This window comes from Paenarthrobacter aurescens (assembly GCF_041549525.1).
In the GTDB taxonomy this organism is placed as follows: Bacteria; Actinomycetota; Actinomycetes; order Actinomycetales; family Micrococcaceae; genus Arthrobacter; species Arthrobacter aurescens.
Genome location: NZ_CP157456.1, coordinates 1,827,181 through 2,288,553 on the forward strand (window position 1 = coordinate 1,827,181; position 461,373 = coordinate 2,288,553).

Genomic DNA, 461,373 nt, shown 5'->3' on the forward strand with positions numbered 1-461,373 from the left:
GCCAGTCAGGAATGACCGCCTGTCCCACACCTTGTTGCCCAAACGCATCGCTTTGCCGATCTTCGCCTCGGACGCCCTGTCCTCAGTGGCGTATGCGCCGGATGAAATCCTGCTGACGCTTGCGCTTGCCGGCGTCAGTGCCGTGGCGTTCTCCCCGCTGGTTGGTCTCGCGGTCATGGTGGTCTTGCTCACAGTAGTGGCTTCATACCGCCAAAACGTCCACGCTTACCCTTCCGGTGGTGGCGATTATGAAATTGCCAGCGTCAACCTCGGCAAATATGCCGGGCTCACCGTGGCCTCTGCCTTGCTGGTGGATTATGTCCTCACCGTTGCGGTGTCCATGTCCTCGGCTGCCACTTACCTCACCACGGCCGTCCCGGCGTTGCACGGCCAGCAGGCGATGATTGCCACTGTGGGTGTGATCATCCTTGCCCTGGTCAACCTCCGGGGAGTGAAGGAAGCAGGATCGCTCTTCGCTGTGCCGACGTACATCTTCATGGCATCCATTCTCGGGATGACGGCTGTGGGTATCTTCCAGGCGGCCACCGGGACGCTGGGGGAGGCGCCTTCGGCGAACTTCACCATTGTCCCTGAGCCTGGATTTGATGAGGGCCTGGTGGGATTGGCTGGAGCATTCCTGCTGCTGCGCGCTTTCTCCTCCGGCGCCGCCGCCCTTACAGGTGTGGAAGCCATCAGCAACGGGGTGCCCAATTTCCAAAAGCCCAAGAGCAAGAACGCGGCAACAACCCTGCTTCTGCTCGGCGTTATTGCCGCCTCAATGCTGGCCGGTATTCTCTACCTAGCCAACGCCACCAAAGTCCACATTGTTCTGGACCCTGCCCGGGAGTTCCTGGTGGATGGCAAGCCGCTCCCGGAAGGCTACATCCAGACCCCCGCCATCAGCCAGATTGCCGACACCATTTTTGGGTCCGGCTCCATCCTCTTCTACGTAGTGGTTGCTGCAACTGGCGTGATCCTGGTCTTCGCCTCCAATACGGCGTTCAACGGCTTTCCCGTGCTGGGTTCCATCCTGGCCCAGGACGGCTACCTGCCCAGGCAACTCCGGACGCGGGGCGACAGGCTCGCCTTCAGCAATGGCGTTCTTGCGTTGGCTGCCGGTGCGCTGGTCCTGATCCTGGCATTCAACGCAGACGTCACCAAGCTGATCCAGCTCTACATTGTGGGCGTCTTCATTTCCTTCACGGCCAGCCAACTGGGGATGATCCGGCACTGGGGCCGCGAACTGAAACTCGCCCGGGACAAAACTGTTCGGCGGCGCATCATCAAGTCGCGAACCATCAACATGCTGGGCTTCGGGATGACGGCACTGGTGCTGGTCATTGTCCTCATCACCAAATTTGAGCAGGGCGCCTGGATAGCCCTGCTGGCCATGTTCGTGCTCTTCCTGATCATGTGGAGCATTCGCGCGCACTATGACAACGTGGCCAGGGAGTTGGCGGTGGATGAGGATTCCTCGCCCCGTGCTCTTCCCACCAGGGTTCACGCGGTTCTCCTGGTTTCACACGTCCGTAAGCCGGTGCTCCGGGCGCTGGCCTACGCGAGGGCATCGCGGCCCTCCCGCCTGGACGCCGTCACCGTTGACATCAGCGCCGAAGAGACGGCGCAGACGGTCCGGGATTGGGAGAAGCTGGAGATTCCGGTTCCCCTGACGGTCCTGGCCAGTCCCTACCGTGAGACCGTGACACCCATCATGGACTACATCAAGAACATGCGCCGCGACTCACCGCGGGACCTGATCGTGGTGTACATCCCCGAATACGTGGTGGGCAAATGGTGGGAACAACTTGTCCATAACCAGACAGCACTCAGAATCAAGACGAGGCTCCACTTTGAACCCGGAGTCATGGTTGCCAGCGTTCCCTGGCAGTTGAAATCGTCCGAAGAAGCAAAGGCACTGCAGGATACCTAAATGACCTCCCACAGCAATTCCCCCCAACACACAAGAGAACACCACGCCACCGATCAGGGCATGCCAGGAACTGAACTGGTAGTGGAAGTCGGCAACATCGCCCACGGAGGGCACTTCGTTGCCAGGCATGAAGGGCGTGTGATCTTCGTCCGGCACGCCATCCCGGGAGAGAAAGTCCGCATCCGTTTGACAGACTCCGGTGACTCTTCGCGCTTCTGGCGTGCCGACGTCGTCGAGGTCCTTGAAGCCTCGCCGGGCCGCGTTCCGCACTTTTGGAAACAAGCGGATTCGCTGGGCTCCTGGAGCCGGGGATCGGCACCGGTGGGAGGTGCGGAGCTTGGACACATCTCCTTGGAGCGCCAGCGCGCGCTGAAGGCCGAAGTGCTGGCCGAACAACTCAAGCGGCTTGCCGGCCTGGACCTCACCACAGAGGTGGAGGCCGTAGGAGAGAATCACGACGCCGGACTCGGCTGGCGTACCCGCGCCAGCTTCGCGGTAACTCCCAAGGGCCGGTTGGGCATGCACGCGCACCGGTCAGATGCGGTTCTTCCCATTAAGGAGATGCCGCTGGCACTGGCCGGTCTCAACGCGATGATGCTGTGGGAACTGGACCTGTCCGGTATTGCCCGGGTGGAGGTTGCCGTCCCCGCCAACGGTTCCCGGCCCCTGATCCTGCTGGCTCCCGAAGAATCGACCAGTCCCAAGCGATTGCACAGCATCCTCTCCCAGCTGCCCCATGAGGTTTCCGTTGCCAGCTTTGATCCCGGCAAGGGAGAGGTCCTGCAACTGCGGGGGAGGACCTGGGTTCAGGAAACAGCGGCGGGTCACCAATACCGCGTGACAGGTGAGGGTTTTTGGCAGATCCATAAGGATGCCCCGGAGACCCTGGTGGGCGCCGTAACGGGCTATCTTTCCGAGGGTGGGTACTTGGAGCCCGGAGCGGCTGTGGCCGATCTTTACGCGGGTGCAGGGCTGTTTACGGCACCTTTGGCGGATGCCGTGGGAGTTACCGGTTCGGTACTGTCCGTGGAAGGTGCGCCGGGGACCAGCCGGGACGCCCGCAAGAATCTGCATGGTCAATCCCACGTGGAAATTGTGCAGGGCCGGGTTGAGCGGGTCCTGCACCAACGTGCCCGCAGCTTTGACTCGCTGGTCCTGGATCCGCCCCGGGCCGGTGCAGGCAAGGCCGTGGTCAAACAATTGATGGCCACCGGTCCCCGTGCAATCGCGTATGTGTCGTGTGATCCGGCATCCTTCGCGCGTGATCTGGGTTACTTCCAGCAAGGTGGCTGGCGACTGGAGTCGTTGCGGGCCTTTGACCTTTATCCACACACCCATCACATGGAAACGGTGGGCCTGATAGTCCCGGCAGGGTAGCGGCAGCCCACCCCGCCCTCCATGGTGCAGTAGGCCGAACTGTGGTGTTTGCGGACCGGCGCCGGATCAGTGACGCAATGCAGGAGTATGCCACTACGATGGCAGTAGTAGCCCCGGTCCGCAGAAATCAACGCTGCGGACCGGGGTGACCAAGAGAGATGCCGCCCGGCTAAGTAAGGTGCGCCTAACTGGCTAGCGGCCAACCACGCGACAAAGATGAAACTGTTGCGAGAGGAGTCCTGCCATGAGCACTGTGGACAGCTTCGGTTCCAAAGGCGTACTGAATGTAGCCGGCACCGACTATGAAATTTTCCGGTTGAACTCCGTAGAGGGCGCAGACAGCCTTCCGTTCAGCCTTAAGGTATTGCTTGAAAACCTCCTGCGGACTGAGGATGGCGCCAATATTACGGCTGACCATGTCCGCGCCCTGGCCGGTTGGGATCCCAATGCGGAGCCCAACACGGAAATCCAGTTCACCCCCGCCCGCGTCATCATGCAGGACTTCACCGGCGTTCCCTGCGTCGTTGACCTGGCTACCATGCGTGAAGCGGTCAAGGAACTCGGCGGTGACCCCAAGCGCGTCAACCCGTTGGCGCCTGCGGAAATGGTGATCGACCACTCCGTCCAGATTGACGCCTTCGGAAACTCCGGCGCACTGGAGCGCAACATGGAGATCGAATACCAGCGCAACGGTGAGCGCTACCAGTTCCTTCGCTGGGGCCAGACCGCTTTTGACGACTTCAAGGTTGTCCCCCCTGGAACCGGCATCGTCCACCAGGTCAACATTGAATACCTGGCACGTACGGTCATGACCCGCGAGGTTGACGGCGTTCTCCGCGCCTACCCGGACACCTGCGTTGGCACCGACTCCCACACCACCATGGTCAACGGCCTGGGCATCCTGGGTTGGGGCGTTGGCGGTATCGAAGCCGAAGCTGCAATGCTCGGCCAGCCCGTCTCCATGCTGATTCCCCGCGTCGTGGGCTTCAAGCTCAAGGGCAGCATCCCCGCCGGCGCCACCGCTACCGACGTCGTGCTGACCATCACCGAAATGCTGCGCAAGCACGGTGTTGTGGGCAAGTTCGTGGAGTTCTACGGCGAAGGCGTGGCGGCTGTGCCGCTGGCCAACCGCGCCACCATCGGCAACATGAGCCCGGAATTCGGTTCCACGGCTGCCATGTTCCCCATTGATGACGTAACTCTGGACTACCTGCGCCTGACCGGCCGCTCCGAGGCCAACGTGGCTCTCGTGGAGGCCTACAGCAAGGAACAGGGCCTCTGGCACGATCCTTCCCGCGAACTGCGTTTCTCCGAGTTCCTCGAGCTGGACCTGTCCACCGTTGTTCCCTCCATCTCCGGCCCCAAGCGTCCCCAGGACCGCATTGAGCTCACCGATGCCAAGGAGCAGTTCCGTAAGGACATCCACAACTACGTGGCCATCGAAGACGGCAGCGTGGATGAGTCCTTGGACGAATCCTTCCCGGCCTCGGACGCTCCGTCCTTCACGCATGCCGACTCGCACACCACGGAGACCGACCGCGTTTACTCGGCCGCCAACGGTGCCCATGGCCGCCCCTCCTCGCCGGTCAAGGTCACCACTGCCGACGGCCGCGAGTTCGAGCTGGACCACGGTGCAGTGTCGATCGCTTCGATCACCTCCTGCACCAACACCTCCAACCCGTCCGTCATGCTGGCTGCGGCACTCCTTGCACGCAATGCCGTGGACAAGGGCCTGACGTCCAAGCCGTGGGTCAAGACCTCCGTGGCTCCGGGCTCAAAGGTAGTCACCGACTACTACGAGAAGTCCGGCCTGACTCCCTACCTGGAGAAGCTTGGCTTCTACATTGTGGGTTACGGTTGCGCCACCTGCATTGGTAACTCCGGGCCGCTTGAGCCGGAAATCTCCGAGGCAATCCAAGCGAACGACCTCTCTGTTACCGCAGTTCTCTCCGGTAACCGCAACTTCGAAGGCCGCATCAACCCGGACGTGAAGATGAACTACCTGGCCTCCCCGCCGTTGGTCATCGCTTACGCCCTGGCTGGCTCCATGGACTTCGACTTCGACACCGATGCCCTGGGCACGGACTCCGAGGGCAACGACGTCTTCCTCAAGGACATCTGGCCGAACCCCACCGAGGTGCAGGAAGTCATTGACTCCTCCATTGACGAGGCCATGTTCGCCAAGGGCTACGAGGGCGTCTTCGACGGCGACGACCGCTGGAAGGCTCTCGACACCCCGGCAGGAGACACCTTCGCCTGGGCAGAGGACTCCACTTATGTACGGAAGCCCCCATACTTCGAAGGCATGAAGGCCCAGCCGGATCCCGTCAAGGACATCTCCGGCGCCCGCGTGCTCTTGAAGCTTGGCGATTCGGTCACCACGGACCACATCTCCCCGGCCGGTTCCTTCAAGTCGGACACTCCTGCAGGCCAGTACCTTCTGGCCAACGGTGTGGAGCGCAAGGACTTCAACTCCTACGGTTCACGCCGTGGCAACCACGAAGTCATGATCCGCGGTACGTTTGCCAACATCCGTATCAAGAACCAGCTCCTGGACAACGTTGAGGGTGGCTTCACCCGCGACTTCAGCCAGGAAGGCGCACCGCAGGCCTACGTTTACGACGCCGCCCAGAACTACCAGGCAGCAGGAACACCCCTGGTTGTCCTGGCAGGCAAGGAATACGGCTCCGGTTCATCCCGCGACTGGGCAGCCAAGGGCACCGCACTTCTGGGTGTCAAGGCTGTTATTGCTGAGAGCTACGAGCGCATCCACCGCTCCAACCTCATTGGCATGGGCGTCCTTCCCCTGCAGTACCCTGCAGGCGAGTCCGCAGCAACCATCGGCCTGACCGGCACGGAGACGTTTGCAGTGGAAGGTGTCACCGAGCTCAACAACGGCACCACGCCGAAGACGCTCAAGGTGACGGCCACGGCTGAAGACGGCACCACCAAGTCCTTCGATGCCGTTCTGCGCATCGATACCCCGGGTGAAGCAGACTACTACCGCAACGGCGGCATCCTGCAGTACGTTCTGCGCCAGATCTCGGCATAACGAAGCAGCTGGTTTCCAGCTCTTTCAATAGCCGGACAGCCCCGGCTGGTCGCCCGACCAGCCGGGGCTGTTGGCGTTCAGGGGCCAGCGAAGCAGCCCGAAAGAACATTGCCGGGGCTCCTGCCCGTGGCGCAACGCGCGGGCCCGGGCACGCGCTAGAGTTAACAAGCACGTCATTTACCCTAAGGAGGGCCGTTGGGACTTTTGGAAACCGTTAAGGATCCACGGGACCTGGCCACATTGTCCGGCACGGAGCTGGAACAACTGGCCGGGGAAATCAGGGCATTCCTGATCACCAACGTAGCCGCAACCGGTGGACACCTTGGGCCCAACCTGGGCGTTGTGGAGCTCACTCTCGCTGTCCACAGGAACTTTGAGTCTCCGCGGGACAGCGTTATTTTTGACACCGGGCACCAGTCCTATGTACACAAGTTGCTGACCGGACGCCAGGACTTCACTACGCTCCGTCAGCAGGGCGGCCTCTCCGGCTACCCGGACCGCGCGGAGTCAGAACACGACATCGTGGAGAGCTCGCACGCGTCCTCTTCCCTGTCCTGGGCTGACGGCATCTCGCGTGCCCGGCAGTTGACCGGCGAGGGCGACCGGTTCGTCGTCGCCGTTGTGGGTGACGGCGCCCTGACCGGCGGCATGGCGTGGGAAGCCATCAACAACATCGCAGCTGATAAACGGCGTCGTGTGGTGATCGTTGTCAACGACAACGGGCGCTCCTACGCCCCAACTGTTGGCGGTTTTGCCGACTACCTGGCATCGCTGCGCCCCACCATCGATTCCCTGCGCACCACTCCGGCCTACGAGCGCATGCTGGACTGGTGGAAAAAGAAGCTTCAGGACGGCGGCCCCGCCGGTCAGTTCACCTATAAGAGCCTGCATGCCATGAAGAAGGGCATCAAGGACTGGTGGGCCCCGCAGGGCATGTTCGAGGACCTTGGCATGAAGTACATCGGCCCGGTTGACGGACACAACCTTCAAGCCATGGAGCATGCACTCAACACAGCCAAAGCCTATGGCGGGCCGGTGATTGTCCATGCCATGACGGAGAAGGGGCACGGCTACGCTCCGGCCCTGGCCAACGAAGCTGACCAGTTCCACGCGGTAGGAATCATTGACCCGGAAACGGGCGAGCCCACCGAAATGCCCGGTGCCAGGTCATGGACGTCGGTTTTCGCCGAAGAGATCGCCGATATCGCTGATGAGCGCCCGGACATTGTGGGTATCACCGGCGCCATGCTGATCCCCGTGGGATTGCACAAGTTCGCCGAACGCCACCCGGAGCGTGTGATCGACGTCGGTATTGCCGAGCAGCATGCCCTGACGTCGGCCGCTGGAATGGCTTTCGGTGGCCTTCACCCCGTGGTGGCGGTTTACGCTACCTTCCTGAACCGCGCCTTTGACCAGCTCCTGATGGATGTTGCGCTGCACAAGGCCGGCGTCACCATCGTCCTGGACCGCGCCGGAGTGACTGGCCCGGACGGCCCCAGCCACCACGGCATGTGGGACATGGCCATGGTCCAGATTGTGCCTGGTCTTCACCTGGCTGCTCCCCGCGATGCCACCAGGCTCCGCGAAGAACTGCGTGAAGCTGTGGCTGTCAACGATGCCCCCACAGTGGTGCGGTTCTCCAAAGGCAGCGTTGGCTCCGAGATCGAAGCCATTGAGCGGCTTCACGACGGCGTGGATATCCTTGCCCGGCGCCCTGAAGGCTCCACCGAAAATGATGTCCTGATTGTCAGCGTGGGGGCCATGTCCGAACTCGCCCTCGACGTCGCAGCCCGCCTTGGGTCCCAAGGGATCAGCTCCACGGTTGTGGATCCGCGGTGGGTTCTTCCTGTCCGTAAATCCATCATCGCCCTCGCTGCCCGTCACCGCCTGGTGATCTGCATTGAAGACGGAGTCCGTGCAGGTGGCGTTGGGTCCCGTATCCGGCAGGAAATGCGCGCGGCCGGGGTGGACACCGCGCTGAACGAGGTAGGCCTGCCGGTTGAATTCCTCGTGCATGGTTCCCGTAGCCAGGTCCTGGAGCGCGTAGGCCTCACGGCGCAAAAGATAACGCACGACGTCGTGGCCCAGGTTTTGGGGACGAAGGTTCCGTTTGCCAGGCCGCTTCCGGGCCAGGAACACCCAACCACCGGCAGCCTGCCGACGCTGTGACGGACGAGCGCGCGCCGGGCGCATTGCAGCCCGGTGACCTCGTGGTGTCGAGGAACAGGAAGTGGGACGGCAAGGCCCATTGGGTGGTGCCCGGCCGCTACCTTGGTGAAGACATCCACGGTTGGTGGGTGTTCCAGGGAGCAGGGGAGTTCTGCGCCCGCCCGGGCGCAGCGTTCTACACGGCCTCGGATGCGGTGTTGCTGGTTCCCCGCGCTGGTGAGTTTGTAGCTACTTTTTACGACGACAGCTATCCGGGGGACTTCAGGATCTATGTTGACCTGGCTACCGGCCACGACTGGAATCCCATCAAACCCGGCGTCACCGAGTTCCACATGATTGATATGGATCTGGATGTTATCCGTTCCACCAAGCGTGGGGTGTTCGTGGACGACGAAGACGAATTTGAGCAGCATCGGGTGGCCATGGGCTATCCGCAACAGACGGTGGACGCTATGCGCGCAGAATGCGCAGCCCTCTACGAGGCAGTGAACACCATGAAAGCGCCTTTCGACGTCAATGGAGCCACTAGCACCAGCGCCGAGTGGTTCAGGAAAGGACGAGCATGAGCGGCATTATCCGTGCGTACAAGCGCGACGACGACGGAGTACTTCACTTCCGGGAGGCCTGGTACGACGACGAAGACCAGCAGTTCGTGATCAATCACGGTGTTGTGGGCCACCAGAGCAAGACCGACGAAGCAGACGTTGAGGAAGAATCCGCCGTGGATGGCCTGATGGCAGCTTTTGCCGCCCAGTGCGAAGAAGATGGCTACGCGGAGATTCCTGAGTCCGAACAGTTCTGGGTGGTTGCCCAGATTGCGTTGAAGTCCAAGGACGGCACCGAACGGGACCGGCATCTTGAGCGCAAGGCCAAGGCCGCGCTGACCGGTGAGCTGGCCTGGCGGGGTTTGGGCATAGTGGACCGATCGGAGATCGGCAACGGACATCTGAACATCTTCTGCCTCTGCCCGGATGTCAACAAGGCCGTGAACGCGATCAAGATTTGCGTACGCGGTGAGGATCTGGACTTCACCAAGCTCACGGTTGCAGCAGCACCGCACAGCGACCCAACGGCATTCCGTGTGAAGCACTCGCCCAAGCAGGGTGTGGGCTTTACTCTCTAAGTAGTACCCAACCGCATCAGGAGGGATCCCCATGGCGTCCAAGAGCAACTGGCCCGGACATACGCCCCTGCCCAAAGGTCTGGCCGCTCCGGCAAGACGGGCATTGGCGCATGAGGGGATCGAGACGCTGGAGCAGTTGGCCGAATTCGGCCAAGCGGGGCTCTCCAAGCTCCACGGGATGGGACCGGTGGCTGTGGCGCAGCTTGAAGATGCCATGGAGGAATCAGGGATCACTTACGGCAAGGGCTAGTCCTGTTGCCCGGGCAGTTTTGTTGCCTCGGGTGACATTTCAGTGCTGAGTGCGCATATAGGCTGAATTCATGACTGAATACCGACGCCTTGGCCATTCCGGACTGACCGTCTCAGCTGTTGGGCTGGGTTGCAACAATCTGGGCCGCGCCAACACCCCCACAGAGTCCCAGGAAGGCACCGACGCTGTTGTCCACGCCGCGATTGATGCCGGGGTGACCTTCTTCGACGTCGCCGATGTTTACGGCCGTGAGCCGGGCCTAAGCGAAGTCATGCTGGGCAAGGCGCTGAAGGGACACCGCGATGACGTGGTCATTGGCACGAAGTTTGGCATGGACATGCGTGGGGTCAATGGAAATGATTTCGAGGCCCGGGGTTCGCGCAGATACATCGTCAAAGCCGTGGAAGCTTCGCTGCGCCGTTTGGATACGGAGTGGATTGACCTCTACCAGTTCCACACGCCGGACCCTCGGACGCCCATTGAGGAGACGCTCGCGGCCTTGGAGGACCTGGTGTCCGCCGGCAAGGTGCGGTACATCGGTCATTCGAATTTTGCCGGCTGGCAGATCGCCGAGGCCGAGTACGTAGCACGGCAATCATCAGGTGGCGTCCGCTTCGTCTCGACGCAGAACCACTACAACCTCCTTGACCGGCGCGCCGAACTCGAGGTGCTCCCAGCCGCTGGAGCGTTCTCCCTGGGTGTTCTTCCCTACTTTCCCCTGGCCAACGGGCTGCTGACTGGAAAGTACTCCGCGGGCAAGGCCCCTGAGGGTTCCCGGTTGAGCCACACCCGGACCAACCTGGTCCATGACGCCGATTGGGAACAGCTGGGCCGCTTCGGACAGTTTGCCAAGGAACGTGGCATCAGCGAGCTTCAGTTGGCCTTCTCCTGGTTGGCCGCGCAGCCGGGCGTCAGCAGCGTCATTGCCGGCGCCACCCGCCCGGAGCAGATCCGCGAGAATGCCGGGGCCGTCTGCTGGGTCCCCACGCAGGAGGATCGCGCCGAACTGGACGAGATTTTCCCGCAGGCACCGAAGGTGGCACTCTTCTAGCCCTCTCTCACATAACAGCCCTTAAACCGGAACGCTCTTTCACTTTCCTCAAGCTAGTGAGAGAGCGTTCCGGTTTAGGCCGCGGGATGTGAGAGAGGGACGGGTCAGGCGGGCGCTGATGCGACGCCGGGAGCCAGGAACCGCTTGCCGTTGACGCGTTCGGAGGCGCCTACCCTGTCCAGATAAGGCGTAATGCCGCCCAGGAACATGGGCCATCCGGCTCCCATGATGACGCAGAGGTCAATATCTTCAGGTCCCGCTACGACGCCCTCTTCCAACATCAGCCCGATTTCTTCGGCCAAGGCGTCCTGCGTGCGCCGGAGGACTTCCTCACCAGTGGACGGGGTATTGCCGAAGGACATCAGTGCCAGTGTCTCGGCCGGGATGACCGGAGTTCCGTCCGGTCCTGGCGCCCAGAGGCTCTTCACTCCGTTATCGATGAGTTTCTGCAGGTTTTGGGAGACCGGGAAACGGTCTCCGAAGGCAGCATGCAGGGACTCCTGAACGTGCTGGGCCACCGGCAGGCCCACCATGGCACTCAGGGTGAACGGGGACATCGGTAGTCCCATGGGGCGCAGGGCGGAGTCGGCAACCTCGGCCGGAGTTCCTTCGTCGAACGCTGCGATCACTTCTCCCATAAGGCGGAGCAGGATGCGGTTGACCACGAAGGCCGCGGCATCCTTGACCAGCACAGCAGTCTTCTTCAAGCCCTTGGCCAGTTCGAACGCGGTGGCCAGAACGGCGTCATCGGTCTTGGGCGCCCGCACAATCTCCAATAACGGCATGACGGCCACCGGGTTGAAGAAGTGGAAGCCCACCAGGCGTTCGGGATGCTTCAAATCTTCGGCCATGGCCGTCACGGACAGCGAGGACGTGTTGGTGGCCAGAATGCACTCGGGAGAGACGATCGCTTCAACCTCGGCGAACACCTGCTTCTTGATGTGCAGTTCTTCGAAGACGGCCTCGATCACGAAGTCGGCGTCTGAGAAAGCCTCCTTGGACACGGATCCGGTGACCAGTGCTTTGGTCCTGTTGGCGGCATCGGGCTTGATCCGCTTCTTTGCCAGCATCTTGTCCACTTCGGCGTGGACGTAGCCCACGCCCTTGTCCACCCGTGCCTGATCAATATCCGTCATCACCACGGGGACCTTCAGCTGCCGGGCAAACAGCAGTGCAAGCTGGCTGGCCATAAGTCCTGCACCCACCACGCCGATCTTGGTGACCGGACGGGCAAGCTTACGGTCCGGCGCCCCGGCAGGACGCTTGGAGCGCTTCTGGACGAGGTCAAGGAACGCGTACACGGTAGAACGGAACTCGTCGGTCTGCATGAGCCCGGCAAGGGTTTGGCACTCAAGTTCCGCCGACTCCTGCTGGGTCATGGTGCGGTTTGCTTCCATGACATCCAGGACTTTGCCCGGAGCGGGGGAGGCGTTGGACGTCTTGGACTCCACAAACGCCCGGCCTGCTGAGACAGCGGCGGCCCAACGGCCGGCCACTTCTTCATCCCCGGCATCCACTGCGTTCTTCCGTTCAGGCGTGACCTCCCCGGAGATGACCCGTGCCGCCCATGCGAGCGACTGTTCCACGAAGTCCGCGGGTTCAAACATGGCATCGGCCACGCCGAGCTCGAACGCTTGTGGCCCCGTGAGGGTCCGGTTGTTGCTGAGGGGATTCTCGATCATGACCTTGACGGCATTCTCCGGGCCGATGAGTCGAGGCAGGATGTAGACGCCGCCCCAGCCCGGTACAAGGCCGATGAACGCTTCGGGCAGGGCCAAGGCGCCTGCACCTGTGGAGACGGTCCGGTAGGTGGACTGCAGGGCGATTTCCAGCCCGCCGCCCAAAGCCAGTCCGTTGATGAAGGAGAAGCTCGGAACGCCCAGGTCTGCCAAGGTGCTGTAGACGGCGTGACCAAGCTGCGCCATCCACAGCCCATGCTCACGTTCTTTGAGGGTCTTCACAGCCGAGAGGTCGGCGCCTGCCACCAGGAAGTACGGCTTGCCTGTGACACCGACGCCTACGATCTCTCCTCGTGAGGCGCGCTCCTTGAGGTTCTCCAGGACCCCACCGAGTTCCACCAGGGTGTTGGGGCCCAACGTGGTGGGCTTGGAGTGGTCAAGGCCGTTGTCCAGGGTGATCAGCGCGAAGGTTCCGGCACTGCCGGGCAGCTGGATGTCCTGCACATAGGAGTGGGTTATGACTTCATCGGGGAAAAGGGCTGCGAGCTTCTGGAATTCGGCGGCGCTCATGCGGCGGCTCCTTCGGTGGTGGCTGTGGTTGCCTGGTCAGCGGCGAAAGATTGGTAGTCGGCGTGGTGGGGGTTTTCCCAGATCACCGTGGCACCCATGCCCAGTCCGATGCACATGGTGGTGATGCCATAGCGAACCGAGTGATCTTCTTCGAACTGCCGCGCCAGCTGGTTCATGAGGCGGACGCCGGAGGATGCAAGCGGATGCCCGACGGCGATCGCCCCGCCATAGCGGTTGACGCGGGAATCGTCGTCGGCGATTCCGAAGTGGTCCAGGAAGCTGAGGACCTGAACGGCGAAGGCCTCGTTGATTTCGAAGAGTCCAATGTCTTCAATTCCCAGCCCTGCGTTTCTTAGTGCCTTTTCGGTGGCGGGTACCGGTCCGATGCCCATGACCTCGGGTTCAACACCGGCGAAGGCGTAGGAGACCAGACGCATCTTGACCGGAAGACCGAGCTCTTCAGCGGCTTCGGCGGAGGCAAGGACGGCTGCAGTGGCGCCGTCGTTCAAACCCGCAGCGTTGCCGGCGGTCACTCGGCCATGGGCGCGGAAGGGTGTCCGCAGTTCGGCGAGGTCGGCAACGGTGGTTCCGGGCCGGGGCGGCTCGTCCGTGGTGTGCAGGGCCCAGCCCTGTCCGGGCTTCATGGTGGCTACGGGCACGAGGTCTTGCTGGATTTGTTCTTTGGAGTAGGCTGCGGCCAATTTGGCCTGCGAGGCCGCAGCATAGGCATCCGTGCGGTCCTTGGTGATGGCCGGGAAGCGGTCGTGCAGGTTCTCCGCGGTGTTGCCCATGTTCAACGCAGCCGGGTCCACCAGGCGCTCGGACATGAACCGGGGATTGGGATCCGCGCCGGCGCCCATGGGGTGGTTGCCCATGTGCTCCACGCCGCCGGCAATGACTACGTCATAGGCGCCGAAACCGATGCCGCTCGCCGTCGTCGTCACTGCAGTCATGGCCCCTGCGCACATTCGGTCGATGGCGAAGCCGGGCACCGTGCGGGGGAGTCCGGCCAGCAGGGCCGCTGTACGGCCGATGGTGAGTCCTTGGTCTCCGGTTTGGGTGGTGGCCGCGATGGCAACCTCGTCGATCCTGTCCGCGGGCAGTGAGGGGTTTCGCCGCATCAGTTCTCGGATGCATTTGACCACGAGGTCATCGGCGCGGGTGCCGGCATAGATGCCTTTCTCACCGGCCTTGCCGAAGGGGGTGCGCACGCCATCGACGAAGACGACGTCGCGGACATTCCTTTGAGCACTGCGTGATGGACTCATGTATTAACTCCTCGTTGAGACATGGCGCCGAACCCCGCGTTGCGGGTATTGCGGTTGGCATTGATGCAATGTTACTCGTGGGTAACTTAGCGTGCAAGGTCAAAGCGGTTCCACGTGCCGGGGGCCGAGTACGCGAAAGGCCTGCCACCACGAACCGGAGTTCGTGGGGACAGGCCTCGCAGGGCGAGAAGGATTCAACCGGCATTGCCGGAAGCTTGCGCGTCCTGGGGTTGTTTTGCTTCCTTAGCCTTGGACTCTTTCGCCGGGAGCGGGGCAGGGTTCAAGCAGGCTTCGGTGAGTATCGGGGCGGCGAAGGAGATTTGCCACTCCCGCGCCCCCAGTGAGCGAAGCTCCGCAGCGATGGATTCCAGGGAAACGTCCGCAGGGGGACGCCAGGCAACCCGACGTAAATAATCCGGCGTCAGCAGGTTCTCCACGGGCAGCTTCAGCTCATCGGCTGCTGCCTGGAGGGCCGGCCGTGCGGTGGCAAGGCGCGCTGCGGCTTCGGGATCCCGGTCCACCCATACCCTTGGCGGCGGTGGAGCGTTGGTGGGCAGGTGGAGGGGCGGCAGATCCGTCAGCGTCCGGGCGTTGCTAATGCAGCGGAGCCAACGCGGGGCTTCCCTTTGAGCGGAGCGTCCGTGGAATCCTTTTGTAGCCAGCAGCTGAGGGACCGTGGTTGGCATGGCCTTGGCTGCGGCCACCAGGGCTGAGTCCGGGATCAGACGACCGGGGGCGACGTCGCGTTTGCGGGCAAGTTGGTCGCGCTCGAGCCACAGTTCACGCACCGCTGCAAGCTGACGGCGGTCGCGTATCTGGTGGAGTCCGGAGGTCTTCCGCCACGGGTCTACGCGGGGGGCCGAAAGTCCGGCCGCAAGGATGCCTGCAAACTCTTGCTCGGCGTAGTCGAGTTTGCCGTCGGCTTCGAGTAATTCAATGAGTTCTTCCCGGAGCTCCGCAAGGACTTCAACGTCCAGGGCTGCATAACGGAGCCAGGGCTCGGGCAGGGGGCGTGTGGACCAGTCTGCCGCAGAGTGTTCCTTGGCCAGGCCAAAGCCGAGAAGCTGTTCAATGACCGCAGCAAGGCCTACCCGCGGGAGCCCGGCGAGGCGGGCGGCAAGCTCGGTGTCGAAGAGTTTGTCAGGCCACATGCCCAGCTCGGAAAGGCACGGAAGGTCCTGCGAGGCTGCGTGCAGGATCCACTCGACGCCGCGGAGGGCGTCATTGATGATGTCCAGGTTCTCGAAGGGCTCGGGATCGATCAGCCAGGTTCCGGCCCCCTCGCGCCGGATCTGAACCAGGAAAGCCCGCTGCCCGTAACGGAAACCGGAGGCACGTTCAGCATCCACTCCGGCCGGCCCTGTTCCGGCGGCGATGGCGGCTGCGCACCGCTCCAGCCCTGACGGGGTATCGATCACCAGCGGTACGCCTTCGCGGGGAGTATCGAGGTCGATGATTTCAGGGACGTGGCTGTCGAAGCCGTCTACCTTGATGTGGGTGGTGGGATCAGCAACCGGGTCGCCGGCCGTGGTGTTTTCCGGATATTCAGGGGTCATGGTGGCTTAAGCTTACCGATTCCGGCCTAGTAGGGGTGAAGGGGGCCCGCTGCCGATGCCGGACAAGGCGTAGGTCACGCTCAATTGAGTCTCCTGTTGGGCAGCCCTGTGACTCCCGGCGGCAGCGGTGGGAGGCCCGCGAAGGTGCAGACCATGTCCGACCAGGCTTCGAGGTGGGCTTGGACATCCTGGCTGGCCGGCGTCCAGGATGCTCGGAGTTCAATGTCTATGGTGTCGGGCCGTTCAGCCAGGGTGCCAAAGCTCTCGGAAAGGATTCTTGTTGCTGTGCCACCGGCAGCGCGGTAAGGTGCGGCGTGGTTTTCCAAAGCGTCAACCAGCCAGGTCCATGCTACGGAGCCGAGCATGGAGTCGTTCCCCATCTCTGCATCCATCTGAGCCCGGATGTAGGTAACTATCCGGAACTCCCCTTCCCAGACGGCCGAACCGTCGGGGTCATAAAGGAGGATGAAGCGGCCGGTGGCGAGTTCGTCATCTTCTTCGCTTGAAGTACTGCCGCCCTGGGTGGCGGCGAAGGCCTTGGCCGCAGGTCCATGGACGGGGACCTGGCGGGTTGCCGCCGTGGGGCTGAATACCTCGGCCCCCAAAGCGACGGCGTAAGGGGCCAGGCGGGCAGGAGCGGGGATCTCCTCAAGCCGCAGCTCACTGCGGCATTGTGCTTTTCGTAGGGAACCCAAGGCGAAGAGAAACTCCGAGGGAACCTGTGCGAGGGCGTTCACCATCGCAGATTATGCGTCCGGGGCGGCGATTCTGTGCAGGCTCGCCGCCCCGGGTTGCATGTGTTATGGGTTAGGCCAGCTCGCGCTTGATTGCCGTTACGAAGGCGTCGATGTCTTCCTCCGTGGTGTCGAACGAACACATCCAGCGCACTTCACGGCGGGCAGCGTCCCAGTCGTAGAAAGCGAAGGATTCCCGGAGCTTGTCCGCCACGCCTTCGGGAAGGATGGCGAACACGCCGTTGGACTGTGTTGCCTGGGTTGGTTCCACGCCGTTGATTCCCTCAACGGCTGTGCGCAAGCGGGTGGCCATGGCGTTGGCGTGGGCTGCCGAACGCAGCCACAGTCCATCCTCCAGCAGGGCGATGAACTGGGCGGAGATGAAACGCATCTTCGAGGCAAGCTGCATGTTCATCTTGCGCAGGAATTTCAGGCCGTCAGCAGCCCCGGGGTTCAGTGCCACCACCACTTCGCCGAAAAGAAGCCCGTTCTTGGTACCGCCGAAGGACAGGATGTCCACCCCGGCATCGCGGGTGAAGGCGCGGAGGGGGACGTCCAGGTGGGCGGCGGCATTGGCGAGCCGGGCGCCGTCCATGTGAAGCTTCATTCCCTTGGAGTGGGCGTGGGTGGCAATGGCGCGGACTTCATCGGGCGTGTAGCAGGTGCCGAGTTCGGTGGTCTGGGTGATGGAAACAACCAGGGGCTGGGCGCGGTGCTCATCGCCCCAGCCCCAGGCTTCGCGGTCAATCAACTCAGGAGTGAGCTTGCCATCGGTGGTGGGGACCTGGAGGAGCTTGATTCCGCCCACACGTTCCGGTGCGCCGTTCTCATCCATGTTGATGTGTGCTGTGGAAGCGCAGATCACCGCTCCCCAGCGGGGGAGGAGGGATTGGAGGGCCAGGACGTTGGCGCCCGTGCCGTTGAATACCGGGAACGTCTCGATGCCCGGGCCGAACTGCTGCTCCAGCACCTCTTGCAGCCTGGCCGTGTACACGTCTTCTCCGTAGGAGACCTGGTGCCCGCCATTGGCAGATGCCAGTGCTGCGAGGATCTCCGGGTGCACGCCGGAGTAGTTGTCCGATGCGAATCCGCGAACCGCAGGGTCATGCAGTTGAGGATCATGCAGTTGAACCGGGCCCGGGGTGTCCGTGGCGCTGTGGATTGCCTCTGTTGTGCTCGTCACTTGTTCATTCACGCTTTCAAGTCTATTTGGGCGACAGGAATTCAGGGTGCCAGCAGGATGCGCTGGCCGTTGAGGGCGGCCGCAGGTTGTTCAAAGAGTCCGACGACGGCGGTAGCCAGCTCTTCGACATCAGTGAACCCGGGGAATCGCCGCTCGGGCTGTGCTTTGCGCATGGTGGCGTCGACGAGGGCTTTCACCACAAGAATCACCGCAGCGCTGTGCTGCTCGGCAGGAGCATCTTTGTTGGCAGATTGGGCTCGGCTGAAACCATCGGCCACCGCAAGTGTCCAGGCTTCCGCGGCTGCCTTGGCTGCTGCGTAACTGGCCGCCGCAGCCGTCGGCGCAGTTGCGGCTGTTGAAGAGACCATGGCCAGCCGGCCGTGCGGGGAAGATTCGAGTTGGTGGTAGAACACCCGGGAGACATTCCTGAGCGTGGTCACAGCGCTGCGCTCCATGGCCTCCCAATCCTCGTCCGTCTGGTCTTCGATGCCTTTGGCACCCCGCCAACCGCCCACCAAGTGGATGACGCCGTCGATGTTCTCAATGCCAAGCCCGCGGACAGTTCCCGCCAGGTCCTTGACGGACTGCAGGCCCGCGAGGTTGCAGACCAGGGGAGTTGCTTCGTGGCCGGCTTCGGCAGCAGCGGCTTTGATCCGGGCCTCGTCCGAGCCCACCGTAAGCACCTTGTGACCGGCGGCCCCCAACGCCCGCGCCACGGCGATGCCCGACGCGCTGCTTCCGCCGGTCACAAGGATATTCAGTGTGGTCATCAGGCCGCAGTCGCGCCCGTGATGCCGGTGGTGGACTCAATGACGGGACGCATCTTCTTCTCCAATGCTTCGTAGAACATCGACAGCGGGAATTCGTCGTCCAGCACCTGGTCCGTGAGGCCGCGGGGCAGACCGTCCAAGGGTAGCGCCTGGGGACCCTTGGCCCATACAGATGCCGGGTGCGGAGTCACCGTGCTGGAGATGAGTTCGTAGGCGGCCAGCCAGTGGGCAGCCTTGGGGCGGTCGATCGAGCGCCAGTAAAGCTCTTCGATCCTGGCACCGAGTTCCACCACAACAGAGGCAGCCTCGTCCCAATCGATGGAGAGCTTGCTGTCCGTCCAGTGCAGGACGTGGTGCTGGTGCATCCACGCGAACAGCAGCTGGCCGCCCAGACCGTCGTAGTTGCGTACGCGGCTGCCGGTGATGGCAAACCGGAAAATGCGGTCAAAGATCACGGCATACTGAACCAGCTTTGCATGCTTGCGGGCATCGGGATCGGCGTCTTCATCCTTTTCAATGCGCACCGATTCGCGGAACGCCGTCAGGTCGCAGCGCAGCTCCTCGAGTGAGTAGAGGAAAAACGGCATGCGCTGCTTGATCATGAACGGATCGAAGGGAAGGTCCCCGCGCATGTGGGTACGGTCATGGATGAGGTCCCACATGACAAAAGTGCGCTGGGTCAGTTCCTGGTCCTCGATCAGCTGGGCTGCGTCCTCGGGAAGCTCCAAGGATGTGGTTGCTGCTGCAGCTTTGAGCACGCGGCGGAAACGGGCGGCTTCACGGTCGGCAAAAATGGCGCCCCAGGTGAATGTGGGAGTCTCGCGGACTGCAACCGTCTCAGGGAAGAGCACGGCCGAGTTGGTGTCATACCCGGGAGTGAAGTCCACAAAGCGGATGGGTACAAAAAGCTTGTTGGAGTATTCGCCGGCCTCCAGGCCGCCAATGAACTCGGGCCAGATAACCTCGATCAGTACTGCTTCGACCAGCCTGTTGGTGCTGCCGTTCTGCGTGTACATGGGGAAAACCACCAAGTGCTGCAGCCCGTCAATGCGCTGTTCCTGGGGCTGGAACGCCTGAAGTGAGTCCAGGAAGTCAGGCACCCCGAATCCACCTTGGACCCAGCGGCCGAAGTCTTCAACCAGGAGCTCCAGGTAGCGGGCATCATGGGGGAAGCTTGGTGCAAGAGCGGAGATTGCGTCAGTCACCGTGGAAACGAGGTTTGCTGCTTCGGCGTGAACTGCGGAATCGGCAATGGAGCCGTCCTGTTCCTGGTAAGCCTGAAGGGCGGTGGCTGCAGCTTTAAGGGACATCCACTCAGCGTTGTCGGCAGTGACACGCTGGGCGAGTGTTGTGGTGATGGTGGTCATGGAGCTCGGCCCTTTCTTCGAAGTGATTGCTTCTGGGCCGAGCGTAGCAAGCAAAAAGGATCGCTAATTCAAAAATAGCTTGAGCATAAGAAACTCTTGTGCATCTGGTGTTCGTAGACCTGTTGAGGTCCAGTCGCGGCATAGGAACCTCCCTGACGGGCTGGAAGAGCACCAGCCCGTCCAGGAAGGCCTAGTTTTCTTCGGGATTCACCAAACGCAGTGAAACGGAGTTGATGCAGAACCGCTGGTCAGTGGGCGTTCCATACCCCTCACCCTCAAAAACGTGGCCCAAATGGGAATCGCAGTTGGCGCACCGTACTTCCACACGATCCATGCCCATGGTGCGGTCATGAAGATACCGGACCGTTCCTTCGGCAAGAGGAGCCCAGAACGACGGCCACCCACAATGGGAATCAAACTTCTCCCTGCTGGTAAACAACTGGCTTCCACAGGCGCGGCACTGGTAGACCCCTTCTGTGTGGGTATCCCAATACTCACCCGTATAAGGCCGCTCAGTACCTGCCTGCCGAAGCACCCTGTACTCCTCAGGGGTCAACTCCTCGCGCCACTGGGCATCGCTCTTTTCCACGGGAACAGCAGTCCCCCCGGCCGCAGAAGTAGTCTTGCTGGTGTTCTCAGGAGTGTTCATGTCTATTGCAACGCTCACGAGTCGCCGATAAATCCCGAGCCCGCATACAGATGCAACACCGGAAGGCCGAGCTGGTCCTGCGCCTTATTGGCCCAGTCAGTATGGAAGGTGTCCGCAATGGCATGAGGCCGGGTAATGACCACAGCCTGGGCAGCGTCCACAGCCCGGACCTTTGCCACCAAGCCGGCCACGGCACCGCCGTCCACCACTTCACCTGTCACACCGCCACCCAAGCCGGCCAACGCCGCCAGTGAGGCAGCCAGTGTCTCGGAGGCCTCCGCACGCTCAGCCTCAGGATCCGGGTGCTGCGCAGTGAGCTCCCGGAAAGCCTTGGCAATATCAAGCAAGGACAGGTTCTCCAGGAAGTCCACCAGGAGGTGCCGTTCAGTATTGGACGGAACCAGAACAATAAGGGGCGCATCACCGCCGTCGAGCAGTTTGGCGATGTTCACGCGGTCGTCGGGGCCAAGGGGCTCTTCAGTCAGGATGACGATGGGATCACTCATGGCTACAGCGTAGTCCCGGCGAACCACAGTCCGCAGGCTTTCAGGACCCGATCCGCGCGCCCGGCCGCCCCTGAAGCGCGCCGCGCGGCCCACGCCTGCACCAGGCAGGACCGGAGAGCGACAAGAATGGAGTTATGGCATCGACAACCCCGCCAGCGAGCGACGCTGCAAACAACAAACTCTCCCTCCGCACCAAATGGGCAATCGCCGGCTTCCTGGCAGGCGGCACCCTGGCAGGTTTGGTGGGGGCCGGATCCTCGGCGCTCGCCGTATATTTTGCCCGCCGCGTCATCACTCCTGCCGCCCGGCATGAGGATCAGGAAGTCCTTGCGGTGATCCGCGGTGACAAAGGGCCGCAGATCATTCTGGCGGCCACGCCGGACAGCACCATTGACGGTGTGTTCAGCCTGTTCTTCTCCGGTGGCAAAGGACACGCCAGGATCGGCCGGATTGTGTCCTATTCCCCGGCCGAACAGACGGTGCTGCGCGAAGTCGAAGAGGTTTACAGCGGTAACCTCTCAGAGGCCCGCCGCGCATGGTGGAGCGGGGCAACGTACCCGGACCCGGCCGCGATCGGACTGGCCGCCGAGGATGTGGACATAGAGGTGGCCGGTGGCAAGGCGCCTGCTTGGCTGATCCGCGCCGAGGCTTCCGCGGCATCGCCGGTCTGCGCCATCATGGTCCATGGCCGCGGCGCCACGCGCTTGGAAGGGCTGCGGGCGGTTCGCACAGCACGCGAGCTGGGGATGGACAGCCTGCTGATCTCCTACCGAAATGACGGGTTGGCCCCCTCCGCGACGGATGGGCGGTATGGCTTAGGCTCCACCGAATGGCGTGATGTTGAGGCTGCGATCGAATACGCCGTAGATCACGGAGCCCAGGAAATTGTTCTGTTCGGCTGGTCCATGGGCGGGGCGATCAGCCTCCAAACAGCGGACCTGTCCAAGCACCGCCACCTGATCCGGGCGCTGGTCCTGGATGCCCCGGTGATCAATTGGGTCAACGTGATGGCCCATCATGCTGAAATGAACAAGATTCCCTACAACGTGGGCCGCTACGGGCAGATGATGCTGAGCCATCCGCTGGGGCGCAGGCTGACGGGGCTGTCCGCGCCGGTGGACCTCAAAGCCATGGACTGGGAAGCCCGCGCCATTGAACTGCGGACACCCACGTTGCTGATCCACAGCGTAGATGATGATTACGTGCCCTTTGGCCCCTCAGCCAGCCTCGCGGAAAAGAACCCGGAAATGGTGACCTTTGAACCGTTCGACGGCGCCCGGCACACCAAGGAATGGAATGTGGACCCGGAACGGTGGGAGCGCGTGGTCCGGGCCTGGCTGCAGAAACAGCTGGCTCCACGGAACAACCCCGGACAGACCGGCAACCCCACCGTTGGGCCGGGCCTCGCGTAGTACCGGGCCCGGTACTGCAAGGTCTCCAGTAGTACCGGGCCTCCTGTAATACCGATGCTCTATGTTGTGCCGATGGGAGCGGTGATGGCCTTCGTGAGCCGGATGAGGTCGGCCGGGGCCAGCTCAATATCCAGGCCACGGCGGCCGCCTGAGACAAGGATGGAACTGAAACCCAGGGCAGACTCGTCCAGCACAGTGGGGGAGGTCTGCCGCTGTCCCAAGGGGGATATGCCGCCCAGGACGTATCCTGTGCGCCGCTCCGCGGCCTTGGGGTCGGCCATGGCGGCCTTCTTGGAACCGAGGGCTGCAGCAGCCGATTTCAGGTCCAGATTCCCGGACACCGGAACAATTGCCACTGCCAAGCGGCCTTCGACCTCCACCATGAGGGTTTTGAAAACCCGTTCCGGCTCAATGCCAAGGACTTCGGCGGCTTCCATTCCATAACTGGCGGTGCCTGGGTCATGGGCGTAGGGGTGCAGCACGAAGGGAACGCCGGCTGCTGCAAGGGCTGCAGTTGCCGGCGTTCCCTGTGAAGCCATCTTTTTGGCCATCGTGGTGGTGGTGCCCTTCAGGTTTCCAGGCGGTCAGATTCCGGAACGTTCAGTTCTCGAGCCTGCTTGCGGCTGCGACTTTTCGCTTGATCCGGCCCAGCATGGCCGTCATTCCCCGCATGCGCAGGGGAGTGATGGCCCGTGTCAGACCCAGCAACTCAGGCATATCGTCTGGAACCGCAAGGATTTCCGCAGCCGTCAAGCCATCCAGGCCCTCATGCAGGACCCCTGCAAAGCCCCTGGTCGTGGGCGCTTCCGGGGGTGCCTTGAAGAAGAGCCGGTAGGCGCGGGCGCCGCCGTCGGGTTTTTTCTCTGACTCAATGGTGAGAAACAACGGTGACTGGCACTCCACAACCTGCTCCAGCAGCTCCGGGTGGTCCTTCAGGCGCTCCGGAAGCTCCGGCAGCCCCCTCGAGAATTCGAGAAGGAGTTGCAGACGGTCAGGCTCCGTCAGTGCCTGGAAGTCATCTACTATTTCCGCCAGGGCGGTGGGCAAGGTGTTGGTACTCATCACTTCCAGCTTACGCACAACAGAGACCAATGCATCTTGTGTGCCACAACACTACGGATGCCTGAAGGTCCGGACTTAATGGGAGCGGAACTATCTATTGGGGATGGGACCTAGCTGCGGACGAGGGAAGCCGGAACCGAACCGCGCTCGGCGCCCTTGACGATGGGAACGCGAACAGCGTTGCCCCACTCAGTCCAGGAGCCGTCATAGTTACGGACGGTCTCAAAGCCCAACAGGTACTTCAGCGCGAACCAGGTGTGGCTGGAACGCTCGCCGATCCGGCAGTACGCCACGACGTCGTCGCCCGGCTCCAGGCCGGCTTCACCCAAATAGAGTGCTTCGAGCTCTTCGCGGCTGCGGTAGGTGCCGTCTTCAGCGGCAGCGCGTGCCCAGGGGACAGAAGCGGCCGTGGGAATGTGACCGCCGCGCAGCGCGCCTTCTTCCGGGTAGGCCGGCATGTGGGTGCGCTGTCCCGTGTATTCCTCGGGGGAGCGGACATCGATGAGGGGGCTGCCCAGATGCGCCAGGACGTCTTCCTTGAACGCACGGATGGGGGCATCGTTGCGCTCAACCTCAGGATATTCACCTGCGGCGGGTTGGGGGACGTCGGTGGTGAGTTCACGGCCTTCGGCAATCCACTTGTCGCGGCCGCCGTCAAGAAGGCGGACGTCCTCGTGGCCGAACAGAGTAAAGACCCACAGGGCGTACGCGGCCCACCAGTTGGACTTGTCTCCGTAGATGACCACGGTGCTGTCCCGGGAGATTCCCTTGGAGGCGGCAAGGGCTGCAAAAGCGGCACCATCGACGTAGTCACGGGTGATCTCGTCATTCAGATCGGTGTGCCAGTCGATCTTGACGGCGCCGGGGATGTGGCCGGTTTCGTAGAGAAGGACGTCTTCATCGGACTCGACAACCACGATCTTGCCGTCGGCAATGGCGCCGTCGGCGAGGGCTGCCGCGAGCCACTCAGTGGACACAAGGCGTTCAGGGTTTGCGTAGGCTGCAAACTTTTCGTTCTGTTCAACTGGGTAGGACATGGTGATGGCCTTTCACTGACAACGGTCGGAGCCAGGCCGTGGAGGTGGTGCAGAGTTGGCCGGGCGTGCTCCAACACTAACCACGGGCAGCGGGGAATGCTTCCCGGTGGTCACACGATGAAACATGCGCTTGGTCACGTCACGGTTTTACGGGTCTCCGATGCCGGTATTCTTGCTGGGGACCTAAAACCGAAGGAACGGACCACCGTGGTAAAGATCGAACAACTGGCTGCCCGCACACCGGCAGTCTCTGTGGAAGAACTGCTCAAGGGCTTCTACCCGTCTCCGCGGTTCGGAGAGGTGTCCTTCGATAGTTACCGGCCGGACCCCTCCCAGCCGAGCCAGGCAAACGCAGTGAAACTGCTCTCCGGATTCGCCGATGCTGTTGGATCCGAGGACGGTGGCGGACTTTTCAAGAAGTTGTTCGCCAAGAAGGCCCCGGCAACAAGGGCGGGTATCTACCTTGACGGTGGTTTCGGTGTGGGTAAGACACACCTTTTGGCTTCTCTCTGGCACAGGTCACCGGGTCCCAAGGCTTTTGGTACGTTCGTGGAATACACCAACCTGGTGGGGGCGCTGTCCTTCCGCAAGACAGTGGAGGCTTTGAGCAGCTACAAGCTGGTGTGCATCGATGAATTCGAACTCGATGATCCAGGCGATACCGTGCTCATGTCCAGGCTCATGCGTGAACTGGCCGACGCCGGCGTGAAGCTGGCAGCGACCTCCAACACCCTGCCTGGCTCGCTGGGCGAAGGGCGCTTCGCGGCAGTGGACTTCCAGCGTGAAATACAGGTCCTGGCGGACCAGTTCGATGTTGTCAGGATCGACGGCGAAGACTTCCGCCACCGCGGTTTGCCCGCAGCTCCGGCACCCTTGAAGACCGAAGAGCTCAAGCACAGGATGCGTGCTGAATTCGACGGAAAAACAGTGGCTGTTGATGACTTCCGCACGCTCGTCAACCACCTCGCGGCAGTCCACCCCAGCCGCTACCGGCAGCTCATCTCGGGCGTGGAAGCCGTGGTGTGGAGCGACGTCGAAACCATTACGGAACAGGCCGTAGCGCTGCGTTTTGTGGTTCTTGCGGACAGGCTCTATGACAAAGACGTGCCGATCCTTGCCAGCGGCGTGCCTTTCGATCAACTCTTCACCGAAGAGATGATGACCGGTGGCTACATGAAGAAGTACTTCCGCGCTGTGTCCAGGCTGACCGCCTTGGCGCGTGAAGCACAAAACCACGAGCCAGCCTGATTCAGGCTTTCTGAACCGGTTCGCGGCTCTTCAGGATCCAGCGAACAAGAATGCCTCCTGCCAGGGCCCAGAACGCAGCGCCAATGCCGGCAATGCTCAAACCTGAGGCTGCCAGCAGGAAGGTTATGCAGGCAGGGATGCGTTCCCCGGCCGCTGCCAATGCCGAGGAAATGGATGACGCCAGCGTCCCCAGGAGCGCGAGTCCTGCCACGGCCTCCAGGAGCCCCGGCGGGGCCGCAGCCACCAGGGTCACCAGGGCAGCAGAGGCAGCAGCCAGTACCAGGTAGGCGATGCCTGAGACGAACGCGGCAATCCAGCGCCTTCCGTGGTCCTTGCCCGCCTCCTCACCAGCAGCCAGTGCTGCGCTGAGGGCGGCCAGGTTGATCGCATGCCCACCAAAGGGAGCTCCGGCTATGGTTCCGGCTCCCGTTACCAGCATGGACGAGCGCCACGGGGTGGTGTATCCGAAGGATTTGAGCACCGCGACGCCGGGAATGTTCTGCGACGCCATGGTGACAATGAACAGAGGCAGCGCCAGACCCACCGCAGCCCCAACGGTGAAGGTTGGCGTGGTCCATTCCAGCATTGGCAAAAGACTCTCAACGGGTAGGTGAACACCGGTGGACGCAATATGAAGGGCTATGACTCCCAGTGCTACCAAAAGTGATGCCGGAACGGACCACCGGGGTGCGAATTTCATCAGGAGAACCCAGCACAACACCACCGGTGCAACGAACAGGGGAGCGGACCCCAGGGATTTGAAGGGTGCCAGGCAAAGGGGCAGTAGCACTCCTGCGAGCATTGCTTGGGCCAGCGCCGTAGGGATCTTCGCCATGATCCTTCCCAAGACGGGCAATAACCCCGTGAGGAGAATCAGTACCCCCACCATAAGAAACGCGCCCACAGCAGCCGGCCAGCCGCCGTCGGGCATTCCGGCTGAGGCGAGCAACGCGGCACCGGGTGTGGACCACGCAAGTGTCACGGGCATCCGGGACCGCCAGGACAGGAACAGGATGCCTAGTCCGAAGGTGAGAGTGAGCGCAAGCAGGCCACTGGATGACTGGGCCTGATTGGCGCCCACAGCTTTCAAGCCCGCGATGACCACAGCGAACGAGGAAGTGAATCCCACCAACGCGGTAACAACGCCCGCGGTGACAGGAGGGCCCAGTGCCTCCTGGGGGGCGCGGCTGTGGACGGCAGAGGTGGAGGCTGAAGGCATAAGGTCCAAAGTACCTGACCGTCAGGGTGTTCGGATTAAACGCCAAGGGCACCGGTGGCGCCTCTCGGCGGGACCGGTGCCCCCTTGACGTAACTGGTACGGCGGCTCAGGCAGCTACGGCTGCTTCGGCTCATCCGTGACGGGAGCCTGTCCAGGCTGACCGTCGTTCTTGGCCACGAAGTCGGAAGCGGCATTCTGGACCTTGTCGACGTGACCGGCGTACTTGCCGCCCGTCTTCTCGTCCACAAAATTCCCGGCCTTTTCGATGCCATTCTTGATGGCTTCTTCGTTGCCTTGAATGAGACCCTGAGCCTTGCCCTTCAGGTCGTCAATTAAACCCACGGGCACCTCCCTTCCATCGCGGAGCCAGTTCGCTCCTCCGCGTCCGACCCTAACACCAGTTCTCTGGGGTGCCAAGGGTTCAAGGCGGCCTGGGGATGAACTACGCCAACGGCGTACTGTCCACCTTGTGGCGCGGGCTGTTCGGATTCATCAGCGAGTGCCTGCGACCGTAGGCGAAGTAGATGATGAGGCCGATGATCAGCCATGCGCCAAACCGGACCCAGGTTTCCCAGTGCAGCTGGAACATGAGGAAGGCCGATGCCAGGACACCGAATGCGGGAACAACCGGCATGAATGGCAGACGGAAAGAGCGCGGTGCGTTGGGCTTGGTGTAGCGGAACACGATGACCCTACGCAGACCACCACGAAAGCCGCCAGGATACCGATGTTGGTGAGGTCGGCAACTTCCTTTATGGGGAACACGCCGGCGAGGAACGCGGAGGCGACCCCCGCGATCCAGGTAACGCGCTGTGGTGTTCCGTGCTTGTCCGTCTTGGCAAACCAACCCGGGAGGAGGCCGTCACGGCTCATGGAGAACCACACGCGCGTGACGCCCAAAAGGAACGTCAGCATCACTGTGAGGATGGACAGGACTGCAAACACCGAAATGATGGTGGCGATGACCGGCAATCCCACGCCGGTGAAAGCAGAGGCGAAACCTGCGGTGGGGTCAATGTCCCTGTAGTTCTGCATTCCCGTGAGCACAAGAGTTGCGGCTACGTAAAGGAGCATTGCCACGATCAGCGAGAGGATGATGGCCTTGGGCATGTGCTTCTTGCCGTCCTTGGCCTCCTCCGCGGCGGTGCTCATGGCGTCATAGCCGAAGACAGCGAAGAAGACCGTAGCTGCACCGGCCAGGACTGGTCCGAAACCGCTGGGCATGAACGGATTGTAGTTCTCGGTGTTGATGTAGAAGATGCCCAAGCCGATGATGAACAGGATCAGGATGACCTTGATGGCAACAGCTACCAGTTCGAAGCGTCCGAACGCTTTGGTACCGCGGCTGAGGATCCAGGTCACCAGCAAGCAGACCAGGATGGCGGGCAGGTTGATGATGCCGCCCTTGCCCTCATCTGCCGTTGAGGTCATCCACGTGGGCATGTGGATTCCGATTCCGGAAAGGAAAGCATCAAAATAGCCCGAGATGCCGATGGCAACCACGGCCACAATTGCGATGTACTCCAAGAGGAGATCCCAGCCGATGAACCAACCGATAATCTCACCCAAGGCCACGTAGCCGTAAGTGTAAGCGGAACCCGCGCGGGGAATCATGCCGGCGAATTCGGCGTAGGACAACGCCGCCGCAGCAGAGGCCAGGCCTGCGATCAGGAAGGAGAACAGGACCGCGGGGCCTACTCCAGGGTTGCTATCGCTGCCGTGGGCAACCAACCCGGCCAGCGAAAAGATGCCGACGCCGATGATTCCGCCGACGCCGATCGCTGTCAGTTGCCAGAGGCCAAGACTTTTAAAAAGCCCGCTGTGTTTGTTTTCTTCCTCGATATCGTCGATTGGCTTGCGCCTCAGGACAGACTGGGAAGCAATCTGTTGGTTCATGGGGGTACTCCTGCCGGTTGGCGTGGAACGGTGATGAGCTCGCAGTACATTATGCGAGCCTAATCACATTAGATAAAGCGACTTCTTCTGAGGGGTATCGGTTACTTCAGTTAATGAATGGATGATGAGCAGAAATTGGGCATAAAAAAAGCAGCTCCGAAGAGCTGCCTTTTTATTCTGGAGCGGACGACGAGATTCGAACTCGCGACATCCACCTTGGCAAGGTGGTGCTCTACCAGCTGAGCTACGTCCGCACATGTTGTCTTCCGGGCATATGCCTGGCCGTCAACAACAAACAAGTTGCCTTGTTCTGGTGGGCGATACTGGGATCGAACCAGTGACCTCTTCCGTGTCAGGGAAGCGCGCTACCGCTGCGCCAATCGCCCGTTACCGGGTCCTTCAATAGGAGAGCGGACGACGAGATTCGAACTCGCGACATCCACCTTGGCAAGGTGGTGCTCTACCAGCTGAGCTACGTCCGCACATGTTGTCTTCCGGGCATATGCCTGGCCGTCAACAACAAACAAGTTGCCTTGTTCTGGTGGGCGATACTGGGATCGAACCAGTGACCTCTTCCGTGTCAGGGAAGCGCGCTACCGCTGCGCCAATCGCCCATGCATCCAGCCAGCTGCTGGAAGACATGGTTTTCACCGAGGTGGGTACGGGATTCGAACCCGTGTATACGGCTTTGCAGGCCGCTGCCTCGCCTCTCGGCCAACCCACCGTGTAAGCAGGATTCCGGGGAATTCTTGCCTTGACAGTGCCTTGCGAGCGGACGACGAGATTCGAACTCGCGACATCCACCTTGGCAAGGTGGTGCTCTACCAGCTGAGCTACGTCCGCAGTGCCGTTGCTCCGGTCAGCCGCACAGGCATTCCGTCGCTTTCCGACGAGTAAAAACTCTATAGGAGGTTCCTGCAAACTCCAAATCGATTGCTTGCTTTTGAAGACAGTGGTGCCTGCATCCTTGTATTTACGCGGAATCGGGAGAGTTTCATCGCTGTAATTCCACGTCTGTAGTTCCTGCTCCACCCGGACCCTGAGATGCGTTTTGCATTCCGGCAATGGTCCGTTAGTGTTTTCTATGCACCGGGCGATTGGCGCAGTGGTAGCGCGCTTCGTTCACACCGAAGAGGTCACTGGTTCGAACCCAGTATCGCCCACCACCGGTTGTAGTAATTGAGCCCCGTTTGGACTGATTCACCCAGTTCAAACGGGGTTTTTCCGTTTTGCGTCACGATCCACCCATGCGCCACACCCATCAGGCATGCGCGAACAAGACGAATCCCAAGAACCTCCGGCTGTGGCGGACGCTGTCCCGCTTGATGCGGAGCTGGCCCAGACCGCCCCCATCCTTGCGGGCAAACTGTCCAGGCTTCCCCCGGAGCAGCTTGCCCTGATCTTTCCGCGGATGAATTCTGTCGGCCCTCTATGACACAGTCTTTATATGACTGCTCCACTGCTTGCCCACGCTACTGACTACGGCCGGATGTACGCCCGCTCCACTACTGAGCAATTTTCCGTGCCGTCCATCACCACAGTGATCGGACAACAGGCCCATGCCTTGGATGGTTGGTTCAGCTACATGGGCGCCAGCAGCCTGGCAGCAGATCCTGAGCTTCCTGCCATCCTGGGAAGCCCTGCGAAGATCCGCCAGGCGATCAACAAAGCCTCCAAGGCAGCTGAGGTGTACCGGGATGCCGCTGCAGCTCGTGGAGACCGCGTCCATACGTATTGCGAACAGGTGGCTCTACGGGCAATGGGGCGGCCGCACCGGCTTCAGGAATGCAGGGATGATCTCGCAGCCCATGGAGAACAGGCCTTTGCCGCCCGCTTTGATGAGTGGTGGGAGCTTTACCGTGTGGAGCCGCTTGCACCGGAAATTACCGTGTGGAACAAGACGGTGGGGTACGCCGGGACGTTGGACCTCGTGGCACGGATCAACGGCCGCATCTGCCTGATTGATTACAAGACCAAGGGCACTACGAGGGACGGTACGGTCAAGGCTTTGGATGACAAAGTGGTCATGCAGCTCGCAGCCGGCATGAAAGCCGAGGAAAGCCTGGTGGACCCTGTTGCGGGCGAGTGGGAGCCGTGGAAATACGGAGACAATCCCATGTTGCTTGCAGTAGCCATTGGTGAGACCGAAGTCAGGCCGCAACGAGCCAACCCGGAGATCCTCAAGCATCATTGGTGGAAGTTCTGCGCCCTCCGCAGGGTGTGGGAGATGTCCGCGGACGTTGTCGCCGCCGGGCAACCACTCCTTCCTATAGCGCCGCCCGTCTTCGCAACAGCCGGCGCGGCACCCGCGGAGGCCATGACCTCAACTAAACTGGCTTAGGCTCCGCAACAACCGGGGCTTGGTTTGTTTCGACTGTGAGGACTGACAGCACATGGCAATTTTGAGTATCCGAATCATCGGGGATCCGGTGTTGCGCACCGTAGCTGACCCCGTCACCGATTTCGGTCCGGAGCTCGCCAAGCTGGTAGCCGACATGACAGAAACCATGGAAGACGTCGAAGGGGCCGGCCTCGCCGCCCCGCAGGTTGGCGTCAGCCAGCGCGTATTTACCTACCGCATTGGTGGCGTGGAAGGCCACATCATCAACCCTGTCCTGGAAAACAGTGATGATTTTCAGCCGGACGAAGTAGAAGGCTGCCTTTCCATTCCCGGTTTGGGGTTCCCCGTCCGCCGCTACAGGACCACTAAGGTGACCGGGGTAGACCTGAACGGGAACCCGGTATCAGTGGAGGGGGAGGGCATGTTGGCGCGCTGTTTCCAGCACGAGACAGACCACCTTGACGGCGTCCTCTACACCGATCGACTGGAAGGCGAAGACCGGAAAGCCGCTCTGCGCGCCATCCGGAACGCCAATTATCACGCCATTACCGAGCAGACCACCTCCCAGCGGGCCAACTCCGTAGGATCCAGTTTTGGCGGCGGCAGCTTTGGGGTTCCCGAGTGAAGGTACTCTTCGCAGGAACACCTGCCGTGGCAGTGCCGTCGTTGGATGCGCTGGTCAAAGCCGGCTTTGAGATCGTTGCGGTCCTCACCCGTCCCGATGCACCTGTAGGACGCAAACGCGTCCTGACTCCCTCACCAGTGGCGGCACGAGCCATGGAATTAGGCATCGAGGTCATTCGAGCGGCAAAGGTGGACGCGGAAACCACAGCCCGAATCGCCGCGTTCGCGCCGGACGTCGCCGCAATCGTTGCCTATGGCGGGATCGTTCCCAAGGCTTCCTTGGGTGTCCCCACCCACGGCTGGGTCAACCTGCACTTTTCCCTCCTTCCGGCTTGGCGCGGAGCTGCGCCCGTGCAGCGATCCATCATTGCCGGGGACGACGTCACAGGAGCTGCTACTTTCCAGCTTGAAGAAGGCCTGGATACCGGACCTGTGTTCGGAACGCTCACGGAGACCGTCCGGCCGGAAGATACCGCGGGCGATCTTTTGGAACGGCTGTCCATCAGTGGAGCCGTCCTGCTCAGCCAGACCCTCTCGGCAATCGACGCCGGGCAGGCTGCTCCCCAGCCCCAGCAAGGGGAGATCTCCCTTGCCCCCAAGCTGACACTCGAGGACGGCCGCCTGGACTGGAATCAACCGGCCCTTGCTTTGAGCCGCCGCTCGCGTGGTGTCACCCCTGAACCTGGGGCCTGGACCACTGTGGACGGCCAGAGGATCAAGCTTGAACCGGTAGCGCTGAGGCCGGACATCAAGGACCTTCCTCCCGGGAACATCAGGCTGGATGGCACAAAAGTTGTGGTGGGAACCGGCTCCCATGCAGTGGAGCTGCGCCGGATCCAACCGGCAGGTAAGAAAATGATGCCGTCCGCCGATTGGGCGCGCGGCTTGGCAACACCCGAGAGAGTGGTATTCGAATGAGCGAGTCCGGCCGACGAGGCCCCAACAACAGTGGGAGCCGGGACAGCGGCGGGGCGGGAAACCGGGGCTCGCAGGGCAGCCGGGGCGGCCGCGGAGAAAGCAGGCGCAACGCCCAGGGGCGCGAGCGCAACAGGGGGCCGCAGACGGGCTTTACCAACAACGCTCCTTCGCAGCGCACGCGTCGGGCTGATCCAGCCCGCCTCGTGGCTTTTGAAGTGCTTCGCGCCGTTGCTTCCGAAGACGCCTACGCAAACCTCGTGCTGCCGGCACGTATCCGGGAGCACCGCCTGGACCGACGCGATGCCGGCTTCGCCACAGAGTTGAGCTACGGCGCGTTGCGCGGCCAAGGTACTTACGATGCTATTTTGGCCCGCTGCGTGGACAGGCCCTTGGAACAGCTGGATCCTGCCATTCTCGACGCCTTGCGAATCGGAGCACACCAGCTGCTTTCCATGCGCGTCCCCGCCCATGCTGCGCTGGACCAGACCGTCGGTTTGGCACGCGCGGTGATCGGGGCCGGCCCGTCCGCGCTCATTAACGCTGTGCTTCGCAAGGTCACCGCCCACACTATGGGGGAGTGGCTGGAGATTCTGCTGGATGGCGAATCCGACGAAACCACCATAGCTGCGCTGCGCCATGCCCACCCGGAGTGGATTGTCCGTGCACTGCGTCAATCTTTGGTGAACCACGGTCGCCCCAGGACGGAAATTGACGCCCTCCTGGAAGCCGATAACGCCGCTCCCGTAGTCAACCTGGTGGCTTTGCCCGGCTTGGGGAACCTGGACGAGGCATTCCACCATGGGGCCACAGCAGGTGAGTTGGTGGAAGATTCAGCCCTTTCTGCCGGTGGGGACCTGGGACGCTTTGAATCGGTCCGGCGCGGTACAACCCGTGTCCAGGACGTTGGATCCCAACTTGTGGCCCGTGCTCTGGCTGGGGTCCAGTTGGACGAATCTCCAGCCCAGGGTGAACGCTGGCTGGACTTGTGCGCGGGCCCTGGCGGCAAGGCGGCCCTGCTGGCTGCTCTGGCCTACCGCGACGGCGCCACTTTGCTGGCCAACGAGCCTGCACCGCACCGGGCAAAGCTTGTTCAGCAAGCATTGTCAGCCGTGCCTCAGGAGGCCTGGGCGGTAAGGACCGGCGATGGCCGTGAAGTTGGTGCAGAGCAGAGCGGGACTTTTGACCGCGTTTTGGTGGACGTACCGTGCAGCGGTCTCGGTGCCCTCCGGAGGCGGCCGGAATCCAGGTGGCGCCGCTCTCCCAAGGACATCGGAGACTTGGGCCCCTTGCAGCGAGACCTGTTGAAATCAGCCCTTGATGCCGTAAAACCCGGTGGCGTCGTGGCCTACGTGACGTGTTCTCCACATCCGGCCGAAACTACAGCCGTTGTTACCGACGTGCTGGCCAAACGTGAGGACCTTGAGCTGCTCGATGCCGGGGAGGCATTGGATAAGGTCAGCTTGACCGGCAATCTTGCCGCCGGTCACGAGCTCACTGCCCAGTTGTGGCCGCACATCCACCAAACGGATGCCATGTTTATGGCAATCATCCGAAAGAAGCCGTAACAGGGAAGGCCTGACCGACGCCGTCAATGGCCGGTCCCGGCCCTGGCTGTCCTTTCCACCAACAACAACCACCCGAAGGGGCTGCTTTGTCTCAGTGCTGTATCAACCCGAGCATCCTGTCAGCGGATTTCGTCAACCTTGAGGCGGAACTGCAGCGGATCAGCAATGCAGATGCCGTGCATGTTGACGTCATGGACAACCATTTTGTCCCCAACCTGACGCTGGGCTTGCCTGTTGTGCAGAGGATCCAGGCAGTCAGCCCGGTTCCGCTGGACGCGCATCTGATGATTTCCGACGCCGACCGCTGGGCGCCCGCGTACGCGGACGCCGGCGTAGCCTCGGTGACGTTCCATGCCGAAGCGGCCATGGCACCGGTCAAGCTTGCCCGTGAACTACGCGCCAGAGGCTCAAAGGCCGGCATGGCCCTGCGTCCGGCAACACCCGTGGAGCCGTACCTGGACATGCTCAGTGAACTGGACATGCTCTTGATCATGACGGTGGAGCCCGGATTCGGGGGACAGTCATTCTTGGACATCACCTTGCCCAAGATCCGTCGTGCGCGTGCGGCGATCGAAGGTTCGGGTATTGGTGTAGCCATCCAGGTGGACGGCGGCATCACTGAAGAAACCATTGTGCGGGCAGCCGAGGCCGGAGCGAACGTCTTTGTTGCAGGCTCGGCAGTTTACGGACATGAGGACCCCGCAGCAGCGATCGAAAGACTCCGCGCAGCGGGTCAGGCAGCTACCGGGATAAACGCCTGACGACCGTCACCACATGTTACGAAGATGGGCCGGGAATAGTCCGGTGATCTTTGTAGTTGTGGCAGAATAACAACACACATACGTGCTCCGGGGTCGGTGTAAGTCCGAACCGGCGGTTATAGTCCGCGACCCGCGCGCCATGGGACGTCCAAGTCATTGGATGTCTGATGGCAGACGGTTGAACTGGTGAAATTCCGGTACCGACAGTTAAAGTCTGGATGGGAGAAGCACGTACAGTCATGCCTTGGGCGTTCCTTTTGAGACGCCCGGGCATTGCGCTGTCGTACACCCCCGGAGTCATCGCGGCTTACTGGGAAGGAACGGCATGGACTTTCTGCGATGGCTCTTCGAAGCACAGATCCCCGTCGGAGGATCTGCTTTAGTCTTACGCGAAGTGCTTGGAAACATCTTTGGGCTCCTCAGCGCCCTCGGCGGAATGCGCCGAAAAGTTTGGGCATGGCCAATCGGCATCATCGGCAACCTCCTCCTGCTCACTGTCTTCCTGGGCAACGTCTTTGGCGCAGCTGCTCCGGCAACGCTGTGGGGCCAGGCCGCACGCCAGATCATGTTCATCGCGGTGGCCGTCTACGGCTGGTACCGGTGGAAGCAGGGCCAGGAATCGAGCACGCAGGGACGGGCAATCGTACCCGGGTGGGCCAGTAACAGGGTTCGGATCGCGCTGATCGCCGCCATGGTTGCCGGGACGGCAGCTTTGACGCCCTTGTTCGACTCGCTGGGTTCCTACCCGCCCGTTTGGGCCGACGCCTGGACCTTCATGGGATCCCTGTTGGCAACCTATGGCATGGCCAAGGGATGGACTGAATTCTGGCTGATCTGGGTGGCCGTTGACATTGTTGGTGTGCCGTTGCTGTTCAGTGCCGGCTACTACGCCAGCGCGGTGATGTACCTGTTCTACGGCTTCTTCACCCTGACGGGCTTCTTTGTGTGGTGGCGGGCCGAAAAGCGCGAACGCCCCAGCGGCGACGCCGGTCCAGTGGCCGCTGCCCTCTCCGCAGGAGCACTCAAGTGAGCACCGCAAGTACCCTCTACTCTGCAGCGGAAGATGCGGCCATGGAGGCCGCTCTGGAAGCCGCCTTGGCCGGCCCCCGTGGTGCGAATCCGTTAGTGGGGGCGGTCATTCTCAGCCCGCAGGGCGAACAGCTGGCCACCGGTTATCACCGGGGAGCCGGAACGGCCCACGCTGAAGCCGACGCGATATTCGAGGCCCGGAAGAACGGCGTCGATACCGCAGGAACCACCATGATTGTCACCTTGGAACCATGCAACCATGTAGGCCGGACCGGGCCTTGCGCCCAAGCGATCATTGAAGCCGGAATCGCGAGGGTGATTTACGCGGTGGACGATCCCCATGATCCTGCCGCCGGTGGAGCCCGCACACTGACCGCTGCCGGGGTGCAGGTCAGCTCCGGACTGAAAAGCGGCAAGGCACTGGACCTGAACCGTGACTGGTTCGACGCCGTTGCGGCCAAGCGCCCTTTCGTCACCTTGCATATTGCCCAGACGCTGGACAGCCGGATCGCCGCGGTTGACGGCACCAGCCAGTGGATCTCCTGCCCGGAGTCACTGGCGGACAACCACGGACTGCGTGGCCTGATCGACGCGATTCTGGTAGGTACGGGAACCGTGCTGATCGACAATCCGCGCCTGACGGCACGGACGCCCGATGGCGAACTCTCGGCCCGTCAACCCCTACGGGCAGTCATGGGCTTGCGGGAAATCCCGGAGGATGCCGCAGTCCGCGGAACGGACGGGCGTTTTGTTCACCTGCCAACACGGGATCCGGCCGAAGCCTTGGGGATGCTGTTTGAGCAAGGGGTCCGGCACCTCATGGTGGAGGGAGGCTCATCGATCCTGAGCACTTTCCTCGCAGCAGACCTGGTGGATGAGCTCATTGTTTACCTCGCCCCAACGCTGCTGGGATCCGGTACGCCGGCCCTCAACGACCTCGGCATCACCACGCTGGCCGATGCACAGCATTGGTCATGGGATGAAGCCGGAGGCGGCGCAGTCCGCATCCTCGGCAACGACCTTCGACTGCACCTTAGATCCCCGCGGGGTGCCGCCAACATCAACAGGAATTCGGTTTCGCAGACCACAGCTGCTCGCGGTGAAGCTGCGGAATATCTCACAGGAGGAAACTAATGTTTACGGGAATCGTTGCCGAGCAAGGCACAGTTCTGGGCATTGAGCACGACGGCGACACCAGTGCGACGCTGCGGCTAAAAGCCCCCACGACGACGGAGGGATTGCCGTTGGGCGGTTCGATCGCCGTCAACGGGGTCTGCCTCACAGCCACGGAGATCAACGGCCAGGACTTCAGCGTTGACGTCATGGGCGAGACATTGATCCGGACCACCATCGGCGGGTTGTCAGCAGGAGATCCGGTCAACCTTGAGCGTTGCGTTCCGGCCGGTGGGCGGCTGGACGGCCATGTTGTCCAGGGTCACGTGGACGGCGTTGGCGAACTGCTCGAACGCGAGCCCCTGGGAAACTGGGATCGGCTGCGGTTCGCGGTGCCGGCCACGCTGGCACGGTACATCGCCGAAAAAGGTTCGATCGCCGTCGACGGCGTTTCACTGACGGTGACTGCCGTCAGCCCGGCCGCAGAGCAGGCCCCTTGGTTTGAAGTGGGGCTGATCCCCACCACTCTGGAAGAGACAGGCTTGGGCGCCAAAACGGTGGGAGGGCGGGTCAACATCGAAGTTGATGTGCTGGCCAAATACACCGAGCGACTTCTGTCCTTCGGGCCTTTGCAGGGAGACCTGAAATGAGCGCCCCGGCCAAGACCACTCCGGCCGGCACGGCAGGTACCGGGCTCGATCCCGTTGAATCAGCGATCGCCGCCATGGCCGCCGGGCTCCCCGTGATTGTGGTGGACAACGAAGACCGGGAAAACGAAGGCGACATCATTTTCGCTGCCGAGCACGCCACCCCGGCACTGATGGGATGGACCATCCGGTATTCATCCGGCGTCATCTGCGTTCCTTTGAGTGCAGAGCGCGCGGACGCACTGGTACTGCCGCCCATGGTGGAGATCAACGAGGACGCCAAGGGCACTGCTTACACAGTTTCCTGCGATGCTGCGATCGGAGTCAGCACCGGAATCTCTGCCACCGACCGTGCGCTGACGGCCCGGATTCTGGCGGATCCAAGCAGTACTCCGGCGTCGATCACGCGCCCCGGGCATATTTTCCCGTTGCGGGCAGTTAACGGGGGAGTGCGTGAACGTCCAGGTCACACGGAAGCTGCTGTTGACCTGTGTCGTCTTGCCGGACTCGCTCCGGTGGGTGTGATCGCAGAGTTGGTACATGACGACGGTGAAATGATGCGGCTGGACAGTTTGCGCACTTTCGCCGCCAACCATGGATGCCCCCTCATCTCCATCGAGGATCTGGTGTCCTATGTTGAGGCGGTAGAGTCGCGGACGGCACATGTTTCACAGGAGGACGAGGAGAAGCGATGACCGCATCGACCACACGCAGCACTGACCACACCGGCCCCGGGCCGCACCCCGTCAGCGGTGGGCCGATCGTGCAGTTACCTACGGCATTTGGTGACTTTGTGGCACAGGCGTGGACTGACCTTGAGACCGGCCACGAGCACCTTGCCGTGAGCTCCCCGAATCCGCCCAAGGGTGGGCGCGCGCCGCTGGTGCGGCTGCACTCTGAGTGCCTCACCGGTGATGTGTTCGGTTCGTACCGCTGCGATTGCGGTGAGCAGCTGGCCTTTGCCTTGGAACTCATTCACGCAGAGGGCGGGACGCTGCTGTACCTTCGCGGCCAGGAAGGCCGTGGCATTGGCCTGGCCAACAAAATCAAGGCTTACGCGCTGCAGGAAGCCGGTTTTGACACCGTGGAGGCCAACGAACAGCTCGGACTACCTGTAGATGCACGCTCCTACACTGCGGCGGGCCAGATCCTGGCCGAAATGGGATTGCACGAGGTCAGGTTGTTGAGCAACAATCCGGACAAGCAGAACCGCCTCGCCCAAGCGGGGGTAACGGTTGTAGAAATGGTTCCCACCGAGGTCCCTTCCCGCGAACAGAACCTCCGCTACCTGCAAACCAAGAAAGACCGGATGGACCACCGGCTGGCACTCGAGGTTGAGCCCGTCAGCAACGGCAAGACACCTGCAGCCAACTCCTTTGACCACAACCAAGACTGAACGGACCAACAGCGACTATGAGCGGCCACGGCGCACCCACCATTGACCTCACCACCCTCAACCCCGAGGAAACTTCCCAACTGAAGCTGGCCATTGTGGCGGCAAGTTGGCACACACAGATCATGGACGGACTTGTTGACGGCGCCCTTCGCGCAGCCGAGGAAGCCGGCATCGCCGAACCCACACTGCTGCGGGTTCCGGGCAGCTTCGAGCTTCCGGTTGCCGCAGCCAGGCTCGCACCGCACTTTGACGCCGTCGTAGCTCTTGGCGTGGTGATCCGCGGCGGAACGCCGCACTTCGACTACGTCTGCCAGGCTGCGACGTCGGGACTTACGGACGTCAGTGTCCGCACCGGAGTGCCGGTCGGTTTTGGCGTCCTCACCTGCGATACCGAGCAGCAGGGGATCGACCGGGCCGGTCTTCCAGGTTCCAAGGAAGACAAAGGCCACGAAGCAGTGACCGCTGCTTTGGCCACGGCTGTGACCCTTAAGCAGTTCAGCTAGAAATGCCGATGATGAAGGGGATGTGAGTGTGTCTTCACTCACATCCCCTTCGTCATGCAACGCCCCAACAAGCGGCAGCCGCCTTCAAGCAAGTAGTCTGGAGGGCGTGAAGAATTTCGAGACGCTGTTCGCAGAACTGAGTGAGAAAGCAGCGACCCGCCCGGCAGGTTCGCGCACGGTTGCCGAACTGGACTCCGGGATCCATGGCATCGGCAAAAAGGTTGTCGAAGAGGCCGCCGAAGTCTGGATGGCCGCAGAGTACGAATCCGACGAAGCCGCTGCTGAAGAAATCTCCCAGTTGCTGTACCACCTGCAGGTCCTTATGCTCGCCAAGGGCCTCAGCCTGGAGGACGTTTACAAGCATCTCTAGCCACGCCACTCCGCCTGCCCGTGGCGGAGCCCATTGCGTGGCCAAGGTGCCTGAAAACCTCCATTCCAAAAAGAAAGTCTCCCAATGCTCCGTGTAGCAGTCCCCAATAAGGGATCCCTGTCCGAAGCCGCCTCGGCAATGTTGTCCGAGGCCGGCTACCGCCAGCGCCGCGATTCCCGTGAACTGGTCATGGTTGATCCCGACAATGACATTGAGTTCTTCTTCCTCCGTCCCCGCGACATCGCCGTTTACGTAGGCCAGGGAACCCTGGACGTCGGCATCACCGGCCGGGACCTTTTGCTGGACGCCAAGGTGGAAGCTGAGGAGTTGCTGCCCCTGGGCTTCGCACCGTCCACGTTCCGTTTTGCCGGCCCCGTAGGTGACTTCACCGGCGTCGAGCAGCTCGAAGGCAAGCGCCTTGCCACCAGTTATGACGGTCTTCTGCGTGATTACCTCTCCGAGCGCGGCGTTAACGCCACGGTGGTCCGCCTGGACGGAGCTGTGGAGTCCTCGGTACGCCTTGGCGTCGCGGACGCGATTGCCGACGTCGTTGAAACAGGAAACACCCTCAAAGCCGCCGGCATGGAAATCTTTGGCGACCCCATCCTCAAGTCCGAGGCCGTGCTGATCCGCCGCTCCAACTCGGGCGGCTCGGCCAACGGGACGGCCAAGGAGATCGACACCCTCATCCGGCGCCTGCAAGGTGTCCTTGTGGCGCGCCAATACGTGCTCATGGATTACGACATCCGCAAGGATCTGGTGGAGGATGCCGCAGCGCTGACCCCTGGCCTTGAATCGCCCACGGTCTCACCGCTGCGGGACTCCGAGTGGGTGGCCGTGCGGTCCATGGTTCCGAAGAAGGAAACCAACCGCATCATGGACGAGCTGTACGACCTCGGCGCCCGCGCCATCCTGGTCAGCAGCATTCACGCCTGCCGCATCTGATCCAGCGCAGCAGTTTTGTTGCCGCACATCAGAAATCAGCAGGCGTTCGCATCAGACAGCAGAACTTAGGAGCAGCACATGGCTGTAGCCGTACGCGTTATACCGTGCCTGGATGTTGACGCCGGCCGCGTGGTCAAAGGCGTCAACTTTGAAGGACTCCGCGACGCCGGTGATCCGGTGGAACTGGCGCATCGCTACGACAATGGCGGGGCTGATGAGCTGACGTTCCTGGACGTCACGGCGTCCTCCGGTAATCGGGAAACCACCTTCGACGTGGTTCGCCGCACCGCTGAGGAAGTCTTCATTCCCCTCACCGTTGGCGGTGGCGTCCGTGGTGTTGCCGAGGTGGATAAGCTCCTGCGTTTCGGTGCGGACAAGGCATCCATCAACACCGCCGCCGTCGCCCGGCCCGATGTCATCGATGAAATCACCCGCCACTTCGGCTCGCAAGTGCTGGTGCTGTCCGTGGATGCACGCCGGACCCGCGAAGGTGACCAGCCGACGTCGTCCGGTTTTGAGGTGACCACCCACGGTGGCCGTACCGGCACCGGGATCGACGCCATTGCCTGGGCCAAGGAAGCAGCTGATCGGGGCGTAGGTGAAATCCTGCTCAACTCCATTGACGCCGACGGCACCAAAGACGGTTTCGATCTTGAACTGATCCGCCTGGTTCGTGCCGCAGTAAACATCCCCATCATCGCCTCCGGCGGCGCAGGTGTGCCGGCGCATTTCCCGCCCGCCGTGGAAGCAGGGGCAGATGCCGTACTGGCGGCCTCGGTGTTCCACTTTGGCCCCGATGACATGATTGCCCAGGTTAAGAGCGCCATTCGCGAAGCCGGCTTCGAGGTTCGCTGAGTTCAAGCGTTAAGCAGCAATGGAGGGTCACCGTGCAGGTGGCCCTCCATTGCTGTTATGGCTTGTTGTTTGGTCCGGTCTAGAGCCCAATGTCCGCGGACTGCAAAAGCGCGACGGCGTCCGGCTGGCCCTCGAAGGTCACAAGGGCTTGGCTGGTCCGGCCATGGGCATGCATAAGCAGCTCGCCGGGCTCGCCAACAATGGCGACGGAAACGGGCGCGCGCTTGGCTACGTGGCGCGGACCTGTGGGCCGCACAAGAACAATGCCCAGATCTACGCCACGGTAAAGGAACGCAGCGCGCTTGATCAGTTCGTCCCAGAGGGCGTCCGAGTAGGCCTCGTCCAAGGCACGGGGCGCCCAGCGGTCGCCGGCGCGGCGAATGTCCTCGGTGTGCACAAAGTACTCAATGAGATTTGACGTCTCATCCAGTGCCCTGATCTTCAAGGGTGACAGCGCCGGCGGGCCACCCCGGAAGGTCTTGACGAGGTCGGCGTAAGCATCCGGGCTTTTCAGCTTCTCTGCCAGCTTGGACGTGGCCTTCTCCGAAGCCTTGCCAAGGCTGGGAATCAGCAGGCCCAGTCCAACTGCGATCTTCCGTTCGCGCAGGTACAGGTGCGCGGCAAGATCCCGGGTCAGCCACCCTTCGCAGAGCGTGGGGGAGTCAGGCCCGGCCGCCAAGAGGGTTTCGGCCAGTACTTCTCGGGAAGGTTCGACGAAATGCATCACTTGTGAAACTAGCACGATCGGAGCACTCTTGCGCAGTGGAACCGCCGCAGAAACGGGCTCCCGTCAAAGGCACTAGACTTGATCTGATGTCAGAGCAGTCCGCCCCCAGCCCAACTCCTGCCACGGAGATATCAAGCGAGCCCGCGAGCCCCTTGCCGCAGGAGATCGCCAACGCCCTCAAACGGGACCCGTCCGGCCTCGTTGCAGCGATCGTGCAGCAGCACGATACCCATGAGGTCCTCATGCTCGGCTGGATGGATGACGAGGCGCTCCACCGCACCATGACCTCCGGCAGGGTCACGTTCTATTCCCGCTCCCGTCAGGAGTACTGGCGCAAGGGCGACACCTCCGGACATGTTCAGTTCGTGAAGTCTGTTGCCCTTGACTGCGACGGCGACGCCCTTTTGATCCGCGTGGACCAGATCGGCGCAGCCTGCCACACCGGAACCCGGACCTGCTTTGATGGTCGCGACCTCGCAGTCGTGACGGGCCACCGCGAATAAGGCACCCACCACCTTCCACCGACGCACCACCTCAGACAATAAGGCGGAGAACATAGCCATGCAGGACCTTGGAATCATTAGCCCGGGCCTGGAAGAGTTCCGCGAACTCGCCGTCCACAGCCGTGTCATCCCTGTCCGACTCAAAGTTTTGGCTGATGCCGAGACTCCCATCGGCCTGTACCGCAAGCTGGCCAAGGGGCAGCCGGGCACTTTCCTGCTCGAATCAGCAGCGGTTGGCGGCGCCTGGTCCCGCTACTCCTTCATCGGTTCGAAGTCACGGGCCACGCTGACCACCAAAGACGGCGAAGCCCACTGGATCGGCCAGCCTCCTGTGGGTGTCCCGGTTTCCGGAAACCCGGTTGATGCTGTGCGCGAGACCATTGCTGCGCTGCAGACGGATCGCTTTGAAGGCCTGCCCCCGTTCACTTCCGGCTTGGTTGGTTTTCTTGGCTGGGAAGCCGTGCGTCACTGGGAACGCCTGACGTCTCCGCCCGAGGATGACCTCCAACTGCCGGAGATGGCGTTGAACCTGGTCACCGACATGGCGGTGCACGACAACGTGGATGGGACCGTCCTGCTGATCGCCAACGCCATCAACTTCGATGACAGCACCGAGCGTGTGGACGACGCCTGGCATGATGCCGTGGCCCGTGTGAAGGCTTTGTTAGAGCAGATCAGCACCCCTGTTGCCCAGCCTGTCTCTGTACTGGAGACCGCCGCACTGGACTTCGCTTCAAGCGTCCAGGAACGCTGGGACGAGGCCAAGTACTTGGAGGCAATAGACCGCGGCAAGGAAGCCATCGTGGACGGCGAAGTTTTCCAGGTGGTGATCTCCCGGCGATTCGAGATGGAGTGCGCGGCGGACCCGTTGGATGTGTACCGCGTCCTGCGTAACACCAACCCCAGCCCGTACATGTATCTCTTCAGCCTTGAGGATGCGGACGGCCGCGAGTACTCGATTGTGGGTTCCTCGCCGGAAGCTTTGGTGACCGTCACCGGACAGGAAGTCATTACCCACCCGATCGCCGGATCGCGCCCCCGCGGCAAGACTGTTGAGGCGGACAAGGCCCTGGCCACGGAACTGCTGGCGGACCAGAAAGAGCGCGCCGAGCACCTGATGCTCGTTGACCTCTCACGCAACGACCTCTCCAAGGTTTGCGTGGCAGGAACCGTGGATGTCACGCAGTTCATGGAGGTGGAGCGGTTCAGCCACATCATGCACCTGGTGTCCACGGTGGTTGGCGAGCTCGCCCCGCACGCCAAGGCCTACGACGTCCTCAAAGCCACCTTCCCTGCAGGCACGCTGTCCGGTGCTCCCAAACCGCGTGCCCTGCGGCTGCTCGATGAACTCGAACCGCACCGGCGCGGCATCTACGGTGGAGTGGTGGGGTACCTGGATTTCGCCGGCGACATGGACATGGCTATTGCCATCAGGTCCGCCCTGCTCCGTGAAGGCCGCGCCTACGTCCAGGCAGGCGGTGGAATTGTGGCCGATTCGCACAAGCCCGCAGAAGCGCTGGAGACTGTGAACAAGGCCGCCGCGCCACTTCGGGCTGTCCACACGGCAGGGTCGCTGCAGAACATCTCCGCCAACACCGTCCTGAAGGCGGACGCGCCGGACGACGGAACGTCGGCCTCATGAGTACGGCATCATCAGTGCCTTCGGTCAAGCGGTCCCCGCGTTGGGCCCGAAAGTCCACTGTGGTTCTGGCCACCACCATCCTCGCGCTGGCCGTGTTCGGAGCCACCACTCAAACCTGGATCGACGTCCGGTTGGATCCCACGGGTGCTTCCAACAGCGATCTCCATGTTCAGGGAAGCAAGGCTGCCACGGCGGTGACTGCTTTGGCGGTGGTGGCTTTGGCGGGTGGTTTGGCAGCTTCCATAGCAGGCAGGATCGCGCGCTGGATCACCGCCTTCCTTATTGCCTTGTCCGCTGCCGGGATCATCGTCGCGGCAGTCACCGTGATCCTTGATCCGTTGGGCGCCGCACAGGGTTCCATCGCTGCGGCCACCGGGGTCTCGGGCGGGCAGGCAGATGCCACGGCAACTGTGTTCCCGGTGCTGGCCATCGTTGCCGGGGCACTTCTGGCGGTTTGCGCCATTGTCCTGCCGTTGGCCGGACGTCACTGGACCTCGCGGACCAAGTATGACGCCGGGGTCCGTGGCAGGAAGAGCAGCAACGAACCCGTGGACGAGATCGACAGCTGGGACAGCCTCTCGCGCGGTGAAGACCCCACGTAGGCACAGGCATGCAGCTTCCGGGCAGTCCGGTGCAACAAAGCCGACACCACCTGTCCTGACGTCCGCCGATGTCCCGGCACCGGTCAATAAATGGCAGAATGTAAGCAGTATTCATCCTGAGGAGATTTCACATGAGCAAAACCACAGTGTCCGCAAACCAAGCTGAATCCAAAATGGCCAGCCACGCTGATGCCATCGGTCACGGAAACAGCCCGGCTGCCTGGACCTGCGTACTTGTGATGCTGGTCGGCGCCCTCATTTCCTCCATCGCCTTCGTCATCGCCAGCACCCCGATCTTCGTTGGCGGTCTGGTGGTCATGGTTATCGGCCTGATCGTGGGCTTCGTCATGCGCAAGGCAGGCTACGGAGTTGGCGGCAGCAAGCTGCAGAACAACGGCCACTAATCGTGACCGTTCTTGATGACATCATTGTTGGAGTCAAGGAGGACATGGAGGCCCGCCGCGGCCTCGTGTCACTGGTGGAGCTGAAGGAGCGCGCCGCAAACGCTGCTCCAGCGCGCGATGCATGGGCAGCCTTGGGTGGCCCGTCGTCCATCCGCAACGACCTCAAAGTCATCGCAGAAATCAAGCGTCGCAGCCCCTCCAAGGGCGACCTCGCCTCGATTGCCGATCCCGCTTCCCTTGCAGTGCAGTATGCCGACGGCGGAGCTTCGGTCATCAGTGTCCTCACCGAACAGCGCCGCTTTGGCGGCTCGCTGGCGGATCTGGACGCAGTGCGTGCCGCCGTCGAAACGCCCTTGCTGCGCAAGGACTTCACCGTTGACGAATACCAGATCTTCGAAGCCCGTGCACACGGCGCGGACCTGATCCTGCTGATCGTGGCGGCATTGTCCGACTCCGAGCTTGCTGACTTCAGTGCTCTGAGCCACGAGCTGGGCATGAACGTGTTGGTGGAGACGCACACTGAAGAAGAAATCGAACGGGCCGTTGCCGCGGAAGCCAGGATCATTGGCATCAATGTGCGCAACCTCAAAACGCTCGACGTCGATCGCTCCGTTTTCGGCTCGCTGGCCGGCTTGATTCCGGCTGAGGCCGTGATTGTGGCCGAGTCCGGTGTCAGGGGACCCGAGGACGTCTCGCACTACGCCTCGGGTGGAGCGAACGCCATTCTGGTGGGGGAGGCGCTGGTCAGCGACTCCACCCCGCAAGAACGCATCACCGAATTCAAGGCAGCCGGAGCTGCCGCCATCGCCGTCAGGAACTGAGGCAGTAACTGACTCACGGCGAATAGTTGCAAGGCAGCCCTGGCATTAGCCTGCGGCTGCCTTGTGGCACGTGGAACTACCCAATGAACTAACTGGAACAGGACGGTGAGACTGATGGTCGACGCGCCAACAGCCGGCTCAGAAGAGAATGCGGCAGACGCATTCCTCCAAGGTGGCCCTTCGCTGCGGAATGCATCGGGGCCCTACTTTGGCAGCTATGGCGGACGCTGGATGCCCGAGTCGCTCATCGCCGCCCTTGACGAAGTCCAGGACACTTTTGAGAAGGCCAAGGCTGACCCCGATTTCATCGCTCAGCTCAAGGACCTCAACAAGAACTACTCCGGCAGGCCTTCGCTTCTGACTGAAGCCAAGCGCTTCTCGGAGCATGCCGGTGGTGCGCGTATCTTCCTCAAGCGTGAGGACCTCAACCACACCGGTTCCCACAAGATCAACAACGTCCTGGGCCAGGCACTCCTTGCCAAGCGCATGGGCAAGACCCGCGTCATCGCCGAGACCGGCGCAGGCCAGCACGGCGTTGCCAGCGCCACAGCGGCAGCCCTGCTGGGCCTGGAGTGTGTGGTTTACATGGGTGCCGAGGACTGCAGGCGACAGGCCCTGAACGTGGCCCGTATGCAATTGCTCGGCGCAACGGTGGTTCCCGTGACCAACGGTTCGCAGACCCTCAAGGACGCCATCAACGACGCCCTTCGGGACTGGGTCTCCAATGTGGAGCACACCCACTATCTGCTGGGTACCGCAGCGGGCGCGCATCCGTTCCCGGCAATGGTCCGTTATTTCCACGAGGTCATTGGTGAAGAGGCGCGGAGCCAGATCCTGGAGCAGACCGGGAAACTTCCCGATGCCATTGCTGCCTGCATCGGTGGAGGCTCCAACGCGATCGGCCTTTTCCACGCATTCCTTGATGACGCCTCAGTGAAGATCTACGGCTTCGAAGCCGGCGGTGAAGGTGTTGAGACAGGCCGACACGCAGCGGCCATTTCCCTGGGCAGGCCCGGCGTACTTCACGGTGCCCGTTCATACCTGATGCAGGACGAAGACGGCCAGACCATTGAGTCGCACTCCATTTCTGCCGGTTTGGACTACCCCAGCGTTGGTCCGGAGCACTCCTACCTGGCTGACATTGGCCGCGTCACGTATGAGGCCGTAACGGACACCGAGGCCATGGATGCGTTCAGCCTCCTGTGCCGGACCGAGGGCATCATCCCGGCCATCGAGTCCTCGCACGCTCTGGCAGGTGCCATCAAGATTGGTCACCGACTCACGGAGGGCAAGGAGACCCCCTCGGACGTCACGGTGATCGTCAACCTGTCCGGGCGTGGGGACAAGGACGTGGAAACCGCCGCTGCCTGGTTCAACATGTTGGACGAGGAAGGGCACGTCAAGGGCACCACCCTGTCCACGCGGAAGCCCAAGGGCCCAACGGAGCGCACCAATGAAGCAGCCGTGGATGTCAACGAGGACCAGAACTGATGACTGAAGAATTCGCCAGCAAATCCGCCGCCGCCATTGACCGCGCCAAAGCCGAAGGCCGCGCCGCGCTGGTTGGTTACCTTCCCGCGGGATACCCCACGGTCCAGGAGAGCATCGAGGCCGGCATAGCTCTTGCCCGTAACGGTGCTGACCTGATCGAAATCGGCATCCCGTACTCGGACCCCGTCATGGATGGCCCTGTGATTCAAGCCGCAACCACCGAAGCGATCTCCAACGGATTCCGCGTAGCCAACGTCTTCGATGTGGTTGCCGGAATCACCGCCGCCACCGACGCAGCCGTGTTGGTGATGACGTACTGGAACCCTGTGATGCGCATGGGCGTTGACGAGTTTGCCCGCCGCCTGGCCGAGGCCGGGGGAGCTGGGCTCATCACGCCGGACCTGGTTCCTGACGAGGCTCATGAATGGTTCGAAGCTTCTGACAGGTACGGGCTGGACCGGGTGTTCCTTGTGGCACCCTCCTCCACACCGGAGCGCCTGGATATGACGGTCAAGGCAAGCCGCGGATTTGTGTACGCAGTGTCCATCATGGGTGTTACCGGAACGCGTACCTCCGTCAGCAGCCTTGCAGAGGATGTAGTTGCCCGCGCCCATGCTGCCGGCGCCGAGCGGGTGTGCGTCGGTTTGGGCGTCTCCAATCCGGATCACGTCCGTGAGATCGCCGCCTATGCGGACGGCGTGATCGTGGGCACCGCTTTGGTGGCAGCACTCCGCGATGGCGGCGTGGACGCCGTCGGACAACTCACCAAGAACCTCAGCGCCGGCCTGGGCCGCGCAGCTGCAGAAGCCTAGGAAAAGGAAACAGCGAAGCGAATGCAGACCGTCCTCCACGCTGCGGCAATGGTCCCCTTGAGTATCCCGAGCCCCTCGTGGTCCGGTTTCGACATTCCGCTGCCGTGGGGGACGTTGCGCATCCACGCCTACGCCCTCTGCATCCTGGCGGGCATCATCATTGGTTTGTGGCTTACGTCGGCCCGTTGGAAGCGGCGCGGGGCGCCCGAAGGAAGCCTCTGGGACATCGCAATCTGGGCGATTCCCTTCGGCATCATCGGCGGCCGGCTCTATCATGTGTTCTCTTCTCCGGATGCGTACTTCGGGCCCGGTTTTGACGGCACCGGCGATCTCTCGCTGATTCCGCAGATCCAACGCGGCGGTCTGGGTATTTGGGGTGCGGTAATCCTCGGCGCCGTGGGCGCATGGATTGGTTGCCGGCGCGCCGGTCTGAAGCTGACAGCGTTCCTCGATGCGGCAGCTCCTGGCCTCTTGCTCGCTCAGGCGATTGGACGCTTGGGGAACTGGTTCAACCAGGAACTCTTCGGCGCGCCAACTACTTTGCCCTGGGGACTTGAGATTGATCCCGCCAACGCCAACTTCCCGCCGGACATGGCTGCCGGCACGCTCTTCCACCCCACGTTCCTTTACGAGATGCTGTGGAACCTCGCAGGCGTGGCCATCCTTTTGCTGCTGGACAAGAAGTTCAACTTCCGTTGGGGCCGGCTCTTCTGGCTCTACGCCGTGTACTACACCCTGGGCCGCGTCTGGATTGAGGCACTGCGCATCGATGATGCCGAACAGATCACCCTGTTTGGCATCACCACAAGGCTCAATGTTTGGACCAGCATCTTCGTCTTCATCGCAGCGCTGGCTGTCTTCTTCCTCCTCGGCATGAAGGGCCGCCCGGTCCCTGACACTCCTTATTTGGCGGGGCGCGAGCCGGAAGGAACCCAGGAAAAAGTGCCTGCCTCGGTGACCAGCGTCACCAGTCATGATGTGGACGCATCTGTCTCAGATACTGGTTCGCGTGGTAATCTCCCTGATAACCAAAGCGATTCGGGCCACGTTGACGAGCCGCAGGAAACAGCAGGGAAGCCGGAAAAGGACAGCGTGTCCTCCACGGATTCCATTTCTGCTGAACCTGCCGCAAGGAAGGCCCCCGAATCCACGCCGAAGGCAGACGACACCAAGTAGTCGCGTTCGGTAAAGGGGCAACAGAGTCACCGCTCGTAGGGCCCAGTCCACAGCGTCGTGGCACCCCGGAAACCGGATCGCAGCATACCGATGTTCACTGGTCAAGCCGGGGCCAGAGGTCTGCGTAACTGTTCGTTGCGCTGGATCGGCTGGCCTACAATTCCAATTACTAGCGCTTTGTTGTGCCCGTCACAGGGCAGGCAAGGTGGGGCCAACGTTGTCCCTTCCATACGCACGATCTCGAGGAAGGACGTCTCCCATGACCCATCTTCATAACCCCGGTTGGTCCGAAAAAATCGAACCTCAGGGTGCCATGTCTCCGTTCAAGCGCTTTGCCGCGCTCCCGGAGGCTCAGGGTCTTTACAACCCTGACAAGGAGAAGGACGCCTGCGGCCTGGCTATTATTGCCACGCTCCGCGGGGAACCGGGATACGACATCGTGGAGGCGGCTCTGACTGCTCTCCGCAATCTCGAACACCGCGGCGCCGTGGGCGCCGACGAAGGTACCGGGGACGGTGCGGGCCTGCTGATGCAGGTTCCGGACGAGTTCTTCCGGGCCGTCACAGAATTCGAATTGCCTGCTCCGGGCCAGTACGTGGTGGGCACCGCCTTCCTTCCTGCGGAGTCCCGTGAAGCAGAAACGGCAAAGGCCGGCATTGAAGCACTTGCAGCTGATGAGGGCCTGACGGTCCTGGGCTGGCGCGAGGTTCCAGTAGTGGCCGACCTCGTCGGCGCCATGGCGCGGGCCTGCATGCCTTACTTCTCGCAGCCGTTCTTTGCCTCCGCTACCGGTGAGCAGCTTGAAGCCAACGAGCTCGACTCCCGCGCCTGGCGTATCCGCAAGCGTGCCCAGAACAAGTTCGGCGTGTACTTCCCGTCGCTGTCCTCGCGCACCATTGTGTACAAGGGCATGCTGACTACCGCGCAGTTGGAGCCGTTCTACCCGGACCTCTCGGACAAGCGGTTCAAGACGAAGCTCGCAATCGTCCACTCGCGCTTCTCCACCAACACGTTCCCGTCCTGGCCGTTGGCGCAGCCTTTCCGCACCATCGCCCACAACGGTGAGATCAACACGGTCAAGGGCAACCGTAACTGGATGCGTGCACGTCAGTCGCAGCTGGCCAGTCCGCTGCTTGGTTCGGTCCCCGAAGAGCTGTACCCGATCTGTACCCCCGGTGCCTCGGACTCAGCGTCCTTCGATGAAGTTGCCGAACTCCTCTGGCTGTCCGGCCGTCCCATCACGCACTCCATCATGATGATGATCCCGGAAGCGTGGGAGAACCACGCCACCATGGATCCCGCACGCCGTGCGTTCTACGAGTACCACTCCCTGCTCATGGAGCCCTGGGATGGTCCTGCCGCTGTTTCCTTCACTGACGGCAGCCTCGTTGGCGCCACCCTGGACCGCAACGGCCTGCGGCCGGGACGCTACTGGATCACCGAAGACGGCCTCATCATCTTCGCCTCCGAGGTTGGCGTGATCGAGGTTGAGCCTTCCAACATCGTCAAGAAGGGCCGCGTTGCCCCGGGAAAGATGTTCCTGGTGGACACCGAAGCCGGCCGCATCATTGACGACGCCGAGGTCAAGGCCGAGGTGGCCGCTGCAAACCCTTGGGCCGAGTGGCTCAAGGACAACCTGATCGACATCAATGAGCTCCCCGAGCGCGAGCACGTGGTTCACACTGCGGCATCAGTGAACATCCGTCAGCGGACCTTCGGCTACACCACCGAAGAGCTGAAGATCCTCCTGGGGCCGATGTCCCGCACCGGTGCAGAGCCGCTGGGTGCCATGGGTTCGGACACTCCTGTAGCGGTGCTCTCCAAGCGCCCGCGCCTGCTGTTCGACTACTTTGTGCAGTCCTTCGCCCAGGTCACCAACCCGCCGCTGGATGCCATCCGCGAAGAACTGGTGACCTCCCTGAAGTGCGCCATTGGTCCCAACGGCAACCTTTTGGACGGCAAGCAGGTCCGCCAGCCGCAGATCTCCCTGCCGTTCCCGGTGATCAACAACGATCAGCTGGCCAAGATCGCCAACATTGAAACCCCCGACGGCGACCGCATCGCCATGAAGGTTCGTGGCCTTTACCGCCCCGAGGGCGGGGAAGCGGCACTGCGTGCGCGCTTGACCGAGATCTGCGAGCAGGTTTCCGGTGCCATCAACCGCGGCGTTCAGTATGTTGTGCTCTCCGACCGCGACTCGAATGCGCAGTGGGCTCCGATTCCTTCGCTCCTTCTGGTCAGCGCCGTTCACCACCACTTGCTCCGCAGCGCCAACCGCACCAAGACCGCCCTGGTGGTTGAGGCCGGCGACGTCCGTGAGACGCACCATGTGGCAGTGCTCATCGGTTACGGCGCTTCTGCTGTCAACCCGTACCTGGCCATGGAATCGGTGGAACAGCTGATCTCCAACGGCGACGTCACAGGCGTCACTGCCGAAGACGGCGTTTACAACCTCATCAAGGGCCTCGGCAAGGGTGTCCTGAAGATCATGTCCAAGATGGGCATCTCCACTGTGGCTTCCTACACGGGAGCCCAGACCTTCGAAGCACTGGGCCTGTCCCAGGAACTGGTTGACGAGTTCTTCTCCGGCACACACTCCCAGTTGGGCGGCGTTGGCTTGGACGTTATTGCCGCCGAAGTTTCGGCGCGCCACCAGATGGCCTACCCCGAAGGTGGCATCGAGCACCCGCACCAGCCGCTCCTGGGCGGTGGCGAGTACCAGTGGCGCCGTGACGGCGAACCGCACCTGTTCAACCCGGAGACGGTCTTCCGCCTGCAGCACGCAACGCGCGAACGCCGGTACGACATCTTCAAGTCCTACACCAAGGGCATTGATGACCAGTCCGAGAACCTGATGACCCTGCGCGGGCTGCTCAAGTTCAAGGACGGTGTCCGTCCGGCTGTTCCGCTGGAGGAAGTGGAGCCCGTCTCCAGCATCGTCAAGCGTTTCTCCACCGGTGCCATGAGCTACGGCTCCATTTCCAAGGAAGCGCACGAGACCCTCGCAATTGCCATGAACCGTTTGGGCGGAAAGTCCAACACCGGTGAAGGTGGCGAGGACGTGGACCGTTTGCTGGATCCGGAGCGCCGCTCTGCCATCAAGCAGATCGCTTCCGGCCGTTTCGGTGTGACCAGCCTGTACTTGACCAACGCCGAGGACATCCAGATCAAGATGGCCCAGGGCGCCAAGCCTGGCGAAGGTGGCCAGCTGATGGCGCAGAAGGTCTACCCGTGGGTGGCCCGGACGCGTCACTCAACCCCCGGCGTCGGACTTATTTCCCCGCCCCCGCACCACGACATCTACTCGATCGAGGACCTGGCGCAGCTCATCTATGATGCCAAGCGCGCCAACCCTTCGGCCCGTGTCCATGTGAAGCTGGTTTCGGAAGTCGGGATCGGCACGGTGGCCTCCGGTGTGACCAAGGCGAAGGCCGACGTCGTGCTTGTTTCAGGTCACGACGGCGGTACCGGCGCCTCGCCGCTGAACTCGCTCAAGCACGCGGGTGTGCCGTGGGAACTCGGCCTTGCCGAGACCCAGCAGACCCTGATGCTCAACGGTCTGCGTGACCGTGTGGTGGTTCAGGTTGACGGCCAGCTCAAGACCGGTCGCGACGTTGTCATTGCTGCGCTGCTTGGTGGCGAAGAATACGGTTTCGCGACTGCTCCGCTGGTGGTTTCGGGCTGCATCATGATGCGCGTCTGCCACTTGGACACCTGCCCCGTTGGTGTTGCCACGCAGAACCCGGAACTGCGCTCCCGGTTCAACGGCAAGCCCGAATTTGTGGTCAACTTCTTCGAATTCCTCGCAGAAGAAGTCCGCGAAATCCTTGCCGAACTCGGTTTCCGCAGCCTCGAGGAAGCAATCGGCCACGCCGAGGTCCTGGATACCCGTGAAGCGATCAACCACTGGAAGGCCGAAGGGCTGGACCTGGATCCCATCCTGCACGGGCTGGAGTTCGACGACGACGTGCCGCTGCGCAACATGACCGGCCAGAACCACGAGCTGGACAAGCACTTTGACCAGCGGCTCATCACCATGGCCCAGGAAGCTCTCAGCGACCGCATGCCGGTCAAGATCACCCTGGACGTCATCAACACGGACCGCTCCGTGGGCACGATGCTGGGCCACGTGGTGACCAAGACGTTCGGCGTGGATGTGCTGGCGACGGACACGATCGACGTCACTCTTAACGGCACCGCTGGTCAGTCGCTTGGTGCGTTCCTGCCTGCCGGCATCACGCTGCGCATGTTCGGTGACTCCAACGACTACGTGGGTAAGGGCCTTTCCGGCGGACGGATCATTGTCCGCCCGGACCGCACCAACGTGTTCCAGGCTGAGCGGAACGTCATTGCCGGCAACGTCATTGGTTACGGTGCCACCAGCGGTGAAATGTTCCTCCGCGGCCAGGTTGGTGAACGCTTCCTGGTGCGTAACTCCGGCGCTACCGCCGTCGTCGAAGGTATTGGCGATCACGGGTGCGAGTACATGACCGGTGGCCAAACACTGATCATCGGCCGCACGGGCCGTAACTTCGGCGCCGGCATGTCCGGTGGTACCGCCTATGTCCTGGACCTGCAGCCCGAGCGTGTGAACAAGCTTGCCCTCGACACCGGCGAACTCCAGCTCCTGGAGCTCGACGCCGAGGACCGCGACATTGTCCACGGCCTGCTCACCAAGCACGTTGAGGAAACCGAATCCGTCCTGGCCGGCCGTCTGCTCGAGAACTTCGACGACACCGCCGCCCGCATCACCAAAGTACTGCCGCGCGATTACGCCGCAGTCCTGCAAACCCGTCTCAACGCGATCGAAGAGGGCCTTGACCCCGATGGCGAAGAAGTATGGTCTCGAATCCTGGAGGTAACCGGTGGCTGATCCACGCGGATTTCTGAAAGTCCGGCAGCGCGAAACGCAGCCACGCCGTCCCGTTCCTGTCCGCATCATGGACTGGAAAGAAGTGTACGAAGCCCAGGAAAAGGGCGTCCTGAAGAGCCAGGCCGGCCGCTGCATGGACTGCGGTGTTCCGTTCTGTCACCAGGGCTGCCCGCTGGGGAACCTCATTCCCGAGTGGAACGATCTCGTGTGGCGGGACAAGGGTGAAGAAGCCATTGAGCGCCTTCACGCTACGAACAACTTCCCGGAGTTCACCGGCCGTCTGTGCCCTGCACCCTGCGAGGCATCCTGTGTGCTGGGCATCAACCAGCCTGCGGTGACCATCAAGCAGGTTGAGGTCTCCATCATTGACCAGGCCTTCGACAACGACTGGGTCCAGCCTTTGCCGCCGACCCGCCTCACCGGCAAGACGGTGGCCGTGGTTGGTTCCGGTCCTGCCGGCCTGGCCGTGGCACAGCAGCTGACCCGCGTGGGCCACACCGTTGCAGTGTATGAGCGCGACGACAAAATTGGCGGCCTGCTCCGCTACGGCATCCCGGACTTCAAGATGGAGAAGGAACAGGTTGACCGCCGCCTTGAGCAGATGAAGGCCGAAGGCACGCGCTTCCGGACCGGCGTTGCTGTTGGTACGGATGTCACTTGGGAGCAGCTCCGCCGCCGTTACGACGCCGTTGTGGTAGCCACCGGTGCTACCGTTCCGCGTGACCTGCCCATCCCCGGCCGGGACCTCGAGGGCGTCCACTTCGCCATGGACTACCTGGTACCGTCCAACCGCAAGGTGGCGGGGGAGAACCCCGAAAACCACATCGATGCCCGCGGCAAGCACGTTGTCATCCTTGGTGGTGGCGATACCGGTGCTGACTGCATCGGAACCGCCCACCGCCACCAGGCAGCATCGGTGACCACGCTCGCAATTGGCAAGCAGCCCCCTGCCGAGCGTGCCACCCACCAGCCGTGGCCCACGTTCCCCACCCTGTTTGAGGTCGCCAGCGCCCACGAAGAGGGCGGCGAGCGTACCTACCTTGCATCAACGGTTGAGTTTGTTGGAGAAAACGGCAAGCTCACCGGCGTCAAAGTTGCTGAAACCGAGTTCGTGGACGGCAAACGCCTTCCCAAAGCCGGTACAGAACGAGTCATTCCAGCTGACCTTGTGTTCTTGAGCCTTGGCTTTACCGGTGCTGAGCCGGCGGGTATCACGGAGCAAGTCAGTGCAGAATTCGACGGTCGGGGCAACGTAGCCCGCGACGGCTACTACATGACAAACACCGAGGGCGTGTTTGTTGCCGGCGATGCCGGACGTGGCCAGTCACTGATTGTGTGGGCCATTGCGGAAGGCCGTGCGTGCGCGGCTGCAGTGGACAGGTTCCTGATGGGAAGCACCATCCTCCCGGCACCGGTCGCCCCCACCGACCGGGCGATAGCGGTCTTATAGCGCCGGCAGGAACACTTCTTTTACTCAATCAGCATGACTACTTAGGGTAGGTATATGAGACGCGCGAAAATTGTGGCAACTTTCGGCCCGGCTATCTCCAGCTTCGAAAACACCCTCGCGGTGCTGGAGGCCGGCGTCGACGTTGCTCGCATGAACATGAGCCACGGCGACTACTCCGTGCATGACATCACCTACGAAAACGTCCGCAAGGCTGCGGCCCAGCTGGGCAAGCCGGTGGCCATCATGGCCGACCTCCAAGGCCCCAAGATCCGTCTTGGCCGCTTTGTTGACGGCCCGCACGAACTGGCCGTCGGCGACACCTTCACCATCACCACCGAAGACGTCCCCGGCACCAAGGACATCTGCTCCACCACGCTCAAGAGCCTCACAGAAGACGTCAATGTGGGCGACGCCCTGCTCATCGACGACGGCAAGGTGGCCATGCGCGCCATCGAGGTTGACGACGTCAAGGTAGTTGCCACCGTGACAGTTGGCGGCAAGGTCTCCAACAACAAGGGCATCAACCTGCCCGGTGTTGCCGTCAACGTCCCCGCCTTGAGCGAAAAAGACGAGGACGACCTCCGTTGGGCGCTCAAGCGTGGCGCCGACCTCATCGCCCTCTCGTTCGTGCGCGATGCCTCAGACATCAAGCGCGTCCACGAGATCATGGACGAAGAAGGCCGCCGCGTGCCGGTGATCGCCAAGATCGAAAAGCCGCAGGCAGTGGAGCAGCTCCACGAAATCATCGACGCCTTCGATGCCATCATGGTTGCCCGTGGCGACCTCGGCGTTGAACTGCCGCTCGAAGAGGTGCCGATCGTCCAGAAGCGCGCCATTGAACTGGCACGCCGCTGGGCCAAACCGGTCATCGTGGCCACCCAGGTCCTCGAATCCATGATCGACAACCCGCGCCCCACCCGCGCCGAGGCTTCCGACTGCGCCAACGCAGTGCTCGACGGCGCCGATGCAGTAATGCTCTCCGGTGAAACCTCCGTGGGCCAGTACCCCATCGAGACCGTCAAGGTCATGGCCCGGATCATCGAATCCACCGAAGTTCACGGTCTTGAGCGCGTACCCCCGCTGGGCACCAAGCCCAAGACCCGTGGTGGCGCCATCACCCGTGCCGCCGTCGAAATCGCCGACCAGCTGGACGCGAAGTACATCTGTACCTTCACCCAGTCCGGTGACTCGGCACGACGCCTCTCACGTCTGCGCCCCGTCAAGCCGGTGTTCGCCTTCACCCCGGTGGAGCACGTCTGGAACCAGCTGGCTCTCACCTGGGGCATCCAGCCGGTTCTGGTTCCCTCCGTGGGCCACACCGACGAGATGACCGCACAGGTGGACAAGAGCCTCCTGGAAATGGACCTCGTGGACGAAGGCGACCTTGTTGTCATCGCTGCCGGTTCCCCTCCAGGACAGGCCGGTTCCACCAACTCGCTGAAGGTCCACAAGGTAGGCGACCTCGCCGATACCTCCAAGACCGACGACGGTTCACGCAAGGAACCTGTTGGCCCGTGGCCTGAAAAGAAGTCCAAGGCCAAGAGCTAGTTCTTCGGCTGTGAAAAGCGGGTCCCGCCTTATGGCGGGGCCCGCTTTTGCTTGTCGGCTTTGGGTTTTGACCGTCGTGCGTTGCTTTGAGCTAGTTGACCTGGTTGATGATGGTCTCCGCAACCTCACGCATGCTGAGGCGGCGGTCCATGGAGGTCTTCTGGATCCAGCGGAAAGCTTCCGGCTCCGTCAGGCCCATCTTGGTGGTCAGAAGGCTCTTGGCGCGCTCTACAAGCTTGCGCGTAGCGAACTGCTCCTGGAGGTCCGAAACCTCGTTCTCGAGCGCCTTAATCTCCTCATGGCGGGACAGGGCAATCTCGATGGCCGGGATCAGGTCCGCGGGGGAGAACGGCTTGACGACGTACGCCATGGCGCCGGCGTCGCGTGCGCGCTCCACCAGTTCCTTCTGGCTGAAAGCGGTCAGCAGCACAACAGGGGCGATGCGGGCCTTGACGATCTTCTCAGCTGCAGAAATGCCGTCCATGACAGGCATCTTGACATCCATGAGCACCAGGTCAGGCTTCAATTCTTCAGCCAACTGCACGGCCTTCTCGCCGTTGTCAGCCTCGCCGACGACGTCGTACCCTTCGCCCTTCAGGATCTCGATAATGTCCAAGCGGATGAGGGTCTCATCCTCGGCAACGACAACGCGTCGGGCCGGCTGGCTAGTAGACGTGGACTCCGTCTGTTCGGTCACGGGATCTCCTTGAAAAGGTTCGGCGGGTTCATGTCCATCTTAGTGTGGACTCTTTGATGGCAGGTTTTGTTGCATCAGGCGCGCCCGGTTCTTTGAATCAGCCTATCTGCATGTATAGTAATTTCGCGTGCTGGGAAAGGATTGCGTTGCTCACAGAAGTGAGAGCAGTCAGCGAGATTTAACTTCCCGGTAATCCGCGCCCGAGTGGCGGAATTGGCAGACGCGCTGCACTCAAAATGCAGTATCGAAAGGTGTGTGGGTTCGAGTCCCACCTCGGGCACAGTAATGTCGCAGGTCAGGGGCCTATATGGCCCCTGACTGTTGACAAAACCCCCAAATCTGTTGACACGCAACTAGCATTTTTATGTGGCTAGTATCCGGAAACGCGTCAAAAAGGACGGCTCTTCGTCCTTCATGGTGGTCTGGCGCGACCCGAAGATCCGGAAGCAGCAGGGCATCACTGTCGACTCCGCGCATGAGGCTGAAACGCTGAAGCGGTTACTCGATGCGAACGGACAATCATTCGAGATCGCCCAGCAGGCGCTTCTGGACAACAGGGCGAAGATACCCACGGTTGGCGAAGTCATTCAGGAGCACATCGACCTGCTGATCCGGCCGTCGAGTGGCACGGTGAAGACGTATCAGACCATGCTCGATCTGCATGTGAAGAAGGTCATTGGCCACGTCCCCGTCGACAAGCTCGACTACCGACTCATCGCTTACTGGGTGAAATCGATGATGGCCAAGGGGCGATCTCCCAAGACAATCAAAAATGTCCATGGGTTGATCTCGGCGTCGATGAACACAGCGGAGATGCTGGGGTACATCACGCGCAATCCCTGCCGAGGTGTGCAGCTGCCTAGCGTCGAAAAGGCTGAAGACGAAATGATGTTTCTGACTCACGCGGAGTTCGGTCTGATCATGGAGGGCATGGGGGAGCGGTACCGGGACTTCACCAACTTCCTGGTCATGACCGGGACACGCTTCGGAGAAGCCACGGCACTGACGGTTGCTGACATCGACTTGCTGGGGAAGCCGGCCACGGCTCGGATCAACAAGGCGTGGAAACGGGACGGGCAGAACCAGTTCTACATAGGGCCGACGAAGACCGGCGCAGGCAAGAGGACTATTGGGCTGAACCCTGGACTGGTGGACCTCTTGATTCCCTTGGTAGCTGGCCGCCTTGGTGGTGACTTGCTTTTCACAACACCGAAAGGTGAGCGGATTGTTCACAAGCTGTACTGGCACCACTACTGGATGCCGGCGGTCAAAGCTGCCCAGGAACGCGGCCTGCGGAAGAATCCGCGCATTCACGATCTACGGCACACGCATGCCTCGTGGTTAATCCAGGCCGGCGTCCCCATCTTTACGATCTCGCGCCGGCTGGGGCATGCGTCAACCCGCACCACAGAGGGCGTCTATGGGCACCTCATGCCGGAAGCGCTGCAGGCTGGGGCGGATGCGACGGAGCGTTCGGTGGCTGCGTTTATGCGGTAGAGATGCCGTGGTTTGTTCTTGCTCAGGAAACGAGGCGATTGCGGGCCCTTGTTCCGATGAGCCGGGTGCTGGTTGTGCCGCCGCTGGCGGCGGCCGCCCGGTGTGTGCCGGGCAGGATCTCACTTAGCCTGGCTATCTCTGCGATGTGCTCTGACGTAAAGACGATCTTTCCCTTGCCCCAGCACGCGTGAGGGAAGCGTCCCGCGGCTGCGCCGTCACGCAGCCATCCCTCGCTGCATCGCATGAGACTTGCTGCTTCCGCAGGCTCAAAGAATTCCAGGTCCATGTCTATCCGTCCAAGGTGAAATCCAATGTGAAGTTTTCATGGAGTATTTGAACGTGAAGGACATGACTAACAAAATCTACCTTCGCGAAGAGGACAACCCCGGACCCTTTGCGTCAGATTATGGCTCTGCCTTGTGAACACCACAGAAACATGGTGGCTGGCGCCCTCCTAGGCAGTGTCCTCTTGATATCGCCCTGATATTGACGTGAGCTTGTCCAACCATGGGAAGACTGGCGATGGGTGTTGAGGCGGGAAGCAGCGATGCCCGCATGGTCGTTGTTTTACGGCATGGCGATTCAACAGTTCTGAAAACGGGCACGTATCCGGCAGACTTGACGTTGTGTTCGGCCACGATGACGTGACTGGAGCAGCGGATGCTTACTGAATTAGGGGGAGTGATGGAGAGCCGGACGAACAGCGACTACTTGGAGTTTCTGGGGGATCGACTTGATAAATTCTCGAGCACGTTCGAAGAGTTCATGACACATCACGTGGAGAACACGGGCTTTGGAGGCATCGCCGTGGGTATGGCACCTGCTGTGCTGCCGAAGGATGGTGCTGACAAAGCACGTGTGCGGGCGCTCACTGATCAGCTGAACCACCTCGCTGGAGCTCTCATGGATCTCAGCAATGTCACTCAGGTCAGGATGACCGCCCCGGGAGCCGGCGTCCTGGACCCCTTCGTGAATTGGCAGCGAATGCTCGAACCGAAGCCGCTGCTGGATGCTGGTGTGGTCCGAAGTTGCTGCCTTCAGGCCGCCGGTCGTTTAGAGGGCCTGCAGGCTAAAGCCGCCGCTCTGTCTTCTCCGAACATCGAGCCATCGCTTCTCCATCCTCTCGTGTGGGCTGCGGCCCAGCGTCTTTGGAACGACGGTCATCTTCGTCAAGCGGTTGCAGCTTCTGCGGAGGCCGTCAGCGGCCAGATGAAGCAGCTCATTGGTCGGAACAACGCCAGTGACACGTCTCTATGGCAGCAGGCCTTCGCAGCCGCGGATCCCCAGGAAGGTAAGCCTCGGCTGCGCTGGCCCGGGGATGTTGATGACCAGGACGTTAAGACGATGCAGTCCGGTCTGCTTAGCTTCGCTCCCGGTGTAAACATGGTGATACGAAACCCAGCGACGCACGTCTCCGCAGACTTCACCGAGCAGGACGGGCTCGAACAGTTAGCGACGCTCAGTATTCTTGCAAAGTTTTTGGACCGGTGCGTGGTCGTGTCTGTCGATGGCGTGACTTCCGCTGCGGTCCCGCCGGAGGTGCCTGCGCCCGCAGACGAATCCAACCGATTAACGACGCGAGAAGACGGCTAGCGCGAGATGCCAACAGGAGGAGAGGACCTTTCCGCATCTGCGAGAGGAATGCTGAAGAAGGTCAAACGGCGATATCTGGAATCCCGGGACTTCAACGGACTCCACGTCAGTACTTCTCGGAACACAACCGAAGAGATCGATGGAGCGGTCGAATTGGCTGAGGCCGGCATGGTCGAAGTCGTGGGCCCGAGTGACTACCTGAATATTCACATACGTCCCTGGCCTTCGCGAAGGACGGTGGCTAAGCAAATCGAGGAGCTCCGGGAACTCTCCGAAGACGATTACGGGGTCTGTCTTTATCCCAAGGCAAAAGCACTAAAAAAGACGAAATTGCCCGGGAAGTTCGAAAACGCTCCCTTTTCTAAGGCAATGGCTCGTGGCCGATCCACGCTCGAACTGGCGTTCTTCAGCGCGGACGTGCTCGAGGGTTACCGAAACGATGCCCGGTTCAGGTTCGGCATGGGGGACTTTGGGATTAATTTTGGACTGTCGGACGAGGCGTTCGAAGACAGAGACCAGCCGAAGAAAGACAGGGTTGGTCTCCTGCATCTCGGCTTTGCCTACGATATGCGCCAGTACGACCCACAGGCCTCGGATTCGCCGATCATCCGACGCGTGGCCGCATTCTACGGGGACTTGGACGACCTCACACCAGAGCACCAACAGCGATGGGCGAGTTTTCAGGTTGCCAAGAAAGGGGTTGATCCCCACCCAGTTTGGTACGCGTCACAAATGGGTCACTGGCCGGACGGCATGGGCCCGTTCGCTCGACTCGCCCAGGAACTGAAAGCTATTGGCGACTTGTTCGAAAACGTTTGGGGCATCCGTCTATTCAGGTCCCACGAACTTCCTGACGACTTCGGCTGGATCCTCAGAGCAGACCAACGCGAATGGGACCATTTCATTCACTCGTTCGACAAGCTCTTGTCAGACAACATTGATGACGGAGCGCTTGATAAGGCCAAGGTTCCACGGACGAACGAGAAAGGGGACCCTTTGGGCACCCTTGGCCGGTTTGAGTTGTTCATGACGATGAAGCACGTAGCGCCAGAGTCTGCCAAGTGGGCGTTGAGGCCGTTACGCCAAGTTCGAGCGGCTCGGCAAAAGCCGGCCCACGCTCTGCGAACCAACGTGACCGACCAAACCTTCGTACGAAAGCAGAAGGACCTCCTGCACGATGTCAATGAAGTCCTAATAAACATCCGTCAGTGGCTATCGAGCCACCCCCAGAATCGGGAGTGGAAGGAAACATGGCCCGCGGCTAAGGATTATCCGCTCTGAAAACAGGAACTGAGCGGAGGGTAGCTACTGAGGCGGCGACTACATTTCGAGGTCCCGACGACAGCAGCTGCGCATCCCTAATTGCCTTCTGGAAGTATGTTCGCGATAATCGGCGGTGCTGACTGAACCTATGCCGACACCTGCAGCGATGCTCGGGTGCGTAGGTCGTATTGCCGCTCTGGACATGTCCAGAGCGCGGGCGTTCAATTGAATTACAGGGTTCGTCGGCTGGCGCAGCAATTTGCGCACGTCGACACGAACCGAGGGGAAACGCATCACTGGGGATGTCATGACCAACGACCCATATCCCTCAGGACAATCGCCGGCGGAACGCGCAGCGAGTGCCTTCGATTCGTTAGCGCTTCCTACTCATTTGAACCTGGAACGCCTCGTTGAAGTGGTTGAGGGTGTCCGGCATCGGCCTATAGAAATTGAAGCTGCCGGAGCACTGAATGGTGGATCAGTCTGCGGTTTGTGGCTGTCCACGGATGATGTCGAGATCATCTTGCATGCCATCAGCCCTTCCGGACTCCACCGTCAACAGTTTGTCCTTCACGAGCTGGGGCACATGGTCTTGAGGCATGACGAACTTGTGGTGCCGGCCGACTACATAGGGGTCCTCTTCCCGAACCTTCCGACCGGCCTGGTATCTCGTGTGTTGGCCAGGAGCAGCTTCACTGACGACTTGGAAGCCGCTGCGGAATCGCTGGCAGATCTCTTCGCGGCAGCAATACGGAACAGTGCCAGGGAGCCGCGATCGTTCGAGAAGGTCTTCGAATGATCCAGACAGTGGCCGCGGCTATGATTTGGCTACTCGTCGTTTGCCTGTTGCTTGGTTTCAGGAGACGGCGCGATCACAGCGTGCTGACGGCCGCCATCACGATTGCAGTCGCACTGACGCTCAACATAGATCAGGTCTACTTGGGCTTTGATGCTGTCCTGGGCGGTCGTGACTTTGTGGACCTGTTGTCCAACATATCTATGGTCGTGGGCATCTACTTTCTCTCGACAGCTATCATTCGGGCGGCTAAACCGGACGAAACGGTCGAGAGACGAGACACTGCTGGCCTAGTTCTCTTGGCCACGGTAATTGTGTGCCTTGCAGCCAGCTTCAGCGCCGTCGTTACCGAAGGCAGTTCCACTCGTTTCATGGTGGATTACGGTGGTCAGTGGCCCGCTGCCCTCTACTCATCGATCCAGTTTGTTTACATCGGCTACGTGGTTAGCGTTACGGGTGTTACCTGTTTCCGATTTCGCGGCGACATGTTGAGGCCCTACTTCCGCATGGCATTTACGAGTATCGGGGTTGGTTGTACTTTTGCCGTTCTCCTTGTGCTGCTCGTGCTGGCCATGGATGTTCTGCATTTGCATGGACGCCTGGATGCTATGCGTGCGATCTCGCCCATTTATGATGCGGCGGTCGTTGCCGCCATGACTTTCCTGTGCGTCGGTCTGGCCATCCCACCCGTGGCGCGTCGAATTCTCCGCCGTAAACAATCCGCGACCGAGGCGGAGCTGGTTAGCGACCTCACGAAAATCTGGGAGAACACAACAAAGAAACGGCAAAACGTTCGACTCGTGCGAGACACAGAAATGATCAGCCATCAGGACCATGCCCAAAGACTCCATAGGATGCTTGTTGAAGTGCAGGACGCACTGTTAGTAGAGCCCGGGTTGGGCAGTTCCTTGGACATCCATGACCTCAATGTCTTGAACGCAGCTGAGAACTACCTGGCGGGACCGATCGTGCGCCAAGTTGCAGTTCGTCGACGGAAGGGGAATCGGCGATATGACGGATGATGCCAGTTCCTTCGAGAGCCCACAGACCAGATTGGCACGAAAACTCAATCTCCTACTTGACCTCTACGAGGCCGAGGGATCGGAGGCGTTGACATACCCCGAGATCAATCGGCATATGAGTCAGCGTGGAACGCCGCTTTCCCGCTCCCGCTGGGCCTACATGCGCAGCGGAGACAGCTCGTTGGCGACCGATCCCGTGCTGCTTCGTAACCTTGCGGAATTCTTTGGAGTGGATCGTGACTACCTCTTGGACGATGCCGGCGAGGTACCAAAGCTTGTAGACGCTCAGCTGGAACTTCTTCGTACCCTGCGTGAGTCACGTGTGCGGAACTTCGCCGCTCGTCAGTTGCAGGGGATCTCTCCGGATACCCTGGTGAGACTCCGCGCAGTGATCGACGAACGCAGGAGGGCCCAAGGGGTGGACGATGCCGACAGCAATTAGTCCTAGGTCTTTAGAGGTTGCCGTTCTTGCTGCATCAGGGGCGGTGCTTGCAGGCGTGGCCGGCGCAGCATACTTCGCTCGTCAGGTTGTAGTGCCAAAACACAGCCGTCGTGAGGGTCTGGAAGTTCGGGCAGTGCACACCAACGGGGACGGATCCCTAGAGATCGAACTCCCCGCTACGGAACAAACGAGAGCGCCGGGACGATACAGTCTGTGGTTTGAGCAGGGGGCGGGCCACGCATGCCTCGGACCGGTCGTTGGCTCCCACCCTGACCGAAACTCAGTAGTCCGGGTGGTTGAGCGAGTGGACTCGGGGGACCTTGAACAAGCCAAGGCAGGTATCTGGAGTGGGTACGTCTACTCGAAACCGGAGCAACTCGGCCTGCCGTACGAAGACGTTGTGATTCCGGTTGAGAATGGCGTCGCCCCGGCTTGGAAATTCGATCCTCCAGCCGGCGTCAACCCATCCGGCGAATGGGCCGTCCACATCCATGGCATGGGCGGTAAAAGAGCCGGCACACTTCGCGGCATACCGGTCGCAAGGCGTCTGGGACTGACGTCGCTGGTTGTCTCGTTCCGCAACGACGGCGATGCACCGCCGTCGTACGATGGCCGCTACAACCTCGGCCAAGGCGAGTGGCGCGACGTCGATGCCGGCATCAACTACGCCATTTCCAATGGCGCTGAACGCATTGTCCTTTTTGGGTGGTCGCTGGGAGCTTCCATCGCCCTTCAAGCAGCAGCTCTGTCGCCGAATTTCTCGCGAGTAGCCGGCATGGTTCTCGACGCGCCAGTCTTCGACTGGCGAACGACCCTGGCAGCGAACGCCAAGGCGGCCGGACTTCCTCGGCCACTTGTGCACCTGGGCTTCACCATTCTTCGATCCAGGGCCCTCCGGTGGGTAACCGGCCTTACTGAACCGATATGTCTGGATTCCCTGGATTGGTTGGCGCGAGCACCTGAATTGAACAAGCCGGTCCTCGTACTCCATGGACAGAAGGACGCCACAACGCCCTTCGAAGCGTCCAAGAAAGCGGCGAGTCTGAGACCGGACCTAGTCAGATTGGTGGAGTTTGAATCCCTGGGCCACTCTCTGGAGTGGAATGTCGACACCGAAAAGTGGGAGCAATCGGTCGAGGACTGGTTCCACCGTCTCCCTTTGGCCGGCGCTAGTCCTGATCACGCGGGAGCTCAGTAGGAGGCGTTAGCAATGAGTACTGGGCCGCTAGGTCGATGAGCTGGCACTCGACGACTGAGGCATGGGCGGAGTAACGCTCGTCAGCCAACGCCTGAACGCAACCAGCCGACTCAAGGACGAGGAGATGACGGCGAACCGTTGCTCGAGAAGCATGGAGTCCCGACGCCAAGACGCCAGGGGACGATGGCCCACTTCTGATAAGGAAGCGAAGGATCTGGCTCCGTGTTCGGTTCATCAAAATGGAAGTCGACATACAAACCACGGCTCAGGATTGTGGAGGATGCTTGATTGTAGACGGGTCTACAGCAACAGGATACGCCTCCTGCGAATGGCGGAACAGATTAGTAGGTTGTTTGACTTGTTGGATCTAGCAAAACCCGCTTCATTTAGGCGTTGAGATATGGCTCGCTCTTGGGATAACGTGGTCTTCGTCCCGCGCGCATCGGGGCTTGGCAGCAGCTGGTGGCCGTTGCGAGTTCACGGGTGGTCACTCGACGAAGTCTTACTTGGTGCGTTGGCATGAGGACTGTGTGCCCGAGTCTCTGCGGTAGTCCAAGCCGATCCGGCGTGGTCCATATGTTTTGAGCACTTGTCTGCAAACTGCTTGCCTGGGCACTTCTGTCGCTGGTTCAAAGGGCACAGGCGTTCTTACAGCTTCAAGAAGACGTGCCGCCGACGACTAGGGCACCGACACAACGGTGAGTGGCCTCCGTAACATAAGGCCGTTCTCGAGGCCAAGGCATCCGTCCTAGAACCGCGAGAGCGGCCTTTTTGCGTTACCCAGATATGGTGCAGAAACGACTTGAATTGCAATGGGGGAATGGTGAAAAGGTTTTCCACGAGCGGTCCCGCTCTTTTACTTCTAATCGTTGTACTGTCCGGCTGCGGCGAAGGCGCCAACAGCGCGGGGCCGGCCGCTACAGAAACAAGCCTCGCGGCGCCGACTGTCACAAAGACAGTTACGGTAGCGCCTACACCAAAGCCAACGTCCATGAGTACAACTGGCTCCTACAAAGCTGACCTCGCCGCCCTCGGCGTTGTGCCGGACAACGTGCAGAGCTACGCCGACTGAATGGAGACGGAAATCTGCGACGAGACCGGTACTAGCCTCGGCGTCTCAGTTCGCTCCATCGGCGGCAATGCGACGGGTGGTGGAGTCGATGGCGTGCGCCTTACTGTGGCCTACTTCTGCCCCGAAAAGTCGCAAGAGGTCGAGTCCTACTTGGAGTACTTCAAAAAATGAGCAGGACACCGCGGCCCCGCCCAGTCACCTCTGGAGATGAAGCCTAATGCCTCCTAGGCACAATTGGTGGCACACCATGAGAGAAGCCCGACGCCAAGCATGCGTGGCCGTGGATTTCTACAACCGTCCCGGTGAGCGCCAAAGCTACGCTGACTTCGTTGTCCATATGCACCTCGCATGGCAAAACCTTTTGCACGCCCAGTTCCTCAGGAAGGGGACCAATATCTACTTCCGGACAGGCAAAGGCAATCGCCTGTACAAGCGGGATAAGCATGGACAGAAGCAGTCTTGGGATCTCCAGACCTGCCTGGATCTTTCATACAAGGAATCAAATCCTATTCGGGCCAACGTCGAGTTCTTCATAGGACTGCGAAACTCCATCGAGCACCGGTTCGAGCGGAGCCTTGTCATCGCCACTGCTGCACATGCGCACGCGTACGTCATCAACTTTGAAGCAGAACTTACGAGGCTCTTCGGGGTTCAAGAGTCCTTGGCCGACGAACTGCGGTTCCCGGTGTTCATCCAGTCTCTTTCACCTGAAGGAATGGATGAGCAGCGGGCACTGAGGCGGGGCCTCCCACTGGAAGCCAAAACGTACATCTCTGAGTTTGAGGCGAGCATCCCAATCACGATGCGCCAGGATCCTCGTTTCGAGTATAGGATCCAGCTCCAACCACTACGCGGCGTGAAGGACGAAGCGGACCTCGCCTTCAAGTTCATCAATGCTAAGGAGCTCTCCGAAGAGGAACTTGCGGAAGCGATGGCTGCTGGGAAGACCGGCAAGGTCCTCATCTTCGAGAAACTCAAAGCCAGCGGCTTCGACGACGAAATGCTTCCCGCGAACGCCGCCAAGGCCGTGCAGGAGCAAACCAAGTTTCGCTTTTCGGTGAACGATTTCACCAAGCTCCGTCACCGCGATGGCGTCGGGCCAAAAGCAGGCCAAGCGCCGTCAGCAAGCTTCGCTGACGGAACCAACTGCATCTACAGCACAGCCCACAAGAACCACGTCTATACCAAGGCGTATATTGCATCTCTCATTGAAGAATTGTCTGACCCTCAAAAGCATGAAAAGGCCCTAAGCAGGACTCCGGAGCCTCCACCTAGCTAAACGCCTGGAGATAATAATGCTGCGGCAGGTTCCTTCCGACTATCTAGGACGGGGGGCGCTAGTTGCCAGGTTTTAGGCGCTAAGCGGTTGCCACTGATCTGGACGTCTGGTCGCGGGCCACCATCCGGGTGGTGGCAGCGTCGTGATGCTGCACTGATTGCTCAGCGGCCGTTTGTGTCCGGCTTCCACAGTTGGGTAGGCCTTCTTGCCACACTCGAAAAGTTCCCAAGGCCCAGCGGCCGCCTCGACGTCCATACTGTGCAGCGCTTCCGGGCGCCGCGGTGTCTCCTCTCGTTTATGAACTAAGTCTCGAGCCTGGCCATTCGTTGATTGTCTGGCCGCGGCACTCGCGGAATACTGATGGCAAAGCAGCATTTCTCATGGAACGAGACGGTCGAAAGGTGGAGCATGCCGGCAGAAGACGCTAGCCGCAACGGCGACTTGTCACCGCAGGCAATCCTCGCCCGTCGACTTAACCTGCTGCTCGATGTCGTTGTAGCTGAGAGGGGTTCGCCGGTCACATTCAGGGAGATTGAGGCCGGCCTCCGAGCTCGCGGAATTAGGATCTCGAGGGCACGGTGGTTTTACATGAAGGACGGGACCGGGCGCCTGGTTAGTGACCCGCAGCTGCTCGCCGCCATCTGCGAGATGTTCGACGTCGATCCCTCCTATCTGCTGAACGGTGTCGAAGGCGACATTCCAGAACGTATCGACTCTCAGCTGGAGTTCGTGAAGTCTCTGAGGGCAGCCCGGGTGAAGTCATTCGCTGCTAGGACCCTCGGGGACGTCTCGCCGGAAACGCTTCGCGCAATCTCCGAGTATCTGAACAAAGACATCGACCTGCACCCGAATGGGGAGCGTGCCGCGACTACTCCTCCAAGACATACCGGAGATGGGCGTCCAGCAACTCCTTGATGCGGTCAGGATTCGCTGAGTAGCGAGGTGAGCGGCCGTGGCGCCGTCCGGCCTCCACATCGACCTCAATGGCGCCGACCTGTTCAAGGGCTATGAGGTGTTTGGCGACGCTGGGTTCGCCGGCGCTGACCGCTGCGACGATGTCCCCTCTGGACGCAGGACCGTTTGCCGTCAGAAATCTCAGAATCTCATTCCGGGAGCGGTTCCCGAACGTCGCCACGGCGTCTTCAACGTCAGGCGACCAGGCGTCGTCGCGAGGCTGCGTGATCCGTGGCATGGCTCCATTCTTGCTGAACAACATGCAAAAAGTAAGAACTGGGATCTTGACGATACTTTAATTATCTTCGACAATATTCTTTAGAAGCTTGTGTTGTGGTCAGTGTCGTCACTGCCGCGTTGAGTCGCCACGTCTGGTGGCGCTGGAGATAATCGAATCCGTTAGTCGAAGCGGTGAGAGCCATGAGCCTGGAACACCTGGCGGGCAACGCTGAAATAGAGATCTCAAACCCATCCCCGGTGGACATTTCGCTGCTGAATCCGGTGACACCGACCCTGCGAGTTTCCGTCGACCAAATGATGGGAGCAGTCGAAGGCGTGCGTCGCTACGTCATCTCGCACCTGGCTCGGATCGGCCGCTCGTGCGATGTGGACGATGTCATGCAAGACATCAGGATGGCAGTCTGGGACGGGGTGGCACGCGGGAATTACCGACAGATCCCGGGAGTTCCATTTGGGGCGTGGGTGCAAGGAGTAGCGGGAAATGTCTGTGCTGCTCACGTCCGCAAGGAACTCGGCCACAAGACGTTGCCCCTGCTTGTAGATCCGAGCAACGGTGAGAGCTCGGACATTCTCCAGCAGCTAACAGTGCTGGTCGTGTCCCGTGATTACCGCGAAGCCGAGGAGATCATCGATCGAGAATGGGCGCACATGGTTCTGGGGCTGACTCGGAACGCTGTGTCAGCTCCGGTATGGCGCCTCGCAGTGGGCAGTCTCACCGAGCCGCGACGATACGCCCCACCGTCGCCGCAAGACCGTCGCCGTTGGAATGCAGTCACCGCGGTTAGGCAGACTGCAAAGACAATAAGCCAAGCATTGGATGTAGATCCTGAAGCTGTGCACGACATGCCCGGTCTGTGTCGGCACGCCGTTGGTTGTCTGCCGAATCCGCTGCTGCGGGCGGTGGCCGAAGCAATCATTCTGCCCGAACATCACGGCGTCGAACGACAGGTCGCCATCACCGCGGTTGCCGAGGAGTTCAAAGTGACTGATCGCTATGTGGCAGTTCAAATCGGCACGGCCCGTCGCCTGTACCAAACGGCATGGAGAGTCATTCGCAGTTCCATGACTTCGGCTGTTTGAGTCATGTTGCTCATTGGAGAGCTGAGCCATGGACCGGCTTAGGAGGCAAGCATGGTGAAATCCCTTTGGCGCGGGCGACGAACTCGTCGGTGGATGTTTGGCTTAGCACTGACGGCCATCGTTGGTGTCCTCTTTCTCGTTCTCGTCGCACCCCGGGAGTCCCCGTCAACGAACGGAACGGGTGTCCCATCGGCTGAATCTTCGATGCCGCGGGATCTGCCGAGCATTTCGCCGACTACTAGAGCGAAACCAACGAAGTCAGCTCCGCTCGCCAAGGTGCCGGCGTCCATTCCGCCTGTCACGGCCGATTATCGGGCGCTTGCTTCCGCGGCCGCCGTGGCCATCTATAGCTGGGACACCCGAAGTTCGTCCTATTCGGACGTATACGCTCGAATTCGGGCCTGGTGGTTCGTCCTCCCTGACGGATCGAATCCGTTGGCGGTCCTGGTCCAGGAGTTTGAGGCGACGGGCATAAACGCGGGGTCCTTCGCTTCGCTTGCGGGCCAGGGTGCCTACAGGGCAGCCACGTTCGAATCCATGGCATGCGACAACGAACTCGTAAAAGTTCGCGAACGCCCGGCTCCGTGGCCGGGGCTTCATGTCTGCACAGTTCGACTCAAGGTCGTTGACCAGACAGTCAGTAGCAGCAATTCATACACAGCGCCGGTCAGTGTTATGGCTAATTGCCCGCCGGCAGCGACCGCCCCGCCTGATCGATGCCAAATGGTCGGCTTCTATGCCTCGACTAGCAGGATCGTCTACTGATGCCGCACGCGGCTTTGGCGCTAGCCCTAGTCAGGCGCCGAACCCTCGTGCGGGCTGTAACCGCCGTCAGTCTCGTCATCGTGCTTTCCCTGGGTGTCGTCGCCAGTGCCGTCGCTTTAGCCTTGGCGGGCGACAATCCGGAATCACATGTCGGGTGTGTGTCTAGCAGCGGTGGTGTCACACAAAGCGTCCTCGCGGACAGGGGATCTAGGCCGGATGGTCAAGCCGTTGGACTCTCCGCAGGGCAGATTGCTGTGGCACAGGGGTACATTTCCGTCGGGAAGCAACTTGGCGTTCCTCGTGAGGCGATGGTGATCGCCATAATGATGTCTCTCCAGGAGTCGACCCTCCGGATGCTCGCCAACGCGAATGTCCCTGCGTCATATCAGTTTCCTCATGACGGGGTTGGGAGTGACCACGACTCAGTAGGTTCGGCACAGCAGAGGCCAGCTGCTGGATGGGGAACCGTTGCAGAGCTGATGGATGTTTCTTACAACGCACGTGCATTCTACGGAGGGCCGTCTGGACCGAATCAAGGTAGCCCTCGAGGTCTGCTGGATGTGCCAGGATGGTCTGCCATGAGCAAAGGGCAGGCTGCTCAAGCGGTCCAGGTTTCAGCGTTTCCAGAGCTCTATGCTCGGTGGGAACCACAGGCGACAGCCATTGTTGACTTGCTCGAGGGCGTCACAACTGTCCCGAAGTGCAGCGCAGGGGAGAGCGGGCGGCCAGAGCCGATCGCTGTAGAGGGCTTGTCCCAAGTCAGGCAGGATATTTTGCGTTTCACGCAGGCGGGCTTGGGCGGTGCTTACGTCTGGGGTGGGACGGCGTACAAGGCGTGGGATTGCTCTGGATTCGTGCAGTGGATATATCGGCAGGTTGGAATCGAACTTCCGCGAGTGGAACAGTGGCGGGTCGGGCGAATGACGGATACCCCGCAGATCGGAGACCTTGTCGTCCAAAACCCTCAAGGGCCTTACAACTGGGGCCATGTAGGGATCTACGCTGGTGACGGCATGATGTATAGCGCGCTCAACCCGTCCGCTGGGACGTTGCTGCATCCAATTGAGTGGAATCCCGGCAGCGCCTATTTCGACCTCTTGACGTGATCGTGCCAGCTCGGCGAGCTGCACCCATCCGGATTGGCAAAACGACCGGCATATAGCAGCGGAAATCCTGCCTACACGCGCATATCGGAAGGGCTCGTGTCGTACCGCAGCCCAGAAGGCTTACCTGTCGTCGAGTCCACGAGCTGGCCAGAAGACCTAGCGCCAAAGCCAGCGGCAACAACGACTCGCTCTGGATGGAGCTTCAGGATGTCTTTGTTCTTTGCGCCGATTGACCAAAGGAAGCCTGGCGCTATCGATCATGAATGTCCTCGATCGATTGTCCCATTCAGCACAGGAGTCCAGAATGGGTCTAGTGACCAGTGCTGCACCCTTAGAAAGAAAACTTTCGCGCCCGTGACAAGACTAAGTTCACCTTTCGGTCGATGAGTGATGTCACTAGGCTCGATGCTGGCACGACGATCAATGTCGAGACTGACATCTGTGTATCCCATAACTTCGTTCAGCACACCGTGCGGAGTAGTGACATCGTCTTCGCGGGTCCATAAGCCATCCCGACGACGTTGTGCAGCGAGATGAACGGCAGCTTGCAGACGAGCGAGCTGGGCTGACCGGTTCCGATTTTGAGCAAGTTGCTGCTCGATATACCTTCGCTCGTCCGTCAGACGCTCAGCTGTTGCAAATCGTTCGCCTGCGGGCAGGCTCCCGGAGACAGATATGGTCGGGCTGTAGGCAATGACTTGCTCCGAGGCGTCGGCTAGTGACCGAATATATTCGTGAGCTCGGAGCCCAGGAAAGAGCGCGACATGACTTGTACCACCCATAATGGTGTCAGCTTGGTCGCCCCACGTCTTCGCTTGGGAGGGCCCCTGCAGTCCAAGAATTGTTTGAATTGCATCACCCGCACCTGTAGTTACGATTCCTGGGAGCGACGGTAGTGGCGCAATGTTTGCCACTTCGTCTAACGCAAGCAGTAGGGTACCTCTAGCAATGACACCCGGACGGTTCTGATGCCTCCACGCGCCGATTATTGCCTCGATAAAAGCCGTGACAAGTGGGGACAGGACATCTTTCCGCTCGTAAGGGACGGTCACATAAAGTGTGCCCCAGCCTTTGACAAACTCCTGGATGTCTACCGAATGCAATCGTGAGACATCTTGATAGTCGAATCCGCCGAGCACTTGTCCGCTGAGCACAGCGAGAAGCGACTTTCTAGTGTTGTCGGTCATGACTCTGTCGTTATAAAGCCATGAAAATGAATGGCTGCTTGGATGCAAGCCCTCGGGGTCTAAGACCTCGATGCTGTTGCGATATACGTCTAGATTGGCCTGCCGAATATTAGCAATGAGTTGATTGTCGCTATGCCCAAGCAATGCCGCACCATGAAGGCATCCTGCGAGGGCGACGGAGACGCTTTCTCTCCAAAAAGTATCGCCGTTGGAGGGAGGAACGGCTGTATGCGCTAGGGATACGCCCCGGTCTTTAGCGACTATCCAGTTTTCACACCCATCCGAAATCTTCCAGCCCAGCGATGAGGAATCAGTGGCTACAGTGCCGGCCAGTAGGACTTCAGCGGTCTCTCCACCGAATGCGCGACCTATTGCAGTCCGGGCCGAACGAGTATCGCGTACTAGGTCATCGCGGATAGATACCACTACCGCCGGTCCAGGGTGGCATGCAATCGTCGGTGCGAAAAGCCCCGAGGTTTTGCCGGACCTAGGAGGGCCGATCACGAGGAGGTGGTCCTCCCGTGTTCCGAAAATTGGTCCTATTTCATCGGAGCCCAGATACAGAGCCTTTCCGGAGCTGTGTAATGCACGCGCCAGCGACGCGGAACTGAAACCAGCCGGTGCCCCTGTCATCGTTCCAACGCTGGTTCGCTAAGGGAATCGGCCTGACTTAGCTCAGACGAGACGCCGCGTTCTAGGGTGGGTCCTGAAATCTGCGGACCTTGATGGTAGTTGGCCGCGTGATCCACGGAGACAGACTTGTTTATATCTTGTACTTCTTTTTCGCTGACTTCCTTCACACCGAAGTCCGCAACATCTGCAACTTTATTTTCGAGATACTCATTGACAGACTGTCCGCCAGGCCGAAAGTAGGTAGACAGGTCAGGATGTGATGTATTCAGTATGCCGACCATTCCCGACGAGGTATTCCCAAAAAGAATATTTTGTCCGCTATCTTGGTCCATAACGTATACGTGGTCAGCGGTGTTCAGGTCTCTCATCGCTGAAGCAGCAAAATCTCGCGGTGAGGCCCCCGGGATATCTGCGCCGTGCTTCTCGTAGGCATGGCCGGAAGCGATTCCCGAAATTGCAGAACGCTGGGCAGCGCTACCAGATTGGAGAAAGTCATTACATGACCACAATCTATTGCCGCGCTTCTATCAGAAGACGGCGGAGTTCATCGAACAAGGCGCATGCCTCATCCTTGGTAGCTGGCAATGCGGCTGATTTCCATTCATTGTCCGATATTTTTAGAGCACCTATGGTTATTTCAAGTCCAATATCGGCCAGGGTTGCCAGTTCAGTTCTCGTCATCTTTATCGTTAGCATGTGATCACTTGACGTATTCATTAGCTTCATTTAGTATCCTCGCGATTACCCATGTAGCAGGAGTTGGATCAAGCAGCAGCATAAGACTATTTTGGCTTTGAAGCTGACTCTATTGCAGTTGTTAGTGTAATCCAGACGGGATCAAGGATGAGGTGGCGGATGTCGTTGAAGGGACTCAAGAGGGGATACATCGGTGTCTTTGAGGTCTCAACGAAGAACGAGAAAACGATGCCAACAAGAAGAATTACCACCGCTACTTTGATGGCTGGCTTTAGAAAAGGCCGGGCGACCTTCATCCAAACGATTGATGCAGTCTTCTTGTGCGCATCAATTGTTTTTTCAAGGCGATCATTATCAACTACCTTATCAATGATTGAATAGTCATTGTTCAGTAGCCCAGTCTTCTTGGTGTTGATAACCTTACTTTCGAGGGCTTGGGTGTGAGCAGTATCTATCACGCCCTGTTTTTCAATCCGCTGAACGTCAAGCCTCGACTCAACGGCATTGATATCCCATTCGCTCTTCAAAGAGCTGATGAACGCCTTATTACCCTTTGTGCGCTCCTCTGTGATCCTTCGGGTAATGAACAGTTCTCGTGTCTGTTCCACGACGGCTAAATTTCTCTCCAGTACGGCGAGCTCACGCTTGGTCTCCGCGGGGACAATCGAGTTGTCCTTGTAAATCTGCGTTAGCATCTTTCTAAGTTTAATGAGCCCTTCGACGCTGTTGGCCGGGGTTTGCCCGTACTTGGCAAGCAGCACATTCATCTCCGCCATGGCCAATTGCTCATCACTGCTTAGTGCGTCACGGCTTTCAGAACGCAACTGCCTGTCTATTTCGCTAGGAGACAGTATTGATCCTGGACTCGAAAGTTTGTCCTGTGCGACATCGGCTAAACCTCGAAGTCCCATGATGACGTCTGTCTCTTGAAACTTCTGGCCTAGCTCCGGATCTATGACCTGACCGTTGACTGGTGTGGAGAAACCTATGGCTTCACTCTCTCTACTGCCCATGACAGCCCACCTTCTCGCTATGACCGCCTCAAGATGGAGAGGCATGTCTATGCTCCACGTAGCGGCACGCGCCCGGCCGTGCCCTAAGTATATGTGGCGGTGGATCTTCTTCAATGAAAATTTCGAACCACCCGGATAGTGCGTTGAAGTCGTGTGGATCGTTGTGTACATTTGCGGCAACTTTGACTGCCATGTGGCGAAGTGACCTAGGTAGGCCGCCGGTTGGCGTGCTTCTCTGGGCTTATCAGGGCAACTTAGGGCTGCAGGGTCGACTGAGTTATGGTGCGCAACTCGAGTGTTGAAAGTCTATTTCGATTGGGCTTCTTGATTCCACGGGGTTACTGGGTTTCCGAATGAAGCTTCCCTATACCAGGCTGGCGGCGGACGCCTGGCGGAATCAATACCTTGGGTCAAAGTTCTGATTTTGCTGGTATCTAGGCGTGATGAACCTCAAGGTCGTTAGGGTGGCTCAGCATTCACAGGATCGAAGTTGTTGTTGAAGCAGGGGCTGAACTCAGCAGGTGGCTGGATGTGGCTCGTAGAGTCGCCGCGGTGCCGCTATGGATCATCGACAAAACCTCGGTTGTAATCGCAGTTACTGCTTCATGTCCTAAAACTAGAGTGCTCTCGCCGGAGTAGCGGCAGTGGCCCGGACGCCGATACCTAGTAGCTGCTAGAGAAAACAGCGATGCCGGTAAAGCCAGATGCGAGATTGGTCTCCCCAAATCAAGACGCGCCGGGGCGGAGAAGTTCGCCGCCCGACGAATTGGGCGACTGAAGGGCCGTTCGTAGTCAAGCGTGGTTCCGCATGCGGACACCCTCTTAGTAGCGGGGGCGAAGCTGCAACGCTCTCACTTCCAGTTTAGGGTGCTCGCAGGAGTTGATCAGGAAAGCGTACTGCTTAGGTGGGAAGCTGGGATTCCAGGCTCTGCCGTGGAACATTTTGGCGCCGGTTGGGGTGTCTTAGCACTTTTCATATGTACCTGTTGCTCACTTGTGGCGACCACGCAAGGGTGTTTCCATGCGGGAGCGGGGCCCTCCATCTATGTCAGCCTGGTACTTTGCGTAGAGAACACTCGCTGCCGTGCTCAGATGTCCGGCCGCCCGGGGGTAGTCGTTGAAACGGGCGTTGTTGGCGAAGGGGCCAGCTGGCGTTGGCAAGGAACCTCAGCCTGACGTTGAGTGGGCAGCGCGTCATGGCACACCTCTTCGCCAACGTTCATGACTGCACCACCGGCTGAACCCGCTACGATGCGACGAGGGAAACTTGATCGAGGGAAGGTGTGTAGTGGCAGCCAGTCGTCCTATCGTGTTTGGGAATTATAGGTTTTCTTCCGAAAATAAGGCAAAGGAAGAATGTAAGCGAATTCGCGACAAATATACTCCCGACGGTCGTGTGTCCGACCCCGCGGATGATGCCTTCTTCCGAGCCTTGGTTGATGAGCACCGTCATCGTGATGAAAAAGTTGGCGCCGGGATTGAGTACTTCCAAGTTCGCCGAAACGGTTCCTTGAAGGCCAGATCGGGCAACTACGGTGTTTGGATCAAGCAGCGCGGCGTGGACGACCTGATCGATTTTGGCTATGGGGGAGTCATCCGGGGGCTCGCTGACGTTGGAGGTGCGCGACAAGAACAGGCTCGAGTGGATCGGGCCCTCAGACTTGCGATCCGGCCGGTAACCGACGAGTTCTTGGCATCGTGGCGTGAATCAGGCAAGCCACTCATCTCTTGTCTAAGCGGTGAGATTCTGCACTCAGGTGACGCCATCGACGTCGTCCATGACATGCCACGGTGGGGCGAACTGGTACGCGGGTTTGTTGCTCGCTTCGCCGAGACTTCGGCCATCGAAACACGGCGGCTCGATCAGTCGTTGGGGGAGGTCATCGTGAGTGAAGAGATTCGGTCGTCCTGGATCCAGTACCACCGAGATCATGCTGTTCTGGGGCTAGCAACTCCTCAAGAAAATGCTGCCAGATCTAGATAGTCCGGCGTAACTGACGTTGTCTGATTTCAGGGTCAGTCCTCCATCAGAGGATGGTGTTGACTCCAAAGAGCGACCTCAACAGGGGTGCCTGGATCATGGCTAGAGTTTTGTAGTATGTGCTTCATTGTTCCAATGTGCTGGGTTGTCTACTGAGTCTCGTCCTAGGTGCTAGAAGAGGGAGTCTGAAACTAGACTCGGCCTAAGATGTGAAGTAGTCGGCATCGCCGCCGCCACGAGAAAAAACCTTGGAGGAAATCCATGACAGCACCGGCGATTTACGCGGATATGGAGCTGCCCCTCCAACACTTGTTGCTCGACCCGAACAACTTCAGATTCCAGGATGAACCGGGCTTTGTTCTTGCTGACGAGGGGCGATTCGCGGAGAAGTCAGTGCAGGACCGTGCTTACCGCCGTATTCGAACTGAGAACATTACAGAACTAAAGAATTCTATTCTTGCGAACGGCTTCCTAACGGTTGAACGACTTGTCGTGAGGAAGTACGGCGACGGCGCTTCGTACTTGGTTGTAGAAGGCAACCGCCGGCTGGCTGCCCTTCGGTGGATCAAAGAAGATCACGACGCTGGCGTAAACGTGCGAAGCGACGTCCTAGAGGTGCTTGATCGAGTTCCCGTAGTTTCGATCGAAGCGGAGGCCGGAAATGGGGATTATCTCGCTATCATGGGCGTCCGACATGTCGGTGGGATCAAGCAATGGGGCGGCTACCAGCGTGCCAAGCTGGTGACCGACCTTCGTGATGAGTACGGTTTTGATACTCAGGAGGTGGCTTCGCGCCTGGGAATGTCTCCACAAGAAGTCAACCGCCGGTACCGTGCTTTCAAGGCCTTGCAGCAAATGCGCAACGACGAGGAGTACATGGATCTGGCATCATCGAGCATGTATCCAATATTTCACGAAGCCCTTGCCATACCAGCCGTCCGAACTTGGCTCTCCTGGGATGACAGATCACTCAGATTCACCGACGAAGACCAACTCCATGTCTTTTATTCACTTATAACCGAATCCACTCTCGGTAGCGACGAAGAGGGAAGTGATGTTCGAGGTCCGAAGCTGCCCAGCTACACCCAAGTTCGTGAACTAAGAAACATTCTGCCAAACCCTGACGCCAGACAAATCCTTTTGGATCCAGACCGGAGCTTTGCAGACGCGCTTGGAGTCTCAAAGGCGGAGGAGTTATCAAGAACATGGCGGAGTCAAGTGTCCGAGGCAATCACGGTAATGAATCAGATCAGCGCTCTTGAACTAGCAAAGATGAAGAGTCAGGACCTGGACGTCGTCCGCCGAGTTCAACAGACGGCCTCCGATGTTCTTCAGACATATGCCAAACTAGCCGTGGACTAGCCCTTGCGCCCGGGGCCACGTAGCGCCGCGCTCATCGTCATTGCACAATTCGATGTCGTGCGAGCGCCCGTTGCTGCTGAAGACCTACTTTTGGAGATAATTGTTGCCGAAGGCTGGTTCCCGGATCTCACTCATGAGGAACTGGTTGAAAAGTGCGCAAGTTGGTCTTCTGTGTTCCTTAAACGCTTGGTTGATGACCTCAACGATCGTCGCGTCGACAGTCAGCATGCGCGATATGACTTCAATTCCTCCACAGATACCCTCATTCAGGGGGCATGTTTTGCGGAGCCGAACGATTCTGAATCGGTGAAGCAGGCAAAGGCACGCAGGGCAAACCATGGACTATACACACAGTTCCTGCGGTCCGTAAGCCCACGTGAATTTGAAGCTGTCTGTAAAGGCGTACTTTCGTTGTTCGGATGTGACCGGCCAGTTCTCACGAGGCCTTCTAATGACCAAGGCATAGACTTTCACGGGCTCCTATCCTTACGCGGAAAACTGAACCAAGAGTATTTTCTGCCCAGTATCGACAAGAACCTCAACATTTGGCTGGTAGGGCAAGCAAAACACTACGAGGGAGTGGCATCAACGCCCGAACTTAGGGAGTTGGCTGGATCAGTCGCGCTTGCCCGAGCGGGCGTTTCGGCGGATGATGGGTCAGCTCTTGCCTCGTTAAGGATCAGGGTCTTTGACCCGGTCTTCTATCTATTTCTGACCACAGGGGAATTAAGCGCAGACAGCCGGCGCCTCAGCAGGCGCTCCGGGATCATCGTAATGGACGGTGACGCCCTAGCCGAATTCCTGGCGGACAATGAGATTGGAGTGGTTAACGACGTTTTTGAACTACATGACGCCCGCGACTGGATCGCTCTGCAATTGTCGGATACTTCATCGTGACTGCTGAATGTCTGGACCTTGACTGCGGAGTGGGAAGATCTCCAATGCGAGCATCCCAATGAAGGCCCCCTCTAGAAGGGATATATCTTGTTGATGGGAGACACGGCTGAACCGACGAAGCTTCGGAGATCCGGATAGGGGTGCAGACATATCCCAGCGTGTACAAGCTGTGCTGGCACCAGGTATCCGCCTATTTAGTTGCCGCTGGTGTACATGGGTGGATAGTCGGGTGATAGGCCTAGGCATGTCATTTGCTATGCAAGGCACCCGTGCAATCTCAATGCGAGCTGCGGACGGTGCAGGGAGTCTAGGCATCGAACAGTGTTCGAGTCTTTTGATCTTCGCCGCGAGGATGAGCATCCGGTAATGAGGCTCGTACCAGAGGCAAAGTAGCGTTAGGACATCATGTCGTTCCCTGAAACCATCCCCATGAAGTCGTGAGCCCAATCAGCTCATTCCATTGGAAGACGACTGGATGGAGCACCAGATGGTACTGGCAGCGGTGGATCCTGGGATCACACCAAACGCGAACTTTCCTTTTCTCGAGTCACTCAAGCAGATCGGCGGCGGCATCCTCGTCGGCGCCTTCATCGTCATTGCAATCGTGGCGATAATCGGGGCGGCAATGCTGTTGGCTGGCAAACTGAGCCAATCGTCGCGGCTGGCCTCAGGCGGCGGGGTGATCCTGCTGTGGACCGGCCCCGTCGCAGCAATCCTCGGCGGCATCAACGGATACATACTCTGGTCTCAGACGGCCTTTCCGTTGGGTTTCTAGCCGCTCGCGATCATGCCTATCGAGTGTGACCTCAACGGTTGGTGGCCGCCGGGTTGCGGACTGGTTTCCCAGGCCAACGACGGCGTCCAAGGTTCCATCACTTCCATCTTCGCCAACGTCCTTCAGAACATCGCCTCGTGGATGTGGGGGTTCATCACGGGGGCCTTCAGCGTTTCCGAAGTCGACGATTCACAATGGGCGGCGATCGGCGGACTAACCAATTGGTGGGCCATCGTGATGATGACTCCGCTGGTTGTCGTGATGATCCTTCAACTCCTCTCCGGACTGATTAGCCAGCAACCTCGCCGGCTGATCAGAGCTCTGATCGGGGGAGCTGCAGCGGTTCCCTTGGTTGCCGCCGCGGTCTACCTCGTCCAGCAGCTCACCCGAGTGACCGACTCCGCTTCGACCGCTCTCTTGGAGTCAATCGGGACAGATCCGTACGTCGTGTTCATGCGGCTCTTCGGCTTCGAACGAGCTCCCCAAGGCTCCGAGCGCGAATGGAATGTCATCTCCCTTGCGCCAGGCAATCAAGGCGGAGCCGTCGGCGGCGCGATAGTGACCGTAATGGCAGTCATCGTGGTGTGGATCCTGGCGTTCATCCTTATGTGCTCGATGATCTTCAGGACGTTCGCCCTCGCCGTCCTCGCGGCCGTCGCGCCGGTCGCCCTCATGATGATGCCCTGGGAGAAGTCAAAGGCCTGGGCCGGACGGTGGTGCGAAGTCGTCGTCGCACTCTTGCTGGCGAAGCCACTCGCGGCGACAGTACTGGCCGCGGCGATCAAACTATTTGCGGATTCGACGTCCTTTGCCGGGTTGGCGGCCGGCACTGTCGGTATGGTTCTTGCCTGCGGCGCGCCATTGATGGCGCTGAGGCTGGTGAGCTTCGCGGGTGGGGAACTTGCGGCAGCGGCTCAAACGGCTGGCGGCGGCCATGTTCTTGCCCGCAGTAGCAGCGTCGCATCGAGACAATTCAGCCGACAGCTCGGTGGCCGCATGACGATCGCATCAATGTTGGGCAGGTCGTCGCTAGCTCGACCAATTCCCTCAAGTCGCAAAGACATCCCACCGCGCGTACTGGCACCGTCAGTGCCACTGCCGCGCAGCCTAGCGAGTGCCACGCCGATACCCGCCTCCGGTGCAAACGCTCCTGCGTCGTACGGAGCAAACCCTGCTCGCGGGGGCGCCGCAAGGCAGAACGACGTAGTGAGTGGAGAGGTCGTCACCGAGCAGAGCAAGCAAGCATCGTCTGGGACACCCTCGGCGCGAGGCGGGAACCCGGCCGTAGGACTGCCAAAGCCAAACCGCCCCAGAACCCCTCGGCAGCCCGAACTGCGAAGTCCCGGCAGAACGCTACCCACATCCCAATTGCCGCCCATCAGGCCCAAGGCTTCTGAAGGACACTTCCCTCCGGAGAAACGCAATGACTGAAGATACGCGCGCCCTTGAGGCCGTCAAATTTCCCCGATACGAGCGCCGCGGCATCTTCATGGGGCTCAAGTGGTACCAGCTCGTGCTGCTGGCCCTCGGCGTCCTGACGGCGATTATTGCCTCTGCGGCGGGAGGTCCGGTCGGACTGACGACGATGAGTCCCATCTGGCTGTTGCTCGTGCTCATGGGGGTACTCCAACATGCTCGGATCCCTTATCCCATCTGGGTTAGCCTCATCACCCTGTTCTTCGTGCGTTTGATTCTGGGCCAGACACGATACCTTGCCCGTCCCGAGAAGGCGCTGAAAGCGGGAAAGATTGCGCTGCCAGGCGGACTCGGCAGCCTCCAGCTCCAGATGACCAGCCGTGGAGAGTGCTTTGTCGTCGACCCGCAGGGAAAGGAAGCAACGGTCGTTTTGCGTTGTACCACCAGGTCATTCGCTCTCCTCGACGACGATGACAAAGCTTGGGCTGCGCAGGCATGGTCGCGCGTGCAGGCGGGACTCGCGCAACGCTCGGACTTAGCAAGGGTTGCCGTTCAGGACTATACGGTTCCGTACCCTTCGTCAGCCCTCCAGGATTTCTATGACCACACCATCGTGCAGACTGGCGGCCATCCTCGGGGCAATTCGTGGGGCGAGGTGGCATATCAGGACTTGATAGCCGCTGCCGGATCCGCCATGAGTCACGACGTGTTGTTGTCCGTTGTTGTGGATACCGCCAAGTCGAGGAGGCGCATCAAGGAATCGGGCGGAGGCATAGCCGGACTCGAGCGTGTTCTGCGTTTGGAGGTGCAGGCAATCACTACTTCTCTGGCAACTCATGGAGTTCGGGTGGACGAGTGGCTTTCGGAGTCCCGGCTACTTGAAGTGTTCAGGGGTTCCTTTGATCCTGAGACGGTCTCTCGAGGTTCGGCGAAGAATGACAGCGATCCGCAGTCTGCCCAGCCAACCGGACAGCGGCGGCTGAGTTCGAGCCCCATGGCCGTGGAGGAGCACTGGACGTATCTCCGAACGGACTCCGGATTCCATCAGACCTTCTGGGTTGCCGAATGGCCGCGGCAAAAGGTGTATCCGGGTTTCCTGCACCCGCTGGTTTACGTCGGCGACTTCCGCCACACGGTCACGCAGGTGATCCGCGCGGTTCCAACTTTGGAGGCGTTGCGGGACATCCGATCGGCACAGGAAGCCCACGAAACACGCCGCAGGATCAATGCCCGGTTCGACCGACCCACCACGCGAGAGCAGCGAGCCGAGGAAGAAGAAGTATCGCAACGCGAAGAAGAGATCGTCGCTGGACATGGCGATGTTCGTCCGACCGCCTTCGTGACGATTACCGCTGCGTCATTGGAGGATCTCGCCCGACACCGCCACGAACTGGAGTCTGCAGCGGCTGGCGCGTTCGTTGAGCTTCGATTGCTCGCGGGGCAGCAATGGGCAGCCTTCATTGCCGGGGGACTGCCCCTTGGAAGGGGATTGCGATGAGTCTCAAGAACCAAGAGGTGACCTATACGCCGTCGGGCACTCGCGCCGAACGCAAGAGTCTCAGAAAGGCGACAACCGCTGAGTCATTGCCACAGAAGCGCAAACTCGGCCAGCGGATCGACGAAGCCTTGGAACGGCGCGGTGCCCGCGAGCGCCTTGTCGGCGACTGGGGGAGCAGGGAACCGCAGTCACTATGGGGACCGCACAGACTGCGCCCGGCACCTCACCGCGCCTCGACCATGACCTTCGCGGCGGCATACCCATTTCTCACGGAGTCAGGACTTGGCCACGAAGGAACCTACATAGGAACTGACGTCTTTGGTTCGGGAGCCTTTTCCTATGATCCGTGGATCTTGTACGACAAAGGAATCATCAGCGGTCCGTCCATCGTCGTGATTGGCACAGTGGGCACGGGTAAGTCCATGTGCGGGAAGTCGCTGGTCGCCCGCTCCATAACGTTGGGGAGGAAAGCGGCTGTTGCGTCAGATCCCAAGGGCGAGTGGGTTGCGGTGGCCAATGCAGTGGGCGGAAAGGTCATCTCCGTTGGCCCTGGGCGCACGGCCCGGGTGAATCCTCTAGATGCCGGCCCGCGGCCTAGCTCACTATCGGACTCTCAGTGGCAGGCTGTCGTCCGGCAGCGGCGCCGGCAACTGATCGTGGCCTTGGTGTCTCTTATGCGCCAAGGCACACCACTGCATCCTGTGGAGCACACCGCTCTCGACATGGCCCTCATGGAAACCACCGCGGAAAACTCGACGCCGACCCTTCCTATGGTGCTGGACCACCTCTTGAGTCCTTCCGCAGAAACGCTCGCCCTAGTCGGCAAGGACGGCGGAGCAGCGGTCAGTCACTCGCTGCGGCGCACTGTCTCTGGTGACTTGGAAGGCATGTTCGATGCGCCTTCCACGGTGGCCTTCGATGCCGACGCGCCAATGATGGTCATGGACACGTCTGCGCTCATCGGGGCGTCGGAGCAAGCGTTATCTCTCGCCGCGGCCTGTAGCGCCACTTGGCTGGAAGCTGCAGTGACAAATCCCGACGGCGGCAAGCGGCTTGTGGTGTACGACGAAGGTTGGCGGATGCTCGCCGATCCCTACATGTTGGCCAAGATGAGCGAGCAATGGCGCCTTGCGCGCACCTACGGGATCGCGAACCTGCTCATCATGCACAAAGTGGCGGACCTCAACGAGATCGGCGACAGCACTAGTGGTCACCGTCAGAAGGCGCTAGGCCTGCTGACGGAAGCGGATAGCCGCATCATCTATCGCCAAAAGCATGATGCCATGCGGCTTACCAAGGAAGCCCTGGGTCTCACCGAAGCTGAGTGCGAGCACGTCGAGAACCTTCCCAAGGGCGTAGGGCTCTGGAAGGTTGGAAACCGATCGTTCATCGTCGCTAACCGGGTGACCACGGACGAGCTGGAAGTCTTTGGCACCGATGACCGGATGCACTTGTGAGGACGAGGTCGGGTAGCAGTAGTCCTCTGGTCTCCGCCGGACTCTGGGCGTTGACCGGCTACATGGCCTTTTGCCTGTTGGTCCAGACAGCCGCCCATCTTGCCGGCGCTGGGCACTGCGGCGGGAGGCTGCCGTCGTTCTTCAACCCCGTTGCGGGCGTCGGCTTGTTGGTTGGCCGTCCGGACTGGATTGTTGGTACTTCCAGCAGCTGCACCTTGGAAGTGGGGGCAATCTGGTGGATTGTGGGTGTCGTTCTCACGTTGTTTGCGGCGCTCGCAGTTGTGTCGGCCCTGGCGTGGAGAACCTGGAAACAGTCCGGTGCTTGGCTGCGGCAGGACATTCTGAGCAGGGATGGGGTGGCCGGCCGAGCGGAGATACTTCGGGACTTTGGCGCCAGAGCCGTTCGCAAGCGTGGGCAATACACTCGGCCAGGCCTCAGCAAACCGAGCGTTCACGATGTTTCGTGGACACTTGGGCGCTCCCGTGGAGTGACGATTCATGTTTCCACCGAAGAGTCGATGGTCATTCAGGGGGCGCCTCGGTCAGGCAAAGGGCTATATGTGGTCATCAACGCGATTCTCGATGCGCCCGGTGCTGTTGTCACCACATCCACTCGCGCCGACAACCTGGTGGTCACGATGCGAGCCCGGATGTCGGATGGGCGGCCAGTGACCGTCTTTGACCCTCAGGGAATGTCGGGTCTGCCAACTACGCTGCGCTGGTCGCCGGTACGTGGTTGCGGTGACCCGGACATCGCAACCCGACGGGCTCTTGTGATCACCGCAGATACAGAGATGAAAGGCGAGAATGCTGCATGGCAAAAGCGCTCGCTGATCGTGCTCCAGTGTCTGCTCCATGCGGCAGCGCTGTCAGGGGAGGGAATAGCTGCATTTCGCAGATGGTCGTCCAGCCCGGTGTTGGCCAGAGAGGCGCTGGATATCCTGGGGCGTCCGGGTGCGGCGTTGGGTTGGCAGGCAGATCTGATGGGGATTTTGGAAGATGACCCGCGGAACACCTCGAACTCTTGGATTGGGGTCTCCGCCGCCGTGGCCCCGCTTTCATCTCCTAGGGTGTTGGCGGCGCTGAACCCACAGGACGAAGCTCAAGAGTTTGATCCCAAGAGCTTCATCAGGCAACGGGGGACTCTCTACCTTATTGGCACCCGCTCTGGAGCTGCGGCCGCTGGCCCCTACCTGTCCGCTCTTATCGACGACATCGACAACGCGGCGCGAGAGCTGGCCTTCGTGGCACCTGGAGGCCGACTCGATCCACCGCTTTCCCTGATCCTCGACGAGATAGCGAATCTGTCACCGTGGCCTGGTCTGCCGGTGGTGCTTTCTGATGGTGGTGGTATCGGCATCTCTACGCTCGTAGTTCTTCAGTCGCTCTCACAAGCGCGGAGTGGATGGTCGATCGAGGAGGCGGCCACAATCTGGGACTCAGCGATCATCAAGGTCATCTTTGGTGGGGGATCGGATGAGCGTGACTTGCGCTCGCTGGCGGGCCTGCTGGGGGAGCGCAGCCTCATTCTCAACACTCGTTCCTGGTCGTCGCAGGGCCGTCAGGACGGCGAACAGATTCGGGAGAGCCCTGTGATCCGTCTGGACGAGATTCGACGCCTTCCGGTTGGTACGGCGCTCATGCTCGGACGTCGCACAAGGCCGATTCTCTTGGACTTGCGTGACTGGCATAAGCGCAAAGATGCCGCTGAGCTTGGTCGTTCGAAGCTGGCAACCGAGCGAGAGTTGGCTGCTGGTCATCTGAGTAGGCAGGCAGCAGGCAGCGAGGCTGATTCATGAGCACGCAGGCGGATGACTCTGACTTTGAGGTGGGGCGAGTATCTGACTTGGATGACGAATTAACCGCGGAACTGTTCCGTTCCTCATTCCAACCGTCGCCACGCAACGCAGGCGTGACCCATCGATGGCGGGACATGTCATCCGCGCAGTCAGTGAACGTGTGGGAGAGCCTCTTTGACTGGGTGCGCTGGTTCGTTGCGACATATCAGCTGACGACGTCGGTGGTGCCGGACTGTTGGTGGCGGCACTCGGAGATTGTGGCCGAGTTGTATGCGCTTCAGCGGGCTGAAGCGGCCTCCTTCACGTCAGATGACTCGGGATTCGGTCCGCTGGCGTTCCACGAGAGGCTGCCACACGGCGTCGAGCGTCTCCGAACCCACACGCGGACCGCCGGGTGCGTCGGGCTGCAGAGCCACAAAGAACCGGTCATGAGGATGGTGCCGGCAGAGCCGGACTTCGAGGACTGGAAGCTGGGCACCCATCAGACCCGCAGCTGATTTCGTCATGACGTTGCTTGCTTCGCTCGACATAAATAGGTGATCCCTTCATAGGGCTGTCTAGAAGCACGAAGGATGGCTGTCGTGGCCGCTGAATCTGAACTGAATGCTGACGCAAGCGGTGCATCGGAAGCCGCCGCGCCGCCGTCGAACGTTCGCCTGTCACCCGAAGAACGAATAGCCGACCTGACTGCGGGACTTCACACAGCGCTTGAGGAAGCAATCGATTCGCCAACGCGCTGGCAAGTTCTGCTCGACGCCTCCGCAACCCTGTGGCGCTATTCCGGGGGTAACGTCGCCCTGTTGATGATGCAGATGGCACACCGCGGTACCCAAGAGCCGACGCTGGTGGCCGGCTACAAAGAGTGGGCCCGGCATGGGCGAACGGTTCTGCGGGGAGAACACGCGCTCTGGGTGATTGCGCCCCGGACGGCCTCAATGCAGGAACTGATTCTGGCTGACGGACAGCGCAAGCTCCTGCCAGCGAATCAGACTGCGCCTGTTGATGCCATCAGCAGAGGCAAGAAGAACGTGATCACAGGCTGGCGCGGCCAGGCTGTCTTTGATGTTACCCAGACGGAGGGCACGCCGCTGCTGGTGCCTCGCGCGGATGCTCAAGGTGGGGCAGACGTGGGTGATCTGTGGAGTTCCCTGCGGGAGGTTGCGAACGAGCACAGTTTTCGGGTCGAAGTGTCGGGATTCCAACACGGTTACACGAGCGGCTACACCGACTTTGATGCTCGACGAATTCAGGTTGGTGCCTGGATGAACGACGAGGAGCGGGTAGCGGTTCTTGCCCACGAACTCGGACACGTCCTTCTGCACGGACCGGACGACCGCTTGGGACGACTGTATGGAAGCAGCGCCAACCATCGCGGCTTAGCGGAAGTGGAAGCCGAATCGGTTGCCTATACCGTCCTGCGGGCCCACGGCATCGATCGTGGACCGCAGTCAGCGTCCTATCTGACTGGTTGGGCAGATGCAGTGATCAGGGCGGAGAAGGACTTGAAGCACGACTCCTCGGAGGCCTGGGTGCCGACGTCGCGTGTAGACATCGCCAAGTCTGTGCTGGGGCGGGTGACCGCGGCAACCAGGGGGATCCTGGCGATCTCGGACCCTCTTGGATTCGGCGGGAAGTTCGCCGCCGTTAGTACTGAGCGCTCCGTGGCGGCTAGTTCGAGCTACGCCGGCGTCCCTGGACCGAATGCTTCATTGAATGGTCCTGAGATTGCTGGTCCCTGAACGCGCAGATGTCTGTCGGGAGAGGCCCGTCGACTAAGGAAGGTAGCCCATCATGAATACAAAGATCCCCATCTCTATCGCGGGGAACCTGGTCGCAGATCCCGAACTGACCATCGGGGAGTCCGGTACTCCGCACGCGAAGCTCCGCGTTGCAGTGAACCAGCGGATTCAGAATCCGGATGGCACTTGGCGGGATGGTGAACCGGTCTTTCACAACGTGTCTGCATTCCGGATGCTCGCGGAGAACGCTTCTACTTCTCTGAAGAAGGGTGACCCTGTAACGGTGTCGGGAGAGCTCGAGTTCCGTTCGTACGACAAGGACGGGGAACGACGCGAAGCCCGGCGGATCATCGCTGACACCATCGGCCCGGATCTTCGGTTTGGTACGGCGCGTATCAGCGCTCGGCCCGAGCAGTTGCCGAGCCTGAAGCGGCTGTTGAGGCGACGGGGCCACAAGCGACGACGGCGACCGGTTGGCCCGCGTACAACGTGACCACGAAAGGGCCGGTGGTGGCACCCCCTTTCGGCGGAGCTCCGGTGAATGACATGACGGTTTGACCTGTCTTCGCCGTTCTCGGCCCACGTCTCGTTCGGTGAGGCGTGGGCTCTTCCTTAGTGAGCGGGACCCACATTCGAACATATGTTCTAATCTTGTTGTTATGAGACCAAAGCAAGACTCCACCGCTTTCGCCCGCATGATGGCGCAGACAGACGCCGACAATAGCCACCCCAGACCTGACGACGGCAAGATCATCGAGCTGGAGCCTGGTAGTCAGCCGCTGGTTCGCGTGGGGGAGATCTATGGTCGAGCGATCAAATACACGCGGACGTTTGGGCTGGTCGAGTGGGTGGATGACCGACGGGCCTACCACGTGGAGTGGTTCCCGGCTGGGCAGGTCAAGCGGGTGGATAAGGAGTCGTGGAGGGGGCGACCGCTGTAGGAGCGTGGTGGGCGCTTCGAGGCATATGCCGGCTACGCCTAGCGATGGCACCGCAGAGGGAATTGGCGGACGCGATGACTAGGCGAGCGGTGCCCATGCCAGAACATGGTCGCCGCTGATCCGGTAAGTTTCGGGCCACGGAGCTCCCGGCCGAACCTGCGCTGGATCTGGTCGAATCAGCAGAACAGATCCCGGCCAGATGGGCTCGGGGAGTGCCTCGATCCACGCTGGTTGGATGTAGTCGAAGCGATTCCACCTGATGGTGACCCAGGCGCCTGTCGGCTGAGGGGCGTCGACGGTAAGGACCGTGATCTCGGTTGTGGTCCCGCCAGCCGCCTTCAAGCTTTCGATACGCTTCCATTGTGCCGCGGTTGCGGTTTGCCACTGCCATCGGACACGGAGACGTAGGGCCCAAAAGAGCAGGACTACTGCACATAGAGTCGTGAGGGCGACCAGCAACCAACCCGTGCCGGAAATCGTGAAGCTTAGAACTGTCAGGATCACGGCAAGCACCAGCGTCACTGCGCTCGCAACGATAAGAGCGGGTGTTGCTACTCTCGGCTTGAGGACTGGGTTTATCTGCATGCTTGCTCCAGCTTCCAGTTTAAAGCTGCCATCCAGTGCTTGTCAGGCTTATTGGGGAGTCGAACTCATACAAGTTGCCGACATCTGTTAGCCCTGGTTCTGGTGTGGCGGCTTGGGTGATTTCTTGCCGTAGGTGGTCCCACTGCGCTCGCTGTTCCCATTCCCAGTCCGCCGGAGTCGGACCAAGGGCGAGTGCCGCGCTATTGACGCCCCACCGATCCCGGTACACGGCCACATCACGAAGCATTGCGGCCGACTCGAACGGATCTGCCCCCGCCTCGATGTCTTTGCGCAATAGTTTGGCCCATTCAGGCTCATCACGTAGAACCGCGTTGGCGACGTGCTCCGCACGGTTCCCAATCCGCCGTCGTACTTGGTCCAGCAGGACTGTAAGGTCCGGGCGGTCTGTCGGCAGCTGCTCAGTCAACGGATCGATGGGCATTTGGGGCACCGCCGAGCAGAACCTGCGAAGCCGGGCGTGAATAACGGCGGTCAGGTCCCGCGCATTGGCTTCTGAGTCCAGTGTCTCGTTCAAGGTCCGAAGGGCTCCTGCACGATTGGCGCTGCTGGCTCGTCGCCACGCAGCGACGGCGGCGCCCCAAGCAGGAGATTCTCGCATGTCCTCAGAGCGGCCGGGCATAATACCGTCGATAGCCTTTGCGAAATCCAAGCCCGCAGCGATTTGAGCCAGGTAATCGTACTCGCGATGCAGACGCTCGAGGCTGTCGGCGTGCTGGCGTTCGAAGTCCCGTACCTCGTGAGCCGTTCGTTCCGCACCTTCAGCAGCAAGGACTTCGCTCAGGATCACCCGCCAGTTCGAACGGGCGCTTGGGTCCAGGAGCTCGTCCTCGTCGGGGTCGTTCTCGCTGACATAGGCCGTGTTGGAGTGCCGCCCTCGGGTCATGCTGACATACAGCAGCTCGCGCGTGAGGCGGCCAGGGGTTACGACGGTGTGGCCGGTGTCTACAGTGAGGCCTTGGCTGCGGTGGGCCGTGGTGGCGTAGCCCAGCTCCATGGACGCTTGCACATAATTGCTCGGCAAGAGTAGGGCCCCTGCGGTGTCCTTGCGTATAGCCCGCAGAGCGCCGTGGAATCTATCGACTCCCGTGACTTCCAGGAGCGTCCCATTGCGAAGGAACTCACCTTGATCGTCGCGAATGGACCTGTCATTCCGACGGGCAATAACGATGTCTCCACGACCGGCCCGAAGTCCGTCCCGAAGGACCACAGTACGTTCCGCGTCCACGGCGCCCAGACCTACCCGGTCGGCTTGGGCCCGTTCATTGAGCATTTGGACGGTCTCGTTATCAGGAGCTATCAAGACTGAGACACGGCCAGCCAGAATATCGGCGTGCCAAGCGGAGTAGGCGTGGTCGACCATGTCGGAGTAGTGGCCATGACTAATGCGACCGTGATCCTCATACTCTGCGAGCACCGAAACGCGTCCCTCACGCAGCCCGAGGGAAGCTGACCGCTCCCACGGATCCTTGAAACGCCAGATCGTGCTCAACCGGGCTGCCTTGCCCTGCCGATCAAGCCACCCAAGCACACCGCCGGCATCGATGGAATCCAGCTGGGCGGGATCCCCAACCAAGAGGATCTTGGCACCGACATCCGTGGCCTGACAGACCAGCGCTGCGAGCTGAAGAGTTGAGACCATGGAGGCCTCATCGACTATTACCAGTTGGTTGGGCCGGAACAGCCATTGGTTCTGCTCGGCGGCCAGACGAGCGACCTCTTGCTGAAGCCGACTAACGATAGGGCCGAGGGGAACTGATGCTCGACGCAGTCGATCGTCCGCCTGAAAGAACCGCCCTGCCCTTCCGGCCGCACCAGACCCAACAGATTCGTGCAACCACTTAGCAACGTTCTCCGTAACCATGCGCAACTCCGAGCCGAGAACCTCCGCGCTCGCAGCAGCAGGCGCCAGGCCGATGACGCTGCCCATCCCATACGTTGCCTCCCATGCTGCTTTGACCGCGCCAAGGGTCGTCGTCTTCCCGGTCCCGGCTGGCCCGACGATGGCGTCGAGCCGGCTGGAGCTCAGCAGGACATCCGACGCTGCCGTCAGTTGGTCATCGTGCAGGGGAGACCCTCCGGTGTTTCTGTATGAGGTGAGCGCCCCGAAGGCGAGGTCGACCGGAACGGCCGGGCCGCCGTCGTCGTTCTTTGCCGCCAGGATTTCGTCCTCAAAGGCGAGCGTCGACTCATCCGTGTAGAGGCGCGACCCGTGGAAATCGAAGACGCTGCGCCCGGCAAATCGGAGATCATCAGCCGCATCCGCGGGGACGCCGTACCAATACTGGTTGAGTGGCACGGATTGACGCTCTGCCGCGGTGGCCACGGCATCGATCAGCCCGTTGCGGTCGGCAGGGGAGGCGCAACGGATCTCAGCGCACACGCGCTCACCCTCGGCGATCAGGTTCCAGCGATTCCAGGTTGAGCGCTTGGCCGCCACACGCCGTCGGGTGACAAGCCCGACGGCGTCAATCCAGTCCGGGGCGAAGTCGCCAACGTGGAACGGACGTGAGCGGGAGCGCCTAATGGTGGACGCTACGACGGATTCCGGGTCGAAGCCCTGGGCCATGGCTCTGGCGCGCCACTGTGCGGACAGCGTTCGCAACGGTGACGGCTCAACGTTCTTGGGAGTTCGAGTCGAGAGCGTGGCTTGCTGGCGCAATCTAACGATTGTTGTCGCGGTCGGGCGAGCTCCGTGTTCAGTGATCCACTGATTGACCAGACGATCGGTCTCGATGTCGATCAGCCTTGAACGGGTGGAGAATTCACGGATAAGGGCTTCGGCGATACCCGTGAGTTGCTGGCTGGGGTTATGAGAGTTCTGCGCCGGGACTCGGACGTCGGTCTCCGTGCCGAGGCTCGTCTGCAAGGCATCAAAGAGGAGCCCGTTGTAGTGTTCGCTGGCGGCCACGACGGCTTTGTATAAGGAACGGGAGTCCACGGTGACCCACGCGCCGTCCGTGATGCGCTGTACCCGGTTCGCGATGACAAGGTGGGTGTGGAGCTGGGGGTCGCCGGCGCGTGATTCCCAATGGTCGAATGCTGCGGCGATGACGCCTCGGGTGCCGACGTGCGCCACTCCGTTTCGGCCGGCTCTGGTGTTGATGACCTGCTCTTCCATCCAGGCGAGCGTTGCTTCGATGGCTTCGTGGTGGGTGCCTAGTATTTGTTCCTGGACAGGGCGGGGGCTAAGGGCCCACAGCGTGGAGACAGACTTCGGGACGCTGAAGGTGAGGTCGAAGCCGGCGACGGCGTGCTTCGTCGCGTTGTGACCGTTCGTCTTTTGGTCTATTGGTGCCTGCCCATGCGGTCTCCCCAGCGGTTCCTTGCTGTCGGGATGGGCTGCGTCTTGGAAGATCGCACGTGCATCGGATTCCGTGATATTTTCGCCTGATGTGCGGGCGATGCCGCGGAGTCCGCTACCCAGCCAAAGACCCTGAGGTGTTCCGGTTTTCACGTAATAGCTGATGGTGTCTGGGGGAGTAGGGGAGAAGTCGTCCAGCATTGTCGACTTGAACAGATATTTGAGCCCTGACCGTACGGAAAGCCTGGCGATGGACATCGTCATGGCCGTGCTCCCGTGCGATGCCGGACGGGCAGCCAGCCTCGCCGACGGAGGATGTCGAGTGTGACTGAGTCGAGTGCGATGCCTTTAGTCCGAGAAATTTGAAGCAAGACCGCGGCCACCCGGGCGAGATCTTGGACGTTTGTTCGCTGGGCACGCTTCAGACGCAGGACTTCGTTGTGGAGGAGAGAGTTTCTGGTTTCAAGTTCGGCGTAGATGGCCTGCAAACGCTCCAGTTCCGAGGCCTGCGATCGCAGCTCGGTTACGAGGCGGTCCATAGGCTGGGCGCCGTTTTCAGAGTCGCCATGTGGTCGCTGTCTGGAGCTCTGCTTGTTCACACCAGTTCATGCGCCCTGTGCGTAGACTCAGCATGATTTTCCGGACGGGCGGGCCTTGGATGCCAGAGGTGTGAAGCGGCCGAGGTGGGGTCGTAAGTGGTTGGTGAGGTGAGCGGTGCGGCGATCTCAAGCCAGATTTGCCAGGCTACGGGTATTTTCTGCCGGTGCCGCAGTATTGTTCGTGTCGCGGCCGACGGCTCAGGCAGTGGAGTCGTTCGTCGGGTGCGGGACGCCTCCAGGATCCTTCAAACGGATGGTCCTGCCACTCTGGAGTCGAACCCGTACTGGGCAGGCACCCCGAGATGGTCGCGGAGGGTTTTTCCTTTGTAGGTGTTGTGGAAGATGCCGCGTGCTTGGAGGACGGGGACGACGTCGTCGACGAAGTTGCCAACTTCGGTGCTGAAGTCGTCGAAGTTGAGCATGAAGCCGTCCGCGGCGTCGGCTTCGAACCACTCCTGGAGGTGGTCGGCGACCTGTTCGGCGGTTCCGACGACGGAGGGGGAGGGGTCGAAGATGGCGTGGGCGAGGATGTCGCGGGGTGACCATCCTGCGTGGGCGAGTGCCACTGTGCGGGCTGATCGGGCGTCGCCGGGGTGGGCTTGTACGGCGGCGAGCTGGGCTGCGGTGAGCGGCTTGTCAGGTTGGGTGAGTTGCTGGTGCAGGCCGAGGTAGGAGCTCAGGCGTGCCAGGGGTAGCCGGATGTCGGTGTGGGCGTCCAGCGCGAGGCGGGTGTCGAGGGCTTCGCGTTCGGTGTCGCCGGTGGTGAAGCCTGCGAAGGCGAGGTATTTGATGTCCTCGGGGTTCCGGCCTGCCTGTGCTGTGGCTTGTCGGATGGCCTGGCGTTGTGCCCGGCCTTCTTCGATGCTGGAGGGCATGGCGATGATGATGTTCGCGTACATGACCGCTGCTTGCAGGCCGTAGCCGCTGCTGGCGGGCATGATGATGACCGGCTGGCCCTGTTCGGAGGGTGGAACCGGTAGTGGCCCGCGAGCCCCGACCTGTGTGCCATATAGGTTGACCGGCTTCACATGCGCCGGATCGGCGTACATGCCCTGCTGGTCGGGCTTGCCTGCCTCGTATCCCCAGCTGCCCCACAGCGCTTGGACGACCTGCATCACTTCGTGGAGTCGTTCGTACTTGTTCTCCCGTGCAGGGGGCTCCTTGCCGAAGTTCGCGAAAGCATCGGGTTCGAAACTCGGTATAGCGTTCCAACCCACCCGGCCGCTGCTGATCACGTCGAGGGTTTTGAGCTGACGTGCCAGCAGGTAAGGCTCGAATAAGGATGTGGAGGCCGTGCCGACGAGCCCGATCCGTTCGGTTGACTGTGCGATCGCCGACAGCGTGATGATCGGGTCCATGTTGAACAGGGGATTTGATTCGGCCAGGTCTCCGTGCAGGAACAGCCGGTCAGCGATGAAGACGAACTGCAGACCACCGCGTTCTGCCGTCCGGGCATGCTCGACAGTGACATCTACGTCGGTGTAGGCCTCTGGGTTCACGTGGGGCAACCGCCAGGCGGCAGGGTGCGCACCAAAACTGTTCGTAAGGGCCACGCCTAGGATCATATGTTCGCTTCTCATCTACGTTCTTCCATCGTCTGTACTGATCTGTGCCTGATTTGGGGGAGCTGCCGGCGGGTGGGCTAGTCCTCTGTGCCGAAGACCCGGGGGTCGAGGCCGTACTGCTCGGGGACGCCGAGGTTCTCGCGCAGGGTGGTGCCGACGTAATCGGTCGGGTAGATCCCGCGTTCTTGCAGCAGGGGTACTACGTCGTCGACGAAGGCGTCGACGCCGTCTTCGAAGATGTCAGGTGAGAGCCAGAAACCATCCGCGGCTTCGGCCTCGAACCATTCCTGGATGTGGTCGGCGTGTAGTGCTGGTGGGCCTACCACAGTGGGGTGGAAGTCGATGACGCCGTGGGCGAGGGTGTCCCGGACAGTCCATCCTTGGCGGGCGACGTCCAACGCGATACCGGAGCGCGGATCCCGTGAGGGATACGCTCCGGAGAGCTGCTCGGCAGTGAGGGGCTCATCGAGCCGATTACGGTCGATCTGTATTCCCAGCATGTTTCCCAGTTGGGGTACCTGCACCTCGAGTGCATCGCCGAGGATCGAGATCCGACGGTCTAGGCCCTCGCGGACACTCGGAGCGACGGTGGGCATAATCCCGGCGAAGAATTTGATGTCGTCGGGATCACGGCCTGCCTCTTCCGCGGCGCGCCTGACCATCGCACGCTGCGCCCTTCCTTCCTCAATGGTCCAAACCTCACCGATGAATCCACTGGCGTAACGGCCCGCGAGAGCCAGCAAGTGAGGACTCGGACCCCCGGAGGAGAAGATCACGGGCTGGCCCTGCTCGGAAGGTGGGATGGCCAGGGGTCCGCGTGAGGCGACGTACTTACCCTGCATGTTGATCGGTTGCAGCTTCGAGCTGTCGATGTACTGGCCCGAGGCCTGATTCTTGATCCAGGCCTCTTTCTGCCAACTGCCCCACAACGCCTGCACGATCTGGATGGACTCGTGGGCCCGTTCATACCGTTCCGAGCGCTCAGCGACCGGCTTGCCGTAGTTCGCCGCGACGGCCGGGTCGCTCGTAGTGACGGCGTTCCATCCCGCGCGACCGTGGCTGAGCACGTCCAAGGCCTTGAACTGTCGGGCATGATTGAACGGCTCTTGGAACGAGGTGGAACCGGTAGCCACGAACCCGATGCGGGAGGTGGCCTGGGAGATAGCGGTCAGGGCAATCATCGGGTCAATGATGTTTCGCACACCCCCGTGTTCGATGTCCCCGCGCACTGCGGGGAAGTCCGGAATGAACAGGAAAGCGAACTTACCGCGTTCGGCTGCCTGGGCGTAACGGATGTTCGCTTCGAAGTCGGCGTAGTTCCCTGGGTCCACTTGCTGGGCCCGCCAGACGTTGTTCAGTGCACCGGATCCGTCATGGAGCGCCAAACCGAGGGTGAGTTTCTTCTCTGTCATGGAGTGGTCCTTCAGTCGTAGGGGGGGGGTTAGCGGGCGAGGCGGTGCGTGCCGCTGCCGAAGAAGATGAGGGGATGTTGCTCGGTGTCGCGGTGAAGCTCAAAAACGCGCAGCAGCGTCAAGGTGTGATCGCCCGCTTCGATTTCCGTGTCAAGCTCGACCGTGAGTTTCGCCAAGGCGCCAGCCGCGAAAGCAGCACCGGATTGGACCTGCATATCGAGCCGGTTGAAACGCTCATGAGCCGGACGTCGCAACTCCTGCAGAACATGCGCCTGCTGCTCACCCAGAACGCTCACCCCCCAACGAGTGGCCCGCCGCAGGATGGGCCAGCTCGTTGAGCTGTGTGCGAACGAGATGGACACCAAGGGCGGATCAAGGGAGACCGTGGTGAAGGAGTTGGCGGAAAGTCCGACAACATTGCCCTCGACCTCCGCCGCGACGAGGACGAGGCCCGTGGGGAACCCGGCAAGGACATGACGCATCTCGGCCGCGGTGACATGCCCGGATGCTAGAGAATTCTTGTGCATGACTCCATCTTGAAACCTTCACATAGTGTCAAGGTCAAGTTAGGATCAATTTGTGAAGATCAGTGAACTTGCCGCAAGGACCGGGGTGGCTACCCGCATGCTGCGCTACTACGAGGAGCAAGGGCTTATCACACCCCACCGCCTCGCAAACGGATACAGGGACTACGACAGCTACCTCGTCGACCGCGTCACGAAAATCCGAGGCCTGGTCGACTCCGGGGTGCCCACGCGCATCATCGGTGACATCCTTCCCTGCCTCAACCAATCGCAGGAAATCATTGTTCGGGATCCCGACCCCGAACTCCGGATGATGCTCATCAATCAACGCGACGCGATGGTCGAGCGCATCGCATCTCTTGAGCAGAACCGTGACGCCCTCACCCGATATATCGCTGCCATGGACCAAGCGTTGCAGCCAACACCATGACTGGTATTCCTCCGCGAACAATGAATGCAAATGCACTCGTCGCCTTCCTGCGGTCGCGCTCCGGCAGTTCTTGGGCTCAAGCCCGTTTCTAGCGTGCGAGCCTCCAGTCCTCTTCGGTGTCAGCGGAAACACGACGTGAATCATCGATCGCCAGTACAGTGCCGGACAATGCTTGCGGAGGGTGCTTCTTGAGGGCGAACCAAACCGTCGCGTGCGTGCAGGCCAGGGTCGCATCCGAGCGATTCAGGATGTCATTGACGCTCCGTTGTTGGCGAGGACGACGGCGGGATTTGTCCTCCCGCCGTCGTGAGCCGTTCGGCTTGGCGCTTCGCTTTGCTGGCGCGGCGCTCAGCCAAGCCCTGGGGTTCCTCCTCACTTAGGACCATGTCACCAAGGTCATGGCCGGGTCCATCTAGCGCGGCGTGAATGAGGTGCCAGTTCCTAAGTTTGTGGCTCCCCGGCCGTCCTTCATACGGTCAGGAAGGACGGCCAGACCGATGCCGAGACTCAGCTCGAAAGGCTCCATCCCCGGGGAGCGCAAAGTCAGCGTCCAGCGGTTGGCCCGTGGATCCGATGACACGGACCGTACGGCGGTTGAAGCCCGAAGCGATCACGGCTTCGAGGGTGCCTTCGCCACTGTCGCAGGGTATGTCCGGTCTAACTTATTTGACTGAGCGGGCGCTCTCCTCGAAGCACGGCTAGTGCGTTTTCAGCGGCAAGGACTGCCATAGCGGTCCTCGTTTCGACGGTGGCTGAGCCGAGGTGCGGAAGGAGCGCAACATTGTCCAGCTCCAACAGCCCGGGGTGGACGCGGGGTTCTTGTTCGTAAACGTCCAGTCCGGCCCCTGCGATTGCACCCTCGCGGAGTGCTGTCGCCAGGGCAGCTTCGTCAACGATGGGTCCGCGGGTGGTGTTGACGAGGAACGCCGAATTCTTCATGGCCGCGAGTTGTTCGGCCCCGATCAGGTGATAGGTGGCGGGACCGTAGGGGCAGTGCAGGGAGACGACGTCGGAGACAGAGAGCAGCTCGTCGAGGTCGACCCGCCGGGCGTCCAGTTCGGCGGCGATCGTTGGGTCGATTTCGCTGCGGGACTGGTAGACGATGTCCATGCCGAAGGCCTTGGCTCGTCGGGCGGTGGCTTGGCCGATTCCGCCCATGCCCACGATTCCGAGGGTCTTGCCTTGCAGGCCGGACCCGAGGAGGAAGAACATGCCCCATTTCCAAGCCTGGCCCGAGCGGATGAGGCGTTCGCCCTCGCCGAGCCGGCGGGTGGCCATGAGGATGAGGCCGAACGCGATGTCCGCTGTTGCTTCGGTGAGGACACCGGGGGTGTTGGTGGCGACTATGCCCCGCTCGGTGCAGACGGGCACATCGATGTTGTCATAGCCGACGGCGACGTTCGCGACGACCTTGAGCTGCGGTCCGGCGGCGTCGAGCAGTTCGGCATCTACACGTTCGGTGAGCAGGGAAACAATGGCGTCGGCTCCGGCTACGCGGCGCAGAAGCTCTTCCCGGGTAATGGTCTCGGGACCTTCCCAGGCATCTACTTCGTGTTCGGCGCGGAGTTTTTCAATGGCGGCGTCGGGGATGCGTCCCGTGACGACAACGCGGCTCATGCGGTCACGATCCAGTCGCGGAGGCGCCCGAGGCCCTCGCGGATGTCGGCGATGTCGATGCCTGAGTAGGCGAGCCGGATGTATTGCCGTTCCTCGCCGGGTTGGCGCCGGCCGAAGTGTTCGCGGGTGCAGAAGGAGACGCCGGTTTTGTAGAGTGCGTCACTGGCGAAGTCACCCACTGCCGTGTAACCCATTTTCTCCATGACGTCGGTGACATCCGGGAACAGGTAGAAGGTGGATTGGGGCACAGCGACGTGCATTCCAGGGACGGAATTCACTAACTCGCAGGCAGCATCCCGACGTTCACGCAGAACGTCTAACATCTGCTGCACTGGTTCTTGGGTTCCGCGGAGCGCTTCGATGCCTGCCCACTGCACGTAGTGGGTGGTGCAGGATTCGTCATTGGTATTGAGGGTGCTCAGGACCTTGGCGATTTCAAGGGGCGCTACCGCACAGCCGAGGCGTGAGCCTGTCATGGCGAACTTCTTGCTGAAGGTATAGAGGATGACCGTGCGCTCAGCCATCCCTGGAATGGAGGCGATGGAGCTGGAGACTCCTTCGTAGCGGGTCTCGAAGTAGGCCTCGTCGGAGAGCACCCAGAGATTGTGCTCCTGGGCGAGCTGAGCAATGGCCTCACGCTCGGCTGCAGTGGACTCAGCTGAGATGGGGTTCTGCAGGTCGTTGTAAATGATCGCGACCGTATTCGGGGTGATGGATGCGCGCACCTGGTCAAGGTCGATCGAGAAGCCCTGGCTTGTGGGGAGGTAGCGGTACGGTACGGCGGTACCGCCGAGGTATTCGATCTGCGATTCGTAGATCGGGAATCCGGGATTCGGGTACAGCACCTCCTGCCCGGGGTTCATGACCGCCTGCAGGAACTTCGTGATGACGGGCTTCCCGCCAGTCATGACCACCACGTTGTCCGGGGAGAGGCTGATGCCACGGCGTGAGCCAATGTCCTCTGCGAGTGCTTCACGCAGCTGTGGGATTCCCGGGCCGGGGCAGTAGCCGGTGTAACCGTCGGCGATTGCCTTGGTCATGGCTTCGACGATGTGCGGTGCGGTGGGAATGTTGATGTCACCCAAATGGAAGGGGTAAACCAAGTTCCCCTTCGCCTTCCAGGCCGCCGCAGCCTGGGCGACGCTGAAGGCAGTTTCGGTGCCGAGCCGTTCGAGTCGATGCGCGAGTTGCTGCATGCTTTTTACTCCTCGTTGAGTCATGAGTCTTCCGTAGACATCTAATACATAACTAATATATCAAAGTGTCCGAACGTGAGGGCTCATGACTTTCGAAAAATTGTTGAGCGTCGCTGTTCAATAACCAGGAGTTGGCGTTTTGCGGTGGGGACGGGCTGCTCCGAATGTGCGCCTCGACTAGCATTCCCCGGCGTCGTAGGCTTGCACCGGCGCTCGTAGCTGACCACCTGGCGTCCCGGGGTTTGAGTCCGGCCGCAGCAATTCCCTGACAATCACATGAAGGAGGCGTGAACCGGATGTTCACAAAGAAAGGTGATGAGGCTGTTCTGGCAAAACTACGTGGGGCGCCCGCACCATACGGTGCCATCGGGGAGCGCCTGCACAGCATTATCCGGGAGACCGCCCCCTCCTTGGAGCCGATCGTACGGTGGGGACTGCCCTTCTATGTGAAGGATGGCCAGGATGTTTGCTACATCAAGCCGGACAAGGAGTACCTGGTGTTTGGCTTTGGTGAGGTGGTGAATCCAGCACAGGAGGAGGGCGCACACATGCACCCGGTCGCATGGACCATAACCTCGCTGGATGAAGCGACGGAAGCCAGGATTCGCAGACTCGTAGAGAAGGCGGTCTCCTGACGCGTCTCGGCGGAGAGATGGTAGTCACTCCCCGGCGGTCCGTGCCTGCTCCAGATCCGCTGCGTTCGCCAGCGCTTCGCTGAGGCTCTCCCGCTGCTCGCCGGTGAGCTTGAGGGCTGCGACTTCCGCCAGCAGTTCGCCGGCGTGCGCCTGCTCACCTAGCCGCATCGCGAGCTCGGCGGCATAGACCAGTGCTTCCGCCAGCTCGGTAACCGGCGCCGAGCCGCGGTGCTTGTTCAGCGCGCTGCCCAGGATCCGTGCGGCCTGCCGGGTGTCGCCTCTGGAGTCGCCCAGCACCACCGCGTTCCGCGTTGCTTTCGCAAGCTGGCTTGAATGTTCGTCGGTGCCAGTGTCCCCCGCGTCGGTGTTCTGGAAGATGCGGATCCAGTTGCCGCCGGGGTCTACGACTGAGAAGCCTGTGGCGTTGCCGGTGTTCTTCCGCTTGCGTGGCCTGGTCATTCGTGGGATGCCGGTGACCAGCACCTTGCCGTGCACCGCGCGCATGCCGGCGGCGAAGGCTTCGTAAAGTGCCATGGTGTCTTCTACCAGAACCACACATGACCCGTACGACGTCTCCGGGTCGAAGCCGTCCAGCCCGAAAAATTGCAGCTGGAAGTCTTCGCGGCGGAGGCCGACGCAGGGGTAGGGCTTGGTCTGCCAGTAAGTCCGCTCGAATCCGAGCATCTGGTAGAAGTCCGCGATCTCGTCGATCGACCGGCAAGGCAGTAGCGGAACTGTAATTTCGCCTGACATGGCGTCATCCTCACGCTTAGGACAGCAGCAACTCTGCAAAGCGTACGGCAATCTCCGGTGCGGCCACCTTCAGCGTTTCACTACGGTCCCGTCGTGGCGGCTAGATCCATGATGGCGCAGCGGGCGTGGTGCCGTTCGCGAGGGGCCCGCCGGCTGTGACGCCCGTAATTCCGCGGCCGGTGGCCCACTCGACGACGGCGGGAAGGGGGCCGGTGATGATCGTCGGGTTGGGTGCGGCAGTGTCGCCGAACGTCAGCTCGGTGTTATCCACAGTAATGAGCAGCCCGGCGTCAGTGCCGCGGCTTTTCCAGGCCCCCGTGATATCGCGCAGGAGCCTCTCAAGAACAGAGGAGGGGACGTCGGAAAAGACAGCGCCGTTGTTCAGGTCCACGGCGTGGATCCAGACTTCGCGGGTGCGCATCCAGACGGTTTCCGATACCGGCACGATGCGACCCTGGGCCGTGCGGACTTCCTTGGTCCAGTTCGCATCGGGTAGATCGCGCCATTCGACGGAAAGGTGCACGGCGGAGTGGTCGAACAGGTTGCGCAACGCAATCGGCGACAGGGTCGCGCCGAAGTTGATTTCCTGGTTTCGCGCCTCGGGGGACGGATACATGGGCGTCTCCACCCCGGTGGCAGCCCATTCCACGAGCCGGGCGATGGCGCGGGCGTTATAGCCTACGTGCGCCACCACATGTCGGCGGGCCCAGCCCGGAAGGCGGGTGCCGCCGTCGAGCTCTGAATCGGTAAGTTCGTTGAGCTTGCGGGCGAAGAACGCGGTGCCCCGCCGGGCCTGCAGGAGGTCTTCCTGCAGGCCCGGATCGGTGGTGAGGTCATGACGGGCTGCCATCAGACTTCCTTGACCACGCGGTTGTTCAGCTGGCCCAGGCCCTCGATGGTGGTGACCAGGAGCTGGCCTTCCTGCAGGTACCGCTTGGGATCCTGGGCGTGGCCCACGCCGCCGGGGGTGCCGGTGGCGATCACGTCACCGGGGTTCAGCGTGATGATGGTGGAGATGTAGGAGACCAGGAATTCCGGGGTGAAGACGAGGTCGCCGGTGGGGGTGGACTGCTGGATTTCGCCGTCCACCGCGGAGGTCATGAGCGGGCCGGCGGTGAATTCATCGCGGGTGACCAGGGCCGGGCCAAAGGGGGTGGAGTTCTCCCACGTCTTGCCTTGGAGCCACTGGATGGTGCGGAACTGATAATCCCGCATGGATATGTCGTTCAGGACCGCATACCCGGCGATGTGGTCCGCGGCGTCGGCCTGGGCGATGCGACGGCCCTTCTTGCCGATGATCACGGCGAGCTCGGCTTCCCAGTCCACGGTGTCCGATTCCTGCGGCAGGGGGAGGTCATCGTTCGGGCCGATCAGCGACTCCTGGTACTTGGCGAACAGGGTGGGGTACTCGGGGATTTCCCTGCCCATTTCCTTGATGTGGTTGCGGTAGTTGTGGCCGACGCAAATGATCTTTCCTGGTGCGGGTACGACGGCGGCGAGGTCGGCGTCGTCGAGTCCGTGCGTTGCGCCGCTGGCCGCCTTGGCCTTTTCTTCCCAGGCAGGGTCGGCCAGCAGCGCGCCGACGTCGGCGAAACCGGGGATCTCGGTAAGGGTTCCGCCGTCCTGGCGGACAGCGACGGTGGCTTTTCCGGCGGCGGTTTCGGTGCGGAGGGTGAGGAGTCTCATCTACTTGCGTCCTTCGGTGTAGCTGCGGTTGAAGTTCAGTCGTTCAAAAATGGGGGCATCGCTGAAGCGGAACAGATCAAAGTCTGGCTGGTCGTTGTCCGCGTGGAGGGACCATTGCTGCCAGGACGGGACCACAAAGAGATCGCCCTTGGCCAGTTGCTTGGTTTCGCCGTTGATCACCACGGTGCCGGTGCCCTCGAAGACCTGCCAGACACTGGAACCAACCTCGCGGAGCGGTTCGGTGGTGGCACCGGCCCGGAGGCGGTGGAACTCGGCCCGGATGGTGGGCATAACGTCCCCGCCCGTGGTGGGGTTCGAGTACCGGATGGCGGCGTGGCCCTGGGACACGGTGGCCGGGTGGCCCTCGTCTTCCAAGAGGAGTTGCTCCCGGAGGGCGGCGTCGGTGTGTTCCCAGCGGTACGCGGCGATGGGGGAGTTGGTGGTGTCATCGAGACCGGAGAGGGGCCGAAGGCCCGGGTGGGCCCAGAGCCGTTCGGAACGGGAAATGTCCGGGGTGGCTTCGTCGGTGACACGTTCGGTGCCGAACTCGAAAAACCCGGCATCAGCGTAGTGCACAAAGGGGATATCGAGCCCGTCAATCCAAGCCATGGGCTGATCGGTATCGTTGTGGTGGCCGTGGAAGTTCCACCCCGGGGTGAGGAGGAAATCACCGCGGCGCATCGCCACAGGATCCCCGTTCACCACCGTCCAGACGCCCTCACCCTCGACGACGAAACGGAAGGCGTTCTGGGAATGGCGGTGTTCCGGGGCGACCTCGTGCGGGCCGAGGTACTGGATCGCGGCCCACAATGTGGGAGTGGCGTACGGGGCCCCGGACAGGCCAGGGTTGGCGAGGGCAATGGCCCGGCGCTCTCCACCACGGCCCACCGGAACCAGATCCCCGGCACGGGCAGCCAGTGGATACAAGTCGTTCCAGCGCCACACATGCGCCACAGCCTTCGGCGTGGGCACCATCGGCATCAGATCGCCGATCTCGGTCCACAACGGAATCATGTTGCCGGCAGCGAAGTCCTTGTAGAGCTGCTCCAACTGCGCGGCCTCTTCCTCAGTGGGCTCCGGCAAAGCGTGGCTGGCGGCCACTGATTCATGAGTCGTGTTGTCGGCGCTGATGGACACGGGGGCCTCCTCGATAGGCGTGGAACGGTTCTTGCGTAGTTCGACCCTACGAATCCGATGCCACGACCTCCGAGCAAATTCTGCTGTACAGAATCCCCCCGGCGTTGTGGGGCCCGCTCTGCGCCCCCTATCCACCCCATGCCCCGCAGAGCGGGCCTCACAACGCCGCAGAGCGGGCCCCGCAACACAGCAGAGCGGGCCTCGCAACGGTGTTCTAAGGGCCAGCCATTTCTGGATCGGCGGGATTGGCGGCGATGTCGATTTCGAGCTGCCGGCAGGTCTCGCGCAGAGCGGCTACCAGTCCGGCGTCGAACACTTTCCGGAATCGGGTTGCCGGGGTGGCTACGCTCAACGCGCCCACTACGTGCCCCTTCCCATTGCGCAATGCCATGCCCAGTGCACTGACGCCCTCTTCAGTGCCCTCAAAATTCGCCGCGAAGCCATTGGCACGAATACTGTCCAGCTCGCGCAGAAAAGAGGGATACTCGGCATCGGGAATGGTGTCGCCACCAATTTCTGCATTATGGCTTCGGAACAGTTGCTCAATCATGCCGTGGTCCAGTTCTGCCAGCATGACCTTGCCGCCGGAGGTTTTCTCGGCCGGCATCACGGTTCCTTGCCTGTTGCCGATGCGCAGAACGTTACTGCCTTCAACGGTGGCCAGGAAGCGGACTTTGGTGCCCACGCGGACCATCAAGTTCACTGTCTCATCCAGCCGTGCGGAAAGAAGTTCCATGTGGGGCTGCGCCAGTTCCCGCAGGAGCCTGCTCCAGCTCAGCCCCGCTGGACCTGCGCCCATGGCCGGTCCCGGTACGTAACGACGGTTCTCGTCCCGGACGGCGAAGCCCCGGTAAACAAGCATTGCCATGAGCCTGTGGGCGGTTGAAGGGGCTACGCCCAGCTCTGCTGCTGCATCCTTGAGCCGGAGGGCGCCGCCATCACGAAGGAGTTGAAGAAGCTGAAGTGCGTTGTCAACGGCTTCGATTGAATACGTCGGCCGCTTCTGAAGGGGTTTCCTGTTGCGGGTGGGCGACAGTGGGACTGAATTATTCTGCACAACAGAATTATATGGTGGCTGTTGAGCTGCTGAGCTGACAGTGGTGGGATGAATCACTCACTTCCCGCTGCAGCGTCGCAAGGGCCATCATCCGGACCCGTCACCGAAGACGGGCCCATTGCTGAGGAAATTCCGCGGTTCTCCAAAGGCTCGGCACTCGCTGTTCTGGTGTGCTGGCTGCTGGTGGTCTTTGACGGCTATGACCTCATTGTTTACGGAACTGTCCAGGCCTCACTGATTTCCGAAACCGGGTGGGGACTGACCAAAGCCACCGCCGGCACCATCGGTTCCATGGCTTTTCTGGGCATGATGATCGGTGCCATCTTCGCCGGACGCATGGCCGACTCATGGGGACGGCGCAAAACCATTCTCGGCTGTGCCATTGTTTTCTCGATCTTCACCATTTTGTGTGCGTTCGCTCCCAACGCAGCCGTGTTCGGCGGCCTTCGCCTCCTGGCCGGTATTGGGCTCGGCGGGCTGGTGCCCTCCGCCAATGCGCTGGTTGCCGAACTGGTCCCCACAAAATGGCGCTCCACCATTGCCACGCTCATGATGTCCGGCGTTCCGATCGGCGGGTCCTTGGCGGCGTTGGTGGGTATCCCGCTGATCCCCGCATTTGGATGGGAAGCCATGTTCCTGGTGGCGGTGCTGGCCTTGGTGATTGTGGTGCCACTGGGATTGAAGTACATCCCGGAAACCCTTACGTCCGGTTCCACCCAGGGCGGGGCAGCCCGGGGTGGGACAGCCCAGGGCGCACCTTCCAGGTCCTCCGCCGGTTTCGGTTCACTGCTCCGCGCACCCTACTTGGGCGTCAGTGTGCTGTTCGCCCTGGCCACCATAGCCACCCTGTTCGCGTGGTACGGCCTGGGCACGTGGTTGCCCAACCTGATGCAGTTGGCCGGGTACAACCTGGGGTCCGCGTTGACCTTCGCGCTGGCACTGAACCTCGGAGCCGTAGCGGGGTCCGTCATTACCGCTTGGGCGGGGACACGCTACGGTCCAATTCCGACGGCGATCGCCGCCGCCGCTGTCGCCGCCGTCGGACTCTTGGTCCTCTTGGTCAGCCCGCCCGTCACCGTGGTCTATTTGGCGCTGGTACTCGCCGGTGTAGGAACCCACGGCACCCAGTGCCTCATCATCGCCGCTGTTGCCAGCCACTATCCGGACCACCTGCGTGGGACGGCCCTCGGCTGGGCACTGGGCACCGGCCGCATCGGCGCCGTGATCGCACCCCAGGTGGGTGGCCTCCTGCTGGCGGCCGGGATGGGCGTCAACTCCAACTTCATCGCCTTCGCCGGCGCCGCAGCGATCGCAGCGATCCTGCTTGCCGGAGTGGGACTCACTATCAAAAACCGTATCTCCCAAGGAGCACTAAATGTCTGAGTACCCCAATTCCACCGATGTCCTGGTTGTGGGAGGGGGAATGGCCGGCCTTGCCGGAGCCCTGGCCCTCCGCGAAAACGGTGCCAACGTCACCCTGGTTGAGCGGGCGCCCGAGTTCGGCGAAGTAGGTGCCGGCCTGCAGATGGCACCAAATGCCTCACGTGTCCTGAAACGCTGGGGTCTGCTGGAGAAAGCGTTGGAAATTGGCGTCCAGCCAAAGCATCTGGTGTTCCGCGATGCTGTTACAGGTGAAGAACTGACAAGGCAGTCGCTCCACGGCGAGTTCGAGGACCGTTACGGCGCGCCTTACGTGGTGATTCACCGCAGCGACCTGCACCGGGTCCTCCTCGAAGGATGTGTTGCTGCCGGGGTAAACCTGGTCAACGACGTCACGGTGGACAGCGTGGAAACCGTGGATGGCCGGGGAGTTGTGCACACCGCAGCTGGTGTGGACTATGAAGCCGATGTAGTGATTGCTGCCGACGGGCTGAAGTCCACTCTCCGCCCGCTGGTGGCCTCTGATGAACCCGTTTCCTCCGCATACGTGGCATACCGGGGAACAGTTCCCATCACCGCGGACACTCCCGCCACCGATCTCGAAGACGTGGTGGTCTACCTTGGACCGGACTGCCACCTGGTGCAGTATCCGCTGCGCAAGGGCGAGTTGCTGAACACTGTGGCCGTCTTCAAATCGCCCTCCTTTGAACGCGGGGAAGAGCAATACGGGGGCGTGGACGAACTGGAAGCAGCCTACAAGGATTGTGTCCCGGCCGTTCAGGCGGCACTGGCCAACCTGGGCACCGGCATCCGCTGGCCCATGTATGACCGGGACCCCATTGAAAACTGGGTTGCCGGCCGCATGGTCCTGATGGGCGACGCCGCCCACCCCATGCTCCAGTACCTCGCACAAGGCGCCTGCCAGGCACTCGAGGACGCGGCCGTGCTGCAGGATGTTACGGCGGGCACGGTCTTCGCAGCCGACCGCGTCAACCCTGCCGACTGGGACGAAGCAATCAGCGCATTCAATACCGCCCGCGCCGCCAGGACTGCCCGCGTTCAGCGCACAGCCCGCGTATGGGGTGAATCCTGGCACGTTTCCGGCCTGGCCCGGACCTTGCGCAATCTGCTGTTTAAGAGCCGGCAGGACAACGACTTCCAGTACAACGATTGGCTGTACGGCCAAGCAGGCGAAGGTGTTCCGGCGCCGGGAGCACCACGGGTTGCCAGTCGGCTGACTGCCTAGGCCGGGCGCCTAAGGCGCGTGCCGTCGTCGTGCGTTGTTTGACGTACGACGACGGTGTGCGGCTTTCGGGGGTAGGCTGCAGAGCCGCTAAAACAGCGGCCAGGGTACTGCTGACATTTCACCGCTCGGAGCCGGAAAGCGGCCCGCTGAGCGCAGGCGTTCGCACCGCGTTGCCAGGGATTCGATCTCTTCGGCAGTCAGTAGATCGGCCAATTCCCGGCCCAGCCCATCCTGCAGCCCTTCGCTGAGGCGATCTATTCCTTCAAGTTCCTCATCGCTGAGGGGATCGCCAAGCCAGCCCCAGAGCACTGTGCGGAGTTTGTGGTCCTGGTGGAAGGTCAACCCATGGTCAACGCCGTGCCGGTGCCCACCCGTCATGGAAAGAACGTGATTGCCTTTGCGGTCCGCGTTGTTGACCACAGCATCGAAAACCGCCATGCGTCTGAGCGCGGGGGAGTCTTCGTGAACAAGGGCAACCATCCGTCCGTTCTGGTCCTGTCCCTCAAGAACGTGTTTCCAGCCTGTCTCCGGGACCTCATCTGTTGGCATGAGGTTGACGGCCCGTTCAATGGGGTCTTGTTCCTTCCAGAGCTGGACCATTCCTTCGCCCAACGGACCATCACGCAGCCAGGTGCGCGGCACTATGTCCCAACCGAAAGCCTCCGAGACCAGGTAAGCGGCCACCTCCCGCTCGGCCAAGGTGCCGTGGGGAAAGTCCCACAGCGGGCTTTCACCTGCCATGGGCTTGTAGACCACCTCCACGTCACCGATGGTTCCGAGGAACGTAGCGTTGGAAGCGGTGGTGATGCGGCCCGTGAGCATCAGCTCGGCAGCAAGGAGGTCCGGCGCCGGCATCAGGCCTCGGTAATGGTGCAGGTGTGTCCGTCGGCATCCATCGGGTAACCGCACAGCGGGCAGATGGGACGGCCTGCCCCTACAATCTCGCGGGTGCGCTTGGCGAATGCCCGGGCCGTCCCCACAGGAATGCGGACCAGCAGCATTTCGGCCACGTTGGGGTTGTCCTCATCGAAGGATTCCTCGTCTTCAGGATCGATCTCAGAGAGGGGGTAGGCCTCAATGACCACCTGGGCTGTGGTGGGATCCCAGCCAAGGCTCATGGCGCCTGTGCGGAATTGTTCTTCCACCGGCTCAAGGGGATCGTTGTCCACAAGCTCAATGGGGGTACCGGTGGGAACACTGAACGGGTTGCCGTCCACTGTAATGAGTTGATCGAGAATTTCGTCGATCTTGTCCGCGAGCACAGCTGACTGCTGCTTCTCCAAGGCAATACTTACAATCTGTTTCCCTGCGCGGACCTGCAGGTAGAACGTCCGTGACCCCGGAACGCCAATGGTGCCAACAACAACTCGATCAGGCCAGGCAAACTCGTGAACACGTGTAGGCATGTCAGTATTTTAGGCACATATGGTTCATGGCGCCTTCTGCCCCGCACCGCCGCCCACCGGCGCGTCGCCGGAGTGCAGGCCGCTTGATAGCCAGCCCAGATCACCGGCATCAGTGTTGGTTGCGTAGACGCTGGGCCGGTGGGGTCCGTAGCGGATGATCGACACTGACGCGGGGCCGACGTTCAACCGTTGGAACAAGTCAAGGTGCATGCCGAGTGCATCGGCGAGGATCGACTTGATGACATCGCCATGGCTGACCGCCACCCATACCGCTCCTGGACCGTGCTCGGCTTCAAAGGCTGCATCATGGCGCCGGATCGCGGCCACGGACCTGGCCTGCATGGCGGCCATTGACTCACCGCCGGGAAACACGACGGCGGAGGGTTGGGTTTGCACCACCGGCCACAGGTCCTCGGTGGCAAGATCACTGAGCAAGCGGCCCTGCCACTGGCCGTAATCACACTCGGTCAGATCCAGTTCCACCGGTGCGTACGGGGTGCCGGTTTGCCGGTCAAGGATGAACCGGGCGGTCTGCAGGCAACGTTCAAGAGGACTGGACACCACTCCCACTACAGGAACTGCCGAAATCCGGTCCGCGGTAAGGGCAGCCTGTTCGCGGCCTGTCTGGTCCAGGCTGACACCATCGGCCCGCCCGGCCAGAAGTCCCGTGGCATTGGCTGTGGTGCGTCCGTGCCGGACAAGAATTACTGTCGCCATGCACCCAGCCTAACCACCTGCACGACGCCGGCGCGCACCATAACGCCCGGGAAACCGGAAACCTGGTGCAGGGAAGGAAGATCGTGGATCGCCTAAACTATCCGCGGGCTGAAGTTGGGAGTATTAGAGTGGATGTATGGCTGCAAGCCGGAATCCGCTCGATGAGCTGCGCGAGACCATTGGCCACCTGGCCAATCAGCTCAAGCTGTCCGGCTCTGAGCGCGTAGACGATCTTGTGGGCGATCTTGTTGCTGCCAGGCCGGGGCCAGCCCGGCCGCTGTCTGAGGTGCAGGCCGAGCTTGACGCACTGGTGGGGCTGGAGACTGTTAAGGAACAAGTGCGCGCTCTGGTGGCATTGCTCCAGGTCCAGGCCCGCCGTAAAGCACACGGCCTCCCGGAGGTTGCTACATCACAGCATCTGGTGTTCCTGGGGAACCCCGGGACGGGAAAGACCACCGTGGCGCGGCTTTTGGCGGAAATGTACCGCGCTGTGGGTTTGCTGCAAAAAGGTCACTTGGTGGAGGTTGATCGTTCAGGCCTCGTGGGGCAGTACGTGGGGGCGACGGCCATCAAAACGGACAGGGTTATTCGGCGTGCCTTGGATGGAGTTTTGTTCATCGACGAGGCCTATGCGCTGGCCCCGGAGGACGGCCGAATGGACTTTGGACCCGAGGCCATTGAGGTCCTTCTGAAGCGGATGGAGGACCACCGCCACCGGCTGGTGGTGATTGTGGCCGGGTACCCTCGCCTGATGGAAGCCTTCCTGCTTTCCAACCCTGGGCTCCGCTCCCGCTTCGCCCGGGAAATCACCTTCCCCAACTACTCCGTGGATGAACTCCACACCATTTTTCACCGGATGCTTGCCCAGCACGAGTACACACTCGAACCAGGCGCGGACCATATGCTGCGACGTATCCTTGCCGGCCTCCACGCCGGTGAGGATTCCGGTAACGCGCGGTTCGCCCGCACTCTGTTCGAGCAGGCGCTCAACCGGCAGGCGCTGCGGCTTTCGCTCAATGAAGATCAAAGCCTGGACGCCCTTGATCGCGAAGCAGTGATGACCCTTACCGGGGAGGACATCGTTGAGGCAGCGCTGGCCTTGGGCGAAGAGCCGGAACCTGAGCCTACGCCGGAATCGGAGCGGTCGCGTTGGTGGAACTGGCTGGTCTGAACGGACTAGGTGTTGTTCTTTGCCATCGCCGGTCCAATCAGGTCCAGCAAAATGGTCAAGGCTTTGGAAAGCTGCAGGTCGGTGACGGCCCCGTAGCCGAGAACGAGCCCGTTTTCGGGTGGCCGGTCCGCGTAATACCCGGCCAAGGGAATGACCTCTACTCCCAGCAGCAATGCCTTGGCAGCCACCTCGCTGGCATCGGGGTGGTGGAACCGTACAACGGCGTGCAGACCGCCGTCGAGGGCTGAGAGTTCCAGGCCCGGCCGCGAACCCAGTCGGTCAATGAGGAGTTCTCTGCGATGCGCGTATTCGCGCCTGGCGCGGGTGATGTGACGGGAAAGCCCGCCTGCCTGGATGTAATGGGCAATGGCTGACTGCAGTACGCCGGACACCGGCGTGTCCAAGGCTTCCCTCGTGGCTTTCAACTGTTGACCGGATTCGCCGCGAACCACCAGATATCCGCATCGGAGCCATGGGCTGAGGTTCTTCGAGAATGTTCCAAGCAGGGCGACGTCGGCCCCGCCGGGTAAGGACGCCATGGCAGGAAGCGGCATTCTGCTGTGCCGGAATTCGCTGTCGTAGTCATCTTCAAGGACAAGTACTCCGTGCTGCTCCGCCCATGCCAGCAGCCCGAGCCTCTCCTGGACAGTCATCCTGCCGCCCAGGGGGTATTGATGGCTGGGGGTGACCAGCACTGCATCCGGCATGTCCTTCACTGCGCGCAGCTGCGAGCTCTTCAGGCCGTTTTCGTCCACGGGGGCTGTGACGATGCGGGCCCCTGCTGCCCTCATGACTCTGCGTGCGGTGGGATAGCCGGGGTCCTCAACAAGGACGCGCGGCTGCGCTGTTTGGTTGCGGAGCATCGCGACAACCAATTGCAGGGCGTCGCTGGTGCCGCCGGTGATGAGAACGTCATTGGCATCGACGGCCAGGCCTCTGGACAGGGCCAAATGATCGGCCACTGCTTTCCGCAGGGCCGGAGTTCCCAATGCAGGTGGGAGCTGGACTTTGCCTTGCCCGGCCAGGGCAGACTTCCATGCGCTGCGCCATTGCCTGTCCTGAAACGGCGATCCTGAGGGGCGTCCGGGTGTCAGGTCTATCACTTCCGCCTGCGGTGACGGGCGTGATGGCTCTCTACGCAGGAGGGGGCGGCTGCTGATGTCAGGGCGGATGGCCACCTTGGTTCCGCCGGCGCCGTTGCTCAGGAGGAACCCTTCGCCGGAGAGTTGCTCGAATGCCCGCACCACCACGCCGCGGGAGACAGCCAGGTCCGCGGCGAGTCTTCTGGTGGCAGGCAGTGTGTCCTCCGGCTGCAGGACGCCGCTGAGGATGGCGCCGCGCAGTTGGCTTGCCATCTGGGCAGAGAGGGAGGCGGGGCTGTTCCTGTCCAGAGATATAGGTAGCTCAGCTTCGCGCATTTGGACCTCCAGAGTCAGTCATTCTTGGATCTAGTGTAGGACCAAGATCTTGGGGAGCATGGACAGAGTCATCCAAAGGGCTGCACTGCTGCAGCACGACGAAAGCAGGATTCAGTGTTCGACGGCCTCAGCGCTTTTCCCCTCACTCCCATGGACGGTGAAAGCGTGGACCTCAAGTCCCTTGGCAAGCTGGTGAGCCGTGCCGCCGAGGCGGGTGCGGATTCGCTGGGCGTTCTTGGTTCAACGGGAAATTACGCATACCTCTCCCGTGAGGAACGCCGGACAGTGCTTGAAACGGCAGTTGGTGCCGCCAACGGTGTTCCGGTCCTCGCCGGAGTGGGAGCTGTCCGCACCCGTGACGTCCTTGCCCATGCCGGTGATGCGCACAGCGCCGGCGCTTCGGCTCTGCTCCTGGCCCCGGTGTCCTACCAAAAGCTTTCCGACGCAGAGGTTTTTGGCCTCTTCGAGACTGTGGCGTCAGAGTCCGATCTTCCAGTGGTTGTCTATGACAATCCGGGCACCACAGGTTTTAGCTTCAGCGATGACTTGCTCGCAAGGATTGCCAGGATCCCGGGAGTTGCTTCCATCAAGATTCCACCGCCCCCGTCCGGGGAAGTTGCAGCGCGAATCTCCAAGCTCAAGCCGGGATTGCCGGAGCAGGTATCACTGGGCATTAGTGGTGACTGGGTGGCCGCGGAGGCACTGCTGGCCGGATGCAACGTTTGGTACTCCGTGATTGCCGGGGTGTTGCCCCGCCATGCACGGACCCTTGTTGATCACGCCATCGCGGGTCGTCGCGATCTGGCGTTGGCCGATTCGGAGGCTCTGGAACCCCTATGGTCGCTGTTCCGCACCTATGGGAGTCTTCGCGTCACTGCAGCTTTGGCCGAGGATCTTGGCGTTGTTCCGTCTTCAGCATTGCCACTGCCGCTGCGCGGCTTGGATTCGCGGGGGCGGGAGAAAGTGGCCGAGGCCATCGGGCAATGCAATCTGGAGGCTTAGCCGTTGGCACAGGATTCATCTTCGGCCACACAGGAAGTGACGGGTGGTCTTGCGCGCTATGTTTTGGCCGCCACCCTGGCGCGCAGCTCCGATGGCGGGGCTGTGGTGGCCATAGTGCTGTTGGCCACCACCAGTGGCGCATCAGGGTGGTTGGCCGGGATTCTGGGGGCTTGCATCACGGCGCCGCATCTCCTCGGCCCCCTCGTGGCGCGCAGCCTCGATACCGCCAAGGATGGCAGGACAGTCATCGCCTGGGCGTGCGTGATTCACGGCGTGACGCTCGCAGCGGCGGTCCTGCTCTTCCCGGTGACTCCACCCCTGGTGCCCGGCCTCCTCCTCATCGCATCCGGACTGGTGGGCCCACTCCTGACAGGCGGCATCAGCAGCAGGCTAACAGCAATCGCCGGCCCGGACAGGACCAGCCAAAGGCGCGCCCAGGGTTGGGACGTGGCCACCTACGGCATCGGTGGGACGATCGGACCGTCCCTGGTGGCTGCGGTCTCGGCCTGGGTCAACCCGGCCACTGCTGCGCTGATCCTTTCAGGGGCAACGTTCGGTGCCGCCGCCGTCGTCAGGCTTCTGCCGTATGCGCCTCCGGCGACGGTTGCAGCTGAAGTTCCCCGGCCCGGCCGGACGCTGCTGATGATGGTCTCCAGCGGCCCGTTGCGACGAACCCTCTACATGACTGTTGTGGTGGCCCTTTCCGTGGCCTCGCTGCCGATTACCGCGGTGGCGTCCACGGGGGAGCTGGGCGTAGTGCCGGCCGCGGCCGGGGTTATGACAGCCGTTTACGGGCTCGGCGGACTCCTGGGTTCAGCGGGGGTCATGATACGGCCGTTGAGAACCGACGCGGATCCGTTGATGACCTGGCTGGCTGCCGCGGTGGGGATTGCCTTATGCGGTGCAGCCATAGCAAGGACATTCCCGACGGCGATTGCAGCGTTTGCGATTGCCGGAGTACTGAATTCCTACTTTTTCGCCTCCACGTTGGCTGCACGCAGCGAGTATTCGCCGCCCGGTGCCAGGGGGCAGGTTTTCGTCTGGATCGGCGCCCTGAAAATCACTGCCGGGTCAGCCGGCACCGCACTTGCCGGCGCCTTCATTGCCCCCGCAGCCCAACTTCCCCTCTACTTGGCGTCCGGGCTCACTGTGGTGGCGGTGGTTGTGTCAGTGATGGACCGACGAGGGGAGCGGCTAGGGGGTTGCCGCCGGTCCCCGCGGCAACGGTTAAGGTGAATCGTAGATATTCCGTTAGCCCCCATCAGTCAGGAGCCCCAATGCCAAAGAATCCACGCGATGGGATAGACGCGCAGATTCTTTCGGAGCTAAGGCAAAATGCCCGCATCAGTTTGGCCCAACTGGGCGAGAAGGTGCTGCTTTCCCGCAATGCTGTGCGGCAGCGCATTGAACGGCTTGAGCGGGACGGCTTCATCAACGGCTACACCATCAAGGAATCCGCGGGTGATGGAGCCGCCACCGTCAATGCAGTACTCCTCATCCAGCGACAGGACAGGATGCGCGGAGGCGATGTCATTGCCGGCCTGCGGGCGATCCCGGAAATCACTACGTGCGACGTCGTGAGCGGGGAGCTCGACCTGGTGGCACGGGTAGAAGCACCTGATGCCGCAAGAATCCAGGAAATCTGGCGTCAGGTATCGGAATTTCCCGGAGTCCGCGACATCACCACCGCGCTATCGCTGTCCACCGTTATTGATCGGCAGCTCGCCCGTGATGGCGGGCCGCGGTCATGAGGCGATAGCAACGACTTTGGGCTGGGTCATTTCCTCGTAGGCAAAGTGAACGCCTTCACGGCCCATGCTGCCGTACTTGGAACCACCAAACGGCATGGCGTCATGCCGGTAGTCCGAGGAATCATTGATCATCACCCCACCGGCATCGATCGCTTTGGCCATTGCCAGGGCCCGGCCCAGATCCTTGGTGAAAACACCGGCCTGCAGGGCGTACTCGGTGTCATTAGCCAGCTCGATCGCCTCCTCGGCGGTGTCGAAGGGTTCCACCAAAACTACCGGGGCGAAAAGTTCCTCGCTCCAAGCCTCACAGCTACGGGGAACCCCCGTGAGCACAGCCGGTGTCAGGAGTGGGCCATCCAGGGTACCGCCGGTGAGCAGCTGCGCACCGGCGGCTACGGCGTCATCGATCTTGCGTTTCGCTTCGGCGGCGGAGGCGTTGCTGATCATGGGCCCGACGTCGGTTTGTTCGCTCCGAGGGTCCCCGGTCTTCAGCGCCGAGGTTTTCGTGACGAAGTCCTGCAGGAAAGCCTCGAAGACAGTCCTCTGGACAAGGATGCGCTGCGCACCGATGCAGTTCTGCCCGGCAGCCCAGAAGGAACCGGACACACTGGCTTCCACCGCGGCGGGAAGGTGGGCGTCGTCGAACACTATGACAGGTGCGTTGCCGCCCAGTTCCATGGACAAGCGCTTGAGGCCGGCGCTCGCCGAGATGGCCCGGCCTGTGGCAAATCCTCCCGTGAAGGAGACCATGCGTACCAGTTTGGAGGAGACCATGGTTTGGGCGATGGAACGGTCACCCAGGACAACGGTGACAAACTCCGCCGGCAGGCCCGCTTCCCGCAGCAGGTCCACCAGGAGGATGGCCGTCAAGGGAGTCAGCTGGGAAGGCTTGAGGATGACCGTGTTGCCGCTGGCGATCGCCGGGCCGAGCTTGTGCGCCACGAGGTTCAAAGGGTCGTTGTACGGGGTGATGGCCGCAATGAGGCCCAACGGTTCCCGGGTGAACCATCCCTGACGGTTCTCAGAACCTGCAAAGGAATCGAAAGGGACCACTTCGCCAACGTTCCTGCGTGTCTCCGCCGCGGACAGTTTGAGGGTATTCACGGCACGGGAAACTTCTTTGGCCGCCTGCTTGATGGTCTTGCCGGCTTCGGCAACGATCAGCTCCGCCACTTCGTGGGACCGCTCCCGGAGAAGGCCGGCAGCGGTGTCCAGGATGCGGCCGCGCTCGTGCCGGGGCATGGCGGCCGCTGCCCCCGTGGCAGAAGCGGCGCGAATCAATTCCAGCTGCACCTCTGACTCGCTGCATTGGGGCAAGCATGCCAAGGCCGTACCGTCAAACTTGTTGTACACCACCAAATCCCGGGTTGGCGCCGCGGCCTTGGTGTCGGCAATAGCTGTTTCAGGCACGGACGGCTCCTTTGACGAATTCGTTGACGGCCATGATGTCCGAGATCAGCGCGTAGGCGGTCTCAACGCGGCCAGCGCCCGGGCCGGAAACGGTGACGGCGCCGAGAAGATCTGTGGTGAAGGAAACGGCGTTGGTGGCACCTGATATGCCGGCCAGTGGGTGGTCCGCCGCAAGGGCAACGGGTTGGACAGAGGCAACGATGCTGCCATCGGCGTTGCGCCGCGCTTCGCCGATCAGTTTCCATCGGAGGCCCGCGGCCAATGCCTTGGATACGTCTGCGCTGGTGATGTCCTGAATGCCGGTTGTCGATACCTCGCTGGGGTGGATGCTGGCCCCGAGGAGTTCGTTGGCCAAGATAGCCACCTTCAACCGGACATCGGAACCAGCAATGTCCGCTGTGGGGTCAGCTTCGGCGTATCCAAGATCCTGGGCTTCGATGATGGCTTCGTCCAATCCCAAACCGGCTTCCATGCGGCCCAGGACGTAGTTGCTGGTCCCGTTGAGGATTCCCTGGACCGCGGTGAGTTTCAGGCCTCCCAGCATCTTGTGCGCCAATCGGATGACTGGTGTGCCACTCATGACGGCGCCCTCGTATTCGAAGCGAACCCCATTATCTGCGGCGAGTTTACTGAGCTCGGTGCCCCGCAAAGCTACGGGTCCCTTGTTGGTGCTCACCACGTGTTTACCGGATTCCAGAGCCCACTTAACGTGGGAAACAGCCGGTTCGCCGTCCACCGGACTGGTGAAGGTAGCCTCGACGACGATGTCGGCGGGACTGTTCCTGATGACCTCTTCGTTGCGGGGGTCCGGGCTGCCTCCGGGGAGCCCGGCGAAGGAGGTTCCCCGGGGCATCGACAGGGCGGCGCCAAGATCTATGCCCTCGGCCTGGACAAGCGAGCCCAGGGCAAGGTCAGTGATGGCCACAATACGGAGTCCGAATCCGAGGGAAGCGAAGCGTTGCGGTTCATCGCGGATCAGTTCGGCCAGGGCGCGATTGACGCCTCCGAAACCAATCAGGGCCAGGTTGTAGGTAGTCACGGGATCTCCTTTGAAGGGCGGTGGTGCTGTCCTTCAAGCCTCGTTCCCGGGAGTGTCAGTTACGTAGGTACGAACCGCTCGTTGCGGATGCCGAAACGTCCAAAAACTCAGGCGGTTCGGTCTGATCGACCGTCGACCGCACCATGACCCTGAGAAACATGGCCCTCGGTCACAGGCAGCGGGTCAGCAGGCGATCACGTTGACGGCGAGACCGCCCCTGGATGTCTCCTTGTACTTGCTCTTCATATCTGCGCCGGTCTCACGCATGGTCTTGATGGCTGTGTCCAGGGAAACATGATGGGTACCATCGCCACGCAGACTGATCCGGGCGGCGTTAATGGCTTTGTTGCTGGCCACTGCATTGCGTTCAATGCAGGGGATCTGCACCAAACCGCCTACGGGGTCGCAAGTCAGGCCCAGGTTGTGCTCAATCCCGATTTCGGCGGCGTTCTCCACCTGCTCAGGGGTCCCGCCGAGGATCTCGCAGAGCGCCCCGGCAGCCATGGAACATGCCGAGCCCACTTCCCCTTGGCAACCCACTTCTGCCCCGGAGATTGAGGCGTTCTTTTTGAACAGGACTCCAATGGCAGCTGCAGTAAGGAGGAACCGTACTACCGCTTCTTCGTTGGCTCCAGGAATGAACTTCATGTAGTAGTGCAGAACGGCAGGAATGATGCCTGCCGCGCCGTTGGTGGGAGCCGTGACGACCCGCCCGCCGGTGGCGTTTTCTTCGTTGACAGCCAGGGCGAACAGGTTCACCCAGTCCAGAGCACGCAAAGGATCGCTGGCGTCGTCTTTTGCCTGGAGGTCCGCCAGGAGCCGCGGAGCACGACGACGGACCATCAGGTTGCCGGGGAGGTGAGCTTCGGTTCGGCTGCAGCCGCGCGAGACGCACTCCTTCATGGTTTCCCAAATGTGGAGGAGCTCCGAACGGGTTTCCTGCTCGCTGCGCCAGACGCCCTCATTGGCCAGCATGATGTCGCTGATTGAAAGGCCGTCCTTGGCGCAGTGGGCCAACAATTCCCCGGCGTTGGAGAAGGGGTAGGGGAGTTCTACGGTGTCGGGTTCCACCTTGCCCACAGCGTCTTCGTCCACAACAAAGCCGCCTCCCACCGAGTAGTAGACGCGTTCCGCCAAAACGTTCCCCTGACCGTCGAAGGCCTGGAACCGCATGCCGTTGGGGTGCGCCGGAAGGGATTGCCGCAAGTGCAGCACCACGTCATTGGCTCTGTTGAAGGAGATCATCCGGCGCCCCGCGAGCATGATCTTTTTGGCCTCCGTGGCTTGGTCTACAGCTCGGTCCGCCGTGAGGGTCTCCACGGATTCCGGGTCTTCGCCCATGAATCCGAGGATGATTGCTTTGTCCGAGCCGTGCCCACGTCCAGTAGCCCCCAGAGATCCGAAAAGTTCAGCGTGAAGGCGATCAACGGCGTCGATCATTTGCTCTTTTTCAAGGGCCTGAATGAAGGAACGGGCTGCGCGCATGGGCCCTACTGTGTGAGAGGACGAGGGACCGATGCCAATCGAAAACAGGTCAAGGGCGCTCAAGGCCATGGGTTACCTCCAGGGGTTTCAGTTGGGATCTTTACCCAGCTTGGAGGTGAATCGTGGCGGCGTCCATCGAAAAGTTGTGAACAGAAACTCAAGCAGGACTTAACAATGCATCGAGACTCAGAGTCAATGCCCAGGGGAGTCAGGCTTTAGGGCGGGCGTCGGTTGCCCTGCGTAGTTCATCGACGACGGCAGTAATGGCCGGCGATTCGCGGCTGGCGGCCCGGTGGAGAACGATGATGTTGCGCCCGTAGCCCGGATCAACGCGGCGTACCACCAGGTCCTCCGTTTCGCGTCCGAGGTTCAGTTCACTCATCAGCGCCACGCCCAGGCCGCCGCGAACCAATCCGAGCATGGCCATGAGGTTGCGGCAATTGGCTACGACATTGGGCTCAAACCCGGCATCCCGACAGGTTTGGCGAACGAACTGCTCAAAGACGCTGCCTTCCTGGTCCAGGATCCAGCGTTCGTCAGCGAAGTCTGAGAGCGTGGCGTCCGCGGACCCGTGCCGGTCTCCCGGGAGGCATAGGATGATCTCGTCCCTGCCCAGGATGGTCTTTACCAGCCCTTCATCCTGGACATCGTGCAGGTCATCCACCACCGCCACATCAATGTGCCCGGCTCTCAGCTGGGCCACACTTTCGAAGGGTTCCAGGTCCGAGACCATCAATTCCAACCGCGGATAATCGCCCTGTAAGGTCCTGAGCGCCGAGGGGAGCACCGTGCTGCAGAAGCTGGGGAAGGCACTGATTGTCAGCCGCCCGCGGACGTCTGTTTGAAGCTTCTTCAGGTTGGCCTCAGCAGCTTCAACCTCAGTGGCGATCCTGGCATAGTGTTCCACCAGCATGAGACCGGCATCGGTCAGGCGAACGTTCCTCCCTGCACGGACCAGCAGGGCCAGGCCGGCCTCTCTTTCGAGCACTGCCAGCTGTTGGCTTACTGCCGATGTTGTCATGTGAAGCTTGGTGGCAGCGGCGGTCATTGTTCCCTCGAGGGCGAGAGTTTTGAGGATTTGAAGTCTTCGGATATCCAGCAAGGGGCCTCCAGGGTTTAGGACCACTTAAGCTTAGATGCCCGGAGCAGCTAGTTGCCGACTACGGGTGGACAAACCCCATGGTCGCGGCGCCTTGTTCGTCAATGAGCCTGCCCAAGTGCTTGCTCATCCTGAACACCACGCTCCGATCAACAATTCTGGCGCTGGGCACTGCTGCCTCCAAAGCGGCTTCGAAACGCATCACATCCGACATTTCCCGAAGCCACACTGCCACTACGAGGTTGTATTGGCTTGCAACGGCCAGCGCTGTACGGGCCTCGGGAATCCGGGCCATCAGTCCGGGCATCTGTTGTATGTGCTTTGCCGCGGTTCGCATGAAGTACCAAGCGTAGACGGGCCAACCGGTAACGGTCCGGGCCACGTCCGTTCGGATCCGGAGCATGCCATCTGCGCGCATGCGGGCCAGCCCGTCGGCGACGCGCTGCTCGCTGAGGCCGTGCTCGGCAGCGATCCGGCTGACTGTACGCCGCCCGTCTTCCGTCAGGCAGTGGCGAAGCGCCGCTTCGACGTCAGGGTGCACTGCCCGCGGTGCCCTGGCGCGAGGTGGGCGGGGCCGTGGGACTTTCGCGGCATCTTGGGGACTCAGGGCTCGCATCCTCCAGTCGGAAGCTTCCATGATGATTTCGGTGACTAGGTGGGTTTGGGTGTTCCTGACGCCGTCCAGGATTCCGATGCTGTTGGTGACGATATTCCAAATGGAAAGGGGGTTATCTGCATGCATGGTGGCCAACAGATCGCGTCCGCCCGAGGTGTGGTCCAGGGTCAGCACCTCCGGGATCCGTGCGAGGTGCCGGGCAACATCGCTGATCTGCTGGGGGTGGCACGTGATATCGATCAGGGCAGACGCTCCGCCCGGGAAGATTCCGGTGGTCCAGGCAAGCCCACGTTCCTTCAGGGACTCAAATCGTCGGGCCAGGGTGACGGCATCCACGCCGATCACGGGTGCCAGCTCGCTCCACGAGGCCCGCCCCTCTATCTGAAGGGCATGGATGATGCGTTCCTCAAGAGGATCAAGCACATTTTTCGACACGGAATGAATCATATCCACGGAAAACTGCAATTTCATCAACCGGAAACATGGAGCTCTCATGATGTTGTGATCCCGTTCACTTCTCATCACATCGGAGCGTTCATGCGTACAACTGCGCAGAAATCCACCACGGCGGCAGGTGCCGTCGGCTTCCTGGTGGTCATGGAGCTTGGCAGCGGCATCCTTCAGGGCTGGCTCAATCCTCTGTTCTCGTCCATCGGCGAACACTACGGAGTCTCAGCTGCGTCCCTCAACTGGATCAGCGCCTCCTATCTCCTGTCGACGGTCTTGGTTGTTCCCCTCCTGTCCAAGCTTGGCGATATCCACGGTCACAAGCGGATCCTGATGATCGCCACAGCAATCGTGGCCGCGGCGTCCGTCCTGGTCGCCTTCGCCCCCAACTACGAGTTGTTCCTCTTGGGCAGGGCAATTCAGGCACCGCTGGCTGTTTTCCTTCCCCTTGAATTCGCCATCGTTCACCAGCGTGACTCGGCACGCTCAGGGAGAAGCATCGGCAGGCTCGTCGCGGCGCTGACACTTGGGGCAACCATAGGTGGCCTGCTCTCCGGAATCGTGCTGGACGTGGTGGACAGCCTGTCCATCACCCTGCTGTTGCCCGCGATTTTCATGGCGCTGTGCCTTCCCGGGATCGCGATTTTTGTCAAAGAATCGCCGCTACGCAGCAAGGGCAGGGTGGATTACCTAGGCGCGCTGCTGCTCGGCGGCGGTTTGGCCGCCCTGCTGGGCGGCGCCTCCAACCTCTCAGCATGGCCGCCCATGGGCACTGCGATCGCCATGTTGGCGGGAGTTGCACTCCTCGTTGCCTGGGTGATGTCGGCCCGCCGGATTGAGCACCCCTTGGTAAACCTGAACATGCTGCTCCGAGGTGGCCTGGGGCTGCCCATCATCGTCGCTTTCCTTTATGGCGCCCAAATGTTCGGCGCGCAAGCGCCTATCTCGGTCTACCTTCGTTCCGACCCCGCCACGGTGGGCTTCGGCTTTGGGGCTGCAGCCTCGGCCGCAGGAACCATGCTCAGCATCATGGCATTGGCAGCATTTCTTGGGGCTTCCCTCAGTGACCGGGTTGCCCGGGCACTGGGCGGTCCGCGGAGCGTGGCTCTAGGCGGCGTCCTGAGCGCTGTGGCCTACGTCTTCATGATTCTGGCACCGGGAAGCCTGGTGACTTTCGCTGTATGGCTGGTAATCGTAGGCGTGGGTGCCGGCCTGGTCAGCGGCACGTTGCCAATGCTGGTGGTCCAACGGGCGGCCGCAGATTCTGTGGGAATCGCCTCCGGTCTCTATAACACTGCACGCACTGCTGCCGGCGGCGTAGCAGGAGCACTTTTCGCGCTGCTGATGGCTGCACTGGCCACGCCCACAACGGCCGGACCAGGAGCCGCCACCGAGCTGTCATTCCACGCTGTCTGGTGGATCTGCGCAGGCCTTTCCATTCTGTTCGCTGTGGTTGTGCTCTTCATTCGGCCTGCCAAGCCAACCCCACCATCCGTTGCTGCATCGGCCGATGCCGACGCCCTCGAACCCGTCAACTGACATCCCCACCCACAAAGGAGTATCCAATGACCGTTTCCATCGACATCACCTCCAAGGCTGCCCTGCGCGAGGCTGTGCAGGAGTCCGTTACCGCCGTCGGGCCTTCCATTCTGGAACTGAGCCACAAAGTCCACGCACTGGCGGAGATCTCCTGGGAAGAGCATAAATCGGCTGCGGCCGTGGCCGACGTCCTGCGTGCAGGTGGTTTCGACGTCACGGAGAGCGCCTATGGCGTCCCGACGGCGATCGAAGCAATTTACGGTACCGGGGAACTGACGGTAGTGATCTGTGCAGAGTACGACGCCCTTCCCGAGGTGGGTCATGCCTGTGGCCACAACATGATCGCTGCCGCCGGAGTGGGAGCTGCGCTGGCGCTCAAGCCCGTTGCCGACGCCGCAGGACTTCGTATCAAACTTCTCGGCACCCCGGCTGAAGAGCACGGCGGCGGAAAGGTGTCACTGCTGCAGGCAGGTGCGTGGGAAGATGCGGCGTTCTCGCTCATGGTGCACGGGATGACTGGGGTGGAACGAAGCGCCTCAGCCTTCACCATGGCTGCAGTTGAACGATTTGAAGTCCAGTTCAAAGGAAGCGAAGCGCATGCTGCCGGCGCGCCGGACAAGGCGATTAACGCCGGAGCGGCAGCAAGCCTGGCGCTGATGAACATGGCCGTTCTCCGGCAGCACCTGCCAGAGAATGCCAACACCAACGCCTTCATCTCCCATGGCGGGGGAGCCACCAATGTCATTGCCGGCGACTCCACCGTCCAGGTAGAAGTCCGGGCCGGCGACGTTGAAGTATGGCGGAACCTCAAGGGACGGGTGCTTGCCTGCTTCGAAGGCGCAGCGATCGCCACGGGCTGTACGTGGACGCATCGGCAGACTGAGCACCCGTACGCTCCCATCATGACCCACGAGGGACTGGGAAGCTTCTGGGATCGGAACATGGAAGCTATCGGCAGGCCTGTGGACACCACACCGGTTTTTGGTGGCGGATCCTCTGACATGGGCAACGTCTCCCAAGTCATTCCGTCCGTTCACGGCATGGTGGTGGTCCGCAACAGCACCGCTGTTCCCCATCACCCGGACTTTACCGCCGACGCTATCAGTCCCGAAGCTGATCAGGCAGTGCTCGACGGTGCAGCGGTCCTGGCCCTGACAGTTCTGGATGCCGCCCTTGAGCCTGCCTTGCGGAACGAGCTATTGGAACGTCAGGCCGGCCGGCGCCCCGGCGCAACTACGGTGACTCTGGAGGCCTGACCGGTTCACTGCACCATGAAGAGCAGCAACGCCTGAGGCGGATGCGGCGTCCGGTGATACGAGGTACCGGACGCCGCAACGCGCTAGGAGGCTGGTTTGTCGTCGTGCTTCTCAGGCTTATGGCCGGCGACGGCGGCGCGGACGTCGCCTTCGTCGTGGTCCTCATTCTTCTTGCCAAAAGGCAGCACCTTCAGCAGCGGGTGCAGGATGAGCATGATGACCAGGCCCCAGATGGCTCCCAGGACGGCCGAGCACAGCGTGTTCACCAGCCAGGCCAGGAAGCCGCCCACAACGGCAATCCCGGCGAAGGGTGACTCAAGTACATGGACAAGGTCATAAGGGCCGTGCCATCCGAGGTCGTAAGCCCCCTGGAGCATGATGTGACCACCAACCCACAACATGGCGATGGTGCCGATCAGGGTGATGGCAGCCAGGACAGCGGGCATGCCTTTGACCAAAAGGCGGCCGAACCGCTGGGAGCCGGCAGAGTCCTTGGTGGTCAGGTGCAGGCCGATGTCATCCATTTTGACGATGAGCCCCACGGCGCCGTAGACGAGGACAGTGATGATGACTGCCACCACCACCAGAATGAACGCCCTGACCCACAGAGACTCAGCGGCCACCTCGTTCATGGCGATCACCATGATTTCGCAGGACAGGATGAAGTCTGTGGTGATGGCGCCCTTGGTGACTTTGGCCTCGGCCTCGGGCCCGCGTTGGACAGCCGGCGCTTTCTGGTGCTCGGTGTGGCCGCGCAGTTTGTGCCACACCTTTTCGGCGCCCTCGTAGCAAAGGTAGCTGCCACCCAACATGAGGATGAACGGGATGACTCCCGGAATGAAGGCGCTGATCAGCAGCAGTGCCGGGAGGATGATGACCAGTTTGTTTCGCAGTGAGCCCCAGAAGATCCGTTTGATCATGGGCAGTTCACGGGACGGGTCGGCCCCGGAAACATACTGTGGAGTGACAGCGGCGTCGTCAATGACCACACCGGCGGCTTTCGCCCCTGCCTTGGCCGCTCCTGCGGCGATGTCGTCCACGGATGCAGCCGCAATACGGGCAAGGGCTGCAACGTCGTCCAAAAGCGCTACCAGACCGCCGCTCATAGAGCCACCCCGTCCTGCTTTTGGACGGACAGCAATGGATGGCAACTTGAGGACAAACGCGTTATTGGCATGATCGGATTATATGTTGCCGTCCTGAACGGCAGCGCGACGCCGAACGGCCCCCATGGATGGGGACCGTTCGGATAAGTCCCGGCAGACTAGTGTTCGGTGTCAGCCGCTTCCTTCTTGGCAGTCTTCTCCGCGTCCTTCTCAGCACGCAGCGCCGCTGCCTCATGCTGCTCTTCGGCCTTTTCCTGGTGGATGACCTCGGCGAAGAGCTTCTCCATTTCCTTGGCGACCCCTGCCGCTGAGGCTGGATTCTGGCCGGTCACCAGGCGCTCGTCCACCGCCACCTTCTCTTCGAAGACACCTGCGGAAACGTGACGGGCGCCCTGTTCTTCCAAGCGGTCTGCCAGGAAGAACGGGATGACCTTGTCCTTACCGGCGGCCACTTCCTCATCGTTGGTGAACGCCGCAACGTCCCGTCCTTGAACGAGGCGGAAACCGTTTTTCAGTTCCACATTCAGCAGTCCGGCGGGACCGTGGCAAACTGCACCCACCAGGCCGCCGGCGTCGTAAACGCTGGCTACCAGGCGCTGGAGTCCTTCGCTGTCCGGGAAGTCCCACATAGTGCCGTGCCCTCCAACGAGGTAGACGGCGTCGTACTGTTCGGGATCCACGACGTCCACCCGGGCAGTGTTGTAGAGTCCGGCGCGTGTGGTTTCATCCTTGGTGAAGGCAACCTGGATGGGATCATCGGCGTCAACCTCGTCGGCCGGAGGTTGGCCGCCCTTGATGGAGGCAAAATCGACGAAGTGGCCGGAATCTTTGAAGACCTTCCAGGGATGTGCGGCTTCGGCGACGTTGTAGCCGGTCTTCTCGCCTGTGGTGCCCAGTTCGGAAACGCTGGTCAGTACCATGAGGATTTTCTTCATGAAGTGCTCCTTTCGTCCACCATCCACCCTACGCCCCACGAAATTCCGGCCCTCTAATACGCTGTTGACAGGAAAGAAGTAACGCGGGTAACCTAAGTCACATGCCCATCGGGTAACGCGCGTTACCAACAGCGTTTCCTGAGGAGCAGCCAGACAATGAAGCACTGGCAATACCATCGCATCAATCAAGAGCTCCGGAGCATTCAATGGCGAAAACCAACCGTGACGAGGCCGCACCTGTGCGGCAACGGGGAGTCACCATGAAGGACGTCGCCAACCACGCCGGCGTCTCCCGGACTGCAGTCTCGTTTGTGCTGAGCAACCGCGAAAATGCCAGCATTTCCGAGGAAACCCGTACCCGGATCAATCACGCTGTGCAGGAACTGGGCTATCGTCCCAATGCCGGCGCACGTGCGCTGGCATCCCGGCGTAGTGATTGGTACGGGATAGTCACTGAGATCGTCACGGCACCCTTCGCCGTCGACATCATCAAAGGAGCCCAGGATCAAGCCTGGCTTGACCGCCGGTTCCTGCTCATCGCGCCCTCCGACCAGGCCGATGCCGTAGGACCCAACCAGGGCCTGGAAGATGCCGCCACTGAAAAGCTGTTGGAACAACGAGTGGAAGGACTTTTGTACGCAGCCACCTTTCACCGGGGCGTGCATGTTCCGGAAAGCGCCAATGAAGTACCCACCGTCCTGATCAATTGCTTCGACGCGGACGGGAAGCTGCCCTCGATTGTCCCCGACGAGCGCGGGGGTGGACGCGTGGCGGTGGAACGATTGCTCCAAGCCGGTCACACCCGGATTGGCATCATCAACCTTGACCCGGATATTCCGGCTGCAGTGGGACGTTTGGAGGGTGCACGCGAAGCACTCGCCAACGCCGGACTGGAGCTTGACCCTGAACTGGTGGTGTCAGGATACGCAACGGCTGACGGGGGCTACGAAGCCGCGTGCCACATCCTGGATCGCTACCCGGAAAGTGACAGGCCAACAGCACTGTTCTGCCTCAATGACCGCATGGCGATGGGCGCCTATGACGCCATCAAGGAACGGGGCCTGACCATCCCCGGCGACATCGCCGTGATCGGCTTCGACAACCAGGAACTTATTGCGGCTTACCTGCGGCCGAAATTGACCACGGTTGCGTTGCCCTTCGAAAAAATGGGCGCCTTGGGCGTCCAAACGCTCGCCGCTCTTACAGCAGGACAGCCGATCCTTGCCGACCAGCAATTGGTCGACTGTCCGCTGCTAGAACGCTCTTCGGTCTGACCGCGAAATCAACGTCGAAGAGCAAACCCTTACCCACCCCTTCACCTTGGACGATGAAGACAGGAAAGAGATAACCATCATGACACAACCCCGATACTTCCGGGCTGCCCGGATGACGGCGGCAAGCCTTGTAGTGGGCGCGATGCTGCTCACCGGCTGCACGGCCAATGTCTCCAAGACAAACGCTTCCGACGCCGGAGCGAACGCCAGCGCGTTCCTCACCATTCCGCGTGAGGACATGGGCACGTTCGTGCAGAACTTCAACCCGTTCGCCCCCACGGTGAACCCCATGGTCCAGCAGTCCATCTACGAGTCCCTCCTGATCTTCAACCCGGCAAAGGGAGACACTGTGCCGTGGCTGGCCACCGAGTGGAAGGCGGCAGAGGACGGCAAGTCGGTCACCTTCACCCTTCGTGACGGCGTGAAGTGGTCTGACGGGCAGCCCCTGGTTGCTGAGGATGTTGCCTACACTTTTGAGCTTCAGAAGAAGATCAAGGGCGGCTTCGAATACCTGGACACCGTCACTGCCGAAGGTAACAACGTCACGTTCAACTTCAACAAGCCGTGGTCGCCTGCCCTCTACGACATCGGCCAACTCATCATCCTGCCCAAGCACATCTGGGCTGCTTTGCCGGACCCGGAAAAGGATGCGAACGCCAATCCGGTGGGTACAGGACCGTACACCGAAGTGGATACTTTCCAGGCCCAATCCTTCGTGCTGAAAAAGAACCCCAACTACTGGCAGCCGGAGAAGCAGAAGATCGCCGGCATCAAGATGCTCGCCTTCGCAGGAAACGACGGCGCCAACCTCGCCGCCGCGAACGGGGATGTGGACTGGGCTCCGCAGTACATTCCCAACATTGAAAAGACGTTCGTATCCAAAGACAAGGAGCACCGTCAGTACTGGTTCCCTCCCACCGGTGCCATGATCAACTGGCAGCTGAACACCACCAAAGCCCCGTTCAACGATGTTGACGTCCGCAAAGCACTGAGCATGGCCGTTGACCGCGATCAGGTCACCAAAATTGGGATGAGCGGCTACGCCAAGCCGGCGGACTGCACTGGACTCTCCGGCAATTATGAGACCTGGAAGAACGCAAACGTCAAGGACAACTGCACGTGGACCAACCACGACGTACAGAAGGCCAACGAGCTTCTGGACAAGGCGGGCTATCCCAAGGGAGCAGACGGGAAACGCACTCTCAAGGACGGGACGCCCTTCGAGTTCAAGATTTCCGTAGGCGCTACTTCTTCCGATTGGCTGTCCGTGGCCAACGTGATCTCGCAGAACCTGGCCGAGGTGGGTGTCACTGCCAAGGTGGAGTCCCCGGACTGGGCTGCAGTGGTTGCCGGCTACGAGACCGGCGACTTCGACTCCGGGATCGTCTGGAGCGCCAACGATCCCAGCCCTTACAAGTACTTCAACACCACCATGGGCACCTCCACTGTGAAGCCGGTGGGCACCAAGACCTTTGATAACTACCACCGCTTCGGTGACGCGAAAGCCGACGCCCTGCTGGCCGATTTCGCCGCCGAAGGTGACGAGTCAAAGCAAAAGGACTTGGCCAACAAGCTCCAGGAAGAATACAACGACGCCGCACCCGTAGTTCCGCTGTTCTCCGGCCCTGAATGGGGTGCTTTCAATGACACCCGCTTCACCGGCTGGCCCACCGCGGAGAACCCGTACGCCACGCTCTCCGTGCGTTCACCTACAACGGTGCTGGTCCTGACCACGCTGGAACCGCGCGCGTAGTCCCCACTGCACGCCCGGCGGCTCTCCGCTGCTAAACCGGCCGTTGCCGCCGGGCGTGCCCCCACATCTCCGCAATTCCCGAATGGAGGGAAACCGTGCGCTTCATCCTGCGCCGCCTGGGTTTCTACCTGATCGCCTTCTGGGCATCCATCACCCTGAATTTCCTGCTCCCGCGCTTCATGCCGGGAGACCCCGTGTCCCGCATGTTCGCCCGCTCCCAGGACCGTATGCAACCTGAACAGATCGAGGCCCTGCGCAAGTTGCTGGGTGTTGATGACCGGCCCATATGGGAGCAATACATCGACTACATGCACAACGTCTTCACCGGGCAGATGGGTGTCTCCATCTCCCGTTTCCCCACCCCTGTTACCGAGGTCATCTCGTCCCAAATCGGGTGGACACTCCTGCTGGGCGGAACCGCACTGGTGGTTGCCGCCGTCGTGGGCAACCTCCTGGGTATCCTGGCCGCTTGGCGGCGCGGCGGAGCGATAGACTCCGCGCTCCCACCGGTACTGGTGTTCATTGGCTCGTTTCCCTATTTCTGGCTCGCCATGGGTGCGCTGTACCTGTTCGGCGTGGTGCTGGGTTGGTTCCCCATCCGGCATGCGTTCACGGACGGTTTGGAGCCGGCGTTCACCTGGGAGTTCATCGGCGACGTCGGTGCCCACCTTGTGCTGCCGGCGCTGACGATCGTGCTGGTCTCCATAGGCGGCTGGATGCTCGGGATGCGAAACACCATGATCGCCACCAATTCCGAGGACTACATCACCATGGCCGAAGCCAAGGGCCTCCGTCCGGGCCGCATCATGCTCCGCTACGCAGCCCGTAATGCCATGCTCCCGTCGGTGACGAGCTTCGGCATGGGACTGGGGTTCGTGGTGGGCGGTGCCTTGCTCACGGAGGTGGTGTTCGCCTATCCCGGCGTCGGCTACCAGCTCCTCAATGCCGTCCAAGGCCTCGACTATCCGCTCATGCAGGGCCTGTTCCTGACCATCACCGCCGCTGTTCTGCTTGCCAACTTCCTGGTGGACATCCTGTACGTCCGCCTCGACCCGCGCGTGCGCAGCAACTAGAGGACTGACCATGACAACCGCACTTCTCAAGCAGCCAACCCAGCCCACAGCTGTCCGCAAGCCCAACCGCAGCTTCATCCACGGCCTTATCAGCAACAAGAAAGCGCTGACGGGCATGGCCGTGATGATCATCTTCATTGCACTGGCCTTGTTGGCGCCGCTCCTGTTTCCGGGCGATCCGTCAAGGATCACCGCCATGGCTTCCCTGGAACCATCGGCCGAGCACTGGCTGGGTACCACCGCCAAAGGACAGGACGTCCTGGCGTTGACGGTCCACGGTTCACGAAGCTCTCTGTTCGTGGGCCTGAGCGTGGGCATCGCATCGACGTTCATCGGCATCCTGGTAGGCCTGGCTTCGGCGTACTTCGGCAAATTCATTGACGAAGCACTCTCCTTGGTCACCAATGTCTTCCTGCTCCTGCCCGGCCTGCCACTGCTGGTCATCCTGGCCGCTTTCCTTCCGCCCGGCCTGGGCACGGTGATCCTGGTCCTGGTGGTGACCGGATGGGCCGGCTCGGCGCGGGTCCTGCGTTCACAGGCGCTATCCATCCGTTCCAAGGACTTCGTGGCTGCGGCCGTGGTGTCCGGCGAACGGGCCGGCCGGATCATGTTCCGCGAAATCCTGCCCAACATGGCCTCGATCGTCATGGGCACACTGCTTGCCTGCGTGATTTACGGCATCGGCGCGCAAGCGGGCCTGGAGTTCCTCGGACTGGGCGATGTCAGCACGGTCTCCTGGGGCAACAACCTCTTCTGGGCCGGCAACGAAGGCGCCCTGCTCACCGGCAGCTGGTGGGTCTTTGTTCCCTCAGGCCTATGCATCGCGCTGGTCGCGTTCGCCCTGGCCCTGATCAACTACGCCGTGGACGAAGTCACCAATCCGCGGCTGCGAAAGATCAAGACGCCCAAAACAACACCCACGAAAGCCGAAACGAGTGCCGCCAAATGACCATCTCCCAAGTTTCCTTTGGCTCCCACGAACCCGTCCTGGACATCAAGAACCTCACGGTTAAGTACATTGGCGACACCCGCTCCACCACCGCCGTCGATCGCGTTTCCTTCAGCATTGGCACCGGCGAGGTGTTCGGCCTTGCGGGGGAGTCCGGCTGCGGGAAGTCCACCATTGCCAATTCGATCATGAGGCTCCTGAAGGATCCCGCGAAGATTGCCGGCGGCAGTATTTCCTTCGGTGGAAAGGACGTCCTTGCCATGAGCCCGGAGGAGCTGCGGCGCTTCCGCTGGCAGGACGTGGCCATGGTGTTCCAGTCGGCCATGAACTCGCTCAATCCCGTGCTGACCATCGGCGAACAGATCGTGGACATCTTCACCACTCACGCCGGTTACTCCCGTAAGGAATCAATGCGGCGTGCCGGTGATCTGCTGGAACTGGTAAGAATTGACGCTGCCCGGCTTAAGTCCTATCCGCACCAGCTCTCCGGCGGCATGCGTCAACGCGCTGTCATTGCCATGGCAGTGGCGCTCAAGCCTTCATTGTTGATCCTGGACGAGCCCACCACCGCCCTGGACGTGGTGGTGCAGCAGGAGATCATGGCGCAAATCAAGGAACTCCAACGCGAGCTTGGATTCTCCGTCCTGTTCATCACGCACGACATGTCCCTCATGGTGGAACTCTCGCACCGCATGGCCGTAATGTACGGCGGGCGCATCGTGGAGACCGCCAAGGCCCAGGATGTCTACGCCACCCCCCGCCACCCCTACACCCAGGCGCTGATGGGCGCGTTCCCGCCGCTCACCGGCCCCCGTCTTCCGCTGACCGGACTGCCCGACGGCGTGAAGTTCCGCAACATCCCGGACCTCACCGAGGCTGCACCCGGCCACTTTGTGGCACCTTTCGGTGCCGACGCTCCGGTAACTGAATCCGCCAATCTGGAAGGAGCCGCACGATGAGCCACTCACTGATCACCCCATCGGCCGTGTCCCACACTGGCACCCCCGCCTTGGAGATCCGCGGCCTGGGAAAGACCTTCCCTCTTGGCGGCCTGTTCTCCCGCGATTCTGTCCGCGCCCTGCACGGGATCGATCTGACCATCGGCAAAGGCGAAATCGTGGCGCTCGTGGGGGAGTCCGGTTCCGGCAAGAGCACCCTGGCCCGCTGTGTGGCGCGCCTCGAAAAGCCGAGCTCGGGGGAGATCCTCATTGACGGCGTCGACGTCCTGAAACGCGACCGGTTCCAAGCCTCACGCGCGTTCAGATCACAGTTGCAGATGGTGTTCCAGGACCCCTTTGGATCCTTGAATCCTGCCCACAGGATGGATCACTTCCTCCGGCGCTCACTGGCAATTCACGGCAAGAGTGGCAGAAGTGAGCGGGAGACCCAGAGCCGGCTCGAAGAACTCATGACCACGGTGGGCCTGCAGGCCGACATGCTGAACTCGTATCCGCACGAGCTCTCCGGAGGCCAGCGCCAACGCGTCGCGATCGCCAGGGCCCTCGCTGTAGAACCGCAGGTCATCCTGGCTGACGAGCCCACGTCCATGCTGGACGTTTCTGTCCGGATCGGCGTATTGAACCTGATGCGCAAGCTCCGCGACGAGCAGGGCATCTCCATGCTGTACATCACCCACGACCTCGCGTCCGCCCGCTACTTGGCGGACCGGACCGCGGTCATGTTCGCCGGCGAATTGGTTGAGGAAGGCGAATCGTTGGACCTTCTGGCCAACCCTGCGCACCCTTACGCGCAACTGCTGGTTTCGGCCGTCCCGGACCCGGCCCGGGCAGGTTCGTATGATCCGGTCCGCAGGGCAGAACTGCGGAAAGCCGTGATGGCCTCACAACACTGTGCGTTCCACGGCGATCCGAACCAAGTGTGTTCGTCAGAGAAACCTGTGCGTCACCAGGTGGGTGACCCCGACAACCATCACTGGGTACGCTGCCACCTCTACCGGCCCTGGGCTGCTGCCGGCGGCCATGCCTTGGCCAGCGAGCCACTCCCACCCAGCCACCCGGCGTCGAACGCTCAAGAAGAGGCTTCCGCATGACTGAAACCACCCACCCTCTCGCCACCATTCCACGGGAAGAACTGCTCTCCCGCGCAGAAGCAGACCCCCTCCGCCCGCGATTCCACTTCGTCTCGCCGGCCGGTTGGCTCAACGATCCCAATGGGGTCAGCCAGTGGAAAGGCACCTACCACCTGTTCTACCAATACAACCCTGAAGGCGCCTTCCACCACCGCATCCAGTGGGGTCATGCCACCAGCAAGGACCTGGTCACGTGGATTGACCAGCCAGTGGCGTTGGAACCTTCCGCCGGACCGGATGCCGAGGGCTGCTGGTCCGGGGTGTTGGTGAACGACGGCGGCACGCCCACCTTGGTGTACTCGGGACGGTTTGAGGATCAGGAGCTGCCCTGCGTGGCCGTAGGGTCCCCGGATTTGCTGGAATGGACCAAGGATCCCCGGAATCCAGTGATCAAGGCTCCGCCGGCCGGGGTGGACATCACCGCCTACCGCGATCACTGCGTGTGGAGGGAGGGCAGTACATGGCGGCAGCTGGTTGGTTCAGGGATTCGGCACCGGGGCGGGACAGCGTTTCTCTACGAGTCCAACGATTTACGGTCCTGGGACTACGTGGGACCGTTGGTCATCGGCGATGCTTCCCAAGGCGATCCTTCGGACACGGACTGGACCGGCACCATGTGGGAATGCGTTGACCTGTTCCGGGCAGGAGAAGGATCACTGGGTTCGGCAGCGGCTGCGGACTCGCCGGATGTGCTGGTCTTCTCCGCGTGGGACGACGGCGAAACCCGCCACCCGCTGTACTGGACCGGCCGCTACTCCGGGGATACGTTCGAACCCGAGGCACTGCACCGGCTGGACTACGGGGGCCGCTTCTTCTACGCGCCGCAATCCTTCCAGGACGACTCCGGCCGCCGGATCATGTTCGGCTGGATGCAAGAGGGACGCAGCGAGGCAGCCGCGGTGGAATCAGGCTGGTCCGGAGTCATGAGCCTGCCGCGCCTCACCACCGTGGCCAAGGACGGAACTTTGGAGTTTGCACCGGTTCCGGAAATCGGGAAGCTGCGCAGGAACCACATTAGCGTGCCCGCTCAAGTGCTGGTGGGCGCCGGAACGCCCGCCACCACAGCTGTGTCCGGCAACCAGCTGGACCTTGAGCTGGACGTGCAACTGGCTCCCGGGGCAGAGATTCGTTTGGGCGTGCTGGCGTCGGCCGATGGCGCTGAGCAAACGGTGATCGTGCTGAGCCGGGATGCTGACGGAACCCCTACCGGTAGCCTTCGACTTGATCGCACCCGCAGCAGCCTCGACTCTGCCGTTGATGTGGAGGACAAGTCCGGCCCCCTTCCCATGACGGACGGTCGTGTTCGCCTGCGCGTGTTGGTGGACCGGTCCGCCGTCGAAATTTTCGCCAATGGCAAGCCGCTTACCGCCCGTATCTACCCGACGCTGGGCGGCGAAGGCGTGAGCCTGGCAGCCACCGAAGGTTCGGTGCGGCTGCTCTCCTTCGATGCCTGGACCATGGCTGGGGTCTTTGAAGAGACCCGTAGCCTCCTGCCTGAACGGAAATGAAACCCATGAAGAATTCCCCATCAGTCTCACGCCGCGGACTTCTCACCGGCGCCAGTGCCTTAGCCCTGGGCGGATCCTTGGCGCTGTCAACCCCCGCTGTGCCCGCCATGGCGGCGGGCGTACCAGCTTCGAAAGGAACATCCCGGATGCGCCCGGCCTATCACTTCAGCGTGGCAGACAACTGGAAAAACGATCCCCAGCGGCCTATCTACCTGGACGGGGAGTACCACTATTACTACTTGTACAACGCCGACTACATCAACGGCGGTGGTGGCACGTCCTGGCGCCGGGCCACCACTACCGATCACGTCGCGTTCCGGGACCGCGGTGTGGCGATACCGAAGTTCAGCAACGGCAACGGCGACTGCTGGTCAGGTTGCATGGTGGTTGATGAGGGCAATACTGCGGGATATGGGGCAGGTGCGGTCATTGCCCTCGTGACCCAAGCGCCGGAAGGCCGTCAAGCCCAGTACCTCTGGTACTCCACGGACAGGGGCCGCTCTTTTAAGCCTGGAGGCCAGGCACCGGTGCTGCCCAATCCGGGGGTCCATGATTTCCGCGATCCCAAGGTGATCTGGGACGCAGACCGTGGCCGGTGGTTCATGGCCAATGCAGAGGGGCAAAAACTGGGTTTCTACACCTCCCCGGACTTGCGGTCCTGGGCGCGGGTTGGCGAGTTTCTTCGCAGCGACCTGGGGCTGCTGGAGTGCCCGGACCTCTTCAGGATGACTGCAGACGACGGCACTTCCCACTGGGTCCTCGGGACCAGCGCCAACGGCAAAGGGCGCGGATTGCCTGCCACGTATGCGTATTGGACTGGAGCCTTTGACGGCAGCACGTTTACCCCCGACCACCCCGAGCCGGAATGGCTCGATTGCGGCTTCGACTTTTATGGCGCAGTGACCTATCCGCACCACCATGACTCGGGTGCGGAAGACCCAACTCTTCGACGCGCGATCGGGTGGGCCAATTTCTGGGATTACCCCCACAACACTCCAACTCTTGCCACTGACGGCTACAACGGCGATGACATGATCGTCCGCGATGTCCGGCTCAAGCGTGGAAAGGGCTCCTATTACCTCGCCTCAGCCCCCACCGCGGCATTGGGGGACCACGTGAAGCGGACACACCGGCTCGGTGATGTGGCGGTTGTTGGCACTCATGACCTGACGATCCGCTCGAACGCCTACGATCTGAGCTGCGAGCTGGTGTGGAACCCGGACGCGCCGCCGGCCAATCTGGGGCTGGAGGTATGCCGCGCGCCGGGTGGCGGCAGGCATGTGGCGGCGGGCGCTTTCCTGCGTGGCCCGTTTACCTACGTCAACCGCCGCCCAACCATCAACCCCACTGGCGGCGAAACCCAAACCCCGGTGGACCCCTCCACTGGCCGACTCACACTACGCATCCTTGTGGATCGCACCAGCGTGGAGGTGTTCGTGGGCGATGGGCGTGTGGTGCACTCGCACAGGGTTTTCCCCCTTGAAGGCGACGACGGCATCCGCCTCTACGCCCATGAAGGATCGGCCACGTTCAAGGACCTGACCATCCGCGAGCTCAAGGTCACCCCCTAGCCACCCCGAAGACGGAGATACAACTGATGGATTACCTCAAAACAACGTCAGACCAAGCGCATCACGGTTTTGATGTGATGGTGGTGGGTGAAGCGCTCATGGACGTCGTGACCACCGGGACGCTCAGGGCTGAACACCCGGGCGGTTCGCCAGCCAACGTGGCCTACGGGCTTGCCCGCCTTGGGGTCAATACGTGCCTCCTGACAGCCATCGCCCCGGACGCGTGGGGGAGGCGCATGGAAGAGCATCTCGTTGGTGCCGGAGTAGTGATTCTGCCGGGATCACATTCACTCGCCAGGACGGCATCGGCCACAGCAACTGTTGCTGCCGATGGTTCCGCCCACTATGACTTCGACATCTCCTGGGAGCTGGCGCCTCAGACCCCAGCGCACTTCCCGAAAATATTGCACACAGGGTCCATAGCCACTTTCCTCGAACCGGGCGCCGGTGTGGTGAAATCCCTGCTGGAACAAGCCCATCGGCAATGCGTGATCACATATGATCCCAACATTCGCCCTGCGCTCCTTGGCAGCCACAGTCAAGCGCTGGCCACCTTCGAGGAACTGGTGGGCTTGACCGACGTCGTCAAACTCAGCGAGGAGGATGCGCAGTGGCTTTACCCGGGGAGGAGCACCGCCGGGACAGCAGCTCATATTCTGAGGCTCGGTACCCGCCTGAGCGTCATCACCAAAGGTGCGGAAGGTTCCTACCTCAGCACACCCGGCTTTGAGGTCATCATTCCTGCCTCGAGGGCCAAGGTTTCAGACACCATCGGCGCCGGAGACTCCTACATGTCCGGGCTGATACATGGATTGCTCAACCGCCACGCAGAAGGGTTCGCCCCTGAAATCCTGGCTCAAACAGGGCGTGCTGCAGCCGCAGCTGCAGCCATCACGGTGCAGCGCCCCGGAGCAAACCCGCCAAGTCTGGATGAACTGAATGCGATGCTCGCATCGGCGTAAACAGAGGCCACTGGAGGGCGGCTAGCTGACGCGCCGGCCGCCCTCCAGTCTCACAACAACATCAGCGGCGTCAATTGCCTCGTCGTCGTGGCTGACGCAGGCCACTGCAGCACCGCGCGCTGCTTCTGCTGCGAGCATGGCCCGTGTGCGCTGACGGCTTTCGGCGTCCAGGCCCGCCGCTGGTTCATCGAGCAGGAAAATCCGGGCACGGCGGGCTATTCCCTGAGCAAGCAGTGCACGCTGCCGTTGGCCGCCGGAGAGCGCATTGAACGGTGAAGAGGCCAGTTCTGTGAGCTGAACCCGGGCCAGGGCCTCAGAAACGCCCGCTTTGCGCTCCGTTGCCGATCTTTTGCCCGCCCGGGCGCCACCCCACGTGCCCATGGTTACAACGTCGCGGACGGTAAGGGGCAGAGAGTCCGGAGAACTGAGGCGTTGGACAACCAGAGCTACATCGTCGTTGCGCTCCACCACCCCACGGTCAGCTTTGCGCACCCCGGCAAGAATCTCGATAAGTGTGGATTTGCCTGCTCCGTTAGGACCGGCAATTGCGGTGACTTTTCCCCATTCGAGATCCAGGTCCAGCCCCATAAGGGCAGGGCGGTCCCCGAAGCTGAAGTGAAGGTTGCGGGCGCGCAGGGCTGAATGAGAAGAGTTCACACTCGACTCTAACCCTTTTTGATAATGAATCTCAATATGCTTTACAGTGGCTGAGTGCATTGGCTAACTGAACCGTTTACCGCAGACTTCGTCCTCCGGGCCCTCATTGGGGGAGCTTTCGTCGCGATCATCTGCGGTGTTGTAGGAACCTGGGTTGTCATTCGGGGCATGGCCTTTCTTGGCGAAGCCATAGGCCACGGAATGCTGCCCGGAGTAGCGCTGGCCACAGTCGCCGGAGCTCCTGCGATAGCCGGCGGAGCGGCGAGCGCCGTCGTCATGAGCGCCGCAATCAGCCTGCTTCAACGGCGCGGCCGGTTGTCATATGACACCAGCATCGGCCTTCTTTTTGTCTCAATGTTGTCGCTCGGGGTCATCATCGTCTCCCACTCGCGCTCTTTCGCAACTGACGCAACAGCCATGCTGTTCGGTGACATCCTCGCCATGGACGAAAGTGACCTGCTGGGCCTGTCGCTGGCGGCTATTGCCACTGTGACCATTACCGCCGTTCTGCACAGAAGCTTTGTTGCCGCGGCCTTCGATACGCGTATTGCCCATACCTTGGGACTGCGTCCACACATTGCCCAGTTGGCGATGGTTGGGTTGGTAACCCTTGCAGTGGTCTCCTCCTATCAGGCGGTGGGCTCGCTCCTGGTGGTGGGGCTCCTGCTTGCCCCGGCAGTCGCTGCCGGACCATGGACCCGCAATATCCCGGCCCGCATGATGGCCGCCGCAGCCGTGGGCATTATGGCCGTTGCCCTGGGCTTGCTGTTCTCCTGGTATGCCGGGACGGCCGCCGGTGCGTCCATCGCCATGGCCGCCATTACCCTTGCGGCGTTATCCGGAGCTTTAGCGCGCCTGATGATGCGTCGCAGCAGGCTGGCCACCACTGTTTCCGGTCGGGAGCCCGCGCCCGTCCTTGTATCCCTCACTGGAAAGTCATCATGAATCACCGCACAGAACCGGCCAGAAGCCGGACAGCCCCGGCGGCCCTGACCGCATTGGTCCTTCTCTTCCTTTCGGGGTGCGGCAGTCCGTCCGTCCCGCATGCTTCAGATTCCGGGGCGCCACAACCTGGGCCGAGCGAACCGGCGTCCACCGGCGACGGTCACGGGGCGATCACCGGAGGGGCTGAGGTGGCCGAACCGCAGCTGCACCTGGTGGGAATTGATGCTGAAGGGCAAACCTCCATGGTGGATCTTCTCAACGGGACACAGTCCCGGTTGGGCAAAGTAGAACCGCCGGTTCACGTCAGCACGGACGGGCGTTATGTCTTTGCAGCGGACAGCACCGGAGTGGAGATCCTGGACAGTGGTGCATGGACGTGGGATCACGTGGACCATTTCCACTATTACCGGGCCGATCCCCGGAACGTTGGCAGGGTTGACGGTGGCGGCGCCGCCGCCATTGCCACGGGCATGTTGTCCACGGCGGGAAGAACAGGGATGTTCTTCCCCGCGTCCGGGGAGGCTGTACTTCTTGATAATGCGGCGCTCTCCGGCGGGACCATTTCCGAAACCCTTCGGATCCGGACCAAGCCACACGCCGGCCTCATTGCCCCGCTGGGCGAGGGGGCGGTGGTCACCGAACCCAATGACACGTCAACCGCCGCCGGCTTGCGCGCCGTTGATGCCAAGGGTAACGAGCTGGCCACCACCGAATGCCCATCGGCCGCAGGAACCATCACCACCAGGGTGGGGTTGGTCATCGGTTGCTCGGACGGAGCGGTGATTGCAACCATGGACGGGACAACGCCGGTCTTCGAACGGGTTCCCTACCCAACGGGAGCCGCCGCCCCGGCCACTTCGTTCAACGGACGCAAAGGCAGGCCTGTTGTTGCCGGCCTGGGTCCCGATTCCGGTGTCTGGCTTCTGAACACCCGCCAGCGCACCTGGGAATGGTTGCCCACCACCACACCTGTCATAACTGCGGCCACCGCCGACGACGTCAATCACCACGTGGTGGTCATCGGCACCGACGGCACGGTGCAGGTTTATGACGGATCAACCAAAAAACTGATCTCCAGTACAGCACCGCTGGTTACCGCATCACTGGCCGACCCGGCCTACGCCGGTAAAATCCAGCTCACCGTGGACTCCCAGCGTGCCTACATCAACGCGCCGGCCGAAGGTGTGGTCTACGAGATTGACTACGCTGATGATGCCCGGGTTGCACGAACCCTTGAACTGCCCACCAAGCCGGTTCATGTTGCGGAGACGGGCCGATGAGGCGCACGGGCATACTCGCCGTCCTCTTGGCGCTGGGGCTGGGAATGTCCGGGTGCTCCCAGCCTGGGACGCCGGAGAAACCGCAGGTAGTGGTCACCACCAACATCCTGGGAGACGTCACCAAGGAAGTCCTCGGCGACCAAGTTGACGTTACTACCCTGATGCAGCCCAATGCTGACCCGCACTCCTTCGAGATATCCGCACAGCAAGCTGCCCTCATGGGAAGTGCAGACCTGGTGGTTTCCAACGGACTCGGCCTGGAGGAAGGGCTGCAGCAACACCTGGACCGGGCCGGGAAAGCCGGGGCGCCAGTGCTTGCGGCAGGCGAGGTGATCGCCGTCGTGCCTTACAGCTCCGGGGACGCCGAAGGGGCGCCCGATCCGCATTTCTGGACAGATCCCGCCGCGATGATTGACGTCGTTGACGCAGTGGAAGCCGCCGGGCGCGATATTGAAGGCATAGACCCCAAACGGCTTGCTTCCAGTGCCGCAGCCTACCGGGACAAACTCCATCAACTGGACTCCGAAATGACCGGAGCCTTTGCCGGCATCCCCAAAGAACGCCGCGCTTTGGTCACAAACCACCACGTTTTTGGCTACCTCGCCAAACGCTTCGATTTCCAGGTGGTTGGTGCGATCATCCCCGGCGGAACCACGTTGGCGGCACCCAGTGCAGCTGACCTGCGCCAACTCAGCGAGTCCATCCGTGGCGCCGGAGTCCGCACCATCTTTGCGGACTCGTCCCAACCGGACCGGCTGGTGCAAGTGCTGGCCAGTGAAGCCGGCGTCAACGTTGAGGTAGCACAGCTCTTCACGGAATCGTTGACAGGACCCGACGGCGGCGCACCCACCTATCTGGACATGATGCGGGCAAACACTGAGCGGATTGTCACCGGGCTCGCACCCTAAAAACCTTCAACCGCACTCCAAACAACACAACAGAATGAGGAACCCTTACATGCTCCGCCAAAGAAGCACCCGCCTGGGTGGCATTGCAGTGATTGCCGGAATGACCCTCCTGGCTTCCGCCTGCGCCAACAGCACCCCCGGCAACGCCCCCGCCGCCGGCACATCTGAAAGCCCCGGCACATCCGCCGCGGACTCCGCCCAGGCCCACGGGCGTGTCGCAATCTCTTACCCGGGAGGCATCAGTGTCCTGGACAGTAAGACATTGCAGGTGGTCAGCAAATTCGACTCGGAGGACTTCACCAGGCTGAACGCCGCAGGGGATGGCCGCCACGTCTTCGTCACCACCAAGGCAGGCTTCCAGTTGCTGGACACCGTTGAACCGAAGCTCACAGATCTTAGGGTGGATGCAACGGCGGCAGGCCACGTAGTAAGGCACGCCGGAAACACGGTCCTGTTCGATGACGGTACGGGAACCACCACCATCCTCAAGACCGGGGACCTCGCCAAGGCAGGGGATACTTTGCCCGAAGCACAAACGTACAAGGCCGATTCAGCCCACCACGGCGTGTCCATTGTGCTCGAAGACGGCAAGCTCCTGACCACCCTCGGGGACAAGACCTCACGCAGCGGAGCACAGGCGCTCGAATCCCACGGCGACCACTGGGACACAGTGGCAGAGAGCAAAGAATGCCCCGGCATCCACGGCGAGGGAACTGCCATGGACGAGGCCGTGATCTTCGGTTGCGAGGACGGTGCCCTCCTCTACCACCACGGCAAGTTCGAGAAATTCACGGCACCTGACAAGTACGGCCGGATGGGCAACGCTTTCGTCTCCGGCACCAGCCCCATTGTTGTGGGCGACTACAAGACTGATCCGGACGCTGAAGGCTACCTCCTGAACTCGGTGGCGTTGATCGACACCGAAAAACACACCTTCAACGTGGTCAAGCTTCCCGAAACCGTTCAGTACACCTTCCGGGATGTGGTCCGGGGCCCCGGCGACCTGGCCTACATCCTCTCCACGGACGGCTCAATCCATGTGCTGGATCCCAAAGACGGCAAAATCATCAACGAATTCCCCGTCATCAAGGCCTGGGAAGGCCCAGCCGACTGGCAGGACGCCCACCCGGCGATCGTAGCCAACGGAAACATCGCCTATGTCACCGAACCGTCAACAAGCACCGTGCATTCGGTGGATCTGACCACCGGCAAGGTCACTGCCTCATCACAGCTGGACGTCGTGCCCAATGAAATCGCCATCACCCTCGGAACGCACTGACGCTTACTTGTGAAAACCAAGGGCAGGACCACTGATAAGTGGTCCTGCCCTTGGTGCGTTGGGTCACGTTCCAGCGCCCGTAGCTCGGGCTGCCTGTTGCGATGGTGTGCTGGAACGGACCCCAACGCGTACCGAACCTGATCTTCGGCGTTTGAATTGGCTCCGGGCTACATAATGCCTGTGGGTACAAGCAAGGCCCAGGCCAAGGCCGGTGCCACCAGAACAACTCCGCCGGCGTACATCATCAGTTCCTTGTAGACGCGCTGCCGGTCGTCCTCGCGGGCATTGGCTACCACCAGGGCGCCGTCGGTGGAGAAGGGGGATACGTCCACAACAGTCGCGGCGATCGCCAGTGCTGCCACGGTTCCCGAGGCACTCAGCGAGCTGGTTGCCAGCAAAGGACCGGCCAGGGGAATGAACGCGGTCAGAAGCGCGGTGGATGAGGCGAAGGCCGAACCGACGCCAATGACATAACAGAGCACCAAAGCAATAAGGAGCGGCGCTCCGAGTGCAAGGGCTTGTTCGGCGAGGGTATCGATCACACCCACGTGTTGCAGGAGGGAAACGTAGGTGATCATTCCGGCGACGAGCAGCACAGTGGACCAGGAAACGCCGCCGATGAAGGTCTGGTGCTCCTTGATGTTGACCAGCGCCAGAAGGAGTCCGGCTGAGAGGGCAACAAAGCCGATTGGCATGTGGAAGCCCAGGGCGCAGACGAGCATGGCCACGATGAGTCCCAACGTGAGGATCTGCTGGCCGCGTGGCCGGGTGGCGCGTGCCTCGAGGTCGGCGTGCTGCCCGGCGGCGCCGTCGCGAAGTTTGCCCAACAGTGCAAACAGCACCACGGTGAGGATTGAGAGGATGAGGTTCAGGGCGAAGCTCGCTCCGAAGAGTGCGCCTTGGGAGATCGGAAAACCGTTCTTGACGGCGATGTCGTGCACCAGAACGCCGGCTACGGAAAGCGGGGAGAAGCCTCCGGCATGGGCACCGTTGATAATGAATGCGCCCATGAGAACGGGGTGGATGCGTGACTCGTAGGCCAACCCGATTGCGGCCGGTGCCAGCAGCGCCACAGCGGCGGGGGAGAAGGTGCCCAGGGCGGTAAGTGATGCGGCCAGAAGGAAAAACACCCACGGCAGGAGCAGCGTTTTACCGCGAACAAGCCGAACGCAGTTTTGGACGATGATCTCAATGGTCCCGTTCCTCTGGGCCATGCTGAAGAAATACGTAACGCCGATGATGGTGATCACGATGTTGGCGGGGAAGTCGGCCAGGATTTCCTTGTCGGTCATACCGAGCATGAAGTAGCCCACGCCGAAGGAAGCTACGAGACCCATAACACCGATGTTCAACGGCCATTTGGTGGCCACGACGAACATCACCACCAGGATTACCAGGGGAATGATCTGGGTGGCTGTCATGGTCGGCTCCGATTCAGGGGTGGCCGCCGGGTTGAAGATGGCACCCCCGAACAGGATGGCAGCCAGACCCAGGATGACAGAAGCGGCAACCGTTATCAGCAGGATACGGCGGCGGTTGGCGGGACGCTGGGAACGTTCTTCCCGGATGTCGCTCTCAGCCTCGGGAGCTGGTGTGGAAATTGTCTTGGCCATGGTGGTTTCTCCTCATTGAGTGGCTGTTGCTAGCGAGGCTTCGACGACGTTGCCGAGAGTCTCCGGGAGGTAAATGATGCTGGTGGCAATGGTGCGGGCTGTCCGGTCAACGCCCACCAGCAGTGACCCGTCTTGTTCCTCGCTCCAGGTTTCCAGGACGCCGGCAGGCGTCCTGAGCTTGAGAACTGATTCCTCTGTAGTGCCGGTGATGGCGTTCAGCACTGTGCCCGGTGTGCGGGCCGCGAGCGTCAGGGCGATGCTTCCGGTGATGGCCAGGGCAGGGTGAGGTTTGCCCATGGAGAGCATCATGACGTTGACGTCACCAACGTCCTCGGGCCCTTCAGGAGAGCCGACGATGGCAAGTTTGGGAACAGCCCGCGCTGCCTCGGCAGGAGTGGCCGCCATGCCCATCAGTACCGCTGCCTGGCGGCGAATTTGCTCCAAGGTGTCCAGTTGCAGTTCGACGCCGGCCTTCCAGGCCTCGTAACGGGCCGTGTCCAGTCCAAGTTCCTCGGCACGGACCATAACCACAGGTGCCCCGGCGTCCACCATGGATACCGTCCAGCGGGTTCCGCCGGCATGGATTGTGTCAATCTCAGAGCCGGTGGGAAGCATCTTTCCGGTGGTTTTGCCCGCGGGATTTTCAAAGCCGAGGCCCACCCGGTAACCGGGAAAAACGACGCCGGGCATTTGCGCGTCCGGGACAATCGGCAGTGCGCCGGCAGGAGTTGAAACCCGCTGAATAATGACCTGGCCTGTGTTGGTATTTCGGGTGACGATCCTCGTGGAGTCTCCGTCGGGCACCACCCACCCCTTTTCGATGGCGTAGAGACCAACTACCGCCGAGCAGTTCCCGCAGTTGCTGCCCCAGTCAACAGAAGCTTCTTCGATGCCCACTTGGGCGAAAGTGAAGTCAACATCCACTTCCTGGTCCGCCGGCCGGCTGAGAATCATTGCCTTGCTGGTGGTGGACGTAGCCCCGCCTACTCCATCGATCTGCCGTGAATCCGGACTTCCGAAGAGTCGGGGCAGGAGGTCATCAAGGCTGGCGTTCGCCTGGTCCAGGTGTTCTGTTTCAAAAACCCAGCACTTGCTGGTGCCTCCACGCATCCATTCGGCTTCGATCTTCATGGTGTTCCCTGCCTGCCTCTCGTGGCGTCCTGCACATTTATTGCCTGTTACGAGGATGATCGGGATCACAAATGAAGACAATCTTGGATAAATAAGGGGGGCTGTAGGAATACTTCATTCATTGTGCCAACGGTGAGAGGAGGGTCCCTAAATCGAGAGCTGCGCTGTTTGGGTCAACCAGTGGGGCGCCTGTTTATGCATGAGTGCATAGAATGAACTAAAGAAGCAGAAGGGTAAAGTAATGCTTAACGATGAGAACGTGGATTTATTCGATATCCGCAGGCTTGCCCTCTTGGTGGAGGTAGTTGAGCAGGGATCCATTACGGCGGCGGCAGAGATCATGATGTATTCGCCTTCGGCCGTCTCGCAGCAACTGCGTAAGTTGGAGCAGGAAGTTGGCCAGCCGCTGCTTAACCGGAGGTCCCGGGGAGTGGTCCCCACGGAGGCGGGCCAGGTGCTGGCCGGCCACGCCCGCAAGATCGTCGGACAGATGCGCGCAGCCAGATCAGATCTCGGCCAGATCGCCGGATTGAACCGTGGCTCACTGACCGTAGGTACTTTCCCCACCCTTGCCGGTTCATTCCTGCCTCTGGTGATCCGCTCTTTCAAGAAGCGGTACCCGGCCATTGGCCTCTCCGTGCGCAGCGCCCGCTTCGACGAACTCGTTGCGGACCTGGAATCCGGAGTCACCGGCCTTTGTTTGCTGTGGGACTACCCTTGGAGCCGGTTCAATGACGAAGCCATCCGAATCACCGAAGTGTTCCAGGAGAGCACAGTAATTTTGGTGGCCAGGGGCCATCCCCTGGCCGAGCGCGATGAGGTGACTGTGAAAGAGCTCCGAAAGGAATCCTGGATAGTCCGCGCTGAGGCCCACCCGGTGGTGGAGGTACTTCAGCGTTCAGCCCACGACGCCGGCTTTGAGCCGAACATCGGTTTTCTGGCCAACGACTACCAGGAAGCCCAGGCCATGGTGAGCGTCGGCATGGGCGTGGCGATGGTCCCCAAGACCGCAGTTGCCCTGCAGCATCCGGATGTGAGGGTTCTGAGCCTGGGCACTGACGCGCCACTGCGCCGCGTTCTTCTTGCCCAGCGCCAGGACAAGGTGTATGCGCCCGCAGAGGTGGCCTTCCATTCAACCCTCCTGGAAATTGCCCGCGAACGCGGAAGCGACTACCTCTAAGACAAGGCGGCTCAGCTAGTCCGGCTGTCCCGCCGGGCGCGCTGCCTGGGCTGATGAATGCGGAAGGAAACGGCGGATGAACGTGGCCGTCATTGCCCCAAGGGCGGACAGGAAGATCCAGGGGGCAAAGGCCGTTGCCGAAGGTGCGTAGGCGAGTTCGTAAAGGGGCGCCAGCGCCGTGTTCCCCAGGACCACGGCGAGCCCTCCGGCGCTGGCCAGCAAACCGTAGTAAGCGCCGGTGGGTCGACCGGATGCGAACTCAAGGACCAGGCCCATGGTTACCGGTTGTACGCACATGTTGCCCAGAGCAGTACCTGTGACAAGCACAAGTGCTGGGAGGATCGGTAGCCAGCCCGCCGGGGGCAATGTGGCCAGGACTCCTAATGAAGCGAAGCCAAGGGCCTGGAGCGCGAAGCCCAAGGGGAGGGCGATCCTGGGCCCGGCCCTGCGCATCAGGCCGGCTATGGGCCATTGCAAGGTAATGGTCAGAATCGATGCGTAAGTAAAGACCAGCGCAAGTGAGGTGACTCCGGCTCCGCTCCGTTCAAGTTCCACGGGAAGCCCGAAGTAAAGCTGGTGGGTGGCCAGGAGGTTGACGCTGTAGAAGGCGGCGAATCCGAGGAATTTCCTGTCCCTAAGGCAGGACCAAAGACCCGCCGACGGAACAGTACTTGGTTCGGCAACCGCGCTGTGCAGAACGGCAGAGGCTTTGGGATCGGGGCGATTTTTCGGCAGGAAAAGCCAAAAGACCACAGCCATGATGGCGAAGACGCCGGCTCCGGTCAGCAGTGCCGTATCAAACCCTGTATTGAGGAGAAACGAACCAAGCAGCGGTCCGACGACGACGCCCACCTCACCGCAGATCACAAGCAACGCGAAGAGGGATGACCGGCTGTTGTGCACTTTGTCGCTCTTAGTGGAGGCATCATTGGTGCCACCGCCGGCTGATGATGCGGATTCTTTGGCAGAGCCGCGTTCGGCGGCGGCGCCAACGAGGCTCTGCAGCGCAGGGGAGAAGAGCGCTCCGCCGATCCCGGTGACGATTGCCCCGATCAGAAAGAGGGGGAAGTCAGCGGCCCACACCAGGAGCAGGAACCCGGTAATGCGAACGATGCATCCGGTGATCATGGACCGGCGGGCACCCCATCGGTCCGCGAGGGCTCCACCGAACAGAAACATGCCCTGTTGGGCGAAAGTGCGGGCGCCCAGGACAACGCCGATCGCCAAAGCGCCCATGCCGAAGTCGTTTCGCATGGCCACGGCAAGGAAGGGCACCACTGCGTAAAAACCTATGTTGAAAATCAGCTGGCTCGCCAGGAGGAGCTGCGGGGCTGGTTCGGTCCTCCCGGGACGTCCCCTGCTGATGATCGAGCGAAGGGTCGCTGGTGCCGACGGGCTGATCTTTTGCTGCCGTGCGGCGGGGCTGGCCATCATGATCCTTATCTGGGGGCGCTGAAGCCCTCAAAGATTACCAAGAACGGTGCGCATTGATTGCTGCCCGGAGGAGCGTCGACGTCGACGCCCTGAAACTGCCCGCATTGTTACGGAGGGTTGGTATATCAATTTCCCTTCAACGGGGAGGTAAGGCTAACCTAATAGTCTTCACTTTCCCCATGCCCACCCGTTCGGGCATCATGAGCAGGCGGTTCCCTTTGCGCACTCACAGCCGATCCACGGCCATCCTCGGGCTGGCAGCCCTCCTCAGTCTTTCCGGTTGTGGCCTTAACGGCGGCCAGCCTGCTTCCACTGAAAAGACCGCTGATACCAACCAGCGGATCGTGGTGGATAATTTCCGCGCACCTGTGGCCAACTGGGCCCCGGAGTCTGACGCAGCGTACATTTTGTCATTGTCCGGCTGCCTGGAGACCCTCACCAAGTACGATTCCGCCCAAGGAAAGGTAGTTCCCTTCCTCGCCACGGAGTGGAAGCAGGCCTCGCCGCTTGAATGGGACTTCACCATCCGCGAAGGCGTGAAGTTCCAGGACGGCACCGATCTCACGGCTGATGCTGTGGCTGCCTCCCTGAATCACGTCCTGCAGGCCAAAGTGCCTGCAAGGGCGTTCAGCCCGAGCGTTGTCACCGCTGTCAAAGCTACCGATGCCAGGACTGTTCGTGTGACCACGCCTGTGGAGAATCCGTTGGTCCCGTTCCGGCTTGCCAGTGTGAACACTGGAATTCTTGCCCCTGCCGCTTACGGGGGTGCCACCGTTGATCCCTTCGGTCACTGTACCGGGCCCTTCACTCCGGTATCAGAAAAAGCGAAGCAGTCCCTGACCTTGGACCGCAACGAGAATTACTGGGGTGGTGATGTGAAGCTGGCGGGGGCGGAAGTCCGCTTCATCACCAACGGTGCTACACGCGCTGCCCAGGTACAGACGGGGGAGGCTGATATTTCCCTTTCCATCCCGGCCTCTGCCTTGTCCACCTTGGCGAACGCTCCGGAAGTTTCGGTGGTGAAGGCGGACTCGCCCCGCACGGCCACGCTGTACATGAACAATGGCCGGGCGCCTTTCAACAACGTCGATTTCCGCAAGGCCCTGCGCTCGGCACTGGACCTTGAGGCCTTGGCAGCAAGCGTGTACGAGGGCGCTGCGCTTCCGGCAGCCGGCCCCTTTGCGCCGTCGGAACCGTGGGCGGCCGCGGATGCAAGTTCGCCCAAGCAGAACGTTGAGGAAGCGAAGAAGCTCCTCGCTGACGCCGGTTACACGCCTGCGAAGCCTTTGGAAATCATTGCCATTGTTGAACGCGCCGAATTCGCTGACGTCGCCACCGTCATCCAGGACAACCTGAAGAACATTGGTGTTCCTGTGGCCATCCAGGCCAAGGAATACGCCTCTGCGGAACCGGATGTTCTGGCCGGGAACTACGACATGATCCTGAGCCAGCGCAACCGGCTGATAGACATCGCAGATCCCATCGGCTTCCTGACGGCCGACTACACCTGCAAGGGCTCCTACAACCTCAGCCATTTCTGCAATGAAGAGTACGACGCCATCATTGCCGAAGCAGCAGGCACCTCCAAGACTGAGGACCGCTACAAGCTGTATGCCAAAGCAGGCCAGTTGCTCAACGACCAGGCAGTGAACCTCTGGCTGGTCAACGAACAAGCTACCGATGCCGTTCGCAGCAACGTTCTTTCCTACGTCCAGGATCCGCTGTCCCGCTACGTCCTGACCGCGCAAACTGCCAAGTCCGGCTCCTAGCAACGAAAAACTGCGAGCCTACAGACAAACCGGCATGATCACGTTCCTTCTCAAGCGGACGGCGACCCTCGTGGTCGCCGTCCTGCTGTCGTCTTTCGCAGTCTTCCTGATTCCCTATGTCACTCCGGGCGATCCCGTCCGGAAGATCATCCGCTCCCGTGTGGCAGGTGATGTGGTAGACGACGCCACGGTCAAAGCCTTGGCTGAGAGCCTTGGGCTGAACGATCCCCTTCCCGTGCAATACCTGAGATGGCTGGGTGACTTCTTCAGCGGGGATATGGGGCTGTCCCATATCAGCAGGACTCCCGTGGTTGACCAGGTGATGCCGGCCCTGGGAATTACCATGAGCCTGGTGATGGTGGCCTTGGGCACTGCAGTGGTGGTCTCGCTGCCCCTGGGGATTGTGGCGGCGCTGAAACAGGGAAGTAAAACGGACAAACTGATCACAACAATCACCCAGTCCTTCATCGCCATGCCTGAATACTGGTTGGCGCCGCTGCTGGTATTGCTGTTTGCCCTCAAGCTGTCCTTGTTGCCCTCGGCAGGATGGAACACGGCGTCCTCGGTTGTTCTTCCGGCGGCCACCTTGGCGTTGCGGCCCATCAGTTTCTTCACTTCGGCGGTGCGGGCGGGGATGATCGATGCCCTCGATGCCGAGCACATTTCCGCAGCGCGTGCCCGTGGATTGAGCCATGTTCAAACGGTCATGCGGCATGTGGTGCCAAACGGCCTGGTTCCCTTGTCCACACTGTTTGCCGTGTGGTTCGCAGGTCTTCTGGGGGGTTCGGTGATTGTCGAGGTGATCTTCGCGATTCCGGGGATGGGCAGGCTTTTGTTCGATGCCGTGGTCAACAGCGATATTCCCTTGGCTCAAGGCGGTGTGGTGGTGGTTGTGGCGCTGGCTGTAGCAATAACTACGCTTGCCGATTTCCTGCATCGGCTCCTGAGCCCGAAAGTGAGTGGCGCCCTTGCGTAACCGTTCAGCGATCGACGCCGCCGCCGTCGTGATTCTCGTCCTCATTGTCATTGCCGTGGCAGCCGCGCCATGGCTGGCTCCATTCCCTCCGGACGCGCAGCACCTCGCCGCCCGCCTTGCGCCGCCCAGCGCCGAACATTGGTTGGGAACGGACCACCTCGGGCGGGACACACTAAGCCGCTTGCTGGACGGCGGCCGCTTCTCCTTGGTGGTAGCGGCACTGGCCACAGTGCTCACCGGCATCATCGGCGTGGCGGTAGGCGTCCTAAGTGCCCGCCGCAAAGGCTGGCTTGATGAACTGTTCACGCGCACCAACGACGTCCTGCTGGCCTTGCCGGAGATGGTGGTGGCGTTGTTCATTGTCGCTGCCATGGGTACCGGCTTCACCTCGCTGTTGGTGGCATTGACCGTGACCGGTTGGACGCCGTTTGCCCGGCTTGCCCGGACACTTGCTTATGACATTTCAGCGCGCGGATTTGTTGAGGCGGCTCGGGTGGTGGGCTGTTCGCCGCAGTTCATTGTTTTCCGCCACATCCTCCCGCACTTGGCCGCACCCATGCTGGGGCAGGCGACGCTGCGCTTCGGCCAGCTTCTGATCAGCGTAGGCGCCTTGTCCTACCTTGGACTGGGCGTCCAACCGCCGCAATCGGACTGGGGTTCCATGTTGGCCGCGGCGCAACCGTACGCAGAGCGGGCGCCGTGGGGAATCATCGCCCCAGGGCTGGCCGTCTTCCTGGTTGCCTTGTGCGTGACGCTCATTGGTCAACGTGCATCCCGGCGGGCCTCGGATCCCGTGGATGTCCTGGTTGTGGAGGGCCAGCATGCCTGAGCTGGTGATTGAGGATCTGACGGTCCGCAACAGTGATACGGGACGCCCCATCCTGTCCAGCGTTAGCCTGACCGTAAAACCAGGCGAATTCGTGGCCCTCGTTGGAGGTTCCGGTTCGGGGAAAACCATGACCGCACGGTCCGTCCTCCAGCTGTTGCCTCACCCTTTGAGCTTTGAGTCCGGCTCTATCCGCCTCGGATCCCTGGACGTTGCCGGGGCTTCGGAAACAGAGCTGAACCGCGTCCGGGGCGGCCGGCTGGGAATGTTGTTCCAGCAGCCCAAGAAGATGTTCAACCCCAACAAGAGCATTGGGGCGCATCTCAGGGAACCCCTCAAACTGCACGCAGGCATGCGTGGCCACGCGGCGCAGGCGAAGGTTCTCCAATTACTGGCCGAGGTGGGCTTTGAGGACCCGCAAAGAGGCGCACGCTCCTTCCCGCATCAACTCTCAGGCGGCATGGCCCAAAGGGCCATGACGGCAATGGCCTTGGCCGGCCAGCCGGAGATCCTTTTGGCTGATGAACCGACGTCTGCGCTGGACAAGGTGCTGGAGCAACAAATCCTGGAACTGCTGGACCGGCAACGGATCCAGCGTGGGCTGGGGATCCTCTACATCACCCACAACCTGGCCTCCGTGGCTGCCTTCGCGGACAGGGTGCTGGTGATGGATGCGGGAAAAATCGTTGAATCCGGCAGCACGGAGTCGGTCCTGGGCAGCCCGAAGACCGATTACACCCGACGACTTTTGGAAGCGTCCAATTTGGCGCCCACGGGTATCCCGGCCGCCCCCAACCACCAACGCACCGCCTTGAAGCTCACAGAGGTAGTCAAACGGTTCGGGACCGGGAAACGCAGTGGGCGGCCTGCCCTGGATTCCGTGTCCTTGAACGTGAAGCAAGGTGAGATCCTGGGTATCCTCGGCCAATCGGGGTCAGGGAAGAGCACGCTCGCCCGGGCCATTGTTGGACTGGAAGGCATCAGCAGCGGCAGCATCAGCAGGACACTTGTGGCAGCCGATGCAGCACCAACCGCTGTGCAGTTGGTCTTCCAGGAGCCGCATGACTCCTTTGATCCCCGCATGACGCTCCGGGCAAGCCTTGAGGCCCCGCTCCGAACCCACAAAGGGCTCGCGGCAGATGAACGGTCCAGCAGGCTCAGAGCAGCCATGGAGGAAGTGGAGCTCGATCCCGCCCTTCTTGACCGGCGCCCAAGTCAATGCTCCGGTGGGCAGTTGCAGCGCGTCACTATTGCCCGGGCGCTGCTGTTGGAGCCCGAAGTTCTTATTTGTGATGAGGCCACCTCCGCTTTGGACGCTCTGACCCAGCGGACCATCCTTGACCTCCTGCAACGCCTGCATCGGGACCGCGCACTGACTTTGGTGATCATCACGCACGACATGGATGTGGTGAGGCACATGTGCCAGCGGGTTGCTGTTCTCTACCAGGGATGCCTTGTGGAGCTCACCGACACCGAGAAATTCTTTGTAGATCCGCAGCACCCGCACAGCCAGGACCTCGTCTCGGCAGCCATTCCATGCCGCGGCCTGCACTTGAAGAAATTCAGGGCCGCACTCTAGCTGTACTCGGCCAGCGGCAGGCGGAGCAAACTTGGCCGTACAATTCGTGGGGGAGGATCTTGATCAAATCCGGCATCCCGCGACAGACTGGGGCGGCAAGAAGTCTTCTTTGTTGTCCCTTTCCCGGACCTTCGAAGAAGCGGCGAGACCCACGCCCCGACGGGAGAGTGCCATGCCAAAGGTTGGAAAGAACGATCACGCCCGCAAGGACGAGCTGCCGTCCACACTGCAGCGCTCGGACCAGAAAGCCCAGGACACTTTTGCCAAGACCTACGACTCGGCAATGGAGAGCTACGACGACGATTCGGGCCGGGCGGCCCGGACTGCTTTCTCGGCTCTGAAGCACAGCTACGAGAAGGTGGGCGATCATTGGGAGCCCAAAGAGGAACGCGGACCTTCGGATGAGCGCGCCGAGGAGGGTGTGGAGTCCAACAAGCCCACGGCCGGGGGAGTGAACGCGAACGCTTCCAAGGGGCACCTCTACCAACGGGCGAAGGAAATGGACATCAAGGGCCGCTCAAAGATGGACAAGAATCAGCTCGTGGAAGCCCTGCAAAAAGCCAATGATGCCGCTACCCGCAAAGCGCGCGAGGGGTAGGTCTCCTGCATCTGCATCAACGTCCGCCCCGTGGTCAACTGACCCAATTGTGACGCCGCATCAGGGCGTCACCGGGCTATGAGTGTGCACTCTCACGTCGGCAGGGCGTCCGCCAAATATGCAGGAACGGGTCCGCACCGGCATAGTTAACGTCTTGGGGTTGCACTTTATGGGTACAGTCACCGCATGAAGGCAGGACAGAGACGAACAGGGGCTTAACTTGGCAGGGAATGCGACCTTCCGGCACAGCAACACCGCGCTGCTCTCGGTGAGCAGCGTAGAGGCTCCGAGGATAGTGAGCTCCACGGATTTCGACCGGAGATTGGCTTCGACCCTGCAGCGGCTGAAGTTTCCACCGCGATTGCTTGAGCGGGTTGCGGGAATCACGCACCGCCGCTGGTGGGCCGCCGGGACATCATTTGATGACGCGGCTGTGGAAGCAGGTGCAAAAGCCCTGGCTGAGGCAGGGGTTGAAGCCTCGGACATCGGATTGTTGATCAACACCTCGGTCACCAGGCGCAACCTCGAACCCTCGGTGGCGGTGAAGATCCACCACGAACTCGGCCTGCCGTCCTCAGCCATGAACTTTGACTTGGCCAACGCCTGCCTCGGGTTCGTCAACGGCCTGATCCTGGCGGCTAATATGATCGACTCCGGCCAAATCAAATACGCCGTGATCGTCAATGGCGAAGACGCGCAGGGCACACAGGAAGCTACCTTGGCGCGGCTCCAGCGTCCTGAAACCACGCGGGAGGATTTCAACCGGGAGTTCGCTACGCTGACTCTCGGATCCGGGGCTGCCGCAGCCGTCCTGGGCCCTGTTGACGAGCATCCGGGCGCACACCGGCTGGTGGGAGGCGTCATGCGTGCAGGAACAGAACATCACGAACTGTGCGTTGGCGGCATCGACGGAATGTCCACTGACACCAAAGGACTGCTCGACGGCGGCCTGCAGCTTGTGGTGGACGCCTGGCATGAGGCCCAGCCTGAGTGGGATTGGGCCAGCATGGACCGTTACGTCACCCACCAGGTCAGCAACGCCTACACCCAGGCCATCATCAACGCCATAGACCTGGATCCGGAGAAGGTTCCCATCACCTTCCCACACTGGGGCAATGTTGGACCGGCATCGCTTCCCATGACACTTGCTGCCCAGGCGCAGTCATTGACCACGGGTGACCGGGTGCTGTGCATGGGTGTGGGTTCAGGGTTGAACGCAGGAATGGTGGAAATCGTTTGGTAGCCGCCAACTGGCCCGGCGTGGACCCGGAATGGTCCCGGACAATCCGGGTAAGGTCCACGTCAACAGTAGATGCCCCTGGCGAGGTCCGCCGCTGGCATGTGCTGGATAACGAAGCTGAACTTACGCGCCGCGGCCTGACGCCTGCCGGTACTTTGCTGTGCGTGCATGGAAACCCCACGTGGTCTTACCTGTGGCGTTCACTCTTAGGCGCCGGAATGAACCCGGACCATCCATGGCGCGTTGTGGCCGTGGACCAGTTGGACATGGGTTACTCCGAGCGCACCGGCACATTCAGGCGCTTGGCTGACCGGATCAATGATCTTGGCGACCTCACGGATGCCCTGGGCCTGGAGGGACCGGTTGTAACGGTCGGCCATGACTGGGGTGGAGTGATAAGTGCCGGCTGGGCCTTGGAGCACCCGCAGCTCCTGAGGGGAGTGGTGCTGACCAACACCGCCGTCCACCACCCCGCGGATACTCCCATCCCAGCGGCTCTGCGGCTCGCCCTGCATCCTGCTGTGCACCGTTGGGGCACCACAACCTCGGACGCCTTCCTGCGCGTGACGCACTCGCTGGCCAACCCGCCGCTCTCAGCGGCTGTGGGGAAGGCTTTCATGGCTCCCTACCGTGGTGCCGGGCGACGGGCCGGCGTAGGGAACTTTGTTGCGGACATTCCCGCCCAGCCCGGGCATCCCAGCTTTGCGGCGCTGACCCGTGTGGCGGAAGGTTTGCGCGGGCTGAGGGTCCCCGCCCTGATGCTGTGGGGGCCCAATGATCCCATATTCTCGGACCGTTACCTCAAGGACCTCATTGGTCGTCTTCCGCACGCCGAGGTGCACCGCTTTGAAGGTGCCGGACACCTCGTGGGAGAGGACCGGGACATCGCCACGCCGATCTTTGACTGGCTTGCTGTTCACGGCAGCCGCATAGATGCCGGCCGGGGCGAAGCCGGGATTTCCGTGTCAGGCGAAGCTGGTGCCGATCTCATTGAAGCCACCGCCAGGCAGAGCGAGGAAGCGGCCCAAGGAGACGCAGCGGCCTTCCGGCCCCTGTGGGATTCGCTGGAGGAACTGGCGGCCGGACCGGCCGGGGAAGAAACCGCTGTTGCGGAGATGGCACCGGACGGCAGCGTGAGCCGTTCGCTGAGCTGGCAGCAGTTGGACCGGAGCATCCAGGATGTGGTGGGGGGCTTGCGGCAGGCCGGTGTGGGACGCGGAAGCCGTGTAAGCCTGATGGTTCCCCCTGGAGCCGATCTGACCATCGCGTTGTACGCCTGCCTGAAGTTGGGTGCGGTGGTAGTTGTTGCCGACGCCGGGCTGGGAATCAAAGGCATGAGCCGCGCGGTGAAAGGCGCTACTGCCGATTTCCTGATTGGCATCGACAAAGCACTCGCAGCGGCCTCGGTACTCGGATGGCCCGGACGAAGGATCAGCGTTCGGGATCTCTCCCCGGTCCGTCGTCGACTACTCGGTGTACAGACCTCGCTGGCCGCCATGGCCGGTGCCGAACATCACCACGTGGACATCGTGGACATCGTGGACATCGTGGACCCGGACGCACCTTCGGCAGTGCTTTTTACCTCCGGCTCCACAGGTCCTGCCAAGGGCGTCCTGTACACCCATAGCCAGTTGGCTGCGATGCGGAACACCGTTGCAGCTACCTTCGGGATCATCCCAGGGGCCCGGCTCGTGGCGGGCTTCGCCCCGTTTGCCTTGTTGGGTCCTGCGCTGGGCGCCGTTTCGGTGACACCTGCCATGGATGTCACCGCCCCCCGCACCCTGACGGCCCGGACGCTGGCGGAGGCAGCCAATGCCATAGACGCCACGGTGGTTTTCGCTTCGCCGGCAGCTCTGCGCAACGTCGTAGCCACCGGGGATGACCTCAACGGGCTGTTGCTGAATGCTCTGGGAAACGCGGAACTGCTCCTGTCCGCCGGTGCACCGGTCCCGGAATCACTCCTTGCCCAAGTGCAACAGTTGATGCCCCAGGCTTCCTTGCATACGCCGTACGGCATGACTGAGGCGTTGCCTGTGACTGATATCAGCTTTGAGGAAATCCGGGCGGCCGGCCAGGACGCGGCTGCCGGGACTGTCCACGGAGCCGGCAACGGGGTGTGTGTGGGCAGGCCCGTGCACGGAGCCCGGTTGGCGATTGTTCCACTGGCGGCTGATGGCACCGCGAACGGCGGGCATTGTGGCACCGAGGCCGGCGTCACCGGCGAAATTCTGGTCAGCGGACCGCACGTCAAAGAAGCCTATGACAGGCTATGGCTCACCCAGCGGGAAAGCGCCGCCCTTGTTGGCTGGCACCGAACCGGGGACGTGGGCCACTTCGACGCCGCCGGGCGTCTTTGGGTGGAAGGGCGCCTTGCCCACGTGGTCACGGCCCCAGGGGCTGTTGTGACCCCAGTTGGCGCTGAGCAATCGATCGAACGCCTGGATACAGTACATATGGCAGCCATCGCCGGAGTGGGACCCTCGGGGACCCAGGCTGTGGTGGCCGTGGTCCAGACCATGCCTCCTGCCACCAAAGCGGGACCGGCAGCGCCGCAACTGGCGGCTCGCGTCCGCCGGGCAGCTTCCGAGGCCGGCGTGGATGTCAGCGCCGTGCTGGTAGTACCTGCACAACCCACCGACATCCGGCATAACGCCAAGATCGACAGGACACGGCTTGCCCGCTGGGCTTCACGGGTGCTGGCCGGCGGCCGTCCGGGAAAGCCATGAGGGTCCTCGTCACAGGCGCCAGCGGGCTCCTCGGAGGCGAAGTAGCCCGGCAACTGGTGCTCCAGGGCCATGATGTTTCCTCGTTTCAGCGCCGCTCCTCAGGAGTTGCCGGGGTGGAAGATTTCCGCGGATCCATCGGCGACGATTCCGCCCTTCGCCGGGCATTGGAGGGTGCGGAGGGGGTTATCCATCTCGCCGCCAAAGTATCCATCACCGGGCGTGCGGCCGAGTTTGACGCGGTAAATGTTGAAGGAACCCGCTGGCTGCTCCACCTGGCCAGGGAAGCGGGGGTGCGGGACGTGGTGTATGTTTCCTCACCGTCCGTGGCACACTCAGGAGCGGCCATCATGGGCGCCGGCGCTGACCAGGCGGACCCACGGCATGCTCGGGGAGACTATGCCCGTACCAAGGCCGAAGCTGAGCTGCTGGCCCTCGCGGCGGATGGTGCCGGTTTCAGGGTGGGAGCTGTGCGCCCGCACATTGTGTGGGGTCCCGGCGACACACAGTTGGTTGAGCGCGTCATGGCGCGTGCCAGCCGCGGAAGGCTTCCGCTGCTGGACTCAGGTGCTGCCTTGATCGACACGACGTATGTAGAGAATGCCGCGTCGGCGATCGTCGCGGCTCTGCATCGTATGGAATACCTCCACGGCAGGGCCGTGGTGGTGAGCAACGGCGAGCCCCGGCCGATCGGCGAGCTGCTGGCAGGCATTTGTGCGGCCGGTGGCGTGGCGCCGCCGTCGTGGTCTGTGCCGGGTGGTTTGGCACGGGCGGCCGGAGCCGTAGTGGAGAAAGCCTGGATCTGGGCGGGACGTCACGAGGAGCCTCCCATGACACGCTTCCTCGCTGAGCAACTCTCCACGGCGCACTGGTTTGACCAACGTGCAACCCGTGAACTCCTCAACTGGACCCCTTCTGTGTCAATCGATGAAGGACTGTCCCGGCTGGCCGAGTACTACGGTTCACGAGCGTTGAAGAACGGCTGAAGGACCCGCTCCGCCAAAGTGGTTCCTCCTTTTCCTCGTAGCAGTGTTGCCAAACCCGCACCTCGGGATCAAAGTGAGATGAATCAGATCACTTACACGGTTATTGGAACCGTGAAAGGGCCGGGGGTGGACCATGAGCACCACGTCAGAGAACGCTATGGAAGCAACACCTGCAGGTGCCGAACCCGAGCTCAAACGTGTGCTGGGCCCTAAACTGCTCCTGCTGTTTATTGTTGGTGACATTCTGGGGGCCGGGGTCTACGCGGTCACGGGGACCATGGCAGGGACAGTGGGCGGGATCGTTTGGCTGCCGTTCCTCCTGGCCTTCATCGTTGCCACGCTCACCGCCTTCTCCTACCTCGAGCTGGTAACGCAGTATCCGCAGGCTGCCGGTGCCGCGCTGTACACGCATAAGGCATTCGGGATCCACTTCGTCACATTCCTTGTGGCGTTCGCCGTTGTCTGCTCCGGAATCACCAGTGCCTCCACCTCCGCAAACGTCCTTGCCCAGAACTTTTTTGGTGGCCTGGAAGTCAACGGCTGGATGGACGTGCCTGACCGGGGCGTGATCACAGCGGTGGCATTGGGTTTCATGCTGCTTCTGGCGTTGATCAATCTTCGCGGGGTGGGGGAGAGCGTGAAATTCAACGTGATTCTCACAGCTGTGGAGGTGATCGCGCTCTGTGTGGTCATCGGAGTGGGTTTCTTCGTCATGGCGCAAGGAACCGGTAACCCGCAGGAGATTTTTGTTTTCAGCGATTATCAGGACAAAGGGCTTTTCCTGGCCGTCACTGCGGCCACCTCAATTGCCTTTTTTGCCATGGTGGGCTTCGAAGACTCAGTGAACATGGTGGAGGAGACCAAAAACCCGGAACGGATCTTTCCACGAACCATGCTCACCGGCTTGGGGATCGCCGTGATCCTTTACATGCTGGTAGCTGTCTCTGTGGTGAGTGTGCTGACACCGGCAGAACTGGGCGAGATCAGGGAAGCAGAAGGTGCGGCCCTTCTTGAAGTGGTGCACAAAGGCTCACCGGACTTCCCCATAGATAAGATCTTCCCGTTCCTGGCCGTCTTCGCCGTAGCCAACACAGCGTTGATCAATATGCTGATGGCCAGCCGGCTGATCTACGGGATGGCACGCCAGCATGTCCTGCCCAGGTCCTTGGGACGGGTCCTGCCAGGGCGCCGGTCACCCTGGGCCGGAATCGTGTTCTCCACTGTCCTTGCCATGGGGCTGATCTGGTACGTCAGCAGCGACCCCGCCAGCAACATTGTGGCCAATCTTTCCGGGACAACCGCGTTCCTCCTGTTGTGCGTGTTCACTTTGGTCAATGTGGCATGCGTTGTTCTCCGCAGGAAGAGGGACCCGCACCGCAAGGTATTTTTTACCTCTCCCGGGCAATTGCCGCTGGTTGCCGCAGTGCTGTGCGCCTTCCTCGCCGGTCCGTGGGTGGGCAGAAACCCTATCCAGTACCAAGTAGCCGGAGGCCTGATGGCCATCGGCGTGGTGCTGTGGTTCATCACGTGGCTGATCACTAGGAAGTCCGCTGCGGGACGAGGCGAACCGGCCGGCACCGTGGCAGGAGACGGCGGGATGGAATCGGATGTGCGGGAAAAGCAGCAGCCGCCGCAGGATTCCTAGGGTTTCATGTCAGGTGGTCGAAGTCTCCGCGCGTCCATGCTGCATGCCGCTGGGCAGATTCGCGCACGACGCCCCGCGCTCCTGAGGGGATGACGTTGTTGAAGTTGCCGTAGATCCGATCGAATTCAAGCTCATCCAAGCGGGCAGCAATACCTAACGCCACAGCACCTGAGAGCGGCAGGCGATTTGGATAACTGCGCATGAACGCCACTGTGCGCCGATCAGGATTGGGAAAAACGCTGTCACCGCTCAGCAAAACTCCTTTCCCGGCAGCGCCCGCAGCCCAGTGCGCCACTGCGCTGCCCGGGAAGTGTCCGCCGGTTTGGTACAAAACCAGTCCTTCAGTGATTGCTTTTGTCCCGGACCAGAAAGTGATGCAGGGGTCAGTGCGGCCGAGCCATTGGCGGTCTGCATCGGCCACCAGCACCGGGACGTGGCCGAGGCGGTGCGACCATTCCACCTGCACTCCAAACATATGCGGATGGCTTGCTGCGATCGCCAACACCGGACCATGGTCAAGGACCGATTCCACTGTTTGGTCATCGATGTACCCCACAGGATCCCATAGCAGCGAACCCTCAGGTGTCAGAACAAGCTGGGCCGTTTGACCGATGCCGGCCTTCGGCTCAGTGCTGATCCCTATAAGGCCGGGTTCGTTCTGTTCCAGCACGGTATGGCGCCCTGTCCTGGTCAGCTCATCCATGGTCAGCCAGCGTTGTCCGTCCTCAGGGACGTATTGCCGTTCATCGGCGCAGATGGGGCAGAGCTCCGGAAGTGGTTCGTCGCGTTCCACGGCGCAGGTGGCGCAGATCAGCATCGGGGTTCCTTTCCGCAGCACGACGTCTTTGGCTTGTCTGCCGGGTGACCACCAATGATCATCATGCTTACTATTGTGGAGCAGTCGAAAGTTGGAGAGGGACACCACACTAGGAGCGGACATGGCACTGAGCAAGGGAACACGCGTGGAGTGGAACACCCCGCAGGGCAAGACGCACGGAAAGATCGTGGAAAAGAAAACCAGCGACTTCGAACTCGACGGGAACAAGCACGTGGCCAGTGAGGACGAGCCGCAGTACGTGGTGGAATCCGAAAAAACCGGCGCCAGAGCAGCGCACAAAGGCTCCGCCTTGACTGAAAAGAGCTAGCGGATGGCACAGCACCACGAGGTGGTTATCATCGGCGGGGGCAATGCAGGGGTGTCCCTGGCTGCACGCTTGAAGCGGTATGGCTTCAGGGACATTGCACTGATTGAGCCCAAGGAGCACCACCTCTACCAGCCCTTGTTCTCCCATATTGCCGGCGGCCGGGCCCAGGTGAAGGAATCTGTCCGCAGCCAGGAATCCGTAACGCCCAAGGGTGTGGCTTGGATCAAGGACAAGGCGGTGGACGTGGATGCAGCGTCCAATTCGGTGACGCTGGCCTCAGGCTCCACCATTACCTACGGTCACCTCGTTGTCTGCCCGGGGCTGCAATATAACTGGGAAGCCGTGCCGGGGTTGGCTGAGGCAGTGCACTCCCCGTACGGCTCCTCACACTATGAGTTTGAGCTTGCCCCGAAGCTCTGGACGCTCTTGAGTTCCATGACGTCCGGCACTGTCATCTTCACCATGCCCTCAGGGCCGGTCAAGTGTGCCGGCGCCAGCCAAAAACCGATGTACCTGGCGTGCGATTACTGGAAGGAGCAGGGCGTTTTGGACAACATCCGGGTTGTCATGGTCCAGCCCTATCCCACCGTGTTCGGCGTTGCGGAGATTGACAGCGAGCTGGACCGAAAGATCGCCGAGTACGGCATCGAGTTGCGGACAAACAGCGAGTTGGTGGCAGTGAACCCGGCCGATCGAACCGCCACCATCCGGAGTACCACGGACAACACCTCGGAGGAGTTGTCCTATGACGTCCTCAATGCTGTTCCGCCCCAGTCGGCACCTGACTGGCTGAAAGCCACGGACCTGCCTGCGGCCGGTGACAAGTACGGCTTTGTGGAAGTGGATACGCAGACGCTGCGGCATTCCAGGTTTGCCAACATCTGGTCTTTGGGCGACGCTGCGGGCACTACCAACTCGAAGGCCGGCGGGGCGCTCCGCAAACAGACCAAGGTACTGGCAAAAAACCTGCGGTCAGCCCGCAAAGGTGAACCGCTCAGTGCTGAATACAACGGATATTCCGTGTGCCCGTTCACTGTTTCACGGAACACCGTGGTCTTTGCCGAATTCGACGATCACTACCAGCCAATGCCCACCATCCCGAAGGTACCCACCTGGAAAGAAAGCCGGTTTTCCTGGTGGGTGGACCGCGATATGTTCCCGCAGGTCTATTGGCATTTGATCCTGAAAGGCCGTGCCTGACATACCAAAAGACCGGTCAGGCACGTGGCCTGACCGGTCTGATGGTACGTCATGTGAATATTTGAAACTCAAGCAGGCTGGATATTCTCCGCCTGCGGACCCTTAGGGCCCTGAGTAATGTCGAACTGGACCTTCTGGTTCTCCTCCAGCGAACGGTATCCGCTGGACGTGATTGCTGAGTAATGAGCAAACACGTCCGGGCCTCCATCGTCCGGGGCGATGAATCCGAAACCCTTTTCAGCGTTGAACCATTTTACTGTTCCTGTTGCCATGCCCTTATTTCCTTCACCCGGTCGCTGGTCGGTCCCGCTGGTCGGTTTGCCGTCCCTGCCACTCACGATACGAGCCTATGGGCCGGTTCGGCTTGGGGCAACACATTTGAGGAGGCGCGTAGGCGTCGGTGGGAAGAACGCCCGACGGCGGGAGGTCGCCGTCGGGCGCTGGCTGCCCATGCCTGTACTGCTTTTGTGGGCAGTTGCCCGGGTCAGACCTCCGGGGTACCGGGGTTAGGGTTTGCTGCTTCCGTGCGCCGCAGCCGGCGAAGCGCGAACAACGGAAACAGCAGCACCGAGAGCATCCCCGCTCCAATAAGGGCAGATGATATTCCGCTGGTGATGAGGCCATGCTCCCGTCCAATGGTTGTCACCGCAACGATGATTGGCAAGGCCGTAGCACCCAACAACACCAGGGCGGTTTTTCCCGCCCGGCCGGATCCGGGCGGCGCGGTGAGCAAAGATGGCAACCCTCGGATGATCAGCAACAGGGCAAGGAACAACGGGACCATGGCAAGGGTCACGGTATTGGACGTCAAGGCACCCAGATCAAAATCAATCCCTGTATCAATGAAGAAGATCGGCACCAGGAAACCGAAAGCCAGGGCGTCGATTTTCGTCTCAATGACTTTGCGGTCTGCTTCGGGAGCCCGCGCGATGATGACTTTCCAGAGGACTCCGGCGGCGAAGGCACCCAGCAGCATGTCAAGTCCCAGGACCATGCTCAACACCACCAAGGTGCTGAGGATCAACAGGATGGACCGCACTGCAAACTGGCCGCTGGTGTGGAGCGTGGCCGTGACTTGGGCGTGGAACAAGGTATGCCTTGCTTGGGACGCAAGGTAAATGGCTACCCCGGTCAGGAGAACAAAGCCGAGCAGAACACCTGAAGCCACTCCGAGCTGCTTGCCACTGAAAAACAATGAAATGGCTATCAAAGGACCAAACTCGCCTGCCGCGCCCAACGCGGTAGCCGCCACCCCGATCGGCGATTTAGCAACTCCGGCGTCCCGAAGGATCGGCAGCAACGCACCCAGAGCCGTGGAGCACAGGGCCACACCGATGATCACGGCGGCCTCGAGGGAGGGCACCAGGATAAAACCTGCGCCAATGCCAGCTGCCAAGGAAATGACCCAACCTGCGGAGGCACGGTAAATGGGGCGGCCCCGGATTGCTGCGAAATCGATCTCGTTGCCGGCAACGAAGAACAGCATGGCCAGCCCGAAGTCGGCCAAAGTATCGGTAAACACCGTGGACTGAACCCACCCCAGGATGCTGGGGCCGAGCAGGATGCCAAGAATAATCTCGAAGACGACGATTGGTACTTTGACCCAACCCTCAAGCAGCCGCGTGGCCAGAGGGGCCACCACAGCTATCACAGCGATGAGGACCAGTGACGCGGATAAGCCTTGCATCGGCAGTGCCTCCGGTACCTCGGCGGCTTCACGGAAAAGTACTCCCAAAGCTACCGCCACGGCCACACGTGCGCCATAAGACCAAGGCCACAAAATTCCAGCCGCGAAATCCTGCGCCTCCCACCGGCGCCGGGTTCCCTGAGTAACTGTGAAGGATCATACTGATTCGAGAAAGACGCCACAGCACCGCGGCATAGGCCCGCGGGCCCTGATAAGGAGTGCACCGTGGGAATCCTCACCGCCAACCTGTTCATTACGCTGGACGGCGTTTATCAAGCACCGGGTGGCCCTGAAGAAGACAGAAGCGGTGGCTTTGAATACGGTGGCTGGCAGGCAGCCTACTTTGATGACGGGACCGGTGACGTCATTGACGAAGGAATTGACCGTATGGACGCTCTGCTGCTCGGACGAAGGACCTATGAGATCTTCGCGGATTTTTGGCCGCATCAAGAAGACCACATCGGCGGGAGGTTTAATTCTTTGCCGAAGTTAGTGGTGTCTAAATCCCTGACGCAGCCAAAATGGGAAGGTACAACCGTGCTGTCGGGCCTCTCCGGGCTGGCTGGATACAAGGAGCGGTTCGAGGACATCCACATGTTCGGCAGCGGTCACCTTATCCGCTCCCTGATTGAGGCTGATCTCCTGGACCGGCTCAACCTCTTCCTTTACCCGCTGACCTTCGGCTCGGGAAAGCGCCTGTTTGCCGATGGTACAGGCGTCCCTGCGGCCTTCCGGTTCGCCCAAGAACCCAAGGCGTTTCCGAAGGGCGCAGTGCTGCTCTCCTACGAGCGTGCCGGTGACCCGATCACAGGCCTGACCATTGGGCAGGACTAGCCGCGTGTTCCCAATATTTTGGGAGGGTCAGGACGTTGCCCGGCCCGGCCATTCCTTACCCGCCCAGGGATCGTAATCGGCGATCAGTTCCTCCTGCGTTGGGCGCCGGTCTTCGGGGATGTGCTGAAGATTCACGCGAACCCGGTACCACAGTGAGCTGGATCCACGCATGCCATCAATGAGGACATCGGCAGGGTGCAGCAGGGGAACAACGTCCGCATGCCTGGCCTTCCACTCGTCAAGTGCTGCCTCGGCTTCAGGCTTTGTCTTGCTCCGGGCAACCTCGATGAGCGGCATCAAGGAGATACGCCGGCCTGATCCGTCTCCGCTCTTGGGTGCTTTCTCGGCGGGTCCGAGCTCGGCAGCCAAGGCAAGGAGGGAGTCGAGCGAGCCGTGTGCTTCATCGATTCCTGCGTGCGGGTCTCCCATGTCCGCGAATCGTGCCGGGACTGTTTTGACTGTGAACTGGCCCGGCCGCGCGGAGCGTACTTCTTCCCAGGTCAGTGGGGTTGAAACGCGGGCATCGGGGCGGGAGCGGACCGAGTACGCCGAAGCTACGGTGCGGTCTTTGGCGTTCTGGTTGAAGTCCACAAAGACGCTCTCGCCGCGTTCCTCTTTCCACCATTTGGCTGTTGCCAGTCCGGGAGCACGATTTTCCACTTCGCGGGCCAGTGTTTCGGCGGCGAGGCGCACGTCCCGGTAAGACCACCGGGGTTCTATCCGTACCAGGATGTGAAGCCCGCGGGAGCCGCTCGTCTTGGGCCACCCCACCAGCCCGGCGTCGTCCAGAACTTCCCGGGCTACATAGGCTGTGTCCACAATCCGGGACCAGTCGACCCCCGGCATGGGGTCCAGATCCACCCGAAGTTCATCGGGGTGGTCCAGGTCCTCTGCGCGCACAGGGTGCGGATTCAGATCCAGGCAACCCAAATTCACCACCCATGCAAGGCCCGCGGCATCCCGGATCACGGTCTCCTCCGCAGAGGTACCAGAAGAATAGTGGAGGGTGGCGGTGTCAATGAAGACCGGATGATTCTCGGGTACACGCTTCTGGAAGAAGGGTTCGGCGTCAATGCCCTTGGGGAAGCGCTTGAGAACCATGGGCCGTCCTCCGGCGCCCCGCAGCGCCCCCTCCGCAACGGCCAGGTAGTAGCTGACCAGATCGAGCTTGGTCAGGCCGGGCTCAGGAAACACCACCTTGTCCGGGTTGGAGATGCGGACCTCGTGGCCGGCGATGCTGAGAATCTCAGCCGGTGACTTCGACGGGTTCATGCGGCAACGCTAGCAATCAACTTCCCACCCAGCCAGAGTTCTTCACGCCTCAATGAGCCTATGAGCCTATGAGGCTTTCAGGTGAGGCACGGACAGGCCGACTATATTGACCCTGTCAGCCCACCACCATCATTGAGGGAGCCTGCACATTATGGCCAAGGAACTTGCCACCCAACTCATCGAACAACTCCAGGCTGCCGGTGTGCAGCGGATCTACGGAATTGTTGGCGACAGCCTGAACCCGATCGTGGACGCCGTACGGCAAACAGGAGGCTCCGCGAAGGGCGGAATTGACTGGATCCATGTTCGTCATGAAGAAGCAGCCGCCTTTGCTGCCTCTGCGGAAGCGCAGTTGACGGGTAAATTGGCTGTCTGCGCCGGGTCCTGCGGCCCCGGAAATTTGCACCTCATCAATGGGCTTTATGACGCTAACCGCACAGGAGCGCCGGTGCTGGCCATTGCTTCGCACATACCCAGCAAGCAAATCGGCAGCGGCTTCTTCCAGGAAACCCACCCGGACCGGCTGTTCAACGAATGTTCTGTCTATTCGGAGATGATCAGTACCGCCGAGCAAGCCCCGCGGGTGATGCACAGCGCCATCCAAAACGCCATGGCTCTTGGGGGAGTGGCGGTGGTTACGCTCCCGGGTGACATCGCCGGGCTTGAGGCTGCAGCGCCGACACCTCTTCCGGCCACATTCCGGCCCGCCGCACTGGTTCCGGATCCTTTAAGCGTCCGCGAACTCGCTGATGCCATTAATGAGTCCGGCAAGATTGCCATTTTTGCTGGAGCCGGCGTCGAAGGCGCCCACCATGAACTGATGGCGCTGGCTGAACTGGTCAACGCCCCCATAGGCCATTCCTTACGGGGTAAGGACTTCGTCCAGTACAACAACCCCTTCGACATAGGCATGACCGGGCTGCTTGGCTATGGAGCGGCGGCCGAGGGCATCGAAGACGCGGACCTGCTGATCATGCTCGGCACCGACTTTCCCTATGACCAGTTTCTGCCTGAAACCCGGACGGCACAGGTGGACCGGGCCGCACAGCGGCTGGGGAGAAGGACCGACGTCGACATCGCAGTTCACGGAGACGTACTGCCAACCTTGACTGCACTGCTTCCGCTGGTGACGCCGAAGAAGAACCGGCGTTTCCTTGACCAGATGCTGAAAAAGCATGACCGTCTGATGAACAAGGCGGTGGGCGCTTACACCCGCAAAGTGGAGAAGAAGCAGCCCATTCACCCCGAGTACGCGGCCTCATTGTTGGACCAGATCGCGGCCGAAGACGCCATCTTCACGGCCGATACCGGCATGTGCAACGTCTGGACGGCACGCTATATCAACCCTCTGGGCACGCGCCGGCTGATTGGCTCGTTCCTTCACGGGTCCATGGCCAATGCCCTGCCGCACGCGATCGGCGCCCAGGTGGCCTACCCCGGACGGCAAGTCATTTCCGTCTCCGGCGACGGCGGACTGTCCATGCTGTTGGGTGAGCTCATCACCGCGGCCGCGCACCAGTTGCCGGTGAAGGTGGTGGTCTTCAACAACTCCACCCTTGGCATGGTGAAACTCGAAATGCTGGTGGACGGGCTACCGGATTTCGGTGTGGACGTGCCGGACGCCAACTACGCCGAAGTGGCCAAGGCCTTGGGCTTCCATGCAGTGCGCGTCACGGATCCGGCAGACATCCAAGGGGCGTACCGGGCCGCGTTTGCTCATCCTGGTCCGTCGTTGGTGGAGCTCATTACCGACCCCAACGCGCTGTCCATCCCGCCGAAAATTTCGGGTTCCCAAGTCATGGGATTCGCTACAGCCATGTCCAAAGTGGTCCTGAACCGCGGTGCCGGCGAGGCTGTCAGCATGGCGCGAAGCAACCTGCGGAACATCCCCCGCCGGTAGCTACTGCCGGAGCGCGGCGGCAAGATATGGTGCCGTCCGGCTCGTCGGGGAGTCCGCGACGACGGCTGGCGGGCCGGCCACCATGATCCCGCCGCCGGCGTCGCCACCTCCAGGACCCAGATCAATCACCCAGTCAGCACCCGCCACGACGTCCATCTCATGCTCCACCACGATCACCGTGTTGCCGGCGTCCACCAGCCTGTGCAATTGGGCCATCAGAAGTTGGACGTCGGAAGGGTGCAATCCGGTGGTGGGCTCATCCAGCAAATAAAGGGTGTGTCCGCGCTGAATGCGCTGCAGCTCTGAGGCGAGTTTGATGCGCTGTGCTTCGCCCCCGGAAAGCTCAGTGGCGGGTTGGCCCAGCCGGAGATAGCCCAAGCCCACCTCACGAACGGTTTGGAGGCTACGGGCAACGCCGGGGAGATCAGCCAGGAATTCGGACGCTGCGTTCACCGTCATGCCCAGCACTTCGGCAATATTGCGTCCACGGTAGGTAACTTCCAGTGTTTCCGGGTTGAAGCGCGAGCCATGGCACTCGGGGCAAGGCCCGTAGCTGCCCGGAAGGAACAGCAGTTCCACGGACACAAAGCCTTCGCCCTGGCATGTTTCGCATCGGCCGCCGGCCACGTTGAAGGAGAACCGTCCAGCGCCGAAGCCGCGGGAACGCGCCTCTTCAGTGGCGGCAAACTCCTTCCGGACACCGTCAAAAAGCCCAGTGTACGTGGCCAGGTTGGAGCGGGGGGTCCGGCCAATGGGCTTCTGATCGACTTTCACGAGGCGATCCAGTTGGTGGAGCCCGGATATGAGCCCTACAGCGTCCGGCATTGGCGGGATGTCTGCATCGAGGGCTTCCGGATGCAGCGCAGCCCCCACCACCTCCGCAAGAACGTGGCTGACCAAGGTGGATTTACCCGATCCAGACACACCTGTCACTGCTGTGAGGACGCCCAGCGGGAACTCTGCGTGGACGTCGCGAAGGTTGTGCCTGTTGATGTTGTGTAAGGTGAGCCATTCCTTCGGTGGCCGGGGCGAGGCTGGACCGGTTCCGGCGGCCACCACACCGTCGTCGTGAGTTGCCTTGGCACTTTCGGCGCCAATGCTGCGGTCAGGGAACAGGTAGGGCCGCGTCACGGACTCCTGGACATCCGCCAGTCCGCTTACAGGGCCGCTGTAGAGGATTTCTCCTCCACCCTCGCCTGCGTGCGGCCCAACATCCACCAACCAGTCGGCCGCCCTGACCAAGTCCATGTTGTGCTCCACCACGAACACCGAGTTACCGGAGCTTTTGAGCTGATCCAGCACAGCCAGGAGCGGCTCGGCATCGGCCGGATGAAGTCCGGCAGATGGTTCATCAAGTACGTAGATGACACCGAACAGCCCGGACCGCAGCTGCGTGGCGATCCGGAGTCGTTGCATCTCACCGGGGGAGAGCGTTGGTGTTGGGCGACCCAGCGCCAGGTAGCCCAGCCCCAGCTCAAGGAGTACGTTGACCCGGCCCAGGAGATCGCGGGTGATGGCGAGGGCTACCTCGTTGACTTCCCCGGAGGTCTGGGTACGCGAGGCTGTGCTGGCCGCTGTTAATTGAGTGGTGGGGCGGATGATGTCGGCCAGTTCTGTCATCGGCAGGGAGTTGAGCTCGGCGATGGTTTTTCCGGCGAAGGTGACGGCCAGTGCTTCCGGGCGGAGCCCACTGCCACCACATTGGGGGCACTGCCCCGTTTCCATGAAGCGCAGTACCCTGTCACGCATCGAGGAGCTCTTCGAGTCGGCCAGGGTGTGGAGCACATAGCTTTTGGCGCTCCAGAACCGGCCCTTGTACGGTTTGGCAACGCGGTCGCGTTGCGGCGTAACTTCCACCACGGGCTGCTCGTCGGTGAAGAGGATCCAGTCGCGGTCCTTTCTGGGGAGCTTCCGCCACGGCGTGTCGACGTCATAACCCAGGTGGGTGAGGATGTCACGGAGGTTCTTGCCTTGCCAGGCGCCGGGCCACGCGGCGATCGCGCCATCCCGGATGCTGAGTGAGGGATCGGGAACCAGGGACTCTTCGGTGACCGTGTGGGCAACACCGAGTCCGTGGCACTCGGGGCAAGCGCCGGCGGCAGTGTTGGGGGAGAATGCATCAGAGTCCAGCTGGCTGGCCCCTTCGGGGTAACTTCCGGCTCGGGAGAAGAGCATGCGTAGTGAGTTGGACAGTGTGGTCAGAGTGCCAACACTGGAACGCGCGGTTGCCGTGCCGCGGCGCTGTTGAAGGGCGACGGCGGGAGGCAGCCCCGTGATGGACTCCACCTTGGGGTTGTGGCCCTGTTGGATGAGGCGCCGGGCGTAAGGTGCCACGGATTCGAAGTAGCGGCGTTGGGCTTCGGCAAAAATGGTGCCGAACGCCAAGGACGATTTTCCGGAGCCTGAGACTCCGGTGAACGCGACGATTGCATCGCGGGGCACGTCCACGTCCACGTTTCGGAGGTTGTTTTCGCGGGCTCCGCGGACTCTGACGAATCCGTCCTCAGACTCTGCCGACTGTGGTTTCGGCTGGATGCTGCCGGGCTGCCGGGCGATTGTCAGTTCACTGTCCATTGACATGACTCTATCGGCCCCACGGGCCGGCGCGCTTCGCCGTGCCCGGTCAGCGACGATCCCATGGCGCGGAGTTCATGCTCCCCGGCCACTGCCCCGTAACGTGTTCCGTCCAGCATTTCGACCCCCGGCCGAGACACCTTCCGGAATGTCGAGCCGCAGAATGAACTGCCCGCGGTCAAGGGTCCACGCGCTGCTGATGCGGCCATGGATCTGATCAAAAAGCCCTGACAGAGGGGCACCTTCCATAGCGCGGGCCTCTACCCAGGAGGACAATGCGGTTCATGGCAGATCAAATTGGCAATGAAAACGTGGTCAAACGGCTGATCGACTGCATCAACGAACGCCGAATCGAGGTCATGGATGAGCTGTTCCATGATGACGCGGTGATGCACTGGCCGCAGTCCGGGGAAGTTGTGCGCGGCGCTGGGAATCGCCGGGGTATTTACAACGCTTTTCCACAGTTGCCCACCATCACGCCCCGCCGACTGCTCAGCGGCGGGGATCTAGTGATGGCAGAGGCGCTGCTGGACTATGACGGCCCTCAGTACCAGACGGTCTTCATCTTCGAGTTCCGGGACGGCAGGATTGCCAAGGAGACGGCGTACTGGAGCGAATCCTTCCAAGCTCCGGAGTGGCGCGCCGAGTGGGTGGAGATCAGCGGCAGCTAATCCCGTTCGACTGCTGCTATGGCGCTGATCTCCACCAGCGCGCCCGGCACCCCCAGCCCTGCCACGAAGGCGGCGGTCACCAGGGGTGGCTCCTCGGATGCCAGCTTGGCGGCAATCGCCCCGTATCCGGCAGCGAGGTCGGCGCCCTGGACGAAGAGCACATTCCACTGGACCACATCGCTTAATGTGGCACCTGCGGCTTCCAGTGCGGTCTTGGCGTTGTCGAGTGCCCGGGCAGATTGGGCGGCCGCATCCCCTTCTCCGAGCAGTGCGCCCTTGGCGTCAACAGAGTTTTGGCCGCCGACGTAGATGGTTGTGGCGCCGGGTGGGACGACGGCGACATGACTGAAAGCCGGGCTGGAAACCAACCCTTCCGGGCGGATGCGCTGTACGGGTGCCATGACTGTATGGTCCCACTGACCTTCCGCTGCCAACAGGGGGCCGGCTAATCGGCTGAGGGCCGGCGTCGTTGCTGTTTGGTTGCCGACCTGTGCTCCTTTGCCATGCGGTGGCGCCGGGCAGAGCCCCTGGTCGGCTTGGAGGGGCGGCGGACGTTTTCCGGGACCAGGCCGTTGCTGATGAGCCGGGCCAGCTTGGCCAAGGCAAGCTCGCGATTACGAAGTTGGGACCGCTCCTCGGAGGCTGTGACTGTAATGACTCCCGCCACCAGTTTTGGTCCGAGGCGCCTCAGCAGCAGCAGCCTTTGCTCATCTGTCAGCGCGGAGGAATCGGCAACATTCCACAGCAATTCTGCGCGACTGTCGGTGGTGTTGACGTGTTGACCGCCCGGACCCGACGAACGCGAAAAGCGCCAGCCAAGCTCCGACGAGGGAATCGTCAGCAAAGGCGGGATTTCCAGGTCCATGGAACAAGCCTCGCACGTCCCGGACGCTAAAGAGGGCAGCCATGCGAGGACATTCAGAGACACGTTTTTAGGAATTAGGTAAGCCTAAGCTAATCTTTCATTTTGTGATTGAACTGAACGAACTCTCCGGCCTGGAAGCCACGGACCTCGTCCTCCGTTACGGGGACAAGGACGTGGTGCACGGTGCGGGACTCAGGCTGGAACCGGGCCGCATCGTAGCCCTGGTGGGTCCGAATGGCAGCGGCAAGTCCACACTTCTGCGGGCCCTGGCCCGTTTGCACGAGGCGTCATCCGGTTCTGTGACCGTTCGACCCGCCGACGGTGAAGCCAGTGACGCCCTCATGATGAAGCGCAGCGATTTCGCCCGGCATGTGACGTTGCTATCCCAAAGCCGTCCCGTGCCGCACGGCCTGAGTGTTCGGGATGTTGTCGAGTTCGGCCGCCATCCGTACCGCGGACGGTGGCGTGCCGCCGATCCGGCGGGCCCGGCCGCCGTCCACCGCGCTATGGAACTGACCGGTGTTGCCGAACTCGCCCAGCGGGGTGTCCACGAACTGTCCGGTGGACAACTCCAGCGGGTGTGGTTGGCAAGCTGCCTGGCGCAGGACACGTCCGTCCTGCTGCTCGACGAACCGACAAACCACCTGGACCTGCGCTACAAGGTAGAGATTTTTGACCTCGTGCACGACCTCGCCCGCGTTCACGGAGTGGCCATTGGTGTTGTTCTGCACGACCTCGATGAGGCGGCCGCATTGGCCGATCACGTGGTGGTGCTCTCCGAAGGCCGCATCGCAGCCGCCGGGCCGGCCCACGAGGCCCTCGACGCAGCGCTCCTGAGCGAGGTCTACTCCATCCCCATCGTTACCCACACAGACCCGCTGACCGGCCGGCTGCGCACGCGCGCGGTGGGTCGGCACAGCAATAGCTAGACCCCAAGCGTCACCATAACGAGTCAATCCCCACCACGAAAGGGACCCCGTGTCCATGAAGATCCACAAGGCCCTCGCGGCCACTGCCGCCCTGGCAATCCTGCTCACCGGCTGCGGCACCACCGAAGGCCCCGCCAGCTCCGCATCGAACACCGCCGCTGCCGGAGGAGCCATCACCGTCACGGATGCCCGCGGCACCGAGGTCAAGCTCGACGGCGCCGCCAAGCGTGTAGTCGGCACCGAATGGAACGTGGTGGAGAACCTGACCACCCTCGGCGTCATGCCAGTGGGCGTCGCCGACGTCAAGGGCTACAGCGCCTGGGTTACTGCCGGCAAGCTGGACAGCACCCCCACGGACATCGGAACCCGCAACGAGCCCAGCTTCGATACAATCGCGTCGCTGGATCCTGACCTGATCGTCGCCACCACCGACCTCGCCGAGCCCGTCATCAAGCAACTCGAAGAGTTGGCTCCGGTGGTTGTAGTGAAGTCCGCCGATGGCAGCCGCCAGATTGCGCAGGCCGAGGACAACCTCAAGCTCGTCGCCAAGGCGACCGGCACCGAGAAGAAGGCCGATGAAGCCATCGCCGCATTCGACGCCGCCGTTTCCAAGGGCAAAGCTGACCTTGAAAAGGCCGGACTCGGTGGATCCCGCGTAGCTTTCGCCGATGGCTGGGTTGCTGACGGCAAGGTCTCCATCCGCCCGTTCACCAAGGGTTCCCTGCTGGCCGATATCAACACTGAACTTGGCCTCGTGAACCCGTGGACGGTTGAAGGCGATCCGGCTTACGGCCTGGGCTCCACCGACGTCGAAGGCCTGACCGCAGTCAACGCTGATCACTTTGTGTACATCACCAACAGCGCCGATGGCGATTTCACCGAGCAGCTGACCGACAACGCTGTGTGGAAGTCCCTTCCCTTCGTCTCAGCCGGCAAGGTGCACCGCCTTTCTGACGGCATCTGGATGTTCGGCGGCCCTGCCTCGATGACCCAGTACGTCGACGCAATCGTCGCGTCCCTGACCAAGTAGCCCCACCCGCATGACCGACACTGTGAAGAGGCCCGCCATGACCGTACCCACGGCCGTGGCGGGTGCTCCCGTACCAGCCGCGCCGTCCGGACGAGATGGCCGCTTTCGTTCCGGCCCAGCCTTGGTGGCTGGCGTTGGAGTAGTTATTCTGGCCCTGTTTTCGATGATTCACCTGACTCAAGGAACGGCCGACGTCGGCCCTTTCCAGTTGTTGGGACTTCTCACCGGCGACGGAACAGACCAGGAAACCGCAGTGTTGCTTGCTTCGCGGGTGCCGCGCCTTTTCGCCGGCCTTCTGGTCGGTATCGCGTTGGGGGTGGCCGGCGCAGCCTTGCAGTCGGCCACCCGCAACGTCCTTGCTTCGCCTGACACGCTGGCGGTCAACGCCGGAGCACATTTTGCGATTGTTGCTGTGGCCGCGTTCGGCCTGACACTTCCGGCCCTCTTATCCGGTGGCATCGCGTTCATCGGCGGCCTCGCAGCGGCAGTGCTGGTGCTTGCCTTGTCCGGCGGTGGTGCGAACGGAAATGGCGGTCCTATCCGTTTGGTGCTGGCCGGTACGGCACTTGCCCTTGGCTTGCATTCAGCCACCAGTGCCCTCCTTCTGTTGTTCAGCCAGGAGACCACTGGCCTTTATGCCTGGGGCCAAGGCAGCCTCGCGCAGTCACGCACCGACGAACTGATCCAGTTCACACCGGTGGTTCTTCTAGCCATCGCCGGCCTCTTTCTCCTGGCCCGACGGATGGATCTTTTGGGTCTGGGCGATGACGCCTCGAGGCTGGCCGGTGCGGATCCACGCCTGGCCCGGGTCGGCGGCGTCGTGCTTGCCGTGGTCCTGTCCGCTGCTGCTGTGACCATCGCCGGTCCGATCGGTTTCGTGGGCCTGTGCGCGCCTGCCATCGTGCGTCTGCTGGCCTCCCGACTCCGCGGACTAGGCCGGCACAGGGCACTGCTGCCCATCTCCGGCTTGGCCGGTGCGGTGGTAGTGATCGGCGCGGACGTGCTGGTTCGTGGACTTTTCGGCGCCCAGGCAGGGGTTGAAGTGCCCACCGGCGCGGTGACCACAGTGTTCGGTGCCGTCTTCCTTGTCATCCTGGCCATGCGGATGTCCGACGCCGGATTGAGTGTTGCCGGTGACGCCCTGGCGAAGCTTCGATCCCGCAGGTTCTTCCTTGGCGTGTTGATCGGGCTCTTGGTTTTACTCACCGGTTTGCTGGTGGCCGGAGCACTGCTGGGCGACGCGAAGCTGCTCCTGGGGGATCTGGTCAATTGGCTCACAGGTCAGTCCGGAAACCGCGTCAGCGCTGTACTGGGAACCCGCATGCCGCGTGTCCTTGCCGCTGTACTCGCCGGAGCTGCTTTGGCTCTGGCCGGTGCCTTGATTCAAGCGGTGTCCCGCAATTCCCTGGCCGAGCCCGGAATCCTTGGAGTCTCCGGCGGCGGCGGCCTCGCAGCAATCATCGTCATCACCTCTGTCCCCACTGCAGGTTCCTGGGTGATTACCGGCTCCGCGCTCGGGGGAGCGGCACTGTCCGCGCTGCTGGTCTTCGGACTGGCCTTCCGGGGCGGGCTTCAACAAAACAAGCTGGTCTTGATCGGCATTGGCATTTCCGCAGGGCTGGCAGCCGCCATCACAGTTCTCCTGGTGACCACTGACCCGTTCAACCAGACAAAGGCCCTGACCTGGTTGTCAGGCTCAACCTATGGCCGCAACTTTGCCTCCGTACTACCGCCGCTGCTTGCTCTGGTGCTAGCCCTGCCCGTGCTCGCGGGCATGCGCCGTGATCTGGACCTGATTGCAGTGGATGACGACTCTCCCCGTGTGCTGGGAATCGGGTTGTCCGGGTCCCGGCTGCTCCTCCTTTCCGTGGCGGTACTTTTGACCGCTGGAGCCGTCTCTTCGGTAGGCGTCATTGCCTTCGTTGGGCTTGTAGCACCACACGCTGCCCGCACCCTCGTGGGGGCACGGCATTCACGGGTATTGCCGGTAGCCGCCCTGATTGGCGCCTCCACTGTGGTGCTGGCTGACACCATCGGCCGCACCCTCATTGCTCCTGCCCAGATCCCGGCGGGAATCATGACCGCTATGGTGGGCGCGCCGTACTTCGTTTACCTGCTGTGGCGCTCACGGGTGGACCGGACCGTCTGAACCGCGCCTGAAACGCAGCTGACCACCAACAACCTGCGTAAACCTCAGCCGGCCAAGCATTCTGAAGATTCGTTTCGTGCACAGATGCTGTTCACTGCACTGTTCCCATCATGAACGCATAGGATCACATCATGGCCGGTTCCGTGGATGTCCTCGGCCCCATCCTGGAAATGATGACGTGGGTGGGGTTTGTTCCGGGCGTGCCTTTGTTGATCTGCGCATGGATAATTGCCAAGCGCCGCTGTGTCTGGGCCACGGCCGATGCTGAGCAGTTCGCCGCAGGCGGGTTCCTCGGAGTCCAATGGATAGATCGGGATAACGAAGAGCAGAAGGTACTGCTGGACATACCTGCCCGCGAAGGCACTGTAGGTTCCCAGGCCGTTCTTGTGCACTACGACCTCTGCCATCCGTCCCGTTGTTCCTTGGAACCGCCACGACATGACAACACAGTTCTTATCCTTGGCTGGATCCTCACCGGCGTGGGGATACTGAGCACCCTCGGAGGGTTCGTCCTGCTGCTCTTCTAGCTCTCCACTTTTAGCCCGATCTCCTCGATTCACCCCGCATCCCTTGAACGTCATACTGGAGCGGGGCTAGCATTTCCGCGCATGGTCAACGCCGCCGCTCAACCGAGGAGACTGCTATGAGTGAGCCCACTGCAACCCTGATGGTAGATCTGATCATTTCCCTGGACGGGTACGCTTCCGCCGATGGGTGGCCGGGCTGGTGGGGCTTGGAAGGTCCCGAATACCTTGCCTGGCTCGATGAAGAGGGGAAGAAGGAGTTCACCACGCTGATGGGCGCCAACACGTATCGCGTGATGTCCAGTATGTCCGAGGAAGCCTCTGCAGACAGCTCCGGGTTCTCCGAGGAGGAGGGTGGAAGCCTGACCGGCCTGGCTGCCATGCCAAAAATTGTCTTCTCCTCCACGTTGAAGGAACCTCTGGCGTGGCCCAACACCGAGCTCATATCCGCTGATGCCGTGGAGGCTGTGCGTGAATTGAAGCGGACCCGGTCCGGAACCTTAACCACTCTGGGCAGCTTGAGTCTCTGCCGGTCCCTGCTGACAGCAGGACTGGTGGACCGGTACCGTCTGGTGGTTTTTCCCGTAATTACTGGAAGAACCGGGAGAGAGCGGATTTTTGACGGCTACCCGGACGTCGCCTTGGAGTTGGTGGAGAGCCGGACGTTCGACGGCAGGTCTCAGTTACTGGAGTACATTCCCACTGTTATTGATGGCCCGCCGCCGGCAAGGCAGAGTTGATTCCCTGTGCGTCCGAGTCCTGAGTCGAGTCCGGAAACTTCCCAATCCCTTACCGGTCCCACTGAAATCAGTTTCGACGTCCGCTGTTTCGTGCTGCCCGTGGCCGACGGGATTCTCGTGATCGACACCGGCATGGGGGACAACGCCACGGCTATGCACCAGGCACTGGAACGTTTAGGCGCGGACTGGGCTGACATCTCCGACGTCCTGATTACCCATGCACACGCTGATCATGTGGGCGGTTTGAACGAGGTCCTTTCGAAGGCAGGAAACGCTCTGGTGTGGGCGGGCGAAGCGGATGCGGGCGCCGTATCAGCCGGCATTTCTTCCGGCCCTGAAACCTCGGAACCGCAGGTCCGGGCCACCGCCGATGGCGCCTCCATCCGCGGGTTACGAGTCATTCACACCCCGGGCCACACCCAAGGCCACATCGGCCTGCTGCACGAAGGAGAGGGCCCGCTTGTCACCCCGCAGAATCCTGTTCTCCCATGGTGCAGAGATTCCCGACGCCGCCAGCCGGCTTCGTGAGCTCATCGAACGGTCCGCGCCCCAGCAATAAAACCTTCACAGGAGAAACGGCCATGAGCTACCTGGAGTATTGCTCCTGATGGCCGCTGGCGTGTTCGAGCAGCGGTGAAAGGCACTCAGCGTAGTACGTCATGACTTCGGCGAATGTGAGCAACTCCGGTCCTTCGGCAGCGGTGCTTTCCGCGTGCTGCGGGACAGTCGGGTCCACTCGGCAGAGGACCGGTTCGCGGCTGACACCGTTGGCCGTCAAGGTCGCAATTCCCCAGGGGCGGCTGGGTTCGGTCACGGAAATACCTGCTGCGTCGAAAGTATCCCTCAAGACGTAGTGGGTGACTGTGCGCCATGACTGGAGAAATGGCGGCTGCAGCTGCTCTATGAGGTCGTCGTCCTGGCGGCGGTAGGCGTCCGCGAGGGCAGCTGTCAGTCCGTCCCACTCGTTGGCGTCCCGGACCATAAGATGCGCGGTCCTCAGGCGGTCAATGGTTTCATTCAACGTCATGGCAGTCCCCAAACTTCCCATCGTTTTTGCCTGCCCTGCAAGGGCAAGCCTGACCGCCGTCGGCATGTCACTAACAATCTGAACGGATGAAGCCCCGGCATGATTCCCACATGACGTCGCCTTTTGTTTTCAGTCTGTTCGTGACATTCCTCGCCCGTCTAGCAAATCAGTAGCCTTACTAATAGGGTGTCTATGGGGAAAGGCCCCGGACACGCAGTCCCGGTATGAGGAGAAGTGAAGCCCGCATGACTGAAGAACAAGCCATCAGCAAAGTCACTGACATCATCAATGATTCCAAAATTGGGATGCTGACCACCCATAACGAGGATGGCGCCCTGGTCAGCCGCCCTCTGGCCGTTCAGGAAGTCAAGGACGACGGCGACATGTGGTTCTTTACGGGCTTGGGAACCTCTCAGGTTGCACATGTGCGCCAGGACCCCCGGGTCAATGTTTCCTTTGGCAGGAACACCGAGTGGGTTTCCGTGGCTGGAACTGCCGAGGTTGTCACGGATCGGCAGAAGATCCATGAGATGTGGAACCAGGTAGTTGAGGCATGGTTCCCCGATGGCCCCGACACGCCTGAAGTTTGCCTGCTGCGCGTTGACTCCGACTCCGCGGAGTACTGGACAAGCCCGGGCGGAACCGCTGCTACGGTTCTTCAATGGGTCAAGTCAAAGGTCACGAACTCCCGTTTCAGCGTGGGCGAGAGCGGCACTGTAGAACTATGACCGGCCGTGGTTGACCTCGAGCGGTTCCGCTTCCTCCTGGAGGAGGAGCGGAACCGCAAACTTGAGCTGTTGAAGTCGCTGCGCAGCGACATCGCCTCGGTAAGTCTGGCTCGTCAGGATTCGAATGTGGACGACGAACACGATCCCGAGGGGAGCACCATCGCGTTCGAGCTTTCCCAGGCCTCTGCCCTCATGGGCCAGAGCCGGTTGGGGTTGGAGCAGATCGAAGCGGCACTGGTGAGGATCGCCGACGGAACTTACGGGCAGTGCGCGGTGTGCGGTGTGCCCATTCCTGAAGGCAGGCTCGAGGCCAGGCCGTGGACACCTTTCTGCGTCCATCACGCCTCGGGCACCCGTTAGAGGCCTAAGCCCCCATTACCCTCAGCCTGACTAAGAGGCCAGGTCAGGCTGACATCCCCGGTGACACCGGAACGAATTCAATGCCCTGCTGGACCTTCTTCTTGGGTCCCCGGTCAAAGCCTTTGGCGTCCAGATGATTCGCCGCCCGGTAGCTCGCCAGCGCTTCGTCATAGATTTCGTTCAGCCGCCGCGCGGTGAAGACCTCCTCGGTCCCGTCGGCAAAAACCACGGACACCTCGGTGCTGGCGGGAAAGTGCCTTTTCATCCGGATGAATCCTTGGGCGTCCTGGTGCAGGGAGATCACGTAACAACCGCGCTTTCTGTAGTGGCTGCTACCAGTCTCGCATCCCTAAGTCCTTGATTCGGGGTTTGGGGCGGTTTCTGAGGTCCTGGCCCGGTCGGCTGCTGCGCCCTGCTTCCTGCTGGCCAGCAGGAACGGAACAGCTATGAGCTCGACGACGCCGGCTATTGCCAGTGATGCCGGATACCCGTAAAGATCAGCTCCCCGGCCCAGGGCAGGTTGGATCACTACGCCGCCGCTGGAACCCATCAGCGAATCAAAACTCAGGACGGTGGCCCGCTGCTTGGACGGGATCATGTCGTTCACGTACGCCTGCCGGACGGGCGTGGCCGCAGAACCCACAACGGCCCACAATGCGAGCAGAACCAGGGCCACCCAGAAGATCCGCGTGAATCCCAGGACCAGCAGGATGAGGGCGCCCACCACTGCGCTGAGGATGAGCACGGATGTTCGCTTGTGGAACAGTTGCCGGGCGTGCGGGGCAAGCCAGCCCCCAAGGATCTGCGATCCGGCTACTATCGCAGCGGCCAAACCCGCGATGGAATACGCTTTCGGGTCGCCAAAGAGGTCCAGCAGGTACGGCTGCAGTGCGTAAAAGACATAGAACCCGACGCCGGCGCTGAAGGGCGCTGCCAACATCACGTAGCGGACAGGCGGGTTCTTCAATCCGCTCTCGATCGACGCTGACAGCACCGCGCGCGTCGCGCGGATTGGGTGCGTTGAACGCTCAGGCGAGAACCCGACGTCGTGCATGAGTCCGAAAGCGACAGCAAACATGGCAAGCAGCACCAACACGCGAAGGAGGAACGGCACGCCAAGGTTGGTTGCCTGGGCTATCACCCCACCTGCCACTGAACCCAGCAGCATCGCTACGCCCTGGACCATCTGCCCGCGGCCCAGCACCGATTCCAGTCCGCCTTGGTAGCCCGAAAAGCGCAGCGCATCGACGAGCCACGCCTCCACAGCGCCGGAAAAGAACGTGAAGCCAAGGCCCAGGAGGACAGAGACAACGGCCCACATCCAGAATGGCGCGGAGATCTGCCACATCACGAAATATAGGTAGGTGGATACGGCCAACGTCACCGTCCCCAGCAGGAACGAGACACGACGCCCCCAGCCATCCGCAATAACGCCTGTGGGAACTTCGAAAAGAACCATGCCAACAGTGAAGAAGGCATTGGCGGCAAACGCCTCCAGATTACTCAGGCCAGCGTCCAGGAGGAAAAGGGTGTTGATACCCCATATGAAGGACGCCGCAACGGTATTGCCCAACGTCAATGTCAGGTAGACGCGTTGGATCTTCCGGGCGGCATCATTCAGCGTGTCGCCGCCCTCACCGGTGCGGGGAGTGACCACCAGCTAATTCTCGTTCCGTGTCCTGTACTCCGCCAGAGATTCCGGTGACTGCCGGCTAATTTTCGTGACTCGTTGGGATGTCCTGGGAGGCTGCCCACTCGCTGACATCCCGGCGTTCAATGGCCGCAGCCATCATGTCCGGGAAAAGATCCGGAGTGCACGCGAACGCGGGAACACCGATGCCTGCAAGCGCCGCTGCGTGGCTGGAGTCGAAGGATGGATGGCCGCTGTCACTCAAGGCCAGCAAGGCGACCATGGTTGTCCCTCCGCCCACAATGGAAGCGGCACGGCGCAGCATTTCTTCTGCTATCCCGCCCTCGTAGAGGTCACTGATCAGCACCAGGATGGTTTCGGTGGGTTTGGTGATCTGGTCCTGACAGTAGGCAAGTGCGCGGTTGATGTCAGTGCCACCGCCCAGTTGCACGCCGAACAGCACGTCCACGGGATCGTCCAGGTCGTCGGTCAGATCCACCACTTCGGTGTCAAAGACCACCAACCTGGTGCTCACTGACTTGAGCGAACTGAGGACAGCTCCAAAGACACTGGAATAAACCACTGATTCAGCCATGGATCCCGATTGGTCGATGCACAGAATGATTTCGCGCTGAATTTCGGTGCTGCGTCGTGCGTGTCCGTGGAGCCGCTCGGGCACCACCGTCCGGTATTCGGGCTGGTAATGCTTGAGGTTAGCGGCGATGGTTCTGTTCCAGTCAATATCCCTATGCCGTGGCCGGCGGGTCCTTGCGGAACGGTTGAGCGCCCCTGAAACGGCCTGGATCGTCTTGGCACGTAACCGTTCTTCAAGCTCCTTGGTGACCTGCCGGATAACCGATCTGGCAGTTTCCCGGGACTCCTCGGGAATCACCCGCCCCAGACCCACCAGGGTGCTCACCAATCCGATATCCGGTTGGACCGTCCGCAGCATTTCCGGTTCCAGAAGCAGCTGCCTCAGCCCGAGCCGGTCCATGGCATCGGCCTGCATAACCTGGACCACTGAAGAGGGAAAATACCCACGGATGTCGCCAAGCCATCGGGCCACGCGTGGACTGGACGAGCCCAGTCCACCGCGCCGATTGGACCCCTCACCGTAGAGCTCTTCCAACGCCTGATCGCGTCGCACATCGTCCTCGGACAGCTGCACCGGCATACCTTCCCCTGTTGAGATGCCGTCAGCATCGTGCCCGCCCAGCACCAACCGCCAACGGCTCAGCCGGTCCCGCCCGGACCCGGCAGAATCCTCCGGCGCATCAGAGGCACCTGTCACAGCTGCATCGTCGGTCATGCGATCGCCTCCCATCCCAGAATGCGTGCCATGGTTTTCAGCGCCGGGCCAGCGTCGGACAGGTCCATGGGGGAGGACTCTGCTGCGACGCCGGCAGAACCGGCCCGGCTTAACTGCTCGCCGATTTCGCGCCGCTCAGGCCTGCTGAACGCCGAGAAAGTCCTCCGGATCAAAGGTAAGACGTCCTCGAACACGTCATCAGGCACGGCTTCCACCCAATCATCAACGATCTGAAGTAGCCGCCGATCATGGATCAGCAAGGTCGCGTCGCCGGACAGCAGGCCGTCCAACCAGGCAGCGGCTTCCGGGGCGGGTGTAGCAATGGACAATCGTCGGCTAAGGCGCGAGGCAACGTCATCTCCTTCCACCAGGCCTGCATCCAGCAGGAGTCGGGTGGCCCGTCCGGCCACCGAGCCATGAATAGTGTCCGAGTGCGCCACCGCCGAGAGGGCAGTATGCCAGTCATTCAACGGCAGCTCAGGCAAGACGGTCAGACCATCCTGTGCCCGGTCAATGGCCCGGCGCATCACACCGGCAGCATCATCATCCAAGCCGGCGCAGGCGGTGGGCAGTCCGACACACGCGCGGACTACCGTGGCCTGCAGGATTTTCCGGACATCCCTCACGTCCACCCCGCGCACGTTGCCGTACCTGCAGGTGCGCGCCAGCGGGGCGATGGTTTCCAAGAGCGGAGGAACATCCTGCTGCAGCGCAGTGCGTTCAGCCAAGGCGGACACGACGCCGGCAATGCCGTCCGGTAATTCGGCCAGCAGACAGCTCTCCAACAGTTTGCTCAAAACGGGCAGGCTTTCGGCCGCTTGCGCCTGCTCAGAGACGTACGTGGCTGCTGCTGAGGCGACGGTGGTGCCGTAGCGGCTCGCTTCCACCACTGAAACAGCCAACTCGGGTTTCCACGCCAACGTCCATGCCTCCTTGAAGGTGCCGGTGGTCCTGCCGGCGTCGGTCGGCTGAGCCCAGTCCACACCCAGCAGTGACAGACGGTGGAGGAGCACCGAACGGGCCAACTGGTTCGGCTTGCGCAGGTCCAGAACCATGACCTCTTCCATGGCACTGGGCTTCATGCGCAGCTTGCGTTGGGTGGCGGTGAGGTCCGCTGCGAGCGGGAGGGTAGGCACAGAGTCGGGAACGTTCCCGAGCTCGCGCCCAACAGTAAGTTCCCGGTGAACCAGGGCCAACGGCAGAGGTGAACCGTCGCAAAGGACAGTCTGCGCGGCATCGTCCAGCTCCGGCAGGCCAGGGCTTGGCCGTCCGCGGACGGCGGCTAACGCAGTAGCCATCCTGCTGGCCTCCACAACGGAGGCCGTGGAAGCATCCAGGTTTTCTTTGCGCAATGCATGGGCTACCCGGACCAGCCACGTGGTGGCAACGTCCGCCGCGGGATCCTTGGCCATCCAATGTGCGAACAGGTGCTGGTACCAGCCCGGCGCAGTTACTCCTGCTCCGTATCCGCTGCCCAGGCTGAGCCGGTCCGATGTCCATGGAACCCAGGTGACTGCAACTTTTGCCTTGGGCAAACCGGCGAGGACTTTGTTGTCGGCGGACACCGAAGGAAAACCGGCGGGTACCAGTGCCGGTGCGTGATAGGCGCCGCACACTACTGCGATGCGTTCGTGCCCTTCGCGCATGGCCGCGCGCACCAAGCGCCGCATGGCAGCTTCCCGGCGGTTGTTCTCCAGAACGTCCGGATGGTCCACCGGACGCTGATCCATGTCCCGGATCTCCGTGATCGCATCGATGAGAGCTTCAAAGCGTTCAACGGGGTCCGTGTTCCGGTGCTCCACGGCGTCCTCCCACCAGCGTTCCGCGTCGCTGTAGCCTGCAGCTGTGGCCAACATGCCAATCGCGTCGGGCCGGTACGCCTGCAGCGGGGCGGCCGGAGGGTCCTCGATGACATCCGAGGGTGTCCCGTCGACGGCGGCAAGACCGCCGCCGTCGTCCGAAGTGGCAGCAGTGGCTTCCTCCTGAGAAGCCGCCAAGGCTGCCAGGTCGCGTTCCTGTACCGCGCGTTCCTGTGCCGCGCGTTCCTGTGCCGCGCGTTCCTGTGCCGCGCGTTCCTCTGCCGCCCGGAGCGCGAACGTGTGTGCGGCGGGCAGGTCAATGGCACGCACAGGCTTTCCCGTGGACAGAGCCCAGCGGATCGCCACCCACTCAGGCGAGAAGCCGGCCATGGGGTAGAACGAAGCCAATCGAGGCTCATCCACCGCATAGATTAAGCCTGCGACCGGTGGAACCATGTCCGGATCCGTGACCAGCGGGATGACCTGGTCAAGCTCCGGCGGCCCTTCAACCAGTACCAAATCAGGCCTAAGGGTAGCCAGAGCTTCCGCGACGGAATGGGCCGAACCCGGACCGTGGTGCCGAATCCCCAGAATGTGGACGTCTGTCATTTTTCAGTTGGATGATTCGAGATCGCGGCAGGCCCTGTACAGGTCCTTCCATTCAGGCCGGTTCCGCACCACGGTCTCCAAGTATTCCTGCCAGATGACGCGGTCCTGCACGGGGTCCTTGATCACTGCGCCCACCAAGCTGGCGGCCACATCCTCTGCACGGACCGTGCCGTCTCCAAAGTGTGCTGCCAGGGACAGCCCGTTGGTCATCACGGATATTGCCTCCGCTGTGGACAACGTGGCCGATGGCGACTTGATGGTGGTGCGCTGGTCCTGCGTCACCCCTGACCGGAGCTCGCGCATCACGGTCACCACCCTGCGGATCTCGGACAGCGCTGCCAAATCGGCCGGCAGCTCCAAGGCCTCACCCAGGCTGCGAACACGGGTGGTGACGATCTCCACCTCTTGGTCGATGCTGTCCGGAAGCGGCAGGACCACCGTATTGAACCGGCGTCGAAGGGCGGACGAGAGATCGTTGACGCCCTTATCCCGGTTGTTCGCTGTGGCAATCACATTGAAGCCCTTCCGTGCCTGCACTTCCTCATTGAGCTCGGGAATGGGCAGTGTCTTCTCGCTGAGGATGGTGATCAGGGAGTCCTGCACATCGGAGGGGATGCGGGTGAGTTCCTCCACCCGCACCAGGCTTCCTGTCTCCATTGCGCGCATCACCGGACCCGGAACCATGGCGGCGCGGGAAGGGCCATCGGCCAACAAACGGGCGTAGTTCCATCCATACCGCAACGCCTCTTCCGGGGTACCCGCGGTGCCCTGCACCACCAGGGTGGATGAGCCGGAGACGGCTGCCGCCAGGTGCTCACCAAGCCAGGTCTTCGCGGTTCCCGGAACACCCAGCAACAGCAGTGCACGATCCGTGGCCAAGGATGCCACGGCGATTTCCACCAAGCGTTCCGAGCCAAGGTACTTCGGACTGATCTGAACACCGTTGGCCAAGGTTCCACCGAGGATATAGGTGGTGACTGCCCATGGCGAAAGACGCCAGCTCGGTGGCCGTGGGCGGTCGTCAACAGCGGCCAACGCGTTGAGTTCATCGGCGTAGGCGTTCTCGGCGTGGGCCCGGAGAACCTCCGTGGCGTTCTGGGCATCGGTCATCGGAAAGCCTCCGTCAGGGATTGTCTGAATGATTGGTATTGGACGGCATCGCGCAGGACACGACGCCGGGCTGCGTCGTCGTCTGTTCGTGCCAAAAGTTGCCGGCAATGTTCGGCAGCCTCGGGCGGCAGCGCAGTAGGAAGGACTGCAGCCAGCAGGGCCGCCAAGCGACCACCGTCCTTGCCCGAAATCACTGCCAGTACCGCCTCGGACAATGGAACGGGCCACGGTTGCGGCAGATCGTGGAGGAGCGGAGCCAGGGTCAGCGGTTGGTCGTTGGTTTCCCGGACGTGCCGCTCCAGCCAATGTGCCCGCTCGTCCGGAGGGAGGCAATCGAGCAGCCTCCTGTCCGTCACGACGCCAAGAAGCGCGCGGGCCCATTCGGGATCGTTGCGCGCGGCAGTGGCAGCGATCATCGCGTCCAGGATGCGGGGTTCTCCCTGCAGCAGCGCAAGGGTGGCCGAGCGGTTACGGCCTGTTGCCGCCGTCCACACATCCAGCGGTGCGCCCTTGATAATGGCCTCCAGCCGTGCCATCCGATCCGGTTCGCCCTTGCGTGGGTCCGGTGGAACTCCGTCCCGCAGTGCCTCCTTGTCAGGGGCCGGGGGGAGATCGATCTCCAGCCTTTTACTCAGGAGCCCTTTGACCTGCAGCAAGGGTTTTAGCCGGGTGGCCATGCGTGCAGCGCGCGCACTCTCCGGGAGTTGGTCCAGAAGCCGGAGAGCCACGTCCCGTACACCCTTGGCTTTGTCGTCCAAGGCCTGCTCCAGCAAGGCTTCGTCGTCGTCTTGGAGGTTTCCGGCGAACAATGCCAGCTTGCCTGCGCGTTCCCTGGCGCTGAGCGACGTCCAGGTCTGACGAAGTTGGGCGCGTGCAGCTGAAGGATCACCACCTCTTAGCCGGCCATAGTCTGCCGCAGCGTCAGAGCTCCGGGGCCCAGTACTTTGGGTGGCAGGCTCGTGAGAAGGCGGGTTCTTGATCTCCTGCAACCACCGGCCACGGGTTCCAATAGCCGGTTCCAGAGACCTGAAAACAGCGGAATTAGTTTCAGCCAACGTCAGCAACGCCGGCAGCAGCCGGTGAGGAACCCGTCGTCGTGATTTTTCGGCTAAACCCAGCCAGTCCACTACCAGCTGGGTCCTCAGCTCAAGGCCCACGGGTGGCTGGGTCAGCAAAAGGTCCAAGAGCCGGGCGGCCTCACCGCTGGCTTGCGGCTCCACATCAGCAGGGGCCGGCGAAGAAGGACCGGTTTGGGGGGCAGTGGTGGCTGTCCGCGTCGCCCGGGTAACAATGTCAGCCAGGGCGGCTTGATCCAACAGGGATTCTTCGCGGCTTAGGCCAGCGGGTGCACGAAACCCCAATTCTGTGGGCGGATGCGGAGCGTCGTGCCGTCCCGTACCCACCAGCGCCGCTGTTCGCAGGTCTGCCACCCACATCATGGGGTCACCACCATTCCATCAACGACGACGGTCAGGGGACGCAGGCGGCCATCTTCCAGTTCGCCAAAAATATCGGCCGCATGGCCACCGGTCAGTGCCAGCAGCGAGTCCAGGGGAGCATCCACCAAGGGAAGAGCCTCGCCGTTCGGATCATGCAGCCACCCCGTGCCCTCGGGGTTGATGATGACTTCCTCCAACAGCACGGGAAGCCTGGTCCGCCACGGCGAGAGGGCAACGGCAGCAGACTCCTGTTTGAGGGCCTGCACAATGCTGTTGCCCGCGCCCAGGTTGGTGGCCACGTCCAGGGGAGTGATAGGGCCGTTGAACATAGCGCGCTGCGGAGCTGAGCCGGGGTACCGGGCAATGGTGGCATCAAGCAGAGCCCCGGCGAGTTGCGGGGCAGCTAAACCCTGGCCCTGGCCGGCGAAATCAAGGACCACCACTACCTTTCCATCCGGGCCCTGAAGCCAGGTCCGTTGTTGCTGAAGGCGGCCGTCATCGCTCCGGTGGGCTCCCAGAACCAGCCAAGGGCCCGGCAACCGCTCAGTGTCCTGTACATCGGCCGACGCCGTGGACCACCCGAGGGCAGCCTTGACGTCAGCGAACTCGTCCGGAGAAAGCTTGTCCCTGGCTGACCAGGCCATGGAAAGAGCCCACCAGCGGCCCGCATGGAGGAGAAGATGATCAGACCAGTCCGTCCTGCCGTGGATTTGGGAAGCCATGTCCCGTACTTGTTCGCCTAAACCAGGAAGCTGGGAGTCCACCAAACGGGCTGCAACGCCATCCCACCACGAATAGGGCTGGTTGCGGGCAGCAGCGAGCCCTGTCCGGATAAGGTCCGTCAGCCAGCGCGAAAAATCATCGACCCCTGCGTCCATCAGCGCGAGCCGCGCAGCGAGACGTTTTGCCTGCGCTTCCGGATCGGCGGGCTGCTCGGTTTGCCGACGTTCTTTTGCCGTGGCGCGATCGGCCCGTTGATCCGCCCACTCCTTGGCGAAATCCGCGGTGGCGGCTCCTACTTCGGCTGCCTCACCCCGGGACCACAGGAGGAGCAGTGCCAGGGCATGCTTGCACGGGAACTTCCGGCTGGGACACGAGCAGCGGTAGGCGGGCGCGACGATGTCAACGCTGACTTGGTACGGCGTCTTTCCGCTGCCTTGGCATTTACCCCATACAAGAACCTCATTGCTGCCGGAGTCCGACCATGGGCCGGGATGTGCAAGCTTCCGCGCCGCCGCCAAGGAGGATGCGTCCGGGGCTGCTTTGATGACTGTCTCTTCGCTCCAACGCCCCATGAGTTTTATTCTGCCTGACGGCTACGACAGTTTCACAAAGGACCCGCGCGCAACGCCCTGGGGCCGGAGCCGCGCCGCAGCTCTGCAGCTGACCAGTCACCAGCCATGCACCTGACTGTCCAACAGCGCAAGAAAGGCCCGGATGTTCGCACAGGTGCGAGCATCCGGGCCGAAGCTTGGCGGGCGCTTGCTAGTGCCAGAGTCCCAAAGCAAACTCAGCGATGACCGTGGAGAGCAGGAAGGACGCTGTGATGGCAACGAGGCCCACCGGAATGATCTTCCACCCAATGTTCCGCAGCAGGGGGATGTCCTTGCCGAGCGACAAGCCAGCCAAGGTCAGCATCACTGTGGCGATGGACAGGAAGTCCACAGTCTTGACTGCCTCATTCAGGACCCCTGACCCAAAGAACCACGGGCTGGAAATATAGGCGCCGATGGTGGTGATAAAGACAATGGCCGAAATCTTCCTGGTGACCTTGGCAAGCACCAGGCTGACCAGGACCAGAGCCAACATAATGCCGTACCCAGCGAGGATCGAGAGGCTCAAGCCCTTCGCGGCCACTGCCGCAGTACCGACACCCAACACCGTGAGTACGGACAGGGATAGCCACAGAGGCAACTTCATCGCCGCGGAAGACTTCGCAACCTCTTCACGGAAACGACGGTTCTCCTCAGCCTGAACCTCGTCCTGTTCCAGCTCAGCGGCGGTGCGGGCCTGGGGAGCCGTGCCGGCAGCGACCTTCTGCGATTCCTTGTTGCGGGTGAGTACCTTATAGAACCTGTCAGCCACGGGCAGTGCGATGTAAATGCCTACATAGACGCCCAGAATGGTAGTGATCAGGTTGGAAACGGCAGCCATGCCGAGGATTGCTTCCTGATCTCCCGGATAAGCGGCAATGATGCTGGCAGCCGAGGCGGCCATCATGGAGCCCGAGCCCACACCGGCGCCCATCGCCAGAGCCAGGGGATCGAAGATCTTCCAGTTGGCCACCAGGGAGGTCAGCAGAGTGATGAAAATTGCGCCAAACAGGGTGCCGAAAACGTACATGGCCAGGACGCCGCGGTACTGGTCTGAATCCGGACCGTATTTCTCTGAGACCATGGCGAACGACGGTTCGCGGTCAAGGGAGAACGTGGCGCCCACGGTGGCCTTGCCCATTCGCAGCAAGACAGCGAGCGGAAGTGCCAACACGATGGTTCCCAGCAGATGGCCCACTTCCTGCAGGAGCAGTGCGGGGCCAGCCTTGATCAGGCTCGGCAGGCTCGGGCCGATATTGAAGGCGAGCCTGGCCACCAGGAGCAGGACCGCTACACCAACGAGGGCTGCTGCCACACGCTGGAGGTCCAGGCCCAGCGGCTTGAACTTCTGGATGGAGACCAGCAAGCCAAGGATCAAGCCCCACACCATGGGGAAAATGATGATCGCGCCAATGCCGAGATCAATTTTGGCTTGGCCGATGAACTGGACCGCAAGGGCAATGACAAACGCCAGCGCGGCAACAGGAAGCGTCAGCCGGGTGCCGGCCTTGTCCGTCCGCGTGGTTTCGGTGCTGGTGCTCATGATGATGCTTCCTGAATCGTGGCTTCGCGACGGTAGGCCGCCCTAACGAAGCGATCTCTCTGTTGGGGATTGTTTGCGGCGCCCGCCACCGTCCAAGCCAGCGCGGTGGCTGCCTCGAACATCACGGCGTACGCCTCGGGGGTGTTCGCAAGGGCTGCGAAGCCGTGCGAATGGATGGGAACATTGGCGCCAGGGATACTCAGCCACGGATGCAGCGATGGAATCACTTGGGAGATATTCCCCATATCCGTGGAGCCTCCTCCCATGCCCGCCGCCGGGGAAGTGTCCTTACCGAACACATCCATGGCCTCTGTCCAGTGAGCGGCAAGTTCTGCATCCTGAATCAGCGGCTCGTAGAGCGGTTCCGCGGCAGTGATGTCCAAGGTGGTTCCAGTGGCTATCGCTGCACCTTCAAAACACCGCTTGACCCGTTCAAGCAACGCTTCGTACTCCGGAAGAGTAAAAGCACGGCACTCAAACGGAACCACGGCCCGATCCGGGATGATATTGGTGACATGCCCGGCCTCAGCCACATAGCAGGCCACCCGATGATCGCCGGGAATCTGCTGACGAAGCAAACCAATGGCTACCTGACTGAGCACCGCCGCGTCCCCGGCGTTGACGCCCATATGTGGGGCAGCCGCAGCGTGGGCGGCCTTGCCCGTGAAGACAGCCTCGTAACGGCCTACGGCCTGGGCTGTGGTCCCCGCGGGGTTGTACGTAACGCCGTCCTGCACTGGGTGGACCATCAGGGCCAGCCCGACGCCATCAAAGGCGCCGCGCTCCAGCATCAGCACTTTGCCGCCGCCATGCTCCTCAGCAGGAGTGCCGATCGCTTTCAACGTGATGCCGAGTTCGTCCACGTAGGGAAGGAGAGCGAGCGCCGCAGCTACGGAGGCTCCCGCGATCAGGTTGTGCCCGCAGGCGTGGCCCACCGACGGCAGCGCATCGTACTCGACGCACAGGGCAACAGTCAGGTCGCCGCTTCCCGCGCTCGCAGTAAAGGCAGTGGGCAGATCAGCCGTTCCATGAGTGACATCAAAGCCCCCTTCGGAGAGGAGGGATGTAATAGCCTCGGCCGCCCGAACTTCTTCGAAGGAAATTTCGGGATTGGCGTGCAGATCCTCTGACAGTGCCCGCACGCGCGGCTTCCACGATGCGACGCCATCCGCCAGCACTGTGCGAAGGCCTTCATCCTGGGATGCTGTGTTGGTGATTTCCATGGTTCTTCCTGCTAGTAGGACAGGGACGGGAAGGGAGAGCCGGCCGCCCTTGTTGGCACCCAGACAGCTTTCGTCTGGGTGTATTCGTCCAGGACGCCCGGGCCGGAGGAGCGGCCGTGGCCGGAATCGCCGAAGCCACCGAAGGGAACAGCGACGTGGATGGTCTTGTACGAGTTGATCCAGAAGGTCCCGGCCTTCACTTCGCGGGCGATGTGGTGGGCCCGGGAAATGTCCGATGTCCACACGGCACCGGCCAGTCCGAAGGTGGTGTTGTTGGCCCTGGTGATGGCCTCGGCTTCAGTGTCGAAAGCGTCGGCTCCCACCACGGGTCCAAATACTTCGGTAGTCTCCAGACGGTTCGCCGGTGTTACGCCGTCCAGCAGCGTTGGCATGACCCAGTGGCCGCCGGCCAGCTTGGAGCCAGCCAGTGAGTCAGGCAACGCTGCCCCCGTAACGCGGCGGCCGCCGTCGTTCACTCCTGCCTCAATCAGTGAGGTGACGGTGGCAAACTGAGGGGCCGTGATAATGGGGCCCACCTCGGTGTCCGGGTCCAGGGGGTCGCCGACGCGGAGCCTGGCAGCGCGTTCTGCCACCATTTCCACGAAGCGGGAGTGTACGCTGCGTTCCACGAGGAGACGCGAGCCAGCCACGCAGGATTGGCCGGCGCCGGAGAAGATCGCGGAGATGGCCCCATCGGCGGCCCGCTCCAAATCGGCATCTGCGAAGACGATGTTGGCGCTCTTGCCGCCAAGTTCGAGCAATGCTGGAATTCCGGCCTGCGCGGCAGCGACGGCGACGCGGCGGCCGGTGGGGACGGAGCCGATGAAGCTGACTTTGCCAACGCGTCGATCCGAGGTCAGCGTGGCTCCGACGGTCTGGCCCAAGCCCGCAGCAACGTTGAAGACGCCGGCGGGGAGTCCGGCTTCATGGGCCAATTGGGCGAGGCGGACGGTGGTGGCGGGCGTGAACTCACTGGGCTTGATGATGACGGCGTTGCCTGCGGCAAGCGGTGCAGCTGAGTTCCAGCCGGCGGTGAAGAGCGGAGCATTCCAAGGGGTGATGGCGACCACCACACCCCAAGGCACGCGCTCTGTGTAAGTGTGCCAGGGGCCCGGAACAGGAATCGTCTGGCCTGTCAGCTTGTCCGCCCAGCCGGCGTAATAGCCGAACATCTCAGCAACTTTGGCCGCTTCAACACGGGCATCGCGGATGGGTTTTCCCGTGGTTGCGGATTCGAGGATCGCCAATTCTTCAATGTGGGCTTCCACCACCCGGCTGACGTTGCGGAGGATAGCGGCTCGTTCGAATCCATTCAGGGCGCCCCAGACGGCTGCGCCGCGGACGGAACTCTCCAGGATGGAATCGGCGCCTTCAGTGCCTGGATCCGCGTAGCTCGCAAACGGTTCACCCGTGGCCGCCGACGTCAACGTGATGGAGTTGCCTGATCCCGGCACTACCTTTCCGTCCTGGAAAGCGCCGAAACCTGCGGGGAAAGCTGCGCTCAGGACTTCACGGGCTGTGCTGGTGGATGATGCAGCGGGGGCTGTGGTGATGCTCAAACTAGTGTCCTTCTCTTGCTGGAATGGCTACGCTGCGTGCGTGGTGTTCGGGGCGCCGGCGGGAGTCACCGAGGGAGCCACAGTCCTTGCGATTTCAGTGAAATCGGCTGCCGGTCCAAGGGCTGTGAGTGCTGCCTGCCACTGGTCCGCGGCCGCCGCCAGGAGGTCGGGCTGTTCGCCGACCTGCCGGGCCATGTCGATGGCGAGTGCGGCGTCCCGTGCCATCAGGCCGAGGGAGAATCCGGAATTGTGGGTACCGGAGAACACCCAAGCGGGATACATGGCGGCGGAGACTTTGCTGCCACCGGAGGCGTTGCTGATGCTGTCGGCCGCCACGGCGGGGTCGATTCCGTAGGCCTTAGCCACACCGAGGGCTTCTCCCACGGATACGAGGTTGGCTGCCGCAAGGACGTTATTCAACAGTTTGACCACATTGCCGCTTCCGGGGCCGCCAATGTGGGCGTACTTGCCCCCTGTGAGGGCATCAAGGACGGGTTGAGCGGCCACCACCGCAGTATCAGATGCTCCCACGAAGGCACTCAAGGTGCCGGTTGCTGCTCCGTCGCGTCCGCCGGACACAGGGGCATCCACAAACGCTGCGCCCTTGGACTCCGCCAGGGCAGCCATTGCCTTGCTGGTGCCTGGTTCGGAGGTGGTGGTGTCCACGATCGCGATGGTCCCGATCACTGAGAGGAGCGTGGGAACTGTTGCTTCCACGATCTTGGCCGAGGGGAGGGACAGAACCACGTAGGGGATGCCGGCGAGATCATTGAGTTCTGCCGTGGTGGATATTCCCGTCTCGGCGGCTGCGAGTCGGGCGGCTTCCGAGGGATCGAAACCCGTGACATCCCAGCCGGCCCGGTGCAGAGTTGAGGCCATCGCCCCTCCCATGGATCCGAGGCCGATAACGGCGATGCGTTGATTGTTGCTCATGAGGTACTCCTAGAGAGGATTTTGTAGCGACAAGAAGAAGATGAGGGCCATCCTCGGACGTCAGTCCAGGTAGATGTCCAGGTCTTTCCAGAGCTGCTGGGTTCGCCGGATAGCGGCGCGGCTGCGATCGGGGTGGGCCGCTTCCATGCCGGCGAGCAGTCCGTAGACCATGGAATTTGCCGCAGTCACCGATTGGAAGAAGGAGATTCCTTCGGAAGCGACAATCAGCAAGTGATCTGCCGCTGCGGCGAGGCGACCACGGCGCATGTCGCTGATGGCGACGACGGTGGCACCGGCCTGTTTGGCGGCTTCAGCAGTGACGATGATCTGCTGAACAGACCGCCACATATTGACCACCACCAGAACGTCGCCGGGACCCAGGCTGTTGGCTGCCGAGGCCAGGTGGACGCCGCCGCGGTTTTCCAGGGTGATGGGGTAACCCATGGTTGAACCGAGGTGGGCCATCACGCTTGCCGGTCCTGCGAAGGATCCGATGCCGACGGCCGTGATGGATTTTGCCGCAGCCAGAGCGGCAATGGCGGCTTCGACGTCGTCGGCGTTGTTGGACTCAAGTGTCAACCGCAGGTTGTCGATGTCGTGATTCAGTGCGTCATGGAGGGGGCTGCGGTGCTCGCCGTGTTCCAGGAGGGTGTCCTCCGTGGAGATCATCACCAGGTAGCGGGAGCGCAGTTCGCGCTGGAGGTCCGGCCAGCCTCGGTAGCCCAGGCGCTGGGCGGTGCGGACAACGGTTGAGTTGTTGACGTCTGAGCGCTGGGCAATCTCTGCGATGTCTGCGTAGGACGAAAGCTGGGGATTTCGGGCGATGACCTCCACTACCCGCGCCTGGGATTTGGACAGCGCAACCTCCGGAAGTGCGTCGCCCAGCCACGCATGATCCACGGCTTCCCGTGCCATGGGGGCGGTTCCGGCCTCTTCGTGCTTGGTTGTCACAGTCTCTTCTCCTTGTAACCCACATCACTCTGCAAACTGCATTGCATTTAACATACTCTGCAATTTCGTTTGCCACTAGTGGTTTGCGTTACAGGCATGTAAACCCTGCACAAGGAGGCAGCCTTAAACGGCAAATGCCGGGAAACCCCACTGGGGCTCCCGGCATTCCAGCCAATCCCTACGCCTGATTGCTCACCAAGCCGGCAGCTACGTCCCTACCCGAGGTCGGGTTCCTGCCCTCGAGCTGCGTCGACAGCAGCGGGGCGAAGAACCTGCCAAGTTCCGCCGTCGCCGTCAAAGGCAACACGTTGGCGACGTACTGGTCCGGGCGGACCACTACTACGACGCCGTCGCGGCTGAGCCCACGCATTTCGAAGATGTCCTGGTTGGGGTCGCTGCCAAAAACCTTCTCAAGGTAGGTGAGCTTGAAGGGCCCAACAGTGGGCTTGAACACCGCCGGAACGGCGTTAATGTCCACGTTGGTGTGGTCCTGCTGGTAGATCACCTTCACATCGAACCAGGCGTCGCGGTCAGCGCCCGACGGCGTCGCGGCCAGCGGCGAGTCCGGCGAGTTCGCGATCCACTCGGCGAAGTCCGCCACAGGTCCCGGCGCTCCTGCTTGCGCGTTGTCCGCAAAGACGTAAATACGCCATCTGCCATCGGCCTTGGCGTGATGGCCCAAGTGCATGGGATTGGTGTCACAGACCCGGAGGACGGGCGCTGATTTGAAGCGCTTACCCACGGGGAAGCCGGTGGCGAGGTCCTGGTGCTGCGCCTCGGCCATGACCAGCGACGGCGCGTATTGGGTCATGAAGCCGGCCGGGAACTCGGCGGTGCTGGTGTAGAAGGTTTCCAGTTCTGCTGGGTCTTCGAACTCTTCGGGCTTCTTGGCCATCAACGTGGACCACTGCTTGTCGAAGTCGATGAGGTTCTTCGCCACCACCTGGCGTTCAGCCGAGTAGGTGTCCAGGAGACTTTCAGGACTGCGGCCTTCCAGGACGTGGCCGAGTTTCCAACCAATGTTGAAGCCGTCCTGCATTGAAACGTTCATTCCCTGGCCGGCTTTGGCGGAGTGGGTGTGGCAGGCGTCGCCGGTGATGAATACCCGGGGCGTGCGCGTACCGCGGTCCTCCGGCAGAACGTCGTCGAACCTGTCCGTCAGCCTGTGGCCGACCTCGTACACGCTGTGCCAGGCGACGTTGCGCACGTCCAATGTGTACGGGTGGAGGATGTCGTTGGCCTTTTGGATGATCTGCTCAATGGTGGTTTTGCGCACGGCACCCTTGTCATTGGGGTTTACTTCGCCCAAGTCCACGTACATGCGGAACAGGTGCCCGCCCTCGCGCGGGATCAGCAGGATGCTGCCGCCGGCGCCGGACTGGATGGCGCACTTGGTGCGGACGTCCGGGAAGTCAGTGACTGCCAGCACGTCCATGACACCCCAGGCGTGGTTGGCCTGATCCCCGGCAAGGTGGCAGCCGATCGACTCACGGACCTTGCTTCGCGCACCGTCAGCACCCACCACGTACTTGGCGCGGATGATCCGTTCCTGGCCTTCGTTCGCTCCGGAAGTGTGGGCAAGTGTGACGGTTACCGGGTAGTCGCCTTCGCCGGTGACCTGGAGCCCGCGGAACTCGTAACCGTAGTCAGGTTTCATACGGGTGGGGGAGTTGGCCATGAACTCGGCGAAGTAGTCCAGGACGCGGGCCTGGTTCACGATCAAGTGCGGGAACTCGCTGATTCCTGCCGGGTCATCCACAGCCCGCGCGGCCCGAACAATGCGGGAATGATCGGCAGGATCGGGCTTCCAAAAAGCCATCTCCGTGATCCGGTACGCCTCCGCGATGATGCGCTCGGCAAATCCGAACGCTTGGAATGTCTCTACACTCCGGGCTTGGATACCGTCAGCCTGACCAATGGCCAGCCGGCCGGGACGGCGCTCGACTATACGGGTGGTGACGTTGGGAAATTGCGAAAGCTGCGCGGCTGTGAGCATGCCAGCAGGGCCAGTGCCCACAATCAGGACGTCAACCTCGTCAGGAAGCCCGGCCGGGCGATCGATCCCTACGCCGGCGGCCGGCTCAACTCGCGGGTCACCGGATACGTAACCGTGATGGTGGAACTGCACGGGCTTTCCTCACTTCTTTGTGGGCTGCTGCATTTTCTGGGAGTGTTCGATAATAGAACACGCTGTTCTATTATCGCTCGTACAATCGTAATGCTGCTCACACCGGTGTTCAAGTCTCTGACGATTCTTATGCCTGGTAACTTGTGCGGCCTCCTACGGATCCGGCCACAGGCATGTCAGGATCAGGTATGCCGCGATTGATGCTCCTGGACACCGCCTCCCTGTACTTCCGCGCCTTCTACGGGGTGCCCGATTCCATCCGGCGCGCCGATGGGACGCCTGTGAACGCAGTGCGGGGTTTGATGGACATGATCGCCCGCCTCACAACCGACTACGAAGCTACGCACCTGGTGGCGTGCTGGGACAACGATTGGCGCCCTCGATGGCGTGTGGACCTCATTCCCAGCTACAAGCAGCACAGGGTGGCCGAAACAGTATCCGACGGTCCGGATGTAGAGGTGCTCCCGGACCCGCTTGAAGCACAGATCCCCATGATCCTGCGTGTTCTGGAGCTCGCCGGGATAGCGGTAGTGGGCGTTGACGAACACGAAGCCGACGACGTCATAGGAACCTATGCCAGCCAGGCGACCATCCCAACCGATGTTGTCACCGGTGACCGCGACCTCTTCCAGCTCGTTGATGACCACCGTGCGGTTCGCGTCATTTACACGGCGCGCGGCATGAAGAACCTGGAAGTTCTCACCGACGTGGTAGTTGTGGGCAAGTACCGGGTCCTTCCACAGCAATACGCCGATTTCGCCACACTCCGCGGGGATGCCTCTGACGGGTTGCCCGGCGTTGCCGGCATCGGAGAAAAGACGGCAGCGTCGCTGCTTGGCACGCATGGTTCTCTGGAGGGGCTGCTTGAAGCTGCGGAAGCTCCCGACGGCGGGTTGTCCGCCGGCGTCCGGGCCAAACTTTCCGCTGCAGCCGACTACCTCAAGGTGGCGCCCGCCGTCGTAAACGTTGTGCGTGACCTGAAGGTCCCCACGCTTGAAGAAGCAGGTGCTGAGCTGCACCCCGTCACAGGAGACGCCCGCGCTGAACTGGAAAAGCTGGGAACAGAGTGGAACCTCGGCGGATCGGTCAAAAGGCTCCTGGACGCTTTGGACCGGGTCCGCTAAGACAAACTCACAGACTCAGGTCCTCTTTCACAGCCGAATGACAGGTTCGCAACAGCCCGCGCTGTGGTGGCCATCCCATCCTCTTAAAAGGACGGAAGCATTGACCGTCCCTCACGCACATGCCGTACCAACGGCTCATGGAGGAGAGGCACATGTCAGTCACGAAGAGAATCACCTTGGGAGTTACAGCAGGAGCACTGGCGCTGGGAGTCGGGCTCGGTGCAACCAGCATCGCAACGGCGGCCACCACGCCGACACCGAGCTCCACATCCTCGCCCAGCTCACCGGCATCTACGGATGCAAGCACTCCTTCCGATCGCGGGGGACGGCCCGGCGGGCATGGACGCGGAGCCGATCGTGGACAGATAGCCGCTGAGCTGGCTACCAAGCTCGGTGTGGACGAAGCCAAGGTCACCGAGGCGTTGAAGGCGTTCCGTGAGGCGAACAAGCCCACCACCCCTCCTGTTGAGGGAGAGGAAGGCACCAAGCCGGACCGGACTGCACAGGATGCCGCCCTGGCGAAATCGCTCGCGGAAGCTTTGGGAGTTGAAGAATCCAAGGTCACCACGGCGTTGGAAGAAATCCGGGCTGCGAACCAAGCCGAACGATCGGCCGCTCTGAAAACCAAACTGGACAAAGCGGTCACTGACGGCAAACTGACCCAAGCCGAAGCTGACGCCGTGACCAAAGCGGTTGAAGCTGGCGTCATTGGGGGCGGCGGCCGCTAGGGTCACCGGCGCTAAGGTCACCGGCGCTAAGGTCACCGGCGCTAAGGTCACCGAACAGCACCAGCAGCAACAGGATCCCTCGGACACGTCCGAGGGCTCCTGTGTTTCTTGGCCGTTGCTGATGAACATGACGCTGCCCGGAAGCGACCCTGCCCGTTGGCCCAAAGCGGCCGGACGAATGGCGCTAAGCGATCATGTCCAGAACCCCTGCGGGCAGCACCCGGCCCCATCTTTCCGAAGGACAGGCCGGTGCCTGCTCACACCTGTGTTGGGTGTGGCCGGTTTGGGGGGTGTGTTTATGTTCTTTGGGGTGTGTGGTGGTGGTTGCGTCGGGGTTTTTGGTTTGGGTCGATGTGGGGTGGGGGGATGAACCAGGGGACGCCGGTTTTCATGTCGATGCGCCACTGTTCTTTGTGGATGAGGTGGTGGTGGTGGCTGCAGAGGAGTGTGCCGTTGTCGGTGCCGGTGGTGCCGCCGTGTGACCAGTAGGTGGTGTGGTGGGCTTCGCACCAGGGTGCGGGCATGGTGCAGTCGGGGAAGGCGCAGCCACCGTCGCGGGCGGTGATGGCTTTGCGGATGTGGGGTGGGAAGATCCGGGTGGTGCGGCCGATGTCCAGGACTCGGGAGTCGCTGCCGAGCAGGACGGGGATGATGTCGGCGTCGCAGGCGATTTTCCGGATGATGGCCGGGTGGATCGGCCCAGAAAAGTCGCCGTCCCAGACCCAGACTTTGTCCCTGTGCCCGCCCCTATCCGAGTCCGGGTCACTGTTCCTGTCCCGGTACCGGCGCCGGTGCCGGGAACGCCGCCACTGCCGCTGCCGTGGTTCGGGCTTGTTCCGGTGCGACTGTGTTGGTTGTGCCGGGTGTTGTCGTTGAGTTGGTTGAGGAGTTCTTGGTAGCCGATGGTGACCGTGAGTTGGGGTCGGAGTCCGCCGTTGGCGGGGAGTTTCCCGGTGGTCATCGCGACACTGCAGGCCCCGACGAGGCCGTTGAGGTGTTTCTGGGCCCGGGTGCGCAGGTCCAAGACGGGCCCTGCCCCGTCTCCGGCTCGGGTGTCAGATTGGGACTCAGATCCGGCGTCGGACTCGGTGTCGGTGTTGGTGGTGAGTCTGGGGTTGGTGGCGGCGTTCATGGCGGTGGTGAGGGTTTCGTATTGTTCGTCGGTGGCGAAGATTTCGATGTGGTGGAGTCCGTAGCGGCGTCGGCGGCGCAGGAATGCTCCTTGGTGTTGTCGGAGGATTTCTTCGGAGGGTTCGGGTCCGTCGTGGTCGATGTGGTCGATCCAGCGTTTGGTCATTTTGGTGAGGAAGTCGGGGTCGGTCTCAATGGCGGTGGTGGTGAGGGCGTGTTCCATCCGGGTGATGGTTTGCTCGTCGGTGAGGTGCCGGACTTTGTCCAGGGCGGTGCTGATGATCGTCGCGGAGCGGGAAGGCAGCAACGCGGCCCCGACAGCGTCGGCGAGGATTTCGCGGCGGGCCGGGATCTGTTGGCCGGTCATTCCGGTTTGGGGGAGGACGTCGGGGGCGAGGGAGAGCCGGCGCCGGGCTTCACCGATGCTGATCCGCAACCGTGCCCGAAGGAACTCCGCAGCACTCCGGTACCCGTCATCGAGAACACCCGGCTGATTCGGCAAACCGGCAGCAGGGGCGGGGATCTTCGGGTCCGTGGCTGGTTCGGTCCAGCCCGTCCGCCATTCCGGTGCTGCTGACGAGGACCCCGGACCGGCTTGCTGTGCCTCTCTACGGGTCCGTTCCACAGCCTGGGCCGCGACCACCTGCAAATACTCCACCGACCGGGACATCTCCTCGACCCTGCCCGCGAAATCAGCAGCCTCAACAAACCCCAACAACCGCACCTCATCAAAGGCCATCGACCGCAACGCATCAACGGCCGCAATACCGGCCAGAAGCGCACGGTCCAGAAGCGCACCGTCCAGAAGCGCCGCATCCCGAAGCCCTGGAACAGCACGCCCGGTTTCGGACCCCGACAGCACTCCAGCATCCGCAAGGGTACCCGCCAAAGGCTCGGCCGCCGTCGTAAGCTCGATATCCGGCAGTGGAGCAGTCCCGTTGGAAGACGTCAGGGACCGTTGACGCAGCAATGCGTAGGCGTACTGCGAACCCGCCCGCCTTGCTACGATCTGCCCGATAACTCTCATGCATCAACCCTGACATGGGGCTCTGACATTATTGGCTCCTGCACCGCAGCCACGGCCAAACGGGCCTGGCGAGATGTGTCATGACCCAAAGACCCTCGAAGTGACCACCCTCAATCACCCCGGATGAATCACTTGCTGTGGGTGTCCCGGAGAAGCCCCGAATCCTCAGAGTCTGTGAGGCTGGTTGCCGCCCAGCTCGCCAGCAACGTCAAAGCATCGTCCGTGCCAGTGCCCGGCTCGGCGTTGTACACGGTCAACGTCATGCCGGCATCGGCGGACAGTTCCAGGGCCTCGTACAACAAATGCAAGTCACCCACTATCCGGTGCCGGAAGTGCTTCTTGCCGGTGTAGTGCTGCCGGACGTTATGAGAAGCCCACCTGACCCTGAATTCCTCGCTTCTGGTAGAAAGTTCACCCACGAGGTCGCTGAGTCCGCGGTCATAGGGATCGCGCCCCGCCTCGGTACGCAGGATGGCCACGGTGTCGTTGGCGGCCCGTTCCCAGTCGGCGTAGAAATCGTGGCTGCGGGGATCGAGGAAAAGGAACCTGGCGTGGTTGGGCGGTCCCGCGGGACTTTCATACATATCCGCGCACAAAGCCCGGCCTATGGCATTGGTGGCCAGGAGGTCCAAGCGGCTGTTGCGGATAAAGGCCGGCGACCCTGTGATCGCATCCAAGGTGAGCTGAACGCCAAGGCGTATGGCTTGCTTCCGAACCGGGCGGCGTCGTGGCCTGCCGCCTTCGCTCGCCGCTCGTGCGAGGTCATACAGGTGGGCGCGCTCAGCATCATCGAGTTGCAGGGCGTGCGCCAGGGACTCCAACACGCTTTCGGACACGCCTGCGAGGTTTCCCCGCTCCAGTCGGGTGTAGTACTCCACGCTTACGCCCGCCAGCATCGCAACTTCACCACGGCGAAGGCCCGGCACGCGGCGGTTGCCACCATAGGCTGACAATCCTGCCTGTTCGGGTGTGATCTTCGCCCGGCGTGTGGAGAGGAAGTCGCGTGTCTCGGTCCGGTTGTCCATGCTTCAACGGTAAGACGTTTGGCCAGCTAAGGGAGTCCCTGCCAGTACCCCTAACAGCAGTAACTCCTTCCTCCCAGGAAATCAGGGTTAGATGGAGTCATCCAACAAAGTGAACTACGCAGGAGAAACATGCCTACCGCTAACGCTTACGCTGCCCCCTCGGCCACAGGCGATTTGACCCTGACCACTATTGAACGCCGCGAGGTGGGCCCCCACGATGTCCACATCGACATCAAGTTCGCCGGAATTTGCCACTCCGACATCCACACAGTCCGGGGTGATTGGGGCCCGCAGCAGTATCCATTGGCCCCGGGCCACGAAATCGCAGGCATCGTCACCGAGGTCGGCTCGGACGTCACCAAGCACAAGGTGGGCGACCGCGTTGGCGTCGGCTGCATGGTGAACTCCTGCAAGGAGTGCAAGAACTGCCTGGCAGGTGAGGAACAGTACTGCCTCAAGGGAAACGTGGGCACCTACGGCTCCGTTGACCGCGACGGCACCATCACCCAGGGCGGATATTCCAGCAACGTCGTGGTGAATGAAGATTTCGTAGTGAACATTCCCGAAGGTTTGGACCTGGATGTGGCTGCGCCGCTTCTGTGCGCAGGCATTACCACCTACTCGCCCCTGCACCACTGGGGAGCAGGCCCCGGCAAGAAGGTTGCTGTGGTTGGCCTTGGCGGGCTTGGTCACATGGCAGTAAAGATTGCCCATGCCATGGGTGCTGAGGTCACGGTGCTTTCCCAGTCGCTGAAGAAGATGGAGGACGGGCTCGCACTGGGGGCCGACCACTACTACGCCACCAGCGACCCCTCCACCTTTGAGGAACTGGGGGGCACCTTTGACCTCATCATCAACACCGTCAGCGCTTCACTTGATATCAGCGCTTACCTGCAGCTGCTCTCGTTGGATGGCACGCTGGTGAACGTCGGCGCGCCGCCGGAGCCACTGCCCGTGAATGCCTTCGCACTCATCGGTGCACGCCGGAGTTTTGCCGGTTCCGCGATCGGCGGCATCCGCGAGACCCAGGAAATGCTGAATTTCTGCGCGGAGCACGGACTCGGCGCCGAGATTGAGGTCATCCCGGCCAGCAAGATCAATGAGGCCTATGAACGCGTTCTTGCCTCCGATGTCCGCTACCGCTTCGTCATTGACGTCTCCACCATCGGCTAGGGACTCAACGCCTTGAAGGCGGCACCGCAGGAAAGGCCACACCCGTCACCGGGTGTGGCCTTTCCAGTGTCAGCGGGCAGGGACGGTCACCGGGCAGGGACAATGGTCTGGTGACTTTCAGACTGGACACCATCGGCAAGGGACTGGTCTTTGCTGATTCCCTCGCAAACCTTGTTGCCGCCCTGACGAAGCAAGGTGACACTGCTGGTGCGCGAACGGCGCTTGGGGGAACGGCAGTTGTTCAGGCGCCTCCCGGCACTGGAAAGACCACGCTGGTTCCGCCGCTGCTGGCCAACCTTGTGTCCCGGAACACCCGCCAGCCGCGCGTCGTCGTCACCCAACCGCGCCGTGTGGCAGCCCGTTCAGCGGCCAGGCGGCTTGCTTCCCTGGACGGTAGCCGGTTGGGGGACCGGGTGGGCTACACCGTCCGGGGTGAAAGCAAGGTCGGCAAGGACATGGTGGTGGAGTTCGTCACGCCAGGCATTCTCTTGCGGCGTCTTCTGGCTGACCCGGGACTTGAAGACGTCCATGCCGTAGTCCTGGATGAGGTTCACGAGCGGGGGCTGGAAACAGATCTCCTGGTGGGTATGCTCGCTGAAGTCCACCAGTTGCGAGGTGACCTGACGCTGGTGGCGATGTCCGCCACTCTCGATGCCCCCCGCTTTGCGGCACTTCTTGGCGCAGGCGGGGACGGGCTCGACGACGGCGGGCCGGCGCCGGTGGTTGACTGCCCTTCGGCGCTGTACCCGCTGGAGGTCCAGTGGGCTCCTTCACGTCAGCCACGGCTGGATGTCCGGGGAGTCTCAAGGCTGTTCCTTGACCACGTTGCTGGTACAGCAGCGGCCGCCCACTCGAAAGCCCTGAATCAAAACCCCGAGGTGGATGCGCTGGTTTTCCTCCCGGGAGCACGGGAAGTTTCCGACGTCGCCACCCGCCTTCGCAGGCAACTGCCGGATAGTGTTGAGGTTCTTGAGCTGCATGGCCAGATAGGCCCGGAGGCCCAGGACCGCGCGGTATCGGGCCGCGAACCTGGCGGACCGCCCCGGATTATCGTTTCCACTTCTTTGGCGGAATCCTCCCTGACAGTTCCTGGCGTGCGTTTGGTCATTGACTCAGGACTTTCGAGGGAACCGCGGCGGGACGCAGGCCGTGGCATGTCAGGTTTGGTAACCGTTTCCTGTTCCCGGGCGTCGGCCGATCAGCGTGCCGGCCGCGCGGCGCGGCAGGGTCCGGGCATTGTTGTGCGTTGCTATGACCAACAGGCCTTTGCCGCCGCGGCCGCACACCAGACCCCGAAAATTGCTGTTGCTGACCTCACCAGTGCTGCCTTGGTTCTTGCCTGTTGGGGCGCGCCGGGCGGTTCCGGCCTGAGGCTTCCGGACGCACCGCCCGCTGCTGCCATGGTTGACGCCGTTGAGGTCCTCCGTGAACTGGGGGCCCTGAACCCGGATGGAACGGTTACCCCTATGGGCAAGACGTTGGCCCGGATTCCCGCCGATCCCCGGCTTGCCCGCGCTTTGCTGGACGGATCTGCGGTGGTGGGGCGGCGTGCAACCGCTGAAACAGTGGCGCTGGTGGCGAGCGACCAGAGAGCGCCTGGTGCCGACCTGACAAAGCTGCTGCCCATGTTGCGCACGGGTCCCGCTGCTGGTCGCTTTGCCGAAGACGTCACCCGGATGGAGAGGCTGGTAGAGAAGGAAACGCGCGGTGAGGCAGCCACCGTGGCGAAGCCCGGCAGGGCGGCAGATGTCACCGCGAGGGAAGTGCCCGGATTTGTGGTGGCGTTGGCCTTTCCGGACCGTATTGCCAGGCGCGTGCCCGGTGATGGTTCCACCACGTACTTGCTCGCCTCCGGGACGCGGGCCGGGCTTCCTGCCGGGAGTTCGTTGTCCGGGTATGACTGGCTTGCCGTGGCTGAGGTGTCCCGTGCGCAAGGCCGCGATGCTGCGGGGACGGGCGCTGTGATCCGTTCTGCGGCGCCGGTGACGGCCGAACTTGCGGCGATCGCGGCCCCGGGCCTTCTTGCAGAAGAGGTGCGCGCCAGATTCCATCAGGGCAAGGTGATGGCCAGGCTGGAGCGAAGCCTGGGTGCCATTGTGCTCTCCTCCACTCCTGTCCGCCCTTCCCCGGAGGCCGGACGAAAGGCTGTGTCCAGGATGTTGGAGAAATCGGGATTGGAAATGCTGGACTGGTCAGTGCCGGCTGTTGCCCTGCGCAGGCGCCTGGCAATGGTGCACCGCGAACTGGGGAGTCCCTGGCCCGACGTCCGCGAGGCCGCGCTGCTGTCCAGACTGGAGGAATGGCTGGGCCCGGAGCTGGAGGCCTTGGCGGCAGGGGCCGCCGTGAGTTCCATCAACCTCGTAGACCCGTTGAGGCGCCTGCTCCCGTGGCCGGAGGCGGCACGGTTTGAAGAGCTGGTACCTGAGCGCCTGATGGTGCCCAGCGGCTCGCGCATCCGGATCGAGTACCCCGAGGTCCAGGAGGACAATCCCGGTCACGGCGCTCCCGGTCAGGAAGCAAAGAATCACGACGGCGGCCGCCCGGTGGTGGCGGTCAAGCTTCAGGAATGCTTCGGCTGGGACCGCACACCTCACCTTGTGGACGGCAGGGTCCCGGTGTTGTTTCATTTACTGTCCCCGGCGGGAAGGCCCTTGGCCGTCACGGACGATCTGAGATCCTTCTGGTCCGGCCCGTACGCCCAGGTCCGGGCCGAGATGCGGGGGCGTTACCCCCGGCATCCCTGGCCCGAAGACCCGTGGACCGCACCGGCTACAGCCAGGACGAAAAACCGGATGTAGCCCACGCCTGATCCGGAAAACGTTTATGCGTGCCGCTCCAGCATGAACTGGATCTGACCATCCACGAACGTTCCCAGGACGCTGCTCGCGGCGAACTCGTCCGGGGACGTTGTGAGGGGATCGAGCTCAAAGGCAGTGAAGTCTGCCCGTTTACCCACCGTGATGGATCCGGATATGTCCCACAGCCCGGCAGCTTTGGCCGCGTGTGAGGTGTACCCTTCCAAGGCTTGACGCGCGGTGAGGGCCTGGGACGGGGCGATCGGATGCTGATCGGGTTTTCCCGATCGCCGGCGCAACCGGGCATCGGCCATGATGGGGAGCGGCTCGAAGGGTGCAATCGGCCAGTCCGAGCCGATAGCCAACGTCACTCCGGCGTCTCGAAGATCCCTGCAGCGCCAAGCCCTGTCCGCCCGCTCCGGGCCAAGCCGGGTGGACCAATTATCCGTGTGATCGGCCAACGAATAGTGGGTGCAGTGGGTGGGCTGCATACTTGCCACCACTCCAGATCCCTGGAATCGTGCCACCAGGTCATCGGGAACGGTTTCTATGTGCTCAATCCTGTGGACCGTGCGACGGAGAACGTCAGCGGGAACCTCGTGACGCAGGGACTCCAAGGCCGTCAGCACGTGGTCAACTCCGGCATCGCCGATTGCGTGCGTGGCCGTGGGGATGCCCCGGGAGGCAAAGTAGCGGACGGCAGCGGAGTATTCTTCCGGCCGTGGCCAGAACGGTGCAGTGGATTCGCCCCGCACATCCGGTTCGTAGAGCCAGGCCGTTCCGTTGTCTACCGTGCCATCGACGAAGAGTTTGATCGCTTCAATGGACCATCGCCGCCCGCCTGTACCGATGCTGCGGGCCAGTTCCTTCCAGCTCTCTTCGTCACTGCCCGGCATGCACCACGGTGCGGCCCGGAGCCGCAGGGGGAGTTCACCTTCAGCCTCCAACGCGTGGAAGAGATCGGCGGATTCCTCGCTGTGGTCCATGATGTGACCGCCGGTCAGTCCCGATCGGGCAAAGTCTCTCAAGAGCTCACCGAGGCGGGCTTTGCGCTGGGCAAACGACTCCTGCGGGATGTGGCGCTGGACCAACTCCATGGCTGCGGCTTCGAGCAGGAGCCCGGTGGGAACACCGTCTGCGTCGCAGACCACCTCGGAGGCTTGATCGAATTCGAGCCTTCCGTGGATTCCGGCAAGTTCCAAGGCCCGGCTGTTGGCGAGTGCCGAATGGCCGTCGAAGAGGCGGATGAAGGCGGGCTGATCGCCGGTGACCCGGTCCAGGACGCTTCGGTGCAGCGGCACTGTTCCGAAAGCGTTCGGATTCAGTCCCCATCCACGCAACCAGCCGTCGTCGTGCCTTCCTTCGGCCTGGAGAAGGGCCAGGACTTCATCCAGCGACGAAGCGCTTGAGAGGTCTGCGCCGATTGTCAGGTCCAAGCCAAACACCGGATGGATATGGCCGTCTACCAGTCCTGGGGTCAGCGTCGCACTGCCGAGGTCCACCACCTGAGTGTCCGCCTCCTGCCATTGCCCGGCATCCTGACGGGTCCCGACGGCGGCAATCACTCCGCCGCTGATGGCTACGGCTTGGACGTGTTGAGAGTCTTCAGGCCCGGCGAGGGGTGGATCGTCCATGGTGTGGATGGTGTCGGCAAGAATGATGAGGTCAGGAGTCATGGGTTTCGAAACTTCCAATCCGGGCAAAGACGTCGGGGCGGGTGGTACGCAGTCTGCGGGCAATCAGCAGGCCTGCAAGAAAGACAACGGGCGTGACCAGGAGAAGGATGGTGTTGGTCAGGGCATCGGCAAAGGTGAGGAGCTCAATGTTGATGGCAATCAACGCCACCACCCCGAAGAGCAGGATGGCCGAGGCCACGCTTACAGGAATGAGCAGGCGGTTGGTAGCCGCGGCCGGATTGCGACGAAGGTAGATGAATGCCGCTACGGACACCAGCCCTTGCAGAGCCACAATTCCGAAGATGCCCGGCGTGTTCACCCAGATCAGGAGCTGCTTGTACGGGTCTGCGCCGGCTATGGCGCATATGATGATGACGATCGCGGCCAGGATGGTCTGGATCTGCCCGGCGCGGTGCGGGGACTTGTATTTGGGGTGGGTCCTGCCGAGGAACGCGGGCAGCACGCCGTCTTTGGCGAGCATGTAGACGTAACGGTTGATGGCATTGTGGAAGGCCAGCTGCGAGGCATAGACGCTGGTGACGATCAGCACGTACATGACCACTTCGGCCCAGGGGCCCACGTAATGATTGATGGTGGCAAAGAACATGCCATCGGCCAATTCGCCTGCGGCAGCGACGACGTTGCCGTCGCCGAAAGCCTGAATGACGGTCCACACAATGAAGGCGTAGAACACGGACATGAATCCCACCGCAATGTAGGTGGCCCTGGGGACTGATGTGTCCGGATTCCGCGCCTCCCGACGGTACAGCACGGTGGACTCGAAACCCATGAAAGCGGCGAAGCAGACGGCCAGGATGGCAAGAACACCGGGAGTGAAAGCATGTTCGGGGGAGAACGAGGCGAAACTGATTCCTTGGGCACCGCCGCGGGCGAGGATTCCAAAGCCCATGATGGCCAGGATTGCGGTCTCGGCGATGAGCAGGACTCCAAGGACCTTCGCGCCGACGTCAATTCCCCGGTAGCCGAGGAACCAGACGGCTGCGATGGCCACCAGGGCAACCACGGGCCACGGGACATCCCAGCCGAAGAGGGCCCGGAGCATGGACTGGGTTTGGACGGCGAACAATCCGTAAACGCCGATTTGCAGGCAGTTATAAGACACGATCGCCAGGATGGCTGAGGCCAATCCAACGGTCTTTCCCATGGCCAAGGTGATGTAGGTGTAGAAGCCGCCAGCTGCCTTGACGTGTTTGGTCATGGCCATGAAGGAGATGGCGAAGATCAGCAGTACCACCCCGGCGATCACGTAGCCCATGGGGGCGCCTATGCCCCCAACGCCAATGGCAACAGGTGCAACGCCGGCCATCACGGTCAGGGGAGCCGCGGCGGAGATCACCAGGAAGGCGATGCCTCCGGTGCCTATGGCATTTCTTTTGAGGCCGTTTCCGGCGTCTGCTGCCGGGGGTCGGGTTTCGAGGTCAGACATGGGGATCCTCAGGGGGTTTGGGAAGGGGAGATATGGGGAGCCGTCCGATAAGCGAAAGGCTTTCGTTTATGGTAGGCCCTTGTGACCGCCGGCACAATACCTCGGAGCAAACTTCTGGCTAGAGTCGTAACAACAACCGCGAATGGAGACACCGTATGGCACGCCCGCTGGTCCCGCTGATATCCATAGATGCCCTCGTTACCGCTGCCCTTGAACTGGTGGACGAGGCAGGAGACTTCAGTCTGCCCAAACTTGCCAAGAGAATCGGCGTGAGTCAGTCCTCCATCTACAACCATGTCAGCGGACGGGAGGAAATCCTGGAGCTCATGCGAGGCCGGATTATCTCCGAAAGCCCCTATGTACTGGGGGAGGAGAAGGATTGGGAAGCATCCCTTCGGGCCATCGTCCGGAGCTACAGGGACGCCTTCGCACGCCACCCTAAACTCGCACCCCTGCTGGTGCTGCAAACCGTGCAGGATGATCAGGTCATGGCCCTCTACGAGAACCTGGCCGTGGCCCTGGAAGCTGCAGGGTTTCGGGGCCGGGATGTAATGTCCGCGATCTCCACCATAGACAGTTTTGCCCTGGGCTTCGCCTTGGACCTGGCAGCTCCCGACGTCGTTTGGGCACCGCCCGCCCAAGGCTACCCGGCCCTGACCGACGCACTCGCCCACGCTGGCCCTGCCCAGGAGCGTGGAGAGGCAGCATTTGAGTTCGGCCTTGAAATCCTCATTGCCGGGCTGCATTCCCGTCTTCAATCAAGCGTCCTGTGAACCTGGCACAACAGTGGTGGGAAGCGGTGACCCAAGGTTTTACCGACACCCACACAACTGCAGTGCCGTTGCCGGTGCTGCTGGGGATCCTCGCATGCGCGGTGGTCCTCAGCATCCCGCGTGCTACCTGGCGGTGGTTCGGCTTGTACGTCACTTTCGTTCACGAACTCGGACATGCCTACGCCGCGCTGATGACCGGGCGTTTCGTCCACGGGCTCCGGATCGGCCTGGACCACTCGGGGCGTGTTGTCAGCAGTGGCCGGAGCGCCTTCGGGGCAGCATGGTCCGGTTTCTGGGGATATCCGGCGCCTGCGGTGGTCGGTTTGTGTTTGATCGCCGCCTTTGCTGCCGGCCGCTCCGGCGCCGCGATGTCCGTTGGGGCGCTGATTCTTCTCGTCTCGCTGATCTTCCTAAGAAACCTCACCGGGATTCTTGTGGCAGTTTTGAGTGCTGCGGTTGCCCAACTCCTGATCCTGTTCGCCACCCCGGCAGCCGTCAATTATGCAGTGCTTGCCCTTGGCGTGGCCCTTTCTGTGGGGGGAGTCCGGGATTTGATCAAACTGGCGGGCGTCCACACCAGGCGCCGCAATCGCCTTTCATCCTCGGATGCCTTCATCCTGGGCCGCACCACCGGCGTCCCTGCGTTCGTCTGGTTGGCAGGATTCACTGTAGTGATTACAGGATGCTCCATCGCTTCGGCCTGGTTATTGTGGGGGATGCTCTCGGCATAGGCCCGCCGCTTGACCGGACTGCGTACCTGGGGAGCTTGTCCGGTTTTGGTTGCTGTGGGGCCTTGCCCTGTGGTCGCCTCAGGGTGTCCAATCCTCTTTAACGTTCGAACTGGAAGTGTTCGGACTTCGTGCCGGGATACAACACCAGGAGGTGCCCATGTCCACGAAGGGGACGCGCGAAACGGCCAAAGGTCAGGGCTCCGGAACCCCGGATGCCAGACGAAGTGAGAACAGCGCCGTCCTGGCCGCCAGCGATCCGGCAAAAATCCGGAACGTAGCACTCGTGGGGCACTCGGGGGTCGGCAAGACCACCTTGGTGGAGGCCCTGCTGGCCGCGACAGGCGCCATCACCAGAATGGGCTCCATCAGCGAAGGCACCACTGTCAGTGATTCGGACCCCTCAGCGATCCACCAACAACGTTCTGTCACATTGTCCGTGGCCCCGATCATGATCCGGGACGTCAAGGTAAACCTGATCGATACCCCCGGCTACACCGACTTCACCGGCGAACTGCGTGCAGGATTGAGGGCCGCCGATGCGGCCCTTTTTGTTGTCTCGGCAGCTGATGGCATCGATGGCGCCACCGTGGCATTGTGGGGCGAGTGCCGGAAGATCCGCATGCCGCGCGCGGTGGTAGTGACCAAACTGGACCATCCGCGCGCTGACTTCAGTGCCGCCGTCGTGCGTTGCCAGGAAGCGTTCGGTGAATCAGTCCTCCCGCTGTACCTCCCGGCTGCAGGCAACGGCGGACTCATCGGCGTCCTTCACCCCCTTGACGATGAGGATCTGGAGAGAATCCCGGACGCAGAAGCAGCCAGGGGACCCCTGATCGAAGGGATCATCGCGGAAAGCGAAGACGAGACACTGATGGACCGCTACCTGGGAGGTGAAGAACTGCCGCTGGCGGACCTGATCGCCGATCTTGAGACGGCAGTAGCGCGCGGAAACTTCTTCCCAGTCATGCCCACCTCGGCCGAAACGGGTCTTGGGCTCCCCGAACTCATGTCGTTGCTCATTGATGCTCTCCCGTCTCCTCTGGAACGCACTGCCCCTGCTGTAATGAAACTCGATGGTTCGTCATTGAAGCCTGTGGCCTGCGACCCCGCCGGGCATCTGGCCGCTGAGGTGGTTCGCACTACCGTAGATCCCTTCCTTGGCCGGGTTTGCTTGGTCCGGGTCTTTTCCGGCACCCTCCGGGAGGATTCATCTATACATATTGGCGGCAGGGGCCTGGCTGACAGGGGGCATGAAGATCACGACGCCGATGAACGCATCACGCACCTCTACTCGCCTGTTGGTTCGAGCCTCAAAGCAGTTCCCCAATGCATTGCCGGTGACATCTGCGCCATCAGCAAACTGGCCAGCGCCGAGACCGGAGATACCGTCTCCGCACGCGAGACACCGCTGCTGATCGAGACGTGGAACATGCCGGAACCTTTGATGCCTGTAGCCATAGAAGGGGCATCGCGCAGTGACGAGGACGCACTGGCAAAGAGCATCGGCAAGGTGGCCGCTGCTGACCCCACTCTTCGTTTGGAACGCAATCAGGACACCCACCAACTCATCCTGTGGTGCATGGGTGAAGCCCATGCAGAAGTGGTCCTGGACAGGCTGCGCAACCAAGGCGTCAAGCTTCAGACAGTGGACGTCATCACTCCGCTCAGGGAAACTTTCGCCGGCAAAGCCAGCGGACATGGCCGGCACGTAAAACAATCCGGGGGCCATGGGCAGTTCGCCATCTGCGACATTGAAGTGGAGCCCCTGGAACGCGGCGCGGGCTTTGAATTTGCGGACAAAATTGTAGGCGGGGCCATCCCCGGGACCTTTGTCACCTCTGTGGAGAAGGGGGTCCGCTCACAGATGCTCAAGGGCGTGTCAGCAGGATTCCCGGTGGTGGATATCAAAGTGACGCTGGTAGGTGGAAAAACCCACAGCGTTGACTCCTCGGACGCCGCCTTTCAAGCTGCCGGAGCACTGGCACTGAGGGAAGCGGCCGCAGCTGCCAAAATTCAACTGTTGGAGCCGGTATCTTCGGTTGTCATCAGCGTTCCTGACGAATACGTCGGCGCCGTCATGAGCGATCTGTCCGGACGCCGGGGCCGGGTAACCGGTACCACCGCCGCTGACGGCGAGGGAACAGAGATCAGCGCAGAAGTGCCGGACCAGGAGCTCCTGCGGTATGCCATTGAACTGCGCGCTCTTACTGCCGGAACCGGCCGTTTTCGCCGGTCCTTCCTTCGTCACGAGCCCCTGCCGAAACAGGCCTAGGTATTCTGCCGGATGAAGGCAGCAACCGCGGGAGCAAGAGATGCCCCTACCTCGGCAGCGCTGCGCTTTAAACCTTTGACTGCAAACGAATGGTCCCCGCCCTCCGCCCATTGAAGAGTCGCCGCCGGGCCTATCTTCGCTACCACGGCCTCGAGCAGTTCCGGAGTGGCAAAAGTATCGCGGGTGCCCTGGAGGAAGAGCATGGGAACAGTGATGCCGTAAAGATGCTCATCCCGCAATTTCTCCGGCTTACCGGGAGCATGGAGCGGATATCCAAGGAACACCAGGCCGCGTGCGGGCATGCCATCGGCAACCGCCATGGAAGCCATGCGCCCGCCAAAGGACTTCCCCGAGGCCCACAGCGGCTCGCCGTCGCTGAGTCCGCTTGCTGTGTCCATCACTGCCTGCCAGGTGGAAATGGCCAACGGCGGACGGTCCGGAAAACGCCGGCCAGCCTCCCGGTAGGGGAAGTTGAAACGCAAGGTTGCCACACCTTCCCCGGCCATCGCCTCTGCGAAGCCCTGCAGGAACGGATGTTCCATTCCGGCACCTGCGCCGTGAGCCACCACCAGGGTTGCCAAGGGCTGCGTGGGCCGGATATGGAGGGCGGAGATCTCAACTTCGCCAACATCGATTTTCACGGATGTTTCAGTGTTTGGCATGCCTCCATCATTACCCACCAGCCCACCCTCGCTGCCATCCAGGAGGACAAAACGTAGCGGGTGCTGACGCGCAGGGCTTTAACGGGGTAGCTTGTGGCCATGGCTAGCGAAGCAACCACCGTTACTGTCCCAGGTCCCCACGGCCCACGCGAGGTAAGGATTTCGAGTCCAAGCCGGGTGATGTGGCCTGAGGTGGGACTGACAAAACTGGACCTTGCCAACTACCTCATTGACGCGGGAGAGGCCTTCGTCACGGCCAACGGAAACCGTCCCGTCAGCCTGCAGCGATACTCCGGGAACATTGAAGGCGAAATGTTCTTTTCCAAGAATCCGCCCAAGGGCGCCCCGGAGTACGTCCGTTCAGTACCAGTGACGTACCCCAGCGCGCGTTCGCATCCCCAATTGGTGATCGACGAGCCGGCAGCTGCAGTGTGGGCTGCCCAAATGAACACCGTCGTCTTCCACCCCTGGGCCTCCCGGGCCAACGACCCGGATAACCCGGATCAGCTCAGGATCGATCTGGACCCCCAACCCGGGACGGACTTCGACGACGCCAAACCCGCCGCCCTGGAACTGCGCACAGTGCTCGAAGAAGCCGGCCTCACGGCGTTCATCAAAACCTCCGGAAACCGTGGGCTTCACGTCTACGCGCCCATCCACCCCAAACACGAATTCCTGGACGTCCGCCACGCAGTGATCGCCGCGGGGCGGGAACTGGAGCGGCGCATGCCGGAGAAGGTCACCACAGCGTGGTGGAAGGAAGAACGCGGAACAAGGATTTTCGTGGACTTCAACCAAGCCAACCGGGACCGGACCATTGCCGGGGCATACAGTCCCCGCGCCGTACCCACAGCCCAGGTGTCCTGCCCCCTGACGTGGGAGGAACTGGATAACGCCGATCCCGCGAAATACACCATCCAAACCGTTCCGGACCGCTTGGCCAAGGTAGGCGACCCCTGGGCTTCCATGCACGACCACCCCGGTGACATCGATGTCCTGCTGAAGTGGTGGGATCGGGACGTCAAGAACGGCCAGGGCGAAATGCCCTTCCCTCCGGAATTCCCCAAGATGCCTGGTGAGCCCATGCGTGTGCAGCCAAGCCGGGCACGCAAGCCGGAGGAGTAGGCCGGAGAAACAAGCCGAAGAAGGGAACCGGGAGAGGCAGTGCCGCGACGTCCAGCCACAGGCCGCCTGACCACTGCGCCCGCGTGCGGGGTGTTCCTTGCGTGCGGGATGTTCCTCGGCGGGTGTACGCCAACCCCGGAGCCTTTGCCGCTTCCATCCACCACCGCCTCACCAACCCGGACGATGCCAACCATTGAGCCCTCACCAACCTTCCTTCCCGCCGAACCCACGCTGACGGCTGCCCCGGCGACCACTGCTGCCCCTGGGCCGACGGCCACTGCGGGGTTCAGCCCAGCGTTTCAGGAGCTCCGCGCCACCCTTGAGCTCTTCTCGCGGGAAAAGCTGGAAGAAGGGGCATCTGCTGTGCTCGTCAAGGCAAGGGTCGGCCAGCAGGAATGGGAGCTGGCATCAGGGGTCCGGAGCCAGGACACAGGCGACCCTGTCCAGCCGAGTGATCTTTTTCCCGTCGGTGAGCAGTACCGTTCCTTCCTGGCTGTTTCCGTCATGAAGCTCGTGGACGAGGGGCGGTTGGGATTGGCGGACAGGGTTGCCGCCTACCTTCCCGGATCCCTTGCGGCAGATAGCCCAGTGACCATCAGAGAACTGCTCGGCGACGCCATTGAGGTACCGGACGCCGGGGACTTGTCAGAGGGTGCCCTGACCGGGGCAGATGCCACGGGCCTGCTCGGCCAAGTGGTTGAGCGCTTGCGGGGTGCGCCCTTGGAAGCGGTTCTTCAAACTGAGGTCCTGACACCACTGAATCTCCGGTCCACGCAGCTCCTGGAAGCAAATGCCGCTGTTCCGGAAACTCTCATTCACGGATATGTCCAGCTGGAAGGACAAAACGTGGACGTCACCGGCGCCCCACTCCCGGACGGAATTTCCTCGGGTGGGCTGGTGTCCACGCTGAAGGATGTCTCGGAGTTCCACGCTGCTCTGCTGAGGGGCCGACTACTTTCCCCGTCAGGCCTCGTCGCCATGAAGGGGACCGTGTTCGCTGATGATGGTTTTGGCTTGGATCACTGGGATGACCGCTGCACGAACGGCCTGTACTACGGCTACACCGGGGACATCCCGGGCTATGGAAGTGTGTCCATCACCAGCGCAGACGGGAACCGCCAACTGTCCATTTTCATGGCCTACCCGCCCCAACCGGTGACCTCCCGGCCCTCAGCCCTGGCGTTGGAAATGACCGGAGTGGCACAAGTGGCCCTGAACTCGGGATGCCGCTTCCAGTTCCGCTGAACTGGCCTGACGAAACTAAACGGCCCAGATAGCAGAGTGGTTCTTATTCGAAGCGCGAAGGATCGCCCGTCCCGTATCGAACAACTTCGGCCACACCGCTGGAGAAGTCAATCACGGTAGTGGGCTCCGAGCCGGTGTCCCCGGCATCAATGACCCCGTCCACCTGGTTGTCCAGGCGTTCTTTGATTTCCCACCCTTGGGTGAGTGGTTCTTCCTCATCGGGCAACAGGAGGGTGCTGGAGAGCAGGGGTTCGCCCAGCTCGGCCAGGAGAGCCTGAACCACGCGGTGGTCCGGGATGCGCACGCCCACGGTCTTTTTCTTGGGATGCAGGAGGCGCTTGGGAACTTCCCGGGTGGCAGGGAGGATGAACGTGTAGCTACCGGGGGTGACAGCCTTGATACTTCTGAAAATGTCATTGTCCACCATGACGAACTGCCCCATCTGGGCGAAGTCCTTGCACACCAGGGTGAAGTGGTGTTTGTCGTCCAGTTGCCTGATGGACCTGATCCGGTCCAGGGCCTCCCTGTTTCCGATCTGCGCGCCCAGGGCGTAGCAGGAGTCCGTTGGGTAGGCGATCAGGCCGCCGCCTTGGAGCATGTTCACCACTTGGCCGATGGCGCGTGGTTGGGGATCTTCCGGGTGCACGTCAAAGAATCTGGCCATGGGAAGAGCCTACGACAAAGCTAGGACAAGACGTCCTTGTTGGAGAATTTTGCATAGGCCAGCGCGCCGCACACCGCGCTGTACCCGGCCTGGAGGAGCGCGTTCTCGCCGAACGATGTCCAGGAGATGGGTTGCCGCAGCAGATCCGCGAAGCCCAGCCAGTGGTGGCTGAACAGCCAGGGATGCAGCCACTCAAGCTGGGGCAGGTTGTCAAGCACCTGGGAGACCACGGAGAGCACTATCGTTGCGGCCATGGCGCCCACCGGCACGTCCGTGAAGGTGGAAATCAGCAGACCGATTGCTGAGAGGCCCAGCAGGGAAACGGTGATGTAGGAGGCGATCAGCAAGGACCGCACAGCAGATTCGCCTACGCTGATGGTGTCCCCGGACAACAATGTCACCGGACCTACGGGGAAAAGTACGACGCCGGCCAGGGCACCGGAGGCTGCCACGGTGGCGGTAGCGGCGCAACAGAACGCAACGGCCCCGGCATATTTCACCAGCAGCAGCCGTATCCGTCCTGCGGGAGCCAGAAGAAGGTAACGCAGTGTCCCCAGGTTCGCCTCCCCGGCGATGGTGTCCCCGGCTACCACCCCCACAGTGAGGGGCAGGAAGAGGGGCACGCACACCACCAAAGCCGTAACTGCAACAAAGAGGCCGTTCTGTGTGATGCGGTCCAGGAAGAGCGGCCCGCGGCCAGGGGCGGTGGGACGGGAAGATAGCTTGACGGCAACCGCAATCAGTATGGGCACGGCGGCGAGGGCAATCAGCATGGCCCAGGTACGCAAGCGACGAAACAGGACTTTCAGCTCCGAGCCGAGGAGCGCCCACCCTGGGCCTGTACGGACCGAACTCTCCTGGGAAGGACCAGCAGTATTAGCCGACAACGTCGAACCCCTCCCCGGTCAGGGAGACAAAACGCTCTTCCAGGCTTGCGTTCTCGACGGTGAAACCACGGATACCTACCCCATCAGCTACCAAAGCAGCCACTATTGCCTCGGGAAAGTGACCGTTGATCCCCGTCGCCATTACTGCCGTGTTTCCCCCTGTAAGGCCTGTTCCTGCTGCGTCGCCGGGAACCAGGCCAAGGCGCGTCAGGACGCGCGCCGCTGCGTCGACGTCGGGCGTTTGCACCACAACGTGAGCCTGCCCGGCCGAGCGCAGTTCCTCCAGGGGCCCCTGGGCCACTAAACGTCCGGCGCTCATCACCCCCACATGCGAACACATCTGCTCCACCTCGGCAAGCAGGTGGCTGGAGACGAACACAGTGGTTCCCCCTGCTGCAAGGGATCGAACCAAGGTGCGGACTTCGCGGGTACCCTGCGGATCAAGGCCATTGGTTGGTTCGTCCAGAACCAGGAGTTTTCGTGGCCGAAGCATGGCGTTGGCCAGGCCGAGGCGCTGCTTCATGCCCAGGGAGTAGGCGCGAACTTTCTTTCCTGCCGCGTGGCTGAGGCCAACCCGCTCAAGGGCATCTTGAACGCGCACCCGCCTGGTGGATGAGGGAGCGTGGGGGTCGGCGGCGTCCAAGCGCATCAGGTTTCCCGTGCCGGACAGGAACGGGTAAAAGCCGGGCCCTTCCACCAACGCGCCCACATCCGGAAGGACGGAGGCCAACGCCTGCGGCATATCCCTGCCAAGAACGCGAACGTTCCCGCTGCTCGCTGATGCCAGTCCGAGCAGCACCCGGATAGTGGTGGTCTTACCCGATCCGTTGGGACCCAGGAACCCGAAGACCGAGCCACGGGGCACGGCGAGGTTGATGCCGTCCACGGCGGACCTGTGCCCGAACCGCTTCACCAACTGGTGAGTTTCGATCGCGAGGTCTGCTGGGTCACCAAGAGTTGCGCGTCCCGTTCCGCCCACAGAGGCAGCAGCCCCGGATTCGTTCACTGGGCAGCGGCGGCTGACTGGAGCCGTTCCAACGGAACCATGCCGGCATAGACCCGGCCGTCGTCGAGAATCAGTATGCTCAGCAGGCTGGTGGTCAAGGCCCGGCCCCCGCTAACGGGCTGCAGAGCTTGGGACAGCTGGGGATTGGACGTCAACTCAGTAGGCGCTGAACCAGCAGGCATGGCGACCACCGAATCCCAGCCCTTTCCGGAAACAGTGACGCCATGGTTGCGGGCAACCTGACCGGGGGAGCCGTGGCCCTCCGCTGGGTCCGCCGGCAGCGCCTTTTCAGGCAGTGGCTTCTTAGTGATCGTCTTCTCAGTGACCGTTTTCTCAGTGACCGTGGCACCCTGCGGAGGGGTGAAATCGAATAATGCGGGGTCTGGCCTAGTCAGGTCCAGCTGGGTGTAGGCAAGTGAATAGGCTGGTTCAGCCTGGTCTTTGGCCCGTACCTCTACTGCCAGGGGCAGACCCGTCTCAGAGTCGACGTCGATGCTCACCGAATCCACCAGGGTAACTGAACTGCGCGGGTTCAGGACCAGAGAGTAGACGCTCCGGCCCGCTACCGATGACGTCCCGGCAACCGTGACCTCCGTGGTGGCATCAACGGCCGCGAGGAAGCGGGCGGCCATGGCCTCCGGGGTGGGGATGGCCTGGCTATCCGCCTTCGGAGTGGGTTCGTCAGGGATGGGCAAGTCCGGCGTCGGCACGCTCAGATGTGTTGCGCTGTTGTCTTTTGAGTTGTAGAACCATGCGTCCTGGCCATTTATGACGATGTCGCGTTCGGCCATGCGGTCCAAAATCTGCAGCCGCGCCTTCAATGGGCCGTCTACATAGATCCTTGCCGTATGGGAACCGGTGAGGAATTCCAGTGCAGAAGCAGCATCCGGACCAGTGCCAGGGCTCGAGGCCGGCAGCTCGGGAAGTCCCAGCCCGGCATTCTGCTCCACGGTTCCGGATAACGCCCGCACCTGGGTGCGCGCAACCATGGCAAGGATTTCTTCAGGGCTCTTGGGCGGCAGGGAAACACTGGCGCCGGCTTGGACTGAGCCGAACACCACCGCAATCGCCAAGGCAAGGGGAATCAACAGAGCTGGCACCCACCGCTGCCTGGCCCGCGTCATGGTTACCAACCACCGCTCGTGAGAGGCATGAGACCAGACTACTCCGGTTGGCTGAAGCGATCACCTGTCCGCTGCTCCAGAAGCTGCGGCTTCAATTCCTGATCAGCTGACGAGCCAATTCCACCGCACCATGAACCGGGGGCTGGGCCAAAATTCGGATGGAGGAAGGATCTTCCAAGGACACCTTGCGGGCCACTGCTCCGGCCAGTTGGCTCTGATTCACCAGCAGGGCCCCGGCCATCACCAATGGCAGATCCAATCCCAGTTCACCCATGACCTGCCGTGCCAGCGTGGCCAGTGAATGCGCGGCCTCAGCCTGGATCCGCAGGGCTGCAGGATCACCCTCCGCTGCCAGATCCAGAACGAGGGGAGCCAAACCTGCCCAATGGTCGGGTTCGGGTTTGGCATAGAAGGAGTCCATAAGCTGCAACGCATCCACGTTTGCCGTGGCAGACATCAAGGCCTTGACCAGGGTCCCAGGTTCAAGTCCGGCGTAGTATTCGCGCAGGGCCTCGCGGACGGCGTCCCGCACCACGGAGTAGCCGCCACCCTCATCACCCAACAGGTAGCCATATCCTCCGCTGCGGGCCTCGCGTCCGTCACGGTTCCGTCCCCAGGCCACCGAGCCGGTGCCCGCTACAACCACAGCTCCGACGTCCAGCCCGGCTGCAGCCAGCACAATCCGGGTGTCATGCACCACCTCGATCCTGGCACCGGGGAAATGCTCCGTGAGCAGGGCAGACAATACGGCGCGGCTTGCCGGTGTGTCTGCCCCGGCCGCTCCTGCACATACGGCCTCGATTCCCCCACCCACGCTTGCTGCGATCCGGCGAAGTACGGCGTCGGCTCCCTGGTGTCCCACCGAGGAGAGGTTGGCGCTGGCTTCGGTGATTTCGACGCCGGTGCCACCGGGGGCGCGCGTGTCGCTTTGTGCTGGATCGCCTTGGGCTGCGTCGGAGCGCACGGCGTGCGTTTTTGAGCCGCCAATATGCAGGCCGAGGACAGCGGGGCTCACAGGCATTCCGCCGGTTTGTTGCTGGTTCGCTGTATATTCTCCAACGGACGGTCCTTTGTTTCGAGTGCGGACTTTCTGACCAACATAGACCCCGGAACATCCGGTTCGCACCAGTGATGGCCTTCGGAAGCGGTTGGTGCAGACCAACCGGGTCAACATTGGCATAGACCAATGATCTTGTCCATAAGTAGGATGCCAATATGTCCAGCGATTCCACCCCGGCAACCCCCAAGTATTACCTCTTGAAAACTGAGGTACTTGGGCTCATATCGGGTCTCCATCCGGGGACGCTCATTCCCACTGAGCGTGCGCTGGCGGAAAAATACGGCACCTCCCGGACCACGGTCAGGCAGGCGATCAGCGAACTGGTTGCCGAGGGAAAACTGGGCCGCATCCAAGGCCACGGTACATTCGTGGCCCCACCGAAGGTGACCCACGTTCGCCAACTGACATCCTTCTCCGATGATGCACGCGCCCAAGGCCTGAAGGCGGACTCTACGTTGATTGCCCTCGATGTGGTGGCTGCAGATGCTGACGTTGCCGCCCACCTGGAGCTGGACCAAGGCGGATCCGTTACACGGCTGGAGCGCCTCCGCCTGATTGAGGGTGAGCCCTTGGCGCATGAAATCGCGTGGCTTCCGGGCAAGCTGCGCCGGTTCCAGTCCAGCCTGGCCTCAGCGGGCTCGCTCTACGCCGTGCTCTCTGACACTTATGGGATCCGCATTACCGATGTTGAAGACACTGTGGAAACCGCGCTGGCCGGCCCTGAAGACGTGAGGTTGCTCGGAATCGAAATGGGCGCACCGTTGCTGGTGGTCCACCGCCTGGCCCGCGATGCGTCCGGCGCTGCGATTGAGTGGACCCGCAGCGCATTCCGCGGTGACAGGTTCCGTTTCGTTTCAAGCATGAAGGCTGGTTACTGAGGTGGCCAATTCTTCTTCGGGTGAGTCCGTCATCCGCCGGGTGGTGCGCCTGGTAGGAGCATTCGACGACGCCCACCGCACCATGAGCGTGGCAACGTTGGCGCGTCGTTCCGGGCTTCCGGTGACAACCACCTACCGCTTGGTGGACGAGCTCCTGGGTGAAGGCCTGCTGGAACGCGAAGCCAACGCAGAAGTGCGGATCGGCACCCGCCTTTGGGAGCTGGTCTCCAGGAGCTCACGGATGGTTGGCCTGCGTGAAGCCGCCTTGCCGTTTATGGAAGACGTCCAATCGGTGGTCCAGCATTCCACCACACTGGGGATCCTGGATTCCGATGAAGTCCTTTACATCGAGCGCATCGGCTCCCGCGACTCCATGGTTGACATCACCAAGGTGGCCGGCCGCCTGCCGGTGCACGCAACATCCTCTGGCTTGGTGCTGATGGCTTACTCTCCACCTGCCTACCAGGACCTGTTTCTGTCACGGACCTTGGAAAAGTTCACTGACGCCACCCTGACAGAACCTGCCGAACTGCGCAGACACCTGGCCGGAATCCGCCAACGCGGCTTCGCCTCCATGCCCGGGATCATCGTCCCCGAGTCCAGCGGAATCGCTGTTCCCGTGTTCGGCCGGACAAACACGGTAGTTGCGGCGCTCAGCGTGGTGGTTCCCAGAAACGAGGAAAACCCTGCCGCCCGGGTGCCTGTCCTGATGACGGCAGCACGCGGAATCTCCCGCGCCTTGGGGTGGCGCGGAGAACTCAAGGGCGCCCTCCGGCAAAGCAACGGAAGTATCTGATTCCCATTCATCGGTAACGCTGTGGTTCCACTCACAGGCTCGCTGAGAGAGTGGAATCACGCAGGGCAACTCGCCCGGTCACCACACCAAGCGGCCCACAGGGGTCCATTCCGTGCTGCCCTGCATCCAACTGAGGTTTCAGCAGCCGCAAAGCCGCGGCAGGAGGAGTTGTGGTGGAAACAGCAACGCAGGCAGGAAAAAAGTCCCCGGAAGGGCGGATGGCAGGCAAGGTTGCCGTAGTCACCGGAGGCAGGGGAGACCTGGGCAGCGCCACGGCAAGGTTGCTCGCCGACCACGGCGCAACAGTGGCCAGCCTGGACCGTGCAGGAACACCTGCTGTGGGCGTCCACCCACGTATCACTGAGTACGACGTCGATGTCACTGACGAATCCAGCGTGATGGAAACAATCCGCACCCTCGAAGCGAAGCACGGAAGCACTGACGTCCTGGTCAATGCGGCGGGAATCATCGGCCCTGCAGGGGCCAGCCACACAGCCACTGTGGACGATTTCAATGTCATCTTCGATGTCAACGTCAAGGGCGTCTGGCTCATGACCAAGCACATAGTACCGGGGATGATTCGCCAGGAGTCAGGGAGCATCATCAACTTTTCCTCTATTCACGGTCTGACCGGTGGACGGAATGTCCCCCTGTACCACGCCACCAAGGGCGCTGTCCGGCTCCTCAGCAAATCGGACGCGGCAGCATACGGCGCCCACGGGATCAGAGTTAACTCCATACACCCCGGCTCAATGAACACCCGGATGAGCCGCCGCTCGGCAGAACAATCGGACATCGGGGCCGAGGCCTACTACAAGCAGCTGGTCGGTGGAAACCCGCTTCCCCGGCAGGGCGAACCTGACGAGATCGCCTACGGGGTCCTCTACCTGGCCTCCGATGAATCCAGGTTCACCACCGGTTCAGAGCTTGTCATCGACGGCGGCTACACCGCGGTCTAAGCCGGACCACCCCCATGACTCCACAGCAATTGAGAGGTACCACCATGAAGTTCATCAACGGCACACCAGCGGACACCTACGACGTAGTGGTTGTCGGTTCAGGTGCAGGAGCATTGACAGCGGCGGCGACGGCAGCACGGGCCGGCAAATCCGTCGTCGTGCTTGAAAAGACCGCGCTGCTCGGCGGCACGTCAGCTGTGTCCGGCGGCATGCTGTGGGTGGCGGACAACCACCATGCACGCGAAGCGGGCCTGAACGATTCCAAAGAGGCCGCCGCCCGGTACATCAGGGCCGTGGCACGCGGCCGCAGCCGTGAAGAGCTGCTGGATGCCGCCCTGAATTACGGCGACACCATGCTCCGCTTCACCGAAGACGAATGCGGCGTACGTTTCATCTTCCTGGATAACTTCCCGGATTATCGGCAGGACCTGCCCGGTTCCGTGGCAGGCGGCAGGACGGTTGAGCCTGAGCTGTTCAACATCCGCGAAGCACTCGGCGAGCTTGCAGTCCATGTGCGCTCGGACGGGCGGGCACCCTTCACCATGCAGGAATACGAAAACTGGGGTGCCTTCACCAAGTTCCCCTGGAAAGAGCTGAACCAGCGGCAGGAACAGGGCCTGGTGGCCAAGGGACAAGCACTTGTATCGATGCTGCTGGCCAGCCTTGTCCGTGATGACGCAGCACTGGTGATAGGGGCCAGAGGACATCGGCTGCTGAGCGAAGGCGGCCGGGTGGTGGGGGTTCAGCTCGAATCGGGTGAAACTTTCCATGCGAACGACGGCGTGGTCCTCGCAACTGGCGGTTTCGAATGGGACAAGTCCTTGGCGGACTCGTTGCTGGCTTCCCGGCTGTACATCATGTGCTCACCACCTTCGAATACAGGTGACGGGCTGAAGATGGCCCAAAGGATCGGTGCCCAAACCCGCGGCACCCGGGAAGCCTGGTGGGCCCCGATGTCCATCACCGGCGACACCCGCGACGGCCAGCCCATTGGCACCCTGCTCCGCTTCGAGCGGCAAGGTCCGGGTTCGCTCATGGTCAACCGCCACGGACGCCGCTTTGCCAACGAATCCCAGAACTATAACGACCTCGCACGGTGCCTGCAGTCATGGGATTCCCCCAACAACCAGACCCTCAACACCCCGGCGCATGTGGTGTTCGATCACAGCTACCTGGAGCGATACGGCGTTCTTGCCCACCGTGCCGGCCAACCGACGCCGGACTATTTGGTGGAAGCTCCCACCCTGGCCGCTTTGGCTGCAAAAATTGGTGTCCCCGCGGATAACCTCCAGGCCACGGTGGCGAGGTTCAATGAGTTCGCCGTTAAGGGACAGGATCCTGACTTCGGGCGTGGCGAAAGTGCCTACGACAAATACTGGGGCGACGACGATTGCCCGTGGCCCAACCCGTCCCTGGGTCCGCTGCAGACCGGACCCTTCTACGCCATGGAAGTGGTCAACGGAGCGTTCGGCAGCAACGGGGGAGTTGCCACGGACGGTTCAGCAAGGGTCCTTGACGTGGACGGGGAAGCAATTCCCGGACTGTTCGCCGCCGGAAACACCACGGAGAATGCCTACGCTGCCGGCTACCCGGGGGCTGGAGCCACTCTGGGACCCATCATGACCATGGGTTACCTCGCCGGCCGCACCATTGCCGGCCAGGAAGCGGACTACGTACCGGCAGAATTCTCCGGGGCCGGGGCCACGGCTGTTTCGGGAGCCGGGGCATGATCCGCCATACGGTGCTCTTCAAATTCAAGCCGGACTTTCCCGCGGCGGACCGTGCCGCGTGGATCCAGGGCTTGAACAGGATGGAGGGCAACATTCCCGGACTGTTGAGCCTCACCCATGGGCCTGATGTTCTGCGCCAGGACCGGTCATTCGACTATGCGATTGTGGCGGACTTCAACGCCGTGGAAGACATTGATGTCTACAACTTCCATCCACTACATGAACCGCTCAAGAAGTACTCATTCCCTAACAGCGAGCAGATCGTTGCCGTTGATTTCACGCTTTAGCTGAGGAATTTTTCCTCCTGTGCCATTCAAAGGAGAATCGCATGTCAAGCACCACCCGGCAGCCCACTGCGCTGCGCAAAACCCCACGGAAAGCGGCTTTGGCTTCCTTCCTCGGAAGCACGCTGGAGTACTACGACTTCTTTATTTACGGCTCCGCCGCTGCCTTGGTTTTCGGTCCGCTCTTTTTCCCCTCCGATGATCCCGCAGTAGGCCTGATAGGCGCATTCGCTACCTTTGGGGTGGCCTATGTGGCCCGCCCGGTAGGAGGACTGGTGATGGGCCACTTCGGTGACAAACTAGGCAGAAAGAAGATTCTGCTCATCACGCTGGGCATCATGGGATTTGCTTCCCTGGGCATCGGATTTCTGCCCGACTACAGCCAGATCGGCGTGTGGGCTCCCATCCTGCTGGTGGCGGGACGCTTGGCCCAGGGCTTTTCCGCCGGTGCCGAATCGGCCGGCGCTTCTACGCTGACCTTGGAACACTCTCCTGAAGGGCGCCGTGGATTCTTCACCAGCTTTGTCATGACCGGATACGCCTCCGGAATGGTGCTTGCAACCCTGGTGTTCATTCCCGTGGCTGCGCTTCCCACGGAAGCACTCATGAGCTGGGGCTGGCGCGTACCCTTCTGGCTTTCCATTGTGGTGCTGGCTATCGCCTATTGGGTGCGCACCCACTTGGACGAGACGCCGGTGTTCGAAGAGGCCAAAGACCATAAGGCAGTGGCACCCATGCCCCTGAGGGAAGTTCTGCGCTTTCAATCGGCAGATGTGGTCCGGGTGGTTGGCATGTCCATCATGTCCGTCATGCAAACCATCTTCACTGTCTTCGGCCTGTCCTATGCAACAGGTGCGGCGGGATTCGACAAAGCATCCATCCTCACCGTCAACGCCGTGGCAATCGGCCTGTCCATGTTCGTGATGCCTCTGACGGCCAGGATCTCTGACCGCGTGGGCCGGCGGCCTCTGCTTCTGACGGCGGCAATCGGGTGCTCGGTGACCATATTCGCCTACTTTGGGGCGCTGTCCACCGGCAACATCCTCCTGGTCTTCGCTGCGGCGTTCGTCAACATGACCCTGCTCTACTCCTGCTTCAACGGGATCTGGCCCGCCTACTTCGCTGAACTCTTCGCAGCCCCGGTCCGGTATTCCGGAATGGCCCTGGGTAACCAACTGGGGCTGGTGGTAGCCGGGTTCGCGCCGTTGATCGCCGGCCTGCTCCTGGGCAAGGGCAGCGACGGCTGGCTCCCTGTGGCCTGCTTCGCCGTCCTGTGCATGCTTATAGCAGGAGTATCCGCTTTCTTCTCCCGCGAGACTGCCAAGACGCCTATCGAACAGCTCGGTGAGCCGTACTGGCGAGGGATTGCGGTCAGAAACGCTGGCTAGTTCCCAGCAGCATGGAGCGTGTTCCGAACAAACGTCCCGCTTGGTTCGGCGTAGGCAGCAACTATCCGGTGGAACAAAGCAGTACCTTCGGCCCCGGGCCAGTCCGCAGGCAGGAATGCCGCCGGCAGCCCGGGGTCGAGGTACGGGATGATCCGCCACCGGTCAATGCACTGCACGTAGGTTGCGAAGGCCTCGGCAGAAGGGTCTACCCGTTGACCGGCCTGAAGGGGCGCGGCTGCGCCGTTTCCGTTGGCGTGCCGGGGCAAGCCGGCTGCCCCGTGCTCGCGGATGAAGTCTCTATGCAGCTCAGCTACCGCCTCCAGGTCCCACCACTTGGACGCGGCATCCTGCAGGCTCCCGCCCACCAGCGGAGTCTCCGCAACGAAGATCGTGGCCATGGCCCGCAGCTCCAGGTCCCCAAGGATCTCTTCCACCTCCAGCCGCAACGAATCAGGGCAGATCCACAAACCGGCGGCCACAGTCCCACAGCCGATCCAATGAAGCCTGCGGCGCAGTTGATGCCGCTTCTCGCGTTCAGTCTCAGGGATGGAGAAGGAGATCAGGCACCAGGGATCGGAGGCTGACATGCTTCGCGGGTTGTAAATCCTGCGGTCGCCGCGGGCCAGCATGGTTGCCGCGCCTTCGGTCAGCGTGAAGCCGGGCACACCATCGCGGGCGTCCTGCAGCACCACATCCTTCTTGCGAAGACGCCCCAGGGCAGTCCGGGTCACCGTTCCGGACGTGCCCAGGGCTTCCATGAGGACCACCATGTCCTTGGTGGACATCCAGCCACCGGCATCGCGCAGGTACAGCCCAATGACGGTGCGCAACAGTGACGTTGTACTCCCGGGGCGGGAGTCCATGTCATCAAGAACGGCACTCATTACCGGCTCACAGCAGATCTGAGAGGGCCTCGCGGATGGCCGCAACTCCCAGCTCGACCTCGGCGAAGCTCGTGCTCAGGGGTGAGAGGCCAATACGCAGGCCATGCGGGGGCCGGAAATCCGGGATAACACCCTTTTCCCAGAGCTTGGCAGTAACGTCTGCAAAGAGCGGGTGGTCCACCGTGATGTGCGAGCCACGCTCGGCGGGATTCCGGGGGCTGACGATTTCCGCACCCAAGGGCACCAGATGCTGCTCGGAGAGGGAAATCGCATACTCGGTCAGCTTGACCGACTTCCCGCGCACTGCATCCATTCCCACCGAGGCGATCAGTTCCAGCATGTCCTTCATCGGCTGCATGGCCAGCACCGGAGGTGTTCCGGTGATGAACCTGCGGATACCCTGGGCCGGCTTGTACGACTCCGTCATGCCAAACGGGTTATCTGCACCCATCCAACCCCAGATTGGCTGCTGCAAACGGTCCTGCTGCGAAGAATTAACGTAGGCGAATGCAGGAGAGCCCGGGCCGCCGTTGAGGTATTTGTAGGTACACCCGACAGCCAGGTCCACGCCCCATGCGTCAAGTTCCATGGGCACGGAACCAACGGAATGGCACAGGTCCCACAGCATCAGCGCTCCGGCCCGGTGCACCTTGGCGGTGATTCCCTGGGCGTCTGCCAAATACCCGGAACGGTAGGCCACATGGCTAAGGACCACTACCGCGGTCCGTTCGCTAAGAAGACCGTCCAGGTCCTCTGCGCGGACACCGCTTGCAGGATTCGAAGCAATCCACGTGATCCTTGCTCCGCGTTCCCGGGCAATGCCTTCAATGATGAACCGGTCCGTGGGGAAGTTGTCACGGTCAATGATGATCTCGTCCCGGCCCGGCTGGGAATCCACGGCTGCGCGGATCATTTTGTAGAGCATCACCGAGGTGGAATCACCCACGGTGGTCTGCCCCGGAGCGGCACCCAGGGTCACTTCACCGATGCGGTCTCCCACGGCAGTGGGCTCATCCATCCATTGCTCGTCCCAGCCGCGGATGAGGCGGCTGCCCCAGGCGTCGTGGACGAATGACGCCAGATTCGCGGAGGTGACCTTCAGCGGACGGCCAAGAGAGTTGCCATCCAAGTAGGAGGCGAGCTGAGCGGCGTCGGGCGTGTAGAAAGCCTCGCGCTGGGCGGCGAGGGGATCGGCGGCGTCCAACTCGGCCGACGTCGGCTGGTGGGTCTGTTGTGCTGTGGTCATTGTTCCTCCTGCGGAAGTGTTGGGCGGCAGAAGCCGGGAGGGGAGATCAGTTGCCGATCTCGGTGCGGACGGCATAAAGCTCAGGAAAAAATGTCAGGTCCAGGGCCCGCTTGAGGAAGTCCACTCCGGAGGATCCGCCGGTGCCTACCTTGAAGCCGATGGTGCGCTGGACGGTCCGCAGGTGACGGAACCGCCAGGCCTGGAAGTTGTCCTCTATGTCCACGAGGTCCTCACAAGCTTCGTACAGCCCCCAAGGGGTGTCGTCCGATTCGTAGATTTTCTGGAACACAGGCACGAGGTCCCTGCGCAATGTCCACGGCTCGCTGGTGTCCCGGTCCAAAATGTCCGCAGGGATCTCATAACCGGCGCGGGCCAAAACCTTCAGGAAAGCGTCATACAACGTGGGCTCATCCAGGAGGCGGCTGAGCAAGGCATGAGCCTCAGGCTCGCTTTCGAAGACACGCAGCATCCCGCGGTTCTTATTACCCAGCAGGAACTCCACAGCCCGGTATTGATACGACTGGAAGCCTGAGGAGCTCCCCAGGAAGCCGCGGAACTGGGCGTACTCACGGGGTGTGAGAGTGCCGAGGACGGACCATTGCTCAGTCATGGTTCGCTGGATGGCCTTGACCCTGGCGATGCATTTGAGCGCCTTGCCGAGGTTGTCGGCGTCGAAAAGCCGCCGGGCTTCCAGCAGCTCGTGCAGAACCAGCTTCAACCAAAGTTCACTGGTTTGGTGCTGGATGATGAACAGCAATTCATCATGGTGCTCAGGCTCGCTGAGAGGGTGCTGGGAACTGAGCAGGTGGTCGAGGTCCAAATACCCGCCGTAGGACATGGCGTGCCGGAAGTCGGTACGGACGCTGTCTTCAATTTCGCGGACGCTTTGGGCGGAATGGACTGTGGGCTTTTCCATGCATTGAGAATATCACTTGCATGACGAACGTCAAGAGAATGATTCTTCCTGTTTGGCGCGCTCAGCTCGCCTGATGTGTTCTCGCGTAGGCTGAATCCCAACCGTCGGGGAAGGGGAAGTGACGTGAGGGCAACCCAAGGCGCCGCTGCGCCGGTATCGGTCTATCTGGATGTCGACGGCGTGGTGAACCCGTTCAGTCCAAAGGGAACCACCGACTGGGGCAGCGAATGGAGCTTTGCTGACGCCGGGATCCTCGATGTCGCATTTGCACCGGAGGTTGTTGCTGAACTCAATGAGATCGCCCTTCACCCCGCTGCCCGCTTTGTTTGGCTAACGACGTGGGAAGGTCTCGCGCCGGAATTTCTCTGCCCGGCCATAGGACTGAACGGACAGCATTGGCCTGTGCTCACCAGTCTGGGCTGGGATGAAGGCCCCGAGTGGTGGAAATTGGTGGCTCTCCAAAAAGATCTGGAAAGCGTGGGGAGCGAGCGGATTATCTGGCTTGACGACCAACTCAGCCAGGACGCCGAGGCCCTGTCCTGGGCTGAATACCAGCAAGACCGTGTGCTTTGCATCTCACCGGATCCCCGCAAGGGTCTCTCCCGTCGCGACCTCGCGGCTGTCAGGGCGTATCTGGGGTGAAGAGAAGCCTCAGCACGTTTGTCCGCTCACCGGAAGGCACGTAGGATTCTTAAGGTTTCAAGCCCGCCAGAGTGAATCCCGCAAGCCGAGTCAGTTGAACACTTGCTGAACTATGCTGTGGATGGCAGGTACGGGGAAGTGAAACTGCTGAACGTCGTCGACTCTGCAGATTGGGCAACAGGTGGATATCACCTTCATGGTCGCGCTGGTAATAGCGTTGGCCCTATTTTTTGACTTCACCAACGGGTTTCACGACACTGCCAACGCGATGGCTACACCCATCGCAACGGGGGCGATCAAGCCCAAAACGGCCGTCGCCCTGGCTGCTGTGCTCAACCTAGTCGGCGCATTCCTTTCCACGGAAGTGGCCAAGACCATCTCCGGCGGACTGATCCGGGAAGGATCAGAAGGCATCCACATCACTCCGGACATCATTTTTGCCGGGCTTATGGGCGCCGTCCTTTGGAACATGATCACCTGGCTCAAGGGCCTGCCATCAAGTTCCTCGCACGCCCTGTTCGGTGGCCTCATCGGCGCAGCAGTGGTGGGCATCGGCTTGCACTCCATCAACTTCGAGACGGTGCTGCAGAAGGTGATCCTCCCCGCCATCTTCGCACCCCTCATTGCAGGCCTGGTTGCGTACATCTGTACCCGCCTCGCCTACGCCCTGACCTCACGGCATGATCCCGAAACAGGTGACAAGCTCACCCAGAAGCGTGGCGGATTCCGCACCGGGCAGATCTTCACATCCAGCCTGGTGGCCTTGGCACACGGCACAAACGATGCCCAGAAGACCATGGGCATCATCACCCTGGTCCTCATTGCCGGCGGCACGCAGGCCCCCGGCAGCGGTCCGCAGTTCTGGGTCATTGCAGCCTGTGCTTTCGCCATCGCAATCGGTACTTACGCAGGCGGCTGGCGCATCATCCGCACCATGGGCTCTGGCCTCACCGAGGTGAAGCCCGCGCAAGGTTTCTCCGCTGAAACCAGCACCGCTTCGGCAATCCTCGCCTCGTCACACCTGGGTTTTGCCCTTTCCACCACGCAGGTCGCATCCGGCTCGGTCATTGGCTCAGGTCTTGGCCGCAAGGGGACATCCGTCCGCTGGGGCACGGCAGGCAAGATCGCCCTGGGTTGGTTGTTCACTCTTCCGGCATCTGCAATTGTCGGAGCGTTGACAGCGCTCCTGGTGAGCATCGGCGTCGTGGGTGTCGTCATCGCCGCCGCGGTGGGCACGGCTGCTGTTCTGTTCATGTTTGTCGTGTCACGCCGATCGCACGTTGGCCACCACAACGCCGTTGAAGTCGAAGAAGCCGGCCACGCCGTGCGGTTCCGCAAGAAGAAGAAATCCCGAAAAACCACCACCAGCGAGGATGTGCAGCGATGAAATGGTTGGAATTGCTGCAGGTGGGCGGAGTAACCCTCGTGTCCGCAGTGACCTTGGTTGTGCTCTATTCATTGGGCGTCCGCCTCACGGCAATCGCCGGTGACGCCCAGCAAAAGTCGCCCGGTGTGGTGCGTTCCCTGGCCTACGTATGCTTCGGCTTCTGCGCAGCTGCCGTACTCTTTGGCATCTATTTGATCGTGCCCTATTTCGCCAAATAGCTGTTTCTGGCCGTCTGGTCCTCCGAGGAGAATAATCAGCAGTGTAGTTATGCATTTTGCTGCGTTTTTTGATCCGGCAGATATGGGGCCGACATGTCGTTCCGAACCCGGGAACAGTTCATTGGACTGGCGCTGGTTCCCGCTTTGTTCCTCGGACTTTCGGCCTGCGTTGCTACCGACCCTCTCCCGCCGGCCTCCACCCTGGGTTCAACGCCTGCAACCCCCACCGGCAACAGCGACTTAGCGCCCACCGCGCAGGCTCCCAGTGCACAGGACTCCCATGCACAGGACTCCAGTGCACAGCACGCTTCCACCGCACCGGCTTCCTCTGCGCAGGTTCCGTCCGCGTTAGGTTCTTCGGCGGCGGGAATCCCGTCGCAGCAGAGCTCTCCGCAGCCCTCCTCTCCAACGGAACCAGCCGCCTTAACGGAACCAGCTGCGCAAGGGTTCACGACGCCGGCTCAACCCACCGCGCAAGGGTCCACCACACCGGCGCAACCCACCGCCGTCGTGCCGTCCGGCAGTTCCACCAGTGGCGATCAAACTGAAGGCACTCCGGTGCCGGAGGCACCTGCCACGGCCTCCTTGCAGGAACCCACCGTGGTGAGCTGGCTCCCCACGGGACCTATCGGATCCAATGATCCTGCCCCGGGCCAGAGGTACCTCATGCTTCAGCAATTCCAGTGCGATGCCTTGGCTCAAAGCCTGGAAGGAGCAGCGGACGCCGCGGTCTGGACTGCCGGCGCCGCCGTGTGCCGTGCCCTGCAGACCGGCAAACAGGATGACTGGCAACAAGCGTCCATAGCGGTGGCCAAAACCCCTCGGATCCCGCAAAAGCAGTGTCTTGAATACCGGGTGGCGGCGGCCACGGCATGGGCCGTGGCCCAGTATCGCAGCAATCCCAAGAGCATCTTCAAAGCCGAGACCGCTCCGGGTGAGGCGTGCCCCCGGCAGTTGCTCGGGCTGACGGTAGTGGACGGGAACCTGCGGCCCGTGGTTGGCCTGCCGCGCGCGTCCGGCCCCGCATCAGGGGGCACCATTGTCCGGCTGGACGGCTACTACGTTCGGGCAGGGAGCGTCCTCTTCGATGGGATTCCCACCGTTCCGGACATTGTGGCCGGGGGAGGGGACTACCAGGCGCTGTATCTGCGGATGCCGCCGGCTGAGGGCAGGGAGGCCATCCGGATTTCCATTACGGACACAGCTGAGGTGGCCGGAACGGTAACGTTCTTCTACGACGATCCGGCACCGTTGTCCTAGTCTGGGGCCATGTCGATTTTTCAGTACTACGTAGCTTCAACCATTGATGGCTTCATCGCTTCGCCGGATGATGACCTTGGCTGGCTTCTGCAGTTCGACCACGTAGAGGGCGTCAATGAAAGCATCGAGACGTTTATGGCGGGCGTCGGATGCATCGCCATGGGCGGGGACACTTACCGGTGGCTCATGGAGCACGAGCCCGGTAAGTGGCCGTATCCGGACACACCGTGCTGGGTCTTTACCCACCATGAATACTCGGCACCGCCAGGATCTGACGTCACTTTTGTCCGGGGCGACGTGCGCGAGTTCGCGCCGGACCTGCTCAAGGACGCAGGAGACAAGAACGTCTGGCTGGTCGGCGGCGGTCATCTGGTAGCGCAGTTCGCCAACGCCGGCCTGCTTCACGAGATGATCGTCACCATCATTCCTGTGGTGCTGGGTGCGGGAAAGCGGCTGCTGCCGCTCAACGGCCCGACGCCGCCACTGGAGTTGGTTTCTTCGAAGATCCTTGGCGGGGCGGCAGCAGAACTGCACTACCGGCTTCAGTGACGGTTATCCCGGATCATGTTGGTGATCCGGGCCGTTGAGAGGCGTCGGCCTTTGTCATCGGTGATAACAATTTCGTGGGTTGCCAATGTTCCGCCCAAGTGAATGGCGGTACACGTGCCCGTCACGGTACCGCTGGCAACTGATCGGTGATGGGTCGCGCCCACCTCGATGCCCACGGCGTGGCGGCCCCGGCCAGCATGAAGGGAAGCTGCGAACGAACCCAGGGTCTCGGCAAGGACCACATGCGCGCCCCCATGCAGGATGCCGGCCACCTGAGTGTTTCCCTCCACCGGCATGGTGGCTACCGTACGTTCGGCGCTCATTTCGGTGAACCGGATCCCCAGTTTCACCACGAGGGCACCAACCCCATGTGCTGAGAGCCAATCGTGGAATTCTTCGGGAACCCCGGCTTCATTGAGTTCGTCGACAAACCGGTTCGGCGTGAAATTGTCCATCATGCCAACTAGGCTGGCACCTGTGAGTGAAACAACCAAACCGGACCAGGTTCCAACGGCCCAAGCTGCTGCCATCGCTACAGCACCCACCCCCTCTGCCTCAACATCCACCAGTGCCACGGGGGAGGGCCGGCCACGCTTGCTGGTCCTGGATGGCCACTCCATGGCTTTCCGGGCTTTCTACGCCCTTCCTGCAGAGAACTTCTCCACGGCCAGGGGGCAATACACCAACGCCGTGCACGGGTTCACGTCAATGCTGATCAACCTGATTAAGGACCAGAAACCCACCCACGTGGCCGTGGCCTTTGATGTCTCCGACGACACCACTTTCCGTAAAGCTGAGTACAGCGAATACAAAGGCGGCAGGAACGCCACTCCTGCCGAGTTTGCCGGCCAGATCGGCCTCATAGCGAAGGTGATGGAAGCCTGGGGCATCAGGACCATTGCCATGCCCGGGTACGAAGCAGACGATGTCCTGGCCACGCTGGCCGCACAAGGCGACGCTGCCGGCTTTGAAGTCCTCCTCGTTTCCGGAGACAGGGATTCGTTCCAGCTCATCAATGACAACGTTTTTGTGCTCTACCCCAAACAGGGTGTGAGCAACATTCCCAAACTGGACGCCGCGGCCATTGAGGAGAAGTACTTCGTCAAGCCCGGCCTGTACTCGGACCTCGCCGCCCTGGTGGGCGAATCCGCGGACAACCTTCCCGGCGTACCGGGCGTTGGCCCCAAGACGGCTGCCAAGTGGATCAATCTCTACGGCGGCCTTGAGGGCATCCTGGAAAACCTGGACGCAATCGGCGGCAAAGTTGGCGGGGCCCTGAAGGAAAACCTGGAGAACGTCAAGCGGAACCGCAGGCTCAACCAGCTGCTGACCGATCTTGAACTTCCGGTTACGTTGGAGGACCTGCACGAGCCAAGGCCGGATCGCCAGGCGATTGAGGAGCTTTTCGAGGAACTCGAATTCCGCACTCTCCGGACCCGCTTGTTCGATCTTTACGGTGATGACACCGCCGGAGCGGCACCGGACACCATTGAGGCCCCGGAATACTCTGTTATCACGGACGCCGCGGAACTTGAATCCTTCTTCGCAGCAGGGTCGGGCGTGCGTTCGGCGCTTGCAGTACAGCTGGTCCCCGGACGCATCGGGGAGGACGCGAGTGCCCTGGCAATCGTCAGGAACAACGGCGCCGCCTACATCGAGTTGACGGCCCTGGACGCCGCTGCCGAGTCGGTTCTGGCCCGTTGGCTTACGGATCCCGAGGAAGCCAAGGTGCTCCACGAGTTCAAGTCGGCTCTGAAGGCTCTGCACAACCGTGGACTCGGCCTGGAAGGCGTGGTGGATGACACCTCCATCTCCGGCTATCTGATCCAACCGGACCGCCGAAGCTATGACCTCGCTGAACTTGCCCAAGTCCATTTGAAGATCTCACTGGCAACGGCAACAGCCCCGTCGGGGCAGCTGGAGCTGGACCTCTCCGGTGAAACAGACCAGGCGGCCGCCGCAGCGCTGGTCCAGCATGCCGCCGTCGTGCTTGCACTGAGCAAGCACTTCGAAAAGGAGTTGGCCGAGCGCAAGGCTGACGCACTCCTGACAACCCTGGAGCTCCCCGTGGCGCGGGTGCTGGCCCAGATGGAACTCACCGGTATTTTCGTGTCCACGGACCGCATGGACGAGCAGCTCGCGGATCTGACCAAGGTGATCGAGAACGCCCAGGAGCAGGCTTTTGCTGCAATTGGTCATGAGGTAAACCTCGGTTCTCCCAAGCAGCTCCAAACCGTGCTTTTCGAGGAACTGGGTCTTCCCAAAACCAAGAAAATCAAATCCGGCTACACCACGGACGCGGCATCCCTGAAGGGGCTGCTGGAGAAAACGGGCCACGAGTTCCTGATTCAACTCATGGCACACCGGGAGTCCTCCAAGCTGGCCCAGATGGTTGAGACCCTCAAGAAGTCCGTGGCGGAGGACGCCAGAATCCACACCACCTACGCGCAGAACATCGCAGCTACCGGCCGCATCTCGTCCAACAATCCAAACCTTCAGAACATCCCCGTCCGCAGCGAAGAAGGCCGCAGGGTCCGCGGCATCTTCGTTGTCAGCGAAGGCTATGAGTGCTTGTTGTCGGCGGACTACTCGCAGATCGAGATGCGCATCATGGCCCACCTTTCCGGTGATGAGGCATTGATCCAGGCCTACCGCGATGGCGAGGACCTCCACCGTTTTGTTGGGTCGCGGATCTTCAACGTAGCTCCTGACGAAGTCACCAGTGCCATGCGCTCGAAGGTCAAAGCAATGTCCTACGGCCTTGCCTACGGACTGACCTCCTTCGGATTATCCAAGCAGCTGGAGATCTCCGTGGATGAAGCACGGACATTGATGAAGGACTACTTCGACCGTTTCGGCGGGGTTCGTGACTACCTGCGCGGAGTAGTGGATCAGGCGCGGACCGACGGCTATACGGCCACCATTGAAGGCCGCCGCCGCTACCTGCCGGACCTGACCAGCACCAACCGCCAGGCCCGTGAAGCCGCCGAACGCATTGCGCTGAACTCACCCATCCAGGGTTCCGCAGCGGACCTGATCAAGCGCGCCATGCTGGGCGTCGCGGCCGAGCATGCCAGCCAAGGACTCAAATCGCGCATGTTGCTTCAGGTGCACGACGAACTTGTTCTTGAGGTTGCCCCGGGAGAACGCGAAACCGTGGAGAAGCTGGTCATCGAACAAATGGGCTCGGCCGCTGAGTTGTCGGTCCCGCTCGATGTTCAGATCGGTATTGGTTCGAGCTGGTACGAGGCCGGGCACTAACCAGGCACGGGATCCAGCCAATCCAGGCACGGATTCAATCGAACGCCGGAGGGCGCGCCGCCGAGATGGTGGCGTGCCCTCCGGCGTCTGACTAGGCTCAAGGTCGTGGCCGATCCCAATGAAAAAAAGTCCGGTAAGTACACCGTCCAACGATTCCCCGCCGTAGCTGATCCCCGGCACGCAGGCTACAGCCGATGCGCCACCTGGGTGCAGGCCGTCTCCCATGGATTCCACCAGCAGCGCCGCGATGACGAGTATTTGGCCAAGACGCTGGCGTCCTATGAAGCAGACCAGCGCGAGCTCACGGGTGTGTACGTCAACGGCAGCGTGCCGGACCACTCTCTGGGTGCCGAGGTTCCGGTGGCAACGTACGCCACTATGCGCAAGGCCTTGAATATCGGTTTTGGCCGTCAGCTGCAGGCCAACCTCGTCACTGCCGTGACCGTCCGCGGCACCCACCGGCGGAATGGAATCCTGCGGGGCATGATCACCGCAGATTTGGAAGCCGCCAAGGATGATGGCCTCGCCATGGCAGCTCTAACTGCCTCCGAGGCGTCCATCTATGGGCGGTTCGGCTTTGGTGTTGCCACGTTCGAGAGAAGCATTAAGGTTGATACCGGCCCACGGTTCCAGCTCCGTGGACTTCCGGAAGGCACTGTTGAAGTGGCCGATCCCTCGGTGTTGATGGACGTGGCCCCGGAGGTCTTTGAACGTGTTCAGCGGCTATCCCCGGGGTCGGTGGACCGGCAGGAATACTACCGATTGCTCGCTTCCGGTTCCATTGGTCATGATGGCAAACCGGATACCTCAGTCCGCTGTGCGCTTCATTATGATCCGTCCGGCTCCTTGGACGGCTACGTTTCCTACCGTTTCAAGGGGTGGGAACACAAGCCGTACACCATGGAAATCGTAGACCTCGTTGCGGCAAGTAACGCAGCATACCTGGATCTGTGGCGCTTCCTGGGCAGCATCGATCTCATTGATGAAGTGACGTGGGCCGAAGCTCCTGTTGATGACCCCCTGGCCTGGGCATTGGCCGATCCCCGGTGTATTGATGCTTCTGAAATTCGCGACATGCTCTGGCTTCGGATCCTGGATACTCCAGCCGCCCTGCGGGCGCGAAGCTTCCCTGCTGCAGGCAGGCTGGTGCTGGAAGTCAGCGACGCTTTGGATATGGCGGGTGGGACCTGGGTTCTGGAGTCCGACGGCGGTGCTGCCGCCGTCGTCACTGAAGCCTCCGGCGAGACGCCGGATCTCAGCCTTGACGTGGCCGATCTCGCGTCCATCTATCTGGGTGCCGTCTCGCCGGTAACCTTGGCAGCGGCCGACCGCATCAAGGAACACACACCCGGAGCCTCCTTCCTGGCACAGCAACTGTTTGCTGTGGAACGGTCCGCGCACTGCCTGACGCACTTCTAGGCCGCGTCAACGAACAATGCTTGTAAAAATCACATAGTCACCATCAGATAGGGACATCCATGGGGGATTCCAAGCGGCGGCCTTTGGCTGGCCGGCGATCAGTGCTGCTTGGAATGGCGGGCCTTGCCTCCGCTGCCTTGACAGCGTGTACGGACAGGGCTGCCACTCCGGTCGCTCCGGATGCCATCACACCTCAGCCCACCATCCCGGCCACGGGTCCGGCCACTGCGCCGCCTTCCGTAGCCGCCAGGTCCAGCGAGCAGGCCGCTGCGGCCATGGCCCCGAGGCAGCCTCCTGCTGGCGGGGTACCATCCGCCCCGTCCAGGCAGCAGATCGTCTCTGAGTTCGCCGGAAGGCACCCCAAGGAATGGGGACTCCACGTGACGGGCGTAGTGAACCGTTCCCGGTCCAGCAAAGTTGCCTTGACCTTTGATGCCTGCGGCGGTCAGGGCGGGGCGGGTTGTGACCACGCACTCCTGCAAACCCTGCGTCGACTGAATGTCCCCGCAACGTTGTTCATCAACAGCAGGTGGATCCACGCCAACCCCGCACTCTCGGCAGAATTGGCCGCCGATCCTTTGTTCGAACTCGCCAACCACGGCACGGCGCATCTCCCGCTTTCGGTCAATGGCAGGGCCGCTTACGGCATCCAGGGCACCACCTCAGTGGCTGCGGCTTACGAGGAATTGATGGGCAACCAAGCCGTTTTGCTGGAGCTCACTGGAAAGGTCCCGCAGTTTTTCCGTCCAGGGACAGCGTTTTACGACGAAGTCGCCGTGGAGATGACCCGAAGGCTGGGGATGCTGCCGGTCAACTTCACCGTCAACGGCGACGGCGGTGCCACGTTTTCGGCAGCTACTGTTGCTGCGGAAGTGGGGCGGGTAGCGGCCGGGGACATCGTCATTTCACACTTCAACAGACCTGCTGCGGGCACCGCAGGCGGCTATGCAAAGGCGTTGCCGCAGCTGTTGGATCACGGAGTCTCCTTTGCACGCCTTGGAGACGTACTGACGGTGTAACACTCCTTTTGACCCTGCTTTGCCAATGCGACTAGAATAAACGGGCGTGTACTACGTGCATGCATCCATTTTGTATTAATCCACAAATCAGGATGACCCGGTAATTTGCCGCGTTCTGCCGTCCGGACCCGGGCGGCAGCGGTTTGCCTGACCGACTAACTATCCACAACGGAGCCCCTACTACATGACCATCACCTCCACCGAGAAGCCCGGTACCCCCGTAGTCGCCATTAACGACATCGGTACCGCTGAGGACTTCCTCGCAGCTGTCGACGCCACCATCAAGTACTTCAACGACGGAGACCTCGTCGAAGGTACCGTCGTCAAGGTCGACCGCGACGAAGTTCTGCTCGACATCGGTTACAAGACCGAAGGTGTCATCCCTTCCCGCGAGCTTTCCATCAAGCACGATGTTGATCCCGGTGACGTCGTCGCCGTTGGCGATCAGGTCGAAGCTTTGGTTCTCACCAAGGAAGACAAAGAAGGCCGTCTGATCCTCTCCAAGAAGCGTGCTCAGTACGAGCGCGCCTGGGGCGACATCGAGAAGGTCAAGGAAGAAGACGGCGTCGTTACCGGTACCGTCATCGAGGTTGTCAAGGGTGGCCTCATCCTGGACATCGGCCTGCGCGGCTTCCTGCCCGCATCGCTCGTGGAGATGCGTCGTGTCCGCGACCTCGCTCCGTACATCGGTCAGCAGATCGAAGCCAAGATCATCGAGCTGGACAAGAACCGCAACAACGTTGTTCTGTCCCGCCGTGCATGGCTCGAGCAGACTCAGTCCGAGGTTCGCTCCACGTTCCTCAACAAGCTGGAAAAGGGCCAGGTTCGTCCGGGCGTTGTTTCCTCCATCGTCAACTTCGGTGCATTCGTGGACCTGGGCGGCGTAGACGGCCTCGTTCACGTTTCCGAGCTGTCCTGGAAGCACATCGATCACCCGTCCGAGGTTGTCGAGGTTGGCCAGGAAGTCACCGTCGAGGTCCTCGAAGTGGATCTGGACCGCGAGCGTGTCTCCCTGTCGCTCAAGGCTACGCAGGAAGATCCGTGGCAGACCTTCGCCCGCACCCACGCCCTCGGCCAGGTTGTTCCGGGTAAGGTCACCAAGCTGGTTCCGTTCGGTGCGTTCGTTCGCGTCGAAGACGGCATCGAAGGCCTCGTGCACATCTCCGAGCTGGCTGTCCGCCACGTGGAGCTCGCAGAGCAGGTTGTCTCCGTTGGCGACGAACTGTTCGTCAAGGTCATCGACATCGACCTCGAGCGTCGCCGCATCTCCCTCTCCCTCAAGCAGGCTAACGAGGGCGTTGACGCTGACAGCACCGAGTTCGATCCCGCTCTGTACGGCATGGCCGCTGAGTACGACGAAGAGGGCAACTACAAGTACCCCGAGGGCTTCGACCCCGAGTCGAACGAATGGCTCGAAGGTTACGAGACCCAGCGTGCAGCTTGGGAGCAGCAGTACGCTGACGCCCAGACCCGCTGGGAAGCTCACAAGAAGCAGGTTGCCCAGCACGCTGCTGACGACGCTGCTGCTGCAACGTCCGGCGAAAGCGATTCCGGCACCACGAGCTACTCCTCGGAGCCGGCTGCTGCTGAGTCCAACGCCGGCACCCTGGCGTCCGACGAAGCACTCGCCGCACTGCGCGAGAAGCTGACCGGCAACTAATTCCGCCTCCCTCACGGGATGTGCTGAATAGCCAAAGAAGGACCCCTGCCTCCGGGCAGGGGTCCTTCTGCTTTAGGACGAGTGGAAGCTAACGGGCAATGTCCACCCATTCGGTGCCCTGCGGCCGTAACTCCAGCCTGCCCGCCGTCAGGGAAGCCAGCCGGGCATGGGCCTCGGAGATGGTGACCGAATCATCAGCCAAAGCGAGTCGAAGAACCGCATGCCCGGCTTCGTATCCGGTCTCGGCCATGACGTATCCGGCGCTGCGAAGTTCGTTCTCCAATCGACCGGCGTCTGCGTGGGGGACCTCCACTGCGCACAAGCGAAGCCGCCGCCGCTGCACCATCGGAGCCAGGTCCAAGGCAGCAGATACCGACTCGGAGTAGGCGCGGACCAGTCCTCCTGCACCCAGCAGGATCCCACCGAAATAGCGCACGACGACGGCACTTACGTCGCTGAGGTCCGCCGTCTTTGGTAGCGTCTCACGCTTGATAAGTGCCTCCAGCATGGGGATGCCTGCCGTGCCCGAGGGCTCCCCGTCGTCGCTGGAGCGTTGAATCATCCGATCGGGGCCTATGACGAAGGCGGAGCAGTGGTGGCGGGCATCATGGAATTCGCGCCGAAGGTCACTGACCAGTGAGCGTGCGGTTTCTTCGTCCGGTGACCGGCGAAGGACAGTGATAAACCGGGACCTGCGGATTTCCAGTTCGTGGCGGACGTCCGGGCCGTTCGCGATTGTTGTGTATGTTCCCGCGCGGCTGTCATCCTCTTTTTCCACCGCTTCAGTCTAGTGTTGGAGAGTGCTGAAGATCGGGTTGACGGGCGGCATCGCCTCGGGGAAATCACTGGTGGCGTCCAGGTTGCGGGAGTTGGGGGCGGTCCTCGTGGACGCGGATGTCCTTGCGCGGGAGGTGGTGGAGCCCGGCACCGACGGCCTGGCCCGTATTGTGGAAGTGTTCGGCCCTGGGATTCTGGACGCACAGGGCAAGCTTGACCGTCCCAAGCTCGGCGGTATCGTCTTTCAGGATCCTGCTCAGCGCGAAGTGCTCAATGGAATTGTCCACCCGCTGGTACGGCAGGCCGCTGCGGCCACCATTGCCGGGGCCGGCCCCGGCGAGATCGTCGTCCAGGACATTCCGCTACTTGTCGAAACCGGGCAGGGCAGCAACTTCCATCTGGTGGTGGTGGTCGATGCCCCGGATGATGTGCGCCTTGAACGGATGGTGCAGTTTCGGCGGATGACCACCGAGGACGCGTTGGCACGTATGGCCTCACAAGCCACGCGGGAACAGCGCAACGCAGCTGCCGACGTCGTCTTGAACAACTCCGGAACCCGGGATGAATTGCTTGCCGCAGTGGATGCACTGTGGGAACAGCGGCTGGTGCCCTTCGCGGAGAACCTGAGCCGGAGCACCAGGGCCCCACGCCCAGCAGGGCCAGTGCTGGGTGCTCACCAGAAGGACTGGATTCCACTGGCCGGGCGGCTTGCCGAACGCATCATTGCCGCAGCCCCTGAAGAGATCCTTTCCGTGGATCACATAGGCTCAACATCGGTACCGGGGCTGGCCGCCAAGGACGTGATCGATCTCCAGGTGGCGGTTGCTGATCTCGAAACCGCGGACCGAATCGGCCCTGTCCTGGCCGCGGCCGGCTACCCGGCCGTGCCCGAGGTTACCCGCGATACTCCCAAGCCCTCAGAACCTGATCCCTCACTGTGGCAGAAGCGGTTTCACGCCAATGCTGATCCCGGCCGTGCCGTGAACCTGCACGTCCGGTTAGCCGGCTCGCCCGGATGGCGCTACGCGTTGATGTTCCGTGATTGGCTGCGTTCGGATACGGCAGCAGCGAAGTTGTATGAAGCCCAAAAACTCGAGTTGGCGGCCGCTTTTGCCGGGGAGAGCAGCACGGCGTCCTACGCTGAAGCCAAGGAACCTTGGTTTACCGGGGTTGCCTGGCCGCGCATGGAAGAGTGGGCCACGCGCACAGGCTGGACGCCGCCGTCGTATATGTCTTCTGCTCAAGGCAAACGCGGACAGTAGCTGTCCTGGGACGGGGGTAGATTGGTTTCATGAGCCTTGCCCAGGAAATCAACCGTGTCGTCGCGCCTTTCGAAGTGATCAGTGAATTCAAGCCCGCCGGTGATCAGCCCACCGCTATTGCGGAGCTGACCGAACGAATCAACAACGGCGAAAAAGACGTCGTTCTCCTTGGCGCTACCGGCACTGGTAAGAGTGCCACCACCGCATGGCTCATTGAGCAGGTCCAGCGGCCCACATTGGTGATGGTCCAGAACAAGACCCTCGCTGCGCAATTGGCCAATGAGTTCAGAGAGCTGCTGCCCAATAATGCTGTGGAGTACTTTGTTTCCTACTACGACTACTACCAGCCCGAGGCATACGTAGCGCAGACGGATACCTTCATTGAGAAGGATTCCTCCATCAACGAGGAAGTCGAACGGCTCCGCCACTCAGCTACCAACGCGCTGCTGACCCGCCGTGACGTGATCGTGGTGGCTACGGTGTCCTGCATCTACGGCCTGGGTACACCGGAAGAGTACATCGCGGGAATGGTCACCCTCCGCAAGGGTGCGGAAATGAACCGCGACCACCTCCTGCGCAAATTCGTGTCCATGCAGTACACACGTAATGACATGGACTTCCATCGGGGCACCTTCAGGGTTCGCGGGGACACTGTGGAGATCATCCCCATGTACGAGGAACTGGCCATCAGGATCGAGTTCTTCGGTGATGAGATCGAAAACATCCAGACTCTTCACCCGCTCACTGGCGAGGTACTCAGGGACGAGGAAGAAATGTACGTCTTCCCTGCCTCGCACTATGTGGCAGGTCCTGAACGCATGGCCCGCGCCATCAAACGCATCGAGGATGAACTTGCCGACCGCCTGAAGGTTCTTGAAGGTCAAAACAAGCTTGTTGAAGCCCAGCGGTTGAGGATGCGCACCACCTACGATCTCGAAATGATGCAGCAGATGGGTTTCTGCAACGGCATCGAAAACTACTCAGTCCACATCGATGGCCGGGAACCCGGAACGGCGCCTCACTGCCTGATCGACTACTTCCCGGACGACTTCCTTTTGGTAGTGGATGAATCCCACGTCACGATTCCCCAAATCGGTGCCATGTACGAGGGCGATATGTCCCGGAAGCGGAACCTCGTGGACTTTGGTTTCCGTCTGCCCTCCGCAATGGATAACCGGCCCCTGAAATGGGACGAGTTCCTCGAACGCATCGGCCAGACCGTGTATCTCTCCGCAACCCCGGGAAAGTACGAACTCGGCAAGGCCGATGGCTACGTGCAGCAGATCATTCGTCCCACGGGCCTGATCGATCCCGAGGTTGTGGTCAAGCCCACCAAGGGACAGATCGATGACCTCCTGGGCGAAATCAGGACCCGCACGGAAAAGAATGAACGCGTTCTGGTCACCACCCTGACCAAACGCATGGCCGAGGACCTTACCGACTACCTCGTGGGGCATGGAGTGAAGGTGGAGTACCTGCACTCGGACGTCGATACCCTGCGGCGGGTGGAGCTGCTCCGGGAACTGCGGATGGGCGTCTTTGACGTCCTGGTGGGTATCAACCTCCTGCGCGAAGGCCTGGACCTTCCCGAGGTTTCCCTCGTGAGCATTCTGGATGCGGACAAGGAAGGCTTCCTGCGTTCCTCCACATCGCTGATCCAGACCATCGGCCGTGCGGCCCGTAACGTCTCGGGCCAGGTCCATATGTACGCGGACAGGATTACCGATTCCATGGCTCACGCCATTGAAGAAACCAACCGCCGCCGGGCCATACAGGTGAAGTACAACACCGAACACGGCATTGACCCGCAGCCGTTGCGCAAGAAAATCGCCGACATCACCGATCAACTTGCCAAGGAAGACGCCGACACCCAGGAACTGCTCAACAACAACAGGCTCGCCAAGGGAGCCAAGCGCGGCAAGTCCGCCGCCAAGGGTGCTTCCACGGTTCGCCAGGATGGCCTTGCCGCAGCCCCGGCTGAAGACCTCGTTGGCCTCATAGAGCAACTGACAGAGCAGATGCACGGTGCCGCTGCTGAATTGCAGTTCGAAGTCGCCGCACGTATTCGTGATGAAGTCAAGGAGTTGAAGCGCGAATTACGCCAGATGCAGTCCGCCGGGCACGCCTAAGGTAAGGTTGAGGTCACGTAGGGGAGTATCCCAAGCGCTACGTCCGTCAGCACGCAAGGCACAGATGCCTCGCCGGATCTAGCGGGCCGCCAATTTTTGCATTCACCGCACCCTGGCAGGCCGGAGAGACTTACACCGCTTTCCCGTACCCTGCGAAAGGCACCTTTAATGCAGCTACCCGTCTGGTTTGAGATCGGCTCATTTGTCGTTCTTGGAATCATCCTGCTCATCGACCTCCTGTTGGTCGTAAAGCGTCCCCATGAACCTTCCATGAAGGAAGCCGGCCTGTGGGTCGGCTTCTATGTCGCTCTCGCTCTGCTCTTCGCAGTGGCAATGTTCGTCTTTGCAGGCCCCGAATACGGCGGCCAATTCGTCGCAGGCTGGGTCACCGAATACAGCTTGAGCATCGACAACCTGTTCGTATTCATCATCATCATGGCCCGTTTCTCGGTGCCCCGTAAGTACCAGCAGGAAGTGCTGATGGTGGGCATCATCATCGCGCTGATCCTGCGTGGTATCTTCATCGCCCTGGGTGCAGTAGTCATCGAGCAGTTCAGCTGGGTCTTCTACATCTTTGGAGCGTTCCTCCTCTGGACTGCCTGGAAGCAGGCCAAGGATTCCGGCGAAGATGAGGAAGAAGGCGCCGAGAACCCGCTGATTGCCCGCCTTCGCAAGGTCTTGCCGATGTCCGAAAAGTTTGACGGCAACAAGATCCGCACCGTAGTTGACGGTAAGAAGGTCTTCACCCCGATGCTGATCGTCTTCATCACGATCGGCCTGACCGACCTCCTGTTCGCCGTTGACTCCATTCCCGCCATCTTCGGCCTGACCCAAAGCGCGTTCATCGTCTTCACCGCGAATATCTTCGCTTTGATGGGCCTGCGTCAGTTGTACTTCCTCCTCGGCGGACTCATGACACGCCTGGTTTACCTCAAGCACGCACTGTCCGTGATCCTGGCATTCATCGGCGTGAAGCTTGTCCTGCACGCCATGCACGTCAACGAGCTTCCGTTCATCAACGGCGGCCAGCACATCGAATGGGCTCCTGAGATTCCCACGTATGTTTCCCTGGCTGTCATCGTCGGCACCATCATCATTGCTGTCGTAGCCAGCCTGATGAGCCCGCAGGCGCGGCAGGCCAAGCTGGATGCCCGGCTCGAGGCTGACGCCAAAAAGACCATGAGCGAGGCAGAGTAACTGATCAACAAAGGTTGTAGTCTCGTGAAGTGACTACAACTTCCACTACGGCGCTGGACCCTCAACGGGTTCAGCGCCGTACTGTTTTCCTGCTCAGTTCGGCGCAGCTGCTCAGCGGCGTTGGCAATGGGGCGACGCTCTCCATAGGCTCTTTGCTGGCCGTGGACCTCTCGGGCTCCGAGGCCTGGGCCGGTTCCATCACCACGGTTCTGACGCTGGCCGCGGCAATCGCCGCCTTGCCCCTGGCCAGGTTGGCCGAGGCACGCGGCCGTCGCGTTGGACTGGTCACTGGTTTGGCGGCTGCGATGGCCGGGGCACTGCTGATCATCGGTGCAGTCATGGCCCAGTCCTTCGTGCTGCTTTTGCTGGGCGCTGCCTTCCTTGGCCTCGGCACAGCTGCAAACCTTCAAGCGCGCTTTGCCGCCGTGGACCTCGCCGAGCCGGAGCACCGCGGGCGGTCACTGTCCACAGTTGTCTGGGCGATTACCATCGGGGCCGTGGCAGGGCCAAACCTTATCCAACCCGGAGCCGCGGTAGGTGAGGCGCTGGGGCTTCCGCCCATAGCCGGCCCGTTCGTTTTCTCTGCAGTGGGACTGTTCCTGGCTGCCGGGCTCCTGTTTGCGGGCCTCCGGCCGGACCCGCTGTTGTTGTCCCGCCGTCTGGCCCGCCAGGCTCAATCGAGCGGTGAGCCGGCAGCGGAGCCCGTGCGGGGAACCATCAGGTCCGGTCTTCGTGCTGTCCGTTCATCGCCACAGGCCATGCTCGCCCTGGCCGCTGTCGTAGCTGCCCACGGCGTCATGGTGGCTGTTATGTCCATGACACCCCTGCACCTTCAACAGCTTGTGGGTGGATCCCACGCCGGACACCATGGCGGAACCACCGACAGCACGGATGCACTGGTGGTCATAGGTCTGACGATCTCCCTGCACATCGCGGGAATGTTCGCCTTGTCCCCGGTATGGGGATGGCTCACGGATAAGGCCGGCCGCTTCCAGACCATCGCCATGGGGCACGGGCTCCTGCTGGTGGCGGTCTTCATTGCCGGATTCGGCCAGCACGAACCCGTGTTGGTGACCGTCGGATTGGTTCTCCTGGGTCTGGGCTGGTCCGCGGCGACCATTGCCGGTTCAACTCTCTTGGCAGAGAGCGTCCAATCCGGGCAACGGGTTACCGTCCAAGGCGTTTCGGACACGTTGATGGGCGCCGCCGGAGCATTCGGGGGAGCAACGTCCGGCCTGCTCCTTGCCTGGATCGGCTATCAGGGGCTCAACGTAGCTTCCAGTCTTCTGGCCGCCGCCGTGCTGGCCCTGACCGCCTTTACTGCTGCCCGCCAGCGTGTAACAGCCGCTGCCGGCGCGGCTTCCGGATAGCTCCTCCGGCTGGCTCCTCCGGCTGGCTCCTCCGGCTGGCTCTTCCAGCTAGCGCCGGGAGCGCACCATGCCGAACAGTCTCCTGAAGATGCCCTCGCCGTCTTCCCCGATGCCGTCGTGGTGGAAGTCCGATGTAACCCAGGTCTGGAGTCCCTGCACAGCCGCCGCGGTCTCCAACGAGAGATCGTGGTCCACGTAGATGTCATCCTCATACACGGCCGCAGCAACAGGAACCGTGTTGGTGGCCAAGCGGGCGGGGTCATACAGCGGCTGCCAGTCCTGGCGGGCCGCGAGTTGCTCGGCCACCTCACGCAAGGGAACCAGCGCGGGATCCTGTTCGAAGTACCAGGGATACACCATCTCCCCGGTGAGCAGCGGCTCCTGGGCATCAGGTTTGAACTCGGGGTAGTCCTCCAGCACCCGCCAAGCCGCCCAGGCCGTCGCCGTGCCCTGACCATAGATGGACTCGTGGAGGACGGCATAGAGTGGATTGCCCGCACGGCTGACGAGTCCCCGTACCTGTTCAAGGAACGATTCCGACAACCGTTCACCGGAGGGAGTGTCTATGAATGCGTCCTCCAGAAGGTAATGGAGGGCATGCACCCTGGTGTTCCCGCCGAGGAATGATCCCACCATCTGAAAACGCTCCGGCGTCAACCGTTCACCGCTTGCCAGGAATTCAGGCTGGCGTTCCAAATGACGGACTATCCGTGTGAGTTGTTCCCTGTCCTCGGGGTACCAGGAGAAGTACTCGGCGTTCCTGGCGGCCACACGACGGAATGTTGCTTGATAGACGCGATCCGCTGAACCGTGAAGCGGGGCCAAGCCGCCGGTGATCAGCACCTCACGCAGCCCTTCCGGTGCGAAAGAAAGGTACGTTAAGGCACAGAAACCACCGAAGCTCTGTCCGAGCACGGACCATGGTCCGGAGCCCAGGACTCCCCGGATTGACTCCGCGTCAGCCACGATTGAATCGGCGCGGAAATGAGTCAAATATTCTGCTTGCGCGGCTGCGTCGCCCCTGAGCTCCAGCGATTGCCGCTCAATCGGCGCAGACAATCCGGTGCCCCGTTGGTCCAGCATCAGGATGCGGAAATCCTTGGCGGCCGCCTTCATCCAGCCCGACAACGAGGTGACGCGGTTGCCCCTGCCGCCGGGACCGCCTTGAAGGAACAGCAGCCACGGCAAAGTGGCAGCCTCTTGCGCTGAATGGTCCGTGGAGGAATACTCCCTGGCGAAAATCGTTATCGTCTCGCCGGGAACTTCTGCCTGATGCACCAAGGGAACCGTGAAGTAGTGCTCCACGGTCCGGAGTCCACGGAATTCATGACGGGCCTTGATCCAGTGGCCGTTGTCGCCGGGACGTCGGTCAACGTCCACCTGGCCAACAGCTGCCTGACCGGAAGCAGCCTGGTCCGCGCGGGACAGATCAGCCACGGCTCAGAGCCTCTTTCGCCTCGCCTACGTTCGCCCCGAAGGCTTGGAGTGCATCGCCGGTCAACCTGAACGTTGACCATTCCTCCATGGGGAAGGCCCCCAGGTTCTTGTAGAAATTGATGGAGGGTTCATTCCAATTCAGGACACTCCACTCCACACGGGCATAACCGCGCTCGACGGCGGTGCCGGCCAGATGCTGCAGCAGCGCCTTGCCGTGGCCCTCGCCTCGCGCGTCCGGAACCACATAGAGGTCCTCAAGGTAGATGCCGTGAACGCCTTCCCAGGTGGAGTAGTTCAGGAACCAGAGGGCAAAACCCTGCACTGTACCGGCACTGTTTTCCGCGATGGTGGCGTAGACACGCGGGTTCTCGCCGAAAAGGACTTCGGTGAGCATGGCCGGGGTGTTCTTAACGGCGTCCGGTTCCTTTTCGTAGATGGCAAGATCGTGAATCATACGGAGGATTGCGGGAACGTCTTCAACGGTGGCGGGGCGGATTACACTCATGCATTCGAGCTTACTAGGGGCTCGCCGGCTTCCTGCTGCCAAGCCAGCGTGGACGCTCCATAAAGCATGGGCGGGCGCCTGTAGCGCAGCGGAGTGCCGTCAACCAGCAGGGGCGGCCCTACAAACCTGAGCTCGCCGTAGGCGCTGCCTGCACTGAGATACCTCGGCTCGGGGAGCGGGTTCACAGGGACCTCTTGCTCACTGGTGGGCAGGGCGATGAGTTCTTCAGCAGTCCGCGCCAAAGAAAGCACCGCTGACCCGCCCTTCCCGGCTCTTAGCCGTTCCACCAATAAAGTCAGCACCGCTGCGGCCAGCCCGTAGCCGGTGGCGTGGTCCAAGGCCTGGACGGGAAGCGCGCCAGGTTTCCAGCCGTCGTCGTCCTTCATTCCGTAACTCACTGCGATCCCGCAGGCGGCCTGAACAAGGCTGTCGAAACCTCGCAGCTGCCGCCACGGCCCGCTGTTGCCCCAAGCGGACAACGAAACTGCAATCACGCCAGGATTGGCAGCCAGCAGCGCTTCAGAGCCCAAACCGTATCTGTCCAGGACCCCGTTCCGGTAACCGGTGGCCACCACATCGGCAGAGGCCACAAGACCGTGAATGGCTGCCAGGTCCGCGGTCTGCCGGAAATCAGCTTCAGCGCTGCGTTTGTCGAACCCTGCGTCGATGAATGCTTCCGGCAGTTCCGGAAGAAACGGAGGATCAACGCGCAGAACGTCTGCTCCCAACGCCCCAAGGAATCGGGTGGCCGTGGGGCCGGCGATCACACGGGTCAGATCGAGCACCTTCAAGCCCTCCAACGGCCGGAGGGGATCCTTGGCAGGCACCCAGGGGGAGCCAACCCAAGCCGGGGGTGCGGCATCATTCCCTGTAAGACTGATCCAAGGCCCTGACTTTGCCGCCGGATGCATGGCCGAGGAAACCCACTCCTCGCGGCTCCGTACGGCGGTAGCCACACCCTTGTGTGCCACGATCACTTCCTCGGCCTCCAGGGAGGTCATGGCTAACAGGGCACGCTCGACGTCCTGCGGCGTGGCGGCAGATAGGGCTTCCATCAAGTGCGCCGCGTGATGGGGGTAATTGGCGTGCAGGCGGATCCAGCCGTCTGCTGTGCGCCGGAAGCCGGATGTCGGTGCAAAGCCCTGCGGCTTCCGCCCGTCAATCCGAAGGTGCCCCAATGAATCAAAAGCAGCTGCAGTCAGCCCCGCGTCAACCGAGTATCTCCCGGTGGACCCGGTCAACGCGTTCAGCGCCGTTGCGGCACTTTGTACCGAGCCCAGCGCCAGCCCCTCAACGTCCAGGACGCCACCCCACCAACGACGCGGACCAGTACAGACCGCCGCCGGCTCGGCATCGACAGCTTTCACCCTGCGCAAACCGGCGGACAGATCAGGTACTGGTTCCATGGCCGTTTTAGAGCCTGTTGACGTTCGTCACCCGGACTACTGCCGTTCCGGTGTCATCGGATGCTGCCAGATCCACCTCGGCGGAGATCCCCCAGTCGTGGTTACCCGCCGGGTCATCAAAGATTTGACGGACCTTCCACGTGCCTGGTTCCTCCGTAATCATCAGCAGTCCCGGGCCCCGTGCGTCAGGACCCGTGCCGATGTCGTCGTGTTCATCGAAGTAGTCGTCCAGGACTTCTTCCCAGCGCTCTGCCTCCCAGCCGGCTTCGGCATCGAGTTCCCCCAAAGCAGCGGAATCCTCGTCAGCAAACAGTTCAACCCTGCGGAACATTTCGTTCCGTACCATGACACGGAACGCCCGGATGTTGGCGGTCAGCAGCGGAGGAGGCGGCGGCGGAGCGTCGTGGGGCGTGGGGGCAAGCCCGGACGTTAGTTCCTCCCACTCGTCCAGCAGGCTGGAATCCACTTGCCGTACCAGCTCGCCCAGCCAGGCGATAAGATCTTCAAGGTCTTCCCGGAGAGAATCCTGGGGAACGGTCTGCCTCAGCGCCCGGAAGCCATCAGCCAGGTAGCGCAGGACTATGCCTTCAGAGCGAGCCAGGCCATAGAACTGCACAAACTCGCCAAAGTTCATGGCGCGCTCGTACATGTCCCTGATGATCGACTTCGGGGCAAGCTCGAAGTCACCCACCCACGGCGCTGCTTTCCGGTAAACCTCGAAAGCCTCGCCAAGTATCTCCGCCAACGGCATGGGATAGGTAACTTCATCCAGCATGGCCATCCGCTGGTCATACTCAATACCGTCAGCCTTCATGGCCGCGACCGCTTCGCCCCGGGCCTTTTTCTGTTGTGCAGAGAGAATCTGGCGTGGTTTCTCCAGGGTGGACTCAATGACGGAAACAACATCCAAGGCATAGGACGCAGACTCCGGATCAAGGAGTTCCAGCGCCGCCAGGGCGAAGGGGGAGAGCGGCTGGTTGAGGGCAAAGTTGGCTTGCAGGTGAACAGTCAACCGGACTGAGCGCCCCTCTGCTGCCTGTTCTTCCTCCGGAATGCGTTCCACCACACCGGCTGCCAATAGCTCCCGGTAGATACCCAGGGCTTTCTTCATCAGCTTGAGCTGCGCCGGACGGGTCTCGTGGTTTTCACTGAGCAGGCGCCGGGTGGCCTGGAAGGGGTCGCCGGGGCGTTCCATGAGGTTCAGCAGCATCGCATGGGTGACAGTGAAACTGGATGTCAGCGGTTCCGGAACGGACTCGACGAGTCGTTTGAACGTAGGCTCGCCCCAGGAAACGAATCCTTCCGGAGGCTTCTTCTTAACCACCTGCCGCAGCTTCTTCTGGTCATCACCGAACTTGGCGGTGGCTTTGGCCATGGCTTTCGTGTTTTCCACTACGTGATCCGGGGCCTGGACCACCACAGTGCCGGCGGTGTCGTAACCTGCACGGCCGGCACGGCCTGCGATCTGGTGGAACTCCCGTGAGTTCAGTGACCGGGTCCGTACGCCGTCATATTTGCTCAGGGCAGTCAACAAAACTGTCCTGATGGGCACGTTGATGCCCACGCCCAAAGTGTCGGTTCCGCAGATAACTTTCAGCAGGCCGGCTTGGGCGAGTTGCTCCACCAGACGGCGGTACTTGGGCAACATTCCTGCGTGATGGACACCAATCCCGTGGCGAACAAGCCGGTTCAGCGTTTTTCCGAAACCGGCGGCGAACCTGAAGCCCGCGATCAGCTCAGCAATGCGATCCTTTTCCGCCCGGCTGCACATGTTGATGCTCATCAGATTCTGAGCACGCTCAATGGCTTCGGCCTGGCTGAAGTGGACAACGTAAACAGGAACCTGCTTGGTGGAGAGCAACTCCTCCAGCGTCTCGTGAACCGGGGTCAGGTGGTAGTAGTAATGCAGCGGGATGGGACGTTCCGCGGAACTGACAGTAGTGGTGGCCCGGCCCGTCAGATCAGTCAATCCGGTCTCGAACCGGGAGACATCGCCCAGGGTTGCGGACATCAGGAGGAACTGTGCCTGGGGGAGTTCCAACAGCGGTACCTGCCACGCCCAGCCGCGCTGGGGGTCCGAATAGAAGTGGAATTCGTCCATGATCACGGAGCCAAGCTCGGCCGCGGAGCCTTCACGGAGGGCGATGTTGGCGAGGATTTCGGCCGTGCAGCAGATAATGGGCGCATCCTGGTTTACGCCGGAGTCGCCGGTGATCATGCCAACGTTTTCGGCACCAAAGATGTCGCAAAGAGCAAAGAACTTTTCCGAGACGAGGGCCTTGATCGGAGCGGTGTAGTAGCTTCGCTGGCCCCTTGCCATGGCCTCAAAGTGTGCAGCGATCGCTACCAGGGATTTGCCGGAGCCCGTAGGCGTGGCCAGGATGACGTTGGCACCGGAGGCGAGCTCCATGATGGCTTCGTCCTGGGCAGGGTAGAGCTGCAGACCACGGCTCTCGGTCCACTCCACGAACCGTGTGTAGATTTCGTCCGGGTCCAGGGGACCTGTTGCCGTGGAACCGGGGAGCTGATCAAGAAGTTTCATTGGTTTCCAGCTTAGTGCCCGGACGGTTTAGGCTCAGCCCAGCAAGGATGCCAGAAGCGAGGAGGCTTTCAATGGAGTGGGATCCGTCCAAATACGTTGAATTCGGCAACCACCGGGACAGGCCGTTCCATGACCTCGTCGCGCGGGTGAGGTCCACCGCACCCGTGAAGGTAGTTGACCTCGGCTGTGGCCCGGGGAACCTGACCGCAACACTGGCGGACCGTTGGCCGGGGGCTCAGGTTGTGGGCATCGACTCATCGCCGGAAATGCTGCAGAGGGCCCGGTCTCTTTGGCAGCACTCCACAGCGCAGAAGCCGGACGATGCGAACCCGGGAGCTGGGAAGAAGACCCAACTGACCTTCGAGCCAGGCGACATCGCGCAGTGGGAACCGGATGCCGATACTGACGTGGTGGTCACCAATGCCGCCCTCCAATGGGTTCCCGGGCATGAGGAAATGATGGCCTCCTGGCTTCGCGATCTGAAGCCGGGTGCGTGGTTCGCCATGCAGGTGCCCGGCAATTTCACCTCGCCTTCCCACACGCTGATGCGCCAACTGGCAGAATCCCGCACGTGGTCCCGGAGGCTGGGTGGCGTGCTGCGGCACGACGGTGCGGTGGGTAGTCCTGCGGACTACCTGGGAATCATGCTCGACGCCGGATGCGCGGCAGATGCCTGGGAGACCACTTACCAACAGGTCCTGCACGGGGAGGACCCGGTCTTGGAGTGGGTCCGCGGCACGGGCCTTCGCCCAGTGCTGGCAGCCCTGTCAGCGGAAGAAGCGGCAGAATTCGAGAAGGAGTACTCGGCTCTGCTGAGCGAGGCCTATCCTTCAACGCCCCACGGAACCATCTTCCCGTTTCGTCGTATTTTCGCTGTAGCCCAAAAGCCGGCATGAAGATCAGGACACCTTCGCCATACGTAGCATTGAGGTTCCCGGACCATGACGGCTTGTTCCTTGCCGGTGTCGCTGGTCTAATTCTCGGCATGGACCACGGACGCTTCGAACAACAGCTGCTCCGGGCTTGCCCGGCATCGGACCGGAGTTTCCAGTGACTCCTACAGGAGATTTTCCAGGAAACTGGCGGCCTAACACCGGCAGCGCGGTTGCCCTCTTTGAACAGTTGAGATTGCGCATCATCGAACTCGTCGATGCCGGGGTCCTGGCTGTCGGCGCCAAGCTTCCCCCTGTCCGGAACCTGGCCGGGGTCCTGGACGTCGCACCTCACACGGTGGCCCGGGCGTACAAGGAGCTGGAAGCTGCAGGCGTCGTGGCCACACGGGGGCGCAACGGCACGGTGGTTTGTGCCCGGGATGACCGCTGGGGCGCCCTGGCGGGTGTGGCCGCTGACTACGCGGCCGCAGCGAAGGCCCAGGGAGCCTCATTCGCCGAGGCGGTTCAGTTGCTGGCTGCCGCCTACGACGCCGATTGATACCGATCAGTAGCATGTGAGGCACGACATGGAAATTCGAAGAAGTTTTCGATTAGCATTGGTAAGTGCCCAAAGCCTTAGCTGAAGATACCGCCATGGACGCCCTCAACGGCGTCCCCGCCCTTTCCGATACCAAACCCATCAAGCCGGACATGTCCCGCTTGGTGGTCAAGGGTGCCCGGGAACACAATTTGCGCAATGTGGATCTCGATCTCCCTCGTGATGCAATGATCGTGTTCACGGGGCTGTCCGGCTCCGGTAAGTCATCGCTGGCTTTCGACACCATCTTCGCCGAGGGCCAACGCCGCTACGTGGAGTCCTTGTCCGCATATGCGCGCCAGTTCCTTGGCCAGGTGGACAAGCCCGATGTCGATTTCATTGAAGGCCTGTCTCCGGCGGTATCCATTGACCAGAAGTCCACCAGCAAGAATCCGCGGTCCACGGTGGGCACCATCACTGAAATTTACGACTACATGCGGTTGCTCTGGGCGCGCGTGGGCCGTCCGCATTGCCCTGTTTGCGGGGAGCCAATTGCGCGTCAGACACCGCAACAGATTGTTGATCAGCTCCTGGAACTCGATCCGGGCACTCGATTCCAGGTCCTGGCCCCCGTTGTCCGCGGTCGCAAGGGTGAATTTGTCGATCTCTTCAAGGAACTGACAGCCAAGGGCTATTCCCGCGCCCGTGTGGACGGGGAGCTTGTTCAGCTAAGCGATCCTCCCAAGCTCGGAAAGCAGTTCAAGCACACCATCGAGGTTGTGGTGGACCGTCTGGTGGTTAAGGAAGAAATCAGCCAACGCCTCACTGATTCGGTGGAGACAGCCTTGGGCCTGGCCGAAGGCCGTGTGCTGGTGGAGTTCGTGGACCTCGACGCCGAGGATCCTGCGCGTATCCGCGCCTTCTCGGAGAACCTGGCGTGTCCCAACGAGCACCCCCTCGCCATTGACGAGATCGAGCCCCGTTCGTTCTCCTTCAACAACCCCTTCGGCGCTTGCTCTGCCTGCAGTGGCATTGGCACGCGGCTGGAAGTTGATGAAGAACTGATCGTTCCCAACCCGGAACTTTCCCTGGGTGAGGGCGCCATTGCTCCCTGGGCACTCGGTACAGCCACTACCGAGTACTGGAACCGGCTCTTGGAGGGTTTGGCCCAGGAACTTGGCTTCTCCATGACGACTTCGTGGGAGAAGTTGCCGAAGGATGTCCGGAATACTGTCCTTCACGGCAAGGACCACAAGGTTGTAGTCCAGTACAAGAACCGCTTTGGCCGTGAGCGTAAGTACAGCACCGGCTTCGAGGGTGCCATCCAGTACGTTCATCGGAAGCACGGAGAAACAGACTCCGACTGGGCCCGGGACCGGTACGAAGAGTACATGCGTCAGATTCCCTGCCCGGAGTGCAACGGTGCCCGTCTGAACCCGGCCTCACTGTCGGTGCTCATCAACGGGAAGTCGATCGCCGAGGTGGCGGCCCTGCCCATGCGCGAATGCGCGGAGTTCCTCGGCAGCCTCACTCTGACCAACAGGGAAGCCCAGATTGCCAACCAGGTCCTGAAAGAGATTCAGGCCCGCCTGACCTTCCTCCTGGACGTCGGCTTGGAGTACCTGAACCTCGAGCGCCCCTCGGGAACCCTGTCCGGCGGCGAGGCTCAGCGCATCCGTCTTGCCACCCAGATCGGTTCCGGCCTGGTGGGCGTCCTCTATGTGCTGGACGAGCCTTCCATCGGCCTGCACCAGCGTGACAACAGGCGACTCATCGAGACCCTCACGCGACTGCGCGACCTCGGCAACACCCTGATTGTGGTTGAACATGACGAAGACACCATCCATGAGGCCGACTGGGTGGTGGATATCGGACCCGGCGCCGGGGAACACGGCGGTCAGGTGGTGCACTCCGGTACCTACAAAGAGCTGTTGGAGAACACGGATTCGCTGACCGGGGACTACCTTTCCGGACGGCGCAAGATTGACGTTCCCACCAAACGCCGCAAGTACGACAAAAAGCGTGAGCTCAAGGTTGTAGGCGCCAGGGAGAACAACCTCAACAATGTTGATGCCACCTTCCCCCTGGGGCTCTTCACGGCAGTGACTGGAGTCAGCGGCTCCGGTAAGTCCACATTGGTGAATGAAATCCTGTACAAGGTTCTGGCCAACAAGCTCAACGGGGCCAAGCAGGTAGCAGGACGCCACCGTACAGTGGCTGGACTTGAGCACCTGGACAAGGTGGTCCATGTTGATCAAAGCCCCATCGGGCGGACACCCCGGTCAAACCCGGCCACGTACACCGGTGTCTTTGACAACATCCGTAAGCTCTTCGCCGAAACCACCGAAGCCAAGGTCCGTGGCTACCAGCCGGGGCGCTTCTCTTTCAACGTCAAGGGTGGACGCTGCGAAGCATGTTCAGGCGACGGTACCTTGAAGATCGAGATGAACTTCCTGCCGGACGTCTACGTTCCGTGCGAAGTGTGCCACGGCGCCAGGTATAACCGCGAGACTCTCGAGGTTCATTACAAGGGCAAAACCATTGCCGATGTCCTCAACATGCCCATCGAGGAGGGCGCTGAGTTCTTCGCAGCTTTCACCCCCATTGCACGGCACTTGAAGACCTTGGTTGATGTGGGTCTTGGGTACGTGCGGCTCGGCCAGCCGGCAACAACACTGTCCGGCGGCGAGGCCCAGCGCGTGAAGCTGGCAGCGGAGCTCCAGAAGCGATCCAACGGGCGCAGCATCTATGTCCTGGATGAGCCCACCACAGGCCTGCATTTTGAAGATATCCGCAAGCTGCTCATGGTCCTCCAAGGGTTGGTTGACAAGGGCAACACTGTTATCACCATTGAGCACAACCTGGACGTCATCAAGTCCGCAGACTGGATCGTGGACCTTGGCCCCAATGGTGGTTCGGGCGGCGGAAAGATCGTGGCCACAGGAACGCCGGAACAGGTGGCAAAATCCACGGAAAGCCATACTGCGACCTTCCTTGCCGAAATTCTCGGATAGTTACTCACGGGCGGCGTGAAAGTCGCCAAAGGAATATCTCTGGGTCCGAAGATGTATTCCGGTAGCGGCATGCGAGTTTCAGGCATGCCGCTACTCGTGAGAAACTAACCCGGTGACTCAAACAACGGTGCCCGTAATATTCGATCTGGACGGCACCCTTGTCGATCCTGCCGGCGGTATCACAGGAGGCATCTCAGCGGCCCTCCGGGAAATGGACCTCCCCGTTCCGGAACAAGCCGTGTTGAATTCGATGGTAGGTCCCAAGCTCAGTGATTCACTCTTGCACTTGGCCAATGTGCCCAGCGGGTTGGTGGATGAAACCATTGAGCGGTATCGGCGCCATTACAAGGAAACCGGTATTGGACAGAGCAAGCTGTACCCGGGCATCTTCGATCTCCTGGAATTCTTCGCGGAAACCGGAAGGCCCGTTGCGGTAGCAACGCAAAAGCCCCAGTCCATTGCACGTCTTGTACTGGAACACCACGGGATTGCTGGCTTCTTTGTCTCCATACGCGGTGCAGCAGATGACGAATCCCTGGGGGCCAACACGGCCCCCGGCAAGGTTGAGATCGTCGGTGCGGCTTTGAAGGATCTCCATTCGCAGCCGGCCGTCATGGTGGGGGACCGGTTCCAGGACGTTGTTGGAGCACAGGCCAATGGCTTGGACTGCATCGGGGTGAGCTGGGGGTTCGCGCCGGACGGTGAACTTGAGGAAGCCGGGGCAGCGGCCGTGGTAGCCACAGCCGCTGAGCTGCGCAGCAAAATCGAAGAACTTGACGCTGTCCGCACGGCAGCCCTGAGCGAGGTACAAAACGATGGCAGTCTTTGATGCGATCCGGTGGACAACCCGTGGCCTGATTTCGTCCACCTGCAGGCCCACGGTCATAGGCTTGGAGAATGTTCCCAAAGATGGACCGTTCATTGTTGCGCCCAACCATCTTTCCTTCCTGGACAGCGTCATAGTTCAAGCACTGATGCCCCGGCCGGTTGCCTTTTTCGCCAAAGCGGAATACTTCACCACCAAAGGCGTCAAAGGTGCCGTGATGAAGTCGTTCTTTGAAGCTGTGGGTTCCATTCCCGTGGAGCGCGGTGAACAGGCCGCCAGCGTGCAGGCGCTTAAAACCCTTCTGGACATTCTGGAGTCCGGGAAGGGCATAGGCATTTACCCCGAAGGCACCCGCTCCCGGGACGGCATTCTCTACCGAGGCAGGACGGGAGTGGGCTGGCTCGCGCTCACCACAGGCGCTCCAGTGATTCCGGTGGGGCTGATCGGCACTGAGAAACTGCAACCCGCGGATAAGAACGCAGTGCGCCCCCAGCACTTCACCATGAAAGTGGGCGAGCCCCTCTATTTCGACAAGACCGGCCCGGACCACTCCCTGCCCGCCCGGCGTGAAGTCACTGACAAGATCATGGATGCCATCGCGCTGCTCAGCGGCCAGGAACGGTCCACAAGCTACAACCAGAGCAAGTCGGTGGACTAGTTCCGGCTTGGAGTCGGCTCAGTTCCACGGATGGGACTGAGCCGTACTCTTTGGCAACCATGGTGGGCCGCAGAAACCAATTGAGCCGCGGAGGCCGTGGCAATGAGTGCCTTTCCGGTTCACTAGACTGGAAACGTGGCAGATCCAGCAAGTTACCGGCCCCAAACGGGTGAGATTCCCACCACCCCCGGCGTCTATCGTTTCCGTGACCCCCATGGTCGTGTCATTTATGTGGGCAAGGCAAAAAACCTCCGTTCCAGGCTGAACTCGTATTTCGCCAACCCTGCGGGCCTCCTTCCCAAGACCCACGCTATGGTCCATGCAGCCAGCAGCGTTGAGTGGACCGTGGTGGGCAGCGAGCTGGAATCGCTGCAGCTGGAGTACACGTGGATCAAGGAGTTCAAACCACGGTTCAACGTTGTCTTCCGGGATGACAAAACGTATCCCTACCTCGCAGTCACCATGGGTGAAAAGTATCCCCGGGTGCAGGTCATGCGTGGTGAACGAAGGAAGGGCACGCGGTACTTCGGCCCTTACACTGCCGGCGCCATCAGGGAAACCATGGACACCCTTCTGAGGGTCTTTCCTGTGCGAAGCTGCAGCGCAGGAGTCTTCAAGCGCGCGGAGTCCAGCGGACGGCCCTGCCTTCTGGGCTACATCGACAAATGCTCGGCGCCGTGCGTGGGACGCGTTACACCGGAGGCGCACCGCGGGCTTGCCGAGGATTTCTGCTCCTTTATGGGAGGCGAAGCCAAACGCTTCATCAGCCGGCTGGAGAAGGACATGTCCGCGGCCGTAGCAGAGCTGGATTACGAGCGCGCGGCCGGGCTTCGGGATGACATCATCGCGCTCCGGAAGGTCTTTGAACGCAATGCCGTGGTCTTGGCCGAGGACACCGATGCGGACATCTTTGCACTCCACGAGGACGAGCTCGAAGCTTCAGTACAGGTGTTCCACGTCCGCGGCGGCAGGGTCCGCGGGCAGCGTGGCTGGGTGGTGGAGAAGGTCGAAGACGCCACCACACCGGAACTGATCGAGCATCTGCTGCAGCAGGTTTACGGTGAAGACAGCGAGGTTCAGGGCCGTATCCCGAGGGAAGTCCTTGTTCCCCGGAACCCCAGCAACCACGATGAACTGGCCGAGTGGCTGGGTGGATTGCGGGGCGCCCGGGTGGACATCAGGGTTCCCCAACGTGGTGACAAGGCAGCGCTGATGTCCACAGTCCGTGAGAATGCCGAGCAAGCCCTGAAGCTGCACAAGACGAGGCGGGCAGGGGACATCACCGTAAGGTCCCTCGCCCTTCAGGAACTTCAGGAGGCCTTGGAGATTCCGGTTCCGTTGCTGAGGATCGAGTGCTTCGATATCTCCCATGTCCAGGGGACCAACGTGGTGGCTTCCATGGTGGTGGTGGAAGACGGCCTGCCCAAGAAATCGGACTACCGCAAGTTCTCCATTACCGGTGCCGCAGCCGCGGACGATACCGCGGCCATGCATGACGTTCTTACCCGCCGGTTCAGGCACTACCTGACCGATAAAGCTGCCCAGGTTCCTATTGTTTCCGGCGAGATCATCAACCCGACCCGCAGTGGCGCCAAAAGCGCCGCTGACGTGCCGCCGTCGGACTCTGATGTTCCCGCCCCGAAGGCCAAGTTCGCTTACCCGCCCAATCTTGTGGTGGTGGACGGCGGGCAGCCGCAGGTCAATGCGGCAGCCCGTGCTCTGGCGGAGTTGGGCATTGATGACGTTTACGTGGTGGGTCTTGCCAAGCGGCTGGAGGAAGTCTGGCTGCCGGACAGTGACTTCCCGGTGATCCTGCCCCGGACCTCGCAGGGGTTGTACCTGCTTCAACGGATCCGTGACGAAGCCCACCGTTTTGCCATTACGTTCCACAGGCAAAAGCGCGGGAAGGCAATGACCGTTTCCGTCCTGGATGGTGTCCCTGGCTTGGGCGAGGCCAAACGCAAGGCGCTGGTGGCACACTTTGGCTCTCTGAAGAAGATCAAGGCCGCCTCGGTTGAGGAGCTCACCTCAGCCAAGGGCATCGGTCCGGCTCTGGCCGCCGCTGTTGTCCAGCACCTTGGTGCTGCGGGGGACGCAAGTGAAACAGCACCGGCAGTGAACATGACCACCGGCGAAATCCTCGAATCTTAGCTAGGGTAAGAACTTGGCCGGTCGGCGCGCTTGTGCTGCCGGGCGCCTGGGACCGACAACCCGAACCACGGCGCCGCGGGCGACGACCACGGTTCTTTATTGCAATGACCACTTCCTACGAAACGGGGACAAACTGATGGATGAGGCTACGGCAGGGTCCGGCACGGAGCAGGACGGCCTGACCCCCGTCAAGCCACCAGAGGCTGAATTGCTGGTGGTGACCGGCATGTCCGGTGCCGGACGCAGCACAGCCTCTGACGCCCTGGAGGACCATGGCTGGTATGTGGTGGACAACCTTCCACCGCAGATGCTGGGAACGTTGGCAGAAATTGTCTCGCACGCACCCAAGTCGATTCCCAAGCTGGCCGTTGTGGTGGATGTTCGCAGCAAGGACCTTTTCACTGACATCCAGACTGCTCTGGGCGCCCTGAGCGCGAGCGGCATCACTTTCCGCGTACTGTTCCTGGACGCCAAGGACGACGTCCTGGTACGCCGTTTCGAGCAGGGCCGTCGTCCGCACCCTCTGCAGGGAGGTGGGCGGATCCTTGACGGCATCGGAATTGAGCGCGAGGTCCTGCGGGAACTGCGCGAACACGCCGACGTCGTTTTGGACACCTCGGACTTCAACGTCCATGGCCTGGCCACTGCCATCACGGAATTGTTCAGCGATACAGGGCCAGTAACACTTCGCCTGAATGTCATGAGCTTTGGTTTCAAGTACGGGCTGCCTGTGGACGCAAACTTCGTTGCCGATGCCCGCTTCATTCCCAACCCGCACTGGGTTCCGCAGCTCCGGCCCCATACCGGGTTGGATGAGGACGTCAGCAACTATGTACTGGGAGCAGCAGGGGTCCAGGAGTTCGTTGATCGTTACGTCCGGGCGTTGGAACCCGTTCTGGACGGCTACCGCCAGGAAAACAAGCATTACGCCACGCTGGCTGTCGGCTGCACAGGCGGCAAGCACCGTTCCGTTGCTGTCACCATGGAACTTTCCAAACGCCTGGCACAATATCCCCGCGTCACCGTCACTACCACCCACCGCGACCTGGGTCGTGAATAGTGGGAGTTCTGACGGGACCGCTGCCGCTCATACCACCCAAGGGTGTTCCGGGCAGCCAGCAGAAGAAAAGCCCCTCGGTGGTTGCCTTGGGAGGCGGTCACGGACTGGCGGCTTCGTTGTCCGCCCTTCGGCTGCTCACCTCTGAGCTGACGGCCATTGTCACGGTAGCGGACGACGGCGGCAGTTCCGGGCGTCTGCGTGAAGAGTACGGCGTCCTTCCGCCCGGGGACCTGCGGATGGCATTGAGTGCCCTCTGCGATGACACGGACTGGGGCAGGACCTGGCGCGATGTCATGCAGCACCGTTTTGAGGCCGGTTCTGCCAAGGGCGGTTCGCTGGACAACCATGCAATGGGCAATCTGCTGATCGTCACTCTGTGGGAACTGCTGGGGGACACTGTTGCCGGGCTGAAGTGGGCAGGAGCTTTGCTGGGTGCCCGCGGCCAGGTGCTGCCGATGTCCAGCGTTCCCCTCACCATTGAGGGCAAAGCCCAGGTGGAGCTGCCAGATGGCAGCCATGAGCTGCGGACGGTACGGGGACAAGCCAAATGTGCTGTGGCAGGAAAGCTCGAAGAAGTCAGGCTCCTGCCCGAGGCGGCTCCGGCCTGCGTTGAGGCTCTCACTGCAATCGAACTTGCCGATTGGGTTATCCTCGGCCCCGGTTCCTGGTACACCTCGGTGCTGCCGCATTTGCTGCTGCCCGAGCTTCGGCGCGCCTTGGGCGACACCGCCGCCAAACGATGCCTCACCATGAACCTTGACGTTGAAACCAAGGAAACTTCAGGCATGACGGCAGCGGACCACCTCGATGTCCTGCGCCGTTATGCCCCTGAGTTTACGGTTGACGTGGTTCTGGCAGATCCTGCAGCCGTGCAGGACATCAAGGCTTTTGAGAAGGCTGCTGCGATGATCGGCGCAGAAGTGGTGTTGGGTAGAGTAGGGGCGTCGAGGCGCCGCCCCGTCCATGATCCACTGCTTTTGGCAGCGGCGTACCACGATATTTTCGGGAACAGTTAGGAACACGCGATGGCACTTACTGCGTCGGTCAAGGACGAACTGTCCCGGCTGGACATCAAGAAATCTTCTGTCCGTAAGGCGGAAGTTTCAGCAATGCTGCGTTTTGCGGGCGGATTGCACATTATTTCGGGACGGATCGTCATTGAGGCTGAAGTGGACTTGGCCTCCACCGCACGCCGTCTCCGGGCAGCGATCGCCGAGGTTTACGGGCATCAGAGCGAAATAATCGTTGTTTCCGGCGGAGGTTTGCGCCGGGGGAGCCGTTATGTAGTCCGGGTTGTTCGTGACGGTGAGGCACTGGCCCGGCAGACCGGCTTGCTGGACGGCCGTGGGCGTCCTGTCCGGGGCCTTCCGTCAACGGTGGTCAACGGCTCCGCTGCCGACGCCGAGGCCGTGTGGCGGGGCGCATTCCTTGCCCATGGCTCCCTGACTGAACCGGGACGATCCTCTTCCCTGGAAGTGACATGCCCCGGACCGGAATCCGCGCTGGCACTCGTGGGTGCAGCCCGCCGCCTCGGGATTCAGGCAAAGGCCCGCGAAGTACGCGGTGTTGACCGCGTGGTTATCCGCGACGGCGACACCATCGCCGCTCTGCTCACGCGCATGGGTGCCCACGATGCCCTCATGGTGTGGGAGGAACGGCGCATGCGGAAGGAAGTTCGGGCAACGGCCAACAGGCTTGCCAATTTTGATGACGCCAACCTGCGTCGCTCTGCGCAAGCGGCTGTGGCAGCGGGCGCCCGGGTGGACCGTGCGTTGGAGATCCTGGGCGATGACGTCCCTGACCACCTCAAGTACGCCGGGGAGCTGCGGGTGGCCCACAAGCAGGCGAGCCTGGACGAACTGGGCCGGCTCGCTGATCCGCCCATGACCAAAGACGCCATAGCGGGCCGGATCCGCCGACTCCTGGCCATGGCGGACAAGCGTGCTGTGGATTTGGGAATTCCCGGGACTGAGGCAAATGTGACTCCTGAAATGATGGACGAGTAGGGCGCACCCATAGAATCGAAAAAGTGCGGAGGAAATACTGCGAGGCCACCGCGGGTTGTTCCCGGTGGAGGCAAGAGCAGTCTTCTTCGCCAAGGATTTCCGGCTGGCCCGCTGGCCGGATGACATAACGAGAGTTACCAACCGGACGTGAGTCCATAACATTGGAGGATTTCGTGACAGAGTACGTTCTGCCCGAGCTCGGCTACGACTACGCAGCACTCGAGCCGCACATTTCGGCGAAGATCATGGAGCTGCACCACAGCAAGCACCATGCGGCATATGTTGCAGGCGCCAACAACGCCCTCTCCCAGCTGGCCGATGCCCGCGAAAAGAATGATTTCGCCAACATCAACCGTCTTTCCAAGGATCTCGCGTTCCACACTGGCGGACACATCAACCACTCAGTGTTCTGGAACAACATCTCCCCGGACGGCGGCGACAAGCCCGAGGGTGAACTGGCTGCTGCGATCGACGACGCCTTTGGTTCCTTCGATGCTTTCCGTGCCCAGTTCAGCGCGGCTGCCTTGGGCCTGCAGGGTTCCGGTTGGGCTTTCCTGGCCTACGAGCCCATCGGTGGAAACCTGCTCATTGAGCAGCTCTACGATCAGCAGGGCAATGTTGCAGTGGGCACCACCCCGCTGCTGATGCTGGACATGTGGGAGCACGCCTTCTACCTGGACTACGTCAACGTCAAGGCTGACTACGTTAAGGCGTTCTGGAACATCGTCAATTGGGCAGACGTCGCCAAGCGCTTCGAAGCCGCCCGCGCCAACGCCACGGGACTCATCGTTCTCTAAGTGGTGAGTTCCGGTTCACGCAGATGTAATAAAAGTCACCTTTAGCGTGAATTAGGGCCAAATGCTCAAAAGCCTGCCTCCGCAGTTGCGGGGGCAGGCTTAGTTAAACGTAAGATGGATCACGGAAGGCGGTTAGCCTTCAGCAACGTGGCTGGTCGCCCTCCGATCTGATAATCACCTCTGCCCAACGGCGTGCGGGGTCTGTTAGTTGGAAATATTTGATCCGACTCACTAGGCGTGCTTGCAAGAGCACCAAGGAGATTGACACATAGTGACCACCCGTATTGGTATCAACGGCTTCGGCCGCATCGGCCGTAACTACTTCCGCGCAGCACTGGCCCAGGGCGCAGACCTTGAGATCGTGGCAGTCAACGACCTCACCAGCCCCGAGACCCTCGCGCACCTCCTGAAGTACGACTCCGTCGGTGGCCGTCTCGCCCAGACCGTGGAAGTTGTCGATGGAAACCTCGTAGTCGACGGCAAGTCCATCAAGGTCCTTGCTGAGCGCGATCCCGCCAACCTTCCCTGGGGCGAGCTTGGTGTCGACATCGTGATCGAGTCCACCGGTTTCTTCACCAAGGCCGCAGCAGCGCAGAAGCACATCGACGCCGGAGCCAAGAAGGTCCTCATCTCGGCACCAGCCAGCGACGAAGACATCACCATCGTGATGGGTGTCAACCATGATCTCTATGACCCCGCCGCGCACAACATCATCTCCAATGCCTCCTGCACCACCAACTGCCTCGGCCCGCTGGCCAAGGTTGTCAATGACGCCTTCGGCATCGAGCGCGGCCTGATGACCACGGTCCACGCCTACACAGCTGACCAGAACCTGCAGGACGGCCCGCACGGGGATCTTCGCCGCGCCCGCGCTGCCGCGATCAACATGGTTCCCACGTCCACCGGTGCCGCCAAGGCTATTGGGCTGGTTCTGCCCGAGCTCAAGGGCAAGCTGGATGGTTACGCCATCCGCGTCCCCGTCCCCACGGGTTCGGCAACTGACCTCACGGTCACTGTTTCCCGCGAGGTCACGGTGGAAGAAGTCAATGCCGCTGTGAAGGCAGCAGCCGAGTCCGAACAGTGGGCCGGCATCCTGTCTTACACGGACGCCCCGATCGTCTCCTCTGACATCGTCGGCGACCCCGCTTCGTCCATCTTCGATTCCGGCCTGACCAAGGTCATCGGCAACCAGGTCAAGGTTGTTTCCTGGTATGACAACGAGTGGGGCTACTCCAACCGCCTCGTAGACCTCACGGAGCTCGTCGCATCCAAGCTGGGCTAGGGTAGACACATGACATCTCACACCCTCAACGAACTCATCGCTGAAGGTGTCCGCGGGCGGTACATTCTGGTCAGAAGTGACCTGAATGTGCCGCTCGACGGCTCTGCAGTGACCGACGACGGCCGCATCAAGGCCTCTCTTCCGGTCCTCAAGAAGCTCTCGGACGCCGGTGCCCGTGTGCTCGTAACCGCCCACCTCGGACGCCCCAAGGGAACCCCCGAGGACAAGTACTCGCTGAAGCCCGCTGCTGCCCGCCTGGCGGAGCTTGCGGACTTCAAGGTCCAGTTGGCCGAAGACACAGTGGGGGACTCCGCAAAGGGGCTCGCAGCCAGCCTTCAGGACGGCGAAGTCCTCATCCTGGAAAATGTTCGATTTGATGCGCGCGAAACCAGCAAGGACGACGCCGAGCGTGGCGCGTTCGCTGACGAGCTGGTGGTGCTCACCGGAAGCAACGGCGCGTACGTCGACGACGCCTTTGGCGCTGTCCACCGCAAACACGCCAGTGTCTTCGATGTCGCTACCCGCTTGCCGTCCTACCTGGGCGATCTTGTGCACACTGAAGTAGAAGTCCTGAGGAAGCTCACCACCGATACCCAGCGTCCCTACGTCGTTGTTCTTGGCGGCTCCAAGGTTTCGGACAAGCTGGCGGTCATTGACAACCTGCTGGGCAAAGCTGACACCATCCTTGTTGGTGGCGGGATGCTCTTTACCTTCCTGGCAGCAGCCGGTCACAAGGTAGCGGGCAGTCTCCTTGAGCAGGACCAGATTCCCGTGGTCCAGGATTATCTCAAGCGGGCATCCGATGCCGGTACGGCGTTTGTGATCCCCACTGACGTGGTGGTCGCCAACCGTTTCGCTGCCGATGCTGACCACGAGGTCGTCAAGGCTGACGCGATTGAAGAAAGCAGCTTCGGCGCTTCCGGAATCGGCCTCGATATTGGCCCGGAATCAGCCTCGGCGTTTGCGGCCCAGATCGAAGGCGCCAAGACCGTCTTCTGGAACGGTCCCATGGGTGTCTTCGAGTTCGATGCCTTCTCCAGTGGTACGCGGGCTATTGCACAAGCCCTGACGGATACTGTTGCGTTCACTGTGGTTGGCGGTGGCGACTCCGCAGCAGCCGTTCGGACCCTCGGTTTCGAAGATTCGCAGTTCGGCCACATCTCCACCGGTGGCGGCGCCAGCCTGGAATACCTTGAAGGCAAGGAACTTCCCGGCCTGAGCGTTCTGGACCGCTAAGCATCAACCGGCCGGCGGGGCGCTCAACGCCCTGCCGGCCGTTCCCTATCTCAACGCATTCTTTGGAGTTCACGTGACTACCTCTGCCAATGGCAACTTCGTCCGCAAGCCCTTCATCGCCGGCAACTGGAAGATGAACATGGACCACGTCCAGGGCATCACCTTGCTGCAGAAGCTGGCGTGGACACTGTCCGACGCCAAGCACGATTACAGCCGTGCAGAGGTGGCGGTGTTTCCTCCGTTTACCGATCTCCGCGGCGTCCAGACGTTGGTTCAGGGCGATGAACTGGAAGTTGTCTACGGCGGCCAGGATCTTTCCCAGTTCGACTCCGGCGCCTACACAGGTGACATCTCCGGCCAGTTCCTGAGCAAACTGGGCTGTGCCTACGTCCTGGTGGGCCACAGTGAACGCCGCACCATCCACAACGAGTCTGATTCCGTCCTGAACGCCAAGGTGAAGGCCGCTTTCCGGCACGGGGTAACCCCGGTTCTCTGCGTCGGTGAGGGCCTGGAAATCCGCCAGGCCGGCACTCACGTGGAGCACACACTGGCCCAGTTGCGCGCTGGTGTTGAAGGACTCACCGCTGAGCAGGCAGCCGAACTCGTTGTAGCCTATGAGCCCGTTTGGGCCATCGGCACCGGAGAAGTCGCAGGCCCGGAAGACGCACAGGAAATGTGCGCTGCCATCCGTGCCGAGCTCGCCGGGCTCTTCGATGAGACCGTTGCAGCCAAAACGCGCTTGCTGTACGGCGGCTCCGTCAAGGCCAACAATGCTGCCGCGATCATGGCCGAAAATGACGTTGACGGGTTGCTTGTGGGTGGCGCAAGCCTGGACCCCGTTGAGTTTGCTAACATTGTCAGGTTCGAGAGCCACCTCGTCAAAGACTAGTCCGGCTCCCGTTTTCCGCTTCTTCGAAAGGCCGTCGTGGACGTTCTTCAAGTCATTCTGCAGATTCTGCTGGGCATCACCAGCCTTCTGCTGACGCTGCTCATCCTCCTGCACAAGGGACGTGGCGGCGGTTTGTCCGACATGTTCGGTGGCGGAATGAGCTCCGGATTGAGTTCGTCCGGCGTAGCCGAGCGCAACCTGAACCGCTTCACCATCATTCTTGGCATCACCTGGGGTGCTGTGATCATCGGCTTGGGCCTGATCATGCGATTTACCTCTGGTGGCGACTCCTAGTCGTACCAGGGAAGGGGAGGCTCCACGAACGGAGCCTCCCTTTTTCTTTGCCCTCTGGCACCCGGCGCTACTGCCGTCGTCGGGCCCCTCGCATTAGACTGGCCCTGTTGGCCGTGACATCCCGCCACCACGTCATGAGGGGTTTCAACTATGGTTCATGGTACGCCTGGATATCGAGGCACCCGAGTTGGTGTCACGCAGGGCTCAGCTCCTCGAAATCAGAGCGATCATGGCCCCGGACAACCACTGCCGAGGATTCAAGTCCCTTATTGGTGTGCCAAGGGACACGAGACGCGGCTCGTTTTCCTTAAGTTGCCGGACGAGCAAATACCCCGGATCTGGGATTGTCCAAAGTGCGGCGCTCCCGCATCCCGGGACCCCGGGAATCCGGCCCCCGAAAGACCGGAGGATGAGATCTTCAAATCCCACTTGGATTACGTTAAAGAAAGACGCTCCAGCCAGGATGCCGAAGTGGTCCTGGCTGGAGCGCTTGATCGGTTACGCGCCCGCGGGGTCCTTCCGGACCAATTGCTGGGGGACTCTTGACGCTGCGTTCTCGTCAATAAGCCACAGCGTCCTTGCGCGTCCCACTGGGCCGGCTGCGGGTACCTGAACGGGATTGGCTCCGGCCAGGGCCAGGCCCACGGCTCCTGCCTTGTCTTCGCCGGCCACAACCATCCAGATCTCCTGGGCTGTGTTGATGGCGGGGAGCGTCAAGGAAATGCGCGACGACGGCGGTTTGGGGGAGTTCTCTACCCCCACCACAGTGCGGCTCTTCTCGCGAATACCGGCTTGCTCCGGAAAGAGCGATGCTACGTGGGCATCGGGCCCTACACCCAGGAGCAGTATGTCAAAGCGGGGCAAAACACCGGGCTGTTCAGGCCGGGTGTCAGAGGTGTCTGCTGCGTGCTCAGCCTCGGCAGCTGCCTTGAGTTCCTCAGCGTAGGCTGCGGCGGCGGCGTCAGCCGTGGCATAGGCGTCGGCCGAACCGGGCTCATGAACCCTGGCCGGATCAACAGCCAGATGGGACAACAGTGCCTGGTGCGCTTGGCGGGTGTTCCTCTCGTCACTGTCCGCAGCGACAAACCGCTCGTCACCCCACCAGAAGTTGACCCGTGACCAATCCACGGCTGGCGCTGCGGCGGAGTCTGCCACAGCCTTCAGGGTCCCAATGCCAACGGTTCCGCCGGTGAGGACCACCGTGGCCTCACCATGTTTGTCCTGGACGTCCACAAGCTTGGTGATCAGGCGCGCAGCAATTGCGGCCATCAGCACCTTGGAGTCGGGGTGGATGCTTACTCTTGGCTCAGCGTGCACTGGTCTGGACTCTCCTCTGACTGGTAAGTGGAAGTCCCATCGTAATCACTTCTCCGAAGACTTCATCGGGGTCCAGGCGCCGGAGTTCTTCGGCGAGGCAGTCTTTGAGGCTTCGGCGCGGGAGGGTGATACGTTGCGCGGGTTGGCCTGGCTGGGTCAGTTCGGCCACGGACAGGCCGGGGCGGAAGAGTTGAACGTCGCCGCTGGCGCGTGTGAGACGGACCCGGCGGATGCCGGTGCCTGCGGGGTCGGCCACAATCGTGACGGGTGCTTCCAATGCCAGGCTGAGCCAGGCGGCCAGCAGCAGCGTGCTGGGAGAATCGGAAGCGCCTTCGACGGCGACGACGGAGACGGGGTCACTGTCTACCTGATCGAAGACCGCGGCGAGTTGCATGCGCCAGTTGGTCAGGCGGGTCCAGGCGAGGTCGGTGTCACCGGCTTTGTACGTGGCCCGGATGTTTTCCAGCGCGCGGCGGGGGTCCGGTTCGTTCGCTGAATCGGTGATGCGGCGGTGCGCGATCCGGCCGATGGAGGTTTCGCAGGCGTTTTCCGGGGCGCCGTGCGGCCACCAGGCCACGATCGGCGCGTCCGGGAGCAGCAGGGCAGCGACGAGGGATTCGCTTTCGTGGGCCATGTGCCCGTGCCCGCGCAGGACGATCACCTCGGATGCGCCGGCGTCGCCACCTACCCGGATCTGGGCGTCAAGGCGGTCCGGTCCTTCAGCCCCGGCGTCGGCCAGGACGATGATCCGGCAGGGGTGTTCCCTGCTGGCCTCGTTGGCGGCTTCGATCGCGTCTTCTTCCTGCCCGGACTTCGTTACCACCACCAAGGTCAGCACACGACCCAAAGCGATCACGCCGCCTTGCTCGCGCAGGGACATGATCTTCTTGGAAATCTTGGAAGTAGTGGTATCCGGAAGATCTACAATCATGGCCTTCTCCAGGTTCGTCCGTCACGGGCCAGCAAAGCATCGGCCGAAGCCGGCCCCCAACTGCCCGGTGCGTAAGGTTGCGGTTGCTCGTCCAAGCCAGCCCAGTATTCCTCGAACGGGTCAAGGATCTTCCAGGACAGCTCCACTTCCTGATGCCGCGGGAACAGCGGCGGCTCGCCCAGGAGCACATCCAGGATCAGGCGTTCGTAGGCTTCGGGGCTGGACTCGGTGAAGGAATGGCCATAGCCGAAGTCCATGGTCACATCGCGGACTTCCATCTGCGTGCCCGGGACCTTGGACCCGAACCGGATCGTGGCGCCCTCATCGGGCTGGACCCTGATCACCACGGCGTTCTGACCGAAGTCGTCCTCACCGTGATCACGGAACAGCAGGTTCGGGGCCCGCTTGAACACCACCGCGATCTCGGTCACCCGGCGGCCCAGCCGCTTGCCGGCGCGGAGGTAGAACGGGACACCGTTCCACCGGCGGGTGTTGATATCCACCCGGATCGCAGCGAACGTCTCAGTCTTCGAATCAGCCGGGATACCGTCCTCGTCCAAATACCCGAGGACTTCCTCGCCGCCCTGCCAACCGCCGGTAAACTGACCCCGCGCCGAGTGCGTGGACAGGTCCTCCGGAAGCTTGACCGCGGCGAGGACCTTTTCCTTCTCAGCCCGCAGGTCGTCGGCGTTGAAGGAAATGGGCTCCTCCATGGCCGTCAGTGCCAGCAACTGCAGCAGGTGGTTCTGGATGACGTCACGGGCAGCGCCCACACCGTCGTAATAGCCTGCACGGCCCCCGGTGCCGATGTCCTCGGCCATCGTGATCTGGACGTGGTCCACGTAGTTGGCGTTCCAGAGCGGTTCGAACAACTGGTTCGCGAAACGCAACGCCAGGATGTTCTGGACCGTCTCCTTGCCCAGGTAGTGATCAATACGGAACACTGCATCGGCCGGGAACACCGACTCCACAATGTCGTTCAGCTGCCGTGCCGATTCAAGGTCATGCCCAAACGGCTTTTCAATCACCACACGCCGCCACTGACCCGGCTTGGCCTGCGCCAGGCCGTGCTTGGACAACTGCCGACACACCTGCTCGAACGCCTTCGGCGGGATGGAAAGGTAGAAACCATGATTACCGCGGGTGCCGCGGGTCTCGTCCAGCTCATCGAGGACGTCGCCAAGACGCTCGAACGCGTCGTCGTCGTCGAACTCGCCCTGAACAAAACGGATACCCGAAGCCAGCTGCTCCCACACCGCCTCGTCAAACTTCGTCCGCGCGTGGGCCTTCACGTTCTCCTTCACCTCCGCGGCGAAGTCGGCGTTGTCCCAGTCGCGGCGGCCGAAGCCCACCAACGCGAAGCTGGGAGGGAGCAAACCACGGTTGGCGAGGTCATAGACCGCAGGCATCAACTTCTTACGAGCAAGGTCCCCGGTAACACCGAAGAACACCAACGACGACGGCCCCGCGATGCGGTTCAGGCGACGGTCCCGCGGATCCCGCAACGGATTCCGGACTGTGCCGTTCCTAGTTTCTGGCATGTTTGGTTCTGTGCCTTAGCTTTCGAGTGCGCTGGCTTGTTTGGCCAAAGCAGAGACGAGTTCCTGAAGTTGGGCTACACCCGCGTGACGCTCCGTGAGGTGCAGGCGCAGCACGGGGCGGCCGTGACCTTCCAGTACCTGGGCGTCACCCGAGGCTTGGGCGGCAATGAGCTGTCCAAAAGTGAAGGGCCGGTCCGGAATCTCCAGATCCGTGGAGGAAGCTGCAGTGACCTGCAGGAAGACCCCAATGGCTGGTCCGCCCTTGTGGAACTGGCCGGTGGAGTGCAGGAACCGCGGACCCCAGCCGAAAGTCACCGGACGGCCGGTCACGGAGGCAAGTTCATCACGAATGCCTTCAAGCGGGGCATGTGAAATACGGTCAAGGTATGCCTGAACGCTCAGGTAGCCATCGGCACCGAGCTGGCCGAGGAGCGCCTGCACGGCCTCGCCGGCCGTGGACGCGTTACCAAGCCATTCGCCACCACGTACTTCAACTGCGCCGTCGGTGAAGGCCGCCGGGGTGGGTTCAGGACGGGCGTCCAGCAAACCGCGCGCAGCCACCTTGGCGGCCTCGACGTCAGGCTGGTCAAAGGGATTGATGCCCAGCAAAATGCCCGCCACTGAAGTGGCAAACTCCCAGACAAACATCTGCGATGCCAGGCCACCAGCAATGGCAACCTCGTTCTCACGAAGATCGACGTCGTCGTCGGCACCTACCAGCCGCACCACCAGGCCGTCGGTGGCGCCGCCAAGGGCCTCGGGAGACTGGGGACCGGCAACCACCGGAAGAACGCCAGTGCCCAGCTTGCCGGTGGATTCGGCGATGAGTTGCTCGGCCCAGTCGGCGAAACCCACAATGCCGGAACCGTCTTCTGCGATGACGATCTTGTTGCGCAGCGGGCTGGTGCCACCCAAAGCAATACCCAGCGCCAAGCCAATGTTGTCAGCGGAGTCCTCATTGAGGATCTCGGCTGCTTCCTCGGCTTCATCCAGGAATGCCTGGATGTCTACGCCGGCCAGGCCTGATGGGACCAGGCCGAACGCCGTGAGGGCTGAAAAACGGCCGCCCACGTTGGGGTCGGCGTTGAAAACCGCCCGGTAGCCGGCCTCGCGGGAGGCCTTGTCCAAAGGCGATCCGGGATCCGTAACAATGACGATCCGGCTCTTGGCATCAATACCGGCGTCGTTGAACGCCTTCTCGAACACGCGTCGCTGGGAATCAGTCTCAACGGTGGAACCGGACTTGGAAGAGACCACAATAGCTGTCTCCGCCAAGCGATCCGCCAACGCAGCACTGACCTGTTCGGGATCAGTGCTGTCCAGCACAGTCAGCTCGACGCCGGCAGTACCGGCAATAACCTCCGGAGCCAAGGAAGACCCACCCATGCCACAAAGGACAATGCGGGTAACTCCTTCAGCGCGGAAGGCGTCACGAAGTTCCAGAATGTCCCCGACCAGAGCCTGGGACACCGTGGCGGCCTCTACCCAGCCGAGTCGGATCGCGGACTCGGACTCTGCATCTGGGCCCCACAGCGTGTGGTCCTTGGCGAAAATCCGGGTAGCGATCTTGTCGTCCACCAGAGTGTCAATGTGCTCGGCGATGGCCTGCTGGGCAGCACCGCTGGCGTCGTAGCTGATTGTGCTCATAGTTGGTTAGGAAGCCTTCCGTGCAGTGGCGAGTGCGCCTTCGACGTCGGCGAGGAGTTCCTTCCAGGAGCCCACGAACTTCTCAAGGCCTTCGGTCTCAAGAAGCGTCACGACGTCGTTGTAAGAGACGCCGAGGGCCTCGAGGGCGTTCAGGGTCTCATTCGCCTCATCGTAGGTGCCCGTGATGGTGTCACCGGTGACTACACCGTGATCGAACGTGGCATCCAGCGTCTTCTCCGGCATGGTGTTTACCACGCCAGCTGCTACCAATTCGGTCACGTAGAGGGTGTCCGGGTAGGCCGGGTCCTTCACGCCGGTGGAAGCCCACAGGGGACGCTGGGGGAGGGCGCCGGCTTCGGCCAGCACTGCCCAGCGCTCGGTGGAGAAGAGTTCCTCGTAGACCTGGTAGGCAAGACGTGCATTGGCTACGCCTGCCTTGCCCTTCAGTGCCTTTGCTTCATCCGTACCGATGGCGTCAAGGCGCTTGTCGATTTCAGAATCCACGCGGGAGACGAAGAATGATGCCACGGAGTGGATCCTGGAGAGGTCGTGACCGTTTTCCTTGGCCTGCTCAAGGCCGGACTGGAAAGCGTTGATGACCGCGCGGTAGCGCTCCAGGGAGAAGATCAGGGTCACATTGACGCTGATGCCTTCTGCCAGTGTTGCCGTGATGGCTTCGAGGCCCTCCAAGGTGGCAGGGATCTTGATGTGGACATTGTCCTTGTTGACCTTGGCGTAGAGGTGCTTGGCCTCGGCGATGGTACCGGCGGTGTCCCAGGCGAGGCGGGGGTCCACCTCGATGGAGACACGGCCATCCACACCGTTGGTGGCAGCGGCGATCGGTGCGAAGAGATCGCAGGCGTCGGCCACGTCCGTGGTGGTGATTTCGAAGATGGTCTCTTCGACGCTGGCACCGGCCGCGGCCTGCGCTGCGATGGTGGCGTCGTAGTCCGTACCGGCGGTGATGGCGGCGTGGAAGATGGAGGGGTTGGTGGTTACACCAACCACGTTCTTCTCGTCGATGAGCTTCTGCAAGGTGCCGGTATCCAGGCGGGTGCGGGAGAGGTCATCGAGCCAGATGGAAACGCCGGCGTCGGAGAGTTGCTGCGTGGGAGTGCTGGACATGTGTTTTTCTCCTGTGAGAGGGAAACAGACTGTTATGCGTTCGAGTCTGCGAGGGAGTCTTTGGCTGCGGCCGCAACGGCTTCGGCGGTGATGCCGAACTCGTTGAAGAGCCGCTTGTAGTCGGCGGAGGCGCCGAAGTGTTCCAGGGAGATGGAGCGGCCGGCGTCGCCGACGAATTCTCGCCAGCCCAGTGCCAGGCCTGCTTCAACCGAAACGCGGGCCTTTACCGTTGCCGGGAGTACGGATTCGCGGTAGGCCTCGTCCTGCTTGTTGAACCACTCAACGCACGGCATGGACACAACGCGGGCTGCGATGCCTTCTGCCTGGAGTGCTTCACGGGCCTGGACTGCGAGCTGGACCTCGGAACCGGTGCCGATCAGGATGACCTGGGCGTCAACGGTTTCGCCGTCCTTGGAGGCTTCGGCCAGCACGTAACCGCCCTTGGCAACACCGGCGGTGGAAGCGAACGTGTCGCCGGTTGCTGCACCTTCGCCGCGGGCGTAGGTGGGGATGTTCTGGCGGGTCAGGACGATGCCGGCCGGGTTCTCGTGGTTCTCCAGCATGACCTTCCAGGCCGCGGCGACCTCGTTCGCGTCGCCGGGGCGGACAACGTCCAGGCCCGGGATGGCGCGCAGCGAAGCCAGCTGCTCCACGGGCTGGTGGGTGGGGCCGTCTTCGCCAAGGCCGATGGAGTCGTGCGTCCATACGTACAGGGACGGAACACCCATCAGCGCGCCGAGGCGGATAGCGGGGCGCTGGTAGTCGGAGAAGATCAGGAACGTGCCGGAGAAGGCGCGGGTGCGCCCGTGCAGCGAGATGCCGTTCACGATCGAGGCAGCAGCGTGTTCACGGATACCGAAGTGCAGCACGCGTCCGTACGGGTTGCCCTTCCAGGCATCCGTGGAACGTGAGGTAGGGATGAACGACGGCGAGCCTTCGATGGTGGTGTTGTTGGACTCGGCGAGGTCGGCCGAACCGCCCCACAGCTCCGGAAGTACCGGTCCGATTGCATTCAGGACCTTGCCCGACGCTGCACGGGTGGAAACATCCTTGCCTGCTTCGAACACCGGAAGCGCGGCGTCAATCTCAGCCGGGAGCTTCTTGGCTTCAACGCGTTCCAGCAGCGCAGCTGATTCGGGGTTGGCGGACTGCCATGCCTCGAAGGAGGACTGCCAGGCGGCGCGTGACTCGGCGCCGCGGTCCAGGACCTTGCGGGCATGTGCCAGAACTTCTTCGTCAACATCGAAGGACTTGGCCGGATCGAAACCGAGCACGGTCTTCAGTGCTGCGACTTCCTCGGCACCGAGGGCCGAGCCGTGGATCTTGCCGGTGTTCTGCTTCTTCGGCGCCGGGTAACCGATGATGGTCCGCAGCGAGATGATGGACGGCTTGTTCGTCTCAGCCTTGGCCGCGAGCAGTGCCGAGTAGAGCTCCTGAACGTCTTCGACGTAGTCGCCGGTCTTGGTCCAGTCCACGCGCTGGGTGTGCCAGCCGTAAGCCTCGTAACGCTTGAGGACGTCCTCGGTGAAAGCAACGTCGGTGTCGTCTTCGATGGAGATGTGGTTCTCGTCGTAGATCACCACGAGGTTGCCCAGTTCCTGGTGACCGGCGAGGGATGAAGCCTCGGAGGTCACACCTTCCTGGAGGTCGCCGTCTGAGGCGATAACCCAGATGGTGTGGTCGAACGGTGACTCGCCGGCGGGAGCATCGGCGTCGAACAATCCGCGTTGGCGACGCTGCGAGTAAGCGAAACCGACTGCCGAAGCGAGCCCCTGGCCCAGCGGGCCGGTGGTGATTTCCACACCGGCGGTGTGCTTGTACTCGGGGTGTCCCGGGGTCAGCGAACCCCACGTGCGCAACGCCTCAAGGTCCTTCAGTTCCAGGCCGTAACCGGAGAGGAACAACTGAATGTAAAGCGTCAAGGACGTGTGGCCGGGGGACAGGACAAAGCGGTCGCGGCCGATCCAGTCCGGGTTCTTCGGGTCATGGCGCATCAGCTTCTGGAACAGCAGGTACGCTGCCGGAGCCAGGCTCATCGCAGTACCGGGGTGGCCATTGCCGACCTTCTCCACGGCGTCGGCGGCCAACACGCGAACGGTGTCAACTGCCTTCTTGTCCAGATCGGTCCATGACAGTTCTTGCTCTTCCAAATGTGGCACGAAAACCGAGCCCCTCTCTGTGCTGACGGCAGGCGTACGGACACGGCACGCAGGAAGCACAGGATGGCGCCCGCTGCAATGTGTCTACCAGCCGTTCACCATTGAAACGTTGATCTCTCATCCAGACGCACGGATATCCAAGAATACGGTTTCCCGGATCGTCAACGTGTGCTGATCTGCTCAACAGCTTAGCCCTAAACGTGTCATGGAACTCAGGGAATCCCACTAACTGGACAGAAATTCCCTTATATGAATCACAAGAGCCCGGCGAGGGAGTGAAGATTCGGAAACATTGACGTATTTTGCGGACATCGGCCCTCTTTCGGCCACGGTATGATATTTGGAGGCCAGCAGCGGATCATGCGCCCGCGTCAGATTTTCGAGGACCGGGACGGCAGCCGCTGCCAGAACCCCAGAGCATAGAACAGAGTGACTGCCGCCGTGAGCACAACTGATACGCCCCTCAACGCGTCCCCGGCCCGGGGAAGCCTCGGAATGTCCCGTAAATTCAAGGCGTATCTGGCACTCACCAAACCCCGGGTTATCGAGCTTCTCCTGGTCAGCACACTGCCAACCATGATCTTTGCCCAGCGCGGCTTCCCGTCCATCGGGCTGATCCTGGCCACTCTTGTTGGCGGCGCTTTCGCTGCCGGCAGCGCGGGCGTCTTCAACTGCTACATCGACCGCGACATCGACAAACTGATGCACCGCACGGAGAAGCGTCCGTTGGTCACCGGTGAAGTGACTCCGCGCGAAGCCCTCATTTTCGCTTGGATCCTGGGTGCCGCGTCGATCGCGATTCTGTGGTTCGGCGCCAACCCCCTTTCCGCCTGGCTGGGCCTGGGCGCAATCGTTTTCTACGTGGTGATCTACACCATGATCCTGAAGCGTCGCACTGCCCAGAACATCGTCTGGGGTGGCGCTGCCGGATGCTTCCCTGTTCTCATTGCGTGGGCGGCAGTTACCAACACCGTGGAGTGGCCGGCAATCGTGCTCTTCATGGTGATCTTCCTCTGGACGCCTCCCCATTACTGGCCTTTGTCCATGCGTTACGGCGAGGACTACCGCAATGCGAACGTCCCCATGCTCGGTGCCATTGCCGGGGCGAAGGTGGTCTCTGTCCAGGTAGTTCTCTACGCATGGGCCATGGTTGCCTGCTCCCTGTTGATGGTTCCCGTGGGCGGCGCCGGCTGGGTTTACACGATTGTTGCCGTTGCCGCCGGAGCCTGGTTCCTCTACGAGAGCCACGCCTTGTACAAGCGCGCGCAGGGTGGGGACGTCTCCAACAAGGGAGCCATGAAGGTCTTCCATGGCTCCATCAGCTACCTGACATTGCTCTTCATCGCCCTGGCCGTGGACCCGTTCGTCGGCTCAGCCATCGTCGGAGCCTAAGCTCCGCTATTCCTCTCAAAAGAGCAAGGTTCGACGCCGGTACTCGCCAGGGTGCCGGCGTCGTACTTTTCTCCACCCATTGGACGCCCGCTCACATCCCTCGGGCTTAAACCCAAACGCCCGCTCACATCCCTCGGGCTTAAACCCAACGCCCGCTCACATCCCAAAAGATTCGAGCAATCGAGCCAGCGGGGGAGGAGCCTTGCCTGCGGGCAAAGCAGTTACCAGCAAGGGCGCGTAGCGGATCTTGTTGCCGCTGCGTCCACCGAAGAACCTCCGCAGCTGTGCTTCCACCGGTAAGTCCCGCAGCGACGGCTGGCGCTGGAGAAGCTCAAAGGATGAAAGCTCACCTTGATTGGCGATCACGTTGAGCACCACATCAACGCCGAGGCTGCGGATGAGCTCGTCTTCCAGATCTGCAGTGCAGACCTGAAACCCGAACCCTTCCAAGGGATCGGATCCAATCCCTGCTCTCGCAAGTGCCTTGGCGACGCCAAGGGACTCCCGCGCGTCACAAAGGCCGAGCAGCCGGTGGTCGGCTCCGTTCGGGCCGAAGCGATTCAGGAAGTGGCCGATGCTGGTTGCCCCGCCCATGGGAACCACAGAGACTCCTTGTGACGCGAGGTCATATCCCCGGCGGCCTGCCAGTGTCTCGACCGCCAGTCGGTCACTTTCGCCCTCTACCAGAACTGTTGTGGCCTGCATATGAACAGTATGTCGGACCCCGACGGTGACTGACGCCTCACGGTCACCGTGTGAACGCTCACCACCTAGATGCCATGTCACAGCACCTAGTTTGGGGCTTTAGGCACCTAATTCTTGCCGGAACGCTACCTAATTCGCGGCTAACGCGTCTAGGTGCTGATGTCCAACCCTTAGTGTCCGTGATGGGACAGAGCCGTCCCGCCTCGCACGAACTTAGGGGATACTCATGAAAAACTTCTTGCGCACCGCCGGAGTGTTGGCAGTTGCTTCAGCCTCGGTACTGACCGGTGTAACCGCAGCCCAGGCCGCCCCGGCATGCTCCACCGCACAGGTATGTCTGTACGACAACTATTGGTTCACAGGAACCGTACGATCCTTCGGTTGGGTTACGTACAACGTTGGCGTCGCAGCTAATGACAGGGCGAGTTCATTGGTGGTTGGGCCACCGGCCGATGCACTCTCGCCGTACGTGTACTTGTACGAAGATCACAACTTTGCCGGCCACGGCATCATCTTCAAGGCTGGCAACGCCGTGAATGACCTACGGGGCAACTACATGGAAGCAGGCCGGAACTGGGACGACGAAACAACCAGCGTCTGGGGCTGAGTCATTGCGATCCGCAATAGAGTTTCTGTCGGCTGCTCGCAGTGCCGCGGTGATGCTGGTTATCGCCTGCGTCGCGGCGGCCTGCTCATCACCGGGCGCCGACGCCGCTGCACCGATTCCAACGCGCAGCCTTCCCGCCGTGGACCGTGCACTTGGAGCCGGGGCCCGGGCTGCCCTCAATGAGGACACCGGGGAGGTGGTGCTCCCCATGAGTGCTTACTGGTACTCGGACCGTGAGAACGTTCTGGTCAACTACGCGGTGGCGTTCCTTATCTATGACTGCGTTGAGGAGGCCGGTTTCACGCTGGCGCCGTGGGGAGGTGACGGGAAGGCTCTGCAGGAGCGCAGGTACGGACAATGGTCGGGGACGCTGGCCGCGAAGAACGGAAATATGCCGGAAGTCCGCAGCATTCCTGGCTTGATGCCTGCACCGGCGGAACGTACCGCCCCGAGCCCAGAACGCGAGCGGGCAGAGGCGAAGTGCAGCAACACCGTGGGGCGTGCCGGTTTCCCGGAACTCCTTGAAGGCTTGGCGGGTGATCTGTCTGTCCAGCAACAGATTACTCAGGACGCCGTGGGGCTCACGGCCCGTGACCCTGAATATCTTGCGTATCGCGAGTCCTGGCAGCGGTGCCTGACCGACAAGGGACTGAAGCTGAGGGACGGTGATACCTGGATTGTCGAGTCGGGTGGCTCCAAGGAGGACGAAATCCGCGTTGCCTTACTCGACGTTGACTGTAAGGACTCCAGCGGGGGTGCCAGAAAACCGTATGACATCCTCGCCCAGTACCAAGCGGCCCTGATGAAGGAGCATCAAGCCGAACTTAACGTTGTGGCTGAACAAAAGACGGCCGCGGTTGAGCGGGCCAAGCAGGTTCTTCGCGATCACGGCGTGGCCGATGCCCGGCTTTGAGTTGAACCGCAGCGACCGCGCCATGCGGCGGGTACCCCGCTGGTGGCTTTTACTGGTGGCCATGGCCTTGGTGACATCCAGTTTAATCGTGGCCTTCCGGGCTGGCACCCTGGTTGCTGCGGTGGCCACGTCCCACCAGGATGTAACTGCCGCGATTCCCGTCTCCGCCACCGTTGAACTTCGCTCAGTGGCCCGGCAAGTCACGCTTGCCGGAGTGGTGACAGCCGGGAGGACGTCCCCTGTCACTGCCAGCCTGACAGACGGTATAGACAGGTTGATTCTCACCTCCACGCCCAAGGCACTGGGAGATTTTGTGGAGCCGGGTGAATTGCTCGCCGTCGTTTCCGGGCGCCCCCTGCTCGTGATGCCGGCCAGCGTTCCGCTATACAGGGACATCATCCCGGGTGACTCCGGACCAGACGTGCGGGCACTTCAGACGGCGTTGGCAGGCCTTGGGCTTGCGGTGAAGACCAACGGCACCTTTGACCAGCAGACACAACAAGCGCTGAAAACCTGGTACGAGAATGCAGGCTTCCCAGCCCCGGTTCCGCCGGCTTCGTCTCCAACCGGGTCAAACAACAAGTCAGGGGCCAACGCCGCACCTGCCGCTATGGTCCGCTGGCGGGATTTCGTCCAGGTGCCCGGTGACACCGGCAGAATAGCCTCCATCGCCGGGACTGGCACGGTCCTGCCCGAGGACGGCGTCGTCGCGCAGATTTCCGTCTCCGAGGACACTATCGTCGCCAGGGCAGATGTCCTCCAAGCAGAGAGCTTCGCCGTGGGAACGGCAGTCACCCTTAGAGCAGGAGCACTTGAGGTGAAAACCACGGTGACGTCGGTTAGCGGGTTCGCCGAGGGCGACAGCAGCAGCAATGTCATGCCGGGAATGGACATCACAGCGTCTATCCCCCCGGGTACCACTGGCTTGGCTCCGCAGCAATCTGTCACGGTGACGGCCGGGAACGCACCGGCGGAGACGCTCGCGGTGCCGCTGATCGCCATCCGACAGGAAATGGGCGTCGCCTACGTCGAGGTAGCCGGAGAAGCTGGTCCGCACCGGGTTGACGTTACCGTGACAGCGCAGGCTGATGGCTGGGCTGCAGTCGACACTGTGGAAGGCCTGGACGTGGGAGTCAAGGTGATGCTGCCGTGAGCGGGAAGCCAACAGACCAGCACCTCCTTGAACCCAAATCCCCTGGACCCCTCATCTCCCTGCGAAATGTCAGCCGCGGATTTCCTGGCACCAAAGCCCTGGCCGGGGTGCACCTCGACATCTACCAGGGCGAGTTCCTGGCCATTGTGGGGCCTTCGGGGTCCGGCAAGTCAACGCTTCTAAACGTTCTGGGACTTTTGGACACACCCACCGCGGGCTCGTACTTAATCCATGGGAACGAAGTTGGGGAGGTCCCGGCCGCTCACCGGGCGTCACTCCGCGCACGCGTATTCGGCTTCGTGTTCCAAGAAGCGCATATGGTTGGACGCGATGCGGCCGCCCGGAACGCCGTGCTGGGGCTGCGGGCACGCGGAGTTGCTTGGAAAGAGCAGAAACGGCTGGTCACTCCGATACTACGGAGATTCGGCTTGGAGGATTGCGCCGCTACCCCCGCTGCGATGCTATCCGGTGGCGAGCGGCAACGCCTGGCGATCGCAAGGGCCGTCATTGGTTCTCCTGATGTGATTCTTGCCGATGAGCCCACCGGAAGCCTGGACACTGCCAATGGGCAAGTAGTCGTTGAGCACCTCCGCGAGCTCCAGCTGACTGGGACCACTGTTGTCATGGTCACCCACGATCCCGCCATTGCAGCTACCGCGGACAGAATCGTTACCATGCGGGATGGCGAGATCGTAGGGGATACAGGCCGTATCGTCCACGCACACGACGACGCGGACGAGCAGACTTATGTTGACGAGGACCGACCAAAACTGCTCCGCCGGCCTCGCGATGAAATCATCGACCTCACGGCTGACGCGCTCTCCGCCCTGACAACCCGCCCGGCCAAGGCGCTGCTTTTGGTGCTTGCCTTCCTTCTCGGCTGCGGCGGCCTGGTTGCAGCGGTCGGGCTCAGTGAAAGTGCTGCGGTCAAGGTTTCCGGGCGCATAGACGCGGCATCCAACGATGAAGTGAGGGCTACCAGGGACGAAGGATATGTCTCATGGGAGCAGGTGGCTACGGACCTGGCGGGGTCAAGGCTGTTGTCCGGGGTCATTGACGCAGGAGTTGTGGCCGATCTCCCAGTTACAGAAGCACAACCGTCGACTTTCCGTCCGGGCTCTGTGCCGGAAGCACCCGCTTTCAGTGGTGCGGTCCGCGTCGCCGATGCCGCTTACCTTCGGCTACAGGGCGCCGTTGTCTCAACCGGCGACACTGCTTTGCTGGACAATTCATTCGGGGCCCCGGTGGCGATGCTCGGCCTCGGCGCCGCACGCCAACTGGGCGTCGCAAAGCCGGGACCCGGCGTCGTAATCTGGCTCTACGGCCAGCCAGTGCCAGTGGCAGGAATCATCGATGACCCGGGACGAGACCCCGTCCTGGAAGGCTCTATTGTGCTTGGCGTTGGGTCCTGCCCCATCATGACAACCAACGTGGCTGCGACCCTGGTCCTGAGAACACAGCTCGGCGTGCCTGCGGCCATAGCGGAAGTCCTGCCTAAAGCCCTCAGCGCGGCGGCAACCGAAGCAATCGAGGTGCAGACCGTTGCTGACCTAAGGCATCTCCAACACGGAATAAACACGGACCTCGGCCGGATGGTAGCGATCGTTTCGGTGGTCTTACTCGTTATTGCCAGTCTTAGCGCCGGTACCACCATGTACGTTGGGGTACTCGCGAGGTCCCAGGAGATCGCACTCAGGCTCGCGCTGGGAATGCGGAAGAGCGCTTTGGCATCCATGTTCCTCATGGAAGGAGCCGTAGTGGGTACACTGGGCGGCATTGCCGGGGCAGCCCTGGGCTTAGGCGCAGCGCTTGCATACGCCACAAGCGAGGGCTGGGCCCCGGTGGTCCCGGCAACTGCGGCAATCTGGGGTATAGGAGCTGGGCTACTGAGCGGCCTTCTCTCCGCGGTCTATCCAGCGGCAGTGGCGTCGCGATCCAACCCTGCCCAACTCATCCGGGCCTAGAGGAAGCTAGTTTGCCGGGCTGTGCTTCGCTATGTCAGCCGCGTTGGTGGCTGCGCTCATCAGGACAGCGGCACCGAACATGTGTGCACCCACCAACAGAGCCGGGATGCCGTTGTAGTACTGGGTAAAGCCTATGACAGCCTGCAGCAGGGTCACGCCCAGCAGCAAGTAGGCCGCCGTCCGGAAGGGACCGCGGATCTTGTGGCGGAACACCAAGTACACCGCGAGGAGTGTTCCAGCGGTAATGAGGTAGGCCGGTACTGCGTGGATGTGTGAGAAAAGGTCCCAGTCGAGGTCGTTGCGGGGCGCATCCGCGTCTCCGGCGTGTGGCCCGGCGCCCGTCACGACGACGCCCAGCATCACTGAAAGGGCCGAGAAGACTGCAACAGCGAGCATCAAAGGGCGGGCCACCGGCGGAAGGGACGGCAGGGTGCGGTTCATGAAGCGGCCGGTTCGCCCGTAAGCCCTGTTAACAAGGAGTGTTGCGAAGACCACCAGGGCCATGGAGACGAGGAAATGCAATCCCACAACCCAAGGGTTAAGGCCGGACAGCACTGTGATTCCGCCAATGATCGCTTGAGCCGGGATGCTGGCAAGGAGGCCCAAGGCGAGCATGAAGAGATCGCGACGCTCTTTGCGAAGGTTCCACAAGTACACCAACATCATTGCCGCGACAGCGGCCAGAGCAAAGGTCAGAAGTCTGTTGCCGAATTCAATGAACCCATGAATGCCCATCTCCGGGGTGTTCACCAACGAGTCGCTGGTGCAGCGTGGCCAGGTGGGGCAGCCCAGGCCCGAAGCGGTGAGCCTCACTGCACCGCCGGTTACTACCAGGACTGTCTGCCCTATGAGTGAGAGCAATGCCAGACGGCGGACAGCCTTGTTGACCTCAGTGGGCAACTTGGAGGTCAGTCGCTGGACGGTTTTGGGTAGGCGCGATGCCGTGCTCACAGTTTTCTCACTTCTCAGTTCTGCATGGGTGATGGGTGCCTGGCTGAATTAGTTCCACTTGAACCACCGGATGGCGGCGGCGCCGGCCACCAGGGTCCACAGCAGGAGGATTAGAACGGCGGGGAATGGAACGACGCCCAACAGGAAAGCATCCCGAAGCGCTTGTCCCAAGGCCCCGGAAGGGAGGAATTGGACGATGCCCTGAAGCAATCCGGGCAAACGTTCTGCCGGGACCACTATGCCGCCCAAGGCCCCAAGGAGGATCCACAACAGATTGGTGATCGCCAAAGTAGCTTCGGGTCGTACTGTGCCGGCTACCAGCAGGCCGAGTGCAGTAAAAGCAGCAGCACCGAGAACCAGCAGGCCGAGCCCGGGAAGCCAGGCCTCCGGCCGGGGTTGCCATCCCAGCAGGCCTGCAACTGCGCCCACTACCAGTACCTGGAAAAGGAGGACAACAAGCACGGCGAGAATCTTGCCTGCGATCAGTCCGCCCCGGCCAAGGGGTGTGGTGGACAGGAAACGGAGAACTCCGTAGCGCCGGTCAAAGCCTGTGGCGATTCCTTGGCCCGTGAAGGCCGTGGACATGGCACACAGCGCGAGAATCCCGGGGGTGGCGAGGTCCACCCGGGAACCGCCGAGTCCGTCCAGCAGTGGCGTGACAGCGAGGCCAACCAGTGCCATGAGGGGAAGAACTATGGCGAGGATCAGCTGCTCACCGTTGCGCAGCATGGTGATGGTTTCATACCGCCCTTGCTGGATGATCCTGCGGGGCAGCGATGCCGGTCCGGCGTTGGGGGAGAGGAGCTTGCTCATCGGAGGTCCCTTCCGGAAATGTCCAGGAATACGTCTTCCAGGCTGCGGGCTTCCAACCGGAGCGAGGCGGGCATGATGTTCCGTTCTGCCCACCAAGCGGTCAGTGCCGCCAGATCATTCGGCGTGATCGCACCGGTGATCGCATAGCTTCCGGAGCGTGTCTCGGTCAGCTGGAGGCCCGGCCCCAAAGCGCCGGCAAAATCGAGTCCGGCAGGTGCGTCAAAGTACAGCGTCCTGTCAGTGATGGCAGAGTCTGCGGAATGATCATGCCGGAGCAGTTCGGCGACTGTTCCCTCCACCACATTGTGGCCGGCATCGATGATGTAGACGTAGTCCGCCAAGCGCTCCGCGTCATCCATCAGGTGGGTTGTCAGCACAATTCCCATTCCGGCGTCCCTGAGCTCGGCAATGAGCTCAAAGACCATCTGCCTCGACTGCGGGTCCAATCCTGCACTGGGCTCGTCAAGGAAGAGGATTTCAGGATTTCCCACCAGCGCTGCAGCCAGCGCGAGCCGCTGTTTCTGACCGCCCGAAAGCCGGCGCACGCTGGTACGGCTGAACTGGTTGATTCCCAGCCGTTCCACCAGGTCGTCTACGTTCATGGGCTTCTGGTACATGCCGGCGACGTGCCGCAGCAGCGGGATCGGGCGGGCCGACGGCGGGAGGCCGCCGTCCTGGAGCATCACCCCTACGCGGGACCTCAAGTCGGCACCAGCGGTATCCGGGTCCCCGCCCAGCAGGGAGATGCTGCCGCCCGTTCGCTTCTGCAGGCCCTGAGCGCATTCCAGAGTGGTGGTCTTACCGGCCCCGTTTGCTCCCAACAGGGCAGTCACTTGGCCGCGTTCAGCCACAAGGGACAGCCCGCTGACCACCCTGAGCATTTTGCCGTCAAGGGAGGCCAGGGGGCCTACATCCTTAATGAGTCCGTCTATGGTGAGGACAGGGGAATCGGGGGATCGCACCAGAGTATTCTACGGGAAGTAGTACGGTCACACTTGGCGGCTTGCTAAGGTCAGTCTTGCCTTACTGGATGCATGAAACAAATTACGACATGATTATGTTGTGTATTCCATGAGCAGTCCAACTTCCATGCCCTCAACACGGCATGCTGCAGCGGCAGAGGCATTCGTTGCCCCGCCTGCGCTGCCGGACGCGGATGACCGCACCAGGGACCGCGTCCTGAGCGCAGTTCTTGAAAACGGCCCTGTGAGCGCCGCGGAACTCGGCGATCTTCTGGGCTTCACGCCGGCTGCTGTCCGCCGTCACCTTGACCACCTGGAGCGCAGCGGCGTGATCGAGGTCAAGCGTGTGGCCAAGGCCGGTTCCGGCGCGGGCCGTCCCGCGCGCCGTTACGTCCTGAGTTCCCAGGGGCAATCGACCCTTGGCGACGACTACCTGAACATTGCCAGCTCCGCGCTCCGTCGCCTCCAGGAACTCGCTGGCGAAGAAGCAGTCCGCGAATATGCGGAGGAACGCTTCTCCGACATGGAACGGCGCTACGCCCCCGAAGTTGAGGCCGCCGGGGAGGACATCACCGCGCGCGCCATGGCACTTTCCAAGGCCCTCAGCCGCGATCGTTTTGTAGCCTCCGCACATTCAATTGAGGCCAAGGCTCCGTTGCCCGCTGCACTGTCCAGCGTCCAGCTATGCCAAGGCCACTGCCCTATTCAGCGGCTCGCCGCAGAGTTTCCGGTGTTTTGCGATACAGAGACCAAAGTCTTTTCGCGTTTGGTAGGCGTTGATGTCCGGCGTCTTTCCACGCTCGCTCAAGGCGGACATGTTTGCACCACCCATATACCTACCGGGCGCCCGGCTGCCACGGCATCTTCGGATGCCGCAGAGCAGTCCGGGAACCCGTACCAGGAATCAAACAACCAGCAAGGAAGGCCGTGATGACGGACCAAATAGCAGAGAAAGCGGTAGCTGACGGCACTGTGATCTCGGAGATTCTGGAGAAGAATCCCGAACTGCACGGTATCGGAAACTACGAGTACGGCTGGGCCGACAAGAACGACGTCGGCGCCAACGCCCGTCGTGGCCTCAACGAGGAGGTCGTCCGCGATATCTCCTCGAAGAAGAACGAGCCGGAATGGATGCTCGATCTGCGGCTCAAGGGCCTGAAGTACTTCGACCGCAAGCCCATGCCTACCTGGGGTGCAGACCTCTCAGGCATTGACTTCGACAACATCAAGTACTTTGTGCGTTCCACCGAGAAGCAGGCGGCAACGTGGGAAGACCTTCCCGAAGACATCCGGAACACCTACGAGAAACTGGGCATCCCGGAAGCTGAGCGCAGCCGCCTCGTCTCGGGTGTCGCAGCCCAGTACGAGTCCGAGGTTGTCTACCACCAGATCCGTGAGGACCTCGAAGCCCAGGGTGTCATCTTCCTGGACACCGACACCGCACTGCGCGAGCACCCGGAGATCTTCCAGGAGTACTTCGGCACCATCATCCCGGTGGGCGACAACAAGTTTGCGTCACTGAACACGGCCGTATGGTCCGGCGGATCGTTCGTGTATGTGCCCAAGGGCGTGCACGTGGACATCCCGCTCCAGGCTTACTTCCGTATCAACACCGAGAACATGGGCCAGTTCGAGCGCACGCTGATCATCGCCGATGAGGACTCTTACGTTCACTACATCGAAGGCTGCACGGCTCCGATCTACACCTCGGACTCACTGCACTCCGCTGTTGTGGAGATCATCGTGAAGAAGGGCGCGCGCGTCCGCTACACCACCATCCAGAACTGGTCCACCAACGTGTATAACCTGGTGACCAAACGCGCCATCTGTGAAGAGGGCGCCACCATGGAGTGGATCGATGGCAACATCGGTTCCAAGGTGACCATGAAGTACCCGGCCGTCTACCTCGTTGGCGAGCACGCCAAGGGCGAGACCCTGTCCATCGCTTTCGCCGGCGAAGGCCAGCACCAGGACACCGGCTCCAAGATGGTTCACATTGCACCGAACACCAAGAGCTCCATCATCTCCAAGTCCGTGGCCCGCGGCGGCGGACGCGCAGCTTACCGTGGCCTGGTCCAGGTCCGTGAAGGTGCCAAGCACTCGGCAAACACAGTCCGCTGTGATGCACTGCTGGTGGACACCATTTCCCGTTCGGACACGTACCCGTACATCGACATCCGTGAGGATGACGTTGTCATGGGCCACGAGGCCACCGTTTCACGCGTCAGCGAAGAGCAGCTCTTCTATCTGATGTCCCGCGGCATGCCCGAGGACGAGGCCATGGCCATGATCGTGCGCGGCTTCATCGAGCCGATCGCCCGTGAACTGCCCATGGAATACGCTCTTGAGCTGAACCGCCTGATTGAACTGCAGATGGAAGGGTCCGTCGGTTAACAATGACTGATATCACTACTGAAAAGGCGCGCATCGGCGCGCCCTCGGCCCAGCCGTTTATCAACGGCTTCACCGAGGAAGGCGAGAACCTTTCGCCCGTCAACACCGGAACGAACACCAGCACGACGTCGGAGCAGCCTTCTGCTGGTCCGCTCGCCGGGGCTTCGGCCAAGAGCCACTCACACGGTGGCGGCGAGGGTGTTCCGGACAGCTCCCGTGCGGGCCGTTTGACTTCGTACAAGCTGGCGGACTTCAAGCCGTTGAACGGCCTTGAGGAAGATTGGCGCTTCACGCCGCTGAAGCGACTGCGTGGTCTCCACACGGATGTCCTCAACGGCGCAGCTCCGGCTGTCAGCGTTACCGCACCGGCCGGCGTCGTTGTTGAAACCGTTGGCCGCGATGACAAGCGCATTGGCCAGGCGGGCATCCCGGAGGACCTCGTTTCGGCCAACGCGTGGGAAAACTTCACCGAGGCCACTGTGGTGACCGTACCGGCTGAGTTGCAGGCCGAGAGCGAAGTTTCCGTCCTGGTCACCGGCGCTGGAGAGGCTCCGTCCGCCCAGCACATCGTGATTGTGGCAGAACGCTTCTCCAAGGCCGTTGTGGTCCTGGACCACCAAGGCTCCGCAGTGGTTTCCCAGAACGTGGAGATCATTGTGGAGGACGGTGCTGAACTGACCGTCGTCTCCTTGCAGGAATGGGCAGACAACGCAGTTCACGCGTCATCGCAGCAGGCCAGGATCGGCCGCGATGCCAAATTCAAGCACATCGTGGTCAGCCTTGGCGGCGACCTCATTCGTGTCACACCGTCCACGCGCTTCACGGCTCCGGGCGCCGACGTCGAAATGTTTGGACTGTACTTCGCAGACGCCGGGCAGCACCTTGAGCAGCGCCTGTTTGTTGACCATGCAGTGGCCAACTGCAAGTCGCGGGTTCTCTACAAGGGTGCTCTTCAGGGCCGCAACGCCCACAGCGTGTGGGTTGGCGACGTCCTGATCCGCAAGGAAGCAGAAGGTACGGACACCTACGAGGCAAACCGCAACCTGGTCCTCACGGACGGTGCACGCGCGGACTCTGTTCCCAACCTTGAAATCGAAACCGGTTTGATTGAGGGTGCGGGCCACGCCAGCGCCACCGGACGTTTCGATGACGAGCACCTGTTCTACCTCATGGCCCGCGGCATCCCGGAAAAGGTAGCCCGCCGTCTGGTGGTCCGAGGCTTCCTCAACGAGATCATTCAGCAGATCAAGGTCCCGGCAATCGAAGATCGCCTGACCGCAGCTGTTGAGCGCGAACTCGCTGCGACCGACAACTAAGACAGGCCAGGCAGAGCAAACAATGAGTGAAGAAACCAAGGGCGAACTGGTATGCAACGCCAATGACATCCAGGTCAAGCAAGCGCTGCGTGTCCTGATTGATGACTACCCCGTAGCCATCGTCAAGGACTCGATGGGCGAGATCCACGCCATCGCCGATACCTGCTCGCACGCGGACATCTCATTGTCCGAGGGTGAGGTTGAAGGCTGCGCGATTGAATGCTGGGGACACGGTTCCCAGTTTGACCTCCGCAGCGGACAGCCCCTCCAGCTGCCTGCTTATGACCCCGTCCCTGTTTTCGCCGTCACCATCGACGGAGACGACGTTTACGTGGACGTGACCAACGTTGTGAACGGCGCCTCGGTAGATAACTACTAAGCGCCCAGTACCGCCAGACTTACGAACGAAAGAAAGAAGAGCATGTCAACTCTTGAAATCAAGGACCTGCACGTCAGCATCGAGACGGAACAGGGCACCAAGGAGATCCTGAAGGGCGTCAGCCTCACCATCAAGACCGGTGAAACGCACGCCATCATGGGCCCCAACGGTTCGGGCAAGTCCACCCTTGCTTCCACCATCGCAGGACACCCGCGCTACAACGTCACCAGCGGAACCATCACGCTGGACGGCGAAGACGTGCTGGAAATGAGCGTCGACGAGCGCGCCCGTGCAGGCGTCTTCCTGGCCATGCAGTACCCGGTAGAGGTTCCCGGTGTCACCATGACCAACTTCCTGCGCACCGCCAAGACTGCAATCGACGGCGAAGCACCGGCCCTGCGTACCTGGACCAAGGACGTCAAGGCTGCCATGCAGCAGCTTCGCATCGACGCCGACTTCGCCCAGCGCAATGTCAACGAAGGTTTCTCCGGCGGTGAGAAGAAGCGCGTTGAAATCCTTCAGCTCGAGCTCTTCAAGCCGAAGTTCGCCATTCTTGACGAGACTGACTCCGGCCTTGACGTGGATGCGTTGAAGGTTGTCTCCGAGGGCGTCAACCGCGCCCACGAAGAGGGCAACATGGGCACGCTGCTCATCACCCACTACACCCGCATTCTGCGCTACATCAAACCGGACTTCGTTCACGTGTTCGTTGACGGCAAGGTTGTTGAAGAGGGCGGCCCCGAGCTGGCCGACCGTCTTGAAGAAGAGGGCTACGACCGCTACGCTCCAGGCGCCGGCGTTGCCGTTGCTCCTGCTGTGCAGGCCTAGTTAGGATCGTTCCATGACCGAAATCAACGCGGCGCGAACCAGCCTCGAGGACGTCGAGGAAGCGCTCAAGGACGTCATTGACCCCGAACTTGGCGTCAATGTAGTGGACTTGGGCCTCCTGTACGGACTCAAGTACTCCGACGACGACGGCGCGCTCCTGATCGACATGACACTGACCACTGCGGCCTGCCCGCTGACGGACGTGCTTGAAGAGCAGGTGGGCAAGTCCCTCGACGGCGTGGTTGATGACTGGCGCCTGAACTGGGTATGGATGCCGCCATGGGGTCCTGAGCGGATCACCGATGACGGCAAGGACCAGATGCGGGCCCTCGGCTTCAACATCTGATTAGGAGTTTTACGCTCGCTTCGGCGGGAAAAGGAAGGGTTCCGGGCTTATGGCCGGGAACCCTTCCTTTTTTGATTCAAAGCTCTTCCGGGCAGGGTTGAACGCGTCGACTCAGGCCCTACCGTGACAATCCGCCGCCGAGTAGGATACGGCTATCCGAGGCGCTGTTTTCTGCATCCCTGGAGCAATGCCTCCAGGGGGGTGGCAACGTCTACTGGCTGGGGAGTGGCCGTGCGGGAGCGCGTCCGGGTGCTGTAATAACTACTCGTCGATCAGAGGCACTCCCATGAAAGCGAAATTCGCAATACCAAGTGCTATTGCCATTGTCACTGCAGGTCTGCTCGCCCCGCCTGCATCTGCCGCGCCCCCAGCGGGTTCCCAGCTCTCAGGAGCCATCTTCACCACCAACGGGTCTGGTGTCCCCGTAAATCTCAACATCTATGACTCCAAGGAGGACGTGTATCTCAACGGCGGACCCGGCATCAACGCTCCTGACGATGCTGCAGGGTTGCCCGCCGGAAACTACTACTTCCAAGTCACCGATCCCTCCGGCAAAACGCTGCTATCCACCGATGACATCAGCTGCCGCGAACTCACGGTCAACAGTTCGGGTGTTTTCGAAGACGTCGTACCGGCCGGCGGCTGCGAGCATGCAACGGGAACGGACGGAGAGGATGGCGGCGCAACGATTCAGCTTTTCCCGTTCGCTGATACCCCAAACAACGGCGGAGTCTACAAAGTGTGGGTTACGCCGGTGGACAGGTATGACTGCACGGCGCCGGGCAACAAGCAGTGTTTTGTCCCGCGATACAGCAAGGTTGACAACTTCAAGGTCCGCAACCCCTTGATTGTCGAGATCGATGTTCGCTTCTTCAAGAACGGCACAGCGCTGGATGGATATGCCGCTGAGTGGACTGATACCAACGGCGCGCACAACATCAAATTCTCTGAGTGGAATCCGGCAGTGCTGGCGTATCACGAAGCCCATTTTGAGGCGACGGAGCAGGGCACGCACAACATCAAGGTCTCTAGCCAGCCCGGCTGCGGACTTGGAGCGGTGTATGGCCCGGATGGATCCCTGGCAAAGATCAAGGGCAGCAGCGCCGTAGTCGCCGTCACTGTGGCCGACCATCGGGAGGGCGATTACACCTACCGTGTAGACGTCACCTGCAAGTAAGGGACGGCCCCCAGAGAGCCTGATTCCACCAACCGGCCCGGAACTCGTTGGAGAGCCGGGCCGGTCGGTCGCGTGGCCGGGATTCCCGATCGACGGATCGCCTAGGGCGCAGCCACACCGAACGTGTCGCACTTGTTGATGTCGCCTGTGGTGTAGCCCTGGTAGAACCATTTCTGGCGTTGTTCGCTGGAACCATGGGTCCATGATTCAGGAGAGACGCGGCCGGTTGCTGCTTCCTGGATACGGTCATCTCCCACCGCGGAAGCGGCGGAAAGCGCATCCTGCAGGTCTTGCTGGGTCAGGGGATCGAGGAATGGTTTGCCGCTGGCATCGGTTTGCGTCGTAGCGTGGCGTACCCAGAGTCCCGCATAGCAGTCAGCCTGGAGTTCAATCCGCACTGCACCGGATTGGGGGCCTTGCGGGTCTTGTTGGGCCTGGTCCAGGTTTCCCAGGATGTTCTGGACATGGTGCCCGAATTCATGCGCCACTACATACTCTTGAGCCAGAGGGCCGCCGGAGGAGCCAAAGCGGGTTACCAGTTCATCGAAGAAGCCCGGGTCAAAATAGGCCGTAGTGTCTGCCGGGCAGTAGAAGGGGCCTACGGCACTGGTGGCCGCACCGCATCCGGTGTTGGTGGCCTCACTGAAGATGACCGTCTTTGGCCGCGGGTACTGGACGTTGTAGTCCGCAAGGTAGTCGGGCCAGAATGCATTGAGGCTGTTGACAGTTCCGGTGATCCGGCAGTCCAGGCGTTTGTCGGCGTCGGCTCCGGTTTGGCATTCCTGGACACCGCCGGCGGCCGGGCTGCCACCGACGCCGGGTGGCTGGCTACCGGGCCCCGTCAGGTCTCCAAGAATGTTGGGATTGATACCAAAGAGCGCCAGCAACAGCACCACGATCCCGCCGCCGATACCACCGCCGATCTTTGTCCCGCGGCCCATGCCGCTGCCGCGTCGGTCCTCCACCTGGGAGGGATCAAGCTGTGCGCCGTCATTGAAACTCATACAGTCAGAATAGACGTCACTTTTGGTGCCTGGTGCCGGACACTGCCGTAAAATTGCTGGGATGCCATTCCTGGACAAACTTCAGCTCTGGGCCGAGGAGCGCCCCCATCACACCGCCGTGGTGGTGGGCAGCAACCGGCTCACCTGGGCCGGACTCCGCGACGCCGCGGCCGGCCTGGTGGGTGACGCCCCTGCCACCACTGTTTTGGCTGAGCCCAACTCTGTGCGCTTCATTGAACGTTTTGCGGCCGCTGTCGCGGGTGAGCGGCGCTGCGCCGTCCTGGACCCGGAATGGCCTGCCCCCATGATCGAAGAAGTTTCCTCGCGCGTCCTCCAAGCGTCCACGCCGGCAGAGAACGAACTGGCGGACGGGGACGCATCGAGCACGTTCCTGATCGGCCTCACGTCCGGGACCACGTCCGTGCCCAAAGCCTTCACCAGGTCCCGCCGTTCCTGGCAGGTTTCCTTCGACGCTTCCATAGAGTTTTTTGGGCTCTCACAGGATGACCGGACCCTTGCACCGGGTCCGTTGTCGGCCAGCCTGAACCTTTATGCCCTTTCAGAGTGCCTCTATGCCGGCGCAGCATTCCACACCCTTGAAGCCTTCGACGTCGGCGACGCCCATGCAGCCATCAGCCATGACGGCATCACCCGTCTTGTGCTGGCTCCCACCACGTTGCGTTTGCTCAGCGAGAGGGGACTGGCCGGAGACGTCGATGCTTCCGGCATCCGGAGCATCATCTGTGCCGGTTCCAAATTGGACGCCCGCACCTTGGAGGCAGCCAGGCGCTGGGCTCCCCGTGCGGCCATCTTCGAGTACTACGGGGCCTCGGAATTGAGCTTTGTTTCCGGCACCCGGTTGGCGGCCGGGGAACCGTTGGATGCCGGTGGCACCGGAATCGGATTGCCTTTTCCCGGGGTTGAGCTGAACATTCTTGATGATGCCGGACGTTCCCTTCCCGACGGTGAGCACGGAAATATCAGTGTCCGCAGTGGAATGGTCAGCAACGGCTACCTGTGGGGCGATGACGGGCAGGCTTTGCGTTGCGTGGACGGCTGGTACACCGTGGGCGACCAAGGCTTTCTGGAAAACGGAACCCTTCATATCCTGGGCAGGCGCTCGGACATGATCATCACCTCGGGAAAGAACGTCTACCCGCACGAGGTTGAGCTTGCCGTCGCATCCATCCCGGGCGTGGACGTTGCGGTTGCTGCCGGAGCGCCGGACGAGATTCGCGGCCAAAAGGTGATCGCCGGCGTCGTTCCTTCATGTGGCGCGGTCACTGCCACCCAGCTCCGGACGGGCTTGGACGGTTTGCTGGCTCGCGACAAGTGGCCGGTGCAGTACTACGTTTTGTCTGAACTGCCCATGACGGACCGCGGCAAAGTCAGCAGGAAAGTGCTTCTGGACTGGATCAAGAACCATGACCCCCGGGCACAAGTCCTTGGGTAACAGCAAACGCCTGGGCAGCCGTTCCGGGTTATTCGGTCAATCCGATGAGTCACGGCAGCCAGTGATCATTGCCGCGCTGCGGACTCCGATTTGCCGGGCAAATGGTCAGTTGAAGCATCTGCGCGCCCCGGACCTTCTTGCACCGGTGCTGGCTTCCCTGGTGGACACGTCAGGTGTGAACGCTGCGGACGTGGAGGATGTCATGGTGGGGAACGCTGTGGGCGGCGGCGGCAACGTGGCACGCTTCGCCGCGCTTCTGGCTGGCCTGCCCATCACCGTTCCAGGCATCACTGTTGACCGCCAGTGCGGATCGGGCCTTGACGCCATTGCCCTGGCCTCCCGGCTGGTGGCGGCAGGCGGTGATCCGCTGTTTCTGGCCGGCGGCGTTGAAAGCATCAGTACCGCGCCGGCCCGGGCCAACAGAAACGACGACGGCGGCCTCGACTTCTACTCCAGGGCCACGTTTGTGCCTCCACAGTTCGGGGACCCGGACATGGGTGTTGCAGCCGAGAACGTCGCCCGGGAATTCGGCGTCACCCGTCAAAGGCAGGACGAGTACGCGTTGCGGAGCCATCAACGAGCGGTCGAGGCCGCCGCAGGTGGGGTTTTTACAGATGAAACTGTCCCGCTGCAGGGCCTGGAGAAAATGGTGGAGTCGGACGACGGCCCCAGGGCTTCACTGCACGCCGGTCTCATGGCGAGGTTCCCGCCGGCGTTCGTCGCCGGTGGCTCAGTGACCGCAGCGAACTCCTGCTTTGACGCTGACGCGGCGTCCGCCGTCGTCGTGACGTCGCTGAAACGGGCCCGCGCCCTGGGCGCGATGGACGGTCTGCTGGTGCTGGGGTGCGACACCGCCGGTGTTGATCCGGAACTCCTTGGTATTGGGGCCGCTCATGCGGCGGAACGTGTTCTGGATCGCCACAAACTGGCAGGGGCAGGGATTGATCTGGTGGAGTTCAACGAGGCGTTCGCTTCCCAGACCATTGCATGCCTGGAGTATCTGGGCATTGATCCTCAGAGAGCCAACCTCGAGGGCGGAGCACTTGCCTTGGGCCATGGCTACGGAGCCTCCGGCGCTGTGCTGGTGACCCGGCTGCTGGCTCAGGCACGCAGCGGGTACACAGCGGCGGGCGAGAACCCGCTGGCATTGGCAATGATCAGCAGCGCTGGAGGCATGGGAACCGCAGCCCTCCTGCAGTACTCACGGCTTTAATTCCCATCTCGGATCAGTCCCGCTCCGGCTCACCCAGTCCGCGGGCTGCCAAAGCGTCACCGGTCTGACGGGCATAGGCCACAGTGGTGATGAAGACCGGAAGTACCAGTGCGCGCGGATTACGTTCAAGTCCCCGTGCCCGCACTGAGTCCCGCACGTCAGAGAATGCACCGGCAATAAACGGGATGCTCCTGAGCATGACGGCGATGGTCAAAGCGAAGCGTTCGGGATCGGCCCCGAAACGCCGGAACGGTTTTGCCAGAGCCACCACACCGTCCAGCAGGTCCTGCACGGGAGTGGTCGCGGTCAATACAGACGCGGCCACCACACAGACCAGCACGTTCAGCACGATCCGCGCCGCAGTGGGCCCACCGAGTTGCCACCATTGAAAGAGTCCAATGACCACGAGGATGGGTGCCACCAACCAGATGGCGCGCAGCAGCCGGCGAAAGCCGGCTCCCGTGAGCATGAACAGCACGCACATGAGGACGAAAATCAGCAGCGACACCACCCAGTCCACAATGAGGAAGGACGCCGCTCCGCAGGCCGCTACCACCAGGAACTTCAGCCACAAGGGAGTCCTGTGGACGATTGAATTCCCACGGACGTAATTCGCGATCAGGAACCCATGGCCTCTCACCTGCTCGCCTCACCCAGCCGGGCACCAGGCAGGGGAGCGGCGCAAAGCGCGCGATACCGGGCGACGGCCTCAGCCGCCGAGCCGTCGAACACGATGCGTCCGGACTCCACCACCAGTACCCGGTCCATGTCCATTGCCAGTTCGAGGTCATGAGTGGACATGATGACCTGTTGGTCCAGGCCCGCCACTGTACGTCGCAGGAGTTCGCGGTTCCGGAGGTCCAGCAGGGTGGACGGTTCGTCCAGTACCAACACTGTGGGATCCACGGCCAAAACAGCGGCCAGAGCCAGCAACTGCCGTTCACCACCGGACAGTTCGTAAATGCTTTGATCAGCCAAGTGCAGCAGGCCGAAGCGGGCCAGGACCGCTTCGGCTTTGGCGGCACGCTCCCTGGAGTTCTTTACCGAGCGGCGCAAGGACAGCTCAACGTCTTCGCGCCCGGTAGGCATCACCAGCTGGGACAGGGGATCGGTGAAGACAAAACCCACATTGCCCCGTACCCGGCGGACGTCGGAAACAGCGCTGAGGCCATGGACTGTTACAGCGCCGTCGCTTGGTTCCACCAAACCATTGATGAGGCGCAGCAACGTGGACTTCCCGGAGCCGTTGGCACCGATCACGCCGATCCTGCGTTCGGAGAGGTCCAGGGAAAAATCGTGCAGCAGGGTTTTGGGGGTCTCGCTGCCATCGACTGCGACCCGCACCGAAACCCTGCTGAAACTGATGGCATTCATGAACTGATTGTTCCCGATTTACTTGACCCGGCGTACCAGTACATCCGGGAAGGCTTTGTGGATTGCCATGGCGATGATCACGGCCAGGACGTTCTTGATGATGTCGCCGGGGACAAAGGGGAGATCGGCGAGGAAGGCCTTGGTGAAGTCCAGCTTGGCATTGATCATCATGCCCAGCACGCCCAAGGCGTGGACCACCACAATGCTGCTGACCATGGTGGCTGCGAAGAGCCACAGTGAACGGAACTTTACCGTCCTGCGGATGACCACAGTTGCAAGGTAGCCAGTTGCGGCTGCCGCCAGCGGGAACGCGATGATGTACCCGGCTGAGGGCGTGGCAAGGATGCCCAAGCCGCTGCGTCCGCCGCTGAAGATCGGCAGCCCGGCGAAGCCAAGCAACACATAAAGCCCGACGGCGGCGAACCCTCGCCCGGCGCCCAGCACCAGGCCGCTGAGCATCACTGTCAGGGTCACCAAGGTGATGGGAACACCAAGGGCACCTACGGGGATTCCCGGGACGATCGCCGAGGCCGCCACCAGAGCCGCGAAAACTGCAATGAGGCCCAGGTCGGTGGCAGTCCAGCGTTTCCTTGAGGGCAGGGTGCGCGGAGGCGTGTCAGTGGAAGGTGAAGAGTTGATCTGGCTCATGACGGTCCTATCGGGTGAAAAGCGATGCGATGAATTTTCTTTGTTTCCCCTGTTTCGAGAGTACGGAGGGAACCCCGGCGGGATTTTGGAGTCTTTCCACAACGCGGGCAGGGAATTCTTTGGAGGTGGACACAGTTTTCCGTTTAACTGGCCGATGTCAGGCCTCGGCCTCTCTACCGGTAGACTTGAACAGGCTGTTCTCACAGCCGATCCCGCCGCACTTATCGGACCCACCGGTCCCCGCGAGCGTTCCCCATTGAAAGGCATCACCCGAATTGATTACCGTCCAGGACCTTGAACTCCGCGCCGGCGCACGCCTGCTCATGGACCAGGTCAACTTCAGGGTGGACAAAGGGGACAAGATTGGGCTCGTCGGACGTAACGGCGCCGGCAAGACCACCCTTACCCGGGTCCTCGCAGGCGAAGGTCTTCCAGCAGGCGGCAAGGTCACCCGCAGTGGTGAGATCGGCTACCTGCCGCAGGATCCACGCACCCCTGACATGGAACAGCTCGCGCGCGACCGCATCCTTTCGGCCAGGGGCCTGGATGTAGTGGTGGGCAAGCTTAAGAAAGCCCACGAGGACATGGCCAGCGATGACGCAGCAGTCCAGCGCAAGGCCATGAACCGCTATGACCGTTTGGAGGCTGAGTTCCTCTCCGGCGGCGGCTACGCAGCCGAAGCTGAAGCAGCAGCAATCTCCTCCAACCTCGCCCTGCCGGACCGTCTTTTGAACCAGCCCCTCAAGACCCTTTCCGGTGGCCAGCGCCGACGCGTTGAGTTGGCGCGCATTCTCTACTCCGACGCCGAGACCCTCCTGCTGGACGAGCCCACAAACCACCTCGACGCCGATTCCATCACCTGGTTGCGGGACTTCCTCAAGAACCATCAGGGTGGGCTGATCGTCATCAGCCACGATACCGATTTGCTTGAAGCCACGGTCAACAAGGTGTTCCTGTTGGACGCCAACCGTGCGCAGATCGACTACTACAACATGGACTGGAAGCGCTATTTGCTCCAGCGCGAAACGGATGAGCGCGCCCGGAAGCGCGAACGTGCCAACGCAGAAAAGAAGGCCCAGGTCCTCATCGACCAAGCCAACAAGATGCGCGCCAAGGCCACCAAGGCCGTGGCTGCCCAGAATATGGCCAAGCGTGCTGAACGCCTCCTGAGCGGTTTGGAAGCTGTGCGCGAGAACGACCGCGTGGCCGCCCTGCGCTTCCCGGACCCTTCACCCTGCGGCAAGACCCCGCTCACTGCAGAGGGTTTGAGCAAGTCCTACGGTTCCTTGGAGATCTTCACGGATGTGGATCTGGCAATCGACCGAGGCTCCAAAGTGGTTATTCTCGGCCTGAACGGTGCCGGTAAGACCACCCTCCTGCGCATGCTCGCCGGGGTAGACAAACCGGACACCGGAGACATCATCCCCGGCCACGGGCTCAAGGTGGGCTACTACGCCCAGGAGCATGAAACGCTCGACGTCGAACGCACGGTCCTCGAAAATATGCGATCTTCGGCTCCGGACATGAAGGACGCCGAAGTCCGTGGCATCCTGGGTTCATTCCTTTTCTCCGGTGATGACGTGGACAAGCCTGCCGGCGTTCTTTCCGGCGGTGAGAAGACCCGTTTGGCTTTGGCAACCATTGTGGCCTCCAGCGCCAACGTGCTGCTCCTGGATGAGCCCACCAACAACCTGGACCCCGCCAGCCGTGCCGAGATCCTGGGTGCACTGAAGAATTACAGTGGCGCTGTGGTGATGGTCAGCCACGACGAAGGTGCCGTGTCAGCGCTGAACCCGGAGCGCGTTGTGTTGCTCCCGGACGGCGTTGAAGACCACTGGAACGAGGACTACCTGGATCTCATCACGCTGGCGTAAGACTCGCTTGGCGGGCCGCTTCGCTCGCGATTGGATCACCCCCGCAGGCTGATGCAGCTAGCGGACTTGGAGTTCCTGGGCGTCGGTGATGGTCTTTAGTTCCTCGTAGCTGATGGAGAACATCGAGTTGTGATCTCCTGCACCCGCCCAGAGGACCGGGTGCGCTACGAGTGAGACGTCCAGAAGCGTCCTGATCTTTCGAGGGTGGCCCACTGGCGCTACTCCGCCTACTTCCTGGCCTGTGTGTTCCAGCACGAAGTCGGGTTTTGCGCGGCGGATTTTGCCGGTCCCCAGTTTCTCCGCCACGAGCCCCGTGTCCACTTTCGCCGCACCGCTGGCGAGGATAAGCAGTGGCTCGCCATCGAGTTCGAAAATCAGGCTGTTGGTAATCGCCGCAACATCGCAGCCCAACGCCGATGCTGCGGCGGCCGCTGTAGGGACCTTGTCCTCGAAGGTCCGAACGGTGTCCTCGGCGCCGGCGGCGGTCAATGCGGACCGCACGTTGAGCACCGGATCGTGAACCGGATCAGTAGCCTTGTGCATCCAGAATCGCGTCTTCCTCTTCTTCGGACGTGGGCCGCTTGTTTTTACGGGAGGCAGGAGCGCGCTTCGGGGGAGTACCTCCAGCGGCGAGAATCTGCTCGTCCTCTTCTTCCTCGGCATCAATCGCTGCATTGCGGGCCTGTTGCCGCGCCGCGTATCCGAACCCGATGAACATCAGGACGCCAAAGGCGAACCACTGCAGGGAGTAGGAGAGGTGCGTGCCCTCTTCAGTAGCTGGCTTGGGGAAGGGCGTGGGCATGGGCTGCACCGCAGGGCTTTCGCTGGCCAACTGTCCGTACGCACCTGTGGCGATTGGATAGGGGAGTTCTCCTGCGAAACTTGCGAGGTCAATGGAGGCCAGTTGACCGTCCACCGCTCCACGGTCCAACTTGGGTTCGGCGGGCTTCAGACGAGCCACCACCGTCACTTCGCCAGCCGGCGGGGCAGGAATAACGTCGGGCCGCCCTGGCGTGTTGTTGCCAATGGGCAACCACCCGCGGTCGATCACTACAGCTTCGCCCGTAGACAGCCTGAAAGGAACCACGACGTCGTAGCCCGGCTGGCCGTTCAGTGGCCGGTTGCGCACAACGCGCTGACCGTCGACGTCGTAGCTGCCGCGCAACTGGACCTGCGTCCACTCACGCTCAGGGTCCAGCTCGTTGAACTGATCCTTGATGTCCGCATAGGGGATGGGCGCGGCCGAGTAGTTGGTCACCACACGATTGATTTCCGCCAGCGTCTCAGCTCTGCGGTCCATCTGCCAGCGGCCCAGGAAGACACAGGCTGTGGCGAAAATAACAGCCAGCACGAAGTACCCCAGCCACTTGCTGGAGAACAGAAAACGGTACATTCAGCCGGCCTCATTCGCTGTTGCTTCACTGGCCGTGAACGGCACTGTTTCTTTCCAGAGGCCACGGGTCTGCAGGTAGTCCTCCAGCCAGTCCCGGTGTTCTCCGCACGACAACCACACTTTGCGGCGATCCGGTGTGTGGATTTTTGGGTTGTTCCACAGGAGCTGCCACTCTGCGCCGGCGCGGCACCCTTTGCGGGAGCACGTTGCCGCTCCCATGGTGCGCCCGGACCCGTCTCCGCCCGTACCGGTGGAGCCGAGGTTAAAGATGCTCATGAAGCCGCCCGTTCGTCGCCGGATTGTCCGGCATCGCTGACATGGCCTTTGCCGGGGCGTTCCGGGTCGGCCGGTGTTTCGTCATCATCCACCAATTCGCCTTGAAGCACCGTAGGGGTGTCATCAGGGGTTTCTTCCGGCTCAGGGGAGCGCTCCAATTCAGGGACGGCCACATAGTCCAGCAAGGAGTCACTGTGCTCCTCGGCTTTGTCGTTGCCGTTGGCTATGACCACAGCAATCCAGGGCAGGAACACAGCACCGGCAATGGCAATGATTTTGAACCAACCATCAACTACAAAGATCAGGATGATGCAGACCATGCGGATACCCATGGCCACTGCGTACTTGATCATGCGGTCACGCATGTCCTCGGAGTGCGCAGCGGCGGCATCTGTGATGCTGTGGACTTCGGGGTCGCCGGAAAAAGCGTCCGGTTCCCCGGGCACTTGCTGCAGGGGACTGTCTTCTCGTGTCACAACTGAATCATCACGCTCCAAAGGCCTTCCCCAATTCTCTCACCAAGGACCTACCCGCCCAAACCGCGGTGATGAGCGGTTACCCCCGGGTTCGAGCCACCGCCAGATAGGATCAACACAGCAAAATCCCTCCCTCATAGCGGCGCGATCACGCCGCGGAACCTGGAGCCACAGCATGTCTGAAGCAGTATCCACCGGCCGGAGCGTCCTCATCACCGGCGGCAACCGGGGCATCGGCCTCGCGATCGCCGAATCGTTCCTTGCCAACGGGGACAAAGTTGCAGTCACCTACCGTAGTGAATCAGAACTGCCTGAGGGCATCCTGGGCGTTAGGGCCGACGTCACGGATGAAGCATCAATCGACGCCGCGTTCAAGACGGTGGAAGAAGCCCACGGGCCGGTGGAGGTGCTGGTTGCCAACGCAGGCATCACCAAGGACACACTGCTGTTGCGTATGAGCGAGGACGATTTCACCTCTGTCCTGGACACTAACCTCACCGGCGCCTTCCGCGTCATCAAACGGGCTTCGAAGGGCATGATCCGTTTGCGCAAGGGCCGCGTGGTCCTCATCTCATCGGTTTCCGGCCTGTACGGCGCTCCGGGCCAGATCAACTACTCCGCTTCCAAGGCCGGCATGGTGGGCATCGCACGGTCGCTGACGCGCGAACTCGGAAGTCGCGGGATCACGGCCAACGTGGTTGCCCCGGGCTTCATCAACACGGACATGACCGCTGAACTGCCGCAGGACGTCCAGAAGACGTACTTGTCCAGTGTTCCTGCGGGACGCTTCGCCGAAGCTTCCGAGGTAGCAAATGTGGTGCGCTGGGTCGCCAGCGACGAGGCCGCCTACATCTCCGGCGCCGTTATTCCCGTGGATGGCGGCTTGGGGATGGGCCACTAGGCAACTAGCCTGCGCAACAGTTTTTGTTCGGGGGCTACAACGGATTTCCCGCGTGCCGCTGGCATGATGGAACCCGAGCCCACGGAATTTGGATGAAGTGAACAAAAGGAGCACGAATGGGAATGCTGGATGACAAGACCGCGATCGTGACGGGATCCTCCCGCGGAATCGGCGCGGAAGTTGCCAAGATCCTCGCGGGCGAGGGTGCCGCCGTCGTGGTCAACTACCGGCAGAAGGCGCCTCGCGCCAATAAGGTAGTGGCCGGGATCCAGGCAGCAGGCGGACGTGCTGCTGCAGTGGGCGCAGACCTCACCACCGATGAAGGCGTGCACGCACTGGCCAGCACGGCCATGGAAGAGTTCGGATCCCTCGACATTCTGGTACTCAATGCCTCCGGCGGCATGGAATCCGGCATGGAGGAAGGGTATGCACTCAAGCTGAACCGCGATGCCCAGGTCAACATGCTCAACGCGGCAGTGCCCCTCATGCCTGAGGGTTCACGGGTGGTCTTCGTCACCAGCCATCAGGCGCACTTTGTTGAGACCGTGCCCACCATGCCCGAGTACGAGCCCGTGGCGAAGAGCAAGCGCGCCGGTGAGGACGCCCTGCGCGCCCTCCTGCCGAACCTCGCTGAAAAGGGCATCTCCCTGGTGGTTGTGTCCGGCGATATGATCGAGGGCACCGTGACGGCTACTTTGCTTGACCGCTCCAACCCGGGAGCCATCGAGGCCCGCCGTGCAGAGGCCGGCAAGTTGTACTCCGTTGAGGAGTTCGCGGCCGAAGTTGCCAAGATGGTGACCGCCGACGTCGAATCCGGCCACACCGAATACGTGGGCGGCGCTGACTACTTCAATAAGACGTCCGAGTAGCCTCGCATACTGCTCCTGCAGTGGCCCGGGACATACGTCCCGGGCCACTGCTGCTTTAACGGGCCAGCTCCAAATGACGATTCCATAAATTATTCGCATTTTCGCGTCACGAAATTGGATTTGTTGTTTCGGCTTTACCATTTTGCATTAACAGTTTTCATCTGATTGACTCTCAAAGGCCGCCTCGTCCGCTGTTTATGTGGCCGCACAACGCGGGTGGGAATTTTTATGTCTCGTCAGCCGCCTTGGATACCAGGCTGAAGCTTTGGGTGGACTCACAGGGGCGATTATTATCCCTTTGCACTAGGAGCTTTCTTTGGACCTGTTATTGCACGCAGATGATATTCATGCCTCGTATGACCACCGCCGCATCCTTAAAGGCGTCGGGCTTGCAGTAGGACGAGGCGAGATACTGGGTCTGATCGGAACCAATGGTGCGGGCAAAACCACTCTTATGGGCGTATTGGCCGGTTCGCATCGATACGACGCCGGGCTGATGACCCTCGCGGGCGAGATGTACGCACCGGACAACTCAGATGAAGCACGAGCCTGCGGCGTTGGTCTGATCCCGCAGAACTTCAGCATCGATCCCCAATTGACCATTGCACGCGCCATTTTCCGCGGTACGTTCCAAGCTGAGCGACCCCATGGGGAACTCCGCGATCAAGCCGGCAAACTGATCCGGGACATTGGCATCAACCTGGATCCGGACGCAAAAGTCGGATCGCTCATTCGTGCTGAGCAGGCCCTGGTGGAAGTGCTCAGGATGGTTGCCGAGGAAGCACAACTGGTGATCATGGACGAGGTTGCAGCCTCACTTCCGGACCATGACGTAGCCGTCCTCCATCGAGTGTTGCGAATGCTGGTCAAACAAGGACGGGCCATCATCTATATCACTCACCGCCTGGACGAGGTCCGATCCATTGCCCACCGCATAGCCGTACTCCGGGAAGGCCGGGTGCATAAGATCCTCGAAGCCAGCCATACTGATGTCCAGGAACTGGCTTTCCTCCTGCTCCAACATGAACTCGAGAGCGGTGCCAGGCCCAGCGACGCCGCGGATGGTGGGGAACTCCTGAGGGTAGTGGGCCTCAGCACTGAAGACAGGGTCCGGGACGTGAGCTTCAGCGTGGCCAAGGGGGAAGTTTTCGGGCTGGTTGGAACGCATCGCTCAGGTGTCTACGACGTCGTGGAAGCCCTGGCCGGCGTCCGGCGCAGCACCTCCGGGCGTATCCTCCTCCACGGCCGGGAAGTGGAGATACAGACGCCCCAGGATGCCTTGGCGCTGAAAATCGGTTACTTGTCCGATGCCGTAGATGACCACGCCGCATCAGGGACCATTGTGCAAGGCCTCCAGCACAGCACGGGCGGGAAAGAGCCAAATCTGCAGGACGAGATTACCCACCTCCGCGGAGTGGCCGAGGTGGTCCGGCGCATGCGCATCAGCACCACCAACATCCACGGAGATATCAGTACGCTTTCCGGCGGCGATCGCCAGAAAGTACAGCTGGCCAAGTGGATAACCACAGGCTGCGACCTCCTGATCCTTAGCCACCCGAGCCGCGGCATTGACATCGGGGCCAAGGAAGCCGTCTACCAGATGCTCAAAGAACTCAGCCAGACGGGTGTGGGCATTATTCTTCTGTCCTCCGATTTGTCCGAACTGATCAGCTGGTGCCACAGGGTAGGAGTGATGCGGGACGGCGAACTCGTCACTATCGAAGCCAATGCCAACACCAATGAGGACGTCCTGGTGCACCACATGATGGGTGTGAAGTTCGAGTCCGGCAGCAGTGAGGCAAGGCGCGCGAGGACCTGACACATCAGCTTGCAGCAGTGAGGCTTGCAACTGTGAAAAAAGGGGCGGTGGCGCATCTTGCGCCACCGCCCCTGTGCCATGTCCCCGGGAATCAGATGGTGATGCCCTTGGCAAGGTTCTTGAGCTTGTGCCGGGCCAACGCAAGGTTGGCATAGGTCCGGTCAAGTACAAGGTAGACGAAAAGACCCTTGGAGCCGCTTGAGTTCAGTACGTTGATGAGGTGGTACTGGGTTCCCAAAGTGATGAGGATGTCCTCAATGTCGCTGTCAAGACTCAGATCCGCCATGGTACGCAGCTTGGCGCTCACCACGTTGGAGTTTCCTGCAGCGGCAACGCCGAGGTCAAAGCCGGGGTTTCCACCCTGAGCCAGTGCCATGCCGCTGGAGTAGTCCACAACGGCAGCGCCAGTGGACCCTTCGATTGCCAGCAGTTGCTTGATGGCTTCATCCAGTGTGCTCATATCGTGCTGTTCCTGTTCTGTTGGGTCATGGGCAGTGTCCGGGAAAGTGGCAATCGGGGTTGAGTCGTCGTCGTATTGATCGAGGTGGAAAATCTCGTGGAGCGACGATTCATGCCCGTCAATTCCGCCCGGGTGGTGTACCGGCGAGTAGGACGCGGAGTCCCGTTTCCACCATTTCCACGTGCGCTCCGAACGGATCACTTTCTGCTCCCGCAATTGGTCATACCGGCCTGCCGCTTTCTCTGCGGATTTAATGATAGGAGCCTTCACTTTACACAGGATTCCGGCCAGCAAGGCAAAGCACTAATGTTTCCGTGGCAAGAATTCTACTCAACCAATAAATTGGTGACAGTTGGATAAATAAATGCAATTCTTGCGTCACGAAAATGACTTTACTGTTTCACCCGGAGATGCCAAAGCACCGGCGGGGAACCCGGCCGGTGCTTTGGCATCAATCAGATGGTGCGTCGGGCAAGCAACGCTGTAGCTCTAGACGTTGGCGATGTGGCGTACGGCGTCCAGATACGGCATGGTGATCACAGCGTCGGCTACCGCGCGCACAGCTGGCTTGGCGTTGAAGGCGACGCCTATTCCGGCGGCGTTCAACATGTCCAGGTCATTTGCACCATCACCCACAGCGATGGTGTGGTCCAGACTGATGCCCTCCGCGGCAGCCCACTGACGCAAGTACTTCTCCTTGGCGGCCCGATCGATCACCCCGCCCAGCACCTTACCGGTCAACGCGCCGTCGACGATTTCCAGCTCATTGGCGATCCAATAGTCCAAGCCAAGGTCATCAGCAATAGGACCCAGAATCTGGTTGAATCCTCCTGACACCACCGCCACCACGTGCCCGGCCTGTTTGAAGGCCGCAACCAATTCAGCGGCACCCGGGCTGAGGCGAACTTCCTGGCGAACAGATTCGACCACAGCTTCCGGCAGGCCGGCGAGGACGGCAACGCGGGCATGCAGACTCTGGGCAAAGTCCAGTTCGCCGCGCATCGCAGCTTCGGTGACCGCCGCCACTTCTTCGCGCTTGCCTGCGTGCGCTGCCAGCAGTTCGATAACCTCTTGCTGGATCAGGGTGGAGTCAACATCCATGATCAAAAGCTTCCTGGGCGCCTGCCTCAACGCCTCAGGCACAACAGCGGTATCCATTCCGGCCTCCGCAGCGTCTGCTACCAGCCGCCTCATGGTTGCCAGATCCGCGTCTCCGTTCACCTGCAGACCGGCAGTGTGCACGCCGAAGCGCTCATCTCCGGCGTGCGATTCCGATGACACCGAGGCCCCGGCGCCAGCCAGCACGTCAAGTACATGCTCCAGTGATCCGGGGGACAAATTCACGCCGTAGCTCACTGCAGCCAAGTTCGAAGTCATGGCCTCAATCCTACTGAGAGTGCTGCAGGGGCCCGAATTCGTTGCGGCGGCTAAACCGGGAGAAACCCCGGTTATCAGTCATGTGGCTTTTTGTCCTAGTGTCTACTGCTATGAGTGATGTTCTGGAATTGGCTTCCGTCAGCGTTGTCCGAGGCAAGAAAACCCTGCTGGACAAAGTGGACTGGGAAGTCAACGAAGGTGAGCGCTGGGTCATCCTGGGCCCCAACGGTGCCGGCAAGACCACCCTCCTCCAGATCGCCGCAGCCCGCCTGCACCCCAGCAGCGGCAAGGCCGGAATCCTCGATGAGACTCTGGGGCGCGTTGACGTCTTTGAACTCCGCCCCCGAATCGGTCTCTCCTCGGCTGCACTGGCCACCCAGATTCCGGAACACGAGAACGTCCTTAACGTAGTGGTCACCGCGGCCTACGGCGTCACCGGGCGTTGGCGCGAAGGTTATGAGCGCGACGACGAACGCCGCGCCTTCGCTTTGCTCAACGACTGGGGCATGGGTCCCCTCCTGAACCGCACCTTTGCCACCCTGTCCGAGGGTGAGCGCAAACGCGTCCAGATTGCCCGTGCTCTGATGACTGACCCCGAGCTTCTGCTGCTCGATGAACCCGCAGCAGGCCTCGACTTGGGTGGCCGTGAAGAATTGGTTCATAAGCTGGGCGAACTCGCCAGTGACGAAGCAGCTCCTGCCATGGTCCTTGTCACTCATCACCTTGAGGAAGTGCCGCCGGGATTCACCCACGCCATGCTCCTGCGCGAAGGCGGTGTGGTGGCCGCAGGTCCCATTAAGGAAGTGCTGACGGACGAACACCTCAGCAACACCTTCGGCCTTGCCTTGGATGTTTCGGAAAACGCCGGCCGCTACACGGCTACTGCCCGACGCTAGACGGGTTCAGTAACTTACTATGGAGATTCTTAGCAGCATCCTGGTCTTTGTCGCGGGCTTGTGGGCCGGCACCATCAATGCGGTGGTCGGCTCCGGCACGTTGGTGACCTTCCCGGTACTTATTGCCATTGGCGTAACGCCCGTGGTTGCCTCCATGAGCAATGCGATGGGCCTGGTGGCGGGCAACGCCGCCGGCGCCTGGGGCTACCGGCGCGAACTTGCCGGCCGCGGCAGGCAGCTGATGAAGCTGTTGCCGGCCTCTTTGCTGGGCGGCATTACCGGAGCCTGGCTCCTGCTGCACCTGCCGGAGAAGGTGTTCCACTACGTCGCCCCGATCCTGCTGGTGCTGGCCCTTCTTATGGTTCTGTTCCAGCCCAAGCTTCAGGCGTGGGTGCGCAGCAGGGAAGAAAACCCTGAGCATGCCATCCGAGATCGAAGCCACGGCATCCTGCTGGTGGTCCTGGTGTACCTTGCCGGTGTCTATGGAGGCTACTTCGTCGCAGCCCAGGGGATCCTCCTGGTGGGAATCCTGGGCGTCTTCCTCTCCGGAACCATGCAAAACGCGAATGCCATGAAGAACATCCTGGTGCTGGGCGTCAACATGATTGCCGCCGTTTCCTACCTGATTTTCGCCTTTGACCGCATCGAGTGGATCTTTGTCCTCATCATTGCCGTAAGCTCCACCATCGGTGGCCTCATCGGTTCGAAAGTAGGGCGGAAGCTTTCCCCCAAGGTGCTGCGGGCCGTCATTTTCGCGCTCGGCATCGTGGCCCTTGGCTTCATGATCGCCAACCTGCTGAAATAATCAAGCGGTGACGTTCCACTATCTTGAGTCCGCCAACGACCCCCGGGTGACGGACTACACCACCCTCACCGATGTACACCTCAGGAAGTTGCGCGAGCCACGCGAAGGCATGTACATCGCCGAATCCTCCAAGGTCCTCCGCAGGGCACTTGCGGCCGGCCATCAGCCCCGTTCCTTTTTCCTGGCGGAGAAGTGGCTGGAGGACCTGGACGACGTCTTCAAGGCCCATCCTGACGTTCCCGTATTCATCGGCAAAGCTTCGCTGTTGGAAGAGATCACCGGCTTCCACCTGCATCGCGGAGCGATGGCTGCCATGCACAGGCCTGCCCCTGTCCCGCTCACGGACCTCTTGATCAACGCCAGGAGAATCGCCGTGCTGGAAGACATCGTGGACCACACCAACGTGGGCGCCATCTTCCGCTCAGCTGCAGCGCTGGGTGTGGACGCGGTGCTCGTCTCGCCCAGGTGCGGCGACCCGCTGTACAGGCGCAGCGTCCGCGTCAGCATGGGCACGGTCTTCCAAATACCGTGGGCGCGCTTGGACAGCTGGCCCGCCGGCTTGGCAAGCCTGCAGGAGCAAGGCTTCACGGTGGCCGCCATGGAGCTGACCGATGATGCGTTGAACCTGGACGAACTCGCCGCCAAAAACTACCCGAAACTCGCCTTGGTGCTGGGGACCGAAGGTGCCGGCATGAGTGAGGAGACGCTGGCCGCCGTCGACCTCGCGGTGAAAATTCCCATGCGTGCAGGTGTGGACTCACTTAATGTCGCCGCCGCCTCGGCAGTGGCGTTTTGGGAGCTTCGGCCGCAGGAGTGACTCCGGTTCGTCTGGCATGGCCCTTTCCGCTATGATTGGTTGTTGGCCCGCCCGCTGGAATGTTCACATTGCAGCCAAGGACCACCTCCATTCATACCTGGCAGCTGGCAAAATCCAGTTGCGCGAACAAAAGGTCCCATTATGAAGTCTGATATCCACCCGAAGTACGAAGCTGTTGTTTTCAACGACCTGGCCTCCGGTACTCAGTTCCTGACCAAGTCCACCGTGTCTTCCTCGAAGACCATCGAGTGGGAAGACGGAAACACCTACCCGGTTATCGACGTCGAAATCTCTTCGGAGTCCCACCCGTTCTACACGGGCAAGCAGCGCATCATGGACTCCGCTGGCCGCGTCGAGCGCTTCAACGCTCGCTTCAAGGGCTTCGGCGGCAAGAAGTAACCACTTCACCCCCAAGGCTTTTCGAAGGCCCGCATCGCCGGATTCCGGCAATGCGGGCCTTTGCGTTTTCCGGCAAGATGGACATCATGACTTCCCACCCGGCCCAAACCCCCGATGCTCACAACGACCCCACCCGCCTTCACGGCGAATATAAAGTCCCGGGCGGCAAACTCGTGGTGGTGGACTTGGAGATAGTGGACGGAAAATTCTCCGACGTTTCGCTCAGCGGCGATTTCTTCCTGGAGCCAGATGATGCCCTTGAGGACATCAACCGGGCGCTGACAGGCCTGCCGGAAAACTCAACTGCGGCAGACATTGCCGCGGCCGTCACCGCCGGAGTGCCGGGAGAGGCCGTACTGTTCGGTTTCTCGGCCGAGGCGGTGGCTGTAGCGGTCCGCCGAGCACTGTCCAAGGCCACGGGGTGGGCCGACCACCAATGGGAGGTCATTCCTCCCACCGTGTTGCCCACCCAGGTCAATGTTGCCCTGGATGAGGTACTCACTGCTGAAGTGGCGGCAGGCCAGCGCAATCCCACTCTGCGGTTCTGGGACTGGGAAGAACCCTCCGTGGTGATCGGAAGTTTTCAGTCGGTACGCAACGAGGTGGATCCGGACGGCGTGACACGTCACGGTATAACCGTGGTGCGTCGCATCAGTGGTGGCGGCGCCATGTTCATGGAAGCCGGCAACTGCATCACCTATTCGCTGTACGTGCCGCAGACGCTGGTGGACGGCATCAGCTTCGCCGACTCCTACGTCTTCCTGGATGCCTGGGTGATGGCCGCCCTGGAAAAGCTGGGTATTACCGCCTTCTATGTTCCCTTGAACGACATCGCCACCGATCAAGGCAAGATCGGTGGCGCGGCACAGAAGCGGCTCGCCAACGGCGGCATGCTCCATCACGTCACCATGAGCTATGACATCGACGCCGACAAGATGGTGGAGGTCCTGCGGATCGGCAAGGAAAAGCTATCCGACAAGGGAACACGGAGCGCCAAGAAACGGGTGGACCCATTGCGCCGACAAACGGGTCTTGCGCGCCTGGCAATCATCGATGCCATGAAGGACGTTTTCATGGAACGCTATGGGGCGGTTGAATCCCGGCTTACCGATGATGAACTCGCCGAGGCCAGGAAGCGTGTGGAGGAGAAGTTCGGCACCGAGGAGTGGTTGAACCGGGTTCCCTAAGCGCCTCCCGGTCAGCCTGCCGCTTGGGCAGTCAACGCCCGCAGCAGATGGCTTCGTTGCTCAATGACGATCCTGCGCAGGGCCCGGGGAGCGTCAGCGTGGTCATGAAGCCACCTGTCTGCCCGCAGCAGCACCGGGTGCTCAGCAGGCTGCACGCCGGCAGGGAGATCTTGGGCCCCCGGGAAGAGGCCCCTGACAATCCGCCCCGCAATCTCAATGCTGCGTTCGGACCAGACACGATCAAGGCATTCAAAATAGGGCTCGATGTACTCCGCAAGGAGTTCTGCGGGAGCAATAGCAAACCCGGCTATGGTTGCGCTGAGGATTTCATTGGACAGGCCGGTACTGGTCACAGCCGAATCCCAGGCCGCCGCTTTGACCCAAGCCTCGGGCAGGGCAGCGGAGGCAAGGCAGTGGCCTTCCCTGCCGGATGCTGTGGTGTCAGCCTGCAGCTCCCGGTCCAGCTCAGCCTGCGTTGCCTGCCCGTGGGCTGCCAGCGCCTGCCACAGGCTCCATCGCAGTTCAGCGTCCACGGCGAGGCCTTCCACCACGATGCTGCGTGCCAGGATTCCCTTCACAAGTTCCAACTGGCTCTCACCGTGCCGGGAAACCTCCGCCACTGTCCTGGCCCACGCGAGTTGCTGGTCCGAGCCGGGAGCAGCAGCTGTGAGCTGCTCGGCGGCAACGGCAAGGAAGTCTTTGCGCACGCCTTCACGCGTGGCAGCGGGAACATAGCGTTCAATGGCAACGGCAGCATTTCCCAGTACGTTCAGGAGGACACCTATGCCGGTTTCCGAGGGTGCAAACTGCTCGACGGCGGATACGTAACGTGCCGCTGGAGTGACGCCATCCCTGGCCGAGTCCCAGAGCGCAGTCCAGCAAAGAGCGCGTGCCATGGGATCGGTAATCCTGTTCAGCGACGTCCGTACTGTGTGCTCGGACTCGCTGTCCAGCCGCACTTTGACGTAGCTCAGGTCCTCATCATTGACCAGCAGCAGCGCTGGCCGGCGCTTCCCCTGCAGGGCGGTGACCAGTGTGCTCGGACCGGCAACCTCCACGTCCAGGCTGTCCATCCTCACCAGGGCACCGGTTGAGTCCGGTTCGTACAGGCCCAGCCGCATACGATGCGGGCGAAGTTCCTGGTGGCCGGTCAGGGGATCCATGGCTTCTTGTTGGAGAGTCACGGCACCCATGACTCCCTGATCGTCTGCGATCTCGGCCGCAACCGTGGAGATACCGGATGTTTGCAGCCACTGGCGTGCCCAGTCTGCAAGGTCCCTGCCGGAGGCAGCGCTGAGGGCTTGGAGGAGGTCCTGGAGGGAAGTATTACCGAATTCGTGATCCCGGAAATACTGCCGGGACCCTGCGATGAAAGCATCAAACCCGACGTAGGCCACCAGCTGTTTCAGAACCGAAGCACCTTTGGCGTAGGTGATGCCGTCAAAGTTCTGCTTGGCGGCTTCAAGGTCCGGGATGTCCGCCACGATGGGGTGAGTAGTGGGCAACTGGTCCTGCACATAGGCCCAGGCTTTGCGCTTGCTGGCGAAATTCACCCACGCCGTGTCCCAGGACGTAGCCCGGTCCACGCCCAGGGTTCCCATGTAGTCCGCGAATGATTCCTTAAGCCAAAGATCGTCCCACCAGTTCATGGTCACCAGGTCCCCGAACCACATGTGGGCCATCTCATGCATGAGGGTATTGGCGCGCCCCTGGTACTGGGCATCGGTAGCGCGGGAGGCGTAAACGTACTTCTCAGTGAATGTCACCAGCCCGGGGTTTTCCATGGCACCGAGGTTGTACTCGGGCACAAACGCCTGATCGTATTTGCCCCAGGGGTAGGGGTAGTCGAAGAGTTCGTTGAAGAACTTCAGTCCGTTCTTCGTCAACCGGAACAGCTCCACCGCATCGAAGGAGTCTGCCAAAGATGCGCGGCAGTAAAGTGCCAGTGGCACCTCAAGCCTGGTGCCGTCGTCGAGCGTTGCTCCCCAGTGATCGGTGGCCTTGAAGTAGGGGCCGGCAAGCACTGTGGTGATGTAGGTGGACATGGGCTTGGTAGGGGCGAAGTCCCACAAGGCGGCGGCCGGGTGGTCCGCTACCGGCGTGCGCGCCTCCTCCACTGCGTTGGACGCGACCTCCCACCCGGCAGGGGCTATCACGTGGAAGGTGAATTCAGCTTTGAGGTCCGGCTGCTCAAAGTTGGCGAAGACACGGCGACTGTCCGCGGGTTCGTACTGGGTATAGAGGTAGCACTGGCCATCCGCGGGGTCCACAAAGCGGTGCATGCCCTCACCGGAGCGGCTGTACAGGGCCGTCCCGGTTACCGTCACGGTGTTCTCGGCCGCGAGGCCTTCCAGGATGATCCTGTCCCGGTCAACCACTGACGCGAGGTCCAGCTCCCGGCCGTTCAGCACTACCGATTGCATGCCACCGCTGATGAAGTCCAGGAAGGTGGCCGAGCCCGGCGTGGCTGAGAAGGTGATGGTACTGGTACTCGGGTAACCGGCGACTGCGGGATCTGCCGCGTCGCGGACATCGAGGGTGACGTCATAGCTGTGGGTTGTAATCAGGGCTGAACGGGTTGCGGCTTCGTCGCGCGAGAGATTGTGATTCGACACACAGCTATCTAATCATGATCCACGCGGCACCCAGACCCAACGATGCGATGAGCAGCCACGAGCCCAGAGCCACCAAAACGGCGCACCCTCCCGTGTGAATGAGAGTGCGCACCCGTACCGCCGAACCCAGTCCGAACAGCGCCGTTGCCAGGAGGATGTCCTGGACCGCCGCCGCGATTTCCAGTCCTGTCCCAGGCACCCAGTCCAGTGAACGCAGTGCCACCATGGCGAGGAATCCAACCACAAACAGCGGGACAATCGGCGGGAAGCGCCCGTCGCTGTCCTGGTGTTCATTGTCATCGCCATTGCTCCGTCTGCGCACATGGATGATCCGTTGGTGCACCCCGGCGGTGGCCGCGATGGGGGCCAGCAGGACTACGCGCGTCAATTTGACGACGACGGCGATCGCCAGTGCCGAGGTACCTGCGGTTTGCGCCGTGGCCACCACTTGACCAACGTCATGTACTGATGCGCCTGTCCAGGCACCGAATCGTTCGGCACTAAGGTTCAGCGGGTGCATGAGCAGTGGCAGCACGCCGATGGCAAGCGTGCCACAGAGCGTTACCAGAGCCACTGGGAGCACTGTGTCCTGATGCTTGATCCTCCGCACCGCTGCCATGGCCCCAATGGCCGAAGCGCCGCAGATGGAAAAGCCGGTGGCGATCAGGAGGGCTGCCTCCCCGGGCAGGCGCAGAAGACGCGCCAGGCCATACGTCCCAACGAAGCTGACCAGGACGACGCCGGTGATCAGCAGCAGGGACAGCCACCCCAGGCCAAGGACATCACCAAGGCTGACCTTGAGGCCCAGCAGTACGATTCCGGCACGCATGAGGTGCTTTCCGGCGAAGTCCAGGCCCGGCCGGGCGCGCCCCGCGGTGAGAACAGCGGTGCCCGGTATATTTGCTGAGAGCAGGCCCAGGGCAACAGCAAGCGTCATGGCTGGAATCGCCGGAAAAACGGCGTGGATGGCGAAAGCAAGGCCGGTTGCGGCGATGCTCAGGACCACCCCGGGCCCCAGCCGGGACAGCCGGGGCATAAAACTCTTGTAGGGCATGCCCTCAACCCTGCCGGATGGGGGCACGGAAGGCGAACCGGGAGTTCCCGGAAACGGCAACACAACCAGCGCGTAATGCGCTCGACTCAAAAAGGTGATTACCTGTTTCCCATGTCTGACCTATTCCAGGATTACTCCGAGGCCGCTGCGCGCAGTGGTGCCTATGACGAGATGTTTGCCCAGGGCCACGTTGCCAGAAGATCCTACGGTCAGGTTTCCGGGGCTCTCCGCGAGCTTTCCCTGGCCGATGTCACCGCCCGTGCCGACTCCATGGCACGGACCTTCCTGGACCGTGGCGTGACGTTTGACTATGCAGGGGAGGAACGGCCGTTTCCCCTGGATATTGTTCCGCGCGTCATTCCCGCAGATGAGTGGGATGTCCTGGAGCGCGGCGTTGCCCAACGGGTCAAAGCGCTGGAAGCTTTCCTCAATGACGTTTACGGACGAATGGCCGTGGTCACTGACGGTGTGATTCCGCGGCAACTGGTGACCACCAGCGCGCACTTCCACCGCGCAGTGCACGGTTTCGAGCCCTCCGGAGGGGTTCGCGTCCACGTTTCCGGCATCGATGTGGTCCGCGATGCTGCCGGAACCTTCCGCGTCCTGGAGGACAACGTCCGCGTACCCTCAGGGGTCAGCTACGTCCTGGAGAACCGTCGCGCCATGGCCAAGGGCCTGCCCGAGGCTTTCGGCCAGCAGCACATCAGGCCGGTTGAGGAGTACCCCCGCCGGCTCCTCTCGGCCCTCCGCAAAACCGCCCCGGCCGGTGTGGACGATCCCACAGTGGTGGTCCTGACCCCGGGAGTCTTCAACAGCGCCTACTTTGAACACACCCTCCTGGCAGGGCTCATGGGCGTGGAGCTTGTTGAAGGCCGCGACCTCATATGCCGGGGCAACCGTGTTTACATGCGGACCACTGCCGGTGAGCAGCGCGTGGATGTCATCTATAAGCGCATAGACGACGACTTCCTTGACCCGCTTCAGTTCCGCTCGGATTCCATGCTTGGCTGCCCGGGCCTGGTCAACGCCGCCCGTGCCGGGGGAGTGACCATTGCCAACGCCGTCGGCAACGGAGTAGCTGATGACAAGCTCGTGTACAGTTACGTCCCTGACCTGATCCGCTACTACCTTCACGAAGAGCCGATCATTGCCAACGTTGACACTTTCCGGCTCGAGGAAAAGGAAGCCAGGGAGCATGTTCTGGACCGCCTGGAGGAGCTGGTGGTCAAGCCCGTGGACGGTTCAGGCGGTAAGGGATTGGTCATTGGACCTGATGCCACCAAGGAAGAACTCGACGCCCTGCGCAAGCGCGTCATTGCCGATCCCCGTGGATGGATCGCACAACCTGTCCTGCAGCTCTCCACTGTGCCCACCCTCTCCGGCGATAAGTTCGGGCCGCGCCACGTGGACCTGCGTCCGTTTGCCGTCAACGACGGCGACGACGTCTGGGTCCTGCCCGGAGGACTCACCCGGGTGGCGCTGAAGGAGGGTTCCTTGATTGTGAACTCCAGCCAGGGCGGTGGATCCAAGGACACCTGGGTTTTGGCGGACTCCCCGCAACTGCCGGCGGAGATCATTCCCCGTCAGTCCGTGACGGTCCGCGAGCAGGTCTCGGTGTGGCCGGTGGAAAGCAATTGGCGGGACCGCCAAACGGAGCAGCAGCAGTGATTGCGCTCCATCAAAACTTGAACTTCGATCTGCACCACGCGAAGGAGGCAGTTCCATGCTGAGCCGCATTGCTGAGTCACTCTTCTGGATCGGACGCTATGTTGAGCGTGCCGACGGTACTTCCAGGATTTTGGATGTACACCTTGAGCGCCTGAACCACCTGCCCCTTGAGGAACAGCGCAGCGTCGCCCGTGAGCTTCTTGCGGTAATGGGTGCCAAACCGCAGGGTGAGGAGTTCGGACTTCCGGAGCTCCTTCATGCCCTGGCCTATGACAAACACAGCGCATCCTCCATTGCAGGTTCGCTGGGCGCAGCCCGTGAAAATGCGCGGCGGGCCCGGGAAACTGTTTCGCAGTCTCTCTGGGAGAGCCTGAACACCACTTATTACGGCCTCAATCAGCATCGTAAGGACGTTGTAGGGACCTACCGGTTCTGCAACTGGGTATTGGAGCGCACCGCCATGGTCCGCGGGCTCGCCGATACCACCGTCAGCCACGATGAGAGCTGGCTGTTTATGGTGCTGGGCCGTTCCCTGGAGCGCGCTGATATGACAGCCCGCATGCTGTCCACCCGCGATGTTCAGTCCGCCGGAATGTCCTGGGTCAACATGCTTCGGTGCGCAGGAGCGTACGAGTCATTCATCCGCACCCGCAGGGCGGCGTTCGGGGACCAGCACGCCGCGGAGTTCCTGCTCCTGGACCGGTTGTTCCCACGTTCGATTGTCTATGCTTTGCGCGATGCCGATGAGTGCCTCGCCAAGCTGGATCCTTCAGCACAGCGCGTGGGGTTCATCAACGACGCCCGTCGCATTGTTGGCCAGGCCCGTACGTTCCTTGAGTTCCACCGCACGGACGATCTCATGTCCGAACTGCCCGAACACATGGAACGTGTCCAGAAGGCAGTGACGCAAGCCTCGGACGCCATTTCCCGTAAGTACTTCAATCAGGCTGATGAGCACGCCTGGGTGGGAGAAGTTTCATGACCCGGCTAAGTATTGTTCACAAGACTGCCTACAAGTACAACCGTCGTGTGACCCTGTCCTACAACGAGGCCCGGATGACACCCCTGACTGACGGCCAACAGGTAGTACTGGAAGCGTCATTGAAGGTCTCTCCGCACCAGGCCTCGGTCAGTACGTATCGTGATTACTGGGGAACGCGGGTGACCGCGTTTGATATGCAAATGCCGCACGAAAGCCTTGAGGTTCTCGCCACGGCCACCGTGGAAGTCCACCGGACCGAACGCGTGGCAACAGAGGATGACATTGTGGGTTGGGACGTCATTGCCTCGGAGAAGGTCCAGGACGAGTTCAGCGACTGGTTGCCACAGTCCCGGCTCAGCGGGCCGGGCGAGGAAGTCCTGGAGATCGTTCCGGGCGTGGTCAAAGGAAAGAACCCCCATGAGGCCGCGCTTGCCGTGTTCGCTTGGATGGCAGGGGAGATGACCTATATGAAGGGCACCACGGGGGTCACCACCAATGCCGAACAAGCATGGTCACAACGCCAGGGCGTTTGTCAGGACCTGGCGCATCTTGCCATCGGCGCCCTGCGCTGCAGCGGCATTCCGGCAAGGTACGTCTCCGGGTACATCCATCCCCGCTCCTCGGCAGACATCGGCGAAACCGTAGCCGGCCAGTCACACGCATGGTTGGAATGGTGGGATGGAGAGTGGCGCAGTTGGGACCCCACCAACCACAAGCCGGCGGGGGACTATCACGTCACTGTTGCCCGCGGCCGTGACTACCGGGACGTTCCCCCGCTCAAAGGCATCCTGTCCGGTGGTGGCGGATCGGGGCTAGCGGTTTCCGTGGAGATCACCCGCCTCGCTTAGCCATCCTGTGTAGGAGTTTGTGTACAGATAAGGCCCTTAAGAGTCGCTCTTAAGGGCCTTATCTGTACAGCAATTCTTTTACCAGGGGGAGGGCTTGTAGTCCTTGAGGAATACTCCGTACTGGTCCTCACCCTTTTCACCCATCACAATGGGGTCATATACACGCGCAGCGCCGTCCACCAGATCCAGGGGTGCATGGAAGCCTTCTTCCATGAGGCGAACCTTTGTGTAGTGCGGCCGTTCATCGGTGATCCACCCGGTGTCCACAGCGGTCATAAGGATGCCGTCGGAATCAAGCATTTCCTGGGCGCTGGTGCGCGTCATCATGTTCAGCGCGGCCTTGGCCATGTTGGTGTGGGGATGTCCGGGGCCCTTGTAGGCGCGGGAAAACTGCCCCTCCATGGCGGAGACGTTAACAATGTACTTCCTGTGGGCAGTTGAGCGCTTCATGGCTTCACGCAGGCGGCTGACAAGCAGGAAGGGCGCTGTGACATTGCACAACTGCACTTCGAGCATTTCCAGGGGATCCACTTCGTCCACCACCTGGGTCCAGCTGTTGATCGAAGCGAGATCCGGCACGAGGCCACCGGCGTCAATCGCAGTACCCGATTCAATCCGTTCCAGTGATGCCGAGCCGGTAGAGAGCGCCAAGGAGGTAATGGCATCCCCGGCCAGGACGGGGTGCTCGGTGACACTGCTGGCCAAGGCCAGCGGGTGTTTGTCATGGGCATGCCCGAAAGTAACAAGCTCGGGTCCGCCGTTGGCCGCCTCGAGGGACGCGGGCAAGGCTTCGTCTTCAGCATCCACCAACGGCTTGTAGGCGTTTCCGGAGCGGCGGACTGTCTGGGCTGCATTGTTGATAATGATGTCCAGTGGACCGGCCTCGTTGAGTGAGTCCGTCAATGCCATGACTTGTGCCGGGTCACGGAGGTCGATTCCGACGATCCGCAGCCGGTGCAGCCACTCACCGCTGTCCTCCATGGCAGCGAACCTGCGCGCAGCATCTTTAGGGAAGCGGGTGGTGATGGTGGTGTGGGCGCCATCCCTGAGCAGGCGCAGGGCAATGTACATACCGATCTTTGCCCGCCCGCCCGTCAGCAAGGCGCGCCGGCCGGTGAGATCGGTGCGGGCATCGCGCTTGCTGTGGCTGAAAGCCGCGCATTCGGGGCAGAGCTGGTGGTAAAAAGCGTCAACCTGCGTGTAGTGCTTTTTGCAGATGTAGCAAGGACGCGAGCGAATGAGGTGTCCGGCGATCTCTCCGGTTGCCGAAGGGGCCAGCTTGTTTCCACGGGTTTCGTCGTCAATGCGGTCCGGTGCGGCCGTAGCAGTCAGGGCAATCACGGCCCGGTCAGCCTCGGCGATGGAATCGCGCTTGGTCACACGACGATGGCGTTTGACGGCTTTGAACATCTTGCCGGTAGCACGACGGACAGCAACGTAGTCCGGGTGCTCTTCGTCATAGACGTGGATCGTGGTCAGAACCTTGAGGCAGGCCTGGATCTCTTCAGGCGTCAGATCGGTGGAGCTCATTGACCTGATTTTACAGCCTTGGGAGCCAGTGGCCTGCCTCGGGTCCTGTCAGCACAAGCGACGGTAACTACCGGCTAATGCGAGGCAGCCTGCGCAGCGGCGTCCGCCACGCGCGATTGGATGCCTGCCGCTACCTTCTCCGCGGAATCGCGGATGTCGGGATCGTCATGGGTAGCAGCCCTTACCGCTTCCGGCAGAGCACGGCGGTGCTGTGCTGACAAGGCCAGCTCTGCCTCGCCGGGCTCGGGGACAACCTGGCCCTTGGCCAGCACGGTGATACCGGACTCGGTAACCTTGTATCCCCGCGCCTTGTCCAGGGCAGGGTCAAGGCCGATTGCCGCACCGGCAGGGACCTTGACGTTTTTGTCCAGGATGGCCCGTTTGATCACGGCGCCTTCTCCCACGCGGACCTTGTCCATCAACACGGAATCCTGAACCCGGCTGCCGGCAGCCACGTAAGCGTCGTTGGAAAGCACTGAGCCCTCCACAATGCCGCCGGAAATCACTACGCCGCTGGCCACAATGGAATCGAGCGCCGTGCCAACCGTGTTGTTTTCTCCGCGAACGAACTTCGCTGGGGGAGAAATGCTCTGGCGGGTGTAGATGGGCCACTCGGAGTTGTACAGGTTGAACACCGGTACAGGTGAGATGAGGTCCATGTGGGCGTCATAGAAGGAATCGATGGTACCGACGTCACGCCAGTAGGTCCGGTCCCTGTCCGTGGCACCCGGGATGTCATTGAGCGTGAAGTCATAGACGCCGGCTTCGCCCTGGTCCACGAAGTACGGAATGATGTCCCCGCCCATATCGTGCTTGGTATCGAGTCGTTCGGCATCAACATGCAACGCTTCGACGAGGGCGTCTGCGTTGAAGACGTAGTTTCCCATGGACGCCAGGAACTGCGTGGGGTCAGCTGCCAGCCCGGGGGTGCTGGCCGGCTTCTCCACGAAGGCGGCGATCTTCTGGGGATCGTTCTGGTCTACTTCGATCACGCCGAACTGGTTGGCCATGTTCAGCGGCTGCCGGACTGCAGCAACCGTAGCCTTTGCACCGCTGGCAATGTGCTGCTCCACCATCTGGGAGAAGTCCATGCGGTATACGTGGTCAGCGCCAACCACTACCACGATGTCCGGGGCGTCATCATGGATGAGGTTCAGCGATTGGTAAATTGCATTGGCACTGCCAAGGAACCAGCTCTTGCCCACACGCTGCTGCGCGGGAACAGAGGCCACGTAACGGCCCAGCTGGGTTGACATACGCCAGGTTTCCGAGATGTGCCGGTCAAGGCTGTGCGATTTGTACTGCGTCAGCACCACGATTTTCAAATATCCCGAATTAACGAGATTGGATAATGCAAAGTCAATCAACCTGTAGCCACCTGCAAACGGAACCGCGGGCTTGGCCCGATCCGCCGTCAGCGGCATGAGCCGATTGCCTTCTCCGCCTGCCAATACGATTGCCAGAACTTTCTTCAACGCCATGGTCACAGCTCCCCGTACGTCTTCGTATCCCCCAAAAGTCCGATTTTCCGGACTCTTTCACACTAGAACACATACGCCGGAACGACTACGTTGGTTAGCGTGCGAATAGACATTGTGACTAAAGAATTCCCTCCGGAAATTTATGGCGGTGCCGGTGTCCACGTTGCCGAGCTCAGCCGGGTGCTGGCAAAGCATGTAGACCTTCACGTCAGGGCGTTCGGCGCGCCCCGTGATGCGGACTATCATGGGGCAACCGTTGCCTCCTACGCCACGCCCGAAGACCTCGGCGGCGCCAACGCTGCCATCCAGACCTTGGGCGTGGATTTGAGGATTGTTCCGGACATTGCGGGAGCGGACGTTGTCCACTCGCACACCTGGTACGCCAACATGGCCGGGCACCTTGCCTCGCTGCTCCACGGCATTCCCCACGTCCTGAGTGCCCACAGCCTGGAGCCCCTGCGCCCTTGGAAGGCTGAACAGCTTGGTGGCGGCTATGCGTTGTCTTCCTGGGTTGAGAAAACGGCTTATGAGGCAGCTGCGGCGATCATTGCCGTCTCCGATGGCATGCGGCAGGACATCCTCCGCAGCTACCCCAACGTGGATCCGGACAAGGTCCGTGTGGTCCACAACGGAATTGATGTATCCCTCTGGGAACGTGACGAAGAGGACGACGCCATCCGTGCGCTGGGCATCGATCCCGCCAAGCCCAGCGTCGTCTTCGTGGGCCGCAACACACGGCAGAAGGGGGTCCCGTACCTGCTCCGCGCCGCGTCAAGCCTGCCTGGGAACGTCCAGTTGGTCCTGTGCCTTGGGGCAGCGGATACTCCCGAGTTGGCAGCCGAAACCGCACGGCTCATTGAGGAACTGCAGTCCAAGCGCGAGGGGGTCATCCTTATTGAGCGGATGCTCCCACGCAAGGAACTCATTCAGGTCCTCAGCCATGCCACGGCGTTCGCCTGCCCATCGATCTATGAGCCCCTCGGAATCGTGAATCTCGAGGCCATGGCCTGTGGCGCGGCAGTTGTTGCCAGTGCCACGGGTGGAATCCCCGAGGTAGTCCAGCATGGGGAAACGGGGCTCTTGGTTCAACTGGATCAGGTCACTGATGGAACAGGAACCCCACTGGATCCGGAGAAGTTCGTCAGCGACTTCGCTGCAGCATTGAACGAGGTAGTGGCTGATCCTGCCCGTGCCCGCGGGATGGGCGTGGCAGGGCGACGCCGGGCGGAGGAACACTTTTCCTGGGAGTCCATCACTGAGACCACTCTTGAGGTCTATCGCTCGGTCCTGCGCTAACCGCCGGGGTCCAACAGCAGGCCAAACCACGACGGCGCCGCCCCCCCCCAAGGTGGGGACGGCGCCGTCGTACATTTCCACGGTTCTGCTAACGGGTCCTGGAGGCCTTCAGGGCAAGAAGGGACTTCTCGTCGGCCGGGGCCTTGCCGCTGGCACGCTGCTCGCGGAAGTGCGCCCGGGCGGCGTCCTGCCGTGTAGCCTCAGCGCCGGTGGCAATGGCAGCCCGAAGGTGCTCTGGGCCGTAACCGAAGGCATCAACGAGGTCCACGGCGTGCGGACGGATCTTGACCAGCAGGCGGTTGATGTAGGTACCAACAGTCCGGCCGCGTTGCATGGACAGCCGTCCGTTCATGAGGTACCAGGAGAGGTGCTTCTCGATCAGCGACAGGCCGAAGAGGTCGCGGAGCCAGGTCAGGACCCTCTTGGTTCCCTCATCCGATACCTGCCCGAGTGCTTCGGTGAAGGCCTCCCACTGCAGGAGTTCGGCATGCGCCTGGGCCGCTTCGATGAGTTCGTGCTGGTGCTGGTTGAACAGCGCGGCGGCTTGGTGCTGGGGAAGCTTGTTGGCTCCCTTCAGGGCAGCACCTACCTCGGCGACCATCGACTGTACGCGATCAGCCAGGAGGGTGCGCTGTCCTTCCTCGTCCCGCAAAGCCAGAGCCGCCTTTTGAACTGAACCGGTATCGGCCACGAACTGGGCCACCTGCCGCAGGCCCGTCCTGTGGAAGGCCACCCCTGCTGCCTGATCAACCACATAGCGGGCCAGGACGCCAAAATCTGCGCTGCGGAATTCCTTGGCGTAATCAGCCAGCAGCCTCTTGGCAACAAGCTGCAGCAGAACGGTGTTGTCGCCTTCGAACGTTACGTAGACATCCAGGTCCGCGCGCAGGGAAGCGAAACGGTTCTCGATCAGGAAGCCCGCGCCGCCGCATGCTTCGCGGCACTCCTGCAACGTGTCCAAGGCATGCCAGGTGCTCAAGGGCTTCAGTGCCGCTGCCAGGGTTTCCAGGTCCTGACGGTCGGCATCGGTGTCGTGTGCACCGGAGAAGACGTCGTCAAACTTCTGCAGGAGCTGTTCGTGCGCGAAGCTGGCCGCGTAGGTGGTTGCCAGCCGGGTGAACAAGCGTCGCTGGTGACGCTGGTAGTCCAGCAGGACTTCTTCATCCGTACTGGAGGAAGCGTTGAACTGACGGCGCTCGGTGGCGTACTGGATGGCCGTCTTCAGAGCCACCTTGCTCGCTGCCACTGCGGCGCCGTCAAGGGAAACCCGGCCCTGGACCAGCGTTCCAAGCATGGTGAAGAAGCGGCGTCCCGGGCTCTCGATAGTGGAGGAGTAGGTACCGTCAACAGCTACGTCGCCGTAGCGGTTCAGCAGGTTGGTGCGGGGGATGCGGACGTTCGTGAAATGCAGGCGGCCGTTGTCAATGCCGTTCAGTCCGCCCTTGATGCCGTCATCCTCACCACCGATCCCCGGGAGAAATTCCTTGGTGGCGGGATCGCGGAGCTCCACGTAGAAAGCGTGGACACCGTGATTGACGTTCTTGGTGATCAGCTGGGCGAACACCACAGCTGCCAGGCCGTCATTGGCCGCGTTGCCGATGTAGTCTTTCCACGCCGCACGGAAGGGGGTGTTGATGACGAATTCCTGACTGGCGTCGTCGTACGTCGCTGTGGTTGCAATGCTGGCCACATCGGAGCCATGGCCGGTTTCGGTCATGGCGAAGCAACCGGGAATTTCCAGGCTCATGATCCCGGGGAGCCACTTGTCCTGATGTTCCTCTGTGCCCAGGTGCATCACTGCAGAGCCGAACAAGCCCCACTGGACGCCGGCCTTGATCTGAAGCGACGGATCTGCGGTGACGATTTCTTCGAAGCCGGCGATGTTGCCGCCATGGTCATCCGAACCTCCCAGACGGGTGGGGAAGGCGCGATGGACGGTGTTGTTGTCCACCAGGAACTTCAACTGCTCAAAAACGCGTGCGCGGTGTTCGGTATGGTGCAGGCCTTCGATCTTTTGGACCACTGGATTGCCTGCCACCTTGCGGGCCTCATGGCGGATGTGCGCCCATTTGCCGAGGAGTTGCTCTCCAAGCGCCGCAACGTCCACCACGGGTTCGGCCGCGGTGGTGGCGGCGTCCTTGCTGCCCGTGGGGTGCTGGGCGGATGCGCTCCGGTCCACTACTTCAGTCATGTTGCTTCCTTCTTTGGTTCGAACAACTGATGAGTTATTGCTGGTCTCAGGTGGATGTCTTCAGTGCCGGGGCGATGCCGAGGCACAGCCAGTCGGTGATTTGCGCGGCCATGGTTTCCTGGTCCGGTTTGGAGTCGCCGGCGGGGCTTCCCAGCCACATTTCACCGGCGTTCCGGACGAGGCCGATCGCGGCGGTGGGCCAGTACACGAGGACCGCTTCTTTTTCTTCTCCAAGGTGCTTCCGCATGGGGGTGGCGATCATTGTGGTGATCTGTTCGAAGAAGTTGCCCAAGGCTCCCGAGGCGGCGATGGCGTCCTGGGCCGAAGCTTCCCCGGGGGTGAGCCGGGTGATGAAGGCGTAAACATTGGGGCTGGACTCGGCCATTTGCAGATAGGCAGAGACCATGGCAAACAATCCTTCGCGCGGGGATTGGGCCCGCTGGGCGGCTTCCTGCATGCGGCGCTGCATCTGCCCCAGTACTACCTCGCCCATGGCTTGCTGAAGACCTGCTTTGTCCCCGAAATATCGGTAAAAGACCGATTTGGAGGTGCCCGCGGCTCCGGCGATGTCCTCCATGGACGCATCGCTTCCGAGCCTGTGCACGGCTTTTCGCGCGGTCTTGATCAGTTCGCGACGACGCTCTTCACGGTGGGACTGCCACCTGGCAGTCCGTCCATCCAGCACAACATCGGCCGCCATGGCACCGGAGACTTCTTCGGCGGGCCGTGGGGAGCCTGCAGCTTTGGCGGATTGTTCGTTGCGAGTGTTCACGATACCCAGCGTATCAGGTACGCTGAGTATCAGTAACTGGCAATGATCGAAGGAGACAAGCATGGCTGCAGCAGACGTGACCACCGATGGCCCCAAGGAACCGGCAAACAACCCAGGAGCCACGCGCTCGGCCGTTATTGTGGGCGGCAACCGGATCCCGTTCGCCCGAACCGGCGGCGCTTATGTAAAGTCCTCCAACCAGGACATGCTGACCGCTGCGCTGGAAGGGCTGATTGCCAGGTTCGGACTCCAGGAAGAACGCATTGGAGAAGTGGCAGCCGGGGCAGTCCTGAAGCACTCAAGGGATTTCAATCTCACCAGGGAGGCCGTCCTCGGCTCTGCTCTGTCCCCTGAAACGCCGGCGTATGACCTCCAGCAGGCCTGTGCCACAGGGTTGGAGACCGTCCTTGGGCTGTCCAACAAAATCAAGTTGGGGCAAATCGATTCAGGGATCGCCGGCGGAGTGGACTCGGCATCCGATGCTCCGATAGCCGTGAGCGAGGGTCTTCGCGAAATCCTCCTGGACCTGAACCGGGCCAAGACCACCGTCCAGAAGCTGAAAATCCTTGGCAGGATCCGGCCCAAGGATCTGGCCCCGGATGCTCCCAACACCGGGGAGCCCCGCACGGGACTGTCCATGGGAGAGCACCAGGCCCTCACCACTGCGCAATGGAAAATCTCCCGCGAAGCCCAGGATGAGCTTGCCTACAACAGCCACCGAAACCTCGCAGCCGCCTATGAGCGGGGTTTCTTTGATGACCTCATCACCCCTTACCGCGGCCTGAACCGGGATTCAAACCTGCGGGCGGACACTACGCTGGAGAAGCTCTCCACCCTCAAGCCCGTCTTCGGCAAGAACCTTGGCTCCGAGGCAACCATGACTGCGGGCAACTCCACGCCGTTGACGGACGGGGCATCCACGGTCCTCCTGTCCACGGCAGAATGGGCTGATGCGCACGGCCTGCCCAAACTGGCCACAGTCCTGGACGGCGAGGCAGCCGCCGTCGACTTCGTCCATGGCAAGGACGGCCTCCTGATGGCCCCGGTCTTCGCGGTTCCGCGCCTCCTGGCCCGCCATGGCCTCACGTTCGAGGACATCGACTTCTTCGAAATCCACGAAGCGTTCGCCGGTACGGTGCTCAGCACCTTGGCCGCATGGGAGGACGAGGACTTTGGCAGGACACGCCTTGGCCTTGACGGCGCCCTGGGAAAGGTGGACCGCGCCAAGCTCAACGTCAACGGATCCTCGCTGGCTGCAGGTCACCCGTTCGCCGCCACCGGTGGCAGGATTGTAGCTTCGCTTGCGAAAATGCTGCATGAGAAAGGCACCGTTGACGGCCGCCCGTCCCGGGGCCTGATCTCAGTGTGCGCCGCCGGTGGTCAAGGTGTCGTAGCGATTCTGGAAGCAGCCTAGGGGAGCGCCGTGACTGACAAATACACACAGTTGGTAAGCCGGGGATTGGGGAAGGACGTAGCCAAGAGGCTCGGACTGCCTCAGCCGGTGGTGCTGCGACGCCACCAACCCGGAGCGCCGCTGGTTACCGGGCCGGTGCTGGTCAGTGGTGACAGTGCAGGGGCGGACGACCTCGCCACCACCATGCTCGGCTGGGGCCTGGATGTACGCCGCAACGCGCTGCCCAAAGAGAAGCTCGGGGCAATCGTGCTTGTCCTCGATGCCGTCCAGCACCCGGAAGACCTCAGCAAACCAGTACTGACCGCGGGCGCTTCCCTGCGTGACCTTGCGCCCAACGGCCGCGTCATCACCATCTCCCGGACACCACAGTCAGCCGGGAACCCGGCATCGGCCGCTGCACGCCAAGGTATTGACGGACTGTTGCGCTCCCTGGCCAAAGAGCTTCGGGCGGGGGCCACGGCCAACGGCATCCTGTTGGACGAGCACCTGGATGAGCACCTGGCAACCACCAGCCCTTCGGCCCTCGGTGCGCTCCGGTTCTTCCTCTCCGGGCGTTCAGCGTATGTTGACGGACAGTTCCTCACCGTCCGTTCATCCTTGGGCAGCTTGCCGAACGACGCCGACAAACCCCTGGCCGGGAAGGTGGCAGTTGTTACCGGCGCGGCCCGGGGGATCGGTGCAGCCATAGCCAGGACCCTCCACCGTGACGGTGCCAAGGTTGTGGTTGTGGACATCCCGGCAGCAGGGGAGCATCTGGCCGCTGTTGCAAACGAGGTCAGGGGGACCGCCCTGCAGCTTGATATCAGCAGGGAAGACGCCGGGCATCGCATCATTGAACACGCCGTTGAACGCCACGGCCGGCTGGACATCGTGGTTCATAACGCAGGAATCACCCGCGACAGGCTCCTGGCCAACATGGACGAGGGCCGCTGGAAGTCGGTCATAGCGGTCAACATCGCGGCACAGCTGAGAATCAACGAGGCCCTCCTGGCATCTGGGCATTTCAAGGACTCCCCCCGGATCGTCTCTGTTGCCTCCACCAGCGGCATCGCCGGAAACCGGGGCCAAACCAACTACGGTGCTTCCAAGGGTGGCGTCATAGGCATGGTGAGGTCCACGGCGGCCCTCATGGAACCCTTCGGCGGGACCATCAACGCCGTAGCCCCGGGTTTCATCGAAACCGAAATGACCGCCAAGATGCCGTTCGCTATCCGTGAGGCGGCCCGCAGGCTGAACTCACTCAAGCAAGGCGGCCAACCCCAGGATGTGGCCGAAGCCATTGCTTTTCTGGCAAGCGACGCTTCCGGCGGTATCTCCGGAGAAGTGCTGCGCGTCTGCGGGCAACAACTGGTGGGAGCATGAACCAACCCCAGCCTGTTGTCCTGGGCGAAGTGCCCTCGCTTTCGAAACTGTATGTCAATGCAGCCGCCACGGCAGCCCGTCGTCGGGTCCTTGGGGCCTCTGGCGGCAAGAAGAAGCTTCCTGCCATCAGCCACGAGGTCAGGGGAGTACGGGCCGACGTCGAGAACCTCACCGCCTACCAGCACCTTGTAGGTGAGAGCGCCAGCGATACTCTCCCGGCGGGCTACGTGCATGCTTTGGCGTTCCCCGTCTCCATGAGCGTCATGAACCGTGAAGACTTTCCGCTGCCGCTTCTGGGCATGATTCATTTGGAAAACCGGATTGAACAGTTGGTTCCCATTCAGTTCGCACAGGAACTGGACATCCGGTCCTGGGCGGAAAACCTGGCCGGCCACAGGGCCGGAACGCAGCTGGACATGGTGTCCGAAGTCCGTGCCGGTTCCACCGATGACCTGTTGTGGCGTGGTGTCTCAACCTATTTGGCCAAGGGAGTTTTCCTTCCGGGCATCGACAAACCGGGCAGTCCCAACGGCACCACCGCAGCCAAGGAGTTCACCCCGCCCAATCCCACCGCGCTCTGGCAGCTGAATATGGACACGGGCAGAAGCTATGCCGCCGTGTCCGGGGACTTCAATCCCATTCATTTGAGCGTCCTCTCGGCCAAGGCCTTGGGCTTGCGGGGATCCATTGCCCATGGCATGTATCTGGCCTCCCGCGCGCTGGCCGACGTCGGGGCCGTCAAGGCCGATTCGTTTGCCTGGAATGTCACGTTCGAAGCACCGGTCTTCCTTCCAGCGCGGGTTGCGTTGGACATCACCACAGTGCATGCAGACTCCGGGACCTGGGAACGTTCAGACTACGTTGCGTGGAATCCGCGCAGCGGCAGGCGGCACTTCACCGGAAGCGTGACTGCCCTGGCCTGACTACAGTCAGAGGCCCGCAAGAAATGGCGGCAACCACCGAGAGGTGGTTGCCGCCATTTCTTTACTGATGACAACTGGGGAAACAGTTGTGATGAAACTCGCACCATGGTGCCGGCACAAGATCCAAACAAACAAAACAAGGCCCGAAATCCGTGGATTTCAGGCCTTGCGATGGTGCGCGGAGGGGGACTTGAACCCCCACCCCCTTTCGAGGACTAGCACCTCAAGCTAGCGCGTCTGCCATTCCGCCACCCGCGCAGGTGGTGTTCAGATGGTTCGTTTTGCACCTCTCGGCGCTTCACTTTCCTCCGAAGCAGCGAGAAAAACTCTAACACGGTTTCAGGTGGCTGAAAAATCGGAGCCAATTGGACGCCTCCGGCAGCAGCCCTGCTCCCTGCCGGCCGGACATTCGGGACGTCTGCAACCGCGGATGGGTAGGCTGAGGGAAGCAGGGAGTCAGGCGATGCGGATACCGCGGTCTTGGCTGCCCGGCCCTGTAGCCCAGTCACGCAAGGAGAGTTTCCATGTCTGCCATCCGCCCCGAAGACGAAGTTGTCCGGATCTGCCAGGAGCTCATCCGGATTGACTCCTCCAATTTTGGCGACGACACAGGCCCGGGGGAGCGGGCGGCAGCAGAGTACACAGCCGGGTTGATCACCGAGGTGGGCCTTGAAGCCGAGATTTTCGAGTCCGCACCCGGACGCGCCAACGTGGTGACCCGCATGGCCGGTGAGGATCCCTCAGCCGATGCCTTGGTAGTCCACGGGCACTTGGACGTTGTCCCTGCCCTCAAGGACCAGTGGAGCGTGGACCCCTTCAGTGGCGAACTGAAAGACGGGCTGGTCTGGGGTCGCGGCGCCGTGGACATGAAGGATATGGACGCCATGATCCTTTCGGTCATGCGCAATTTCGCCAGGACCGGACGCAAACCCAAGCGCGACATTATTTTCGCCTTCTTCGCCGATGAAGAGGCCGGCGGCACCTACGGCGCGAGGTACGCGGTGGAACACCGACGTGAACTGTTCGACGGCGCTACCGAGGCGATCTCGGAAGTGGGCGGCTTCTCAGCCACGATCGGTGGACAACGGACTTACCTGCTGCAGACCGCGGAGAAGGGGTTGTCATGGCTGCGGTTGCTTGCCCACGGGCGGGCGGGGCACGGGTCCCAGATCAATACTGACAATGCTGTCACCCGCTTGGCCGCGGCAGTGACAAGGATCGGTGAATACAAGTGGCCGGTGGAACTGACTCCCACTACCCGCCAGTTCCTGGACGGCGTTACTGAACTGACGGGCGTCGAGTTCGACGCCGACAACCCGGAGATCCTCCTCAAGGAACTTGGCACCGTGGCCCGGTTCGTCGGTGCCACGCTGCAGAACACTTCCAACCCCACGTTCCTGCGCTCAGGCTACAAGCACAACGTCATCCCGGAGTCGGCCGAGGCGTTCGTTGACTGCCGCACGCTTCCGGGGCAGCAGGAGCTGGTGTTCGAAACCATCAAGGAACTCGCCGGAGACGGCATCGAGATCAGTTACGTCAATAAAGACGTTTCCTTGGAAGTGCCTTTTGCCGGGAACCTGGTGGATGCGATGATCGATGCCCTGCATTCCGAAGATCCAGGTGCGAAAGTCCTCCCCTACACGCTTTCAGGGGGCACCGACAACAAGTCATTGAGCAAGATCGGGATCACCGGTTACGGTTTCGCCCCACTGATGCTCCCTGATGAACTCGATTTCACAGGGATGTTCCATGGCGTTGACGAGCGTGTACCGGCCGAGTCCCTCCAGTTCGGTGCCAAGGTCCTCAATACTCTGCTGAGCAACTACTAGCGAGGAGGTCCCCGCCATGAACCCGGAAGAAATCCTTCCCGATGAACTGCTCGAACGCCTCCGAGGCCGTGCCGCAGGTTATGACCACAACAACCAGTTCTTCCACGAGGACCTCGAAGAGCTGGCCGCCGCCGGTTACCTCAAGCTGTTCGTTCCGGAGTCCGACGGCGGTTTCGGGCTCGGGCTCGAATCGGTAGCTGCCCTGCAGCAGCGACTCGCCACGGCCGCGCCCGCCACAGCGTTGGCGGTCAATATGCACCTGGTGTGGACCGGCGTCGCGCAGGTCATGTCCGCACGGGGTGACAAATCGTTGGAATTCGTGCTGAAGGAGGCGGGTCAGGGCGAGATTTTTGCTTTCGGTATTTCCGAGGCAGGCAACGATTCCATGCTGTTCGATTCCGGCACGGTTGCCGAACCGCTGCCCGACGGCAGCTACCGCTTTACGGGCCGGAAGATCTTCACCAGCCTCTCCAAGGGTTGGACGCGGCTGGGGACGTTCGGGAAGGATGCCGATGCCAGGGACGGTGCCGGCGAGCTGGTCTTTGGTTTTCTAAGACGCGATGAGCCGGGCCACGAAACACTCAGTGACTGGGACACCCTGGGCATGCGTGCCAGTGCCTCCAACACCACTCTCCTCCATGGTGCTCTGATTCCGCCTGAACGGATCTTCCGCAAGCTGCCTGTGGGACCCGGAAAAGACCTGCTGTTCTTCGCAATATTCGCTTGTTTTGAGACACTGCTCGCCGCTGTTTATACCGGCGTTGCCGAGCGTGCCTTCACCCTCGGGGTGGCAAACGTCAAGCGCAGGGTTTCTGCCAAGCACGGTGGCCGTTCGTATGCCCAGGACCCGGATATCCGATGGAAGGTGGCAGACGCCGCCTTGGCCATGGACGGAATTGCGCCTCAAATTTCGTCTCTGGCCAGGGACGTGGACAACTTGGTGGATCATGGCGCCCAGTGGTTCCCCAAGCTGGTGGGACTGAAGTCCCGGGCTACGGAGAGCGCACGGCACGTGGTGGACCTGGCGATCCGCGTCACGGGCGGCTCCAGTTACTTCCGCGGCTCTGAAATGGAGAGACTATACAGGGATGTCCTGGCCGGAATCTTCCATCCCTCAAATGATGAATCCGCCCATAACACTGTGGCAAATGCGTGGTTGGGCCCTCTGGAGGACCAGCTGCAGCAACCGCCCAGGTGACGCAGCCGGGTTCAGACGGTGCGCTGGACGGAATAGACCTTCCGGCGCAACCAGAAGCGCCGTCCGCCGCCCAGGTAAAGCACACTGCGTTCGAGTTCCCACTTGCCGTACTCGGAATGTTCGGCGAGGCGGCGCCGGGCTTCGGGCAGCGAATCGTCAGGTCCCACCGTCAGAACGAGGTATTCGTACTGACGTGCGTAGTCTCTTTGGCGCTCAACGGAGCTGCCCGGAAATTGTTCTCTCATCCCTCTCCATTTTCGTCTTTTTCCGGCTAACGTGAAGTCATGAGCATCGATCCGCGTGTCGCGCTTCAATCACTGACCGCCGCCCTGGAAGAACATCTGGCTGCCGCATCGGCCCGGCGGGGTGAAGGTGACCCCAACGTCGAGGCGGCATTTTTCGCCATTGCCGATGCCTTCGAAGTCTATGAAGATGCACTCTACGAGGCCTACTCCGAGGTTACTCCGCTGCAGGTCTTTGATGACGAGGATGAAGAAGACGAGGACTCCCTTGACGAAGATCTGGAGATCGTGGAGGACTAAACACCCGCTGAACCGGCCACCCATTGGGTGGCCGGTTTTTTGTGCTCCGTCACGGAACCCCTAAGGCCGGATCCGGCCCGGGTTTTTGCCGAAAATAGCCTCACTGACTGGCCCTCAAGCACGTAGTCCAACCATCGCCGGCTAGGTACTTGCACGTAGGTGCCATGGGTATCCCTGCGCAAACTTGAGTACCGACTACTGGTGCGCCATCACTGCGCCCGCCGCTTCACTGATGAGTAGGCAATGGCAGGTCTGCAAAGAAGGCTGACATGGTGAAAGTTCCAGTCTTGCGTATGGGCAAGGTAGCGGCACCCCGAGGTGCGGACCATGCCCTGGCGCATTCAATCTTTCCCGCAAAAACTGCCATCGTCGACGTCAATCCGCCGGCGTCTCCCTGGATTGACAGGTCCGTTGCTGCACAACGGACCGAAAAGGCGGGACTGGCGGCACCACGATCCGAGGTCACCCTGGATTTTGTGCCGCCAGTCACCCGCAGGGCACCCCGGAGCGCGATTGCCCGCAGGGCTCGCACCGACTGGACCCATTCGTTGACCAACAGCCTGCGCATGACGGACACCGTATTGGTTTCCGCCGCGGTTTTTGCCGGCATTCTTGTCACCACTGACGGGCTGTCATTTCCAATGGAAAGCCCCGGTTTCACCCGCAACCTGATGATGGGACTGATCCTTGGACTCCTCTGGATGGGATCCCTGGAGGTCTACCGGACCCGGGACCCCAAAGTCCTTGGTGTGGGGCCTGAGGAATACAAGCGTGTCCTGTCTGCCAGTTTCCGCGTCTTCGGCTTCCTGGGCATCGTGGCTGTGGTCTTTCGCCTTGATGCGGTGAGCTCCTTCGTCCTTGTTTCGTTGCCCCTCGGGCTGGTGTCACTCACCGGCAGCAGATGGGGTTTCCGCCGGTGGTTGAGCCACGAAAAGTCCCGCGGCCGCTGCCTCTCCCGCGCTCTGGTTGTAGGCGAACCCCAAGACGTCCGGTACGTCATCAAACAGATCAACAGGAAATCCGGTGCCGCCTACGACATCGTTGGAGCCTGCCTCCCGGGCGCCCGGCGTGGCGCCGTGTTGAAAGTGGACCACCTCCGCGTTCCTGTTCTGTCCTCGATCTACGGCATTGCCGACACCGTCCGGCACACCGGGGCCAATGCAGTTATTGTGGCCGGCCCGGTACCGGGTGGAAATCAGTTCATCCAGGAGCTCGGATGGCGGCTGGAGGAGAACGCAGCCGAACTCGTCCTTGCCGCAGCCTTGACCAATGTTGCCGGTCCGCGGATCCATTGGCGGCCGGTGGAGGGGCTGCCTTTGATGCACGTGGACATCCCGCACTACTCAGGGGGTAAGCACACGCTTAAGCGGTTGATGGATATCACCGTCTCTGCCGCAGCATTGCTGATCCTGTCACCGCTGCTGCTGATCCTGGCCGCCATTGTCCACTACGACAGCCCGGGACCGGTTCTTTTCCGTCAGGAACGGGTTGGCAAGCGGGGCACCACGTTCCACATGCTGAAGTTCCGTTCCATGGTGGCGGACGCAGAATCCCGGCTCGAAGAACTCAATACCCAGGATGAGGGCGCGGGCGTTCTGTTCAAGATCCGCGGGGATCCCCGCATCACCCGGTGCGGCCGGTGGATGCGTAAATACTCGCTGGATGAACTGCCCCAGTTCTGGAACGTTCTGGCAGGCAACATGAGCCTGGTGGGGCCGAGGCCGCCCCTGGCCAGGGAAGTGAGCGGATATGAACGCCACACGCACCGACGCCTGCTCATCAAACCCGGCATCACTGGACTGTGGCAGATCAATGGCCGATCCGACCTGCCTTGGGACGAGGCGGTTCGGCTGGACCTCTACTACGTGGAGAACTGGTCCATAGCGGGAGACCTGATGATCATGTGGCGCACTTTCAGGGCAATGATCCGACCAACCGGAGCCTACTAGGCAAGGGCCGCAGCAAAACAAGCTAATCGCACTGTCAACACAGAAGCAGAGTGGGAAATGACCATACGAACCATTCCAACAGGACAACTGAACGGCCACGGATCACGGCCCCGGCTCCGCATTGCTGTGGTGGGAGCAGGGTACTGGGGCCCTAACCTGGCCCGTAACCTCAAAGCCAGCCCGGACTGGGATCTCGTTGCCATCTGCGACCTGGACGTCGACCGGGGCATGAAGCTCGCGGAGACCGTTGGCGGGGTGGCCGTCGTCGAGTCCTTGGACGAGCTGTTGGATGACTACAACCTGGACGCCATAGCAGTAGCGACTCCGGCCCACACCCACCATGGGGTAGTGATGACGGCCCTGCGTGCCGGCAAACATGTGCTGGTGGAGAAACCGTTGGCTGACAGCCGCGCCAAGGGCCTGGAGATGGTGGAAGAAGCTAAGAGCCGGGGATTGGTCCTTATGGCAGATCACACCTACTGCTTTACTCCAGCGGTACTGAAAATCCAGGAACTGGTGGCCAGCGGAGCGTTGGGCGACATTTTGTATGTGGACTCCGTGCGCATCAACCTCGGTCTCGTCCAACCGGATGTGAACGTCTTCTGGGACCTGGCCCCGCACGATCTGTCCATCCTGGACTTTGTCCTGCCAGGCGGCCTGCATCCAACGGAGATCTCAGCCCACGGAGCGGATCCCCTGGGAACCGGCAGGGACTGCGTGGGACACCTTACCTTCGGTCTTCCAAACGATGCCATGGTGCACATTCACGTCAATTGGCTCAGCCCAACCAAAATCCGGCAGATGATCATCGGAGGGTCAAAGAGGACCCTGGTGTGGGACGACCTCAATCCCCAGCAGCGCTTGAGCGTCTATGACCGCGGCGTCAGTCTTGAACATCAGCCCAAGTCTGCCGCGGACAAGCGCACCTCAGCCATCTCCTACCGGCTGGGAGACACCTGGTCCCCGGCTTTGCAGGAACGCGAGCCCCTGGGCCAGGTGGTGTGTGAACTTGCTTCCTCCATCCGGAACCGCACAACACCAAGGACCAGTGGAGAATCCGGGCTTCGCGTCCTGTCCGTGCTCGAGGCCGTCACCCAAAGCCTGGGTTCAGATGGACAGTCCACCATTGTTGCCGGCAATGAAGTCTCACTCCAGGTTGCACGGTGAAAAAGCTATCAGGGGCACGTGTCCTGGTCACCGGTGGCGCAGGGACCATCGGCTCCACCCTGGTTGACCAACTGCTCGACGCCGGTGCGGCGCACGTTGACGTGCTGGACAACCTCGTGAGGGGAAGACGGTCAAACCTTGAAGAGGCACTGGCCACCGGCAGGGTGCAACTGATCGAAGGCGACCTCCGCAACCGCGATCTCGTCCACGACCTCACCCACGGCAAGGACCTCGTCTTTCATCAGGCAGCCATCCGCATCACCCAATGTGCCGAGGAACCGCGGCTGGCCCTGGAAGTGCTGGTGGATGGGACCTTCAATGTTTACGAGGCCGCGGCGGCGCACAAGGTGGAACGGCTCATCTCTGCATCCAGCGCCTCTGTTTACGGCATGGCCGAGGAATTCCCCACCAAGGAAAGCCACCACCACCACAACAATGACACCTTCTACGGCGCGGCAAAGTCCTTCAACGAAGGCATGGCGAGGAGCTTCCGCGCAATGTCCGGACTGGACTATGTGCTGCTGAGGTACTTCAACGTATACGGACCCCGCATGGACGTCCACGGTCTCTACACCGAAGTACTGGTCCGTTGGATGGAGCGAATAGATGATGGTCAACCTCCGCTGATTTTTGGCAGTGGAGAGCAAACCATGGACTTTATCCATACTGCGGACGTAGCAAGGGCAAATGTCCTTGCGGCCGTAAGCAACGTCCGTGAAGGCGTCTATAACGTCGCAAGTGGTACCGAAACCAGCCTGGCTGAGCTTGCTCAAACACTGCTCAAGGTCATGGACTCTCCGCTCCATCTCGAACATGGCCCGGAACGGGCCGTCAACGGAGTAGCCAGGCGCCTTGCAGATGTCACCGCTGCAGGAAAAGATCTGGGCTTTGAAGCATCGGTGACTTTGGAGGACGGCTTGCGCTCGCTTGTGTCCTGGTGGCGTCCGCTCCGTGAAGAGGTCGCTGCGGCCCGATTGGTCAGCAGCCCGGCAGCTCCAACAGTGGGTGCGCGATGACTGTCTCAGATACCGGCCTGGACCGTATAGATGTCATGAAGCCTTGGCTTGGTGAAGAAGAGGCACAAGCCCTTGCTGAGGTGATCGCCTCCGGTTGGGTTGCACAAGGGCCCAAAGTCCGGGAATTCGAAGAGGCCTTTGCGAGCGGCCAGCATGCTGGATTCGCCGTGGCAACATCGAGCTGCACCTCGGCGCTGCATCTGGCGCTGGTTGTAGCCGGCGTTGAAGCCGGAGATGACGTCGTAGTCCCGTCCTTCTCCTTCATTGCTACCGCAAACGCAGCCACCTACGTGGGGGCGCGGCCGGTTTTCGCCGACGTCGATCTCCATACAGGGTGCGTCACCGCCCCCACGATCAAGGCGGCCCTGACGCCCGCCACCCGTGCGGTCATAGCCGTGGACCAAGGAGGGGTCCCTGTTGACTTCGAATCCATCCGGGCATTGTGCGATCCCCTTGGGATCGTGGTGGTCGAAGACGCAGCGTGCGCCATCGGATCCACCTACCGCGGTCAACCGGTAGGAGCCAACGCAGAGCTGGCAGCGTGGTCCTTCCACCCGCGCAAAGTCCTCACCACCGGCGAGGGTGGCATGCTCACCACTGCGCGGCAGGACCTGGGTGAGAGGGCACGGCGGCTCCGCGAGCACGCCATGAGCGTTTCAGCAGCTGAAAGGCACGCCAGCCTGCTCGCCCCCTCGGAGCAGTACCTCGAAACAGGGTTCAACTACCGCATGACCGATCTTCAGGCCGCCGTCGGAATTATCCAGCTGCGCCGCCTCGAAACAGTTGTGCGCCGCAGGCGCGAGCTCGCCGCGAGGTACGCGAGGGCCTTTGCCGGTGTTGAGGGCCTGCGGTTGGTGGGCGATCCGGAGTACGGCACCACCAACTTCCAGTCGTGCTGGCTGGAAGTGGGCCCGGCTTTCCCCCTGGGACGTGAAAATCTCATGAAACACCTGGCTTCGGACGGTATCTCTGCCCGTCGCGGGATCATGGCCGCCCACCGGCAGCCTGCCTACGCCGACGCGGACTCAGGTACCGCTGAGTTGGGCGTCACTGAATGGTTGACCGATCACACCCTGATCCTCCCGCTCTACCACGAGCTAACCCAGCAGGACCAGGACCGGGTCATCGACTCCGTGCTGCACGCCGCGGGACAGTCATGAGCGAGCTACTCCTCATTGCTGCAAGCGGCCTGGCCCGGGAGGTCCTTGCCATGGTCCGCGGCAGCGGGCCCTTCGACGTCGTAGGGATCCTCGACGACGACGAAGACAAGCTCGGCCGTGTGGTGGACGGGGCCCACGTGCTCGGTCCCATCCGTGAGGCCATGAATTACCCCCATGCTTTGCTGTTGATCTGCATCGGATCCGGGTCCGGCCGGGAAAGCGTGGTGATGAGGCTACGCGCACTGGGCCTTGCTGAAGACCGCTACGCCACCGCGATCGATCCCTCGGTGTACGTTCCCGAGGGCTGCGTGATTGGCCGCGGCAGCATCATCCTCGCCCATGTGAGCATGACAGCGTCCGTGACCATCGGCGAGCATGTGGTTGCCATGCCCGGGGTCACGTTCACCCACGATGACCTGATCGGCGACTACGCCACCTTGGCCTCCGGGGTGTCCCTGGGCGGAAACGTCCACGTCGGCAGGGCCGCGTACCTGGGCATGAATGCCAGCATCCGCGAGCGCCTGCGCATCGGTGCAAAAGCGACCATTGGCATGGGAGCTGCTGTCCTTGCTGATGTTCCTGAGGATGAGACCTGGGCCGGTGTGCCGGCCAGGGTGATCCGGCGGGGAAACAGCCCGGCGTTGGAGGGTGCCCAGTGAAACTGATGCGGCCAAGGCCCTTGCTGAACCGGCCGGGCGTCACGGTGGTCATTCCCTGCTACAACTACGGCCGGTTCTTGAAGGATGCCGTCAGCAGTGCGTTGTCCCAGGAGAATGTGGACGTTGACGTGATCGTGGTTGATGACGCCTCGACCGACGGCAGTGCTGCCATCGCGTGGAAGCTGGCTGCGGCGGATCCGAGGATCTCAGTGGTTCATCACGAGCAGAACCAGGGGCACATTGCCACCTACAATGACGGGCTTTCCAGGGCCGGGGGCCGTTACGTGACGTTGCTCTCGGCCGATGATGTGCTTGCGCCCGGGGCGTTGGGGCGGGCTGTGGCTTTGATGGAGGCGAACCCCAGGGTGGGGATGGTTTACGGATTGCCTAAAGACTTCGTGGATCAACCCGTCCCTGTCCACGCGCACGGACGTGTTACGTGGACAGTGTGGGAGGGCAGCCGGTGGATCAGGCTGGCGTGTGCCAGGGGACGGAACTTCATCCTTTCGCCCGAGGTGGTGATGCGGACCGAGACGGTACTGGGCATTGGCGCCTACAGTGCGTCGCTGCCGCACTCGGGAGACCTGGAGTATTGGTTGCGGGCGGCAGGTTCCTGGGATGTCGGGCGAATCAACGGGCCTGTGCAGGCTTTCTACAGGGTTCATGGGAACAACATGCACCAGACGGAGTTCGCTGCTGCAGCCGTGGACCTTCGCCATCGTCTGGAAGCTTTCCGGGTTCTTGAAGACGCCCGGTTTCCGATCGCCCCCAAGCAGCGGGTACGCCAGTTGCGAAGGGCCGAAGGTGCGCTCAGCAGGGAGGCCTGGCATCTGGGGGCAAGGGAGGTCATACGGGGCGGATCGGTGGAGACGGCCATTGAGCTTCGCAAGTTCATTGAGTGCCTGCAGGATGTGCCAGGGAACGTCCACAGGGCAAACTCGCTGCAGGCCAGGATCAACCGGGTTTCCCGTGGCGGCAGGCCCGGCCCTGCACAGTCCGCTGCCGAGTATGTTCGGAGCCAGCTTGACCGGGTCCGCTGGCGTTTGTGGGCCATGACGGGCATCTCATGACGACGACCAGCGGCGTTGACCGTTCTCTGGGCGCACGGTCCGCGAGCGCCACGCTCTGGGGCGGGGTGAATATGGCCCTGGGCAGGATCGTCCAGTTTGCCACCACCATCATCGTGGCCCGGATAATTGCGCCCGAACACTTCGGCGCGCTCGCCGTGGCTATCGTGGTGCAAACGATCGCTACGAACATGGCTGAGTTGGGCGCCACAGCCGCGTTGGCCAGGGGTAATGGGGATCCGGACAGGATCGCCCCTACTGTTTTCTCCATCTCTTTGGTCACCAGCGCAGTGATGACTGCCGGAGCCATGGCCTTGGCTCCGGCCTTGGCTGCGGCCTTTGATGACCCCGCTGCCACCCCTGTGATCCAGGTGCTCTCTTTGACCATCCTGCTTCAGGGTGTTGGCGCTGTTCCCTCCACCATGGTTTGGCGTGAGTTCCTGCAGAAGCCGCGGGTTGTGGTTGACGTTGGAAGTGTAGTGGTGGTGCTGGTGCTTGTTGTTCCCATGGCGCTGGACGGGTGGGGTGCGATGGCGCTGGCTTGGTCCAGGGTGGGCGGCCAGCTTTTCGCCATGGTTGGGTATTGGATCATTACACCCAGGAGGTACGCACCCGGCTTTGACCGCGCGGTGGCCGCGGAGGTCCTGCGCTTGGGCATGCCGTTGGCTATGGCAAACCTGGTGGTGTTTGTCACCCTCAACATGGACTACCTTCTGATTGGCCGGATGCTGGACCCAGCCGCCCTGGGTCTTTACCTGCTCGCCTTCAATTTGGCCGGACTTCCCAGCTCGGTGATCACGGCTGTCATCCGGGCCACCGCGGTGCCCACTTTCGGCAGGCTCTTCGCTGAGGGCACCCTTGGTGAGTTGGCGGGGCGGTTCGTGGCTGGTGTTTCTTACTGTGCGTTCCCGATTTCGGCGATGGTTGTTGCACTTGCGCAGCCGCTGATTGTCACGGCGTACGGACAGGCCTGGGCACCGGCGGGCACCGCGCTGGCCACCCTTGGTGTTTTTGGGGCCACAAGGATCCTTGTGGAACTCTTTGCCGACCTGAGCGTGGGGGCCGGGAAGACTGTGTGGCTTTTCTGGGTCCAGGTTGCCTGGCTTGTGGCCCTTACGCCCGCATTGTATTTCGGGATCCAGTGGTGGGGGATTGCCGGTGCCGGAGTAGCCCACGCCGCTGTCGCCTGCCTGATCGTCATACCTTTGTACCTGATGGTTCTCACATCTGTGCTGGGCGTCCGCGCCTGGGAGTTGGTCCGTGGAAGTATCGCCCCCCTTGCGGCAGCCGTGGTGGCGGGATTTTCGGCCCGGCTCGCCACGATGGGCATCGCGGAACCTTGGATGGCACTCCTGCTGGGAGGCTGCTTGGGTGGGGCCATCTATGTGCTGCTGACGTTCCGGCAAGGGAAAGTACTGCTGGGGACAGTGCGGGGACTGCTTGGTCAGGGCCAATCCCTCCCCAGGAGCACGCATGCCATGAAGGGTCAGCCATGATGCCGAACCCGCCAATCAGCAGTGAGGGCCTCCTGCCGGGCGGCACACTGGCTGTTGTCACCCCGAGCTATTTGCCCGACCGTGAGTTGTGCTCGGACCTCAACCGGTCTGTGCTCGAGATGACTGAGCCAGACGTCGTACACCACATCATCGTGCCGGATCAGGACTTCCCCGCCTTCTCCGGCCTCCGCGGGCCCAGGACAGAAGTGCACGTTGCCCGGGAATTTCTTCCCCGTTCTTTTGTCAAAGCCCCGGGATTGAACGTGTGGATTAATGCGGCGCACCCGTGGCCGCCGATCCGCGGCTGGATCGCCCAACAGATCATCAAACTGGCCGTCGTCTCGCGGCTCGATGTTGACGGGGCGCTGCTCCTGGACTCGGACAGCATCCTCATACGACAGACAAGCCTCGATACGTTCCGTAAGAACGGCCGTATTGCTCTTTATCGCGCCCCTGATGCCGTTGACGACACCCTTCCAAGGCACAGGCTGTGGCACGTTACTGCACGCCGGCTCCTTGGTCTTGATCCTCCTCCCACATGCGAGCTGGCGGACTACGTCTGCTGGCCGTGCCTGTGGGAGCCACCTTCGGTGAGAACCATGCTCCAGCACATCCAAAACGTCACGGGCCGGCACTGGTCCACCGCGATTGGAGCGCATCTGCATTTTTCCGAAATGATGCTGTACGGCCTCTACGTAGACGAAGTCGTCGCTGGCATGGTCCCAACCGTCCGGGAGATGCGTGGCATTGTCCACACCGCCGAAGTTCCCCTGAGCGAGGCGGAAATCCAACTTCTCCTCAGTGAGGCACCCCATGACAAGAATGTGGTGATGCTCTCCGCGAAGGCCGGGATCCCCCTGGAAGTGCGCAGGCGGGCACTTAGGTCGTTCCTGGACTCGTCCCTTGGCCCGGAACGGGGGGAGGTCCAGTGAGAAGCATTGCCGGGCATGTCCTTACCCAGGCCAGGCAGCATGGCTGGCGTGCGGTCACCACGAAAGTGCTGCAGAAGACGGCCGTCAAAGCGCTGGAAAACCTCGCGTGGGCTGAGCCCACGCTGCCCCTTCGGCCCGAAGACATTATGGATGCGGAGGTGCCAAGCTCTGTGGACAGCCCACGTCCCAGAACAGGCCCCCTTGAGGTCGGTTGGGTCTGCACGCCTCCGGGACCCGGCTCAGGCGGACACACCACCTTTTTTCGCATGGTCCAGGGCATGGCCGAGCGTGGGCACCGATGCACGCTGTTTCTCTACGATCGAAACAGCGACGACGTTTCCCGCCACGCACCTGTGATCCGGCAATACTGGCCGGACGTCGATGCGCACATCAGAAGTGTTGCCGAAGGTTTCGAAGGTATGGACGCGGTGGTCGCCAGCTCGTGGCCAACCGCCTACGCGACCGCGAACCGACGCGGCCGGGACATCCACAGCTTTTACTTCATCCAGGACTACGAGCCCTACTTCTATCCCCGGGGCACGTTGTATTGGCTCGCAGAGAACAGCTATCGGCTGGGGTTCACCAACATCGCCCTCGGAGAGATGATCACAGCGGTGATGAAGGCTGAAATAGCTCAGGTGCCCGCCGCGACGGTGCCCTTCGCCTGTGACACCGCTACCTATCGGCTGCTGGATGGGAAAGGCAGTCAGCCGCCCCGTCAGGGGGTGGTCCATTACGCGAAGCGTGCTGTGGACCGCCGCGGGTACCTCCTTGCCAAGCTGGCGTTGGAGCAGTTCCACTCAATGCATCCGGAGCAGGAAATACACGTCTATGGGGACAGGATCACCGGGTGGTCCATCCCTGTGATCAACCATGGCAATCTAAGCCCTGCTGAATTGAATGAGCTCTACAACCGCACCATTGCAGGACTTGCCATCTCATTCACCAATATTTCCCTCGTCCCGGAAGAGCTTCTGGCCGCAGGGAACGTTCCTGTGCTTAATGAATCGGCCTTCGCGGCGCAGGTAATGAGGGATCCCGACGTCATGTGGGCACCGGCCACCCCCCGCAGGCTGGCGGAAGCACTGGCACAAGCTGTTGAGGCCCCCAATATTTCCGCACGCGCGGCGGCCATAGCGCAGCGGCGGCGACTGGACTGGTCAGTATCGCGGGAGAACTTTGCCACGGTGCTTGAATCAGTCTGCGCCCGGGAACCAGGAAGTCCGGGGCTGTCATGAAGATTTCGAGGAATCACCCGAGCGTCCAGACACCGGTACCTCCCATCGGGCTGGACGAGCTCAACATCGGCGGACCATCGGCCCGTGCACACGTACCCTTGCTGTTGAAGTTCGCCGCTTTCGCCATCTTCTTTTTCCCCTCCAACATGGTGCTGAAGCCACTGGGAGCTGTAGGGACGTTACCGCTCATCATCGCGCTGTTGCTGTTGGCCGTCTGGCTGTGCTCGGTCCTCTTTGGCCTGACCAACCCCCTGGATACCCGGCACCCCGGCCGCATGGGTTTGGTTCTCCTCTGGGTGGGAACATGCGCTTCCTATGCGGCAATGTACTCCGGCTACACCGGGGGAAGCGAAAGCCCCGCACGGGCAGCAGCCGACAGGTGGCTGATTCTCCTGCTGGCCAGTGCAGGAATCATACTCGTCACCGCAGAGGCGGTGAAGACGCTGAACGCAGCCATGGCCTTGACGCGGGCACTGTTGGCTGGCGCCGCATTCTGCTGTTTCGTGGCGGCCGTTCAATTCTTCTTCCGCGTTGATCCTATGCAATTGCTGCAAATGGCGATGCCGGGGTTTACGAACAACGGAGGAAACACAACCTTTCAGATACGCGGGTCATTGATGCGCGTATCAGGAAGTACCTTTCATTCAATCGAGATGGCCGTTATCTGCGCGATGCTTCTTCCGCTCTCCATATGGCGGAGCCTGTACGACCCAAAGGGCAGGAAATGGGTGCATTGGACCATCACAGCGTTACTGGTCTTCGCTATCGCCTCAACAGTCTCGCGCTCAGGAATCTTGGGCCTGCTGGCGGGAATGGCTGTTTTCCTGCCTTTCTTGCCCCGGGTTGCCCGGAGGTGGGCTTTCATTGCAGCCCCCGTGATCGTCGCCATATTGTTCGTTGGCGTACCCGGCCTGGTTGGCACGCTGGGCGCATCGTTGTCCGCCGGCGAAAGCGATCCTTCGATTTCAACGCGGACCAACAACTACCCCCGGGTGGCGGCAATGGTGGAAGAGCACCCGTTCTTCGGCGTCGGCCCGGGCAACTACATGCCGAGCAATGCAATACACATCCTTGACAACCAGTATCTGAACGCGGCGGTCACTATTGGCCTGGTGGGACTGGTGGGTTTGATCGCTTACCTGACGTTCCCGGGCTTGTCCGCCCTCCTCGCCGCCCGCGCCTCCACGCTTCCCGCGTTGCGTTGCCTGGCGGGAGCCGTCGCCGCCGGCGGAATCGTTGCCGCCATTTGCTCCCTGACTTTCGACTCCATGTCCTTCCCGGTGTTCGCCCTCGCTTATCCCTTCATCGTCGGACTGTCCGGAGGAACGTGGAACATGGTCCGGCGGGAACTCGAGCTACAAAACGATCCTGCCGCAACGGAGGGCCGAACCCGGCCGCCGCACAACACGAAGGAACTATTCCCCAAGGAGGGATCATGGACCCCGTAGCCGTAATCAAAACCCTGTGGCGATACAAGGTCTTCGTACTCCCGGTCCTATTGCTGACGGCGGTGGCGGCGGTTTATATGTTTTCCTACGCCCCGCGAACCTATGAGGCCCGAACCACCTATGCCATAGTTGCCCCCCAGGTACCAACATCGGAGCAAATTGAGAAAGACCCTGCCTTGGGCTTGCTCAACACTGACAATCCGTACCTGCGCTCTGCCGATACATCTCTCGTTGCCCAGGTGGCTGTGACTCGTTTGAACGATGTTGCCACGGGCGATTTCCTGGCAGAACAAGGGCTAAGCACGGACTATAAAGTGGAGCGCCCCTCGGACGCCTTCCTCATCGACATCTCCGGAATATCAGATGACAAGGCACTGGCGATCAGCACCGCCAAAACCCTGGGGGAGCGCCTGGAGCAGGACCTTCGGACCATTCAAACGATCAACGGTGCCTCCGACAGATACCTGTTCACCGCTCTTGCCGTGGCCCCGCCCGAGAAGGCCACGGAACAGTTCTCCAGCAGGCTACGGTCCGTCATAGTGGTGGTGGTTGCCGGTCTCGTGCTCACCCTTGGAGCGGTCTCGCTGGCGCGCGCGGTCGAGACTTCCAGGAACCGGGAAAGGAAAACGAAGGACGGTTCCAGCAAACGGAGCTTGCCCACGACGTCCGAAGGCAACCCGACACTGTTACTGCCGGGCAAAGGCCTGGCCGTCGGGAACGACGCCCTGCCCCCTTCGGAGCCCCTTGTGGCAATCCGCCCTCAACTACGCCACCAGGAAAGCAAGGAAACCACCACAACACCAACTGCTCAGCCAACCAACAGCCGCTAATGGTCGGGGAAGATGCAGCAATGACCAGATTTGGCTACCTGGTACCGGAATTCCCAGGTCAAACGCACAGCTTCTTCTGGCGTGAACTAAAAGCACTGACCGAACTCGGCTACCAGCCGGAACCGGTTTCGACCCGGCGGCCAAAGCAACCCGGGACCATACCACCATGGGCCCAGGACCGACTGCCGGAAATCCATTACCTCGTCCCACCGGGCCTGGCGGAAATCCGCAGCACGGCCACCACGGCACTTCCCGGACTCCGGCACCCCGGCACGCTTGCAGCTGCGTCCGGCCTGCTGCCACGCCCTACCACTGACATGGTGCGACCCCGCGACGTACTTCGAACGGCAGGACTTTTCTGGGCAGGAGCCGCCCTCGCCCGGCACGCACGAACCAGAGGATGGTCACACATCCACGTCCATTCCTGCGCCCAGGCTGCCCAGGCAGCCCTCTTCGCCCATATGCTCTCAGGCATCACCTACAGCCTGACGCTCCACGGCCCCCTCAGTGACTACGGTCCAAACCAGCAACAGAAATGGCTCAACGCCAAATTCTCCGTCGTCATCACTGAACGGCTACTGGCCGAAACCCTGCCACAACTCGACGGCTTCATGCCTACGGACGTCAGTGTCGCCCCCATGGGGGTGGAACTCTCCGACTTCACACGCGCCACACCTTATGTCCCTTGGGGTGGTGCGGGACCTGCACGGTTGTTCTGCTGCGCGCGGCTCAACCCAAGCAAAGGCCACAAGGAACTCCTCACTGCGGTCCGTCTCATCTCAGAGACCGGGATAGAGGTCCAGTTGACCATCGCAGGAGAGGACGACGCCGGAGGAAAGGGCTACAGGGCAACACTGGAGAACTTCATCAGGGAACTCGATCTCACACAGAAGGTAAGGCTCCTTGGCGCCGTCCCCGAGGACAGGATCAAGGAAGAACTGGAAAAAGCGCACATCTTCACCCTGGCCAGTCACCAGGAACCACTGGGCGTGGCCATCATGGAAGCCATGGCCATGGAGGTTCCCGTCGTTGCCACATCAGCCGGGGGCGTCCCGGACCTGATAACCACCGGACACTCCGGCACCTTGGTCGATCCCGGCAACCCTTCATCCCTCGCAAAAGCGATACTTCACCACCTGCACAACCCCTCGCACTCCACGGCCACCGGACAGCGGGCGCGCAAAGCTTTGGAAGAAAAATTCGACGTCACAAAAAGCGCCCGAATCGTTGCAGCACGGCTTTAGACCAAAACCCGGGGAGTAAACAATGAAGGGCAAAACAGTTGGCCTCTGGGCCGGTTCCGCGCTCGCAATAGCAGCCATCAGCCTGGTAGCCGCCGTCGGCTCAAGCCGCGCACCAATACCCTCAGTATCAACGGCTCCCGGCGGCTCCCTCAGCCGGGAAACCGCGCCCGAAACCTCACCGGTCCTGCGCGACGTGGACGGAGGCCCGGACTACTACGCAAAATTCACCAACAGCCTGCCCACCGACCCATCATTCTTCCCCATCGGGGTGTGGCTTGAAAGCGTCCTGGACAAGGGCAACACAGCAATGGACTCGGCAGCCGGCGTAAATACGTACGTTGAACTGACAGGAAACTCCGACGTCCAGTTGATCAAGGACTCCGGAATGTACGCGCTGCCAACTTTTCAGCATCAAGCTGCCGCAGGCTACGTCCTGAGCGACGAAGTGGACATGTGGGCAGGTCCGGGGGATGCCCGATGGGCGGGCAGATACCCCGGGGATGGGGCACCGTGTTTCCCCGAAGGCACACCTTGCGGTTACACGATCCAGAAGGAACGCCGGGCCACTGCGCCACAGAACGTATTGCTCTACTCGAACTACGGCAAGGGCGTCACCTTCTGGGAATCCGACGAGGAAGCGCACGGATTCATCAGGGGAATCCAGGATGTAGTCTCCGCTGATAACTATTGGTTCACCGATCCCAACATCTGCGGCAAAGGCGAAGGAGGTGCCATTGTCGGTTATGCGAGGGACCTGACGCGTGAGGAATGCAGACTGGCGGCCAACTACGGCTGGACTATTGACAGGCTGCGAAAACTGCAGGAACCATCCGCCGCCATTCCTGTCTGGGCGTTTGTAGAGAACGGCCATCCTTCAGGCGATGTCCCCAACACCGCAACCATCACCGGCCCGGAGCTCCGGGCCGCAGTCTGGAGCAGCCTCATCCACGGCGCCCGGGGAATCATTTATTTCAACCACAACTTCGGCGGCCCATGCGTAACCCAACACGTCATCAGGGACTGTGGCAAGGACATTGTGCCCACGCTTGCCAAGGTAAACAAGCAAATCAAAGACCTCGCCCCCGTCCTCAACGCCCCCTTCCTTGACGGCGCCACAACAGCCACCGGACCAGTGGACCTCGCCACCAAACTCCACAACGGCCACGTCTACGTCTTCGCTGGAGCGAACAAAAGCACCGGCGGACCGGCGACTTTCACCGTCAGATGCGGCGGCAGCACCGCCGTCGTGATCGACGAAAACCGCACCATCCCCATGGTCGAGGGAACCTTTACCGACAATTTCGCCGACGGCAACGCCGTCCACCTCTACAAAATCGAAGGCGGGGGCAGCTGCGGCTTCTGACTACCGACTACTCTCGTCCCGCTCCCAGCCAGGCCGGGCCTTGCGGCCGAACAGCGGACGACGGCGGCCCGCACCGGCGAACACGACGTAGACGGCGGCATCGAACGCACTCAGCGGCCCCCGGACGGAGGCAAGCAACTCACGGACCGTGCGCCCAGTGGAAGAATCCCCCGATGCGCCATCAAGCTCCGCGTTCCCCCGATACGTGCGCCTAAGAACAGACAACAACGCCGCACACGTCCGGGGCGTCCGGACCACCACAGGCTCGGTAGGCAGCACGGCCTTCTCCTGGGCAGAAAAGAGCCGGTCCACATAGTAGTCATCACCGGTAAGGGCAGGAAACGTCCCCATCCTCTCGTGCCCGGAAAAGCTCAAGGCATAAGCCCCTGCACCCCAGAGGCCCCCGGAGTTACCCGGTATTCGGGTGCGGGCGCGGTAATACGCCCGCACCAACACCGAAGCACCCTCAGTGTCGTAGCGGTAAGCCGGACGTGCAGCCAACAAAGCGTCGCCTTCAAGAGCCACAAAAACAGCGCGAAGCGCAGGGGCACTGACCTCGATATCAGCATCCAGGTAAAGGCGCGGCCAACGGTGCGTCGCCAGATCCGCAGCGTTCAAAGCCGCCGGCTTGGAGGCCTCGGACACTTCAACGACGCGAACCCCCTGGCACCGCGACGCGATAGCCGCCGTGGAATCCATGCACCCGTTACAGGCCACCACAACATCAACTGTGCCCCAATCAATAACCTCCCTCAACGCCTCCAGCGTCCTGCCGATAACACCCGCCTCATTGTGCGCCGGGATGATCACTGCACCGGAGGGATGGGACACCGTCATGGCGTGACTGCCGTAGCGGTCCGAGTCGCATGGGGGAGAGCCTCCCAGCGCCGCTGACTAAGAACCGCCAACGCCGCATCCCGGTGCCCGGCCTTGTTCAAACGCGCAACTTCGGCAGCCAGCACCACACCACGGAAGGCCAACGCCCGCCCGCGCCCAAGATACTTATCTGCATACCGCACCCTGTTGACCGACATCAGCGCAACCAACGCAGGAGAGGACCCGGACCCACCACGTTCATGCCACATCCGGGCAGCCGGTTCAAACCAGATGGAAAAACCCGCATCCCTCACCCGATGGCAATAATCCGTCTCCTCCGAATACAAAAAGAACCGCTCATCCCAAGCACCCACCGCCTCCGCAGCGGCCGAACTGATCAGAAGTGCCGCCCCCGTAGCCCAATCAACCCGGTGCCCGTGCACATAGCTCTCCGGATCAAAATCCATTTCAGACAACCAACCCGGCCTGCCCTTCACATAGCTACCCAAAGCAGCATCACCCAGCGCTCGCAGAACGCCGGGCTCGCGGCGCAGGGACGGATAAATGGTTCCGTCGTCGTCCAACAGGACCGGTACCACCACGCCGGCTCCCTGCGCGTTCATCCGTTTGAGCATGGCGGCCACCGCCCCGGGTTCCACGCGCAGGTCCGGGTTAAGGATGAGGTAACTTCCCGCATCTCCTGCCAACGCCATCGCGGCGTTGATTCCGCCGGCATAGCCGAGGTTTCCTCCCGTTCGCACCGCTGTGATGTCGGGGTGATGTGCCAGTTCAAGCAGCGTGCGCTCATCGGGGGAGTTGTCCGCCACCACCACCTTGATGGACACGTTGTGGGCTTCCTTGCGCAGGCTTGCCACCAGCGGCCCGACGTCCTCAGCGTTGTTGTAGGTGACCACCACCACCGCGACGTCGGCCCGCTCGGCGACCGGGGCGAATGACCCCGGAGCCCGGCTGGGCCCGGGTTCCGGGACACCGTATTCAGGGGATTGCTCCTGAAGGCGCTGTTCAATCCCGTTTCTGCTCGACGTCCGCAGCTTCACGTACGCCTCCGGCCCCTCCACCAGGTACCGCCGGGCCAATCGACGCGGCTCAAGCATCAGACGCCACGCCCATTCGAGGCTATGCGAGCTTGCCCATTGGGGAGCGCGCCGGACATTTCCGGCCAGGAAGTCCACCACGGCGCCGAAAGCCAGCAGCACCTTGGCTCCGGTCAGGTGCCCGTACTCCGCTATCCACAGTTCCTGGCGGGGTTTGCCCAAGCCAACCACCAGGACTTCCGGTGCCGCGGCCCGTATCTCCTCGGCGAGTTGACGGGAGGCAGCAGCATCTCCCAGCGTGGACCTCGCCGGGGCCCACCATCCCACCACTGTCAGCTCGGGCCGCTCTGTTGCGAACTTCCCGGCGATCATTTTCTGGGTCTCCTCGGATCCGCCGAGGAAACCGACACGCAATCCCCGGGCAGCTGCGCCAGTCAGGAAGGGATGGATGAGGTCGCTGCCGGCAAGCCGCGGCCACGTCTTGGAGGTGATTCGCCGGGCCTCGGTGGCCAGGGGCGCACCGTCGATCAAGGTCAACCATTCAACAGGCGCAGGCTGGTCCAAAGTCCCAATCCAGCGGCTTCCGGTTCCAAAATGCCTGATGTGATCCAAATTGGCCGAGCAAACACCCAAGGGTGGCGCCTCGGGGGAGCCGGCACGATCCAACATCTCCCGAAGGGCGCCCTCGGCATCCATCAGCTTGACCGGAACACCTCCCAAACTCACCCACGGCGCATCAGAGGCCAGCTCTAAGGATGGGGCCGCTCCTTGGTTCCGCTGGCTGGGGAGTTTTCGGACGCTGACACCGCGCCGACGGTAAAGGTGGGGGACTGCGCTGTGGAGGAGATCTCCAGCGGGCATGATTTTCGGTAGCAGCATTCTCGGCTCCAACTCAAGGCATCACCATGTGACCGACGATCCGAGGCTGCTGCACTGCCTGGATCGTCGGCGGCGGACCTGTGCCGCCGTGTCAACATGTTCATTTGAGTTGTCTCCCGGCCCCCTGCATGAGGCTGCCGTAGGGCTACTTTAGGACGTTTCGTCCTGCTCCGCTAGAGCTCCAGGCCCTTGAGGTACCTGGCCATCCCCAGGGTTGCCGGCGGGGGGTCAAAGCCGGAAGCACGGATTCGTGACAGGTCCAGCACGCTGCTGCGCGGCCTTGGGGCAGTGTTGGGTTGCGCGTATTCCGTGGTGCTGACGGGCCGCACCAAGGAAGGGTCCGTGCCCAGAAGGCGGTAAACATCGCAGGCTACCTCGTGCCATGACTGCGGCGTCCCGCCACTGCTGAGGTTATACGTCCCGTAGAGGGCTTTACTCTCAAGCAGGTGACGAATGCCCGCGGCGATGTCCTGGGCGAAGCTCAACCGCCCCCACTGGTCATCCACTACCGACGGAGAGGCGCCTTTCGCCGCCAACGATGCCATGGTTCGAACAAAGTTTCTGCCCTCGCCCACAACCCAACTTGTCCTGACGATGTAGTGCTTTGGCACTGCCGCTACCGCCGCATCACCTGCGGCCTTGCTCTGACCGTAAACTCCCAGGGGAGTGGGCACCTCATCTTCGACGTGGACCTCTGCTGTGCCGTCGAAAACGTAGTCACTGGATACATGGACCAGTGTCAGTGAATGCTCGACGGCGGCACGCGCCAAGCGGGAAACGGCAGTTGCGTTGATGCTCCAGGCAGCTGCGCGGCCTTCCGGCGTTTCGGCGGCATCTACGGCCGTGAAGGCCGCTGCATTAATGATTGTCGCGTAATCACCCCAGGTGACCGCCCGGTAAGAGTCCTCAAGGGTGATGTCGAACTGCTCACGGCCGAGGAAATGCACGGTGGAGTCACCAGCGAAGGCCTTCCGGAGAGCGGATCCCAGCTGTCCGTCCGCGCCAAGGACCAGGGTTCGCTTCCCGCTCATGGGTACAACGTCCTTCAGCCGTGGATGTTTCCTGTCCGGAGCGGAGATGACGGAACTCTCCAAAGGGATTGGCCACGGGACGGCTACGGACTCATCGGCAAGGTTGAGGAACGTGTAGTTCTTTTGCGACTCCACGCTCCAATGGTCGTTGACAAGGTAGGTATAGGCAGTGTCATCGTCCAGCGTCTGAAACGCATTGCCCACGCCGCGGGGAACGAAGACGGCCTCGCCCGGGGTCAGCTCCGCCGTAAAGAGCGTTCCGAACGCAGGGCCCTCACGCAAGTCCACCCAGGCGCCGAAGATGCGTCCCGAGGACAGCGAAATAAACTTGTCCCACGGCTCCGCGTGGATGCCGCGCACTGTTCCACGTGCGGCATTGAAGGAAATGTTGTTCTGTACCGGCCCGAAGTCCGGCAGGCCTGCAGCCAGCATCTTTGCCCGGTGCCAGTTTTCCTTGAACCAGCCTCGTTCATCACCATGAACCGGCAGATCAAGCAGCAGAAGGCCTGCAATGGTGGTGGTCCTCAGCCGCAGTGGCCGTCCCGGTTCCATGCTTCAGTGTCCTTGACCCGCGTATTTGGATTCCGTGGCGGCCTTCTGCGGGCGCCACCAGTGTTCGTTGTCCCTGTACCACTGGACCGTGTCAGCCAGTCCGGCCTCGAAATCCGGGAATCGAGGCGACCACCCGAGCTCCCTTCGAAGTTTGCTTGAATCGATGGCGTACCGGAGATCGTGTCCGGGCCTGTCCGTCACCAGGTCATAAGCATCACGGGGCTGACCGGCCAGCGAAAGCAGCATCTCCACCACCTCCCGGTTGGACCGTTCGCCGTCTGCGCCGATCAAGTAAGTTTCACCCAGGCGGCCACCCTCCAAAATGGCCAACACGGCCGACGAATGGTCCTGAACATGGATCCAGTCGCGAACATTGCGCCCGTTGCCATAGAGATGAGGGCGGTTTCCGTCCAGGATGTTGGTGATCTGCCGTGGAATGAATTTCTCCACGTGCTGGTAGGGGCCGTAGTTGTTGGAGCAATTGCTGATGGTTGCTTTCAGGCCGAATGAACGCACCCACGCCCGCACCAACATGTCCGACCCCGCCTTGGTTGCCGAGTAAGGACTCGTTGGCCGGTAGACGGAATTTTCCGTAAACCGGTGGGGATCATCCAAAGCCAGATCTCCATAGACCTCGTCCGTGGAGATGTGATGGAAGCGTTTGCCGTGCCGTCGCGCAGCTTCGATCAAGGTGAAGGTCCCTGCAAGATTCGTCTCCAGGAAGGGACGGGGATCCTCCAGGGAATTGTCATTGTGGGACTCTGCCGCGAAATGAACCACTGCATGAACCGATTCCGTGAGCTCGTCAACCAACACGGCGTCGCAAATATCACCCTTGATAAACGTGAAGCGCTCCGACTGCAATCCTGAGAGGGATTCAACGTTCCCGGCATAAGTGAGTTTGTCCAGGACCGTGACATGTTGCGTGGTGTGCTCCATGATGTAGTGGACAAAGTTGCATCCGATGAATCCGGCCCCGCCGGTGACAAGGATTCTCTGCATGGCCCTAGAGTAACCGCCCGCGGCTTTTGCGGGCATAGGTGAGGACGGCAGTTTTGCGAGGAATTGTTCTTGCAGGTGGAACGGGTTCCAGGCTCCATCCCATTACGCTGGGAATCAGCAAGCAGTTGGTTCCGGTCTTCGACAAGCCCATGATTTATTACCCGCTCTGCACACTGATGCTGGCGGGGATACGGGACATCCTGGTGATCACCACACCCGGGGACGCCGCCCAGTTCCAACGGCTCCTGGGAGACGGTGCACAGTTCGGCATCAACCTCAGCTATGCAGAGCAGCCAACACCCGACGGGCTTGCCCAGGCATTTATCCTGGGGGAAGACCACATTGGAAACGGCAACGTGGCTCTGATTCTGGGTGACAACATTTTCAACGGGCCCGGCATGGGCAACCAGCTCCGACACTACGCAGACGTCGACGGCGGTGCGATTTTCGGCTACTGGGTCAAGGACCCCTCCGCCTACGGTGTGGTGGAATTCGACGAACACGGAATGGCTGTTTCCATCGAAGAAAAGCCCACCGTTCCCAAAAGCAACTATGCCGTTCCTGGTCTCTACTTTTATGACAACAATGTGGTTGCCATGGCCAAGGACCTGCGGCCCTCCGCGCGGGGGGAACTGGAAATTACCGACATCAACAGAAGGTACATGGAGCTTGGCCGCCTGCACGTACAGAAATTCCCGCGGGGAACGGCCTGGCTGGACACCGGTACCTTCAGTGACCTGAACGATGCCTCAAACTACGTCCGAACCACCGAAAACCGTCAGGGTTTGAAGATCGGTGCTCCGGAGGAGGTGGCCTGGCGTATGGGATACCTCAGCGATGAGGAACTCCGCCAGCAGGCTGCCAAGCTCGCCAAAAGCGGCTACGGCAGCTACTTGCTGGATATCCTGGACCGCCAATAGCCGCAACTGTCCAGCAGCGTCAGTTACGCAGCTGAGACGTCTTCGAGTGCGCGCGCAATCTCTGCAGGAAGCGCCGACAGTTGAGCGTCCAGCAGTTCCTTGAGCTGAACAGCATTTCTGGGACCCACGATTGCCGTGGCAACACCTGGCCTGGCCAGCAGCCAACTGAGGGAAACGTCCATGGGAGTCCGGCCCAGCCCGCGGGCTGCCATGGCCACCGCTTCCACTATGCGGGACGCCCGAGGCTCAAGATACGGCTCAACGTAAGAAGTCAGGCGGCTTTGTGCGGCACGGGAATCGGAAGGAATCTGGCCACGGTATTTTCCGCTCAATACACCTCGGCCCAAGGGCGCCCACGCCATCAACCCCAGCCCGGCGTCTTCCACGGCGGGGATAAGCTCTTCCTCGGCCCTACGCTGAACAAGGGAATATTCGGACTGGTTTGCAACGAGTGTGAAACCGGCCACAGCCGCAGCTTTGGCGCTTTGCCAGCCGTTGTAGTTGGAAATTCCCACGTACCGGGCACGCCCGCTCCGCTGGGCAAGTTCCAAAGCGGACAGAGTTTCCTCCAAGGGCACATTCGGATCCCATTCGTGGGCAAACCAGATGTCGATGTAGTCGGTGCCAAGCCTGGCAAGACTGGCATCGAGGGCGGACAGCATTGCTCCCCGGGAGGCGTTGACGCTTCGCCTGGATTCCGAGGACGACACGCCGGCTTTAGTGGAAATCACAATCTCGGAACGGGCCACAACGTCACCAAGCATGGAACCCAGCATGGCCTCGGCCCGGCCTTGTGAGTAAGACGCTGCTGTGTCCACAACAGTGCCTCCGGCAGCAACGAATCCATGCAGCAGTTCCGCAGCGTCCTGCTCGTCAGTCTCCTGCGCCCAGGACATGGTTCCAAGGGACAATGAGGACACACGGAATCCGCTGTTTCCGACATAACGCTGCTGCATAGCAGTTAGCTTACGGGGAGTTGGGGGACTTCATGACGTAGGGTCTATTCACGTGAACTGGATAGAAGCAGCCTTGCTGGGCCTGGTGCAGGGCCTCACCGAATTCCTCCCGATTTCCTCGAGCGCACACCTGCGGATCGTCGGCTCATTCCTCCCGGGGGCAGCAGACCCCGGCGCCGCGTTTACTGCGATCACGCAGCTGGGAACCGAGACCGCAGTCATTGTGTACTTCTGGCGCGACATTGTTCGCATCGTCCGAGCGTGGTTCGGGTCCTTGACCGGAAAAGTGGAGCGCAACAATCCGGACGCCCGCATGGGGTGGCTGGTCATCCTGGGCAGCCTGCCGATCATTGTCCTGGGCCTGTTGTTTCAGGACCAGATCGAGTCAGTGCTGCGCAGTATGTGGATCGTGGCCACCATGCTGATCGTGTTCGGCATGATCCTTGCTGTTGCCGATGCCGTTGGCCGGCAGGAAAGGGATCTCACTCAACTGACTTACAAGCACGGCATCCTCTACGGTTTCGCCCAAGCCATGGCCTTGATTCCGGGGGTTTCCCGCTCCGGCGGCACCATCACTGCCGGTCTCCTCATGGGGTACACCCGTGAAGCCGCAGCCCGGTACTCCTTCCTCCTGGCCATTCCTGCCGTGTTTGGCAGCGGGCTGTACCAGCTCTACAAAACAGTGTCGAACGAAGGCCTGTCCGGTCCCTACGGCCTTCCGGAGACCGCGCTGGCTACAGTCATAGCGTTCGTGGTGGGCTACGTCATTATTGGCTGGTTCCTGAAGTTTGTCTCCACAAGGAGCTACCGGCTCTTCGTTTGGTACCGCATCCTGCTTGGCTTGGCACTGTATGTCCTGCTCGGTTTCAATGTGATCAGTGCCTAGCACTAAGGTTGAGTCGTGAAATCGTGGACCTCCCGCCCTGTACCTGAGCTGCCCGGCAGCCTGCCGCAACTACGGCTGTATGACACTGCCCTCGGCCGCGTGGTGGAGGTTGAGCAAGCGGCGGAGCAATCCATGTACGTCTGCGGCATCACTCCGTATGACGCCACGCATATGGGACACGCAGCCAGTTACGTGGCCTTCGATCTCCTGAACCGTGCCTGGCGCGACGCCGGTACCCGGGTCTCCTATGTCCAAAACGTCACGGACATTGATGATCCCCTCCTGGAGCGGGCCACGGCTACCGGCGTGGACTGGCGTGACTTGGCCCAGAGCCAGATCGAGCTGTTTCAGACGGACATGGATGCCCTGAACGTCCTGGCACCGAACCACTACATTGGTGCCGTTGAGGCCATCCCGGACATCGTTCCGGCTATCGAGCAGCTGATCGCCGACGGCGTGGCCTATCGCGTGGCCGGCTCCGAAGGAGAACCCGACGGCGATGTCTATTACGACGTCGAGACAGCTGGCAAGCGCTCGGACGCCACAGATGCCTGGACGCTGGGAGATGTCTCCGGCCTTAGTGAAAAGGAAATGCTTGAGCTGTTCGCCGAGCGCGGCGGAGACCCCGCCCGGGCCGGCAAACGCCATGCCCTGGATCCCTTGCTGTGGCGGGTTGCCCGCCAGGGTGAGCCGAGCTGGCCCGGCGCCACCCTCGGCGACGGCCGGCCAGGTTGGCATATCGAATGTACGGTGATCGCCCAGAAGTATCTCCCCGCACCCTTCACCGTTCAGGGTGGTGGCTCGGACCTGGTGTTCCCGCACCACGAAATGGGCGCCGGCCACGCCTACTCACTCTCCGGCGTTCCCCTTGCACGCCACTACGCACACGCAGGCATGGTGGGCCTGGACGGGGAGAAGATGAGCAAGTCCAAGGGCAACCTTGTCCTTGTCTCCAAGCTTCGCGCAGCCGGTGAGGAACCCGCGGCGATCCGCCTGGCCATTCTCGCCCATCACTACCGTTCTGACTGGTCATGGACCGAAGCAGAGTTTGCCCAGGCAAAGGAAAGGCTTCAGCGGTGGCGCGCTGCCCTGGAACAGGCCCCTGCCGGATCTGCTGCGGCCCTGATAACGGCCATGCGGAAGGAACTCTCCAACGACCTCAACGCTCCGGGTGCCATTGCCGCCGTGGACAACTGGGCAGCGGAAGCACTGAACGGGGGCACGGACGCCTCAGCGCAGGATGCCGCGCTTGTTACTGATGCCGTTGATGCTTTGCTCGGAGTTGAGCTTTAGAGCAACCCAACAAACGGCAACGGCCCCGACAATCGCGTCGGGGCCGTTGCTGTTGGAGAAAAACAACCTCTTAGGGCCGCTCTTTGCCGCGCCGTTTCAGGTACCGCTCGAATTCACGGGCAATGGACTCACCGGATGCTTCCGGCAGGTCGGCTGTGTCCTTGGCTTCTTCGAGCTGCCGCACATAGGCAGCAATTTCGGGGTCCTCTGTTGCGAGTTCATCCACTCCGCGTTCCCAGGCTTCGGATTCTTCGGCCAACGCCTGGCTGTCCAAGGGAACCTGTAAAAGGTCCTCGATCCTGTGCAGGATGGCCAACTGCGCCTTGGGGGAGGGCGGCTGGGCAACGTAGTGGGGAACCGCCGCCCACAGCGAGACCGTAGGCAGCCCTGCCAGCATCGCGAACTCTGCAAGCACTCCCACGATGCCCACCGGCCCTTCATACTGCGAGGCTTCCAAGTTGAGCCGTTCCCGCAGGGAACTGTCTTCAGTGGTGGTGCTCACCGGAATCGGACGGCTGTGGGGGACATCAGCCAGTAGAGCACCTACCAATATCACCGAGTCCACTTTGAGTGCTTCAGCGTGAACCAGTAGTTCGGTGGTGTAAGCGCGCCACCTGTATGAGGGTTCGGTCCCCAAAACCAGGACAACGTCCACATTGCTGTCAGGAACTTCAGCCTTGTAAATCCGCGTCGAAGGCCATTTCACCTTCCGCGCACCCGAGGAGGTACGCCGCACGGTGGGTCGCGTGAACTGGAAGTCGTAGTACTCCTCTGCGTCCACAGTGGCAACCTTCTTGCCGTCCCAGAGCTTGTTCAAGTAGTGCAGTGCATCGCTGGCGGCCTCACCGGCGTCGTTCCAGCCCTCAAACGCGGCGAGCATTACTGTGACACGCTGGCCGTCCACGGGTTCCTTGAGGAAACGCTCGGGCTCCGCGGTGATGTCCTGTCCTTCGGGGGTCCCGTCCACACTGTTCATCCACTCACCCTACGTCCAAGACCCTCATGGATGCATGGCATTTCACACCGAAGCGTGTCCGCGATTCGCCCACAGCGCAACCGGCGCACGGCCGCCCGCCAGGTTCCACGTAGACTGGAAACCATGCATTCCTCACCCGGTCAGCCCCTCCTCAAAGCCGTGCTCTGGGATATGGACGGCACACTCGTAGACACCGAACCCTATTGGATCGCGGCCGAGCGTGCGCTGGTTGAGTCCCACGGCGGGACCTGGACCCACCAGCAGGCCATGCAATTGGTGGGCCAATCCCTGCTGCATTCGGCGGCCGTTCTTCAGGCCGCGGGTGTCCAGCTTGAGGCCCGCGAAATCGTGGACACCCTCAGTGCTGAAGTCATCCACCAGGTCCGCAAGGAAGTACCCTGGCGCCCCGGCGCCCGCGAACTGCTCGATGACCTCCATGAGGCAGGCATTCGCTGCGCGTTGGTGACCATGTCCGAGGGCCCCCTTGCCGGTGTGGTGGTAGAGAGTCTTCCCAAGCCCTACTTCGAGTTCATGGTCACCGGCGATTCCGTGACGAATGGCAAACCGCATCCGGAGGCCTATCTCACAGCGGTGGAGCGGCTCAGGCTTGATGACCCCACGGTGAGCATCCATCACTGCGTCGCCCTCGAGGATTCCATCCCTGGCGCCACCGCGGCCATCGCATCGGGAGTGGTCACGGTAGGGATTCCCCATCAGGTGCCCCTGCCGGAGGACCCCCGGATGATCATGTGGCCCACTCTGCAGGGCCGTACAGCACCTGATCTCCAAAAACTGGTGGCTGAGCGCTTCGCCGCAACAAACCTGCTCGAAGGGGCCAACTAGGTGACCAGCCCGTCCGCCCCTCATCCCTCGCACAACAAAAAACGTGACGGAATTCCCTTGGGGAAGATTGCCGGCGTGCCGGTCTACCTCGCGTACTCGTGGTTTGTCATAGCAGCCATCACCGTGGTGTTCTACGGCCCGTTCATCATGGATTTCATACCGGGGCTTGGCAACTGGGCCTACCTCGTTGGCTTAGCGGTCGCATTGCTCCTGGCGTTATCGGTTCTTGTCCATGAGCTCGCCCATGCCCTCAGTGCAAAAGTCTTCGACTGGCCCACTGAGAAAATCGTCATCAACCTTTGGGGCGGACACACGCAGTTCGAGAACTTCACTGCTTCTCCCGGGCGGTCGGTGGTTGTAGCGTTGGCCGGCCCGGCCTCCAACTTCGTCGTAGCCGCTGTGATGTTCGCGATCGACTCTGTTGCCCAGTTCAAGGGCGTGGCCGGAACACTGACGGACATAGTGGTGATGGCCAACCTGCTGATTGGAATCTTCAACATTCTTCCGGGGATGCCACTGGACGGGGGTCGTTTGGTTGAGTCTGCGGTATGGAAGGCTACGGGCAGCCAGGACAAGGGCACCATCGCAGCCGGCTGGTCCGGGCGGATCATTGTGGTGGCTCTTGTCATCTGGTTCATCGTCGTCCCGTTCCTGAGGGGGCAATGGCCGGATCTGATGTACACCACGGTCACAGTGCTCGTCTGCGGTTTTCTCTGGATGGGCGCTTCCAGCTCCATCCACCACGCGAAGCTCCGCAGCCGCCTTTATCTGGTCAGTGCCGCCGGTCTGGCCGAACCTGCAGTAGGGGTGCCGAACTCAGCCACAGTGGCCGATGTCCTGGACATTTCACCGGCCGGAAGTCCCGCCGTCGTTATTTGCGGCCCGGACGGCAGACCCCAGGGAGTGGTGGACTTCGGTGCAACGCTCGCTGTGCCGGCCGCATCTGTCATGACGACGCCGGTCACGGCAGTCGCGCACGCTTTGGCGGCTGGGGCTTATGTGCCTGAATGGTCCAAGGGGCAGGAATTGATTCAGTACCTGGCTCGTCTGGACGGCGGCGAATACGCTGTGGTTGACCACAACGGAATCGTCACGGGACTGCTTCGGCAGCAAGCGGTAGTGACTGCCATTACAGGTAAAGAAGCACGCAGGAGCGGACGCGCCTGACTGCGATGCCGGTAGAGTTACATGCCGGCGGATATACACAACAGACCCATTGTTTTTGGCGCCCACCGCCGGTCACGCACCGCGGCCCAGCCGTACAGGATTGAGGAACACCACATGAGCAGCGAAACCGCCGCCCCCACAGCAAGCACAGGCACTGACGAGGCAGCCAACGGCTCGCCCGCACAGCCCATGGGAGCTGCGCGACGCCGGGGGCCTTTCCGTGTGGGTGAGCGGGTCCAGCTCACGGACGAGCGCGGGCGGATGAACACCATCACCCTGGAAGTTGGCGGCGCTTTCCACACTCATCGGGGCTTCCTGAACCATGATGAAATCATTGGCAAGGTGGATGGGTCGGTGGTCAGCAACAACGTTGGCCAGCAGTACCAGACCTTGCGCCCGTTGCTCTCCGACTTCGTGCTGTCCATGCCCCGTGGTGCGGCAGTGGTGTACCCGAAGGACGCCGCCCAGATTGTCACCATGGCGGACATCTTCCCCGGTGCGCGGGTAGTGGAAGCAGGCGTCGGCTCGGGCGCCCTCTCCATCTCGCTGCTGCGTGCAGTGGGCGACGGCGGTTACCTCCACTCGTTTGAACGGCGCGAAGAATTCGCGGACATCGCCCGCGGAAACGTCGAAACCATCTTTGGTGGCCCGCATCCTGCGTGGCAGATCTCCCTGGGCGACTTCCAGGACGAGGTTGTCAAAGCCGAAGCCCCGGGTTCGGTGGACCGCGTGGTTCTTGACATGCTCGCTCCGTGGGAGTGCTTGGACGCTGTGGCCACTGTCCTGGCTCCCGGCGGCGTCTGGATCAACTACGTAGCCACCGTCACCCAGTTGTCCCGCACCGCCGAAGCGATCCGCGCTGATGGCCGCTTCACCGAGCCGGACGCCTGGGAATCCATGGTTCGTGGCTGGCATCTGGAGGGCTTGGCTGTCCGCCCGGACCACCGCATGGTGGCCCACACAGGCTTCCTTCTGGTCACCCGCCGCCTGGCTGAGGGTGTGACCGGAATTTCCGTGAAGCGTCGTCCCTCCAAGACTGAGTTCAGCGAAGAGGACCTCAACGCCTGGACGCCTGCATCCGTGGGGGAGCGGGCCGTCTCTGACAAAAAACTGCGGCGCGCGGCACGTGACGCCATTGCCGGTACCAATGTTCAGGATGACCCCCCAGTCACAAACTGACAAAGGTCACAATAGGGTTCGCATTCCGAATGTCACCCAGCACCCTGAGCTTTTCGGGACTAAGGTCTTGTTAAGCGCAGGAAGGGGCTGATGAATCGTGGATACGTCAAACAACGACCTTGGACGGCCAACGCCGGAAGATGCCAACGGCCAAGCGGAGAATACGGCAAACCGGAGGCTTGGCGCTGTTCAACCGCCGGAGACCTCCAGTGAACTGACGGTTGCCGAGCGGCAGATCAATATCCTTCGGGACAAGCTTCGCCACATCGACCGCCAGTTGGCTGCCGCAACCCAGAACAACAGCAAGCTTGTCAGCATGCTGGAGACGGCGAAGGCCGAGATTCTTCGGTTGAAGGGCGCGTTGGAGCAGGAGGGTCAGCCTCCTTACAGCTTCGGCACCGTAGTGCAGATCAACCCGAGGAAGCAGCCCGCTGCCGGCAGTTCAGGACAGGCGGCCACTGAAGAGTCCGTGGACATATTCAACGCCGGGCGCAAGATGCGTGTTGGCATCAGCCCCCTGGTGAACCTCAACCAGCTTGCCGTCGGGCAGGAAGTTCTGCTCAATGAGGCCTTGCTGGTAGTTGCGGGCCTCGGCTACGAACGTGCCGGCGAATTGGTAACGCTGAAGGAAATGCTGGGCAAAGACCGTGCGCTGGTGGTTGGCCGTGCCGATGAAGAGCGTGTGGTCCGGTTGTCCGGGGCTCTCCAAAGCGTTCATTTGAAGGTTGGGGACGCCCTGTCGCTCGATTCACGGACCGGCTATGCGCTGGAGAAAGTCCCGCGCGCAGAGGTAGAGAACCTGGTCCTTGAAGAAGTTCCGGACATTACATACCAGGACATTGGCGGCTTGGGCCCGCAGATCGAGCAGATCCGCGATGCCGTGGAGTTGCCGTTCCTCCATCCGGACCTCTACCGCGAGCATGGCCTGAAGGCACCCAAAGGCATTTTGCTTTACGGCCCTCCGGGTTGCGGAAAAACCCTCATTGCCAAAGCAGTGGCCAACTCCCTTGCCGCCAGGGCCGCGGAACGCGCCGGGAACACCGATCTCAAGAGCTACTTCCTGAACATCAAGGGCCCAGAGCTCCTGGACAAGTATGTGGGCGAGACTGAACGCCACATCCGGCTGATCTTCTCCCGGGCACGTGAAAAGGCCTCGGATGGCAGCCCAGTGGTGGTCTTCTTCGATGAAATGGACTCGTTGTTCCGCACCCGCGGTACGGGCGTTTCCTCGGACGTAGAAACAACCATCGTGCCTCAGTTGCTCAGCGAGATCGATGGCGTGGAGCGGCTGGACAACGTGATTGTCATCGGCGCCTCCAACCGTGAAGACATGATCGATCCCGCAATCCTTCGTCCCGGTCGTCTTGATGTGAAGGTAAAAATCCAACGTCCGGACGCTGAAGCTGCGGCCGACATCTTCGCCAAGTACATCACCACTGACTTGCCCTTCCACCCGCAGGATCTGGCGGAGTATGGTGGCGATGTACAGGCCACCGTGGATGCCATGGTCCAGCGCACGGTGGAGGCCATGTATTCCACTGAGAAATCCAACGAGTACCTGGAGGTCACCTACGCCAACGGTGATACCGAGATGCTGTACTTCAAGGACTTCAACTCCGGTGCCGTGGTCCAGAACGTTGTGGACCGTGCCAAGAAATACGCCATCAAGGATCTGCTGACCACTCAACAAAAGGGTCTGCGGATCGATCACCTTCTCCGGGCCGTTGTGGACGAATTCCGTGAGCACGAGGACATGCCCAACACCACCAATCCGGACGACTGGGCAAGGATCTCCGGCAAGAAGGGCGAAAGGATCACTTACATCAGGACCATTGTTCAGGGCAAGGCGGGCCAGGAGCCTGGCAAGTCGATCGAAACCACAGCCAACACGGGTCAGTACCTATGACAGCAAGGCCCGAGGGAACATCGGCAGAGTCACTTCCCGTAGGCGGCGCCATGCGCGTCATGGGCTCGGAAACTGAATATGGGATTCACGCGCCATCAGCTCCGGGGGCCAACGCCACCATGATGTCGGCCCGCATCATTCAGGCCTATGCAACGGTGACCCGGCAGCGTGCAGCCGGCGGGGCGGAGACGCGGTGGGACTACACGGATGAGGAACCCCTGCACGATGCCCGCGGTTGGACCCTGGAAAGGGCCGCGGCAGACCCGAGCCAACTGACGGACCAACCGCCGGTGCTTGACGCCGAGGCTGTGGCCCTTGCCTATGGCCGCCAGGAGTTGGAACTGGACGGTGCCGACGAGTCCGGGTCCTTGTTGATGAACATGGTCCTTGGCAATGGTGCGCGACTCTATGTAGACCATGCGCACCCTGAGTACTCCAGTCCGGAGGTCACCAACCCCCGCGATGCCGTGGCATGGGACGCCGCCGGTGACCTGGTGGCTTTGGCTACCGTCCGGAAGGTCGCGTCCGACGCTTCCCTCCCGGCGATCAATCTGTACAAGAACAACACCGACAACAAATCTGTGTCCTATGGCTCGCACGAGAATTACCTCATGCCCCGTTCGGTGCCTTTCGGAGACATCATCCGGGGGCTCACTCCGTTCTTCATCTCCCGTCAGGTTATTTGCGGAGCCGGCAAAGTGGGGCTGGGGCAGGACAGCTCAACGCCCGGCTACCAAATCAGCCAACGGGCGGACTTCTTCGAAGCAGAAGTGGGGCTGGAAACAACCATCAGGCGCCCCATCATCAATACCAGGGACGAACCACACGCAACAGCGGACAAGTACCGCCGACTCCACGTAATTATTGGAGATGCCAACCTCAGCCAGGCTTCAAACTTCCTGAAGTTCGGAACCACAGCCATGGTCCTGAGCCTCATAGAGGCGGGGCAGGCGCCCAAAATAGAGGTCCATGAACCGGTCCAGGCGCTCCAGTCGATCAGTCATGACACCACACTGACCGCAACCGTCAGGCTTCTGGACGGCAGGCGGGTGACAGCCCTGGATCTTCAGTGGATGTTCTACGAGGCAGCGGCCAAGTTGGCCCAGGAGACCGGAGTGGCGGATTCGGTCGCCGGAGATGGCCACACGCATCAGGTTCTCTCCCACTGGGAGTCCACGCTGGCAACTTTGGGGACCAACCCTGATGCCGCGGCCTCAACAGTTGAATGGGTAGCCAAGAAATCACTTCTTGAGGGATACCGAAACCGCGACGCCTTGGCGTGGGATGATGCCCGGCTGGGCCTTGTGGACCTTCAATGGTCCGATATCCGGCCGGAGAAGGGCCTCTATTACAGGCTCCTGTCCAGAGACCGGATGATGCGCATTGTGGACGACGCCGACATCACCCGGGCGGTGACCGAACCGCCGTCGGACACCCGGGCTTACTTCCGGGGGCGGTGCGTCTCCCGCTTCGGCAAGGACGTTGTGGGTGCGAGCTGGGACTCGGTGATATTTGATGTTCCGGGCCTGGGAAAGCTGCAGCGGGTGCCTACGCGGGAGCCTTTGAGGGGAACCCGCGCTTTGACCGGTGCGCTCTTTGACCGCCACGCGGACGCCGCTTCATTCCTGTCCGAATTGTTGGGTCAGGCGCCGCCCCCGGCCAGGAGTTGACCGGTGCCCGCCACGTGATTATCCGACGCCGGCCAAAGCCATCCGCAGGACCGGTCAGCGTGGCAATATGGCATTAGGAAGTCTCCGTCCTCAGGAGACTGACAGTAGGGAGAAAGAAAATGGCAGCACAGGAGCAACAACAACCGCAGTCACGGGAAACCGAGACCGAAGTGGACGTACCGGAGGCACCACCGGCAGCACCGGAGGCGCAGGCCTCGGAAGCGACGCAGGGTGTGGATGACCTTCTCGACGAAATCGACGGCGTTTTGGAATCCAACGCCGAAGAGTTTGTCAGGGCGTTTGTCCAAAAGGGCGGCCAGTAGGCGGAACCGCCAGAGGATGTACTGCCCGGCCGGCGTGAGGCCGCCGGGCATCGGAATGCAGAGTCGAAGGAGTGCAGCAATGCAGGACCCATCAGCCGGCCCCCTGGCCACCCAGGCAACGTCTTCTTTCACGGAGCATCTTCAACGCTCGCGGCCCGAACTCCTTCCCTTCAATCAATCCTTACCCGCCGGCACGGTGCCTCCTTCCCCCCATGCCACCACCATCGTGGCGTTGACATACGCCGGTGGCGTGCTGATGGCCGGAGATCGCCGCGCCACCATGGGCAACATCATCGCCAGCCGACATATTGAGAAGGTCTTTCCAGCGGACGAGTATTCAGTTCTCGGGATCGCCGGTACGGCCGGCCTGGCCATTGACATCACCCGGCTTTTCCAAGTGGAGCTGGAGCACTATGAAAAAATCGAGGGCACACTCCTCAGCCTCGTCGGCAAGGCCAACCGCCTGGGTGCCATGATCCGGGGAAACCTGCCCATGGCAATGCAGGGGATGGCAGTCGTTCCTTTGTTCGCAGGCTTCGACCACGGCTCAGGTGTGGGCCGTTTGTTCTCCTATGACGTCACAGGCGGCAGGTACGAAGAACAGGAACACCACTCCGTGGGTTCAGGGTCCGTATTCGCCCGTGGTGCCCTGAAGAAGTTGTGGAAGCCGAACCTGTCCGAAGAAAACGCGGTAGCCGTTGCTGTTGAAGCGCTTTACGACGCCGCCGATGACGATTCCGCCACTGGTGGACCTGACCCCGTCCGCCAGTTGTGGCCGGTGGTTTACACCGTCAACCGCTCCGGCAACAGGCGCGTCCCTGAACGTGATTTGGCCGCTGTTGCCGGTGCAATCGTTGAAGCGCGGGCCGCCGCCGGACGGGAGGCCTGATATGACTCAGCAGTTTTACGTCTCGCCCGAGCAGTTGATGAAGGACCGTGCGGACTTCGCACGGAAAGGCATCGCCCGTGGGCGTTCAGTGGTGGTCATCAGCTGCGCCGATGGGATTGCGCTCATCGCAGAAAACCCTTCGCCTTCGCTGCACAAGATTGGTGAAATCTACGACAAAATTGCTTTCGCCGCAGTAGGAAAGTACAACGAGTTTGAAAGCCTCAGGCAAGCAGGGGTCCGCTACGCCGACGTCCGCGGGTACTCCTACGATCGCGAGGACGTCACCGCGCGCGGCCTGGCCAGTGTCTATGCCCAAAGTCTCGGCGCGGTGTTCACGGCCGAGCAGAAGCCCTTCGAAGTGGAACTGGCTGTGGCCGAGGTTGGTTTCACCCAGGAGCAGGACCACCTTTACCGCCTGACCTTTGATGGATCCATCGCCGATGAGAACGGCTTTGTGGTCATGGGCGGGCTCGCTGACCAGATTTCCGACGTCGTCAGCGGGGCTTGGGAGCCGGAGCTCACGTTGGCGGGGGCCATGCAACTGGCTCTGCGCGCACTGGCCACCAATAAGGAAGTAGACGAACTGCCCGCCACCGCGGTAGAAGCCGCGGTGCTGTACCGCGCATCGGAAAGCAACCGCGGGTCCCGTAGAGCGTTCCGACGGCTGCTGCCCGAGGACATGACCCGGTTGCTCACAGAGGAGAGCTGAGATGGATAAGCGGATATTTGGCATCGAAACGGAGTTCGGAATTTCCTATTCGAGCCCCGATTCCCGTCCTTTGGCGCCTGAGGAAGTGGCCCGTTATCTCTTCCGCAAAGTGGTGAGTTGGGGCCGGTCGTCCAACGTTTTCCTCACCAACGGCTCGCGGCTCTATCTGGATGTGGGCTCTCACCCGGAATATGCCACCGCGGAATGCGACGACCTCGCCCAACTTATAGCCCACGACAGGGCGGGCGAGCTCATTTTGGACGACCTCGTGGATGAGGCCCAGGCGCGGCTCGCCGCCGAAGGGTTCAACGGCACGGTGTACCTGTTCAAGAACAACACGGATTCTGCGGGCAATTCCTACGGCAGTCATGAGAACTACCTCATACCTCGTCGCGGCGAGTTTTCCCGCCTTGCCGAGATTTTGATTCCGTTCCTGGTGACGCGGCAACTGATTGCGGGCGCCGGAAAAGTCCTGAAGACTCCCCACGGGGCCACCTTCGCATTCTCCCAGCGGGCGGACCACATCTGGGAAGGAGTGTCCTCGGCCACCACAAGGTCCAGGCCCATCATCAACACACGCGACGAGCCGCATGCGGACGCAGAATTTTATCGCCGCCTGCATGTCATTGTGGGTGACTCCAACATGTCCGAGACATCAGCTTTGCTGAAGGTGGGCACCGTTGACCTCATCCTTCGTATGATCGAGGCCGGCGTCATCATGCGTGACATGCGCATGGAGAATCCCATCCGCAGCATCCGCGAAATCTCCCATGACCTTACCGGCCGCGCCCTGGTCCGCCTGGCCAACGGCCGGCAACTGACCGCTTTGGATATTCAGCGCGAGTACCTGAACAAAGTCACTGAATTCGTCGCCGCAAATGGTGCCCACAACGCCCATGTACCCCTCATTCTGGACTTGTGGGAGCGTACGCTGAACGCCATTGAGAGCGGGGACACCAGCACCATTGACACCGAAGTGGACTGGGCCATCAAGAAGAAACTCATGGATGGCTACATGCGCCGGCACGACCTCAGCCTGGACTCACCGCGCATCGCCCAACTGGACCTCACCTACCATGACATCTCACGGCAGCGCGGGATCTTTTTCCTGCTCCAGGCCCGCGGTGCAGCACGCAGGCTGGTGACCGAAACCGACGTCAAGGATGCGGTGGATGCACCACCGCAAACAACGCGGGCAAAATTGCGGGGAGACTTTGTGCGCAGAGCACAGGAGCTGGGCCGCGACTACACGGTGGACTGGGTGCACCTGAAACTCAACGACCGCGCACACCAAACCATCCTGTGCAAGGATCCGTTCCGGAACGTTGACGAGCGGGTGGATGCCCTCCTGGAGTCCATGGGCTGAAGGCCTTTATAAGCTGGCTCCCAGCTTCACGGGCTATTCTGGATAGTGGTCTCTTCCCGAGATACGCCCTGCTTGGATGTGCTACGCGCCTTTCCGAGTGTCCCTTTGCCCCGACGAAAGTGTCTTTTGTGCGCCGACTCCTAGCAATTCTCCTTCCCGCCCTGCTGCTGATCACCGCGTGTGGAGGTGGTGACACCCCGGCCGCTGAGCCCACCAGCAAATCAGTAGGCGATGTTTCCAAGCTCGACTCCCTGAAGGTCACGGACAACGGAAATGACAAAGCACCCGGCATTGAATTCTCCAAGCCCCTTGCAGTGACTGGACCCACCGTCAAGGTTGTCAAAGAAGGCGATGGCGAACCCGTCAAAATGGGTCAGATCGCCGAGCTGGTCTTTGTCATGGTCGATGGCACCGATGGCAAAACGCTCGAGGACGGCTACACCAAGGGTCCTCAGGCAATCGAACTCTCCGAGCAGATGAAGCCCGGAAATGAGCTGATCTTTGACGCCATCATCGGAGCCAAAGTGGGCAGCCACGTGGCCATTGCCGCTCCGGGCAGCTCCAACGCTTCGGGCGGCTCCACTGCTTCGGCACCTGCTTCCTCTCAGCTGGTGGTCTTCAAGATCGCCTCCGCAAAGGACGCCCCCGGTCTGCTGAGCAAGGAAGAGACCGATCAGCTGGACAAGGACGGCAAGCTTCCCAAGGTAACTTTTGACGACAAGGGCGCTCCTTCGGTGGAAATCCCCAAGACTGATGCTCCGTCTGGACTTTCCGTGAAGGTCCTTTCCGAAGGCACCGGCGAGGAACTGAAGGACTCCGACACGATCAACGCCAACTACACCGGCTGGCGCTGGGAGGACAGCACCAAGTTCGACTCCAGCTATGACCGCGGCGAGGCCGCCACCTTCGGCCTGAACCAGGTCATCAAGGGCTGGACGCTCGGACTGACAGGCCAGAAGGTTGGCTCGAAGGTTCTGCTGACCATTCCCGCGGATCTGGCCTATGGTGCAAACGCTGCCGCACAGGGCAAGCCTGCCGGCCCCTTGGTGTTCGTCGTGGAAATTACCGGCAAGAAGTAAAACCCTTCCACGGGTTCTGGCTAAGCTGGTTCCTGACATCCATCCGTTCCCCGACAATTAGGAGCATCCATGTCATTTGGACAGCGTGACTTTGACCGCACCAAGCCCGAGATCGACTTCCCCGAAGGCGACGTCCCCACTGACCTCGTCATCACGGACCTGATTGAGGGCACGGGCCCCGAGGCCAAGGCCGGGGACACCGTATCCACCCACTACGTGGGCGTTGCCTGGTCCACTGGTGAAGAATTCGACGCTTCCTGGGGTCGCGGCGCTCCGCTGGACTTCCGCGTTGGCGTCGGTCAGGTCATTCAGGGCTGGGACCAGGGCCTCCTGGGCATGAAGGTAGGCGGCCGCCGTCGCCTGGAGATCCCTTCGGAACTCGCTTACGGTTCGCGTGGAGCTGGTGGAGCCATCAAGCCGAACGAAGCTCTGATCTTCGTCGTTGATCTCGTGGCTGTCCGCTAGGACCTCTGCTTTTTTGCAAGGCGCGTTACCTTCCGGTTTCACCGGTCGGTGACGCGCCTTGCTGCTTTCCCGCTGGTATTTAGTAACGTAGCAACCGTGTCCGCATCCCGCACCGAACGTCTCCTGAACCTTCTCCTGGCTTTGCTCAATACCAAAGTCGGCCTTCCACGTGCCGTACTGCGCGAAAAGGTCTATCACGATTCGGCGGACAACGATGTCGCCTTTGGACGAATGTTTGAACGCGACAAAGTGGATCTTAAGCAGTTCGGCTTTGAGATCGAAACCTTGATGGATCCCCGCAACTTCGGCGCGGACGACCCCGCCTCGGCGCGGTACCGGATCGGCAAGGACTCCAACCGGTTACCTGATGTGAGCCTGACTCCGGCGGAAAGTACCGTCCTGCTGCTCGCTGCCCAGCTGTGGGAACGCGCCGCACTGGGTTCGGCCGCAGCCAACGCTGTCCGTAAATTGCAGGCAGCCGGCGGCTTCAGGGACGTAGACCTCCCCGCAGGAGTGCAACCACGGATCAAGCCAGCCGGACAGGCTTTCGACGACGTCGTGGCGGCCATGCATGGTAAGCACCCGATCCGCTTCGGCTACCAGGCGGTCAGTACCGGGCGGGAGGAAGTCCGGGAAGTGGAGCCCTGGGGACTGGGCAGCCGTTTCGGTCAGTGGTACCTCGTGGGCTTGGACCGGGGGAGGGGCGCCAAGAGGGTCTTCAGGCTCTCCAGGATGACCACGGCAATAAGTGTCCTCACCACCGGCAGCTTCCACCCACCAAAGGACTTCAACGCCCGGGCTGAACTGGATGAGCTCAACGAGCTCCCCGTCCGGCAGGCAACCCTGGTGATTGATAAGGACAAACTGCTGGCTTTGCGGAAAAAGGCCACATCACTTCAAGACGCCCCGGATGAAAGCGGCCGCGACCGGATAACAGTCGATTTCCGGGACCCGGAGCAGCTGGCCGAAGAGCTTGCCTCCTACGGGCCCCACGTCAAGGTGACCGGCCCCGCTGAACTGAGTGCCGCCGTCGTGCGCCGCCTCCAAGCCGCCGCTGACTTTGACGACGCGCCGCTGCCACCCCTTGAGTTTCCCGAGGCAGGCCGTGCGCCACGGGCCCGCAAACGTACCTCCGAGGACCAGCTGGCCAGGATGCTGCAGCTGGTGCCGTTCCTTGTCCACCACCAAGGCCTGCACATCCAGGAAGTTGCTGATCATTTTGGCATCAGCCGCAAGGCGTTGATCGACGACTTGAAAATCCTTATCTGTTCGGGACTGCCGGAGGGCTATCCGGATGACCTTCTGGACATTCAGTGGGAGAACGATCACGTCTACATCTCCGAACACCTGGATTTGAACCGGCCCGTGCGCTTCAGCGAAGAGGAAGCAGCAGCCTTGTTGACCGGCCTGGCCATGCTGGGGGACCTGCCTGCTCTGGCCGGCGTGCCTGAAGACGGGTCCGGCAGTGCGCTGGAATCGGTCACCATCAAACTCACCGGTGCCGCTGGGGAAGCTGCACGGCTGGCCGGTTCCGTGTCCGGCCAATCGGTGGCACCTGAACAGGCGCAAGCTTTTGCCGCAATAACCCAGGCCATCCGCGAAGGCCGGCAGTTGAGGCTCAGGTACTTCTCCTTGCAAAGGGACGAGGTGACCGAGCGCGATGTTGATCCCCTTCGCCTCTACTCCTTGGACAGCACGTGGTATTTCGAGGCTTACTGCCACAGCAAGGCAGGCGTGAGAAACTTCCGCCTGGACAGGGTGGAGTCCCTGGAGCCCAATGGCCGGGCTGTGTCCGGTTCGGCAACTGCCGGACAGGACTTCCCGGCCAGGCTGTTTACCCCGGGAGAGGACGACGTCCTGGTGTGCCTGGAACTGACCCGTCAGGGCGCGGGACTGGCGGATGACTACTATGCCGAACGTACAGCCCCACTGCCCGACGGCGGTTTGCTCGCCGAGGTGAGGTTTGGCGACGCCGGCTGGCTGCCAATGTTCGTGTCCCAACATGGGGGTTCGGTCCGGATTCTTGAACCGGAGTCCTTGCGCCAGGAGACCCGGGCGTGGATCGACGCCGCTTTGGTGCAGTACGACTCACCAACTGGGACCAAGGCTGGCTAGACTACTCAAATGCCTTGGTGGTTCTGGATCCTGTTGTGGATCGCGCTTATAGCTCTTTCATTGCTCCTTTTTCTGACATTGGGGTACCGCCTGTACAGGAAATTCATGGCGACTGTTCATGAACTGGCCGCCGCGGGTAAACGTTTCAGCAATCTTCCTGCGCCCCTGGAAACCTCCGACGTTGAAGCCGTGGAACCGCGGCCGGAACCGGGCTCCGCCATTTTTGCCTCGCCGGATCAGATGCGTCATGATTACCTGACGGCCAAAGCCTTCCGTCAGGAAGTTCGTCGTCAACGGCGCGTCAAGCGCAAAGCCGGGCGGGGTCAACCGCAGTCCCTGCACGACATTGAATTCAGATAGACGTAGGATGTATCCAAAAGGAAAGGACCTCCCCACATGAGGCTCGAAGGCTGGCATCTCATCATCATCATCGTTCTGGCTCTGGTGCTCTTTGCAGCGCCGAAGCTGCCGTCCATGGCGCGCAGCATTGGGCAGTCGATGCGTATTTTCAAGTCTGAAGTCCGTGAGATGAAGAAGGATGGTTCTTCTGAAGCCAAGGACTCCCAGGACTCTTCCAACCCCGTAGAAGGCAAGGTTGTAGGCCACCCGGACGTCAACACAAAGAACAACGGCGAGACAGACGTACCGCCCGCTAACCGCGTCTAAAGAGAAGTGGTAGAAACGAAGGGGCGCAAAGCCAACCCCGAAGCCCGGATGGCGCTCCTGGATCACCTCAAGGAGCTGCGAAACCGGCTCTTCAAGGCTGCAATCGGCGTCATAGTGGGAACAGTGGTGGGCTTCATTGTCTACCAGCCTCTGCTGGAAGCATTAATCAAGCCGATCAAGGACCTCAACGAAAAAGAGGGACGCTCCGCCACGCTGAACTTCGATGGCGTGGCGAGTTCCTTTGACCTCATGGTCCAGGTCTCTGTCTTCCTCGGCGTGATCCTTTCGAGCCCCATCTGGATTTACCAGCTGTGGGCGTTCATTGTCCCCGGGCTTCACAAAAAAGAGCGGCGCCTGGCGCTGTCCTTCGTGGCGGCGGCTGTCCCTCTGTTCATTGGCGGCGTGCTGCTGGCGTGGCTGGTGCTGCCCAACGCCGTGAGGGTGCTGACTGACTTCACTCCGGTGGGCGGTTCAAACTTCATCAGCGCCGAAATCTACCTGGCCTTCGTCCTCAGGCTCCTGCTCGCCTTCGGTATCGCCTTCCTGGTCCCGGTGGTCCTTGTGGGGTTGAACCTTGCTGGAATCGTCAAGGGAAAGCAACTCATCAAGAGTTGGCGCATCACGATCTTCCTGGTTTGCTTGTTTGCTGCGATGGCCGCTCCGGGCGCCGACGCCATGAGCATGTTCTATCTCGCAGCACCCATGCTGATCCTGTTCTTCGCGGCCATTGGTATTTGCGTGTTGAATGACCGGCGCCGTGAGCGCAGGGCCATCAAGCGGGCCGCTGAAACTGAAGCAACGGCCGACATCGCAACCCCGGCAACAGATCTGGAGAATCTCTAGACCTTGGCCCACTAGGCTTGATGCATGTCCTCCATTACCGGGTCTCCATCTCCATCAGACCGCTATCAGGCGGCAGCTCAGCGGGCAGCTGAGTCAAAAACGTATCTTGGCGCGTTCGCCCGCTCCCTGGACTTTGAACTGGACGACTTCCAACGCGCCGCGTGCAGGTCGCTCCAGGAGGGCCGGGGCGTTCTTGTTGCCGCCCCCACCGGTGCCGGTAAGACGATCGTGGGCGAGTTCGCGATCTATTTGGCCCTTGAACGGGGGCTCAAAGCGTTCTACACCACGCCCATCAAGGCTCTGAGCAACCAGAAGTACTCTGAGCTTGCGGCAAAATACGGTGCGGCCAACGTTGGCCTGCTGACGGGGGATACCACCATCAACGGTGAGGCTCCTGTGGTGGTCATGACCACCGAAGTTCTCCGGAACATGCTCTACGCCGATTCCGAAACCTTGGGAGACCTCGGTTTTGTGGTGATGGACGAGGTCCACTACCTGGCGGACCGTTTCCGTGGTGCAGTGTGGGAAGAGGTCATCATCCATTTGCCCAGCGAAGTCCAGGTTGCTTCGCTCAGTGCCACGGTTTCCAATGCCGAAGAGTTCGGTGCCTGGTTGGACACCGTCCGAGGCGATACTGACGTGATTGTCTCCGAGCACCGCCCTGTGCCGCTGTGGCAACACGTCATGGTGGGCAGGCAGATCGTGGATCTCTTCGCCGGCGATACCACCTTTGACGAAATAGCCCCCCAAGCCTCCGGAGCACGGGAAACCGAAGCTCCTGACCTCGCAGAATCGGACGAGGTTCTGGCCGAACCTCCCGGTACTGATCGCCGACGCGTCTCAGCCAAGCGTTCGTCCACCAACACAGCCCGTCAGGCAGTGACCGGCCCCGAATTCGAAGTCAATCCGGACCTGCTGGCCATGGCCCGCTCGGAGAGCCGGATGAACATGAACGGCCGGTTTGGACACGGCGGACGAAGCCGACGCCGTCAAGACCGTTATCGGGACGAACGGCAGCAGTCGGAGCAGCGTAGTCCTGTCCGCAAGGCCAGCCGTCCGCAGGTCATAGAGAGCCTCAGGCGCCAGGACCTCCTTCCCGCCATTACCTTCATTTTCTCCAGGGCCGGCTGTGACGCAGCCGTAGCGCAGTGCGCATCGTCGGGACTCTGGTTGACCACCGAGCAGGAACAGAAAATCATTGCCCAGCGTGTGGATGAAGCCAGCCACGAAATTCCTGCGGATGATCTGGATGTCCTCGGATTCTGGGGTTGGCGCGATGGACTCATCAGGGGCTTTGCCGCCCACCATGCCGGTATGCTTCCCACCTTCAAGGAAGTGGTGGAAAAACTCTTTGCCGACGGCTTGGTAAAGGCTGTCTTCGCCACGGAGACACTGGCTCTTGGCGTGAACATGCCTGCACGATGCGTGGTGCTGGAAAAGCTGGAAAAGTTCAATGGGGAAGCGCACGTGAACATCACGGCGGGGGAGTACACCCAGCTCACCGGCAGGGCCGGGCGCCGCGGCATCGACGTCGAAGGTCACGCGGTGGTGCTGTGGCAGCCGGGAACAGATCCCGCCGCCGTAGCCGGGCTTGCCTCCCGGCGGACCTACCCGTTGAACTCCAGTTTCCGGCCGACGTACAACATGAGCATCAATTTGATTGCCCAGTTTGGGCGCATCCGGGCCCGTGAAATCCTCGAGTCCTCTTTCGCCCAGTTCCAGGCTGACCGCTCCGTGGTGGGGCTTGCCCGGCAGGTTCGCGGGCGTGAGGAGTCACTTGCCGGTTACGCCAAGTCCATGCAATGCCACCTGGGTGACTTCACGGAGTATGGCAAGCTTCGGCGGGAACTTAGCGATGCCGAGAACTTTGCGGCCCGCGACCACCAGCGCGCAAGGAAGTCCCATGTTGCTGACTCCCTCACGCGTTTGATCCCTGGCGATGTGATCAGCATTTACAGCGGCAGGCTTGCCGGTCATGCAGTGGTCCTGGAGGTGGACCGCAATGCCAGGGAACCGCGGCCCAGCGTGCTCACCTCTGACAACCAGTTGCGACGCATCGGCGTTCACGATCTTGATGGTCCTGTATCCCCGGTGACGCGTATCCGGATCCCCAAGTCGTTCAACGCCAAGGTCCCAAAGGCACGCCGGGACCTCGCTTCGTCCATGCGCCACGCCATCAGTGAAGACGCCCCCCAAAGCCGGCGGAACAGCAGGCACGAGGACTTCGGCTTGGGTGCCCGCCTGCCCGATCAGGAAAAGAAGATCGCGGATCTTCGGCGGGCGCTCCGGGCCCATCCCTGCCATGGCTGCAGCGAACGCGAAGACCACGCCAGATGGTCCGAACGTTGGTGGAAGCTTCGGAGGGAGACGGACGGATTGGTCCGGCAGATCCAAAGCAGGACCAACACCATCGCCAAGACGTTCGATCGCGTTTGTGATGTTCTCTCCGCTTACGGCTACCTGGAAACCAACGACGCCGGGCACGTCACCATCAGCGCCGACGGGCAGAGGCTTCGCAGGATCTACGGCGAGAAAGACCTCCTCATTTCCCAGACTGTCCGACGCGGCGCCATCAACGAGCTGGACGCCGCTGAGCTGGCCTCGCTGGCAAGCACTCTGGTGTACCAGGCCAAACGCGAGGACCGGGGCCTGCGGCCCAGGATGCCGTCGGTTTCGCTGGAATCGGCCGTGGACATTGTTATCCGCGAATGGTCACAGCTCGAAGATACCGAGGAACGCAACAGGTTGCCTTTGACCGGTGAACCGGAACTGGGGCTCGTGTGGCCCATGTACAAGTGGGCCAGGGGGCGCCACCTTCAGGACGTGCTCAGCGGAACCGACCTCGCGGCCGGAGACTTTGTTCGGTGGGCCAAACAAGTGGTGGACCTCCTTGACCAGCTGGCCAAAATCCCTCAACTGGACCCGCGCGTGGCCCGGATATGCCGGGAATCCATCGACTTGGTCCGCCGCGGAGTGGTGGCGTACTCCACCGTGGCGTAGCCCACCCTGCCCCGATAGATCAGTCTTCAACGCTCAAGGAGCACATCGCATGAACCAGCCAGGCGTATCAGCCGGCCCGGACCGGAACGCCAAAGACCGCAAGGTCACCATGTATCGCAATGGTTCGATTTATACTGCGGCAGATCCATTTGCTACAGCAATGGTGGTGGACGGCGACACCGTAGCCTGGGTCGGCTCGGAGCAGGCAGCTACGTCCATTGCTGACTCCTCCATGGAAATCATCGACCTCAAGGGTGCGCTCCTCGCCCCGGGCTTTGTGGACTCCCATGCGCATCTGACTGAGACGGGCATCGCCCTGTCCGGGCTGCAGCTCTCCGGGGTACGTTCAGCAACGCAATTGCTCGACGCCGTTGCTTCCGCCGGCGGCACGGGCACCGTATTGGGCCACGGATGGGACGAAACCACATGGACCGATCCCACAATCCCAACCTTGGAAGAGATCCAAAGGGCGGCCCCCGGACGGCACGTCTACCTCTCACGCATCGATGTCCATTCAGCCTTGGTGTCGCCCTCCCTCGTCGCGGCAGCGGGGCTTCAGGGCCTCGACGGCTTCTCCGGGGAGCCACGAGTAGTTCGGGCGGCCCACACGGCTGCCCGGCTTGCCGCCCGGAATTTCACGGAGTCCGAACGCCGCGGATACCAGGAAGCGGCCCTGCAAGAGGCTGCATCCAACGGGTACGTTGCCTTGGCCGAAATGTCCGCACCCCACATCTGCGGATCCGCAGACCTGCGTATGGCTGCGTCCTGGAACGATCACGGAAACACCCCCGAAGTCCTTCCCTATTGGGGCGAACTTGCCACCTCGCAGGAGCACGCGCAAGCCATTTTGGACGGCCTCGGTACTACGGTCCTTGGCCTGGCCGGTGACCTCAACATGGATGGTTCCATCGGATCCCGCACTGCGGCGCTCGTGGAGGACTATTCGGACGCCGACGGCCAGCGGGGCAGTTTGTATCTTTCGGTCGATGACGCCGCCAAGCACCTTGTGGCTACGTCGCTGCTGGGAATCCAAGCCGGCTTCCACGTCATCGGGGACGCCGGGTTGGGTGCTGTCCTGGACGCCTTTGATGCCGCAGCGGCCGAGGTAGGGGAGCAGCGCCTGCGTGCCGCCGGCCACCGCCTTGAACATGTGGAGATGGCTGACCAGTCCGCCATTGAGCGTTTGGCCAGATTCTCCGTCTCTGTCAGCGTCCAGCCTGCTTTCGATGCCGCGTGGGGCGCTCCCGGCGGTCTCTACGAACACCGTTTGGGTGAGCGCAGCCAGAGGATGAATCCCTTCGCGTCTTTCTACGCCAGCGGAGTTCCCATAGCTTTTGGCAGTGACAGCCCCGTCACCCCTCTGCGCCCCTGGTCAAGCGTCCGTGCCTGCCTGGAGCACAGCAACCCGGAGCAGCGAATATCCGCCCGGGCCGCGTTCCTGGGGCACACCCGTGCAGGGTGGCGGGCTACCAAGCACCGGAACCCCCTGATGGGACAACTGGTCCCGGGCGCTCCGGCGAGTTTCGCCGTGTGGGAGGTGGAGGAACTGATGGTCCAGGTAGCTGACAGCCGCGTGCAGTCATGGAGCACCGATCCCCGCGCGCGGACGCCCCTGTTGCCGGCTCTGGATACAGGAAGTGATCCCCGATGCCTGCAGACGGTGCGTGAGGGCCACGAGTTGTTCGCTCACGAGTCCCTGAGGGTCTAAAGTCACCGCAGTCCAAGGCACGCGGCCGCCAACTGCTCCTTGTGACCGCCACCACAGGCGCCAAATGCTTCCCTGTCGTCGTCCTATAATGGAGAGTTGCGCCAGAATGCCAGCCGCCAGGCTGCTCCGGCACACTGACCGCTCCATCAAGGAAAGGCCTCTTCTTGCGTGTCTTGACGATCATTCCCACCTACAACGAGCTGGAATCGCTCCCCGTGACATTGGGTCGGCTGCGCGCAGCAGTGCCGCACTCCGATGTCCTGGTGGTGGACGACAACAGCCCTGACGGCACGGGAAAGCTGGCCGACGACTTCGCCGCTGAGGACGGCCAAGTTCATGTTCTTCACCGCAAGGGGAAGGAAGGCCTCGGGGCTGCCTACATCGCAGGTTTCAAGTGGGGACTTGCCGCAGGCTATGACGTCCTGGTGGAAATGGACGCCGACGGTTCGCACAAGCCGGAGCAGTTGCCGCTTCTCCTTGATGCCGTGGAGGCTGGCGCAGATCTCGCCATGGGCTCCCGCTGGGTACCGGGTGGCAGCGTAGTTAACTGGCCGCTGTACCGTCAGGCGATCTCCCGCATCGGCAGCACCTACGCCCGCATCATGCTGGGCGTCAAGATCAAGGACGTCACCGGCGGTTACCGGGCCTTCCGCCGCAGCACGCTGGAGGCTCTGAACCTGGACGAGGTGGAGTCGGTTGGTTACGGCTTCCAGGTTGACCTGGCATGGCGCGTAGCCAAGCTTGGGCTGCGCATTGAAGAGCGCCCCATCACGTTCGTCGAGCGCGAGCTCGGGGCATCCAAGATGAGCGGCAACATTGTGGTTGAGGCCATGATTAACGTCACCAAGTGGGGACTCGCGGCGCGGTGGGCAAAGCTGACCCGCAAGTCCCCGGCAGTTGCCAAATAGCGCCTGGGCTTTCACAAAGACAAAGATAAAGGCCGGGTCCGGTTCCCTGAGGGGATCCGGACCCGGCCTTTACTTCTGCCTCTTGTCAGGCTACGCGGAGCGGCGCTCTCCACGGCGCTCACGCAGAATGTTCAGACGATCCGCAAGGATCTGCTCCAGCTCGGGAAGGCTTCGGCGTTCCAAGAGCATGTCCCAGTGGGTGCGGACGGCTTTTTCGTTGGCATCCACGGGACGCTCGCCATCAACCAGCAGCGCTTCCTTGCCGGTCTTGGATACCCAAACGGGGGGAATTTCGGCCTCGGAGGAGAAGGTCACGAAGACCTGCTCGCCATCCTCGCAACGGTACTCGACCCGCTGGCGCGGTGCCGGTTCAACGCCTGATTCTGTTTCCATGCTTTGGGCGCCAAGACGCATACCCCGCAGGCTGCGATCGCTCATGATTACTCCCTCTGTCTGTTCGCGGGGCAGGAACCCCGCGCTAGCCGTAAGCCGTTTTCACGATCCTTACGGACTACTTCTGCACACCTTGCATCACTAATTGCAACGCCTGGCCAAGCTTTATTGTTCCATCCACGCTGAACCAGCCGGACAAATATCCCATTATACGCGGATCCTCGCCCACTACTCAAAAGGAGGAACAAACAACGAGCGGCCAGCCTGGATGGCTGACCGCTCGGAGTCACTGCGCTTTTGCTTTATTCAGCGGGCCGTGGCTGGGCGGGTGTTCCCGCCGGCTCGGACGACTTGGACTCATCAGAGCCGCCGAAGAGGCCAACGGGGGAGTCCCCGTTGTTACCTCCGAGCGCGCCCCCGATGCCTTTGAGTGCCTCGCCGACTTCGCTGGGAATGATCCAGAGCTTGTTTGAGCTCCCCTCTGCGATCTTGGGGAGGGTTTGCAAGTACTGGTATGCCAGGAGCTTTTGGTCCGGGTTGCCCTTGTGAATGGCATCGAAGACCTTCTGGATGGCCTGGGCTTCACCGTCTGCCCTCAGGATGGCTGCCTTGGCATCGCCCTCAGCTGCAAGGATGGCGGCTTGACGCTGGCCTTCGGCGGTGAGGATCTGTGACTGCTTGGTGCCCTCAGCGGTCAGGATTGCTGCGCGGCGATCCCGCTCTGCGCGCATCTGCTTCTCCATGGAGTCCTGAATGGAGTGGGGCGGATCAATCGCCTTCAGCTCCACGCGGGACACCCGGATTCCCCAGCGACCCGTTGCTTCGTCAAGGACGCCGCGCAGCTGGCCGTTGATCTGGTCACGGGATGTCAGGGCTTCTTCAAGGTTGAGCCCACCCACTACATTGCGAAGCGTGGTGGTGGTCAGCTGTTCCACGGCCTGAATGTAGTTGGCGATCTCGTAGGTTGCAGCCCTGGGATCGGTCACTTGGAAGTAGACGACGGTGTCAATCGAGACCACCAGGTTGTCCTCGGTAATGACCGGCTGCGGCGGGAACGACACCACTTGTTCGCGCAAGTCGAGCAACGGCAGGAGCCTGTCGACGAACGGTATCAGGATGGTTAGTCCCGGGTTGAGCGTCCGCTGGTACTTGCCCAGGCGTTCAACGACGCCGGCGCGTGCCTGCGGGATGATCCTCACCGAACGGACCAACACGATGATGACAAAAATGACGAGAACAATCAGCACAATTGCTGCTGCTGTTCCTCCTAAGCCGTCCATAAATCTCCTTCATTCCCCAATTGCGTGGTGTGATGCGGCTGAACGCGGGCAGGCTGCCCGCACCGGCAACCGCAGAACTTTAAGGGCGCGTTAGCGCGGGCTGTTCTCGGCAGGCGAGGCTACAACCGCCGTCGCGCCGTCGATTCTGGTGACCTGGACTGTTGCACCGGCGTCGAGGACACCGGCTGTGCTGCGGGCGCTCCAGACGTCGCCGCCGATTTTGACCAGTCCACTGGTTCCGCTCACGGCTTCGATGACGAGGGCGGACTGACCGATAAGCCGGTCTATATTGCTGCGCTGTTCTGCCGGCCCCTTATGCAGGTGCTTCATGGCGACAGGACGGACGAAGACGATCATCAGGAGGGAGACCACGGAGAAAATCACGATTTGAAGCCAGAAATCGGCCCCTGCAAAGTCAGCGATCAGTCCGGCCAGGGCACCGCCGCCCAGCATGATGAAGAAGAGGTCGAGAGTAAGCATCTCCACCACCGCGAACGCGAGGAAGACGGTGAGCCAGAGTGCCCACCAATTTTCGCCGAGCCATTCGAACATCTTTTCCCCCTTGGTCCCGGATCCCGCGAGCAGGATCACAGTCGCTGTTCTTCCATCCTAGCCCGAGGTTCCGCCCCACGTCAGGACACGGCGAATTCGCTGATCCTGAACTTCGCGGTTGCGGCCACTGGACCTTCCAACGCGGCCATTTCGGCCAACTCTTCGCGCTTCAGATGGTGTCCGGCCGGACCCATGTAGGCGAGGTCGGCAACCTCCGAGCCCGACAACATCAAGGGAAGGTCAAGGCTCTTGCTGGTGCCGGGGTTGAAGTATTTCCGCATGGAGTCCACCAGACGGTCTTCTTTCCCCTCCTCAATGCCGAGCATGCCTGTCCGGGCTGCGATCTCGGCAAGATGGCCCTGACGTGGCGTCACAACTATCAAGGAGCCGCCGGGCCGAAGCACCCGGGCAAACTCGGCGGGGTTCCGCGGGGCGAAGACTACTGTGACCACGTCCGCGGTGTTATCTGCAATCGGCAGCGGGCGCCAAATGTCCCATACGAGGTTGGCTGCCTGCGGGTTGAGCCGCGCGGCCCGCCTTAGCGCGAATTTGGAGATGTCCATGCCGATACCCGTAGCACCGGACCTCTCTAGCACCGTTTGCAGATAGTGACCCGTGCCGGTCCCGGCGTCGAGAACCAGGGCGTCGGGGCGCTGAAGTGATCCGGCAGCTGCCTCTGCAACGGCCACGGCGAGGGCGGAGTAGTGTCCGGCATCCAGAAACCGGTACCGGGCGGCCACCATCTCCGCCGAGTCTGCTTCGAAGACCGTACCCTTGCCCGTCAGCAGGTTGAAGTAGCCCTGTTTGGCGGCGTCGAACAGGTGCCCGGCTTCACAGGCGAGTGTCTGCTGCCGGCCTTCACAGAGCTGAAGCGCCCCTTGGCAAACTGGACAGCGGAGGGCAGCAACAGCGTCGGACAACATGGCTTCAATCCTACGGTGGACGGAGTGTCTGGTGCCGGGGGCCGGGCTGCCGGGCTAGGCTCACCATCGTGAAACCCGAGCAACTGCACCTGCTGAACTCCGTGTCCGCCCCGGCTATCCACCCCGATGGCACCAAGGCGGTGGTTTCCGTCACCAGACCGGACTTTGATGCAGACAGCTATGTGGGTCAGTTGTGGAGCATCCCTTTGGATCCCACCAAGTATTCCCGCCGCATCACCCGCGGGTTCAGGGATAGTTCCCCGGCGTTCTCTCCCGATGGCCTGGTTCTTGCCTTTCTGAGGAGCGATCCGGACGGTAAGCCACAACTGTTTGTGGTGGAAGCGGCAGGCGGCGAGCCGCAACAGATCACCGATCAGCATGCCGGCGTGGGCAGCTTCGTGTGGGCGCCTGATTCCCACCGCATTGCCTTCGAGGCCCGCGTACCGGAACAGGGTCGCTACGGCACGGTGGACGGCGTCACGCCCGGGGGAGAGGACGCCCGGATGATCACTGGCAACCAGTACAGAATGAACGGCATCGGCTATACCGCTGACCAACGCCAGCAGCTGTTCGTCCTTGACGTGCCTGAATTGGGTGGCGAGCCGGCAGTCCCTCTTCGTGGGAGGGCCGCCCACGAACAGCCCGCACGCCCTGTTGCAGGGATCCCTTCTGCACGTCAGGTCACGTTTGGGGACTCAGACCATGAGTCACCATGCTTTTCAGCCGACGGCGCGAACCTCTACTTCATCGCTGCCCTCCATGAAGGACACGACGACGACCTCGTCACCTCCGTCTACAGGATGGATGCCGGCGGCGGCCAGCCAACCGTCGTCGAACCTTCCAATACAAAGCCGCAGACCGTCACTGCTGTGCGCGCCTCCACGGATGGCCGCTGGCTCTTCTACGTCGCCCAGGACCTGGGTGAGACCGGCAAGGACTTCGTGGCCCGAAATTCCGTTCTGTACAGCATGCCGATTGCCGGGGGAGAGGCCACGGCCTTGACCGACGTCGAGCACCTGGACGTTTCCGGACCCCTGGAGCCCAGCGGACCGGCCAGCGTTCTGGTGCTGAACACAGCGCTGGGAAGCGTTGAACTGCTCGATATTACGGCCGACGGCGAGATCTCACCCCTGGTGTACGGAGCCAAGGTGGTCAATGGGGCCACGGTGGCTGCCAACGGGGAAATCGCGGTGAGCTTCTCAGATGCTTCCACCGTGGGGGACGTCGCATCTTTGGAACGCGGCGAATTACGCCTGCTCACTGACTTCTCGGCCAACCTGCGCAACCATTCCCGGGTAGTGGAGCCCTTGGACTTTGAAGCCGAATCCGCCGATGGGCATCCTGTTCACGGCTGGGTGTTGTTCCCTGACGGACCTGGACCCCACCCCGTTCTCCTTTCCATACACGGCGGGCCCTTTGCCCAGTACACCGGAGCTTTCTTTGACGAGGCGCAGGTTTACGCAGCGGCCGGTTATGCCGTTCTCATGTGCAATCCACGCGGGTCCGCCGGTTACGGACAAGCCCACGGCCGCGCCGTCAAGGAGCGCATGGGGACCGTGGACATGCAGGACGTGCTGGCATTCCTCGATTCAGCATTGGCCTCATTCGGTGCCTTGGATAATGACCGCGTAGGAATCATGGGTGGTTCGTACGGGGGCTACCTGACCGCTTGGACCATCGCTCACGACCATCGGTTCAAAGGCGCAATTGTGGAGCGTGGCTTCCTGGACCCCGTCAGCTTCGCAGGTTCGGCGGACATCGGGTGGTTCTTCGGGACCGAATACATCGGCCGAACAGCGGAGCAGATGGCAGCCCAAAGTCCCATGGCGATAGTGGCGGGCGTAGAAACCCCTACCCTGGTGATCCACAGTGAGAACGATCTTCGGTGCCCCGTCGAACAGGGTCAGCGTTACTACGCGCACCTCAAAGCCAAGGGCGTGGACACTGCATTGTTGATCTTCCCCGGGGAGGATCATGAGTTGTCACGATCCGGCACGCCCCATCACCGGAGGCAGCGCTTTGAGCACATCCTCAACTGGTGGGCACGTTACCTTCCTACGGACAGCAACCCCTCCGCGGACTAGCCGCGGAGGAACCCAAGAGCTCGCCGGGCTTCGTCAATCTCCGGGGCGGCCCAGCGCGCCGAGTGCTCCTCGTTGCTGGACAACGAGCGCAGTTCGGCCCGGTCCAGGTAGAGCACGCCATGGAGGTGGTCAGTTTCGTGCTGGACAATGCGGGCCTGCCACCCGGAAAACCACTCCTCCACGGGCTCACCGGCAGAATTGGTGTATCGCAATTCCACGTTGCGGTGGCGTGTCACCACGGCTTGGTACCCGCTCACGGAGAGGCACCCTTCATAGAACGAGGCAGTCTCAGTTCCGAGTGGGCGGTACTGGGGATTGATGACGGCGAAGAATTCCATCTGCTCCCTGTGACGCACTGCAGCTGATTCCGGGTCCACCGGGTACTGGTCCTCCAGAACGGCCAGCTGCAAGGGCACGCCCAACTGGGGGGCAGCCAAGCCCACGCCAGGGGCGGCATGCATGACATCCCTCATTCGGTCGATGAGAGCCGCCAATTCAACGTCGTCCACCTGGCCGTCGTAAGGAGCGGCAAGCTGACGCAGCACCGGGTGCCCGGCCTGCACAATGGGCGGTAGTTCTTCTGCATCGAGCAAGCGTCGAACAGCATCGCGTATCCGGATCGGGTTGTAGTCCGTGGCGGGGCTCGTGGCCTCAGGATGAGGTTGGTGCGTCATACAGTGAGCCTAACCCGCGACGGAGCATTCCCGAGTGTGGACTAGGCTCGAAGAATGATCGATTCCACCCCTCTGGATTGTGTACTCAGGTTCATTGGAACCGTTGAAGCAGGCGGCGGAGCTGCCGAGATCCGGCCCTTTCTGGCTGACGATTTCACGCTCACGGAATGGCCCCATGCCTTGTCCAAAACCGGCTCGACGCGGAACCTTGCCGAAACCCTGGCCGGCGCAGACCACAGCAAGGACATAGTCTCAGATCAGCGTTTTGAGGTGCTCCGTACAACCAGTCAGGACAACCGTGTGGTCCTGGAAATGAACTGGTCTGCCACTTTGCTGCTTGACCTTCCTTACTGGGACCGTGGAGATACCATCCGGGCCAGGAGCACAGCGGTTTTCGAGTTGCGGGACGGGCTGATCATCAGTCAGGACACGTACGACTGCTATTACACAACCACCGAATAGCCCAACCCCGGAGCACCTAACGCCCTGGAGCACCTAACGCCCTGCAGCACCTAACGCATGGTGAAGCGCCGCTCCACAAATCCTGAAATTGCCGGTACTGCCAACGCGGTTGCGAAAACTGCGTTCCTGGCTGCCATTGCGGGAGGCGGGAGAGGTCTTCCCAAAGCCATGTTGAGTCCAGCCTGGCGCGATGCGCGTAGCGCCGCCTTTCTGCGGGACTTCTCGAAACCCTCCAGGTCGGCCCCCACACCGGCACCCCGCAAAGAAGCATCGATGATCGGAGCAAGCGCCGCAGCATCCAACCAGCCAAGGTTCATGCCCTGCCCTCCGATGGGGCTGATCTCGTGGGCTGCGTCGCCCAGCAGCACCACCCTGCCGTGAACCATGCGGTGAGCCATGCGTGAACGTACCTCGAAGGCACTGAGCATTGAGTTCCCACCAACATCAAGCGGTTCACCCGTTCTGGCCACAACCAAGTGGGCAAGCCCGTCCGCCGTCGGCTTTCGTTCCGGGGCCCCCAGCCTGACCACCCATCTGCGGACATCTCCCGGGAGCGGGAAGGACTCTACGATTCCGGCGGGCTCCAGGTACAACACGGCGTCGGAGCCATGGCCGGTGCCATCCGGGAAATCGCCCATGATGTAGCAGTCCGGATATGTCCGCTCCGGCAAATCCGGAAGGTAATGCCGACGAATGGCCGAATGTGCTCCGTCTGCAGCGATGACCAGCCTGCTGTCGAACTCCCGGACGCCGCCATGACAATTCGCGATGGTACCCACGCCGCCGGGGTTTTGCGTGACCCCCTGAACTTCAGCACCGCGGACGATCGCCCCTGGGTCCAGGTTCCTAACGGCCAACTCCAGGACTTCCTCGGTGACCGCCTGCGGAACGGACAGGATGAACGGAAAGCCGGCGTCGCCGTCGAACGCCAACCCGGCCACTCGCCGCCTTTGGCTGTAGGCGACGCCCCGGCTGATGCGAACACCTTCTGACACCAGTTGACCGGCTACTCCGGCGTGCGCCAGTTGCGAAAGCGCCGGCGGGTGGATCCCAATCGCACGTGAGCGGTTACTCCTGCTGCTCCGCCGCTCAAGGATTCGGACCTGATGGCCCCGCTGCAGCAACAACACCCCCATGAAGAGGCCTACGGGCCCGGCGCCAACAATCACGACGTCAGGCATCATTATCCCGAGAGTCCTGAACGAGCAGATGGTGCCAAGGGCCGTTTCTTTCCACCGACCATGAGTCCGGCACAGCAGCGGCCAGCTCCGGTGCAGTGTAACTGCGCCGGATGGACGTCAAGCCATCCACACAGATGTACGAACCAACGCCCAAAGGCCAGAAACCTGCCAGGAATAACAGGTATGCGATGTTGCTGCGGTTGAGGTCGTTATGGAGGCACAGGCCGCGGCTCAACAACTCGGAATCGCGAAGGACAGCTGTGAGTTCTCCGGAACCGAGGTGGTGCAGGATGTGGTTGGAAATGACGACGTCGAACGTCCGGCCCTCAGCGACGAGTTCGGAACTGTGCGCCTTACGGTACACAACGCCCTCTACGGGAGGCGTCCGGGACGCGAAAGCGAAGGCTCTCTCATCCGGATCGATCGCCGTCACGGAGAGGCGGAAACCATCCCGCCGCGCCCACCGTGCCAGGCTCCTCGCCACATCACCACTGCCACATCCGATGTCCAGCACTGAGACCGAGCCGTTGGTGGCCAGCATCGGGCGGAGGCGGTGCCGGTACGTCCTGTGCCATCCAGACAACAACCCGTTAACCACAGGAAAGCGGGCATAGGTCCTGTGGAGGCGATTGGGGTCGCAGTCGGCCCTGTCCATCTCCTCAACAGCCTGTACATCCCTCGCTTGGAGGGACCCCCATGGACTCACAGAGCAGGCGAGACCAGAGTGAAGAGTCCCGTTTCCACCGTCAGACCAGGGCCGAACGCCATGGAGCAGATCCGTTCCTCCTGCTCAGTTGCCCCCTTCTCCAGCATGAACTTGAGAACGAACAGCACGGTGGCGCTGCTCATGTTGCCGTAGTCCCTCAGGGTCTCGCGGGCAGGCACCAGCTGCTCCTGCGTCAGTTCCAACTTGGACTCCACCTTGTCCAGGATGCTTCGGCCACCGGGGTGGATGGCCCAGTGGGTGATGTCCCTATAAGGCAGGCCCGCCAGGGACGGATCCTTGGCGAGCAGCGGCTCCAAGGCACCGGTGATGTGTTCTTCAATGATGTGGGGGACGTAAGATCCCAGCACCATTTCAAATCCTTCGTCCCCGATGTTCCAAGCCATGGCTTCCTCGCCAACCGGCGTCAGGACAGTCTCAAAGTGATCGAGCCTGATGGCCGGCTCCGGCCCTTCCAGCTCCCGGGCACTGACGACCGCAGCCGCCGCCCCGTCCCCGAAGATGGCCGACCCCATGATCGTGTCGGGGTCATTCGACGTCCTGACATGCAGGGAGCAGAGTTCAACGCAGATCACCAGGACAACCGCGGTGGGATCGGCAACGCAGAACTGTTTGGCTGCCTTGAGCGCGGGAAAAGCCGCATAGCAGCCCATGAAACCGAGGTGGTACCGCTGCACAGCGGGATTGAGGCCCAAAGCCCTCACTACCTTGTAGTCCGGGCCGGGGTTGAAGAAACCAGTACAGGACACGGTGATGACGTGCGTGATGTCGTCCAAATCTATTCCGGGCGCCTGGGCCACAGCGGCTTTGCCGGCTTCGATAAACAACTTGGTGGCTTCGGTGGCAAAGATCTCATTCCGGACCTTGGTGCTGGGGCTCAGGACCTGATTGGTTTCGGGGTCAAAGAACTGGGGATTTTCGGGATGGGAGTCAAGGCTGAGCTCGGCCACGGCGGTGTATCGGGTGTCAATGGCTGCTGAGTCGAAGCAGGTATTGACCAGACGGGTTCCCAGCCGCGTCAGTCCTGGCTGGGATGCGAAGACATCCCGGGCCTGCTGCTGGACAAGGATTGTTTGCGGAACTGCGGTTTCAAGTGACCTCATGTATACCGGCATGCTCCATTCTTAGCGAGTAAACCTTGGAAGACAATGGCAGAATCGAAGCTACTGGCTGAGGTTGCCAGCGTGAACCAGGCGACGCCGACGGGGGACTGTTGGGCAGCGCCGCCTAACAGATGGAGAAATCATGACTATTGCCGCGAGCACGGACACGCAATCTCCGGGGTCCCACGTTGCGGACACCCACGATCTGATCCGGGTCCAGGGCGCACGTGAGAACAACCTCAAAGACATCAGCATTGAAATCCCCAAGCGCCGTCTCACGGTGTTCACGGGCGTCTCCGGCTCCGGGAAAAGTTCACTGGTCTTCGCAACCATCGCCGCAGAGTCGCAGCGCATGATCAACGAAACCTATAGTGCCTTCGTCCAGGGGTTCATGCCCTCCCTGGCACGGCCGGACGTTGACGTTCTTGAAGGATTGACTACCGCGATCATCGTGGACCAGGAACGGATGGGCTCCAACCCGCGCTCCACCGTGGGTACAGCCACAGATGCCAACGCCATGTTGCGGATCCTGTTCAGCCGCCTTGGCCAACCCCACATCGGCTCGCCCAACGCCTACTCCTTCAACGTGCCCACCGTGAAGGCCAGTGGCGCCATCACCGTGGAACGCGGCGAAGGCAAAACCAAGACCGAGAAGGCCTCGTTCAATCGCCTCGGAGGCATGTGTTCCCGCTGCGAGGGCATGGGGGCTGTTAATGACTTTGATCTCACGGCCCTGTATGACGACACCAAATCCTTGAGCGAGGGAGCCCTGACCATTCCCGGCTACACGATGGATGGCTGGTATGGCCGCATCTTCAGCGGGTCAGGATTCTTCAATATGGACAAGCCGATCGGAAAGTTCACCAAGAAGGAACTCCACGATCTTCTGTACCGTGAGCCCACCAAGATCAAGGTGGAAGGTATCAACCTCACGTACGAGGGTGTCATCCCCAAGATCCAGAAGTCGATGCTCAGCAAAGACGTGGACTCCTTGCAACCCCATATTCGTGCCTTCGTTGAGCGTGCCATCACGTTCACTACGTGCCCGGAGTGTGAGGGCACCAGGCTCAGCCCCGAAGCGAGGTCTTCCAAGATCAATGGCAAGAGCATCGCGGACGTCTGCACCATGCAGATCAGCGACCTCGCAGAGTGGGTCCGCGGGCTTGATGAGCCCTCCGTAGCTCCGTTGCTCAAGGGCCTCCAACACCTTTTGGACTCTTTCGCCGGAATCGGTCTCGGCTACCTGTCCCTGGACCGCCCTGCCGGAACGTTGTCTGGGGGAGAGGCCCAGCGGACCAAGATGATCCGGCATCTGGGGTCATCGCTCACAGATATCACCTATGTCTTCGATGAACCCACCATTGGCCTGCATCCTCATGACATTGAGCGAATGAACCAGTTGCTGCTGCAGCTTCGGGACAAAGGCAACACCGTGCTGGTAGTGGAACACAAGCCCGAAACCATCGCGATTGCTGACCACGTGGTGGACCTTGGACCAGGTGCCGGTACCGGCGGCGGGACAGTGTGTTTCGAGGGTGATCTGGAGGGGCTGCGGGGGAGCGACACCATCACCGGGCGCCATCTGGATGACCGGGCGTCCATCAAAGACACTGTGCGCCCGGCAGCGGGGTACATGGAAGTCCGGAACGCCTCAACAAACAACCTCAAGAACGTCGACGTCGACATCCCCCTTGGGGTTCTCTGCGTCCTTACCGGCGTTGCCGGCTCCGGCAAGAGTTCACTGGTCCACGGTTCAGTAGCCAAGCGGGACGGCGTCCTGGTGATCGATCAGGGAGCCATCAGGGGATCCCGCAGAAGCAATCCGGCAACGTATACCGGACTGCTGGAACCTATCCGTAAGGCATTTGCCAAGGCCAATGGCGTTAAGCCCGCGCTGTTCAGTTCGAACTCTGAGGGTGCTTGCCCCACGTGCAATGGAGCAGGCGTTATCTACACCGATCTCGGCGTGATGGCCACGGTGGAATCTCCTTGTGAAGAGTGTGAGGGAAAGCGCTTCCAGGCTGCTGTCCTGGAGTACAAACTGGGCGGACGCAATATTGCAGAGGTGCTTGCAATGTCTGTTGACCAGGCCGTGGTCTTCTTCAGCGAGGGTGATGCCCGGACCCTGGCTGCGCAAAAAATCCTGGACCGTCTGGCCGATGTGGGGCTGGGTTACCTGACACTCGGCCAGCCCCTCACCACATTGTCAGGCGGTGAGCGCCAGCGCCTGAAGCTGGCCACGCAGATGTCCGAAAAGGGCGACATCTACATTCTTGACGAGCCAACCACAGGCTTGCACCTGGCCGATGTCCAGAACCTGCTGGGCATGCTTGATCGTCTGGTCGAGTCAGGAAAATCAGTGATCGTCATCGAACACCATCAAGCCGTCATGGCACATGCGGACTGGATCATCGACCTCGGGCCTGGCGCCGGGCACGACGGCGGCAAGATTGTTTTCGCCGGGACGCCGGCTGAGCTGGTGGCTGGCAAGTCGACGCTGACGGGCAAGCATCTGGCTGCGTACGTAGGCGCCTGAAACTGTCACGGCTGGGCCGGCATGACGTTGTGCCGGCCCGCAGCCAACCACTCCTGCGATCAGATCCATAACGCCGATAATCTACATTATGTAAAGTAAAGCCGAAGAGCGCCTCCCCAATCGGTTACCCTGAGCCCTTCATGGCGCTGCGCATTTCGCGTAAGGCAGCCAGAGCGACCTCGCACTCAGTGCAACCGCTCACATGGCGACGAATCTTTTCACTCCCGGCCATACGCTCGTCGCTCAGGACGAATCTCCCAAAATGCCTGGACACCTCTGCGCAGGAATCGACCCTCGGTGCCTCCACTTGATTCTGAAGGAACGCCTTCCTTAGCCCTTTACGAGCACGTATAAGCAACGCCGACACACTGTTTGGAGTCAATCCCATGATCGGTGCCACTTCCGCAGGTTTCATGGCTTCCACCTCGCTGTACCAGAGCACGGCCTGCCAGCGGGCAGGCAGGGACCGAAATGACTCAGTAAGTGAAGACGTCTCCAATGCCTGCAGAGAAGGATCGTCATAACCGGTGTCGCCGCACTGAGGAACGTCGCTCAGAAAGCCGGATCGCCTGGCCTGGACATTTCGACGATGAGCCGTTCTCCGAACGGCTGTCAACAGATAGGCCCTGAAGGAGTCTGCCGGTCCCCGTCCAACCACCAGGGCCTGAAAGACGGACGCAAACGCTTCGCCCACCACGTCGTCCATATCCGATGGATTGTCGGACTCAACACGGGCCACATAGGCTGCAAGGTTTCTATACCTCAGGAAAAGTTCGGCAAAGGCAGAAACCTCCCCTGCGCGAACCAGGACCAGCAAGCAAGGATCGCACCATCGAACCGCTGCCTTCGGGTCCGGATGCGGTTTGGAGTTCGTGGCAGACACCCCGCTCCCCTGCCGCTGCCGGCAAAATTGCGCGTCAGAGGAGCACGTTTCTTCGGAGGCCACCTCAGGGTAGATCAGGTTCGTAGCGGGCATGGCCCCTCTTGCTCGTCAGTATTCTTCGCGGACCCTAGAATCTAGGCAGCACAGAAATAGCCCCACGAAAAATGCAGCCAATTGACGGGAAGGGGGCACCAAATGCAGGATTACGATCTGGATGGGCGTGATTTGAGGCTTCTCCATGCCCTGCAAATCCGTCCGCGCGCCCCCTGGTCTGCGCTCGCTCCGATCGTCGGCGCAGACGCGGTTACCCTCGCCAGGCGCTGGACCGCCCTTCAGGACCAGGGGCTGGCCTGGCTGGCAAGCTACCGGGGACCCGGAGCAAAGTATGTGGGCGCAATCGTTGAGGTGGAGTGCACACCCGCCCGCATTGCCGAGGCCACAGAGGACCTTGCCCGCGACGACGAAGTTCTCTCCATTGACCAAACAATCGGTGGCCGTGACCTGGTAGTGACGTTGCTGTGCCGGACGGATGCGGAGTTGGCAGCGTTTGTCCTGGATCGACTTTCGAACGTTGCAGGCGTGACCGGCACGCGAACGCACCGCGGTATCCGGCTCCTTGCCGATGCCCAGCTGTGGCGGCTGCGCTCCCTTCAGGACGATGAGGCACGCCAACTGGAGTTTAGCCTTCCCCTGCCGGTGGCCGCGCCCAGAGGAATCTCTGCCGACGTCGAAGAACAACTTGCCGGGCTTTTGCGGAGCAACGGCCGCGCCTCCGTGGCGGAGATCTCCGAAGCACTTCAGATCAGCACCTCACGAGCAAGGAATGCCCTGAACACCCTTCTTGCGGAGAAGCGCATGGTGTTGCGCCTGGAAATGGCCCGCCCCTACTCCCCCTGGCCTGTGGCCGTATGGTACTTCCTGCGCGTGCCGGCAACGATGGTGGAATCCGTGGCAGGAAAGCTCGTCGGCTTGCAGGAGGTCCGCCTGGTAGCCACCACCGGCGGCCTGTACTCAATCCTGATGCTGGTATGGCTGCGTCGGGTTGAAGACATGACTGTTCTTGAAAGGCAACTGGGCGAGAGACTCCCCTTTGCAGAGATTCTGGACCGATGCATCGTGCTGCGAACGCCCAAGCACATGGGCAACCGGCTCACAACAGACGGGCGGCGCATCGCCCGGGCAATTCACAGTGAATAGCTGCCCGCAGAAGATACTGCGGGCAGCTCGGTTTGTCCGCTGACAGAAACGACTACTGTTGCTGGGCTCCGGCAATGTTGACCAGCCAGCCGATCCCGAACTTGTCAACACACATCCCGAAGGTGTCACCCCAGGGAGCGGTTTCAAGCGGAACCGTCACCGTCCCGCCGTCGACGAGTTTGTCCCAGTAACCGCGGAGCTCCGCTTCATCCGAGGATTCCCCGCTCAAAGAGACGGAGATGTTGTCGCCGGGGTTGTAGGGCATGCCGTTCGGCGTATCAGCAGCCATCAGCGTCAGTCCATTGCGGGTTTCCAGCATGGCATGCATGACCTTGCCGGATTCGGCCGGGTCTTCGCTGGCCTGGTAGTCGCCGAAAGTGCTGATGTTCAGTTCACCGCCAAAGACGGATTCGTAGAAAGTGATGGCATCCCGGGCATTATCCCGGAATGAGATGTACGGATTGAGGCGGGTTGTCATTGGTCAGTTCTCCTCATGTTGAGATGGTCAAGCATCACCGTGCGGCAATGCTAACAGCGCCACCGGCAAGCTGTCCCCACAGATTTCAGTGGCCGTCGTAGGCCCTTTGAAGTACGTTGATATCCAGTTTGCGCATGGTCAACATCGCCTCCATGGCGCGCTGTGATCCTTCGCGGTCCGGGCCGCCCAAGAGTCCGGACATTGCAGTGGGGACTATCTGCCACGACAATCCGTACCTTTCCTTCAGCCAGCCGCACTGGCTCTCCTGTCCCCCAACAAGCAGAGCTTCCCAGTACCTGTCCACTTCCTCCTGGGAGTCGCAACTCACCACAAGCGACACAGCCTCGTTGAACGCGAAACCCGGCCGCCCATTGAGGCCCATGAACTCCCTGCCCTCAATCTCGAATTGGACGGTCATGGCGTTCCCATCGGGCCCGGCCACTAACGGACCCATGACTGAATTATCGAAGATCGACGTATAGAGCTCGGCGGCTTCAGCCGCTTGACCGTCAAACCACAAGCAGGTCGAAATCTTCTGCATCGGCCGTTCCTCCATATCGTCGGGAACTCCTTGTCCCCTGACAGAGGCTAATACCGTGAGATCACCCACACAACGGTCCACCTTGAATGCAACGCTATGACAAGGCATCTGCTGCAATGACTTTCGCGCCGGAGGGACGCCCCGGATAGTGTCATAAGTATGCCTTCACCCTCACGCCTGTGGATTCCCGCAGCCATTGCCGACCTTCTGCTGATTCTCGTCTTCGCGGCCATAGGGCGCGACGCCCACGCCCGTGGAGACATCATTTCAGGGGCCTTCGCCACAGCGTGGCCCTTCCTGTTTGGAGCAGCCATTGGCTGGCTTCTGGTGCGTGCCTGGCGGGCGCCGTTGGCTGCCTGGCCTGCCGGAGTTGGCATATGGATCGGATCGGTCGCGATAGGAATGCTGCTGCGAGCGGCCACAGGGCAAACCGTCGTGCTTCCGTTTGTTCTGGTTGCCTTGGTCACCCTCGGTGTTTTCCTTCTCGGATACCGGCTCATTGCCCTACTTGCTTTGAGGGCTTCGCGCCAACGGCAACGCCGTACGTGATAGAGCTCCCACCAGCGGAGATGCACTAGGCTGGAAATCGTCCGCAAAGATGCTTGTCCGGAAAGGCCCCACGTGATCACCGCTTTCGTCCTGATCAAGACCGATGCCTCGCGCATACCGGAGACCGCAGAACAAATATCGGCCATTCAGGGCATCAGCGAGGTGTACTCCGTCACTGGCGAATGGGATCTGATCGCGGTTGCCAGGGTGAGCAAGCACGATGAACTTGCCGATGTGATCGCGGACCGCCTGTCAAAGGTTGCTTCGGTAGTCCACACCACCACGCACATTGCCTTCAGGGCCTATTCACAGCACGATCTGGACGCTGCTTTCGCTCTCGGATTCGAGTAGCCACCACCCTGGCTCCATGGCTTTGGCCTTATTTCTTAGCTTTGGCCGTATTTCCTAACTTTGACTCAAGGCCGTCCACTTAGCGAGCACTTCGGCCGCCTTGCCGGAGTCAACCGATTCTGCAGCGCGATCGAAGCCAGCGCGCATCCGCTCCTCGAGGCTGCCCTCTGCGTTGAGATCCACCGAGACCAGCCCAGCAGCCGCGTTCAACAGAACGGCGTCGCGCACTGGCCCCTGCTTACCATCAAGAACCTCGCGCACCACTGCTGCGTTGGCAGCAGCGTCACCTCCCCGAAGGTCAGCAACCGTCGAAGGACGGACGCCCAGGTCCCCCGGTGAAAAGATCTGTTCCCTGACGGTTCCGTTCCTGATCTCCCAGACTGTCGATGGCCCAGTGGGGGTCAGTTCATCAAGGCCGTCGTCGCCACGGAACACCAGTCCCCTGCTACCGCGGCGAGCCAGCACTCCCGCCACCAACGGAGCCATCCGGGCGTTCGCTACCCCTACCGCCGAGGCTTGCACACGCGCCGGGTTCGTCAGGGGCCCTAGGAAGTTAAACGCCGTGGGGACAGCCAGTTCACGGCGCGGGACGGCTGTGTGCCGGAATGATGGGTGGAAGACCTGCGCAAAGCAAAAAGTGATTCCCGCCTCCTCGGCGTTCCGGGCAACTTGCTCGATGGAAAGGTCCAAGCGGACACCCAAGGCTTCCAACACGTCGGCCGAACCCGAAGTGGAAGACGCAGCCCTGTTTCCGTGCTTCACCACCTTGGCGCCGGCACCGGCGGCTACAAGCGCAGCCATGGTGGAAATGTTCACAGTATTCAGGCGGTCTCCACCCGTTCCCACGATGTCCAGCTTTTCACCGGAAATCGTAATCGGGTTGGCGTGCTGAACCATGGCCTCCACAAGGCCCGCCAGTTCTTCCACCGTCTCGCCCTTGGCACGGAGTGCAACCAGGAACCCGGCAATCTGCGCCGGCGTCGCCTCTCCGGACATGATGGTGTTCATGGCCCACTCTGTGTTGCCCACCGCGAGGTCGTCGCCGTTGATCAGTGCTGAGATGAGCCCTGGCCAGGTATTGCTGGCTGCAGGTGCCGTTACCGGAGAAGTCACTCACTGATGCTATCGAGCCGGCAACACCGATGACCAATGTGAACGCGACCGGGAACTTTTCCGCGCGAATTCGCGTCTTTGTAGAAAAAGTCTCCCGAATCGGTGGTTTGCATTGGGAAGTCTGGACTTTTACAGACATAATGTCCTTGTGACATCTGCGACCCATGCCCCCAGTACCCCGGCGCACCCGACGCTGAACCGCCCCAACCTGGTTTCTGTTGGAACCGTTGTTTGGCTGTCCAGTGAGTTGATGTTCTTCGCCGGCCTTTTTGCCATGTACTTCACCCTGCGCTCCACATCGGGACAGATGTGGGCCGAGGAGACGGCCAAGCTCAACTTCCCGTTTGCGCTCGTCAACACCATCGTCCTTGTGGCAAGTTCCTTCACTTGTCAGATGGGCGTCTTCGCTGCTGAGCGACTTGAGCCACGCCGCACAGGTGGGCTCCTGCAGTTCACGCGATGGGGCATGACCGAGTGGTTCGCCCTGACGTTCATCATGGGTGGCTTCTTCGTAGCCGGCCAGACCATGGAATACGCAATGCTCGTATCCGAGCACGTATCCCTGTCGTCCAATGCTTATGGCTCCGCCTTCTACATGACCACAGGCTTCCACGGCCTGCACGTCCTTGGCGGCCTGATCGCGTTCCTGTTCATCATTGGCCGCGCCTTTGCAGCCAAAAAGTTCGGGCACTTTGAAGCGACGTCGGCAATCGTCACCTCGTACTACTGGCACTTCGTTGACGTTGTGTGGATCGGCCTCTTCCTGGTCATCTACGTTCTCAAGTAAGCCCGGCTTTGACTCTTTTTCTACAAGAGGCAGAATTTCAAGAAGCGGCTCTCGGAGCCGACGCAGGATCGAATAAAGGAACCACCACGTGAAGGCACTCTCGCAGAAGCGACGTCACCCACTGGCAGCCATTGCGCTGTTGCTGATGGGCCTCCTCCTCACTGGTGGGCTGTACGCCGTTGCCACAACTGTCAACCAGGCCAAGGCCGACACCACAAGCTTCAGCGCAAGCGACGTAGAAGAAGGCGGCAAGCTCTTTGCCGCCAACTGCGCCACTTGCCATGGCATGGGTGCCAGCGGAACCCAGGACGGCCCCTCGCTGGTCGGCGTGGGTGCTGCTGCAGTTGACTTCCAGGTTGGCACCGGCCGCATGCCCATGCAGATGAGCGGCCCGCAGGCCCAGCAGAAACCCGCCCAGTTCAACGCCGAGCAGACCAAGCAGCTCTCCGCTTACGTTGCATCCCTCGGTGCAGGTCCGGCCATCCCTGAGGCAAACCTCCTCGACGGAAAGGGAGACGCAGCCAACGGTGGCGAACTCTTCCGCGTCAACTGCGCCATGTGCCACAATGCCGCAGCTGCCGGCGGCGCCCTGACCCGCGGCAAGTTCGCTCCCGCATTGGCAGGTGTGAGTGCTGAGCACATCTACGAAGCCATGGTTACCGGTCCGCAGAACATGCCCGTCTTCAGCGACTCCAATGTCACTCCTGAAGACAAGCGCGACATCATCACCTTCCTGAAGACCATCGAAGCCAACGGGTCACCCGGCGGCGCGGATCTGGGCTCCCTTGGCCCGGTGTCCGAAGGTCTGTTTGTTTGGGTAGCCGGTTTGGGCGTCATCATCGCCTTCACGATTTGGCTGACGTCCCGTACCTCCTAGTCCGGACGCAACAAAACTTCTGCTGCATGGTCAGCAGTTTGAAACTGAAAATAACTCGGCCCCGGCCGAGACAACGAGAGAAGGATGAGGCGAATTATGGGCAACCATAGTGACGGCAGTCCGAACCACTCGGGCACCGTAGCTACGGCTGGTCAGAATGAGGTGGAGAAGTTCCAGGATCCTGGACTTCCTCCGCATCGTTTGCGCCTGGCTGACACGGACCCGGTAGCCGCAAAGCGCGCCGAGCGTCAGGTAGCCATTCTGTTTGGCACCTCTGTAATCGGTACGCTGGTGTTCCTGGTGGCATACTTTGCCATCGATTTGGGCGAAGATACCTCCATTGCGACCATCCGCACCCAGAACCTCCTTCTGGGCCTCGGTACTGCCTTTGCAATGCTGGGAATCGGCACCGGAATCGTGCACTGGGCCAAGGCCCTGATGCCTGATCACGAAGTGTCCGAAGAGCGCCACGCTATTCGCACGGAAGAGGATCGCCAGGCTGCTGTGCGCATCGTCGACGACATCGTGGACGAGACCGGCATCAAGCGCCGCCCGTTGATCCGCAACACCCTTCTTGGTGCCGTTGCGCTTGCTCCGCTGCCGGCTCTTGCCATCTTTGGCGATCTGGGCCCGCGCCCGGACAACGCTTTGGCTCACACCATGTGGGCACCCGAGGGAGACAAGCTCAAGCGCCTGACCCGCGACCCTGATGGCACTCCCATCAAGGCCTCGGACGTCACCATTGGTTCGGCCTTCCACGTAATTCCTGAAGGACTCAACGAACTCCACGAAGGCAAGCTGAACGAGAAGGCAAAAGCCGTTGTTCTCCTGATGCGCCTGGACCCGGACTCGCTGAACCCGTCCGAGGGTCGTGAAAACTGGAGCTACAACGGAATCGTTGCTTACTCCAAGATCTGCACGCACGTAGGCTGCCCCGTTGCTCTTTACGAGCAGCAGACGCACCACCTCCTGTGCCCCTGCCACCAGTCCACTTTTGACCTCACTCAGGAATGCAAGGTCATCTTCGGACCGGCAAGCCGTCCGCTCCCCCAGCTGCCCATCGCAGTTGATGCAGAGGGCTACCTCGTCGCCACCAGCGACTTCAGAGAACCTGTAGGACCGAGTTACTGGGAGCGTGACGAGCATGAGCGCCTCATCAACAGCTGAAGCCCCCTTCGTTCCGAAGACCAAGGTTGGTAGTTTTACCAACTTCGTGGACGAGCGTGTTGGCGGCTCCGGCATCCTGCGCGAGTTCGGCCGGAAAGTCTTCCCTGACCACTGGTCGTTCATGTTTGGTGAGGTGGCGCTGTACTCCTTCGTCATCTTGCTGATGTCGGGTACATTCCTGACCTTCTTCTTCGACCCGTCCATGGCAGAAACCCACTATCAGGGTTCCTACACGCCGTTGTACAACGTCGAAATGTCCGTAGCCTACAGCTCCTCGCTGAACATCTCCTTCGATGTCCGTGGCGGCCTGTTCATGCGCCAGGTGCACCACTGGGCAGCCCTGCTCTTCGTGGCTTCACTTGGTGTGCACATGCTCCGCGTCTTCTTCACGGGTGCTTTCCGCAAGCCGCGTGAAATGAACTGGGTTGTGGGCGGTGTGCTGCTCATCCTTGCAATGGCTGCCGGCTTCACCGGTTACTCACTCCCCGATGACCTGCTGTCCGGCAACGGCCTGCGCATCATCGACGGTGTCATCAAGTCGATCCCGGTCATCGGTACGTACACCTCGTTCTTCCTCTTCGGCGGAGAATTCCCTGGTACGGCAATCATCGGCCGACTTTACGTTCTGCATATCCTGCTGGTTCCGGCGCTGATTCTCCTGATGATCGTCATCCACCTCTTCATGGTGGTTGTCCACAAGCACACCCAGTACCCCGGCCCGGGACGCAACGACGGCAACGTCGTCGGCTACCCCCTCGGCCCGGTATACGCAGCAAAGGCCGGTGGATTCTTCTTCATCGTCTTCGGTGTTCTTGCACTTATGGCGGCGGCGTTCACGATCAACCCGATCTGGAACTACGGCCCTTACGACCCCTCCCCGGTTTCGGCCGGTACCCAGCCTGACTGGTACATCGGGTTCGTTGACGGTGCGCTTCGCCTTATGCCGGGTGTCATTAACGACTTCCACTTCGAATGGGTCATCTTCGGACGAACCCTGACGCTGAACGTTCTGCTTCCGGCACTTGTCCCGGCCGGAATCATCTTCACGGTGCTGTTCATGTACCCGTGGATCGAACGCTGGGTCACCAAGGACAACCGTGAACACCACGTTCTCGACCGTCCGCGCAACGCCCCCACCCGCACCGCGATCGGCGTGGCCGGCTTCACCTGGTACTGCGTTATGTGGGCAGCTGCAGGTTCGGACCTCATTGCAACCCACTTCCATGTTTCGTTGAACGATGTGACCTACTGGCTGAGGACACTGTTCTTCATCGGCCCTGTGATCGCATTCATCGTCACCAAGCGAATTGCTCTGGCACTGCAGCGCAAGGACCGGGAAATTGCCCTTCATGGTCGTGAGACTGGGCGCATCGTACGACTCCCCCACGGTGAGTTCATCGAGGTCCACGCTCCGCTGGATGAGTACAAGCGTTACAAGCTCGTCGGCTTCGAATCGCCTGCTCCGATTCCGGCGCAGCCGAACGAACACGGCGTTGTTACCGCCAAGGAAAAGCGCCGCGCGGCACTTTCCCGCTGGTTCTTCGAAGACCGCGTTGCTCCGGCAACACCGGCGGAACTCGAGGCAGCACACGCTCACGGTCACCACGAGGCCATCGAGACTGCTGAAGACCAGAAGAGCCTGAGCCACTAACGGTTCAGACCTCGAACATAAAGGAAGGGCCCGGTCCACATGGACCGGGCCCTTCCTTTATCTATGCTCATTCCTACAGTATCTATCCTCATCCCTACAGGGGCGCTCCAGACCTTTCAAACCGATCAGGAGCTACTGGGAGCGGTACCCCGAGGAATAGTTGCGTGTGGGGCGAACTCCAGGCCGCTGCAATGGCACCCAGAGTTTGTAGCGGTCCGCCCGATAGTAGGAGACGGAGTAGTCCACCATTGCACGGGCCACGAACGCATGCCGTTGTATTTTGAGTAACGGAGCCCCCACATCCACATTGAGAAGTCTGGCGGTGGACGGAGACGCCGCAGTGGCTTCAATCATGTCCTCGCCCCACTCCATCACCAAGCCGAAACGCTCGCTCAGAACGTTGTACAGCGAGGTTGGAGGTGCCTCATCGAGCAAACCGGGCACCCGATGGGCTGGAATGAAGTTTTCATCCACACTCATGGGCTCATTGTCGGCCAGAAGCAAACGGCGGAACCGGACCAGCGGGGTGCCTTCGTCCAACTGGAGTTCCCTGGCGAGGAAAGCGCTGGCAGCAATTTGCTCAAAGCTCAAGACCTTGGCGGCAGGGACCATCCCGCGACGCTGCATCTCCTCGCTATAGGAAGTCAGTTTCACCTGCAGGTCCAGCTTCGGTTTTCTTACAAAGGTCCCAAGGCCTACGACTCGCTCAATGACTTCCTCCCCCACCAGGGCGTCAATAGCCTGGCGGACAGTCATCCTGGCTAATCCAAACCGTTCGGACAGATCCCGTTCTGATGGCAGTGCAGATCCGGGAGGACAGGACTGGGCGATGAACGTCCTGAGGATTTCACGGAGTTGAACGTAGATTGGTGTGCCGCTGGCTCGGTCTATTTCACCGGCTATGCTTGCTGCCTCAGCCACGGCAGCCTTCCAGCAATTGAGTCATGATTCAAGAATAAGTGAGTCAGTGCGGAGGTCTAGACCACCACCCCTATGTGGAAGACGAGAGGTCCCGGCGGATAGGCTGGTACGGACCAATTTTTAGACGGAGTCCGTCACTTATCAAAGGAGCTGGGTTGCCGGAGCAGAAGACCTTCGTTGCCGCAGAGATCGGTTTACACGCGCGGGCGGCCGCAGTATTTGTGCGTGCCGTGACGGAGACAGGACTTCCAGTAACCATTCGCAAACAGGACGGCGCTCCGGTTGATGCCCGCTCGCTGCTCGAGGTCATGACGGAGGACTTCGAGCAGGGCTGCACGGTCTATCTGGAAATAGCCCCTGAGGCGCTCAGTGACGAGCAAAGCCTTCAGACCGCTCAGAGTGCTCTGGCCGCGCTTTCAGCCGTCCTGGAGCGTACAGAAGCCCGCTGAGAGCCCATTCGGCTCCTTCACTCTGTGGATACCAAGCAGTCCTTCAGGCTTAAACAGCAATGGGCCCCACCAAAAGGTGGGGCCCATTGCTGTTCTCACACTAACTAGTGGGCGTGATCGCCACGGCTGTACTCAAAAACCCAGCCAACCAATGCAATCAATGCGAGGCCACCGGCAACGTAAGTCACCCAGAAGCCAATGGCAAGACCGAGGAACCCACCGGCACAAGCCAAGCCGAGGACCAGCGGCCACCAGCTCCAAGGGCTGAAGTGCCCTTGCTCGCCGGCGCCTTCATGAATCTCAGCATCGGGACGGTCTTCAGGTCGCAGACCGATGCGCTTGCCGGTGAATCCGAGGTATGCGCCGATCATGCCTGCGAGGCCGCCTACGAGGAGGATGCCGAGGACACCCACCCACTCGTTCCATTCCGTCAGGAAGCCGTAGGCGATAGCTACGGGGACGAAGAAGAAGACTCCTGCTCCGAAGAGCCACGATTCAATTTTCATTTGCTGACGTCCCTTTGGTCGGCGTTACCCAAAACAGCTGCTGCGGGCGACGGGGCCTCGGCGGTGTGAACCTGGGCCAACTCCGGGTGGTGAAGGTCCAGGGCCGGGCGCTCGGAGCGGATACGTGGCAAGGAAGTGAAGTTGTGACGCGGCGGCGGGCAGGACGTGGCCCATTCGAGCGACGCTCCAAAGCCCCACGGGTCATCGACTTCGACCTTCTTGTTGCTGCGCCAGGTGATGTAGACGTTCCAGAAGAACGGCAGGAGCGAAGCACCCAGGACGAAGGAGGAAATGGTGGAGAACTGGTTCATCCACGTGAAGTTATCCTGCGGCATGTAGTCGGCGTAACGACGAGGCATACCTTCAACACCCAACCAGTGCTGGATCAGGAAGGTGCCGTGGAAGCCGAGGAACAGGAGCCAGAAGTGGATCTTGCCGAGCCGCTCGTTGAGCATCTTGCCCGTCCACTTCGGCCACCAGAAGTAGAAGCCCGCGAACATGGCAAACACAACGGTGCCGAACACAACATAGTGGAAGTGTGCCACCACGAAGTAGGAGTCAGAGACGTGGAAGTCAAGCGGCGGCGAGGCCAGGATGATTCCCGTGAGGCCACCGAAGAGGAAGGTAACCAGGAAGCCGATGCTCCAGAGCATGGGCGTCTCAAAGGTAATTGAGCCCTGCCACAGGGTACCGATCCAGTTGAAGAACTTCACACCGGTTGGCACCGCGATCAGCATGGTCATGAAGGCGAAGAAGGGCAACAGCACGGAACCGGTGACGTACATGTGGTGGGCCCACACGGTGACGGACAAGGCGGCAATGGCGATCGTTGCGTAAACAAGACCCTTGTAGCCGAAGATCGGCTTGCGGCTGAAGACCGGGAAGATCTCCGAGACGATGCCGAAGAACGGCAACGCAATGATGTACACCTCGGGGTGCCCAAAGAACCAGAACAGGTGCTGCCAGAGAACGGCGCCACCATTCTCGGGGTCAAAGATGTGGGCACCGAAGCGGCGGTCAGCACCAAGTGCGAACAGCGCAGCTGCCAGCGGCGGGAACGCCATCAGCACCAGAATCGCCGTAACAAGAGTGTTCCAGGTGAAGATCGGCATACGCCACATGGTCATGCCGGGAGCACGCATGCAGATGATGGTGGTGATGAAGTTGACGGCACCAAGGATGGTTCCGAAACCGGACAATGCGAGGCCAAAGACCCAGAGGTCACCACCCACGCCAGGGCTGAAGGTGGTGTTGGACAGTGGAGCATATGCGAACCAGCCGAAGGATGCAGCACCCTGCGGCGTGATGAAGCCGGAAACAGCAATGGTGGAACCGAAGAGGAAGAACCAGAATGCCAGCGCGTTCAGTCGCGGGAAAGCGACGTCGGGAGCGCCGATCTGCAGCGGCATGATGACGTTCGCAAAACCGGCAAACAGCGGCGTAGCGAACATCAGGAGCATGACGGTGCCGTGCATGGTGAACATCTGGTTGTACTGCTCTTTGGTCTGCAGGATCTGCATTCCGGGTTCGAACAGTTCAGCGCGGATCAACAGCGCCATAACGCCACCGAGGCAGAAGAACACGAAGGACGCAATGAGGTACATGTACCCGATGGTCTTGTGGTCGGTGGAGGTGATCCAGTTGACGACGATGCGCCCCTTGGACTTAGGAACAACGGGAGCTTCGAGGACCCCCGGTGCGGATTGAGTGTACGTAGCCACGTCGCTCCCCTTACTTCTCGTTCAGGTTCGGATTGCGGTCATATTCCGCACCGAGCAGGCCCGTGTTGCCATCCTGGCGAAGCTTGTCCATGTGGGCCTGGAATTCAGACTCGGAGACAACCTTGACGCGGAAAAGCATTTCGGAGTGGTATTCACCGCAGAGTTCGGCACACTTGCCATCGAAGGTGCCCTCCTTGGTTGGAGTGAACCTGATGTAGTTCGTCTTGCCCGGGATCATGTCGCGCTTCTGAAGGAAGGCGGGTACCCAGAATGAGTGGATGACGTCGCGGGAATTCAGCTCCAGATCCACTGACTTGCCTACTGGCAAGTACAGAGTGGGGAGCAGTTCCTTGTTGACCTCGTTGCCGGTGAGGTGGGCCTGTACGCCAGCCTCATGGAGATCTTCTTTGATGACCTCGCCCTGCTTGTAGTTGAAGTCCCACGCCCACTGCTTGCCGCGGACGTCAACAACGACGTCGGCAGGCTGGGAGCGGTCATCAATAGCGCGCTGATCCTGGTCGGTGAAGTAGAAGAACACCAAAACCATGAACAACGGGATGGTCAAGTAGAAGACCTCAAGCGGCAGGTTGTAGCTGAGCTGCTTGGGGAAACCCGTGGTGCCCTTGCGGCGACGGTAAGCGATGATGCACCAGACCAGGAGGCCCCACGTGATAATACCGACTGCCAAGGCGGCGATCCATGAGTTGACCCAGAGGTCCATGATCCGGTCAGTGTGGTTGGTCGTGCCGCGCTCTGTAGGCAGCCAACCCTTCTCTACCTCTGGTGAACATCCGGTCAAAACCAACGCGCCGGCTAGTGCCAAGCCAGTGATCGATGTGATCTTTATGCGTCGGCTGCCGGTTCGGTTCTGCGAACTCACAGACGGCCCTTCCTCTTGTTGCTGTCTCCCGGCAGGCCGAAGGCTCACCGGGCACACTAAAAGTTTTACTACCCGATGTAGAGCTTACCGCTATCACGCGGTTTTCGCGCACATGTCAGCGCCGTGGCTCCGAACGACTTCAAACTCGTCCGGAGGGGCGCCGACATGCGGCGATGGCTCACATCAGTGGAACGAATCACCGCAGGCGCAGGACCCGCCGGCATTCGGGTTATCGATGGTGAAGCCCTGCTTCGAAATGGTGTCTTCGAAGTCGATGCTTGCGCCACTGAGGTAAGGAACGCTCATCTTGTCCACTACCACCTCAACGCCGTCGTAGTCGCGGACAGCATCTCCGTCGAGCAGACGCTCATCGAAGTAAAGCTGGTAGATCAGACCCGAGCATCCGCCAGGCTGGACTGCAACGCGCAGCCGGAGGTCTGTGCGCCCTTCCTGCTCCAGCAGGCTGCGGACCTTACCTGCGGCGACGTCGGTCAGATTGACCTCGTGCGTGGCCAGTTCGTCGTCGTTGGTGACGAGCTGTGCTCCGGTGCTGTTTTCGTTGGTTGCAGTGCTCATTGGCCTACCTTCTTATGAAGCTCTTGGCGGCGGCGCCGGAACGCTGCCTGCCCTTACCCAATAACGTACGGGTTATAGCTAATGCTACGTCGCGCAGACGCTTAGCTATAACTCCTGACGTAACCACACACAGCATCCGGTTGTTCCCGGAGCACGCACGAGGACATTCACCGGTGGCCTCAGGCTTTAAGGCCTTCGGCATTGAGCCGTGCCAACATCAGCGCCTCCGCCAGGACCGCATGCCGGAAGTCTCCTATATGCAAGGATTCATTGGCGCTGTGGGCCCGGGAATCGGGATCCTCCACGCCGGTCACCAGGATCTGAACATCCGGATACATCTCCAGCAGATCAGAGATAAAAGGAATGGAACCGCCGATTCCCATTTCCACGGGCGTGACACCCCACGATTCCCCCAGGGCCCAAAGGGCAACCCGTGCCGCAGCGGACAAAGTGTCTGTGGAAAAGGCATTGCCCCTCTCCCCCGGAGTGAAGGTCACCTGTGCACCAAATGGCGCGTGGGACTCAACGTGCTCCTTCAGGGCGGCCATTGCCGCTTCGGGATCCTGCCCCGGGGCCAACCTCATACTGAACTTCGCGCGGGCAGCCGGGATGAGCGTATTGGATGCGACGTCCACCGCGGGGACGTCCATTCCAATGATGGAAAGTGCCGGTTTGGTCCACAAGCGCGAGGCAATGGTTCCGCTGCCGGCCAGCTTCACGCCGTCGAGCACTGATGCATCGGCGCGGTAGTCCTCTTCGGCAAGGTCCACGGCGACGTCATCCCGGCCCACCAGGCCGGCTACTGCCACGTTGCCGGCGTCGTCATGGAGAGTAGCTATAAGCCGTGACAAAAGTGTTGGCGCATCAAGCACCGGACCACCGAACATGCCCGAATGGACCGCGTGTTCCAGCACTCGCACCTCGAACGTTCCGTCCACCAGGCCTCGAAGGCTGGTGGTCAGGGCGGGGACGCCCACCTTCCAGTTGCTGGAATCGGCAACGACGATCACATCGGCCCGGAGAAGTTCTTTGTGCTCCTCGAGGAACGTCCGGAATGTGGGAGACCCCGCTTCTTCCTCCCCTTCGAAGAAAAAGGTCACCCCAATCCCGAAATCTTCGCCGAGAACCTTGGAAACTGCACTGTAAGCGGCAAGGTGCGCCATGATGCCTGCTTTGTCATCGGCGGCACCACGGCCGTACAACCGGCCATCTCGCTCTTCGGCGACGAACGGCTCGGAGTTCCAAAGGCTGCGGTCCCCGGGAGGTTGCACGTCATGGTGCGCATACAGCAAGATGGTCGGCTTGCCTTCGGCGGCAGGTCGGCGTGCGACGACGGCAGGACCACCGGGCGTACCGTCGGCTTTGCTGCAGCGAAGGATCCGCACGTCCTCCATCCCGGCTTCCTTTACCAGAGCGGCAACAGCGTCAGCGCTCCGATCCAGTTCATTGGGATCGAAGCTTGCCCACGCAATCCCCGGAATAGCCACCAGGTCTTTCAGTGACGCCATAGTGGCCTCAAAGGTTTGGTTTACCGCCGTTGTCAGTGCCTCGACGGGAGTGGAGCCGGAGTGCCCTTGCTTGTTCTGCGGGATCTCCGCATGTGCTGAAGTCATGGGCCACACTTTACCGCCGGGGATTCTTCCCCCGAAGCAGGCACAGCCGGAACCGGTGGGCCGGGCAGCTTGGCCACCGGCAGCGGGACACGTAACGTGGACCACCTTCTTGAGGGGTATTCTGTATGGGTGTTCGGACGCAAAAAGGAAGAGCCCAGCGCTCAATCAGTAGTAGATCAGGCCTACGCCACCGCACCGGAGCCCGGAGCAGGAAAGGGCGCTCCAACGCCCAAGCGGAAGGACCAGGAAGCGGCCCGCAAGCGCCCGCTGGTCCCCACCGACCGTAAGGCTTCAAAGGCAGCGGAAAGGGTAGCCATTCAGGACCAGCGGCAGAAGATGCGGCAGGCCCTGGATACAGGAGATGAGAGGTTCCTCCCCCTCCGTGACAAAGGCCCCCAGAAGCGGTACACCCGAGACTACGTAGACGCCAGGTTCAGCCTGGGCGAGTACCTCATGTTCGGCGCCCTGCTGTTCGTGGTGATTTCGCTGATTATTCCGCCCACCAGCGCCGGCATCAGCTACGTCCTGATTGGCTTCTGGATCATGTTCCTCGCAGTCTTTGTGGACGTGTTCATCCTTTCGCGCAAACTTCGGAAGCGCCTCACGGAGAAGTTCGGCGAAGTGGAACGCGGCTCAATTTGGTATGGCTGCATGCGCGCCCTTCAGTTCCGCAAACTCCGCCTTCCCAAACCCCAGGTAAAGCGCGGACAATTCCCGGCCTAGGCTCCACGCAGCCCCACGGGCTCCATTCCCTGCGTTACCAACAAGAAGACCCCGGACCACTGGTCCGGGGTCTTCTCTGTTTCGGTTTGTCTCCGAAAATGTGTCCCTGACTACAAAGCCATCCTTAGCGGGCTGCGCGCCGGCGAAGTTTCACAAGGCCCTTGTTGATCCGGGAAGCCCAGAAAGGGCCCTCGTAGAGGAAAGCTGTATAGCCCTGCACCAAAGTGGCTCCGGCATCCAATCGGTCCTGAACATCCTGCGGCGTGGCAACGCCACCTACCGCAATAAGGACAAGCTGGTCCCCCACTGAGCCCTTGAGCCTGCGCAGCACCTCCAGGGATCGCTGCTTGAGGGGCGCACCAGACAAACCGCCAGCGCCCAGAGACTCCACTTTCGTGGTGTCCGAGACGAGCCCCTCGCGGGAAATGGTGGTGTTGGTGGCGATAATTCCGTCAAGTTTCAGGTCGAGCGCCAGGCGTGCGACGTCGTCGATGTCTTCATCCGAGAGATCGGGGGCGATCTTGACCAGAAGCGGGACGTGCCGGCCTGCGGCCTCATCGGCTGCGTCGCCGACAGCCCGCAGCAGGGGCCGAAGGGTTTCCACGTTCTGCAGCAAGCGCAAACCCGGGGTATTGGGAGAGCTGACATTGACCACCAGGTAATCTGCAGCCGGCGCAAGGCTGCGGGCACTTATCAAGTAGTCCTCGGTTGCGTCGTCGAGCTCAACCAGCTTGGTTTTACCGATGTTGACCCCAATGATGGGCCGAACGTCAGGGTGCAGCCGCTGCAAAGCAGCCCGTGCTGACTTGAGTCTCGGAGCCACGGCAGCGGCGCCGTCGTTATTGAATCCCATGCGGTTGATAACCGCTTTGTCCTCAATCAAACGGAAAAGGCGCGGTTTTTCATTGCCGGGCTGTGCTTGGCCGGTGATGGTCCCCACTTCCACATGACCAAAACCCAGCTCCGACAAAGCTTCGATTCCGTGGCCCTCCTTATCGAAGCCTGCAGCCAAACCGAACGGGGAGGGGAAGGTGAGCCCCAGCGCCTCCGTGCGAAGCGAAGCATCAGGAGCCGTGATCCGCGCAAGGATCCTACCGGCGCCGGAGCGGTGGGCCGCCCGGATTCCCTGGAAGCCGATCTTGTGGGCCTTCTCGGCATCCATCCAGGAGAAGGCCAACTTGAAGAATGTGGGGTAAACACGCATGGTCCTAGTTTTCCCGCTTACCCACCCCTGACCAAACCCGTGACTTGGCCGCCCGCTAGCATGTAGGGATGCCGCTGGAAAATCGTGATGCAGATCATGGGCACCGCAAGGTCATTGCCGACGTCGTGGTGGTCGGTGCGGGCTTATCCGGACTTGTTGCCGCCGCCACAGCCTATGCTGCGGGCAAGACGGTGGCGCTGGTGGACCAGGAACCCGCAGCCTCTGTTGGAGGTCAGGCGCACTGGTCCTTCGGCGGCCTCTTCATGGTCAATACGCCGGAGCAACGGCGCCTGGGTGTAAAGGACAGCGCAGAGCTGGCTCTGTCCGATTGGCTCGCTTCGGCAGCCTTTGACCGAACCTCGGACAACCATGCCCGGGAGTGGGCGGAGGCCTATGTCCACTTCGCCTCAGGTGAGATGCGGGCATGGTTGCGGAGCCTTGGGGTAGGCATCTTTCCCTTGGTGCAATGGGCCGAACGCGGCGGATACGGGCCGCAGGGGCACGGCAACACGGTTCCCCGCTTCCACCTCACCTGGGGAACCGGTCCTGCGCTTGTTGAGCCGTTCCTCGCCAAGGTGCGCGAGGGCCTCGGCGCCGGCAGGGTCAGCCTTCATTTCAGGCATCGGGCATCGTCCTTGACCACTTCATCAGGCAGGGTCACCGGCGTTTCCGGCGAGCTGTTGGAAGATTCGACGGCGGCGAGGGGTCAGGCGTCCGGACGGGGCGTCGTCGGGAGCTTTGAGGCAGAAGCTGCAGCCGTGGTGGTGACCCTGGGCGGGATTGGTGGTAATCATCAGGCCGTGCGCGGACAATGGCCCGGGCACGGAGCACCTGACTACATGCTCAGTGGCGTTCCGGCGTCCGTTGACGGCGAGTTCCTTTCCGTGGTTGAGTCCGCCGGCGCTTCCTTGGTCAACACTGACCGCATGTGGCACTACCCCGAAGGAATTCACAACGATGATCCGGTGTGGCCCAAGCACGGAATCCGGATCCTGCCCGGACCTTCCTCTCTCTGGTTGGACGCCGAGGGCCACCAACTGCCGGCGCCGCTCTTTCCGGGCTTCGACTCACAGGGAGCATTGAGGCACATCGTGGGAACGGGACATGGATACTCGTGGTTTGTCCTGAACCGCACCATTGCCCTGAAAGAAATGGCACTCTCCGGTTCCGAGCAGAACCCGGATCTTACGGGCAAGAATGTTCGACTGCTCGCATCCCGGCTTCGGCCAACGGCGGATTCACCAATACAGCACTTCATGGACAAGGGTGTCGACTTCCTACAGGCGTCAACACCTGCAGGTCTTGCAACACGGATGAACCAGCTCGCACAAAACACTTTCATTGACGCCGCCGGGCTGGAGGCTATAATCCGGGCACGGGACAACCAGGTGGCCAGCGGCCTGGGCAAGGACCCACAACTGGCCGCCATCAGGGCGGCGCGTCGATTCGCTACCGACAAGCTCATGCGGGTTGCTCCCCCGCACCGATTGACCGATCCTGATCACGGACCCCTAATGGCCATCCGCCTCTCGATATTGACGAGGAAGAGCCTGGGAGGAATCACCACGGATCTGAACTCACGGGTTGTGGATCGCGAAGGCGTGGCAGTGCCCGGGCTCTATGCCGCGGGTGAAGCAGCCGGCTTTGGAGGCGGTGGCGTCCATGGGTACCGGGCCTTGGAAGGAACGTTCCTGGGAGGTTGCCTCTTTACCGGCAGGGCTGCGGGGCGGCACGCCGCCGCCAGTGTCTAAGCTGGAGCCATGGAGTGGACCGCCGATATATTGGGACCCGATTTCCAGTCCTGCGGCCTTGACGCCACGGGCGTCGATGGCGTGAGCCGACATGCCACTTTGATCCGGCACCGGCTCCCGTCCGGGAAGCAGACTCACGACGACGGCCAGTCACCGCCGAAGCGCACTGGTGCTGTGCTGTTCCTCCACGGTTGGAGCGACTACTTTTTCAACACCGAGCTGGCCGGTTTCTGGGCAGAGCAAGGCTACGATTTCTATGCGCTGGACATGCACAACCACGGACGGAGCCTCCAGGCAGACATGCCCGGCGGCTACGTGGCAAGCCTGACCGACTACGACGCCGAAATTGAAAAAGCCATCCACATCATTCACGGCGATCGCCCTGACTCCCAAAAAGGGAGCCTGACACTGATGGGCCATTCAACCGGAGGATTGGTGGCCGCGTTATGGGCCAGCCGCCATCCGGACGATGTCCAGTACCTGATCCTGGACAGCCCGTGGCTGGAAATGCACGGCAGTTCGCTGGTGCGGCGCGCCGCGCAGGCCATGGTGTCGCCAATAGCCCGCCTTCGACCCGAAACTGTCTTGAGGTTGCCGGAGCGCGGCTTCTACTTCAGGAGCATCAGCAGCACAGCCGAAGGTGAATGGACTCTGGATGAAAACTACCGGCCACCGCTTGCGTTCCCGGTCCGCGCAGGTTGGCTGAGTGCTGTGTTCGCCGGCCATTCACAGGTAGCGCGTGGCCTGAAGTTGGAGATGCCGGTCCTTGTCCTGACCTCAACCACCAGCGCCAACGGCATGGTGTGGCAGGAATCAATGCGCCGTTCGGATGCCGTGCTGGATGTCAGTGTCATCGCCTTACGGGCCATGGCTTTGGGCAGGACAGTTACGTTGGAACGCATAGACGGCGCCCTCCACGATGTCTTTCTTTCGGCCCCGGCTGTTCGGAAAGACGCCTATGCGCGGCTTGCGCGGTGGGTCAATGGATTCATGGACACCAACGAGCCAGGGCATCGGCGGGAAGGAGACACATGACCACCACGGAGGAGACGGTTTCACTATGGAAGCCTGACGTACTGGGGCACGGCTACGAGTGCATGGACCTGCCGATGAAAGCTGATGAAGAGGGGCCGGTCAAAGCGACCCTCATCAGGTACGCACCTCCGGCAGCCCAGCCAGCTCCGCAAGGGGTCCTTGACTTCCTCGCGTCCTTTACCAAGCGCAAACGGCGCCCCGCACCCGCGGATCCCGGAGGAGCCCCGAGGGTTGTTCTCTATTTGCATGGATGGGCCGACTACTTCCTGCAGACCGAACTGGCCGAGTACTTGACGGCGTCCGGCTTTCATTTCTACGCCCTGGACCTGCGGAAGTTCGGCCGAAGTCTGTTGCCGGGACAAACGCCTGGCTACACCTCGGACCTGGGCATATACGACCAAGACCTCGCCGCTGCCCTTCATGAGATAGAACGGGACATTGCTTCACGAACCGGTAATGCGACGCCGCCCACCATTCACATGCTGGCCCATTCGCTGGGTGGGCTGATCGCCGCTCTATGGGCTGACCGCAATCCGGGACGGTTGGGCACACTCGTCCTGAATTCGCCCTGGCTTGAGCTCCAGGGAAGCAGCCTCGTCAGAAGCATCGCCATGCACCTGGTGGAACCCTTTGCACGGACAGACCCCAAGCGTCCCTTCAGATTCCCCGAAATGCCCGCCTACTGGGAAAGCGTCAGCAATGAGGGACACGGTGAATGGATGCTGGATCCTGTATGGCGGCCGCGGGCTTCCTTTCCCATTCGTGCCGGATGGACAAAGGCGGTTCTCGCCGGCCACGCCGCAGTAGAACGCAAGCTCAACATCGACGCACCTGTGCTGGTACTCCTGTCCGGAAGAACCCGGATCCAGGCCGAATGGACTGCCGATCTCATGCGCGCTGACGCGGTGATTGATGTTGAGGAAACTTCACGGCGGGCCCTCGGCCTCGCCCGCCGAACTGCTGTGTTCCGCTACCCCGGCGCCCTGCACGACGTATTCCTCTCACGGCGCACGGTCCGTCAGCAGGCCTACCGGGACGTGGCTGTGTGGTTGGCGGCATATCCCTACTGACTTAACATGCACGTGCTACTTTGCCGCGGGTGCGGCGTCCACCGCCCCGCCATAGCGACGATCGCGTTGTGCGTAAATTTCAACCGCTTCCCACAAGGTCCGCCTGTCCACATCCGGCCATAAGGTGTCCATAAAAACGAACTCCGCATAGGCCGATTGCCACAGCAGGAAGTTGGAGAGCCTTTGCTCCCCCGAACTGCGGAGAAAGAGGTCTACATCAGGAAGGTCCGGCTCATCCAGATACTTCTGAATCGTTTTCTCCGTCACCGATCCTGGCCTAAGACGGCCGGCGGCGACGTCGTGCGCAATGGCTGAAACGGCGTCGGCAATTTCTGCCCGGCCACCGTAATTAACACACATGGTCAAGGTGCAGGTGTCATTGGCACGGGTGAAATCCTCGGCCTCCTCCAACTCCTTGATCACCGAACCCCACAAGCGGGGGCGGCGCCCAGCCCAGCGAATGCGGACGCCCCAATCATCGAGTTGGTTACGCTGGCGTCGTAGTACATCCTTGTTAAATCCCATAAGGAATCGGACTTCTTCGGGTGAGCGGCGCCAGTTCTCGGTGGAAAATGCGTAAACGCTGACGTATTTGATTCCCAGTTCGATCGCCCCGGCCATGACGTCCAGAAGCGCCGGTTCGCCGGCCTTATGCCCCTCTATCCGTGGCAGGCCCCGTTGATTGGCCCAGCGCCCGTTGCCGTCCATGACAATAGCCACGTGCTGCGGAATGAACTCGCTGGGGATGCTTGGCGGCACTGCCCCGGAAGGGTGCCTGTAAGGGGGGACCACAGGAGCAGTCCTTGCCACGGTTGTTTTGCTCTTCTTTCCCAATACCACTATTAGCTTCGCTCCACGTGTTTGAGTGATTTCAAGGCCCGTTCGAGGTGCCACTGAAGGTAGCTTGCCACCAGGCCGGCAGCCTCCCGTCGGTGCCGCGGATCTGAAGCATCGGCAACGCTCCACGTACCAGTCAACAGGGCACCGAGCAACACCACCGTCTCCGGTGCCGGGGCCGGTGAGCCTGGAGGCCTGCAGTCGCTGCACACCATACCCCCAACGGGAGCGGCGAATGCCGTGTGAGGACCCGGGCGGCCGCACCGTGCACAATCGGTGAAACTCGGTGCCCAGCCGCCGGTGGCCAGTGCCCGCAATAAATAGGAGTCCAGAATGAGTTCCGGCGGATGGTCCGAGCGGCTCAGGGCCGCCAGGGCTCCAACCAGCAGATTGTAGTGGGCGGTTCCCGATTCGGTATCTGCATCCGTTAGCTTCTCGGCAGTTTCCGTCATGGCCGCGGCCACAGTAAAACGCCCGTAGTCAGCGGCGATACTGCTTCCGTAAGCACCTTTCGCCACGGCCTGGGTAACAATGTCCAAGGTCCGGCCTTGGACAAGTTGCAAATCTGCCACCATAAAAGGTTCCAGACGTGCTCCAAAACGGCTGCTGGTCCTGCGGACCCCCTTGGCGACGGCACGAACCTGACCATGATGCTTGGTCAGTAAAGTGATGATTCGATCCGCTTCGCCCAGCTTGTGGGTGCGGAGCACCACGGCGTCGTCCCTATAGGACCGCGCTGCAAACGACGGATTGGCCACAACTAATCTTCGCACTATGCCAGGGTCCGGCGGTGTTCGCCGGACCGTGTGGTGACGGAATTTACCGTCACCACACTCAGCGTTCTTACGCCTGGGCATCCCGGACGGCCCGGTTTACTGCCGAAATCAGGGCCTTGAGCGATGATGTGGTGGTGCTGGGATCAATGCCCACACCCCACAGAACGCGTTCACCCACAGCGCACTCAACGTATGCTGCCGCGCTTGCGCTACCGCCTTCGGACAGTGCGTGCTCGCTGTAGTCCAGCACGCGCACGTCAACACCGTCGTGGTGCAAGATATCCAAGAGGGCAGCAATCGGACCGTTGCCATGGCCCGTACGGCGGACTTCGACGCCGTCGATCCGCAGGTTGGCGTTCATGGTCATCGCACCGGACTCATCTGTCTCGGTGCTCACGCTGCCCAAGCCGTAGCGGCCCCACTGGGCCTGCTCTTCGTCAGAGGGCAAGTACTCGTCCTGGAAAATCTGCCACAGCTGGGCGCCACTGACCTCGCCGCCCACGGCGTCGGTGCGCCGCTGGATGACCCCGGAGAACTCAATCTGTGCCCGGCGAGGCAGATCCAGATTGTGCTCGTTCTTCAACAGGTAAGCCACGCCGCCCTTGCCGGACTGAGAGTTGACCCGAATCACGGCCTCGTAGCTGCGTCCCAGATCCTTGGGATCGATAGGCAGGTAAGGCACCTGCCAGGTGAAGTCATCAACCGACTTCCCCGCAGCAGCGGCATCCTTCTCCAGCGCCTCGAAACCCTTCTTGATGGCATCCTGGTGCGAGCCTGAAAAAGCGGTGAAGACGAGATCGCCACCGTACGGCGAACGCTCCGGTACGGGCAACTGGTTGCAGTACTCAACGGTCCGGCGGATTTCATCGATATCCGAGAAATCAATCATGGGGTCCACGCCCTGCACGAACATGTTCAGACCCAGCGTTACCAGGTCCACATTGCCGGTGCGTTCGCCGTTGCCGAACAGGCAGCCCTCAATACGATCGGCACCCGCCAGGTAGCCGAGTTCTGCCGCGGCTACCCCTGTTCCACGGTCATTGTGCGGGTGGAGGGAAATGATGATTCCTTCCCGAGGGTGCAGGTTTCGGTGCATCCACTCGATGGAATCGGCGTAAACGTTGGGGGTGGCCATTTCAACCGTGGCCGGCAGGTTGATGATGACCTGCTTGTCCGCAGATGCCTCGAAGACGTCCGCAATGGCATTGCATACGCGGGCTGCGTATTCCAGCTCGGTCCCCGTAAAGGACTCCGGTGAGTACTCGTACGTGATGTGTGTATCGGTCAGCGTCTCTTCGTACTTCTTGCAAAGACGCGCTCCCTGCAGGGCAATGTCCAGAATGCCGTCCTCGTCCTGGTTAAAGACGACCCGACGCTGCAGTACCGACGTGGAGTTATAGAGGTGCACAATCGCCTGCTTGGCGCCGACCAGGGATTCGTAGGTGCGCTCAATGAGATGCTCACGTGCCTGTGTCAGAACCTGGATGCTGACGTCGTCAGGAATGTGGCCGCCTTCAATGAGCTGGCGGACGAAGTCGAAATCGGTCTGCGACGCCGAGGGGAAACCAACCTCAATCTCTTTGTAGCCCATCTTCACCAGCAGCTGGAACATCTTCAGCTTGCGGGCAGGGCTCATGGGATCGATCAGGGCCTGGTTACCATCGCGCAGGTCAACTGCGCACCAGCGCGGGGCCTTTGTGATGACCTTGTCCGGCCAAGTGCGATCCGGAACCTCCACAGTGATCTGGTCCTGGAAGGGCAGGTAGCGGTGAATCGGCATACCGGAGGGCTTTTGTGCATTACGCATGACGTGTGGCCTTTTCTCTAAGAACTAAGTGAAAGCTTAGCCGGACACAACGGAACTCCGCGGCGAGGATGGCCCAGCTTCAGATAGCTTTCAGGCCTCGCCGCGGCAGCTAAGAAGAAGCATCGCCGTACGCACAAATTCACAGTAACACGATGCGTATGATGACAGTGCAACACCTCATGCAACGTCCACTATGCAGACGCCGCGACGGTGGAAACGCCGGCTGCAGTGTCCACACAAGGAGCCACAGTGCCACAGTCGGGGATATCTCTTTCCAATATCGATCACAGCGTCCGGCCCCAGGATGACCTCTATCAACATGTCAACGGCGCGTGGCTCGACAGCACTACAATCCCCGACGACAGGCCGCTTGAAGGTACTTTTACGGCCTTGCGGGATGGCGCCGAACTGGCTGTCAAGGCCATCATCGAAGAGGCAGCGGCGAAGGGACAGACGGCCACCGGCATTGAACAGAAAGTCGGCGGTCTGTATGCCAGCTTCATGGACGAAGAAGCAGCTGAGAAAAAGGGCATGGAGCCTGTGCGTGGCCGTCTTGAACAGGTACGGGCGGTAGCCTCTGCAGAGGAGCTGGCAAGCCTCATAGGGCGGTTGTTCCGCTCAGACATCTCAGGCCTCTTTTCCATTTACCCCGCACCTGATGCGGGCAACCCTGAACGTATCCTCCTCTACATAGGTCAGGGCGGCCTCGGCCTTCCGGACGAGTCTTATTACCGCGAGGAAAAGTTCGCGCCCATTGTCTCTGCCTACGGGGACTACATTGCCAAACTGTTCAAACTGGCGGGCATCCCGGACGCGGACGCGGCTTCACAAAGAATCGTCGCCCTCGAGACTGCTCTGGCGTCCCACCACTGGGACAACGTGACCTTGCGGGATCCCCAAAAGACATACAACCTCAAGACTGCTGAGGAAGCCGAAGCACTGTTCCCCTTGCTCGACACCTGGTTCCAGGCGGCAAGGGTTGAACAAGACAAGCGGAACGAAATTGTTGTGAGTACTCCGGACTTCTTTGCAGGGGCTGCAGCGCTGCTGAAATCCGAGCCATTGGAAACCTGGAAGGAGTGGCTGACTCTCCGGGTTCTCAGCTCCGCCGCGCCATACCTGTCTTCCGCTTTTGTTTCCACCAACTTTGATTTCTACGGCACCACCCTCAGCGGTACACCGCAGAACAAAGAGCGGTGGAAGCGCGGGGTGGCGGTGGTCGAGGCGGCCCTGGGCGAAGCTGTGGGCCAGATCTATGTTGATCGGCATTTCCCTGCCGGACACAAAGCAAGGATGGAGACACTGGTCTCAAACCTGATCGAAGCGTATCGGGAGAGCATCACGGCCCTTGGGTGGATGGGTGAGGAAACCAAGAAGGAGGCCCTGAAGAAGCTGGACGCCTTCCGCCCGAAAATTGGTTTCCCGGACAAGTGGATCGACTACTCCGCAGTGGAGATCGACCCCAGCGATCTCCTCGGGAACGTGGAGCGTGCACACGACGCGGATGTTGACCGGCACTTGGATGAGATCGGGAAGCCCGTAGACCTCACAAAGTGGCTCATGACTCCCCAGACGGTAAATGCCTATTACCATCCCATGCTCAACGAGATCGTTTTCCCCGCGGCTATTCTCCAGCCTCCGTTCTTTACTGCCGATGCCGATGACGCTGTGAACTATGGCGGCATCGGTGCAGTGATCGGACACGAGATCGGCCACGGATTCGATGACCAAGGCTCCCAGTTCGATGGCAGCGGAGCACTTCGTAATTGGTGGACCGAGGACGACCGTACGGCCTTTGAGGCCCTGACGGCCAAGCTGGTTGCCCAGTACGACGCCCTATCGCCCTACGCAGCTCCGGACCATAAGGTCAACGGCAAGCTGACCTTGGGTGAGAACATCGGCGACCTCGGAGGCTTAACCATCGCCTACAAGGCATACCTCTTGAGCCTGAACGGCACGGAGCCCGAGGTGCTTGACGGCTTCACAGGCTTCCAACGGTTCTTCATGTCGTGGGCAGCCGGTTGGCGCCAGGTGATCCGGACTGAAGAAGCCATCCGAAGACTGGCCACTGATCCCCACTCCCCCAATGAATTCCGGACCAATGCCATAGCCCGGAACCTCGACGCCTTCCATGCAGCATTCGGCGTGACCGAGGGGGACGGCATGTGGATGGCGCCCGGGGAACGCGTCAGCATCTGGTAGCTCCCAAAACCAAAGGCCGGGTCAGTTGGTAACTGGCCCGGCCTTCATGTTCATCTACCCTCGGCGACGCTCTGCTATTGCTCGATGTACAGGGGATTGACCTGCTGGCACACGGCATCACTGGCCGTTTGGTTTACCACATCGGAAGGTACAGATGCCGCGCCGTACGCAGTACCAGTGCCGAAATCTGTACCCACGTAGAGCTGAACGCCAGCTACACCCGGAGCTTCTTGAACCTGCGCCGCGGGGATGCCGAAAAGTGCAGCGACGTCGGCAGCGACGTCAGCGAATCCGGAGCCGTAGTAAAGCACCGTCTGATCCACCGGGTTGGCCAGGTAGGAGACAGCTTGGGTAAAACCGTTTCCTGTGAGGACAGTCATGAGTTCCTGCGCCCTGGTAGGAACGCCGCTGCCATTGGCAACAGCCACCGGCTGGATTGCTTTGTCGTAAGCCGGCGGGGCGGGCGTGGTAGCTGTCGGCTGTGGGGCCGGGCTTTCGCTGGGGGCAGGCGTGGACGTCGCACCAGGGTTCGTGAGATCGAGATCTGCTCGAAGCGCCGCGAAGAGCTGTGATGCCTGCGGCTCCACCAGTTCCAACCGGTTGAGGTCAGCGGCGGCCTGCTGCGTGGGCACGGCAACGAAAGCTACCTTGGACACATCAATATCCTTCAGCCGCCCACCAATGGTCAGCAGCGACGGAACTGATGCCAGGCCCTCATCAACGGTCAGGTTCTTGGTGACCACGTCTGCGATCTGCAGCAGTCTCTGCGGGTTCCCAAGAGTGCCCTCGTCCTTAAGCTTCCTCGTCAGGGATGAGAGGAACGCCTGCTGGCCCTTGATGCGGCCAAGGTCCCCTCCGTCACCGAACGCATGCCTGGTTCGCAGGAAAGCCAAGGCTTGTTCGCCTTCCACCATGGAGTCGCCCTTGGGCAGGCGAAGCCGGGAATCCGGGTCAAAAACGGGATCACTGACGCAGACGTTGACGCCGCCAACAGCGTGGGAGAGCTCCTTGACGGCATTGAAGTCCGCCATCATGAAGTGGTCGATTTCCAAGCCCGTGAGGTTGTTGACCGTATCCACGGCACAACCAATTCCAGCTTCCGCCATGGCCTCGTTGATCATGACTCCGCTACGGGCGGGAAAGGTCTGGTTGTTGGTGCGGTCAGTACATTGGGGAACGTCCACCAGGAGGTCCCGCGGGAAACTCAGGACATTGACGCGTTTATTGTCCGCTGAAATGTCCAACAGCATCATGACGTCGGAGTGGCCGTAACCGGTGGAGTCTTCAGTACTGCCGTACTCCGCGTTCTTGCCATCACGGGTATCGGATCCCAGGATCAGGATCTGCAAGCGATCCGTCTTGTCATCAGCCAAGGGATCACCGGCATTACGGGTTTCCCCGGCGGTCAGCGGCGCCTTGGTGATGTTGGTCTGTAGTCGAATGAACCAGAAAGCGGCAAAGGCGACGCCGGCAACCAGGGCAACAGAGACTACGCCGGTAACAATTTTCAACCAAAGCGGCAGCCCCTTGGGCGCCTTCATATGGCGAGGGGTACCATCGGCATCCTCACCATGGCGAGCCCCGGCAGGGCCGGCGGTGCCGGTGCCCTGCGGGCGGGCGTCACGACGTCGCACTATTTGGTTTACCTTTCATCAAACAGCTGAATCCCCGCAATCATAGTTGCCGTTTCTGGGAAGTTCCTTATCGGGACCCAAGCCACGCCGGATCCAGAGGTGCCAATCAGAAGCCCAGCTTGACCAATTGTTTGGGATCGCGCTGCCAATCCTTGGCCACTTTGACGTGAAGATCGAGGTAGATCCGGGTACCCAGCAGCGTCTCAATCCCCTTGCGGGCGTTGGTTCCCACCTCACGCAAACGGCTGCCACCCTTACCGATGATGATGGCCTTCTGGGAGGGCCGCTCAACGTAGAGATTTACCCGAACATCCAACAGCGGGTTGTCCTCGGTCCGACCCTCGCGGGGAACGATCTCCTCCACCACAACTGCCAATGAGTGGGGAAGTTCATCGCGGACACCCTCCAAGGCTGCTTCGCGAACGAGCTCAGCGATCATGACGGCTTCTGGCTCGTCAGTCAGCTCGCCATCAGGGTAAAGAGGCGGTGAGGACGGCATATGACTGATCAGGACATCGGCAACGGTAGAAACCTGGAAACCATCCGCAGCTGAAACGGGCACGATGTCGGCCCACCCCTGCTCACCCAGTACATCGCGTCCCAGCGCGGCGACCGCGAGCAATTGCTCCGTCAACGCCTGACGGTCCACGAGGTCCGTCTTTGTCACCAGCGCCACGATGGGCTTACGTCCGACGGCGGCCAGCTGAGCTGCAATGTACTTGTCGCCTGGGCCGATCTTTTCGTTGGCCGGCAGGCAGAAACCAATGGCATCCACTTCGGCCAGGGTATCGGCAACCAACTCATTCAGGCGCTTACCCAGCAGCGTCCGGGGGCGGTGAAGGCCCGGAGTGTCCACAAGAATCAGTTGGGCATCCTCGCGGTGGACAATACCCCGGATGGTGTGCCGCGTTGTTTGTGGCTTAGCAGAGGTTATGGCCACCTTTTGCCCCACAAGAGCGTTGGTCAGCGTGGACTTTCCCGCATTGGGACGGCCCACAAGCACCGAGAAGCCCGCGTGGAAGCCACCGAAATCTGCGTCGGCGTCGAATTTCTTATTTTGCTTGCTCACGTGGAACTCCCTGTTGCGTTAAGTCGGCGTCGTCGAGTAGGTCTTCAAAGTCAGTGTCTTCCTTTGGCATGGCTGCCGCAATGATGTGGCTGACCCTGTTTCGGCGACCCTCCAGCCTATCGGCCCTGAGCGATATTCCATTCACATCAACGGCGCTTCCCACAATGGGGACCTGGCCAAGCGCCTTTGCCAGCAGGCCGCCCACCGTATCCACTTCGTCGTCGTCCAGATCAATGTCGAAAAGTTCGCCCAGGTCATCAATGCTCATACGGGCACTGACCCGGTATGTGCCGTCACCGAGGTCAACCGCCTCTTCGGCGGCGGCGTCGTATTCATCCACGATCTCGCCAACGATCTCCTCAATGAGATCCTCAAGGGTGACCAATCCGGCGGTGCCGCCATATTCGTCGATCACGATGGCCACATGGGTGGACTCCTTTTGGAGTTCCCTGAGAAGATCACTCACCGGCTTGGATTCCGGAACATAACGTACGTCGCGGGCCAAGGAGTCGACGTCGTGTGCTTGCAGTCCCGGCTCCCGCCGATGCATGGCCGCAGCAACGTCCTTGAGGTAGAGAATTCCCCGGATCTGGTCAGTGTTCTCCCCGATCACCGGGATCCGTGAGTAGCCCGACCGCAGGAAAAGGCCCATGGCCGTCTCCAGATCCGAGCCAGTACCAATGCTGACAATGTCCGTGCGGGGAACCATGACAGAACGCACCAACGTGTCGCCGAAGTCAAAGACCGAATGAATGAGTTCTGCCTCATTGTCTTCGATCATGTCCGATTCCGCGGCACGATCAACAAATTCGCGGAACTCTTCTTCACTGACGAAAGCATCGTCCCCACTCGGTGCACCGGGGGCAACAGCCTGCCCCAATGCCACCAGCCAGCCTGGGATAGGCCCCAGTATCCAGCAGAGAAACCTGATAAGCGGTGCCGTGAACCGGACAACGGGCCCGGAATGCGCCCGGCCCAACTGCCTGGGGGAAACACCTACCAGAACAAAACCAATCACGGCCATGATGCCCGTGGCCGCAAGGCCCGCGAGCCAAACGTTGTCCAACAAACTGTGCAAAACCACCGCGACGGCAACTGCCGCCGCCATCTCAAACCACACACGCCAGAAACGCAGGGCGCGCATGTGCGCAATGGGGTTCTTGAGGATGCCCCCAAGCGCCTTACCTTTGCTCCGTACTATGGATTGTTCGGCCTCATGGCGGGGCAGGAAGTTGAACGCAGCCTCGGCTGCGGTCAACAAAGCCACGAAGCTGAGGAAAACCAGCGCCATGCCGACCAGGATGATCGAGGTCACTGCATGGTCTCCATGGGGGCATCCTTGCCCAGGAATTCAGACAGCAGTTCCCGCTGCAAACCGAACATTTCTTCTTTTTCCTCCGGCTCGGCATGGTCAAAGCCCAGCAGGTGAAGAATGCCATGGGTGGTCAGAAGCAGCATCTCATCCTGCGTAGCGTGGCCGGCGTTGCGTGCCTGCACCTCGGCAACCTGCGGGCAGATGGCGATGTCGCCCAGCATGCCTTGCGGGGTGGGCTTATCCGGAGTGCCCGGCGTCAGTTCGTCCATAGGTACGGAGAGAACATCGGTAGCTCCAGGCTCATCCATCAGTTCGATGTGAAGTTTTTCCATGGCCGGTTCATCGACCAGGAGGATGGAAAGCTCCGCTTGGGGGTGGATGTACAACCGCTCAAAGATAAAGCGCGACAACGTCACCAGCCGGGCCTCGTCCACCGCTACACCGGACTCGTTGTTTACTTCAATGCTCATTTACGTTCTCCACGTTTGTACTGCGTTCCGGAGGTGTACTGCGATTTAGCGGCGTCGCTGCTGTGCGCGTCATCCCAAGCGCCGTAAGCGGAGACGATGTCGGCAACCAGACGGTGCCGTACGACGTCTGTTGCCTCCAGGATGGAGAAATTGACGTCATCAATTCCCTTCAGGATTTCCCGGACGATCCGCAAGCCCGACGTCGAACCGGACGGGAGGTCGATCTGTGTGACATCTCCGGTGACCACCATTTTTGAACCGAAACCCAGACGAGTGAGGAACATCTTCATCTGCTCCGGCGTGGTGTTCTGTGCTTCGTCGAGGATGATGAAGGCGTCATTCAACGTGCGTCCGCGCATGTACGCCAAGGGGGCTACTTCGATGGTCCCGGCAGCCATCAGGCGTGGAATGGACTCGGGATCCATCATGTCGTGCAAGGCGTCATACAGCGGGCGAAGATAGGGATCGATTTTATCGCTCAGCGTGCCGGGCAGAAAGCCCAGCCTCTCCCCCGCTTCCACTGCGGGCCGGGTCAGGATGATCCGGCTGACTTCCTTGGTCTGCAGGGCCTGCACGGCCTTGGCCATCGCCAGATACGTCTTTCCTGTGCCCGCCGGGCCGATGCCAAAAATCACGGTGTTGTCATCAATGGCGTCAACATAGTTCTTCTGATTCAGCGTTTTGGGCCGTATGGTCTTACCCCTGCTGGAAAGAATGTTGTGCGTCAGGACATCGGCCGGATTCTGGACTGACTGGGCCCTCAAAAGCGAAACCAGCTGCTGGAGGACGTCCGGAGTGACCACGGTTCCTTTTGCTACGAGCCCACGGACTTCCTCCAAAAGGCGCATGACGCGTGGAATAACGGTGGAAGGACCTGTCATGGAAAGCTCGTTGCCCCGGACATGGAAACTTACGTCCTGGAACTGTTCCTCAATGTAGCGCAAGGCTTCGTCGTGGCTGCCCAACGAGTGAACCATCTGGTCGGAGTTGTCGAACGTGACAACTTCCGTGCGCGTACCCGGTAGTGTGTGCGGGAACTCGGTGGGCGGCAGGTTGCCGTTTCCGGTCCTGAGCCGCCCGTTCAAAGATTCACTCATAGTGCTGGCCTCAGGCCTTTTCTCCTCCGGTTGGTCCTATTAACGCCATCGATTCGACATTCGCGACCGCTAAGAGGCGCTCGTCCGAGATGCCGGAATGTCTTCAATCCTACGCCAGCCCGGCGTTCAAGGAACCGAAATCCGCGGCAACACCGGCCCCTCTCCGTCATGTCACACGTTTTGTCTCAACTCCGCATCAAGCGGGTATCAATCCTGTTTCAGTTGGCGCCCGTCCGCCCAATCCCGGCCGACCGCCGTCGACGATGTGCCAAGCTGGCATAGCGGGTGGCATCAGCACCCTGCTGCCCGGCCCTCGCGGCCGGGGATCGGCGGCACCTGCTGCCACACCGGATACATGAAGGCAGGACACCCATTACGGAGCCAGTAACCATCAAAGATGGCGCGCGCAGGCGGACCAAGTCCCTCTCAGCGGTGCCTGCGATGCTTGCTGCCCTTCTGCTGACGGGATGCATTGCCAATGGCGGCGGCAGCGCGGCCGGGGTGACTTCCCCGCCAGTCACCATTGCAGACGCACCAGCCAGCCACGCTCCACTGGAAACTACGCAGGCCTCCACAAAAATACCGGTGTATTGGATTGGCCGCAGCAAGGAAGAGGTCTACCTCTACCGCGAGTTCAGGGACATCTCCAGCGATGGAAACCCCGTAACCACCGCACTGAAGATCATGATGTCCGAAAAGCCATTGGACCACGACTTCTTCACACCCTGGCAGGCACCGGAAAACCTGGCCACGTCCATCTCCGGCAAGAACGTCATCACCGTCGACATCTCCCGGGATGCGTTCAACTCGAACCTCGACGCTGGAATGGCGCAGCGCGCCGTCCAACAGTTGGTCTATACAGCTACAGCAGCAGCCTCCTCCTCAGGCCTGATCAACTCCGGACAACAAATCCAAGTTGTCATCCTGGTTGACGGGCACACGGACTACATGGCCTTCGGCCAAGTCAAACTTGGCCAACCCATGGAACGAAATGCCTCCCTGGTAGCACCTCTGTGGATCATCGACCCCCAAGAGGAAACAACATTGCCAACAGGTGTGGTCAAGTTCAATGGCCGCAGCACGGACAGCTCAAAACCGGTCAGCTGGCAGATTCTCCAAGAAAACAACAAGGGCGAAAAGACCAGCCTTTTCACCGGACAAACCCAAGCCACCGGCGACCCCGGTCAATACGGCGTCTTCAACTTCAGTGCCCAATTGAAGGCCGGAAAATATGAGTTGCGGGTCTCGCAGGTGGACGAAGCCGGCGCAACCATCGAGACGAGCACCGACACCCGCATATTCAACGTCGGATAACCGCGTGCCCTAGGGGCGGCAGCCTACCAACGGCGGTGACTACCAGCGGCCGTTGTCTACCAGCGGCCGAGGACGTCGCTGGCCAGCACGACGGCGGCGGGTCCCGCCGTCGAAGACCTCAAGACATGGTGACCCAACAGTGCCGTCACCGCACCCGCGTCGCTGAGCCGCGTCACCTCACGCGGGGCGATTCCACCCTCCGGCCCCACGATCAGGAGCACCTCGCGGGAAGTCCCTGCCTGTCCTTCCATGACCGCAAGTGTCTCCTCAAGGACAGCCCTTAAGGGGTTCTTCGCATCTTCATGGAGGATGATGGCTGCATCAGCAGCCGCCACGGCTTTCGCCAAGGCGCCTGTGTCCACTATGGAACGTACCTCGGGAATCCAAGCACGTCGCGCCTGTTTGGCTGCCGCAGTGACCACTGACTGCCACTTGGCGTGCGCCTTGACGGCCCTATCGCCTTTCCAGCGCACGATTGCCCGCTCGGACTGCCACGGAATGACTGCATCAATTCCAAGCTCGGTAGCAGTCTCGATGGCTAGTTCGTCGCGATCGCCCTTCGCTAACGCCTGAACCAGGACCAGCCGGATTTCCGGCTGGTCCTCGACGAGGATCTCCGACGCCTGCACGGTGAGGGTGCTCGAACCGGTGTCCATCACGGTGCCGATCAACCGCGCGCCCGCACCGTCCGCTATGTCCACCGGCTCGCCTACAGCCAATCGCTTGACTGTGACAGCGTGGCGGGCTTCAGCGCCCTCCAGGACGAACGTAGAGCCGGGGCTCAACTGACCGAAGCTACCCGCCGGTGCAAAGAAAACCGGGTTGCTCACCGCTACAGGTTACCGAGCTTGTCGCGAAGTTTTGCGAACATCCCGCCGCTGGCCACAAGCTTTCCCTCGGTAAACTGCTCACCGCGGAGCTTGGCCAACTGCTGCAGGAGTTCTTCTTGGGCGGGGTCGAGCTTGGTGGGGGTCTCCACGTGCAAGTGCACCTTCAGGTCGCCTCGGCCGTAGCCCCGGAGGTGCGTCACACCCAGGCCGCGCAGAGTGATGACTTCTCCGGATTGGGTTCCGGCCTTGACGTCAATGTCCTGGGCGCCGTCGAAGGTGTCCAGCTGCAATTCAGTGCCAAGTGCCGCCGCGGTCATGGGCACACTCAGTGTGGCATGGAGGTCGTCGCCTTCACGCATGAACATGGAATCGTTGTTGACCCGGATCTCCACGTAGAGATCACCGGAGGGGCCTCCTGCCGGTCCCGCTTCACCCTGCCCGGAGAGCTGAATGCGCGTACCAGTGGCAACACCGGCGGGAACCTTGATGGTCAGTGAACGGCGGCTGCGGATGCGGCCCTGCCCGCTGCACTCATTGCAGGGGTCCTTAATGACCGTGCCGAAGCCCTCACACGAACCGCAAGGGGCGGTTGTCATGACCTGGCCGAGGATCGACCGGACAGCCCGCTGGACCTGACCGCTGCCACCGCAAATATCGCAGCGTTCCGGGTGTGTCCCCGGGCGGCAGCAACTGCCATCACATGTGGGGCAGATGACGGCGGTGTCCACTTCGAGCTTCTTGTTGACGCCGAACACGGCGTCCTTCAAGTCGATGCGGACGCTGATGAGCGCATCCTGGCCCCGACGGACACGGGAGGCAGGGCCGCCCTGGCCGCCACCCCCGCCAAAGAAGGTGTCAAAGATGTCCTGGAACGCGAAGCCCTGGCCGGCATAGCCGCCACCGTATCCGTTGTCGGTGCCGTTCTCATTGCCCGTGGCGTCGTAGACGCGGCGCTTCTGGGGATCGGACAACACCTCGTAGGCGTGCGTCACGGCCTTGAACTGTTCCGCGACATCCTCGCCCGGGTTTACGTCGGGGTGGAGTTTCCGCGCCAACTTGCGGTACGCCTTTTTGATCTCTTCCCCGGTGGCTTCCGGCGAGACTCCCAAAACGTCATAGTGGCTGCTCAAAGTCGGTATCTCTTCCTTGTTGTACTGCGGATGTTTCCTCGGGCCGGTGTTCAGCCGCCGAGAATGCGGGAAAGGTAACGGGCCACGGCGCGAACGGCTGCCATGGTAGTGGGATAGTCCATGCGTGTAGGACCAAGAATCCCCACTTTGGCTCCGGATCCGTAACCGGTTGCCACGACTGACGCCTCCGCCAGACCGTCGTAAGGATTCTCACGTCCAATGCTTACGGTCACGCCCCGGGGATCATCCCCCATGTCAGACAACAACCGAAGCATGACAACTTGTTCCTCGAGTGCTTCCAGAACAGGCCCAATGCTTAGGGGGAAGTCCACGTTGGACCGGGCCAGGTTCGCTGTTCCGGCCATCAGGATCCGCTCTTCACGGCTGGTGTCGCTCAATGACTGCAGCCCTTGGGCCAAAGTCTGCGCCAGGCCGCGAAGCTCCGGAGGACAAAGTGCCACCACCGACGGAAGTACCTGCGGCAAAAGAGCCAGCTGGGTGCCTGCAATATTGCCCAGGAACCGGGACCTCAGAAGCATTAGCGCCTCGTTGCCCACATCGGTGCCGGCATCGATGACCTTCTGCACCACGCTACCGGTGTCAGCGATCAACACCACGAGGACCTGATGAGGGGCCAGCAGGACGAATTCCACGTGACGGACCAACGCCCGGTGTGACTGCGGGTACTGAACGACCGCCACCTGGTTTGTCAGCTGGGACAGAAGCCTTACTGTGCGCTCCAGGATGTCGTCAACATCATCAGGACCCTCAAGTAAGGAGTGGATGGCCCGGCGTTCGGCTGCAGATAATGGTTTGACCTGGGAAATGCGGTCAACGAACAAGCGATAGCCCTTGTCCGTGGGGATTCGGCCTGCGCTGGTATGGGGCGCGGCAATAAGGCCTTCTTCTTCCAGGACAGCCATGTCATTCCTGATGGTGGCGCTGGAAACGCCAAGATGGTGGCGTTCTACAAGGGCCTTCGATCCAACAGGTTCCCTGGAATGCACGTAGTCTTCAACGATGGCACGCAGCACCTCGAGCTTGCGCGGCTCACTCATTGCTCCACCTCCTGACGACTGCCTTGGCCCATTCGACCGGTCAACGCGGGGTCTCACCGGAGCCCCACACTTAGCACTCAACATGCCCAAGTGCTAACAAGTCTAGTATGAGCCACCCCGTTGTTAGCATTGAAACCTGCCGTCGGGCGGCTCAGGCCCGCACTATGAACCAGCACACCACCATGAACCAGCACAAAAGGTAGGAATCCCGTGGCTTTGAACAATTGGGGTCCGCAGGATCTTTCCGCTCCAGCCAAGAAGCAACTGCCCGAAGTTGCCGTTCAACGCGGAATGGTCCTTGAGGACGTTCAATCGGGCTGGGTGGGCGAAGTCACGCGTGTGGAGAAATCCGGCGGCATGCATGTGGTATCCCTTGAGGACCGGCGCGGTAAGACCAAGTCCTTCCAACTGGGATTCGGCTTCCTCCTCGAGGGGCAAGCCATCCGGTTGATGCCTCCCGCCCCGCGGGCTGCCACCTCCGCAGTTCCCGCCGGGCGGACGGCTTCAGGCTCGGTGAAAGTGCAGGGTCAGCGGGCCCAGGTAGCGAAGGCCAGCCGGATTTGGGTGGAAGGAAAGCACGACGCCGAGCTTGTGGAGAAGGTCTGGGGTGACGACCTCCGGGTGGAGGGCATCGTGGTGGAACCACTCCATGGCGTTGATGACCTGAAGTCAGCAATCGCAGACTTCAACCCCGGCCCGGGCCGCAGGCTTGGCATCCTCGTGGACCACCTCGTCCCGGGCTCCAAGGAGTCCCGAATCGCCGCCGATGCCATGACAGTACCGGGGGCAGCAGGGAACGTCTTGATTGTGGGACACCCCTATGTGGATGTGTGGCAGGCCATCCGGCCGAAGGTTCTGGGCATTGATGCCTGGCCCGCAGTGCCCCGGGGAATCGATTGGAAAACCGGGATCCTCAGCGCATTCGGCTGGCCGCACGAGACCGCGGAGGACATAGGCTTGGGTTGGCAACGGCTCCTGGGTGCGGTCCGCACTTATGCCGACCTCGAGGCCTCGCTCCTGGGACGGGTGGAGGAAGTCATCGATTTCCTGACTGTTCCCTGATTCGGGCTTCCTCTTGTATCAGTAACTACCGTGTCAATGGGGCGCATGTCCCGGGAAGTGCGCTGGGGCCGGTATTCTTGGACAGCAACACCGCACCATTTTTACAGCAAAGGGAAGACACCGTGGCAGATAACGCTCCTGAAGAACCGGGCAGCGCCGCAGGCCGGCCCCAGTACCATGGCGCGCCTGCCAACGCACTCCCCCTGACGGCCAGCGAGGACAGGCAATGGGCTACCCTGGCCCATTTTGGCGGCATCCTGGGGTGCCTGCCGTCCCTTTTGATCTACTTGATTTTCAAGGATCGCGGACCGTTCACAGCGCAGGAATCCAAAGAAGCACTGAACTTCACGTTGCCTCCCACCATTGCCGCCGTGCTGGCAAACATCCTGGTTTTGCTGCCTGTTGTTGGCAACATCTTCGCCGTCATCGCTACCGCAATCTGGGTGGCCCTGACGTGCTTCTCCGTTTCGGCGGGCATCCGCGTAAACCACGGGCAGCCTCACCGCTACAAAATCAACCTCCGCTGGATTAAGTAGAGGTCAGTCGGGCAGGAGCCTTCGGACTACGGCGTCAGCCAGGAGCCGACCCTTCAGGGTCAGGACGAGCCTGCCCTTGAACGCCTGTACAGGGTCCACCAGTTGGTCGGCAATGAGCCCGGCCATCGCGTGCCGTCCGATCGCGCCCAAGGCATCCACGGACAATCCTGTGCCAAGCCGGGCTTCAAGCATGATCCGCTCGACTTCCCGGGTTTCGGCGTCGAGGGTTTCGCGTCCGGCGGCCGGAGAGCTTCCGCTCCCCAACCTCCCGGCGTAAGCAGTGGGATGCTTAACGTTCCACCACCTGACGCCCCCGACGTGCGAGTGGGCGCCGGGTCCAATGCCCCACCAGTCGTCCCCGCGCCAGTAAGCAAGGTTGTGGCGGCACGCCTGCTCCGGTGTTCGCGACCAGTTGCTGACCTCATACCAGCCCAAGCCCGCTTCGGAGATCATCTTGTCCGCCAGCTCGTACTTGGAAGCGTGGTCGTCGTCGTCAATACCGGGCACCTCACCGCGGCGTATCTGGGCGGCAAGTTTGGTGCCGTCCTCCACGATCAAAGCGTAGGCACTGATGTGATCCGGCTCGTAAGAGAGCGCAGTCTCAAGGGAGAACTGCCAATCAGCCATGGATTCTCCGGGCGTGCCGTAAATGAGATCCAGGCTCACGGCAAGTCCCGCTTCACGCGCCCACTGCACCACCAGGGGTACCCGACTCGGCGTATGGGTGCGGTCCAGCACCTTCAGAACGTGCGGTACGGCAGACTGCATACCGAAGGAGACGCGGGTGAAACCTGCGTCGGCCAAAACCTTCAGGGACTCCGGAGTCACGGAATCGGGATTGGCCTCCGTGGTCACTTCGGCACCGGGCTCAAGGCCCCAATGGTCGACGGCAGCCCGCAGGATCCTTGCCAGATCTTCTGCAGGAAGAAGGGTGGGAGTACCTCCACCAAAGAAAACAGTGCTGAGGGGACGGCGGGGCAAACCTGAGGCATCCAAGGCCACCGAAGCAAAGTCCAGCTCAGAGACAGCCGTGGAAGCGTAGGCATCCTGAGAGGCACCCCCGCCGAGCTCCGTGGCCGTATAGGTGTTGAAATCGCAGTAACCGCATCGGACAGCGCAGAACGGTATGTGGACATAGAGCCCGAACTTGCGGTGCTCGACGCCGGCCAACACCTGCGGAGGCAAAATGCCATCCGCAGGTGCCGGGTCGCCCAAAGGTAGGACGCTGGGCATTTACTTCTTGGCCTTGTCCTTGGATTCATCAGTGGTGAGGGCTGCGATAAATGCCTCCTGGGGCACTTCCACGCGACCCACCATCTTCATGCGCTTCTTGCCTTCCTTCTGCTTCTCCAGCAGTTTGCGCTTACGGGTGATGTCACCGCCGTAGCACTTGGCAAGAACATCCTTGCGGATAGCCCGGATACTCTCACGCGCAATAATGCGTGATCCGATGGCGGCCTGAATGGGCACCTCAAACTGCTGCCTGGGAATAAGCTCGCGGAGCTTGCCAGTCATCATCACACCGTAGGCGTACGCCTTATCGCGGTGGGTGATGGCACTGAAAGCATCAACTTGTTCACCCTGAAGCAGGATGTCCACCTTGACGAGGTCGGCAACCTGCTCGCCGTCGGCCTTCCAGTCCAGCGAGGCGTAGCCCCTGGTCTTGGACTTCAGGAGGTCGAAGAAGTCGAACACGATCTCAGCCAGCGGGATCCAGTAGCGAAGTTCCACACGGTCCTCGGACAGGTAATCCATTCCGCGCATTTGGCCACGGCGGCTCTGGCAGAGTTCCATGATGGACCCAACAAATTCATTGGGCGCCAGAATGGTTGCCGAAACCATCGGCTCGCGCACCTCGGAAATCTTGCCTGTGGGGTATTCGCTCGGGTTGGTGACGTGAATGACTTTTTTGTCCTCGAGCGTTACCTCATACTCCACGTTGGGAGCAGTAGAGATGAGGTCCAGGTTGTATTCACGCTCAAGACGCTCACGGGTGATCTCAAGGTGAAGCAAACCCAGGAATCCTACGCGGAACCCAAAGCCAAGCGCGGCTGAGGTCTCGGGCTCGTAGACCAGCGCAGCATCGTTGAGCATCAGCTTTTCCAGGGCATCACGAAGGACCGGGTAATCCGTTCCATCCAACGGGTAAAGACCGGAAAAGACCATTGGCTTGGCGTCGGCGTAGCCGCTGAGCGACTCCGACGCCGGCTTGGCAAGGTTAGTGACAGTATCGCCAACCTTGGACTGGCGGACGTCCTTCACACCGGTGATCAGGTAACCCACCTCGCCGACGCCCAGGCCCTTGGACGGCGTGGGCTCCGGGGAACTGACACCAATCTCCAAGAGCTCGTGCGTCGCCCGGGTGGACATCATTTGGATGCGTTCGCGCGGGTGGAGCATGCCGTCCACTACACGGACGTAGGTGACCACGCCGCGGTAGGTGTCATAGACCGAGTCGAAAATCATGGCGCGGGCCGGGGCGTCGGGATCACCGACGGGCGCGGGGAGATCGCGGACAATCTTGTCCAGCAGAGCCTCTACGCCTACGCCGGTTTTGCCGGACACCTTGAGAACGTCCTCCGGATCGCCACCGATCAGGTTGGCAAGCTCCGCAGCGTACTTCTCGGGCTGTGCGGCCGGGAGGTCGATCTTATTCAGCACGGGAATGATGGTGAGGTTGTTTTCCATCGCCAGGTACAAGTTGGCGAGGGTCTGCGCCTCAATACCCTGTGCCGCATCCACCAAAAGCACTGCGCCTTCACAAGCTGCCAGGGAGCGGGAGACCTCGTAGGTGAAGTCGACGTGGCCGGGAGTATCGATCATGTTCAGCGCGTAGCTGTTGCCATCAAGTTCCCAGGGCATGCGAACAGCCTGTGACTTGATGGTGATGCCGCGCTCACGTTCGATATCCATACGGTCCAGATACTGGGCCTTCATGTCGCGTTGCTTAACGACGCCGGTGTACTGCAGCATGCGGTCGGCCAAGGTGGACTTACCGTGGTCAATGTGGGCAATGATGCAGAAGTTCCGGATGATGGCCGGATCTGTTGCGGCGGGCACCGGTGCGGTGCGGGCCATGGGAGACACGCAGGATCCTTACTGTCGACACTCGCGCGGTAGTTCCCGCCACTGGGCATAGCCAGCCGGAACACGCCGCGCATCTGATCCTCTAGTCTCCCATGAACCGGCGCTTCGCCGTACATTGCGTGCCGGGCGTTCTCAGGACCCAGCTGTAGCGTTGTCACATGGCATTCGACTTGCGCCCCTTGGGCAAATTTCTCCTGCGATCATTCAAGGCACTCGGGGGCAGCAGCACCAAGGCCGGCACTCCATCCCGGGCGTCCGGGCAGAGTTCCGCGCGGCAGCGGAGCCGGCAGGCCGTCGTCGAGCGTCAACCCGGTTCCTACCCTGGCGACTTTCAAGGAAAGGCTTCAGTACGCTACTCCCCCACACCTGATGGCCAACCGGATCCGGGCGAGATCGTGTGGAGCTGGGTGCCCTACGAAGAGGATCACACGCAGGGAAAAGACCGGCCTGTACTCCTTATTGGGCGGGACGGGCAGTGGCTTCTGGGGCTGATGCTCACATCCAGGGATCACGACAACGGCAGCCGGGCCGGGGACTACATTGATATCGGAACCGGCTCCTGGGATCGACAAGGCCGACCAAGCGAAATTAACGTGGGCCGCATCATTCGACTGGACCCACACGCTATTCGGCGCGAGGGCGCGGTACTGGAAAAGTCCAGGTTCCAAGAGATAGCCAAAGCCCTTCAAGCGCGTCGTTAGCGGGAATAAGCTGCAAGTCTGCGTGAGTCCGTACTTTCTGCTATCCTTTATAGCTGTGTGTCCGTGCAGGTCGACGGCCACTCATGGTTGGCTGCCATAGGCATCCCCACGCCGCTCAGTCGATGGCCAACCTGAAAACCCTCTAGACCATTTCCGCATTAAAAAGAGAGTTCATACGTGGCTAATATCAAGTCCCAGAAGAAGCGCATCCTCACCAACGAGAAGGCTCGCCTGCGTAACAACGCCGTCAAGTCTGAGCTGAAGACGGCCATTCGCGCCGTCAACACCGCCGTTGAGTCTGCCGACAAGGATGCTGCTGGAACTGCACTTGTTGCTGCCAGCCGCAAGCTGGACAAGGCTGTCAGCAAGGGCGTTATTCACAAGAACAACGCTGCAAACCGCAAGTCTGCGATCTCCAAGAAGGTCAACGCACTCTAAGGTTTTTCCAGTTCGACTGAGCTGATCAAAAGGCCGGTGCCCATTGGGCGCCGGCCTTTGGGTTTAAGTGGGCCAGGCAGCGCTGACGTGCATCAGCACCGACGGCGACCGGCATCAGCGGCGACTCGCAGAAGTGGCGATGACCGTGACCGCGTGCTCCACAGCATAAACGGGGTCACGCGCCTCGCCTTTTACCTGGGCGTCCGCTTCGGCGATGACCTGAATGGAGCGGATCAGGCCTTCCGGCGTCCAGCGGCGCACATCCCGCTGGGCCTGCTCCACAAGCCAGGGCTGCATTCCCAGATTCTTGGCGATGGTGGCCGGCGAACCATTGGCTCCCGCAACTTTTGCCAGGGTCCTCAGTTTGGCTGCCAGCGCCGCGACCAAAGGAACCGGATCCACGCCCGTAGCCAGGGCGTGCCTTAGCGTGGACAACGCCACCGGTCCGTTGCCGGCCATGGCAGCATCGGCCACTTTGAAAGCAGTGGCTTCAACCCGCCCACCGTAGTAGCGCTCCACGGTTTCCGCCGTCACCGCGGTTGTGGCGTCGGCAATCAACTGATTGCACGCTGCTGCCAGCTCGGACAGATTGGCACCCACGGCATTAACAAGAGCCTGGACAGCTTCACCTTCAATGCGGCGTCCGCCGGCCCTGAATTCGGAGACGACAAATGCGGTCTTGTCCGAGTCTTTCTTCAGCGGTTGGCAATCAATGACGGGCCAGCCTGCTGACTTCACAGCATCGAGCAGCTTTTTGCCACGAACTCCCCCAGCATGACGCAAGACGAGGACAACGTCCTGGTCCGGATGTTGGAGGTAGGCCAATCCGTCGGCAAGGAAGGCATCGTTCATGGCTTCCAGATCCTCAACCTCTATGAGCTTGCCCTCTCCAAAAAGAGACGGCGTAACGGTCATCGCCAGTGATCCGGACTCGTAGGAGCCCGCGTTCAGTCGGCTGAGCTCGACATCAGGTGTAGCGCTTCGCACTTGGGCGCGGATGCCGTCCATGGCCCGGATACCCAGGTATTCCTCCGGTCCCATGATCAGGACGACGGCGGCCGGTGCCGCATCCCGCCACGTGACGGTGTTCGCCGCGACGCTCTTGGCCCGGGTGTTTTGGGCAGCAGCCACAGGTGGTTCCTTCCGGACGTTTTATTGCAGGATTCAAGTCTGCCATGTTTAGCGATGTCCGCGCGCTCACCTGCCGCCGTGAATGCGACGCCCCGCCGGGCCCCGCCGGCGGGGCGCCGAGGGCTCTTTCCTCCATCTCCTTTTTGGCGACCACCGCTGTACATGCCGGCTTCGTTGCGGTTCCGTCATTGACCTCCTCCTCAGAGCGCCATGATGGGACCACACCTCGAGGAGTGTCACGATAACGCCGTGCAAACCAACGATGCCTGCCGAAGTTCGCGCAGGGTGAACTGCTGCCCAGAGACCCAACAGCGTCACCGTTGAGAATGCCACCATGGACACGATCCCGGGTGGTCCTTCTGCCCACGGCACGGCCGCCCCGGGCAGATGCGCGAAGAACCTGGCCAACCCGGCCACAACGCCCGCGCAGGTGCCTGCAATACCGATGGGCACCACCGCCAGCCATGGAAGGGTGGCAGCCAAGGGAACCGCTAGGGTCCCGAAGATCGTCACCGGTGCCACCAATGGACCGGCTACCACATTGGCAATGAGTGCGTAGGGAGTGAACTGCGGCTGAAGCGCCACAATCACCGGTCCGCATAGCAGCTGGGCTGACAACGGCACGGAAATTGCTGCGGCCAACCACCGTGGCACCCATGCAGGAATCCAAGACGCAATGCGGCTGGCCAGCAGAATTATGCCCAGGGTTGCCAGTACGGACAGGAGGAACCCGAAATTTGCAGCCATGCCCGGATCCAGCAGCAAAAGAACAACAGCGGCCAGGCAGAGGAAGGTCAGGGATCGGCCCCGCAGGCCTCCGATGAGGGCAACCAGGCCCACGGCTCCCATGACAGCAGCTCTCAGAACGCTCGGGTCCGGACCCACCATGACCACAAAGGCCGTCAGTCCGCATGCAGCAAAGACTCCGGCAAACGGTCGACTCATCCTGAGGCATCTGGCCAACAGAATGAAGCCTCCCAACACCAAACTGCAATTCGCACCGCTGACGGCAGTCAGGTGGGTCATTCCGGTTGTCCTCATATCCGCCTCGAGACTTTCCGGCAGCGCGCTGGTGTCCCCCGTAACCATTCCGGGCATCAAACCCGCCGGGTCCGGAGGTAGCCAGGCCGCTGCTTCCACGAACTGTCTCCTGACATCGAAGGCTGAATGCCGGACATCAAAATCAGACGCGATGACAACCGGTGCAGAGGATGCCGCAAGAAGGCCGGCCTGAGTTTGTCCATCCCGCACGGATTTCAACGTCCCGGAGGTCCTCACCTGTTGACCTGGCCGCACATCTTGCCAGCCAACCCCACCCACCACCAAGACATCCGCGGAGCCTTGTGTCACTGAGCCCTTGGTGGTGACCTGGAGCAATTGCGCATCAACGGCCCACCGATTTCCACCGGAGCTGCCAGGCCCTGGAAGCTCGGCAGGGATGCCAGAGACACGCACCTCAATCAGGACGCCGCCTCCTGCCTCCATAGCCTCAGCGAGAGGTCCCTCTTCCCGAATATTGGCGGTGACCGCACAACTCACAGCCACTGCTGCGCCCAGAACCCCGGCCACGGCAAGGGTTGCCGAAAGTGTCCTTGCCCTATGCCCTGCCGACCGCTTTCGCCGTGCCCCTACCAACAGCACAACCGACAATAGGGCCAAGATCCCCGCCAGCGCTGCGGACCATACTGCGTCGATCAGCACTCCTGCAAAAGCAACCGTCCAGGTAACCAGCACGGCCGGGACCAACCGCAGGTCCGTGCGCGCTGGGGACAGAACGCCCTCCGGAGGGTGAGCGGGCCGAGCGGGACCAGCCCGTCTTGACAGCTCAGCCACCCTGCACCGTCACAAGGTCCTTCAGGGACTCCATGAGTTTGGGCCCTATACCGTCAACCGCGTCAAGTTCATCTACGGAGGCAAAGGGGCCATGCTCTTTCCGCCAGTCAATGATTCCCTGCGCAGTCACGGGCCCCACTCTGGGCAGGGTGCCCAACTCCTCCAGCGTTGCAGTGTTGATGTTGACCTTGGCTCCAGAGGCAGCCGGGCCCGAGAGGCCCCCGGCGCTCGAGCCCCCGCCCGCACTCCCGGAACTTCCACTCAGCGGGGTGGATGCGGGCGGCGGCACTTCCCCCACCCTTGGCACCTGAATCTTGGCGCCGTCGGTCAGGAGCTCGGCAAGGTTCAGAGCATCGAGTTCGGCGTTCGCCACAGCACCACCGGCAGCGTCAATGGCCTGAAAGACCCTGCTTCCCTGCGGAAGAGACACAATACCGGGCTTCTGCACCGCGCCAGCCACATGCACCAGCAGGATCCCGGCCACCCCCGTAGCTTCCGTGCGGGGAGATTCCAAGGGCTCGGGCAACGCAGGGCTGGAAGAAAGAGAAGGACTGAGAGGCTCTGTTCGTGGCTGTCCAATGGCGGACTGCCATAAGTGCCAGCCAATGATGCCAATGCCGAGGACGGCCAGGAGAGCTGCAACCCGCCAAGGGCTTCTCCACCGGGTCCTTGCGTACAGAGATGTTTCCGCGTACAGAGGTGTTTCCGGGTCTGACTCGTCAAAGTCCGGTTCAGGCTCGTGGGACAACTGAAGCAGGGGAAGTGTCTGGGGTTCGGACCCGAGACGGGACGCAAAGCGCTGCCGGGCTGCCTGTGTTGCGGCATCTGGGGAGGCGTCCCTGTTCCGGCGTGGCATATTTCGAGCCTATGACCGTTGATGCGGGAAGGCAGCGGCCGAGGTGCTCTATGTGGATAAGAGGGCCTCTGGGTCAGTCGGTTGGCGTACTGCTCTCCCCCACAATGACCGCAAGAACACCCAATCCGGCATGTGCCGCCAACACTGCCGGCAGCGCGCTGATTTGAGGGGCCGGGCAGTCAGGACACTTTTCCCTCAGGCGGGCAGCCAAGGCTTCGGCTTCCAGTTGATTACCAAAATGGTGCACGGCCAATCGCGGCTGCCCCGCCGGACGGGAGGCAACATCGGCTGCCACAATCTCCTCCAGACGAGCCACGGCACGCGCTGCGGACCGAACCTTTTCCAGCGGTACGATCCTGCCGCCGTCCACCGCCAGGATGGGCTTGATGGCCAGAACGGTGCCAAACAGTGATGCTGCGGCACCTATGCGTCCACCCCGCCTCAGTTGTTCGAGGCTTGGCACGTAAAAGTAGACCTTGGTGCGCTCCATACGCTTTTCGGCAAAACCGCGGACTTCCGCCGCTCCTTGCCCGTCCGCTGCCGCGACGACGGCACTCTGCACACCCATTCCCTGGGCCATGCCCACCGTGCGCGAGTCCACCACTTCCACCGGGATGGTGACGCGTGCAGCGGCCAGTCTCGCCGCATCAGCAGTTCCCGAGAGTTCGGAGGAGATATGGATGGACACCACGGATTCGAATCCATGGCGCTGCGCGGCCAGGTAAGCCTGCTCGAATTGTCCCGGTGATGGCCGTGAAGTTTTCACCGAGGCGCCGGAGGCGAGAGCCAAAGACAAGGTTTGGGTGATGTCGTCTTCCCCCTCGCCGTAGATTTCCGTTCCCACCATGACTGGCATCGGAACTACGGTCAGACGCCCGTCGGCAGTAAAGGCCGACACCCAATCCGGTGGGAGGGCAGCTGCGGAATCGGTGACGACTGCTGTCTTGACGACGGCGGCCAACGGCACGTCCGCGGCAGCAACCGGCGCGGTCGGCTGGCGAAGACGCGCCACTCTTTCCTTGAGCCAAAGCCATGCGGGTGGTTCTCGCTCAGGCACGCGACCTCCAAAGATGATGGCTGGCCGCCGGCAAAGAGCCGGCGGCCGCACAATTCCTGCTAGGCAGGAACGATGTTCACCAGTTTAGGTGCCCTGACGATCACGGTGCGGATGCCGCGGCCATCCAGGGCACGCTGAACGTTCTCCGAGGCCAAGGCGAGTTCACGCAGCTCGTCCTCTGCGATGTCCGGCGAAACTTCCAGACGGTCGCGCACCTTGCCTTGAACCTGAACAACGGCGGTAACGGTGTCCTGCACCAGCAAGGCGTCGTCGTGCTTCGGCCAGCCTGCGTTCGCTACAGATGCAGGGTGACCCAAGGCGTTCCAGAGGTCCTCCGCCGTGTAGGGCGCAAACAAGCTCAGGATGACAGCCACGGCCTCCGTTGCCTCACGAACGGCGGGATCTGCGGCACCTGCACCAGAGTCGATGGTCTTACGGGTGGCGTTGACCAGCTCCATCAACCGGGCCACAACCACGTTGAACTTGTTGTTATCCAACAGTTCAGCGGCGTCGGCAATGGTCTTGTGCGTGACTGTACGCAGGGCACGGTCACCGGCAGCAGGGTCAACACCGGGCTCGCTGCTGACGTCCTGCCCGAGGCGCCATGCGCGGGCAAGGAACTTGGCAGAACCCGACGGCGATACGTCCGCCCAGTCGACGTCGTCTTCCGGTGGGGAGGCGAAGACCATGGTGAGGCGGACGGCATCGACACCGAACTTGTCCAACTGCTCGCCCAAATCCACCCCGTTGCCGAGGGACTTGCTCATGGCCTTGCCGCCATTGAGTACCTGGCCTTGGTTGAGCAGGGCTGAGAAAGGCTCGTTGGCTTCAATCAAGCCAATGTCCTTGATGACCTTGGTGAAGAAACGGGCGTAGAGCAGGTGCAGGATGGCATGCTCCACGCCACCTACGTACTGTCCAACCGGCATCCAGTTGTTGATTTTTTCGGGATCGAACGGGCCCTCGGTGTAGTCAGGTGAGACAAACCGCAGGAAGTACCAGGAGGAGTCCACGAACGTGTCCATGGTGTCCGTATCGCGCTGGGCGGCCCGACCACAATTGGGGCACTCAACGTTGACCCACTCGACGGCCGCAGCCAACGGGGAGGTCCCCTTCGGTGACAACGCCTCACCGCGCAGGTTATCCGGCAGCCTGACGGGCAGCTGGTCATCGGGCACGGGCACCTCGCCGCATTCACCACAGTGGATGATGGGGATGGGCGCACCCCAGAAACGTTGTCGGCTCAGGAGCCAGTCCCGCAGACGGAAGTTGACGAATTTCTCGCCGGTTCCCAGCTTCTCCAAAATCTCGATCGCGGCCGGAATTCCCTCGGACTTTGACAGGCCGTCCAGGTCGCCCGAGTTTTTCAGTGTGCCTTCACCGGCAGTTGCTACGCCGGTTTCGGCGGGGTCCTCGGCGCCAGTTTCCAGCACCTCGCGGACGGGCAGTCCGAACGCCTTGGCGAAGTCGAGGTCGCGCTGGTCGTGCGCAGGCACAGCCATGATGGCACCCGTGCCGTAGTCGGCCAGCACGTAGTCAGCGGCCCATACCGGGAGCTTCTCGCCCGTGAGCGGGTTGATGGCGTAGCGGCCGGTGAACACACCGGTCTTCTCGCGGTCGGTGGACTGGCGCTCAATCTCGGAGAGCGCCTTGACCTTCTCCCGGTAGGCCATGAGTTCATCGTGCTGTTCCGGGGTCACCAGGTCCAGCGCCAAATGCGCATCTGCTGCAACCACAAAGAACGTTGCACCATACAGGGTGTCCGGGCGGGTGGTGAATACCGTGACTTCGCGTTCAGCACGGTCTTCGGTGCCTTCGATGACGAAGCGCACGTGGGCGCCTTCGGAGCGGCCAATCCAGTTGCGTTGCATCGCCAGGACACGCTCAGGCCAGTGACCTTGGAGCTGGTCCATATCGTCCAGCAGGCGGTCGGCGTACTCGGTGATTTTGAAGTACCACTGGTTCAGGGACTTCTTGGTGACCAGCGTGCCGCAACGCTCACAAGCACCGTTGACAACCTGCTCGTTTGCCAGGACGGTGAGGTCCTTGGGGCACCAGTTGACGGGCGAGTCCTTGCGGTAGGCCAAGCCGCGCTCGTAGAAGCGTTTGAACAGCCACTGCGTCCACCGGTAGTACTCGGGATCCGAGGTGTGGATGCGGCGTGACCAGTCGGCAGAGATGGCGTAACGCTTGAATGAGGCCGCCTGCGTCTCGATGTTCGCGTAGGTCCACTCGCTGGGGTGGGCGTTGCGTTTGATTGCAGCATTTTCCGCGGGCAATCCGAACGAGTCCCAGCCAATGGGGTGCAGGACGTCGAAGCCCTTCTGGCGCAGGTAGCGCGCCACGACGTCGCCCATGGCGAACGCTTCTGCGTGGCCCATGTGGAGGTCGCCGGAAGGGTAGGGGAACATGTCCAGCACATAACGGCGCTCTTTGGAGCCGTCATCGGCAGGGGTGAAGACTTTGAGGTCTTCCCAGACCTGCGGCCACTTGGCTTCCATCGCCGCGAAGCTGTAAACGCCTTCTTCAGGCGCTTCGGCTGCGGCTGTTGGTGCTGTTCCGGTCTCTGTCTCCGGCTGAACGCTCACTGCTGCCCTCTTCTGTTCTTTGATGGCGGTTTTGACTCCTGCTATGGCACGGGAATGTCCCGGACACACAAAAGCCCCTCAACAATGGAGGGGCGGCCGCACGGCTAATGAAAGCCGGGCGGCTAGCTAAGCAGAAGGATCGCACGCATAGATCTACAATAGCGCACGTTCAATCGTCCACGTCGCATCGAGCGGCTTACAAAAGACCGGCTCAACGACGCCGCGCTGTTATGGGGGCCCGGGAGCGGCTCCGGGCGTCCGCGTAGCGGGCGGGGCCCCCATAACAGCTAAGGCGTCATGTCGCTGGTCTTACTTCACGTCCTCGTCGACCCAGTCCATGGACTTTGTCACGGCTTTCTTCCAGAGGCGCAGCTGACGCTCCTGCTCCTCTGCCGGAAGCTGCGGCTCCCAGCGCTTGTCTTCGTTCCAGTTGGCGCTGAGTTCACCCAGGTCCTTCCAGAATCCCACTGCGAGGCCGGCCGCATAGGCCGCGCCGAGGGCAGTGGTCTCCACTACCTTCGGCCGGACCACCGGTACGCCCAGGATGTCGGCCTGGAACTGCATGAGGGCCTCGTTGGCCACCATGCCGCCGTCCACCTTCAGCTCGGTGAGCGGAACGCCGGAGTCGGCGTTGACGGCGTCCAGTACCTCGCGGGTCTGGAAAGCAGTTGCTTCCAGGGCGGCGCGGGCAATGTGACCCTTGTTGGCGAACCGCGTGAGGCCCACGATCGCGCCGCGAGCGTCAGCACGCCAGTACGGCGCGAACAGGCCGGAGAAGGCAGGGACAATGTAGACGCCGCCGTTGTCCTTGACCCCGGCAGCCAATTCCTCAACCTCGGGAGCGGAGCTGATCATTCCGAGGTTGTCACGAAGCCACTGGATCAAGGAACCAGTCACAGCGATGGAGCCCTCAAGGGCGTAGTGCGGCTTGGCATCGCCCAGTTTGTACCCGAGGGTGGTGAGGAGGCCGTTCTTGGAATGAACAATTTCCTCGCCGGTGTTGAAGATCAGGAAGCAACCGGTGCCGTACGTGTTCTTCGCTTCACCGGGCTGGAATGCTGCCTGGCCGAACGTCGCTGCCTGCTGGTCACCAAGGATGCCTGCAACCGGAGTTTCGCGCAGAAGCTGCGAGGTGTGAACCTGGCCGTAGACCTCGGATGAAGACTTGATGGCGGGCATCATGGAAGCCGGAACGCCGAAGACGTCCAGGATTTCCTGGTCCCACTGCAACGTCTCAAGGTCCATGAACAGGGTGCGTGAGGCGTTGGTGACGTCAGTAACGTGCACTCCGCCGTCAACACCGCCGGTGAGGTTCCACAGAACCCAGGCATCGGTGTTGCCGAAGAGGAGGTCGCCGGCTTCGGCTTTCTCGCGGGCGCCATCGACGTTGTCCAGGATCCATTTGATCTTGGTGCCGGAGAAGTACGTTGCCAACGGCAGTCCGACCTTTTGCTTGAAACGCTCAAGCCCGCCGTCCTGCGCCAGCTGATCAACAATGGGCTGCGTGCGGGTGTCCTGCCAGACGATGGCGTTGTACACCGCTTCGCCGGTGTTCTTGTCCCAGACCACAGCGGTTTCGCGCTGGTTGGTGATACCGACGGCGGCAATATCGTGCCGCGTCAGGTTCGCCTTGGACAAAGCTGAGGCGATGACCTCACGGGTGTTGTTCCAGATTTCGGCGGGGTTGTGCTCAACCCATCCGGCCTGCGGGAAGATCTGCTCGTGTTCCATCTGGCCGGTGGAGACGATGTTTCCGGAGTGGTCAAAAACGATGGCACGGGAGCTGGTGGTGCCCTGATCGATGGCGATGACGTATTGGTTCATGGTGACGTCCTTGTCTTAGTTTGCTCGGTATTCAGTGATATTGGTTGGTGCGCTTGGGGGCGGTGCAGAATCAGCCGGCGATGGCGGGCATGATGTCCGGCACCCAAAGGGCTACCAGACCGGCAAGGGCGCCACCTGCCAAGGGGCCGACTACGGGGATCCAGGAGTAGGCCCAGTCGCTGGAGCCTTTGCCCTTGATGGGAAGGAGGGCGTGGGCAATGCGGGGGCCAAGGTCACGTGCCGGGTTGATGGCGTAGCCGGTGGGGCCACCGAGGGAAACGCCGATGCCAACAACAAGCAATGCCACAGCCAGCGGGCCCAGGCCCGAGGGGGTGCCGCCGAAGGTCAGGATGACGAAGACCAGGACGAACGTGCCGATGATTTCGGTGATGAGGTTCCACGGGGTTGAACGAATGGCCGGACCGGTGGAGAAGGTGCCCAGCCTATTGGCTGCAAGCGGTTCTTCATCGAAGTGCTGCTTGTAAGCGAGCCAGCAAACCACGGCACCCAGGAAGGCGCCCAGCAGCTCAGCGCCGAAGTACGTCAGGGTTGACGCGAAATCCACGGGAACGCCGGGGGCGTATTCTGCTTTCTGGTTGACCAACAGCCCCAAAGTGACTGCCGGGTTCAGGTGCGCACCGGACTTTGCGGCCACGAAAACGCCCGCGAAGACCGCAATACCCCAGCCCCACGTCACCATCAAGAATCCACCGTTGTTGCCCTTGGTGCCTTTGAGCGCAACGTTTGCCACGACGCCGCAACCCAGCAGGGTCAGCATCATGGTTCCGAATACTTCGGAAAGGAAAACAATTCCAAGAGACATCTTTGACTCCTCATTTTTCTGTTGTCAGCCCCCTCGCGGGTGAAGAGGCCGTTTGGGACGGTTCCGTTGTTTCCGGAACCGTCCCGGTGTGGTGATCCCCAGGCGGGCCCACCTACCCCATTCCGTCCCTGGCGCACCGTGGGACGGTCAAGCTGTTTTCCGCTGCTCGAGCTCAGGCTACGAGGCTGTGCACGTCAACCTTGTGGAAACGGTGCAGTACTTCCTGGGCGTGGCGGATTTCTGCCTCGCGGGCAGCAGCGTCCCAACCGAGCGGCCCGGCCAATGCGGCGGCGATCTCATTGAGCAACTCACCGGTCACCAGGCCACGGAACGCCAAGGATGTCCTGCGGATGAGAACATCCACCAGGTGCCCGATTTGCTCGTGCTCGGCCATGAAGGCAAGTTCACGGACGCTCAGTTCGCGGGTGGAACGCAGAGGCTGGTCCTGTCCGGCATTGAGGTACTCAATAACGGAATCCGCCCGGGTGCCGTACCTGGTCAGCAGGACAGCTACGCGGTCAGCATCCAGGCCGGGACCCATGTGCTTCTTGATCCATTCCTGTTCGCCTTGCTCAGTGGCTGGGAAGCCGGCGCCGCCGCCGATGGCGAGCTTCGCCGTCGAGACTTTGCGTTCCATACCCAGTTCACGCAGGACGTCGTTGGTCATGTGCTCAGCCAGGGCGCGGAACGTGGTCCATTTGCCACCCACCAAACTGAGTACGACGGCGGCCTTGCCGCCTGGCGTTGCAACCGCTCCACTGCCGGAGCGGACGCTGCGTTCGATGCGGTAATCGCGCGAGACAAACCCAGGCTGCGTTTCGTCGTGGCGCGGAAGGGGCCGGACACCAGCGAAGCTGTAGACGATCTGTTCCCGCCCTACCTTGATGGTGGGGAACACGTGGCCGACGAGGTCAAAGAAGTAGTCAATCTCTTCTTCCGTGCACACGGCGTCTTCGTTCATATCTGCGTCCACATCCGTAGTCCCCACCAGCACGCGGTCTCCCATGGGGTAGATCAAAACGATCCGGCCATCGGTGTGCTCGAAGAAGATTTCCCGGCCGTTGCAGGCTGCGAGCAGTTCCGGGTGGTCCAGGACGATGTGTGAGCCTTTGGTGCCCCCCATGAACTTGCTGACAGCGCCCATGGCCTGGTTTGTGAGGTCTACCCATGCACCGGTGGTGTTGACGATGACATCGGCCTGGAAGTCGAATTCCTTGCCGGTCAGCTCATCCCTGAGCCGAACTCCCCCGGAGCCCATGGAGACGAGCGAGACGTAGTTGCTGGCGCGGGCACTGCCTCCCGGCAGTCCCCCGCCGCGGCCTGCCTTTTCGCCGTCCTGCAGGACGTCCAGGGTGAGGCGTTCTGGATTGTGCACGGAAGCGTCAAAGTACGTGGCAGCGTACTTGATTCCGGAATGAAGCTTGGGAAGCTCAGCCAGGGCCTTGGTCCGGCCCCTGAACTGGTGACGGGGAACGCTGCCGCCGTCGCGGGAGAAGAAGTCATACATGCTCAAGCCGACCTTGATGAGGAAGGCGCCGCGTTCCTTGGGCTTTCCCTGCTTGTGGGTGAGGAAGCGCATGGGCGCGGAGAGAATGCCGGAGAAAGTGCTGAAGATGGGAATGGTGGTTTGCAGTGGCTTGACGTAGTGCGGGGCAATCCTCAGAAGCCTGTTGCGCTCGACCACGGATTCCTGAACAAGGCGGAACTCACCGTTTTCCAGGTAGCGGATGCCGCCGTGGATCATGTGGGAGGAAGCGCCGCTGGCACCCTGGCAGTAGTCGCCACGTTCAACAAGTGCCACGTCCACACCCTGAAGAGCGAGATCACGGAATGTTCCCACACCGTTGATGCCGCCGCCGATGATGAGTACCTTGGCCGACGGCCGCTCCTGCAACGCAACGACGGAGTCGCGCTGTGTGTGCTCTGAGGTACCGGAAATCCTGTTGTGTCCCAAAACTGCTCCCTTGGGCTTGGTTCGTGCGCCGCGCCACTCGCTGCCGCACCGTTCACCACTAATCTTGCGAAGGTGGAAAATGGAGTCAAGCTATTTGCACAAACGTGCAGTAAGGAAATGAGATGGCACGCTCACGTCACTCGGATGCGCTCCGGGCTGCACAAATGTATTACCTTCAGGACCTGACCATGGATGCGATTGCCCGGGAGCTCCGAACGTCCCGGTCCACCGTGTCCAGATTGCTCTCGTCCGCAAGGGAAACGGGGCTGGTACAAGTCCAGATTCGAAGCCCTTTTGACACCGGGCCCGAGCTGGAAAGCCAAATCCGCAACCGGTACGGAGTGGATGTCCACGTGGTTCCGGTTCTGGACACCCTCAACGAGGCAGAGACCCTGGACCGCGTAGCCATTCAGGCTGCACGGACAATCGGCCCCCTGGTGGACTCCAATGCCATCATCGGCGTGGCTTGGGGAGCGACGCTCAGCGCAGTCAGCCGGCACCTCACCCGCAAGGTCACCCATGACAGCATCGTGGTCCAGCTCAACGGCGCAGGAAACATGCAAACCACGGGCATCACCTACGCCAGCGACATCATGCGGCGTTTCGGCAGCGCCTACGGTGCGCGGGTGGAGCAGTTTCCTGTTCCGGCGTTTTTTGATCATGCTTCCACCAAGACAGCCATGTGGAATGAGCGCAGCGTTCAACGCATCCTGGACTTGCAAGCCCGGATGAGCATTGCCATTTTTGGTGTCGGATCAGTGGATTCGGACTACCCGAGCCACGTATACGCCGGTGGCTACCTTGATGAACATGACCTCACCATGCTGGCCGCCGACGACGTCGTAGGAGACGTCGCTACGGTCTTCTTCCGCAGTGACGGGTCCTCGGACGGCATCACCTTGAATGAGCGCTCAACCGGCCCCAGCCATGAACAGTTGCGGCAAGTCAGGCGCCGGATCTGCGTTATTTCCGGGGCATCGAAAATCAACGGCCTCCAAGGTGCGCTGGCAGCCGGACTGGCCACGGACCTGATTCTGGACGAAGCCTCAGCACGGCGCCTGGTGAGTTTCAATGACCATTCCTGAAGCAATTGTGCAAGGACTGGGTAAAGTCGTTGCTATGACTTCCCCCTCCAGGCTGACATCAAACAAGCTGGCACTGAACAAGCTGGCCCTGAACAACGGCGTACAGATGGAACGCCTGGGATACGGACTCTACAAAGTTCCCGCCAAAGACGCAGAAGCCTTGGTTGCCACGGCTTTGGGTGAGGGCTACCGACGTTTTGACACTGCCGCGATGTACGGCAACGAAGTAGGGGTGGGCCGGGCGCTGGGCGGTGCAATCGGCGACGCTGCTGCGGCAAACAGGGGCACCGGTGGCTCCGGCGAATTCGTCCACGCCCTGGCGCGCGAAGACGTCTTTGTCACCACCAAAGTCTGGAATGACGACCAAGGCTACGATTCAACCCTGCGGGCCTTTGACACCTCCATGGCAAACCTTGGACTGGACTACGTGGACCTCTATTTGATCCACTGGCCGTGCGCCGGACGAGGTTTGTTCGCGGAGACCTATAAGGCCATGGAAACCCTCTACAGGGAGGGCAAAGTCCGGGCGATCGGAGTCTCCAACTTCCAGCCGGAACATCTGGCCGAACTGATGCAAAGGGCCGAGGTTGTCCCCGCCGTCAACCAGATCGAACTGCACCCCTGGCTGCAACAGACCCGGTTGCGGACCTTGCATGAACAACTCGGAATCCGGACCGAGGCGTGGAGCCCACTTGGCCGCGGGCAGGTTCTGGCGGACCCCGCCATTCTCTCGTTGGCCGAAAAGTACCGCCGGACTCCGGCCCAGATCATTCTCCGGTGGCATCTTCAGCTGGGAAACCTGGTAATCCCCAAAGCGAGCTCCGCGGGACGCATCAAGGAAAACTTCGCCGTCTTCGATTTCGAGCTGGAGCCCGCGGACGTGGACGGAATGGCCGCACTTGAACGCCATCACCGGACGGGCTCACACCCGGATAACGTGAAGTAGGGACAGAGGAATGGACAACGTGGACACCGCCCGCTCCTCCCCGGGCCAATACCCCTCCCAAAGCGCCCTGGACGATGAATTCTTCAGCGCAACGCTGCCGGGACGGACCACCGCCTCCGCCGTCCACGTGGATGGCAGTAAGGTGGCGTACTGGACCTACGAACCAGTCACTATCACGCCCCTGACCCGCACCATCCTGGTCATCCATGGCTTCCGGGGGGACCACCACGGGTTGCTGCGCGTGGCCGATCACCTTCCGGACATGCGCATTATCATGCCGGACCTGCCTGCATTCGGGAGCTCGGAACCCTTCGCCCGGGACGAACACAGTGTTGAACGCTACGGCAAGTTCATCTCCGGCTTCATGGCCGCACTGGGCTTGGATGAGAAAACTGTCCTGCTGGGACACTCCTTCGGCTCAATCGTCGCCAGCCACTTCGCCGCGGCGAATCCGGGAGCCATCTACCCGCTGATCCTGATCAACCCCATCGCCGCTCCGGCCTTGGAAGGCCCCAAGGGCATCATGACAAAACTCGCCGTGCTCTACTACCAGGTTTCGGCCAAACTTCCCCGCACGCTGGGACTGGCGGTCCTCCGCAACAGGGTAATTGTGCGGATCATGAGCATCACCATGGCCAAAACCAAAGACAAGAGCCTTCGCCGGTTCATCCACGGTCAGCATGACGCCTACTTCAGTGCCTTCGCAGACAGGAAGAGCCTGCTCGAATCCTTCAAGGCCTCAGTCTCGGGACACGTCGCCCAGGTAGCCGAGGAACTGACTTTCCCCGTACTCCTGATCGCAGGGGAAAAAGATGAGATCGCCACCCTACCCAACCAGTACAAACTGATGCAGCGCCTGCCTGCGGCAAAGCTGGAAGTAATTCCCGACGTCGGGCATCTCATCCACTACGAAACGCCGGTTCCGGCCGCAGAAGCAATCCGAACTTTCCTGGAGGAACATCCCGCGTGAAAATTGTCATCGACGCCCGCTTTACCCGAACGGACCACCACGATGGCATCAGCCGCTACGGTTCCAGCCTCATAGCCGCAACGTCCAAAATTGCCGATGTCACCATGCTCATCAGCGACAAACGGCAACTGGCCCTTCTGCCCGACGTTCCGTACGTGATGATCAACAGCCCGCTCTCACCCATGGAATTGTTCGTAGCCCGAAAGGTGAACCCCTTGGGCGCTGACGTGGTTGTCTGCCCCATGCAGACCATGGGCACCCTCGGCCGGAAGTACGGGCTGATACTGACCCTGCACGATCTCATTTACTACGAACACCCGACTCCCCCGGGCTTCCTGCCCGCCCCGGTGCGCCTGCTGTGGAGGCTCTATCACAAGGGGTACTGGCCGCAGCGGCTGCTGCTCAACCGCGCAGACATCGTGGCCACCATCAGCAGCACCACTGAAGCGCTCATGGCCAAGTACACACTGACAAAACGTCCCGTTCGCATTGTGGGAAACGCACCCCAACCCGGTCAGAGACCTCGGGACCCTGGAGCAGGGGCAGAGAAGACGCTCCTCTACATGGGCTCGTTCATGCCCTACAAAAATGTGGAAACCATGATCCGTGGCATGGCACAGCTGCCCGAATACACTCTGCACCTGCTCAGCCGGATCACGCCGCAACGCAAGGCAGAATTGGAGGCTTTGGTACCCCGCGGCGCCAAGGTGCTGTTTCACAACGGTGTGACAGACGCCGAGTATGACGAGCTCCTGGTGCGGGCGACTGCGTTGATCAGCCTCTCGCGGGCCGAGGGCTACGGCTTACCGCTGGTGGAGGCGATGGCCTTGGGAACCCCTGTGATCGCCAGCGATATTCCTATCTTCCGTGAAGTGGGAGGCGACGCCGTCAGCTACGTCCACCCTGAGTCTCCGGCCGAATTCGCTGCGGCAGTAACTGCGCTGGGCGAGGAACCACTGTGGCAGGAACGTTCCCGGAAATCCGTGGAACGCGCCGGGCACTTCAACTGGGAAGCTTCGGCACGGCAGCTCCTGTCCGCGGCCGAAGAGGTAGTGGCCAGACGTCAACGTAAGGCTTAGGCCAACGTCAGCTGAGACCGGTGAGCTCCGGCTTTAGAGGACATCCACGCCGTCCAAACGCAACTGAACCGGGCCGGATGTGCGCTTTGCTGCGCTGGCCACTTTCACCGCCCGCATGGCACGGGTGGCCTCCGCGGCGTCTGCATAAGGAATGAAGTAGAGCGTCCTCACGTCGGAATCGGTGTCGCTGGCACCGGTGTGGGCACCGGAGGACAGCAGCATGGGAGCGGGCCCTGCGCTGCGCAGTTTACTTCCCAGTGCGGCGCTGGCCTGAAACGCCTCGGCGAAATGCACGACGTCGTTCCTCGCGCCGGTCACCGATGCCACCCGAACGGCCGGGGGCAGCTGAAGTTCCTTCCGAAGCGCCAATTCACGTGATGCGAAGCCGGCGGCATCCCAGCGCAACAGTGCTCCAGTCGCGGCGGTATCGTCGGCAGTAATTACCACCAGCCCTCCCTGGCCGGCGGGCTTCACGAGGGACGCGGCATTGAACCACCGGCGCACAGTGTCTTCGCCTGCGCGCAGGTTTTCGCGCCGAAGCAACGAGTTGCCGTCCAGCAACAGCGCTGCCGCGTACCCGTTGGGTGCTACCGGCTCGGCACCGACTGTAGCTACCACCAGAGCCGGAGTTTCCGGGACAGTGGCTTTAATGTGTTCACCGGAAGAGGTCACCACCGCTTTTCCGGGGAATGCCCGCCCGAGTTCCTCGGCGGTTCTCATGACTCCTGCTGCTCCCCGGCGCAGGCGTGTTCCGCTGCAGTGGCTGCAGCGCCACTGTGGGGCGGGCGTGGAACACCAGCGGCACGCTGGTATGGCAGAGCTGCTGGCAACGGCCAGGGGGCCTTGGCAGGCGTTGCAGCGCGCCAGTTCACGGCACGTTTCGCACACCAAGGACGGGGCGTATCCGGCGCGGGCTACCTGAACCAGGACCGGGCCCCGTTCCAGGCCTTCCTTGGCCGCCCTCCACGCCGCGGCAGGCAGACGCGCAATGCGCGCCAAAGGATCACGATCCTGCTCGAAGCTGTCGGCGGTGTTCAAAACCCGTGGAGCTGTGGCACGGACAGTACTTCGTGGTGCTTCGATGGGCACCGCCCATTGCATTTCCACAAGGCGTTGGAGTTCTGTGCTTCGGTTATGGGAGGCCATAAGGCAAGCGGCGTTCTCCTGCTCGGCACGCAACAGAAGGACTTCCCTGGTGTGCGCATAGGGCGCCCTTTGCTCGATGTGGAGGTCATCACCGTCGTCCCAACACACCACAAGGCCAAGATTGTGAACAGGAGCATATGCTGCCGAGCGAGTGCCGATCGCAACTCCCGCCGCACCGCTGAGAAGCCGCAGAAAGTTCCTGTAGCGGGGAGTTTGCCCGTCATCGGCCGTGAGGCGGGCAACGTCCGAGGACGGCAGGACTTTGGCAAGCGCTGCCTCCAACCGCTCAAGATCGCGGTAGTCCGGCACAACCACTACGGCCCCACGCCCCGAAGACCGAACTGTGGCAACTGCCGAAGCAATCAGGGCCGGCCAACCATGGGGCCCGAATCCCTGCAGCGCTGTGAGTACCGCTTTGGGTGATCCGCCGCTGGCGAGATGCTGAAGAAACGCCTCACCGTTGCCGTAGGAGACCCATGCCCGGGCATCCGTGTCCGGTTTGAGCTCTGCGCGGCCTTCATCCGGCTCGCCTGCCAGCAGTTCCTTCTCCACCTTGGCCATCCGTGGCGGAACTGCCGTTCTAAGGACATCGCTGAGGGTTCCGGCGTATCTGGCCGCTACGGTACCGGCCAACTCCAATACGGCCGGGGTGAGGACCACCACCGGTGAGACCACCTTGTGCAGGGTGCTTAACGGTGCCGCAGCGTCCGAGTCTGCGCGCCGTTCAATGATGTAGCCGTTAAGCTCCTGGCCGTTGAACTTCACCTTCACCCGGACACCGGGCAAAGCCACCTCAGCCAGTTCGGCAGGAACACTGTAGTCAAAGGGCCTGTCCAGGTGGGGCAGGGAGGACTCGAGCACCACCCGGGCCACGGGGTTCTCGGCGGCCAGGGGCGGCCCATTGGCCGCCATGCGATCCGGAAAGCCCTGCAGCAACGAGGGTTGGAGCAAGGACGGCTGGGCCTCGTTTCCTGCCAAGCACTTCACCTCCACCTCTGAGCGCGGAAAGCCCACGCATTCTTAACTGTGAATGCCCGCAGCGGGATTGACCCGCTGCGGGCATCTCTCTGGCACCAGCCAATCATGGGCTACTGACATTACAACAACGCGGAGTTGATGCTTCTGCCTCCGTCCCTGATCCGGGGCTCAGGCGTTGAAGTATTCCTTCAGGTCCGCAACGCGGTCCAGGCGTTCCCACGTGAAATCCGGGTCATCGCGTCCGAAGTGGCCGTGGGCCGCCGTCTTGGCGTAAATGGGCCGCTTGAGGTCCAGTGCGTCAATGATGGCGCGCGGACGGAGGTCGAACAGTTCGTCGATCGCTTCACTGATGCGCGCGGGGTCAACGGTTTCCGTGCCGAAGGTCTCAACGTACGTTCCAACCGGGCGTGCCTGGCCGATGGCGTAGGCAATTTGAATCTCAGCCCGCTTGGCCAGCCCTGCAGCCACCACGTTCTTTGCCACCCAACGCATGGCATACGCGGCAGAACGGTCCACCTTGGAAGGATCCTTGCCGGAGAACGCACCTCCGCCATGCCGGGAGAATCCGCCATAGGTGTCAACAATGATCTTGCGGCCCGTAAGACCCGCGTCTCCCACAGGCCCACCTATAACGAAAGCACCGGCAGGGTTGAGGATGTTCGCAGTGTGCGCAATGTCCAGATTGGACGCAGACATGACGGGGTCAATCACATAGCTGGCCAAATCAGCGCGAAGCTGCTCAAGGCTTGCCTCTTCAGCGTGTTGGCTGGAAATGACCACAGTTTCCACGGAAACCGGCCGGTCGCCGTCGTACCCTACCGTCACCTGGGTCTTGCCATCCGGGCGGAGGTAGGCCAGCTCGCCGTTCTTTCGAACTTCGGTAAGGCGTTCAGACAACCGGTGGGCCAGCCAGATGGGAGTGGGCATGTAGGAAGCCGTCTCATCGCTTGCGTAGCCGAACATGATGCCCTGATCGCCAGCGCCCTGGAGGTCGTAGTCGTCTTCCTGGCGGCCTTCACGGGCCTCCAGAGAGTTGAATACTCCACCGGCGATGTCGTTGGACTGTTGGCCAATGGATACCGACACACCACAGCGGGCGCCATCAAATCCATTGGCCGAGGAATCATAGCCAATGCCCAAGATGGTTTCCCGGACAATCTGCGGAATTTCCACGTAGGCGTCGGTAGTAACCTCACCGGCCACGTGCACCAGGCCCGTAGTAGCCATGGTTTCAACGGCCACGCGGGATTCAGGATCAGCAGCCAGCAGCGCGTCCAGGATGGCATCGCTGATTTGGTCACAGATCTTGTCCGGGTGCCCCTCGGTAACAGACTCGGACGTGAAGAGCCGGAGCTTGGACGGGGTGCCATGGTGTTCATGGTGCAGCGGTAAAGTCACTCGACCACCTTACTGGGTTGCGGGAGGACGGCATCGACCGTATGTCCCTTTGCTAAGAATTCGGGTGTGTGGGCTCAGTTACATGGCCGGGAAGACCCTGGTGAGTTCAGCGCCCACCCGATCGATCACAGCAGAAGCGACGTCCGCCTTTGAGCCGGCCGCTGACTGGGGTTCGGCTCCGTGACCGGACAGGATGACCACAGAGTTCTCATCCTGGCCGAAAACACGGCCAATGCCCACCTGGTTCACTACCAGGAGATCGCAGCCCTTGCGCTTGAGCTTGGCTGTGGCATGTTCGAGGACATCGCCCTGGGCGTCTCCCGTTTCGGCTGCGAAACCGACAATCAGCTGGCGGCCACCCTCGTCATTGCGACGTTCCACGAGCTCGTGCAGGATGTCCGGGTTCCGGATCAACCGCACAACAGGTGCATCCTCGCCGTCGACCTTCTTGATCTTGGTGTCCGAAACCTCGGCCGGACGGAAGTCCGCCACGGCAGCGGCCATAATAACGACGTCGGAGTCCACTGCCGCCTTCAGCGCCGCCTCGCGCAGTTCCAAGGCTGATTCAACGCGAACGAGCTCGACGCCGGCGGGCGGCTGAACGTCCATATGCGCGGCGAGGAACTTTACGGTTGCCCCCGCAGCCAGTGCCGCTTCAGCCAGTGCCGCTCCCTGTTTGCCGGAGGAGCGATTGCCGAGGAATCGTACGGGATCCAACGCCTCCCTGGTACCACCGGCGGAAATCGTCACGGTCCGGCCTGCCAGGGACTGTCCTGCGGAAGGGGATGCCATGGCACGGTCCCGGCCGTCAGTCAGAGCCATGGCTGCGGCGAAGATGGCTTCCGGCTCCGGCAACCGGCCCGGGCCTGAGTCGGCACCCGTCAAGCGACCGGAAGCCGGCTCCAGCACTGTCACGCCCCGGCTTCGCAACGTTTCCACATTGGCCCGGGTTGCAGCATGTTGCCACATTTCCGTGTGCATGGCAGGAGCGAACAGAACAGGACCATGGGCCATGAGGAGCGTGTTGGTGAGGAGGTCGCCTGCTTGTCCGCTTGCAGCTTTAGCCAAAAGATCGGCAGTGGCGGGAGCAACAACGATCAGGTCCGCCTCATGCCCCAAACGGACATGGTTGACCTTTTCAACGTCATCAAAGACGCTGTTGCTCACAGGATTGCCGGAGAGGGCTTCCCACGTGGCCACTCCCACAAATCGGGTAGCGGCCTCGGTAGGGATGACCGTCACCTTGTGACCGGCTTCAGTAAAAAGCCGGAGGAGCGATGCAACCTTGTAGGCTGCTATCCCTCCCCCGACTCCGAGGACTATGCGCACGTGACCTCCGTCAACAGGCAGTCTTTGTTATTCTGCGGGCTCGATCGGCGTGGAAACCAACAGGCCTTCGTTGATCTCGCGCAGGGCGATGGACAACGACTTCTCGTTCAGCTTGGTGTCTACCAACGGACCGACGTACTCGAACAGGCCCTCGTGCAGCTGTGCGTAGTAGGCGTTGATCTGGCGGGCGCGCTTGGCGCCGAAGATTACCAGGCCGTACTTGGAATCAGCAGCCTCAAGCAGCGAATCGATCGGCGGGTTGATGATGCCTTCAAGGTTCGTGGACACGAATTCTCCAAATTTTAGCGGGCCAACAAATGCAAGCGCTTAGCGCTGGTGCGGGGTAAGCCCCATGAGTGAAACAAGCTCGTCCGCTGCCCGGCGTACGTCGTCATTGATGACGGTGTGGTCAAACTCCGGCTCAGCAGCAAGTTCCAGTTTAGCGGTTTCCAGCCTGCGCTGCTGTTCCTCGGGAGTTTCGGTGCCGCGGCCCACCAGGCGTCGGACCATTTCGTCCCAGCTGGGCGGTGCCAGGAACACGAAATTCGCGTCCGGGACGGCGGCTTTGACCTGCCGCGCACCCTGGAGGTCTATCTCAAGCAGTACTGACTTGCCATCGGCAATGGCCGCGTCAACTGTGCTGCGGAGGGTCCCGTACCGGTTCTGGCCATGCACTACGGCCCATTCCAGAAGTTCGCCTCCGGCCACCAGGGAGTCGAACTCCTCGGCAGACTTGAAGAAGTAGTGAACCCCGTCCTTTTCACCCGGACGCGCAGCCCTGGTGGTGGCTGAGACTGAGAGCCAAACCTCCGGATAGTTGTCCCTGATGTAGGTGGATACGGTTCCCTTGCCAACGGCAGTGGGGCCTGCAAGGACAGTCAGTCCGGGTTTCTTGCTCACGGATTCCTTCGGGGAGATGCGTCAAACGCTTTGCTGGGTATCCATAAAATCTACCAGCGCCCGGGCCTGGTGAATTCCCAGCCCCCTGATGCGCCGGGATCCGGCGATGCCGA

At 61.5% G+C, this 461,373-nt stretch carries 408 protein-coding genes, 9 tRNA genes, 4 pseudogenes and 1 riboswitch (2 of these 422 cut by a window edge); of the genes and pseudogenes, 242 read left to right on the forward strand and 179 right to left on the reverse strand.

Annotation, left to right across the window (positions count from 1 at the left end):
* The 8 genes from ABI796_RS08465 to ABI796_RS08500 all read left to right on the forward strand — a co-directional run.
* A protein-coding gene (locus tag ABI796_RS08465; protein WP_141281983.1) for an APC family permease crosses the window boundary here: on the forward strand, window positions 1–1,930 show its 3' portion. Its footprint begins 44 nt before the window's first position; only the last 1,930 of its 1,974 coding nucleotides appear in the window; its start codon lies beyond the left edge, outside the window; its stop codon occupies window positions 1,928–1,930.
* The gene (locus ABI796_RS08470; RefSeq protein ID WP_141281985.1) at window positions 1,931–3,307 is read left to right on the forward strand and encodes a class I SAM-dependent RNA methyltransferase; all 1,377 of its coding nucleotides are present in this window, start codon (window positions 1,931–1,933) and stop codon (window positions 3,305–3,307) included.
* Between the two features lie 244 nt (window positions 3,308–3,551).
* The gene (acnA, locus tag ABI796_RS08475; protein WP_141281987.1) at window positions 3,552–6,359 is read left to right on the forward strand and encodes an aconitate hydratase AcnA; all 2,808 of its coding nucleotides are present in this window, start codon (window positions 3,552–3,554) and stop codon (window positions 6,357–6,359) included.
* Window positions 6,360–6,554: 195 nt separating this feature from the next.
* A complete protein-coding gene (gene dxs / locus ABI796_RS08480) occupies window positions 6,555–8,528 on the forward strand; it encodes a 1-deoxy-D-xylulose-5-phosphate synthase (protein WP_141281989.1) in 1,974 nt (657 codons plus the stop codon).
* Window positions 8,525–9,094 (forward strand): DUF402 domain-containing protein, encoded by a 570-nt coding sequence (locus ABI796_RS08485; RefSeq protein WP_141281991.1) that lies wholly within the window; start codon window positions 8,525–8,527, stop codon window positions 9,092–9,094. Before dxs ends, ABI796_RS08485 begins: the two co-directional genes overlap by 4 nt.
* Window positions 9,091–9,651: a hypothetical protein gene (locus tag ABI796_RS08490; RefSeq protein ID WP_141281993.1), complete on the forward strand. Its 561-nt coding sequence runs from the start codon at window positions 9,091–9,093 to the stop codon at window positions 9,649–9,651. The genes ABI796_RS08485 and ABI796_RS08490 overlap by 4 nt, the downstream gene beginning before the upstream one ends.
* Before the next feature lie 31 nt (window positions 9,652–9,682).
* Window positions 9,683–9,901, forward strand: coding sequence for a hypothetical protein (locus ABI796_RS08495; RefSeq protein WP_141281995.1), 219 nt, complete (start codon window positions 9,683–9,685; stop codon window positions 9,899–9,901).
* A 70-nt stretch (window positions 9,902–9,971) separates the two neighbouring features.
* Window positions 9,972–10,952 (forward strand): aldo/keto reductase, encoded by a 981-nt coding sequence (locus tag ABI796_RS08500; protein ID WP_141281997.1) that lies wholly within the window; start codon window positions 9,972–9,974, stop codon window positions 10,950–10,952.
* Between the two features lie 104 nt (window positions 10,953–11,056).
* Here the strand turns inward: ABI796_RS08500 and ABI796_RS08505 are convergent, their stop codons facing one another.
* From ABI796_RS08505 to ABI796_RS08545, 9 genes are all read right to left on the reverse strand, one after another.
* Complete coding sequence (locus ABI796_RS08505) at window positions 11,057–13,201, reverse strand: 3-hydroxyacyl-CoA dehydrogenase NAD-binding domain-containing protein (protein ID WP_141281999.1); 2,145 nt, start codon at window positions 13,199–13,201, stop codon at window positions 11,057–11,059.
* On the reverse strand, window positions 13,198–14,469 hold the full coding sequence (locus ABI796_RS08510; RefSeq protein ID WP_141282001.1) for an acetyl-CoA C-acyltransferase: 1,272 nt from the start codon (window positions 14,467–14,469) through the stop codon (window positions 13,198–13,200). Before ABI796_RS08510 ends, ABI796_RS08505 begins: the two co-directional genes overlap by 4 nt.
* Window positions 14,470–14,663: 194 nt before the next feature.
* Entirely contained in the window at window positions 14,664–16,025 is a 1,362-nt protein-coding gene (locus ABI796_RS08515; protein ID WP_141282003.1) for an HRDC domain-containing protein, read from the reverse strand.
* A gap of 80 nt (window positions 16,026–16,105) precedes the next feature.
* Complete coding sequence (locus ABI796_RS08520; protein WP_141282005.1) at window positions 16,106–16,765, reverse strand: DUF3000 domain-containing protein; 660 nt, start codon at window positions 16,763–16,765, stop codon at window positions 16,106–16,108.
* Between the two features lie 67 nt (window positions 16,766–16,832).
* Window positions 16,833–17,921, reverse strand: coding sequence for a low specificity L-threonine aldolase (locus ABI796_RS08525; protein WP_141282029.1), 1,089 nt, complete (start codon window positions 17,919–17,921; stop codon window positions 16,833–16,835).
* A 62-nt stretch (window positions 17,922–17,983) separates the two neighbouring features.
* Entirely contained in the window at window positions 17,984–18,712 is a 729-nt protein-coding gene (locus ABI796_RS08530) for an SDR family NAD(P)-dependent oxidoreductase (protein ID WP_141282007.1), read from the reverse strand.
* Window positions 18,712–20,079 carry a DUF6421 family protein gene (locus tag ABI796_RS08535; RefSeq protein ID WP_141282009.1) on the reverse strand — a complete coding sequence of 456 codons (1,368 nt, stop codon included), beginning with the start codon at window positions 20,077–20,079 and terminating at the stop codon, window positions 18,712–18,714. The genes ABI796_RS08530 and ABI796_RS08535 overlap by 1 nt, the downstream gene beginning before the upstream one ends.
* A 190-nt stretch (window positions 20,080–20,269) precedes the next feature.
* Window positions 20,270–20,728, reverse strand: coding sequence for a peptide-methionine (R)-S-oxide reductase MsrB (gene msrB, locus ABI796_RS08540; protein ID WP_141282011.1), 459 nt, complete (start codon window positions 20,726–20,728; stop codon window positions 20,270–20,272).
* Between the two features lie 14 nt (window positions 20,729–20,742).
* Window positions 20,743–21,234 (reverse strand): hypothetical protein, encoded by a 492-nt coding sequence (locus ABI796_RS08545; protein WP_026005514.1) that lies wholly within the window; start codon window positions 21,232–21,234, stop codon window positions 20,743–20,745.
* A gap of 134 nt (window positions 21,235–21,368) precedes the next feature.
* Between ABI796_RS08545 and ABI796_RS08550 the strand changes: the two genes are divergently transcribed.
* Window positions 21,369–22,646, forward strand: coding sequence for a S9 family peptidase (locus ABI796_RS08550; RefSeq protein WP_141282013.1), 1,278 nt, complete (start codon window positions 21,369–21,371; stop codon window positions 22,644–22,646).
* 59 nt (window positions 22,647–22,705) lie between these two features.
* Here the strand turns inward: ABI796_RS08550 and ybaK are convergent, their stop codons facing one another.
* The 3 genes from ybaK to ABI796_RS08565 all read right to left on the reverse strand — a co-directional run bounded on the left by ybaK (window position 22,706) and on the right by ABI796_RS08565 (window position 24,745).
* Window positions 22,706–23,197 (reverse strand): Cys-tRNA(Pro) deacylase, encoded by a 492-nt coding sequence (gene ybaK, locus ABI796_RS08555; protein WP_141282015.1) that lies wholly within the window; start codon window positions 23,195–23,197, stop codon window positions 22,706–22,708.
* A 49-nt stretch (window positions 23,198–23,246) separates the two neighbouring features.
* Window positions 23,247–23,708, reverse strand: coding sequence for a SufE family protein (locus tag ABI796_RS08560; RefSeq protein WP_174754479.1), 462 nt, complete (start codon window positions 23,706–23,708; stop codon window positions 23,247–23,249).
* A gap of 110 nt (window positions 23,709–23,818) precedes the next feature.
* Window positions 23,819–24,745 carry a sulfurtransferase gene (locus ABI796_RS08565; RefSeq protein ID WP_141282019.1) on the reverse strand — a complete coding sequence of 309 codons (927 nt, stop codon included), beginning with the start codon at window positions 24,743–24,745 and terminating at the stop codon, window positions 23,819–23,821.
* Window positions 24,746–24,952: 207 nt separating this feature from the next.
* Here ABI796_RS08565 and zapE point away from each other — a divergent pair, with 207 nt between their 5' ends.
* Window positions 24,953–25,993: a cell division protein ZapE gene (gene zapE / locus ABI796_RS08570; protein WP_141282021.1), complete on the forward strand. Its 1,041-nt coding sequence runs from the start codon at window positions 24,953–24,955 to the stop codon at window positions 25,991–25,993.
* Between the two features lies 1 nt (window position 25,994).
* On the opposite strand, the gene ABI796_RS08575 is transcribed toward zapE, so the two are convergent.
* The 9 genes and pseudogenes from ABI796_RS08575 to ABI796_RS08615 all read right to left on the reverse strand — a co-directional run bounded on the left by ABI796_RS08575 (window position 25,995) and on the right by ABI796_RS08615 (window position 29,951).
* Window positions 25,995–27,212 carry a benzoate/H(+) symporter BenE family transporter gene (locus ABI796_RS08575; RefSeq protein WP_141282023.1) on the reverse strand — a complete coding sequence of 406 codons (1,218 nt, stop codon included), beginning with the start codon at window positions 27,210–27,212 and terminating at the stop codon, window positions 25,995–25,997.
* Window positions 27,213–27,326: 114 nt separating this feature from the next.
* The gene (locus ABI796_RS08580; protein WP_141282025.1) at window positions 27,327–27,560 is read right to left on the reverse strand and encodes an antitoxin; all 234 of its coding nucleotides are present in this window, start codon (window positions 27,558–27,560) and stop codon (window positions 27,327–27,329) included.
* 94 nt (window positions 27,561–27,654) lie between these two features.
* Window positions 27,655–29,108: pseudogene (locus tag ABI796_RS08585) on the reverse strand (amino acid permease).
* A gap of 178 nt (window positions 29,109–29,286) precedes the next feature.
* Window positions 29,287–29,362, reverse strand: a tRNA-Gly gene (locus tag ABI796_RS08590).
* 57 nt (window positions 29,363–29,419) lie between these two features.
* Window positions 29,420–29,494 (reverse strand) — tRNA-Val (locus ABI796_RS08595).
* 23 nt (window positions 29,495–29,517) lie between these two features.
* Window positions 29,518–29,590: transfer RNA gene (locus tag ABI796_RS08600), tRNA-Gly, on the reverse strand.
* Window positions 29,591–29,647: 57 nt separating this feature from the next.
* Window positions 29,648–29,722 (reverse strand) — tRNA-Val (locus tag ABI796_RS08605).
* Between the two features lie 39 nt (window positions 29,723–29,761).
* Window positions 29,762–29,832 (reverse strand) — tRNA-Cys (locus ABI796_RS08610).
* Between the two features lie 46 nt (window positions 29,833–29,878).
* Window positions 29,879–29,951, reverse strand: a tRNA-Gly gene (locus ABI796_RS08615).
* A gap of 248 nt (window positions 29,952–30,199) precedes the next feature.
* Here ABI796_RS08615 and ABI796_RS08620 point away from each other — a divergent pair.
* The 15 genes from ABI796_RS08620 (at window position 30,200) to hisF (ending at window position 42,175) form a co-directional block, all read left to right on the forward strand.
* A tRNA-Val gene (locus tag ABI796_RS08620) sits at window positions 30,200–30,274 on the forward strand.
* A 281-nt stretch (window positions 30,275–30,555) separates the two neighbouring features.
* Complete coding sequence (locus ABI796_RS08625; protein WP_141282032.1) at window positions 30,556–31,449, forward strand: cytochrome; 894 nt, start codon at window positions 30,556–30,558, stop codon at window positions 31,447–31,449.
* Between the two features lie 52 nt (window positions 31,450–31,501).
* Complete coding sequence (gene def, locus ABI796_RS08630) at window positions 31,502–32,074, forward strand: peptide deformylase (RefSeq protein ID WP_141282034.1); 573 nt, start codon at window positions 31,502–31,504, stop codon at window positions 32,072–32,074.
* Entirely contained in the window at window positions 32,071–32,991 is a 921-nt protein-coding gene (gene fmt, locus ABI796_RS08635; protein WP_141282036.1) for a methionyl-tRNA formyltransferase, read from the forward strand. Before def ends, fmt begins: the two co-directional genes overlap by 4 nt.
* On the forward strand, window positions 32,988–34,556 hold the full coding sequence (locus ABI796_RS08640) for an RsmB/NOP family class I SAM-dependent RNA methyltransferase (RefSeq protein ID WP_141282038.1): 1,569 nt from the start codon (window positions 32,988–32,990) through the stop codon (window positions 34,554–34,556). The genes fmt and ABI796_RS08640 overlap by 4 nt, the downstream gene beginning before the upstream one ends.
* 86 nt (window positions 34,557–34,642) lie before the next feature.
* A complete protein-coding gene (gene rpe, locus ABI796_RS08645) occupies window positions 34,643–35,317 on the forward strand; it encodes a ribulose-phosphate 3-epimerase (protein ID WP_141282040.1) in 675 nt (224 codons plus the stop codon).
* A gap of 78 nt (window positions 35,318–35,395) precedes the next feature.
* Window positions 35,396–35,552, forward strand: a riboswitch (FMN riboswitch).
* Between the two features lie 90 nt (window positions 35,553–35,642).
* Window positions 35,643–36,347 carry a nicotinamide riboside transporter PnuC gene (gene pnuC / locus ABI796_RS08650; RefSeq protein ID WP_141282042.1) on the forward strand — a complete coding sequence of 235 codons (705 nt, stop codon included), beginning with the start codon at window positions 35,643–35,645 and terminating at the stop codon, window positions 36,345–36,347.
* Window positions 36,348–36,388: 41 nt separating this feature from the next.
* On the forward strand, window positions 36,389–37,480 hold the full coding sequence (ribD, locus tag ABI796_RS08655; RefSeq protein ID WP_141282322.1) for a bifunctional diaminohydroxyphosphoribosylaminopyrimidine deaminase/5-amino-6-(5-phosphoribosylamino)uracil reductase RibD: 1,092 nt from the start codon (window positions 36,389–36,391) through the stop codon (window positions 37,478–37,480).
* Window positions 37,480–38,109: a riboflavin synthase gene (locus ABI796_RS08660; RefSeq protein WP_141282044.1), complete on the forward strand. Its 630-nt coding sequence runs from the start codon at window positions 37,480–37,482 to the stop codon at window positions 38,107–38,109. The genes ribD and ABI796_RS08660 overlap by 1 nt, the downstream gene beginning before the upstream one ends.
* On the forward strand, window positions 38,106–38,801 hold the full coding sequence (gene ribB, locus ABI796_RS08665) for a 3,4-dihydroxy-2-butanone-4-phosphate synthase (RefSeq protein ID WP_141282046.1): 696 nt from the start codon (window positions 38,106–38,108) through the stop codon (window positions 38,799–38,801). The genes ABI796_RS08660 and ribB overlap by 4 nt, the downstream gene beginning before the upstream one ends.
* A complete protein-coding gene (gene ribA, locus ABI796_RS08670) occupies window positions 38,798–39,502 on the forward strand; it encodes a GTP cyclohydrolase II (protein ID WP_141282048.1) in 705 nt (234 codons plus the stop codon). Before ribB ends, ribA begins: the two co-directional genes overlap by 4 nt.
* 17 nt (window positions 39,503–39,519) lie before the next feature.
* Window positions 39,520–40,005 (forward strand): 6,7-dimethyl-8-ribityllumazine synthase, encoded by a 486-nt coding sequence (ribH, locus tag ABI796_RS08675; RefSeq protein ID WP_141282050.1) that lies wholly within the window; start codon window positions 39,520–39,522, stop codon window positions 40,003–40,005.
* A 106-nt stretch (window positions 40,006–40,111) separates the two neighbouring features.
* Window positions 40,112–40,375: a phosphoribosyl-ATP diphosphatase gene (locus ABI796_RS08680; RefSeq protein ID WP_018778638.1), complete on the forward strand. Its 264-nt coding sequence runs from the start codon at window positions 40,112–40,114 to the stop codon at window positions 40,373–40,375.
* Between the two features lie 84 nt (window positions 40,376–40,459).
* Window positions 40,460–41,320, forward strand: a complete 861-nt coding sequence (gene hisG / locus ABI796_RS08685) for an ATP phosphoribosyltransferase (protein ID WP_141282052.1) — start codon at window positions 40,460–40,462, stop codon at window positions 41,318–41,320.
* Between the two features lie 78 nt (window positions 41,321–41,398).
* Window positions 41,399–42,175 carry an imidazole glycerol phosphate synthase subunit HisF gene (gene hisF, locus ABI796_RS08690; protein WP_141282054.1) on the forward strand — a complete coding sequence of 259 codons (777 nt, stop codon included), beginning with the start codon at window positions 41,399–41,401 and terminating at the stop codon, window positions 42,173–42,175.
* 79 nt (window positions 42,176–42,254) lie between these two features.
* On the opposite strand, the gene ABI796_RS08695 is transcribed toward hisF, so the two are convergent.
* Entirely contained in the window at window positions 42,255–42,899 is a 645-nt protein-coding gene (locus ABI796_RS08695) for a TIGR03085 family metal-binding protein (protein ID WP_141282056.1), read from the reverse strand.
* Between the two features lie 89 nt (window positions 42,900–42,988).
* Between ABI796_RS08695 and hisI the strand changes: the two genes are divergently transcribed.
* The 11 genes from hisI to pyk all read left to right on the forward strand — a co-directional run bounded on the left by hisI (window position 42,989) and on the right by pyk (window position 58,224).
* The gene (hisI, locus tag ABI796_RS08700) at window positions 42,989–43,405 is read left to right on the forward strand and encodes a phosphoribosyl-AMP cyclohydrolase (protein WP_141282058.1); all 417 of its coding nucleotides are present in this window, start codon (window positions 42,989–42,991) and stop codon (window positions 43,403–43,405) included.
* 58 nt (window positions 43,406–43,463) lie between these two features.
* Window positions 43,464–45,047: an anthranilate synthase component I gene (locus ABI796_RS08705; protein WP_141282060.1), complete on the forward strand. Its 1,584-nt coding sequence runs from the start codon at window positions 43,464–43,466 to the stop codon at window positions 45,045–45,047.
* Entirely contained in the window at window positions 45,044–45,649 is a 606-nt protein-coding gene (locus tag ABI796_RS08710) for a Trp biosynthesis-associated membrane protein (RefSeq protein ID WP_141282062.1), read from the forward strand. The genes ABI796_RS08705 and ABI796_RS08710 overlap by 4 nt, the downstream gene beginning before the upstream one ends.
* 131 nt (window positions 45,650–45,780) lie before the next feature.
* Window positions 45,781–46,053, forward strand: a complete 273-nt coding sequence (locus ABI796_RS08715) for an HGxxPAAW family protein (protein ID WP_141282064.1) — start codon at window positions 45,781–45,783, stop codon at window positions 46,051–46,053.
* A 2-nt stretch (window positions 46,054–46,055) separates the two neighbouring features.
* Window positions 46,056–46,874 carry an indole-3-glycerol phosphate synthase TrpC gene (gene trpC, locus ABI796_RS08720; RefSeq protein ID WP_174754480.1) on the forward strand — a complete coding sequence of 273 codons (819 nt, stop codon included), beginning with the start codon at window positions 46,056–46,058 and terminating at the stop codon, window positions 46,872–46,874.
* Window positions 46,875–46,988: 114 nt separating this feature from the next.
* A complete protein-coding gene (gene trpB, locus ABI796_RS08725; RefSeq protein ID WP_141282068.1) occupies window positions 46,989–48,365 on the forward strand; it encodes a tryptophan synthase subunit beta in 1,377 nt (458 codons plus the stop codon).
* A complete protein-coding gene (gene trpA / locus ABI796_RS08730) occupies window positions 48,365–49,177 on the forward strand; it encodes a tryptophan synthase subunit alpha (RefSeq protein ID WP_141282070.1) in 813 nt (270 codons plus the stop codon). Before trpB ends, trpA begins: the two co-directional genes overlap by 1 nt.
* A 21-nt stretch (window positions 49,178–49,198) precedes the next feature.
* Window positions 49,199–50,353, forward strand: a complete 1,155-nt coding sequence (gene lgt, locus ABI796_RS08735) for a prolipoprotein diacylglyceryl transferase (RefSeq protein ID WP_141282072.1) — start codon at window positions 49,199–49,201, stop codon at window positions 50,351–50,353.
* A 259-nt stretch (window positions 50,354–50,612) separates the two neighbouring features.
* A complete protein-coding gene (gene gltB / locus ABI796_RS08740; protein WP_141282074.1) occupies window positions 50,613–55,226 on the forward strand; it encodes a glutamate synthase large subunit in 4,614 nt (1,537 codons plus the stop codon).
* Window positions 55,219–56,676, forward strand: coding sequence for a glutamate synthase subunit beta (locus ABI796_RS08745; RefSeq protein WP_141282076.1), 1,458 nt, complete (start codon window positions 55,219–55,221; stop codon window positions 56,674–56,676). The genes gltB and ABI796_RS08745 overlap by 8 nt, the downstream gene beginning before the upstream one ends.
* Window positions 56,677–56,730: 54 nt before the next feature.
* Entirely contained in the window at window positions 56,731–58,224 is a 1,494-nt protein-coding gene (gene pyk, locus ABI796_RS08750; RefSeq protein WP_141282078.1) for a pyruvate kinase, read from the forward strand.
* A gap of 91 nt (window positions 58,225–58,315) precedes the next feature.
* On the opposite strand, the gene ABI796_RS08755 is transcribed toward pyk, so the two are convergent.
* Complete coding sequence (locus tag ABI796_RS08755) at window positions 58,316–58,921, reverse strand: ANTAR domain-containing response regulator (RefSeq protein WP_141282080.1); 606 nt, start codon at window positions 58,919–58,921, stop codon at window positions 58,316–58,318.
* A 198-nt stretch (window positions 58,922–59,119) separates the two neighbouring features.
* Here ABI796_RS08755 and ABI796_RS08760 point away from each other — a divergent pair.
* Window positions 59,120–59,201: transfer RNA gene (locus ABI796_RS08760), tRNA-Leu, on the forward strand.
* A gap of 134 nt (window positions 59,202–59,335) precedes the next feature.
* The gene (locus ABI796_RS08765; protein ID WP_246095689.1) at window positions 59,336–60,418 is read left to right on the forward strand and encodes a tyrosine-type recombinase/integrase; all 1,083 of its coding nucleotides are present in this window, start codon (window positions 59,336–59,338) and stop codon (window positions 60,416–60,418) included.
* A gap of 22 nt (window positions 60,419–60,440) precedes the next feature.
* Here ABI796_RS08765 and ABI796_RS08770 read toward each other — a convergent pair whose 3' ends face one another.
* A complete protein-coding gene (locus ABI796_RS08770; RefSeq protein ID WP_141282084.1) occupies window positions 60,441–60,704 on the reverse strand; it encodes a hypothetical protein in 264 nt (87 codons plus the stop codon).
* 374 nt (window positions 60,705–61,078) lie between these two features.
* Here ABI796_RS08770 and ABI796_RS08775 point away from each other — a divergent pair, with 374 nt between their 5' ends.
* The 6 genes from ABI796_RS08775 to ABI796_RS08800 all read left to right on the forward strand — a co-directional run bounded on the left by ABI796_RS08775 (window position 61,079) and on the right by ABI796_RS08800 (window position 66,732).
* Window positions 61,079–62,011 (forward strand): TIGR02391 family protein, encoded by a 933-nt coding sequence (locus ABI796_RS08775; protein WP_141282086.1) that lies wholly within the window; start codon window positions 61,079–61,081, stop codon window positions 62,009–62,011.
* Between the two features lie 48 nt (window positions 62,012–62,059).
* A complete protein-coding gene (locus ABI796_RS08780) occupies window positions 62,060–63,292 on the forward strand; it encodes a hypothetical protein (RefSeq protein WP_246095690.1) in 1,233 nt (410 codons plus the stop codon).
* 289 nt (window positions 63,293–63,581) lie between these two features.
* Window positions 63,582–64,073: a hypothetical protein gene (locus tag ABI796_RS08785; RefSeq protein WP_141282090.1), complete on the forward strand. Its 492-nt coding sequence runs from the start codon at window positions 63,582–63,584 to the stop codon at window positions 64,071–64,073.
* Window positions 64,070–65,092, forward strand: a complete 1,023-nt coding sequence (locus ABI796_RS08790; RefSeq protein WP_141282092.1) for a hypothetical protein — start codon at window positions 64,070–64,072, stop codon at window positions 65,090–65,092. The genes ABI796_RS08785 and ABI796_RS08790 overlap by 4 nt, the downstream gene beginning before the upstream one ends.
* 115 nt (window positions 65,093–65,207) lie before the next feature.
* On the forward strand, window positions 65,208–65,534 hold the full coding sequence (locus tag ABI796_RS08795) for a hypothetical protein (protein ID WP_246095691.1): 327 nt from the start codon (window positions 65,208–65,210) through the stop codon (window positions 65,532–65,534).
* A 292-nt stretch (window positions 65,535–65,826) separates the two neighbouring features.
* A complete protein-coding gene (locus tag ABI796_RS08800; protein WP_170224867.1) occupies window positions 65,827–66,732 on the forward strand; it encodes an alpha/beta hydrolase in 906 nt (301 codons plus the stop codon).
* Here ABI796_RS08800 and ABI796_RS08805 read toward each other — a convergent pair.
* A complete protein-coding gene (locus tag ABI796_RS08805; protein ID WP_141282098.1) occupies window positions 66,704–66,985 on the reverse strand; it encodes a helix-turn-helix domain-containing protein in 282 nt (93 codons plus the stop codon). The two genes, ABI796_RS08800 and ABI796_RS08805, sit on opposite strands and share 29 nt — an antisense overlap.
* Window positions 66,986–68,051: 1,066 nt before the next feature.
* On the opposite strand from ABI796_RS08805, the gene ABI796_RS08810 reads away from it, so the two are divergent.
* Together ABI796_RS08810 and ABI796_RS08815 are read left to right on the forward strand one after the other, a co-directional pair.
* Window positions 68,052–69,083 (forward strand): DUF3644 domain-containing protein, encoded by a 1,032-nt coding sequence (locus ABI796_RS08810; RefSeq protein ID WP_336623245.1) that lies wholly within the window; start codon window positions 68,052–68,054, stop codon window positions 69,081–69,083.
* A 360-nt stretch (window positions 69,084–69,443) separates the two neighbouring features.
* The gene (locus ABI796_RS08815; RefSeq protein WP_174754481.1) at window positions 69,444–69,998 is read left to right on the forward strand and encodes a hypothetical protein; all 555 of its coding nucleotides are present in this window, start codon (window positions 69,444–69,446) and stop codon (window positions 69,996–69,998) included.
* Here the strand turns inward: ABI796_RS08815 and ABI796_RS08820 are convergent.
* Window positions 69,952–70,275 carry an ArsR/SmtB family transcription factor gene (locus ABI796_RS08820; protein ID WP_141282102.1) on the reverse strand — a complete coding sequence of 108 codons (324 nt, stop codon included), beginning with the start codon at window positions 70,273–70,275 and terminating at the stop codon, window positions 69,952–69,954. The two genes, ABI796_RS08815 and ABI796_RS08820, sit on opposite strands and share 47 nt — an antisense overlap.
* Before the next feature lie 182 nt (window positions 70,276–70,457).
* Between ABI796_RS08820 and ABI796_RS08825 the strand changes: the two genes are divergently transcribed.
* A complete protein-coding gene (locus ABI796_RS08825) occupies window positions 70,458–71,357 on the forward strand; it encodes a sigma factor (RefSeq protein WP_141282104.1) in 900 nt (299 codons plus the stop codon).
* A 1,343-nt stretch (window positions 71,358–72,700) separates the two neighbouring features.
* The gene (locus ABI796_RS08830; RefSeq protein WP_170224870.1) at window positions 72,701–73,228 is read left to right on the forward strand and encodes a C40 family peptidase; all 528 of its coding nucleotides are present in this window, start codon (window positions 72,701–72,703) and stop codon (window positions 73,226–73,228) included.
* A 257-nt stretch (window positions 73,229–73,485) separates the two neighbouring features.
* Here ABI796_RS08830 and ABI796_RS08835 read toward each other — a convergent pair whose 3' ends face one another.
* From ABI796_RS08835 to ABI796_RS08855, 5 genes and pseudogenes are all read right to left on the reverse strand, one after another.
* Window positions 73,486–74,415, reverse strand: a complete 930-nt coding sequence (locus tag ABI796_RS08835; protein ID WP_336623246.1) for a TraM recognition domain-containing protein — start codon at window positions 74,413–74,415, stop codon at window positions 73,486–73,488.
* Window positions 74,416–74,790: 375 nt separating this feature from the next.
* Window positions 74,791–75,048 (reverse strand): annotated as a pseudogene (locus tag ABI796_RS08840) (type IV secretory system conjugative DNA transfer family protein); the annotation flags it as partial.
* Window positions 75,045–75,380 carry a hypothetical protein gene (locus tag ABI796_RS08845; protein WP_141282110.1) on the reverse strand — a complete coding sequence of 112 codons (336 nt, stop codon included), beginning with the start codon at window positions 75,378–75,380 and terminating at the stop codon, window positions 75,045–75,047. The gene ABI796_RS08845 and the pseudogene ABI796_RS08840, both read right to left, overlap by 4 nt.
* 178 nt (window positions 75,381–75,558) lie before the next feature.
* Complete coding sequence (locus ABI796_RS08850; RefSeq protein ID WP_141282112.1) at window positions 75,559–75,774, reverse strand: hypothetical protein; 216 nt, start codon at window positions 75,772–75,774, stop codon at window positions 75,559–75,561.
* A gap of 56 nt (window positions 75,775–75,830) precedes the next feature.
* Window positions 75,831–76,871: a hypothetical protein gene (locus tag ABI796_RS08855; RefSeq protein WP_141282114.1), complete on the reverse strand. Its 1,041-nt coding sequence runs from the start codon at window positions 76,869–76,871 to the stop codon at window positions 75,831–75,833.
* Between the two features lie 1,174 nt (window positions 76,872–78,045).
* Here ABI796_RS08855 and ABI796_RS08860 point away from each other — a divergent pair.
* From ABI796_RS08860 to ABI796_RS08915, 12 genes are all read left to right on the forward strand, one after another.
* Window positions 78,046–78,741, forward strand: a complete 696-nt coding sequence (locus ABI796_RS08860; RefSeq protein WP_170224871.1) for a DUF3223 domain-containing protein — start codon at window positions 78,046–78,048, stop codon at window positions 78,739–78,741.
* A 258-nt stretch (window positions 78,742–78,999) separates the two neighbouring features.
* Window positions 79,000–80,100, forward strand: a complete 1,101-nt coding sequence (locus ABI796_RS08865) for a ParB N-terminal domain-containing protein (protein ID WP_141282118.1) — start codon at window positions 79,000–79,002, stop codon at window positions 80,098–80,100.
* A gap of 57 nt (window positions 80,101–80,157) precedes the next feature.
* Entirely contained in the window at window positions 80,158–80,997 is an 840-nt protein-coding gene (locus tag ABI796_RS08870) for a restriction endonuclease (protein ID WP_170224872.1), read from the forward strand.
* A 460-nt stretch (window positions 80,998–81,457) separates the two neighbouring features.
* Window positions 81,458–81,772 (forward strand): hypothetical protein, encoded by a 315-nt coding sequence (locus tag ABI796_RS08875; protein ID WP_091551245.1) that lies wholly within the window; start codon window positions 81,458–81,460, stop codon window positions 81,770–81,772.
* A 12-nt stretch (window positions 81,773–81,784) separates the two neighbouring features.
* Window positions 81,785–83,203, forward strand: coding sequence for a type IV secretion system protein (locus ABI796_RS08880; RefSeq protein WP_141282123.1), 1,419 nt, complete (start codon window positions 81,785–81,787; stop codon window positions 83,201–83,203).
* The gene (locus ABI796_RS08885) at window positions 83,196–84,686 is read left to right on the forward strand and encodes an SCO6880 family protein (RefSeq protein WP_141282125.1); all 1,491 of its coding nucleotides are present in this window, start codon (window positions 83,196–83,198) and stop codon (window positions 84,684–84,686) included. The genes ABI796_RS08880 and ABI796_RS08885 overlap by 8 nt, the downstream gene beginning before the upstream one ends.
* Complete coding sequence (locus tag ABI796_RS08890; protein WP_141282127.1) at window positions 84,683–86,143, forward strand: ATP-binding protein; 1,461 nt, start codon at window positions 84,683–84,685, stop codon at window positions 86,141–86,143. The genes ABI796_RS08885 and ABI796_RS08890 overlap by 4 nt, the downstream gene beginning before the upstream one ends.
* 518 nt (window positions 86,144–86,661) lie before the next feature.
* A complete protein-coding gene (locus ABI796_RS08895; RefSeq protein WP_281283972.1) occupies window positions 86,662–87,942 on the forward strand; it encodes a type IV secretory system conjugative DNA transfer family protein in 1,281 nt (426 codons plus the stop codon).
* Entirely contained in the window at window positions 87,939–88,439 is a 501-nt protein-coding gene (locus tag ABI796_RS08900) for a hypothetical protein (RefSeq protein ID WP_141282131.1), read from the forward strand. The genes ABI796_RS08895 and ABI796_RS08900 overlap by 4 nt, the downstream gene beginning before the upstream one ends.
* Window positions 88,440–88,523: 84 nt before the next feature.
* Window positions 88,524–89,681, forward strand: coding sequence for an ArdC-like ssDNA-binding domain-containing protein (locus ABI796_RS08905; RefSeq protein WP_170224873.1), 1,158 nt, complete (start codon window positions 88,524–88,526; stop codon window positions 89,679–89,681).
* A 52-nt stretch (window positions 89,682–89,733) separates the two neighbouring features.
* Complete coding sequence (locus ABI796_RS08910) at window positions 89,734–90,174, forward strand: single-stranded DNA-binding protein (RefSeq protein ID WP_141282135.1); 441 nt, start codon at window positions 89,734–89,736, stop codon at window positions 90,172–90,174.
* 166 nt (window positions 90,175–90,340) lie between these two features.
* The gene (locus tag ABI796_RS08915) at window positions 90,341–90,622 is read left to right on the forward strand and encodes a hypothetical protein (protein ID WP_141282137.1); all 282 of its coding nucleotides are present in this window, start codon (window positions 90,341–90,343) and stop codon (window positions 90,620–90,622) included.
* 604 nt (window positions 90,623–91,226) lie between these two features.
* On the opposite strand, the gene mobF is transcribed toward ABI796_RS08915, so the two are convergent.
* From mobF to ABI796_RS08935, 4 genes are all read right to left on the reverse strand, one after another.
* Entirely contained in the window at window positions 91,227–94,793 is a 3,567-nt protein-coding gene (gene mobF / locus ABI796_RS08920) for a MobF family relaxase (protein ID WP_141282139.1), read from the reverse strand.
* Between the two features lie 580 nt (window positions 94,794–95,373).
* Complete coding sequence (locus ABI796_RS08925) at window positions 95,374–96,681, reverse strand: NtaA/DmoA family FMN-dependent monooxygenase (RefSeq protein ID WP_246095693.1); 1,308 nt, start codon at window positions 96,679–96,681, stop codon at window positions 95,374–95,376.
* Window positions 96,682–96,770: 89 nt separating this feature from the next.
* The gene (locus tag ABI796_RS08930) at window positions 96,771–98,105 is read right to left on the reverse strand and encodes an NtaA/DmoA family FMN-dependent monooxygenase (RefSeq protein WP_141282145.1); all 1,335 of its coding nucleotides are present in this window, start codon (window positions 98,103–98,105) and stop codon (window positions 96,771–96,773) included.
* Between the two features lie 29 nt (window positions 98,106–98,134).
* Window positions 98,135–98,632, reverse strand: a complete 498-nt coding sequence (locus tag ABI796_RS08935; protein ID WP_141282147.1) for a flavin reductase family protein — start codon at window positions 98,630–98,632, stop codon at window positions 98,135–98,137.
* A gap of 52 nt (window positions 98,633–98,684) precedes the next feature.
* Here ABI796_RS08935 and ABI796_RS08940 point away from each other — a divergent pair, with 52 nt between their 5' ends.
* Window positions 98,685–99,059, forward strand: a complete 375-nt coding sequence (locus ABI796_RS08940; protein ID WP_141282149.1) for a MerR family transcriptional regulator — start codon at window positions 98,685–98,687, stop codon at window positions 99,057–99,059.
* Window positions 99,060–99,147: 88 nt separating this feature from the next.
* Here ABI796_RS08940 and ABI796_RS08945 read toward each other — a convergent pair whose 3' ends face one another.
* The 3 genes from ABI796_RS08945 to ABI796_RS08955 all read right to left on the reverse strand — a co-directional run bounded on the left by ABI796_RS08945 (window position 99,148) and on the right by ABI796_RS08955 (window position 101,872).
* A complete protein-coding gene (locus tag ABI796_RS08945) occupies window positions 99,148–99,435 on the reverse strand; it encodes a hypothetical protein (RefSeq protein WP_141282151.1) in 288 nt (95 codons plus the stop codon).
* Window positions 99,436–99,716: 281 nt separating this feature from the next.
* On the reverse strand, window positions 99,717–100,676 hold the full coding sequence (locus ABI796_RS08950; RefSeq protein WP_141282153.1) for a D-glycerate dehydrogenase: 960 nt from the start codon (window positions 100,674–100,676) through the stop codon (window positions 99,717–99,719).
* Window positions 100,673–101,872, reverse strand: coding sequence for a pyridoxal phosphate-dependent aminotransferase (locus ABI796_RS08955; RefSeq protein ID WP_141282155.1), 1,200 nt, complete (start codon window positions 101,870–101,872; stop codon window positions 100,673–100,675). The genes ABI796_RS08950 and ABI796_RS08955 overlap by 4 nt, the downstream gene beginning before the upstream one ends.
* Window positions 101,873–102,168: 296 nt before the next feature.
* On the opposite strand from ABI796_RS08955, the gene ABI796_RS08960 reads away from it, so the two are divergent.
* The gene (locus tag ABI796_RS08960; RefSeq protein ID WP_141282157.1) at window positions 102,169–102,507 is read left to right on the forward strand and encodes a DUF1801 domain-containing protein; all 339 of its coding nucleotides are present in this window, start codon (window positions 102,169–102,171) and stop codon (window positions 102,505–102,507) included.
* Between the two features lie 24 nt (window positions 102,508–102,531).
* On the opposite strand, the gene ABI796_RS08965 is transcribed toward ABI796_RS08960, so the two are convergent.
* From ABI796_RS08965 to ABI796_RS08985, 5 genes are all read right to left on the reverse strand, one after another.
* Window positions 102,532–103,260 carry a VOC family protein gene (locus tag ABI796_RS08965; protein ID WP_141282159.1) on the reverse strand — a complete coding sequence of 243 codons (729 nt, stop codon included), beginning with the start codon at window positions 103,258–103,260 and terminating at the stop codon, window positions 102,532–102,534.
* A gap of 100 nt (window positions 103,261–103,360) precedes the next feature.
* Window positions 103,361–104,110 (reverse strand): maleylpyruvate isomerase family mycothiol-dependent enzyme, encoded by a 750-nt coding sequence (locus ABI796_RS08970; protein ID WP_141282161.1) that lies wholly within the window; start codon window positions 104,108–104,110, stop codon window positions 103,361–103,363.
* Window positions 104,110–104,946: a fumarylacetoacetate hydrolase family protein gene (locus tag ABI796_RS08975; protein ID WP_141282163.1), complete on the reverse strand. Its 837-nt coding sequence runs from the start codon at window positions 104,944–104,946 to the stop codon at window positions 104,110–104,112. Before ABI796_RS08975 ends, ABI796_RS08970 begins: the two co-directional genes overlap by 1 nt.
* Window positions 104,947–106,083, reverse strand: coding sequence for a cupin domain-containing protein (locus ABI796_RS08980; protein ID WP_141282165.1), 1,137 nt, complete (start codon window positions 106,081–106,083; stop codon window positions 104,947–104,949).
* A 214-nt stretch (window positions 106,084–106,297) separates the two neighbouring features.
* Window positions 106,298–107,140 (reverse strand): IclR family transcriptional regulator, encoded by an 843-nt coding sequence (locus tag ABI796_RS08985; protein ID WP_246095694.1) that lies wholly within the window; start codon window positions 107,138–107,140, stop codon window positions 106,298–106,300.
* A 48-nt stretch (window positions 107,141–107,188) separates the two neighbouring features.
* Here ABI796_RS08985 and ABI796_RS08990 point away from each other — a divergent pair, with 48 nt between their 5' ends.
* Together ABI796_RS08990 and ABI796_RS08995 are read left to right on the forward strand one after the other, a co-directional pair.
* Window positions 107,189–108,523: an MFS transporter gene (locus ABI796_RS08990; protein WP_141282167.1), complete on the forward strand. Its 1,335-nt coding sequence runs from the start codon at window positions 107,189–107,191 to the stop codon at window positions 108,521–108,523.
* Entirely contained in the window at window positions 108,516–109,766 is a 1,251-nt protein-coding gene (locus ABI796_RS08995; protein ID WP_141282169.1) for an FAD-dependent oxidoreductase, read from the forward strand. Before ABI796_RS08990 ends, ABI796_RS08995 begins: the two co-directional genes overlap by 8 nt.
* An 87-nt stretch (window positions 109,767–109,853) precedes the next feature.
* Here ABI796_RS08995 and ABI796_RS09000 read toward each other — a convergent pair whose 3' ends face one another.
* The 3 genes from ABI796_RS09000 to ABI796_RS09010 are packed head-to-tail and all read right to left on the reverse strand — an operon-like array spanning window position 109,854 to window position 111,889.
* Complete coding sequence (locus ABI796_RS09000) at window positions 109,854–110,621, reverse strand: SCO1664 family protein (RefSeq protein WP_141282171.1); 768 nt, start codon at window positions 110,619–110,621, stop codon at window positions 109,854–109,856.
* The gene (locus tag ABI796_RS09005) at window positions 110,621–111,172 is read right to left on the reverse strand and encodes a DUF3090 domain-containing protein (RefSeq protein ID WP_141282173.1); all 552 of its coding nucleotides are present in this window, start codon (window positions 111,170–111,172) and stop codon (window positions 110,621–110,623) included. Before ABI796_RS09005 ends, ABI796_RS09000 begins: the two co-directional genes overlap by 1 nt.
* A gap of 24 nt (window positions 111,173–111,196) precedes the next feature.
* Window positions 111,197–111,889, reverse strand: coding sequence for a histidine phosphatase family protein (locus tag ABI796_RS09010; protein ID WP_141282175.1), 693 nt, complete (start codon window positions 111,887–111,889; stop codon window positions 111,197–111,199).
* Between the two features lie 136 nt (window positions 111,890–112,025).
* Between ABI796_RS09010 and ABI796_RS09015 the strand changes: the two genes are divergently transcribed.
* A complete protein-coding gene (locus ABI796_RS09015) occupies window positions 112,026–113,060 on the forward strand; it encodes an AAA family ATPase (protein ID WP_141282177.1) in 1,035 nt (344 codons plus the stop codon).
* 5 nt (window positions 113,061–113,065) lie between these two features.
* On the opposite strand, the gene ABI796_RS09020 is transcribed toward ABI796_RS09015, so the two are convergent.
* Window positions 113,066–114,478, reverse strand: coding sequence for a PLP-dependent aminotransferase family protein (locus tag ABI796_RS09020; protein WP_141282179.1), 1,413 nt, complete (start codon window positions 114,476–114,478; stop codon window positions 113,066–113,068).
* A 114-nt stretch (window positions 114,479–114,592) separates the two neighbouring features.
* On the opposite strand from ABI796_RS09020, the gene ABI796_RS09025 reads away from it, so the two are divergent.
* The 3 genes from ABI796_RS09025 to ABI796_RS09035 are packed head-to-tail and all read left to right on the forward strand — an operon-like array spanning window position 114,593 to window position 117,231.
* Window positions 114,593–115,480 (forward strand): dihydrodipicolinate synthase family protein, encoded by an 888-nt coding sequence (locus ABI796_RS09025; RefSeq protein ID WP_141282181.1) that lies wholly within the window; start codon window positions 114,593–114,595, stop codon window positions 115,478–115,480.
* Window positions 115,481–115,483: 3 nt separating this feature from the next.
* A complete protein-coding gene (locus ABI796_RS09030) occupies window positions 115,484–116,716 on the forward strand; it encodes an MFS transporter (protein ID WP_246095695.1) in 1,233 nt (410 codons plus the stop codon).
* Between the two features lie 41 nt (window positions 116,717–116,757).
* Window positions 116,758–117,231: an Lrp/AsnC family transcriptional regulator gene (locus tag ABI796_RS09035; RefSeq protein WP_141282183.1), complete on the forward strand. Its 474-nt coding sequence runs from the start codon at window positions 116,758–116,760 to the stop codon at window positions 117,229–117,231.
* On the opposite strand, the gene ABI796_RS09040 is transcribed toward ABI796_RS09035, so the two are convergent.
* The 5 genes from ABI796_RS09040 to ABI796_RS09060 all read right to left on the reverse strand — a co-directional run bounded on the left by ABI796_RS09040 (window position 117,226) and on the right by ABI796_RS09060 (window position 123,315).
* The gene (locus tag ABI796_RS09040) at window positions 117,226–118,641 is read right to left on the reverse strand and encodes an aldehyde dehydrogenase family protein (protein ID WP_141282185.1); all 1,416 of its coding nucleotides are present in this window, start codon (window positions 118,639–118,641) and stop codon (window positions 117,226–117,228) included. The two genes, ABI796_RS09035 and ABI796_RS09040, sit on opposite strands and share 6 nt — an antisense overlap.
* Window positions 118,634–119,680 (reverse strand): homoserine dehydrogenase, encoded by a 1,047-nt coding sequence (locus ABI796_RS09045; protein ID WP_141282187.1) that lies wholly within the window; start codon window positions 119,678–119,680, stop codon window positions 118,634–118,636. The genes ABI796_RS09040 and ABI796_RS09045 overlap by 8 nt, the downstream gene beginning before the upstream one ends.
* A 183-nt stretch (window positions 119,681–119,863) precedes the next feature.
* Entirely contained in the window at window positions 119,864–121,234 is a 1,371-nt protein-coding gene (locus tag ABI796_RS09050; RefSeq protein WP_141282189.1) for an L-serine ammonia-lyase, read from the reverse strand.
* A 139-nt stretch (window positions 121,235–121,373) separates the two neighbouring features.
* The gene (locus ABI796_RS09055) at window positions 121,374–122,291 is read right to left on the reverse strand and encodes a LysR family transcriptional regulator (protein ID WP_281283970.1); all 918 of its coding nucleotides are present in this window, start codon (window positions 122,289–122,291) and stop codon (window positions 121,374–121,376) included.
* Between the two features lie 34 nt (window positions 122,292–122,325).
* Entirely contained in the window at window positions 122,326–123,315 is a 990-nt protein-coding gene (locus tag ABI796_RS09060) for an Lrp/AsnC family transcriptional regulator (protein ID WP_246095697.1), read from the reverse strand.
* Between the two features lie 102 nt (window positions 123,316–123,417).
* Here ABI796_RS09060 and ABI796_RS09065 point away from each other — a divergent pair, with 102 nt between their 5' ends.
* Window positions 123,418–124,866: an MFS transporter gene (locus ABI796_RS09065; protein WP_141282195.1), complete on the forward strand. Its 1,449-nt coding sequence runs from the start codon at window positions 123,418–123,420 to the stop codon at window positions 124,864–124,866.
* Between the two features lie 26 nt (window positions 124,867–124,892).
* Window positions 124,893–126,122, forward strand: coding sequence for an amidohydrolase (locus ABI796_RS09070; RefSeq protein WP_141282197.1), 1,230 nt, complete (start codon window positions 124,893–124,895; stop codon window positions 126,120–126,122).
* 83 nt (window positions 126,123–126,205) lie between these two features.
* On the opposite strand, the gene ABI796_RS09075 is transcribed toward ABI796_RS09070, so the two are convergent.
* Window positions 126,206–127,228: a DUF808 domain-containing protein gene (locus tag ABI796_RS09075; RefSeq protein WP_141282199.1), complete on the reverse strand. Its 1,023-nt coding sequence runs from the start codon at window positions 127,226–127,228 to the stop codon at window positions 126,206–126,208.
* 158 nt (window positions 127,229–127,386) lie between these two features.
* Complete coding sequence (locus tag ABI796_RS09080) at window positions 127,387–128,163, reverse strand: type 1 glutamine amidotransferase domain-containing protein (RefSeq protein WP_141282201.1); 777 nt, start codon at window positions 128,161–128,163, stop codon at window positions 127,387–127,389.
* Between the two features lie 206 nt (window positions 128,164–128,369).
* Between ABI796_RS09080 and ABI796_RS09085 the strand changes: the two genes are divergently transcribed.
* The 9 genes from ABI796_RS09085 (at window position 128,370) to ABI796_RS09125 (ending at window position 139,342) form a co-directional block, all read left to right on the forward strand.
* Window positions 128,370–129,437: a LacI family DNA-binding transcriptional regulator gene (locus ABI796_RS09085; protein WP_141282203.1), complete on the forward strand. Its 1,068-nt coding sequence runs from the start codon at window positions 128,370–128,372 to the stop codon at window positions 129,435–129,437.
* Between the two features lie 79 nt (window positions 129,438–129,516).
* Entirely contained in the window at window positions 129,517–131,190 is a 1,674-nt protein-coding gene (locus ABI796_RS09090; protein ID WP_141282205.1) for an ABC transporter substrate-binding protein, read from the forward strand.
* A 95-nt stretch (window positions 131,191–131,285) separates the two neighbouring features.
* Window positions 131,286–132,263, forward strand: a complete 978-nt coding sequence (locus tag ABI796_RS09095) for an ABC transporter permease (protein ID WP_141282207.1) — start codon at window positions 131,286–131,288, stop codon at window positions 132,261–132,263.
* Between the two features lie 10 nt (window positions 132,264–132,273).
* Complete coding sequence (locus ABI796_RS09100) at window positions 132,274–133,212, forward strand: ABC transporter permease (RefSeq protein WP_141282210.1); 939 nt, start codon at window positions 132,274–132,276, stop codon at window positions 133,210–133,212.
* The gene (locus tag ABI796_RS09105; protein ID WP_141282212.1) at window positions 133,209–134,171 is read left to right on the forward strand and encodes an ABC transporter ATP-binding protein; all 963 of its coding nucleotides are present in this window, start codon (window positions 133,209–133,211) and stop codon (window positions 134,169–134,171) included. Before ABI796_RS09100 ends, ABI796_RS09105 begins: the two co-directional genes overlap by 4 nt.
* On the forward strand, window positions 134,168–135,262 hold the full coding sequence (locus ABI796_RS09110; RefSeq protein WP_141282214.1) for an ATP-binding cassette domain-containing protein: 1,095 nt from the start codon (window positions 134,168–134,170) through the stop codon (window positions 135,260–135,262). The genes ABI796_RS09105 and ABI796_RS09110 overlap by 4 nt, the downstream gene beginning before the upstream one ends.
* Complete coding sequence (locus ABI796_RS09115) at window positions 135,259–136,809, forward strand: glycoside hydrolase family 32 protein (protein ID WP_141282216.1); 1,551 nt, start codon at window positions 135,259–135,261, stop codon at window positions 136,807–136,809. Before ABI796_RS09110 ends, ABI796_RS09115 begins: the two co-directional genes overlap by 4 nt.
* A gap of 146 nt (window positions 136,810–136,955) precedes the next feature.
* Window positions 136,956–138,380 carry a glycoside hydrolase family 32 protein gene (locus ABI796_RS09120; RefSeq protein WP_141282328.1) on the forward strand — a complete coding sequence of 475 codons (1,425 nt, stop codon included), beginning with the start codon at window positions 136,956–136,958 and terminating at the stop codon, window positions 138,378–138,380.
* 26 nt (window positions 138,381–138,406) lie between these two features.
* Window positions 138,407–139,342, forward strand: a complete 936-nt coding sequence (locus ABI796_RS09125) for a carbohydrate kinase (protein WP_141282218.1) — start codon at window positions 138,407–138,409, stop codon at window positions 139,340–139,342.
* Between the two features lie 21 nt (window positions 139,343–139,363).
* Here the strand turns inward: ABI796_RS09125 and ABI796_RS09130 are convergent, their stop codons facing one another.
* Window positions 139,364–139,999, reverse strand: coding sequence for a metal ABC transporter ATP-binding protein (locus ABI796_RS09130; RefSeq protein WP_246095699.1), 636 nt, complete (start codon window positions 139,997–139,999; stop codon window positions 139,364–139,366).
* Window positions 140,000–140,053: 54 nt separating this feature from the next.
* On the opposite strand from ABI796_RS09130, the gene aztB reads away from it, so the two are divergent.
* Genes aztB through aztD form a run of 4 tightly spaced genes read left to right on the forward strand, consistent with a single transcriptional unit; the run spans window position 140,054 to window position 144,411 of the window.
* Window positions 140,054–140,944 (forward strand): zinc ABC transporter permease AztB, encoded by an 891-nt coding sequence (aztB, locus tag ABI796_RS09135; RefSeq protein WP_141282222.1) that lies wholly within the window; start codon window positions 140,054–140,056, stop codon window positions 140,942–140,944.
* On the forward strand, window positions 140,941–142,224 hold the full coding sequence (locus ABI796_RS09140) for an ABC transporter (protein ID WP_141282224.1): 1,284 nt from the start codon (window positions 140,941–140,943) through the stop codon (window positions 142,222–142,224). The genes aztB and ABI796_RS09140 overlap by 4 nt, the downstream gene beginning before the upstream one ends.
* The gene (gene aztC / locus ABI796_RS09145) at window positions 142,221–143,132 is read left to right on the forward strand and encodes a zinc ABC transporter substrate-binding protein AztC (protein ID WP_141282226.1); all 912 of its coding nucleotides are present in this window, start codon (window positions 142,221–142,223) and stop codon (window positions 143,130–143,132) included. The genes ABI796_RS09140 and aztC overlap by 4 nt, the downstream gene beginning before the upstream one ends.
* A 34-nt stretch (window positions 143,133–143,166) precedes the next feature.
* Window positions 143,167–144,411 carry a zinc metallochaperone AztD gene (gene aztD / locus ABI796_RS09150; RefSeq protein ID WP_141282227.1) on the forward strand — a complete coding sequence of 415 codons (1,245 nt, stop codon included), beginning with the start codon at window positions 143,167–143,169 and terminating at the stop codon, window positions 144,409–144,411.
* Window positions 144,412–144,578: 167 nt separating this feature from the next.
* Here the strand turns inward: aztD and ABI796_RS09155 are convergent, their stop codons facing one another.
* A complete protein-coding gene (locus tag ABI796_RS09155; RefSeq protein WP_141282229.1) occupies window positions 144,579–146,024 on the reverse strand; it encodes an SLC13 family permease in 1,446 nt (481 codons plus the stop codon).
* Between the two features lie 12 nt (window positions 146,025–146,036).
* Window positions 146,037–147,155: a PrpF domain-containing protein gene (locus tag ABI796_RS09160; protein ID WP_141282231.1), complete on the reverse strand. Its 1,119-nt coding sequence runs from the start codon at window positions 147,153–147,155 to the stop codon at window positions 146,037–146,039.
* Window positions 147,156–147,396: 241 nt separating this feature from the next.
* Here ABI796_RS09160 and ABI796_RS09165 point away from each other — a divergent pair, with 241 nt between their 5' ends.
* The gene (locus ABI796_RS09165) at window positions 147,397–148,335 is read left to right on the forward strand and encodes a LysR family transcriptional regulator (protein WP_141282233.1); all 939 of its coding nucleotides are present in this window, start codon (window positions 147,397–147,399) and stop codon (window positions 148,333–148,335) included.
* Between the two features lie 15 nt (window positions 148,336–148,350).
* On the opposite strand, the gene ABI796_RS09170 is transcribed toward ABI796_RS09165, so the two are convergent.
* Complete coding sequence (locus ABI796_RS09170) at window positions 148,351–149,769, reverse strand: MFS transporter (RefSeq protein WP_246095701.1); 1,419 nt, start codon at window positions 149,767–149,769, stop codon at window positions 148,351–148,353.
* Window positions 149,770–149,948: 179 nt separating this feature from the next.
* Here ABI796_RS09170 and ABI796_RS09175 point away from each other — a divergent pair, with 179 nt between their 5' ends.
* From ABI796_RS09175 to ABI796_RS09215, 9 genes are all read left to right on the forward strand, one after another.
* Window positions 149,949–151,538 (forward strand): ABC transporter substrate-binding protein, encoded by a 1,590-nt coding sequence (locus ABI796_RS09175; RefSeq protein WP_141282235.1) that lies wholly within the window; start codon window positions 149,949–149,951, stop codon window positions 151,536–151,538.
* 34 nt (window positions 151,539–151,572) lie between these two features.
* Window positions 151,573–152,514, forward strand: coding sequence for an ABC transporter permease (locus ABI796_RS09180; protein WP_141282238.1), 942 nt, complete (start codon window positions 151,573–151,575; stop codon window positions 152,512–152,514).
* Entirely contained in the window at window positions 152,498–153,343 is an 846-nt protein-coding gene (locus ABI796_RS09185) for an ABC transporter permease (RefSeq protein ID WP_141282240.1), read from the forward strand. Before ABI796_RS09180 ends, ABI796_RS09185 begins: the two co-directional genes overlap by 17 nt.
* Window positions 153,336–154,919: an ABC transporter ATP-binding protein gene (locus ABI796_RS09190; protein WP_141282242.1), complete on the forward strand. Its 1,584-nt coding sequence runs from the start codon at window positions 153,336–153,338 to the stop codon at window positions 154,917–154,919. The genes ABI796_RS09185 and ABI796_RS09190 overlap by 8 nt, the downstream gene beginning before the upstream one ends.
* Window positions 154,920–155,091: 172 nt before the next feature.
* Window positions 155,092–155,517, forward strand: a complete 426-nt coding sequence (locus ABI796_RS09195) for a ChaB family protein (RefSeq protein ID WP_141282244.1) — start codon at window positions 155,092–155,094, stop codon at window positions 155,515–155,517.
* 220 nt (window positions 155,518–155,737) lie between these two features.
* Window positions 155,738–156,760: a 3-oxoacyl-ACP synthase III gene (locus tag ABI796_RS09200; RefSeq protein ID WP_141282246.1), complete on the forward strand. Its 1,023-nt coding sequence runs from the start codon at window positions 155,738–155,740 to the stop codon at window positions 156,758–156,760.
* Entirely contained in the window at window positions 156,754–159,483 is a 2,730-nt protein-coding gene (locus ABI796_RS09205) for an alpha/beta fold hydrolase (protein WP_141282248.1), read from the forward strand. The genes ABI796_RS09200 and ABI796_RS09205 overlap by 7 nt, the downstream gene beginning before the upstream one ends.
* Entirely contained in the window at window positions 159,480–160,466 is a 987-nt protein-coding gene (locus ABI796_RS09210; protein WP_141282250.1) for an NAD(P)-dependent oxidoreductase, read from the forward strand. The genes ABI796_RS09205 and ABI796_RS09210 overlap by 4 nt, the downstream gene beginning before the upstream one ends.
* Window positions 160,467–160,599: 133 nt before the next feature.
* Window positions 160,600–162,111 carry an APC family permease gene (locus tag ABI796_RS09215; RefSeq protein ID WP_141282252.1) on the forward strand — a complete coding sequence of 504 codons (1,512 nt, stop codon included), beginning with the start codon at window positions 160,600–160,602 and terminating at the stop codon, window positions 162,109–162,111.
* Window positions 162,112–162,115: 4 nt separating this feature from the next.
* Here the strand turns inward: ABI796_RS09215 and ABI796_RS09220 are convergent, their stop codons facing one another.
* Window positions 162,116–162,928, reverse strand: a complete 813-nt coding sequence (locus ABI796_RS09220; protein ID WP_141282254.1) for a hydrolase — start codon at window positions 162,926–162,928, stop codon at window positions 162,116–162,118.
* A gap of 121 nt (window positions 162,929–163,049) precedes the next feature.
* Here ABI796_RS09220 and ABI796_RS09225 point away from each other — a divergent pair, with 121 nt between their 5' ends.
* Window positions 163,050–163,256: a DUF2945 domain-containing protein gene (locus ABI796_RS09225; RefSeq protein WP_141282256.1), complete on the forward strand. Its 207-nt coding sequence runs from the start codon at window positions 163,050–163,052 to the stop codon at window positions 163,254–163,256.
* Window positions 163,257–163,259: 3 nt separating this feature from the next.
* Window positions 163,260–164,456: an NAD(P)/FAD-dependent oxidoreductase gene (locus ABI796_RS09230; RefSeq protein WP_141282258.1), complete on the forward strand. Its 1,197-nt coding sequence runs from the start codon at window positions 163,260–163,262 to the stop codon at window positions 164,454–164,456.
* A gap of 68 nt (window positions 164,457–164,524) precedes the next feature.
* On the opposite strand, the gene ABI796_RS09235 is transcribed toward ABI796_RS09230, so the two are convergent.
* Together ABI796_RS09235 and ABI796_RS09240 are read right to left on the reverse strand one after the other, a co-directional pair.
* Window positions 164,525–164,728, reverse strand: a complete 204-nt coding sequence (locus ABI796_RS09235) for a cold-shock protein (RefSeq protein ID WP_014921815.1) — start codon at window positions 164,726–164,728, stop codon at window positions 164,525–164,527.
* Window positions 164,729–164,940: 212 nt separating this feature from the next.
* The gene (locus tag ABI796_RS09240; RefSeq protein ID WP_246095702.1) at window positions 164,941–166,209 is read right to left on the reverse strand and encodes a cation:proton antiporter; all 1,269 of its coding nucleotides are present in this window, start codon (window positions 166,207–166,209) and stop codon (window positions 164,941–164,943) included.
* Between the two features lie 159 nt (window positions 166,210–166,368).
* Between ABI796_RS09240 and ABI796_RS09245 the strand changes: the two genes are divergently transcribed.
* Window positions 166,369–166,977 (forward strand): dihydrofolate reductase family protein, encoded by a 609-nt coding sequence (locus ABI796_RS09245; protein WP_141282260.1) that lies wholly within the window; start codon window positions 166,369–166,371, stop codon window positions 166,975–166,977.
* 27 nt (window positions 166,978–167,004) lie between these two features.
* Here the strand turns inward: ABI796_RS09245 and ligD (ABI796_RS09250) are convergent, their stop codons facing one another.
* A complete protein-coding gene (gene ligD, locus ABI796_RS09250) occupies window positions 167,005–168,249 on the reverse strand; it encodes a non-homologous end-joining DNA ligase (protein WP_141282262.1) in 1,245 nt (414 codons plus the stop codon).
* Window positions 168,250–168,400: 151 nt separating this feature from the next.
* On the opposite strand from ligD (ABI796_RS09250), the gene ABI796_RS09255 reads away from it, so the two are divergent.
* On the forward strand, window positions 168,401–170,149 hold the full coding sequence (locus ABI796_RS09255) for a pyruvate dehydrogenase (protein ID WP_141282264.1): 1,749 nt from the start codon (window positions 168,401–168,403) through the stop codon (window positions 170,147–170,149).
* Here the strand turns inward: ABI796_RS09255 and ABI796_RS09260 are convergent, their stop codons facing one another.
* Window positions 170,150–172,723: an excinuclease ABC subunit UvrA gene (locus ABI796_RS09260; RefSeq protein ID WP_246095703.1), complete on the reverse strand. Its 2,574-nt coding sequence runs from the start codon at window positions 172,721–172,723 to the stop codon at window positions 170,150–170,152.
* Window positions 172,724–172,798: 75 nt separating this feature from the next.
* Window positions 172,799–172,972, reverse strand: coding sequence for an alpha-L-rhamnosidase C-terminal domain-containing protein (locus tag ABI796_RS09265; protein ID WP_170224874.1), 174 nt, complete (start codon window positions 172,970–172,972; stop codon window positions 172,799–172,801).
* Window positions 172,973–173,007: 35 nt separating this feature from the next.
* Here ABI796_RS09265 and ABI796_RS09270 point away from each other — a divergent pair, with 35 nt between their 5' ends.
* Complete coding sequence (locus tag ABI796_RS09270; RefSeq protein ID WP_246095704.1) at window positions 173,008–173,394, forward strand: nuclear transport factor 2 family protein; 387 nt, start codon at window positions 173,008–173,010, stop codon at window positions 173,392–173,394.
* On the opposite strand, the gene ABI796_RS09275 is transcribed toward ABI796_RS09270, so the two are convergent.
* Both ABI796_RS09275 and arfB read right to left on the reverse strand, forming a co-directional pair.
* The gene (locus ABI796_RS09275; protein ID WP_141282270.1) at window positions 173,391–173,795 is read right to left on the reverse strand and encodes a RidA family protein; all 405 of its coding nucleotides are present in this window, start codon (window positions 173,793–173,795) and stop codon (window positions 173,391–173,393) included. The genes ABI796_RS09270 and ABI796_RS09275 overlap by 4 nt on opposite strands.
* A gap of 44 nt (window positions 173,796–173,839) precedes the next feature.
* The gene (arfB, locus tag ABI796_RS09280; RefSeq protein ID WP_141282272.1) at window positions 173,840–174,259 is read right to left on the reverse strand and encodes an alternative ribosome rescue aminoacyl-tRNA hydrolase ArfB; all 420 of its coding nucleotides are present in this window, start codon (window positions 174,257–174,259) and stop codon (window positions 173,840–173,842) included.
* 104 nt (window positions 174,260–174,363) lie between these two features.
* Between arfB and ABI796_RS09285 the strand changes: the two genes are divergently transcribed.
* The 6 genes from ABI796_RS09285 (at window position 174,364) to ABI796_RS09310 (ending at window position 180,159) form a co-directional block, all read left to right on the forward strand.
* Window positions 174,364–175,188, forward strand: coding sequence for an ABC transporter ATP-binding protein (locus tag ABI796_RS09285; RefSeq protein WP_141282274.1), 825 nt, complete (start codon window positions 174,364–174,366; stop codon window positions 175,186–175,188).
* 49 nt (window positions 175,189–175,237) lie between these two features.
* Window positions 175,238–176,218: an ABC transporter substrate-binding protein gene (locus ABI796_RS09290; protein ID WP_141282276.1), complete on the forward strand. Its 981-nt coding sequence runs from the start codon at window positions 175,238–175,240 to the stop codon at window positions 176,216–176,218.
* A gap of 10 nt (window positions 176,219–176,228) precedes the next feature.
* Window positions 176,229–178,367: an iron ABC transporter permease gene (locus ABI796_RS09295; RefSeq protein WP_141282278.1), complete on the forward strand. Its 2,139-nt coding sequence runs from the start codon at window positions 176,229–176,231 to the stop codon at window positions 178,365–178,367.
* 131 nt (window positions 178,368–178,498) lie between these two features.
* Window positions 178,499–178,894 carry a hypothetical protein gene (locus ABI796_RS09300; protein ID WP_141282279.1) on the forward strand — a complete coding sequence of 132 codons (396 nt, stop codon included), beginning with the start codon at window positions 178,499–178,501 and terminating at the stop codon, window positions 178,892–178,894.
* A 116-nt stretch (window positions 178,895–179,010) separates the two neighbouring features.
* A complete protein-coding gene (locus tag ABI796_RS09305) occupies window positions 179,011–179,631 on the forward strand; it encodes a dihydrofolate reductase family protein (protein WP_141282281.1) in 621 nt (206 codons plus the stop codon).
* Window positions 179,632–179,730: 99 nt separating this feature from the next.
* Window positions 179,731–180,159: an MBL fold metallo-hydrolase gene (locus ABI796_RS09310; protein ID WP_170224875.1), complete on the forward strand. Its 429-nt coding sequence runs from the start codon at window positions 179,731–179,733 to the stop codon at window positions 180,157–180,159.
* A gap of 58 nt (window positions 180,160–180,217) precedes the next feature.
* On the opposite strand, the gene ABI796_RS09315 is transcribed toward ABI796_RS09310, so the two are convergent.
* Window positions 180,218–180,658 carry a hypothetical protein gene (locus tag ABI796_RS09315; RefSeq protein WP_246095705.1) on the reverse strand — a complete coding sequence of 147 codons (441 nt, stop codon included), beginning with the start codon at window positions 180,656–180,658 and terminating at the stop codon, window positions 180,218–180,220.
* A gap of 245 nt (window positions 180,659–180,903) precedes the next feature.
* On the opposite strand from ABI796_RS09315, the gene ABI796_RS09320 reads away from it, so the two are divergent.
* Window positions 180,904–181,386, forward strand: a complete 483-nt coding sequence (locus ABI796_RS09320) for a pyridoxamine 5'-phosphate oxidase family protein (protein WP_141282287.1) — start codon at window positions 180,904–180,906, stop codon at window positions 181,384–181,386.
* A gap of 6 nt (window positions 181,387–181,392) precedes the next feature.
* Window positions 181,393–181,746 carry a TraR/DksA family transcriptional regulator gene (locus ABI796_RS09325; RefSeq protein ID WP_141282289.1) on the forward strand — a complete coding sequence of 118 codons (354 nt, stop codon included), beginning with the start codon at window positions 181,393–181,395 and terminating at the stop codon, window positions 181,744–181,746.
* A gap of 43 nt (window positions 181,747–181,789) precedes the next feature.
* On the opposite strand, the gene ABI796_RS09330 is transcribed toward ABI796_RS09325, so the two are convergent.
* The 13 genes from ABI796_RS09330 to ABI796_RS09390 all read right to left on the reverse strand — a co-directional run bounded on the left by ABI796_RS09330 (window position 181,790) and on the right by ABI796_RS09390 (window position 199,292).
* Window positions 181,790–182,050 (reverse strand): hypothetical protein, encoded by a 261-nt coding sequence (locus tag ABI796_RS09330; RefSeq protein ID WP_141282292.1) that lies wholly within the window; start codon window positions 182,048–182,050, stop codon window positions 181,790–181,792.
* Window positions 182,051–182,095: 45 nt separating this feature from the next.
* Complete coding sequence (locus ABI796_RS09335; protein ID WP_141282294.1) at window positions 182,096–183,403, reverse strand: MFS transporter; 1,308 nt, start codon at window positions 183,401–183,403, stop codon at window positions 182,096–182,098.
* 55 nt (window positions 183,404–183,458) lie between these two features.
* Window positions 183,459–184,685 carry a VWA domain-containing protein gene (locus ABI796_RS09340; RefSeq protein ID WP_246095706.1) on the reverse strand — a complete coding sequence of 409 codons (1,227 nt, stop codon included), beginning with the start codon at window positions 184,683–184,685 and terminating at the stop codon, window positions 183,459–183,461.
* Entirely contained in the window at window positions 184,682–187,093 is a 2,412-nt protein-coding gene (locus ABI796_RS09345; protein ID WP_141282298.1) for a DUF5682 family protein, read from the reverse strand. Before ABI796_RS09345 ends, ABI796_RS09340 begins: the two co-directional genes overlap by 4 nt.
* A gap of 3 nt (window positions 187,094–187,096) precedes the next feature.
* Window positions 187,097–188,203, reverse strand: coding sequence for an AAA family ATPase (locus ABI796_RS09350; RefSeq protein WP_141282300.1), 1,107 nt, complete (start codon window positions 188,201–188,203; stop codon window positions 187,097–187,099).
* Window positions 188,200–189,642 (reverse strand): DUF5691 domain-containing protein, encoded by a 1,443-nt coding sequence (locus ABI796_RS09355; RefSeq protein ID WP_141282302.1) that lies wholly within the window; start codon window positions 189,640–189,642, stop codon window positions 188,200–188,202. The genes ABI796_RS09350 and ABI796_RS09355 overlap by 4 nt, the downstream gene beginning before the upstream one ends.
* The gene (locus ABI796_RS09360; RefSeq protein ID WP_373092828.1) at window positions 189,639–190,937 is read right to left on the reverse strand and encodes an SWIM zinc finger family protein; all 1,299 of its coding nucleotides are present in this window, start codon (window positions 190,935–190,937) and stop codon (window positions 189,639–189,641) included. The genes ABI796_RS09355 and ABI796_RS09360 overlap by 4 nt, the downstream gene beginning before the upstream one ends.
* A gap of 190 nt (window positions 190,938–191,127) precedes the next feature.
* Window positions 191,128–192,498, reverse strand: a complete 1,371-nt coding sequence (locus ABI796_RS09365; RefSeq protein ID WP_141282306.1) for a DUF3100 domain-containing protein — start codon at window positions 192,496–192,498, stop codon at window positions 191,128–191,130.
* The gene (locus ABI796_RS09370) at window positions 192,495–193,721 is read right to left on the reverse strand and encodes an amidohydrolase (RefSeq protein ID WP_141282308.1); all 1,227 of its coding nucleotides are present in this window, start codon (window positions 193,719–193,721) and stop codon (window positions 192,495–192,497) included. Before ABI796_RS09370 ends, ABI796_RS09365 begins: the two co-directional genes overlap by 4 nt.
* 11 nt (window positions 193,722–193,732) lie before the next feature.
* Window positions 193,733–195,280 carry an aldehyde dehydrogenase gene (locus tag ABI796_RS09375; protein WP_141282310.1) on the reverse strand — a complete coding sequence of 516 codons (1,548 nt, stop codon included), beginning with the start codon at window positions 195,278–195,280 and terminating at the stop codon, window positions 193,733–193,735.
* 27 nt (window positions 195,281–195,307) lie between these two features.
* Window positions 195,308–196,213, reverse strand: coding sequence for an NAD(P)-dependent oxidoreductase (locus ABI796_RS09380; RefSeq protein ID WP_141282312.1), 906 nt, complete (start codon window positions 196,211–196,213; stop codon window positions 195,308–195,310).
* A 60-nt stretch (window positions 196,214–196,273) separates the two neighbouring features.
* Entirely contained in the window at window positions 196,274–197,128 is an 855-nt protein-coding gene (locus ABI796_RS09385) for a MurR/RpiR family transcriptional regulator (protein WP_246095708.1), read from the reverse strand.
* Window positions 197,129–197,342: 214 nt separating this feature from the next.
* The gene (locus tag ABI796_RS09390) at window positions 197,343–199,292 is read right to left on the reverse strand and encodes an FAD-binding monooxygenase (RefSeq protein WP_141282316.1); all 1,950 of its coding nucleotides are present in this window, start codon (window positions 199,290–199,292) and stop codon (window positions 197,343–197,345) included.
* A 173-nt stretch (window positions 199,293–199,465) separates the two neighbouring features.
* Here ABI796_RS09390 and ABI796_RS09395 point away from each other — a divergent pair, with 173 nt between their 5' ends.
* On the forward strand, window positions 199,466–200,416 hold the full coding sequence (locus tag ABI796_RS09395) for a 5'-3' exonuclease (protein WP_141282318.1): 951 nt from the start codon (window positions 199,466–199,468) through the stop codon (window positions 200,414–200,416).
* 152 nt (window positions 200,417–200,568) lie between these two features.
* Entirely contained in the window at window positions 200,569–201,144 is a 576-nt protein-coding gene (locus ABI796_RS09400) for a hypothetical protein (RefSeq protein WP_141282320.1), read from the forward strand.
* Window positions 201,145–201,440: 296 nt separating this feature from the next.
* Here ABI796_RS09400 and ABI796_RS09405 read toward each other — a convergent pair.
* Both ABI796_RS09405 and ABI796_RS09410 read right to left on the reverse strand, forming a co-directional pair.
* Window positions 201,441–203,302 (reverse strand): annotated as a pseudogene (locus ABI796_RS09405) (DUF222 domain-containing protein).
* Window positions 203,303–203,430: 128 nt separating this feature from the next.
* Complete coding sequence (locus ABI796_RS09410; protein WP_141284227.1) at window positions 203,431–204,327, reverse strand: helix-turn-helix transcriptional regulator; 897 nt, start codon at window positions 204,325–204,327, stop codon at window positions 203,431–203,433.
* Between the two features lie 129 nt (window positions 204,328–204,456).
* Here ABI796_RS09410 and ABI796_RS09415 point away from each other — a divergent pair, with 129 nt between their 5' ends.
* Together ABI796_RS09415 and hrpB are read left to right on the forward strand one after the other, a co-directional pair.
* A complete protein-coding gene (locus ABI796_RS09415; RefSeq protein WP_141284225.1) occupies window positions 204,457–205,500 on the forward strand; it encodes an NAD(P)-dependent alcohol dehydrogenase in 1,044 nt (347 codons plus the stop codon).
* Between the two features lie 110 nt (window positions 205,501–205,610).
* Window positions 205,611–208,298, forward strand: a complete 2,688-nt coding sequence (gene hrpB, locus ABI796_RS09420) for an ATP-dependent helicase HrpB (RefSeq protein WP_141284223.1) — start codon at window positions 205,611–205,613, stop codon at window positions 208,296–208,298.
* A 23-nt stretch (window positions 208,299–208,321) separates the two neighbouring features.
* Here hrpB and ABI796_RS09425 read toward each other — a convergent pair whose 3' ends face one another.
* Both ABI796_RS09425 and ABI796_RS09430 read right to left on the reverse strand, forming a co-directional pair.
* Complete coding sequence (locus ABI796_RS09425) at window positions 208,322–209,971, reverse strand: amidohydrolase (protein ID WP_141284212.1); 1,650 nt, start codon at window positions 209,969–209,971, stop codon at window positions 208,322–208,324.
* Complete coding sequence (locus ABI796_RS09430; RefSeq protein ID WP_141284210.1) at window positions 209,961–211,418, reverse strand: APC family permease; 1,458 nt, start codon at window positions 211,416–211,418, stop codon at window positions 209,961–209,963. Before ABI796_RS09430 ends, ABI796_RS09425 begins: the two co-directional genes overlap by 11 nt.
* Window positions 211,419–211,573: 155 nt before the next feature.
* On the opposite strand from ABI796_RS09430, the gene ABI796_RS09435 reads away from it, so the two are divergent.
* The 3 genes from ABI796_RS09435 (at window position 211,574) to ABI796_RS09445 (ending at window position 215,191) form a co-directional block, all read left to right on the forward strand.
* The gene (locus ABI796_RS09435) at window positions 211,574–212,191 is read left to right on the forward strand and encodes a TetR/AcrR family transcriptional regulator C-terminal domain-containing protein (RefSeq protein ID WP_141284208.1); all 618 of its coding nucleotides are present in this window, start codon (window positions 211,574–211,576) and stop codon (window positions 212,189–212,191) included.
* The gene (locus ABI796_RS09440) at window positions 212,188–212,922 is read left to right on the forward strand and encodes a M50 family metallopeptidase (protein WP_246095828.1); all 735 of its coding nucleotides are present in this window, start codon (window positions 212,188–212,190) and stop codon (window positions 212,920–212,922) included. Before ABI796_RS09435 ends, ABI796_RS09440 begins: the two co-directional genes overlap by 4 nt.
* A 157-nt stretch (window positions 212,923–213,079) precedes the next feature.
* Window positions 213,080–215,191, forward strand: a complete 2,112-nt coding sequence (locus ABI796_RS09445) for an elongation factor G-like protein EF-G2 (RefSeq protein WP_141284204.1) — start codon at window positions 213,080–213,082, stop codon at window positions 215,189–215,191.
* On the opposite strand, the gene ABI796_RS09450 is transcribed toward ABI796_RS09445, so the two are convergent.
* Window positions 215,188–215,853: an alpha/beta family hydrolase gene (locus ABI796_RS09450; RefSeq protein WP_141284202.1), complete on the reverse strand. Its 666-nt coding sequence runs from the start codon at window positions 215,851–215,853 to the stop codon at window positions 215,188–215,190. The two genes, ABI796_RS09445 and ABI796_RS09450, sit on opposite strands and share 4 nt — an antisense overlap.
* Window positions 215,854–215,952: 99 nt before the next feature.
* Between ABI796_RS09450 and ligD (ABI796_RS09455) the strand changes: the two genes are divergently transcribed.
* Both ligD (ABI796_RS09455) and ABI796_RS09460 read left to right on the forward strand, forming a co-directional pair.
* Window positions 215,953–216,978, forward strand: coding sequence for a non-homologous end-joining DNA ligase (ligD, locus tag ABI796_RS09455; RefSeq protein ID WP_141284200.1), 1,026 nt, complete (start codon window positions 215,953–215,955; stop codon window positions 216,976–216,978).
* 183 nt (window positions 216,979–217,161) lie between these two features.
* Window positions 217,162–218,223: a serine hydrolase domain-containing protein gene (locus ABI796_RS09460; protein WP_246095827.1), complete on the forward strand. Its 1,062-nt coding sequence runs from the start codon at window positions 217,162–217,164 to the stop codon at window positions 218,221–218,223.
* Window positions 218,224–218,266: 43 nt separating this feature from the next.
* Here ABI796_RS09460 and ABI796_RS09465 read toward each other — a convergent pair whose 3' ends face one another.
* The 5 genes from ABI796_RS09465 to ABI796_RS09485 form a co-directional block, all read right to left on the reverse strand.
* Entirely contained in the window at window positions 218,267–218,887 is a 621-nt protein-coding gene (locus tag ABI796_RS09465; RefSeq protein WP_141284198.1) for an L-threonylcarbamoyladenylate synthase, read from the reverse strand.
* Window positions 218,888–218,907: 20 nt separating this feature from the next.
* Window positions 218,908–219,774: an ABC transporter permease gene (locus ABI796_RS09470; RefSeq protein WP_141284196.1), complete on the reverse strand. Its 867-nt coding sequence runs from the start codon at window positions 219,772–219,774 to the stop codon at window positions 218,908–218,910.
* A complete protein-coding gene (locus ABI796_RS09475; RefSeq protein ID WP_141284243.1) occupies window positions 219,764–220,753 on the reverse strand; it encodes an ABC transporter ATP-binding protein in 990 nt (329 codons plus the stop codon). Before ABI796_RS09475 ends, ABI796_RS09470 begins: the two co-directional genes overlap by 11 nt.
* A 23-nt stretch (window positions 220,754–220,776) precedes the next feature.
* The gene (locus tag ABI796_RS09480) at window positions 220,777–221,904 is read right to left on the reverse strand and encodes a LolA family protein (protein WP_141284194.1); all 1,128 of its coding nucleotides are present in this window, start codon (window positions 221,902–221,904) and stop codon (window positions 220,777–220,779) included.
* A 91-nt stretch (window positions 221,905–221,995) separates the two neighbouring features.
* Window positions 221,996–222,925, reverse strand: a complete 930-nt coding sequence (locus tag ABI796_RS09485) for an N-acetylglucosamine kinase (RefSeq protein ID WP_246095825.1) — start codon at window positions 222,923–222,925, stop codon at window positions 221,996–221,998.
* A gap of 194 nt (window positions 222,926–223,119) precedes the next feature.
* On the opposite strand from ABI796_RS09485, the gene ABI796_RS09490 reads away from it, so the two are divergent.
* The 6 genes from ABI796_RS09490 to ABI796_RS09515 all read left to right on the forward strand — a co-directional run bounded on the left by ABI796_RS09490 (window position 223,120) and on the right by ABI796_RS09515 (window position 228,999).
* Entirely contained in the window at window positions 223,120–223,842 is a 723-nt protein-coding gene (locus tag ABI796_RS09490) for a GntR family transcriptional regulator (RefSeq protein ID WP_141284192.1), read from the forward strand.
* Between the two features lies 1 nt (window position 223,843).
* Window positions 223,844–224,638, forward strand: coding sequence for an IclR family transcriptional regulator (locus ABI796_RS09495; protein ID WP_141284190.1), 795 nt, complete (start codon window positions 223,844–223,846; stop codon window positions 224,636–224,638).
* Window positions 224,639–224,811: 173 nt separating this feature from the next.
* A complete protein-coding gene (locus ABI796_RS09500) occupies window positions 224,812–225,597 on the forward strand; it encodes an SDR family NAD(P)-dependent oxidoreductase (protein ID WP_246095824.1) in 786 nt (261 codons plus the stop codon).
* 44 nt (window positions 225,598–225,641) lie between these two features.
* Window positions 225,642–227,327 carry an FAD-dependent oxidoreductase gene (locus ABI796_RS09505; RefSeq protein WP_141284188.1) on the forward strand — a complete coding sequence of 562 codons (1,686 nt, stop codon included), beginning with the start codon at window positions 225,642–225,644 and terminating at the stop codon, window positions 227,325–227,327.
* Entirely contained in the window at window positions 227,324–227,614 is a 291-nt protein-coding gene (locus tag ABI796_RS09510; RefSeq protein WP_141284186.1) for a Dabb family protein, read from the forward strand. Before ABI796_RS09505 ends, ABI796_RS09510 begins: the two co-directional genes overlap by 4 nt.
* A gap of 41 nt (window positions 227,615–227,655) precedes the next feature.
* Complete coding sequence (locus ABI796_RS09515) at window positions 227,656–228,999, forward strand: MFS transporter (protein WP_141284184.1); 1,344 nt, start codon at window positions 227,656–227,658, stop codon at window positions 228,997–228,999.
* On the opposite strand, the gene ABI796_RS09520 is transcribed toward ABI796_RS09515, so the two are convergent.
* The 3 genes from ABI796_RS09520 to kynA are packed head-to-tail and all read right to left on the reverse strand — an operon-like array spanning window position 228,996 to window position 232,045.
* Window positions 228,996–229,883, reverse strand: a complete 888-nt coding sequence (locus ABI796_RS09520) for a PaaX family transcriptional regulator C-terminal domain-containing protein (RefSeq protein ID WP_141284183.1) — start codon at window positions 229,881–229,883, stop codon at window positions 228,996–228,998. The genes ABI796_RS09515 and ABI796_RS09520 overlap by 4 nt on opposite strands.
* Before the next feature lie 7 nt (window positions 229,884–229,890).
* A complete protein-coding gene (gene kynU / locus ABI796_RS09525) occupies window positions 229,891–231,129 on the reverse strand; it encodes a kynureninase (RefSeq protein ID WP_141284180.1) in 1,239 nt (412 codons plus the stop codon).
* A 46-nt stretch (window positions 231,130–231,175) separates the two neighbouring features.
* Window positions 231,176–232,045, reverse strand: coding sequence for a tryptophan 2,3-dioxygenase (gene kynA / locus ABI796_RS09530; RefSeq protein ID WP_141284178.1), 870 nt, complete (start codon window positions 232,043–232,045; stop codon window positions 231,176–231,178).
* 123 nt (window positions 232,046–232,168) lie between these two features.
* On the opposite strand from kynA, the gene ABI796_RS09535 reads away from it, so the two are divergent.
* From ABI796_RS09535 to ABI796_RS09555, 5 genes are all read left to right on the forward strand, one after another.
* A complete protein-coding gene (locus ABI796_RS09535) occupies window positions 232,169–232,687 on the forward strand; it encodes an HAD domain-containing protein (protein ID WP_141284176.1) in 519 nt (172 codons plus the stop codon).
* Between the two features lie 181 nt (window positions 232,688–232,868).
* The gene (locus tag ABI796_RS09540) at window positions 232,869–234,074 is read left to right on the forward strand and encodes an inorganic phosphate transporter (RefSeq protein ID WP_141284174.1); all 1,206 of its coding nucleotides are present in this window, start codon (window positions 232,869–232,871) and stop codon (window positions 234,072–234,074) included.
* Window positions 234,071–234,292 (forward strand): hypothetical protein, encoded by a 222-nt coding sequence (locus tag ABI796_RS09545; RefSeq protein WP_141284172.1) that lies wholly within the window; start codon window positions 234,071–234,073, stop codon window positions 234,290–234,292. Before ABI796_RS09540 ends, ABI796_RS09545 begins: the two co-directional genes overlap by 4 nt.
* Window positions 234,293–234,385: 93 nt before the next feature.
* A complete protein-coding gene (locus tag ABI796_RS09550; protein WP_174754566.1) occupies window positions 234,386–235,552 on the forward strand; it encodes a hypothetical protein in 1,167 nt (388 codons plus the stop codon).
* 9 nt (window positions 235,553–235,561) lie between these two features.
* Window positions 235,562–236,101 (forward strand): dihydrofolate reductase family protein, encoded by a 540-nt coding sequence (locus tag ABI796_RS09555; protein ID WP_141284170.1) that lies wholly within the window; start codon window positions 235,562–235,564, stop codon window positions 236,099–236,101.
* Here ABI796_RS09555 and ABI796_RS09560 read toward each other — a convergent pair.
* Complete coding sequence (locus ABI796_RS09560) at window positions 236,095–236,559, reverse strand: hotdog fold thioesterase (protein ID WP_105693359.1); 465 nt, start codon at window positions 236,557–236,559, stop codon at window positions 236,095–236,097. The genes ABI796_RS09555 and ABI796_RS09560 overlap by 7 nt on opposite strands.
* 160 nt (window positions 236,560–236,719) lie before the next feature.
* On the opposite strand from ABI796_RS09560, the gene polA reads away from it, so the two are divergent.
* The 4 genes from polA to rpsA all read left to right on the forward strand — a co-directional run bounded on the left by polA (window position 236,720) and on the right by rpsA (window position 243,460).
* Entirely contained in the window at window positions 236,720–239,362 is a 2,643-nt protein-coding gene (gene polA / locus ABI796_RS09565) for a DNA polymerase I (protein ID WP_246095829.1), read from the forward strand.
* A 105-nt stretch (window positions 239,363–239,467) separates the two neighbouring features.
* Window positions 239,468–240,781 (forward strand): GNAT family N-acetyltransferase, encoded by a 1,314-nt coding sequence (locus tag ABI796_RS09570; RefSeq protein ID WP_141284166.1) that lies wholly within the window; start codon window positions 239,468–239,470, stop codon window positions 240,779–240,781.
* A 59-nt stretch (window positions 240,782–240,840) separates the two neighbouring features.
* Window positions 240,841–241,800, forward strand: coding sequence for a polysaccharide deacetylase family protein (locus ABI796_RS09575; protein WP_141284164.1), 960 nt, complete (start codon window positions 240,841–240,843; stop codon window positions 241,798–241,800).
* 184 nt (window positions 241,801–241,984) lie between these two features.
* Window positions 241,985–243,460, forward strand: coding sequence for a 30S ribosomal protein S1 (gene rpsA / locus ABI796_RS09580; protein ID WP_011774756.1), 1,476 nt, complete (start codon window positions 241,985–241,987; stop codon window positions 243,458–243,460).
* An 88-nt stretch (window positions 243,461–243,548) separates the two neighbouring features.
* On the opposite strand, the gene ABI796_RS09585 is transcribed toward rpsA, so the two are convergent.
* Entirely contained in the window at window positions 243,549–244,238 is a 690-nt protein-coding gene (locus tag ABI796_RS09585) for a YigZ family protein (protein ID WP_141284163.1), read from the reverse strand.
* A 22-nt stretch (window positions 244,239–244,260) separates the two neighbouring features.
* Here ABI796_RS09585 and coaE point away from each other — a divergent pair, with 22 nt between their 5' ends.
* From coaE to ABI796_RS09605, 4 genes are all read left to right on the forward strand, one after another.
* Window positions 244,261–245,499: a dephospho-CoA kinase gene (gene coaE / locus ABI796_RS09590; RefSeq protein ID WP_141284161.1), complete on the forward strand. Its 1,239-nt coding sequence runs from the start codon at window positions 244,261–244,263 to the stop codon at window positions 245,497–245,499.
* Between the two features lie 29 nt (window positions 245,500–245,528).
* Complete coding sequence (uvrB, locus tag ABI796_RS09595; RefSeq protein ID WP_141284159.1) at window positions 245,529–247,628, forward strand: excinuclease ABC subunit UvrB; 2,100 nt, start codon at window positions 245,529–245,531, stop codon at window positions 247,626–247,628.
* A gap of 168 nt (window positions 247,629–247,796) precedes the next feature.
* Window positions 247,797–248,825: a TerC family protein gene (locus tag ABI796_RS09600; protein WP_141284157.1), complete on the forward strand. Its 1,029-nt coding sequence runs from the start codon at window positions 247,797–247,799 to the stop codon at window positions 248,823–248,825.
* Window positions 248,826–248,854: 29 nt separating this feature from the next.
* Window positions 248,855–250,195 (forward strand): MFS transporter, encoded by a 1,341-nt coding sequence (locus ABI796_RS09605; RefSeq protein ID WP_141284155.1) that lies wholly within the window; start codon window positions 248,855–248,857, stop codon window positions 250,193–250,195.
* A 48-nt stretch (window positions 250,196–250,243) separates the two neighbouring features.
* On the opposite strand, the gene ABI796_RS09610 is transcribed toward ABI796_RS09605, so the two are convergent.
* Genes ABI796_RS09610 through ABI796_RS09625 form a run of 4 tightly spaced genes read right to left on the reverse strand, consistent with a single transcriptional unit; the run spans window position 250,244 to window position 256,085 of the window.
* The gene (locus tag ABI796_RS09610; RefSeq protein ID WP_141284235.1) at window positions 250,244–251,575 is read right to left on the reverse strand and encodes an alpha/beta fold hydrolase; all 1,332 of its coding nucleotides are present in this window, start codon (window positions 251,573–251,575) and stop codon (window positions 250,244–250,246) included.
* 49 nt (window positions 251,576–251,624) lie between these two features.
* A complete protein-coding gene (locus tag ABI796_RS09615) occupies window positions 251,625–252,137 on the reverse strand; it encodes a GNAT family N-acetyltransferase (RefSeq protein WP_141284152.1) in 513 nt (170 codons plus the stop codon).
* Window positions 252,134–253,543, reverse strand: coding sequence for a CoA transferase (locus tag ABI796_RS09620; RefSeq protein WP_141284151.1), 1,410 nt, complete (start codon window positions 253,541–253,543; stop codon window positions 252,134–252,136). Before ABI796_RS09620 ends, ABI796_RS09615 begins: the two co-directional genes overlap by 4 nt.
* A gap of 7 nt (window positions 253,544–253,550) precedes the next feature.
* Window positions 253,551–256,085, reverse strand: a complete 2,535-nt coding sequence (locus ABI796_RS09625; RefSeq protein ID WP_141284149.1) for an RNA helicase — start codon at window positions 256,083–256,085, stop codon at window positions 253,551–253,553.
* 71 nt (window positions 256,086–256,156) lie between these two features.
* Between ABI796_RS09625 and ABI796_RS09630 the strand changes: the two genes are divergently transcribed.
* From ABI796_RS09630 to ABI796_RS09700, 15 genes are all read left to right on the forward strand, one after another.
* A complete protein-coding gene (locus ABI796_RS09630) occupies window positions 256,157–256,981 on the forward strand; it encodes a trans-aconitate 2-methyltransferase (RefSeq protein ID WP_141284146.1) in 825 nt (274 codons plus the stop codon).
* 154 nt (window positions 256,982–257,135) lie between these two features.
* Entirely contained in the window at window positions 257,136–257,516 is a 381-nt protein-coding gene (locus tag ABI796_RS09635; protein ID WP_141284144.1) for a GntR family transcriptional regulator, read from the forward strand.
* Between the two features lie 65 nt (window positions 257,517–257,581).
* Window positions 257,582–260,509: an excinuclease ABC subunit UvrA gene (gene uvrA / locus ABI796_RS09640; protein ID WP_141284142.1), complete on the forward strand. Its 2,928-nt coding sequence runs from the start codon at window positions 257,582–257,584 to the stop codon at window positions 260,507–260,509.
* 112 nt (window positions 260,510–260,621) lie between these two features.
* Entirely contained in the window at window positions 260,622–261,338 is a 717-nt protein-coding gene (locus ABI796_RS09645) for an HAD hydrolase-like protein (RefSeq protein ID WP_141284140.1), read from the forward strand.
* On the forward strand, window positions 261,325–261,993 hold the full coding sequence (locus ABI796_RS09650; protein ID WP_011774770.1) for a lysophospholipid acyltransferase family protein: 669 nt from the start codon (window positions 261,325–261,327) through the stop codon (window positions 261,991–261,993). The genes ABI796_RS09645 and ABI796_RS09650 overlap by 14 nt, the downstream gene beginning before the upstream one ends.
* A gap of 135 nt (window positions 261,994–262,128) precedes the next feature.
* Entirely contained in the window at window positions 262,129–264,144 is a 2,016-nt protein-coding gene (gene uvrC, locus ABI796_RS09655; RefSeq protein ID WP_141284138.1) for an excinuclease ABC subunit UvrC, read from the forward strand.
* 136 nt (window positions 264,145–264,280) lie between these two features.
* The gene (gene rapZ / locus ABI796_RS09660; RefSeq protein WP_141284136.1) at window positions 264,281–265,204 is read left to right on the forward strand and encodes an RNase adapter RapZ; all 924 of its coding nucleotides are present in this window, start codon (window positions 264,281–264,283) and stop codon (window positions 265,202–265,204) included.
* Window positions 265,204–266,220, forward strand: coding sequence for a uridine diphosphate-N-acetylglucosamine-binding protein YvcK (yvcK, locus tag ABI796_RS09665; RefSeq protein WP_141284134.1), 1,017 nt, complete (start codon window positions 265,204–265,206; stop codon window positions 266,218–266,220). Before rapZ ends, yvcK begins: the two co-directional genes overlap by 1 nt.
* A gap of 9 nt (window positions 266,221–266,229) precedes the next feature.
* Complete coding sequence (gene whiA / locus ABI796_RS09670; protein ID WP_141284132.1) at window positions 266,230–267,210, forward strand: DNA-binding protein WhiA; 981 nt, start codon at window positions 266,230–266,232, stop codon at window positions 267,208–267,210.
* Between the two features lie 173 nt (window positions 267,211–267,383).
* Complete coding sequence (locus ABI796_RS09675) at window positions 267,384–268,007, forward strand: superoxide dismutase (protein ID WP_091467344.1); 624 nt, start codon at window positions 267,384–267,386, stop codon at window positions 268,005–268,007.
* Between the two features lie 271 nt (window positions 268,008–268,278).
* Window positions 268,279–269,289, forward strand: a complete 1,011-nt coding sequence (gene gap, locus ABI796_RS09680; protein WP_141284130.1) for a type I glyceraldehyde-3-phosphate dehydrogenase — start codon at window positions 268,279–268,281, stop codon at window positions 269,287–269,289.
* Between the two features lie 9 nt (window positions 269,290–269,298).
* Window positions 269,299–270,525 (forward strand): phosphoglycerate kinase, encoded by a 1,227-nt coding sequence (locus ABI796_RS09685; protein WP_141284128.1) that lies wholly within the window; start codon window positions 269,299–269,301, stop codon window positions 270,523–270,525.
* 73 nt (window positions 270,526–270,598) lie between these two features.
* Window positions 270,599–271,414, forward strand: a complete 816-nt coding sequence (tpiA, locus tag ABI796_RS09690; protein WP_141284126.1) for a triose-phosphate isomerase — start codon at window positions 270,599–270,601, stop codon at window positions 271,412–271,414.
* A gap of 36 nt (window positions 271,415–271,450) precedes the next feature.
* Window positions 271,451–271,708 carry a preprotein translocase subunit SecG gene (gene secG, locus ABI796_RS09695; RefSeq protein ID WP_024821019.1) on the forward strand — a complete coding sequence of 86 codons (258 nt, stop codon included), beginning with the start codon at window positions 271,451–271,453 and terminating at the stop codon, window positions 271,706–271,708.
* Window positions 271,709–271,858: 150 nt separating this feature from the next.
* Window positions 271,859–272,254: an RNA polymerase-binding protein RbpA gene (locus ABI796_RS09700; RefSeq protein WP_141284124.1), complete on the forward strand. Its 396-nt coding sequence runs from the start codon at window positions 271,859–271,861 to the stop codon at window positions 272,252–272,254.
* Here the strand turns inward: ABI796_RS09700 and pgl are convergent.
* Genes pgl through tkt form a run of 6 tightly spaced genes read right to left on the reverse strand, consistent with a single transcriptional unit; the run spans window position 272,207 to window position 280,428 of the window.
* Entirely contained in the window at window positions 272,207–273,025 is an 819-nt protein-coding gene (gene pgl, locus ABI796_RS09705) for a 6-phosphogluconolactonase (protein ID WP_141284122.1), read from the reverse strand. The two genes, ABI796_RS09700 and pgl, sit on opposite strands and share 48 nt — an antisense overlap.
* Window positions 273,015–273,956 (reverse strand): glucose-6-phosphate dehydrogenase assembly protein OpcA, encoded by a 942-nt coding sequence (locus ABI796_RS09710; protein WP_141284120.1) that lies wholly within the window; start codon window positions 273,954–273,956, stop codon window positions 273,015–273,017. The genes pgl and ABI796_RS09710 overlap by 11 nt, the downstream gene beginning before the upstream one ends.
* On the reverse strand, window positions 273,953–275,497 hold the full coding sequence (gene zwf / locus ABI796_RS09715) for a glucose-6-phosphate dehydrogenase (RefSeq protein WP_141284118.1): 1,545 nt from the start codon (window positions 275,495–275,497) through the stop codon (window positions 273,953–273,955). Before zwf ends, ABI796_RS09710 begins: the two co-directional genes overlap by 4 nt.
* Before the next feature lie 15 nt (window positions 275,498–275,512).
* The gene (locus tag ABI796_RS09720) at window positions 275,513–277,144 is read right to left on the reverse strand and encodes a glucose-6-phosphate isomerase (RefSeq protein ID WP_141284116.1); all 1,632 of its coding nucleotides are present in this window, start codon (window positions 277,142–277,144) and stop codon (window positions 275,513–275,515) included.
* 6 nt (window positions 277,145–277,150) lie between these two features.
* Window positions 277,151–278,269 carry a transaldolase gene (gene tal, locus ABI796_RS09725; protein ID WP_141284115.1) on the reverse strand — a complete coding sequence of 373 codons (1,119 nt, stop codon included), beginning with the start codon at window positions 278,267–278,269 and terminating at the stop codon, window positions 277,151–277,153.
* A gap of 32 nt (window positions 278,270–278,301) precedes the next feature.
* The gene (gene tkt / locus ABI796_RS09730) at window positions 278,302–280,428 is read right to left on the reverse strand and encodes a transketolase (RefSeq protein WP_174754564.1); all 2,127 of its coding nucleotides are present in this window, start codon (window positions 280,426–280,428) and stop codon (window positions 278,302–278,304) included.
* 429 nt (window positions 280,429–280,857) lie between these two features.
* On the opposite strand from tkt, the gene ABI796_RS09735 reads away from it, so the two are divergent.
* Complete coding sequence (locus tag ABI796_RS09735) at window positions 280,858–281,820, forward strand: heme o synthase (RefSeq protein WP_141284113.1); 963 nt, start codon at window positions 280,858–280,860, stop codon at window positions 281,818–281,820.
* Window positions 281,821–281,976: 156 nt separating this feature from the next.
* Here the strand turns inward: ABI796_RS09735 and ABI796_RS09740 are convergent, their stop codons facing one another.
* The gene (locus tag ABI796_RS09740; protein WP_141284111.1) at window positions 281,977–282,525 is read right to left on the reverse strand and encodes a TOPRIM nucleotidyl transferase/hydrolase domain-containing protein; all 549 of its coding nucleotides are present in this window, start codon (window positions 282,523–282,525) and stop codon (window positions 281,977–281,979) included.
* Window positions 282,526–282,751: 226 nt separating this feature from the next.
* Here ABI796_RS09740 and ABI796_RS09745 point away from each other — a divergent pair, with 226 nt between their 5' ends.
* The 4 genes from ABI796_RS09745 (at window position 282,752) to ABI796_RS09760 (ending at window position 287,162) form a co-directional block, all read left to right on the forward strand.
* Window positions 282,752–283,132 (forward strand): peptidase inhibitor family I36 protein, encoded by a 381-nt coding sequence (locus tag ABI796_RS09745; RefSeq protein ID WP_141284109.1) that lies wholly within the window; start codon window positions 282,752–282,754, stop codon window positions 283,130–283,132.
* Between the two features lie 139 nt (window positions 283,133–283,271).
* Window positions 283,272–284,045 (forward strand): hypothetical protein, encoded by a 774-nt coding sequence (locus tag ABI796_RS09750; protein WP_141284107.1) that lies wholly within the window; start codon window positions 283,272–283,274, stop codon window positions 284,043–284,045.
* The gene (locus ABI796_RS09755) at window positions 284,032–285,198 is read left to right on the forward strand and encodes a peptidoglycan-binding protein (protein WP_141284105.1); all 1,167 of its coding nucleotides are present in this window, start codon (window positions 284,032–284,034) and stop codon (window positions 285,196–285,198) included. Before ABI796_RS09750 ends, ABI796_RS09755 begins: the two co-directional genes overlap by 14 nt.
* Window positions 285,195–287,162, forward strand: a complete 1,968-nt coding sequence (locus tag ABI796_RS09760) for an ATP-binding cassette domain-containing protein (protein ID WP_141284103.1) — start codon at window positions 285,195–285,197, stop codon at window positions 287,160–287,162. Before ABI796_RS09755 ends, ABI796_RS09760 begins: the two co-directional genes overlap by 4 nt.
* A gap of 6 nt (window positions 287,163–287,168) precedes the next feature.
* On the opposite strand, the gene ABI796_RS09765 is transcribed toward ABI796_RS09760, so the two are convergent.
* Genes ABI796_RS09765 through ABI796_RS09775 form a run of 3 tightly spaced genes read right to left on the reverse strand, consistent with a single transcriptional unit; the run spans window position 287,169 to window position 289,888 of the window.
* Window positions 287,169–288,113 (reverse strand): heme A synthase, encoded by a 945-nt coding sequence (locus ABI796_RS09765; protein ID WP_141284101.1) that lies wholly within the window; start codon window positions 288,111–288,113, stop codon window positions 287,169–287,171.
* A 48-nt stretch (window positions 288,114–288,161) separates the two neighbouring features.
* On the reverse strand, window positions 288,162–288,926 hold the full coding sequence (locus ABI796_RS09770) for an ABC transporter permease (protein WP_141284099.1): 765 nt from the start codon (window positions 288,924–288,926) through the stop codon (window positions 288,162–288,164).
* Complete coding sequence (locus ABI796_RS09775; protein ID WP_141284097.1) at window positions 288,923–289,888, reverse strand: ABC transporter ATP-binding protein; 966 nt, start codon at window positions 289,886–289,888, stop codon at window positions 288,923–288,925. The genes ABI796_RS09770 and ABI796_RS09775 overlap by 4 nt, the downstream gene beginning before the upstream one ends.
* A 109-nt stretch (window positions 289,889–289,997) precedes the next feature.
* On the opposite strand from ABI796_RS09775, the gene ABI796_RS09780 reads away from it, so the two are divergent.
* The 7 genes from ABI796_RS09780 to ABI796_RS09810 all read left to right on the forward strand — a co-directional run bounded on the left by ABI796_RS09780 (window position 289,998) and on the right by ABI796_RS09810 (window position 296,328).
* On the forward strand, window positions 289,998–290,819 hold the full coding sequence (locus ABI796_RS09780; protein WP_141284095.1) for a helix-turn-helix transcriptional regulator: 822 nt from the start codon (window positions 289,998–290,000) through the stop codon (window positions 290,817–290,819).
* On the forward strand, window positions 290,819–292,282 hold the full coding sequence (gene sufB / locus ABI796_RS09785; RefSeq protein WP_011774792.1) for a Fe-S cluster assembly protein SufB: 1,464 nt from the start codon (window positions 290,819–290,821) through the stop codon (window positions 292,280–292,282). The genes ABI796_RS09780 and sufB overlap by 1 nt, the downstream gene beginning before the upstream one ends.
* Window positions 292,283–292,284: 2 nt before the next feature.
* On the forward strand, window positions 292,285–293,598 hold the full coding sequence (gene sufD / locus ABI796_RS09790; protein WP_141284093.1) for a Fe-S cluster assembly protein SufD: 1,314 nt from the start codon (window positions 292,285–292,287) through the stop codon (window positions 293,596–293,598).
* 22 nt (window positions 293,599–293,620) lie between these two features.
* Entirely contained in the window at window positions 293,621–293,977 is a 357-nt protein-coding gene (locus tag ABI796_RS09795) for a non-heme iron oxygenase ferredoxin subunit (RefSeq protein ID WP_141284091.1), read from the forward strand.
* 42 nt (window positions 293,978–294,019) lie between these two features.
* Entirely contained in the window at window positions 294,020–294,805 is a 786-nt protein-coding gene (sufC, locus tag ABI796_RS09800; RefSeq protein ID WP_011774795.1) for a Fe-S cluster assembly ATPase SufC, read from the forward strand.
* A gap of 13 nt (window positions 294,806–294,818) precedes the next feature.
* Entirely contained in the window at window positions 294,819–295,151 is a 333-nt protein-coding gene (locus ABI796_RS09805) for a metal-sulfur cluster assembly factor (RefSeq protein ID WP_141284089.1), read from the forward strand.
* Window positions 295,152–295,437: 286 nt separating this feature from the next.
* Window positions 295,438–296,328, forward strand: a complete 891-nt coding sequence (locus tag ABI796_RS09810) for a hypothetical protein (RefSeq protein WP_141284087.1) — start codon at window positions 295,438–295,440, stop codon at window positions 296,326–296,328.
* Window positions 296,329–296,429: 101 nt separating this feature from the next.
* Here the strand turns inward: ABI796_RS09810 and ABI796_RS09815 are convergent, their stop codons facing one another.
* Window positions 296,430–297,332, reverse strand: coding sequence for a neutral zinc metallopeptidase (locus ABI796_RS09815; protein WP_141284085.1), 903 nt, complete (start codon window positions 297,330–297,332; stop codon window positions 296,430–296,432).
* 61 nt (window positions 297,333–297,393) lie between these two features.
* Between ABI796_RS09815 and ABI796_RS09820 the strand changes: the two genes are divergently transcribed.
* Window positions 297,394–298,785, forward strand: a complete 1,392-nt coding sequence (locus tag ABI796_RS09820) for a class I adenylate-forming enzyme family protein (RefSeq protein ID WP_141284083.1) — start codon at window positions 297,394–297,396, stop codon at window positions 298,783–298,785.
* The gene (locus ABI796_RS09825; RefSeq protein ID WP_141284081.1) at window positions 298,757–299,998 is read left to right on the forward strand and encodes a thiolase family protein; all 1,242 of its coding nucleotides are present in this window, start codon (window positions 298,757–298,759) and stop codon (window positions 299,996–299,998) included. Before ABI796_RS09820 ends, ABI796_RS09825 begins: the two co-directional genes overlap by 29 nt.
* Before the next feature lie 13 nt (window positions 299,999–300,011).
* On the opposite strand, the gene ABI796_RS09830 is transcribed toward ABI796_RS09825, so the two are convergent.
* From ABI796_RS09830 to ABI796_RS09840, 3 genes and pseudogenes are all read right to left on the reverse strand, one after another.
* Window positions 300,012–300,638: an energy-coupling factor transporter transmembrane protein EcfT gene (locus ABI796_RS09830; protein WP_141284079.1), complete on the reverse strand. Its 627-nt coding sequence runs from the start codon at window positions 300,636–300,638 to the stop codon at window positions 300,012–300,014.
* A pseudogene (locus ABI796_RS09835) lies at window positions 300,635–301,291 on the reverse strand (energy-coupling factor ABC transporter ATP-binding protein); the annotation flags it as partial. The gene ABI796_RS09830 and the pseudogene ABI796_RS09835, both read right to left, overlap by 4 nt.
* 99 nt (window positions 301,292–301,390) lie before the next feature.
* Window positions 301,391–302,020, reverse strand: coding sequence for a biotin transporter BioY (locus ABI796_RS09840; RefSeq protein WP_141284075.1), 630 nt, complete (start codon window positions 302,018–302,020; stop codon window positions 301,391–301,393).
* 275 nt (window positions 302,021–302,295) lie between these two features.
* On the opposite strand from ABI796_RS09840, the gene ABI796_RS09845 reads away from it, so the two are divergent.
* Window positions 302,296–303,894, forward strand: a complete 1,599-nt coding sequence (locus ABI796_RS09845; protein ID WP_141284073.1) for an ABC-F family ATP-binding cassette domain-containing protein — start codon at window positions 302,296–302,298, stop codon at window positions 303,892–303,894.
* Window positions 303,895–303,951: 57 nt separating this feature from the next.
* On the opposite strand, the gene ABI796_RS09850 is transcribed toward ABI796_RS09845, so the two are convergent.
* The 4 genes from ABI796_RS09850 to ABI796_RS09865 are packed head-to-tail and all read right to left on the reverse strand — an operon-like array spanning window position 303,952 to window position 306,060.
* Entirely contained in the window at window positions 303,952–304,437 is a 486-nt protein-coding gene (locus tag ABI796_RS09850) for a YbaK/EbsC family protein (RefSeq protein ID WP_141284071.1), read from the reverse strand.
* A complete protein-coding gene (locus ABI796_RS09855) occupies window positions 304,421–305,287 on the reverse strand; it encodes an SURF1 family protein (RefSeq protein ID WP_141284069.1) in 867 nt (288 codons plus the stop codon). The genes ABI796_RS09850 and ABI796_RS09855 overlap by 17 nt, the downstream gene beginning before the upstream one ends.
* Complete coding sequence (locus tag ABI796_RS09860) at window positions 305,288–305,563, reverse strand: hypothetical protein (protein ID WP_141284067.1); 276 nt, start codon at window positions 305,561–305,563, stop codon at window positions 305,288–305,290. It abuts the gene before it with no gap.
* Complete coding sequence (locus tag ABI796_RS09865; RefSeq protein WP_141284065.1) at window positions 305,560–306,060, reverse strand: DUF3099 domain-containing protein; 501 nt, start codon at window positions 306,058–306,060, stop codon at window positions 305,560–305,562. The genes ABI796_RS09860 and ABI796_RS09865 overlap by 4 nt, the downstream gene beginning before the upstream one ends.
* Before the next feature lie 154 nt (window positions 306,061–306,214).
* Here ABI796_RS09865 and ABI796_RS09870 point away from each other — a divergent pair, with 154 nt between their 5' ends.
* The 3 genes from ABI796_RS09870 (at window position 306,215) to ABI796_RS09880 (ending at window position 309,628) form a co-directional block, all read left to right on the forward strand.
* Window positions 306,215–306,940, forward strand: a complete 726-nt coding sequence (locus ABI796_RS09870) for a beta-ketoacyl-ACP reductase (protein ID WP_141284064.1) — start codon at window positions 306,215–306,217, stop codon at window positions 306,938–306,940.
* 116 nt (window positions 306,941–307,056) lie between these two features.
* The gene (locus tag ABI796_RS09875) at window positions 307,057–307,809 is read left to right on the forward strand and encodes an SDR family oxidoreductase (protein ID WP_141284062.1); all 753 of its coding nucleotides are present in this window, start codon (window positions 307,057–307,059) and stop codon (window positions 307,807–307,809) included.
* Window positions 307,810–308,137: 328 nt separating this feature from the next.
* Window positions 308,138–309,628 (forward strand): sugar ABC transporter ATP-binding protein, encoded by a 1,491-nt coding sequence (locus ABI796_RS09880; protein ID WP_246095822.1) that lies wholly within the window; start codon window positions 308,138–308,140, stop codon window positions 309,626–309,628.
* 91 nt (window positions 309,629–309,719) lie between these two features.
* Here ABI796_RS09880 and ABI796_RS09885 read toward each other — a convergent pair whose 3' ends face one another.
* Together ABI796_RS09885 and serB are read right to left on the reverse strand one after the other, a co-directional pair.
* Complete coding sequence (locus tag ABI796_RS09885) at window positions 309,720–310,358, reverse strand: hypothetical protein (protein ID WP_246095821.1); 639 nt, start codon at window positions 310,356–310,358, stop codon at window positions 309,720–309,722.
* A gap of 219 nt (window positions 310,359–310,577) precedes the next feature.
* A complete protein-coding gene (gene serB, locus ABI796_RS09890; RefSeq protein ID WP_141284058.1) occupies window positions 310,578–311,465 on the reverse strand; it encodes a phosphoserine phosphatase SerB in 888 nt (295 codons plus the stop codon).
* 110 nt (window positions 311,466–311,575) lie between these two features.
* Here serB and ABI796_RS09895 point away from each other — a divergent pair, with 110 nt between their 5' ends.
* From ABI796_RS09895 to ABI796_RS09915, 5 genes are all read left to right on the forward strand, one after another.
* Entirely contained in the window at window positions 311,576–312,361 is a 786-nt protein-coding gene (locus ABI796_RS09895) for an ABC transporter ATP-binding protein (protein WP_141284056.1), read from the forward strand.
* 19 nt (window positions 312,362–312,380) lie between these two features.
* Entirely contained in the window at window positions 312,381–313,166 is a 786-nt protein-coding gene (locus tag ABI796_RS09900) for a sulfite exporter TauE/SafE family protein (protein WP_141284054.1), read from the forward strand.
* A 7-nt stretch (window positions 313,167–313,173) separates the two neighbouring features.
* Window positions 313,174–313,983: a TrmH family RNA methyltransferase gene (locus ABI796_RS09905; RefSeq protein WP_141284052.1), complete on the forward strand. Its 810-nt coding sequence runs from the start codon at window positions 313,174–313,176 to the stop codon at window positions 313,981–313,983.
* A 141-nt stretch (window positions 313,984–314,124) separates the two neighbouring features.
* On the forward strand, window positions 314,125–314,382 hold the full coding sequence (locus ABI796_RS09910) for a type B 50S ribosomal protein L31 (RefSeq protein ID WP_017200906.1): 258 nt from the start codon (window positions 314,125–314,127) through the stop codon (window positions 314,380–314,382).
* 86 nt (window positions 314,383–314,468) lie between these two features.
* A complete protein-coding gene (locus ABI796_RS09915; protein WP_373092894.1) occupies window positions 314,469–315,569 on the forward strand; it encodes a lipoyl protein ligase domain-containing protein in 1,101 nt (366 codons plus the stop codon).
* Between the two features lie 11 nt (window positions 315,570–315,580).
* On the opposite strand, the gene pepN is transcribed toward ABI796_RS09915, so the two are convergent.
* Together pepN and ABI796_RS09925 are read right to left on the reverse strand one after the other, a co-directional pair.
* Window positions 315,581–318,184, reverse strand: coding sequence for an aminopeptidase N (gene pepN, locus ABI796_RS09920; protein WP_141284048.1), 2,604 nt, complete (start codon window positions 318,182–318,184; stop codon window positions 315,581–315,583).
* Between the two features lie 4 nt (window positions 318,185–318,188).
* A complete protein-coding gene (locus ABI796_RS09925) occupies window positions 318,189–319,238 on the reverse strand; it encodes a YeiH family protein (protein ID WP_141284046.1) in 1,050 nt (349 codons plus the stop codon).
* Window positions 319,239–319,349: 111 nt separating this feature from the next.
* Here ABI796_RS09925 and ABI796_RS09930 point away from each other — a divergent pair, with 111 nt between their 5' ends.
* The 3 genes from ABI796_RS09930 to ABI796_RS09940 are packed head-to-tail and all read left to right on the forward strand — an operon-like array spanning window position 319,350 to window position 322,736.
* The gene (locus tag ABI796_RS09930; protein WP_141284044.1) at window positions 319,350–320,906 is read left to right on the forward strand and encodes a circularly permuted type 2 ATP-grasp protein; all 1,557 of its coding nucleotides are present in this window, start codon (window positions 319,350–319,352) and stop codon (window positions 320,904–320,906) included.
* 55 nt (window positions 320,907–320,961) lie between these two features.
* Complete coding sequence (locus tag ABI796_RS09935; protein WP_062068749.1) at window positions 320,962–321,888, forward strand: alpha-E domain-containing protein; 927 nt, start codon at window positions 320,962–320,964, stop codon at window positions 321,886–321,888.
* Entirely contained in the window at window positions 321,885–322,736 is an 852-nt protein-coding gene (locus ABI796_RS09940; protein WP_141284042.1) for a transglutaminase family protein, read from the forward strand. Before ABI796_RS09935 ends, ABI796_RS09940 begins: the two co-directional genes overlap by 4 nt.
* Window positions 322,737–322,814: 78 nt before the next feature.
* Here ABI796_RS09940 and ABI796_RS09945 read toward each other — a convergent pair whose 3' ends face one another.
* Both ABI796_RS09945 and glgC read right to left on the reverse strand, forming a co-directional pair.
* Window positions 322,815–324,266 (reverse strand): SDR family NAD(P)-dependent oxidoreductase, encoded by a 1,452-nt coding sequence (locus ABI796_RS09945; protein WP_141284040.1) that lies wholly within the window; start codon window positions 324,264–324,266, stop codon window positions 322,815–322,817.
* 74 nt (window positions 324,267–324,340) lie between these two features.
* Window positions 324,341–325,753 carry a glucose-1-phosphate adenylyltransferase gene (gene glgC, locus ABI796_RS09950; protein WP_174754563.1) on the reverse strand — a complete coding sequence of 471 codons (1,413 nt, stop codon included), beginning with the start codon at window positions 325,751–325,753 and terminating at the stop codon, window positions 324,341–324,343.
* Window positions 325,754–325,846: 93 nt separating this feature from the next.
* Between glgC and glgA the strand changes: the two genes are divergently transcribed.
* Window positions 325,847–327,043 (forward strand): glycogen synthase, encoded by a 1,197-nt coding sequence (gene glgA, locus ABI796_RS09955; protein ID WP_141284036.1) that lies wholly within the window; start codon window positions 325,847–325,849, stop codon window positions 327,041–327,043.
* Between the two features lie 88 nt (window positions 327,044–327,131).
* Here glgA and ABI796_RS09960 read toward each other — a convergent pair whose 3' ends face one another.
* Together ABI796_RS09960 and ABI796_RS09965 are read right to left on the reverse strand one after the other, a co-directional pair.
* Window positions 327,132–329,234: an acyl-CoA dehydrogenase gene (locus tag ABI796_RS09960; RefSeq protein ID WP_141284035.1), complete on the reverse strand. Its 2,103-nt coding sequence runs from the start codon at window positions 329,232–329,234 to the stop codon at window positions 327,132–327,134.
* 46 nt (window positions 329,235–329,280) lie between these two features.
* Window positions 329,281–329,934, reverse strand: coding sequence for a TetR/AcrR family transcriptional regulator (locus ABI796_RS09965; protein ID WP_141284229.1), 654 nt, complete (start codon window positions 329,932–329,934; stop codon window positions 329,281–329,283).
* Window positions 329,935–330,067: 133 nt separating this feature from the next.
* On the opposite strand from ABI796_RS09965, the gene ABI796_RS09970 reads away from it, so the two are divergent.
* From ABI796_RS09970 to ABI796_RS09980, 3 genes are read left to right on the forward strand one after another with little or no spacing between them, the layout of a single operon-like run.
* Entirely contained in the window at window positions 330,068–331,420 is a 1,353-nt protein-coding gene (locus tag ABI796_RS09970) for an acetyl-CoA C-acetyltransferase (RefSeq protein WP_141284033.1), read from the forward strand.
* Window positions 331,421–331,429: 9 nt separating this feature from the next.
* Window positions 331,430–332,782 (forward strand): 3-oxoacyl-ACP reductase, encoded by a 1,353-nt coding sequence (locus tag ABI796_RS09975; protein WP_141284031.1) that lies wholly within the window; start codon window positions 331,430–331,432, stop codon window positions 332,780–332,782.
* Window positions 332,779–333,705: a MaoC/PaaZ C-terminal domain-containing protein gene (locus tag ABI796_RS09980; RefSeq protein ID WP_141284028.1), complete on the forward strand. Its 927-nt coding sequence runs from the start codon at window positions 332,779–332,781 to the stop codon at window positions 333,703–333,705. The genes ABI796_RS09975 and ABI796_RS09980 overlap by 4 nt, the downstream gene beginning before the upstream one ends.
* Window positions 333,706–333,877: 172 nt before the next feature.
* On the opposite strand, the gene ABI796_RS09985 is transcribed toward ABI796_RS09980, so the two are convergent.
* Window positions 333,878–333,963 (reverse strand) — tRNA-Leu (locus tag ABI796_RS09985).
* Between the two features lie 266 nt (window positions 333,964–334,229).
* On the opposite strand from ABI796_RS09985, the gene ABI796_RS09990 reads away from it, so the two are divergent.
* Both ABI796_RS09990 and ABI796_RS09995 read left to right on the forward strand, forming a co-directional pair.
* Window positions 334,230–335,534: a M20/M25/M40 family metallo-hydrolase gene (locus ABI796_RS09990; protein ID WP_141283483.1), complete on the forward strand. Its 1,305-nt coding sequence runs from the start codon at window positions 334,230–334,232 to the stop codon at window positions 335,532–335,534.
* Between the two features lie 16 nt (window positions 335,535–335,550).
* Entirely contained in the window at window positions 335,551–336,732 is a 1,182-nt protein-coding gene (locus tag ABI796_RS09995) for an acyl-CoA dehydrogenase family protein (RefSeq protein ID WP_141283484.1), read from the forward strand.
* An 11-nt stretch (window positions 336,733–336,743) separates the two neighbouring features.
* On the opposite strand, the gene ABI796_RS10000 is transcribed toward ABI796_RS09995, so the two are convergent.
* Entirely contained in the window at window positions 336,744–336,977 is a 234-nt protein-coding gene (locus ABI796_RS10000) for a DUF5703 family protein (RefSeq protein WP_017200923.1), read from the reverse strand.
* Between the two features lie 39 nt (window positions 336,978–337,016).
* On the opposite strand from ABI796_RS10000, the gene ABI796_RS10005 reads away from it, so the two are divergent.
* The 14 genes from ABI796_RS10005 to ABI796_RS10070 all read left to right on the forward strand — a co-directional run bounded on the left by ABI796_RS10005 (window position 337,017) and on the right by ABI796_RS10070 (window position 352,843).
* Window positions 337,017–337,274, forward strand: coding sequence for a hypothetical protein (locus ABI796_RS10005; RefSeq protein WP_141283485.1), 258 nt, complete (start codon window positions 337,017–337,019; stop codon window positions 337,272–337,274).
* Window positions 337,275–337,543: 269 nt separating this feature from the next.
* Window positions 337,544–339,223: a sugar transferase gene (locus tag ABI796_RS10010; RefSeq protein ID WP_141283486.1), complete on the forward strand. Its 1,680-nt coding sequence runs from the start codon at window positions 337,544–337,546 to the stop codon at window positions 339,221–339,223.
* Between the two features lie 57 nt (window positions 339,224–339,280).
* Window positions 339,281–340,390: a Gfo/Idh/MocA family protein gene (locus tag ABI796_RS10015; RefSeq protein WP_141283487.1), complete on the forward strand. Its 1,110-nt coding sequence runs from the start codon at window positions 339,281–339,283 to the stop codon at window positions 340,388–340,390.
* Window positions 340,387–341,406, forward strand: a complete 1,020-nt coding sequence (locus tag ABI796_RS10020) for an NAD-dependent epimerase/dehydratase family protein (protein ID WP_141283488.1) — start codon at window positions 340,387–340,389, stop codon at window positions 341,404–341,406. The genes ABI796_RS10015 and ABI796_RS10020 overlap by 4 nt, the downstream gene beginning before the upstream one ends.
* Window positions 341,403–342,566 (forward strand): DegT/DnrJ/EryC1/StrS family aminotransferase, encoded by a 1,164-nt coding sequence (locus tag ABI796_RS10025; protein ID WP_141283489.1) that lies wholly within the window; start codon window positions 341,403–341,405, stop codon window positions 342,564–342,566. The genes ABI796_RS10020 and ABI796_RS10025 overlap by 4 nt, the downstream gene beginning before the upstream one ends.
* The gene (locus ABI796_RS10030) at window positions 342,563–343,225 is read left to right on the forward strand and encodes an acetyltransferase (RefSeq protein WP_141283490.1); all 663 of its coding nucleotides are present in this window, start codon (window positions 342,563–342,565) and stop codon (window positions 343,223–343,225) included. Before ABI796_RS10025 ends, ABI796_RS10030 begins: the two co-directional genes overlap by 4 nt.
* Window positions 343,226–343,230: 5 nt before the next feature.
* The gene (locus ABI796_RS10035) at window positions 343,231–344,295 is read left to right on the forward strand and encodes a glycosyltransferase family 2 protein (protein WP_246095781.1); all 1,065 of its coding nucleotides are present in this window, start codon (window positions 343,231–343,233) and stop codon (window positions 344,293–344,295) included.
* A complete protein-coding gene (locus ABI796_RS10040) occupies window positions 344,292–345,788 on the forward strand; it encodes an oligosaccharide flippase family protein (RefSeq protein ID WP_141283492.1) in 1,497 nt (498 codons plus the stop codon). The genes ABI796_RS10035 and ABI796_RS10040 overlap by 4 nt, the downstream gene beginning before the upstream one ends.
* On the forward strand, window positions 345,785–346,720 hold the full coding sequence (locus ABI796_RS10045; protein WP_246095778.1) for a DUF6492 family protein: 936 nt from the start codon (window positions 345,785–345,787) through the stop codon (window positions 346,718–346,720). Before ABI796_RS10040 ends, ABI796_RS10045 begins: the two co-directional genes overlap by 4 nt.
* On the forward strand, window positions 346,717–347,958 hold the full coding sequence (locus tag ABI796_RS10050) for a glycosyltransferase family 4 protein (protein WP_141283493.1): 1,242 nt from the start codon (window positions 346,717–346,719) through the stop codon (window positions 347,956–347,958). Before ABI796_RS10045 ends, ABI796_RS10050 begins: the two co-directional genes overlap by 4 nt.
* Complete coding sequence (locus tag ABI796_RS10055; RefSeq protein WP_141283494.1) at window positions 347,955–349,406, forward strand: O-antigen ligase; 1,452 nt, start codon at window positions 347,955–347,957, stop codon at window positions 349,404–349,406. Before ABI796_RS10050 ends, ABI796_RS10055 begins: the two co-directional genes overlap by 4 nt.
* Window positions 349,394–350,236, forward strand: coding sequence for a chain-length determining protein (locus ABI796_RS10060; protein WP_246095779.1), 843 nt, complete (start codon window positions 349,394–349,396; stop codon window positions 350,234–350,236). The genes ABI796_RS10055 and ABI796_RS10060 overlap by 13 nt, the downstream gene beginning before the upstream one ends.
* 20 nt (window positions 350,237–350,256) lie before the next feature.
* Window positions 350,257–351,480, forward strand: coding sequence for an exopolysaccharide biosynthesis GT4 family glycosyltransferase EpsE (gene epsE / locus ABI796_RS10065; RefSeq protein WP_141283495.1), 1,224 nt, complete (start codon window positions 350,257–350,259; stop codon window positions 351,478–351,480).
* Between the two features lie 22 nt (window positions 351,481–351,502).
* Window positions 351,503–352,843, forward strand: a complete 1,341-nt coding sequence (locus ABI796_RS10070) for a hypothetical protein (RefSeq protein ID WP_141283496.1) — start codon at window positions 351,503–351,505, stop codon at window positions 352,841–352,843.
* On the opposite strand, the gene ABI796_RS10075 is transcribed toward ABI796_RS10070, so the two are convergent.
* The 4 genes from ABI796_RS10075 to rfbB form a co-directional block, all read right to left on the reverse strand.
* Entirely contained in the window at window positions 352,844–353,680 is an 837-nt protein-coding gene (locus tag ABI796_RS10075) for a glycosyltransferase (protein ID WP_141283497.1), read from the reverse strand.
* Window positions 353,677–355,593 (reverse strand): WecB/TagA/CpsF family glycosyltransferase, encoded by a 1,917-nt coding sequence (locus tag ABI796_RS10080; protein WP_141283498.1) that lies wholly within the window; start codon window positions 355,591–355,593, stop codon window positions 353,677–353,679. Before ABI796_RS10080 ends, ABI796_RS10075 begins: the two co-directional genes overlap by 4 nt.
* A gap of 173 nt (window positions 355,594–355,766) precedes the next feature.
* Window positions 355,767–357,176: a bifunctional dTDP-4-dehydrorhamnose 3,5-epimerase family protein/NAD(P)-dependent oxidoreductase gene (locus ABI796_RS10085; RefSeq protein WP_141283499.1), complete on the reverse strand. Its 1,410-nt coding sequence runs from the start codon at window positions 357,174–357,176 to the stop codon at window positions 355,767–355,769.
* A 3-nt stretch (window positions 357,177–357,179) separates the two neighbouring features.
* Window positions 357,180–358,178 (reverse strand): dTDP-glucose 4,6-dehydratase, encoded by a 999-nt coding sequence (gene rfbB, locus ABI796_RS10090; protein ID WP_141283500.1) that lies wholly within the window; start codon window positions 358,176–358,178, stop codon window positions 357,180–357,182.
* A gap of 53 nt (window positions 358,179–358,231) precedes the next feature.
* Here rfbB and rfbA point away from each other — a divergent pair, with 53 nt between their 5' ends.
* Window positions 358,232–359,098 carry a glucose-1-phosphate thymidylyltransferase RfbA gene (rfbA, locus tag ABI796_RS10095; protein WP_141283501.1) on the forward strand — a complete coding sequence of 289 codons (867 nt, stop codon included), beginning with the start codon at window positions 358,232–358,234 and terminating at the stop codon, window positions 359,096–359,098.
* A gap of 23 nt (window positions 359,099–359,121) precedes the next feature.
* Here the strand turns inward: rfbA and ABI796_RS10100 are convergent, their stop codons facing one another.
* Complete coding sequence (locus ABI796_RS10100) at window positions 359,122–360,054, reverse strand: aldo/keto reductase (protein WP_141283502.1); 933 nt, start codon at window positions 360,052–360,054, stop codon at window positions 359,122–359,124.
* A gap of 52 nt (window positions 360,055–360,106) precedes the next feature.
* On the opposite strand from ABI796_RS10100, the gene ABI796_RS10105 reads away from it, so the two are divergent.
* Window positions 360,107–360,940: an undecaprenyl-diphosphate phosphatase gene (locus ABI796_RS10105; RefSeq protein WP_141283503.1), complete on the forward strand. Its 834-nt coding sequence runs from the start codon at window positions 360,107–360,109 to the stop codon at window positions 360,938–360,940.
* A 15-nt stretch (window positions 360,941–360,955) separates the two neighbouring features.
* A complete protein-coding gene (gene mshC / locus ABI796_RS10110; RefSeq protein ID WP_141283504.1) occupies window positions 360,956–362,233 on the forward strand; it encodes a cysteine--1-D-myo-inosityl 2-amino-2-deoxy-alpha-D-glucopyranoside ligase in 1,278 nt (425 codons plus the stop codon).
* Window positions 362,234–362,303: 70 nt separating this feature from the next.
* Here the strand turns inward: mshC and ABI796_RS10115 are convergent, their stop codons facing one another.
* Window positions 362,304–363,209, reverse strand: coding sequence for a PAC2 family protein (locus ABI796_RS10115; protein WP_141283505.1), 906 nt, complete (start codon window positions 363,207–363,209; stop codon window positions 362,304–362,306).
* A gap of 30 nt (window positions 363,210–363,239) precedes the next feature.
* Between ABI796_RS10115 and ABI796_RS10120 the strand changes: the two genes are divergently transcribed.
* The 18 genes from ABI796_RS10120 to ABI796_RS10205 all read left to right on the forward strand — a co-directional run bounded on the left by ABI796_RS10120 (window position 363,240) and on the right by ABI796_RS10205 (window position 384,045).
* The gene (locus tag ABI796_RS10120) at window positions 363,240–364,052 is read left to right on the forward strand and encodes an HAD family phosphatase (RefSeq protein ID WP_141283506.1); all 813 of its coding nucleotides are present in this window, start codon (window positions 363,240–363,242) and stop codon (window positions 364,050–364,052) included.
* Entirely contained in the window at window positions 364,053–365,219 is a 1,167-nt protein-coding gene (locus ABI796_RS10125) for a site-2 protease family protein (RefSeq protein WP_141283507.1), read from the forward strand. It abuts the gene before it with no gap.
* A 114-nt stretch (window positions 365,220–365,333) separates the two neighbouring features.
* Window positions 365,334–366,398 carry a tRNA (adenine-N1)-methyltransferase gene (locus ABI796_RS10130; protein WP_141283508.1) on the forward strand — a complete coding sequence of 355 codons (1,065 nt, stop codon included), beginning with the start codon at window positions 365,334–365,336 and terminating at the stop codon, window positions 366,396–366,398.
* A 97-nt stretch (window positions 366,399–366,495) separates the two neighbouring features.
* A complete protein-coding gene (gene arc, locus ABI796_RS10135; protein WP_174754532.1) occupies window positions 366,496–368,304 on the forward strand; it encodes a proteasome ATPase in 1,809 nt (602 codons plus the stop codon).
* Window positions 368,301–369,974, forward strand: coding sequence for a depupylase/deamidase Dop (gene dop, locus ABI796_RS10140; protein WP_141283509.1), 1,674 nt, complete (start codon window positions 368,301–368,303; stop codon window positions 369,972–369,974). The genes arc and dop overlap by 4 nt, the downstream gene beginning before the upstream one ends.
* A 119-nt stretch (window positions 369,975–370,093) precedes the next feature.
* Window positions 370,094–370,297, forward strand: coding sequence for a ubiquitin-like protein Pup (locus ABI796_RS10145; protein WP_043806102.1), 204 nt, complete (start codon window positions 370,094–370,096; stop codon window positions 370,295–370,297).
* A gap of 79 nt (window positions 370,298–370,376) precedes the next feature.
* Entirely contained in the window at window positions 370,377–371,186 is an 810-nt protein-coding gene (prcB, locus tag ABI796_RS10150; RefSeq protein WP_141283510.1) for a proteasome subunit beta, read from the forward strand.
* Between the two features lies 1 nt (window position 371,187).
* Window positions 371,188–371,895 (forward strand): proteasome subunit alpha, encoded by a 708-nt coding sequence (gene prcA, locus ABI796_RS10155; RefSeq protein ID WP_141283511.1) that lies wholly within the window; start codon window positions 371,188–371,190, stop codon window positions 371,893–371,895.
* Between the two features lies 1 nt (window position 371,896).
* Window positions 371,897–373,261, forward strand: coding sequence for a Pup--protein ligase (gene pafA, locus ABI796_RS10160; protein WP_141283512.1), 1,365 nt, complete (start codon window positions 371,897–371,899; stop codon window positions 373,259–373,261).
* A 128-nt stretch (window positions 373,262–373,389) separates the two neighbouring features.
* Window positions 373,390–374,340 (forward strand): FKBP-type peptidyl-prolyl cis-trans isomerase, encoded by a 951-nt coding sequence (locus tag ABI796_RS10165; protein WP_170224913.1) that lies wholly within the window; start codon window positions 373,390–373,392, stop codon window positions 374,338–374,340.
* 69 nt (window positions 374,341–374,409) lie between these two features.
* Complete coding sequence (locus tag ABI796_RS10170) at window positions 374,410–374,805, forward strand: FKBP-type peptidyl-prolyl cis-trans isomerase (protein WP_017200957.1); 396 nt, start codon at window positions 374,410–374,412, stop codon at window positions 374,803–374,805.
* 96 nt (window positions 374,806–374,901) lie between these two features.
* Window positions 374,902–376,920, forward strand: coding sequence for a YafY family protein (locus ABI796_RS10175; RefSeq protein WP_174754534.1), 2,019 nt, complete (start codon window positions 374,902–374,904; stop codon window positions 376,918–376,920).
* A 9-nt stretch (window positions 376,921–376,929) separates the two neighbouring features.
* Window positions 376,930–377,280 carry a hypothetical protein gene (locus tag ABI796_RS10180; RefSeq protein WP_141283514.1) on the forward strand — a complete coding sequence of 117 codons (351 nt, stop codon included), beginning with the start codon at window positions 376,930–376,932 and terminating at the stop codon, window positions 377,278–377,280.
* Between the two features lie 36 nt (window positions 377,281–377,316).
* A complete protein-coding gene (tatA, locus tag ABI796_RS10185; RefSeq protein WP_141283515.1) occupies window positions 377,317–377,586 on the forward strand; it encodes a Sec-independent protein translocase subunit TatA in 270 nt (89 codons plus the stop codon).
* Between the two features lie 6 nt (window positions 377,587–377,592).
* Window positions 377,593–378,429, forward strand: coding sequence for a twin-arginine translocase subunit TatC (gene tatC / locus ABI796_RS10190; RefSeq protein ID WP_141283516.1), 837 nt, complete (start codon window positions 377,593–377,595; stop codon window positions 378,427–378,429).
* Between the two features lie 24 nt (window positions 378,430–378,453).
* Entirely contained in the window at window positions 378,454–381,429 is a 2,976-nt protein-coding gene (locus tag ABI796_RS10195) for an RNA helicase (protein ID WP_141283517.1), read from the forward strand.
* Between the two features lie 49 nt (window positions 381,430–381,478).
* Entirely contained in the window at window positions 381,479–383,137 is a 1,659-nt protein-coding gene (locus ABI796_RS10200) for an amidohydrolase (protein WP_141283518.1), read from the forward strand.
* Window positions 383,138–383,301: 164 nt separating this feature from the next.
* Window positions 383,302–384,045, forward strand: coding sequence for a polyprenol monophosphomannose synthase (locus ABI796_RS10205; protein ID WP_141283519.1), 744 nt, complete (start codon window positions 383,302–383,304; stop codon window positions 384,043–384,045).
* Window positions 384,046–384,135: 90 nt separating this feature from the next.
* Here ABI796_RS10205 and ABI796_RS10210 read toward each other — a convergent pair whose 3' ends face one another.
* The 4 genes from ABI796_RS10210 to ABI796_RS10225 all read right to left on the reverse strand — a co-directional run bounded on the left by ABI796_RS10210 (window position 384,136) and on the right by ABI796_RS10225 (window position 387,193).
* Window positions 384,136–384,483: an RNA polymerase-binding protein RbpA gene (locus tag ABI796_RS10210; RefSeq protein ID WP_141283520.1), complete on the reverse strand. Its 348-nt coding sequence runs from the start codon at window positions 384,481–384,483 to the stop codon at window positions 384,136–384,138.
* A gap of 257 nt (window positions 384,484–384,740) precedes the next feature.
* Window positions 384,741–385,718, reverse strand: coding sequence for an SPFH domain-containing protein (locus tag ABI796_RS10215; RefSeq protein WP_141283521.1), 978 nt, complete (start codon window positions 385,716–385,718; stop codon window positions 384,741–384,743).
* A gap of 90 nt (window positions 385,719–385,808) precedes the next feature.
* Window positions 385,809–386,270, reverse strand: a complete 462-nt coding sequence (locus ABI796_RS10220; RefSeq protein WP_105691804.1) for an NfeD family protein — start codon at window positions 386,268–386,270, stop codon at window positions 385,809–385,811.
* A gap of 80 nt (window positions 386,271–386,350) precedes the next feature.
* Window positions 386,351–387,193, reverse strand: coding sequence for a methyltransferase domain-containing protein (locus tag ABI796_RS10225; RefSeq protein ID WP_141283522.1), 843 nt, complete (start codon window positions 387,191–387,193; stop codon window positions 386,351–386,353).
* Window positions 387,194–387,261: 68 nt separating this feature from the next.
* On the opposite strand from ABI796_RS10225, the gene ABI796_RS10230 reads away from it, so the two are divergent.
* Window positions 387,262–389,277 carry a S9 family peptidase gene (locus ABI796_RS10230; protein ID WP_141283523.1) on the forward strand — a complete coding sequence of 672 codons (2,016 nt, stop codon included), beginning with the start codon at window positions 387,262–387,264 and terminating at the stop codon, window positions 389,275–389,277.
* Here the strand turns inward: ABI796_RS10230 and ABI796_RS10235 are convergent.
* Window positions 389,274–389,951 carry a peptide deformylase gene (locus tag ABI796_RS10235; protein WP_141283524.1) on the reverse strand — a complete coding sequence of 226 codons (678 nt, stop codon included), beginning with the start codon at window positions 389,949–389,951 and terminating at the stop codon, window positions 389,274–389,276. The genes ABI796_RS10230 and ABI796_RS10235 overlap by 4 nt on opposite strands.
* Window positions 389,952–390,005: 54 nt before the next feature.
* On the opposite strand from ABI796_RS10235, the gene ABI796_RS10240 reads away from it, so the two are divergent.
* Complete coding sequence (locus tag ABI796_RS10240) at window positions 390,006–390,413, forward strand: nuclear transport factor 2 family protein (RefSeq protein WP_141283525.1); 408 nt, start codon at window positions 390,006–390,008, stop codon at window positions 390,411–390,413.
* A 50-nt stretch (window positions 390,414–390,463) separates the two neighbouring features.
* On the opposite strand, the gene ABI796_RS10245 is transcribed toward ABI796_RS10240, so the two are convergent.
* From ABI796_RS10245 to ABI796_RS10255, 3 genes are read right to left on the reverse strand one after another with little or no spacing between them, the layout of a single operon-like run.
* Window positions 390,464–391,594 carry an NAD(P)/FAD-dependent oxidoreductase gene (locus ABI796_RS10245; protein WP_141283612.1) on the reverse strand — a complete coding sequence of 377 codons (1,131 nt, stop codon included), beginning with the start codon at window positions 391,592–391,594 and terminating at the stop codon, window positions 390,464–390,466.
* A complete protein-coding gene (locus ABI796_RS10250; RefSeq protein WP_141283526.1) occupies window positions 391,587–392,300 on the reverse strand; it encodes a class I SAM-dependent methyltransferase in 714 nt (237 codons plus the stop codon). The genes ABI796_RS10245 and ABI796_RS10250 overlap by 8 nt, the downstream gene beginning before the upstream one ends.
* Window positions 392,297–393,433 carry a type III polyketide synthase gene (locus tag ABI796_RS10255; RefSeq protein WP_141283527.1) on the reverse strand — a complete coding sequence of 379 codons (1,137 nt, stop codon included), beginning with the start codon at window positions 393,431–393,433 and terminating at the stop codon, window positions 392,297–392,299. The genes ABI796_RS10250 and ABI796_RS10255 overlap by 4 nt, the downstream gene beginning before the upstream one ends.
* Window positions 393,434–393,563: 130 nt before the next feature.
* On the opposite strand from ABI796_RS10255, the gene ABI796_RS10260 reads away from it, so the two are divergent.
* The gene (locus ABI796_RS10260) at window positions 393,564–395,957 is read left to right on the forward strand and encodes an excinuclease ABC subunit UvrA (protein ID WP_174754536.1); all 2,394 of its coding nucleotides are present in this window, start codon (window positions 393,564–393,566) and stop codon (window positions 395,955–395,957) included.
* Window positions 395,958–396,081: 124 nt separating this feature from the next.
* Here the strand turns inward: ABI796_RS10260 and ABI796_RS10265 are convergent, their stop codons facing one another.
* Window positions 396,082–396,933: an RNA polymerase sigma factor gene (locus tag ABI796_RS10265; protein ID WP_141283529.1), complete on the reverse strand. Its 852-nt coding sequence runs from the start codon at window positions 396,931–396,933 to the stop codon at window positions 396,082–396,084.
* 102 nt (window positions 396,934–397,035) lie between these two features.
* On the opposite strand from ABI796_RS10265, the gene ABI796_RS10270 reads away from it, so the two are divergent.
* On the forward strand, window positions 397,036–398,037 hold the full coding sequence (locus ABI796_RS10270; RefSeq protein WP_141283530.1) for an Lrp/AsnC family transcriptional regulator: 1,002 nt from the start codon (window positions 397,036–397,038) through the stop codon (window positions 398,035–398,037).
* Between the two features lie 52 nt (window positions 398,038–398,089).
* Here the strand turns inward: ABI796_RS10270 and ABI796_RS10275 are convergent, their stop codons facing one another.
* Together ABI796_RS10275 and ABI796_RS10280 are read right to left on the reverse strand one after the other, a co-directional pair.
* A complete protein-coding gene (locus tag ABI796_RS10275; protein WP_141283531.1) occupies window positions 398,090–398,515 on the reverse strand; it encodes a VOC family protein in 426 nt (141 codons plus the stop codon).
* Between the two features lie 85 nt (window positions 398,516–398,600).
* Window positions 398,601–399,056: a VOC family protein gene (locus ABI796_RS10280; RefSeq protein WP_141283532.1), complete on the reverse strand. Its 456-nt coding sequence runs from the start codon at window positions 399,054–399,056 to the stop codon at window positions 398,601–398,603.
* Between the two features lie 159 nt (window positions 399,057–399,215).
* Between ABI796_RS10280 and ABI796_RS10285 the strand changes: the two genes are divergently transcribed.
* Together ABI796_RS10285 and ABI796_RS10290 are read left to right on the forward strand one after the other, a co-directional pair.
* Window positions 399,216–399,605, forward strand: a complete 390-nt coding sequence (locus tag ABI796_RS10285; protein WP_141283533.1) for a DUF3054 domain-containing protein — start codon at window positions 399,216–399,218, stop codon at window positions 399,603–399,605.
* Window positions 399,606–399,677: 72 nt separating this feature from the next.
* A complete protein-coding gene (locus ABI796_RS10290; protein WP_014921945.1) occupies window positions 399,678–399,956 on the forward strand; it encodes an Lrp/AsnC family transcriptional regulator in 279 nt (92 codons plus the stop codon).
* Between the two features lie 54 nt (window positions 399,957–400,010).
* Here the strand turns inward: ABI796_RS10290 and trpD are convergent, their stop codons facing one another.
* The gene (trpD, locus tag ABI796_RS10295; protein WP_141283534.1) at window positions 400,011–401,069 is read right to left on the reverse strand and encodes an anthranilate phosphoribosyltransferase; all 1,059 of its coding nucleotides are present in this window, start codon (window positions 401,067–401,069) and stop codon (window positions 400,011–400,013) included.
* Window positions 401,070–401,217: 148 nt separating this feature from the next.
* Here trpD and ABI796_RS10300 point away from each other — a divergent pair, with 148 nt between their 5' ends.
* The 4 genes from ABI796_RS10300 (at window position 401,218) to ABI796_RS10315 (ending at window position 405,551) form a co-directional block, all read left to right on the forward strand.
* A complete protein-coding gene (locus ABI796_RS10300; protein ID WP_141283535.1) occupies window positions 401,218–401,856 on the forward strand; it encodes a heme-copper oxidase subunit III in 639 nt (212 codons plus the stop codon).
* Between the two features lie 88 nt (window positions 401,857–401,944).
* Complete coding sequence (locus tag ABI796_RS10305; RefSeq protein ID WP_141283536.1) at window positions 401,945–402,733, forward strand: c-type cytochrome; 789 nt, start codon at window positions 401,945–401,947, stop codon at window positions 402,731–402,733.
* A 96-nt stretch (window positions 402,734–402,829) separates the two neighbouring features.
* On the forward strand, window positions 402,830–403,900 hold the full coding sequence (locus tag ABI796_RS10310) for a ubiquinol-cytochrome c reductase iron-sulfur subunit (protein ID WP_043470287.1): 1,071 nt from the start codon (window positions 402,830–402,832) through the stop codon (window positions 403,898–403,900).
* Window positions 403,878–405,551, forward strand: a complete 1,674-nt coding sequence (locus ABI796_RS10315; RefSeq protein WP_141283537.1) for a cytochrome b — start codon at window positions 403,878–403,880, stop codon at window positions 405,549–405,551. The genes ABI796_RS10310 and ABI796_RS10315 overlap by 23 nt, the downstream gene beginning before the upstream one ends.
* A gap of 132 nt (window positions 405,552–405,683) precedes the next feature.
* On the opposite strand, the gene ABI796_RS10320 is transcribed toward ABI796_RS10315, so the two are convergent.
* Window positions 405,684–406,472 (reverse strand): GntR family transcriptional regulator, encoded by a 789-nt coding sequence (locus ABI796_RS10320; protein WP_141283538.1) that lies wholly within the window; start codon window positions 406,470–406,472, stop codon window positions 405,684–405,686.
* A gap of 155 nt (window positions 406,473–406,627) precedes the next feature.
* Between ABI796_RS10320 and ABI796_RS10325 the strand changes: the two genes are divergently transcribed.
* Window positions 406,628–406,921, forward strand: coding sequence for an HPr family phosphocarrier protein (locus ABI796_RS10325; RefSeq protein WP_174754540.1), 294 nt, complete (start codon window positions 406,628–406,630; stop codon window positions 406,919–406,921).
* Window positions 406,922–407,025: 104 nt separating this feature from the next.
* Here ABI796_RS10325 and ABI796_RS10330 read toward each other — a convergent pair whose 3' ends face one another.
* From ABI796_RS10330 to ABI796_RS10350, 5 genes are all read right to left on the reverse strand, one after another.
* Window positions 407,026–407,427 carry a cytochrome c oxidase subunit 4 gene (locus ABI796_RS10330; protein WP_017197598.1) on the reverse strand — a complete coding sequence of 134 codons (402 nt, stop codon included), beginning with the start codon at window positions 407,425–407,427 and terminating at the stop codon, window positions 407,026–407,028.
* Complete coding sequence (gene ctaD / locus ABI796_RS10335; RefSeq protein WP_011774899.1) at window positions 407,424–409,148, reverse strand: cytochrome c oxidase subunit I; 1,725 nt, start codon at window positions 409,146–409,148, stop codon at window positions 407,424–407,426. The genes ABI796_RS10330 and ctaD overlap by 4 nt, the downstream gene beginning before the upstream one ends.
* Window positions 409,149–409,158: 10 nt before the next feature.
* Complete coding sequence (coxB, locus tag ABI796_RS10340) at window positions 409,159–410,028, reverse strand: cytochrome c oxidase subunit II (RefSeq protein WP_141283539.1); 870 nt, start codon at window positions 410,026–410,028, stop codon at window positions 409,159–409,161.
* A 183-nt stretch (window positions 410,029–410,211) separates the two neighbouring features.
* On the reverse strand, window positions 410,212–410,604 hold the full coding sequence (locus ABI796_RS10345) for a HesB/IscA family protein (protein WP_011774901.1): 393 nt from the start codon (window positions 410,602–410,604) through the stop codon (window positions 410,212–410,214).
* Between the two features lie 179 nt (window positions 410,605–410,783).
* On the reverse strand, window positions 410,784–412,217 hold the full coding sequence (locus ABI796_RS10350; protein WP_141283540.1) for a dipeptidase: 1,434 nt from the start codon (window positions 412,215–412,217) through the stop codon (window positions 410,784–410,786).
* Window positions 412,218–412,346: 129 nt separating this feature from the next.
* Between ABI796_RS10350 and ABI796_RS10355 the strand changes: the two genes are divergently transcribed.
* Window positions 412,347–412,940: a DUF3043 domain-containing protein gene (locus ABI796_RS10355; RefSeq protein ID WP_303409130.1), complete on the forward strand. Its 594-nt coding sequence runs from the start codon at window positions 412,347–412,349 to the stop codon at window positions 412,938–412,940.
* A gap of 124 nt (window positions 412,941–413,064) precedes the next feature.
* On the opposite strand, the gene ABI796_RS10360 is transcribed toward ABI796_RS10355, so the two are convergent.
* A complete protein-coding gene (locus ABI796_RS10360; protein ID WP_141283541.1) occupies window positions 413,065–414,144 on the reverse strand; it encodes a quinone-dependent dihydroorotate dehydrogenase in 1,080 nt (359 codons plus the stop codon).
* A 68-nt stretch (window positions 414,145–414,212) separates the two neighbouring features.
* On the opposite strand from ABI796_RS10360, the gene ABI796_RS10365 reads away from it, so the two are divergent.
* Genes ABI796_RS10365 through ABI796_RS10375 form a run of 3 tightly spaced genes read left to right on the forward strand, consistent with a single transcriptional unit; the run spans window position 414,213 to window position 418,000 of the window.
* Window positions 414,213–415,895 (forward strand): FAD-binding dehydrogenase, encoded by a 1,683-nt coding sequence (locus ABI796_RS10365; protein ID WP_141283542.1) that lies wholly within the window; start codon window positions 414,213–414,215, stop codon window positions 415,893–415,895.
* A gap of 9 nt (window positions 415,896–415,904) precedes the next feature.
* Window positions 415,905–416,930, forward strand: a complete 1,026-nt coding sequence (locus ABI796_RS10370; protein WP_141283543.1) for an alpha/beta hydrolase — start codon at window positions 415,905–415,907, stop codon at window positions 416,928–416,930.
* On the forward strand, window positions 416,927–418,000 hold the full coding sequence (locus ABI796_RS10375; RefSeq protein WP_141283544.1) for an alpha/beta hydrolase: 1,074 nt from the start codon (window positions 416,927–416,929) through the stop codon (window positions 417,998–418,000). The genes ABI796_RS10370 and ABI796_RS10375 overlap by 4 nt, the downstream gene beginning before the upstream one ends.
* A 15-nt stretch (window positions 418,001–418,015) precedes the next feature.
* Here ABI796_RS10375 and ABI796_RS10380 read toward each other — a convergent pair whose 3' ends face one another.
* The 3 genes from ABI796_RS10380 to leuA form a co-directional block, all read right to left on the reverse strand.
* Window positions 418,016–418,840 carry an isoprenyl transferase gene (locus tag ABI796_RS10380; RefSeq protein ID WP_141283545.1) on the reverse strand — a complete coding sequence of 275 codons (825 nt, stop codon included), beginning with the start codon at window positions 418,838–418,840 and terminating at the stop codon, window positions 418,016–418,018.
* 2 nt (window positions 418,841–418,842) lie between these two features.
* The gene (recO, locus tag ABI796_RS10385; protein ID WP_024816784.1) at window positions 418,843–419,595 is read right to left on the reverse strand and encodes a DNA repair protein RecO; all 753 of its coding nucleotides are present in this window, start codon (window positions 419,593–419,595) and stop codon (window positions 418,843–418,845) included.
* Window positions 419,596–419,680: 85 nt separating this feature from the next.
* A complete protein-coding gene (gene leuA, locus ABI796_RS10390; RefSeq protein ID WP_011774910.1) occupies window positions 419,681–421,420 on the reverse strand; it encodes a 2-isopropylmalate synthase in 1,740 nt (579 codons plus the stop codon).
* A 249-nt stretch (window positions 421,421–421,669) separates the two neighbouring features.
* On the opposite strand from leuA, the gene ABI796_RS10395 reads away from it, so the two are divergent.
* Window positions 421,670–423,622, forward strand: coding sequence for a M13 family metallopeptidase (locus tag ABI796_RS10395; protein WP_141283546.1), 1,953 nt, complete (start codon window positions 421,670–421,672; stop codon window positions 423,620–423,622).
* Between the two features lie 74 nt (window positions 423,623–423,696).
* On the opposite strand, the gene ABI796_RS10400 is transcribed toward ABI796_RS10395, so the two are convergent.
* A complete protein-coding gene (locus ABI796_RS10400; RefSeq protein WP_246095780.1) occupies window positions 423,697–425,163 on the reverse strand; it encodes an LCP family protein in 1,467 nt (488 codons plus the stop codon).
* On the opposite strand from ABI796_RS10400, the gene ABI796_RS10405 reads away from it, so the two are divergent.
* On the forward strand, window positions 425,164–425,286 hold the full coding sequence (locus ABI796_RS10405; RefSeq protein WP_281283981.1) for a hypothetical protein: 123 nt from the start codon (window positions 425,164–425,166) through the stop codon (window positions 425,284–425,286).
* A 76-nt stretch (window positions 425,287–425,362) separates the two neighbouring features.
* Here the strand turns inward: ABI796_RS10405 and era are convergent, their stop codons facing one another.
* From era to ABI796_RS10425, 4 genes are read right to left on the reverse strand one after another with little or no spacing between them, the layout of a single operon-like run.
* Window positions 425,363–426,325 (reverse strand): GTPase Era, encoded by a 963-nt coding sequence (gene era, locus ABI796_RS10410; RefSeq protein ID WP_141283548.1) that lies wholly within the window; start codon window positions 426,323–426,325, stop codon window positions 425,363–425,365.
* On the reverse strand, window positions 426,309–427,640 hold the full coding sequence (locus ABI796_RS10415) for a hemolysin family protein (protein WP_141283549.1): 1,332 nt from the start codon (window positions 427,638–427,640) through the stop codon (window positions 426,309–426,311). Before ABI796_RS10415 ends, era begins: the two co-directional genes overlap by 17 nt.
* Complete coding sequence (gene ybeY / locus ABI796_RS10420) at window positions 427,637–428,110, reverse strand: rRNA maturation RNase YbeY (protein ID WP_141283550.1); 474 nt, start codon at window positions 428,108–428,110, stop codon at window positions 427,637–427,639. The genes ABI796_RS10415 and ybeY overlap by 4 nt, the downstream gene beginning before the upstream one ends.
* Entirely contained in the window at window positions 428,107–429,207 is a 1,101-nt protein-coding gene (locus ABI796_RS10425; RefSeq protein ID WP_141283551.1) for a PhoH family protein, read from the reverse strand. Before ABI796_RS10425 ends, ybeY begins: the two co-directional genes overlap by 4 nt.
* Window positions 429,208–429,648: 441 nt before the next feature.
* Here ABI796_RS10425 and ABI796_RS10430 point away from each other — a divergent pair, with 441 nt between their 5' ends.
* Entirely contained in the window at window positions 429,649–430,521 is an 873-nt protein-coding gene (locus tag ABI796_RS10430) for a GerMN domain-containing protein (RefSeq protein ID WP_141283614.1), read from the forward strand.
* A 56-nt stretch (window positions 430,522–430,577) separates the two neighbouring features.
* On the opposite strand, the gene ABI796_RS10435 is transcribed toward ABI796_RS10430, so the two are convergent.
* From ABI796_RS10435 to hrcA, 3 genes are read right to left on the reverse strand one after another with little or no spacing between them, the layout of a single operon-like run.
* A complete protein-coding gene (locus tag ABI796_RS10435) occupies window positions 430,578–431,351 on the reverse strand; it encodes a 16S rRNA (uracil(1498)-N(3))-methyltransferase (protein ID WP_141283552.1) in 774 nt (257 codons plus the stop codon).
* Window positions 431,352–431,353: 2 nt separating this feature from the next.
* Window positions 431,354–432,481, reverse strand: coding sequence for a molecular chaperone DnaJ (dnaJ, locus tag ABI796_RS10440; protein WP_141283553.1), 1,128 nt, complete (start codon window positions 432,479–432,481; stop codon window positions 431,354–431,356).
* A 50-nt stretch (window positions 432,482–432,531) separates the two neighbouring features.
* Window positions 432,532–433,539, reverse strand: coding sequence for a heat-inducible transcriptional repressor HrcA (gene hrcA / locus ABI796_RS10445; RefSeq protein WP_141283554.1), 1,008 nt, complete (start codon window positions 433,537–433,539; stop codon window positions 432,532–432,534).
* A 210-nt stretch (window positions 433,540–433,749) separates the two neighbouring features.
* Between hrcA and ABI796_RS10450 the strand changes: the two genes are divergently transcribed.
* Both ABI796_RS10450 and ABI796_RS10455 read left to right on the forward strand, forming a co-directional pair.
* Window positions 433,750–434,601: a DUF3097 domain-containing protein gene (locus ABI796_RS10450; protein WP_141283555.1), complete on the forward strand. Its 852-nt coding sequence runs from the start codon at window positions 433,750–433,752 to the stop codon at window positions 434,599–434,601.
* A 122-nt stretch (window positions 434,602–434,723) separates the two neighbouring features.
* Entirely contained in the window at window positions 434,724–435,137 is a 414-nt protein-coding gene (locus ABI796_RS10455; RefSeq protein WP_141283556.1) for a DUF4870 domain-containing protein, read from the forward strand.
* A 3-nt stretch (window positions 435,138–435,140) separates the two neighbouring features.
* Here ABI796_RS10455 and hemW read toward each other — a convergent pair whose 3' ends face one another.
* Together hemW and lepA are read right to left on the reverse strand one after the other, a co-directional pair.
* Window positions 435,141–436,370 (reverse strand): radical SAM family heme chaperone HemW, encoded by a 1,230-nt coding sequence (hemW, locus tag ABI796_RS10460; RefSeq protein ID WP_141283557.1) that lies wholly within the window; start codon window positions 436,368–436,370, stop codon window positions 435,141–435,143.
* Window positions 436,371–438,224 carry a translation elongation factor 4 gene (gene lepA, locus ABI796_RS10465; RefSeq protein ID WP_026540780.1) on the reverse strand — a complete coding sequence of 618 codons (1,854 nt, stop codon included), beginning with the start codon at window positions 438,222–438,224 and terminating at the stop codon, window positions 436,371–436,373.
* Window positions 438,225–438,382: 158 nt separating this feature from the next.
* Here lepA and ABI796_RS10470 point away from each other — a divergent pair, with 158 nt between their 5' ends.
* Both ABI796_RS10470 and rpsT read left to right on the forward strand, forming a co-directional pair.
* Window positions 438,383–438,925, forward strand: a complete 543-nt coding sequence (locus tag ABI796_RS10470; protein ID WP_141283558.1) for a type II toxin-antitoxin system PemK/MazF family toxin — start codon at window positions 438,383–438,385, stop codon at window positions 438,923–438,925.
* Window positions 438,926–439,102: 177 nt separating this feature from the next.
* Window positions 439,103–439,363, forward strand: coding sequence for a 30S ribosomal protein S20 (gene rpsT / locus ABI796_RS10475; protein ID WP_011774926.1), 261 nt, complete (start codon window positions 439,103–439,105; stop codon window positions 439,361–439,363).
* A 114-nt stretch (window positions 439,364–439,477) separates the two neighbouring features.
* Here rpsT and holA read toward each other — a convergent pair whose 3' ends face one another.
* The 8 genes from holA to ABI796_RS10515 form a co-directional block, all read right to left on the reverse strand.
* Complete coding sequence (holA, locus tag ABI796_RS10480; RefSeq protein ID WP_141283559.1) at window positions 439,478–440,494, reverse strand: DNA polymerase III subunit delta; 1,017 nt, start codon at window positions 440,492–440,494, stop codon at window positions 439,478–439,480.
* A gap of 66 nt (window positions 440,495–440,560) precedes the next feature.
* Window positions 440,561–441,979 (reverse strand): ComEC/Rec2 family competence protein, encoded by a 1,419-nt coding sequence (locus tag ABI796_RS10485; RefSeq protein WP_307723098.1) that lies wholly within the window; start codon window positions 441,977–441,979, stop codon window positions 440,561–440,563.
* A 340-nt stretch (window positions 441,980–442,319) separates the two neighbouring features.
* Window positions 442,320–443,183, reverse strand: a complete 864-nt coding sequence (locus ABI796_RS10490; protein WP_141283560.1) for a helix-hairpin-helix domain-containing protein — start codon at window positions 443,181–443,183, stop codon at window positions 442,320–442,322.
* A gap of 73 nt (window positions 443,184–443,256) precedes the next feature.
* Window positions 443,257–444,240, reverse strand: a complete 984-nt coding sequence (locus ABI796_RS10495; protein WP_373091194.1) for a DegV family protein — start codon at window positions 444,238–444,240, stop codon at window positions 443,257–443,259.
* Between the two features lie 59 nt (window positions 444,241–444,299).
* Window positions 444,300–446,828 (reverse strand): leucine--tRNA ligase, encoded by a 2,529-nt coding sequence (leuS, locus tag ABI796_RS10500; protein WP_141283562.1) that lies wholly within the window; start codon window positions 446,826–446,828, stop codon window positions 444,300–444,302.
* 309 nt (window positions 446,829–447,137) lie between these two features.
* Entirely contained in the window at window positions 447,138–448,652 is a 1,515-nt protein-coding gene (glpK, locus tag ABI796_RS10505) for a glycerol kinase GlpK (protein WP_141283563.1), read from the reverse strand.
* Between the two features lie 70 nt (window positions 448,653–448,722).
* A complete protein-coding gene (locus ABI796_RS10510; RefSeq protein ID WP_303409131.1) occupies window positions 448,723–449,475 on the reverse strand; it encodes an MIP/aquaporin family protein in 753 nt (250 codons plus the stop codon).
* Window positions 449,476–449,647: 172 nt separating this feature from the next.
* A complete protein-coding gene (locus ABI796_RS10515; protein ID WP_141283564.1) occupies window positions 449,648–451,429 on the reverse strand; it encodes a glycerol-3-phosphate dehydrogenase/oxidase in 1,782 nt (593 codons plus the stop codon).
* 122 nt (window positions 451,430–451,551) lie between these two features.
* Between ABI796_RS10515 and ABI796_RS10520 the strand changes: the two genes are divergently transcribed.
* The 4 genes from ABI796_RS10520 to ABI796_RS10535 are packed head-to-tail and all read left to right on the forward strand — an operon-like array spanning window position 451,552 to window position 455,509.
* On the forward strand, window positions 451,552–452,514 hold the full coding sequence (locus ABI796_RS10520) for a sugar-binding transcriptional regulator (RefSeq protein WP_141283565.1): 963 nt from the start codon (window positions 451,552–451,554) through the stop codon (window positions 452,512–452,514).
* 34 nt (window positions 452,515–452,548) lie between these two features.
* The gene (locus tag ABI796_RS10525; protein ID WP_141283566.1) at window positions 452,549–453,460 is read left to right on the forward strand and encodes an aldo/keto reductase; all 912 of its coding nucleotides are present in this window, start codon (window positions 452,549–452,551) and stop codon (window positions 453,458–453,460) included.
* A 10-nt stretch (window positions 453,461–453,470) separates the two neighbouring features.
* Window positions 453,471–454,430, forward strand: coding sequence for an alpha/beta fold hydrolase (locus ABI796_RS10530; protein ID WP_141283567.1), 960 nt, complete (start codon window positions 453,471–453,473; stop codon window positions 454,428–454,430).
* Window positions 454,427–455,509, forward strand: coding sequence for a glycosyltransferase family 1 protein (locus ABI796_RS10535; protein ID WP_141283568.1), 1,083 nt, complete (start codon window positions 454,427–454,429; stop codon window positions 455,507–455,509). Before ABI796_RS10530 ends, ABI796_RS10535 begins: the two co-directional genes overlap by 4 nt.
* Window positions 455,510–455,542: 33 nt before the next feature.
* Here ABI796_RS10535 and ABI796_RS10540 read toward each other — a convergent pair whose 3' ends face one another.
* The 6 genes from ABI796_RS10540 to mihF form a co-directional block, all read right to left on the reverse strand.
* Entirely contained in the window at window positions 455,543–457,633 is a 2,091-nt protein-coding gene (locus ABI796_RS10540; protein WP_141283569.1) for a primosomal protein N', read from the reverse strand.
* Window positions 457,634–457,801: 168 nt separating this feature from the next.
* Window positions 457,802–459,031 (reverse strand): methionine adenosyltransferase, encoded by a 1,230-nt coding sequence (gene metK, locus ABI796_RS10545; RefSeq protein ID WP_141283570.1) that lies wholly within the window; start codon window positions 459,029–459,031, stop codon window positions 457,802–457,804.
* A 78-nt stretch (window positions 459,032–459,109) separates the two neighbouring features.
* A complete protein-coding gene (coaBC, locus tag ABI796_RS10550; RefSeq protein WP_141283571.1) occupies window positions 459,110–460,360 on the reverse strand; it encodes a bifunctional phosphopantothenoylcysteine decarboxylase/phosphopantothenate--cysteine ligase CoaBC in 1,251 nt (416 codons plus the stop codon).
* A gap of 27 nt (window positions 460,361–460,387) precedes the next feature.
* Window positions 460,388–460,648 (reverse strand): DNA-directed RNA polymerase subunit omega, encoded by a 261-nt coding sequence (gene rpoZ / locus ABI796_RS10555; protein ID WP_017197559.1) that lies wholly within the window; start codon window positions 460,646–460,648, stop codon window positions 460,388–460,390.
* A gap of 39 nt (window positions 460,649–460,687) precedes the next feature.
* On the reverse strand, window positions 460,688–461,260 hold the full coding sequence (gene gmk, locus ABI796_RS10560) for a guanylate kinase (protein ID WP_141283572.1): 573 nt from the start codon (window positions 461,258–461,260) through the stop codon (window positions 460,688–460,690).
* A gap of 21 nt (window positions 461,261–461,281) precedes the next feature.
* Window positions 461,282–461,373: the 3' end of an integration host factor, actinobacterial type gene (mihF, locus tag ABI796_RS10565; RefSeq protein ID WP_141283573.1), read on the reverse strand. It continues 235 nt past the right edge of the window; only the last 92 of its 327 coding nucleotides appear in the window; the start codon falls outside the window, past its right edge — the gene reads right to left on this strand; it ends in the stop codon at window positions 461,282–461,284.

Bases quoted from the DNA above. Each gene is read 5' to 3' on its own strand.
- ABI796_RS08470 (WP_141281985.1), top strand. From the start codon at position 1,931: ATGACCTCCCACAGCAATTCCCCCCAACACACAAGAGAACACCACGCC.
- acnA (WP_141281987.1), top strand. From the start codon at position 3,552: ATGAGCACTGTGGACAGCTTCGGTTCCAAAGGCGTACTGAATGTAGCC.
- ABI796_RS08490 (WP_141281993.1), top strand. From the start codon at position 9,091: ATGAGCGGCATTATCCGTGCGTACAAGCGCGACGACGACGGAGTACTT.
- ABI796_RS08495 (WP_141281995.1), top strand. From the start codon at position 9,683: ATGGCGTCCAAGAGCAACTGGCCCGGACATACGCCCCTGCCCAAAGGT.
- ABI796_RS08500 (WP_141281997.1), top strand. From the start codon at position 9,972: ATGACTGAATACCGACGCCTTGGCCATTCCGGACTGACCGTCTCAGCT.
- ABI796_RS08505 (WP_141281999.1), bottom strand. From the start codon at position 13,201: ATGAGCGCCGCCGAATTCCAGAAGCTCGCAGCCCTTTTCCCCGATGAA.
- ABI796_RS08510 (WP_141282001.1), bottom strand. From the start codon at position 14,469: ATGAGTCCATCACGCAGTGCTCAAAGGAATGTCCGCGACGTCGTCTTC.
- ABI796_RS08515 (WP_141282003.1), bottom strand. From the start codon at position 16,025: ATGACCCCTGAATATCCGGAAAACACCACGGCCGGCGACCCGGTTGCT.
- ABI796_RS08520 (WP_141282005.1), bottom strand. From the start codon at position 16,765: ATGGTGAACGCCCTCGCACAGGTTCCCTCGGAGTTTCTCTTCGCCTTG.
- ABI796_RS08530 (WP_141282007.1), bottom strand. From the start codon at position 18,712: ATGACCACACTGAATATCCTTGTGACCGGCGGAAGCAGCGCGTCGGGC.
- ABI796_RS08535 (WP_141282009.1), bottom strand. From the start codon at position 20,079: ATGACCACCATCACCACAACACTCGCCCAGCGTGTCACTGCCGACAAC.
- msrB (WP_141282011.1), bottom strand. From the start codon at position 20,728: ATGAACACTCCTGAGAACACCAGCAAGACTACTTCTGCGGCCGGGGGG.
- ABI796_RS08545 (WP_026005514.1), bottom strand. From the start codon at position 21,234: ATGAGTGATCCCATCGTCATCCTGACTGAAGAGCCCCTTGGCCCCGAC.
- ABI796_RS08550 (WP_141282013.1), top strand. From the start codon at position 21,369: ATGGCATCGACAACCCCGCCAGCGAGCGACGCTGCAAACAACAAACTC.
- ybaK (WP_141282015.1), bottom strand. From the start codon at position 23,197: ATGGCCAAAAAGATGGCTTCACAGGGAACGCCGGCAACTGCAGCCCTT.
- ABI796_RS08560 (WP_174754479.1), bottom strand. From the start codon at position 23,708: ATGAGTACCAACACCTTGCCCACCGCCCTGGCGGAAATAGTAGATGAC.
- ABI796_RS08565 (WP_141282019.1), bottom strand. From the start codon at position 24,745: ATGTCCTACCCAGTTGAACAGAACGAAAAGTTTGCAGCCTACGCAAAC.
- ABI796_RS08575 (WP_141282023.1), bottom strand. From the start codon at position 27,212: ATGCCTTCAGCCTCCACCTCTGCCGTCCACAGCCGCGCCCCCCAGGAG.
- ABI796_RS08625 (WP_141282032.1), top strand. From the start codon at position 30,556: ATGACTGCTCCACTGCTTGCCCACGCTACTGACTACGGCCGGATGTAC.
- def (WP_141282034.1), top strand. From the start codon at position 31,502: ATGGCAATTTTGAGTATCCGAATCATCGGGGATCCGGTGTTGCGCACC.
- ABI796_RS08640 (WP_141282038.1), top strand. From the start codon at position 32,988: ATGAGCGAGTCCGGCCGACGAGGCCCCAACAACAGTGGGAGCCGGGAC.
- pnuC (WP_141282042.1), top strand. From the start codon at position 35,643: ATGGACTTTCTGCGATGGCTCTTCGAAGCACAGATCCCCGTCGGAGGA.
- ribD (WP_141282322.1), top strand. From the start codon at position 36,389: ATGGAGGCCGCTCTGGAAGCCGCCTTGGCCGGCCCCCGTGGTGCGAAT.
- ABI796_RS08660 (WP_141282044.1), top strand. From the start codon at position 37,480: ATGTTTACGGGAATCGTTGCCGAGCAAGGCACAGTTCTGGGCATTGAG.
- ribB (WP_141282046.1), top strand. From the start codon at position 38,106: ATGAGCGCCCCGGCCAAGACCACTCCGGCCGGCACGGCAGGTACCGGG.
- ribA (WP_141282048.1), top strand. From the start codon at position 38,798: ATGACCGCATCGACCACACGCAGCACTGACCACACCGGCCCCGGGCCG.
- ribH (WP_141282050.1), top strand. From the start codon at position 39,520: ATGAGCGGCCACGGCGCACCCACCATTGACCTCACCACCCTCAACCCC.
- hisG (WP_141282052.1), top strand. From the start codon at position 40,460: ATGCTCCGTGTAGCAGTCCCCAATAAGGGATCCCTGTCCGAAGCCGCC.
- hisF (WP_141282054.1), top strand. From the start codon at position 41,399: ATGGCTGTAGCCGTACGCGTTATACCGTGCCTGGATGTTGACGCCGGC.
- ABI796_RS08695 (WP_141282056.1), bottom strand. From the start codon at position 42,899: ATGCATTTCGTCGAACCTTCCCGAGAAGTACTGGCCGAAACCCTCTTG.
- hisI (WP_141282058.1), top strand. From the start codon at position 42,989: ATGTCAGAGCAGTCCGCCCCCAGCCCAACTCCTGCCACGGAGATATCA.
- ABI796_RS08705 (WP_141282060.1), top strand. From the start codon at position 43,464: ATGCAGGACCTTGGAATCATTAGCCCGGGCCTGGAAGAGTTCCGCGAA.
- ABI796_RS08710 (WP_141282062.1), top strand. From the start codon at position 45,044: ATGAGTACGGCATCATCAGTGCCTTCGGTCAAGCGGTCCCCGCGTTGG.
- ABI796_RS08715 (WP_141282064.1), top strand. From the start codon at position 45,781: ATGAGCAAAACCACAGTGTCCGCAAACCAAGCTGAATCCAAAATGGCC.
- trpB (WP_141282068.1), top strand. From the start codon at position 46,989: ATGGTCGACGCGCCAACAGCCGGCTCAGAAGAGAATGCGGCAGACGCA.
- trpA (WP_141282070.1), top strand. From the start codon at position 48,365: ATGACTGAAGAATTCGCCAGCAAATCCGCCGCCGCCATTGACCGCGCC.
- lgt (WP_141282072.1), top strand. From the start codon at position 49,199: ATGCAGACCGTCCTCCACGCTGCGGCAATGGTCCCCTTGAGTATCCCG.
- gltB (WP_141282074.1), top strand. From the start codon at position 50,613: ATGACCCATCTTCATAACCCCGGTTGGTCCGAAAAAATCGAACCTCAG.
- pyk (WP_141282078.1), top strand. From the start codon at position 56,731: ATGAGACGCGCGAAAATTGTGGCAACTTTCGGCCCGGCTATCTCCAGC.
- ABI796_RS08765 (WP_246095689.1), top strand. From the start codon at position 59,336: ATGGTGGTCTGGCGCGACCCGAAGATCCGGAAGCAGCAGGGCATCACT.
- ABI796_RS08770 (WP_141282084.1), bottom strand. From the start codon at position 60,704: ATGGACCTGGAATTCTTTGAGCCTGCGGAAGCAGCAAGTCTCATGCGA.
- ABI796_RS08775 (WP_141282086.1), top strand. From the start codon at position 61,079: ATGCTTACTGAATTAGGGGGAGTGATGGAGAGCCGGACGAACAGCGAC.
- ABI796_RS08780 (WP_246095690.1), top strand. From the start codon at position 62,060: ATGCTGAAGAAGGTCAAACGGCGATATCTGGAATCCCGGGACTTCAAC.
- ABI796_RS08785 (WP_141282090.1), top strand. From the start codon at position 63,582: ATGACCAACGACCCATATCCCTCAGGACAATCGCCGGCGGAACGCGCA.
- ABI796_RS08790 (WP_141282092.1), top strand. From the start codon at position 64,070: ATGATCCAGACAGTGGCCGCGGCTATGATTTGGCTACTCGTCGTTTGC.
- ABI796_RS08795 (WP_246095691.1), top strand. From the start codon at position 65,208: ATGAGTCAGCGTGGAACGCCGCTTTCCCGCTCCCGCTGGGCCTACATG.
- ABI796_RS08805 (WP_141282098.1), bottom strand. From the start codon at position 66,985: ATGTCGACTTCCATTTTGATGAACCGAACACGGAGCCAGATCCTTCGC.
- ABI796_RS08810 (WP_336623245.1), top strand. From the start codon at position 68,052: ATGAGAGAAGCCCGACGCCAAGCATGCGTGGCCGTGGATTTCTACAAC.
- ABI796_RS08815 (WP_174754481.1), top strand. From the start codon at position 69,444: ATGGCAAAGCAGCATTTCTCATGGAACGAGACGGTCGAAAGGTGGAGC.
- ABI796_RS08820 (WP_141282102.1), bottom strand. From the start codon at position 70,275: ATGCCACGGATCACGCAGCCTCGCGACGACGCCTGGTCGCCTGACGTT.
- ABI796_RS08825 (WP_141282104.1), top strand. From the start codon at position 70,458: ATGAGCCTGGAACACCTGGCGGGCAACGCTGAAATAGAGATCTCAAAC.
- ABI796_RS08830 (WP_170224870.1), top strand. From the start codon at position 72,701: ATGAGCAAAGGGCAGGCTGCTCAAGCGGTCCAGGTTTCAGCGTTTCCA.
- ABI796_RS08835 (WP_336623246.1), bottom strand. From the start codon at position 74,415: ATGACCGACAACACTAGAAAGTCGCTTCTCGCTGTGCTCAGCGGACAA.
- ABI796_RS08845 (WP_141282110.1), bottom strand. From the start codon at position 75,380: ATGGACCAAGATAGCGGACAAAATATTCTTTTTGGGAATACCTCGTCG.
- ABI796_RS08850 (WP_141282112.1), bottom strand. From the start codon at position 75,774: ATGAAGCTAATGAATACGTCAAGTGATCACATGCTAACGATAAAGATG.
- ABI796_RS08865 (WP_141282118.1), top strand. From the start codon at position 79,000: ATGACAGCACCGGCGATTTACGCGGATATGGAGCTGCCCCTCCAACAC.
- ABI796_RS08880 (WP_141282123.1), top strand. From the start codon at position 81,785: ATGCCTATCGAGTGTGACCTCAACGGTTGGTGGCCGCCGGGTTGCGGA.
- ABI796_RS08885 (WP_141282125.1), top strand. From the start codon at position 83,196: ATGACTGAAGATACGCGCGCCCTTGAGGCCGTCAAATTTCCCCGATAC.
- ABI796_RS08890 (WP_141282127.1), top strand. From the start codon at position 84,683: ATGAGTCTCAAGAACCAAGAGGTGACCTATACGCCGTCGGGCACTCGC.
- ABI796_RS08895 (WP_281283972.1), top strand. From the start codon at position 86,662: ATGGTCATTCAGGGGGCGCCTCGGTCAGGCAAAGGGCTATATGTGGTC.
- ABI796_RS08900 (WP_141282131.1), top strand. From the start codon at position 87,939: ATGAGCACGCAGGCGGATGACTCTGACTTTGAGGTGGGGCGAGTATCT.
- ABI796_RS08910 (WP_141282135.1), top strand. From the start codon at position 89,734: ATGAATACAAAGATCCCCATCTCTATCGCGGGGAACCTGGTCGCAGAT.
- ABI796_RS08915 (WP_141282137.1), top strand. From the start codon at position 90,341: ATGAGACCAAAGCAAGACTCCACCGCTTTCGCCCGCATGATGGCGCAG.
- mobF (WP_141282139.1), bottom strand. From the start codon at position 94,793: ATGACGATGTCCATCGCCAGGCTTTCCGTACGGTCAGGGCTCAAATAT.
- ABI796_RS08930 (WP_141282145.1), bottom strand. From the start codon at position 98,105: ATGACAGAGAAGAAACTCACCCTCGGTTTGGCGCTCCATGACGGATCC.
- ABI796_RS08935 (WP_141282147.1), bottom strand. From the start codon at position 98,632: ATGCACAAGAATTCTCTAGCATCCGGGCATGTCACCGCGGCCGAGATG.
- ABI796_RS08950 (WP_141282153.1), bottom strand. From the start codon at position 100,676: ATGAGCCGCGTTGTCGTCACGGGACGCATCCCCGACGCCGCCATTGAA.
- ABI796_RS08955 (WP_141282155.1), bottom strand. From the start codon at position 101,872: ATGCAGCAACTCGCGCATCGACTCGAACGGCTCGGCACCGAAACTGCC.
- ABI796_RS08960 (WP_141282157.1), top strand. From the start codon at position 102,169: ATGTTCACAAAGAAAGGTGATGAGGCTGTTCTGGCAAAACTACGTGGG.
- ABI796_RS08965 (WP_141282159.1), bottom strand. From the start codon at position 103,260: ATGTCAGGCGAAATTACAGTTCCGCTACTGCCTTGCCGGTCGATCGAC.
- ABI796_RS08970 (WP_141282161.1), bottom strand. From the start codon at position 104,110: ATGGCAGCCCGTCATGACCTCACCACCGATCCGGGCCTGCAGGAAGAC.
- ABI796_RS08975 (WP_141282163.1), bottom strand. From the start codon at position 104,946: ATGAGACTCCTCACCCTCCGCACCGAAACCGCCGCCGGAAAAGCCACC.
- ABI796_RS08990 (WP_141282167.1), top strand. From the start codon at position 107,189: ATGAATCACTCACTTCCCGCTGCAGCGTCGCAAGGGCCATCATCCGGA.
- ABI796_RS08995 (WP_141282169.1), top strand. From the start codon at position 108,516: ATGTCTGAGTACCCCAATTCCACCGATGTCCTGGTTGTGGGAGGGGGA.
- ABI796_RS09000 (WP_141282171.1), bottom strand. From the start codon at position 110,621: ATGCCGGCGCCGGACCTCCTTGCTGCCGAGCTGATGCTCACGGGCCGC.
- ABI796_RS09005 (WP_141282173.1), bottom strand. From the start codon at position 111,172: ATGCCTACACGTGTTCACGAGTTTGCCTGGCCTGATCGAGTTGTTGTT.
- ABI796_RS09010 (WP_141282175.1), bottom strand. From the start codon at position 111,889: ATGGCGACAGTAATTCTTGTCCGGCACGGACGCACCACAGCCAATGCC.
- ABI796_RS09015 (WP_141282177.1), top strand. From the start codon at position 112,026: ATGGCTGCAAGCCGGAATCCGCTCGATGAGCTGCGCGAGACCATTGGC.
- ABI796_RS09020 (WP_141282179.1), bottom strand. From the start codon at position 114,478: ATGCGCGAAGCTGAGCTACCTATATCTCTGGACAGGAACAGCCCCGCC.
- ABI796_RS09035 (WP_141282183.1), top strand. From the start codon at position 116,758: ATGCCAAAGAATCCACGCGATGGGATAGACGCGCAGATTCTTTCGGAG.
- ABI796_RS09050 (WP_141282189.1), bottom strand. From the start codon at position 121,234: ATGGCCTTGAGCGCCCTTGACCTGTTTTCGATTGGCATCGGTCCCTCG.
- ABI796_RS09065 (WP_141282195.1), top strand. From the start codon at position 123,418: ATGCGTACAACTGCGCAGAAATCCACCACGGCGGCAGGTGCCGTCGGC.
- ABI796_RS09070 (WP_141282197.1), top strand. From the start codon at position 124,893: ATGACCGTTTCCATCGACATCACCTCCAAGGCTGCCCTGCGCGAGGCT.
- ABI796_RS09075 (WP_141282199.1), bottom strand. From the start codon at position 127,228: ATGAGCGGCGGTCTGGTAGCGCTTTTGGACGACGTTGCAGCCCTTGCC.
- ABI796_RS09080 (WP_141282201.1), bottom strand. From the start codon at position 128,163: ATGAAGAAAATCCTCATGGTACTGACCAGCGTTTCCGAACTGGGCACC.
- ABI796_RS09085 (WP_141282203.1), top strand. From the start codon at position 128,370: ATGGCGAAAACCAACCGTGACGAGGCCGCACCTGTGCGGCAACGGGGA.
- ABI796_RS09090 (WP_141282205.1), top strand. From the start codon at position 129,517: ATGACACAACCCCGATACTTCCGGGCTGCCCGGATGACGGCGGCAAGC.
- ABI796_RS09100 (WP_141282210.1), top strand. From the start codon at position 132,274: ATGACAACCGCACTTCTCAAGCAGCCAACCCAGCCCACAGCTGTCCGC.
- ABI796_RS09105 (WP_141282212.1), top strand. From the start codon at position 133,209: ATGACCATCTCCCAAGTTTCCTTTGGCTCCCACGAACCCGTCCTGGAC.
- ABI796_RS09110 (WP_141282214.1), top strand. From the start codon at position 134,168: ATGAGCCACTCACTGATCACCCCATCGGCCGTGTCCCACACTGGCACC.
- ABI796_RS09115 (WP_141282216.1), top strand. From the start codon at position 135,259: ATGACTGAAACCACCCACCCTCTCGCCACCATTCCACGGGAAGAACTG.
- ABI796_RS09120 (WP_141282328.1), top strand. From the start codon at position 136,956: ATGCGCCCGGCCTATCACTTCAGCGTGGCAGACAACTGGAAAAACGAT.
- ABI796_RS09125 (WP_141282218.1), top strand. From the start codon at position 138,407: ATGGATTACCTCAAAACAACGTCAGACCAAGCGCATCACGGTTTTGAT.
- ABI796_RS09140 (WP_141282224.1), top strand. From the start codon at position 140,941: ATGAATCACCGCACAGAACCGGCCAGAAGCCGGACAGCCCCGGCGGCC.
- aztC (WP_141282226.1), top strand. From the start codon at position 142,221: ATGAGGCGCACGGGCATACTCGCCGTCCTCTTGGCGCTGGGGCTGGGA.
- aztD (WP_141282227.1), top strand. From the start codon at position 143,167: ATGAGGAACCCTTACATGCTCCGCCAAAGAAGCACCCGCCTGGGTGGC.
- ABI796_RS09155 (WP_141282229.1), bottom strand. From the start codon at position 146,024: ATGGCCAAGACAATTTCCACACCAGCTCCCGAGGCTGAGAGCGACATC.
- ABI796_RS09160 (WP_141282231.1), bottom strand. From the start codon at position 147,155: ATGAAGATCGAAGCCGAATGGATGCGTGGAGGCACCAGCAAGTGCTGG.
- ABI796_RS09165 (WP_141282233.1), top strand. From the start codon at position 147,397: ATGCTTAACGATGAGAACGTGGATTTATTCGATATCCGCAGGCTTGCC.
- ABI796_RS09170 (WP_246095701.1), bottom strand. From the start codon at position 149,769: ATGATGGCCAGCCCCGCCGCACGGCAGCAAAAGATCAGCCCGTCGGCA.
- ABI796_RS09175 (WP_141282235.1), top strand. From the start codon at position 149,949: ATGCCCACCCGTTCGGGCATCATGAGCAGGCGGTTCCCTTTGCGCACT.
- ABI796_RS09180 (WP_141282238.1), top strand. From the start codon at position 151,573: ATGATCACGTTCCTTCTCAAGCGGACGGCGACCCTCGTGGTCGCCGTC.
- ABI796_RS09190 (WP_141282242.1), top strand. From the start codon at position 153,336: ATGCCTGAGCTGGTGATTGAGGATCTGACGGTCCGCAACAGTGATACG.
- ABI796_RS09195 (WP_141282244.1), top strand. From the start codon at position 155,092: ATGCCAAAGGTTGGAAAGAACGATCACGCCCGCAAGGACGAGCTGCCG.
- ABI796_RS09210 (WP_141282250.1), top strand. From the start codon at position 159,480: ATGAGGGTCCTCGTCACAGGCGCCAGCGGGCTCCTCGGAGGCGAAGTA.
- ABI796_RS09215 (WP_141282252.1), top strand. From the start codon at position 160,600: ATGAGCACCACGTCAGAGAACGCTATGGAAGCAACACCTGCAGGTGCC.
- ABI796_RS09220 (WP_141282254.1), bottom strand. From the start codon at position 162,928: ATGCTGATCTGCGCCACCTGCGCCGTGGAACGCGACGAACCACTTCCG.
- ABI796_RS09225 (WP_141282256.1), top strand. From the start codon at position 163,050: ATGGCACTGAGCAAGGGAACACGCGTGGAGTGGAACACCCCGCAGGGC.
- ABI796_RS09230 (WP_141282258.1), top strand. From the start codon at position 163,260: ATGGCACAGCACCACGAGGTGGTTATCATCGGCGGGGGCAATGCAGGG.
- ABI796_RS09235 (WP_014921815.1), bottom strand. From the start codon at position 164,728: ATGGCAACAGGAACAGTAAAATGGTTCAACGCTGAAAAGGGTTTCGGA.
- ligD (WP_141282262.1), bottom strand. From the start codon at position 168,249: ATGAACCCGTCGAAGTCACCGGCTGAGATTCTCAGCATCGCCGGCCAC.
- ABI796_RS09255 (WP_141282264.1), top strand. From the start codon at position 168,401: ATGGCCAAGGAACTTGCCACCCAACTCATCGAACAACTCCAGGCTGCC.
- ABI796_RS09260 (WP_246095703.1), bottom strand. From the start codon at position 172,723: ATGGACAGTGAACTGACAATCGCCCGGCAGCCCGGCAGCATCCAGCCG.
- ABI796_RS09265 (WP_170224874.1), bottom strand. From the start codon at position 172,972: ATGGAAGGTGCCCCTCTGTCAGGGCTTTTTGATCAGATCCATGGCCGC.
- ABI796_RS09270 (WP_246095704.1), top strand. From the start codon at position 173,008: ATGGCAGATCAAATTGGCAATGAAAACGTGGTCAAACGGCTGATCGAC.
- ABI796_RS09275 (WP_141282270.1), bottom strand. From the start codon at position 173,795: ATGGCACCCGTACAGCGCATCCGCCCGGAAGGGTTGGTTTCCAGCCCG.
- arfB (WP_141282272.1), bottom strand. From the start codon at position 174,259: ATGGACCTGGAAATCCCGCCTTTGCTGACGATTCCCTCGTCGGAGCTT.
- ABI796_RS09295 (WP_141282278.1), top strand. From the start codon at position 176,229: ATGACCGACACTGTGAAGAGGCCCGCCATGACCGTACCCACGGCCGTG.
- ABI796_RS09300 (WP_141282279.1), top strand. From the start codon at position 178,499: ATGGCCGGTTCCGTGGATGTCCTCGGCCCCATCCTGGAAATGATGACG.
- ABI796_RS09305 (WP_141282281.1), top strand. From the start codon at position 179,011: ATGAGTGAGCCCACTGCAACCCTGATGGTAGATCTGATCATTTCCCTG.
- ABI796_RS09315 (WP_246095705.1), bottom strand. From the start codon at position 180,658: ATGACGTTGAATGAAACCATTGACCGCCTGAGGACCGCGCATCTTATG.
- ABI796_RS09320 (WP_141282287.1), top strand. From the start codon at position 180,904: ATGACTGAAGAACAAGCCATCAGCAAAGTCACTGACATCATCAATGAT.
- ABI796_RS09340 (WP_246095706.1), bottom strand. From the start codon at position 184,685: ATGACCGACGATGCAGCTGTGACAGGTGCCTCTGATGCGCCGGAGGAT.
- ABI796_RS09345 (WP_141282298.1), bottom strand. From the start codon at position 187,093: ATGACAGACGTCCACATTCTGGGGATTCGGCACCACGGTCCGGGTTCG.
- ABI796_RS09350 (WP_141282300.1), bottom strand. From the start codon at position 188,203: ATGACCGATGCCCAGAACGCCACGGAGGTTCTCCGGGCCCACGCCGAG.
- ABI796_RS09355 (WP_141282302.1), bottom strand. From the start codon at position 189,642: ATGATGTGGGTGGCAGACCTGCGAACAGCGGCGCTGGTGGGTACGGGA.
- ABI796_RS09360 (WP_373092828.1), bottom strand. From the start codon at position 190,937: ATGGGGCGTTGGAGCGAAGAGACAGTCATCAAAGCAGCCCCGGACGCA.
- ABI796_RS09365 (WP_141282306.1), bottom strand. From the start codon at position 192,498: ATGAGCACCAGCACCGAAACCACGCGGACGGACAAGGCCGGCACCCGG.
- ABI796_RS09370 (WP_141282308.1), bottom strand. From the start codon at position 193,721: ATGGAAATCACCAACACAGCATCCCAGGATGAAGGCCTTCGCACAGTG.
- ABI796_RS09380 (WP_141282312.1), bottom strand. From the start codon at position 196,213: ATGAGCAACAATCAACGCATCGCCGTTATCGGCCTCGGATCCATGGGA.
- ABI796_RS09385 (WP_246095708.1), bottom strand. From the start codon at position 197,128: ATGGCACGGGAAGCCGTGGATCATGCGTGGCTGGGCGACGCACTTCCG.
- ABI796_RS09395 (WP_141282318.1), top strand. From the start codon at position 199,466: ATGTCAGGATCAGGTATGCCGCGATTGATGCTCCTGGACACCGCCTCC.
- ABI796_RS09400 (WP_141282320.1), top strand. From the start codon at position 200,569: ATGTCAGTCACGAAGAGAATCACCTTGGGAGTTACAGCAGGAGCACTG.
- ABI796_RS09410 (WP_141284227.1), bottom strand. From the start codon at position 204,327: ATGGACAACCGGACCGAGACACGCGACTTCCTCTCCACACGCCGGGCG.
- ABI796_RS09415 (WP_141284225.1), top strand. From the start codon at position 204,457: ATGCCTACCGCTAACGCTTACGCTGCCCCCTCGGCCACAGGCGATTTG.
- ABI796_RS09425 (WP_141284212.1), bottom strand. From the start codon at position 209,971: ATGACTCCTGACCTCATCATTCTTGCCGACACCATCCACACCATGGAC.
- ABI796_RS09430 (WP_141284210.1), bottom strand. From the start codon at position 211,418: ATGTCTGACCTCGAAACCCGACCCCCGGCAGCAGACGCCGGAAACGGC.
- ABI796_RS09435 (WP_141284208.1), top strand. From the start codon at position 211,574: ATGGCACGCCCGCTGGTCCCGCTGATATCCATAGATGCCCTCGTTACC.
- ABI796_RS09445 (WP_141284204.1), top strand. From the start codon at position 213,080: ATGTCCACGAAGGGGACGCGCGAAACGGCCAAAGGTCAGGGCTCCGGA.
- ABI796_RS09450 (WP_141284202.1), bottom strand. From the start codon at position 215,853: ATGCCAAACACTGAAACATCCGTGAAAATCGATGTTGGCGAAGTTGAG.
- ligD (WP_141284200.1), top strand. From the start codon at position 215,953: ATGGCTAGCGAAGCAACCACCGTTACTGTCCCAGGTCCCCACGGCCCA.
- ABI796_RS09460 (WP_246095827.1), top strand. From the start codon at position 217,162: ATGCCAACCATTGAGCCCTCACCAACCTTCCTTCCCGCCGAACCCACG.
- ABI796_RS09465 (WP_141284198.1), bottom strand. From the start codon at position 218,887: ATGGCCAGATTCTTTGACGTGCACCCGGAAGATCCCCAACCACGCGCC.
- ABI796_RS09480 (WP_141284194.1), bottom strand. From the start codon at position 221,904: ATGACGCGGGCCAGGCAGCGGTGGGTGCCAGCTCTGTTGATTCCCCTT.
- ABI796_RS09485 (WP_246095825.1), bottom strand. From the start codon at position 222,925: ATGCCTGTGAGCCCCGCTGTCCTCGGCCTGCATATTGGCGGCTCAAAA.
- ABI796_RS09490 (WP_141284192.1), top strand. From the start codon at position 223,120: ATGTCCAGCGATTCCACCCCGGCAACCCCCAAGTATTACCTCTTGAAA.
- ABI796_RS09505 (WP_141284188.1), top strand. From the start codon at position 225,642: ATGAAGTTCATCAACGGCACACCAGCGGACACCTACGACGTAGTGGTT.
- ABI796_RS09510 (WP_141284186.1), top strand. From the start codon at position 227,324: ATGATCCGCCATACGGTGCTCTTCAAATTCAAGCCGGACTTTCCCGCG.
- ABI796_RS09515 (WP_141284184.1), top strand. From the start codon at position 227,656: ATGTCAAGCACCACCCGGCAGCCCACTGCGCTGCGCAAAACCCCACGG.
- ABI796_RS09520 (WP_141284183.1), bottom strand. From the start codon at position 229,883: ATGAGTGCCGTTCTTGATGACATGGACTCCCGCCCCGGGAGTACAACG.
- kynU (WP_141284180.1), bottom strand. From the start codon at position 231,129: ATGACCACAGCACAACAGACCCACCAGCCGACGTCGGCCGAGTTGGAC.
- kynA (WP_141284178.1), bottom strand. From the start codon at position 232,045: ATGGAAAAGCCCACAGTCCATTCCGCCCAAAGCGTCCGCGAAATTGAA.
- ABI796_RS09545 (WP_141284172.1), top strand. From the start codon at position 234,071: ATGAAATGGTTGGAATTGCTGCAGGTGGGCGGAGTAACCCTCGTGTCC.
- ABI796_RS09550 (WP_174754566.1), top strand. From the start codon at position 234,386: ATGTCGTTCCGAACCCGGGAACAGTTCATTGGACTGGCGCTGGTTCCC.
- ABI796_RS09555 (WP_141284170.1), top strand. From the start codon at position 235,562: ATGTCGATTTTTCAGTACTACGTAGCTTCAACCATTGATGGCTTCATC.
- ABI796_RS09560 (WP_105693359.1), bottom strand. From the start codon at position 236,559: ATGATGGACAATTTCACGCCGAACCGGTTTGTCGACGAACTCAATGAA.
- polA (WP_246095829.1), top strand. From the start codon at position 236,720: ATGGCTTTCCGGGCTTTCTACGCCCTTCCTGCAGAGAACTTCTCCACG.
- ABI796_RS09575 (WP_141284164.1), top strand. From the start codon at position 240,841: ATGGGGGATTCCAAGCGGCGGCCTTTGGCTGGCCGGCGATCAGTGCTG.
- rpsA (WP_011774756.1), top strand. From the start codon at position 241,985: ATGACCATCACCTCCACCGAGAAGCCCGGTACCCCCGTAGTCGCCATT.
- uvrB (WP_141284159.1), top strand. From the start codon at position 245,529: ATGAGCCTTGCCCAGGAAATCAACCGTGTCGTCGCGCCTTTCGAAGTG.
- ABI796_RS09600 (WP_141284157.1), top strand. From the start codon at position 247,797: ATGCAGCTACCCGTCTGGTTTGAGATCGGCTCATTTGTCGTTCTTGGA.
- ABI796_RS09615 (WP_141284152.1), bottom strand. From the start codon at position 252,137: ATGAGTGTAATCCGCCCCGCCACCGTTGAAGACGTTCCCGCAATCCTC.
- ABI796_RS09620 (WP_141284151.1), bottom strand. From the start codon at position 253,543: ATGGAACCAGTACCTGATCTGTCCGCCGGTTTGCGCAGGGTGAAAGCT.
- ABI796_RS09625 (WP_141284149.1), bottom strand. From the start codon at position 256,085: ATGAAACTTCTTGATCAGCTCCCCGGTTCCACGGCAACAGGTCCCCTG.
- ABI796_RS09630 (WP_141284146.1), top strand. From the start codon at position 256,157: ATGGAGTGGGATCCGTCCAAATACGTTGAATTCGGCAACCACCGGGAC.
- ABI796_RS09650 (WP_011774770.1), top strand. From the start codon at position 261,325: ATGGCAGTCTTTGATGCGATCCGGTGGACAACCCGTGGCCTGATTTCG.
- rapZ (WP_141284136.1), top strand. From the start codon at position 264,281: ATGGATGAGGCTACGGCAGGGTCCGGCACGGAGCAGGACGGCCTGACC.
- whiA (WP_141284132.1), top strand. From the start codon at position 266,230: ATGGCACTTACTGCGTCGGTCAAGGACGAACTGTCCCGGCTGGACATC.
- ABI796_RS09685 (WP_141284128.1), top strand. From the start codon at position 269,299: ATGACATCTCACACCCTCAACGAACTCATCGCTGAAGGTGTCCGCGGG.
- ABI796_RS09700 (WP_141284124.1), top strand. From the start codon at position 271,859: ATGGTTCATGGTACGCCTGGATATCGAGGCACCCGAGTTGGTGTCACG.
- ABI796_RS09710 (WP_141284120.1), bottom strand. From the start codon at position 273,956: ATGATTGTAGATCTTCCGGATACCACTACTTCCAAGATTTCCAAGAAG.
- zwf (WP_141284118.1), bottom strand. From the start codon at position 275,497: ATGCCAGAAACTAGGAACGGCACAGTCCGGAATCCGTTGCGGGATCCG.
- ABI796_RS09720 (WP_141284116.1), bottom strand. From the start codon at position 277,144: ATGAGCACAATCAGCTACGACGCCAGCGGTGCTGCCCAGCAGGCCATC.
- tal (WP_141284115.1), bottom strand. From the start codon at position 278,269: ATGTCCAGCACTCCCACGCAGCAACTCTCCGACGCCGGCGTTTCCATC.
- ABI796_RS09740 (WP_141284111.1), bottom strand. From the start codon at position 282,525: ATGCAGGCCACAACAGTTCTGGTAGAGGGCGAAAGTGACCGACTGGCG.
- ABI796_RS09745 (WP_141284109.1), top strand. From the start codon at position 282,752: ATGAAAAACTTCTTGCGCACCGCCGGAGTGTTGGCAGTTGCTTCAGCC.
- ABI796_RS09755 (WP_141284105.1), top strand. From the start codon at position 284,032: ATGCCCGGCTTTGAGTTGAACCGCAGCGACCGCGCCATGCGGCGGGTA.
- ABI796_RS09770 (WP_141284099.1), bottom strand. From the start codon at position 288,926: ATGAGCAAGCTCCTCTCCCCCAACGCCGGACCGGCATCGCTGCCCCGC.
- ABI796_RS09780 (WP_141284095.1), top strand. From the start codon at position 289,998: ATGAGCAGTCCAACTTCCATGCCCTCAACACGGCATGCTGCAGCGGCA.
- sufB (WP_011774792.1), top strand. From the start codon at position 290,819: ATGACGGACCAAATAGCAGAGAAAGCGGTAGCTGACGGCACTGTGATC.
- sufD (WP_141284093.1), top strand. From the start codon at position 292,285: ATGACTGATATCACTACTGAAAAGGCGCGCATCGGCGCGCCCTCGGCC.
- ABI796_RS09795 (WP_141284091.1), top strand. From the start codon at position 293,621: ATGAGTGAAGAAACCAAGGGCGAACTGGTATGCAACGCCAATGACATC.
- sufC (WP_011774795.1), top strand. From the start codon at position 294,020: ATGTCAACTCTTGAAATCAAGGACCTGCACGTCAGCATCGAGACGGAA.
- ABI796_RS09805 (WP_141284089.1), top strand. From the start codon at position 294,819: ATGACCGAAATCAACGCGGCGCGAACCAGCCTCGAGGACGTCGAGGAA.
- ABI796_RS09810 (WP_141284087.1), top strand. From the start codon at position 295,438: ATGAAAGCGAAATTCGCAATACCAAGTGCTATTGCCATTGTCACTGCA.
- ABI796_RS09815 (WP_141284085.1), bottom strand. From the start codon at position 297,332: ATGAGTTTCAATGACGGCGCACAGCTTGATCCCTCCCAGGTGGAGGAC.
- ABI796_RS09820 (WP_141284083.1), top strand. From the start codon at position 297,394: ATGCCATTCCTGGACAAACTTCAGCTCTGGGCCGAGGAGCGCCCCCAT.
- ABI796_RS09825 (WP_141284081.1), top strand. From the start codon at position 298,757: ATGACCCCCGGGCACAAGTCCTTGGGTAACAGCAAACGCCTGGGCAGC.
- ABI796_RS09840 (WP_141284075.1), bottom strand. From the start codon at position 302,020: ATGAGCCAGATCAACTCTTCACCTTCCACTGACACGCCTCCGCGCACC.
- ABI796_RS09850 (WP_141284071.1), bottom strand. From the start codon at position 304,437: ATGCACAAGGCTACTGATCCGGTTCACGATCCGGTGCTCAACGTGCGG.
- ABI796_RS09855 (WP_141284069.1), bottom strand. From the start codon at position 305,287: ATGTACCGTTTTCTGTTCTCCAGCAAGTGGCTGGGGTACTTCGTGCTG.
- ABI796_RS09860 (WP_141284067.1), bottom strand. From the start codon at position 305,563: ATGAGCATCTTTAACCTCGGCTCCACCGGTACGGGCGGAGACGGGTCC.
- ABI796_RS09870 (WP_141284064.1), top strand. From the start codon at position 306,215: ATGTCTGAAGCAGTATCCACCGGCCGGAGCGTCCTCATCACCGGCGGC.
- ABI796_RS09875 (WP_141284062.1), top strand. From the start codon at position 307,057: ATGGGAATGCTGGATGACAAGACCGCGATCGTGACGGGATCCTCCCGC.
- serB (WP_141284058.1), bottom strand. From the start codon at position 311,465: ATGACTTCGAACTTGGCTGCAGTGAGCTACGGCGTGAATTTGTCCCCC.
- ABI796_RS09895 (WP_141284056.1), top strand. From the start codon at position 311,576: ATGAGTGATGTTCTGGAATTGGCTTCCGTCAGCGTTGTCCGAGGCAAG.
- ABI796_RS09900 (WP_141284054.1), top strand. From the start codon at position 312,381: ATGGAGATTCTTAGCAGCATCCTGGTCTTTGTCGCGGGCTTGTGGGCC.
- ABI796_RS09910 (WP_017200906.1), top strand. From the start codon at position 314,125: ATGAAGTCTGATATCCACCCGAAGTACGAAGCTGTTGTTTTCAACGAC.
- ABI796_RS09915 (WP_373092894.1), top strand. From the start codon at position 314,469: ATGACTTCCCACCCGGCCCAAACCCCCGATGCTCACAACGACCCCACC.
- ABI796_RS09925 (WP_141284046.1), bottom strand. From the start codon at position 319,238: ATGCCCTACAAGAGTTTTATGCCCCGGCTGTCCCGGCTGGGGCCCGGG.
- ABI796_RS09930 (WP_141284044.1), top strand. From the start codon at position 319,350: ATGTCTGACCTATTCCAGGATTACTCCGAGGCCGCTGCGCGCAGTGGT.
- ABI796_RS09935 (WP_062068749.1), top strand. From the start codon at position 320,962: ATGCTGAGCCGCATTGCTGAGTCACTCTTCTGGATCGGACGCTATGTT.
- ABI796_RS09940 (WP_141284042.1), top strand. From the start codon at position 321,885: ATGACCCGGCTAAGTATTGTTCACAAGACTGCCTACAAGTACAACCGT.
- ABI796_RS09945 (WP_141284040.1), bottom strand. From the start codon at position 324,266: ATGAGCTCCACCGATCTGACGCCTGAAGAGATCCAGGCCTGCCTCAAG.
- ABI796_RS09960 (WP_141284035.1), bottom strand. From the start codon at position 329,234: ATGACTGAAGTAGTGGACCGGAGCGCATCCGCCCAGCACCCCACGGGC.
- ABI796_RS09965 (WP_141284229.1), bottom strand. From the start codon at position 329,934: ATGGCGGCCGATGTTGTGCTGGATGGACGGACTGCCAGGTGGCAGTCC.
- ABI796_RS09970 (WP_141284033.1), top strand. From the start codon at position 330,068: ATGGCTGCAGCAGACGTGACCACCGATGGCCCCAAGGAACCGGCAAAC.
- ABI796_RS09980 (WP_141284028.1), top strand. From the start codon at position 332,779: ATGAACCAACCCCAGCCTGTTGTCCTGGGCGAAGTGCCCTCGCTTTCG.
- ABI796_RS09990 (WP_141283483.1), top strand. From the start codon at position 334,230: ATGTCTGCCATCCGCCCCGAAGACGAAGTTGTCCGGATCTGCCAGGAG.
- ABI796_RS09995 (WP_141283484.1), top strand. From the start codon at position 335,551: ATGAACCCGGAAGAAATCCTTCCCGATGAACTGCTCGAACGCCTCCGA.
- ABI796_RS10000 (WP_017200923.1), bottom strand. From the start codon at position 336,977: ATGAGAGAACAATTTCCGGGCAGCTCCGTTGAGCGCCAAAGAGACTAC.
- ABI796_RS10005 (WP_141283485.1), top strand. From the start codon at position 337,017: ATGAGCATCGATCCGCGTGTCGCGCTTCAATCACTGACCGCCGCCCTG.
- ABI796_RS10010 (WP_141283486.1), top strand. From the start codon at position 337,544: ATGGTGAAAGTTCCAGTCTTGCGTATGGGCAAGGTAGCGGCACCCCGA.
- ABI796_RS10015 (WP_141283487.1), top strand. From the start codon at position 339,281: ATGACCATACGAACCATTCCAACAGGACAACTGAACGGCCACGGATCA.
- ABI796_RS10025 (WP_141283489.1), top strand. From the start codon at position 341,403: ATGACTGTCTCAGATACCGGCCTGGACCGTATAGATGTCATGAAGCCT.
- ABI796_RS10030 (WP_141283490.1), top strand. From the start codon at position 342,563: ATGAGCGAGCTACTCCTCATTGCTGCAAGCGGCCTGGCCCGGGAGGTC.
- ABI796_RS10035 (WP_246095781.1), top strand. From the start codon at position 343,231: ATGCGGCCAAGGCCCTTGCTGAACCGGCCGGGCGTCACGGTGGTCATT.
- ABI796_RS10040 (WP_141283492.1), top strand. From the start codon at position 344,292: ATGACGACGACCAGCGGCGTTGACCGTTCTCTGGGCGCACGGTCCGCG.
- ABI796_RS10045 (WP_246095778.1), top strand. From the start codon at position 345,785: ATGATGCCGAACCCGCCAATCAGCAGTGAGGGCCTCCTGCCGGGCGGC.
- ABI796_RS10055 (WP_141283494.1), top strand. From the start codon at position 347,955: ATGAAGATTTCGAGGAATCACCCGAGCGTCCAGACACCGGTACCTCCC.
- ABI796_RS10060 (WP_246095779.1), top strand. From the start codon at position 349,394: ATGGACCCCGTAGCCGTAATCAAAACCCTGTGGCGATACAAGGTCTTC.
- epsE (WP_141283495.1), top strand. From the start codon at position 350,257: ATGACCAGATTTGGCTACCTGGTACCGGAATTCCCAGGTCAAACGCAC.
- ABI796_RS10070 (WP_141283496.1), top strand. From the start codon at position 351,503: ATGAAGGGCAAAACAGTTGGCCTCTGGGCCGGTTCCGCGCTCGCAATA.
- ABI796_RS10075 (WP_141283497.1), bottom strand. From the start codon at position 353,680: ATGACGGTGTCCCATCCCTCCGGTGCAGTGATCATCCCGGCGCACAAT.
- ABI796_RS10080 (WP_141283498.1), bottom strand. From the start codon at position 355,593: ATGCTGCTACCGAAAATCATGCCCGCTGGAGATCTCCTCCACAGCGCA.
- ABI796_RS10085 (WP_141283499.1), bottom strand. From the start codon at position 357,176: ATGGAACCGGGACGGCCACTGCGGCTGAGGACCACCACCATTGCAGGC.
- rfbB (WP_141283500.1), bottom strand. From the start codon at position 358,178: ATGCAGAGAATCCTTGTCACCGGCGGGGCCGGATTCATCGGATGCAAC.
- ABI796_RS10100 (WP_141283502.1), bottom strand. From the start codon at position 360,054: ATGCAGCAGCGTTATGTCGGAAACAGCGGATTCCGTGTGTCCTCATTG.
- ABI796_RS10115 (WP_141283505.1), bottom strand. From the start codon at position 363,209: ATGAACAGTGTGGACGGGACCCCCGAAGGACAGGACATCACCGCGGAG.
- ABI796_RS10120 (WP_141283506.1), top strand. From the start codon at position 363,240: ATGCATGGCATTTCACACCGAAGCGTGTCCGCGATTCGCCCACAGCGC.
- ABI796_RS10130 (WP_141283508.1), top strand. From the start codon at position 365,334: ATGAGCAGCGAAACCGCCGCCCCCACAGCAAGCACAGGCACTGACGAG.
- dop (WP_141283509.1), top strand. From the start codon at position 368,301: ATGACAGCAAGGCCCGAGGGAACATCGGCAGAGTCACTTCCCGTAGGC.
- ABI796_RS10145 (WP_043806102.1), top strand. From the start codon at position 370,094: ATGGCAGCACAGGAGCAACAACAACCGCAGTCACGGGAAACCGAGACC.
- prcB (WP_141283510.1), top strand. From the start codon at position 370,377: ATGCAGGACCCATCAGCCGGCCCCCTGGCCACCCAGGCAACGTCTTCT.
- prcA (WP_141283511.1), top strand. From the start codon at position 371,188: ATGACTCAGCAGTTTTACGTCTCGCCCGAGCAGTTGATGAAGGACCGT.
- pafA (WP_141283512.1), top strand. From the start codon at position 371,897: ATGGATAAGCGGATATTTGGCATCGAAACGGAGTTCGGAATTTCCTAT.
- ABI796_RS10170 (WP_017200957.1), top strand. From the start codon at position 374,410: ATGTCATTTGGACAGCGTGACTTTGACCGCACCAAGCCCGAGATCGAC.
- ABI796_RS10180 (WP_141283514.1), top strand. From the start codon at position 376,930: ATGCCTTGGTGGTTCTGGATCCTGTTGTGGATCGCGCTTATAGCTCTT.
- tatA (WP_141283515.1), top strand. From the start codon at position 377,317: ATGAGGCTCGAAGGCTGGCATCTCATCATCATCATCGTTCTGGCTCTG.
- ABI796_RS10195 (WP_141283517.1), top strand. From the start codon at position 378,454: ATGTCCTCCATTACCGGGTCTCCATCTCCATCAGACCGCTATCAGGCG.
- ABI796_RS10200 (WP_141283518.1), top strand. From the start codon at position 381,479: ATGAACCAGCCAGGCGTATCAGCCGGCCCGGACCGGAACGCCAAAGAC.
- ABI796_RS10210 (WP_141283520.1), bottom strand. From the start codon at position 384,483: ATGAGCGATCGCAGCCTGCGGGGTATGCGTCTTGGCGCCCAAAGCATG.
- ABI796_RS10215 (WP_141283521.1), bottom strand. From the start codon at position 385,718: ATGGACGGCTTAGGAGGAACAGCAGCAGCAATTGTGCTGATTGTTCTC.
- ABI796_RS10220 (WP_105691804.1), bottom strand. From the start codon at position 386,270: ATGTTCGAATGGCTCGGCGAAAATTGGTGGGCACTCTGGCTCACCGTC.
- ABI796_RS10225 (WP_141283522.1), bottom strand. From the start codon at position 387,193: ATGTTGTCCGACGCTGTTGCTGCCCTCCGCTGTCCAGTTTGCCAAGGG.
- ABI796_RS10235 (WP_141283524.1), bottom strand. From the start codon at position 389,951: ATGACGCACCAACCTCATCCTGAGGCCACGAGCCCCGCCACGGACTAC.
- ABI796_RS10240 (WP_141283525.1), top strand. From the start codon at position 390,006: ATGATCGATTCCACCCCTCTGGATTGTGTACTCAGGTTCATTGGAACC.
- ABI796_RS10245 (WP_141283612.1), bottom strand. From the start codon at position 391,594: ATGCCTGACGTCGTGATTGTTGGCGCCGGGCCCGTAGGCCTCTTCATG.
- ABI796_RS10255 (WP_141283527.1), bottom strand. From the start codon at position 393,433: ATGCCGGTATACATGAGGTCACTTGAAACCGCAGTTCCGCAAACAATC.
- ABI796_RS10260 (WP_174754536.1), top strand. From the start codon at position 393,564: ATGACTATTGCCGCGAGCACGGACACGCAATCTCCGGGGTCCCACGTT.
- ABI796_RS10265 (WP_141283529.1), bottom strand. From the start codon at position 396,933: ATGCCCGCTACGAACCTGATCTACCCTGAGGTGGCCTCCGAAGAAACG.
- ABI796_RS10270 (WP_141283530.1), top strand. From the start codon at position 397,036: ATGCAGGATTACGATCTGGATGGGCGTGATTTGAGGCTTCTCCATGCC.
- ABI796_RS10275 (WP_141283531.1), bottom strand. From the start codon at position 398,515: ATGACAACCCGCCTCAATCCGTACATCTCATTCCGGGATAATGCCCGG.
- ABI796_RS10280 (WP_141283532.1), bottom strand. From the start codon at position 399,056: ATGCAGAAGATTTCGACCTGCTTGTGGTTTGACGGTCAAGCGGCTGAA.
- ABI796_RS10285 (WP_141283533.1), top strand. From the start codon at position 399,216: ATGCCTTCACCCTCACGCCTGTGGATTCCCGCAGCCATTGCCGACCTT.
- ABI796_RS10310 (WP_043470287.1), top strand. From the start codon at position 402,830: ATGGGCAACCATAGTGACGGCAGTCCGAACCACTCGGGCACCGTAGCT.
- ABI796_RS10315 (WP_141283537.1), top strand. From the start codon at position 403,878: ATGAGCGCCTCATCAACAGCTGAAGCCCCCTTCGTTCCGAAGACCAAG.
- ABI796_RS10330 (WP_017197598.1), bottom strand. From the start codon at position 407,427: ATGAAAATTGAATCGTGGCTCTTCGGAGCAGGAGTCTTCTTCTTCGTC.
- ABI796_RS10345 (WP_011774901.1), bottom strand. From the start codon at position 410,604: ATGAGCACTGCAACCAACGAAAACAGCACCGGAGCACAGCTCGTCACC.
- ABI796_RS10350 (WP_141283540.1), bottom strand. From the start codon at position 412,217: ATGACTTCAGCACATGCGGAGATCCCGCAGAACAAGCAAGGGCACTCC.
- ABI796_RS10360 (WP_141283541.1), bottom strand. From the start codon at position 414,144: ATGCGTGTTTACCCCACATTCTTCAAGTTGGCCTTCTCCTGGATGGAT.
- ABI796_RS10365 (WP_141283542.1), top strand. From the start codon at position 414,213: ATGCCGCTGGAAAATCGTGATGCAGATCATGGGCACCGCAAGGTCATT.
- ABI796_RS10370 (WP_141283543.1), top strand. From the start codon at position 415,905: ATGGAGTGGACCGCCGATATATTGGGACCCGATTTCCAGTCCTGCGGC.
- ABI796_RS10375 (WP_141283544.1), top strand. From the start codon at position 416,927: ATGACCACCACGGAGGAGACGGTTTCACTATGGAAGCCTGACGTACTG.
- leuA (WP_011774910.1), bottom strand. From the start codon at position 421,420: ATGCGTAATGCACAAAAGCCCTCCGGTATGCCGATTCACCGCTACCTG.
- ABI796_RS10400 (WP_246095780.1), bottom strand. From the start codon at position 425,163: ATGAAGGCGCCCAAGGGGCTGCCGCTTTGGTTGAAAATTGTTACCGGC.
- ABI796_RS10405 (WP_281283981.1), top strand. From the start codon at position 425,164: ATGGCGAGGGGTACCATCGGCATCCTCACCATGGCGAGCCCCGGCAGG.
- ybeY (WP_141283550.1), bottom strand. From the start codon at position 428,110: ATGAGCATTGAAGTAAACAACGAGTCCGGTGTAGCGGTGGACGAGGCC.
- ABI796_RS10425 (WP_141283551.1), bottom strand. From the start codon at position 429,207: ATGAGTGAATCTTTGAACGGGCGGCTCAGGACCGGAAACGGCAACCTG.
- ABI796_RS10430 (WP_141283614.1), top strand. From the start codon at position 429,649: ATGCTTGCTGCCCTTCTGCTGACGGGATGCATTGCCAATGGCGGCGGC.
- hrcA (WP_141283554.1), bottom strand. From the start codon at position 433,539: ATGAGTGAGCCGCGCAAGCTCGAGGTGCTGCGTGCCATCGTTGAAGAC.
- hemW (WP_141283557.1), bottom strand. From the start codon at position 436,370: ATGCCCAGCGTCCTACCTTTGGGCGACCCGGCACCTGCGGATGGCATT.
- ABI796_RS10470 (WP_141283558.1), top strand. From the start codon at position 438,383: ATGGCATTCGACTTGCGCCCCTTGGGCAAATTTCTCCTGCGATCATTC.
- ABI796_RS10485 (WP_307723098.1), bottom strand. From the start codon at position 441,979: ATGGAGGCAGGAGGCGGCGTCCTGATTGAGGTGCGTGTCTCTGGCATC.
- ABI796_RS10490 (WP_141283560.1), bottom strand. From the start codon at position 443,183: ATGCCACGCCGGAACAGGGACGCCTCCCCAGATGCCGCAACACAGGCA.
- glpK (WP_141283563.1), bottom strand. From the start codon at position 448,652: ATGAACCAATACGTCATCGCCATCGATCAGGGCACCACCAGCTCCCGT.
- ABI796_RS10510 (WP_303409131.1), bottom strand. From the start codon at position 449,475: ATGTCTCTTGGAATTGTTTTCCTTTCCGAAGTATTCGGAACCATGATG.
- ABI796_RS10520 (WP_141283565.1), top strand. From the start codon at position 451,552: ATGGCACGCTCACGTCACTCGGATGCGCTCCGGGCTGCACAAATGTAT.
- ABI796_RS10525 (WP_141283566.1), top strand. From the start codon at position 452,549: ATGACTTCCCCCTCCAGGCTGACATCAAACAAGCTGGCACTGAACAAG.
- ABI796_RS10530 (WP_141283567.1), top strand. From the start codon at position 453,471: ATGGACAACGTGGACACCGCCCGCTCCTCCCCGGGCCAATACCCCTCC.